Origin of the sequence: Roseibium sp. (genome assembly GCF_965276855.1) — a bacterium.
Classification (GTDB): domain Bacteria; phylum Pseudomonadota; class Alphaproteobacteria; order Rhizobiales; family Stappiaceae; genus Roseibium.
Genome location: NZ_OZ255700.1, coordinates 4,065,426 through 4,524,134, shown reverse-complemented (window position 1 = coordinate 4,524,134; position 458,709 = coordinate 4,065,426). Strand labels below are relative to the sequence as shown.

General features: G+C 56.3%; 420 protein-coding genes, 2 tRNA genes, 2 other RNA genes, 1 pseudogene and 1 riboswitch (2 of these 426 running past the window's edge). Of the genes and pseudogenes, 204 read left to right on the top strand and 221 right to left on the bottom strand.

Annotated elements, in window-relative coordinates; genetic code table 11:
• Positions 1-105, top strand: the 3' end of a protein-coding gene (locus ACQY4Z_RS20840; RefSeq protein WP_428524489.1) for a DUF2336 domain-containing protein. The gene continues 987 nt to the left of window position 1, outside the view; only the last 105 of its 1,092 coding nucleotides appear in the window; its start codon lies beyond the left edge, outside the window; it ends in the stop codon at positions 103-105.
• Positions 106-121: 16 nt separating this feature from the next.
• On the opposite strand, the gene ACQY4Z_RS20835 is transcribed toward ACQY4Z_RS20840, so the two are convergent.
• Genes ACQY4Z_RS20835 through ACQY4Z_RS20825 form a run of 3 tightly spaced genes read right to left on the bottom strand, consistent with a single transcriptional unit; the run spans position 122 to position 2,437 of the window.
• The gene (locus ACQY4Z_RS20835; RefSeq protein WP_428524487.1) at positions 122-511 is read right to left on the bottom strand and encodes a DUF1491 family protein; all 390 of its coding nucleotides are present in this window, start codon (positions 509-511) and stop codon (positions 122-124) included.
• Between the two features lie 47 nt (positions 512-558).
• Positions 559-1,308 carry a peptidoglycan-binding domain-containing protein gene (locus tag ACQY4Z_RS20830; RefSeq protein ID WP_428524485.1) on the bottom strand — a complete coding sequence of 250 codons (750 nt, stop codon included), beginning with the start codon at positions 1,306-1,308 and terminating at the stop codon, positions 559-561.
• A 7-nt stretch (positions 1,309-1,315) separates the two neighbouring features.
• On the bottom strand, positions 1,316-2,437 hold the full coding sequence (locus tag ACQY4Z_RS20825; protein ID WP_428524483.1) for a hypothetical protein: 1,122 nt from the start codon (positions 2,435-2,437) through the stop codon (positions 1,316-1,318).
• Between the two features lie 327 nt (positions 2,438-2,764).
• Here ACQY4Z_RS20825 and ACQY4Z_RS20820 point away from each other — a divergent pair, with 327 nt between their 5' ends.
• On the top strand, positions 2,765-3,208 hold the full coding sequence (locus ACQY4Z_RS20820; RefSeq protein ID WP_428524481.1) for a DUF5330 domain-containing protein: 444 nt from the start codon (positions 2,765-2,767) through the stop codon (positions 3,206-3,208).
• Between the two features lie 279 nt (positions 3,209-3,487).
• Positions 3,488-3,919, top strand: a complete 432-nt coding sequence (locus ACQY4Z_RS20815) for a SufE family protein (RefSeq protein ID WP_209178486.1) — start codon at positions 3,488-3,490, stop codon at positions 3,917-3,919.
• 22 nt (positions 3,920-3,941) lie between these two features.
• Here ACQY4Z_RS20815 and ACQY4Z_RS20810 read toward each other — a convergent pair whose 3' ends face one another.
• The 10 genes from ACQY4Z_RS20810 to ACQY4Z_RS20765 form a co-directional block, all read right to left on the bottom strand.
• Positions 3,942-4,763 (bottom strand): DUF6456 domain-containing protein, encoded by an 822-nt coding sequence (locus ACQY4Z_RS20810; RefSeq protein ID WP_428524479.1) that lies wholly within the window; start codon positions 4,761-4,763, stop codon positions 3,942-3,944.
• The gene (locus tag ACQY4Z_RS20805; protein ID WP_428524477.1) at positions 4,763-5,173 is read right to left on the bottom strand and encodes a helix-turn-helix domain-containing protein; all 411 of its coding nucleotides are present in this window, start codon (positions 5,171-5,173) and stop codon (positions 4,763-4,765) included. The genes ACQY4Z_RS20810 and ACQY4Z_RS20805 overlap by 1 nt, the downstream gene beginning before the upstream one ends.
• 267 nt (positions 5,174-5,440) lie before the next feature.
• Entirely contained in the window at positions 5,441-5,857 is a 417-nt protein-coding gene (locus ACQY4Z_RS20800; RefSeq protein WP_428524475.1) for a MucR family transcriptional regulator, read from the bottom strand.
• Positions 5,858-6,178: 321 nt separating this feature from the next.
• A complete protein-coding gene (mnhG, locus tag ACQY4Z_RS20795; RefSeq protein WP_008192167.1) occupies positions 6,179-6,523 on the bottom strand; it encodes a monovalent cation/H(+) antiporter subunit G in 345 nt (114 codons plus the stop codon).
• The gene (locus ACQY4Z_RS20790) at positions 6,520-6,876 is read right to left on the bottom strand and encodes a cation:proton antiporter (protein WP_008196590.1); all 357 of its coding nucleotides are present in this window, start codon (positions 6,874-6,876) and stop codon (positions 6,520-6,522) included. Before ACQY4Z_RS20790 ends, mnhG begins: the two co-directional genes overlap by 4 nt.
• Complete coding sequence (locus ACQY4Z_RS20785) at positions 6,873-7,349, bottom strand: Na+/H+ antiporter subunit E (protein ID WP_040450782.1); 477 nt, start codon at positions 7,347-7,349, stop codon at positions 6,873-6,875. Before ACQY4Z_RS20785 ends, ACQY4Z_RS20790 begins: the two co-directional genes overlap by 4 nt.
• Positions 7,349-8,959: a Na+/H+ antiporter subunit D gene (locus ACQY4Z_RS20780; RefSeq protein ID WP_428524472.1), complete on the bottom strand. Its 1,611-nt coding sequence runs from the start codon at positions 8,957-8,959 to the stop codon at positions 7,349-7,351. Before ACQY4Z_RS20780 ends, ACQY4Z_RS20785 begins: the two co-directional genes overlap by 1 nt.
• A gap of 6 nt (positions 8,960-8,965) precedes the next feature.
• Complete coding sequence (locus ACQY4Z_RS20775) at positions 8,966-9,343, bottom strand: Na+/H+ antiporter subunit C (protein WP_008192232.1); 378 nt, start codon at positions 9,341-9,343, stop codon at positions 8,966-8,968.
• A complete protein-coding gene (locus ACQY4Z_RS20770) occupies positions 9,343-9,762 on the bottom strand; it encodes a Na+/H+ antiporter subunit B (RefSeq protein WP_409692343.1) in 420 nt (139 codons plus the stop codon). Before ACQY4Z_RS20770 ends, ACQY4Z_RS20775 begins: the two co-directional genes overlap by 1 nt.
• Positions 9,762-12,146, bottom strand: coding sequence for a putative monovalent cation/H+ antiporter subunit A (locus tag ACQY4Z_RS20765; protein ID WP_428524469.1), 2,385 nt, complete (start codon positions 12,144-12,146; stop codon positions 9,762-9,764). Before ACQY4Z_RS20765 ends, ACQY4Z_RS20770 begins: the two co-directional genes overlap by 1 nt.
• Positions 12,147-12,633: 487 nt before the next feature.
• On the opposite strand from ACQY4Z_RS20765, the gene ACQY4Z_RS20760 reads away from it, so the two are divergent.
• The 10 genes from ACQY4Z_RS20760 (at position 12,634) to ACQY4Z_RS20715 (ending at position 24,390) form a co-directional block, all read left to right on the top strand.
• Entirely contained in the window at positions 12,634-13,608 is a 975-nt protein-coding gene (locus ACQY4Z_RS20760; RefSeq protein ID WP_428524467.1) for a sensor domain-containing diguanylate cyclase, read from the top strand.
• Between the two features lie 67 nt (positions 13,609-13,675).
• The gene (msrB, locus tag ACQY4Z_RS20755) at positions 13,676-14,086 is read left to right on the top strand and encodes a peptide-methionine (R)-S-oxide reductase MsrB (RefSeq protein WP_133946732.1); all 411 of its coding nucleotides are present in this window, start codon (positions 13,676-13,678) and stop codon (positions 14,084-14,086) included.
• Positions 14,087-14,249: 163 nt separating this feature from the next.
• Positions 14,250-14,984 (top strand): substrate-binding periplasmic protein, encoded by a 735-nt coding sequence (locus tag ACQY4Z_RS20750; RefSeq protein ID WP_428524465.1) that lies wholly within the window; start codon positions 14,250-14,252, stop codon positions 14,982-14,984.
• Positions 14,985-15,106: 122 nt separating this feature from the next.
• Entirely contained in the window at positions 15,107-15,970 is an 864-nt protein-coding gene (locus ACQY4Z_RS20745) for a hypothetical protein (RefSeq protein WP_428524463.1), read from the top strand.
• 122 nt (positions 15,971-16,092) lie between these two features.
• The gene (locus tag ACQY4Z_RS20740; RefSeq protein WP_428524461.1) at positions 16,093-17,325 is read left to right on the top strand and encodes an MFS transporter; all 1,233 of its coding nucleotides are present in this window, start codon (positions 16,093-16,095) and stop codon (positions 17,323-17,325) included.
• A gap of 238 nt (positions 17,326-17,563) precedes the next feature.
• Positions 17,564-18,529 carry an ABC transporter substrate binding protein gene (locus ACQY4Z_RS20735; protein WP_428524459.1) on the top strand — a complete coding sequence of 322 codons (966 nt, stop codon included), beginning with the start codon at positions 17,564-17,566 and terminating at the stop codon, positions 18,527-18,529.
• Positions 18,530-18,597: 68 nt separating this feature from the next.
• Positions 18,598-20,682, top strand: coding sequence for a S9 family peptidase (locus ACQY4Z_RS20730; RefSeq protein WP_428524457.1), 2,085 nt, complete (start codon positions 18,598-18,600; stop codon positions 20,680-20,682).
• A 116-nt stretch (positions 20,683-20,798) separates the two neighbouring features.
• Positions 20,799-22,391 (top strand): ABC transporter substrate-binding protein, encoded by a 1,593-nt coding sequence (locus ACQY4Z_RS20725; protein WP_428524455.1) that lies wholly within the window; start codon positions 20,799-20,801, stop codon positions 22,389-22,391.
• 330 nt (positions 22,392-22,721) lie between these two features.
• A complete protein-coding gene (locus tag ACQY4Z_RS20720) occupies positions 22,722-23,786 on the top strand; it encodes a hypothetical protein (RefSeq protein WP_428524453.1) in 1,065 nt (354 codons plus the stop codon).
• A 235-nt stretch (positions 23,787-24,021) separates the two neighbouring features.
• On the top strand, positions 24,022-24,390 hold the full coding sequence (locus tag ACQY4Z_RS20715; RefSeq protein WP_428524451.1) for a hypothetical protein: 369 nt from the start codon (positions 24,022-24,024) through the stop codon (positions 24,388-24,390).
• An 85-nt stretch (positions 24,391-24,475) separates the two neighbouring features.
• Here ACQY4Z_RS20715 and ACQY4Z_RS20710 read toward each other — a convergent pair whose 3' ends face one another.
• The gene (locus ACQY4Z_RS20710) at positions 24,476-25,396 is read right to left on the bottom strand and encodes a LysR family transcriptional regulator (protein WP_428524449.1); all 921 of its coding nucleotides are present in this window, start codon (positions 25,394-25,396) and stop codon (positions 24,476-24,478) included.
• A gap of 99 nt (positions 25,397-25,495) precedes the next feature.
• Here ACQY4Z_RS20710 and ACQY4Z_RS20705 point away from each other — a divergent pair, with 99 nt between their 5' ends.
• The 3 genes from ACQY4Z_RS20705 to ACQY4Z_RS20695 are packed head-to-tail and all read left to right on the top strand — an operon-like array spanning position 25,496 to position 26,444.
• The gene (locus ACQY4Z_RS20705) at positions 25,496-25,819 is read left to right on the top strand and encodes an antibiotic biosynthesis monooxygenase (RefSeq protein WP_428524447.1); all 324 of its coding nucleotides are present in this window, start codon (positions 25,496-25,498) and stop codon (positions 25,817-25,819) included.
• Positions 25,816-26,037: a DUF2798 domain-containing protein gene (locus ACQY4Z_RS20700; protein WP_409692370.1), complete on the top strand. Its 222-nt coding sequence runs from the start codon at positions 25,816-25,818 to the stop codon at positions 26,035-26,037. The genes ACQY4Z_RS20705 and ACQY4Z_RS20700 overlap by 4 nt, the downstream gene beginning before the upstream one ends.
• Before the next feature lie 23 nt (positions 26,038-26,060).
• Entirely contained in the window at positions 26,061-26,444 is a 384-nt protein-coding gene (locus ACQY4Z_RS20695; protein ID WP_428524445.1) for a RidA family protein, read from the top strand.
• Between the two features lie 113 nt (positions 26,445-26,557).
• Here the strand turns inward: ACQY4Z_RS20695 and ACQY4Z_RS20690 are convergent, their stop codons facing one another.
• The 5 genes from ACQY4Z_RS20690 to ACQY4Z_RS20670 form a co-directional block, all read right to left on the bottom strand.
• The gene (locus ACQY4Z_RS20690; protein ID WP_428524443.1) at positions 26,558-27,034 is read right to left on the bottom strand and encodes a GNAT family N-acetyltransferase; all 477 of its coding nucleotides are present in this window, start codon (positions 27,032-27,034) and stop codon (positions 26,558-26,560) included.
• 34 nt (positions 27,035-27,068) lie between these two features.
• Complete coding sequence (locus tag ACQY4Z_RS20685; RefSeq protein WP_428524441.1) at positions 27,069-28,001, bottom strand: c-type cytochrome; 933 nt, start codon at positions 27,999-28,001, stop codon at positions 27,069-27,071.
• A gap of 41 nt (positions 28,002-28,042) precedes the next feature.
• Positions 28,043-28,501 (bottom strand): c-type cytochrome, encoded by a 459-nt coding sequence (locus tag ACQY4Z_RS20680; RefSeq protein WP_133946717.1) that lies wholly within the window; start codon positions 28,499-28,501, stop codon positions 28,043-28,045.
• A 225-nt stretch (positions 28,502-28,726) separates the two neighbouring features.
• Positions 28,727-29,329: a superoxide dismutase gene (locus ACQY4Z_RS20675; RefSeq protein WP_008192782.1), complete on the bottom strand. Its 603-nt coding sequence runs from the start codon at positions 29,327-29,329 to the stop codon at positions 28,727-28,729.
• Positions 29,330-29,462: 133 nt separating this feature from the next.
• The gene (locus tag ACQY4Z_RS20670) at positions 29,463-30,326 is read right to left on the bottom strand and encodes a DUF6159 family protein (RefSeq protein ID WP_428524438.1); all 864 of its coding nucleotides are present in this window, start codon (positions 30,324-30,326) and stop codon (positions 29,463-29,465) included.
• Positions 30,327-30,533: 207 nt separating this feature from the next.
• On the opposite strand from ACQY4Z_RS20670, the gene ACQY4Z_RS20665 reads away from it, so the two are divergent.
• Positions 30,534-31,214 carry a thermonuclease family protein gene (locus tag ACQY4Z_RS20665; RefSeq protein ID WP_428524436.1) on the top strand — a complete coding sequence of 227 codons (681 nt, stop codon included), beginning with the start codon at positions 30,534-30,536 and terminating at the stop codon, positions 31,212-31,214.
• Positions 31,215-31,273: 59 nt separating this feature from the next.
• On the opposite strand, the gene ACQY4Z_RS20660 is transcribed toward ACQY4Z_RS20665, so the two are convergent.
• Both ACQY4Z_RS20660 and ACQY4Z_RS20655 read right to left on the bottom strand, forming a co-directional pair.
• The gene (locus tag ACQY4Z_RS20660; RefSeq protein ID WP_428524434.1) at positions 31,274-32,029 is read right to left on the bottom strand and encodes a substrate-binding periplasmic protein; all 756 of its coding nucleotides are present in this window, start codon (positions 32,027-32,029) and stop codon (positions 31,274-31,276) included.
• 105 nt (positions 32,030-32,134) lie between these two features.
• Complete coding sequence (locus tag ACQY4Z_RS20655) at positions 32,135-32,839, bottom strand: substrate-binding periplasmic protein (RefSeq protein ID WP_428524432.1); 705 nt, start codon at positions 32,837-32,839, stop codon at positions 32,135-32,137.
• 291 nt (positions 32,840-33,130) lie between these two features.
• Between ACQY4Z_RS20655 and ACQY4Z_RS20650 the strand changes: the two genes are divergently transcribed.
• Positions 33,131-34,306, top strand: a complete 1,176-nt coding sequence (locus tag ACQY4Z_RS20650; RefSeq protein ID WP_428524430.1) for a YbfB/YjiJ family MFS transporter — start codon at positions 33,131-33,133, stop codon at positions 34,304-34,306.
• Between the two features lie 145 nt (positions 34,307-34,451).
• Complete coding sequence (locus tag ACQY4Z_RS20645) at positions 34,452-34,787, top strand: hypothetical protein (protein WP_428524428.1); 336 nt, start codon at positions 34,452-34,454, stop codon at positions 34,785-34,787.
• 78 nt (positions 34,788-34,865) lie between these two features.
• Here the strand turns inward: ACQY4Z_RS20645 and ACQY4Z_RS20640 are convergent, their stop codons facing one another.
• Positions 34,866-35,723: a branched-chain amino acid aminotransferase gene (locus ACQY4Z_RS20640; protein ID WP_428524426.1), complete on the bottom strand. Its 858-nt coding sequence runs from the start codon at positions 35,721-35,723 to the stop codon at positions 34,866-34,868.
• Between the two features lie 330 nt (positions 35,724-36,053).
• Here ACQY4Z_RS20640 and ACQY4Z_RS20635 point away from each other — a divergent pair, with 330 nt between their 5' ends.
• The 5 genes from ACQY4Z_RS20635 to ACQY4Z_RS20615 all read left to right on the top strand — a co-directional run bounded on the left by ACQY4Z_RS20635 (position 36,054) and on the right by ACQY4Z_RS20615 (position 41,579).
• Positions 36,054-36,491 carry a VOC family protein gene (locus tag ACQY4Z_RS20635; RefSeq protein WP_428524424.1) on the top strand — a complete coding sequence of 146 codons (438 nt, stop codon included), beginning with the start codon at positions 36,054-36,056 and terminating at the stop codon, positions 36,489-36,491.
• Positions 36,492-36,606: 115 nt separating this feature from the next.
• Positions 36,607-37,269, top strand: a complete 663-nt coding sequence (locus ACQY4Z_RS20630) for a haloacid dehalogenase type II (RefSeq protein WP_055671345.1) — start codon at positions 36,607-36,609, stop codon at positions 37,267-37,269.
• A gap of 323 nt (positions 37,270-37,592) precedes the next feature.
• Positions 37,593-38,699, top strand: coding sequence for a TRAP transporter substrate-binding protein DctP (gene dctP / locus ACQY4Z_RS20625; RefSeq protein ID WP_409692399.1), 1,107 nt, complete (start codon positions 37,593-37,595; stop codon positions 38,697-38,699).
• Positions 38,700-38,897: 198 nt separating this feature from the next.
• Positions 38,898-40,220 (top strand): TRAP transporter small permease subunit, encoded by a 1,323-nt coding sequence (locus tag ACQY4Z_RS20620; protein ID WP_428524421.1) that lies wholly within the window; start codon positions 38,898-38,900, stop codon positions 40,218-40,220.
• 3 nt (positions 40,221-40,223) lie between these two features.
• Complete coding sequence (locus tag ACQY4Z_RS20615; protein WP_133946705.1) at positions 40,224-41,579, top strand: TRAP transporter large permease; 1,356 nt, start codon at positions 40,224-40,226, stop codon at positions 41,577-41,579.
• Positions 41,580-41,657: 78 nt separating this feature from the next.
• Here ACQY4Z_RS20615 and ACQY4Z_RS20610 read toward each other — a convergent pair whose 3' ends face one another.
• Positions 41,658-42,332: an outer membrane protein gene (locus tag ACQY4Z_RS20610; protein WP_428524419.1), complete on the bottom strand. Its 675-nt coding sequence runs from the start codon at positions 42,330-42,332 to the stop codon at positions 41,658-41,660.
• A 390-nt stretch (positions 42,333-42,722) separates the two neighbouring features.
• Between ACQY4Z_RS20610 and ACQY4Z_RS20605 the strand changes: the two genes are divergently transcribed.
• From ACQY4Z_RS20605 to ACQY4Z_RS20590, 4 genes are all read left to right on the top strand, one after another.
• Positions 42,723-43,304: a DUF2975 domain-containing protein gene (locus tag ACQY4Z_RS20605; RefSeq protein ID WP_428524417.1), complete on the top strand. Its 582-nt coding sequence runs from the start codon at positions 42,723-42,725 to the stop codon at positions 43,302-43,304.
• A 20-nt stretch (positions 43,305-43,324) separates the two neighbouring features.
• Positions 43,325-43,906, top strand: a complete 582-nt coding sequence (locus ACQY4Z_RS20600; protein WP_428524415.1) for a DUF2975 domain-containing protein — start codon at positions 43,325-43,327, stop codon at positions 43,904-43,906.
• A 24-nt stretch (positions 43,907-43,930) separates the two neighbouring features.
• Positions 43,931-44,146 (top strand): helix-turn-helix domain-containing protein, encoded by a 216-nt coding sequence (locus ACQY4Z_RS20595; protein WP_428524413.1) that lies wholly within the window; start codon positions 43,931-43,933, stop codon positions 44,144-44,146.
• A 122-nt stretch (positions 44,147-44,268) separates the two neighbouring features.
• Positions 44,269-44,589 carry a hypothetical protein gene (locus ACQY4Z_RS20590; RefSeq protein WP_133946701.1) on the top strand — a complete coding sequence of 107 codons (321 nt, stop codon included), beginning with the start codon at positions 44,269-44,271 and terminating at the stop codon, positions 44,587-44,589.
• Between the two features lie 48 nt (positions 44,590-44,637).
• On the opposite strand, the gene scpA is transcribed toward ACQY4Z_RS20590, so the two are convergent.
• Both scpA and ACQY4Z_RS20580 read right to left on the bottom strand, forming a co-directional pair.
• Positions 44,638-46,803, bottom strand: a complete 2,166-nt coding sequence (gene scpA, locus ACQY4Z_RS20585) for a methylmalonyl-CoA mutase (RefSeq protein ID WP_428524410.1) — start codon at positions 46,801-46,803, stop codon at positions 44,638-44,640.
• On the bottom strand, positions 46,800-48,635 hold the full coding sequence (locus tag ACQY4Z_RS20580; RefSeq protein ID WP_428524408.1) for a methylmalonyl-CoA mutase family protein: 1,836 nt from the start codon (positions 48,633-48,635) through the stop codon (positions 46,800-46,802). Before ACQY4Z_RS20580 ends, scpA begins: the two co-directional genes overlap by 4 nt.
• A 536-nt stretch (positions 48,636-49,171) precedes the next feature.
• Here ACQY4Z_RS20580 and ACQY4Z_RS20575 point away from each other — a divergent pair.
• Positions 49,172-49,873, top strand: coding sequence for a LuxR C-terminal-related transcriptional regulator (locus ACQY4Z_RS20575; protein WP_428524406.1), 702 nt, complete (start codon positions 49,172-49,174; stop codon positions 49,871-49,873).
• A gap of 134 nt (positions 49,874-50,007) precedes the next feature.
• On the opposite strand, the gene ACQY4Z_RS20570 is transcribed toward ACQY4Z_RS20575, so the two are convergent.
• Complete coding sequence (locus ACQY4Z_RS20570; RefSeq protein ID WP_428524404.1) at positions 50,008-50,982, bottom strand: NAD-dependent epimerase/dehydratase family protein; 975 nt, start codon at positions 50,980-50,982, stop codon at positions 50,008-50,010.
• Positions 50,983-51,250: 268 nt separating this feature from the next.
• On the opposite strand from ACQY4Z_RS20570, the gene ACQY4Z_RS20565 reads away from it, so the two are divergent.
• Positions 51,251-51,805, top strand: coding sequence for an RBBP9/YdeN family alpha/beta hydrolase (locus ACQY4Z_RS20565; protein WP_428524402.1), 555 nt, complete (start codon positions 51,251-51,253; stop codon positions 51,803-51,805).
• A 62-nt stretch (positions 51,806-51,867) separates the two neighbouring features.
• Here ACQY4Z_RS20565 and ACQY4Z_RS20560 read toward each other — a convergent pair whose 3' ends face one another.
• Positions 51,868-52,668 carry an HpcH/HpaI aldolase family protein gene (locus ACQY4Z_RS20560; protein WP_428524400.1) on the bottom strand — a complete coding sequence of 267 codons (801 nt, stop codon included), beginning with the start codon at positions 52,666-52,668 and terminating at the stop codon, positions 51,868-51,870.
• A gap of 124 nt (positions 52,669-52,792) precedes the next feature.
• Between ACQY4Z_RS20560 and ACQY4Z_RS20555 the strand changes: the two genes are divergently transcribed.
• Positions 52,793-53,119 carry a hypothetical protein gene (locus tag ACQY4Z_RS20555; RefSeq protein WP_428524398.1) on the top strand — a complete coding sequence of 109 codons (327 nt, stop codon included), beginning with the start codon at positions 52,793-52,795 and terminating at the stop codon, positions 53,117-53,119.
• A gap of 96 nt (positions 53,120-53,215) precedes the next feature.
• Here ACQY4Z_RS20555 and ACQY4Z_RS20550 read toward each other — a convergent pair whose 3' ends face one another.
• Positions 53,216-53,539 carry a DUF1476 domain-containing protein gene (locus tag ACQY4Z_RS20550; RefSeq protein WP_428524396.1) on the bottom strand — a complete coding sequence of 108 codons (324 nt, stop codon included), beginning with the start codon at positions 53,537-53,539 and terminating at the stop codon, positions 53,216-53,218.
• A 308-nt stretch (positions 53,540-53,847) separates the two neighbouring features.
• On the opposite strand from ACQY4Z_RS20550, the gene purC reads away from it, so the two are divergent.
• From purC to ACQY4Z_RS20525, 5 genes are all read left to right on the top strand, one after another.
• Positions 53,848-54,612 carry a phosphoribosylaminoimidazolesuccinocarboxamide synthase gene (gene purC, locus ACQY4Z_RS20545; protein WP_133946693.1) on the top strand — a complete coding sequence of 255 codons (765 nt, stop codon included), beginning with the start codon at positions 53,848-53,850 and terminating at the stop codon, positions 54,610-54,612.
• A gap of 133 nt (positions 54,613-54,745) precedes the next feature.
• The gene (gene purS, locus ACQY4Z_RS20540) at positions 54,746-54,988 is read left to right on the top strand and encodes a phosphoribosylformylglycinamidine synthase subunit PurS (protein ID WP_040452276.1); all 243 of its coding nucleotides are present in this window, start codon (positions 54,746-54,748) and stop codon (positions 54,986-54,988) included.
• Positions 54,989-55,002: 14 nt separating this feature from the next.
• Positions 55,003-55,110: a phosphoribosylformylglycinamidine synthase-associated small membrane protein gene (locus ACQY4Z_RS20535; RefSeq protein ID WP_428524394.1), complete on the top strand. Its 108-nt coding sequence runs from the start codon at positions 55,003-55,005 to the stop codon at positions 55,108-55,110.
• 18 nt (positions 55,111-55,128) lie between these two features.
• Positions 55,129-55,797: a phosphoribosylformylglycinamidine synthase subunit PurQ gene (purQ, locus tag ACQY4Z_RS20530; RefSeq protein ID WP_428524392.1), complete on the top strand. Its 669-nt coding sequence runs from the start codon at positions 55,129-55,131 to the stop codon at positions 55,795-55,797.
• Positions 55,798-55,837: 40 nt separating this feature from the next.
• The gene (locus ACQY4Z_RS20525) at positions 55,838-56,098 is read left to right on the top strand and encodes a DUF2164 domain-containing protein (protein WP_428524390.1); all 261 of its coding nucleotides are present in this window, start codon (positions 55,838-55,840) and stop codon (positions 56,096-56,098) included.
• Between the two features lie 45 nt (positions 56,099-56,143).
• On the opposite strand, the gene ACQY4Z_RS20520 is transcribed toward ACQY4Z_RS20525, so the two are convergent.
• The 3 genes from ACQY4Z_RS20520 to ACQY4Z_RS20510 all read right to left on the bottom strand — a co-directional run bounded on the left by ACQY4Z_RS20520 (position 56,144) and on the right by ACQY4Z_RS20510 (position 60,102).
• Positions 56,144-58,540 carry a methyl-accepting chemotaxis protein gene (locus ACQY4Z_RS20520; protein WP_428524388.1) on the bottom strand — a complete coding sequence of 799 codons (2,397 nt, stop codon included), beginning with the start codon at positions 58,538-58,540 and terminating at the stop codon, positions 56,144-56,146.
• A gap of 55 nt (positions 58,541-58,595) precedes the next feature.
• On the bottom strand, positions 58,596-59,171 hold the full coding sequence (locus ACQY4Z_RS20515) for a hypothetical protein (protein WP_428524386.1): 576 nt from the start codon (positions 59,169-59,171) through the stop codon (positions 58,596-58,598).
• A gap of 130 nt (positions 59,172-59,301) precedes the next feature.
• Entirely contained in the window at positions 59,302-60,102 is an 801-nt protein-coding gene (locus ACQY4Z_RS20510) for an AraC family transcriptional regulator (RefSeq protein ID WP_428524384.1), read from the bottom strand.
• 97 nt (positions 60,103-60,199) lie between these two features.
• On the opposite strand from ACQY4Z_RS20510, the gene ACQY4Z_RS20505 reads away from it, so the two are divergent.
• Positions 60,200-60,736, top strand: a complete 537-nt coding sequence (locus tag ACQY4Z_RS20505; RefSeq protein ID WP_428524382.1) for a peroxiredoxin-like family protein — start codon at positions 60,200-60,202, stop codon at positions 60,734-60,736.
• A 171-nt stretch (positions 60,737-60,907) separates the two neighbouring features.
• On the opposite strand, the gene ACQY4Z_RS20500 is transcribed toward ACQY4Z_RS20505, so the two are convergent.
• Entirely contained in the window at positions 60,908-61,135 is a 228-nt protein-coding gene (locus tag ACQY4Z_RS20500; protein ID WP_428524380.1) for a DUF1127 domain-containing protein, read from the bottom strand.
• A gap of 103 nt (positions 61,136-61,238) precedes the next feature.
• Between ACQY4Z_RS20500 and ACQY4Z_RS20495 the strand changes: the two genes are divergently transcribed.
• The 5 genes from ACQY4Z_RS20495 (at position 61,239) to ACQY4Z_RS20475 (ending at position 67,511) form a co-directional block, all read left to right on the top strand.
• The gene (locus tag ACQY4Z_RS20495) at positions 61,239-62,759 is read left to right on the top strand and encodes a PLP-dependent aminotransferase family protein (RefSeq protein WP_428524378.1); all 1,521 of its coding nucleotides are present in this window, start codon (positions 61,239-61,241) and stop codon (positions 62,757-62,759) included.
• 163 nt (positions 62,760-62,922) lie between these two features.
• Positions 62,923-65,121, top strand: a complete 2,199-nt coding sequence (gene purL / locus ACQY4Z_RS20490; protein ID WP_428524376.1) for a phosphoribosylformylglycinamidine synthase subunit PurL — start codon at positions 62,923-62,925, stop codon at positions 65,119-65,121.
• Positions 65,122-65,165: 44 nt separating this feature from the next.
• Entirely contained in the window at positions 65,166-65,399 is a 234-nt protein-coding gene (locus ACQY4Z_RS20485) for a BolA family protein (protein WP_133946685.1), read from the top strand.
• 115 nt (positions 65,400-65,514) lie between these two features.
• Positions 65,515-65,847 (top strand): Grx4 family monothiol glutaredoxin, encoded by a 333-nt coding sequence (gene grxD / locus ACQY4Z_RS20480; RefSeq protein WP_133946684.1) that lies wholly within the window; start codon positions 65,515-65,517, stop codon positions 65,845-65,847.
• Between the two features lie 230 nt (positions 65,848-66,077).
• Positions 66,078-67,511: a glyceraldehyde-3-phosphate dehydrogenase gene (locus ACQY4Z_RS20475; RefSeq protein WP_428524373.1), complete on the top strand. Its 1,434-nt coding sequence runs from the start codon at positions 66,078-66,080 to the stop codon at positions 67,509-67,511.
• Positions 67,512-68,326: 815 nt separating this feature from the next.
• Here ACQY4Z_RS20475 and ACQY4Z_RS20470 read toward each other — a convergent pair.
• Positions 68,327-69,223 carry a DMT family transporter gene (locus ACQY4Z_RS20470; protein ID WP_428524371.1) on the bottom strand — a complete coding sequence of 299 codons (897 nt, stop codon included), beginning with the start codon at positions 69,221-69,223 and terminating at the stop codon, positions 68,327-68,329.
• Between the two features lie 111 nt (positions 69,224-69,334).
• Between ACQY4Z_RS20470 and ACQY4Z_RS20465 the strand changes: the two genes are divergently transcribed.
• Both ACQY4Z_RS20465 and ACQY4Z_RS20460 read left to right on the top strand, forming a co-directional pair.
• On the top strand, positions 69,335-69,907 hold the full coding sequence (locus ACQY4Z_RS20465) for a TetR/AcrR family transcriptional regulator (protein WP_428524369.1): 573 nt from the start codon (positions 69,335-69,337) through the stop codon (positions 69,905-69,907).
• 282 nt (positions 69,908-70,189) lie between these two features.
• Positions 70,190-71,410, top strand: coding sequence for a 6-phosphofructokinase (locus ACQY4Z_RS20460; RefSeq protein ID WP_428524367.1), 1,221 nt, complete (start codon positions 70,190-70,192; stop codon positions 71,408-71,410).
• Between the two features lie 422 nt (positions 71,411-71,832).
• Here the strand turns inward: ACQY4Z_RS20460 and ACQY4Z_RS20455 are convergent, their stop codons facing one another.
• A complete protein-coding gene (locus ACQY4Z_RS20455; protein ID WP_428524365.1) occupies positions 71,833-72,291 on the bottom strand; it encodes an Lrp/AsnC family transcriptional regulator in 459 nt (152 codons plus the stop codon).
• A gap of 113 nt (positions 72,292-72,404) precedes the next feature.
• Here ACQY4Z_RS20455 and ACQY4Z_RS20450 point away from each other — a divergent pair.
• A pseudogene (locus ACQY4Z_RS20450) lies at positions 72,405-73,610 on the top strand (methionine gamma-lyase).
• A gap of 3 nt (positions 73,611-73,613) precedes the next feature.
• Here ACQY4Z_RS20450 and ACQY4Z_RS20445 read toward each other — a convergent pair.
• Positions 73,614-74,081, bottom strand: a complete 468-nt coding sequence (locus ACQY4Z_RS20445; RefSeq protein WP_306150079.1) for an Lrp/AsnC family transcriptional regulator — start codon at positions 74,079-74,081, stop codon at positions 73,614-73,616.
• Positions 74,082-74,208: 127 nt separating this feature from the next.
• On the opposite strand from ACQY4Z_RS20445, the gene ACQY4Z_RS20440 reads away from it, so the two are divergent.
• A complete protein-coding gene (locus ACQY4Z_RS20440) occupies positions 74,209-76,590 on the top strand; it encodes a 1-deoxy-D-xylulose-5-phosphate synthase N-terminal domain-containing protein (RefSeq protein ID WP_428524363.1) in 2,382 nt (793 codons plus the stop codon).
• 227 nt (positions 76,591-76,817) lie between these two features.
• The gene (locus ACQY4Z_RS20435; protein WP_428524361.1) at positions 76,818-77,099 is read left to right on the top strand and encodes an antitermination protein; all 282 of its coding nucleotides are present in this window, start codon (positions 76,818-76,820) and stop codon (positions 77,097-77,099) included.
• Here the strand turns inward: ACQY4Z_RS20435 and ACQY4Z_RS20430 are convergent.
• Both ACQY4Z_RS20430 and ttcA read right to left on the bottom strand, forming a co-directional pair.
• Positions 77,093-78,694: a DUF427 domain-containing protein gene (locus ACQY4Z_RS20430; RefSeq protein WP_428524359.1), complete on the bottom strand. Its 1,602-nt coding sequence runs from the start codon at positions 78,692-78,694 to the stop codon at positions 77,093-77,095. The genes ACQY4Z_RS20435 and ACQY4Z_RS20430 overlap by 7 nt on opposite strands.
• A 54-nt stretch (positions 78,695-78,748) precedes the next feature.
• Positions 78,749-79,690 (bottom strand): tRNA 2-thiocytidine(32) synthetase TtcA, encoded by a 942-nt coding sequence (gene ttcA, locus ACQY4Z_RS20425; RefSeq protein ID WP_428529620.1) that lies wholly within the window; start codon positions 79,688-79,690, stop codon positions 78,749-78,751.
• A gap of 211 nt (positions 79,691-79,901) precedes the next feature.
• Here ttcA and ACQY4Z_RS20420 point away from each other — a divergent pair, with 211 nt between their 5' ends.
• Positions 79,902-80,591, top strand: a complete 690-nt coding sequence (locus tag ACQY4Z_RS20420) for a ZinT family metal-binding protein (protein WP_428524357.1) — start codon at positions 79,902-79,904, stop codon at positions 80,589-80,591.
• A gap of 85 nt (positions 80,592-80,676) precedes the next feature.
• Here ACQY4Z_RS20420 and ACQY4Z_RS20415 read toward each other — a convergent pair whose 3' ends face one another.
• Both ACQY4Z_RS20415 and rpsD read right to left on the bottom strand, forming a co-directional pair.
• Positions 80,677-81,423: an ABC transporter substrate-binding protein gene (locus tag ACQY4Z_RS20415; protein WP_428524355.1), complete on the bottom strand. Its 747-nt coding sequence runs from the start codon at positions 81,421-81,423 to the stop codon at positions 80,677-80,679.
• 262 nt (positions 81,424-81,685) lie between these two features.
• Positions 81,686-82,303, bottom strand: coding sequence for a 30S ribosomal protein S4 (gene rpsD / locus ACQY4Z_RS20410; RefSeq protein ID WP_133946670.1), 618 nt, complete (start codon positions 82,301-82,303; stop codon positions 81,686-81,688).
• A gap of 477 nt (positions 82,304-82,780) precedes the next feature.
• Between rpsD and ACQY4Z_RS20405 the strand changes: the two genes are divergently transcribed.
• Entirely contained in the window at positions 82,781-84,577 is a 1,797-nt protein-coding gene (locus tag ACQY4Z_RS20405; protein WP_209174011.1) for an EAL domain-containing protein, read from the top strand.
• Between the two features lie 43 nt (positions 84,578-84,620).
• On the opposite strand, the gene murI is transcribed toward ACQY4Z_RS20405, so the two are convergent.
• Both murI and ACQY4Z_RS20395 read right to left on the bottom strand, forming a co-directional pair.
• Positions 84,621-85,427, bottom strand: a complete 807-nt coding sequence (gene murI, locus ACQY4Z_RS20400; RefSeq protein ID WP_428524353.1) for a glutamate racemase — start codon at positions 85,425-85,427, stop codon at positions 84,621-84,623.
• 4 nt (positions 85,428-85,431) lie between these two features.
• Complete coding sequence (locus tag ACQY4Z_RS20395) at positions 85,432-86,244, bottom strand: RNA methyltransferase (protein ID WP_409692489.1); 813 nt, start codon at positions 86,242-86,244, stop codon at positions 85,432-85,434.
• A 222-nt stretch (positions 86,245-86,466) separates the two neighbouring features.
• On the opposite strand from ACQY4Z_RS20395, the gene ACQY4Z_RS20390 reads away from it, so the two are divergent.
• From ACQY4Z_RS20390 to ACQY4Z_RS20375, 4 genes are all read left to right on the top strand, one after another.
• Positions 86,467-87,258, top strand: coding sequence for a substrate-binding periplasmic protein (locus ACQY4Z_RS20390; protein ID WP_428524350.1), 792 nt, complete (start codon positions 86,467-86,469; stop codon positions 87,256-87,258).
• A 242-nt stretch (positions 87,259-87,500) separates the two neighbouring features.
• Positions 87,501-89,717 carry an NADP-dependent isocitrate dehydrogenase gene (locus ACQY4Z_RS20385; RefSeq protein WP_428524348.1) on the top strand — a complete coding sequence of 739 codons (2,217 nt, stop codon included), beginning with the start codon at positions 87,501-87,503 and terminating at the stop codon, positions 89,715-89,717.
• A 134-nt stretch (positions 89,718-89,851) separates the two neighbouring features.
• The gene (locus ACQY4Z_RS20380; RefSeq protein ID WP_428524346.1) at positions 89,852-90,184 is read left to right on the top strand and encodes a PAS domain-containing protein; all 333 of its coding nucleotides are present in this window, start codon (positions 89,852-89,854) and stop codon (positions 90,182-90,184) included.
• Between the two features lie 8 nt (positions 90,185-90,192).
• On the top strand, positions 90,193-90,903 hold the full coding sequence (locus ACQY4Z_RS20375; protein WP_428524344.1) for an HAD family hydrolase: 711 nt from the start codon (positions 90,193-90,195) through the stop codon (positions 90,901-90,903).
• Between the two features lie 30 nt (positions 90,904-90,933).
• Here the strand turns inward: ACQY4Z_RS20375 and ACQY4Z_RS20370 are convergent, their stop codons facing one another.
• On the bottom strand, positions 90,934-92,961 hold the full coding sequence (locus ACQY4Z_RS20370) for a putative bifunctional diguanylate cyclase/phosphodiesterase (protein ID WP_428524342.1): 2,028 nt from the start codon (positions 92,959-92,961) through the stop codon (positions 90,934-90,936).
• Positions 92,962-93,514: 553 nt separating this feature from the next.
• Between ACQY4Z_RS20370 and ACQY4Z_RS20365 the strand changes: the two genes are divergently transcribed.
• The 4 genes from ACQY4Z_RS20365 (at position 93,515) to ACQY4Z_RS20350 (ending at position 98,350) form a co-directional block, all read left to right on the top strand.
• Positions 93,515-94,165 (top strand): TetR/AcrR family transcriptional regulator, encoded by a 651-nt coding sequence (locus tag ACQY4Z_RS20365; RefSeq protein WP_428524340.1) that lies wholly within the window; start codon positions 93,515-93,517, stop codon positions 94,163-94,165.
• Between the two features lie 84 nt (positions 94,166-94,249).
• Positions 94,250-95,269 carry a ketol-acid reductoisomerase gene (ilvC, locus tag ACQY4Z_RS20360; protein ID WP_428524338.1) on the top strand — a complete coding sequence of 340 codons (1,020 nt, stop codon included), beginning with the start codon at positions 94,250-94,252 and terminating at the stop codon, positions 95,267-95,269.
• A gap of 362 nt (positions 95,270-95,631) precedes the next feature.
• Complete coding sequence (locus ACQY4Z_RS20355; RefSeq protein ID WP_428524336.1) at positions 95,632-96,858, top strand: GGDEF domain-containing protein; 1,227 nt, start codon at positions 95,632-95,634, stop codon at positions 96,856-96,858.
• Positions 96,859-97,189: 331 nt separating this feature from the next.
• Positions 97,190-98,350 (top strand): GGDEF domain-containing protein, encoded by a 1,161-nt coding sequence (locus ACQY4Z_RS20350; RefSeq protein WP_428524334.1) that lies wholly within the window; start codon positions 97,190-97,192, stop codon positions 98,348-98,350.
• A gap of 33 nt (positions 98,351-98,383) precedes the next feature.
• Here ACQY4Z_RS20350 and ACQY4Z_RS20345 read toward each other — a convergent pair whose 3' ends face one another.
• The 3 genes from ACQY4Z_RS20345 to ACQY4Z_RS20335 are packed head-to-tail and all read right to left on the bottom strand — an operon-like array spanning position 98,384 to position 101,038.
• A complete protein-coding gene (locus tag ACQY4Z_RS20345) occupies positions 98,384-99,274 on the bottom strand; it encodes a D-alanyl-D-alanine carboxypeptidase family protein (RefSeq protein ID WP_428524332.1) in 891 nt (296 codons plus the stop codon).
• A 29-nt stretch (positions 99,275-99,303) separates the two neighbouring features.
• Positions 99,304-100,065 carry an ABC transporter permease gene (locus ACQY4Z_RS20340; protein ID WP_428524330.1) on the bottom strand — a complete coding sequence of 254 codons (762 nt, stop codon included), beginning with the start codon at positions 100,063-100,065 and terminating at the stop codon, positions 99,304-99,306.
• A gap of 46 nt (positions 100,066-100,111) precedes the next feature.
• The gene (locus ACQY4Z_RS20335; protein ID WP_428524328.1) at positions 100,112-101,038 is read right to left on the bottom strand and encodes an ABC transporter ATP-binding protein; all 927 of its coding nucleotides are present in this window, start codon (positions 101,036-101,038) and stop codon (positions 100,112-100,114) included.
• 245 nt (positions 101,039-101,283) lie between these two features.
• On the opposite strand from ACQY4Z_RS20335, the gene ACQY4Z_RS20330 reads away from it, so the two are divergent.
• The 4 genes from ACQY4Z_RS20330 (at position 101,284) to ACQY4Z_RS20315 (ending at position 105,576) form a co-directional block, all read left to right on the top strand.
• Positions 101,284-102,186: a pirin family protein gene (locus ACQY4Z_RS20330; protein WP_133946658.1), complete on the top strand. Its 903-nt coding sequence runs from the start codon at positions 101,284-101,286 to the stop codon at positions 102,184-102,186.
• Between the two features lie 69 nt (positions 102,187-102,255).
• On the top strand, positions 102,256-103,407 hold the full coding sequence (locus tag ACQY4Z_RS20325; protein ID WP_428524326.1) for a GNAT family N-acetyltransferase: 1,152 nt from the start codon (positions 102,256-102,258) through the stop codon (positions 103,405-103,407).
• Between the two features lie 308 nt (positions 103,408-103,715).
• Positions 103,716-104,153 carry a hypothetical protein gene (locus ACQY4Z_RS20320; RefSeq protein ID WP_306150097.1) on the top strand — a complete coding sequence of 146 codons (438 nt, stop codon included), beginning with the start codon at positions 103,716-103,718 and terminating at the stop codon, positions 104,151-104,153.
• A gap of 511 nt (positions 104,154-104,664) precedes the next feature.
• On the top strand, positions 104,665-105,576 hold the full coding sequence (locus tag ACQY4Z_RS20315; RefSeq protein ID WP_209178553.1) for a PhzF family phenazine biosynthesis protein: 912 nt from the start codon (positions 104,665-104,667) through the stop codon (positions 105,574-105,576).
• A 110-nt stretch (positions 105,577-105,686) separates the two neighbouring features.
• Here the strand turns inward: ACQY4Z_RS20315 and ACQY4Z_RS20310 are convergent, their stop codons facing one another.
• Positions 105,687-106,703 (bottom strand): DUF3616 domain-containing protein, encoded by a 1,017-nt coding sequence (locus ACQY4Z_RS20310; protein ID WP_428524323.1) that lies wholly within the window; start codon positions 106,701-106,703, stop codon positions 105,687-105,689.
• A gap of 486 nt (positions 106,704-107,189) precedes the next feature.
• Here ACQY4Z_RS20310 and ACQY4Z_RS20305 point away from each other — a divergent pair, with 486 nt between their 5' ends.
• Positions 107,190-108,746: a 2-isopropylmalate synthase gene (locus ACQY4Z_RS20305; protein WP_008193919.1), complete on the top strand. Its 1,557-nt coding sequence runs from the start codon at positions 107,190-107,192 to the stop codon at positions 108,744-108,746.
• 91 nt (positions 108,747-108,837) lie between these two features.
• Here the strand turns inward: ACQY4Z_RS20305 and ACQY4Z_RS20300 are convergent, their stop codons facing one another.
• Both ACQY4Z_RS20300 and miaA read right to left on the bottom strand, forming a co-directional pair.
• Positions 108,838-109,374, bottom strand: a complete 537-nt coding sequence (locus ACQY4Z_RS20300; protein WP_428524321.1) for a GNAT family N-acetyltransferase — start codon at positions 109,372-109,374, stop codon at positions 108,838-108,840.
• A 198-nt stretch (positions 109,375-109,572) separates the two neighbouring features.
• A complete protein-coding gene (gene miaA, locus ACQY4Z_RS20295) occupies positions 109,573-110,535 on the bottom strand; it encodes a tRNA (adenosine(37)-N6)-dimethylallyltransferase MiaA (protein WP_428524319.1) in 963 nt (320 codons plus the stop codon).
• Here miaA and serB point away from each other — a divergent pair.
• Entirely contained in the window at positions 110,534-111,424 is an 891-nt protein-coding gene (serB, locus tag ACQY4Z_RS20290) for a phosphoserine phosphatase SerB (protein WP_428524317.1), read from the top strand. The genes miaA and serB overlap by 2 nt on opposite strands.
• Before the next feature lie 69 nt (positions 111,425-111,493).
• On the opposite strand, the gene ACQY4Z_RS20285 is transcribed toward serB, so the two are convergent.
• The 6 genes from ACQY4Z_RS20285 to ACQY4Z_RS20260 all read right to left on the bottom strand — a co-directional run bounded on the left by ACQY4Z_RS20285 (position 111,494) and on the right by ACQY4Z_RS20260 (position 116,654).
• Positions 111,494-112,960, bottom strand: a complete 1,467-nt coding sequence (locus ACQY4Z_RS20285; protein ID WP_428529619.1) for a Do family serine endopeptidase — start codon at positions 112,958-112,960, stop codon at positions 111,494-111,496.
• Positions 112,961-113,118: 158 nt separating this feature from the next.
• Positions 113,119-113,304 carry a DUF2065 domain-containing protein gene (locus tag ACQY4Z_RS20280; RefSeq protein WP_428524315.1) on the bottom strand — a complete coding sequence of 62 codons (186 nt, stop codon included), beginning with the start codon at positions 113,302-113,304 and terminating at the stop codon, positions 113,119-113,121.
• Positions 113,301-114,230 (bottom strand): protease modulator HflC, encoded by a 930-nt coding sequence (gene hflC, locus ACQY4Z_RS20275; protein ID WP_209174028.1) that lies wholly within the window; start codon positions 114,228-114,230, stop codon positions 113,301-113,303. The genes ACQY4Z_RS20280 and hflC overlap by 4 nt, the downstream gene beginning before the upstream one ends.
• 2 nt (positions 114,231-114,232) lie before the next feature.
• Positions 114,233-115,432: an FtsH protease activity modulator HflK gene (gene hflK, locus ACQY4Z_RS20270; RefSeq protein ID WP_209174029.1), complete on the bottom strand. Its 1,200-nt coding sequence runs from the start codon at positions 115,430-115,432 to the stop codon at positions 114,233-114,235.
• A gap of 229 nt (positions 115,433-115,661) precedes the next feature.
• Entirely contained in the window at positions 115,662-116,117 is a 456-nt protein-coding gene (locus ACQY4Z_RS20265) for a GNAT family N-acetyltransferase (protein ID WP_428524312.1), read from the bottom strand.
• Positions 116,118-116,144: 27 nt separating this feature from the next.
• Positions 116,145-116,654, bottom strand: coding sequence for a dihydrofolate reductase (locus ACQY4Z_RS20260; RefSeq protein ID WP_428524310.1), 510 nt, complete (start codon positions 116,652-116,654; stop codon positions 116,145-116,147).
• Between the two features lie 229 nt (positions 116,655-116,883).
• On the opposite strand from ACQY4Z_RS20260, the gene ACQY4Z_RS20255 reads away from it, so the two are divergent.
• The 3 genes from ACQY4Z_RS20255 (at position 116,884) to ACQY4Z_RS20245 (ending at position 121,165) form a co-directional block, all read left to right on the top strand.
• Complete coding sequence (locus tag ACQY4Z_RS20255) at positions 116,884-118,269, top strand: multicopper oxidase family protein (protein ID WP_428524308.1); 1,386 nt, start codon at positions 116,884-116,886, stop codon at positions 118,267-118,269.
• Between the two features lie 210 nt (positions 118,270-118,479).
• Entirely contained in the window at positions 118,480-119,574 is a 1,095-nt protein-coding gene (locus ACQY4Z_RS20250; RefSeq protein WP_428524306.1) for a PAS domain S-box protein, read from the top strand.
• A gap of 19 nt (positions 119,575-119,593) precedes the next feature.
• Positions 119,594-121,165 (top strand): B12-binding domain-containing radical SAM protein, encoded by a 1,572-nt coding sequence (locus ACQY4Z_RS20245; protein ID WP_428524304.1) that lies wholly within the window; start codon positions 119,594-119,596, stop codon positions 121,163-121,165.
• A 24-nt stretch (positions 121,166-121,189) separates the two neighbouring features.
• On the opposite strand, the gene ACQY4Z_RS20240 is transcribed toward ACQY4Z_RS20245, so the two are convergent.
• On the bottom strand, positions 121,190-121,618 hold the full coding sequence (locus ACQY4Z_RS20240; RefSeq protein ID WP_428524302.1) for a GFA family protein: 429 nt from the start codon (positions 121,616-121,618) through the stop codon (positions 121,190-121,192).
• Between the two features lie 149 nt (positions 121,619-121,767).
• Entirely contained in the window at positions 121,768-122,562 is a 795-nt protein-coding gene (locus tag ACQY4Z_RS20235) for a thymidylate synthase (RefSeq protein ID WP_428524300.1), read from the bottom strand.
• 172 nt (positions 122,563-122,734) lie between these two features.
• On the opposite strand from ACQY4Z_RS20235, the gene ssrA reads away from it, so the two are divergent.
• The 4 genes from ssrA to ACQY4Z_RS20215 all read left to right on the top strand — a co-directional run bounded on the left by ssrA (position 122,735) and on the right by ACQY4Z_RS20215 (position 124,295).
• Positions 122,735-123,105: a transfer-messenger RNA gene (gene ssrA, locus ACQY4Z_RS20230) on the top strand.
• A 158-nt stretch (positions 123,106-123,263) separates the two neighbouring features.
• Positions 123,264-123,839 (top strand): SspB family protein, encoded by a 576-nt coding sequence (locus tag ACQY4Z_RS20225; protein ID WP_209174036.1) that lies wholly within the window; start codon positions 123,264-123,266, stop codon positions 123,837-123,839.
• A gap of 16 nt (positions 123,840-123,855) precedes the next feature.
• Positions 123,856-124,062, top strand: a complete 207-nt coding sequence (locus ACQY4Z_RS20220) for a DUF4169 family protein (RefSeq protein ID WP_428524298.1) — start codon at positions 123,856-123,858, stop codon at positions 124,060-124,062.
• A 5-nt stretch (positions 124,063-124,067) separates the two neighbouring features.
• Entirely contained in the window at positions 124,068-124,295 is a 228-nt protein-coding gene (locus ACQY4Z_RS20215) for a ribbon-helix-helix domain-containing protein (protein WP_428524296.1), read from the top strand.
• 21 nt (positions 124,296-124,316) lie between these two features.
• On the opposite strand, the gene ACQY4Z_RS20210 is transcribed toward ACQY4Z_RS20215, so the two are convergent.
• Both ACQY4Z_RS20210 and ACQY4Z_RS20205 read right to left on the bottom strand, forming a co-directional pair.
• On the bottom strand, positions 124,317-128,138 hold the full coding sequence (locus ACQY4Z_RS20210; protein ID WP_428524294.1) for an AsmA family protein: 3,822 nt from the start codon (positions 128,136-128,138) through the stop codon (positions 124,317-124,319).
• Positions 128,139-128,431: 293 nt separating this feature from the next.
• Positions 128,432-129,856 carry an FAD-binding oxidoreductase gene (locus ACQY4Z_RS20205; RefSeq protein ID WP_428529618.1) on the bottom strand — a complete coding sequence of 475 codons (1,425 nt, stop codon included), beginning with the start codon at positions 129,854-129,856 and terminating at the stop codon, positions 128,432-128,434.
• Positions 129,857-129,982: 126 nt separating this feature from the next.
• On the opposite strand from ACQY4Z_RS20205, the gene ACQY4Z_RS20200 reads away from it, so the two are divergent.
• The 3 genes from ACQY4Z_RS20200 (at position 129,983) to ACQY4Z_RS20190 (ending at position 133,690) form a co-directional block, all read left to right on the top strand.
• The gene (locus tag ACQY4Z_RS20200; protein WP_428524292.1) at positions 129,983-130,477 is read left to right on the top strand and encodes a thioesterase family protein; all 495 of its coding nucleotides are present in this window, start codon (positions 129,983-129,985) and stop codon (positions 130,475-130,477) included.
• 133 nt (positions 130,478-130,610) lie between these two features.
• Positions 130,611-132,260, top strand: coding sequence for a chloride channel protein (locus ACQY4Z_RS20195; protein WP_428524290.1), 1,650 nt, complete (start codon positions 130,611-130,613; stop codon positions 132,258-132,260).
• A gap of 212 nt (positions 132,261-132,472) precedes the next feature.
• Positions 132,473-133,690 (top strand): NADP-dependent isocitrate dehydrogenase, encoded by a 1,218-nt coding sequence (locus ACQY4Z_RS20190; protein ID WP_428524288.1) that lies wholly within the window; start codon positions 132,473-132,475, stop codon positions 133,688-133,690.
• A 72-nt stretch (positions 133,691-133,762) separates the two neighbouring features.
• On the opposite strand, the gene ACQY4Z_RS20185 is transcribed toward ACQY4Z_RS20190, so the two are convergent.
• Together ACQY4Z_RS20185 and ACQY4Z_RS20180 are read right to left on the bottom strand one after the other, a co-directional pair.
• Entirely contained in the window at positions 133,763-134,536 is a 774-nt protein-coding gene (locus tag ACQY4Z_RS20185) for an SDR family NAD(P)-dependent oxidoreductase (protein ID WP_428524286.1), read from the bottom strand.
• 106 nt (positions 134,537-134,642) lie between these two features.
• On the bottom strand, positions 134,643-135,335 hold the full coding sequence (locus ACQY4Z_RS20180) for an aspartate/glutamate racemase family protein (RefSeq protein WP_428524284.1): 693 nt from the start codon (positions 135,333-135,335) through the stop codon (positions 134,643-134,645).
• Here ACQY4Z_RS20180 and ACQY4Z_RS20175 point away from each other — a divergent pair.
• Positions 135,334-135,864, top strand: coding sequence for a hypothetical protein (locus ACQY4Z_RS20175; RefSeq protein ID WP_428524282.1), 531 nt, complete (start codon positions 135,334-135,336; stop codon positions 135,862-135,864). The two genes, ACQY4Z_RS20180 and ACQY4Z_RS20175, sit on opposite strands and share 2 nt — an antisense overlap.
• 47 nt (positions 135,865-135,911) lie before the next feature.
• Here ACQY4Z_RS20175 and ACQY4Z_RS20170 read toward each other — a convergent pair whose 3' ends face one another.
• Positions 135,912-137,213 carry a cyclic nucleotide-gated ion channel gene (locus ACQY4Z_RS20170; RefSeq protein ID WP_428524280.1) on the bottom strand — a complete coding sequence of 434 codons (1,302 nt, stop codon included), beginning with the start codon at positions 137,211-137,213 and terminating at the stop codon, positions 135,912-135,914.
• A gap of 195 nt (positions 137,214-137,408) precedes the next feature.
• Here ACQY4Z_RS20170 and ACQY4Z_RS20165 point away from each other — a divergent pair, with 195 nt between their 5' ends.
• Complete coding sequence (locus ACQY4Z_RS20165) at positions 137,409-138,179, top strand: substrate-binding periplasmic protein (RefSeq protein ID WP_428524278.1); 771 nt, start codon at positions 137,409-137,411, stop codon at positions 138,177-138,179.
• Positions 138,180-138,294: 115 nt separating this feature from the next.
• Here ACQY4Z_RS20165 and alaS read toward each other — a convergent pair whose 3' ends face one another.
• Positions 138,295-140,952 (bottom strand): alanine--tRNA ligase, encoded by a 2,658-nt coding sequence (gene alaS, locus ACQY4Z_RS20160; RefSeq protein ID WP_428524276.1) that lies wholly within the window; start codon positions 140,950-140,952, stop codon positions 138,295-138,297.
• A gap of 309 nt (positions 140,953-141,261) precedes the next feature.
• Positions 141,262-142,329: a recombinase RecA gene (recA, locus tag ACQY4Z_RS20155; protein ID WP_133946627.1), complete on the bottom strand. Its 1,068-nt coding sequence runs from the start codon at positions 142,327-142,329 to the stop codon at positions 141,262-141,264.
• A 326-nt stretch (positions 142,330-142,655) separates the two neighbouring features.
• On the opposite strand from recA, the gene ACQY4Z_RS20150 reads away from it, so the two are divergent.
• The 8 genes from ACQY4Z_RS20150 to ACQY4Z_RS20115 all read left to right on the top strand — a co-directional run bounded on the left by ACQY4Z_RS20150 (position 142,656) and on the right by ACQY4Z_RS20115 (position 151,296).
• The gene (locus ACQY4Z_RS20150) at positions 142,656-143,594 is read left to right on the top strand and encodes a PfkB family carbohydrate kinase (RefSeq protein WP_428524273.1); all 939 of its coding nucleotides are present in this window, start codon (positions 142,656-142,658) and stop codon (positions 143,592-143,594) included.
• Positions 143,595-143,694: 100 nt separating this feature from the next.
• Positions 143,695-144,633, top strand: a complete 939-nt coding sequence (locus ACQY4Z_RS20145; protein WP_428524271.1) for a pseudouridine-5'-phosphate glycosidase — start codon at positions 143,695-143,697, stop codon at positions 144,631-144,633.
• Positions 144,634-144,769: 136 nt separating this feature from the next.
• Positions 144,770-145,867 (top strand): hypothetical protein, encoded by a 1,098-nt coding sequence (locus tag ACQY4Z_RS20140; protein WP_428524269.1) that lies wholly within the window; start codon positions 144,770-144,772, stop codon positions 145,865-145,867.
• A gap of 212 nt (positions 145,868-146,079) precedes the next feature.
• Positions 146,080-147,285, top strand: coding sequence for a cell surface protein (locus ACQY4Z_RS20135; RefSeq protein WP_133946616.1), 1,206 nt, complete (start codon positions 146,080-146,082; stop codon positions 147,283-147,285).
• Between the two features lie 66 nt (positions 147,286-147,351).
• Positions 147,352-148,278 (top strand): DUF6384 family protein, encoded by a 927-nt coding sequence (locus tag ACQY4Z_RS20130; RefSeq protein WP_428524267.1) that lies wholly within the window; start codon positions 147,352-147,354, stop codon positions 148,276-148,278.
• A 37-nt stretch (positions 148,279-148,315) separates the two neighbouring features.
• Positions 148,316-149,797 (top strand): hypothetical protein, encoded by a 1,482-nt coding sequence (locus ACQY4Z_RS20125; protein WP_428524265.1) that lies wholly within the window; start codon positions 148,316-148,318, stop codon positions 149,795-149,797.
• Between the two features lie 121 nt (positions 149,798-149,918).
• A complete protein-coding gene (locus ACQY4Z_RS20120) occupies positions 149,919-150,413 on the top strand; it encodes a hypothetical protein (protein ID WP_428524263.1) in 495 nt (164 codons plus the stop codon).
• Between the two features lie 145 nt (positions 150,414-150,558).
• A complete protein-coding gene (locus tag ACQY4Z_RS20115) occupies positions 150,559-151,296 on the top strand; it encodes an SDR family NAD(P)-dependent oxidoreductase (protein WP_428524261.1) in 738 nt (245 codons plus the stop codon).
• A gap of 48 nt (positions 151,297-151,344) precedes the next feature.
• On the opposite strand, the gene ACQY4Z_RS20110 is transcribed toward ACQY4Z_RS20115, so the two are convergent.
• Entirely contained in the window at positions 151,345-151,773 is a 429-nt protein-coding gene (locus ACQY4Z_RS20110) for a VOC family protein (protein WP_428524259.1), read from the bottom strand.
• Between the two features lie 120 nt (positions 151,774-151,893).
• On the opposite strand from ACQY4Z_RS20110, the gene ACQY4Z_RS20105 reads away from it, so the two are divergent.
• From ACQY4Z_RS20105 to ACQY4Z_RS20085, 5 genes are all read left to right on the top strand, one after another.
• A complete protein-coding gene (locus tag ACQY4Z_RS20105) occupies positions 151,894-152,490 on the top strand; it encodes a TetR/AcrR family transcriptional regulator (RefSeq protein ID WP_428524257.1) in 597 nt (198 codons plus the stop codon).
• 105 nt (positions 152,491-152,595) lie between these two features.
• On the top strand, positions 152,596-153,381 hold the full coding sequence (locus ACQY4Z_RS20100; RefSeq protein WP_428524255.1) for a TSUP family transporter: 786 nt from the start codon (positions 152,596-152,598) through the stop codon (positions 153,379-153,381).
• 85 nt (positions 153,382-153,466) lie between these two features.
• Positions 153,467-154,078, top strand: a complete 612-nt coding sequence (locus ACQY4Z_RS20095; RefSeq protein ID WP_428524253.1) for a CDP-alcohol phosphatidyltransferase family protein — start codon at positions 153,467-153,469, stop codon at positions 154,076-154,078.
• Entirely contained in the window at positions 154,075-155,001 is a 927-nt protein-coding gene (locus ACQY4Z_RS20090; RefSeq protein ID WP_428524251.1) for a phosphatidate cytidylyltransferase, read from the top strand. The genes ACQY4Z_RS20095 and ACQY4Z_RS20090 overlap by 4 nt, the downstream gene beginning before the upstream one ends.
• A 6-nt stretch (positions 155,002-155,007) precedes the next feature.
• Positions 155,008-155,640, top strand: a complete 633-nt coding sequence (locus tag ACQY4Z_RS20085; RefSeq protein ID WP_428524249.1) for a lysophospholipid acyltransferase family protein — start codon at positions 155,008-155,010, stop codon at positions 155,638-155,640.
• A gap of 11 nt (positions 155,641-155,651) precedes the next feature.
• Here ACQY4Z_RS20085 and ACQY4Z_RS20080 read toward each other — a convergent pair whose 3' ends face one another.
• The 8 genes from ACQY4Z_RS20080 to flgB form a co-directional block, all read right to left on the bottom strand.
• Entirely contained in the window at positions 155,652-155,990 is a 339-nt protein-coding gene (locus ACQY4Z_RS20080) for a cupin domain-containing protein (protein ID WP_428524247.1), read from the bottom strand.
• Between the two features lie 54 nt (positions 155,991-156,044).
• Positions 156,045-158,594: a cell cycle histidine kinase CckA gene (gene cckA, locus ACQY4Z_RS20075; RefSeq protein ID WP_428524245.1), complete on the bottom strand. Its 2,550-nt coding sequence runs from the start codon at positions 158,592-158,594 to the stop codon at positions 156,045-156,047.
• 151 nt (positions 158,595-158,745) lie between these two features.
• Positions 158,746-159,825 (bottom strand): flagellar biosynthesis protein FlhB, encoded by a 1,080-nt coding sequence (flhB, locus tag ACQY4Z_RS20070; RefSeq protein ID WP_422022408.1) that lies wholly within the window; start codon positions 159,823-159,825, stop codon positions 158,746-158,748.
• A gap of 9 nt (positions 159,826-159,834) precedes the next feature.
• Positions 159,835-160,608 carry a flagellar biosynthetic protein FliR gene (fliR, locus tag ACQY4Z_RS20065; protein ID WP_428524243.1) on the bottom strand — a complete coding sequence of 258 codons (774 nt, stop codon included), beginning with the start codon at positions 160,606-160,608 and terminating at the stop codon, positions 159,835-159,837.
• 10 nt (positions 160,609-160,618) lie between these two features.
• Positions 160,619-160,891: a flagellar biosynthesis protein FliQ gene (gene fliQ, locus ACQY4Z_RS20060; RefSeq protein WP_428524241.1), complete on the bottom strand. Its 273-nt coding sequence runs from the start codon at positions 160,889-160,891 to the stop codon at positions 160,619-160,621.
• A gap of 48 nt (positions 160,892-160,939) precedes the next feature.
• Positions 160,940-161,254: a flagellar hook-basal body complex protein FliE gene (locus ACQY4Z_RS20055; RefSeq protein ID WP_428524239.1), complete on the bottom strand. Its 315-nt coding sequence runs from the start codon at positions 161,252-161,254 to the stop codon at positions 160,940-160,942.
• Positions 161,255-161,301: 47 nt separating this feature from the next.
• Entirely contained in the window at positions 161,302-161,712 is a 411-nt protein-coding gene (gene flgC, locus ACQY4Z_RS20050; protein WP_008193086.1) for a flagellar basal body rod protein FlgC, read from the bottom strand.
• Between the two features lie 32 nt (positions 161,713-161,744).
• Positions 161,745-162,149, bottom strand: a complete 405-nt coding sequence (flgB, locus tag ACQY4Z_RS20045; RefSeq protein WP_428524237.1) for a flagellar basal body rod protein FlgB — start codon at positions 162,147-162,149, stop codon at positions 161,745-161,747.
• Between the two features lie 419 nt (positions 162,150-162,568).
• On the opposite strand from flgB, the gene ACQY4Z_RS20040 reads away from it, so the two are divergent.
• The 3 genes from ACQY4Z_RS20040 (at position 162,569) to ACQY4Z_RS20030 (ending at position 166,223) form a co-directional block, all read left to right on the top strand.
• Positions 162,569-164,119, top strand: coding sequence for a hypothetical protein (locus tag ACQY4Z_RS20040; protein ID WP_428524235.1), 1,551 nt, complete (start codon positions 162,569-162,571; stop codon positions 164,117-164,119).
• Positions 164,116-164,883, top strand: a complete 768-nt coding sequence (gene fliP, locus ACQY4Z_RS20035; protein ID WP_428524233.1) for a flagellar type III secretion system pore protein FliP — start codon at positions 164,116-164,118, stop codon at positions 164,881-164,883. The genes ACQY4Z_RS20040 and fliP overlap by 4 nt, the downstream gene beginning before the upstream one ends.
• Before the next feature lie 242 nt (positions 164,884-165,125).
• Positions 165,126-166,223, top strand: coding sequence for a DUF2336 domain-containing protein (locus tag ACQY4Z_RS20030; protein WP_428524231.1), 1,098 nt, complete (start codon positions 165,126-165,128; stop codon positions 166,221-166,223).
• Positions 166,224-166,344: 121 nt separating this feature from the next.
• On the opposite strand, the gene ACQY4Z_RS20025 is transcribed toward ACQY4Z_RS20030, so the two are convergent.
• The 5 genes from ACQY4Z_RS20025 to ACQY4Z_RS20005 form a co-directional block, all read right to left on the bottom strand.
• The gene (locus tag ACQY4Z_RS20025; RefSeq protein WP_428524229.1) at positions 166,345-170,628 is read right to left on the bottom strand and encodes a hypothetical protein; all 4,284 of its coding nucleotides are present in this window, start codon (positions 170,626-170,628) and stop codon (positions 166,345-166,347) included.
• 127 nt (positions 170,629-170,755) lie between these two features.
• The gene (locus ACQY4Z_RS20020; RefSeq protein ID WP_428524227.1) at positions 170,756-171,472 is read right to left on the bottom strand and encodes a MotE family protein; all 717 of its coding nucleotides are present in this window, start codon (positions 171,470-171,472) and stop codon (positions 170,756-170,758) included.
• Positions 171,469-172,041: a DUF6468 domain-containing protein gene (locus ACQY4Z_RS20015; RefSeq protein WP_428524225.1), complete on the bottom strand. Its 573-nt coding sequence runs from the start codon at positions 172,039-172,041 to the stop codon at positions 171,469-171,471. The genes ACQY4Z_RS20020 and ACQY4Z_RS20015 overlap by 4 nt, the downstream gene beginning before the upstream one ends.
• A complete protein-coding gene (gene fliM, locus ACQY4Z_RS20010; RefSeq protein WP_428524223.1) occupies positions 172,038-173,276 on the bottom strand; it encodes a flagellar motor switch protein FliM in 1,239 nt (412 codons plus the stop codon). Before fliM ends, ACQY4Z_RS20015 begins: the two co-directional genes overlap by 4 nt.
• A gap of 8 nt (positions 173,277-173,284) precedes the next feature.
• A complete protein-coding gene (locus ACQY4Z_RS20005; RefSeq protein ID WP_428524221.1) occupies positions 173,285-173,794 on the bottom strand; it encodes a flagellar basal body-associated FliL family protein in 510 nt (169 codons plus the stop codon).
• 282 nt (positions 173,795-174,076) lie between these two features.
• Between ACQY4Z_RS20005 and flgF the strand changes: the two genes are divergently transcribed.
• The 4 genes from flgF to flgH are packed head-to-tail and all read left to right on the top strand — an operon-like array spanning position 174,077 to position 177,369.
• Positions 174,077-174,817, top strand: coding sequence for a flagellar basal-body rod protein FlgF (gene flgF, locus ACQY4Z_RS20000; RefSeq protein WP_428524219.1), 741 nt, complete (start codon positions 174,077-174,079; stop codon positions 174,815-174,817).
• A gap of 21 nt (positions 174,818-174,838) precedes the next feature.
• A complete protein-coding gene (flgG, locus tag ACQY4Z_RS19995) occupies positions 174,839-175,621 on the top strand; it encodes a flagellar basal-body rod protein FlgG (protein WP_428524217.1) in 783 nt (260 codons plus the stop codon).
• An 18-nt stretch (positions 175,622-175,639) separates the two neighbouring features.
• A complete protein-coding gene (gene flgA, locus ACQY4Z_RS19990) occupies positions 175,640-176,620 on the top strand; it encodes a flagellar basal body P-ring formation chaperone FlgA (protein WP_428524215.1) in 981 nt (326 codons plus the stop codon).
• Positions 176,620-177,369, top strand: coding sequence for a flagellar basal body L-ring protein FlgH (gene flgH, locus ACQY4Z_RS19985; protein WP_428524213.1), 750 nt, complete (start codon positions 176,620-176,622; stop codon positions 177,367-177,369). Before flgA ends, flgH begins: the two co-directional genes overlap by 1 nt.
• A 227-nt stretch (positions 177,370-177,596) precedes the next feature.
• On the opposite strand, the gene dksA is transcribed toward flgH, so the two are convergent.
• A complete protein-coding gene (gene dksA / locus ACQY4Z_RS19980) occupies positions 177,597-178,013 on the bottom strand; it encodes an RNA polymerase-binding protein DksA (RefSeq protein WP_428524211.1) in 417 nt (138 codons plus the stop codon).
• Between the two features lie 165 nt (positions 178,014-178,178).
• Entirely contained in the window at positions 178,179-178,601 is a 423-nt protein-coding gene (locus ACQY4Z_RS19975; protein WP_428524209.1) for a flagellar assembly protein FliX, read from the bottom strand.
• Positions 178,602-178,913: 312 nt separating this feature from the next.
• On the opposite strand from ACQY4Z_RS19975, the gene ACQY4Z_RS19970 reads away from it, so the two are divergent.
• From ACQY4Z_RS19970 to ACQY4Z_RS19920, 11 genes are all read left to right on the top strand, one after another.
• A complete protein-coding gene (locus tag ACQY4Z_RS19970; protein WP_428524207.1) occupies positions 178,914-180,059 on the top strand; it encodes a flagellar basal body P-ring protein FlgI in 1,146 nt (381 codons plus the stop codon).
• The gene (locus ACQY4Z_RS19965) at positions 180,059-180,370 is read left to right on the top strand and encodes a rod-binding protein (RefSeq protein WP_428524205.1); all 312 of its coding nucleotides are present in this window, start codon (positions 180,059-180,061) and stop codon (positions 180,368-180,370) included. Before ACQY4Z_RS19970 ends, ACQY4Z_RS19965 begins: the two co-directional genes overlap by 1 nt.
• Positions 180,367-180,861 carry a flagellar protein FlgN gene (locus ACQY4Z_RS19960; RefSeq protein ID WP_428524203.1) on the top strand — a complete coding sequence of 165 codons (495 nt, stop codon included), beginning with the start codon at positions 180,367-180,369 and terminating at the stop codon, positions 180,859-180,861. The genes ACQY4Z_RS19965 and ACQY4Z_RS19960 overlap by 4 nt, the downstream gene beginning before the upstream one ends.
• Before the next feature lie 211 nt (positions 180,862-181,072).
• Complete coding sequence (locus ACQY4Z_RS19955) at positions 181,073-181,510, top strand: flagellar protein FlaG (RefSeq protein ID WP_428524201.1); 438 nt, start codon at positions 181,073-181,075, stop codon at positions 181,508-181,510.
• 537 nt (positions 181,511-182,047) lie between these two features.
• Positions 182,048-183,181 (top strand): flagellin, encoded by a 1,134-nt coding sequence (locus tag ACQY4Z_RS19950; RefSeq protein ID WP_428524199.1) that lies wholly within the window; start codon positions 182,048-182,050, stop codon positions 183,179-183,181.
• 241 nt (positions 183,182-183,422) lie between these two features.
• Positions 183,423-184,946, top strand: coding sequence for a flagellin (locus ACQY4Z_RS19945; protein ID WP_428524197.1), 1,524 nt, complete (start codon positions 183,423-183,425; stop codon positions 184,944-184,946).
• A gap of 297 nt (positions 184,947-185,243) precedes the next feature.
• Entirely contained in the window at positions 185,244-186,767 is a 1,524-nt protein-coding gene (locus tag ACQY4Z_RS19940; RefSeq protein WP_428524195.1) for a flagellin, read from the top strand.
• Positions 186,768-187,139: 372 nt separating this feature from the next.
• The gene (locus ACQY4Z_RS19935) at positions 187,140-188,669 is read left to right on the top strand and encodes a flagellin (RefSeq protein WP_428524193.1); all 1,530 of its coding nucleotides are present in this window, start codon (positions 187,140-187,142) and stop codon (positions 188,667-188,669) included.
• A gap of 285 nt (positions 188,670-188,954) precedes the next feature.
• Complete coding sequence (locus ACQY4Z_RS19930) at positions 188,955-190,445, top strand: flagellin (protein WP_428524191.1); 1,491 nt, start codon at positions 188,955-188,957, stop codon at positions 190,443-190,445.
• A 90-nt stretch (positions 190,446-190,535) separates the two neighbouring features.
• A complete protein-coding gene (gene flbT, locus ACQY4Z_RS19925; RefSeq protein WP_428524189.1) occupies positions 190,536-191,033 on the top strand; it encodes a flagellar biosynthesis repressor FlbT in 498 nt (165 codons plus the stop codon).
• Positions 190,978-191,289, top strand: coding sequence for a flagellar biosynthesis regulator FlaF (locus ACQY4Z_RS19920; protein ID WP_428529616.1), 312 nt, complete (start codon positions 190,978-190,980; stop codon positions 191,287-191,289). Before flbT ends, ACQY4Z_RS19920 begins: the two co-directional genes overlap by 56 nt.
• Before the next feature lie 74 nt (positions 191,290-191,363).
• Here the strand turns inward: ACQY4Z_RS19920 and ACQY4Z_RS19915 are convergent, their stop codons facing one another.
• The 3 genes from ACQY4Z_RS19915 to ACQY4Z_RS19905 form a co-directional block, all read right to left on the bottom strand.
• The gene (locus ACQY4Z_RS19915) at positions 191,364-192,893 is read right to left on the bottom strand and encodes a flagellar protein (RefSeq protein ID WP_428524187.1); all 1,530 of its coding nucleotides are present in this window, start codon (positions 192,891-192,893) and stop codon (positions 191,364-191,366) included.
• A gap of 3 nt (positions 192,894-192,896) precedes the next feature.
• Positions 192,897-194,792 (bottom strand): flagellar hook-associated protein FlgK, encoded by a 1,896-nt coding sequence (locus ACQY4Z_RS19910; RefSeq protein WP_428524185.1) that lies wholly within the window; start codon positions 194,790-194,792, stop codon positions 192,897-192,899.
• A gap of 67 nt (positions 194,793-194,859) precedes the next feature.
• Positions 194,860-196,293 carry a flagellar hook protein FlgE gene (locus tag ACQY4Z_RS19905; RefSeq protein ID WP_428524183.1) on the bottom strand — a complete coding sequence of 478 codons (1,434 nt, stop codon included), beginning with the start codon at positions 196,291-196,293 and terminating at the stop codon, positions 194,860-194,862.
• A gap of 315 nt (positions 196,294-196,608) precedes the next feature.
• On the opposite strand from ACQY4Z_RS19905, the gene ACQY4Z_RS19900 reads away from it, so the two are divergent.
• From ACQY4Z_RS19900 to ACQY4Z_RS19865, 8 genes are all read left to right on the top strand, one after another.
• Positions 196,609-197,454, top strand: coding sequence for an AAA family ATPase (locus tag ACQY4Z_RS19900; RefSeq protein ID WP_040452303.1), 846 nt, complete (start codon positions 196,609-196,611; stop codon positions 197,452-197,454).
• 23 nt (positions 197,455-197,477) lie between these two features.
• On the top strand, positions 197,478-198,017 hold the full coding sequence (locus ACQY4Z_RS19895) for a hypothetical protein (protein ID WP_428524181.1): 540 nt from the start codon (positions 197,478-197,480) through the stop codon (positions 198,015-198,017).
• 39 nt (positions 198,018-198,056) lie between these two features.
• Positions 198,057-198,584: a SixA phosphatase family protein gene (locus ACQY4Z_RS19890; RefSeq protein ID WP_428524179.1), complete on the top strand. Its 528-nt coding sequence runs from the start codon at positions 198,057-198,059 to the stop codon at positions 198,582-198,584.
• 70 nt (positions 198,585-198,654) lie between these two features.
• Positions 198,655-200,154 (top strand): YcjX family protein, encoded by a 1,500-nt coding sequence (locus ACQY4Z_RS19885; protein WP_428524178.1) that lies wholly within the window; start codon positions 198,655-198,657, stop codon positions 200,152-200,154.
• Positions 200,151-201,209, top strand: a complete 1,059-nt coding sequence (locus ACQY4Z_RS19880) for a YcjF family protein (protein ID WP_428524176.1) — start codon at positions 200,151-200,153, stop codon at positions 201,207-201,209. Before ACQY4Z_RS19885 ends, ACQY4Z_RS19880 begins: the two co-directional genes overlap by 4 nt.
• 209 nt (positions 201,210-201,418) lie before the next feature.
• On the top strand, positions 201,419-202,477 hold the full coding sequence (ppk2, locus tag ACQY4Z_RS19875; RefSeq protein ID WP_428524174.1) for a polyphosphate kinase 2: 1,059 nt from the start codon (positions 201,419-201,421) through the stop codon (positions 202,475-202,477).
• 297 nt (positions 202,478-202,774) lie between these two features.
• Positions 202,775-203,950 (top strand): vWA domain-containing protein, encoded by a 1,176-nt coding sequence (locus ACQY4Z_RS19870; protein ID WP_428524172.1) that lies wholly within the window; start codon positions 202,775-202,777, stop codon positions 203,948-203,950.
• A gap of 22 nt (positions 203,951-203,972) precedes the next feature.
• Entirely contained in the window at positions 203,973-205,106 is a 1,134-nt protein-coding gene (locus ACQY4Z_RS19865) for a hypothetical protein (protein ID WP_428524170.1), read from the top strand.
• 63 nt (positions 205,107-205,169) lie between these two features.
• Here the strand turns inward: ACQY4Z_RS19865 and ACQY4Z_RS19860 are convergent, their stop codons facing one another.
• Positions 205,170-205,598 (bottom strand): universal stress protein, encoded by a 429-nt coding sequence (locus ACQY4Z_RS19860; protein ID WP_133946515.1) that lies wholly within the window; start codon positions 205,596-205,598, stop codon positions 205,170-205,172.
• A gap of 72 nt (positions 205,599-205,670) precedes the next feature.
• Entirely contained in the window at positions 205,671-206,459 is a 789-nt protein-coding gene (locus ACQY4Z_RS19855; RefSeq protein WP_209174086.1) for an AraC family transcriptional regulator, read from the bottom strand.
• 138 nt (positions 206,460-206,597) lie between these two features.
• Between ACQY4Z_RS19855 and ACQY4Z_RS19850 the strand changes: the two genes are divergently transcribed.
• Complete coding sequence (locus ACQY4Z_RS19850; protein ID WP_428524167.1) at positions 206,598-207,824, top strand: MFS transporter; 1,227 nt, start codon at positions 206,598-206,600, stop codon at positions 207,822-207,824.
• 66 nt (positions 207,825-207,890) lie between these two features.
• Here the strand turns inward: ACQY4Z_RS19850 and ACQY4Z_RS19845 are convergent, their stop codons facing one another.
• The 3 genes from ACQY4Z_RS19845 to ACQY4Z_RS19835 form a co-directional block, all read right to left on the bottom strand.
• Complete coding sequence (locus ACQY4Z_RS19845) at positions 207,891-208,211, bottom strand: 2Fe-2S iron-sulfur cluster-binding protein (protein ID WP_428524165.1); 321 nt, start codon at positions 208,209-208,211, stop codon at positions 207,891-207,893.
• 112 nt (positions 208,212-208,323) lie between these two features.
• On the bottom strand, positions 208,324-208,686 hold the full coding sequence (locus ACQY4Z_RS19840) for an Hpt domain-containing protein (RefSeq protein ID WP_428524163.1): 363 nt from the start codon (positions 208,684-208,686) through the stop codon (positions 208,324-208,326).
• A gap of 250 nt (positions 208,687-208,936) precedes the next feature.
• The gene (locus ACQY4Z_RS19835; protein WP_428524161.1) at positions 208,937-209,251 is read right to left on the bottom strand and encodes a hypothetical protein; all 315 of its coding nucleotides are present in this window, start codon (positions 209,249-209,251) and stop codon (positions 208,937-208,939) included.
• Positions 209,252-209,526: 275 nt separating this feature from the next.
• On the opposite strand from ACQY4Z_RS19835, the gene ACQY4Z_RS19830 reads away from it, so the two are divergent.
• Positions 209,527-215,226 (top strand): antitoxin, encoded by a 5,700-nt coding sequence (locus tag ACQY4Z_RS19830; RefSeq protein ID WP_428524159.1) that lies wholly within the window; start codon positions 209,527-209,529, stop codon positions 215,224-215,226.
• 92 nt (positions 215,227-215,318) lie between these two features.
• Here ACQY4Z_RS19830 and ACQY4Z_RS19825 read toward each other — a convergent pair whose 3' ends face one another.
• The gene (locus tag ACQY4Z_RS19825) at positions 215,319-215,810 is read right to left on the bottom strand and encodes a MarR family winged helix-turn-helix transcriptional regulator (protein ID WP_428524157.1); all 492 of its coding nucleotides are present in this window, start codon (positions 215,808-215,810) and stop codon (positions 215,319-215,321) included.
• Positions 215,811-215,979: 169 nt separating this feature from the next.
• On the opposite strand from ACQY4Z_RS19825, the gene ACQY4Z_RS19820 reads away from it, so the two are divergent.
• The 3 genes from ACQY4Z_RS19820 to ACQY4Z_RS19810 are packed head-to-tail and all read left to right on the top strand — an operon-like array spanning position 215,980 to position 218,831.
• A complete protein-coding gene (locus tag ACQY4Z_RS19820) occupies positions 215,980-217,008 on the top strand; it encodes a TRAP transporter substrate-binding protein (RefSeq protein ID WP_409692723.1) in 1,029 nt (342 codons plus the stop codon).
• A gap of 2 nt (positions 217,009-217,010) precedes the next feature.
• Positions 217,011-217,520, top strand: a complete 510-nt coding sequence (locus ACQY4Z_RS19815) for a TRAP transporter small permease (protein WP_428524155.1) — start codon at positions 217,011-217,013, stop codon at positions 217,518-217,520.
• 3 nt (positions 217,521-217,523) lie between these two features.
• Positions 217,524-218,831 carry a TRAP transporter large permease gene (locus ACQY4Z_RS19810; protein ID WP_428524153.1) on the top strand — a complete coding sequence of 436 codons (1,308 nt, stop codon included), beginning with the start codon at positions 217,524-217,526 and terminating at the stop codon, positions 218,829-218,831.
• A gap of 26 nt (positions 218,832-218,857) precedes the next feature.
• Here the strand turns inward: ACQY4Z_RS19810 and ACQY4Z_RS19805 are convergent, their stop codons facing one another.
• Genes ACQY4Z_RS19805 through ACQY4Z_RS19790 form a run of 4 tightly spaced genes read right to left on the bottom strand, consistent with a single transcriptional unit; the run spans position 218,858 to position 223,470 of the window.
• Positions 218,858-219,463: an ABC-type transport auxiliary lipoprotein family protein gene (locus ACQY4Z_RS19805; RefSeq protein ID WP_209174094.1), complete on the bottom strand. Its 606-nt coding sequence runs from the start codon at positions 219,461-219,463 to the stop codon at positions 218,858-218,860.
• A gap of 26 nt (positions 219,464-219,489) precedes the next feature.
• A complete protein-coding gene (locus tag ACQY4Z_RS19800; protein ID WP_428524150.1) occupies positions 219,490-221,493 on the bottom strand; it encodes an MlaD family protein in 2,004 nt (667 codons plus the stop codon).
• An 11-nt stretch (positions 221,494-221,504) separates the two neighbouring features.
• A complete protein-coding gene (locus ACQY4Z_RS19795) occupies positions 221,505-222,314 on the bottom strand; it encodes an ABC transporter ATP-binding protein (RefSeq protein ID WP_428524148.1) in 810 nt (269 codons plus the stop codon).
• A gap of 7 nt (positions 222,315-222,321) precedes the next feature.
• Positions 222,322-223,470, bottom strand: coding sequence for an ABC transporter permease (locus ACQY4Z_RS19790; RefSeq protein WP_428524146.1), 1,149 nt, complete (start codon positions 223,468-223,470; stop codon positions 222,322-222,324).
• Positions 223,471-223,561: 91 nt separating this feature from the next.
• Between ACQY4Z_RS19790 and dgcN the strand changes: the two genes are divergently transcribed.
• A complete protein-coding gene (dgcN, locus tag ACQY4Z_RS19785) occupies positions 223,562-224,575 on the top strand; it encodes an N-acetyltransferase DgcN (protein WP_428529615.1) in 1,014 nt (337 codons plus the stop codon).
• A complete protein-coding gene (gene dgcA, locus ACQY4Z_RS19780; protein ID WP_428524144.1) occupies positions 224,572-225,555 on the top strand; it encodes an N-acetyl-D-Glu racemase DgcA in 984 nt (327 codons plus the stop codon). Before dgcN ends, dgcA begins: the two co-directional genes overlap by 4 nt.
• A 10-nt stretch (positions 225,556-225,565) precedes the next feature.
• On the opposite strand, the gene ACQY4Z_RS19775 is transcribed toward dgcA, so the two are convergent.
• A complete protein-coding gene (locus tag ACQY4Z_RS19775) occupies positions 225,566-226,741 on the bottom strand; it encodes an MFS transporter (protein ID WP_428524142.1) in 1,176 nt (391 codons plus the stop codon).
• 119 nt (positions 226,742-226,860) lie between these two features.
• Here ACQY4Z_RS19775 and ACQY4Z_RS19770 point away from each other — a divergent pair, with 119 nt between their 5' ends.
• Positions 226,861-228,033 carry a protein phosphatase CheZ gene (locus tag ACQY4Z_RS19770; RefSeq protein ID WP_428524140.1) on the top strand — a complete coding sequence of 391 codons (1,173 nt, stop codon included), beginning with the start codon at positions 226,861-226,863 and terminating at the stop codon, positions 228,031-228,033.
• Between the two features lie 173 nt (positions 228,034-228,206).
• Here the strand turns inward: ACQY4Z_RS19770 and ACQY4Z_RS19765 are convergent, their stop codons facing one another.
• From ACQY4Z_RS19765 to ACQY4Z_RS19750, 4 genes are all read right to left on the bottom strand, one after another.
• A complete protein-coding gene (locus ACQY4Z_RS19765; protein WP_428524138.1) occupies positions 228,207-229,538 on the bottom strand; it encodes a protoglobin domain-containing protein in 1,332 nt (443 codons plus the stop codon).
• 301 nt (positions 229,539-229,839) lie between these two features.
• Complete coding sequence (locus tag ACQY4Z_RS19760) at positions 229,840-230,850, bottom strand: threonine ammonia-lyase (protein WP_428524136.1); 1,011 nt, start codon at positions 230,848-230,850, stop codon at positions 229,840-229,842.
• A gap of 128 nt (positions 230,851-230,978) precedes the next feature.
• Positions 230,979-232,016 carry a glycosyltransferase family 4 protein gene (locus tag ACQY4Z_RS19755; protein ID WP_428524134.1) on the bottom strand — a complete coding sequence of 346 codons (1,038 nt, stop codon included), beginning with the start codon at positions 232,014-232,016 and terminating at the stop codon, positions 230,979-230,981.
• Positions 232,013-232,816 carry a UDP-2,3-diacylglucosamine diphosphatase gene (locus ACQY4Z_RS19750; RefSeq protein WP_133946480.1) on the bottom strand — a complete coding sequence of 268 codons (804 nt, stop codon included), beginning with the start codon at positions 232,814-232,816 and terminating at the stop codon, positions 232,013-232,015. Before ACQY4Z_RS19750 ends, ACQY4Z_RS19755 begins: the two co-directional genes overlap by 4 nt.
• A 261-nt stretch (positions 232,817-233,077) precedes the next feature.
• Here ACQY4Z_RS19750 and ACQY4Z_RS19745 point away from each other — a divergent pair, with 261 nt between their 5' ends.
• Positions 233,078-233,857, top strand: a complete 780-nt coding sequence (locus tag ACQY4Z_RS19745) for an SDR family oxidoreductase (protein ID WP_428524132.1) — start codon at positions 233,078-233,080, stop codon at positions 233,855-233,857.
• Positions 233,858-233,917: 60 nt separating this feature from the next.
• On the opposite strand, the gene ACQY4Z_RS19740 is transcribed toward ACQY4Z_RS19745, so the two are convergent.
• From ACQY4Z_RS19740 to thiM, 4 genes are all read right to left on the bottom strand, one after another.
• Positions 233,918-235,231: an OmpP1/FadL family transporter gene (locus ACQY4Z_RS19740; protein ID WP_428524130.1), complete on the bottom strand. Its 1,314-nt coding sequence runs from the start codon at positions 235,229-235,231 to the stop codon at positions 233,918-233,920.
• 603 nt (positions 235,232-235,834) lie between these two features.
• Positions 235,835-236,944 (bottom strand): TRAP transporter substrate-binding protein, encoded by a 1,110-nt coding sequence (locus tag ACQY4Z_RS19735; protein ID WP_428524128.1) that lies wholly within the window; start codon positions 236,942-236,944, stop codon positions 235,835-235,837.
• Positions 236,941-237,753 carry a bifunctional hydroxymethylpyrimidine kinase/phosphomethylpyrimidine kinase gene (thiD, locus tag ACQY4Z_RS19730; RefSeq protein ID WP_428524126.1) on the bottom strand — a complete coding sequence of 271 codons (813 nt, stop codon included), beginning with the start codon at positions 237,751-237,753 and terminating at the stop codon, positions 236,941-236,943. Before thiD ends, ACQY4Z_RS19735 begins: the two co-directional genes overlap by 4 nt.
• A 33-nt stretch (positions 237,754-237,786) precedes the next feature.
• Complete coding sequence (thiM, locus tag ACQY4Z_RS19725) at positions 237,787-238,560, bottom strand: hydroxyethylthiazole kinase (protein WP_428524124.1); 774 nt, start codon at positions 238,558-238,560, stop codon at positions 237,787-237,789.
• Positions 238,561-238,628: 68 nt separating this feature from the next.
• Positions 238,629-238,739: riboswitch (TPP riboswitch) on the bottom strand.
• A gap of 137 nt (positions 238,740-238,876) precedes the next feature.
• Between thiM and ACQY4Z_RS19720 the strand changes: the two genes are divergently transcribed.
• Entirely contained in the window at positions 238,877-239,113 is a 237-nt protein-coding gene (locus tag ACQY4Z_RS19720; RefSeq protein ID WP_040450828.1) for an Lrp/AsnC ligand binding domain-containing protein, read from the top strand.
• A gap of 44 nt (positions 239,114-239,157) precedes the next feature.
• On the opposite strand, the gene ACQY4Z_RS19715 is transcribed toward ACQY4Z_RS19720, so the two are convergent.
• Positions 239,158-240,159 (bottom strand): DMT family transporter, encoded by a 1,002-nt coding sequence (locus ACQY4Z_RS19715; protein WP_428524122.1) that lies wholly within the window; start codon positions 240,157-240,159, stop codon positions 239,158-239,160.
• A 357-nt stretch (positions 240,160-240,516) separates the two neighbouring features.
• On the opposite strand from ACQY4Z_RS19715, the gene ACQY4Z_RS19710 reads away from it, so the two are divergent.
• On the top strand, positions 240,517-241,530 hold the full coding sequence (locus ACQY4Z_RS19710; RefSeq protein ID WP_209174110.1) for a putative transporter: 1,014 nt from the start codon (positions 240,517-240,519) through the stop codon (positions 241,528-241,530).
• Between the two features lie 52 nt (positions 241,531-241,582).
• Here ACQY4Z_RS19710 and ACQY4Z_RS19705 read toward each other — a convergent pair whose 3' ends face one another.
• Positions 241,583-242,656, bottom strand: a complete 1,074-nt coding sequence (locus tag ACQY4Z_RS19705; RefSeq protein ID WP_428524120.1) for a tartrate dehydrogenase — start codon at positions 242,654-242,656, stop codon at positions 241,583-241,585.
• Positions 242,657-244,954: a xanthine dehydrogenase family protein molybdopterin-binding subunit gene (locus ACQY4Z_RS19700; protein WP_428524118.1), complete on the bottom strand. Its 2,298-nt coding sequence runs from the start codon at positions 244,952-244,954 to the stop codon at positions 242,657-242,659. It lies immediately after the preceding gene.
• 266 nt (positions 244,955-245,220) lie between these two features.
• Between ACQY4Z_RS19700 and ACQY4Z_RS19695 the strand changes: the two genes are divergently transcribed.
• Positions 245,221-246,216: a DMT family transporter gene (locus ACQY4Z_RS19695; RefSeq protein ID WP_428524116.1), complete on the top strand. Its 996-nt coding sequence runs from the start codon at positions 245,221-245,223 to the stop codon at positions 246,214-246,216.
• Between the two features lie 53 nt (positions 246,217-246,269).
• On the opposite strand, the gene ACQY4Z_RS19690 is transcribed toward ACQY4Z_RS19695, so the two are convergent.
• Positions 246,270-247,931: a long-chain-fatty-acid--CoA ligase gene (locus ACQY4Z_RS19690; protein ID WP_428524114.1), complete on the bottom strand. Its 1,662-nt coding sequence runs from the start codon at positions 247,929-247,931 to the stop codon at positions 246,270-246,272.
• Between the two features lie 285 nt (positions 247,932-248,216).
• Positions 248,217-249,374: an AAA family ATPase gene (locus ACQY4Z_RS19685; RefSeq protein ID WP_306149061.1), complete on the bottom strand. Its 1,158-nt coding sequence runs from the start codon at positions 249,372-249,374 to the stop codon at positions 248,217-248,219.
• Positions 249,375-249,541: 167 nt separating this feature from the next.
• Between ACQY4Z_RS19685 and ACQY4Z_RS19680 the strand changes: the two genes are divergently transcribed.
• Positions 249,542-250,087 (top strand): hypothetical protein, encoded by a 546-nt coding sequence (locus tag ACQY4Z_RS19680; RefSeq protein WP_422022305.1) that lies wholly within the window; start codon positions 249,542-249,544, stop codon positions 250,085-250,087.
• Between the two features lie 12 nt (positions 250,088-250,099).
• On the opposite strand, the gene ade is transcribed toward ACQY4Z_RS19680, so the two are convergent.
• Positions 250,100-251,821 (bottom strand): adenine deaminase, encoded by a 1,722-nt coding sequence (gene ade, locus ACQY4Z_RS19675; protein WP_428524111.1) that lies wholly within the window; start codon positions 251,819-251,821, stop codon positions 250,100-250,102.
• A gap of 380 nt (positions 251,822-252,201) precedes the next feature.
• On the opposite strand from ade, the gene ACQY4Z_RS19670 reads away from it, so the two are divergent.
• The 8 genes from ACQY4Z_RS19670 (at position 252,202) to eda (ending at position 261,655) form a co-directional block, all read left to right on the top strand.
• Positions 252,202-253,521: an ROK family transcriptional regulator gene (locus ACQY4Z_RS19670; RefSeq protein WP_428524109.1), complete on the top strand. Its 1,320-nt coding sequence runs from the start codon at positions 252,202-252,204 to the stop codon at positions 253,519-253,521.
• A gap of 25 nt (positions 253,522-253,546) precedes the next feature.
• Positions 253,547-254,563, top strand: coding sequence for a sugar ABC transporter substrate-binding protein (locus ACQY4Z_RS19665; RefSeq protein WP_428524107.1), 1,017 nt, complete (start codon positions 253,547-253,549; stop codon positions 254,561-254,563).
• Positions 254,564-254,642: 79 nt separating this feature from the next.
• On the top strand, positions 254,643-255,725 hold the full coding sequence (locus ACQY4Z_RS19660) for an ABC transporter permease (protein ID WP_428524105.1): 1,083 nt from the start codon (positions 254,643-254,645) through the stop codon (positions 255,723-255,725).
• Positions 255,725-256,498 carry an ATP-binding cassette domain-containing protein gene (locus ACQY4Z_RS19655; RefSeq protein WP_428524103.1) on the top strand — a complete coding sequence of 258 codons (774 nt, stop codon included), beginning with the start codon at positions 255,725-255,727 and terminating at the stop codon, positions 256,496-256,498. The genes ACQY4Z_RS19660 and ACQY4Z_RS19655 overlap by 1 nt, the downstream gene beginning before the upstream one ends.
• A gap of 31 nt (positions 256,499-256,529) precedes the next feature.
• Positions 256,530-257,477 carry a carbohydrate kinase family protein gene (locus ACQY4Z_RS19650; RefSeq protein ID WP_428524101.1) on the top strand — a complete coding sequence of 316 codons (948 nt, stop codon included), beginning with the start codon at positions 256,530-256,532 and terminating at the stop codon, positions 257,475-257,477.
• A gap of 98 nt (positions 257,478-257,575) precedes the next feature.
• Complete coding sequence (gene zwf / locus ACQY4Z_RS19645; protein ID WP_428524099.1) at positions 257,576-259,051, top strand: glucose-6-phosphate dehydrogenase; 1,476 nt, start codon at positions 257,576-257,578, stop codon at positions 259,049-259,051.
• A gap of 135 nt (positions 259,052-259,186) precedes the next feature.
• A complete protein-coding gene (gene edd, locus ACQY4Z_RS19640) occupies positions 259,187-261,007 on the top strand; it encodes a phosphogluconate dehydratase (protein WP_428524097.1) in 1,821 nt (606 codons plus the stop codon).
• Positions 261,008-261,016: 9 nt separating this feature from the next.
• Positions 261,017-261,655: a bifunctional 4-hydroxy-2-oxoglutarate aldolase/2-dehydro-3-deoxy-phosphogluconate aldolase gene (gene eda / locus ACQY4Z_RS19635; RefSeq protein WP_428524095.1), complete on the top strand. Its 639-nt coding sequence runs from the start codon at positions 261,017-261,019 to the stop codon at positions 261,653-261,655.
• Between the two features lie 39 nt (positions 261,656-261,694).
• Here eda and ACQY4Z_RS19630 read toward each other — a convergent pair whose 3' ends face one another.
• Positions 261,695-262,261, bottom strand: coding sequence for a PilZ domain-containing protein (locus ACQY4Z_RS19630; protein WP_008190645.1), 567 nt, complete (start codon positions 262,259-262,261; stop codon positions 261,695-261,697).
• Between the two features lie 331 nt (positions 262,262-262,592).
• On the opposite strand from ACQY4Z_RS19630, the gene pgi reads away from it, so the two are divergent.
• The 4 genes from pgi to ACQY4Z_RS19610 all read left to right on the top strand — a co-directional run bounded on the left by pgi (position 262,593) and on the right by ACQY4Z_RS19610 (position 265,454).
• On the top strand, positions 262,593-264,230 hold the full coding sequence (pgi, locus tag ACQY4Z_RS19625) for a glucose-6-phosphate isomerase (RefSeq protein WP_428524093.1): 1,638 nt from the start codon (positions 262,593-262,595) through the stop codon (positions 264,228-264,230).
• Between the two features lie 255 nt (positions 264,231-264,485).
• Positions 264,486-264,755 (top strand): glycine zipper domain-containing protein, encoded by a 270-nt coding sequence (locus tag ACQY4Z_RS19620; RefSeq protein ID WP_428524091.1) that lies wholly within the window; start codon positions 264,486-264,488, stop codon positions 264,753-264,755.
• A 57-nt stretch (positions 264,756-264,812) separates the two neighbouring features.
• Positions 264,813-265,082: a bacteriocin gene (locus ACQY4Z_RS19615; RefSeq protein ID WP_133946415.1), complete on the top strand. Its 270-nt coding sequence runs from the start codon at positions 264,813-264,815 to the stop codon at positions 265,080-265,082.
• A 99-nt stretch (positions 265,083-265,181) separates the two neighbouring features.
• Positions 265,182-265,454 (top strand): bacteriocin, encoded by a 273-nt coding sequence (locus tag ACQY4Z_RS19610; RefSeq protein WP_209174148.1) that lies wholly within the window; start codon positions 265,182-265,184, stop codon positions 265,452-265,454.
• A 76-nt stretch (positions 265,455-265,530) separates the two neighbouring features.
• Here the strand turns inward: ACQY4Z_RS19610 and ald are convergent, their stop codons facing one another.
• Positions 265,531-266,670 carry an alanine dehydrogenase gene (gene ald, locus ACQY4Z_RS19605; RefSeq protein ID WP_428524088.1) on the bottom strand — a complete coding sequence of 380 codons (1,140 nt, stop codon included), beginning with the start codon at positions 266,668-266,670 and terminating at the stop codon, positions 265,531-265,533.
• 180 nt (positions 266,671-266,850) lie between these two features.
• Here ald and ACQY4Z_RS19600 point away from each other — a divergent pair, with 180 nt between their 5' ends.
• Both ACQY4Z_RS19600 and ACQY4Z_RS19595 read left to right on the top strand, forming a co-directional pair.
• Positions 266,851-267,336, top strand: a complete 486-nt coding sequence (locus ACQY4Z_RS19600; protein WP_040452332.1) for an Lrp/AsnC family transcriptional regulator — start codon at positions 266,851-266,853, stop codon at positions 267,334-267,336.
• An 85-nt stretch (positions 267,337-267,421) separates the two neighbouring features.
• Positions 267,422-268,309 (top strand): SMP-30/gluconolactonase/LRE family protein, encoded by an 888-nt coding sequence (locus ACQY4Z_RS19595; protein WP_428524085.1) that lies wholly within the window; start codon positions 267,422-267,424, stop codon positions 268,307-268,309.
• A 610-nt stretch (positions 268,310-268,919) separates the two neighbouring features.
• Here the strand turns inward: ACQY4Z_RS19595 and ACQY4Z_RS19590 are convergent.
• The 11 genes from ACQY4Z_RS19590 to ACQY4Z_RS19540 all read right to left on the bottom strand — a co-directional run bounded on the left by ACQY4Z_RS19590 (position 268,920) and on the right by ACQY4Z_RS19540 (position 274,978).
• The gene (locus ACQY4Z_RS19590; RefSeq protein ID WP_428524083.1) at positions 268,920-269,504 is read right to left on the bottom strand and encodes a hypothetical protein; all 585 of its coding nucleotides are present in this window, start codon (positions 269,502-269,504) and stop codon (positions 268,920-268,922) included.
• 78 nt (positions 269,505-269,582) lie between these two features.
• On the bottom strand, positions 269,583-270,419 hold the full coding sequence (locus tag ACQY4Z_RS19585; protein WP_428524081.1) for a rhodanese-related sulfurtransferase: 837 nt from the start codon (positions 270,417-270,419) through the stop codon (positions 269,583-269,585).
• Positions 270,420-270,557: 138 nt separating this feature from the next.
• Entirely contained in the window at positions 270,558-270,926 is a 369-nt protein-coding gene (locus ACQY4Z_RS19580) for a RebB family R body protein (RefSeq protein WP_428524079.1), read from the bottom strand.
• A 234-nt stretch (positions 270,927-271,160) separates the two neighbouring features.
• Positions 271,161-271,490 carry a RebB family R body protein gene (locus ACQY4Z_RS19575; RefSeq protein ID WP_133946398.1) on the bottom strand — a complete coding sequence of 110 codons (330 nt, stop codon included), beginning with the start codon at positions 271,488-271,490 and terminating at the stop codon, positions 271,161-271,163.
• Between the two features lie 203 nt (positions 271,491-271,693).
• Positions 271,694-272,464, bottom strand: a complete 771-nt coding sequence (locus ACQY4Z_RS19570) for a hypothetical protein (protein WP_428524077.1) — start codon at positions 272,462-272,464, stop codon at positions 271,694-271,696.
• Positions 272,421-273,080: a hypothetical protein gene (locus ACQY4Z_RS19565; RefSeq protein WP_428524075.1), complete on the bottom strand. Its 660-nt coding sequence runs from the start codon at positions 273,078-273,080 to the stop codon at positions 272,421-272,423. The genes ACQY4Z_RS19570 and ACQY4Z_RS19565 overlap by 44 nt, the downstream gene beginning before the upstream one ends.
• The gene (locus tag ACQY4Z_RS19560) at positions 273,077-273,364 is read right to left on the bottom strand and encodes a hypothetical protein (protein WP_428524073.1); all 288 of its coding nucleotides are present in this window, start codon (positions 273,362-273,364) and stop codon (positions 273,077-273,079) included. The genes ACQY4Z_RS19565 and ACQY4Z_RS19560 overlap by 4 nt, the downstream gene beginning before the upstream one ends.
• 31 nt (positions 273,365-273,395) lie before the next feature.
• Positions 273,396-274,028 (bottom strand): hypothetical protein, encoded by a 633-nt coding sequence (locus tag ACQY4Z_RS19555; protein WP_428524071.1) that lies wholly within the window; start codon positions 274,026-274,028, stop codon positions 273,396-273,398.
• Positions 274,029-274,064: 36 nt separating this feature from the next.
• Positions 274,065-274,295 carry a RebB family R body protein gene (locus ACQY4Z_RS19550; RefSeq protein WP_133946388.1) on the bottom strand — a complete coding sequence of 77 codons (231 nt, stop codon included), beginning with the start codon at positions 274,293-274,295 and terminating at the stop codon, positions 274,065-274,067.
• Between the two features lie 77 nt (positions 274,296-274,372).
• Positions 274,373-274,621, bottom strand: a complete 249-nt coding sequence (locus ACQY4Z_RS19545; RefSeq protein WP_428524069.1) for an RNA polymerase sigma factor — start codon at positions 274,619-274,621, stop codon at positions 274,373-274,375.
• A gap of 93 nt (positions 274,622-274,714) precedes the next feature.
• Positions 274,715-274,978: a sigma factor gene (locus ACQY4Z_RS19540; protein ID WP_428524067.1), complete on the bottom strand. Its 264-nt coding sequence runs from the start codon at positions 274,976-274,978 to the stop codon at positions 274,715-274,717.
• A 526-nt stretch (positions 274,979-275,504) separates the two neighbouring features.
• Between ACQY4Z_RS19540 and ACQY4Z_RS19535 the strand changes: the two genes are divergently transcribed.
• Positions 275,505-276,059, top strand: a complete 555-nt coding sequence (locus ACQY4Z_RS19535; RefSeq protein WP_428524065.1) for a hypothetical protein — start codon at positions 275,505-275,507, stop codon at positions 276,057-276,059.
• A 42-nt stretch (positions 276,060-276,101) separates the two neighbouring features.
• On the opposite strand, the gene ACQY4Z_RS19530 is transcribed toward ACQY4Z_RS19535, so the two are convergent.
• Positions 276,102-277,109: an LLM class flavin-dependent oxidoreductase gene (locus tag ACQY4Z_RS19530; protein WP_428524063.1), complete on the bottom strand. Its 1,008-nt coding sequence runs from the start codon at positions 277,107-277,109 to the stop codon at positions 276,102-276,104.
• 247 nt (positions 277,110-277,356) lie between these two features.
• On the opposite strand from ACQY4Z_RS19530, the gene ACQY4Z_RS19525 reads away from it, so the two are divergent.
• Complete coding sequence (locus ACQY4Z_RS19525; protein ID WP_428524061.1) at positions 277,357-277,881, top strand: flavodoxin domain-containing protein; 525 nt, start codon at positions 277,357-277,359, stop codon at positions 277,879-277,881.
• Positions 277,882-277,934: 53 nt separating this feature from the next.
• Here ACQY4Z_RS19525 and ACQY4Z_RS19520 read toward each other — a convergent pair.
• A tRNA-Lys gene (locus ACQY4Z_RS19520) sits at positions 277,935-278,010 on the bottom strand.
• Positions 278,011-278,618: 608 nt separating this feature from the next.
• Here ACQY4Z_RS19520 and ACQY4Z_RS19515 point away from each other — a divergent pair.
• Together ACQY4Z_RS19515 and ilvN are read left to right on the top strand one after the other, a co-directional pair.
• On the top strand, positions 278,619-280,394 hold the full coding sequence (locus tag ACQY4Z_RS19515) for an acetolactate synthase 3 large subunit (RefSeq protein WP_428524059.1): 1,776 nt from the start codon (positions 278,619-278,621) through the stop codon (positions 280,392-280,394).
• A gap of 27 nt (positions 280,395-280,421) precedes the next feature.
• Positions 280,422-280,994 carry an acetolactate synthase small subunit gene (gene ilvN / locus ACQY4Z_RS19510; RefSeq protein WP_008189543.1) on the top strand — a complete coding sequence of 191 codons (573 nt, stop codon included), beginning with the start codon at positions 280,422-280,424 and terminating at the stop codon, positions 280,992-280,994.
• Positions 280,995-281,109: 115 nt separating this feature from the next.
• On the opposite strand, the gene ACQY4Z_RS19505 is transcribed toward ilvN, so the two are convergent.
• Entirely contained in the window at positions 281,110-283,653 is a 2,544-nt protein-coding gene (locus ACQY4Z_RS19505; protein WP_428524057.1) for an EAL domain-containing protein, read from the bottom strand.
• A 371-nt stretch (positions 283,654-284,024) separates the two neighbouring features.
• Between ACQY4Z_RS19505 and serA the strand changes: the two genes are divergently transcribed.
• Positions 284,025-285,269, top strand: a complete 1,245-nt coding sequence (serA, locus tag ACQY4Z_RS19500) for a phosphoglycerate dehydrogenase (protein ID WP_428524055.1) — start codon at positions 284,025-284,027, stop codon at positions 285,267-285,269.
• A 56-nt stretch (positions 285,270-285,325) separates the two neighbouring features.
• On the opposite strand, the gene ACQY4Z_RS19495 is transcribed toward serA, so the two are convergent.
• Both ACQY4Z_RS19495 and ACQY4Z_RS19490 read right to left on the bottom strand, forming a co-directional pair.
• Positions 285,326-285,946, bottom strand: coding sequence for a DUF1826 domain-containing protein (locus ACQY4Z_RS19495; protein WP_428524053.1), 621 nt, complete (start codon positions 285,944-285,946; stop codon positions 285,326-285,328).
• Positions 285,943-287,157, bottom strand: a complete 1,215-nt coding sequence (locus ACQY4Z_RS19490) for a GTP-binding protein (RefSeq protein WP_428524051.1) — start codon at positions 287,155-287,157, stop codon at positions 285,943-285,945. Before ACQY4Z_RS19490 ends, ACQY4Z_RS19495 begins: the two co-directional genes overlap by 4 nt.
• 298 nt (positions 287,158-287,455) lie before the next feature.
• Here ACQY4Z_RS19490 and ACQY4Z_RS19485 point away from each other — a divergent pair, with 298 nt between their 5' ends.
• Positions 287,456-288,562, top strand: a complete 1,107-nt coding sequence (locus ACQY4Z_RS19485) for a hypothetical protein (RefSeq protein WP_428524049.1) — start codon at positions 287,456-287,458, stop codon at positions 288,560-288,562.
• A gap of 22 nt (positions 288,563-288,584) precedes the next feature.
• On the opposite strand, the gene ACQY4Z_RS19480 is transcribed toward ACQY4Z_RS19485, so the two are convergent.
• Positions 288,585-289,481, bottom strand: a complete 897-nt coding sequence (locus ACQY4Z_RS19480; protein ID WP_428524047.1) for a DMT family transporter — start codon at positions 289,479-289,481, stop codon at positions 288,585-288,587.
• Between the two features lie 237 nt (positions 289,482-289,718).
• Between ACQY4Z_RS19480 and ACQY4Z_RS19475 the strand changes: the two genes are divergently transcribed.
• Genes ACQY4Z_RS19475 through ACQY4Z_RS19465 form a run of 3 tightly spaced genes read left to right on the top strand, consistent with a single transcriptional unit; the run spans position 289,719 to position 291,726 of the window.
• Positions 289,719-290,468: a pyridoxine 5'-phosphate synthase gene (locus tag ACQY4Z_RS19475; RefSeq protein WP_428524045.1), complete on the top strand. Its 750-nt coding sequence runs from the start codon at positions 289,719-289,721 to the stop codon at positions 290,466-290,468.
• Positions 290,468-291,055 carry an HD domain-containing protein gene (locus ACQY4Z_RS19470; RefSeq protein WP_428524043.1) on the top strand — a complete coding sequence of 196 codons (588 nt, stop codon included), beginning with the start codon at positions 290,468-290,470 and terminating at the stop codon, positions 291,053-291,055. The genes ACQY4Z_RS19475 and ACQY4Z_RS19470 overlap by 1 nt, the downstream gene beginning before the upstream one ends.
• 47 nt (positions 291,056-291,102) lie before the next feature.
• The gene (locus ACQY4Z_RS19465) at positions 291,103-291,726 is read left to right on the top strand and encodes a LysE family translocator (RefSeq protein WP_428524041.1); all 624 of its coding nucleotides are present in this window, start codon (positions 291,103-291,105) and stop codon (positions 291,724-291,726) included.
• A gap of 59 nt (positions 291,727-291,785) precedes the next feature.
• On the opposite strand, the gene ACQY4Z_RS19460 is transcribed toward ACQY4Z_RS19465, so the two are convergent.
• Complete coding sequence (locus tag ACQY4Z_RS19460) at positions 291,786-292,685, bottom strand: LysR substrate-binding domain-containing protein (protein WP_428524039.1); 900 nt, start codon at positions 292,683-292,685, stop codon at positions 291,786-291,788.
• Positions 292,686-292,852: 167 nt separating this feature from the next.
• Here ACQY4Z_RS19460 and ACQY4Z_RS19455 point away from each other — a divergent pair, with 167 nt between their 5' ends.
• From ACQY4Z_RS19455 to ACQY4Z_RS19435, 5 genes are all read left to right on the top strand, one after another.
• The gene (locus tag ACQY4Z_RS19455; RefSeq protein ID WP_428524037.1) at positions 292,853-293,983 is read left to right on the top strand and encodes a TauD/TfdA family dioxygenase; all 1,131 of its coding nucleotides are present in this window, start codon (positions 292,853-292,855) and stop codon (positions 293,981-293,983) included.
• Positions 293,980-294,744: a class II aldolase/adducin family protein gene (locus ACQY4Z_RS19450; RefSeq protein ID WP_428524035.1), complete on the top strand. Its 765-nt coding sequence runs from the start codon at positions 293,980-293,982 to the stop codon at positions 294,742-294,744. Before ACQY4Z_RS19455 ends, ACQY4Z_RS19450 begins: the two co-directional genes overlap by 4 nt.
• 121 nt (positions 294,745-294,865) lie before the next feature.
• Entirely contained in the window at positions 294,866-295,459 is a 594-nt protein-coding gene (locus tag ACQY4Z_RS19445; RefSeq protein WP_428524033.1) for a DJ-1/PfpI family protein, read from the top strand.
• Positions 295,460-295,595: 136 nt separating this feature from the next.
• Positions 295,596-295,946 (top strand): ribbon-helix-helix domain-containing protein, encoded by a 351-nt coding sequence (locus tag ACQY4Z_RS19440; RefSeq protein ID WP_428524031.1) that lies wholly within the window; start codon positions 295,596-295,598, stop codon positions 295,944-295,946.
• Positions 295,947-296,322: 376 nt separating this feature from the next.
• Positions 296,323-296,682: a ribbon-helix-helix domain-containing protein gene (locus tag ACQY4Z_RS19435; RefSeq protein ID WP_428524029.1), complete on the top strand. Its 360-nt coding sequence runs from the start codon at positions 296,323-296,325 to the stop codon at positions 296,680-296,682.
• 4 nt (positions 296,683-296,686) lie between these two features.
• Here the strand turns inward: ACQY4Z_RS19435 and ACQY4Z_RS19430 are convergent, their stop codons facing one another.
• From ACQY4Z_RS19430 to gatC, 4 genes are all read right to left on the bottom strand, one after another.
• The gene (locus ACQY4Z_RS19430; RefSeq protein ID WP_428524027.1) at positions 296,687-297,805 is read right to left on the bottom strand and encodes an NAD(P)/FAD-dependent oxidoreductase; all 1,119 of its coding nucleotides are present in this window, start codon (positions 297,803-297,805) and stop codon (positions 296,687-296,689) included.
• Positions 297,806-298,198: 393 nt separating this feature from the next.
• Positions 298,199-299,683, bottom strand: coding sequence for an Asp-tRNA(Asn)/Glu-tRNA(Gln) amidotransferase subunit GatA (gene gatA / locus ACQY4Z_RS19425; RefSeq protein ID WP_428524025.1), 1,485 nt, complete (start codon positions 299,681-299,683; stop codon positions 298,199-298,201).
• Positions 299,684-299,696: 13 nt separating this feature from the next.
• Positions 299,697-300,173, bottom strand: a complete 477-nt coding sequence (locus tag ACQY4Z_RS19420; RefSeq protein ID WP_428524023.1) for a GNAT family N-acetyltransferase — start codon at positions 300,171-300,173, stop codon at positions 299,697-299,699.
• 15 nt (positions 300,174-300,188) lie between these two features.
• Entirely contained in the window at positions 300,189-300,476 is a 288-nt protein-coding gene (gene gatC, locus ACQY4Z_RS19415) for an Asp-tRNA(Asn)/Glu-tRNA(Gln) amidotransferase subunit GatC (RefSeq protein ID WP_428524021.1), read from the bottom strand.
• Between the two features lie 126 nt (positions 300,477-300,602).
• Between gatC and ACQY4Z_RS19410 the strand changes: the two genes are divergently transcribed.
• The 3 genes from ACQY4Z_RS19410 (at position 300,603) to ACQY4Z_RS19400 (ending at position 302,801) form a co-directional block, all read left to right on the top strand.
• A complete protein-coding gene (locus ACQY4Z_RS19410; RefSeq protein WP_428524019.1) occupies positions 300,603-301,202 on the top strand; it encodes a TetR/AcrR family transcriptional regulator in 600 nt (199 codons plus the stop codon).
• Positions 301,203-301,354: 152 nt separating this feature from the next.
• On the top strand, positions 301,355-301,846 hold the full coding sequence (locus tag ACQY4Z_RS19405) for a YHS domain-containing (seleno)protein (protein ID WP_428524017.1): 492 nt from the start codon (positions 301,355-301,357) through the stop codon (positions 301,844-301,846).
• Positions 301,847-302,003: 157 nt separating this feature from the next.
• Complete coding sequence (locus tag ACQY4Z_RS19400; protein ID WP_428524015.1) at positions 302,004-302,801, top strand: siderophore-interacting protein; 798 nt, start codon at positions 302,004-302,006, stop codon at positions 302,799-302,801.
• A gap of 151 nt (positions 302,802-302,952) precedes the next feature.
• Here the strand turns inward: ACQY4Z_RS19400 and ACQY4Z_RS19395 are convergent, their stop codons facing one another.
• Complete coding sequence (locus ACQY4Z_RS19395; protein ID WP_428524013.1) at positions 302,953-303,783, bottom strand: hypothetical protein; 831 nt, start codon at positions 303,781-303,783, stop codon at positions 302,953-302,955.
• Positions 303,784-304,112: 329 nt separating this feature from the next.
• On the opposite strand from ACQY4Z_RS19395, the gene ACQY4Z_RS19390 reads away from it, so the two are divergent.
• Positions 304,113-306,551, top strand: a complete 2,439-nt coding sequence (locus ACQY4Z_RS19390; RefSeq protein WP_428524011.1) for an ATP-dependent helicase — start codon at positions 304,113-304,115, stop codon at positions 306,549-306,551.
• Positions 306,552-306,694: 143 nt separating this feature from the next.
• The gene (locus ACQY4Z_RS19385; protein WP_428524009.1) at positions 306,695-309,280 is read left to right on the top strand and encodes an autotransporter outer membrane beta-barrel domain-containing protein; all 2,586 of its coding nucleotides are present in this window, start codon (positions 306,695-306,697) and stop codon (positions 309,278-309,280) included.
• A 51-nt stretch (positions 309,281-309,331) separates the two neighbouring features.
• Here ACQY4Z_RS19385 and ACQY4Z_RS19380 read toward each other — a convergent pair whose 3' ends face one another.
• The gene (locus ACQY4Z_RS19380) at positions 309,332-309,910 is read right to left on the bottom strand and encodes a tetratricopeptide repeat protein (protein WP_428524007.1); all 579 of its coding nucleotides are present in this window, start codon (positions 309,908-309,910) and stop codon (positions 309,332-309,334) included.
• 184 nt (positions 309,911-310,094) lie between these two features.
• Here ACQY4Z_RS19380 and ACQY4Z_RS19375 point away from each other — a divergent pair, with 184 nt between their 5' ends.
• Positions 310,095-310,985, top strand: coding sequence for a 50S ribosomal protein L11 methyltransferase (locus ACQY4Z_RS19375; protein ID WP_428524005.1), 891 nt, complete (start codon positions 310,095-310,097; stop codon positions 310,983-310,985).
• 265 nt (positions 310,986-311,250) lie between these two features.
• Here ACQY4Z_RS19375 and ACQY4Z_RS19370 read toward each other — a convergent pair whose 3' ends face one another.
• A complete protein-coding gene (locus tag ACQY4Z_RS19370) occupies positions 311,251-311,454 on the bottom strand; it encodes a hypothetical protein (RefSeq protein WP_409692921.1) in 204 nt (67 codons plus the stop codon).
• Positions 311,455-311,705: 251 nt separating this feature from the next.
• On the opposite strand from ACQY4Z_RS19370, the gene ACQY4Z_RS19365 reads away from it, so the two are divergent.
• Entirely contained in the window at positions 311,706-313,520 is a 1,815-nt protein-coding gene (locus ACQY4Z_RS19365) for an aminopeptidase P family protein (RefSeq protein WP_428524003.1), read from the top strand.
• Positions 313,521-313,601: 81 nt separating this feature from the next.
• Here the strand turns inward: ACQY4Z_RS19365 and ACQY4Z_RS19360 are convergent, their stop codons facing one another.
• From ACQY4Z_RS19360 to ACQY4Z_RS19250, 23 genes are all read right to left on the bottom strand, one after another.
• Positions 313,602-315,662 (bottom strand): methyl-accepting chemotaxis protein, encoded by a 2,061-nt coding sequence (locus ACQY4Z_RS19360; RefSeq protein ID WP_428524001.1) that lies wholly within the window; start codon positions 315,660-315,662, stop codon positions 313,602-313,604.
• A gap of 343 nt (positions 315,663-316,005) precedes the next feature.
• The gene (gene ligA, locus ACQY4Z_RS19355) at positions 316,006-318,177 is read right to left on the bottom strand and encodes an NAD-dependent DNA ligase LigA (RefSeq protein ID WP_428523999.1); all 2,172 of its coding nucleotides are present in this window, start codon (positions 318,175-318,177) and stop codon (positions 316,006-316,008) included.
• Between the two features lie 14 nt (positions 318,178-318,191).
• Positions 318,192-319,853, bottom strand: coding sequence for a DNA repair protein RecN (recN, locus tag ACQY4Z_RS19350; protein WP_428523997.1), 1,662 nt, complete (start codon positions 319,851-319,853; stop codon positions 318,192-318,194).
• Positions 319,854-320,194: 341 nt separating this feature from the next.
• Positions 320,195-321,001, bottom strand: a complete 807-nt coding sequence (locus ACQY4Z_RS19345; protein ID WP_428529614.1) for an outer membrane protein assembly factor BamD — start codon at positions 320,999-321,001, stop codon at positions 320,195-320,197.
• A 287-nt stretch (positions 321,002-321,288) separates the two neighbouring features.
• The gene (lpxC, locus tag ACQY4Z_RS19340; protein ID WP_428523995.1) at positions 321,289-322,233 is read right to left on the bottom strand and encodes a UDP-3-O-acyl-N-acetylglucosamine deacetylase; all 945 of its coding nucleotides are present in this window, start codon (positions 322,231-322,233) and stop codon (positions 321,289-321,291) included.
• Between the two features lie 258 nt (positions 322,234-322,491).
• Positions 322,492-324,237: a cell division protein FtsZ gene (gene ftsZ, locus ACQY4Z_RS19335; RefSeq protein WP_428523993.1), complete on the bottom strand. Its 1,746-nt coding sequence runs from the start codon at positions 324,235-324,237 to the stop codon at positions 322,492-322,494.
• Between the two features lie 112 nt (positions 324,238-324,349).
• Positions 324,350-325,672 carry a cell division protein FtsA gene (ftsA, locus tag ACQY4Z_RS19330; protein ID WP_286189929.1) on the bottom strand — a complete coding sequence of 441 codons (1,323 nt, stop codon included), beginning with the start codon at positions 325,670-325,672 and terminating at the stop codon, positions 324,350-324,352.
• Entirely contained in the window at positions 325,669-326,583 is a 915-nt protein-coding gene (locus ACQY4Z_RS19325) for a cell division protein FtsQ/DivIB (protein WP_428523990.1), read from the bottom strand. The genes ftsA and ACQY4Z_RS19325 overlap by 4 nt, the downstream gene beginning before the upstream one ends.
• Entirely contained in the window at positions 326,571-327,497 is a 927-nt protein-coding gene (locus ACQY4Z_RS19320) for a D-alanine--D-alanine ligase (RefSeq protein WP_209174246.1), read from the bottom strand. Before ACQY4Z_RS19320 ends, ACQY4Z_RS19325 begins: the two co-directional genes overlap by 13 nt.
• A gap of 105 nt (positions 327,498-327,602) precedes the next feature.
• The gene (murB, locus tag ACQY4Z_RS19315; protein WP_428523988.1) at positions 327,603-328,562 is read right to left on the bottom strand and encodes a UDP-N-acetylmuramate dehydrogenase; all 960 of its coding nucleotides are present in this window, start codon (positions 328,560-328,562) and stop codon (positions 327,603-327,605) included.
• Positions 328,559-329,974 (bottom strand): UDP-N-acetylmuramate--L-alanine ligase, encoded by a 1,416-nt coding sequence (gene murC, locus ACQY4Z_RS19310; protein WP_428523986.1) that lies wholly within the window; start codon positions 329,972-329,974, stop codon positions 328,559-328,561. The genes murB and murC overlap by 4 nt, the downstream gene beginning before the upstream one ends.
• Positions 329,971-331,077 (bottom strand): undecaprenyldiphospho-muramoylpentapeptide beta-N-acetylglucosaminyltransferase, encoded by a 1,107-nt coding sequence (gene murG, locus ACQY4Z_RS19305; RefSeq protein ID WP_428523984.1) that lies wholly within the window; start codon positions 331,075-331,077, stop codon positions 329,971-329,973. Before murG ends, murC begins: the two co-directional genes overlap by 4 nt.
• A gap of 16 nt (positions 331,078-331,093) precedes the next feature.
• On the bottom strand, positions 331,094-332,251 hold the full coding sequence (locus tag ACQY4Z_RS19300; RefSeq protein WP_428523982.1) for an FtsW/RodA/SpoVE family cell cycle protein: 1,158 nt from the start codon (positions 332,249-332,251) through the stop codon (positions 331,094-331,096).
• Positions 332,252-333,652, bottom strand: coding sequence for a UDP-N-acetylmuramoyl-L-alanine--D-glutamate ligase (gene murD, locus ACQY4Z_RS19295; protein WP_428523980.1), 1,401 nt, complete (start codon positions 333,650-333,652; stop codon positions 332,252-332,254).
• 4 nt (positions 333,653-333,656) lie between these two features.
• On the bottom strand, positions 333,657-334,739 hold the full coding sequence (gene mraY / locus ACQY4Z_RS19290; protein WP_055672194.1) for a phospho-N-acetylmuramoyl-pentapeptide-transferase: 1,083 nt from the start codon (positions 334,737-334,739) through the stop codon (positions 333,657-333,659).
• 10 nt (positions 334,740-334,749) lie between these two features.
• Positions 334,750-336,180 carry a UDP-N-acetylmuramoylalanyl-D-glutamyl-2,6-diaminopimelate--D-alanyl-D-alanine ligase gene (locus tag ACQY4Z_RS19285; protein WP_428523978.1) on the bottom strand — a complete coding sequence of 477 codons (1,431 nt, stop codon included), beginning with the start codon at positions 336,178-336,180 and terminating at the stop codon, positions 334,750-334,752.
• Positions 336,177-337,646 (bottom strand): UDP-N-acetylmuramoyl-L-alanyl-D-glutamate--2,6-diaminopimelate ligase, encoded by a 1,470-nt coding sequence (locus ACQY4Z_RS19280; RefSeq protein WP_428523976.1) that lies wholly within the window; start codon positions 337,644-337,646, stop codon positions 336,177-336,179. Before ACQY4Z_RS19280 ends, ACQY4Z_RS19285 begins: the two co-directional genes overlap by 4 nt.
• A gap of 105 nt (positions 337,647-337,751) precedes the next feature.
• Positions 337,752-339,464 carry a peptidoglycan D,D-transpeptidase FtsI family protein gene (locus tag ACQY4Z_RS19275; protein WP_428523974.1) on the bottom strand — a complete coding sequence of 571 codons (1,713 nt, stop codon included), beginning with the start codon at positions 339,462-339,464 and terminating at the stop codon, positions 337,752-337,754.
• A 13-nt stretch (positions 339,465-339,477) separates the two neighbouring features.
• The gene (gene ftsL / locus ACQY4Z_RS19270; protein WP_008191160.1) at positions 339,478-339,834 is read right to left on the bottom strand and encodes a cell division protein FtsL; all 357 of its coding nucleotides are present in this window, start codon (positions 339,832-339,834) and stop codon (positions 339,478-339,480) included.
• 1 nt (position 339,835) lies between these two features.
• On the bottom strand, positions 339,836-340,876 hold the full coding sequence (gene rsmH / locus ACQY4Z_RS19265; RefSeq protein WP_428523971.1) for a 16S rRNA (cytosine(1402)-N(4))-methyltransferase RsmH: 1,041 nt from the start codon (positions 340,874-340,876) through the stop codon (positions 339,836-339,838).
• The gene (locus tag ACQY4Z_RS19260) at positions 340,873-341,340 is read right to left on the bottom strand and encodes a division/cell wall cluster transcriptional repressor MraZ (RefSeq protein ID WP_428523969.1); all 468 of its coding nucleotides are present in this window, start codon (positions 341,338-341,340) and stop codon (positions 340,873-340,875) included. Before ACQY4Z_RS19260 ends, rsmH begins: the two co-directional genes overlap by 4 nt.
• A 472-nt stretch (positions 341,341-341,812) precedes the next feature.
• Positions 341,813-344,833 carry a hypothetical protein gene (locus ACQY4Z_RS19255; RefSeq protein WP_428523967.1) on the bottom strand — a complete coding sequence of 1,007 codons (3,021 nt, stop codon included), beginning with the start codon at positions 344,831-344,833 and terminating at the stop codon, positions 341,813-341,815.
• A gap of 214 nt (positions 344,834-345,047) precedes the next feature.
• Positions 345,048-346,049 (bottom strand): AraC family transcriptional regulator, encoded by a 1,002-nt coding sequence (locus ACQY4Z_RS19250; RefSeq protein ID WP_428523965.1) that lies wholly within the window; start codon positions 346,047-346,049, stop codon positions 345,048-345,050.
• Between the two features lie 159 nt (positions 346,050-346,208).
• On the opposite strand from ACQY4Z_RS19250, the gene ACQY4Z_RS19245 reads away from it, so the two are divergent.
• Positions 346,209-346,655 carry a cupin domain-containing protein gene (locus ACQY4Z_RS19245; protein ID WP_428523963.1) on the top strand — a complete coding sequence of 149 codons (447 nt, stop codon included), beginning with the start codon at positions 346,209-346,211 and terminating at the stop codon, positions 346,653-346,655.
• A 26-nt stretch (positions 346,656-346,681) separates the two neighbouring features.
• Positions 346,682-348,169, top strand: a complete 1,488-nt coding sequence (locus tag ACQY4Z_RS19240) for a flavin-containing monooxygenase (RefSeq protein ID WP_428523961.1) — start codon at positions 346,682-346,684, stop codon at positions 348,167-348,169.
• Positions 348,170-348,180: 11 nt separating this feature from the next.
• Here the strand turns inward: ACQY4Z_RS19240 and rnpB are convergent.
• The 3 genes from rnpB to ACQY4Z_RS19225 all read right to left on the bottom strand — a co-directional run bounded on the left by rnpB (position 348,181) and on the right by ACQY4Z_RS19225 (position 350,060).
• Positions 348,181-348,594: RNase P RNA component class A (gene rnpB, locus ACQY4Z_RS19235), an RNA gene on the bottom strand.
• A gap of 67 nt (positions 348,595-348,661) precedes the next feature.
• The gene (locus ACQY4Z_RS19230) at positions 348,662-349,390 is read right to left on the bottom strand and encodes an SDR family NAD(P)-dependent oxidoreductase (protein ID WP_428523959.1); all 729 of its coding nucleotides are present in this window, start codon (positions 349,388-349,390) and stop codon (positions 348,662-348,664) included.
• Positions 349,391-349,460: 70 nt separating this feature from the next.
• On the bottom strand, positions 349,461-350,060 hold the full coding sequence (locus ACQY4Z_RS19225; protein ID WP_428523957.1) for a Crp/Fnr family transcriptional regulator: 600 nt from the start codon (positions 350,058-350,060) through the stop codon (positions 349,461-349,463).
• A gap of 271 nt (positions 350,061-350,331) precedes the next feature.
• Here ACQY4Z_RS19225 and ACQY4Z_RS19220 point away from each other — a divergent pair, with 271 nt between their 5' ends.
• Positions 350,332-350,901 (top strand): carboxymuconolactone decarboxylase family protein, encoded by a 570-nt coding sequence (locus ACQY4Z_RS19220; RefSeq protein WP_409692986.1) that lies wholly within the window; start codon positions 350,332-350,334, stop codon positions 350,899-350,901.
• 52 nt (positions 350,902-350,953) lie between these two features.
• Positions 350,954-351,529 carry a TetR/AcrR family transcriptional regulator gene (locus ACQY4Z_RS19215; protein ID WP_428523955.1) on the top strand — a complete coding sequence of 192 codons (576 nt, stop codon included), beginning with the start codon at positions 350,954-350,956 and terminating at the stop codon, positions 351,527-351,529.
• 43 nt (positions 351,530-351,572) lie between these two features.
• On the opposite strand, the gene ACQY4Z_RS19210 is transcribed toward ACQY4Z_RS19215, so the two are convergent.
• Positions 351,573-352,205 carry a hypothetical protein gene (locus ACQY4Z_RS19210; protein ID WP_428523953.1) on the bottom strand — a complete coding sequence of 211 codons (633 nt, stop codon included), beginning with the start codon at positions 352,203-352,205 and terminating at the stop codon, positions 351,573-351,575.
• 243 nt (positions 352,206-352,448) lie between these two features.
• Here ACQY4Z_RS19210 and ACQY4Z_RS19205 point away from each other — a divergent pair, with 243 nt between their 5' ends.
• The 3 genes from ACQY4Z_RS19205 to ACQY4Z_RS19195 all read left to right on the top strand — a co-directional run bounded on the left by ACQY4Z_RS19205 (position 352,449) and on the right by ACQY4Z_RS19195 (position 355,486).
• The gene (locus ACQY4Z_RS19205) at positions 352,449-353,102 is read left to right on the top strand and encodes a CoA transferase subunit A (RefSeq protein ID WP_428523951.1); all 654 of its coding nucleotides are present in this window, start codon (positions 352,449-352,451) and stop codon (positions 353,100-353,102) included.
• Entirely contained in the window at positions 353,102-353,755 is a 654-nt protein-coding gene (locus tag ACQY4Z_RS19200) for a 3-oxoacid CoA-transferase subunit B (RefSeq protein ID WP_055672181.1), read from the top strand. Before ACQY4Z_RS19205 ends, ACQY4Z_RS19200 begins: the two co-directional genes overlap by 1 nt.
• 132 nt (positions 353,756-353,887) lie before the next feature.
• Complete coding sequence (locus tag ACQY4Z_RS19195) at positions 353,888-355,486, top strand: Na/Pi cotransporter family protein (protein WP_428523949.1); 1,599 nt, start codon at positions 353,888-353,890, stop codon at positions 355,484-355,486.
• Between the two features lie 19 nt (positions 355,487-355,505).
• Here the strand turns inward: ACQY4Z_RS19195 and ACQY4Z_RS19190 are convergent, their stop codons facing one another.
• Positions 355,506-356,975, bottom strand: coding sequence for a PLP-dependent aminotransferase family protein (locus ACQY4Z_RS19190; protein WP_428523947.1), 1,470 nt, complete (start codon positions 356,973-356,975; stop codon positions 355,506-355,508).
• A gap of 81 nt (positions 356,976-357,056) precedes the next feature.
• On the opposite strand from ACQY4Z_RS19190, the gene ACQY4Z_RS19185 reads away from it, so the two are divergent.
• Entirely contained in the window at positions 357,057-357,719 is a 663-nt protein-coding gene (locus ACQY4Z_RS19185) for a pyridoxamine 5'-phosphate oxidase family protein (RefSeq protein ID WP_428523945.1), read from the top strand.
• A gap of 80 nt (positions 357,720-357,799) precedes the next feature.
• Here ACQY4Z_RS19185 and ACQY4Z_RS19180 read toward each other — a convergent pair whose 3' ends face one another.
• From ACQY4Z_RS19180 to ACQY4Z_RS19170, 3 genes are all read right to left on the bottom strand, one after another.
• Positions 357,800-358,294 carry a lytic transglycosylase domain-containing protein gene (locus ACQY4Z_RS19180; protein WP_428529612.1) on the bottom strand — a complete coding sequence of 165 codons (495 nt, stop codon included), beginning with the start codon at positions 358,292-358,294 and terminating at the stop codon, positions 357,800-357,802.
• A 344-nt stretch (positions 358,295-358,638) separates the two neighbouring features.
• Positions 358,639-359,400: an N-acetylmuramoyl-L-alanine amidase gene (locus ACQY4Z_RS19175; RefSeq protein WP_428523943.1), complete on the bottom strand. Its 762-nt coding sequence runs from the start codon at positions 359,398-359,400 to the stop codon at positions 358,639-358,641.
• Positions 359,397-360,089 carry a TerB family tellurite resistance protein gene (locus ACQY4Z_RS19170; RefSeq protein ID WP_428523941.1) on the bottom strand — a complete coding sequence of 231 codons (693 nt, stop codon included), beginning with the start codon at positions 360,087-360,089 and terminating at the stop codon, positions 359,397-359,399. Before ACQY4Z_RS19170 ends, ACQY4Z_RS19175 begins: the two co-directional genes overlap by 4 nt.
• 325 nt (positions 360,090-360,414) lie before the next feature.
• On the opposite strand from ACQY4Z_RS19170, the gene ACQY4Z_RS19165 reads away from it, so the two are divergent.
• On the top strand, positions 360,415-362,559 hold the full coding sequence (locus tag ACQY4Z_RS19165; RefSeq protein ID WP_428523939.1) for a putative bifunctional diguanylate cyclase/phosphodiesterase: 2,145 nt from the start codon (positions 360,415-360,417) through the stop codon (positions 362,557-362,559).
• Positions 362,560-362,569: 10 nt separating this feature from the next.
• On the opposite strand, the gene arsH is transcribed toward ACQY4Z_RS19165, so the two are convergent.
• From arsH to ACQY4Z_RS19125, 8 genes are all read right to left on the bottom strand, one after another.
• Positions 362,570-363,277, bottom strand: coding sequence for an arsenical resistance protein ArsH (gene arsH / locus ACQY4Z_RS19160; RefSeq protein ID WP_428523937.1), 708 nt, complete (start codon positions 363,275-363,277; stop codon positions 362,570-362,572).
• Positions 363,270-363,683 carry an arsenate reductase (glutaredoxin) gene (gene arsC, locus ACQY4Z_RS19155; RefSeq protein ID WP_428523935.1) on the bottom strand — a complete coding sequence of 138 codons (414 nt, stop codon included), beginning with the start codon at positions 363,681-363,683 and terminating at the stop codon, positions 363,270-363,272. Before arsC ends, arsH begins: the two co-directional genes overlap by 8 nt.
• 1 nt (position 363,684) lies before the next feature.
• Positions 363,685-363,999 carry an ArsR/SmtB family transcription factor gene (locus tag ACQY4Z_RS19150; protein WP_428523933.1) on the bottom strand — a complete coding sequence of 105 codons (315 nt, stop codon included), beginning with the start codon at positions 363,997-363,999 and terminating at the stop codon, positions 363,685-363,687.
• Between the two features lie 89 nt (positions 364,000-364,088).
• Positions 364,089-364,625 (bottom strand): winged helix DNA-binding protein, encoded by a 537-nt coding sequence (locus ACQY4Z_RS19145; RefSeq protein ID WP_133946237.1) that lies wholly within the window; start codon positions 364,623-364,625, stop codon positions 364,089-364,091.
• A gap of 34 nt (positions 364,626-364,659) precedes the next feature.
• Positions 364,660-365,964, bottom strand: a complete 1,305-nt coding sequence (locus tag ACQY4Z_RS19140) for a TRAP transporter large permease (protein WP_428529611.1) — start codon at positions 365,962-365,964, stop codon at positions 364,660-364,662.
• Positions 365,964-366,521 carry a TRAP transporter small permease gene (locus ACQY4Z_RS19135; RefSeq protein WP_428523931.1) on the bottom strand — a complete coding sequence of 186 codons (558 nt, stop codon included), beginning with the start codon at positions 366,519-366,521 and terminating at the stop codon, positions 365,964-365,966. Before ACQY4Z_RS19135 ends, ACQY4Z_RS19140 begins: the two co-directional genes overlap by 1 nt.
• 67 nt (positions 366,522-366,588) lie before the next feature.
• Complete coding sequence (locus tag ACQY4Z_RS19130; protein WP_428523929.1) at positions 366,589-367,587, bottom strand: TRAP transporter substrate-binding protein; 999 nt, start codon at positions 367,585-367,587, stop codon at positions 366,589-366,591.
• Between the two features lie 413 nt (positions 367,588-368,000).
• On the bottom strand, positions 368,001-369,242 hold the full coding sequence (locus tag ACQY4Z_RS19125; protein ID WP_428523927.1) for a glycosyltransferase family 87 protein: 1,242 nt from the start codon (positions 369,240-369,242) through the stop codon (positions 368,001-368,003).
• Between the two features lie 193 nt (positions 369,243-369,435).
• Between ACQY4Z_RS19125 and ACQY4Z_RS19120 the strand changes: the two genes are divergently transcribed.
• Positions 369,436-373,020 carry a hydantoinase B/oxoprolinase family protein gene (locus ACQY4Z_RS19120; protein ID WP_428523925.1) on the top strand — a complete coding sequence of 1,195 codons (3,585 nt, stop codon included), beginning with the start codon at positions 369,436-369,438 and terminating at the stop codon, positions 373,018-373,020.
• Positions 373,021-373,237: 217 nt separating this feature from the next.
• Entirely contained in the window at positions 373,238-374,230 is a 993-nt protein-coding gene (locus ACQY4Z_RS19115) for a Tim44 domain-containing protein (protein WP_428523924.1), read from the top strand.
• A 156-nt stretch (positions 374,231-374,386) separates the two neighbouring features.
• Here the strand turns inward: ACQY4Z_RS19115 and ACQY4Z_RS19110 are convergent, their stop codons facing one another.
• Positions 374,387-375,016: a DUF1062 domain-containing protein gene (locus tag ACQY4Z_RS19110; RefSeq protein WP_428523922.1), complete on the bottom strand. Its 630-nt coding sequence runs from the start codon at positions 375,014-375,016 to the stop codon at positions 374,387-374,389.
• Positions 375,017-375,602: 586 nt separating this feature from the next.
• On the opposite strand from ACQY4Z_RS19110, the gene ACQY4Z_RS19105 reads away from it, so the two are divergent.
• A complete protein-coding gene (locus ACQY4Z_RS19105) occupies positions 375,603-377,357 on the top strand; it encodes a methyl-accepting chemotaxis protein (protein ID WP_428523921.1) in 1,755 nt (584 codons plus the stop codon).
• An 18-nt stretch (positions 377,358-377,375) separates the two neighbouring features.
• Here the strand turns inward: ACQY4Z_RS19105 and ACQY4Z_RS19100 are convergent, their stop codons facing one another.
• Positions 377,376-378,158 carry a HugZ family protein gene (locus tag ACQY4Z_RS19100; RefSeq protein WP_428523920.1) on the bottom strand — a complete coding sequence of 261 codons (783 nt, stop codon included), beginning with the start codon at positions 378,156-378,158 and terminating at the stop codon, positions 377,376-377,378.
• A gap of 146 nt (positions 378,159-378,304) precedes the next feature.
• On the opposite strand from ACQY4Z_RS19100, the gene ACQY4Z_RS19095 reads away from it, so the two are divergent.
• Positions 378,305-378,775: a BA14K family protein gene (locus tag ACQY4Z_RS19095; RefSeq protein WP_209174282.1), complete on the top strand. Its 471-nt coding sequence runs from the start codon at positions 378,305-378,307 to the stop codon at positions 378,773-378,775.
• 92 nt (positions 378,776-378,867) lie between these two features.
• On the opposite strand, the gene ACQY4Z_RS19090 is transcribed toward ACQY4Z_RS19095, so the two are convergent.
• Positions 378,868-379,653, bottom strand: coding sequence for an extensin family protein (locus tag ACQY4Z_RS19090; RefSeq protein ID WP_428523918.1), 786 nt, complete (start codon positions 379,651-379,653; stop codon positions 378,868-378,870).
• Positions 379,654-379,721: 68 nt separating this feature from the next.
• Here ACQY4Z_RS19090 and ACQY4Z_RS19085 point away from each other — a divergent pair, with 68 nt between their 5' ends.
• The gene (locus ACQY4Z_RS19085; protein ID WP_428523916.1) at positions 379,722-380,348 is read left to right on the top strand and encodes a LysE family translocator; all 627 of its coding nucleotides are present in this window, start codon (positions 379,722-379,724) and stop codon (positions 380,346-380,348) included.
• Positions 380,349-380,433: 85 nt separating this feature from the next.
• On the opposite strand, the gene ACQY4Z_RS19080 is transcribed toward ACQY4Z_RS19085, so the two are convergent.
• From ACQY4Z_RS19080 to ACQY4Z_RS18995, 18 genes are all read right to left on the bottom strand, one after another.
• The gene (locus ACQY4Z_RS19080) at positions 380,434-381,576 is read right to left on the bottom strand and encodes a DUF2336 domain-containing protein (RefSeq protein WP_428523914.1); all 1,143 of its coding nucleotides are present in this window, start codon (positions 381,574-381,576) and stop codon (positions 380,434-380,436) included.
• Between the two features lie 607 nt (positions 381,577-382,183).
• Positions 382,184-382,783, bottom strand: a complete 600-nt coding sequence (locus ACQY4Z_RS19075) for an FMN-dependent NADH-azoreductase (protein ID WP_428523912.1) — start codon at positions 382,781-382,783, stop codon at positions 382,184-382,186.
• A gap of 199 nt (positions 382,784-382,982) precedes the next feature.
• Positions 382,983-384,137: a M56 family metallopeptidase gene (locus ACQY4Z_RS19070; RefSeq protein ID WP_428523910.1), complete on the bottom strand. Its 1,155-nt coding sequence runs from the start codon at positions 384,135-384,137 to the stop codon at positions 382,983-382,985.
• The gene (locus ACQY4Z_RS19065; RefSeq protein WP_133946206.1) at positions 384,124-384,519 is read right to left on the bottom strand and encodes a BlaI/MecI/CopY family transcriptional regulator; all 396 of its coding nucleotides are present in this window, start codon (positions 384,517-384,519) and stop codon (positions 384,124-384,126) included. Before ACQY4Z_RS19065 ends, ACQY4Z_RS19070 begins: the two co-directional genes overlap by 14 nt.
• 100 nt (positions 384,520-384,619) lie before the next feature.
• Positions 384,620-384,901 (bottom strand): DUF2160 domain-containing protein, encoded by a 282-nt coding sequence (locus ACQY4Z_RS19060; RefSeq protein WP_428523908.1) that lies wholly within the window; start codon positions 384,899-384,901, stop codon positions 384,620-384,622.
• Positions 384,898-385,695, bottom strand: a complete 798-nt coding sequence (locus ACQY4Z_RS19055) for a carbohydrate ABC transporter permease (protein WP_133946202.1) — start codon at positions 385,693-385,695, stop codon at positions 384,898-384,900. The genes ACQY4Z_RS19060 and ACQY4Z_RS19055 overlap by 4 nt, the downstream gene beginning before the upstream one ends.
• An 11-nt stretch (positions 385,696-385,706) precedes the next feature.
• Complete coding sequence (locus ACQY4Z_RS19050; RefSeq protein ID WP_428529609.1) at positions 385,707-386,576, bottom strand: carbohydrate ABC transporter permease; 870 nt, start codon at positions 386,574-386,576, stop codon at positions 385,707-385,709.
• On the bottom strand, positions 386,573-387,661 hold the full coding sequence (locus ACQY4Z_RS19045; RefSeq protein ID WP_133946200.1) for an ABC transporter ATP-binding protein: 1,089 nt from the start codon (positions 387,659-387,661) through the stop codon (positions 386,573-386,575). The genes ACQY4Z_RS19050 and ACQY4Z_RS19045 overlap by 4 nt, the downstream gene beginning before the upstream one ends.
• 12 nt (positions 387,662-387,673) lie before the next feature.
• On the bottom strand, positions 387,674-388,738 hold the full coding sequence (locus ACQY4Z_RS19040) for an ABC transporter ATP-binding protein (RefSeq protein ID WP_428523905.1): 1,065 nt from the start codon (positions 388,736-388,738) through the stop codon (positions 387,674-387,676).
• Positions 388,739-388,864: 126 nt separating this feature from the next.
• Positions 388,865-390,601, bottom strand: coding sequence for an ABC transporter substrate-binding protein (locus tag ACQY4Z_RS19035; protein WP_306148960.1), 1,737 nt, complete (start codon positions 390,599-390,601; stop codon positions 388,865-388,867).
• Positions 390,602-390,993: 392 nt separating this feature from the next.
• Positions 390,994-392,409, bottom strand: a complete 1,416-nt coding sequence (locus ACQY4Z_RS19030; RefSeq protein WP_428523903.1) for an exonuclease domain-containing protein — start codon at positions 392,407-392,409, stop codon at positions 390,994-390,996.
• Positions 392,406-392,927, bottom strand: a complete 522-nt coding sequence (locus tag ACQY4Z_RS19025; protein WP_428523901.1) for a hypothetical protein — start codon at positions 392,925-392,927, stop codon at positions 392,406-392,408. The genes ACQY4Z_RS19030 and ACQY4Z_RS19025 overlap by 4 nt, the downstream gene beginning before the upstream one ends.
• 52 nt (positions 392,928-392,979) lie before the next feature.
• The gene (locus ACQY4Z_RS19020; protein ID WP_428523899.1) at positions 392,980-394,809 is read right to left on the bottom strand and encodes a DUF294 nucleotidyltransferase-like domain-containing protein; all 1,830 of its coding nucleotides are present in this window, start codon (positions 394,807-394,809) and stop codon (positions 392,980-392,982) included.
• 104 nt (positions 394,810-394,913) lie between these two features.
• Positions 394,914-396,698, bottom strand: a complete 1,785-nt coding sequence (locus ACQY4Z_RS19015) for a sodium:solute symporter family protein (RefSeq protein ID WP_133946189.1) — start codon at positions 396,696-396,698, stop codon at positions 394,914-394,916.
• Positions 396,699-396,712: 14 nt separating this feature from the next.
• Positions 396,713-396,973, bottom strand: a complete 261-nt coding sequence (locus ACQY4Z_RS19010) for a DUF4212 domain-containing protein (protein ID WP_040450876.1) — start codon at positions 396,971-396,973, stop codon at positions 396,713-396,715.
• A 518-nt stretch (positions 396,974-397,491) separates the two neighbouring features.
• Positions 397,492-399,105 (bottom strand): 5-guanidino-2-oxopentanoate decarboxylase, encoded by a 1,614-nt coding sequence (locus ACQY4Z_RS19005; RefSeq protein WP_428523896.1) that lies wholly within the window; start codon positions 399,103-399,105, stop codon positions 397,492-397,494.
• A complete protein-coding gene (locus ACQY4Z_RS19000; RefSeq protein ID WP_428523894.1) occupies positions 399,096-400,292 on the bottom strand; it encodes a pyridoxal phosphate-dependent aminotransferase in 1,197 nt (398 codons plus the stop codon). Before ACQY4Z_RS19000 ends, ACQY4Z_RS19005 begins: the two co-directional genes overlap by 10 nt.
• A 10-nt stretch (positions 400,293-400,302) precedes the next feature.
• On the bottom strand, positions 400,303-400,947 hold the full coding sequence (locus ACQY4Z_RS18995; protein ID WP_428523892.1) for a TetR family transcriptional regulator C-terminal domain-containing protein: 645 nt from the start codon (positions 400,945-400,947) through the stop codon (positions 400,303-400,305).
• Between the two features lie 340 nt (positions 400,948-401,287).
• On the opposite strand from ACQY4Z_RS18995, the gene ACQY4Z_RS18990 reads away from it, so the two are divergent.
• From ACQY4Z_RS18990 to ACQY4Z_RS18970, 5 genes are all read left to right on the top strand, one after another.
• Positions 401,288-402,061: an ABC transporter ATP-binding protein gene (locus ACQY4Z_RS18990; RefSeq protein WP_428523890.1), complete on the top strand. Its 774-nt coding sequence runs from the start codon at positions 401,288-401,290 to the stop codon at positions 402,059-402,061.
• Positions 402,062-402,234: 173 nt separating this feature from the next.
• The gene (locus tag ACQY4Z_RS18985; protein WP_409694539.1) at positions 402,235-403,005 is read left to right on the top strand and encodes a transporter substrate-binding domain-containing protein; all 771 of its coding nucleotides are present in this window, start codon (positions 402,235-402,237) and stop codon (positions 403,003-403,005) included.
• A gap of 77 nt (positions 403,006-403,082) precedes the next feature.
• The gene (locus ACQY4Z_RS18980; RefSeq protein WP_428523888.1) at positions 403,083-403,811 is read left to right on the top strand and encodes an ABC transporter permease; all 729 of its coding nucleotides are present in this window, start codon (positions 403,083-403,085) and stop codon (positions 403,809-403,811) included.
• A 1-nt stretch (position 403,812) separates the two neighbouring features.
• Entirely contained in the window at positions 403,813-404,628 is an 816-nt protein-coding gene (locus ACQY4Z_RS18975) for an ABC transporter permease (RefSeq protein WP_209174299.1), read from the top strand.
• Positions 404,629-404,661: 33 nt separating this feature from the next.
• A complete protein-coding gene (locus ACQY4Z_RS18970) occupies positions 404,662-405,831 on the top strand; it encodes a M20 aminoacylase family protein (RefSeq protein ID WP_428523886.1) in 1,170 nt (389 codons plus the stop codon).
• 130 nt (positions 405,832-405,961) lie between these two features.
• Here ACQY4Z_RS18970 and ACQY4Z_RS18965 read toward each other — a convergent pair whose 3' ends face one another.
• The 3 genes from ACQY4Z_RS18965 to ACQY4Z_RS18955 all read right to left on the bottom strand — a co-directional run bounded on the left by ACQY4Z_RS18965 (position 405,962) and on the right by ACQY4Z_RS18955 (position 408,204).
• Positions 405,962-406,966, bottom strand: coding sequence for a hypothetical protein (locus ACQY4Z_RS18965; protein WP_428523884.1), 1,005 nt, complete (start codon positions 406,964-406,966; stop codon positions 405,962-405,964).
• 62 nt (positions 406,967-407,028) lie between these two features.
• Positions 407,029-407,105, bottom strand: a tRNA-Ile gene (locus tag ACQY4Z_RS18960).
• Positions 407,106-407,373: 268 nt separating this feature from the next.
• Complete coding sequence (locus tag ACQY4Z_RS18955) at positions 407,374-408,204, bottom strand: aspartyl/asparaginyl beta-hydroxylase domain-containing protein (RefSeq protein ID WP_428523882.1); 831 nt, start codon at positions 408,202-408,204, stop codon at positions 407,374-407,376.
• 228 nt (positions 408,205-408,432) lie between these two features.
• On the opposite strand from ACQY4Z_RS18955, the gene ACQY4Z_RS18950 reads away from it, so the two are divergent.
• Together ACQY4Z_RS18950 and ACQY4Z_RS18945 are read left to right on the top strand one after the other, a co-directional pair.
• Positions 408,433-409,500: an AI-2E family transporter gene (locus ACQY4Z_RS18950; protein WP_428523880.1), complete on the top strand. Its 1,068-nt coding sequence runs from the start codon at positions 408,433-408,435 to the stop codon at positions 409,498-409,500.
• Between the two features lie 119 nt (positions 409,501-409,619).
• Positions 409,620-410,387 (top strand): SIMPL domain-containing protein, encoded by a 768-nt coding sequence (locus ACQY4Z_RS18945; RefSeq protein ID WP_428523878.1) that lies wholly within the window; start codon positions 409,620-409,622, stop codon positions 410,385-410,387.
• 54 nt (positions 410,388-410,441) lie between these two features.
• On the opposite strand, the gene ACQY4Z_RS18940 is transcribed toward ACQY4Z_RS18945, so the two are convergent.
• The 4 genes from ACQY4Z_RS18940 to ACQY4Z_RS18925 all read right to left on the bottom strand — a co-directional run bounded on the left by ACQY4Z_RS18940 (position 410,442) and on the right by ACQY4Z_RS18925 (position 414,318).
• On the bottom strand, positions 410,442-411,266 hold the full coding sequence (locus ACQY4Z_RS18940; protein ID WP_428523876.1) for a substrate-binding periplasmic protein: 825 nt from the start codon (positions 411,264-411,266) through the stop codon (positions 410,442-410,444).
• Between the two features lie 194 nt (positions 411,267-411,460).
• Positions 411,461-412,225: a substrate-binding periplasmic protein gene (locus ACQY4Z_RS18935; protein ID WP_428523874.1), complete on the bottom strand. Its 765-nt coding sequence runs from the start codon at positions 412,223-412,225 to the stop codon at positions 411,461-411,463.
• Between the two features lie 176 nt (positions 412,226-412,401).
• Complete coding sequence (locus ACQY4Z_RS18930) at positions 412,402-413,601, bottom strand: adenylate/guanylate cyclase domain-containing protein (RefSeq protein WP_428523872.1); 1,200 nt, start codon at positions 413,599-413,601, stop codon at positions 412,402-412,404.
• Positions 413,602-413,730: 129 nt separating this feature from the next.
• A complete protein-coding gene (locus ACQY4Z_RS18925) occupies positions 413,731-414,318 on the bottom strand; it encodes a GNAT family N-acetyltransferase (RefSeq protein WP_428523870.1) in 588 nt (195 codons plus the stop codon).
• 184 nt (positions 414,319-414,502) lie between these two features.
• Here ACQY4Z_RS18925 and speD point away from each other — a divergent pair, with 184 nt between their 5' ends.
• The 5 genes from speD to ACQY4Z_RS18900 all read left to right on the top strand — a co-directional run bounded on the left by speD (position 414,503) and on the right by ACQY4Z_RS18900 (position 418,781).
• The gene (gene speD / locus ACQY4Z_RS18920; protein ID WP_428523868.1) at positions 414,503-415,057 is read left to right on the top strand and encodes an adenosylmethionine decarboxylase; all 555 of its coding nucleotides are present in this window, start codon (positions 414,503-414,505) and stop codon (positions 415,055-415,057) included.
• The gene (speE, locus tag ACQY4Z_RS18915) at positions 415,054-415,926 is read left to right on the top strand and encodes a polyamine aminopropyltransferase (protein ID WP_428523866.1); all 873 of its coding nucleotides are present in this window, start codon (positions 415,054-415,056) and stop codon (positions 415,924-415,926) included. Before speD ends, speE begins: the two co-directional genes overlap by 4 nt.
• A gap of 523 nt (positions 415,927-416,449) precedes the next feature.
• Entirely contained in the window at positions 416,450-416,806 is a 357-nt protein-coding gene (locus ACQY4Z_RS18910; RefSeq protein ID WP_428523864.1) for a hypothetical protein, read from the top strand.
• A 2-nt stretch (positions 416,807-416,808) separates the two neighbouring features.
• Positions 416,809-417,483 carry a hypothetical protein gene (locus tag ACQY4Z_RS18905; protein WP_428523862.1) on the top strand — a complete coding sequence of 225 codons (675 nt, stop codon included), beginning with the start codon at positions 416,809-416,811 and terminating at the stop codon, positions 417,481-417,483.
• Between the two features lie 317 nt (positions 417,484-417,800).
• Positions 417,801-418,781 carry a DNA/RNA non-specific endonuclease gene (locus ACQY4Z_RS18900; RefSeq protein WP_428523860.1) on the top strand — a complete coding sequence of 327 codons (981 nt, stop codon included), beginning with the start codon at positions 417,801-417,803 and terminating at the stop codon, positions 418,779-418,781.
• Positions 418,782-418,786: 5 nt separating this feature from the next.
• Here the strand turns inward: ACQY4Z_RS18900 and ACQY4Z_RS18895 are convergent, their stop codons facing one another.
• Entirely contained in the window at positions 418,787-419,884 is a 1,098-nt protein-coding gene (locus ACQY4Z_RS18895) for an NAD(P)/FAD-dependent oxidoreductase (protein ID WP_428523858.1), read from the bottom strand.
• 179 nt (positions 419,885-420,063) lie between these two features.
• Between ACQY4Z_RS18895 and ACQY4Z_RS18890 the strand changes: the two genes are divergently transcribed.
• Positions 420,064-420,753 (top strand): dimethylsulfonioproprionate lyase family protein, encoded by a 690-nt coding sequence (locus tag ACQY4Z_RS18890; protein WP_133946148.1) that lies wholly within the window; start codon positions 420,064-420,066, stop codon positions 420,751-420,753.
• Between the two features lie 92 nt (positions 420,754-420,845).
• Here ACQY4Z_RS18890 and ACQY4Z_RS18885 read toward each other — a convergent pair whose 3' ends face one another.
• The 4 genes from ACQY4Z_RS18885 to ACQY4Z_RS18870 all read right to left on the bottom strand — a co-directional run bounded on the left by ACQY4Z_RS18885 (position 420,846) and on the right by ACQY4Z_RS18870 (position 423,743).
• On the bottom strand, positions 420,846-421,694 hold the full coding sequence (locus ACQY4Z_RS18885) for a transglutaminase-like domain-containing protein (RefSeq protein ID WP_428523856.1): 849 nt from the start codon (positions 421,692-421,694) through the stop codon (positions 420,846-420,848).
• 26 nt (positions 421,695-421,720) lie between these two features.
• Positions 421,721-422,818: a permease gene (locus ACQY4Z_RS18880; RefSeq protein ID WP_428523854.1), complete on the bottom strand. Its 1,098-nt coding sequence runs from the start codon at positions 422,816-422,818 to the stop codon at positions 421,721-421,723.
• Complete coding sequence (locus ACQY4Z_RS18875) at positions 422,811-423,161, bottom strand: ArsR/SmtB family transcription factor (protein ID WP_428523852.1); 351 nt, start codon at positions 423,159-423,161, stop codon at positions 422,811-422,813. Before ACQY4Z_RS18875 ends, ACQY4Z_RS18880 begins: the two co-directional genes overlap by 8 nt.
• Before the next feature lie 156 nt (positions 423,162-423,317).
• Positions 423,318-423,743, bottom strand: a complete 426-nt coding sequence (locus tag ACQY4Z_RS18870) for a ketosteroid isomerase-related protein (RefSeq protein WP_428523850.1) — start codon at positions 423,741-423,743, stop codon at positions 423,318-423,320.
• A 308-nt stretch (positions 423,744-424,051) separates the two neighbouring features.
• Between ACQY4Z_RS18870 and ACQY4Z_RS18865 the strand changes: the two genes are divergently transcribed.
• Entirely contained in the window at positions 424,052-424,801 is a 750-nt protein-coding gene (locus ACQY4Z_RS18865) for a substrate-binding periplasmic protein (RefSeq protein WP_428523848.1), read from the top strand.
• 177 nt (positions 424,802-424,978) lie between these two features.
• Positions 424,979-425,713, top strand: a complete 735-nt coding sequence (locus tag ACQY4Z_RS18860; RefSeq protein WP_428523846.1) for a substrate-binding periplasmic protein — start codon at positions 424,979-424,981, stop codon at positions 425,711-425,713.
• A gap of 25 nt (positions 425,714-425,738) precedes the next feature.
• Here ACQY4Z_RS18860 and ACQY4Z_RS18855 read toward each other — a convergent pair whose 3' ends face one another.
• The 4 genes from ACQY4Z_RS18855 to ACQY4Z_RS18840 form a co-directional block, all read right to left on the bottom strand.
• Entirely contained in the window at positions 425,739-427,112 is a 1,374-nt protein-coding gene (locus tag ACQY4Z_RS18855; protein ID WP_428523844.1) for a DUF930 domain-containing protein, read from the bottom strand.
• A gap of 109 nt (positions 427,113-427,221) precedes the next feature.
• Positions 427,222-429,225: an RNA polymerase sigma factor RpoD gene (rpoD, locus tag ACQY4Z_RS18850; RefSeq protein ID WP_428523842.1), complete on the bottom strand. Its 2,004-nt coding sequence runs from the start codon at positions 429,223-429,225 to the stop codon at positions 427,222-427,224.
• Between the two features lie 449 nt (positions 429,226-429,674).
• Positions 429,675-431,624, bottom strand: a complete 1,950-nt coding sequence (gene dnaG, locus ACQY4Z_RS18845; protein ID WP_428523840.1) for a DNA primase — start codon at positions 431,622-431,624, stop codon at positions 429,675-429,677.
• Positions 431,625-431,814: 190 nt separating this feature from the next.
• Positions 431,815-432,327, bottom strand: a complete 513-nt coding sequence (locus tag ACQY4Z_RS18840; protein ID WP_428529606.1) for a GatB/YqeY domain-containing protein — start codon at positions 432,325-432,327, stop codon at positions 431,815-431,817.
• Between the two features lie 245 nt (positions 432,328-432,572).
• On the opposite strand from ACQY4Z_RS18840, the gene carA reads away from it, so the two are divergent.
• On the top strand, positions 432,573-433,754 hold the full coding sequence (gene carA, locus ACQY4Z_RS18835; protein WP_428523838.1) for a glutamine-hydrolyzing carbamoyl-phosphate synthase small subunit: 1,182 nt from the start codon (positions 432,573-432,575) through the stop codon (positions 433,752-433,754).
• Between the two features lie 89 nt (positions 433,755-433,843).
• Here the strand turns inward: carA and ACQY4Z_RS18830 are convergent, their stop codons facing one another.
• The gene (locus tag ACQY4Z_RS18830; protein ID WP_428523836.1) at positions 433,844-434,281 is read right to left on the bottom strand and encodes a MerR family transcriptional regulator; all 438 of its coding nucleotides are present in this window, start codon (positions 434,279-434,281) and stop codon (positions 433,844-433,846) included.
• Between the two features lie 941 nt (positions 434,282-435,222).
• On the opposite strand from ACQY4Z_RS18830, the gene ACQY4Z_RS18825 reads away from it, so the two are divergent.
• The 4 genes from ACQY4Z_RS18825 (at position 435,223) to ACQY4Z_RS18810 (ending at position 440,204) form a co-directional block, all read left to right on the top strand.
• A complete protein-coding gene (locus tag ACQY4Z_RS18825; RefSeq protein WP_428523834.1) occupies positions 435,223-435,468 on the top strand; it encodes a helix-turn-helix domain-containing protein in 246 nt (81 codons plus the stop codon).
• A 169-nt stretch (positions 435,469-435,637) separates the two neighbouring features.
• Positions 435,638-439,000 (top strand): carbamoyl-phosphate synthase large subunit, encoded by a 3,363-nt coding sequence (gene carB, locus ACQY4Z_RS18820; RefSeq protein WP_428523832.1) that lies wholly within the window; start codon positions 435,638-435,640, stop codon positions 438,998-439,000.
• Positions 439,001-439,110: 110 nt separating this feature from the next.
• Entirely contained in the window at positions 439,111-439,584 is a 474-nt protein-coding gene (greA, locus tag ACQY4Z_RS18815; RefSeq protein ID WP_133946122.1) for a transcription elongation factor GreA, read from the top strand.
• Between the two features lie 134 nt (positions 439,585-439,718).
• The gene (locus tag ACQY4Z_RS18810) at positions 439,719-440,204 is read left to right on the top strand and encodes a hypothetical protein (RefSeq protein WP_428523829.1); all 486 of its coding nucleotides are present in this window, start codon (positions 439,719-439,721) and stop codon (positions 440,202-440,204) included.
• Positions 440,205-440,277: 73 nt separating this feature from the next.
• On the opposite strand, the gene ACQY4Z_RS18805 is transcribed toward ACQY4Z_RS18810, so the two are convergent.
• Entirely contained in the window at positions 440,278-440,748 is a 471-nt protein-coding gene (locus ACQY4Z_RS18805; protein ID WP_008190144.1) for an Lrp/AsnC family transcriptional regulator, read from the bottom strand.
• A gap of 198 nt (positions 440,749-440,946) precedes the next feature.
• On the opposite strand from ACQY4Z_RS18805, the gene ACQY4Z_RS18800 reads away from it, so the two are divergent.
• The 3 genes from ACQY4Z_RS18800 to ACQY4Z_RS18790 are packed head-to-tail and all read left to right on the top strand — an operon-like array spanning position 440,947 to position 443,896.
• Complete coding sequence (locus ACQY4Z_RS18800) at positions 440,947-441,948, top strand: mitochondrial fission ELM1 family protein (protein WP_428523827.1); 1,002 nt, start codon at positions 440,947-440,949, stop codon at positions 441,946-441,948.
• Between the two features lie 48 nt (positions 441,949-441,996).
• Positions 441,997-442,965 (top strand): thioredoxin-disulfide reductase, encoded by a 969-nt coding sequence (gene trxB, locus ACQY4Z_RS18795; RefSeq protein ID WP_209174328.1) that lies wholly within the window; start codon positions 441,997-441,999, stop codon positions 442,963-442,965.
• A gap of 34 nt (positions 442,966-442,999) precedes the next feature.
• The gene (locus tag ACQY4Z_RS18790; protein WP_133946114.1) at positions 443,000-443,896 is read left to right on the top strand and encodes a LysR family transcriptional regulator; all 897 of its coding nucleotides are present in this window, start codon (positions 443,000-443,002) and stop codon (positions 443,894-443,896) included.
• Between the two features lie 755 nt (positions 443,897-444,651).
• Here ACQY4Z_RS18790 and ACQY4Z_RS18785 read toward each other — a convergent pair.
• The 4 genes from ACQY4Z_RS18785 to ACQY4Z_RS18770 all read right to left on the bottom strand — a co-directional run bounded on the left by ACQY4Z_RS18785 (position 444,652) and on the right by ACQY4Z_RS18770 (position 451,072).
• The gene (locus ACQY4Z_RS18785; protein WP_428523824.1) at positions 444,652-447,339 is read right to left on the bottom strand and encodes an EAL domain-containing protein; all 2,688 of its coding nucleotides are present in this window, start codon (positions 447,337-447,339) and stop codon (positions 444,652-444,654) included.
• 157 nt (positions 447,340-447,496) lie between these two features.
• Positions 447,497-448,459: a protein-methionine-sulfoxide reductase catalytic subunit MsrP gene (msrP, locus tag ACQY4Z_RS18780; protein ID WP_428523822.1), complete on the bottom strand. Its 963-nt coding sequence runs from the start codon at positions 448,457-448,459 to the stop codon at positions 447,497-447,499.
• Between the two features lie 81 nt (positions 448,460-448,540).
• Positions 448,541-448,909, bottom strand: a complete 369-nt coding sequence (locus ACQY4Z_RS18775) for an STAS/SEC14 domain-containing protein (protein ID WP_428523820.1) — start codon at positions 448,907-448,909, stop codon at positions 448,541-448,543.
• A gap of 99 nt (positions 448,910-449,008) precedes the next feature.
• On the bottom strand, positions 449,009-451,072 hold the full coding sequence (locus tag ACQY4Z_RS18770; RefSeq protein WP_428523818.1) for an elongation factor G: 2,064 nt from the start codon (positions 451,070-451,072) through the stop codon (positions 449,009-449,011).
• A 364-nt stretch (positions 451,073-451,436) separates the two neighbouring features.
• Between ACQY4Z_RS18770 and ACQY4Z_RS18765 the strand changes: the two genes are divergently transcribed.
• On the top strand, positions 451,437-451,754 hold the full coding sequence (locus ACQY4Z_RS18765; RefSeq protein ID WP_428523816.1) for a hypothetical protein: 318 nt from the start codon (positions 451,437-451,439) through the stop codon (positions 451,752-451,754).
• Between the two features lie 3 nt (positions 451,755-451,757).
• Here the strand turns inward: ACQY4Z_RS18765 and ACQY4Z_RS18760 are convergent, their stop codons facing one another.
• The 4 genes from ACQY4Z_RS18760 to ACQY4Z_RS18745 all read right to left on the bottom strand — a co-directional run bounded on the left by ACQY4Z_RS18760 (position 451,758) and on the right by ACQY4Z_RS18745 (position 455,295).
• Complete coding sequence (locus tag ACQY4Z_RS18760; protein ID WP_428523814.1) at positions 451,758-452,360, bottom strand: hypothetical protein; 603 nt, start codon at positions 452,358-452,360, stop codon at positions 451,758-451,760.
• Positions 452,361-452,480: 120 nt separating this feature from the next.
• Positions 452,481-452,675, bottom strand: coding sequence for a hypothetical protein (locus tag ACQY4Z_RS18755; RefSeq protein WP_428523812.1), 195 nt, complete (start codon positions 452,673-452,675; stop codon positions 452,481-452,483).
• Between the two features lie 141 nt (positions 452,676-452,816).
• A complete protein-coding gene (locus tag ACQY4Z_RS18750) occupies positions 452,817-454,016 on the bottom strand; it encodes a pyridoxal phosphate-dependent aminotransferase (protein ID WP_428523810.1) in 1,200 nt (399 codons plus the stop codon).
• 151 nt (positions 454,017-454,167) lie between these two features.
• On the bottom strand, positions 454,168-455,295 hold the full coding sequence (locus ACQY4Z_RS18745; protein WP_428523808.1) for a hypothetical protein: 1,128 nt from the start codon (positions 455,293-455,295) through the stop codon (positions 454,168-454,170).
• Between the two features lie 305 nt (positions 455,296-455,600).
• On the opposite strand from ACQY4Z_RS18745, the gene ACQY4Z_RS18740 reads away from it, so the two are divergent.
• The 4 genes from ACQY4Z_RS18740 (at position 455,601) to ACQY4Z_RS18725 (ending at position 458,142) form a co-directional block, all read left to right on the top strand.
• Entirely contained in the window at positions 455,601-455,810 is a 210-nt protein-coding gene (locus ACQY4Z_RS18740) for a hypothetical protein (protein WP_428523806.1), read from the top strand.
• 454 nt (positions 455,811-456,264) lie between these two features.
• A complete protein-coding gene (locus tag ACQY4Z_RS18735) occupies positions 456,265-456,735 on the top strand; it encodes a DUF3775 domain-containing protein (protein WP_428523804.1) in 471 nt (156 codons plus the stop codon).
• 196 nt (positions 456,736-456,931) lie between these two features.
• Positions 456,932-457,057: a hypothetical protein gene (locus tag ACQY4Z_RS18730; protein ID WP_008188643.1), complete on the top strand. Its 126-nt coding sequence runs from the start codon at positions 456,932-456,934 to the stop codon at positions 457,055-457,057.
• Between the two features lie 83 nt (positions 457,058-457,140).
• Positions 457,141-458,142 (top strand): heparan-alpha-glucosaminide N-acetyltransferase, encoded by a 1,002-nt coding sequence (locus ACQY4Z_RS18725; protein ID WP_428523802.1) that lies wholly within the window; start codon positions 457,141-457,143, stop codon positions 458,140-458,142.
• A gap of 27 nt (positions 458,143-458,169) precedes the next feature.
• Here the strand turns inward: ACQY4Z_RS18725 and ACQY4Z_RS18720 are convergent, their stop codons facing one another.
• A protein-coding gene (locus tag ACQY4Z_RS18720; protein WP_428523800.1) for a choline/ethanolamine kinase family protein crosses the window boundary here: on the bottom strand, positions 458,170-458,709 show its 3' portion. The gene runs 378 nt beyond the window's last position; the window shows 540 of its 918 coding nt (coding positions 379-918); the start codon falls outside the window, past its right edge — the gene reads right to left on this strand; it ends in the stop codon at positions 458,170-458,172.

Here is a 458,709-nt window from a genome sequence, read left to right as displayed (position 1 = left end):
GTTGGACAATTCGAGGACGCAAGCCGGCCGTCCAGAGATGCCCGATCTCACCGTATCAGCAGCGGAACGACAAGCGCGCAGCGTGTGCGCCGAGGGATCGGCTAATTTGGGCTAAGCGGATCTAGAGCGGGAAGAAGTCATCGGCAGGGTTCCGCGATTGCTCAGGTTCCGCGGTAGGCAATTCCACGTTTCCCGCCTCGGCCTCGATATCAACGACCCAGAAGTCCGGATCCATCCGGGCTTCGCTTTCCAACCGTTTATCAACAGCCTCTCGCGCGGCCGCCTCTAACGTCTTTTCAAACAACCGGCCGCCGTCGCCTTGTCCGGCATCATCATCGAAAAACGATTGTGGTGCTGGCGAATACAAATCGAATGTGCCGTCGAGCCGGTCGACAACAATCAAGATCGCTCCGGCTTCCGCATTGCCCTTTCGGGTGACGGCTGCAAATCCATTTTCAGAAAAAATCCGGCGCACCAGCGCACTGACGAAAAGCTCAGACGTGACGCGCATCCAACCCTTCCTGACTGACCACATACGCTACTGAAAAGGCAAAATGCCTATCCATCAAAGCGTTGACCGCTGACCATTTCGAGACGTTCGAGCGTTTGGGGATTGGCCTCCCCCGTGATTGGCAATCCACGATCGAGTTCAAACCGCTTCAAGGCCGCCGCTGTATTGGTGCCCATCAGTCCATCTACCGTCAACGGACCGTAGCCAAGTTCCGACAACGCATGCTGTATCTTCTTCAAACGCGGATCAGAATCGACCCCGGTTGCCGCCTCTTCCTGGGTGTTCTGCCGCTGTGTGCCGGACGTTACCGGTTTAGCTCTGGGGACTGGTGGCGCGTTGAGTGCCGCCGGATCGGTCCCATGAAGCCAGATCAAGGCGAGAAGGCTCTCGCTTGCTTCACCGGTATCAACCCGCCCAGCTTTGCGTTCAAATGCGCGGATTGCACGTTCCGTGGCGGGACCATTGATCCCGTCCAATGGGCCTTCATAAAGACCAGCCTTTCGCAGGGAATTCTGCAGATCGAGGACGAGCGTCGAGATTTCCTGAACTGTGACACCGCCCTCCGCCTCTGCAAGAGGCTCAGGCGCGGTATCCGGCCAATCGCGCGTTGTGTAGTAAGGCGCTGGATGGCGGCCGGGTTGCAGCCCGAGGGCATTTGCCACGATCAAACAGGCGGTCAAGCCCATGACAACAGTCCCGCCGGCAGCGACAGGATTGTCCCGGGCGACATTGCCGGCCCGGCTCATCATGGTTTCCGGTGGCTCCGGCTTTTTGTTTTGTTTTTTTCGTTTTGCCATGCCCTGCCTATGCCGACTTCGCTCGTGCTGCCTGCGCAGGGATGTTCTCAATGGATACTTCTGGCATGGACTCCGGCAATTGCTCAACGTTATCCGCGATCTCTACCGGTGCACCGCCGCCGGTTTCTGATGTCACTGGATCAATCGCCACAAGGACTGGCTGCGTTTCAGTTTGGTCACGTGCACCTGCCCGAAACGCCTGTGCCGGGATCAGTCTGACCGTCATCGCTGTAAAGTTCGGGGCGCCATTTTCTTCCATGTGTTCGTGAAACGTGCGCACCCGAAGAACCAGTTCGGAGGCAAGACCATCATGCCGGGCTTCAGAAAGCCGGGTCAGGTAAACGGGCCGGTCAGTGACATGAAGCCGCGCAAAGATCCAATCGGGGCCGCTGGAAGCAAATGCAGGCCCGAAAAGCCGGCGTGCAGGACCGCCAAGGAGACGCATGTCTCCATTCGACTGCACTTCGCAAACGACGCCCGATACCGCCTGCCCCATCGTTTGGAAATCTTCGGTCGCGCTTTTGATCAGCACCCTGGTTCGGCTCCGGTCTGAAATCAAACGACAGGCGAGCAGTCCTGCGTAAAGGATCGCGCCAAGCGTCGCGACGGGATCAAGTGCTGCAGGCAAACTGAACCCAATAAAGCCTTGGATTGGCAAGAAAAACAGACCGGCATAAACTGCTGCGCAAAACCCGGTGGTGATCACCGCGGTACGTCTTTGACCGGCAAAAGCAGCTTCAACACCGGGAATGAGCAACCAGATGACAGCAAAGGACTGGGCTCCGCCGGTCATTGCGCAAATCACACCCGTGAAGGCCGCAAACAGAATCGAAGAGAGGGTTATAGCGCGTTCCAGATTACCGGACCGGGACAGGTACAACGCCAATGGCCATTGGCCCAACATCCAGGCCAGCATCAGTACCGCTGCAGAGTGCGGTGCGCCCGCCAGGGCAAGATGCAGCGGCAACACGAAAAGTGCCACCGCACCAGAAAAAAAGCAGCCAACCAGGAATGATCTGTGCAGTGGCCCGGCCAAAGGATCCGAGACAGCGTCAGGGTGAATCATCCCGTCAATGCGGCTCGCCCAAGTCGTCCAGGCGTTTTGCAGATATTTCAGATGGTTACTCACAATACACTACCGATACGCGCGCGAGAATCGGGCCTCGCCAACCTGTTGGTGTTATTTTCGCCCGCACCGCTTAAGGAACGTTAAAGGATAAATCTCTTTTCTCTCAAAAATGCACTTTTCTATTTGTTTTCAGTCCGTTGCTCGAAGTTCATTCAAATTTGAATCAATTTCTCAGAAAGTTCGACTTAAATGCATGTTTTATTTTATGAAAATTGCATCCGTCAGCTCAACCGGGTGTTCTGAAGTCAGTGCTACAACGACCCCATAACGAGTGCGCCACCAACAAAAACGGCGCACCTGACATGCAAAGAACTATGGGTAGCAGCAATGTTCTTTCTCTTGAGAACCGCCTTCTGGCTAACTTTGGTTTTGGTCCTTATCCCGATCGGGTCTGAGACCGAAAGCACTCCAGTAGAACCAATCAATCCGGTCTCGGCATTTATCGCCGCGCAGGCAACCATGTCTGATATTGGCGGATTTTGTGATCGCAATCCGCAAGCATGCGAAACCGGCGGAAATGCACTCACAGCGATCGGCAGCCGCGCTCGTGACGGCGCCCGGATTGTCTATGAGTATCTGGACACACAAATCGCTGACGCTGATCCGTCCGAAACTGTGATCACCGGGTCCACAAACGTCCAGCCGACTTCTGATCAAACCAGCACCGCTGGTACACAGACTGCCGATGGTGTGACCGAAACCACTCAGATCCAAGAATCTGATATTGGGCCAACGCCTAGGCCCAAACCCCGCTCAGGTCAAAAGATCTGAGTTAAAACCGTTCCCAGATCCTGAGACCTTCGGGACCAAATGAACGGTTGATTGCGCCCCGCGAAGGCAATGCAAATCCGTTGCATTGCATCAGACGGCTTCACTTCAGCGGTTTTTCCGCTACGCCGCAGACGAATAGCTGCCCATTTCGTCTGCGGCGTTTCTTTGTTTTCACGCGCTCAACAAACATCCAAACCTAATAAAACCCCGACGCCAGGATAGGCAGATTGGGTTCTGCGAGCTATATGGAGCTCAAAGCGACCACAAAAGACGGATGCCATGACAACGACACTCGATGACATTCTGGAAACATTCGAGTTTCTGGATGATTGGGAAGACCGCTACAAATACCTCATCGATCTGGGCAAGGAGCTTCCGCCTCTGACCGATGCCGAGCGCAGCGAAGAACATAAGGTCCGCGGGTGTGTTTCGCAGGTCTGGCTGATTACAGGGATCGAAAAGAACGCTGAAGGCGCTCCGGTGCTGACGTTCCGCGGTGACAGCGATGCCCTCATCGTACAAGGACTTGTAGCAATCGTAACAGCAGTCTTTTCCGGCAAGACCGCTGAGGACATTCTGAAGACCGACGTTGAAGGCGTTTTCAATCAACTCGACCTGCAGGAGCATCTCACTCCACAACGTTCAAATGGCCTCAGGTCCATGGTTGGCCGGATCCGGACCGACGCAGAGGCTGCCTTGGCCGCAGCCTAAATTCGTGTCGTCATCCGCGCTCTCACGGTGCGGATGACCAGCTCCGAACGCTAGTCGGCCGTGACGGGGCTTGGGTACGTTCTCCATAGCGGTCTGCCAATGCAGACAACGCAATTTGCAAGATGATTTTCGCGCACCTTGCAGGCCATCCGCGCTCTGCCTCGACTTTTTCAAGACCCTTCAGATGACAACACACGTCGACCAGGACACCCGCCAAAACCGGCTCCAGGCTCTCAAGAACAGTTTCCACACGCTGGCGTGCGGACAGCACATCGTCATTCAAATCCTTTGTCCCAAAACCGCCAGCGGTGATCCGCTCAGTGCGCCAGCCCTGTCCAATCGCCGGCATCATGGACGCGAAGGTGTAGTCGGCGCGCAGCCGCTCCCCGGCCTGCACCTCTTCCGGGTTCAAAAGCGGCTGGCCGTTTTTCTTCTTCCGTGCAGCCAAGCGGGCAAGCGGACTTTCCGAAATGTTGATCTTGGCAGATGCAGGCCGTTTTCCAACCCCCTTCGCGGCTACACTGCCGCAAGATACCTGGCGTATATCGCGATGTTGATCGGCCACATCATCAGTTCCACTTAAAGCCCGGCGGAGGGCTGCCCGACCCTCCGGACTGATCCGGCACGTGTTTTGTCCGGCCTTCACCAGAACGCCGGCTGAGAGAGCCGCAACTATCAGCCGGTCACTCCAACATATTGAACGCGTTTTGAGGTCCCGGAGCAGAACCCAACGGACAGGCCCATTAGAGAACTCCCGGACCAACTCCGCCCCTTTGGAAGACAAATTGCGCAACAAACGAATCCGCTCGCGGCGGTCGGCGCCATTGACTGACAAAAAAGTCATTACGCCCCCCAGATGGTGGTGCCGAAAAGCGGATCGCGGCGCAACGTGATGAGTGCCTCAATCTCACCGACCAACTCATCAAAAAATGGATCTTCCCGCATGATCTCGATTTTCTTGCACGCATGAGACGCTGTTGAACGGTCTCTGAGATATCGGCGGCCGACGACCGCAAGCGACAACCCGAATTCGACATGCGCAAGATACATGATCAACTGCCGGGCGTGGCAGACATGTTTAGGTCCTCGCGTATGTGCGAAAAACTCCAAAGGCTTGATGCAGAACGCGCGGGATACATACCCCTCTGCAAGATGCAAATGGGCCTCAAGCCTGTTCTCCTCTAGCAAGCAAAGTGGTTTTGCTCGCAAAGGTCTGTAGTGGTCGTGTATTGCCCCTCCCCTATCATTGAACATATTCGCACCTCCTGTCGTGAACATTAGGAAATATTCGCCTGCACTACCGAGATAGGCTTATATTCCTACAGTCTAGACTCACAATCCAGAGGAGTGGATAAGTTCTTACACAACCTTAATGCAAGACAGAAAGCTGCGACCGAGAGGCCGAGTGAACCCGCTGTCGGGCACGCTGGAACTCAAGACATATGGTCTCGGCGGCCGGTCAGACACAAAAAAGGCCGCTCAAAAGCGGCCTTTCTGTTGTCCGGTTTGTCGACGGACCAATTACTTTGCACGCTTGCGCTGTTGGCCAAGACCCATCTTTTTGGCCAGTTCGGACCGCGCAGCAGCGTAGTTCGGAGCAACCATCGGGTAGTCCGGTGCCAAGTCCCACTTATCCCGATACTCTTCCGGGGTCATGCTGTAGTGGGTGCGCAGGTGACGTTTCAGCGACTTGAATTTCTTACCGTCTTCGAGACAGATGATGTAATCCGGCATGACAGATTTCTTGACCGGCACGGCAGGCTTCAACGGCTCCGGCTCCGGTTCATTTGACGCTGCTGCTGTTTTCTGAAGCGCGCCATAAACCTCATTGATGAGGCCCGGAAGTTCTGCGGAAGCAACGGTATTGTTGCTAACATAAGCCGAAACAATGTCTGCAGTAAGGTCAATCAAATTGGTTTCAACCAGATTATCAGTCATCTCACACCTGTTCTCTACTGAAATTCAAAACTACGGCTATGATTACCTGCAAATCCAAACTCCGTAAGCAAACATAAGAATAAGGATACTTATTGGAGACGGAATCGATGAAGACTCTACTTTGCAAGTGTCGTTGACAGCCTTATATAGACGGCGGCATTCGCAGACAAGCCCTTCGATCAAATAAAAATCCAATGGATGCAATAAAACACTAGGTTTGGAAAATAATGATCATTACCCGGATCTTTAATCCACATCCAATCAAAAGTATTACCGCAAGGTCATGACTGCTGCGCTTCGGCAGTCACAACCGGTTTCAAATCAGTCTTTTTGCGGAAAAACCTCGGCCATGGCGTCTTCTTTCGTATCCGCGCAAGGACGGTATCCAGCTTCATAAGCAGCCTTAGCAAGCAGATGCGCCGAAATCGGGGCAGTCAAAAGAAAGAATATGACACCGGCCAAAGCGCGTGTTGCAACAGCCAAGTCTGCTGCATAGACCGCAAGAGCGATGAGCATGAGACCTGAGCCAAGCGTTCCAGCTTTTGAAGCCGCATGCGTGCGCATGTAAACGTCTTTCAACCGAACTATGCCAATGGATGCAACCAGAGCAAACAAGGCGCCGATGACGAGCATGGTCCCGGCGAGGATCGTAACAACCGCGCTCATTGGCCTGCCTCCCGCCGCCTAATACTATCTTTGACCTCATCCATGATCGTGGCATCCCCTGCCGCCCCCCGGTTCAAGATGAAGCGGGCGAAGGCAACGGTTGCCAGAAACCCGACCAGGCCAAGAGTGATTGCGATATCGATATAAAGGTAATAGCCGGTCAGAAGGCCGACCGCAGCAATGAACCCAATGCCAACCGCGACCAGCATATCAAGGGCAACCACGCGATCCGGCAAGCTTGGCCCCTTCACGATCCGGTAGACAATGATCAGGAATGAGATGCTAAGGATCCCGAGCGATGCCTTAACGGCCCAGGCGAGATACGCATCTGCAAAAGCGTCGAGAGAGCTCATCTGAACACCTCCAGGATCTTGCGTTCAAAGCCGTTCTTGATGTCGTCAATCGTGGCTTGCGGATCCGGTACATCGATACAATGAACATAAAGCGTCTTGCGGTCTGCAGAGACATCCACCGACAGAGTACCTGGCGTCAGGGTGATCAGATTCGCCAGCATGGTGATTTCAAAATCACGGTCCACCGTCAATGGATAGGCAATAAAACCGGGCTGCAGCTCGATCTTCGGACGCACAACGATGGTCGCCACCCGCCAGGCGGACAATACCAACTCGTAAACGAAGGTTGCCGCCAGATTAAATGCCTTGCCAACACGGCTGAAGTAGGCCGTGGTCCCGACCTGTTCGCGGATAAGGTAGAGAGCAGCTGTTCCGAGCACGAAGCCAAGGGCCAGATTGATCTCACTGAAACTCCCCGTCACAGCCGCCCAAGCCAGCGCCATAAGGATATTGATCAAGAATAGGCTTGTCATCACAGCCCCCCGAAGACAGAGCGCAGGTAGCCGCGCGGTTCGACCAGACCAACAGCTCCGCGTGTTGAGAGTTCAAGCATCCACTCCGGCTGCAAACCGAAATAGACAATCATTGCCGTTAAGATGCCAAGCGGAAGCCAAACGGCTGGCCCCGCCAGTCCCGCAGCCCCTCCGCCAACAGCTGCAGCCGCCGCCCCCGTCCCCACACTTTCGCCGTCAGGCGTCCCTTCCGGTCCGCCTCGCCAGAACGCGTAAATCCACACACGGCCCATCGCGATGGTCGTCAAGAAGCCGCTGAGCAGAATGGCGGCACCAAGCAAGGCCCTGCCATCGGCGAACGCAGCATCGACCAACAAGACCTTCGGCCAGAAGCCAGAGAAGGGCGGCAGTCCCGAAACAGCGAAGGCAAGCACCAGGAAAACGGCCGCAAAGGCAACGTTCCTTTGATAGAGCCCACCCAGCTGACGTAGATCGTAGGTGCCCGACATCATGTTCACGATCCCGCTAGCCATATACAAAGCTGTCATCACGATGATCGAATGAACCGCATAGAAGATCGCTCCCGACAGCGCGAGGGTGGTGCCGACTGCAATGCCCGCCAGCATGGAGCCAATCCCGGCAATCACAAGATAACCGAGGAGACGTCGGAGCTCACTTTGCGCCAAGGCGCCGAAAGCGCCGGTCATGAGCGTGAGGATCGCCACCAGGGCAAAGAGGTCTGCGAGTGCTTCACGGGATCCCGGCATGATCAGCACGAAAATCCGCAACAGCGCATAGACACCAACCTTGGTCAGAAGCCCGGCAAACACAGCAGACACCACAATATTTGGCGTGTGATAGGACGCAGGAAGCCAGAAGTTGACCGGGAAAGCCGCCGCTTTCATTGCAAACGCCAGGAAATAAAGCACCGCGATGGTGAGAAGCGTTCCGGACGCTGGGCTGTCGAGCTCAGACATCTTGATTGCAATGTCCGCCATATTCAGCGTGCCGAACACGCCGTAAATCATGCCGGTTCCGATCAGGAAAAAGTTCGTCCCGATGAGGTTCAAAACGCCGTATTTGACGGCGCCGTCCAGCTGGGGCTTTTCATTGCCGAGAACCAGCATGCCGTAGGAGGAGATCAGCAATACTTCGAACCAGACATAGAGGTTGAAGATGTCCCCGGTCAAAAACGCGCCGCACACTCCGGCCATGAGCAAGACAAGAAACGGATAAAACCCGTATCTGCGCCCCGTGGTCCCAACGGTCACAATCCCGTAAAGACCGGCGCAAAAGGCAACAATCGAAGCAATCAGCGACAGCGTGGCACCAAGCGCATCAACGGTGAAGGCAATCCCGAACGGCGGCAACCAGCCACCCATCACCATCGTGATAACACCTTGATCCAAAACACGGATCAAAAGCCCGAAGTTGACCAAGACGAGAAGCGCCAGAAAAAGCATCGCCAGTTTCGGTTGGGCGTCTGTGTTCTTGCGCATCATCAGGCAGACGGCACCGCCGATCAGCGAAACCAGAACCGGCGCAACGATCAACCAGTCCGCGGCCGCCACCGGCTCCAGGTTCATGGCTGCGGAATAGTCGACTTTTTCAGAAGAATAAGTGCTGGCCATGTCAGATCAGTACCCTTGCGGCGGAAGCGGATCGTTCTCAGGCTCGGCAACGCGCATTTCGTTGACGTCGTCCGTGCCGACTTCCTGATAAGCCCGGAAGGCCAGAACAAGAAGGAACGCAAAGAAGGAAAAGGAGATCACAATAGCCGTCAGCACCAGCGCCTGCGGCAACGGATTGGCGATCACCTCTGTTGGCACCATCAACCCTTCCGGAATGACAGGCGGCACCTCACGGGTCAAACGGCCATTGACGAAAATCGACATGTTGACCGCGTTTCCGAGAATCGCGATGCCTAGCAACATTCTCACCAGCTGCTTGGAAAGCATGAGGTAGACGGAGACAGCGAAAAACAGCCCGACAAGGATAGAAAGACCGGTTTCCATCAGTCACTCTCCCTTTCTTCCAGCGCCAACGCAATCGAACTGATCGCGCCCACCACCACCAGGTAGACGCCAATATCGAAGATCAGCGGTGTCGACAGCTTGATCTGGACATTGAACAGATTGATCGGCCACCACTGGCTGGTCATGAAGGGCTGATTGGTGAACAACGAGATTACGCCTGCTGCAGCTCCCATGAACAAGCCAAAGCCGGCGATGCTCATGGGATGCACCTTGATCGCGCGGCGCACAGCTGCAACCCCGCAGGCAATACCGAAAATCGCGAGTGCGGAGGCTGCAATCAGCCCACCGATGAAACCGCCGCCCGGTTCATTGTGTCCGCGCAGAAGGACGAAGATGGAATACAGCACCATCAGAGCGGACAGATACGGCGCAATGGTTCGGAAAATGACGGTACGCATTACACGGCCTCCTTCTTTGCGCCTGTATCGGACGGATCAATGACCTCGTCCTCAGGAAGTGTCTTTTTCGTGTGCACGCGGATCAGCGCAAGGACACAAAGCCCGGCCAGGGCAACGACCGCGATTTCACCGAGCGTATCAATACCGCGGAAATCAACGAGGATGACGTTCACGATGTTCCGGCCGTAGGCAATTGAATTGCTGTACTCGGTAAAGAAGTCCGACAGTCTGCGGTCGAAGGGCTGCTGTGTAATCGCCATCAAGGTCAAGCCAAGACCAAGGCCGACCGATACGGAAATAGCGCCGGTTACAAGTGTCGAGACACCATTGCGATGATCCCGCGGGGACAGGTTCAGGCGGGTCATCACAAGCGCCAGAATAACCACCGACAGCGTTTCAACCATCAACTGGGTAAAGGCCAGATCCGGTGCACCGAAGAGGAGGAAGATCAGGGCAACGGCAAACCCCTGGATGCCGAGAGAGACGATGGCCGTCAGCCGCGTCTTTGCAACCAGTACCGAAATCAGACCGAGCACCGCGATCAGGAAAATGCTCCACTCATAGAACGTATAAGTGGGCATTTTGGGCATGGCCGGCCATCCGCCGCCAACATACCCCGGCACCAATACCGCGGCACCGGCAGCCAGAAATGTCAGCGCCATATAGGTCTGCATCTTACCGCCCTGCACCACCCTGGTAATCGCCGAAGACAACGACACAATACCGGCGATTGCCTGGTCAAAGCCTTTGTCCGGCCCCCAACCGATGGCGGTCAAAGTACCGGCTATGAAAGCTCTCAGCTTGTCGAGCTGGGTAAACAGGAAAATCCCCATGCCGATCGTGATTAGAGACAAGATCAACGGGGCGTTGATCTTGGTCGGCCAAAGATGCAGATCAATCTCGGTGAAAGACCCAATCAAGGATGACAGAGTTGGGCCGATAAACAGAACGCCTGTTGTGTGCGGGATGACCGCAAGGATGAACCCCAACACAGACAACACCACCGGACCGGCAAACAACAACACCGGCCCCTCGTGAGCGTGTTTCGGAGTGTCGACCGCTGGGCCGAAGAACGGCTTGATCGCAACGGCCGCTGCGATCACCAGCATCAATGAGTTGCCGACAACGGCCACGACAGTGATTAGCAGGCCAAAGTCCGGCCATCCCCATGTACCGTAGTAAAGAACTTCCTTGGCGATAAAACCAATGAAGGGCGGAAGTCCTGACATCGACAGTCCTGCCAGACAGGCAGCCCCGAACGTGATCGGCATCGCGGAGCGCAAGCCACCAAGATATCGGATGTCCCGGGTGCCGGCTTCGTGATCGATGGTTCCGGCAACCATAAATAGTGCGCCCTTGAACAGCGAGTGCGCCAATAGATAAAGAACCGCGCCCTCAAGCGCTTTTTCATGGCTTGTGCCGGTCAACATGACGAGAAGACCGAGAGACGCCACCGTTGTGTAGGCCAGCATCAATTTCAGATCGGTCTGACGCACGGCCAGAATGGTACCCACCAACAAAGTGACACCGCCAAAGAGCGGCAACACCGTCGTCCAGAGCGCGGTGTCTCCGAGAAGCGGGTGCATGCGCATAAGGAGGTAAACACCTGCCTTGACCATCGTTGCGGAGTGAAGGAACGCGGAGACGGGCGTCGGCGCTTCCATCGCATTGGGAAGCCAGAAATGAAACGGAAACTGGGCTGATTTCGTAAACGCTCCGCCGAGAACAAGCAGGAAAATCGGCACATAAAGGCCTGTGTCCTTGATGATATCGGGCGAAGCCAGAAGCACCGACATCTCGATTTCACCGGTCGCAGAAATGATGACAATGAAACCGGCCAGCAAAATCAAGCCGCCACCGCCTGTCACCACCAAGGCTTGGATTGCTGCTCGTCTGGACGCCGCCCGAAGGTGGTCAAAGCCAATCAACAGGAAGGACGTGATCGACGTCAACTCCCAGAAAATAAACATGGAAATCAAGTTGTTGCCGAGCACGAGCCCAAGCATTGCGCCCATGAAAAGAAACAGGAACGAAAAGAAGCGGCCTTGCTGCGGATGGCCTTTCAGATAGCCACCGGCATACAGAATAATGAAGGTTCCGATCCCTGAGATCAGAAGCGCAAAAAGCGTAGACAATCCATCGACATAAATGGAGAAGTTCACACCATAGCTCGGCGCCCAAGCGACCGCTGCAACGAAGGACTGGCCGTCCGAAACAGGTGCGACAAAACCTGTGAAATGCAAAAAGATGAGCGCGGGAACCACCGCCAGCGGCCATGCCGCGTTGTGTTTGAACCACTTCGTCAAGAACGGCGCGGCCACTGCAGCCGCGAACGGCGCAAGCACAGCCAGAAGCGTGGTTTCGTCAGTAACTGCGGGCGTCATACTGATCTTTCGTTACGGTTGCCGATGGAGCATCGCGGATATGCTGAACGAATCGATGTCTTTGGGGGGCATAATAGCGGGATAGGAACTGTCAGGTGCGTAATTGGGACCCGTTTTTTGGACTTCAAGGCACAACGCGTGACCATTCAATACCTTACTCAACGCCAGGGTGCTGCCTCCCTTGACGCTGCGAGCTTCGTGCAAAAGTATTTAAAAATTGATTCCATTTGTCTTTTTGCGACATTCAGCCTTTGTACGCCCGCCGGCCAACCAAATCAGCAGTAAGCAGCCCACTGCAAAGCAACACCTAAGATGAAGCCGGTCTCATGACGTAAACAACGACTTCTATGCGACTGCGTTCTGGATCACGCTGTAGAGTCGCGAACAATCCCCTAAGATCGCAAGCCTCTTGATTTCACGTTCCTAATACCGTTCACTTTAAGAAACGTCGCGGTGGTTTCAGCGGCAAAATTAAGCGAGGCAACGCATGGCTTTGGACCAAAATGGGGGGACAGCGTCCGGAGCTGCAGCTTCGCAGCCGAGAAATTTGAATTTCGAAACACTTTTGTCTCTCAGCGGCGACGCAATCCTTCAGCTGAGCCTTACCGGAAACTTGGAGTATGCCTCACCGTCCGCTGCCCGATTGTTTGGCTGGGACTCCGATAAATTGCCGGAACATTTAAGTGACCTCGTCTACCTTGGCCCTCCCAATCCGGAGGCGGAGACGCTTCACAAGATTCTGTCTGGATCAGCAACACCAGACGTCAGCTTGCCCCATGCCGACCTGCAGCTTCGCTCGGCACACGGTTCGCTTGTTTGGGCCGAAGTGACAACGCACCTCATCGAACAAGGCGGAGAACCGGCCGCCTTTGCCGTCTTCTTTCGGAGCATTGCGCGGCAAAAGGAACTCGAAGGGCTGCTTGAAGCGGCCACACAGACAGATCCCCTGACCGGTCTCTTCAATCGCCGCGCTTTCGAAGACACATTGAACCGGGAGTGGGCGATCGCACTGCGCGAAAACACCCACACAACCCTTATCAAGGTTTCGGTCGACAAATTTGACGCGATGTCCGAACAGTGCGGACAGAGCGCTGCAGACGACTGCGTGTCGAAAGTGGCAGACGTTCTGAAAGACACAGCGCGCCGGCCCGCCGATGTTGCCGCCCGCATTTCAATGTCGGAGTTCGCATTGCTATTGCCTCGAACACACGAAATGGGCGCAGAAACCATCAGCGCCTACATACAAGTTGCGATTCAAGACTTGGGGATCCCCAACCCGGGGAACACAGCTCATAACGGTGTCGTTACCGCTTCGGTCGGTACTGCCTGCGCAGTTGCCGAACACAAAGGCGTCGCGGAAAGCTCCGAGTTTCTGTTAGCTGCTTCAGAATCTTGTGTTTTTCAGGCCCGTCAGGAAGGCGGAAACCGTGTCAAATTCTCAATGAGCGTCCTTGGCGGATGAGCTTCCGCCTCTTGCCGGTTCCGGTGATTTTCTTATCTCTTAGTCGGTACAAAGCTAGGAAAAGACAATGAGCGACGACACCGACACAAAAATTAAAAAATCAACGGCTGAATGGATGGCGCAGCTCACGCCCGAGCAGTTTTATGTCACCCGTCAATCGGGCACGGAACGCCCCTATACGGGCCCCTACTGGAACAGCTTCAACGCCGGCCGCTACGATTGCGTCTGCTGCGGTGCCGAGCTTTTTCATTCGGACACCAAGTTTGATGCGGGCTGTGGCTGGCCGAGCTTCTTCGAAGCAGCAAATCCAGGTGCGATACGCGAGATTGAGGACCGGTCCCACGGCATGATCCGTACGGAAATCAGATGCAACAAATGCGATGCACATCTTGGTCATGTCTTTCCAGACGGCCCGCCGCCGACAGGACTGCGCTATTGCCTAAACGGCCACGCGATGTCCTTTGAGCCAAAAGAGTAATGCCGCAGAGTTTCGTTGCGACAAATGGCGGCTTTCAGCGAGACATTATGAAAGCCCAAACCATTGAACTCATTCATGACATTTCTTTGCGGGACTTTAGGCCTCCTTTAACATAACACTGTTATTTCCCCTGATAACTCGCCGCACTTTCAGGGGAAACACCTTGCCTATTCTTCGGATACTGGGACATGTCCTGTTAGGGGCAAGCTTATACGCTGCCTTCACCGCAGGGGCCCGAAGCCAAGACAAGATCATCGCCTACACTGGGTTTCTCCCCCCCTTGTCGATCAATGCCGAGGAACGGGGCATCGCCGTTGAGATCATGGAACTGGTCGCGAAAGAGGCGGATATCGAACTCGATATCCGGTTTGCACCTTGGAAACGAGCGCAGGTACTCGTCGAAAACACGCCGGGATCTCTCATTTTTTCCCTGGCCTACACGCGAAAACGCAGCGCAAAACTGAAGTACATTGCCCCTCTGATTTATACGGAAAGCGCCTTCATCACCCTCGATGAGCAAATTGACAGCTTTGAACAGGCGCTGGCAGACAACAAGGTCATCGGAGTGCATCTGGGTAGCCAGAGGGCTCGTATTCTGCGGCGAAATGGCCTGACAAACCTGACCGAGATTGCCACTGCAGAACAGATGGCCCGGATGCTCCAGGCCGGGCGGGTTGATGCCTGGTACACCATTTCGATGCGCGCAAGTTACATCACCCGAAAGCAGGGCTTCGATCACACACGCCTTCAGGTCGGAGCTCCACTCTCACACGGCGTACAATGGCTGGCCGCCAACAAGTCTGTGTCCCCCGCCCTGAAAGCCCGCTTGTCAAAGGCTGTTTCCAAGGTTTGGCGGGATCCCAGATATTGGCAGATCGTCGACAGCTACCTGCAATAAACTACGCGTCACGCAGGATTGACCGCACGAATATCCGTGTTTGAGTACCGTCAGCGGAATGGAAACGCATGGCCAGCCCCTGCTGGTGGCCGCTTCTTTTTCTGGTTCACAAAGGATACGTGATGACGGTGACGGCTTGCTTGAAACTCCTGATGCTGCCAGCGGTGCTGATTGGTGCCCTGGCAATGGAGGATAGCGTTGCAGCACAGGACCGGTTGCCGGACGGTGACGTCGCAAAGCTTCGCCACAATGGAACGACCTATGCCGCCTGGTACGGCACCCCCACGGATCGCTATGGGCATGCGATTTTGGGCGATGGGATTGAGGGCGGATCGCTGCATCTCAAAGTCGGCGGAAACGATTACACTGTGACTCTGCCACACGACCAGGTGTTTGAAGATCGCACACCGCGAATTGTTGATCTGAACGGCGACGGTAAGCCGGAAATCGTCACTATCCGCGCCTTTCTGTCAGCTGGTGCGAGTGTGGCTGTTTTTGGACTTCGCGCCGATGAATTGGTTGAAGTCGCAAGTTCCCGGCCCATCGGTCGGACGAACCGCTGGCTCAACATTGCCGGGATCGCGGATTATCTCGGGACGGGACAAAAGCAGATCGCCTTTGTGGAAACGCCGCATATTGGCGGAACATTGCAAATCGCGCGCTGGCAAGGGAACAAACTGGAGCTGGCATACGCGCTCCGTGGATTTTCAAATCACAAGATTGGCGCGCGAGAGCAAAATCTGAGCGCAACGGTCAAAGCCGATGCTCAAGCCCTGCCCTTCATCATCCTGCCATCCAACAATCGCAGGGTCCTGCACATGGTTGGATACAAGGATGGAGAATTTCGGAGTTTAGGCCAGAACGCGCTCACAGCCCCAGTCGCGAGGCATATCCCGGGCGCACAAACAGAAGCAGATTGCGCAGTGTTTGAACTTGAAAACGGCGAACAGACACAAATGTGCGCGAGCGATATCAACGCTGGGTGACGTAAGCCAAAACAGGTCCGGCGATCCATTCACGCTGCTTGTCGATCGCTTCAAGGATATTCATTGGCCGCAAAGGAGCTGACCTGATAGTCATTCCGGCAAATCTTCCTTGAGAATTGCCGATGTCTGCCACCGCCACAAACGATCCTTTTGCGCCCGATGGGTCATACGCCTGGTTTCGCTTGGCTGTCTCGATTCTGCTGAGCACGCTTGGTGGCGCGGGAATGTGGGCGGTGGTGATTATCATGCCGGCTGTCCAAGTGGACTTTGGCATTGACCGGGCCGGATCTTCCCTACCCTACACGCTGACGATGATCGGCTTTGGTCTTGGCAACTACCTTCTCGGACGGGTTGTCGACAGGTACGGCATTGTCTTGCCGGTGATCGCTTCGGCCGTTAGTCTCGGCGCAGGTTTCGCGCTCGCTGCCATCGCACCGAACATCTGGGTGTTTTCTCTCGCACAAGGACTGCTGATCGGCCTTGGAACTTCGGCAACCTTCGGCCCGCTCGTGGCTGATGTCTCTCACTGGTTCGTCAAACGGCGCGGTTTGGCTGTTGCGTGTGCCGCCTGCGGCAACTATTTGGCCGGTGTGCTCTGGCCATCCTTGATCAAATGGAATCTCGGCACGGGAGACTGGCGCGATACTTACTTGCTCATCGCAGTCATTTGTCTCGTTACGATGATCCCGCTTGCTTTGGCACTGCGCCGACGACCACCAGAAACGGCGTTCAGTGCGGCTCCGGCTGCGTCAAGTTTGCACCAAGCCTCGACCGGACTGTCGCCGCAAACCCTGCAGATGCTGCTGTTTGTGGCCGCACTAGGGTGCTGTGTCGCTATGGCCATGCCGCAGGTCCACATCGTCGCCTACTGCGTTGACCTCGGATACGGTGTTGCGCCGGGTGCAGATATGATCGCAATCATGACAGCTGCAGGTGTCGCCAGCCGGCTGGTATCGGGTGTTCTGGCGGACAAGATCGGCGGCGTTCGCACCCTTTTGATCGGCGCAGTCCTGCAATGTGCAGCACTGTTCCTCTTCATTCCCTTCAACGGGCTCGCGTCCCTTTATCTCGTGTCATTGATCTTCGGACTGAGCCAGGGTGGGATCGTGCCGAGTTATGCTGTTATCGTCCGCGAATATCTTCCTGCCCGCGAGGCCGGACAACGTGTCGGCCTCGTCATCATGGGAACCATTCTCGGAATGGCGTTGGGAGGATGGCTGTCCGGCTGGATTTACGACCTTACGGGTTCATACCAGGCAGCGTTTTTGAATGGCATCGCCTGGAACTTCCTCAACATCACCATCATGATTTTCATTCTGATGAGGAGCCGGACACACCGGCCAGCAATCGTGTAATTTGGTTTGGTTTCTGGCTGGCCGGTCTCTTAGGATCAAACATCAAAAAATGTTGCCCGCATGAAACAGAAAACAAAAATACTGATATTTCTACGTAAGAAATAGCAACGCGAGACATAATATTCGAGCTTACTTGCAATAGATTTGTAGGATGTTGTGATCTAACTTAGGTATTCGGTCATGGCAGAGCCAAACAGCGTCCCGGTCTTGCTTAGGAGGGGATCAAGGCTCCAAAGCAATGGAAATACGCTTGCATCTTGCTCGAATACTGCTGGTAACTTTCCTGGTGTTTTTGGCCGAGGCTGCCTATGCGGCTGACACAAAAAACATACAGATTATTACGTGGCGTGGCATGACCCAGGCTGAGCAAGGTTTCTTTTCCAGGCTCGGACAGCTTGGTATTCAGGCGAAGTACGATCATTTTGATGCCAGAAGAAGCGAAACCAACCTTGCGGGTTTTCTGCGTTCCAAAAGAACAGAACTGGAAAAAAAGGATCTCATCTACACGTTCGGAACGACGACCACAAAAATGGTGCTGAATTTTGGGGTCGGCAATGTCCCAGTGGTGTTCAACATCGTGTCAGACCCGATTGGCGTTGGCCTCACACTTTCCATGCACATGCCCACCTATGGGGCCACCGGAGCGAAACAATCGCTGTCCGTGGAAGTGATCCTTCAGCTTCTGGAACAAGTCTATCCTTATGAGAGTATTGCTGTTCTATTTGATCCCAGAGAACCCAACTCCACCAATGAAGCCAGTCGAGTTACAAAAGTTGCAAGTGTTCTGCAAAAAGAAGTCATTCAGGTGCGCTTCGTTCCCGATGCACATGACGCAGAATTTCGGGCGGAGACAGTAAGATCGCAAATCAAGGCTGCTGACGTTGTATATGTCACGTCAACCTCTTCCTTTGTGTCAAACAATGCCCTTATGCGACAGCTTCTAACTGACGATGTTGTAAGCGTAAGTTCCTCTCCTGTTTTAGTGGATCACGGAGTTTCCTTGTCGTTCGGCGAAACCTACTGGCAACGCGGAGAAGCTGCGGCGAACCTAGCCGCTGAGATCCTTCTCGAAAAAAAAGTTTCGAATGAGATACCAATCAACGAAATCAAGGCCAACGAATCGATCCTTTTCATCAAGAAAGCCAGCCCAATAAGGTCCAAACTCGATCTCAGCGCGTTTCCAGATCGGGTGAAATACAGGTGATGCGCCGGGGGACAGGCAGCGGTTGATCGCCCTTGCCTTAAATGGGCAAACACCTTACCTCCGATTTCATGAAAAACGATACACTCCCTCCACGCGCTGATGCGCGCCCCGTCCAAATTGAAACCCATGGCATTACCCGGCAAGACGCCTACAGTTGGCTGCGGGCCGACAATTGGCAGGAGGTCATGAAAGACCCCAGTGTCCTCAATGCCGACATCCGGGCGTATCTTGAGGCGGAAAACGCCTATCACGAGGCGCAAATGGCGCCGACGAAAGCGTTACAGGAAACGTTGTTTTCCGAAATGCGGGGCCGCATCAAGGAAGATGACAGCGCGGTTCCCTCCCCTGATGGCCCTTATGCCTACAGCCTGAAATACAAGACGGGCGGTCAGCAGCCGATCTTCTACCGAACACCGCGCGATGGTGGTGAAGAGACTATCTTGCTGGATGGTGACAAGGAAGCCGAGGGCAAAGCCTATTTCAAGATCGGCGGCGCCAGCCATTCCACGGACCATAAACTGTTGGCCTGGGCCTACGACGACAAGGGGTCTGAATATTACTCCCTCCAGTTCCGCGATCTAGAGACAGGTGAAGACACCGGTTACGTCATCGAAGACACGAGCGGCGGCGGTGTTTTCTGCGCGGAGAGCAAATATGTCTTTTATATCCGCCTTGATGCCAATCACCGGCCGTCCAAACTCTTCCGCCATGAAATTGGTACGGACCCAGCAACAGATGTGCTCGTCTACGAAGAAAAAGACCCAGGCTTTTTCATGGGTGTCGGCAAAACCCAGTCCGGCGACACGATTGTCATCGACATTCATGATCACGAGACGTCCGAAATCTGGATGATCCCGGCGGATCAACCGACCAAGGCACCGGCCCTGATCGCCGCACGTGAAACCGGCATCGAGTATTCCGTCGATGACCATGGCGACACGCTTTACATCCTGACCAACGCCGACGGCGCGGAAGACTTCAAGATCGTGACGGCTCCGAAAGCCACACCAGGCCGTGAAAACTGGAGCGATCTGGTGCCGCACAAGGCCGGGTGCCTGATCCTGTCTCACTGTGTCTACAAGACGTTCATGACCCGTTTGGAGCGGGAAGATGGCTTGCCGCGAATCGTCATCCGTAACCTTTCAGACGGCAACGAACATTATGTCGCCTTTGACGAGGAAGCTTATTCGCTGGGATTGTCTGGCGGCTATGAATTCGACACCGAGACCATCCGCTTTTCCTATTCATCCATGACGACACCGTCACAAACGTTCGACTACAACGTCGCAACAGGCGAACGCACCTTACGCAAGGAACAGGAAGTGCCCTCCGGCCATAAGGCCGATGACTACGTCACCCAGCGCTTGATGGCACCGGCGGCCGACGGCGAAATGGTGCCGGTCTCAATTCTCTACCGGAAAGACACACCGCTGGACGGCTCGGCCCCACTCTTGCTCTATGGCTATGGGTCTTATGGCATTTCCATCCCGGCCAGCTTCAACACGAACAGTCTTTCGCTGGTCGATCGCGGGTTTTTCTATGCCATTGCCCATATCCGCGGCGGCAAGGAAAAAGGCTTCGGCTGGTACAAGGCCGGACGGCGGGAGAACAAGAAGAACACCTTCACAGATTTCATCGCGGCGGCAGATCATCTGGTCAAGGAAGGCTTCACAAGCCACCAGAACATCGTTGCGCAGGGCGGATCGGCCGGCGGTATGCTGATGGGTGCGATCTCGAACATGGCGCCGGAGAAATTCGGCGGCATCGTTGCTGAAGTCCCATTTGTCGATGTGCTGGCAACCATGCTGGATGACACGCTGCCTCTCACCCCGCCAGAATGGCCTGAGTGGGGCAACCCCATCACCGACAAGGGCGCCTATGAGTACATCGCTTCGTATTCGCCTTATGACAATGTCGAAACCAAGGACTACCCGCCGATCTTCGCCCTTGCAGGTCTGACCGACCCGCGTGTGACCTACTGGGAACCGGCCAAGTGGGTTGCCAAACTCCGCGCGACAAAGACCGGTGACAGTCTCGTAATGCTCAAAACCAATATGGACGCCGGACATGGCGGGGCATCGGGACGTTTTGACCGGCTGAAGGAAGTTGCCCTCGTGCAAGCCTTTGCGCTTCAGGTGACCGGCAAGGCGTAAACCCCTTCACAGTCTTGTGAAACTATTACCGGGTCCGGAAACGGATCCGGTTTTTCTTTGGCCGTGAAGTCGCTTAGTGTGATCGGAGTGACTTCATAATGACAAGCAGGGATATCATGACCCGTACATCGTCCAGATGGCTTCGGCGCACCGCCGGTTTCACACTGACCGCCGCCCTTCTCACGTCCGCCTCGGTGACCGAGGCTGCTGAACTGCGCTGGTCGTCACCGACCGATCCGCAGACGATGGACCCGCATGCAGTCAACTCTGCCCCGGTGCTCGGGTTCTTGAACAATGTCTATGAAGGACTTGTAAGGCGCGGTAAGTCCATGGACATCGAGGGGTCCCTTGCCGAGAGCTGGGAGCCAATCGGAACGGATGGATGGCGCTTTAACTTGCGCAAGGGCGTGAAGTTTCATGACGGAGCTGATTTTACCGCTGAAGATGTCTTGTTCTCTTACCAACGCGCTTCATCCGAGGCCTCAGACACCGCATCCTGGTTTGCTCCGGTAAAAAGCGTTGAAGTCGTCGATGACTTTACGGTCGATTTCCTGACCCACGCTCCCGACCCGATCTTTCCCGATTCCATCGCAAACTTTATGATCCTCGACAAGGACTGGGCCGAAGCAAATGATGCCGCCCTTCCCGCGAAGGATGCAGAAACTTACGCTACGCTGAACACAAACGGCACGGGGCCGTTCAAGGTCGTCAGCCGGCAACCCGGCGTCGAGACCGTGCTGGAACCGTTTGATGGTTGGTGGGATACCAAGGAGCACAATCTCACCAAGGCCACCTTCTTGCCAATCGCCAATCCGGCGACGGCCGTTTCTGGACTGCTCTCCGGTCAAGTCGATCTGATCAATCCGGTTCCGGTTCAAGACGTCAATCGGGTTGCCAATCAGCAAGGATTGAAACTGCATCAGGGCATTGAAGCCCGGGTCATCATGCTCGGCTTCGGGCATGCCCACGACACCTTGAAGTATTCAAAGGAAACGAACGGCAAAAACCCCTTTCAAGACGTTCGGGTTCGGAAAGCGGTGCAAATGGCGATCAATACCGAAGCCATGATCGACAAGATCATGCGCGGCAGCGCGGAATTGGCAACGCAACTCGTCAGCCCGCAAATGAAAGGATACAGCTCTGCAGCATCAGACCGGTTTGGCTATGACCCAGCCGCTGCCAAGGCCTTGCTGGCAGACGCTGGTTATCCGGATGGCTTCTCTTTCGGACTGATGTGCCCCAACGACCGCTACATCAATGATGAAGCGCTGTGCAAGGCAATGGCGGCGATGCTGACGCAGGCAGGCATGCGCGCCGAGTTGAATGCCATGCCGGTACGCAGCTACTGGCCAGAACTCCGCTCCGGCAATTTCGACATGTATCTCCTGGGTTGGTCACCGGGAACGTTCGACGCCGAACACCCAATCCGGTTCCTCGTCACTTCAAGAAATGATGAGAAGAAGCTCGGCAGCTGGAACTTTGGCGGCTACTCAAACCCCGAGGTGGATGCGCTCGTGCCGCAAATCCAGCGGGAGATTGATCCGGCCAAGCGGCAGCAAATGCTGGATGAGATTGCTCTCACCGTCCGCAACGATGTGGTCTACGTGCCGCTCCACATCCAGCCCCTGCTGTGGGGCTCCAAGGACACAGTCGATCTGACCCAGCGGGCCGATAATTTCCTGATGCTGCGCTGGATTACAGTCAACTAGATCAGCAGGCGCTTAATCGAAATCGATTGAGCGCCTAAAGCTGATCGTTTCGAAAGGAGCGGAGCATCCGAGACTTATGAAACATACCGGCGCCGCTCGCGCCGGTATTTTTCCTTCCAGTCAAATAACAACAATTCTTCTCCAATATTTCTTCAGAATATTTATTCGGATAACGAAAAATATATAAGATATCTTGAATAATAATATTAATATTACAAGCATTTAATGACGACAGTTTAATTTTAAATCTTCTCCGATCACGACCAAATCGTAACCGTCACCACCGGACAACAGTGTCCAAAACGATGGTCCTTGCGGAGGAGCAATATAATGACTTACCAGCCTACCCATCCCCTGCCGTTTTCAATCAACACCGCGCCAGTCATGCCGATAGATCTCTATATCCCGGCTGGGCCGCCGGGTGATCAGAACGGAACCACCAACACCGCTCCCTTCATGACCGATCTGGATGAATTCGGCTGGACGGTGCCGGACGCATTGGATGTTTCGACCAGTCCGGTCGAGTTCAACGATCTGCCGTTCTTGAACCTTGACCCCTACAATCTGGACGGTAAAGACAATCTGCCGACTGGCGACCTTGCAGAAGGGCCGCAGGGCGGTCTCAGTTCCCAGGTCGATGTCCAGGCAGGCTCCGGCGAGCAGCAGGTTAACTTCAGCCTCGAGATGGAAAACTACACGTACACCACAGAGTACGGACAAATTAACATCCTCACGCTGGCCGAAGAACGCACGACAGAAATCAAGACCATCAACTTCAACGGCCAAGAAGTCGCGGTGGAGTATCAGGCTGGCATTGCGCATGAATTTGAAGGCAGTTTCTACGACAATGCCTTCCGGGAGCTTTATGTCGAGATGGCTTTCGAAACCGGGATGGAGATACAGGCTGAAGCCTTCGACGCCAACGGCAACCCGATCATGACTGGGTTCGGATACGAGCAGGCGCTTGAAATCTATGGCGAGGCTTTCGATTACGGCATTGAAGAATTCGAAATGGCCTTCGAACTCGGCATTGAGCTCGAGCTGAACGATTTCGGCATGTATGAAATGACACTGTCGGTGATGTTTGAAGGCGAAATCGTCTATATGAACGGCGCCGAGCGGACTTACGAGTTTGAAGACGAGCTGTTCTTTATGTTCTCCGACCAGGACCAGATCGACTTCAACCAAATTCCGGACGGGCTCTACAACGAGATCCAGAAATTTGCTGCCGGCATGGGTGATGCTTGGGGCGGTATGGAAATCCTGAACGCTCAGCTGGAAGCGATTTTCCTTCAGCTGCAGGAAGACGGTCACTACCAGGCATGGGATGACGTGGATCAGGGACTGGACAATCCGTTCGACTTCAACGTTCCGCCGTCCGACTGGCTGACCTGATAGACTCGAACCACTCTGCAGAACTCATCCCTTTTGGAAGATCTGCCTTTCTCTTGAACGGACCGGTGGCAAAGCCATCGGTCCGTTGTCGTATTTCAGAAGGCCAACAATCTGGTCATATCGGATTTTGCGCCACAATAGCTTTTGACGTTTCGACCAGATGTTTGTACGACGGAATCCTGATTTGAAAGACATCTCTGAACAGAGATGCCGTCCGCGATTGCCAGAGGTCTTCATGCCGAATTTTGTGAGTAAAACTCGAAATGCCGGAAACCGCCTTGGACTCATTGCGGTTGGCACTCTCGCATTCGCCCTGAGTGCCTGCCAGATCCAGTCGCCTTCAGATATTCTTTTTGCACCAACCTACAATACCGACCGCGGCAGCATTCCGGTCGTATCCGGAACTCAGTATGACTGCCGCACGTTTCAGGGCAGCGGTTGGAAAGGGATTGCCGGCGGCCGCGCAGCGAACTGGGGAGAGCCTTTCCCGGTTGCCCGGACAGCCTGTTTTAAGACGCGGGACGAGTGCCAGGCATTCCTGACCCTGATGAGCGGTTACATCGACTATCAGCCCTACTATCGCTGCCAGCCCCACACAGCCTGATATGATCAGCTGATCTGTCGCTATTGTACTGGTGTTGCCGGAACATGTGCACAATCAATTCTCTGGCGCGGCATGATCTGACCGCTTAAGTCAAAGTCGATACTGCGGGCAGCTGTCCTTGAAACACAGGTCGTTCGGCCAGATAGGTCCGCATAAACTCCCGCAGACACTTTGCACGCGCGCTCAAGAGCCTACCGGTTGGCCAGACAGCGTAAATATCCCGTTGCTGACCCTGCCAGTCTGGTAGAAGAAGTTTTAGTCGGCCCTGCTCTAGCGGCTCAGCAGCTTCAGTCACACTCAATAGACACACGCCAAACCCGTCCTCTGCAAACTGACGGACGAGCGCGATATCATCAACAATCACATCTCCCTTAAGATGCAACTCGGAAGTGTCGCCAGTCAACCTGTGGCTCAACCGCCAGGCCGGGATCGTTCGGACGGCGATGATGGCATGCTGCTCAAGATCGTCTGGACTTTCCGGCATGTTGCGCCCCTCAAGATAGGATGGGGCTGCCATCACCGCTGTCGAAATGGATCCAATCTTTCTTTGATAAAGACGCTGATCCTGCTGCGGGCCAATTCTCAGGGCCAGATCAATTCGCTCATCCAACAGGTCGATGTTGAAATTGCTCAGTCTCAAGTCCAAACGAATGCCTGGATACTGCCGCATGAAGGCGGTCCACATTGGCTGCAGGGCCCCGACCGAAATATTGGTTGGCGCAGCCACAACTAGGGGTCCACTGAGTTCGTGCATCTCGGCGCTCAAGTTGCGCGCAGTGACCTCCGCCTGCTCCACGATCCCGGCAAAGGCCTGAAAATAGGCTTCGCCTTCAGAAGTCAGTCCGAATTTGCGGGCCGAGCGATGAACCAGTTGATACCCGAGCTTGTCTTCCAACCGCTGCAAACGGCGGGTCACAGTCGCAGCCGGCAGGCCCAGCGCTGTACCGGCACCCGTTAAGCTGCGGGCTTGGGCGACGTGTACAAAGAGCGCAATATCATCCAACATGATTACATTTTCGGAATTTAAATTGTCGATAATCGGTATTTATCATGAAAAATGAAATTCATATACCTCTCCTGTCCCCAAACAAAACAGGAGATGATCATGAGCCACTACTTCATCAGCGCCAGTATCGAAATGACCGAAGGCTCGAAGCTTGAGCAGGTTGAAACCGAGCTACAGAAGCTGGTTGCGCAAACGCGCGAAGAACCAGGCTGCATCTTGTTTGAAATTCGCCAGAACCTGAAAGAACCAACAAAATTCACCTTGTGGGAGTGCTGGACCAATCCGGATGCCTTGGCCGCACATTTCGAGGCACACCACACGAAAGCCTATCTGGCACAAAATCTCACAGAAGTAAGGCACATCGAAGCGCTCGGAGAAATAGGAGACAAAACCTTCGCCGATGCGATCAAGGCACACGCATGAGACATCGCCTGATCTCGACCGCGTTGATGTCCTTCTTCTTGTCGTTTCTGATGTCCTGCTGGGTCACCCTGATAAATCTCGGCTGGAGCGACGCTTTCCTTGGTCAATGGATGTCTGCATTCCGGCTGGCATGGCCGGCTGCCGCCGCAATTGCATTCTGCTTTGGCCCGTTTGTCCAAAACGCCACCACCTACATCACGCAGCGCTTCCCGGGTTAGGTGCTCCGATCATGAGAGAAATCATGCTTCCAATTCGCCAAAACGTCGATCAACTTGGCCCCGTGGCCGGGCCATACAGTCATGCCGTGATCCACGGCGATGCCGTCTATACATCCGGTCTGACAGCTTTTGGCTCTAACAGCCAAGCGGGAGGCGCTGCAGCGCAAACGCACACCATTGTGGACCAGCTCTCCATTCTTGCCGAGAGCTGCAAAACATCCCTGCAGCACCTCATCAAGGTCACGATCTTCGCTGTGGATCCCGCTGACATTCCGGAAATCCGAGAGGTGCTTTCAGACCGCTACGGTGAAAACGTGCCAGCCAGTTCTCTTGTGTTTGTAAAGGAGCTGTTTTCGCCGGATCTCCGGCTGGAAATCGAGGCAGTATTCGCAGTGCATCCCGTCTAAAGTCCCAATGCTGCCACGGCGGGGCTGATCCTGTAGTGTACAAGACGCTTAATCAAAATCGGTAATGCGGCCATCATACCGCATTGCCGGGGCCGCATAATTCAGTGGCGGCTTTACAAACTACACTGGAGAAAGACAGTCTCTTTAATGGGCGTATCATAATAGGCCGGGATCTCCACAAACCCTGCAGCCTTGTACAAACGGATGGCGCCTTCCATGGTGGGAAGTGTATCGAGCCGCATATACCGGTAGCCTGCGCTTCTGCCCCGCTCCAGAACGGCGGACACCAGGCTGGAGCCGACCCCGCTTCCCCGTCCCTCCGGCGCGACATACAAACGTTTCATCTCGCAAATGCCTTCATCAGCCATGGGCCGCAGGGCCACACAGCCGATTGACACATCAGAGCTCGTCTTCGCGAGTATCAGCGCACCTAGCGGCGGTACATACTTGCCAGGCAATGCAGCCAATTCTTCCTCAAAGCCTTGATACGACAAATCAATTCCAAGCCAATCCACATAGGCCCGAAACAACCGTTTGACGTCTTCAAGGTCGCGGGACGGATCAGAATCCGTAACGATAAAATCAGTCATGCTTGGGAAAAATCTTGTCCAGTTCAACTTGCGATCATTGGGCAGCGCCCGAAACAGCCGGGATTGCTTTTAAATAAACCCCGATCGCCTCGCGGTCAGAGGCCGGAAGGCGGGCCATGTTTTCCTGAACCGGCACCATCTCCCCACCCACAGAATCGTAATCCGGTGTAAATCCGCTTTCCAGGTAGTAGGCAATGTCGGATGCGCTCCAGCTGCCAAATCCTCCCGAGACAGGGGTGATGTTCGGCACCCGCCCCTCACCCGTTGCAGCCGGTGCTCCGCCCAGCCAGTCAGAAAGGATCAAACCGCCAGCAAAATCGCGCGGCGTATGGCATTCCCCGCAATGGCCCGGGCCTTCCACGAGATACTGCCCCCGCTCCCAAACTGCGGGATCCACATCTTCTCCACCGACAGGTGCCGCAACAACCGGAGCCGGGTCCAGGAACATTCGTTTCCAAAGCCCGACGCCCCGCCGGATGTTGAAAGGAAAGGCCAGCTCATTCGGCCCGGCATCGCCCTCGACAGCTGGCAGGGTCTTCATGAAGCTGAAGAGATCATTGATGTCCGCGAGATCCATCCGGGCGTAAGAGGCAAACGGGAAGGCCGGGTAGTAATTCCGGCCATCCGGAGATGTCCCATGTGTCATCGCATTGGCCAAATCAGCGACCGACCAATTCCCGATACCATTATTCGGGTCTTGCGAGACATTTGGTGCCACGAAAACGCCAAACGGAGTTTCAAGACGCAGCCCACCACCGAGTTTCAGCTTGTCATCGCCTTTCGCTTCAGGTGCGGCGTGGCAAGAACTGCATCCAGATGCCCAGAACACGAGCTCACCATTGACGGGATCGCCGGGTCCGAGATTGGCAACTGTGTTTTCGTCCAACCGGGTTGGGGCGGAGAGAAACCAGCCCGCGAGCGCCGCAGCGACGCCCAGCACGATCATGAACAGCAAGAGCTTTTTCATGACGGTTCTCCCCTCACCCCGAATTATGGATCCCGGAGATCCTAGTTCTTGACCCGGAACCCTTCATGGCACGACTTGCATGTGCCAAAGACAGGCCCCATCGCCGCTTTGAAAGCATCGAGATCGGCTGGTCCGGCGCGTCCGGCTGCTTCCATCGCAGTGCCGGTCGCAGCAGCGAACTTCGCGATCTCGGCGTCAAATCCGGCCCGGTTGTCCCAGATCGCCGGCGCGGCTTCTGTGTCGCCCGCGTTTGATCCATCCGGGAAATAGTCTCCAAAAGTAAGGGAGGCTGCACGCATGGCGGCAATGGCCGCTTTTCCGGCAGCAGGCGAATAGGCGATTTCGCCCTTCATCAAGCCGCCGCCAAGGCCAGCAGCTGCACCAACGGACGACATAATCGCCTGCCGGTCACCAATCGGATCATCGTCCGCCTGGGCCGCTCCAAGGCTGGCTGCAATCGCGATCGAAACAATGGAAATGCACTTCGAAATGGTCCGCATGGTCCTCTCCTCACTGACAGGTCTCAGCTTTGCTCAAGCGGATCTGCGTGTGGGAGCGTCCATCCCGGCAGCCGCATAAGTCTAGGGGAGCGGAAAGTTGCGGACGTTGCAAGCTTTGAAGTGTAACAACCGTTATCAAGAAATAGTGCGCAGTCGCCTGCCAAAGACAAAAAAGCCCCCGGTCTCGATTGAGGCCGGAGGCTGAAACGTCACAGAAGCGAAGGTTTACTTCGTTGCAGCTTCATACATCTCCAGGACGTAGTCCCAGTTGATCATGTTGTCGATGAAGGCTTCCAGGTACTTTGGACGCGCGTTGCGGTAGTCGATGTAGTAGGAATGCTCCCAGACGTCACAACCCAGGATCGGGCTTGCGCCGTGAACCAGCGGGTTTTCGCCGTTCGGGGTTTTCATGATTTCCAGTTTGCCGTCCTTGACTGCCAGCCATGCCCAGCCAGAACCGAACTGGCCGACGCCAGCTGCAATGAAGTCCGCACGAAACTTATCGTAGCCGCCAAGGTCGCTGTCGATCGCAGAAGCCAGAGCGCCCGGCAGAGAGGTGCCGCCACCGTCTTTCTTCATCCACTTCCAGAAATGGATGTGGTTGTAGTGCTGACCGGCGTTGTTGAAGAGCGGCGCGTTTTTGCCGAAGCTTTCTTTTACGACGTCTTCCAGAGACTTGCCTTCCAGGCCGCTGCCAGCGAGCAGCTCATTGCCTTTGGTGACATAGGCCTGATGGTGCTTGTCGTGGTGAAACTCGAGTGTTTCTGCAGACATATACGGGGCCAAAGCGTCATAAGCATACGGCAGATCAGGCAATTCAAAAGACATGGCAAACTCCTCATGTGTTCTATGAACAGCGGTGCTGACCAAAACGGCCGCGTACCGTGTTGAGCCGCAAAATAGGTTCGTCACCTGCGCTCGGCAAGGCGCGTTTTGAAAATAAAGAAAAATTTTCTTTGTTTTATCGCTTGTCCGGCTGAAATGCGTTCCGGATCAACCGGGAATCGAAGTTGAGCGGCATCTCCCCCTCGACGGCGTAGATATAAAGCGCAGCCCGCAAGATAGCGCTGAGCGTGGTCACCACGACAGACCCGATGAGGATCAGGGTCACGCCCACAGTGGCCAAACCACTGCCCAAAGCCTGGTTTTGCTCAAAGGAAAAGATCCCAAGCATCAAGATTGGCATCGCCACAATCAAAATCAGGAAATTCAAAGCCCCCAAGCCTATATGTCCAACCAGCGCCTCGCCCCAGGTTTTTCGAACGGCTTGAACTGATCGCTTGATTGCGGTCACCGGACCGACACCGTCCACCACCAAAATCGGCACGGCGAAATACGTGGCAACAGCCCAACCGGCCCCGAGCAAGTTGATGAAAAAGCGCATCAGCCCCTTCAACCGGCTTTCAAGAAGCTGCAGAACCCAACCGACAAATGCTGTCACCAAGGCCCAAAGCAGGATCTGCGGCAGTCGGCGCATGGACAGGCTGAGACCGTCCATGACCGTCGGATCTCCCCCGGCGAACCGGATCAGGGCACAGCCAAGAAGCGCCGCGTTGAAAAAGATCATGATGAAATAATTGATGAACAGGAAAACGAACATCAGCGCCCAGAACCGCGGATCCTGATCCGGCTGCTCGCTGTCGAAGATGCTCTGGAAGAAAGCTTGAAGTTCGGGCGTCGTGTAAATCGCCCAGCCTCCGGACCCAATCACAAGAGCAAGTGCCAAGGCGCTCATGATCGGAAACAAGAGCATCTCCTTGTCAAGGAGCAACACTTTCCAGCAAGCCGCCCCAAGCGCCAGGGCCCGTTCCAGTTTCTCAATCATGTGTGGTTCCGTCCGCCGTACAATTCGACGCGGTACGTAACCACATCTTCCGTTAAGGAAGCCCGAAGACAGACACTTCACACTTCAGATGCGCCCGCGTCCATCCACAGACATCGGTCGCACTGGCGGTCAGTTCTGTTGTTCTAGCGGTGCGATCAGGGCAAGAATCCGTCTGTTACACCATTTGATTCGTTGAGTTTTTCCAACATGGGCAGTGTTTATCCTGGCGCGGTGAGGCCAGCCCTGTGGCTGTTTGCTTTTACGATTATCGCTGCGTCGCAGCCCCAGCAGATCCAGGCGGCTGACGTTCGGGTTGTTGACGGAGACACGCTCGTTATGAACGGAGAGCGGGTCCGCCTTGAAGGAATTGATGCACCCGAACTCACCCAAACCTGCCTCACGTCTGCGGGCAAAAGCTATCGATGCGGCCTGACTGCCAAGGAACACCTGCAATCACTGATAAAACAAGGTGATGTCACGTGCAGGGGAAATGAAAACGACGCCTATGACCGGAAACTCGCCACCTGTTTTTCCGGCAAAAAGAACCTGAACAAAGCCATGGTCGCAGACGGTCAGGCATATGCGTTCTTGCGATACTCTGATGCCTATCGGACCGAACAGGAAATGGCTCGGCTGAATGGCGCAGGTCTTTGGGCGGGCATTGCTGAAGCCCCTTGGGACTTTAGGCAGCAAAAATGGCAAGTTGCAGGGTCAAAAGCACCGGCAGGCTGTCCAATCAAGGGGAACATTTCGGCGCGCGGACGGATCTACCACACACCCTGGTCACCGCACTACAGCCGGACACGGATCAACGAGGCTGCGGGAGAACGATGGTTCTGCTCCGAAGAAGAAGCAGTTGCGGCTGGCTGGCGTTCACCGCTGAGCTAATGCAACGCTTAATTCTACTCTGTTCCTGAGGTCATGCCCCAAAGGCCGGTTTCAAGTTTTCATTGCGTATTCGGTAGACCAGGGTCGGATTGGCCCTCGTCACTCGACGTTGTCAGATGACGATTGAACAGCTCCCGCGCGTCACGGCCGGCCGGTGAGTTCTCAAAACACACATAAAGGCTGTGATTGATCAGTAGCTTTTCGTGAAATTTCAGACTGTCCGCCACGAAAGCCACGCCAGCGTCTTCGGCCTTCAAATAGTCAAAGACGTTTTTGTCGATCACAATGGCATCAGCCCGCCGGGCGGCGACCTTCAGGATATTCTGTGTGTCGTTTTCGGCAAGTTCGCCGACGATCTCCCCATCGGCAATCAACTGATCGAGCTTTGCTTCATTCACATAGCCTCGAACCACGCCGATGACGAAGGATCGCAAGTCATCGTGCGTTTCCCAGTCGAATGAGCTGGTTGACGGTGTCAGGAAGCCAACTGGGCTGTCGCCAAAAGGTTTTGAAAACAGGCATCGGTCACCATCGGCTTCCGCGTCTATGTCAGCCGAATAATACTCTGGATAAACACCGATCCAGTTCGGGTCATCAGCGGCAAGCATGATTGCGCGGTTCCAGGGAAACAGTTGAACATCAACCTCTATCCCAGCCTTCGCAAACGTTGACCGCACCGTGTCGGTATTCGGCCCCTCGCCCGTCGCTTCCACGTAAGGCGGCCAGTGAAGCGTGGTCAGCCTCAGCGTGTCAGACGCAAAGGACAGCGAAGACGTTGCAATGATCAAGGCACTTAAGGCCAATGCGCAGCGCATCAAATTCTCTCGGTTATGTTCCGTATTACACCGCGGGTAATCGGAACTGTCTGGAAAGCGCAGCGTGCCGCGCTTTCCATGTTTTAGTGAGCTCTTTGGCGCTCGTCAGAGAGCGGAGTTGAACTTGTCCCGCGCCGCCTTTCCGGCATCGGAATTTTCGAAGCAGATGAAAAGACCGTGTTCAATGAGCAGATTGTCGTTGAACTTCAGATCACCGGCAACCTTCGCAACAGCCGGATCGTTCTGCGCAAGATGCTCAAAAACCAGCTTGTCGATCACGCCTGCAGCAGCACGGCCGCCCGCGACCTTCAGAATGTTCTGCGAATCGTCGTCAGCTTCCTCGACCGCGATGTCGCCAGCTGCCACCATGCCGTCGAACTTCTCTTCGTTGTTGTATCCCCGAACAACGCCGATCTTGTGCGCTTTCAAATCGTCATGGGACGACCAAGTGAAGTCTGAATCCTTGCGTTGAACGAACCCAACCGGGCTAACACCGAAAGACTTTGAAAACAGGCAACGGTCGCCGCCCTTTTCCGCATCGCTGTCTTCGGCATAATACTCAGGGTAAACGCCGATCCACTCAGGATCCTTTTGCGCCAGGTTGATTGCCCGGTTCCAAGGGAAAACAGCCACTTCAGCGGAAATTCCGGCCTTTTCAAACGCTGCCTTGACAGCGTCCGAGCTCGGACCGCTGGCATCAGCCATCACGTAAGGCGGCCATTCCAGCGTCGTGAGTTTTACGGTCTCGGCCTGAGCGGCCAAGGGGCTCATGAGAAAGGCTGCGGTCGCAGTAGCCAATAGAAGACGCATGTGTTCGTCCTGCCTTAAATTTAAAAGTGTTTCGTGCTCACGAGTGAGCGTGCCAACACTACGAACGAACAATGAATAAGAAATTTCCGAAGTGAAACCATGTCGCTTTTACGCACGTCCAGTGCCGCGAATATTTGTTTTAACTGTTAATAATACTTATCTGCACACCAGACAATTTGATTAGACACAATCATGCCCCCCTTCAGTTGAAGGCTTGCAGGGCCATAAACCGGCATCTACAAACAGTTTCGGATATTTCCGCCCGCCGTTCCAGACACAAGACATCCTTCCATGAAACAGTCCTTTTGGAGTTCGGTTTGCCTCGCGCTTGGTGGGTTGCTGGCGCTGGCCGCGGCCATGGGCATTGGACGGTTCGTCTACACCCCGATCCTCCCCTCCATGGCCGAGGGCATCCCGCTGACGCCGAGTGCGGCCGGACTGATCGCATCTGCGAATTTCCTCGGTTATCTGACTGGCGCTCTGATCGGCGCATCCCGTTTTTTGGGCGGAACACCCAGAACCTGGTTCCTTGCCGGGCTCGCGCTCAGTGCTCTGACGAGTGCAGCCATGGCCCTCACCAGTGATGTGTGGTTCTTCATGATGATTCGCTTCATCAGTGGCCTGGCCAGCGCCTTTGTTCTCGTTTTTTCGACCACTCTTATATTGGAACGGCTGACCACAGCCGGTCACAGCGCCCTGTCTGCAGTGCATTTTTCTGGAGTTGGCATTGGCATTGCCCTCTCCGCTGTCCTGATCGCGGCTCTCAATCACAACGCTACGGACTGGCAAACCTTGTGGCTCGCAAGCGGACTGGCGACCGCAATCCTTCTGGCCGGGGCAATCGTTCTCGTTCCGACAAGATCAAACGCTTCACCGACGGCCCCGGCAGATGACAATCGCACCCCAGAAGACGGTAGACGCACCTGGTCTCCAACGGTTATCCGTCTGGTCGCCGCTTATGGTCTGTTTGGATTCGGGTATGTCATCACCGCGACTTTTGTTTCGGTCATGGCACGCACGACCCCGTCCCTGACAGACATCGAGCCTTATGTCTGGCTGGTTGTCGGTCTGTCGGCAGCGCCATCAATCTATGTTTGGAACTTGATCGCCGCCAAACTCGGTGCCCGCCGGGCCTTCGCGTTGGCATGCCTTGTAGAAGCAGGCGGCGTAGCAATGACAGCGGTCAGCACCTCGCCAGCTATCTTTCTGATCGGAGCAGCACTACTGGGCGGAACCTTTATGGGCATCACGGCCCTTGGTCTCGCCGAAGGACGCCGTTTGACCGCAGAAGCCGGGACGGCCGCAGTTCGCCAGATGCTGGCGACACTGACAGCCAGTTTCGGCCTTGGTCAGGCGGCAGGACCATGGATCGCCGGGCAATTGCATGGCGTAACGGGCTCCTTCCAGGCACCATCCATTGCCGCAGCCATTGCTCTTGTGATCGCCGCCGCCCTTGCCGGGCTATGAGCTACTGCAAAGCGCCCCTCACCAAAAAATGATCGAATTTTATCTAAATTGAAAACGTGTGATTTAGAACACGTCAGAAGGAGAATTCCGCCGTTACATTCCGCGTCACAGTCAATGACGACTGCAAATGACTTGGGAGAAAGATGTGAAACTTGTAAATTCAATTATTAAAACTGCTGCACTTGCAGGATCTATTTCATTCGGCGCAACAGCAGCGTTTGCTGCACCACCAAGTGATGGCTCAACACTTGGCGAATGCTACAACAACTGGATATCTCATTGTAACCAGACCACACCAGGCTACCCGAACAGCTGTTACGATGAAGTTTTGAACCATTGCGACAGCGTGCACAGCGCAAGCCTTGGAACACTCTCAGGCTACAAGGTCAAATCCATGCAACGCTCCGCTCTCACGAAAGCCAAGCGTGCCAACACGACACTCGTTACCCCGAAGGTTCAGCCGGTTCGCGTTCAGAACTGACCGGGCGCTAAAGCTCAACAAAAAGCCCTGCAATGGACGCATTGCAGGGCTTTTGTCTGTTCAATTGAGCGGCCCCAATCAGGCGTGGGAGAACTCCCAATAAAGGTCCCGTGCCCGAGCGGCGATCGGGCCTGGCTGCAGATCACGTTCCTCGATCCGATTGACCGGCGTCACCTTGTTGTAGTTGCCAGTTGAGAAGATTTCATCGGCTTCCAAAAACTCGTCATAACCGAGTGTGCGCTCAAAGACGTCATAGCCGGCAGACCGCAGCAGATGAATCACGCGCTGGCGGGTGATCCCGTTCAGGAATGTGCCGTTCGGCGCCGGGGTATGAACTTTCCCATCCTTCGCCATGAAGATGTTCGCAGACGTCAGCTCTGCAACATTGCCCAGCATGTCGCGGACTACGGCATTGTCGAAGCCTCGCCCTTTGGCCTCCAGCATCGCACGCGCATTGTTCGGATAAAGGCACCCAGCCTTTGCATTGACCGGCATGCATTCCATGGTCGGACGGCGGAACGGAGAAAGTGTGATACTGGACGCTGCATCCTTCGGTGCCATGGGTGCGTCGAACAGACACAAACAGAACCGTGTGCTGTCCGGATCACCGCTGATGACACCTGGCCCGTCACCTTCGACCCAGTACATCGGTTTGACGTAGATCTGCTTGTCGCTGCCGAACTTGGCACAGCCTTCCCTGGTCAGCTCCACCATCTCCCCAACCTTCATGGTTGGCTTCATGCCGAGAGCGACTGCGGAATCGTTCACCCGTTGGCTATGGAGATCGATATCCGGCATCACGCCATCGAAAAAACGGGCGCCATCAAAGACGCTTGACCCGAGCCAGGAAGCGTGGGTTCGCGGGCCCATGATCGGCGGATTCCCTTCGTGCCAAGTCCCGTCAATCCAGGTCCAGGTGTCGCTCCAGCCGCTCATCGTTCTCCCTTTCGATCATTCTGGGTGTTTGTTATCCGTGACCGGACAGAACACCGCCACCGCCCGCGGGTCAATAGCTTACCCACAACATCTGGATCGCAAGTCATATTATTCCTCCAGCTGACTTTATGGGACCGGAATCGGTCTCATGATCACGCAAACCAGGATTTTTTTTTCCAGACGAGTTTATTGCGATTGAGCAGGATAGGCGTCCCACTTATCGCCAATGAACAATTTCTTTGAGGCGCGAAATTGCGATCAGTGCTTGCAAGAATTCCGTGCACTAGATAATTTGTTCATTCTTTGTTCTTTTAATTGGAGATTCTCGTAATGGATCAGCGCATTTCAATGATCACCCTCATTGTTCCCGATATCATGACAACACGGGCTTTTTTTGAGACCGGATTGGGGTGGCAGGTGAATGCCGCGCCCTCCCCGCATGTCGTGTTTTTCCAGATACCTGGCGGCGTGTTTGCACTCTATGATCGCAGCGCGCTTGAGGACGAGATCGGCACGACGGTTACGGATGCCACCTTCGGTGCGATGACATTGGCATGGAACGCCAAAGAGCGCGGCGATGTCGACGCGATGTTTGAAAAGGCGGTTGCTGCAGGTGCCCGCCCAATAAAAAACCCACAAGAGGCGTTCTGGGGAGGATATTCTTCCTACGTTGAAGTTCCCGGCGGGCATCTGCTGGAAATCGCATTCAACCCGTTCTGGACCGTCAACGACGACGGCTCCGTGCAGCTCCCTGAGGCCCAGCCGTGATGGGATGGCAACGGCGATGAACATTTGATTTTATTCGTACGGCTTTTGCTTGACCTTGTTCCAGGTTCAAGGTTCTCTGCCGCGTTCGTGTATTTCTTGTGCTGAAGGATCCGTTATGGCTCACGCCGCTTATGTCTTTGATGCTTATGGAACTTTGTTTGATGTGCATGCCGCTGTGCGCAAACATGCAGCCAAACTGGGTCCCGATGCGCAACGGCTGTCCTCTCTGTGGCGTGAGAAGCAGCTGGAATATTCCTGGGTGCGGGCCTTGATGGGCCAGTACAAGGATTTCTGGGAATTGACCCAGGAGGGTTTGGATACCGCGTTTGCGCTGGTCCCAACGGCTGATAAGTCAATGAAAGACGACCTCCTGAATGCGTACTGGGAACTGGATTGCTATCCGGAAGTCCCGCAGGTTTTGACCGACTTGAAAGCAACGGGTGCCAAGATCGCGATCCTGTCCAACGGGTCACCGGCCATGCTTGACGCAGCGGCCAAAGCTGCAGGACTCACCGAATTGTTTGACGAGATCTTTTCCGTCGATGAGCTGCGGACCTTCAAGACCAACCCGCAAACCTACGAAATGGTGACGACCCACTTCCGCATCTATCCGGAAGAAGTCTCCTTCCAATCTTCCAATCGATGGGATGTTGCCGGCGCAACCGCTTTTGGCTTCCGGACGGTCTGGATGAACCGCACCGGAATGCCGGATGAATACACCGACCTTGCCCCAAAGGCAGTTCTCGCAGATCTGACAGGCCTGGCAGCTTTGGGCTGACCGGGTCGTCATCGCTGACAGATAACTTTTCAAAAAGGATAGTTTCCATTACGCTTATATAAATTGATAGTCGAACTGATTATTTCCAAAAAAGAAAAAATATTTATCTTAGATCGCATAGTTGCCGAACTTTGAAACTGTCCTATCCTTTTATCTTGCTGGGAGATAAAAAACTGAGGGCAATCTAATAACCCGTTATTTTTGTTGAAAATTCGTAGCATTGCTTCGAAAAATAGAACAACGGGCACACTCCACGGCACGGTTGGGAGGCCTGCCGAAACGCTCTTCAGATGATCTCTCCCTAGCGAATTTGGGAGGAATTTATGACGAAGCTTACGACCCGCCGCGACGCACTTCGCGGTATCGCGGGCGCTGGCGTTGCCGGTGCCGCGACTCTTGCAGCCCCGCACATCGCGACCGCCCAAGGGCAAACGACCACCTGGAAAATCCAGACGTCTTGGCCAGGCGGCGCTGGCCTGCAGATCTTCAAGGACTGGTGCGCAACGATCGTCGAGAAAACTGGCGGCGAATTGGCGTTCCAGCCATTCGGCGCGAACGACGTGGTCGGTGACTTTCAGCTCTATGACGCGGTGAAAAACGGTGTTCTTGACGCCGTAAACCCGTTTACGATCTACGCGCAGGGCATCATTCCGGCGGCAACATTCTTGACATCGATCCCGCTTGGCCTGCGCAACCCGCATGAATTTGATGTTTTCTACTACGGCCTCGGCGGCATAGATATCGCCCGCGAGCTGTACGAGAAACAAGGCATGAAATTCGTCGGCCCGGTACACCACGGCCCGAACATCATCCACTCCAAGGTTCCGATCCGGTCTATCGATGACTTCCGCGGCCGCAAGATGCGCCTGCCGGGCGGCATGGTTGCCGAGGTCTTCACCGAGATTGGCGCAGAAACAACCGTTCTGCCGGGATCCGAGATTTTCCCCGCCCTTGAAAAAGGCACCATCGACGTTGCCGACTATGTGGGTCCGGCGGTCAACTATGCCCTCGGGTTCAGCCAGGTTACCGACTACATTGTCATGGGTCCTCCAGGCTTCATGTCGCTTTACCAGCCGGTCGACATCATGGACATCACCGTCGGCATGGACGCCTGGAACAAGCTCAGCCCGCAGATGCAGCAATTCGTCGAGATGGAGACACATGTTTACTCCGACGCACACCACGCTGCGATCCAGAAGGCCGACCAGGATGCCTGGGCGAAGTTCGAGGCAGACGGCACGGAAGTTACCCGCCTGACGCAGGACGACGTCGAGCTGATGACCGAGGTCGCTGTTCCGATCTGGTTCAACTATGCAAACCGCGACGCAGACAGCGCCCGTGTGTTCAAAATGCAGCTCGACTACATGATGTCCGGCTCGCTGGGCTATGTTGATCCGGCGTTGACGGAAGGCCTTGAGCTGAAGCTCTAAGCCACAAACCGGCTACGTAGGAAGTCACCAAGTCCGCGCAGGAAACTGCGCGGACCTCTCACCTCAACGTTAGGTTCGCCGAACAACAATGCACGCCACCCTGAGCTGTGCGGCTTTTCATAAAGCCGAGCGGTAACAGGTGTCAGGGCAGACGCCTCCTTGCATGGAAACTGCGACTGCCCGGGGGAAGGACAAGGCATGCCTCAATTGGATTTCACTCTGCCGCACTGGGCCTATTGGCTCGGCCTGATCCTGTTTCCGATCATCGCGGCAACTCTGGCCAAGCGGCCAAAACCCAAAGAACGGACATATTCAACCGTTTTGGGCTATTTCATCTTGGTAACCGGCGGCATATTGGGACTGCACAGGCTTTACCTCAAAAGCATGATCGGCCTGCTCTATATCCCGGTCTTCATTGTCATTCTTTTTGCCAATTCCCAGGGGCAGGATGCCCGGTCGGTCGCCTCCGACATGTCCAACCTCGTTCGCCAGGCAGAACGGACACTTGACCGTGAAGGCGGCAGGGTTACCTCTGCCGAAGCTGAACTGCCGGAAATGCGCCAAAAGCTCGCGGAAGCTGAAGTCGGGAGCTTCGCCGAACGGCGTGCCCAGCGCGATGTCCGCAGAGCCGAACAGAGGATCGAACAAGGCCGCGAACGCATGGCCGAGGCCGAAGCGGACCTGGAAACCGCACGGCCGGCGGCTGAAGAAGCGCAAGCCAATCTGGAATTCTGGCAAAACATCGCGAAATATGCCTTCTGGCTTATCCTGGCCGGGGTGGCGATCGACGCGATCCTTCTGCCCGGACTTGTGCGCAAGGCCAACGCCAACCTGCCGCCAGAACCGGAGCTCAGCGAAGCCGAGCTCAAGCTGAAAGCCCTTGAAGAGGCTGAGCGGAAAGACGACGCGAGTTACGTGTCGAGCGGCTGGACCGGATGGATCGACCGCCTCTCGCTCTTCTGCGGCGAGTTTGTGGCCTATTGGGCTGTGATCGCGGTGATTGTTTACTACTTCGAGGTTATGAGCCGCTATGTCTTCGGCAGCCCCACGAACTGGGCGCATGAAGCCATGTACCTGATGTTCGGCATGCAATACCTAATTGCGGGCTCCTATGCGATGCTGACGGAATCCCACGTCCGGGTCGACATCTTCTACGCGCCACTTTCCAACCGCCGCAAGGCGATCGTGGATCTGCTGACCTCGGTCTTCTTCTTCATCTTTGCCGGCACGCTTTTGGTGACGTCCTGGATTTTCGCGTTCGACGCGATTGCCGTTCCCTCAGGAAACTCGCTGATTTCGGATTGGGCCCGGGGCGAGATCGGCTTTGGAGAAGTCATCACAAGCTGGAACCTTGCGCAGTGGACTGACCCGAACATCCGCTGGGGCGAAATCAGCTTCAACGAGTGGGAAGTCCCCTTGTGGCCGATGAAAATGGTCATGATCATCGGTGGGCTGCTTCTGGTGCTTCAAGGCATATCGAAATTCGCGCAGGACCTCCGCGCGTTTGTGGGGAGGTCCTAAAGAATGGGTCTTGAAATTGGCATTGAGTGGCTGACACTCATCATGTTCGGATCACTGCTGGTGCTGTTGATGGCGGGCCTTCCGCTCGCCTTCGTGACCGGCGGCTTGGCCTGCGTGTTCCTGTTCATTTTAGGCGACGAACGCGCGCTCAACATCGTTCCATCGCGCATCTTCCCGCTGATGACGAACTACCAGCTCTCGGCGATCCCCTTGTTCATCTTCATGGCGTCGATGCTGGAGCGAGCGGGCATCATCAACGACATGTTCGATGTCATCTACAAGGTGCTCGGGGGTGTTAAGGGCGGACTGGCGGCCGCAACCATCATAGCGTCCACAGTTCTGGCGGCGATGGTGGGGGTGATCGGTGCGGCGGTGGTTACCATGGGCATCATCGCCCTGCCTGCCATGCTGAAACGTCATTATGACCCAAAGATCGCCATGGGATCGATCATGGCCGGGGGTACGCTCGGCATTCTCATCCCGCCGTCGATCCTTGCGATCATCTATGCCGTCGTGGCCGAACAATCCGTAGGAGAGCTGTTCATCGGCGCGGTCGTGCCGGGGCTGTTGCTCTCGGGGATGTACATCCTCTACGTGATCATTTCCTGCACGATCAGCCCTCAAAAAGGCCCGCCGATCCCGGAAGAAGAGCGCATTCCCTTCAAGGAAAAAATGCGGCTCATGTCCGGCATGTCAGCGCCGATTGCACTGATCGCAATCGTTCTCGGGGTCATCTTTACCGGTGTTGCAACGCCGGTGGAAGCGGCCGGGATTGGGACTTTCGGGGCCATCATCGTGGCGGCCATTCACCGGAACCTTGACTGGCAGACACTGCGCGAGGCCTCTCTGACGACACTCAAGGCCTCCGCCATGGTCATCTGGATTATGTTCGGTGCTACCATCTTTGTCGGGCTTTACGTCCTGGAAGGTGGCCAGCAGTTTGTGCAAGGCGCTCTGGAAGCTACCGGCCTCGGCCCCTGGGGCATCCTGATCCTGATGCAGGTGGTGCTGGTGATCCTTGGCATGTTCCTTGACTGGGTCGGGATCCTGTTGCTCTGTGTGCCGATCTTCGTGCCGATCGTCAAAGCGCTCGGCGCAGCGGCTTTCGGGCTCGACAACCCGGACGACCTCGTCCTTTGGTTCGGGGTGCTTTATCTCGTCAACATGCAGATGAGCTTCTTGTCGCCACCGTTTGGCTATGCGCTGTTCTATCTGCGCGGCGTTGCACCCCCGGATATCCCGATGACGGACATCTTCAAGTCCGCCTTGCCCTTCCTGGCGCTGCAAATCATCGGACTGGTGCTCTGTATGATGTTCCCGGGGATCATCACCTGGCTGCCAAATCTGGTCTATGGCTAGGAACAACTGAAACAAAAAGACCTACGGCTGCGCGTTTATCGATGCGCAGCCGTAGTTGTATTTCAAGGATTGAGGTCGTTAGAAGGCACGCGCAATACCGAGCATCAAACGATGGTTGCCGGCGGTACGTTTGGCCTGCGTTCCGGCAAAGGTGTCCTTGGTGTCGGCGATCCCGGTCAATGTGTAATCCGCGCGAAGCCGCCAGTTATCGTGCATGGCGACCTCAACACCGGCGCCAAGAACCGCACCAAGCCCGACCGAACTCTCGGTCCGGCCATTGGCCTTCAGGCTGTGATCGGTCGCAGCAACGCCAAGACTTATATACGGCATGAAATTGTTGATTGGCAGACCAACGCGAGTCTTTGCAGTCACCGACCACTTGGACCCGGTCTCGATCGTTCCAAGCACCGGATGCTGACCTTTTTTCGTGTCACCAATATAGGTCGCAGCCCCTTCCACGCCCAGGATCACCCGGGAAACTTCCCAGTTGTAGCCGCCAAAAACACCAAACGCGGCATCGAAACGGGAATAGTCTTTCTTCTGACCGCCCGCTTTCACATCCGTGACTGTTTGAGACCCGCCGGCCTCAAAACCAAGATACGGTCCCGCCCAAATGGATCCGGCAGGCGCCATTGGAACAAACTCTGTTCCCCCAGCGACGGGCATGTCGGCGGCCTTGGCTCCGCCGACCAGAACAGCCAGGGCTGCGCATAATACAAAGGGCTTTACCAGCCAATGCCTTGTATTCGGCAAGGAATTCCGGAGGCGTCGAAACGGTTTCGGCTGCGGCGAACAGCCATAAAAAACGCAACTATCGCGATTGGTAAAGGAACTTACCATGTGAGGTCTCACTTCGGTTATCTCGTCAAACCCGAAACACAACAATCAAAAATTATTGCGAAACGATAATTTTAAAAATCACAACGATGATTATTTTGTCAACTGCAATGTTTTGAGTTTGCGTTTTTTTTCAAAATGGACTAGAGGCTCTTTTCGTCAAAGGGCAGCACTCACCCGCGTACCAACATCTTCCCTTGCGGATGAACGCGCACTGAACGCACTGGCCCAAAGGCTCTGAGTTCGTAGAACTAATTGATTTATCAAAATGTATTGGCCTTTCAGCAAATAAGGCCGGAGGAAATCATGACAGAGATGGAATGGTCAGAACGCGAAAAACGACTGACCCGGATCAGGCGGGTGTCTGCGTTCATGAAATGGGTTGTGAGCGGAATTCTGCTCCTGATCTTGATTTTCGGCCTTATCGTGATTGTTGGGATTTCTCTGCCGAACGAACTGATGATCGCACCTGACGAAACCATCGATTTCGCCGACATTGAACGTCCGCTGGGCGAGATTCCTCAAATCCAGCGCTTCGGCTTGTCGATCGTATCCGGCATCGCATTTGTGCTTTTGATGCTGGCCGGCTGGAACATTCGCCAGGTTTTCAAGCGGTTCCAAAGCATGGAATTTTTCTCCCCAAAGACTCTCGCCAGTGTCATTTCCTTCGGCGTCTGGCTCATTGCGTTTGCAACTTTTGACCTGATCAGCGATCCAGTTGGCTCGGTGCTTTTGACGTATGATTTTCCACCCGGCGAACGGTCAATTGATGTGACCCTGGATGGGGGAGAACTCTTCTTCTTTGTTCTTGGGGCCTTGATGCTGCTTTTTGGCTGGATCTTGCGGGAAGCCGCGCTCATCGCGGATGAAAACCGCCAATTTATCTGATCTGAACCGGGGGACAGACAATGGCCGACACATCCGTCATTGAACAAGGCAAGCGCCTCAAGCGCATTCGTATTGTTGCAAGACTGGTCAAGTGGATCGCAACCCTATCCCTTTTTGCCACCTTCGTGGTTGGGGTCGGCCTGACTATTGTATTCCTGTTCCCGGAGGGACCTGCGTGGAGCGTTGACGAAACCATCTGGATTGGCGAAGGCGAAAGAGAATTGAGCTCAATCCCATTCGCACAGCGGTCCATTTTGGCCGTCCTTCTGGTGGTCAGCCTTGCCCTCGTCCTTGGAATCATATGGGCCTTACGCTGTGTCTGCAGGCACTTTGAAACTGGGGACTACTTTTCCCCTCAGGCTTTGGAAAATGTCTTTTCACTCGGCGCATGGATGATTTCGTTTGCGGTTTTTGATATTGCCAGCGACCCGGTTGGCATCATGGTCGCGACACTTGATTATCCTGAAGTGAAGAGAGTCATTGACGTTTCTCTCGATGGCGGCGAAGTTTTCACACTGATTCTAGGGGCGCTTATGTTGTTGTTTGGATGGATCTTTCGCGAGGCGGCCCTGCTCGCAGAAGAAAACCGGCAAATCGTCTAACATCGACGCATCAGGGTCTCGAACATGCCGATCATTATCGAACTGGATGTGATGCTCGCCCGCCGGAAGATGCGGTCGAAGGAGCTTGCCGAACGGATTGGCATCACCGAGCAGAATGTTTCCCTGCTTAAGTCCGGAAAGGTGAAGGGCGTCCGCTTCGAAACTTTGGAAAAGATCTGCGAAGTTCTGGACTGTCAGCCGGGCGACATTCTGATCTACGAAGCGCCAGAAGATCCATAACCCGTCAAAATTTCATCAAATACGTATGAAATTGTACAAATTACTGTAATTTCATCGCAAATTTTGACAAATAAAACGCTCCAGGATTATTGCGCATCATATCCTTTTGGAGCCCATTTCTTATGTATGCACCGTCAGTTACAGACAACACTGGAATACGGCTGGCACCGGCCTCCCGAACACGCTTGAGGCACGGAAAACTCCTCACAGTCGACAAGACCGATATTTGTGATTGCACACTCTACGACCTTCAAAACGGCGGGACAGGTGTTGTCATTCCAGACGCCGAAGCTGATCTGCCCGACACGCTTTATGTCGCTGATACCAAGCTTGCGACCGTGAACTTGGCGAAGGTGCGCTGGCGTGTGGGTTCCAACTTGGGGGTTTTGTATTTGGAAAAGCCCGTTCAGCTCAGCTTGAAGCAGTCAGCCAAAACAAAATAACCGGCTGCGTTTCCCGCAGCCGGTTCGAATTTTGATTGCCAATTACGTTTATTCGGCAGCCTGGGCCGGCGCGTAACCAAGCTGAACATTCAGCTTTTCAATCAACCCAACAGCTGCTTCCGCAATGACAGTCCCCGGCGGAAAGATGGCTGCGGCTCCGGATTTGTAGAGCTCATCGTAGTCTTGCGGCGGAACCACACCGCCCACGACGATCATGATGTCCTCCCGGCCCTCATCGGCCAACGCCTTCTTCAGTGCTGGGACCAGCGTCAAATGACCTGCGGCAAGGGACGACACGCCAACCACATGGACATCGTTCTCAACCGCCTGCCGGGCCGCCTCTTCCGGGGTTTGGAACAACGGGCCGATATCGACATCAAAACCGAGATCGGCAAAGGCCGAGGCAATCACCTTCTGGCCGCGGTCGTGACCATCCTGGCCCATCTTGGCAACCAGAATCCGCGGACGCCGACCATCGTTGTCCTCAAATGTTTCAACGAGGCTTTGTACCTTTTCCATGGTGCCGGACATTGCGCCAGCCTCCCGCTTGTACACTCCTGAAATCGATTTGATCTCCGCTTTATGACGGTCGAAGACCTTCTCCATCGCGAACGAGATTTCTCCGACGGTCGCCATCGCCCGCGCAGCCTTGACGGACAGATCCAGAAGATTGCCATCGCCGGTCTTTGCACATTCTGTCAAAACATCGAGCGCGGCCTGCGTCTCCGCCTCGTTGCGCTCTGCGCGCAGCCGTTTCAGCTTGTCAATTTGGGCCGCCCGTACGGTCGCATTGTCGACTTTAAGAACGTCGATGGCCTGTTCACTCTCCGGCTTGAACTTGTTGACGCCAACGACCGTTTGCGCACCGCTGTCGATCCGCGCCTGGGTCTTGGCCGCCGCTTCTTCGATCCGAAGCTTGGGAATACCCTTTTCAATGGCTTTTGCCATGCCGCCCAGTTCTTCGACTTCGCGGATATGCGCCATCGCCTTTTCGGCCAAATCGGCGGTCAATTTCTCGACATAGTATGATCCGCCCCAAGGATCGATGACCTTGGTGGTGCCGCTCTCCTGCTGCAGGAAAAGCTGGGTGTTCCGGGCGATCCGCGCCGAAAAGTCTGTCGGCAGCGCCAGCGCCTCGTCCAGCGCATTGGTGTGCAGCGACTGGGTGTGCCCCTGCGTCGCTGCCATTGCTTCCACACACGTACGGATGACATTGTTGAAGACATCCTGCGCCGTCAGCGACCAGCCGGACGTCTGAGAGTGGGTGCGCAGAGATAGGGATTTCGGGTTCTTCGGCTGGAAGTTTTCTTCCATCAAGGTCGCCCAGATCAGGCGCGCAGCGCGCAGCTTTGCAACTTCCATGAAGAAGTTCATGCCAATCGCCCAGAAGAACGACAGGCGCGGCGCAAACTGGTCAATGTCCATGCCAGCCGCGACACCGGCGCGGGCATACTCGATGCCGTCCGCGATCGTGTAAGCAAGCTCCAGATCCGCCGTCGCACCCGCTTCCTGCATGTGATAGCCGGAAATGGAAATCGAGTTGAACCGCGGCATGTTCTGTGAGGTGTAGGCGAAGATATCGGAGATGATCTTCATCGACGACTTCGGCGGATAGATATAGGTGTTGCGGACCATGAACTCCTTCAGAATGTCGTTCTGAATGGTGCCGGAGAGATCCTTTTGATCAACGCCCTGCTCTTCCGCAGCCACGATATAGAGCGCCAAAACCGGTAGGACGGCTCCGTTCATGGTCATGGACACACTCATCTTGTCCAGCGGAATGCCGGAAAAGAGCGTGCGCATGTCATAGATCGAATCGATCGCAACACCGGCCATGCCAACATCACCCGAGACACGCGGATGATCGCTGTCATAGCCCCGGTGCGTGGCAAGATCGAAAGCAACCGAGAGACCTTTCTGACCAGCGGCAAGGTTCCGCCGGTAAAACGCATTTGAATCTTCGGCCGTCGAGAACCCAGCATATTGGCGCACGGTCCAAGGCTGCTGGACATACATCGTGGGATACGGCCCCCGCATGAACGGCGGAAGACCCGGCCAGGTGCCGATATGTTTCAGGTCGGCAATGTCACCGGCACTGTATGCAGCAGCAACATCGATGCCCTCAGGGGTGGTCCAGGCCGCCTCTTCGCCCGAATGGGCCGCGCCAAGCGCGTCCTGAAACGGAACCTTGGAATAATCCGGAACCCGGCTCATGCTTGGCCCTCCAGTTCTTGTTCTGCTGAAGCGCTTGGGAGCCCCAAGAGGCCGTGCGCATCGCGAAGCAGTTCCAATATATCACAACCGGCAAAAACGAAGGTTCCGACACCGGCAGAACGATACGCGGCTTCCTTGTCGCCCGGCTTTCCTGCAAGGTAGATGTGTTTGGCCCCGCCATCGGAAAGGGCTTTCGCGGCAGCTTCGGCCTCATTTTCGTAAACAGTGTCTGACGACACGATACATGCCAGCGCTGCGCCGCTTTCCTTGAACGCGGCCGCCATTTCGTCAATCGATCCATAGACAGCCGCTTCACTTGCCTTCAAACCGCCGGCTGCGAATGCACTGGCCAGCCACGTGGCGCGAGCCGTGAACTGCGCGAGCGGGCCAAGGGTCGCCAGGAAGATGCCTGGTGCCTGTCCCGTTGCCTGTTCATGTGCATCCGCGGCAGCCCGGAGCGCCTCAAAAGGTTCGGCATAGCGCCAACTATCATCATTGTTCGCAGCTGCAAGCACATCAACGGGCTTTTCGCCAAGATTTGGGAACTCACTGACGCCGGTGATCGGGCGCTTGCGCCGGGCGATATCCTTTTCGATTTTGGCTTTGGTTTCGGCGATCTTTGTGTCAACCAATCCGCTCTGGCGCGCAGCGAGCAATCCGCCTGCCGACTCGATTTCTTGAAAGAATGCCCATGCGGCCGCGCAGAGTTGATCCGTCCGCGCCTCAATCGCTCCGGACCCCGCAGACGGATCCATGACCTTCGCCAGGCTGCTTTCTTCCAAAAGCATCGACTGGGTGTTGCGCGCGAGCCGGCGGGCGAACGCATCTGGCAAACCGATTGCTTCTGTGTGTGGCAATACACAAACACTGTCAGCTCCACCGACACCGGCTGCAAAAGACGCTACCGTGTTGCGGAGGAGGTTCACCCAAGGATCGCGCTGGGTCAGCATTCGCCGGGAGGTGACCATATGCAGATCGGCAGTATCTTGCTTCACGCCGGCGCCTGCCAAAACGGATGCCCAAAGCTTCCGGATCGCCCGGGCCTTGGAAATAGCACCGAACTGATCGGCATCGGCTACCAGTGTGATCGAAATCCGCTCCGCCCAGCCTTCCGGCTCCACTCCGGCTTTTTCCAGCGTACGCAAATGCGCAACAGAAGAGGCAAGCACGAGTGCCAACTCTTGCGCATCGCTGGCGCCGGAATTGTGCCAGACCTGCCCGTCCGCTGTCAGCAGGCGCACCGGGCTGCCACATGCAACACTCTCTTCCACAAGCGATTGCAGAATTGCGATGTCGGCTGCGCTGCCCTCTTTGGCCGAATTCGAGTCGTAAGCGGCAGTGAGGCGAACGAATGTTGGATCAATGTGCGAGGCTTTCAGGTAGCCAAGAAACTCTTGGATGAGCCCGAGGGTATGGCTGCCTCCGTCGATACGGGTTTCAATAAGGTCTGGAAGAACATCAGCATAAAGGCGCGCGAAATCGTCAGCGGTCCTGATTTGAACGCCACGCCCCGCTCCTGAGCCGTTTGCATCTACGACAAGATCAACACCACTTGCACCGCCGTCCAAATCTTCCAGTATCTGAGCGTTGGCTGCTGCTATTTCCGGCAAATCAATCCGTTGTGTTATGGTCCATGAGCCAGCTTGCCCTCGAAGAGCGCGGGCCGGGAGATCCGTGCGGTTTTGATAGAGTGGCTCAATCGGCAACCCGTCGTCGGTATAAGATGTCAACCGATCCCGAGCAGCTCCTTTCAGAGCCTTGTCAACCGCAGACCACCAAGCGTCTTCATTAGAAGTGTAGAAATGATCTGGCACAGAAAAACGAATTGGCATGGATACAGTCTCCCTTGCCGCAGGTTTTAGTCCGCAGGTTAAGTCTAAGCAACTCAGCACAAAGGGTAAGACTAGAAAGAGGAAAGCGCCTCGATCTGACAATCGGCAATCCCGACAGCTCCAAAATCAAACAGTGGCTCCGATTCCTTGATATAATTAATTAGGCGTTAAAAACAAATAATATTGTCATTTATTACAATATACATTTAGAGCAAAAACAACCCCTGATAAACAAATAGGCAATTTATACACCCAATACCGCTCGGGTAATGCAAACAAAATGGCACATAAAGCCAAATTGCAGGTTTTTCCATATTGGTACGATCATCAATTGTATTGTAGCGTGAACTTGTTGACGCATGGGAAGTTCTATCCACGGAAGAACAACAAACATCCCAAAAATAAAAGCGCAACATTTCGAGTTTGGCTGGGGGCTGGTCACCTGTGCCATACGCGAGTCAACCCATCAGGATCGCCAACAGCATAGCTGTGGCTTGTCCAAAAATACGGCTTTTCAGCCGTAAAGGATGTGCACAATGCTTGATCAAACCGAATTGAAAAACAAACTGAGAGCAATCTCTGAGGCCAACGCTGCTCACCACGTTCTGGATATTCTGGAATCCAACCTCCGGCGCATGGGCGCGACCCATATCCTACTCACAGGCCTGCCGATGCCCAACCGTCCGATTGACAATCTGGTGCAACGCTTCCGGTGGCCGGATCAGCGCAACGACGGAATCGAGAGCACCTCTCTGTCGGCAACTGACAGCGCCTTGATGCTCGGACTGGGTTCAAACCGGGCCCGCATCTGGACAATCACCGCCGGTGACATGGAGCATTCCGATCTCATGGCATCGGCTGGCGAAGGAAGCCAGATTGTCGTCGTGCCAGTGACCGAACTCTACCCGTTCCAGGCTTTTGTTTTTGCCAGTGGCCCGGCTCTGCAGGTCAGCAAATACGATCTGTCCAATCTTGAGGCACTGTCGGCAGCAGCTTTCTCGCGCCTCCGTGAACTTGGCGTGGTCTCGGGCCAACGCCCGGGCGCCCTGTCGACACGCGAGCGTAAGGTTCTGGAACTGACCGCCTACGGCAAAACCGCCGGCGAAATCGCGGATGTTCTGGATATCTCCCAACGAACCGTCCATGCGCATTTGCAAAATGCCAGCGTCAAGCTGAATGCCTCCAACAAGACCCACACAGTGGTTGAGGCTCTGCGTTACGGACAGATCAACGTGTAAGCAAAGCAATGATGTGCCTGCCCGAGCACATCGGCCTTATCAATTTTCAAAGCCCCGCAGGATATCCGCGGGGCTTTTTTTATGTCCTGTTTCGACGGATCCGTTGTCAGATGAACCGCAGATCACGCTTGTAGTTATGCAAAACCATCTTCAGTGAGGGATGACGCGCGCCAATCCTTCAACGCGCTATCGAGATCTGTCTCAAAGCCATACCCCGAAGCCTTAAGCTTGGCCGGGACAATGTTCGTCGATACAACCAGTTTCTGGATACGCGCCCGGTTGATCCCGTTTCTGATGCCAAGCGCGTTCAAGACCTCGAATGGCAGACTCGCGAGCTTCATCAGCGGCAAAGGAACCACACCGCGGGGTTTTGACACCCCACCGGCACGCTCGAAACTCTGGCAGATTTCCTCGATCGTATAGGGGTGCGGATAGCAGAAGTTGTAGAGCGACTGCCCTTCTTCCTGCTCCAGCATGTGGTCGAAAGACCGGATCAACTCATCGACATAGCCACACGCCTTGATGGTGTCCTTCCGGCCTGGATAAAGAAAGAACCCTTTTTTAAGGGCACCGGCAAGCCGCGTGAAATTGCCGTTTTCTCCAGCACCGAAAACAACCGCAGGCCGGGAAATCACCAATTTGCGGTCCGGCGCTTCCTGCTGCCAGCTCTGCTGGATCTGTTCGGCCAAGAGCTTGGACCATCCGTATGCTGATTTTGGTGCAGTCGGCGTCGTTTCTTCCTTGGGCGCTTCATCTGGGCCGTAAACGGCTATCGAACTTGTGAAAACGATCTTTTTGACACCAAGAGCCCGTGCGAACTCGCAGACATGCGTCGCTCCGGCCACATTCGTTTCGTAATACTCATGTGTTTCATGGCCAGGTGTTCGATGAACCGCGGCAAGATTATAAATAACATCCGGGGCCTGACACAGATCCAGACGCAGTGGCTGGCGAATATCCGCAATTATATAATCGACAGTCTCGACTGGCCGGCGCGCTGCCACCAGATCAACACTCACCAGCTCCTCAAATCTGCCGCTGTCTTTCAAGGAACGAAGCAGGTGGGATCCGATAAATCCAGCGCCGCCAATGACTACAGCACGCTCCATGCTTTTCCCTCATCCTGAATTCGACCTAGTCAGAAAGCCCCAAAGAACTGAATAAATTACTCACAAATACGAGACAGTATCGTCAAAACTGCACTTGGTAGAATTGTTACATGCCGCATTCTTGAGATTTACACGCAACAGTTAAAACAACCACGGAATACACCATTTAACTTGAACTGCGACCGGCAGGCTTTCGGCTGGACCTTATGAGAGAAATATGGTTTCACGCAGCGCTTAGAGCTTCACCCAACCCCGAAGGGGACTTGTCTTGAAGATTTCAGAAACCGACATCCTTCTCATTCCCGGCTACGGCAAAACCCTGCCGGGCCATTGGCTTTTGCGTTGGCAGGACAAGATGCCAACCGCACGCGTTGTGGCTCAAGCCGACCTACACCGCCCGAACAAAAAGGACTGGGTGGACACGCTGGTCAAAGAAGTCGAGGCCTGTCAGCGGCCAGTTGTCCTGGTTGCCCATTCGCTGGGCTGCATTCTTGTTGCGCACGCCGCGCACGCATTGAAAGACAAGGTTCAGGGGGCTTATCTGGTTGCTCCATCTGATTGGGACCGCGACGGCCTTATTGCAGAGTTTGACGGTGGTGACTTCAAACCTGTTCCGACTCATCCGCTCACCTTCCCCGGCCATCTTGTTGCGAGCCGGAACGATCCTTACTGCGATTATGAGCGGGCTCAGGATTTTGCGAACGCCTGGGGCACGACGTTCCAGGATGCCGGCGAGACTGGCCACATCAATCTGGAAAGCGGGCACGGACCCTGGCCCGAAGGCATGATGTCCTTTGCCCACTTCATGAAAAAGCTCGGCTAAACCGGTGGAACGCTTTGAGGAGCGCCCGCGCGCTTCTCATCCCTACCCGAGAACACGCGACCTCAATAGCTTGCAGCCGGTCCGGATCCTGTCACCGCATCAACCTCTTGAAGGTAGGCGCGCGCCGCCTCATCGAACATCATCATGTCTGTGCCGTGGGCCATAAGCCTGAAACCTTGGGCGATGGCCTCCTCAACTTTTGCCGCACCAATGCAGAAGATACCGGCGATCTTCCCGGCTGCTTTTGCTCGGGCTGCGATTTCGCCGCAAACCCGGGCCGTCTCCTCGCCGTTCGGATCCAGTTTTTCGCCATTTGACAGAGCCAGCGACAGATCGCTTGGTCCAACAAATACTCCGTCCAGACCCGGCACAGCCAAGATGTCATCCAGAGCATCAACCGATGTGCGCGTTTCCACCATGGCCAGTGCAAGTGTTTGATCGTTGGCAGCTTCCAAGTAGGCATCCGGCGTCTGCTGGTTGAGCATAACCACTCGGAACGGCGCCCAGCTGCGTTCTCCAACAGGCGGGTACTTGACGGCCTTCACAAAAGCTTCGGCATCTGCACGGGAATTGATCATTGGAGCGATCAGGCATTCTGCGCCCATATCAGCCAGGCGGCTGGCGGTTGCATTGTCTTCGACAGGGATTCGCGCAATCCGGTGAGCCCCACCGAGCACCAGGGCCGCAAAGCCTTCGCTGGCAGACTGGAAGTCATGCATCCCATGCTGAAGGTCCAGTGTGACCGCTTCATAGCCGCTGCGGGCAAAAAGCTCCGCAACGATAGGTGCCGCCAGCATCGACCAGCCTGTGATGACCGGCTGTCCGGCGCGTAATTTGTCGGCAAGGGAAAAATTCTGAGACATAGGCGGCTCCTTTTTGTATGCCTACCTAATCCAGTGGAATATTGATTACCAAGTCTTTTGAAGCGAATAATGCTAAAAAACTGACGACTTGGCCCCAAGTTTAAAGCTACCAAAAAGGAAAAACATGAAAGCTCTTACACTTGTTTCAGCCGCTTTGTGCTCTGCTGCAGCCACAATTTTACCGGCAAAGGCCGAAGATCTGGAATTTCTGCTGATTAATGAGTCGAATGCCGCAATTACCGGGTTTTTTGTTTCACCAGCCAGCTCAAACGACTGGCAAAACAATTTGATGTCGGGTGCCCCTCTCGGTGCCGGTTATGAAACCGACATATACATTCAAGACGGTCTGGCAACCTGCGTTTATGATATTCGCGCTGATTTCTCAGATGGCGAACAACTTGAGGATTATGGTCTCGACCTTTGCGAACTCGGTTCCTACACGTTTGAATAAGGAAGCCCGCTCGCGCGCGATATTATAGACAGAACAAAAACGCCCGCCGGATATGGCGGGCGTTTTAAAATGGTTGCATCAAAGAAAACTGGCTGATCAGCCTTCGTTTTGCAGCTGGTCCACGGCGGTTGCCATCAGTTCATCCATGGTACGGCGAACCTGGTGATCAGATTGATCGACATTGTTGGCATCAAAGTCCGCGCGGATTTTGCGGAAGACGTCCTCATCGCCCGGTTCTTCAAAGTCAGCCCGGACAACTTCCTTGGCGTATTCTTCGGCCTTGTCGCCTTCGTATCCGAGAAGTCCAGCTGCCCAGAGGCCCAGCAGCTTGTTGCGGCGGGCGGTTGCCTTGAACCGCAGCTCCTCGTCATGCGCGAATTTGTTTTCAAATCCCTGCTCGCGCTTGTCGAATGTGCTCATGCTTCTAAGTCTCCTGAACTGCGGTGCACATCCCCAATATGGGGATCATTTGGCTCTTTCAATATCCCCCACCGCTTCGCAAATCAACGTAGTAGCGACACGGATTGTCCAAAAGCATGACATTCCCCGGAAATTCGCACAAAACATAAGATTGTGCTTTCGCCCCGCTTCGGGTAAGTTCCGCGCCGCAATCGAGGATTTGCGGCCATACGGTCCCCACCTGGTCGAAGCCAAATTCCCAGTGAACGAGACGTATAGGCGCAGATATCCCTCGCAAGGTTTCTCTCAATAACGAGACGGATAAGCCCATGAACCGCCGCCGGCGCATTTATGAAGGTAAAGCGAAGATTCTCTATGAAGGTCCGGAGCCAGGAACCCTGGTTCAGCACTTCAAGGATGACGCGACTGCTTTCAACAACAAGAAACACGAGATCGTTGACGGCAAGGGCGTGCTCAACAACCGCATCTCCGAGTACATCTTCAACAACCTGAATGCCATCGGCATTCCGACGCACTTCATCCGCCGCATGAACATGCGCGAGCAGCTGATCCGCGAAGTCGAGATCATCCCGCTTGAAGTGGTTGTGCGCAATGTTGCCGCTGGATCAATTGCGAAGCGCCTGGGTCTTGAAGAAGGCACCCAGCTGCCGCGCTCCATCATCGAGTTCTACTACAAGAACGATGAACTCGATGATCCGATGGTGTCTGAAGAACACATCACGGCCTTTGGCTGGGCAACACCGCAGGAACTCGACGACATGATGGCCCTGGCCATCCGGGTCAACGACTTCCTGTCAGGCCTGTTTCTGGGTGTCGGCATCCGCCTCGTTGATTTCAAGATCGAATGTGGCCGCCTGTTTGAGGGCGATCTGATGCGCATCGTGGTCGCGGACGAGATTTCTCCGGATAGCTGCCGTCTTTGGGACATTGAGACCAACGAAAAGATGGACAAGGACCGCTTCCGCCGCGAAATGGGCGGCATGCTGGAAGCCTACCAGGAAGTCGCCAAACGTCTGGGTCTCGTGACACAGAACGAGCGCCCGGTCGGATCAGGGCCAACCCTGGTCCAATAAATCTTCAAAGACCCCTGCCCTGATCTCACTTGGCAGGGGTTTTTCTTTTGAATAGCCGTCTTTGCCTTTGCGAAGCGGTTCAGCTGGTGTATGGAGCGCGCAACACGCCTACCAGATGCTGATGGAGACAACAATCATGAAAGCTCGCGTGATCGTCACCTTGAAAAACGGTGTTCTCGATCCCCAGGGAAAAGCCATTGAAGGCGCGCTCGGCGGTCTTGGCTTCGGCGATGTCGGCTCTGTCCGCCAGGGCAAGGTGTTCGACGTGGAATTGACCGGCTCCGACAAAGATGCCGCCAAGGCCGAACTGGAGCAGATGTGCGAAAAGCTGCTCGCCAACACCGTGATTGAAAACTACGCGATCGAGATCGCATAAATCGGGGACGCGAAATGGATGAGGATGCAAAGAGAGCTGTTCTCTTTCTGGCCATAAAAGCTGCAATCTTCATCCTGCTGCCCGCATTTATTGCCCTAGTTGCTGTGTTTTACCTGCTCTGAACTTCCGGAACTTGCTCCATGAAAACCGCCGTCATCGTTTTCCCAGGCTCCAATCGCGATCGCGACATGTTCCATGCGCTGGAACTGATCACCGGCACGCGCCCTGTCGGCGTCTGGCATACGGAAAGCTCCCTGCCCGACGCTGATTTGGTCGTGGTGCCTGGAGGCTTTTCCTATGGCGATTACTTGCGCTCCGGCGCGATTGCCGCGCGGTCCCCGATCCTGAAGGACCTGGTCGCCAAAGCCGAGAGCGGCGTTTCGGTTCTTGGTGTATGCAACGGCTTTCAGATCCTGACAGAGGCAGGCCTTCTGCCGGGTGCCCTGATGCGCAATGCCGGACTGACTTTTGTCTGCAAGGAAGTCATGCTGGAAACCGTCAACAGCGCAACACGGTTCTCTTCGAAATTCGAAAAGGGCCAGGTCTGGCGGTGCCCGGTTGCCCACCATGACGGCAACTATTTCGCAGACGCTGAGACACTCAAGGCCGTCGAAGACAACGGGCAAGTGGTGTTCCGCTATGCCAACGGCACAAATCCGAACGGTTCGATCAACGACATTGCCGGCGTCACGAACACAAAAGGCAACGTGCTCGGCATGATGCCCCACCCGGAAAATCTGGTCGAGGCGCTTAACGGCGGCCTCGATGGCCGTCTTCTGTTCGAAAGCCTTTTGGAGAAGGCTGCCTGACGGGCCGATCTCTACACCTGATTGTTGGGGGCAACCAGACATGCCGGACCTGAAACTGGACAAGGACACCCGCACTCGCCTCAATCAGCAGATCAGGCAGTATCTAATCGACGAACTGGATACGGACATCGGCAACATGGAAGCCGATTTCCTGATTGACTTCCTGACATCATCCCTTGGTGCGAGCTTCTACAATCTCGGTCTGAAGGATGCTCAGGCGCTCCTCGCCCGGAGGATGGACGACATCAACGACGAGCTCTACGGCATGGAACAGCCGGATGATCCGATCCGAAGCCGTTGATATGGCTGTCTAGTTGGCACCAAGCCATCCGCTGACCGCAAAACATCAACTGGCCATGGCGAGAATGCCGCTTTCGACCCAAAGCTCAAGTCCAGCTCCCTTGTCTGAAACCCACGCTACCCGGGCTCGCATGTCCGTCATTCCGGTACGGCGGATCACAACGTCCATGTTTTCCCGAAGGCCTTCTGTAGGCTCGATTCCCAGGCCGTTAGTGGTTTCATCGCGCAAGCGAACTTGCATCTCCTTTCCGTCGGCGATCAGTTCGATGACTTCACCGTCGACTTTCTTTCGCAGGGCTGCTCGCCGGTCATCAACATCCTTTGTCATCGCCTGAAGGAAATCCTCCACCGCTTCAAACAAGTCACTGGAGATGGACTTCACTTCGCCACTTGCTTTGTTAACGGCTTCGGCCTCCCCTGCGGTGGAACTGATTACATCGGATGTCCGGTCAACGTTATGGCGCGCGCTTTGGGTTCCGGTCGCAGCTGTGGTGATGCTCTTTGTGATTTCCTCCGTTGCCTGACGCTGATCCCCCACAGACTGCGTGATGGATTCGGCCATGGACTGGACATTGGAAATGGATGAAACGATCAGCCGGATCGACTCCAGGGTCTCGTTCGTCAGGTTTTGGACACCCGAAATCTGCCCTTCGATCTCTTCTGTTGCCTTCGCCGTCTGCTCCGAGAGCTCTTTGACTTCAGCCGCGACAACGGCAAACCCGCGTCCGGCCTCTCCGGCCCGCGCTGCTTCAATTGTCGCGTTTAACGCCAGAAGGTTCGTTTGCGCTGCAATCTCCCGGATCATCCCGACCACCGCACCGATCTTGTCGGTTGCACTTGCAAGTCCTGTCACCTGACTGTCTGTTTTGGTGGCAACCGAAGTCGCTTCACCAATCACATCACTGGCACGGGTTGTCTGCTCCAGGATCTCTGTGATGGACGCGGTCAGTTCCTCGGCTGCAGATGCAACAGCCTGAACGCTGTGCGAAGACTGCTCTGTTGCAACACTGGCTTCGCTGGCGCTTTGCGCCGCTTCGCCAGCAATCTGGCTCATTTTGCTGGCGCTTGTGGTCATGGCATCGGTTTTGACCGTAACCCGCGCTACAACACCTTCAATGAGATCCCGAAACTCTTGGATGGATTTGGCGACGACACCCTGGCGCTTGCGTTCAAGTCCACGCTCTTGAACCTCGTCTTTTTCCAGTTCTCCGCGCCGCTGGACGCTTTCCCGGAAAAACTCGACCGCTCGAGTCATGTCATCAATTTCGTCCCGGCCACGATCCTTTGGCAAAACCACGTCGTTCACACCTGCTGCCAAGTCCTTCATGGCACCGGCGAGCCGGTTCACCCGCCGCGTCAGCCGCCGGGAGTAGATCAACCCGGCAACCCCAATCCCAAGGGCGATCACCGCTGCGATCAGAAGCAGGTTGTTGCGCAATGATACCAGCGGTGCCTGAACTTCGCTCGTTTCCTGCGTTAAGAGTACGGCATATGACTTTCCAAGGCTTTCGAATGGCGCAAGAGCGGCCGAGACGGTTTTGCCGTTCACATTGTCCAGTGTCATATACTTGGTAGGACCGGACATTCGGCTGGTGACCTCGGTCCGACTAAAAGTGTCGTCCAAAAGCTCGCTTTTTCCAGGGGTTCGCGCACTGTCGTTCTGGCCAAGTCCGGTTTCGTTGACCCAATAAACATTGCCTGTTTGGCCGAGACCGGCATAGGTCGACAGGGTATCGGAAAGTTTTTGGGTTGGCGTGTGAACGGCGAGAACTCCGATCGTTTTGCGACCGATTGCGACCGGCACAGCCATAACCGAAACAGGTTGGCCTGCAAATGCTGCATAAGGGGCTATATCCATCAAATGAACGGCCTCAACTTCGCCTGCCATGGCTTTTTCGAATGCCTGGGCCATGACCGACCCTGACCACTCAGACGCCCGGAGATTGGTGGCAAAATCCTGTTGTTTCTTAACGGAATAAACAACATCACCAGCTGGTGAGATCAGGAGAAGATCTCCAAAACCGTTCTCCTCGATATAGCGGCGCAGGATCGGGTGGTAACTCTTGTGCGCCCGGTCATAGGGCTTTCGGCCAGCCCTAACCAGCTCTTCCCGTTGATCAACCGGATGCGGGTTTTCCGCGATATAAACCTCCCGCAAACGGTCAGCCGATGTTTCGCCCCCCTTCTCCCAGCCAGCAACGAAATCTGCAATTGAAGCCCTGACCGTTTGCCCTTCCACCTTTGATCTGAGCGACCCGGCCGCGGCTGCGATTTGGTCTTCGAGTGCGGCCCTGTGGCTGCGGGCCAACGCTGTGAGCCTGTCTTCAGTTAATGTCGCAATCAAACGACTGCTGGACAGATAACTTGCAGTTCCAACCGCCGCAGCGCACACAAGCCCGAGGCCAACAATCATTACCGGCAAGGTCTTCGAAATTTTCATCATTGGCCTCAATGGCTACAGAAAAACCACTCTCGCTCCACACCCGGCTCAAGTCGGCCTAGAGCTTTTCGATGTTCACGCCGAATGTCATGGCACCGATTGGTTGGCCGCTTACCGGATCAGTCACGGTCACGCTGACCTGGCTTTGCAGCAGTTGGGTGGATTCGTCCTGTTCCAACTCACCGATGAGGACTTCGCCTGCACCTTGACCAAAGGTTTCCTTCCACTTCGCCTCATCACCTTGCCAGTAGTCAGAGGTCACATCACTCTGCCCAACATTCAAACCTTTCGCGTCCATCACAAAGATCTCGGTGAAAAGCCCGTCACTGCTGTCTTGAACATCCATGAGATATTCAGACAGTGCATTCCCAAGCACCTCGTCAATCATCGGTTGGTCGTTGGAATCGGCTTCCGCACGCCATGTCCGGTCGAGGTCGTCGATCTGGTTCTGCTGAAATGAACCGGTCCGATCGTTTTGAACCTTGATGGCCTCAATCACCTGATCAGATCGGGAGATTTCAGCGATCTTGCCACTGGCGAGGGAGTTGAGTTCAGCTTCAAATTGATTGGCGGCCGCTGGGCCGCCCGCGGGCCACAAGACAACTGCCGCAACGGGCAAATATTGTAACTTCATAAGTGCTACTCCAGTTTTGACATCCGGAGGTTGCGCTAAAATTGTTAAAAGAACTACAATCTATAATTGCATTAATTATGACAATGCAATTATTTCAGATGCCATTTCATACAAACGCAACGCTATAGGTTCAGGCAAGTTGCCGCGCGCGTCGGGGCGGAGACCCAAACCTTTTGGCAAAGGCCCGGGAAAAAGAAGCGGGGCTTGCAAAACCACACATATTGGCAACGGCCTTGACCTGCCGTCCGGCAGCGAGTTCATCCCGTGCAATGTCGAGCCGCCAATTCGACAAATACGTCATCGGCGTAATCCCGATCAGGCTCTTGAAGGTCACCGCAAATTGGGTCCGCGACATGCCGGCAATTTCTGCGAGCCGTTCCAGTGTCCAGTTTTCGCCCGGTGCCTCGTGAATGGCGACAAGCGCCTGCGCGACCCTCGGATCAGAAAGCCCGTTTAAAAGCCCTGAATCGATTTCATTTCCTTCCATGGCATGGCGCAGCAGTCGAATCACCACAACCTCACACAAGCGCTGGAAGACAGCCTGACCGCCACAGCGGGGCCGCATCACCTCTTCCACCAGCGGCAAAACCACAGACGACAAACTCGGATCGTCTGCAAGGTCGACGGAAAGACAAATAGGAAGCGCAGCAAATAGCCGTTTGCCGACCCCGGAGATTTCGATGTTCGTCGACACGACGATGCTTTCATCAGCCCTCGGGCGAACGAGATCTAGCGCATTCGAAACACTGTCTTCTGGCGGGCGCAACACAAGACGAAGATCTTGGCGCGGATCTTTGCAGATCATCAGCATGGCATGCTGTACATCGGGGCCGCCCACTCCGCCGTCGCTCACGTGAACCCGCAACCTGTCGATCAGGGACGACAACCGGTCCAGCCGGCCATTGAAGTTTGTGCGATAAGGCGCCTGCATATCCGTACTCTCGGCTTCTTTATTTGTACTTTTATATCGAGATCGTTCGATATTCTAGCCCAAGTCGATCCGATTTATCCAAGACAAAGGAAGCATCATGCTCATCCCCAGACAGACCGTTCCAGCACTGACCGTTGAGACACTCGGCGGCGGGTCTTTTGATCTTTCAGCGGTATCCGCTGACTTTGCAACACTGGTCGTCTTTTACCGCGGGCTGCATTGTCCGATTTGCGCCACCTATCTGAAGGAACTCGGCCGTCTTCTGCCAGATCTGAAGGAACGCGGCGTTGAGGTCATTGCCCTGTCATCCGATGATCAGGAGCGGACACAGCAAATGGCTGACAAGGTCGGATTCGACGACCTCACGTTCGGTTACGGATTGCCGCTGACGATGGCAAAGGACTGGGGGCTCTACATCTCCACGGGCCGCGGCAAGACGTCTATCGGAATCGAAGAGCCGGACCTGTTCTCAGAGCCAGGTGTCTTCTTGGTCAAGCCCGACGGCACACTCTACTTTGCATCCGTCCAAACCATGCCGTTTGTCCGGCCGCATTTTCAGGAGATGCTCGGCGCGCTGGATTTCGTCAAGAAAAACGACTACCCGGCACGTGGCGAGTACACCGGCGCAGTCTAACCCACGACACTATATGAATTGCAGGCGCCCGCGGAGGTCGGGCGCCTGCGAAATCCGGGGTCTATCGCTTCAGAAGCTGAAGGCTGCTGCTTAAGAAGGCCGGACATCGGGCCCCGGACATTTGATGACCAAGCACGGTGTTTCAAAAAATGCGCAAGGCGCATTACCAAGTCACCGGAAGTCCGGCCCCTGCCAAAACGGCTTTTCGATTTCAACCAGCACATCGGATCTCTTCAAGCCGATGTCCTTCAATTGATCATCCGTCAGGCTGGCCAATTCGCGCCGGCTTCTGGCAACGGCCATCCATTGCAAGACCAACCGCACCAGGCTCCAGCGCGGGAACGAGACTCTTGGCTGGTCTGTGCAGCTGGGTGCGAAGATTGTTTCTAATGCACTCATTTTCGATACTCAAAGAGATACAATCAACACAATCACAGTGTCTTTCACGGTGACAATCTTATGAATTGACTCCTTGACGGTGGCAATATACTAAATTGTCACCATGACAAATTGGCTTCCTCAGATCCCGGACGGGCAAGGTCCGATCTATCTGCGGCTCGCAGATCAGATCTCCGCAGATATCGCCTCCGGCGCGCTCGCAGCCGGAACCAAGCTGCCGCCGCAGCGTGATCTCGCCTATGATCTTGGCGTCACGGTCGGCACCATCGGCCGGGCCTATGCCACTATCCGTCAACGTGGTCTGGTGAATGGCGAAGTGGGGCGTGGAACATACGTTCTTGGCAGTGCAGAGCCGATCCAGCTTCAGGAATCTACAAAACCGAACCTTGACGCCCCCGCAGGCAACCCTGCCCCGTCCGCTCCAGCCGTTCACCAACGCACCGGAGACACTTCGTGGGTGCAAGGTGCGATGCAGCCGCCAAAAGACCGGGCGTTTGCGGGCACGCGCATCGCGGTTCCTCACGAATCTTCCATCCGGTTCGACAGCACATCGGCGCCGGAAATCGGACAGGCAAAGCTGATCGCGCAAATCACGTTGGACATCACGCGCGACCATCCACACGAAATTGCAAGCTACACACGTGCTGTCCCGCCGGATTGGCGCGCCGCCGGTAAGATCTGGTTGTCACGCGGCGGCTGGGAACCTGATGAAGGCAGCATTGTTCCGACAACCGGTGCTCAGGCGGCAATTATGTCGATTATTGCAGCGACCACAGCACCTGGTGACCGGATTGCCTTTGAAGATCTGACCTACAGCTCCATCGCGCGGGGGGCGGCCCTGTCTGGCCGGCGGCCGGTGTTGGTCGAGCGGGATGAAGAGGGTCCCCTGCCCGAGGATCTGGCTCGCGTCTGTGCCCAAACACACCCACGCATCCTGTTTTTGATGCCGACCATGCACAATCCGACAACGGGGTTCATGAGCGAAACGCGCCGGCACGAGCTTATCGAGGTTGCCCGCCAGCACAATCTCTGGATCATCGAGGACGAGGTCTACGGCTCTTTGCGGGACACATCGGTTCCTCCGATCGTCTCGTTGGCTCCGGAGCGAACCTTTCACGTTGGATCCCTGTCAAAATCCGTGACGGCCGGCGTGCGAGGCGGCTGGCTCTCCAGCCCTCAGTCCTACGCCCAGCGCATTTACACTGCCCACAAGATGCTGACCGGCGGCATTTCCTTTCTTCTCTCAGAGCTGTCTTCCAGACTGATCTTGTCTGGTGCAGCATCTGACTTTCGCGAGAAAGTCTGTGAAGAGATCGCGGCCCGCCACGCGCTGGTGCGGCAGCATCTCAGCCCGTTCGAATATCGCTCGTCAGCCGATTGTCCCTTCCTGTGGCTGAAGGTGCCCGAACCCTGGAACCCCGGCACATTCAAAGCAGCGGCGGCGGCGGAAAACGTTCTGGTGGATGACGAAGATGAGTTCAAACCGGGCCGCACCGGCAAGGTCTATCATTGCATCCGCATCGGCTTCAGCAATCCGCTGACCCGGGATCAGACCGTTGAGGGCCTTGTGGCTGTGCGCGACCTTTTGAACGACAATTGCGCCTGCTACGACAGCTTCGAGTGACGTTACCGCGCGCGCGGCCGAAAGCCTTCCGGACAACATGCAAATGAATCGGCTGAGGCCTCTCCCATTTTGAGGTTTTGTCTGCTAAACCGGCGCGAAACTGGCCCAGGCGCACAAAGGCATTTTGTAAAACGCTCTAAACGCCGCAGATTTCCGGACCGACATGATCCCGAACGACATCAAGATCACGCCCGAGCTCATCGCTTCCCACGGCCTCAAACCTGACGAATATGACCGCATTCTGGAACTGATTGGCCGCGAGCCGTCGTTCACGGAACTTGGCATCTTCTCGGCGATGTGGAACGAGCATTGCTCCTACAAGTCTTCCAAAAAATGGCTGAAAACCTTGCCGACGGAAGGCCCGCGCGTGCTTCAGGGTCCAGGTGAAAACGCCGGGGTTGTCGATATCGGCGACGGTCAGGCCGTTGTCTTCAAAATGGAAAGCCACAACCACCCGTCCTACATCGAGCCTTACCAGGGCGCAGCGACGGGTGTTGGTGGCATCCTGCGCGATGTCTTTACAATGGGGGCCCGTCCGGTCGCAGCCATGAATGCCCTGCGATTCGGTGAGCCGGATCATCCGCGCACCCGGCACCTCGTCTCCGGTGTTGTCTCCGGCGTGGGCGGTTATGGCAACTCCTTCGGCGTTCCAACCGTCGGCGGTGAAGTCGAGTTCCATGCCCGCTATAATGGCAACTGCCTGGTGAATGCCTTTGCCGCAGGCCTTGCCGACAGCGACAAGATCTTCCTGTCCGAAGCCAAGGGTGTCGGCCTGCCGGTCGTCTATCTTGGTGCGAAAACCGGCCGGGATGGTGTTGGCGGGGCAACCATGGCCTCGGCTGAGTTTGACGACACGATCGAGGAGAAGCGTCCGACCGTTCAGGTGGGCGATCCGTTCACGGAAAAATGCCTGCTGGAAGCCTGCCTTGAGCTGATGGAGACCGGCGCGGTCATCGCGATCCAGGACATGGGCGCGGCCGGCCTTACCTGTTCCGCCGTTGAAATGGGGGCCAAGGGCGACCTCGGCATCGAACTGAACCTCGACCAGGTGCCGGTGCGCGAAGAGCGCATGAGCGCCTACGAGATGATGCTCTCGGAAAGCCAAGAGCGCATGCTCATGGTTCTCAGCCCGGAAAAGGAAGCAGAAGCAGAAGCCATCTTCAAGAAATGGGGCCTCGACTTCGCCATCGTCGGCGTCACGACCGATACGCTGCGCTTTGTGGTCAAGCACCAAGGCGAGACCGTTGCGGACCTTCCGATTAAGAAACTCGGAGACGAAGCCCCGGAATACGACCGTCCATGGATCGAACCTCAAAAACGTCCTGTTCTGGCAGCGGAAGACATTGCCGAACCGGACGACTATGCCGAAGCGCTCACGACGCTAGTCGGTAATGCCAACGGCTCGTCCCGCCGCTGGGTCTATGAACAGTATGACACGCTGATCCAGGGCAACACCGCGGCAACACCGGGTGGCGATGCCGGTGTCATCCGCGTGGACGGCACCCGCAAGGGTCTCGCCTTCTCCGTCGATGTGACCCCGCGCTACTGCGAGGCGGATGCCTTTGAAGGCGGCAAGCAGGCGGTGGCCGAAGTCTGGCGCAACCTGACGGCGGTTGGCTCAGAGCCGCTTGCGGCCACCGACAACCTCAACTTTGGCAATCCGGAGCGCCCGGAGATCATGGGCCAGTTCGTCGGCTGCATCAAAGGCATCGGCGAAGCCTGCCGTGAACTCGACTTCCCGATCGTCTCGGGCAACGTCTCGCTCTACAACGAGACCCACGGCGAAGCGATCTTGCCGACCCCTGCAATTGGTGGTGTTGGCCTGCTGCCGGATGTGACCGTGCGGGCGGGTGCAGCCTTTGCCAACGAAGGCGACGTTATCCTCGTGATCGGCGGCCGCGGCACACATCTTGGCGCCTCGCAGTATCTCAGCGACATCCTCGGCCGTGAAGAAGGCGCACCGCCGCCGGTCGATCTGGCGGCTGAAAAACGGCGCGGCACGCTTGTGCGCCAGCTGATCGGCGCAGCGCGCCTCACCGGCGTTCATGACATTTCCTCCGGCGGCCTCGGCGTTGCTCTTGCCGAAATGTCCATGGCCAGCGGAATGGGTGCAAGCGTGGAGATCGACGGACCGGCACACGCGGCGCTCTTTGGCGAAGACCAGGGCCGCTATGTCGTCACCGTCAGCCCGGACCGGCTCGATGCGGTTCTGGAAGACATTGTCGACACCGGCATTGAGGTCGAGCGGATCGGAACTACCGGCGGAACGGATTTGACAGTTCAAGGTGTTCTCACCATATCCGTTGCAAAGCTGAAAAAAGCACACGAAAATTGGTTCCCTGACTACATGACAGCCGTTTGAGTCGGCCATGAGGGGGAAACAGGCAATGAAGGGGCGCGCTTAACATGCCAATGAACGCAAATGAGATTGAAACCCTGATCAAGGAGGCATTGCCCGACGCTCAGGTGGAGATCCGGGATTTGGCTGGCGATGGCGACCATTACGCGGCGAATGTTGTCTCCGAAGCATTCCGGGGCAAGAGCCGCGTCCAGCAGCACCAGATGGTCTATGAGGCGCTGAAGGGCAACATGGGCGGCGCCCTGCATGCCCTCGCCTTGCAAACCAAGGCACCTGATTAAACCGAATTTGCCCCGTGCATTTGACCACCTGATTGCCCATATACGTATTATCCCGCATTATCAGGCATCATAAGGTTAGCCGCCCGCTGCAGGCAGACAGACAAGGACAAGTGAAATGAGCATCCAAGAGTGGATCAAGAACGAAGTCGACACCAACGACGTAGTGCTGTTCATGAAGGGCACACCGAACTTCCCGCAGTGCGGGTTCTCAGGTCAGGTCGTTCAGATCCTCGACTATGTCGGCGCGCCGTACAAAGGCATCAACGTTCTGGAAGATGACGAGCTGCGCAACGGCATCAAGGAATTCACCAACTGGCCGACCATCCCGCAGCTTTATGTGAAGGGTGAGTTCGTCGGCGGCTGCGACATCATCCGCGAGATGTTCCAGAACCAGGAACTCCAGGGCCTGATGAGCGACAAAGGCATCCAGACAGCCCAAAGCGCCTGATCGGCAGCTTCAATCATACGGGTTTTGAAGGGGCGGTTTTCCGCCCCTTTTTCTTTGTGACCTGCCTTTTTCCGAGCGCTGGCACCCAGGCAGCATCGGCACCTCTGCATCTAATCGATTAAACAAAAAGTGGGTCTGGACATTGCGTTTGGTCTAGCGATAAACCGCACGCGCAGGCGGGAAAACCCGCCAATCATTGTGCGTTAATCACCCAAAGGGAGTTGGTCGGCATGGCGGCTATGGATAATCACTTCGATAACTGGAAGGAACAACAATCCGCCGCTGAGCAGATGATCCCGCTGGTTGGCCACCTTTACCGCGACTACGGCATCAACATCCGGATTTTCGGCCGCCGGCTCCTCAACAACTCCGCCATCGAGATCATCAAGGCGCACCGCTACGCCCTGCAGATCACCGGCCAGGAGCTGGACGTTGCCAAGAGCCTTGAGATCGTCAAGGCGATGCTGGAAATGGATCTCGCCGCCTCCCGCGTCGACCTCGGCAAGCTGTGCCACCGCTACATGACCGAAGGCGGCGATGCCAAGACCCTTGTGGAAGAGCAGCTCGCCAGCATCAACACCGGCAAGACCTCCATCCTGCAGGAACCGCAGGACGTTGTCCTTTACGGTTTCGGCCGCATTGGACGCCTGCTGGCCCGCATGATGATCGAACGCGTTGGCGCCGGCAACAAGATGCGCCTGCGTGCCATCGTCGTGCGCGGCGGCAAGGAAGGCGATCTCAAGAAACGCTCCAGCCTGCTGCGCCGCGATTCCGTTCATGGCGCCTTCAGCGGCTCGATCACAGTCGATGAAGACAAGAACGCCATCATCGCCAACGGCAACTACATTCAGGTGATCTACGCCAATTCTCCGGCGGAGGTCGACTATACCAAATACGGCATCAAGAATGCGCTGGTGGTCGACAACACCGGCATGTGGCGCGATGAAGAGGGCCTTGGCCAGCATCTGAAGTGCCCGGGCGCCGCAAAAGTGATCCTGACCGCACCAGGCAAGGGCAACATCAAGAACGTCGTTTACGGCGTCAACCAGGGCGACATCACCCCGGACGACGACATCCTGAGCGCGGCGTCCTGCACCACCAACGCGATCACGCCGGTCCTGAAGGTGATCAACGACGAGTTCGGCATCGAGAACGGCCACGTGGAAACCATCCACGCCTTCACCAACGACCAGAACCTGATCGACAACTACCACAAGGGCGACCGCCGCGGCCGTGCCGCCCCGCTCAACATGGTTCTGACCAGCACGGGCGCTGCCAGCGCGGTGGCTAAGTGTCTGCCGGAGATGAAGGGCAAACTGACCGGCAACGCGGTCCGTGTGCCGATCCCGAACGTCTCCATGGCGATCCTCAACCTCAATCTCAAACGCGAGACATCAGCTGAGGAAATGAACGACTACCTGCGCCAGGTCTCGATCCAGTCGCCGCTGCAGGACCAGATCGACTACACGGCCTCCACCGAACTGGTCTCGTCCGATCTCGTCGGCTCCATCCACGCCGGCGTCGTCGACAGCCAGGCCACCATCGTCGATGGCGATCGTCTGGTGCTTTACGTCTGGTACGACAATGAAGCCGGCTACAGCACCCAGGTCATCCGCCTGATGCAGGAAGTCGCCGGCATGAAATACCCCTCCGTCCCGGCGTGAGTTTTCCGGGACTTGGGCTGAGTATTTTTTGAGATGAGTGTGAAAGGGGCGGTTTTCTGCCCCTCAGACTGCCGACAAAGTCCGTTAATTCCTCCTGCGTCATGTTCGGACTTGTTCCGAACATCCATAACCTATTGAAAAGTATGGACCCTCGGCACAAGGCCGAGGGTGACTATTGAGAGGTATGAGGTTTGTCATCACGCTCAGGGGCAGTTTTCTGCCCCCTTTTTTGTTCGTTGCGCCCCTGACCTTGCAACAGCCCCTTTGGCATATGGAAGGTCATCCCGGCCAAGCGCAGCGCAGAGCCGGGATCCACTCGTTCCCAGAGCGCCAGCTATCCAAAGACCTTAGCCGCCGGAACAGTCAAAACCAACCGTTTCAGCAAGCAGCCCCGCGAGTGGGTCCCGGGTCTCGCAATGCTCGCCCGGGATGACGCCGGCGGGACGGTCGGCAACGCGCTTCTCCCCTCTCTCCGTCATCCTCGGGCTTGACCCGAGGATCCAATCCGTTTCCTCGCCCCACGCAAGACTGATCGAATGGACCGCTCACGGCATGGATCCTGCATCAAGTGCGGGATGACAGCGGAGGTTGTGGTGGGCAGTCGGAGAGTCGTTTGCGCGTTCTTTTTTGATCGCGTGGCGGAAGGCAAACTCGGCGCAACGCCGTTTCGTTTCAGATCGATCTATACGGCAGAAGTAGGCCCGGTAGGGGAACTGTAGATTTCGGCTCATAGCCGTCATTTGTGCAAAGCGCAGCAAAAGACCGAAGCGGGCTCTCACCACAGATCGCTACGGTTTACTCGGATGTCTGATGTTTCAGGGTCTATTGCGGTGCCAGTTTAAAACCGGCTCAAAGATTCCGGCAGCAGAAATCAAAATCACCCCTGACAATTCCCTTAATCCAAATGGTTCGCCTGCCCAGAGTGCAGCCGTAATTGCGGCAGCGCTGATTTCGGTCATGAAAAGGATCGCGATCAGACCGGGGCTAAGAACCGTCGCGCCCCACATTATCGCGAATGCGGGAGGAATTACCAAAAGGAGTGCCACGGGGACCATCCAAAGCAAAACGCTTCGCATCGTTTCCCAATCCGGCATTGGCCCAGTGCCCTCCAACGGGACGATGAGCAAAAGGAGCGAAGCGACACTTCCCCACGCAAAATAGGACAGCGTGAAGTCGATCCCGTTTCCGTCCTGGTCTGATTTCATGACCACCGCTGCGGCGGCCCAGATGAGCCCCCCGGCAATCCCCATCCAGTCGCCAGCGCTAAGACCACCGCTGATCTCTGTGTCGGCTCTCACGATGATCAAGAGCCCTAGCAACCCCAAGCCGATGGTTGCCCAACGGGGCATTGTAACGGGCTCCCTCAGCACGAGCCAAGCCAACAATGTGCTCCAGATCGGTGTCAGATAGAAAAACAGCGTTGCTCGGACCACCTCGGTGAAGATGAGGGCTCCGGCATAGCAAACGAGTGCTACACCCGCGAGTATTCCAGCAACTTGCAAAGGCCAGCCACCGTCCAAGATTTGACGACGGCGAAGGAAAATGATGGGCAAGAGCAGAAGCGCGGGCAGCACGTAGAAGACGACAACGGCCCAGGCTCCGACGAACCCTGCATCATCTAGCGCTCTCAATGGGATCCAGAAAATGCCCCATGCAACACCTGCCGCTGCGACTGACACCATCGCGAACGTTTCGATAGTTGATCGTTCCATCGACACTCAGATAACCTATCAAGTACTTGATAGGCAAATTCATAGGCGCTTGACCCTGCACCGATCAAGCCCCTATCAAGTACTTGATAGAGGTATTGGGCTGACGGATTGATGGGAAACGAAAAAGCCTCCGAAATACTGCTCGTAACCCGCAGAGTTATGATGGAGCGGGGTTATAATGGGTTTAGTTTCCGCGACGTTGCCGCCGGCGTGGGCATCAAGAGCGCGAGCATTCATTACCATTTCCCGACCAAGGCGGATTTGGCCGAGGCCGTTGCAAAGGATTACCGGGAGTGGTGCTTAAGGGCTTTGGCGGATTTGTCCGCACCCGATGCACCCGCGCTCCTCACCGCCTACGGCAACCTGTTTGTTGCCATGTTCAAAGACACTGGAAGTGTCTGTCTGGGCGGTGTTCTCGCAACGGATGCCGCGACGCTCCCGCCGTCGGTCAAAGCCGAAGTCGAACGGTTCTTTCTGGGGCATCATGAATGGCTAAGTACGGTCCTCCAAACAGGACAGAAAAATGGCGAGATCAGACCCGACCTTGATCCAATCGCATTCGCGAGGACGTTTGTGTCCAGCATGGAAGGAGCCATGATGGTCTCGCGCGCCACTGGAAACCCACACCATTTGACCGAGACGATTGATCAACTCCTCCATTTGGTGCGACCGTTGTCGCGGTAAAGCTTAAATGAAGCGATACCCGATGTTCGGGATCTGACTTTGAAAGACCATTGCGTCCGCTCTGCGGACTAATGTGCAGAGTACAGCGAACGTCTGCTGTCCGCCCAAATCGGTCCTTCTCTCCCTCCCTCAAAGAACGGCCTCTTTACGAACTCAACTAAGAACACTCGAACGAACTGTTTGCTGCGCAAAGCAGTCCCTCCCCACTCCCCCAACAAACCCCTTGTCCGGTCCCCACCAAAAATGCCAATTAGGGCCCTGAAAAACTAAAAGGACATCTCGATGTTTCACGGCAAGGTGCTGGTCGCGCAAGGGGGCGGGCCGACCGCGGTTATCAATCAATCCATGGTCGGGGCGGTGCTGGAAAGCCGCAAATTCCGCAGCGTGGAGCTGATCTACGGCGCGGTGCACGGCGTGCGCGGCATCCTGGACGAGAATTTTTACGATCTCACCCAGGAGACCACCCACAATCTGGAGATGGTCGCCAACACCCCGTCCTCCGCGCTCGGCTCGACCCGCGACAAGCCGGATCTGAAATACTGCCAGGAGATCTTCAAGGTGCTGCGCGCCCATGAGATCGGCTATTTCTTTTACACCGGCGGCAACGATTCCTCCGACACCGTGCGCATCGTCAACGATGAGGCGCGCAAGGCCGGCTACGATCTGCGCTGCATCCACATTCCCAAAACCATCGACAACGACCTGGTCGAGAACGACCACACGCCGGGCTTTCCATCCGCTGCGCGCTACGTGTCCCAGGCCTTCATGGGCATCAATCTCGACAACGCCGCCCTGCCCGGCATCTATATCGGGGTGGTCATGGGCCGCCATGCCGGTTTTTTGACCGCCGCCTCGGCTTTGGGCAAGAAATTCTCCGACGACGGGCCGCATCTCATCTATATGCCGGAGCGCACCTTCGACATCGATCAGTTCATCAGGGAAGTCCGCGAGGTCTACAACCGCCTTGGCCGCTGCGTTGTTGCGGTCAGCGAAGGCATTCATGATGCGTCCGGCGAGCCGATCATCTCCAAGCTTTCCCAGGAAATCGAACGGGACGCGCACGGCAATGTGCAACTGTCGGGCAGCGGCGCGCTCGCCGATCTTTTGACGCAGAAGGTCAAGGACGCGCTCAACGTCACGCGGGTCCGGGGCGACACGCTCGGCTATATCCAGCGCAGTTTTGTCGGCTGTGTCTCCGATGTCGACCAGCATGAAGCCCGCGAAGTCGGCGAAAAGGCGGTGCAATACGGCATGTTCGGCGACCGCGACGGCTCGGTGACCATCAAGCGCGCCGGCCATTACTCGGTCGATTATGAGCTGGTGCCGCTGGAAGCCGTGGCCGGGAAAACCCGCACCATGCCCGATGCGTTCATCTCCGCCGCCGGCAATGATGTCACCGATGAATTCCGCATGTACCTGCGCCCGCTTCTCGGCTCCGGCATGCCCGACGCCCACCGCCTGCGCCCCAACAAGGTGCCGAAAATCCTGGCGGCCGGGTCTTAAGAGCCGGCAAGTCCCTGCGCCGTGGCCACCTCTCTATGGTAGCTAGGCTCTCGCCTTTGGTACACGCCCCCTCTCCCACTGGGAGAGGGGGGCAAACCTCGGATATCCAAAAAACCTCTGCCCCTCATCCGGCGCAAGCACCGACCTCTCCCATGGGGAGATGTAACTTTCCACGCGAATAGGACGTTGCCTCATATTCCCTTCTCCCCCCTTGAGGGGGAGATGTCTCCGGCAGGAGACAGAGGGGGTATAAGCCAATCATATTTTTCGTTTTTTGTTGTTTGGCACAGGTTATCCCCCCCTCTGTCCGCATGTTCGGACATCTCCCCCTCAAGGGGGGAGAGGAGTGCAAGCGGCGACCTTGGATTATCTCCGTAATCCGCAGTGTTCGGGATTTCCCCCTTGTCCAAAGCCCCTTGGAATCAATCCACCCGCGGAAAGACGCCCGTTTTCTTCACAAAGCCATAGACGAAGCTGGAATCGATCGAGGCGATGCAACCTATGGGGTGGATGCGGTGGCGGATGAAGTCCTCATAGGCATCGAGCCCTGAGACGACGACCCGCAGCTGGTAGTCGGTGGCCCCCGTCATCACGACACATTCCAAAACCTCGTCCATCGCCATGACCCGGCTTTCAAAATGCTGGACGTCTTCGGCATTGTGCCGCTCCAGCCGGATGCGCACGAAGACGGTTACCGGCAGGCCGTAAGCCTTCGGGTCAACCTCGGCCGTATAGCCCTTGATCGCCCCGCTCGCCTCCAGGATCTTCACCCGGCGCAAACACGGCGACGGCGACAGGTTCACCTTGGCGGCCAGTTCCTGGTTGGTCATGCGGCCATTTTGTTGCAGTGCACGGATGATTTGCCGGTCTTTCGAGTCCATTTCGAGGCCTTGTTAGCAGATTATGCCAATAACTAATCCCTTGATGGCATAATTTGAAATCTATTGCCATCGCCCTCGGCCCATCATGTCTTCAATTCAACGAGGGGACTTTTATGACCGATCATCTCAAGGGCTTTGCCACCCGCGCCATCCACCACGCCTATGATCCGCTGCAGAACGAGGGTGCACTGACCCCGCCGCTGCACCTGACCTCGACCTTCGCGTTCGAAAGCGCGGAAGCGGGTGGCGAGATGTTTGCAGGCGAGCGCGCCGGTCATATCTATTCGCGCATTTCCAACCCGACGCTGGACCTTCTGGAGCGCCGGATTGCACTGCTGGAAGGCGCGGAAGCCGGGCTGGCGCTCTCATCCGGCATGGGCGCGATCACCGCGGCCCTGTGGACGCTGCTGTCGCCGGGCGATGAAATCATCGTCGACAAGACGCTCTATGGCTGCACCTTTGCCTACATGCATCATGGCCTGTCCAAATTCGGCATCACGGTCACCCATGTCGACCTGACCGAGCCAGACAACCTGATCCCGGCGATTAGCGGCAAGACGCGGGTCGTCTATTTCGAAACCCCGGCCAATCCGAACATGCGCCTCGTGGATATTGCGGCTGTCTCCAAGATCGCCCATTAGGCGGGTGCCACCGTGGTTGTCGACAACACCTATGCGACGCCCTACCTCACCCGCCCGATCGAGCTTGGCGCGGATCTTGTGCTGCATTCGGCCACCAAATATCTCGGCGGGCACGGCGATGTGGTCGCCGGTTTGATCGCTGGCCGGGCCGAACAGGTTCAGGAAATCCGGCTTGTCGGCATGAAAGACATGACCGGCGCCGTCATGGCCCCGTTCAATGCCATGCTGATCCTGCGCGGCCTGAAAACCTTGGCCCTGCGCATGGACCGCCACTGCGCCTCCGCCCAGCCGGTCGCCGAGTGGCTGGAAGCGCACCCTGCTGTCGGAGAGGTTTACTTCCCGGGGCTGGAAAGCTTCGCCCAACATGATCTTGCCAGGCAGCAGATGGCCAAACCGGGCGCCATGATCGCGTTTGAGCTGAAAGGCGGGCTGGAAGCCGGGCGGTCCATGATGAACCGCTTGCAGATGATCGGACGCGCCGTGTCCCTGGGCGATGCGGAAACCCTGATCCAGCATCCGGCGACCATGACGCACTCGACCTACACGCCCGAGGAGCGAGCCGAACATGGCATTACAGATGGTCTTATTCGTTTGTCCGTTGGCCTGGAGGACATTGAGGACATCCTGACGGATCTTGACCAGGCGCTGTCAGGTGTTCCTGCATCTATGGCCGCTTAAGGCTTAAGGTGTTCGCGCAACGCCGGATTTAACCCTTCTGAGCGGGATGGAGCTTTCGATATTGGCAACTCCGGGCACCTTTGTGAGCTTGCCGGTCAAAAACGCTTCAAAGGCGGCCAGTCCAGTGGTCGCCACCCGCAGGAGATAGTCCCGGTTGCCAGTCATCAGCCAGCAATCGACAACCTCCGGGAAAGCCTGAATGGCGGCTTCGAACTGATCGAGCGCCGCATCGACCTGCTTGTCCAGCTGCACGGAGACGAAGACGGACACTTCATAGCCGAGCTTCATCTCGTCGATCAGCGCGCAATATCCGGTGATGATGCCCTGATCTTCGAGCTGTCGCAGCCGGCGGGCAACGGGTGTTGCACTCAGCCCGATCCGCTCTGAAAGGTCCTGTATCGAAATACGGCCATCCCTGCGCAATTCGCGCAGGATCTGAATATCAAATGCATCAAGCGCGCCGGAAGTCACCAAATTTACCCAAATCCATAGTGATAACCGGCAACAGATAGCCTGATGTGGCGAGAGATCGCAAGAAACCAACTGAGGTATCGCGCTATATTTGCGCTACGGCATGCCTTTGCGGGAGTTTGGCAGAATGAAAACCACCCATCTGAAGACCATTGAACAGCGCCTCTTGTGGTTGTCGCACTGGATGATCCATCACGCAAACCACATCCGGCCAAAGGTCGATGGCATCAAGATCGGCGGACACCAGGCCTCATCAGCGTCGATGGTCTCGATCATGACGGCCCTCTACTTCTCCGCGCTCCGCCCGGAAGACCGGGTCGCCGTCAAACCGCACGCCTCGCCCGTGTTCCATGCGATCCAGTATCTGATGGGCAATCAGACCCGCGAGAACATGGAGAATTTCCGGGGCTACGGCGGCGTGCAGAGTTATCCATCCCGCACCAAGGATGTCGACGATGTCGACTTTTCAACCGGTTCCGTCGGCCTTGGCGTTGCCATCACCTCCTTTGCCTCTCTGGTTCAGGATTTTATCGCAGCCAAAGATTGGGCGGGCGACCAGCCACTCGGCCGCATGGTGGCGCTCGTGGGGGATGCCGAACTCGACGAGGGCAATGTCTACGAAGCGCTTCAGGAAGGCTGGAAGAACGATCTGCGCAACACCTGGTGGGTGATTGACTACAACCGGCAATCGCTCGATGGCATCGTCCGCGAAGGCCTGTTCGAGCGCGTTGAAAAGATCTTCGACGCCTTCGGCTGGGACGTCGTCCGTGTCAAGTACGGAGCTTTGCAGCGTGCGGCGTTTGAGGAACCGGGCGGCGACAAACTCAGAAGCTGGATCGATGCCTGTCCGAACCAGGAGTATGCCGCCCTTACCTTCATGGGCGGCGCGGTTTGGCGCAAACGCCTGATGGACGACCTCGGCGACCAAGGCGATGTCAGTGCCTTGATCGACCGCCGGAGTGATACCGAACTGGCAGCACTGATGGAGAACCTCGGCGGCAATTGCGTAGAGACGATGGCTGAAACCTTCGCGTCGATCGCCCACGACCGTCCGACCTGCTTCCTCGCCTACACGATCAAAGGGTGGGGCACGCCGATTGCCGGGCACAAGGACAATCACGGCGGCCTGATGAACAAGGCCCAGTTCGCCGATTGGCAGGCTCATATGGGTGTTCCGGAAGGCGCCGAGTGGGAGCCCTTCGCAGCCGTTGATCATCCAGAAGATCTGCAGGCTTTTCTGCAAGACGTCCCGTTCTTTGCCCGTGGCACGCGCCGGTTTGCCGACGCCAAGCTGAGTGTGCCGGATATCTCCCTCGACACGGCGAAGTCGACATCAACGCAGGCAGCGTTCGGCAAGATCCTCGATGATCTTTCCAAAGGTGACAGCGCGCTGGCAGAGCGGATCGTGACCACATCGCCGGATGTCACCGGGACCACAAGCCTGGGCGCCTGGGTCAACCGGCGCAAGCTCTTTGCCCGCGCCGCGCAGGCGGACGCGTTCATCGAGCACCGGATCCCGTCCACGGCCAAATGGGAGTTTACGCCAGACGGCCAGCACATTGAGCTTGGCATTGCCGAGATGAACCTGATGCTGCTCTTAGGCGCAGCTGGTCTGTCGCATTCCCTATTCGGCAAACGCCTCATTCCAATTGGGACCGTCTACGACCCCTTCGTCTGCCGCGGTCTCGATGCCTTGAACTACGCCTGTTATCAGGACGCCCGCTTCATTCTGGTCGGTACGCCCTCCGGCGTCACGCTGGCGCCGGAAGGCGGCGCGCACCAGTCGGTCGGCACGCCCCTCATCGGCATGAGCCAGGATGGTCTGGCAGCCTTTGAACCGGCCTTTGCGGATGAGCTTGCCGTTATCATGCAATGGGCCTTCGAATACGTTCAGCGCGATGGCGATGGCCAACCGGATGAGCGCACATGGCTGCGTGACGAGACCGGTGGATCTGTTTATCTACGTTTGACCACCAACCCGATCGAGCAACCGGGCAAGCGGGTCGATGAAGACTTCCGGCAAGGAGCCATTGACGGGGCCTACTGGCTGCGCAAGCCCGGTCCGAACTGCGATGTCGTCATTGCCTACCAGGGTGCGGTCGCGCCCGAAGCGATCCGTGCGGCCGGCATGATCGGTGAAGCGCGCCGGGACGTCGGGGTTCTCGCAATCACATCAGCCGACAGGCTGAATGCCGGTTGGACTGCAGCCCAGCGCGCCCGCTCCCGCGGCAACAAAGCGGCCACATCGCACATCGAAACCCTGATGTCCGGCCTGCCCCGGCACTGCAAGGTCATCACGGTAATCGACGGGCATCCGGCAACGCTGTCCTGGATTGGGGCGGTGGGCGGTCACCAGACGATCCCGCTGGGCGTGGAGCACTTCGGCCAGACCGGCACCATCGGCGATCTCTACCGGCACCACGGTCTGGACGCGGCAGCCATTGTCGAAAAAGTGCAAGGCCTGACAGAAGGAAGACCGGCACCCAATTACGGATTGGCTGCCGAATAGCTGCTTGCTTTCGGCCACCACAAACGCTCTTAATTTCCGTTTATCCCATGTTTAGCGTTTCAGATATCCCCTGAAACGCCGGCGTTATTCGGCAAAAATTGCCGAATCGCCTAACATGAACGCAAGGTGAATGCCGGATTCAGGGTGAGTAAAGGTGCGTTCCGCCATTCTCCGTCCATACCTCAGCGCCCCACGTGATCCGGGGCCAGGACATGGGAACGGGGACTATGAACAAGTTTGCTTACGCAACCGTCGCAGTGGCCGCAGTGATCGGCGCAGGATTGACTTTCGAGTTGGTGATGCCCACTCCGCAAGACAGTGAATTGCGCCGGGTCGAATGCCAGGCCCTCACCATGTTCACCCCTTCCCGCACCAAGAGCGCCGATGAACTTTGCGAAAACTACGGCGGCGTTGCCTTGAAGGATGCTGAGCCAAGCAAAGAAGGGCTGGTGATCCTGGTGCGCAACCAGCCAGTTGGCGGTTTCGCAGGCAACCCGAAGGTTCAATAACCGCTTTCAGACGTGGACTGCGCTCCCGAGACGGTATGCGCAAACGCTTCGACATCTTCCTGGACATTATGAAGGTCAAGCGCGCCCAGCCGGTCCATCGGCTTAGCAGTCGCATCGGCAACTTCCCGAGACATTACAACGGCATGGCCGCCGATCTTGCCATACTCCCCAAGCCTCGCGGCGATGTTGGCAGCGCTTCCGATGACCGTGAAATCGAGCCGCTCCCGCGACCCGACATTGCCGTAAGTGACCTCACCATACGCGATGCCGATCGCAGAGGTGAGCGGATGATGGTCGGTCCCCGCGACATCGGCCAGTTTCTCGACAATCTGTTCCGCGCTTTCAACCGCTTGAGCACAGGCCCTTTGATTGCCCTGACTGGCCTGAAAGATCGCCAGCACCGCATCCCCGATAAATTTCAGGACCTCGCCCTCATGAGCATTCACAATGTCGGTGGCGACTTCAAAAAACCGGTTGAGCTCCCGCACATAAGCTTCCCGGCCAAGCTCTGTTTCAAGCCGGGTGGAGTGCCGCAGGTCGCAAAACAGGATCGCTGCGTCAATTACATCGCCATCTCCGCGCCGAATCTCCCCGCCAAGAACGCGGGCTCCGGTCCTTTTGCCCAGATACGTCTCGAGCAGGGAGGTCGCATTGGATGTGAGCGCGAACACCTCGAACAGGCGGCTGATCAGGGCCGAGCATTCAAAAACCAGTCCGAGATTGGCGGTCGTAAAGCCGTTCGGATGATCGCTGGCAAGGGTCAAAACATTGACGCGGCCGTCCGAAAACGGCAACGGCATGGCGACATAATCCGTCACGCCTTGTTTGCGGAAATCCTCCATCACCGGAAAGCTGAACTCGTCCGGGTTGGTGTCGAGCTTTTGCCGGATGCCGCCCAGCCCATCAGCCACATGCCTGAGCGGGCTTTCCTGAAAGATCGGGCTTTCCATGAGCTCATAGGAAGGTTGCCGGCTATCGATCGTATCCCCCTCCCGGTTCCAGATAATATGCCGGCCGGCGATCATGGGATGGAGCGACCAGACGAGAACACTCATTCGCCAGACTGCAACGCCGTCAGCGACCAGCCGCTTGCCCAGCGCGGCCAACAATTCTTCAGGAGACTTGGCCGTCCAGGCCTCGCGCAAAAGCCAGTCTACGGTCGGGCCTGAAATATTGCCGCCAAGGATCGTGTCGATCGCCGATCCGTTCTGGGTCACCTGCAACCCGTCTGCCGGCATGAAAGCAAGGCATCCGTCCACGGCCTGTCCTTCCGGCAAGGCATTGGGATACCGCCAGGCCCCGTTTTCCAGAACGCGAGCGCCCACGTGGACATGACTGTAAGAAGCCGTACCCTTGAAAGGGCAGAACGTCCTGTGCTCTGAGGCCGGTTCCAGTTTGGCAACAATGTCTTCTTCTGGAAAATAGACCACCGGCGGCAAACGCGTTTCATACATCACCCGGGCACGAGTGGAGAGCGCTAAAACCTCACCACCAAGTGACGCAACGGTTTCCCCAGCAAGTGGCTCCACCACGATGGTGTAGTCGTTCGACGTTAATTGCGGGCGCGCTGTCATGCCGGAAAGATAGAAACGCACCGGAGCAATGTCCAGCAATCCAGCGATTCGGGTCCGCAGGCAGGTTTGTTTCGGTTACTCAGCTGCAAAGAGCTTGGCGGTCATGGCAAGACTCGCCCCGCACGGCTCTTCCGCTTCACCGCTGCTCTCTTCCCCGGCGCCTTCCTGTGGGCGCAAATTCACAAAGTCATAGAGCTTACGATCAAGCAGATGCGATGGCCGGGTGTGGCCGAGCGCGCGGGCCATAACACCCAGACGGCCCGGGGTTTCTCTTTCCCAGGCTTGGAGCATGCGTTTGACTTCCTCACGCTGCAGACCGTCTTGGGAGCCACACAAGTTGCACGGGATGATCGGGAACTCCATGCCGTCGGAAAACTTTTGGATGTCGCGCTCCGCCGCATAGGCAAGCGGGCGCAAAACCAGAAGATCGCCTTCATCGTTGATCAGCTTGGGCGGCATCGACGCGAGCCGCCCGCCATGAAACAGGTTCATGAAAAACGTTTCAAGAATATCGTCGCGGTGGTGACCGAGGACGATGGCCTCACAGCCCTGCTCCCGTGCCACGCGGTAGAGAATGCCCCGGCGCAAACGCGAGCACAGCGAACAATAGGTTCGATGCTCCGGGATCTTGTCGGTGACAATAGAATAGGTGTCCTCGCGCACGATGATGTGGTCGATGCCGTTGTCTTCAAAGAACTTCGGCAGGATCTCCGGCGGAAAACCCGGCTGGGCCTGGTCGAGATTGCAGGCGACCAGATCTACCGGCAGCAGCCCGCGCCACTTCAGCTCGATCAAAACCGCCAGGAGCGTGTAGCTGTCCTTGCCACCGGACAGACAGACCAGCCACTTTGGCCGGCTGGTCTCCGATGCCACCTCCGGCACCATCCCGAAATCGCTGATGGCTTCACGGGCCTGGCGCAGAAGCCGCTTGCGCAGTTTCTTGAACTCAACGCTCGACGGCGCTTTGCGCAAGAGCGCTGGAACGTCGATGTTCGTGCTGTCGGCAATGTCGTTCATGATCTGATGCCCTGGGACCCTGTCCGGAAACAATTGACGGCTGACATACCGGATTGCGGTCTCAAGGCCAAGAACTCTGGGCGGATTATTCCCCTCCATCATCGACCACCCCAGTCTTGGCCCAATTTCTCGGTTGCCAGACCTGTCATAAATGACTAGTGGTTTATATGTTATGTAATAACATTACATATCTTGTAAAAAGAGGTTTATCGTGAAGTTTCATTCGTCTGCAGGTCTTCTCCAAGCAACTGCTCTCAAGTTGGGTTTGGCTCTGACTCTTTTCGCTGCTGCGCCTGTCGCAGCTAGCGAAAAGGCGCAATCAAAAGACCACACTCACAGTCACTCTCACGGGTCCCATTCCAAGAAGTCAGAAATCTACAAAGGCTACTTTGAGGATGATCAGATTGAGAACCGGTCCCTCTCCGATTGGGCGGGAAATTGGCAATCGGTCTATCCGTATCTGACTGAAGGGACACTGGACCCGGTCATGGACCACAAGGCCGAACACGGCACAAAAACTGCCGGTGAGTACAAGGACTATTACCTGATCGGCTACAAGACCGACGTCGATTCCATAGTCATTGACGGAGATATCGTCCGCTTTGTCAAAGACAGCGGAACCGCTAGCGGCGCCTATACCTATGACGGTTACGAAATCCTGACCTACAAAAAGGGCAATCGTGGTGTTCGCTACATCTTCCAAAAAGTGTCAGGCGATGAAAGTGCGCCGGAGTACATCCAGTTCAGCGACCACAAAATTTCACCGGCAGCAGCAGATCACTACCACCTTTACTGGGGAGACGATCGGGCAGCCCTTTTGAAAGAAGTGACCAACTGGCCAACCTACTACCCAGCTGAGCTGACCGGTCAGCAGATTGTGGAAGAAATGGTGGCCCACTAAACCGTCTCTCCACGGCGCCCTTGAAAATACATCCCCGCCACCGTGGCGGGGACGTAACTGCATAAGACCCAGCGCAAAAAGAAGGTCAAAAGTCCGGAATCTCAATTCCGTATTTGGCATAAATTTCGCCGAGAACACCGGAAGCTTTCAACCCACGCAAATAGATATTCAGTTGCTCAACGGTGATCGGAGCGTAGGGAAAAACGACGAATTGCCGATTGTAGGTGTGGTCCGGCTGGTCAGCGAATATCTGCAGTTTGGCGTAAACTTCTGGCTCGGATACCGAAACCCAATTGAGAAACGTTTCGCTCGCAATGCCTTTGTCAACGCGGCCATATTCGACGAGCTTGAGCACACCACTTTCATTACTGACAAGGCTTACATTCGGCATCGATCCGAGTTTTTCAGCATCAAAGTCTGAAAATGCATAGTGAAACCCCATCACGGCACCGATCTGCGCGGTGGCTTCCGTCGTTTGGGTCATGCCTTTCAGCTGAAAAAACAGATCCTTGCCATTGGTGAGATTGACACTTGGCTTGCCACCACGCTGCGCCCATCCCCAAAGGACGTCATTGTAGGCGATAAGATGAAAATCATCTGTCTGATGATTGGCAAGCAATCGCTTGGCTGGAACGAGGCTCGGCGTGAAAGTGAAGTCGTCCTGATGATCGTTAAGGGCGGCCAAAACATCGTAGATCAGACCACGTTCTTCGCTCCCGCTGAAGACCAGTGGGGGTTGAATCGATGTCAAACCAACATTGACAATGGTTCGCGCTGACAATTGCCCTGACCACAAGACAATTGCGATGAAAAGAAAGAAGCGAAATACCATTCAATGCCTCGTCCGGTGAAACCGAATGAAAATTCGCGGCCTGCTGCCATTGGGGATTAGGCCGCTCAATTCAGGCATCAGATTTTCTTTTTCACGGAGAGCCGTCAAGGTCCGTAATCGAACGAATACGTTTTCGCAAAACACGGCCCTACCGATCGGTACAAATCGATCGAACCGCCATGCTTTGGAAAACAATTATCCGCCACAAAGAAAAAGGGCTGCCCGAAAGCAGCCCTTAGGTGTTTTGTATTCGGCGCTAGGTTTAGCGCGAATAGAACTCGACCACCAGGTTCGGTTCCATCTGCACCGGGTACGGTACATCTGAGAAAGCCGGAACGCGGGAGTAAGTTGCAGTCATTTTTGCATGGTCTGCATCGACATAGTCCGGCACGTCACGCTCAGCGGACTGGACAGCTTCCAGAACGATAGCGAGTTGCTTGGACCGTTCACGAACTTCAATCACGTCACCCGGACGCAGCTGGTAGCTCGGGATGTTGACGCGCTTGCCGTTGACCTTGACGTGACCGTGGTTGATGAACTGACGGGCAGCGAAAACGGTCGGTACGAACTTCGCACGGTAAACGACGGCGTCGAGACGGCGCTCCAGCAGACCGATCAGGTTCTCAGAGGTATCGCCTTTCAGACGGGACGCTTCTGCATAGACCTTGCGGAACTGTTTCTCGGAGATGTTGCCGTAGTAGCCTTTCAGCTTCTGCTTTGCGCGCAGCTGAACACCGAAGTCGGACAGTTTGCCTTTACGGCGCTGACCGTGCTGGCCTGGGCCGTACTCACGACGGTTGACCGGGCTCTTCGGACGGCCCCAGATGTTCTCGCCCATCCGGCGGTCGATTTTGTATTTAACGCTATGGCGCTTTGACATCGCGGTTTCCTTTAAACTTCGCGTTGTTTTTCTAACAAGGAAACGCGCCCTCCTTCTTCTGATCATGCGCAGCAGCGAGCGATCAGATCGACAGGGTTTCAACAGACGGCGCCGGCTGAAAACCCACGGGTGCGTAAACCGGCCAGATCAAATCCAGCCAGATCGCGCGGAGTTACCGGTTCGGCTATCAAAAGTCAATGCCACCTGCCCGTTCGCGGCGGATTTCTTTCAGTTTCTAGGATTTGCCGCCGGACACAACCGGCAAAAACGGGCTTCAATCGGCTTGCTCACCAATCAGTGATGCCCATACGTAATTTTCATGTCAAAATTAATGAATACATTTAGAAAATTTTAATTGCAGTTTTTCACTATGCCCGCCAATCACAACCATAAGAATAATTGCCAGTGAAATCTGCAACTCGGCCCCTCTCAGGGCCTCAACGATTTTTCGTATTGTGAAGACATTAGTAGGTAGACATGTTCTCGCCCTCACATTCCGAACCAGAGGATGATGGCCCTGAGCCGGTTCCCGGCCAGCCGCCCATCAAGCACATATTAGACAGCCTGGATTATGCCCTTCAGCCGATTGTTGATGTTGGTACCGGTGTTGTTTACGGCTACGAGGCGCAGATCCGCAATTGCAGCCGGGCTGGCGCCAGTTCTCCAGATGATCTTCTCAACCAGGCCCACGCACAAGGTTTTCTTCCGCACCTGGAAACCGCCCTCTTGCGCAAAGCCGCGACCAAATTCATGGCGCTACGGACCGCCAAGGGCACCAAACTCTTTTTTAAACTGGACGGCCGCGGCCTCGGTGAAAACGAAGACCCGCGCATGAACATGGACGCAATCCTGGTCGAATACGGATTGCAGAAAAGCCAGATATGCCTTGAGTTTTCCGGCCGCCATCAGGAAACCCTGAGTGATGTCTCCCACCATGCGCTGAGCGACCTGCGCCAATCAGGCTTCATGATTGCCCTGGATGATTTTGGCCGCGGATCATCAGAACTGCGTCTTCTTCACGATATGTCTCCGGAATATGTCCGGATCGACCGGTTTTTCCTGAGCGGTATCGACAGCGATCCACGCAAGAAGCTCTTCGTCACAACAGTCGCAAATCTTGCCCACGTTTTAGGCGCCCGCGTCATCGCAGAATGCATTGAAACGGAACGCGAGTTCCGCGCCTGCCGGGATGCCGGTTGTGACCTGGTTCAGGGATATTTTATTGCAAAGCCCTCGGCCGCCCCCGGATCAGCAAAGCTTTTCTACGACCACATCCGCGCCGACACGCCGAATGGAAAACGCAAGGAAGAGCAATGCCGGATCCGCAATGAGCTGTTGGAGTTGCCAACCGTTCAATTCGATTCGTCCATGAACGATCTTCTGGATCTTTTTGTTCACAATCAGGATGCAAGCATAATTCCCGTTCTGGATGCCAACCAGGAACCGCGCGGCATTATCCATGAACGCGATTTGAAAGCTTATCTTTACGCCGGAGGGCCGGATGACGAAGACGCCAAGGCGGCGCTCGACTTTCCATTGCGGTCATTCGTGCGGGCCTGCCCGATCGCCGATATCGATTCCAATGCAGACATGTTGCTGGTGACGTTTGCCTCCTCGATCAATTCCGATGGCATCATCATCACGCAGAATTTCCGTTATACCGGGTTCCTCTCGGCAACCTCCCTTTTAAAGATCATTCACGAGAAGCGTCTGCAGGAGGCGCAAGATCAAAATCCGCTCACCGGCCTTCCCGGAAATGGCGCGGTGAGCCGGTTCATATCGAAATCAGCCTGCACGACGGCATCGGACCGGCATATTTGTTATATCGATTTCGACAACTTCAAGCCGTTCAACGATACGTACGGATACCGTCAGGGCGACCGCGCAATCATTCTCTTCAGTGAACTTCTGCAAAAACATGTAACCGGCAACAATTCGTTCCATGGGCATATCGGCGGCGACGATTTCATGGCTGGGTTCCTGACCGGTGATCAGATGGAAATCGCAACGAGAATGCGGGCTCTGCGACGCGCGTTCCGGACAGACGTTGAAAGCTTCTATCAGCCAGAACACCGCGAGCAGGGCTTCATGCGCGCGCAGGACCGCTATGGGACAATGCGGGACTTCCCGCTTCTGCAATGCTCGATCTCGATCCTCACCCTGCCAAAGGGAGTCCCGGCAAGCACCGGATTGATCACAGAGGAAATCGGTCAGCTGAAGGGCGCAGCCAAATCTACGGATGATGGCATCGCACTCAAGACCCTGGCAGCCTGAGACCGCAACCGCGGCACCTGATTGAGTGCGGTCTGACGCCTGATCATGCGCCCGGCATAAGCACCAGACCAAATCCGGCGAGAAGCCGCTCGATTGCAGGTTTCCGGGTCCCTGAAGTCAAAATGGCAAGGTCGGCGCTTTCAGATGGAGCTGATGCCAGATCCGGTCCCAGAACGCGTACCAACTGACGCGCGATCGCCTCGGCCGGGTCCAGCCAGTCGACGGGCCAAGGTGCGATTTTCCGAAACCGGTTCGCCAAAAACGGATAATGGGTACAGGCCAGAACAACGATATCTGTCCGCTGGCCATTTTGCTCCAGAAAACAGTCCGAGATCTCCTGTCGCAGTGCCTCGTCAGACACCGGTTCACCGCGCAGATGCTGTTCGGCGAGTTCTGCTAGATTGTCAGAGCCCACGAGCCTGACATGACACTGCGCGGCAAAACTCTCAATCAACGAGCGGGTATAAGCCCGCCGAACCGTGCCAGGTGTCGCCAGCACCGAAATCAGACCCGAGGCCGTCCGCTCTGCTGCCGGCTTAATCGCCGGGACCGTTCCAACAAACGGCACATCTGGAAAAGCTATACGCAATGCCTCTCCACCAAGCGTGAAGGCGGTGTTGCACGCGATCACGACCGCCTTTGGATCATATTCCTCGATCAGCTTGGCAAATTGATCCTGTAATCTGACAAGAAGTTTTGCTTCCGGCCAGCGACCAATTGGAAAAGCTGCATCGTCCGCCACATAAAGAAGGCGCTCATAGGGAAGCAGGTAACGTGCCTCACGAAGAACCGTGAGCCCGCCTAACCCTGAATCATAAAAGAGCACTGGCCGGACATCACCCACGGGCACTTCCTCAGGCTTCTGTCTCGTCGACGTCGCGGGTTTTGCGCGGACGTGTTTCCCGACGCTCCAGCGCAGCTATCACGCCCCGCAAGGTGCGGACTTCCTGTTGGCTGAGTTCTGCCTTTTGGAAGATGTTTCGCAAGTTCCGCACCATATGTGGGCGGCGCTCCGGCGGACGAAAGAAACTCACTTCGTCAAGAGAGCTTTCCAGGTGTTCGAACATCCGCAAAATGTCGTCCTTGGACGCCGGCGGATGCTCCTCCTCTGACAACAAGAATGGCAATTCACCTTTGCTCGCTGTTTTCCGCCACTCATAGGCGCAGACGAGAACAGCCTGAGCAATGTTCAACGATGCGAAATCCGGGTCGACTGGCAAGGTGACGATTTCGTCGGCAAGCGCGACTTCCTCGTTGTTCAGCCCCCAGCGTTCGCGGCCGAACAAGTAGCCGACACCATGCTGGCGCTCACCAAGATCAACGGCCTTGACTGCTGCTTCATCCGGGCCGCGGACAGGTTTAGGCACCTCGCGCGAACGGGCTGTTGTTGCATAAACGAAATTCAGATCGGCAATCGCAGCTTCCGTGGTTTCGAAGACCTGAACCTTGTCGATCACATGGTCTGCCCGGCTGGCTGCAGCGCGCGCTTTTTCACTTGGCCAGCCATCGCGCGGATTGACGATCCGAAGGTCAACCAGGCCGAAATTGGCCATCGCCCGGGCGGCTGTTCCGATGTTTTCGCCCAGCTGTGGCTCACATAGGATCACAGCAGGCGGCCGCGCAGTAATTGCCCGCGCTTCATCTCTGATTTTTGCGTTTTTGCTCATGAAGCGGGATTTAGCCGAACGGCGGAAACTTTTAAAGCCCCCGCATTCCCAACCCGCACCGGAGTCAATCAGGGCCGCATCGAACGTTGTCTTGAGATTTCTGGAAAACAAACAAACAGGCAATAAAACAAAACCTCGTGTTTTTTGCTTTAGCTCAACACTCTCTTATTTTTCCTCTGAGAGAGTACGATCTGGTTCTATTAGCTATCAAAGAAGGATGCCATGCACCGTGCGGCAATCATTCCAGCTATAGTAATGGGGTTTGCGATTGGACTTGTGCCAATGCCGGCAGCTTCTCAAGAGTGCCCCCGCGGCGGCACACTGATTGCCGGTGCAGGTGATTACCGGCCTTACAACATCGTCGAAGATGGAGAAGTCCGGGGCATGGACTTCGAGGTCATTGAGACAATTCTCGGCAAGCTCGGCTGTGATCTTGTGAAAGTACCCCTGCCCTGGACCCGACACCTCAATGCCTTGCGGAACGGCACAGTGGACATCGCCACGCCGGTTACAAAGACGCCCGAACGTGAAGAATTTGCACATTTTTCAGCGCCCTATATTCAAGCCGACGAAGTGCTGTTCGTGCGGGCAGAAAACGTCGATACCTATGAAAGCCTCGGCGACTTCTTCCAAAATGATAAACGGTTGGGTGTGGTTAGGGACTATGCTTATGGCGGTTCGTTCCCAGCACTGTCGGAAGCCTATCCGCATCTGATTGAGATGACGGACAGCCTGGAACTGAACCTCAAACAGCTTGAGCTCGGCCGGGTCGATGCGATTTTGGGGGAAACCTATGTCGTAACCTCGGAGATCCAGTCGCTCGGTCTTTCAGAGGTGATAAAAGCAACGAACGCGATCGTCGCTTCCGAGCCGAACTATATCATGTTCAGCAAGAAAAGCGTACCAACGGACTTCGTCGCCGCGTTTTCCAAAGAACTGCAAATCATGCAGGAGAGCGGTGAGTTCGATCGTATCACTACCCGCTACAAGGACGGTAACGGCGCAATAAACTGATCAGATCGGGCGTGGAGTCGAACTGACCACCTGCGTCGGCGGCAGGTTTTACACCTCTTTCCGTAAACCACCTTAATTGCGTTTTTCGTCCTGTTTGCTCGAACACCCGCGGCTTTTGCGGCCTTCGCCTTTATGAGGGCTGGCAATTGATTGCGTACAATTGTATACGCTCTTCGAACTCCGTCCGGAGGCACCTCCCTGCCCCGGCAGATCCCGTTGGACCATCAGGAAACGTGAGCAACATGGCCGATATTATCTACACCAAGGTTGACGAAGCGCCGGAACTGGCATCAGCTTCCTTCCTTCCGATCATCCGCTCCTTCACCAAGGCCGCCGGCCTGACCATCGGCACCAAGGACATCTCCCTTGCCGGCCGGATCCTGGCAACGTTTCCGGACTTCCTGACTGATGATCAGAAACAGTCGGACGATCTGGCGCTCCTCGGCGATATGGTCAAGCAGCCGGACGCCAACGTCATCAAGCTGCCAAACATCTCCGCCTCGCAGCCGCAGCTGAACGCAGCTATCAAGGAACTGCAAGACCAGGGCTACAAGCTTCCGGATTACCCATCTGATCCGGCAAATGATGCAGAAAAGGACATCAAGGCCCGATACGACAGCATCAAGGGCTCTGCCGTAAACCCGGTGCTGCGCGAGGGCAACTCCGACCGCCGCGCCCCGAAAGCGGTCAAGGAATACGCCAAGAAGAACCCGCATCGCATGGGCGCCTGGGCGTCTTCTTCCAAGACGCATGTTGCGACAATGGGCGAGAACGACTTCCGCTCCAACGAGAAGTCCATCACTGTTTCCGCAGCTCAAGCTGGCACCGGCAAGATCGTCTTTGCTGCCAAGGATGGTTCCGAGACCGTTCTCAAAGGCGACTGGCCACTGGAAGACGGCGATGTCATCGACGGCACCTACATGAGCGTCAAGGCGCTAGGCGCATTCCTGGAAAAGGAAATCCAGGACGCCAAGGATCAGGGCATCCTGTTCTCACTGCACATGAAGGCTACCATGATGAAGGTCTCCGACCCGATCATCTTCGGTGTCTGCGTGAAGGCATTCCTGAAAGACGTTTTTGACAAGCATGCGTCCACTTTCGCCGAGCTTGGCGTCAACCCGGATCTCGGCATCGGCGACCTCGAAGCCAAGGTTGCCACGCTTCCCGCTGACAAGGCCGCTGAAATCCAGGCCGATATCAAGGCTGCGCTCAACAACGGCCCGGCGATGTACATGGTGAACTCCGACAAGGGCATCACCAACCTGCACGTTTCTTCGGACGTCATCATTGATGCTTCCATGCCGGCTCTGATCCGCGCAGGCGGCAAGGGCTGGGGCCCGGACGGCAACGAAGGCGACGCCAAGTGCGTGATCCCGGACAGCTCCTACGCGGGTGTCTACTCCGCAGTGATCGACTTCTGTAAGGAAAACGGTGCCCTCGACCCGGCCAAGATGGGCACGGTACCAAATGTCGGCCTGATGGCACAAAAGGCCGAGGAGTACGGCTCTCACCCGCAAACCTTCAAGGCACCAAGCGACGGTACCATCAAGGTGGTCAGTGCATCTGGCGAGACCTTGATCGAACATGCTGTTGAAGGTGGTGACATCTGGCGCGCATGCCGGACCAAAGACGCTCCGATCCGCGACTGGGTCAAGCTCGGCGTCAACCGCATGCGCCTGTCCGGTATGCCGGGCGTCTTCTGGCTGAACTCAGAACGCGCCCACGATGCGGAGCTGATCAAGAAGGTGGAAGCCTATCTGCCGGATCACGACACATCCGGTCTGGACTATCGAATCCTGGCCCCGACCGAGGCCGCGAAATACTCCACCGAGCGCATCGCCCGCGGTGAAGACACGATCTCCATCACCGGCAACGTACTGCGGGACTACCTGACCGATCTTTACCCGATCCTGGAAGTCGGCACGTCTGCAAAGATGCTCTCCATCGTTCCGCTCATGAACGGCGGCGGCCTGTTTGAGACAGGTGCTGGTGGTTCTGCCCCGAAACACGTTCAGCAGCTGCAGGAAGAAAACTACCTGCGCTGGGATTCTCTGGGTGAGTTCTGTGCGCTTGGCGCCTCACTGGAGCATCTTGCAAACGTCAAGGGCAACGCCAAGGCCCAGGTTCTTGCCGATGCGCTCGACAAGGCAATCGAAGGCCTGCTCGACAACGACAAGTCACCGGCCCGGAAGGTCGGCGGCCTCGACAACCGCGGCAGCCACTTCTACATCGCGCTCTATTGGGCACAGGCTCTGGCCGCTCAGGATCAGGATGCGGACCTGAAGGCCCAGTTCGCTCCAATCGCCGAAGCCTTGTCCTCGAACGAAGACAAGATCTTAGGGGAACTCAACGGCGTCCAGGGCTCCCCTGCCGACACCGGCGGCTACTACCATGCCCCGCAGGCGAAAGTCGACGCAGTGATGCGCCCAAGCGCGACGCTGAACGGCATCATCGGCTGAGGCGAATAAGCCAAAATTAAAGATACAAAAGGCGGTCCAAGTGGCTGCCTTTTTCTTTGCATTCAAAGGATCCCGTGTCACCGTCTGACAGCGCCTTTTCGACAGCGCCGAAAGAAAACCGGAGGGAGGATAAAATGAATTCTGCAGATCTGAAAATCATGAACTCGATGCCAGTGATCTTTTGGGCCAAGAACGAAGATGGGGTCTATATCTTCGGCAACGACACCATCAACGAATTCGGCGGCGGCGTTGTTGGCAAGACCGATCATGAACTCCCGTGGGCAGACACCGCGGATGAGCTCGTAGCCCATGACAAAAAGGTTCTTGCAGCGGGAAAACCTGGCTACATGCATGAATTCGTTCATAAGTCCTCCAAGGGTGAAGCGACCCTCAATGTATGCAAATGGCCGGGTGAACTTGACGGCGTTCGCTGCACCTTTGGCATTTCCTTCATCATAGAGGACTAGCCAGCTTCATGGCCTGTACAATCAAGGCGATCCTCTTTGATAAGGACGGTACTTTGCTGGACTTTGACGCGACCTGGGCGAAACCCCAGGAACGCGCAGCTGCGTTTGCAGCAAATGGCGACGATCGACTGGCAAGCCGTATGCTGGTCGCCGGTGGCATGGACCTGGAAACACGAAAGACTGCAGCCGGCAGCCTGTTTGCTGCCGGAAATGCCCTGGAGATTGCGCAGGCTTTCATCGATGAAGGTGCACCGCATGGACTTGAAAACCTGACATCGGAACTTGACCGGATTTTTCTGGACGGGATGCAAGAGGCCAGGCTGCTGCCGGGACTCGAAATCGCGCTCCGTCAACTGCACAACGCAGGATGTATTTTGGGTGTAGCGAGCAGTGACAGTGAGGCGTCAATTGCCGCCTTTCTTGAGGCCACAAATGTCGCAAGCCTGTTTTCGTTCATTGCCGGTTATGACAGCGGCCACGGGCACAAGCCCGCCCCCGGCATGGTCGAAGGATTTGCAAGCGCGACCGATACCCCTGCCCGCCAAATCGCTGTCGTCGGCGACAACACCCACGATCTGGAAATGGCGAAAAACGCCGGGGCTGGCTTGAAGATCGGTGTCCTGTCAGGGACAGGAACCTATGCCGACCTCAGCCCGCTCGCTGATCTCATCCTCGACAGTTGTGCCGACCTCGGCGATCAGGTGCTTACCCGCCAATGATCTGACGAGAACCGATGGGGTGTTTGATGTTTAGTGTAGTGCGGATGCCACTTCTGTTCGGATGGCACCAACGGATTGTGCCAGGATCATTGCCCGATATTCCGGGAACTCGACTGCCGGGCTCCAAAGATATCCCTGCCCCAAGGTGCCCCCCCAGGCTTTCAGGTAATCCTTTTGAAGCTGGGTCTCTATGCCTTCCGTAACGGTGTCGAGGTTAAGCTGATGCGCCATCAGGAAAATCAGTTCCACAATGGTCCGTCGATCCGCACACGTTGCAATATCCATGATGAAGGAGCGGTCGATCTTCAAAGTGTCGAAGGGCATGTTCGCCAGACTGCTGAGGCAGGAGTACCCCGTACCGAAATCGTCAATGGCGAATTTGACGCCCTTTTCCCGGATTGGACGAATGCGGTCCAAAACTGTGTCCGAATAATCCATGAGGCTTGATTCGGTGATTTCCAGCTCAACCTTGTCCGTCCCAACCCCACTTTCGCTTATCGTTCCAATCGTTGCTTCGATGAAGTTTTCGTCCTGAAACTGCGCCGGAGACACATTCACAGCGACCGAAGTTCGAAGGCCTTCTTCATGAAGACACCGGGTGTCTTCGAGTGCCTTCTTCAACACAAACCGGCCGATGGAAGCAATCAAACCCCGCTCTTCGGCGATCGGAATGAACTTGGCTGGCGATACATGGCCCAAGACCTCATCATTCCACCGGAGCAAAGCCTCCGACCCTACAATCTTGCCATTTTCGGGAATTACCTTCGGCTGGTAAAAGACGTCAAGACCATCCGTATCAACCGCATGCCGGAGACGATCAGCGATCAATTCGCGCTCATTGGCCTGAGTTCGAAGTGCTTCGCTGTAGGAAACAGCGCGTCCCCGGCTTGCCGACTTCGCCTGATACATCGCGAGATTAGCGTTCTTCATGACTTCCTCGGCAGTGGCAGCTTGCTCGGGATACGTCACAAACCCCGCGCTCGCACTTACCGAGACAGACACGCTGCCTACCTCAACTGGCCGGCTTAAAAGCTTCAGGACCGTTCCCGAAACCTCTGTCAGTTGCTCTGGATCTGTCAGCCCGGGCAAGATAGCAACGAATTCATCGCCCGAAAATCGGGCCAAGGCAGGCGCATTGTCTGTGAGTGGATGCGCCACCTTATCAAGCAATCGAGCAAGCCGCGCTGCAAGTTGCCGCATTACGTCATCACCGACACGGTGACCATGCATATCATTGATCAATTTGAAACGATCAAAACCGACATATAGAACGGCACCTTCAGCCCCCGGCTTGTGATCAATCATTGTTGCCGCGAGTTTGTCCAGCTGGGCGCGATTGGCAAGGCCGGTAATGATGTCTGTGTAAGCAAGCCGTTCAATTTCAACGATATTGGATCGCTGGGTCTGAAGCATATGCTGGAATGCGGCCTGCAGATCTCCGACCTCCCCTGGCGCATCGGTCTCAAGATCGCAATCTAGATAGCCTTCGGTGGCTTCCTTGGCGGCCTGCGTCACATCGCTGATCCCGGCAGTGGCCTTATACATCAACCAACCAAGGGCTGGAATGAACGCGAAGGCAACGACGCTCAATAGTGCGAGAACCTGCCATAGCGTTTTGTAGAAAATCTCGGCAATTTCGGCTTTTGAAACCCGAACGAGCACGCTGCCAACAGCCGTCCCGTTCCGAAAAACCGGAAGCACGTAGTCGATCGAACCGGCCGTTTCTTCCAAATGGTCTTCACCCGTCAATGCCGCATTGAGGGCATGTTCGTTAAACTGCACCTCGCTTGTTGGTGCAGCTGACATGAAATCGCTGGCAAATTCCTGACCAAACCGGCTGTAGGCCTTGGCTGCCGTCACATAGTCGTCTTTGGCGACCGCATTCAGCAGCCGCTCCATTTCACCATAGTTTTTGTTCTGGATTTCGCGGGCTGAAATATTCGCAACAAACTCAGCCTTTTGCCGTGCGTCTCGCTCAAGTCGTTCTGTTATGCCCGACACTTGGGAGTAATAGCTGATGCCTATGAAAAAGAAGGAAAACCCAAGGATTCCGAACACTGCATACAGTGTTGACCTGACAAACACTCGCCTCAGGACATTTTGGCCTGCCGCTATGACACTCACCGGCATCCGGACCCCCAATAAAACTCAACCATTCTGGCATCTATGCGTTCTAGGGTGATCTCATCGGGATTAATTCAACAAATAATGAATATCGGCAGAAGAATGCACGCTTTTGCGCATCGAATTCAAACACACTGAACGGAAGCTCGAGATAAACCTGAAAGCAGAGCTCAATACTGTCTATTTCACCAGTGATAACGCTACGGAATTTTTCTCAGATTTCTTCACAGAGGCATTTTGAAACCATGCTACAGGGCGTGCACTTACCAACTCGTGCAACCTGCGAACTCCAAATACTGCACCAGGTCCCACCCGCTTTTAAAGCTCCGCTACTGCAAAAGCGCAGACAGAACTGCCGACAAGTTTGGTGGAAATTTTTCCTTGACCCTGCCTGATACCTTTGCAATAACCACCGCCCGAACCGTACCGTACGGTTCTTGCAAAAATCACTGAGCCCCGCCCGTACCCAACAGTTGAATAAAGCCAAATGCCTGCCGCCAGTTTTGACATCGCCACTTCCCGCCCGGACGCTGCGCCAGAGTTCTCGCCGCGCCAGCAAGTGGTCTTGCAACATGCGCTGACGCTTTTGGTTGAAGGCGGTGAAAAAGCCCTGACAACGGCCGGCCTTGCGCGCACGGCAAGCTGCTCTAAGGAGAGCCTCTACAAATGGTTCGGCGACCGGGATGGCTTGCTCGCAGCCGTCGTCGCCTATCAGGCAAGCCAGGTGCAGTTCCCATCTGAAAGCGGTGCAACGGCCGATGCGGACACGTTCCGCGCCCATGTCGCAGCCTTCGTCGAAGCCTTGCTCGGCGTCTTGTTTTCGGAAAGTTCATTGGCCCTGAACCGGCTCTCCATCGGGCAATCGAACACCAATTCAAACCGTCTCGGCCAGCTTTTGCTTGTGCGCGGCAAGCACATGATTTCGGCCAGGGCGCGCAACATGCTCGAGACAGGCCGGCGCCATGGGCTCTTGAAATTCGACGATGCGGAAGACGCCTACCAGGTGCTTTACGGTCTGGCGATCCGCGATGTCCATATCCGTCTTCTTCTCGGCGAAACCGCAAGTGCGGCCGAGAAGGATCTGAAAAGCCAGGCAAAAACAGCCGTGGCCCGGTTTTATCAACTGTTCGGGGCCTAACCCCGGACGGAGGAAACACAGAACATCAAGCCCGGATACGACTTGGTCCGGTCTTGACCATTATCTCAAGGAAAGGGAATTCCCATGCGTGTCTATTACGATCGTGATGCTGATCTGAACCTGATCAAGTCCAAGAAAGTCGCTATCATCGGCTACGGCTCCCAGGGCCGGGCCCATGCCATGAACCTGAAGGACAGCGGCCAGAAGGAAATCGTTGTTGCTCTGCGCGCCGGTTCGACCACTGCTCTGAAAGCAGAAGCTGACGGTTTCAAGGTCATGACTGTTGCAGAAGCTGCTGCCTGGGCCGACCTGATGATGATGGCCACCCCGGATGAGCTGCAGGCTGACATCTACAAAGACCACATCGCCGGCAACATCCGTGATGGAGCTGCGATCGCTTTCGCTCACGGCCTGAACGTTCACTTCGGCCTGATCGAGCCGAAAGACACCATCGACGTTCTGATGGTTGCCCCGAAAGGCCCGGGCCACACGGTTCGCGGTGAATACATGAAGGGTGGCGGCGTACCGTGCCTGATCGCTGTTCATCAGGACGCGACTGGAAATGCGCATGACCTCGGCCTGTCCTACGCATGTGGCGTCGGCGGCGGCCGTTCCGGCATCATCGAAACCACCTTCAAGGAAGAGTGTGAAACCGACCTCTTCGGTGAACAGGCCGTTCTCTGCGGTGGTCTTGTAGAGCTGATCCGCGCGGGCTTCGAGACCCTCGTTGAAGGCGGTTACGCTCCGGAAATGGCCTACTTCGAGTGCTTGCACGAAGTGAAGCTGATCGTCGACCTTATCTACGAAGGCGGCATCGCCAACATGAACTACTCCATCTCCAACACCGCTGAGTGGGGCGAGTATGTCACTGGTCCGCGCATCGTGACGTCCGAAACCAAGGCGGAAATGAAGCGTGTCCTGGAAGACATCCAGAACGGCAAGTTCACCTCTGACTGGATGCAGGAATACCGCGCAGGTGCCGCGAAGTTCAAGGCAACCCGCCGTCTGAACGACGCCCACCAGATCGAGGAAGTCGGCGAAAAACTCCGCGGCATGATGCCCTGGATCAAGTCCAACGCGCTCGTCGACAAGACCAAAAACTAAGGCCTTGCCCGCATTGGACTTGCCCTGGACATAAAACCGTTGCACTTGCCGACGGCAAGTGCGGGGGATCAAGTCCAACGCCATTGTTGACAAGACCAAAAACCAAGGTCTCTGCAACGACGAACTCTAAAACCCCGCTGGAAACGGCGGGTTTTTTCATTCTCGAACTCACCAAGTCGCTTGCCCATTGCGACTTGGAGTGGCTCAGCACCGCGACACGTTTATGAGCAGTTTGCGTAACAAAAGACTTCCAGCGATTACACTTTGATGAAATTTTGGTGCGCAGAAACAATTGGCCAGAAACCCGTACTGCCCTAGAGTAAGAGCAAGCGCTAGAACAAAAATCCTGGAGACCGGTTTTTATGACGCCATTGCCACTGTTTTCGGCAAACATGCTTCTATTATCGGTCTTTGCCATTTCCTTTTTGGCAATCTCTTTTAGTGCCCGCCCGAACACGCATTGGCGAAGCTGGGCTGTTGCAAATGCATTGTCAGTGGGTGCCCTTGCCGCAGTCGCAAGCCTTTCTGAGCTGACATTGATTGCGGCTTATTTGCTGCCCAACATTCTTCTGCTCGCGGGGTTCGGCTTTCATCTTCATGCAGCGCGCAGCCTCAAGCAGGAATCAACCCAATACAGTGTTGTACTCGCACCTGCAGGCATCTACGTTCTCGTGGCTATTGTGGCTTACCTGCTGGAAGCTTATGCCCTCGCGTACATTGCTTCAAACGTACTTTTTGCAGCGCTTTGCGTCGCCATTGCTGTGACTTATGGATCTGCTTCGTTCCGTGGCCTCGTTTCCAGTTTCCCCCTGATCGTCGCGTTTGGACTGTTGGCCTTGGAGGCTGGCGTCCGGCTCCTGAATGGCCTTTTGGCCGAAGGCCCATTGGGTCCGGGAATGATTGAAGACGGGGCAGTCAACATTCATCTGATGATTTCGCTCATGTTCGTTGCCATATCCGGCGCATTCTTTATGGCGATTTCATTTGAGCAGCTAGCGCGCGACAATCATGAAGACGCCCGGCGGGATCCACTGACAGGAACATTTAACCGCCGGGAATTCCTAAGGCGGTTGGAGGCGCAACTCCAACCCGCAGAGGGAACAAGTTTTGGTTTGGTCCATTTTGACCTTGACCATTTCAAACAGGTCAACGACCGGTTTGGACATGTTGCGGGCGACGAAGCCTTGGTAAAGGTCTGCCAGGCGATCCGGCACCATTTGCGCCGGAGCGATTGTTTTGCACGCCTAGGCGGCGAGGAATTCGGCCTTCTTCTGCCCAATGTTGGCCGGGAAGATGCGCTCATGATCGCAGAGCGAATCCGCAAACTGGTTGAAAACCAGTCCTATGATTTTGCACCGGAAGGCTTTCAAATCACCATTTCTGGCGGCATGTATCACGGCATCGGCGAGGGCCTGACACCAACAGATCTATTCAAGATCGTGGACGCCGGTCTTTACACGTCAAAGAATACAGGCCGCAACCGGATCACGTTGGTCGGTCAAGAGACAGAAACGCCAAATTTTTCCAATGAATTGGTGCAAATCGATGGCCTCAGCCAGCCTGGAAATGAGCTCCAATCAGCCGTGTGAATTCAGTGTTTGCTGTGCCGTGCAGTGACAGACATTAACAGACCTTCTACGAAGCCAGATAATTTTGCGATAGCCGCTCTGTCTTGGCGGCACAAGGCTCCAATAGTGACAAAGCCGTGCTGACTAAAAAGGGCTGCAAAGTGGAAGTTCGTACGCAGACTGCGTCCAGCAGTTAAATGCTTTTTACTGACACTCGCCTTTGCACTAGAAGCCCCGAACAATCAATTCGCAATTCTTACACCTTAAAATACTTTTCGTTTGAAGTGTTTCTTTAACTGAATCACAGTTTATCTAGATTTGCCGGCACCGAAATAATCCTGAGTGCGACTTGATGATACTGAATATTCCGACGCTCTTTGCTGTCAACGTTCTTTGTAGCGTTATATTTTTTATCGCCACGCTCATCGCCGGATATGTTGAACCAAAACGGAGTTTCTGGCGCAGCTGGACATTCTGTTTCGGCTTTGGAACCGTTTCGCTCATTTTCTCGACAGTCGGATTTGCCTACAGCCAGTTTGCAGCTTTGCAGATCGGCAACTTTTTGCTCTTTCCAACATTTTATTTCTACGTCGAGGGAATGGCACGCCTGGCAAACAAAAGTGTTTCGCGGAGTTTCCTTTATATCGGGACCCTATTGGCCGCTGGCGCTGCATTTTATTCCTTCACAGAACAGCAAAGCCAATACACAGATACACTGAACCAGATCACCGTTGTCGTCAGCTGCACTTACTGCATACGCCTCCTGTTGACATCCCCATTACATGAACAAACATCCCGGTATGGATTTTTGTTCTCTGCCGTGCTTCACAGCAGTATTTCTGCATTTCACCTAATATACATATTATTTTCACCTTGGAACGAAATCGAAGATGGAATACACGCCGGCATACTAACAACACATCTTTTAGTTGGTATCATTTTTACTGTTTTAAACGGGACATTTCTCTTTGCGTTTGTTCACGAGCAGACAGCTCGTGAGAATCGCGAAGAAGCGTTGCGAGATCCGTTAACAAACGCCTTCAACCGACGGGCGTTTGATCAGTTCCTAAAGTTGCTGCTGGCCCGGAAGGATCCTGAACCATTTGCACTATTCCAGTTCGATCTGGACCACTTCAAATCAGTGAACGACAAATACGGTCACCCGGCAGGCGATCAGGTTCTTATCGAGTTTGTGCGCCTGTTAAAAAGCATGACACCAAAACCAAGGTTTGTGGCCCGTCTTGGCGGCGAGGAATTTGCTGTGATAGCAAGCAATACAACGAGAGAGCAGACGGAACATACAGCGGAACGTATTCGCCAGTCGCTTCAAGACATGTCTGTCGAACTGGGAACCGGGCAAAAAATAAATGTCACCACTTCAATTGGCGCATACTTCGGCCTTAGCAATCGCCCATATACCGAACTTCTGTCAGCCGTAGACCAAAGCCTATATGCAGCTAAAAAATCCGGCCGCAATCAGACCGTTATGACGGACTGCAGCCAAGCTGGATAATGCTTTTTTGTCTACAGACGCGTCTAAACCAGTTCAAAAATGAGTTTCGATCAGCCGTGTGACCTCGGCATCGCGGGCCTGTTCTGATTTGCCACCCATAACCACAACAATCAGTTGCTTGCCGCCGCGGCGCGCCGTTGCGACGAGATTGTAGCCAGACATGCGAATATACCCGGTTTTCAGACCATCGACGCCTTGGACTTTGCCGAGGAGATTGTTGGTCGCGCGGAATGACCGCCCGTTGTAGGTAAAAGACTGAGCACGGTAATAACTCGCATATTGAGGAAACCGGCGCTTCAAGGCCAGGCCCAGCTTTGCCATGTCCCGCGCTGTAGTCACCTGGGATGGATCTGGAAGGCCGGTGGCATTGACAAAACGGGTGCGCGACAGGCCCAGCGCGCGGGCATTTTGGGTCATCTCACGCGCAAAGGCCGCCTCACTGCCAGCAAGGTTTTCTGCAACCGCCACACCGACATCATTGGCCGATTTGACGGCCAGTGCCCGGGCTGCCTGCTCGACCGTGATCGTGCTGCCGGCCTTCAGGCCAATCTTGGCCGGTGGCTGGGACGCCGCGTTTGCAGACACATTCAATGGGCTCGACAACCGGTTTTCCCCGGAACTGACGCTCTCAAACAACATGTAAAGCGTCATCATCTTTGTAAGGGACGCCGGGAAGCGCGGGGCATCGGCGTTGACGGCATAGAGTTCCTGGCCCGTTGCGGCATTCAGCACAAGGGCCGAAAAGCCCCTCTCCTGCGCGGTCGCAGCGGCATAACTGACAACAGGCAAAGACGCGGATTGAACCGCTGCAGACTGACCGGAAGCTGCGCCAGATTGTGAAGGCGCTCCTGCCGTTTGACAGGCGGCCAAAGACGCCGCCAGCACCACCGCCAAAAGACTGCGCATAAAGCGCGAAAAACTCATGTTTGCCCTCAAACTCAACTCGGAGACCCCTAGGGTTTCAGCTTGTAACCCGTTTTAAAGATCCAATGAACAATCGCAAGGGAGACGCCCAAAAACAGGAGCGTCATAAACAGCGAGAGCCAAAGAGAGACGTCGGCCTGGCCGTAAAAACTCCACCGGAATCCTGAAATCAAATAGACGACCGGGTTGATCAACGTCACTTTCTGCCAGACTTCAGGCAGCATCGAAATCGAGTAAAAGCTTCCCCCCAGAAAGGCGAGCGGCGTCACGATCAACAGCGGGACGAATTGCAGCTTCTCGAAATTATCGGCCCAAATGCCGATGATGAAACCGAGCAGCGCAAACGTGATGGCCGTCAACAAAAAGAAGGCCGCCATCGAGAACGGATGTTGGATTTCAATGTCGACGAAAAAGTTGGCCGTGATCAGAATGATCAAACCAACAACAATCGATTTTGTCGCAGCGGCTCCAACATAGGCGATGGTAATTTCCAAAAATGAGATCGGTGCCGACAACACCTCGAAAATCGTGCCTGTAAACTGCGGGAAATAAATACCGAAGGAGGCGTTAGACAGGCTCTGCGTCATCAGGGAGAGCATGATTAGGCCCGGCACAATAAACGCACCGTAGGAGACACCATCCACCTCGCTGATCCGGGATCCGATTGCTGCACCAAAGACAACAAAATAGAGAACCGTGGAGATCACCGGTGAGATGATCGACTGCATGATCGTGCGTTTGGTGCGCGCCATTTCGGCAAGATAAATTGCTTTGACCGCTTCAAAATTCATTCGTTTTGTCCTTGCTTAGCGGCAGAAAAGTCAGATGCCATAGGGCTCAGTCTCCCTTTCTCACAAGATCAACGAAAATATCCTCCAGCGAGGACTGATCGGTCTGGAGATCATGGAAATGAACACCGGCTTTTGAAAGATCCGTCAGCAAGGCGGTGATGCCCGTCCGCTCACCTTGCGTGTCGTAGGTATAGGTCAAACTGCTGCCGTCCTCGGACAGTTTGAGATCGTACTTCTGCAGTTCCGGGGGAAGCTCTGTTACGGCGCAGCTGAGAGACAGGGTCAACTCCTTGCGGCCGAGCTTTTGCATGAGACGGTTCTTGTCTTCAACAAGGATGATTTCTCCCTTGTTGATGACCCCGACCCGGTCGGCCATTTCCTCAGCTTCTTCGATGTAGTGCGTGGTCAGAATGATCGTGACACCCTTGTCCTTCAGCTCACCAACGATGCGCCACATGTCGTGGCGCAGTTCCACATCCACCCCTGCTGTTGGCTCATCCAAGAACAGGATCTCCGGCTCATGAGCCAGAGCCTTGGCCACCAAAAGCCGGCGTTTCATGCCGCCGGAAAGAGCCATGATCGGGTTTTTGCGCTTATCCCAAAGCGTCAGATCCTTGAGTATTTTCTCAACCAGGTCCGGGTTTGGTTTCAAACCAAACAGACCCCGGCTCAAGGCCACGGTATCGCCAACCATTTCGAAGGGCGCGGTCGGCATTTCTTGGGGCACCAGACCAATCATCCGCCGCGCCGCGCGGTAGTCTTTCAGTGCATCGTGCCCGCCAACGGTGATGCTCCCAGACGTTGGCCGGACGAGGCCACAGATTGTGCTGATCAAGGTTGTCTTGCCGGCACCATTGGGACCAAGAAGCGCGAAAACCTCGCCTTTTTCGATCTTAAGAGACACCGATTTCAGCGCCTGAAACCCGCCATCATAGGTTTTCTCCAGATCTTGGACGGAAAGGATCGGCGCCATGAAAATCTAACCAGTTTTTTGAAATGTATCAGACCGGCAGACTGCGGGTCGTTTGGGCGGGCACACTCGCATGTGGTCCAAGCAACTGCAAGATACAAGGCTGGCTCCATCCTGACAGTCCCTGTCAGCAGATCGGAATTGATTGTTTCGAATGTCGAAACGCTGCGTCCAACCGCTCCCCTATAGGTTTCCGAGACAGATCCTCTATGTTCCAGACCAAGATCCAACAAAGTCTGGAATAAGCCATGTCCGTTCGCCCCGTCACCCATATCGGTTCAACCCAGTCCACACTTGAAGGCGCTGGCGTCAAGTTGGAACGGGTGTTCGGTTTTCAAGATCCGGAGATGTTGGATCCGTTTCTGATGATGGACGATTTCCGCAACAACCGCCCTGAAGACTATCTCGCCGGATTTCCCTGGCACCCGCATCGGGGCATTGAAACGATCACTTATGTGCTGAAGGGCACCGTGGAACATGGCGACAGTCTGGGAAACACAGGCACACTTGGCGCAGGCTCTGTGCAATGGATGACGGCGGGCCGCGGGATCATGCACCAGGAGATGCCCAAAGGGGATGAGACCGGCAAAATGCACGGATTTCAACTCTGGGCCAACCTGCCCTCATCCCTGAAAATGACGGAACCGCGCTACCAGGATATCGAAGGCAAGGACGTCCCCGTCGTCGTGGATGATGACGGCACATCCGCACGTGTGATCATTGGGGAGTTCTGGGGCAAGAAGGGTCCTGTCGACGGGATTGCAGCCGACCCGCAGTATCTGGATATTCATGTTCCTGCGGGACGTAAAAAACGTTTCAAGGTCGATACTTACAAACAGACCTTCGCATACATCTTCGAAGGTTCAGGCAAGTTTGAAGGTGCTTCGGATCCATTTGGCGTGCTGACTGAAAAGGAGTTCGGGGGCGAAGAGCTCAAGATCCGCGACCAGACCGGAGACCGCACTCTGGTCATATTCGGTACGGGCGACGAGATCGTGGTTCATGCGGGTGAGAACGGGATCCGTTTTCTGCTGGTCTCGGGCGCCCCCATCAAGGAACCTGTGGCGTGGCACGGTCCGATCGTCATGAACACGCGTGAAGAACTGATGCAGGCGATCACGGAACTCCAGAACGGGACGTTCATCAGGTAGGCCATCAACCGCCTTGCAACTTTCACATTCAATCACTACGGCTATCTGATCATAACTGATTGGACAGCTATGCCTTTGAAACTCCGTGCCGCGACTGCAGACGATGCACCGGCTCTCACTCAGATCATGCACGATGCCAAGGCCTCTTGGGGGTATCCCGAAGACCTGATGTGCCAGTGGTGTGGGCAGTGGCACATCACATCGCAGATGATCACCGAGCAGGAGATGATTGTTGCCGAAGACGCCGGTCATGCGATCGCTTTTTCCGGACTAAAGCAAAACACGCCTCAATCCGTCACGCTCGAGTATCTCTATGTTTCGCCAGGCGCTCAAAAGAAAAGCATAGGCACCCTGCTTCTCCAGCGCAGCGAAGATCGTGCCCGTCAAATTGGTTGTGACAAGGTCACTCTGCGCAGTGAGGTGAATGCAGGCGGCTTTTATGAGCGGAGACAGTACAGGACTGTCGGCCAGGAACCCAGCAAGATGGCGCCAGGCCGGTTCATGCCCCTGATGGAAAAGACACTTTTGGGCAATGTAGTGCCGATTTCAGAAATCACGCTCTCGGTTTCATCAAACCCTTGGGATTTTGAAACGGGAAATGCCGCTGAAATATCCGCACACTTTGCGGAGCAACAAAGGCGGATCCCGGAGCTGTGGAACGGCAGAACGCTCAAGCTTACCAGTCATTCATTTGACAATGGCGCCCTCACCGGTGTGTGCACGGAATGCTCTTATGCCGCGTTCCTGACTTGGCGGGATTGGGGCGCTCCGGATCTGACAACATTCAACCTCTTCGGATCGGCGGTCATACGCTCATCGGACGGCGCACTCCTCTACGGTGTCATGTCCGCTCATACAGCAACCGCCGGTCAGATCTACCCACCTGGTGGCAACCTTGATCCGTCTGACGTCGGTCCGACAGGGCTGATCGACATCCAGGGGGCGATCGCGCGGGAACTGGAGGAAGAGACTGGGCTTCGCCTGAATGATCTTGTGCCAGACGACTTGCTGATCGTTTTCGACGGTGCTCGTATCAGCGTTGCGCAAGTGTTCGACAGCGACCGGTCAGCCGAAGCGCTCCGTCATGACATCATCGCATATTCGATGGCCTCAGAGGAAAAGGAACTTGCTGACATCCGCATCATCCGATCGGGACGAGACCTTACCGATCCTAAGGTCGCCTCCTATGCGAGGGCGCTTGGAAACCACATCTTGCGCTAGATACTAACGCTGGAGCCATGGGAGATCCGGAAAAGGGCTTATCCGAGTGTATCAATTGAATGGCTTTCAGCATTCAGCAACTGAAGAGGCTTACCCTTTGCAAACACCAACGCAAGAGCTCAATTGAATAAATCGCCGCCACGCCCGTGAAAGATGATCGCCAGCCCCCGACCAATCATCGATGCCGGTTATATCAATGCCGCAGTTGGTCAAATTGAGATAGACCCCAACACTCTTGGTTCAAATGGCTGTTCATTGGTTCTCAAAATGAGAAGATCCAGCCAATCTGTGAAGAAGCGACGCCAACAATGAAAAATGGTAAAAACAGCGACAATACTATAGCGGTTGAGATCGCTGATCTCATTTTCGACAATATAGATTCTGTAAAGACCCATCTTAATCTGGACAGTTATGATACTACTGCAGTTGTCATGCGAATAACCGCTGCGTCTGATGGCGAAGGTGGTGTCTCTGAGGCCAAGTTGGCACAGCAATTAAACATTACCCGGCCGACCATGAACCGGATCATCCGCAGGTTGCTTGATACCCAGCACATCCTTGCAATTTCAGACACTTCGCCGAAGAAATACGTCTTCAATTTTGACTATGAACCAGCCCAATCAAAGACCGATTCAAAGCGCGCGAAGTTAAACTTTCAGCGTTCTGTAATAGATCGGTGTGTGGCAGCGCTCCTCGCGGTCTTCTGGTCATTTGAACGTTATCAATTTGAGAACGAAGACGAATAAGGCTTGAAGACCGAACAGCCGCTCAGTAGCATGATCATATTGCTGATGATATTTCAGTAGAGCAGAGATGGGGAGCAATTTTTTGTTTCGGGCATACTATCTTCTGCTTGGGCCACTTTGAGACTTTTTAAATCAGTATGAAGATGGGCGGGTTGATTTCTACCGCTTATTGGCAGACTGGCAAAGAAACCTTTCGAAGGACTGCTTCTCCAAGAGCAGTCCTTTTTTTTGCTTGAACGGCTCTGCCACAGGTACCGCCCCACCAAAATCGATCCTTCTGAAGATGTCATTGCAGACCAGCTGTCTTACGTCCTTGGAGAGCTCTGATCTCCGCAAAGCGCTTATTCCGCAATTAGCGCAGCTATCCGCCAATCACAGCCATCAGCACCCGGCCACGCAAGAGTTTGTTCACCAACAATCGCGGCAAAGGTCTGGCGGGACTTGCGAAGAAATGTAAAAGTCCGCTCACCTTCGAACTAGAAATGCGTTCGATCTCCAGGGAGAACACTGCATGAGCCGCCGCTACGCGATCTTGGACGTCTTTACAAACAAGGCATTGGCCGGAAATCCGCTGGCCGTGGTGCTGGACAGTGAGGACTTAAGCGATGAGCAAATGCAAAAGATTGCCGGCGAGTTCAACTTGTCCGAAACCGTGTTTGTCTTCCCTCCCGAGAATCCGGGGCACTCCGCTTCGATGCGAATTTTCACACCAAAATGCGAGTTGCCCTTCGCAGGCCACCCAACTGTCGGCACGGCGATTTTGATGGCCGTTGAGCGCTTTGGGGATGTTTCCGGCGAGCAGGACGCGGTGGTTGTCCTCAAACAAAAGATCGGTACAGTCCGCTGTGCCGTGATCTTGCGGGAAAATGCAACTGCATTCGCGGAGTTTGATGTGCCGGCGCTGCCGGAACCGGCTGGTCCGACGCAGAATATTGAACTCATAGCGGCCGCGCTCAATCTGGAGCCGTCAGACATCGGCTTTGAAAATCATGCTCCTTCCCGATTCAAGGTCGGTCCAGCCTTCAATTTCATCCCGGTCCGGGATTTGAATGCCCTGGCGCAGGCAAAGCCGGTCCCCGCAATGTGGAAGAAGGGCTTTGGCAATGACGAGCATAACGATGCCTACGTCTATTGCCGGGAAACCCGGTCTCATGACAGTGCGTTCCACGCCCGCTTGTTTGCGCCTGACATGGGCATCATGGAAGACCCGGCGACCGGATCAGCAGCAGCCGCTTTTGCGGGCGTGATACGGCATTATGATGGACTGACAGCTGGCACCCATCACATCCGGATCGAACAGGGCTTTGAAATGGGCCGTCCGTCGCTGATCGACCTGGAGATCGATATTGAAAACGGCGACATGCATGCCATCCGGGTTGGCGGACAGGCAACGCTGGTCGCCCGGGGCGAACTGTTTCTTTAGGCCGTTGCCAAAGGCCACCCGCCCGGCCATAGATCTCATCTAATCAATCAAATAAAGCCCCGGCGCGATCCGGGGCTTTTCGTTGTCGACCCTAAGCACCACATGCGGCCCTATCTGGCGAACCTGTATTCGCGTGGCCCACCATCCGTCGCGCCGTCGTACATGACAAGCAGGTCAAACGAGGCCGCGTCTTCCGCCAAAACCAACACGGTCTCTGCTTTGTGGTCCTTATCCGGCATTCTTAGATCTGCCAGTTTCGAGAGGGTTAGGCTTGGGAACAGGAGATGGTGAAGCGCATAGTCCCCCTTCGATTGGACAGGGCCGGACAATACGATCAGACCGTCAGAAACGGCGGCGAGATCCCGGACCCCGGTTCCACTTCCGAGGGCCAACTCAATCACGTCCAAATCCGGTTTTGAGTTGGAAAACAGCGCATCGACATTGACGCTGCGCAGAAATGCACGGCCATCGACGGAAGGACCGCGCAGGCCAATGTAAAGCCGGCCATCATGGTATGCGAGGCCTTCGATGTTGACACCGCCGCCGCCCTCACCCAGCGGCTTTTCGGCATACTGGCCAATAGGATCCGGTGCACCTTTCAAGATCGCTCTGAGCGCATCGGTCCGCTCGATGTCCGGGGCAACCTTCTTCTTGGAAAACTCGAACTCTGGAAACACGTTCTGTTCATCAACCGAAAACCGGAACAGAAAGAAAGAGGAGGGATTGAACTCTGATTTCTTGCGGCTCAGCCCATGCGATCCGACGATATAGAAATACCCGTCACCGTAAGCGGCGCCTTCTGCATCGATCTCGCCGGTTTTTGCGCCATTCAGCTCCTTTGGCAACAAACGCATGGATTTGCCCGGAATGATCCGGTTACCGTCTATGGTGAAAAACTGCGTTCGCTGCTTTTCATCCAGAGCGACCACACATACTGGTGGAGCGACTGGAGCGCAGGCAGCACCACTGATGCTCTTGCGCAGCTTCTTTTTGCCGTCGAACTCCGGTTTTACTGACCATTCTGCGACAAAGCCGACCTCATCTGCACTCGCAAGACCGTTCGGCACACAGAGCAAGGCGACCGCTCCGGCTACGGCACACATCAATGTTGCTGTCTTCCGGATCACCGCTCTGCTCCCAAAAGTGTTTCGGACATCCATTTTAGCAAAACATCCGCCAAAGCCAGCCCGTTCCAACGACTAAAATATGAACTCCAGAATTCTTTCTATCTTGATCAAACAGGGTAAGCTCCGCAAAAGCTGGTTGCATCAAAAACAATCCTGCCCTAAGAACTACGAAGATTAACGCACCAGTCACTCTTTGAGAGCAGACTTGGTGTCGTATTTTGGAACGACCAAAGGCCATAAGAAGACCCATGATCGCGCATCGCGACATTGCAGCATCTTCTATCGACGCGCAGATCCAGCAGCGCGGCGGCCTTCTCCTACTTGGCGATCTCCTCCTTCTTAGATGCCCCTGAGCGTCGGCTGTTCGCATGTTTTGAAGCGAACGGGCACTTAGGGGAGAAGTCTTAGAACCGCATCAGAAAATCCGGATCGCGCGCCCCACCCGATCACTCAAAACGGCCCGATCCAGCTAAGGGACGAAACATCATGACTGCCACCTCCGAGAAGGATCAGATCCGCATCTTCGACACCACCTTGCGCGATGGAGAACAATCGCCTGGTGCGTCCATGACATTGGAAGAAAAGCTGCAAATTGCAGAAATTCTCGATGAAATGGGTGTCGACATTATCGAAGCCGGTTTCCCGATCGCCTCCAACGGTGACTTTGAAGCCGTACGTGAAATCGCCAAACGGTCCCAGAACTCAACCATCGCCGGTCTGGCCCGCGCTATTCACGCCGACATCGACCGGTGTGGCGAAGCTGTCAAATATGCGGGAAAGGGCCGGATCCATACATTCGTTTCCACCTCCCCGATCCATTTGCAGTTCCAAATGAACAAGAACCAGGAAGAGGTTCTGGAAATCATCACCGACACCGTTACCCGCTCACGCAATCTGATCGACGATGTCGAATGGTCGGCCATGGATGCGACTCGCACACCGATCGACTATCTGTGCCGTTGTGTGGAAGCCGCGATCAAATGCGGCGCGACCACGATCAATCTGCCGGATACCGTCGGTTATGCGACGCCGGATGAATACAAGGCGATGTTCGAGCAGATCATCGAGCGCGTCCCGAACTCTGATCAGGCCATCTTCTCCGTACACTGTCACGACGATCTGGGCCTGGCGGTTGCCAACTCCCTGGCTGGGGTTGCCGGCGGCGCACGGCAGATCGAATGCACGATCAACGGCTTGGGCGAACGTGCGGGCAACGCGTCCCTGGAAGAAATTGTCATGGCGATCCGCACCCGCGGCGACATCCTGCCTTATGAGACTCAAATCGATCCGCAATTCCTGGTCCGCGCATCCAAAATGGTGGCTGGCGCATCCGGCTTTGCTGTTCAATACAATAAGGCCATCGTCGGCAAGAACGCGTTTGCTCACGAGAGCGGCATTCACCAGGACGGCATGCTGAAGAATGCCGAAACCTACGAAATCATGCGTCCGGAAGATGTCGGCGTCAAAGCCACGTCCTTGGTCATGGGCAAGCACTCCGGCCGTCATGCGTTCCGCGACAAGCTGCGTGAATTGGGCTTCGAGCTGGGTGACAATGCCCTGCAGGACGCCTTCCGCCGATTCAAGGATCTGGCCGACCGCAAGAAGCACGTCTACGACGAAGACATTGAGGCGCTGGTCGAGGATGAAATCAACATCCTGGGCGAAAGCACCAAGGTTATCGCATTGACGGTAATTGCCGGAACGGGCGGACCTCAGAAGGCGATTCTGACCATGGATGTCGACGGTCAGCATGTCACAAAAGAAGCGACCGGTGACGGCCCGGTCGATGCAACGTTCAACGCGATCAAGGCGATCTCGCCGCACGAGGCAACCTTGTCGCTCTACCAGGTGCACGCGGTGACCGAGGGCACGGACGCGCAGGCTGAAGTGTCCGTCCGGCTGGAAGCAGATGGCCGGATCGCGACGGGTAAGGGCGCGGATACGGACACGCTCGTCGCCTCTGCAAGGGCGTATGTCTCTGCCATGAACAAGCTGGCGCAGCGTCGGCAGGCGAGTAATCCAGGCGCTCTGCAGGCCGTCTAATCCGAAGGGACAGCAGGTCCATATCCCTGAGACCAAAAAAGCGGCGCCGGATGGTGCCGCTTTTTTTGTTACGCACTGGATTGTGTGGACCTCAAGCGCTCATGAGATAGGTCTGCATTGACGGGCTGAGCATTTGAAAAAGATCGGCCTGCATGCCGCCAATGGCCTTGCTCTCCCGATGCGTGAAACCGGCGTCCAGGATAACCTGCCGCATGGCCCTGTTATCAACTCGCACCACCGATACGAGATGGGAGAAATAGGTCTCCCGAAAGAACCAGTCCGTCAGCGCTTTGCACAAACGTCGGGGCACATTCGATATCTTTCCGTGCGTGGACGGCAGGCAATAACCAAGACTGATTTCAGATGTCTCAGACAAGGGCGTGAACCCTGCCCAGCCCAGAAATTCCCCATCTTGTGCCTCAACCTTCCAACGGGAGACACCGAAGTCATCTTGTGACCGGAGCGCGGACTGGACGAATTTTTCGGCAGCCATGGCTTTGCAGGCATCACTGCCTTCCAGACATCCGTTACCACCGCAATTTACCTGAAGTGATTTGATGAGGTCGGTGTCCGACAAGGACAGCGGAACAAGGCGAATGGTGTCGCATTCGAGAATTATCGTCTGCATATCATCCTCCCGGATACCGGCTTTGGAGTTATCCATGACGAGGATTCGCGGCCTCGTTTCTTTTCACAGGGCTCATGTAACCCTGAATTGTGCCCTTCGCATGACAGACCAAAGTATAATGCGAAATTATCGATGAAAATATTCGTATTTACAACAAGTTAACGTGAAACTCACAGTGCACTGCACAAACTTCTGGTTTCACTCAGCGCGCAGAAATTCATCGGCAATTCGGGTAGTGTCAATTTCTTTTGACGGGTCAAGCCGTTGCCAGTCCGGCATCTGATTGCGAAACCAGGTTTCCTGACGTTTGGCGTACTGACGCGTTGCAACAACAAGCCGGTACTCTGTTTCCCCAATATCGCGGCTGCCTGTTAATAAACCTGCGATTTCCTTTACGCCAATGGCCCGCATGGCCGGCAATTTATATGACAACTCCCGCGCGAGCAGGGTTTTGACTTCTTCGATTCCCTCCGGGGTCAGCATTAGGCCGGCCCGTTTTTCAATCCTGTCGTGAAGCCATGGACGTGGCGGTGCGAGTACCAGGCACAGGCAGTCGTCGATGTCCAAAAGCGGTGGTGACTGCTGTTCGGCCTGGAGCTCCGCCAGCGGCCGTCCGGTGGTCAAAAGCACTTCGAGCGCCCGCGCCAAGCGTTGCGGATCATTGAGCCCTTCAGCGCCGTTGCGGTCGCCCGCCTCGGCCAATGCTGCCTTAAGCGCTGGAACGCCACCGTCATCCGCCAGAGAGCGGGCTTTTGTGCGCACGTCTTCCGGGATTTCGGGGAGCTCGGCAAAGCCCTCGGTTAATGCCTTGAAGTACAGCCCCGTTCCGCCAACAAGGACCGGGATCTGCCCGGTAGACCAGATCAGCTCCAGTTCGTCTGACATCCGGCGCAACCACGCGCCTGTCGAAAAAGCTTCCGACGATGGCAGGACGCCATAGAGGCGATGCGGGACCTCTGCCTCCTCGTCTTCAGATGGGCGCGCACTGACAAGGCGCAGATCCTCGTAAAGCTGCATGGAATCGGCATTCACAACGACCCCATTGACCCGTTTTGCCAATTCAATCGCCAAGGCTGACTTGCCGCTGGCCGTTGGGCCCGCTATCAGAATGGCGCGCCGCTTGTGCGCACTGTCCGGCCCTGTTTCAAAGGATTTGTCCATGTCCCTCGTCGCTACCCTGGTGTCAAAGCCGACTGCCCCTGCCGTAGGCGTAGATTTGGCTCAAAGGGCGGCGGAGGCGCTGAAGTCTGACACGCCGCCAACCCCACTTAATCCCGGTGTAGCTGCGGATATCTTCTTTGATGGGGTCGACGCAAGGGCTGCCGACACAAAGCTACGGGAAATCATAGCAGCCGCTCCGGTTGACGTGTTTGTTCAGCCAGTGGAAAGCCGCAAGAAGAAGCTACTGATTGCGGATATGGACTCCACGATGATCCGCCAGGAATGCATCGATGAACTGGCGGCCGAGCTCGGCCTTAAAGAGAAAATATCCGAGATCACCGAGCGGGCCATGCGCGGTGAGATCGATTTCGAACCGGCCCTTCGTGAACGGGTGTCCCTCCTCAAGGGCTTGCCGCTTTCTGCCATCGACAGCGTTCTAAGCAATCGCATCACGCTCATGCCCGGTGGCCGTACGCTTGTGCAAACCATGAAAGCCAATGAGGCCTATTGTGCCTTGGTTTCAGGGGGCTTTACCCACTTCACAGGCACGATCGCCGCCATGATCGGCTTTGATGAAAACCAGGCCAACATCCTTCTGGAGGATGACGAAAAGCTATCCGGCCTTGTCGCAGAGCCAATTCTTGGACGCGATGCCAAGCGCGAGCGCCTAGAAGCGCTGGTCGCAGACAAGGGATTGTCGTTCGATGACACGATTGCGGTCGGGGACGGTGCAAATGATCTGGCGATGATTGAGCGCGCAGGCGCTGGTGTTGCCTATCGGGCAAAACCGGCTGTCGCTGCTGCCGCCGACTTCCGCATCGACCACGGCGACCTCACTGCCCTCCTCTATTTCCAAGGATATGCGGATCAGGACTTTGTGCTGAGCTAAGAGCTTTCACAAAAGAAAAAAGGGCGCCCATCGGCGCCCTTTCGATTTTTTCCATCGGAGTTGAAAAGCCTAGTTGTCCTCGATCCGAACCGGAACGAAACGAACATCGCCGGTCGGGTTGGACAGAAGCAGAAGCGCTGACCGGCGGCCGTCATCCTTCAGCTTCTGGATTTCCGCTTCGACGTCGGCGGGTGTCGACACAGCCTCTTGAGCGACTTCCTTGATGACATCGCCTGCCATCACACGCTTTTCTTCTGCAGAAGACCCAACTTCGACTTCGGTCACAACGACACCAGTCACGTCTTCTTCAATGGAAAACTGCTGGCGCAATGCGTCATCAAGCTCTGCCAAGGTCATGCCCAGCACCTTGCTGGTTTCGGCAGGTTGATCCGGCTCTTGCTCTGCAGGCGCGCTCGCCTCGGTGACTTGGTTTTCTTCAAGGCGCTCCAGGGTCACGCGGATCGTGACTTCCTCGCCTTTCCGCAGCACAACGACATCGACTTCCTTGCCAATCGCCGTTTCAGCTACCATCCGCGGCAGTTCCCGCATGGATTCAACGGTCTTGCCGTCAAACTTGATGATGACGTCTCCCGCCTCGATGTTGCCCTTTGCAGCCGGACCATCATCGGTCACGCCGGCAACAAGCGCCCCAATCGCATCGTCCATGCCAAGGCTCTCAGCGATTTCGTCCGTCACTTCCTGGATACGGACACCAAGCCAGCCACGGCGGGTTTCACCAAACTCTCGGAGCTGATCGATGACGCGGATGGCAGTCTTCGCCGGGATCGCAAAGCCAATGCCAATGGATCCGCCGGACGGCGAGATAATGGCCGTGTTGATGCCGATCACGTTGCCGTCCATATCAAACAGCGGACCACCGGAGTTGCCGCGGTTGATGGAGGCATCCGTCTGAATGAAGTTGTCGTAAGGGCCTGCATTGATGTCGCGGTTCCGGGCAGACACGATACCAACGGTGACCGTGCCACCAAGGCCGAACGGGTTGCCGATAGCCATCACCCAGTCGCCGACACGGATACCGTCAGAGTCGCCGAATCCGACCTCTTTCAGCGGGGTTTCCGGCTCCACCTTGAGAACAGCGATATCCGTTTTCTCATCGGTTCCAATCACTTCGGCACGCAGCTTGGTGCCGTCGTTGAAGTTCGCCGTAACTTCGTCGGCCCCTTCGATCACGTGGTTGTTTGTGATGATGATCCCGGCTTCACCGTCCAGAACAAAACCAGAGCCGAGGGACTGGACACGGCGTGGCTGGTCATCGTCGCGGTTCTGGCGGTTGAAGAATTCTTCAAAAAACTCCTGGAAAGGAGAGCCCTCGGGAACCTGCGGCATCGGTACAGACCGCTGTCCCTGGACTGTTTGAGCCGTGGATATGTTCACCACGGCATCTGCAAGGTTCTCGGCAAGATCTGCGACACTTTCAGGTCCATGGCCGTCATGCGCATGAGAGCCTTGGAAGGGGGTAACCGCAATCAAACCGCCGAGCATAATGCCCGCCGTTGCACAGACAACGCGCGGCATGCCTTGGCGTAATAGTTTCAGAGCCATAGGGCTTTATCCTCCATACCAGCCATCGTGACTGTCGTGAGAGTGCGAACGGGACTGGGCGATGCCCAGGACTTAGCAGACAATATAGAACGGGCGGGAGGTTTTGGCCCCTCCCGCCCTTAAACTTTTCGCTATCCGCGGATGATCCACACAAGAAATACGCCAACAACGGCCGCGCCTAGTCCAGCGGCGCGAAGCGTTTGGTCCGGTGTTTCCAGAGCACTGCGCATGACATTTTTCATGCCACCTGGCGCAATTGCGTACAGAACTCCTTCCAACACCAGGACCAAACCGATCGCCGTCAAAAGCTCATTCATTGCGCGGCGAGCGAGGGTGACCGGATATCTTCCACATCGTCAGATCCACCACCGCCGGCCGGAGCATTCACGCCGGTCGGGTCCTTGAAGAACCGGAAGAAGCTGGAATCCGGAGACAGGACCAGGCTTGTATCGCCCGACTGCAATCCGGCTTCATACGCCTGCATGGACCGGTAAAACGCGAAGAACTCAGGATCTGCACCGAAGGCTTCAGCAAAGATCCGGTTCCGCTCCGCATCGCCATCACCGCGAATGATTTCTGAATCACGGTTGGCTTCTGCAACAAGAACGGTTGCGTCACGGTCGGCACGAGACCGGATACGGCGGGATTGCTCTTCACCCTGCGCGCGGATCTCTGTTGCTTCCCGCTGACGCTCGGTCTGCATCCGGGCGAAAATCGCCTGCGAGTTCGCATCCGGAAGGTCCGCACGGCGGATCTTCACGTCGACAACTTCAATGCCAAGCTCAGACGCCGCCTGGGAGACTTCCTGACGGATCTGCTCCATGAGGCCAGACCGGTCGTCCCGGACGATGGCTTCGAAGGATGCTTTACCCAACTCGGACCGGAGCGAAGACTGAAGGAACGTTGACAGACGCTGGTTCGCCGTCGGGATGTTGTTCACGCGCTGATAGAACAGGACCGGGTTTGAAATCCGGTAGCGTGCGAAGGCATCCACGACGAGACGCTTCAGGTCAGCCGCAATCACTTCCTGCGGGCTCATGTTCAAATCGAGGATCCGCTTATCGAGGTAAACTACGTTCTGCACGAACGGGTATTTCAACTGCGGACCCGGCTCCTGGATCACCCGGTCGACACGTCCGAGCTGCAGAACAAGTGCCTGCTGCGTCGGATTGACGACGAAGATCGAGGTGTAGAGCAGAAAGCCGATAACAACGACAACAATACCAAGAATACCGCTACGCATGATCAGTTACCTCCCGTACGGGTGGACTGGCCGGCGCCGCGACCGTTGAGGTCGTTCAGCGGCAGGAATGGCAGGACGCCAGATCCAGCGGAGTTGCTGTCGATGATGATCTTGTTGTTATCACCCAAGACTCTCTCCAGGGTTTCCAGGTACAGACGTTCGCGCGTCACATCAGGCGCATTTCTGTACTCTTCATAAATTTTGGTGAAACGCTGTGATTGACCGGTCGCTTCGGCAATTGCCTGCTCTTTGTAGGCATTTGCGCGTTCCAGAATACGGGCCGCTTCACCGCGCGCTTCCGGAACCATCCGGTTGGCGTAGGCTTGCGCTTCGTTCTGGATCCGCTCCTGGTCCGCACGTGCGGCCTGAACATCGCGGAACGCGTCAATAACCTGCTGCGGCGGGTCAACCTTCTGCATCTGCACTTCGGTGATCTCGATACCGGCCTGGTAGGAGTCCAGAGTGCTTTGCATCAAGGTTGCAACGTCGTTCTGAATGGTCACGCGGTTCTGCGTCAGGATCGCGTCAATGTTGGATTCGCCAACGACCTCACGCATCGCGCTTTCCGCAACTGCCTTAACAGTGCCTTCCGGGTTCTGAATGTTGAACAGGAAGTTTGTGATGCCATCACGGGTGTTTTTGATACGCCACTGCACCTTGAAGCCGACATCAACGATGTTTTCGTCACCGGTCAGCATGAGGCTCTCTTCCGGAACATCGCGGGAGCGGACTGCGCCAGTATTCGTGAAGAGCTCTTCAACACCAACGGTGGTTTCGCGCTGCTGCTCGACCTGCGGCTTGTAAACCTCACCGATCGGATAAGGCCAATTGTAGTGGAAACCGGTGCCTGTCTGGTCTGTGACCTTACCAAGCACAAGCTCAACACCGACCTCACCGCGACCTTCGTCAACGATGTAGACACCGGTTGCGAGCCAACCAAGGACACCAAGGCCAATAACAATCAGAATGCCCAGGATGCCAAGACCACCGCCGCCACCTGGCAGGACGTTTTTCATGCGGTCCTGGGTGCGTTTCAGGAGTTCTTCAAGGTCGGGCGGATTGCCACCGCCGCCGCCACCGCCCCGATTGGGACCACCGCCCCACGGACCGTTGTTGTTTCCTCCACCGCCGCCCCATGGGCCGCCGTTGTTTCCACCACCCCAGGGGCCACCACCGCCACCTGACTGATTGCTCCAAGGCATCAAGACTTCCTTCTGTGAACTCCAGCCACGATACCCGCGGCTGGAATTGGGCTTTCGCCCGTTCTGACTCAACGTAGGTTATAGGGAGGTTACCTTGTGCTTTCAACGCAGCACCCGGCTTCCCACCATATGAACAACGTGATCTTCCCGGACCGCAGGTGGGCTATTTGCCGTCGATTTTCAAGCCCCATTAGGTATTGAACCGGACTTGAAAGGTCATCAGGCGATTCTAAAGCGCCGCGATCATGTCGATGTGGGGAATATCGTCTTCCAAATAGACTTCGGAAACCGTCCGAAACCCAAGGGATGCATAGAATTTTTCCAGATGAGCCTGCGCGGAAAGGTGCACTTCCCCAGTTGGCGCAATTTGCCGCGCCTTTTCCATGCCCGCCAGCATCAAGTCGCGGCCAAGACCAAGGCCGCGATGGGACTGCGCCACAACAACACGGCCAATCCGGATCGCACCATCGCGGCTCGATGACAATCGGATTGCGCCCGCGAGAGCACCGGTTTCCTCATCCCGCAGGAAATAATGCTCTGTGTCCGGGTCTTTGCCGTCAATTTCCGGGAAAAGGCAGTCCTGTTCCAGCATGAACACATCCTGCCGCAGCTTTAAGAGATCATGTACGTCCCGTGGGCTCAAAGCGTCAAATGCGTTCCAAGCGCCGTTAAGCTTATTCTTCAAAATTGTCTCCACAGATCGCATGAGTGCTCATTTTCGCCGATAGGTCACAAATGTGAACGGTGCACTGTCTTTTTCCGTTTGTTCTCCGGATACCCGGGCAGTTTCCGACCAGATAGCCCTATCAATCTCAGGGAACCGCGTATCTCCGATGGGTTCGGCAGCGACCTCTGTGATTTCCAGACGATCAGCCAGGTCCATCGCTTGCGCATAAATCTGACCACCGCCGATGATCGCTGTCTCATCCGCTGATGTGTCTGCGGCAATTTCACGCGCGCGGTCTATCGCACTCCGTAGAGAGGTCGCCGCTTCGGCGCCGCCCGGCTTATAGTCAGGATCCCGCGATATCACGATGTGCGGACGGCCGGGCAAAGGCTTTCCGCCAAATGACAGAAACGTTTTCCGGCCCATGATGACAGGCTTGCCCAAGGTCATGGCTTTGAAGCGCTTGAGATCGGATGACAACCGCCAGGGCATATCATTGTCGGCGCCAATGATCCCGTTTTTGGCCACAGCAGCAATTATGACAATTTCAGGCAAGACGCGCTCCCACTCGATTCTTTTGGTCAGCCGGCTCGTTACACGGGTCTTGGCCGAAAAACGAGTGCTTTCTAATCTGCAGCGCTTCTGCACGGCACGGGCTTGACCTTCCTGCAACTGGAAGCCCCACCCTATCCTCCTATAGTTCTTAGGACGACCGGTCTGGCTTATGAAGCTGGATCATGCCGGCTCCTATGCTCGACCAAACCTTTATAACCGTGACAACAGCATGAACAGAAGACAGTTCCTACAATCAGCATCTTCCGCCGCAGCCCTGTTGAGCATGCCGCGTTTAGCGATGGCGGCGACTGATGATGGCTTCCTTCAGCTGGAAGCCGTCAAAGGGCACGGCCGGCTTTACGGCGAAGATGGCGGCCTGTCCGATCTCTGGCTCTACAACGGGAAACTCCCCGGACCGGAAATCCGTGTAAAGCGCGGGGAGCGGGTCAAGGTTCGCTTCAAGAACAGCCTTGACGAACCGACATCAGTCCATTGGCATGGTATCCGGATCGACAATGCCATGGATGGTGTTTCCGGGCTCACGCAGGCAGCTGTGCAGCCCGGTGAGACCTTCGACTATGACTTTGTCGCCCCGGATGCTGGAACATACTGGTATCACGCCCATCACATGAGCTGGAACCAGGTGCCACGTGGGTTGGCCGGTCCTCTCATTATCGAAGAGGACGACAATCCCTTCGCGCCGGATGCCGACATCATCCTTTCGCTGTCCGATTGGCGATTGGACGATAATGGCCTGCTTGATACGGCGAGCTTCGGTGCCCGGCATGATTTCTCTCATGCTGGACGGCTTGGCAACTGGTTGACCATCAACGGCACATCGCTGCCCGACATCCCGGTTACAAAAGGCCGCTGGCACCGTATCCGCATGATCAATACTTCAGCCTCTCGTGTACTTGATCTGGCCCCGTCCCGTTTTGGCGCCAAGGTTATCGCACTGGACGGTCAAGGCTTCGAAACAGCCAGAGACATTGACGGCGTCATACAGCTCGCGCCCGCCCAGCGCATGGATCTTGTGATGAAGCCAGACAGTGCAGGCCCGATCCCGTTTGAGATGATGACAGGCCAGCCTTTCACCTTTGCCAATTTCGTTGTGTCCGGTGAGACAGCAGAGCCGGAGGAACTGAGAGTTCCAGCGCCCAACTCTCTCCCAGAACCCGATCTTGCAAACGCCCGGTCTTTCCCGCTCGATATGGCGGGCGGCGCCATGGGCCGGATGCATTCGGCCACAATGAACGGACAGGAAATGACCATGCGGGAGTTGGTACAGGCCGGAAACTTCTGGGCATTCAACGGCCAGGCGGGCATGGGCAACAAACCGCTTTTCTCAGCAAAACGCGGTGAGACAATCGTTTTGGAAGGCACCAACAACACCGCCTTCCCCCACGCGATCCATCTACACGGCCATCATTTCCGGGTTCTGGAGCGCAACGGCGAGAAGCTGGCTCACCCAGACTGGCGCGACACGTTTACAACCCAGCGCGGCGAAACCGTGAAGATTGCATTGGTCGCCGACAATCCCGGCAAATGGCTGGTTCACTGCCACATGCTTGGCCATGCGGCCTCCGGTATGATGGATTGGTTCGAGGTGGCATAAATCCTTTATCCGCAGTGGACCGCCGCACGAGACGGGTGGCGCGAGTGGGCTCGTTGCGGCTATGTTGGCTGCATATCAATACCTGCTCATCCAGATTGACTGCTTCTGTGACCACATCAATTTCAGTTTTCCCGGCAACCCGCCTTGGTTCAGCTCTAGCCCGGTGCTCTTTTGACTGACCCGGATCAAACGCAAATTTTTCCGGCGGCGATGACAGACGATATTGTCGCTTCATCCCGCGACGGTATCATCACCATTGATCCCCATGGGGTACTGACGTCGTTCAATCCCGGTGCTGAAGCAATCTTTGGGCTCACGGCAACCGACGTGGTCGGCCTAACAGTTGCTGAAGTCTTCCTGCCGCTGGAAGATCTCGACGCCTTCACAGACTGTGTGCTTGAGGCTGTCCGGCAGCCGGACAAGGAACACGTTGCAACGATCAGCCTGGAACGGCCGGAGGGTGTGCTCCACCTCAGTGTCCGGACGGTTTTGCTTCACCGGAAAGGCTCCGATGAACGCATTGGTGTCCTGGTGATGCTCGCAGATGAAAGTGAGCGGGTGGAGCTTTTGACCCGAACGGCCGACCGCGAACGCGAGCGCGCATCAACGGGACGTTTCATCGTCGCGATCCTTACAATTTTCAGCGTGTTCACCCTCCTCCTGGAGCCGATCCAGAAACTCGCACGAGCACATTTCTACGATCTTGGTCCGGTGATCGCACTCCTGACACTTGTCATCATCGCATTTTTCCTTGACCGCTGGTCCTCACCGGAAAGCCGGACCCTGAAGCTCAATCTGCGCCCGGAAAGGCGCTACGTGGTTGAGAGTATTGTCTGGTCGCTGGGTTTCTGTGTCCTGATGACGCTCGGCAAACTGATCTTCATTTCACTCGCCCGCGAGGATGGTGCCACGCCACCTGAGCTCTTCAGTTTCCTGGTTCTGGACGACGGAACCCGGGTCCGGGAGCCCGGGCTGTTTCTCATCGCTTTGGCAATCTATCTGGTTTCGGTGCTGTTTCAGCAATTTGCGATCCGCTGCGCCATCCAGGCACCGCTGCAGAGTTTTCTTACCGGCGTGATCGGCCCGGCGGGCTGGGTGGCCAATCTGGTATCGACACTTCTGTTTGCGGTTCTTCATGCCCACCTAAACCCGCTCGTGTCGCTCGCTGTAATAGCCCCGTCGCTTCTTTGGGGCTGGTTGTTCATGCGCTCCGGCAGTGTGGTCCCGTCAATCATTTCCCACGCCATCATCGGTGTTTACGCGATCTTCATCTTGGGGATATTCGCTGGTCTGGACCAAGTATGAGCCGCAACCGGAATTTTTCATGATCAAGAACGCAGCAAAGGCCGGAAAACGGCCAAAGGTTTTGATCGTGAATGCCTATGTCGATCCGTGGCGGTCTGCGGCCCCGATGCGCTTGTTTATTCCGCGCGCGATGGCACCCTATTATCTTGCAGGCCGGCTGGATAAATCCCGAGCGGATGTGCGCGTCTATGACGAAGTCTATCACGGAGCGCTACTCAATCCCCGTTTGTTTGACTGGCCGGATATGGTCATTCTGACCGGGTTGACGGCTGCCTTCGACCGGGCCCGGCAATTGTCTGCCTATTTCAGGAATGCCCGGTCGGATGTCACGGTCGCAATTGGCGGACCGATTGCCCGCGCACTGCCCGCCTTGTGTGCCGACGTCTTTGACTATGTCTGTCAGGGCGATGTCGAAACCTTCGATGATTTGATTGACGAGACACTCGGGGCAAATTTCCGGGCAGAAAACCCCGCTCCCCGCTTTGATCTTGCGGGCTGGTCCTACGGCCTCGGATTTGTCGAGACGACGAAGAACTGCAATTTTAAGTGCGCCTTTTGCTCCCTCACCGGCGAAGGACGCGCCTATCAGTCTTATTCCTCGGCCGAGATCACCAGCCAGCTCGAGGCTGGCGGCAAGACTTCCATGTTGATGGTGCTGGACAACAATTTTTACGGCAACAACCGCGCGGATTTCGTGCGCCGGACAGAGCTCCTCGGTGACCACTGGCGGCGCGGCAGATACCGCGGCTGGGGCGCGTTGGTCACAGGAGATTTCTTCAAGAACCCGGAGAATTTGGCCATCATCGCCGCCAATGGCTGTAAAGCCGTGTTTTCAGGCGTTGAATCGCTCGATCCGGCGGTCTTGAAAGCCTACAATAAAAAGCACAGTCTCTCGTCCGATCCGAGATCACTCGCGCGGCTCTGCGCCGAGTACGGGATCCTGTTCGACTACGGCATGATGCTGGACTTTTCGCATCAGACGATTGCAGAGATCGACGGCCAGATCGACGGATTGCTTGCCAGTCCGGAAACACCGCTGCCTGCCCTAATGTCCTTGACCATTCCGATCCTTGGCACGCCTCACTTTGATACTGCCGCCAATGAAGGGCGTTTGATGCCGAATATGCGTTTGGCCGATATGGATGGTCAAAAACTGGTGGAATGGCCGAAGGAACCGCTGGAAGAGGTTGTTCCGTATCTTGCAAACCTTCTGCAATTCAAAGGCCGGAAGCTCGCATTTTCCCGCCATGCCGTGCGCCATGCGTGGTCCCGGCGGCAGTCGTTCGACACGCTGCAAACCTTGATCAGCATGCTCGGCCCGATCGTTCGATATGCCGGCGGTGTCCGTATCGGAGATTACCGGCAAATGCGCCAGACGTGGCGCGAACCAAAACGTACCTTCAATGCGATAACCGATCCTCTGAGTGTCGCCTACCAGCCAGCGCACCGGATGGACGCAAAATTCGCTAAGGATTTCCAGCCGCTGTTCCTGACCGACGCGAAGGGGCAGCTCACCCAGCCAATTGCCGACGCGACCAGCTCGCCGCTGCCACCGACAGCTCATGAATTGCTGAAAAGCGATGTGGCTTAAAGTGCAAATAGGCAGACGAAAAGGTCAAACATTGTACTCGCTCAGATCCTGAGGCGCATGCAGCAGTGTGGTGTCGTATTTCGGCAGATCGTCCGTCATCTGGAGCCAGGGCAGCTTGCTTTTGTAGTTCACATGAAATTCAGGTTTGAAGTTCTCAGGGTGCTCCAACGTCGCTGCGTAGAGATGCATGCCCCCTTTGTAGTGTTCGGCCTCGAAGGCCATGGGCGTGCCGCACGTTTCGCAAAAGTGTCTGTAGACACCTTTTGAACTTTCTAGGGTTCTTGGTGTCGCGCCGGTCCACTTGAAATTCTTTAATGGCACGCCGAGCCAGGCAACCACCGGTGCTGCGCAATTGCGGCGGCAATCATCACAGTGGCAATAGCAGCTCCAGGTAACTTCGCCGACGAATTCCCAACTGGTCTTCTTGCAAAAGCAATGCCCGCGCGTCGTCATGTCCCCTCCCGCATTCTCAGAACTCAGCCCGGCCTGCCAAGGCTCATCAAGTCTATCGCAGAATGGAAGGCAATTAACGCCCAAGAAAAGACAGGCGCTTTCGCCAATCCGGCATCTGGAGCATCCGGGTTAGAGTCTCGCTGTCGATCTCATACGGCAATCGGCGCGGCGATGTGCGGATGCGGGTCGTAGCCGGTCAGCTCAAAATCTTCATATTTGAACGCAAAGAGATCTCTAACGGCGGGATTGATCTTCATTTCAGGCAGTGCACGCGGCGTCCTCGTGAGCTGTTCGCGTGCCTGATCGAAATGGTTGGAATAAAGGTGCGCATCACCAAGTGTATGCACAAAGTCACCGGGCTTGAGGCCCGTGACCTGTGCGATCATCATCGTCAGCAGGGCGTAGGATGCGATGTTGAACGGCACCCCGAGAAACACATCGGCTGAACGTTGGTACAGCTGGCAGGAGAGCTTGCCATCGGCGACATAGAACTGAAAAAGTGCGTGGCACGGTGGGAGGGCCATCTCGTCTACCAGTGCCGGGTTCCAGGCAGAGACGATGAGCCGACGGCTTTCCGGGCTTTTACGGATCATCTCCAGAACGTTCGAAATCTGATCGATTGACCGGCCATCAGGAGCCGGCCAGGAGCGCCATTGATAGCCATAGACCGGGCCCAGATCACCGTTTTCATCGGCCCAATCGTCCCAGATTTTGACGCCGTTTTCCTTCAGGTAGGCAATGTTCGTATCACCGGCGACGAACCAAAGCAGCTCGTGAATGATCGAGCGCAAATGCAGCTTCTTGGTCGTAACAAGCGGGAAGCCTTCAGACAGGTCAAACCGCATTTGGTGGCCAAATACAGAGCGCGTTCCGGTTCCCGTCCGGTCGCCCCGGTCGACGCCGTCGTCGAGGATCTTTGAAAGGAGATCGTGATATTGCTGCACGGCGGGCGCCCTTCGTCATACTGCCGGAAACGTATCGCTAATTTCGCAGATTCTGCCGAAAACGCACCCCCTGCCCCGGACTTTCCCCAGATCCGGCAACAAGGAATCCAGCTCAGGACCCGAGCCAATCTGTGGATGATTTCAGCCAACCAAGCGCCGGCGACGTGGCAAAGCCCTTTCAATTCAATCCGAAAGTGACTATATCGAGGGGGCTGGTTCGCCAGCTATGGCAATAAATGGTCAGTGTAATAAACCTATCGGACCCGGGGGCGGTACCCGGCGCCTCCACCCAAGCCCATAAGGCTTAAACCTTTGAACCCATATGGGTTTCGGCGGGGGCGAAACAGGATCGACGAGGGCGTAAAGACTGTGCTTTTGCTCGGCATTGTACCACCGTTATCGGGCTATCTCAGTAGTTGCAAATGACAACACTGCTATGGACAACGCTGTAGCTGCGTAATGCGGTTCCGGTAGTCCACTAAGTCCTGTTGGTTAGCCCCTTCAGGCGGGGTTCGAAGGCACCTGGCAACAGAAGCCTTCACTTCACACTCTTCCCCCCCCAGCAAAGCGAAACATTGGCACTGCCTATCGCCGCCCGCTCCATAAAGCGCTATCCTTGGAAAAGGGCCTTTCCTTTTTGAACCTTGCCCGTCAATGTGCTTTTCTGAAATGAAATTCAAAGTGAGATTCGACTGAACACGATGTCTGAAGACCTGTTGCGATACGATATCCTGATCCAGGATGCCCTGCGTGGTGCTGTGAAGAAAATCCTTGCGGAGGTTGGACGCACCGGTCTGCCCGGTGACCACCACTTCTACATCGCGTTTGAAACGACCGCACCGGGTGTGAAAATCTCCCAGCGTCTAAAAGAGCGCTACCCGCAGGAAATGACCATCGTCCTGCAGCACCAGTTCTGGGATCTGGCGATCGGCGAGCATGCCTTCGAGGTTGGCCTATCCTTTGGCGGCGTGCCGGAAAAGCTGCTGGTGCCCTTCTCCGCAATCAAGGGCTTCTTTGATCCTTCCGTTCAATTCGCGCTAGAATTCGATCCTGGCAAGACAGCCGAGGAGCTCCCGGAAGACTTGCTGGAAGCGGTCGAAGAGCTTGCGAAGGCGGAACAGGAAACCACCGAGAAGCTGATGACAGCGGACAACAAGCAGGATGATGTTCCTGCGGTAGAGGCTGAGAAAAAAGCCAAAAAACCGGATCAAGACACGGAAGACAGTGACGGCGGCGGTGAGGTTGTCTCGCTGGATGCATTCCGGAAAAAAACCTGACCTTCAGGAAAAGGCCATGAGCGCCGAGATTGTCAATCTGCGCCAGGCGCGCAAGCAGAAGCAGCGGCAAACCAAGGAAAAAACCGCCGAAAGCAACCGCCAGAAGTTTGGCCGGACCAAAGCCGAACGCAAGGCGGACCGCCGGCGCCGGGACATGCTTGAAAAGCAGGTCGATGGCCATAAGCTTGACGGTCCGGCCCCAACGCCGCCCGGCGACGACTAAACCTTATGGCCCTCCAAAAAAGATCTGTTTCCCTGCACGGCCACCGCACCAGTGTGGCTCTGGAAGCGGAGTTCTGGGCGGTCATCGACGCAGCCGTAAGAGCCGAACATCGCTCCCTTGCCAGCTTGATCGCAGAAATAGACGACACGCGAGATCCGGGTGATCCCCTGTCTTCTGCCATACGCGTGTGGGTGCTCAAACGGGCGCAATCCCGCGCTGATCGACAAGCTTAAGTCATCACAGCAAAATTGGGGTCACTGACCTGCTGGGATACCGAACTGTCCGCTTAAAAGATCCTCGATTGTGATCGGGCCATCAAGAGGCGGGAGGTCCGAGGCGGGTTTGGTTTCAGGCGCCGCGGATGCGCCGGTAAGGTCCAGATTGTCGTTCGACGCATCAAGCACGGCCCGGATCCGGTCGGTCAGCGGGATCGGGTCCTCCGCTGGAGCAGTGGCAGGGCTGGAGGCAGTTTCAACGGGTTGAGTGTCAGGCACAGCCGGGGTCTGCTCGCTGTTCTGCGTTTGCTCCTGCTCCTGGCTCTCCTGCTTAAGCCGTTCTTGTTCCAAACGAAGACGTTCTTCTTCTGCCGCCTGTGCAGCTGCTTCTGCGGCAGCGGCAGCCTCAATCGCTTCCCGCTCGCGCCGGACTTTTGCTTCAGACTGGCGCTTGAGTTCACGTGTCAGCCGGTCCCGCTCCAGAATTTCTGCCTGGAGGCGTTCCACCCGCTCCACTTCCTGCTCAAACGCGCGCAGCGTCAGATAAGCCGTGAATGGTGTGATATCGACACTGCGCGCAGGTGCCTCGACCGGCCCTTCGAACAGCAACCCGATCTGTGGCTCGGCGCCGGTGACGGCATTCTCACCCGGATCGACCTTGAGCGAGAAATCCGCATCGAGGCCATAGGTGTTGAGATCGAGCTGCGCCGATCCAAAGACTTCAGCCTTTTCCGCATCAACCACAACGTTGCGGGCAGAAAGACGGCCGCCAACCAGCGTCAGTGTTCCTTCCACCTTTTCAAAGGGCAAGCTGCCAGCAGACATATGGCTGAGGAAAACCTCTTCGATCTTGTCGTCCTGCAAGTCGAGACCGGCATCGACCGCCCGGGTCACCTGAAGAAAGGCCTGCGGGTTCAACCGCTGAACCGTGCCGTCTTGAAGCGTAAAGGATCCCCCACCATTCAACCCTGCAACGATTGCCGCGATCGAACGGCCAATGCCTTCAAATTCGAGATAAAGATCGCCTGTCCCGGAGACAACCGCCCGGCCATCCGGGCGCCAGGACAGCTGGCGAAGATCCGCGCCGGTCAGCTTCACCCGGCCAGATGCGGCCCCTTCTGCCTCCGAGCGGCGGAGCGACAGATTGCCGTCAAACTTGCCGCCTGCATAGGTGCCGTTCAAACCATCAAGACGCAGAAGCAGCGGCGTTAAGCGGAATTCGGCCCGTGCAGATTGAAGGGCCATATCTTCATCGAGATAAAGATCGTCGGCCCGCAGATCCAGCGTCACATCCAGATCATCCAGAAGCGGCGCACCAAAGAAGGCCGTTGGCCAAACGCTCGATCCATCACCAAGCTCGTACCATTGGTCCGGACCGAGCACCAGTTCGCTCAAGGCACGCAAATCCATCTGGCTGACGTTGAGCTCTCCATTGAAACGGCGGTTCCGCTCGCCTGGAACCGGCGTCAGATCGCCTTCCAGCCGGCCATCGAACCGGGTGTCCTGGAACGTGCCACTGAACGACGGTACTGCCAGACTGGTGCCAACCCCTTCAACGGTCGCCGTTATAGTCGCAGGCAAGTCACCAGCCATGACCGGCAGGATACGGCCGGAAAGCAACGCAAGCGGTGTCAGATCAGGCGTTTCCAGCGTCCCGGTCAAGGCATAGGCGGCTTCCTCACCTGCCTTAAGGGTCAGTATTCCGGTGGTCTCAATCTTGGTATCGCCCAGCCCAACGGTACCGCGGGCGTCTAGACCGTTGGAGGGAATGCCCGAGACTTCCGCCAAAATCCGCGCTTCGCCGATCGCCTCAACCGGAAGAACATCAAGGCCGAGTTGCTGCAAAACCGCGCTGCCATCCGCCCCGGTCATGGACAACAACACCCCCACCTCGGCGTCGTGCCAAGCATCAATCCGACCCTCCAGATTGGACCGGACAGCAACCTCCGTCCCTCCGGCAGTGCCGTTCAATTCAATGGAAAGATCAGTGCCGTTAGCGCGTTCCGCAGCTTGCAGGGACGCATCGAACTGGGCCGGAACGAGGCTATCTGCCGCTTTTTCCAGCCGGTCAATGAGCGCCGAGTCCGGAATCACTCCCTTGACCAGAGTCATCAGCCCAGACAGATCCCTGGCATCAAGCGTCCCGGAAACGGCCCCGCTTGGAGCTGTCAGAAGATTGCGGACATCGCCCGTTACGTCAATCCGGGCACCGGCGAGATCAGCAGCGAACAGACGATCGATGCGCATGTTGCCATCCGCATACTCGGCCTCAAACGCCAACCCTTCCCCGGCGACGCCCCTTCCCCGCACCTCGCGTGCCTGCAGGCGCAGCGACACATTGGTGGACCGGCTCTCACCGGATGATGCTTGCGCTGTCGCCCCCCGGAACGGCCGCATCAGGGCCGTCAAAGTCTCCATCTGATCGAGATCCAATGTATCTGCATCAAGAGACAGGGAAAACTCGGCATTGCCACCGCCCCGCGGTTGCCTATACGCAAGCCCGCCGCGCGCTTCCGAGCCGGCAACTGTGAGACGCAAGTTATCAAGTGCAGCACCTGCCGGCATCAGGTTCAAACGTCCTTCAACTGCAACTGGTTCCAGAACCGCGGCGCCACTTTCCTGGCTCTGCCACCAGCTGAAAAAAGTCGCAGGCTGATCGGAACGAACGGAGACAGCACCCCGGTAGGTCAACGCCGGTTCAAGACCGAGGTCCCCTTGTGTTGCGACCATGGTGCGGCCTGGCAAGCGGCCAGCAAGCCGGGCAATCCGCCAGCCCCCCAGCATCGTTTCAAGATCAAGACGCACATTTTGAATGATGCCGCCCCCGGCAACAACAGCCGGGACATCCAGCGACAAGGCGCCATCGATTGTCGGCAGTGGCACGGCCCTCAAGGCACTGACAAGCCGCTGTCCGGCGGCATTGATGTCGACTGGTGCTTGTGGACCGCCACCCAAGAGGCGATCCAAATCCACTTGCTTCGACTGCGCACGAACTTCAAAACGCCGGTCACCGGAATAAACCAGATCCGCCTCGCCCGTCATGGCGAGCCGTTTGTCTTCCGGTCCGAACCGGAATTCGAATTCGGGCACAGCCACTTCCGCGATATCAGCGGAGAACTGGCCATCAACCGACCAAGTGTTTGTATCGCCTTCGTCCAGCGCCACGGAGGTTATGTCGAACGCTCCGTCAAATCGGGGAGCGGCATCCGTCTCGCTCAAGGCGCCATCAAAACTGAAGGTCACCGGTCGATCCGTGGGGGTCACATCGCCTTTGAGACGCAGGCTTTCATTGTCGCGGATGCGGCCTGAAGCAAGGCTGACCGTATAGGCGCTCCCGTTCAACGTGAGACTGCCGTCGGCCCGGAAGGGGCCGGCCAATGTACGCGCGCTGACGGAGAGGTTGCCATTATCAAGACTGTGCGTCTCGCCCGTGCGGGCGTCGATCACTGAGATCGCCCCATCGCGGATCGTGACCTTCTCAAGCGCCACGTCTTCGGGAGGCAGGTCTGCAAGGGCGCCGTCCGCCGTCACCGCGGTCAGCCAATCCAGCCGGCCCGCCTCATCCAGAGACAGGGTCAGGTGCGGCCGCTCAAGGGCCATGTCGACGACCCGGAACTCACCTTTCAGAAGCGGCGGCAATTCAACACGCATGTCAAACCGGGAGACAACCAGCAGCGGGTCTTCCGCTTCACCGACACGGACATCGGAGAACCGGATATAGGGCGCAGGCAACAGGCGGAGATCCGCCTCCCCAAGAACGGTTACGCGGTGTCCAAGCACTCGGCTTGCGTAGGTTTCAAAGGTCGACCGGTAGATGGTCCAATCAATGAAAAACGGCCCCACCAGTGCCGTAATCAGCACCAGGACCACTGCAATCCCGAAAGTAATGTAGACCGAGTTCAGGCTGTATCTCCTTAAGGTTCAGCCAATCGCGCCAACTGATGTCCGGTTTTGTGCCTGCTTGTCAGGCCAATCCGGATCTGAAAACAGCCAGCCTCTTCCCCTGTTATTTCTCCGATTCCCTACACTATCATGACTGCCGCACAACGTGATCTGCCAGAATCGCGTAAATTCGCGAATTACCTTTGTCCGGCGAGCCGCAGGCAGCCATTCTTGAAGCAGTTTGGGAGCCTCTGCGATTATGCACCAGAGCTTTATGGCAAGATCTTGCCCGGGTTCATGATGTTATCCGGATCAAGAGCCTGTTTGATCGCCTTCATGAGACCCAAAGCGTTGCCATGTTCGCGCTCCATGTATTTGCGCTTGCCTTGACCGACCCCGTGTTCACCGGTGCAGGTGCCACCCATGTCGATGGCCCGCAAGGACAGCCGCTCAACAAACGCCTTCGCACTGCGCACTGCCTCTGCATCCTCCATATCAACGAGCACCTGAACGTGGAAATTGCCGTCCCCGACATGACCGACGATCGGGGCGAGCAAGCCTTCTGCCTGAATGTCGTCCGCAGTTGCCTGAACGCAGTCCGCCAGCCGGGAAATCGGAACGCAGACATCGGTGACCATGATATCTGCATCCGGCTTGAGCGACTTCCCAGCCCAATAGGCATCGTGCCGTGCCGTCCAAAGGCGAGTGCGTTCTTCCGCCGCTGTTGCCCATTTGAACGGCCCGCCGCCGAGCTCTTCTGCAATGGCGGAGAACATTTCCGACTGTTCTTTCACGCCCGCTTCGGACCCATGAAACTCCAGGAAAAGCGTTGGGGTTTCGGCCAGATCCAGCTTTGAATAATTGTTGCAGGCCCGCACCTGCAAACTGTCCAAAAGCTCGATCCGGGCAACCGGCAACCCCATCTGGATCGTGCTGATAACAGCGTTACAGGCCGCCTGGACATCCGGGAACGGGCAAACGCCGCCGGAAATCGCTTCCGGCTGGCCGTGAAGGCGCAAGGTGATTTCCGTGATGATGCCGAGCGTGCCTTCCGAGCCGACCATCAACCGGGTCAGATCGTATCCTGCGGAGGACTTTTTCGCTCTTCCGCCGGTGTGGACGATCGACCCATCCGGCATCACAACGGTCAGGGCGACTACGGCGTCCTTCATGGTCCCGTATCGCACGGCGTTGGTGCCGGACGCCCGGGTCGCCACCATGCCGCCAATGCTGGCGTCCGCGCCCGGATCAATCGGGAAAAACAAACCTGTGTCCCGAAGGTAGCTGTTCAGCTGCTTGCGGGTCACACCGGCTTCAACGACGCAATCCAGATCTTCCGGGTGCACGTCCAAAATCCGGTTCATTTGGCTGACATCGATGGAGATGCCCCCGTGCGGAGCATTCACGTGCCCCTCTAGCGAAGTCCCCGTCCCAAAGGGAATGACCGGTACTTTGGCTGCGGCGCAAAGTTTGACGATGTCGGCAACCTCTTCTGTTGTCTGCGCAAACACAACGGCATCCGGCGGCTGAGTCTCGATCCAGGTAGTGGTGTGCCCATGTTGCTCGCGAAGCGCTGCGGAGGTTGCACAGCGTTCGCCAAAGCGGTCCTTCAGTGCCGAGACGAGTCCCTCGACCCCGGCACTCTCGGTTGAACTTTCAAGTGTTTGGGCCGCTCCCGCCAATTCCGGCATTGTCATTTTCTCCGTGGACATGTCTTTTGTTCGTGCTTTTTCATCGCCTATGTTAGCTGCACCTTACAGCAAAAAACCACTGGTCAACGGTCTGAAAATGCCGCAGGCCGATCATATTTGGAGGAGTTTTTCATGCCGATAGCCTGGAGGCCGGAGCCGGTGCGGTGCGATGTGATGACCGTTAAGGACGAATGGATCGACTATAACGGTCATCTGAACATGGCCTACTACAACGTCCTCCTGGATAAGGCCTGCGATCAGGTGTTCGAACAGCTTGGCCTTGGCCCGGAGTATGTGAAGGAGCGCAATGCCTCGTTTTTCACCGCAGAAGCCCATGTTTGCTACGTTCGGGAACTCAGCGCCGGAATGCCCGTGATCGTCTCTCTGCAGCTGATCGATTTCGATGAAAAACGGGCTCATTTTTACGAGGAAATGCATCACGCTGACGAAGGCTGGCTCTCCGCGACATCCGAACAGCTCTGTCTGCATGTGGATATGGAGGCCAGAAAGGTCGCGCCATGGCCGGAAGACATCACGGCAAACCTGCAAGCGCTTGCAGACGCGCACAGCTCGTTGCCCCGTCCGGAGCGAGCCGGACGGCATATTGAGATCAAAAAGAAGAGCTAGACCTTAAATTTCAGCACAAATTGCAGTGATTTAGGGCGTTTATCGGTCAACTTGACCTGTATTTTGCGCACGACTCGGGCGACACTAATAGACGTTAAAGAGTAATGTGCCGTTTCGCCAGCGGACCGACAGAATGCGCAAGATACTAGACGCCGCGAGCCACCTGCCCGACATCTTGATCAGCTGGATCACGCCCAACGTGCGCCAGTACCGATCCAGCCGCCTGCATGTCGTCTGGTTGCTTGCACTTGTCGTCGGCGTTCTCGTTGCGATTGCCGCCATCATCTTTCGGACCCTGATCGGACTGATCCAATTGCCCTGGCTGGGAACGGCCACCGAACTCACAATGGAGGCCGCGGCGGCTCAGCCCTGGTGGGTCATCTTGGCGGCCCCCACCATTGGCGGCCTCATCGTCGGCTGGATCCTGCAGAAATATCACCCGTATCAGCGAGCCGGCGGTGTGGCCGATGTCATTGAAGCGCGTGCATATGGCGGCCGGGGGTTACCGCTGAAAGCCGGGCTGTGGTCTGGTCTGGTAACTGCGATCTCGCTCGGCGCCGGCGCGAGTGCCGGACGTGAAGGACCCGTTGTCCACCTCGGTGCCACGATCGGCGCTGCCATTTGTTCGAAGTTCTCGCTGCCCGACTCTGCCCGGCGCGTCCTTTTGGGCTGCGCTGTTGCCAGTGCGGTCTCAGCCTCGTTCAACGCGCCGATCGCAGGCGTCCTCTTTGCTCACGAAGTGATCCTCGGACATTACGCCGTTTCCGCTTTTGTGCCGATTGTTCTGGCATCGGTGATGGGCACATTGATCGTCCGCTGGTGGTTTGGCGATGTCGCCGCTTTCGTGATCCCGCAATATGAGATCACGTCTTATCTTGAGATCCCGGCCTTCGCGCTTTTAGGCCTGACATGTGCGGCTGTGGCCATCATTTTCCAGTTCGCGCTGATCGGGACGGACTGGACTGCCCGCAACATCACCATGCCGCTCTGGCTTCGCCCGGTTCTGGGCGGACTTGCCGTCGGCACGATGGGGATCTTTGTTCCCGGCATCTTGGGCGTCGGGTATGAAGCCACCGACCTTGCGCTGAAGCATGAGTTGCCGCTTCAGACCATGCTGATCCTGCTGGTGGCGAAGACCGCGGCAACGGCCATCACTCTCGCCTCGCGGTTTGGCGGGGGAATTTTCTCGCCGGCGCTTTATCTCGGTGCCATGACCGGCGGCGCCTTCGGCTTGATTGCGGCATCCGTGTTCCCGGAAATGGCGTCCAGTCACGGGCTTTATGCGATCCTTGGCATGGGCGCGGTGGCGGCGGCGGTTCTTGGCGCACCCGTCTCCACGACGATGATCGTCTTCGAGCTGACCGGCGGCTATGCGCTTTCAATCGCGCTGCTTCTGTCTGTCTCCATCGCAACTGGGCTGACGCAGGCGGTCCATGGCAAGTCCTATTTCCATTGGCAGCTCGGCATGCGCGGGTGTTTCGTCAACGAGGGCGCACACCGTCTCCTCAGCGAGACTGTGAAGGTGCGCGATTTCATGGATCCGCCCCCGGACAACGAAGACCCGGACGCCCTCAAGTTCGATCCCGGCTCCGACGGCCCTTATCTGCATGACACAGACAGTCTGGAAAGCGCGCTGAAGAGTTTCGACGCCTGCGGAAAGTCATCGCTGCCCGTGGTGCGCAAGGGCAATGCCACGCGGATCATCGGCACAGCCCGCCACGTCCGCGGTCTGCGCTACTTCAACGCCGCCTTGATCAAGGCGACGAAGGAAGAACATGTTTGATCGGAGATCAGCATCCGAAACAACCGGACCCGCCCGTCACTACGGGTATACAATTGACCGCTACGTTTCATAGGGAAACTGATAGTCAGACAAAACTTGCGTGCCAGCGCCACATTGTATACATACGCACACAATAATTACTGCGTGTGAGAGAGCCGCGAAAAGGCTGTTTCGGACCGTCCCTTCCAGACCTGACAAGAGGCCGACATTCCATGACCAAGATCAAGGTAGACAATCCGGTTGTTGAGCTCGATGGCGATGAGATGACCCGGATCATCTGGGCTTTCATCAAGGACAAGCTGATCCACCCCTATCTGGATATTGATCTGCACTACTATGATCTGTCGATTCAAAAGCGCGACGAGACCGACGATCAGATCACCGTCGATGCGGCCAACGCCATCAAAGAACACGGGGTCGGCATCAAATGCGCGACCATCACCCCGGATGAAGCCCGTGTTGAGGAATTCGGCCTGAAGCGCATGTACCGGTCGCCGAACGGCACGATCCGGAACATTTTGGGCGGCGTGATCTTCCGCGAGCCGATCATCATGCAGAACGTGCCCCGCCTCGTGCCGGGCTGGACCCAGCCGATCATCGTCGGCCGACATGCGTTTGGCGATCAATACCGCGCCACGGATTTCACCTTCCCCGGCAAGGGCAAACTGACCATCAAGTTTGTCGGCGACGACGGCACCGAGATCGAACGCGAAGTCTTTGACGCGCCCTCCTCCGGTGTCGCGATGGCCATGTACAATCTCGATGACTCCATCCGCGACTTCGCCCGCGCTTCTCTGAACTATGCGCTGGGTCGGAAGGTGCCGTGTTACCTCTCCACAAAGAACACCATCCTGAAATCCTATGACGGCCGCTTCAAGGATCTGTTCCAGGAAATCTACGAGGCTGAGTTCAAGGACAAGTTCGCCGAGGCCGGGATCTGGTACGAGCATCGCCTGATCGACGACATGGTCGCCAGCGCCCTGAAATGGTCCGGCGGTTATGTCTGGGCCTGCAAAAACTATGATGGGGATGTTCAGTCCGACACGGTAGCCCAGGGCTTCGGCTCACTCGGCCTGATGACGTCGGTTCTGATGACACCGGACGGCAAGACGGTGGAGGCGGAAGCTGCCCACGGTACGGTCACCCGCCACTACCGCCAGCACGAAAAGGGCGAGAGCACATCGACCAACTCGATTGCCTCGATCTTTGCGTGGACCCGAGGGCTTGCGCACAGAGCAAAGCTGGACGGCAATGACAAGCTGGCCCGCTTTGCCAAGACGCTGGAGACCGTCTGCATCAAGACCGTTGAAAGCGGCTACATGACCAAGGACCTGGCGTTGCTGGTAGGCCCGGATCAGGGCTGGCTTACGACCACCGGCTTCCTCGACAAGATCGACGAGAACCTGCAAAAGGCGATGGCAGATCTATAAAGGCCGGCTCCGGCGGCGGGACACACCCGAAGCCGGGGCTTCCTTGCTTTCACAGTGAAAAGCCTGCTTCGTCTATTTCGCCTGCATTTTTGAGACCATCTTCAAGACGGCCCGGCGCGGCAGCAGCGGGACCACCCAATTGAGCGAGAAGTCGAGCGCCTTCTCGTTGATCGCAACAAGCTTGCCGGCCATCATGGCGTCATAACCGATCTTTGCAACGCTTTCCGGTGTCGCGCCCGAGCGCGTTAATTGCGTGCCTTCAAGATCAGCAACCTTGGCAAACTCGGTTTCGACATATCCGGGTGCCAGGACGGTCACCTGCACACCCTTCGGCTTCAACTCTTCATTGAGCGCCTGCGAATAGGAATTTACGAAGGCCTTGGTGGCGAAATAGACGGCCTGCGATGGCCCGGGCATGAAGCCGGCCGTGGACCCGACATTCAGAATATAGCCCTTTCCGCGCTGGGCCATTTCGTGTCCGAACAACCGGGTCAGCGTCATCAAGGACATTATGTTCAAATCGACCATCGCCTGCTCGCTGGCAAGCTCCCGCTCGATGTGATTGCCCCGGCCGCCAAAACCGGCATTGTTGATCAAAATGCCAACTTCAATCCCTGCCTTGGTAACTTCCTCGTACAGCGCTTGCGCAGCTTCGCCCGTCCCCACATCCCGCGCAAAGACATGCACCTTGATGCCATGTTTTGCCTCCAGCTCTGTTTTCAACTGTTCGAGAGCGTCTTCACGGCGGGCAACGAGAACCAGATCACCGCCTCTAATGGCATGATAACGGGCAAATGCGGCACCGATGCCTGAAGAGGCTCCGGTGATCAGAGCGGTGGCGGTCATGGTCTTTCCTTTCAAGCTTCACGGAAAAGTATACTGATGAGTTTACTTTTCCGCAAATGCTCATTGCCGGCCGCAATTTCAAGTGTCTCTGATCAGATTTTCGTTTTCAGCCGAGTGCAAAACTGACGGCGGCCTCGGCATGCAGCGCTGTTGTGTTGAAGGCCGGAACGGAAAAGTCAGCTTCTGAAACCAGCAGCCCGATTTCCGTGCATCCGAAAATAACGCCATCAGCCCCAGCAGCGACGGCGCGGTCAACCACGTCAAGATAACGCGCCTTGGAGCGCTCCAACACGTCTCCCTGACAAAGCTCTTCGTAGATGATCCGGTGCACCTCCGCCCGGTCATCAGCCTTCGGGATCCGAACCTCAATCCCGTGTTGATCGCGCAGATGACCTTTGTAGAAGTCCTGCTCCATCGTATAGGCGGTTGCGAGCAGCAAGGGCGCAGTGCTGCCTGCTGACTTGATTGCCGGTGCCGTTGCATCGGCAATGTGAATGAGCGGAATGTCGACTGCGTTTTGAACCTCTCCGGCCATTTTGTGCATGGTGTTGGTACAGATCACCAAGCACTCGGCACCGCCGCGCTCCAGGTTCTGCGCTGCGTCGATCATGAGGCGTGTTGCCCGTGCCCAGTCCCCATCGGACTGTGCCTTGGCAACATCAGCAAAATCGAAAGACCAAAGCAGGCACTTCGCCGAATGCAGGCCGCCCAGCCGGTCCCGCGTCATCCGGTTCAAAAGCTGGTAATATGTGACTGTGCTTTCCCAGCTCATACCGCCGAGCAGACCAATGGTTTTCATGACTGACTTTCATCTTCAAGCGTCCGCGCCAGGTGGACATCTTCTTCCCAAACGGAAGCTGGTTGAATCAAATTCTGAACAAAGCCGGTTTTTATATGCATTCCAGAGGCTTGTCAGCGCGCTCTTATGTGCGGCCTGTCTCTTGACCCTGCCCCCGGCTGCACACGCACAACCGGTCCAGGAACCGGCACGGGGCACTGCGGAACGTTCGGCCATCCTCAACGCGATCCGCCCGCTCGCAGAAGCTCATTTCGGTGCACCGGTCGAATTTGTGGTGAGCTGGCTTCGTGCCGGTGGCGGCTGGGCCTTTGCCGGCGTTGCGCCGCAACGCCCCGGAGGCGTGCCGATTGACCTGCGCAATACCGTCTACGCCAGTGAGGCGGACTACATGGACGGCCTTCAAACCTATGTTCTGCTTCGCTATCAATATGATCGCTGGAATGTAATTGATTTTGCCGTCGGCCCGACGGATGTCTTCTGGCACGGCCATCCGCTCTACCGGCAGGTCCCACCCGGATTAACGCCCTGATTGTCATTTGCCGCGGACTTTAGGCAGCTGTTCAGCAGAAAGCGGGTTTAGTCAGCCTTCACGGGCCGGCCGTCTTCGAACAACTCCGGCTGCAGATCGTTATCTTCATCGGAAGGCACGATGCCCGCCTGTTCCAGTTCTTCTTCTGCGATTTCGCCAAGAACCTTCTTGCCCGCCTCCACCCGCTCCCGGGCTTCGTCCATGATTTTCTTCGCAAGAGCGGCATCCTGATCCATCAGCTGCTGCAAGGCGCCGGCTTCCAGTACAAGCAATTGGCAATCCCGGTAGGCAACGACTGTCGTGCTGCGAATTGCCTGATTGAGAAGCGCAAGCTCGCCAAAGAAATTGCCCTCCCCCAAAAACACCGTCCCGTGTTCCATGCGGATTTCGACTTCACCGCTCGTGATGAAAAACATCCGGTCAGCGATGTCCCCCGCTTCGGCAATGGTGGCCCCTTTGCGCACGTTGAAGGCTTGAAGAAGTTTTGAAACCGACGCCACTTCCGTCGCGCTCAGGTCCTCAAACAGCGGCACGCGGGCAACCATGGACCAGGTAACCACGAAATCCCGGCTGTGGATCTCGCGCGCGAAAGCGGAGGCAATGATACCGACCGGCAACGCGATCAATCCATACCCCATGAGCATCACGACTGCCCCGACCATCTTGCCGAGGTTGCTGATCGGCACAACGTCGCCATACCCAACCGTGGTCACCGTGGTGATGGCCCAGTAAATGCCATGCAGGATGCTGCGGAATTTCTCCGGCTGATGATTGTGTTCAATCAAATACATCAGCGTGGCAGCCATCAGGATCACGCCGAAGATGATCATGCTGGACCCGATGAGTGCCTTGCGTTCTGCGGCGACAGCGGAAATGAGCGAGCGGAGCGCCGGGGAATATCGAGCGAGCTTCAAGAACCGCAACAGACGAAGGATGACAACCATGGTCACGGCCTGGTTTGGCAAAACCAGAACCAGAACAAGGGGCAAAGCGCCTATGAGATCGACAATCGCATCCGGATGAAGCGCATAGCGCAACCGGGCTCCGACAGGACCGTAGCGGCGCATCGGCGGGTGAAGATCCGCCACATAGAGTCTCAGGATGTATTCGACCAGAAAAATGACGCCGGAGCCGAGCTGCAAAAACCTTAGATGCGGGCCGAATGTGTCCCGGATTTCCGGCACGGTCTCCAAGACGGCAAACACGACATTTGCCACAATCAGGAAGATCAGAAAATTGCGCAAGCTTTGCGCGGCAAGACGGCGTTTACCGGTATCTTCAAGCACTTCGTAGAGTGCGCGTTTAAAATCATGGCCGGGCACAGTCTGTCCTGCTTGCAGTGGACTCATTTTCAAACACATAGCCGAAGTTTCAAATTGCACAAAATTCATCTGCCACGCATCTGAGGACAGTTCAGTCGTATCGAAGGAAGCATCGGAAAAATAGACTATTTTCGAATGGGCACGGGATGCTCATAATGTTGGACTTAGTGTCACCAATCAAACATGTATCTCAATCAGCTCATTTTCAGGACATGTGGAAACATGCTCGCCAAAAATATCCATATCTGTTGCACACTGCTCATCTGCCTGTCGGCGTTCTTGTCAAAGCACAGTCTCGCTGGCGAGTGCTCAGATGTGAGGCTTTCCGGACCGCCAGTGTGGCCCCCATATGTCAATGGCGAGGAAAAGGGAACCGAAAGAACCGGCCTGGCAATTGATCTGGTAAATGACATTTTCAGCGAACTGGGTGTGACTCACCAGATTGACGACGCCAAACCATGGGCGCGCGTCACTTCTGAACTCGAACAGGGTAAAATCGACATCGTGTTTGCCTTGCTGAGTTCCCCGCAACGCCGTGAAAACTATGTTTTCACCGAGTCTTGGCTGGACGACTACTATGCCGTTGTGACGTATCGGGGCCGTGAGTTCCCTTTTGAAGGCATGGAAGACCTGAAAAGCCGGCGTGGTGTGGTTTATCACGGGATCAATCTGCCTCCACCGCTGAACCAGGCTCAGTCAGAAGCCTATGATCTCATCGAAATCCCAGAAATACCGTCTCTATACAAAATGCTTCGGCTTGGTCGCGCCGACTACATCCTGACGTCACCATTGACCTTCAAACGGCTCATGCCGGACGGGTATGTCTGGAGCGACTTTACCGTCCTGGAGCCTTCGATCGTCCGTATACCGATTTATATGGCCATATCGAAGAAATCGCCTTGCCTCACGATCCTGGACAACCTGAACGCCAAAATCTCACAGCATGGTCAAAGACTGAAGACGGAGCGCTACTCAGAGATCTTTTCCAACTAGGCACACCAAGGGCTCAGGTTGGCTCCATAGCGGTGTTTTCAAACCTGCAGGAAAAAGAAAAGGCGAGAGGATCCTCCTCTCGCCTGTTGATTTCGTCTTTTTTGACGGTTTCAGATTAAAGACCGGCCAAATGCGCCTCGATCGCAGAAACGGCACTGTCGGCTTTCGCCCCATCTGGGCCGCCAGCCTGAGCCATGTCCGGACGGCCACCGCCGCCACGACCGCCGAGCGCCTCAGAGCCGATCCGCACCAGATCCACGGCACTCACCTTTTCGGTCAAATCCTTCGTGACCGCCGTGACAATGGCCGCTTTCCCATCTTCCGCAACGTTGATGAGCACAACCACACCGGACCCGAGCTGGGTCTTGGCGTCGTCCGCCATGCCTTTCAGGTCCTTCGGGTTGATGCCTTCGACAGTGCGCGCCATCAGTTTGAAACTACCGGCGTCCTTGACCGGCGTACCGCCGTCCGCGCCGCCGCCCATTGCGAGCTTCTTGCGCGCATCGGCGAGTTCTTTTTCCAGCTTGCGCCGTTCCTCGACAAGTTGAGCAACGCGGGAGGGTACATCCCCAGCACCCACCTTCAAGATCCCAGCAACTTCCCGCAGGCGTTTATCCTGTCCATCGAGATAAGCCCGCGCTTCGGCGCCGGTCAACGCTTCGATCCGGCGGACACCGGCAGCAACGGCACCTTCTGAAACAAGCGTCACGAGGCCGATGTCACCGGTCCGCTTGACGTGCGTTCCGCCGCAAAGCTCCAGTGAATAAGGCTTGCCCTTCTTGTCGCCATGGAGCGCTGTTCCCATAGAGACGACGCGGACTTCCTCGCCGTATTTCTCACCGAAGAGCGCCATCGCGCCAGCCTCGATCGCATCATCAACAGCCATCAAACGGGTTTCGACAGACGCATTCTGCAGGACGATTTCGTTGGCAAAGGTCTCGACCGTTGCCAGCTCGTCATCACTCACCGGCTTCGGATGCGAGAAGTCGAAGCGCAGTCGATCCGGTGTTACCAAAGACCCCTTTTGCGCAACGTGCGTTCCAAGCACTTCCCGCAAGGCTTCATGCACGAGGTGAGTTGCCGTGTGGTTGGAGCGGACAGACGACCGGCGGTCGTGATCGACTTTGAGTTCGAGGGCAAGGCCCGGTGTTGCGGTGCCTTCTTTAACCGTCACCACATGCACAAAGAGGCCGTCCGCTTTCTTTTGCGTATCAGTGACGATGATTTTGACACCGGGCGCGGTCATCACACCCGTATCGCCGACCTGACCACCGCTTTCACCGTAGAACGGTGTCTGGTTGAGAACAACGAAGCCGCTCTCACCAGCTTTCAATTCGTTGGTCTCCGCATCATCTGCCGCCAAGCCCGCAATGACACCTTCCGCAACTTCTGTCTCATAGCCGAGGAAGTCGGTGGCCCCATACTTTTCTTTCATGGCAAACCAAACGGCTTCGGTTGCCGCACCGCCTGAACCGGACCAGGCCGCACGCGCTTCCGCTTTCTGGCGCTCCATGGCTGCATCAAAACCGTCCGTATCGACGGTGATGTCCCGGACCCGCAACGCGTCCTGCGTCAGATCAAGTGGGAAACCGTAGGTGTCATAAAGCTTGAAGGCCGTTTCACCGTCGAGCTGACCACCGGCGGTCAAATCTTCAGTTGCTGTGTCCAGCAATCCAAGGCCGCGCTCCAGCGTTTTGCGGAACCGGGTTTCTTCCAGCTTCAGCGTTTCTGTAATCAACGCTTCGGCCCGCGTCAGCTCTGGATAGGCCCTGCCCATTTCACGGATCAGCGACGGAACCAGCTTGTGCATCAGCGGCTCGCGCGCGCCCAACAGATGCGCGTGGCGCATGCCACGGCGCATGATCCGGCGCAGAACATAGCCGCGGCCTTCGTTCGACGGCAGCACGCCGTCGGCGATCAAAAAGCTGGTGGAGCGCAGGTGATCCGAGATCACCCGGTGGCTCGAAAGTGCATCACCGGACGCCTCAACACCTGTTTCGTGCTCCGAGGCGGAGATCAACGCGCGGAACAGGTCGATGTCATAGTTGTTGTGGACGCCCTGCAGAACGGTCGCAAGACGCTCAATGCCCATGCCCGTATCGATGGACGGGCGCGGCAAATCGAGGCGCTCATCCGGTGTCTGCTCGTACTGCATGAAGACGAGGTTCCAGATCTCGACGAACCGGTCCCCATCTTCTTCCGGCGTTCCTGGAGGGCCGCCCCAGATGTGGTCGCCGTGATCGTAGAAGATTTCCGAACACGGGCCGCATGGACCGGTGTCCCCCATGGTCCAGAAATTGTCGGAGGTCGGAATGCGGATGATCTTATCATCGGAAAGACCGGCGATCTTTTTCCAGAACACGGCCGCATCATCGTCTTCTGCGTAAACGGTCACCAGCAGGCGGTCCTTCGGAAGACCGTATTCCTTGGTGATCAGGTTCCAAGCGAGCTCAATCGCACGTTCCTTGAAATAGTCACCGAAGGAAAAGTTGCCGAGCATTTCGAAGAATGTGTGATGGCGCGCCGTATAACCGACATTGTCGAGATCGTTGTGCTTGCCGCCTGCACGCACGACCTTCTGGGCAGTAACGGCCCGGCTGTAATCCCGCGTCTCCAGACCGGTAAAGACGTTCTTGAACTGGTTCATGCCCGCATTTGCGAACATCAGCGTCGGATCATTGCGGGGAACCAGCGGGCCGGAGTCGACCACCTCGTGGTCGTTGGCCTTGAAGTAATCCAGAAAGGCGGAGCGGATTTCGTTTACGCCGGTCATTCACGTCTCGCTTAGATCCGGACCCGCGTCCGGGTCCTAAAGAAACATCGACAAAGGTGCGTTGCAGAGAAACTCCCAGCGCACCGGAACAGCCTTTTAACTTTCGGCACACGGTGTGTCCAGCGGTCTCAGCCTGAGTTTCTGCGGTCCGGATCGAACTTTTGGGTGCAGTCTGAAGACGCAATCACGCAGGTACGCCTGCTCGACAAAAAGCCCTCCCTGATTAACTCAGGGAGGGCTTTATATCTTCTTAGAACACCGGGCTATCGCTTCAACAAGCGAAGGGTTCCGGTATCAGCATGCACGAACCTAATCGTCGTCTTCTTCACCGCCTGCCGGATCGATGATGGCCTCGGCAATGAGACCAGCGTTCTGGCGGATGGCCAATTCGATCTCGTCAGCGATCTCTTTATTGTCGCGCAAGAACTGCTTCGAGTTTTCCCGACCCTGACCGAGCCGTTGGCTGTTATAGGAGAACCAGGCGCCGGACTTTTCGACAATGCCGCCCTTGACGCCAAGGTCGATCAACTCGCCCATCTTGGAAACGCCTTCGCCATAGATGATGTCAAACTCGACCTGACGGAATGGCGGGGCAAGCTTGTTTTTGACCACTTTAACGCGGGTCTGGTTGCCGACAACCTCGTCCCGATCCTTAATCGCGCCGATGCGGCGAATGTCCAGACGGACCGATGCGTAGAACTTCAAGGCGTTGCCGCCCGTGGTGGTTTCCGGAGAACCGAACATGACACCAATCTTCATGCGGATCTGGTTGATGAAGATCACCATGCAGTTCGACTTGGAGATCGACGCCGTCAGTTTCCGCAAGGCCTGGCTCATGAGACGCGCCTGCATCCCCGGCAGGCTGTCCCCCATCTCACCTTCAAGCTCGGCTTTGGGTGTCAGCGCAGCGACCGAATCGATGACCAGCACATCAATCGCACCAGACCGGACAAGCGTATCGGCGATTTCCAGAGCCTGTTCCCCGGCATCTGGCTGGGAAATGAGCAGGTTGTCGATATCAACACCCAGCTTGCGGGCATAAATCGGGTCAAGCGCGTGCTCGGCATCGACGAAGGCACAAATGCCGCCGGTCTTCTGTGCCTCGGCCACCGTGTGCAGAGCCAGTGTTGTCTTACCAGAGGATTCCGGTCCGTAGATCTCGACAATCCGGCCTTTCGGCAGGCCGCCAATACCAAGGGCGATGTCCAGACCAAGCGAGCCTGTGGAGACGGATTGTACCTCCACGGCCTGCCCCTGGCCCATTCGCATGATGGAGCCTTTGCCAAAGGCCCGTTCGATCTGGCTGAGCGCTGCGTCGAGCGCTTTTGTCTTGTCCATCTGGCTGCTTTCTACGAGACGAAGTGTACTTTGCGACATGGCTGAACGCTCCTTATTCCATGATGGACGCGCTGTTTCAATCCGCTCCTTTGTACCTATTTTGTTCTCATTTTTCAAGACGCCAAAACCGATTGGTATATAATTGGATTTTGCCGTTTGTTTCCAATATGTTCTCACATCGACACTTAAAGAATAACGCTAGGTAAGTTAAATTTGGAACATTCTGAGACCGGGTATCTTGAGAGAATCACAGAGCGGCCGGCTGGTTGCGAACAAAGACGCGATCTGCTAGCCCGCCGGTCTTCAAATTTTCTACAGGGACGTCCAAGCTGAAATGGCACTCCCACTCCTCTATCGATGTAATGATGACAAACGTGTCCCCTTCCTCTCCCCTACCGGTCTTGTGTGTCGGCGCGATCCACTATGATACGCTTGCCCATGGCAGCGAGATTTATCGTCCGGAAACGTCAACTCCGGCGAAGCTGACAGCAAAGCCCGGCGGAGTTGCAACCAACATTGCACGGACACTTGTTCGGCTGGACATTCCGACCGGGCTCGCCGGGGCAATTGGAGCCGATGGCGCGGGTGCGAGCCTATCGGAACAACTGACCGCCGATGGGATCGAGCTTTTCACTCTGGAACGTGCCGGATTTTCGACGGGTCAATACATTGCCTTTCACAATCCGGACGGGTCGCTCGCGGCTGCAAGCGTGGATGATCGGGTGCTGAGCGAAGCCCCTGCCGATGCCTTTGACCCGATCTTCCAGGCACTCTCGGCGTCCTTGAAAACCGGGCTGTGGTTTATCGACGCAAACCTGCCGGATGAGCTTCTGAAGGGTGTTGCCGATCAAGCACCTGAAGGCAGGTTGATCGCAAACGCCGTTTCCAATGCCAAAGCCTCCCGGCTGCTGCCGTTTCTTTCGAAACTCCATTGCCTGATGCTCAATCGCGGCGAAGCGCTCGCCATGACCGGCAAAACCCCAGAGACATCGAGCGAAGACTTGCTCCGCAACCTTCAACGCCTCGGCGCTAAGCGCGTGGTCCTGACCAATGGTAAATCCGATGTGCTTGTCCTCAACGAAGAGGCAATCACCGCTCATGAGACGCTTGCAACTCAAATCGTTGACGTAACCGGCGCCGGAGATGCTTTGACCGCTGGCACGATTGCCGGCCTCAGCCGGGGGTATCCTTTGAGCGATGCCGTGCCGCTCGGGCTTCGGGCCGCCGCCATCACGCTGAAAAGCACCGGAGCCCTGGCAGAGGGATTATCGTGGGACGCCTTGGTAACCTCGCAGGAAATTTGACCAGATGGACAAATGCCACACTTGGCGGCTTCGATTCCAATGTCTATAAGGCGCAAAATTCTCACGGCTCCGGCCGACCTGCCACACATCTAAAAGGCTTTTGCTTGTGACACAAACCGCCCAACCCGCCGCTTTGAAAAGCCTGATCGTCTACAGCGACGAAGTCCGTGATGCGCTCGCCGCCAACAAGCCGCTCGTTGCGCTGGAATCGACCATCATCACTCACGGCATGCCGTTTCCGCGGAACGTGGAAACAGCCCGGCAGGTCGAAGCTGATATTCGGGAAAACGGTTCTGTTCCTGCAACGATTGCCATCATGGACGGAAAGATCCATGTCGGCCTGTCCGATGCGGATCTCGACCGGCTTGCCCAAGCCGAAGATGTCATGAAGTGCTCACGGGCGGATCTCACTTTTGCACTTGCCACAGGCCGCTACGGCGCAACAACGGTGGCCGCGACGATGATGGCGGCGCACGCAGCTGGCATCAAAGTCTTCGCAACAGGCGGCATCGGCGGTGTGCACAAGGGCGCAGAGCAAAGCTTCGATATCTCGGCGGACCTCGATGAACTCGCACGCACGCCTGTCTGTGTCGTATGTGCTGGCGCCAAGGCGCTTTTGGACATTCCGAAAACCCTTGAGGTTCTGGAAACAAAAGGCGTTCCGGTCGTTGCCTACGGGACTGACGAATTGCCGGCCTTCTGGTCCCGCGAAAGCGGCCTCAGCGCTCCCTACCGTCTTGATACGCCAAACGAGATCGGTGCGCTTTTGAAGGTGCGGGAGAACTTTTTAGATCATGGCGGTGTTCTGATCACCAACCCGGTCCCGGAGACGGATGAAATTCCCCGCAATGAAATGTCAGGTTTCATCGACGCGGCCATCAAGACAGCAGCTGAGCAGAATGTGACCGGCAAGGACGTGACACCGTTCGTCCTCGGTAACATCCTTGAGCTCACCAATGGCCGCAGCCTCGACACCAACATTGCGTTGGTGCGCAACAATGCGCGTCTCGCTGCAAGAATTGCCGCTGAACTGGATTAACGATTGAGGAGCTGCCAGTCCGCGCTGAAACCGGCACAATGGCCCAAAAAGCGTGTCTGCAAACAGCACCTCTTGATGCCCTGACTTGATTGAGTTTCACTGATCTCATCTGCCATTTTTCACGAAAGGCAATGGCATGACAGATGAGAAGACCGGCCCAGACACCGCGACCGAGCATATGGTCGATTATGACCGGAACTCCTACATGCAGAGCAATCTGGTCAAAAGTAGAGCAGACTGGATAGAAAGAGCTGTTCGGGACATCGGTCCGCAGAAAACGGAGTTCCGGCATCTCGATCTCGGCTGCGGCCCGGGTCATACGGCAATAGAGGCAGTCAAACCTTCTATCGCGGCCTACCGTCCCCTTTCTCCAAACGGCCGCATCGCCATCTGCCACGGCGATCAACCACACAATGACTGGAACGGCTTGCTTGGTCTCGTATTCTCAGGGGCCGGATATTTACAAGACAAAAATATCCGGACAGAGGCCTCGATCGGATCCTTTTATGACGTCATGGCAGCCCCGGACTCGGTCTCGTTGGCGACCTGTTTTGTGGCCAGCCATTGGCTGTCGCACCCCCTGCTGATCTCTTCGCCCGGCACGGTCTGGTATGCCGACCTTGAGGGCGAGGCCCGGGCGGCCTACGAAGATCTCGCAAGAACCGACTGGACCACATTCTTGAGAAGCCGGGCAATCGAACTTGCGCCCGGCGGCTATTTGATCGTCTCAACCCTTGGAAGCACGCCGGACCTTGAAGAGATCAATGGCATCCGCGGATCAGCCCGCCACCTTTACCGGGCCATTCACAAGGTCGCCGCGACGATGGTCACCGATGGGCTCTTATCCAAAGAGACTCTTGACCGGTTCATATTTCCGCTCTGGTTTCCCTCTGTCAGCGACGCAGTTGGTCCGCTCATTCAAAACGAGGATCTGGAAGCTGCGTTCGAAGTGATTGAGGCCTCCGTCACCGACGCTGCAATCAACCCGCAAGACGCTTATCAAGACTGGCTGGCGGACCCTGAAAGATACGCTGAGCTCTACACCGGGTATGTCAGAGGCTTTGGAGAATCATCACTCCGCCTACACCTGTTTGAAAAATCGGCAAAAACCGTTGATGAGGCGGATGCCTTGACTGCAACGTTTTTCAAGCGCTTCGAAGAACTTTACCGAGCCGAGCCCGGCCGGTATGCATCCGAAACACTCACGATGACCCTCGTATTGCGGCGCCGATGATCTTATGTCCAAGGTCCGCTCAAAAGCCAAGCAGGGCTGACCCGTAATGCAAAAAGACTGTCATCTCATGGCTGTAAGGCTAAGTGACCTAACGGGATGGGTTTTCATTGACAACATGCCCGTTGGCAGTCCTATGTGAAGCGCTGTAGTCATTCAGACCGCGCAAAACTGGTGCGGTTAAACATAAGCAAACAGGTATCGAGGTGTTTTAAATGGTTGAAGAAAACTCCCAAGGAACAGCTGTTCAAACCCCAGCTCCGGCCGGTGGATTTTCGCCCCTTCAATACCTCGACCGCGCTTTGACAACGCTGCGCGACATCGGCATCACGCCGGAAACAGAAGCGGACGCGCCGATCAACGCCCTTTTGGAACAGATTTCGGATCTGTCTCCGGACAAGGTGCTGATCATTTCCCGCACGCTAGGCCAGGCTTCGAACTTCAATGAAGTGGTCCGCAATCAGGTCCAGCAGATGGACATTGGTGAGCGGTATGAAGAAATCACCGACGCGTTCAATTCGATCCGGGACGACGCCAAGACTTTGGTGGACCAGCTCGCAGACGGCAAGATCTCCTTCACCGAGAATCTCTCAAACAAGTGGCGGGATATGCGCCGCGGCACTATTTCCGACCGCTTCACCGACATCCGCACCACCTACAAGGATGTTGCCAAGGCGACCAAGGACCAGATTGAACGGGAACAGACAATCCTCGAAGCCTATCGGGACTTCCGGGGTGCCCTGAAACAAGCTGAAGTCACGGCGCTCGAGCTGCTGAACATGGCCACCGCCAAGCTGGATGCAGCGAAGTCAGCACTTGAAGGAGCCTCGGCAGAAGTTGAGGCCTACGCTGGCGATGATGCTGCCCAAAAGGCCCGCCTTGAACTGGCTCGCGACGAACGGCTGCGCGAGATGCAGGACGAGGAAAAGCGGTACCAGATCGCAAAGGATCTCTCAGACAACCTGACCGTTGGCTACAACACGTCCGAAGTGATCATGGCGCGGCTCGTCCAGACCACCAACGCCAAGGAGCGAGTATACGCCCAGTCGGTCAGCTTCTTCTCGACGAACGAGTCTGTTCTGACCGCACTCAATGCCTCCTTCACAGGTCTGCAAGGCCTGCATGAATCCACCGAAACGCTCAACGCCATGAAGGACGGCATCAACAAGAGCCTGGAGACGCTGGCAGAGATCGGTGACGCCGTCCAGAAAGAGGCACTCAAGGCCGGTTATGGTCCGACTGTTGCGGCCGCATCAGTAAAGAAACTTGTTGATTCCGTTGTAAACTTTCAGGTCCAGTCCCGTGAAATCATTTCAGAAATGCGGGATATGTCGACCAAGAACTCCGAAGAGATCCGCAACGCAGTCGAGGACGGCAAGCGCCGCCTTGCCAAGTTGACGGCCGAAGGCCAAGGGCTCTAACTTCGGACTAAGACCTACTGGGAGCCGGGTCTGCCCGGCTCCGGCAATTTGGGAAGACCCAAGTCTATGGCTGCACAGCCCGACACGCCGCTCGATGATCTGATGATGGCGATGGACGTGGTGGACACGCTCCGCCACGAAGAAGGCCAGGTCGCGCGCGAACTTAAAGCCGACGAACGCGATACCGCCATGGTGGAGCGGCTGCGCAAGGTCTATGCCGCGCAAGGGATCGATGTCCCGGACCATATTCTGAAAGCCGGTGTTGAAGACCTCAAGCGGGACCGGTTTGTCTACAGTCCGCCGGCCGCCGGCTTTCAGCGCACGCTGGCCATGGTCTACATCACGCGCTCGATCTGGTCCAAATGGCTGGCCGGACTGGCCGCTGTTCTCATCGTCGCGACCACGGCGTGGTACATGCTCGTAACGCTGCCGGCACAGCGGTCCGAAGCTGCCCTTGCTGAGCGGCTTGAAAACATGCCGCAAACCTATTCCGAACTGTTTCAACGCATCGATGACCTGACCGGAAACACTGCAATCGAGGCCGATGCCCAGCGCCTTGTGGACGATGGAACCATCGCGCTTGCAGACGGCAAGACCGATGCGGCCTTCAAGGCGGAGGCTGACCTCAGGGATTTGGCCAGCCGTCTTGCCGAAGTCTTTGACGTCCAGATCATTTCAAGGGAAGGCGTACCAACCGGCATTACCCGAATCCCTGACGCCAATCAGAACGCGGAAAATCACTATATCGTGGTTGAAGCGGTCGATCCGGACGGCAACATCTTGGAGCGCGACATCGTCTCGGAAGAAAACGGCCAGACGGTTCGGGTCAACAAGTGGGCACAGCGGGTATCCGATACCATCTACAATGCAGTCCGGCGCGACAAGGTCGATGATGGCATCGTCCAAAAAGGAACCTTGGGCCAAAAGCAGCGCGGTGAGCTGGACATCACCTGGCGCAGCGGCGTGCAAAACGGAGCGATCACCGAATGGTAAGACTGCTTTGCCGATTTCCTGACATGCGGAACAGACAATGCTGACAGGCCGGCAGACCCTTGGAACCATTGAACAGGCGCTCAGCGATCTCCGCCGCGAAGAGGCAGAGCTCAGCCAGCGGATCGAACGCGCGACCCGCGGGCTGACCGACCTGCAGGAGCGACAAACCGAAGCCTATCGGGACCTTGCCCGCTTTCATCTGGACAATGATGCGGCCGGCGCACTCAACACCCGCCTGGACAGCGCCGCGCGGGAAGCCCGTCGGCTTCTGGAAAAACGCACGGCAGACTACAAGGTCTTGAGTGACCAACTGCGGCAGTGCGAGAGCGAACGCAGCACGCTTCATGCTCGCCGCCAGCAGTTGGATGCGGATCGGGATACCGCCGAAAACCAGATGGACGACCTTCTGGAGGCGGTCGACACGCGCCTGGAAGGCGATGACGCATTTCAACGCCAGAAGGCTGCAGTCGAGCGCGCTGAAGAAACGGCAGCTGCGGCAGCTGAAAAAGCACAAACGTCAGAGGCTGACCGGCTCGAAAAAGGGAAAGCCTACGAAGCTGATCCGCTGTTTCTTTACCTCTGGGACCGGGGGTTTGCGACACCCTCTTATGACAAGCGCGGTTTGACCCGATCTCTGGACCGCTGGGTCGCCGGGTTGATCGGGTATAATGACGCCAGAGCCAACTACGCGATGCTCACCGGGATCCCTGAGCGCATGGCCAAACATGCCGCACGCTGCGCCGAGATCGCAGACCAGGAACAGGCGAAACTAGCCGAGCTCAGCCGCAACGCCATGACCGATGCCGCAGGCACGGATCTGGTCGGAAGTATTGAAACGCTGAGCGGCGAGATCGACGACATCGATGGCGAGCTGGATCAATTGGACCGGCGGATCGAGACCCTCGCCGGTGCCCTGGCAGAGTTCGCAAGCGGCGAAGACAACGATTTCCAGAAGGCCGAAGAACACCTCGCGTCTTCGCTGCAGATGGATGCGCTCAATGATCTGTGGCGGGCGGCCATCGAAACGCCGTCTCCGGAAGACGAGAAAATTGTCCAACGCATCGAGGACTTCAAGGACCGCATTGAGCAGGTCGCCCGGGAGGTCCGCCAGGACCGGGAACTGCAGCGTGATATCGGCCGCCGCCGCGCCGAGCTTGCAGATGTCGTCAAACGGTTCCGCTCCAATGGATATGGCAGCTGGGAAACAACGTTTTCCGATGATCGCTTGACGACGGTGCTGCTCGGCGAACTCGTGAAGGGCGCGATTTCCGGCGCGGAGTATTGGGATAGGGCACAACGGTCCCACAAGCGCCGCCGTCCCAAGGGCCGCCGGGTGGCATTTCCAAAGGGCAAAGGCCTTCCCCGCTCCATGGGCGGCTTCGGCGGCATTCCGGGTCCCGGCGGGTTTGGCGGGCCGGGCGCCGGTATGCCGGGCGGGAATGACGGGTTTGGTGGCGGCGGCTTCAAGACCGGCGGCGGATTTGGCGGTGGTGGCTTCAAAACCGGCGACACATTCTAGGGTCATATTTGTGACACTGGTGCAGAAACCGGCCCTTACGATACGGCAGCTTCCTTGCACTGGCGAAAGACCTGTTTTAGACCGAACCGATAGAGACATTCATACAAGCTCAGGCGATCTCATGCGGCATCTCATTCTTGCAGGCCTTTGTGCACTCACACTTGCAGCGTGCCAGTCCAGCAACACCCAACAAGCGTCCCTTGGAAACCAGCCGCAGCTGACCGTGCCGCAGGGCGCGCAAAGCGTTAAGGTCGCCGCCGACCCGATGACCGTTCGCTCCGCTTTGGTCTCAAGCGCCCAGGAACGCGGCACCATCGTGATCCAGGATGAGCCGAATATGGTCGTCATGGAACGCCAACTCACCGGCGAAAACCCGGCACTGGACAGCCAGTTTGGTCCCTCGGACAATGGCAACCGGGTTATCCGCATCCGGCTCCGCTTCACAGGCACCCCATGTGAGACGCTCATTGTTCAGGATCTTGCCGTGATCAACAACGTCCGCACGGCGCTGGAACAGAGCTTCGTTCTGCCGGGCAATCCGAACACCATGCAAAGCCTGCAAGGCCTGAAGAGCCGTGCCGAACAGAGCAGCTCCTGCCCGCCGGTCGCATCTTAAACCACATCAGTTTGACGCCGTGTTTTCCCACGCCCGTTCGCGCACCTTCGAAATATAAAAAGTATTTTCTTGTTTAATCGTGCTTCATACCTACCTGTCGCTAGGAATTGATGGTTGCAGTGACAGGCCAAGGAGCGGATGAAACATGGGCACGCTAGATGGCAAGACAGTGGTTATCACCGGTGCGGGCCGATCGACCGGCCGGGCACTCGCGGCAGCCTTGGCGGACCGTGGCGCAGACGTTCATCTTTCCGCACGAGACAAGACACAGGCCGAAGACACGTGCCGCTTTATCAAAGATGTCACCGGCTCGTCTGCCACTGCCTACAACTGCGATATCGCCGATCCGCACAGCATCCGTCAGTTTGTCTCGGATCTGAGGGCCAGGACGCCCAAGATCGACATCCTGATCAATAGTGCGGCCATGTGGCTGTCCGGATCCTTTGAATCGACGGACGACGATCATTTGATCGCCGCCGCAAATTCTACGGTGACTGGAACGATCTTGCTGACAAAACACTGCCTTCCGCTTCTGGAAATGTCAGATGAGCCTGACATCCTGACCATTGTGTCAAAGTCGGGTTTGGCATTGGAGGGTCAATCGGAACCCAATGCTGCCTACCATGCCACCAAGAGCGCTCAGACCGCCTTCATGAACCGGCTTCGCCAAACACACTCCCATATCCGGGTCATGTCCGTCTTTCCGCCCGATTTTGAAAGCGATCTGGAATACAGGAGTTCCGCCTGGTTCGAACGCCCCTCTCCAGGCACAGGCAGAACAATGTCCGCCCGGCATGTCGTGGAAGCGATCCTGTTCGCCCTGGAACAAGACCGCATCTGTTCAGTGGAATCGCTCGTCCTCGGCAATTCCGCGTCAGGTTAGATCAACCGAACACACGATGCCGTTCGCGCCGGCTACCAAACTTAGGGTTCAGGCCGGCACGGCCTCGGGCGCGAATTGTTTCAGAAACTCCGGGCTCGGAGGGATCGGTTTGATCACATCGATCATGACACCGTTCGGGTCTTCGGTGATGAAATGCCGCTGACCAAAAGGTTCGTTCTTCAGCGCCTGCAGGATCGGCAGTCCGGCGTCCTTGGCGCCTTCATAGATCTGATCGACATCTTCCACCTCAAAGTTCAACAGCATCGCCCCCGTGCCCTGCCCCCGGCGGACTTCCGGGATGGTTTCATGGTTCTGATCGAGAATGGCGAGGTTTACGGCCTCGTCTTCAATCGATTGCAGATGTACATACCAATCCGCCTCAAACACGGCCTTGAAGCGAAAGTGATCTTGATAAAACCGGGCAGTCTTGGTCACGTCCTTGGTCATAAGGACAGGGTAATACTGGGTGCATTTCATCACGCGTCTCCTGCAATCCAACACAGAGCATCAACTCAACTGAGCTGATGGGGCTTTTCAGCCACAACAAATAAACATACAGTATGTATGTAATTTTTAATTAACATACAGGCTGTATGTATGCAAGATGAAAAACCGCGCCGGTCCCAGGCCGAGCGCCGTGCTGAAACCCGGAAAGCACTTCTGGACGCTGCCCGTGCACTCATTGTTGAAAAGGGATATGCGGAGACCGGGACACCGGAGATCGTCAAACGCGCCAACGTCACCCGAGGGGCGCTCTATCATCATTTTGAGGACAAGCCGGACCTGATGCGCGCTCTGGTGCAGCAGGAAGCTGAGGCGGTCGCAGCTGAAATTGCCTCTGACACCAACACCAGTCAGTCTCCGCTGGAGGCCTTCATGGCCGGGGCCAGCGCCTACTTTTCCGCCCTGTCCGTGCCTGGACGGGCAAAGATCCTGCTTCTTGAAGGTCCAACGGTGCTCGGCCTGGAAGAAATGGCCGAGATCGACCGGACAACCGGCGGCGCAACGCTTCTTGAAGGATTGCAACACAGTGCGGCGCATGGGTATTTGCAGGACGTTCCCCTGAAGCCGCTCGCCGAGCTCCTGTCCGCCGCCTTCGACCGGGCGGCACTCGAAATCGCCAATGGCGCAGACCGTTCAGCTTACGAAACAGCGACAAAGACACTTCTCGCCGGTGTCCTGGCAACCAAGTGAGCTGGTAATCAAAACAAAACGGGACTAAGAGGACCCCACCTTCCGAGTGCGTCCGACCAGCCAGTTTCTGTCCGTCCGCGCCAGTTTCCAAAGATCGGGTCCAATTTGGCCGAAGTTGCTTTTGATATTCCGCTGCTGTTGTTCGTGGCTGCTTTCATTGCCGGGTTTATCGATTCCATTGCAGGCGGCGGCGGATTGATCGCCATTCCTGCCCTCCTCATGGCCGGGCTCCCACCGCTGGAAACGCTCGGAACAGCCAAACTGCAGGCGCTGTTTGGCTCCGGTTCCGCCACCCTTGCCTACTCCCGCCGAGGGCTTGTTGATTACAAAGTCATTCTGCCGATGGCCGGATTGTCGGCCGCGGGAGCGGTCTGTGGAGCGCTGGTTGCCACAATCCTGCCAACAGACGTGCTCCAGACAGCCTTGCCCCTCGTCTTGATCCTGATTGCTGTCTATTTCGCGCTGAAACCCAATGTCGGCGCCGTTGAACAGGTGCCGCGGATGACCAGCTTTGCCTTCGGCGCCACCCTTGTGCCGTTAATCGGTTTTTACGACGGCATCTTCGGCCCGGGCACTGGATCCTTTTTCATGCTCGCCTTTGTCGCCCTGATGGGCGCAGGTCTCTTGAAAGCCACGGCCCATACGAAGGTGCTGAACTTTGCGTCGAACCTTGCCGGATTTCTCGTGTTCATGGTGAGCGGAGCCGTGTTCTGGAAGATCGGCCTGCTGATGGGGCTGGGGCAGTTTCTCGGCGCGCAGGCCGGGTCCAAGCTTGCGATGAAGAACGGCGCGAAGATCATCCGCCCACTCCTGGTGTGTTCGTGCATCGCCATGGCCGTCAAACTGCTTCTTGATCCTGCAAATCCGGTCCGCATCATGCTGGCGTTGTGAGTTGTCGATCAATGATCTGAACAGGTTACCGCGGGCCCAACTACCGTTATAGTGTCTCCATCCTTTTCCGAAGCGCTGGATATTCATGCCCACCATTTATCAGCTCAAATCCCGCTTTCAGGATCTCCTCCGTCCACTCTGTAAAAGGCTTGCCGCTGCTGGTGTGACGGCGAACCAGGTGACACTGTTGGCTCTGGTGCTTTCGATTGCGGAGGGTTTGGCGCTTTGGATATTTCCGGGCACCTTTTGGCCGCTCATTCTGTTGCCCGTAATTCTGTTTGTCCGGATGGGTTTGAACGCCATTGACGGCATGCTCGCCCGCGAACACGACCAGAAATCGGATCTCGGCGCGATCCTGAATGAACTCGGCGATGTGCTGTCCGATGCCGCTCTTTACCTGCCCTTCGCAGTACTGCCGTTTTTTCCGAGCGAACTGGTTGTCGGATTGGTGGTCCTGGCGATCATCGGCGAGATGACCGGTGTCATCGCCGTCCAGATCGGGGCAAGCCGGCGGTATGACGGACCGTTCGGCAAGAGCGATCGGGCCGCCCTTTTCGGCCTGTGCGGCGTTCTGGTGGCCTTTGGGCTGACCGCGGAACTCTTTTTTGCGATCCTGATGGGTCTCGGCGTTCTTCTATCCGCCGTCACCATCTGGAACCGCGCCAAGAACGCCCTGGGCGAACTGGAGACGCAATGACCCTGCAAGCCATCCACTGGGCCTTGATCGGCATCTGGGGGCTGCTGATCGCAGCTAGCCTCATCGTTTACATCCTCTCCAAACGCTCGGAGAAAAATCTTTCAGAACTGGTTCAGCGCACCCAAAGCTGGTGGGTAATGGTGGCGATCTTCACAGTCGCCTTTCTCGTCTCCAACACGATTTCGATCATCGTTTTCGCCCTGATCAGTTTCCTGGCGCTGAAAGAGTATTTCTCGATGATCCCGACCCGGCGCGCAGACCGGCGGGTGCTGTTCTGGGCGTATCTGTCGATCCCGGTTCAGTATTTCTGGGTCTATGACAGTTACTACGGGATGTTTGCCGTGTTCATCCCGGTCTACATGTTCCTGTTCTTGCCCTTTGCCAGCTTGCTCTCCCAGCAGACCGAAGGGTTTCTGAAGTCCGTGGGCACGCTCAACTGGGGCCTGATGCTCTGCGTGTTTTCAATCTCCCACGCGGCCTTCCTCTTGATCCTGCCGCCGACCGAAGGCAACTCGGCGGGCGGTGCATGCCTGCTTTTGTTCCTGGTGTTCCTGACCCAGTTCAATGACGTTGCCCAGTACACCTGGGGCAAGATGTTCGGACGGCGAAAAATCATTCCGGGCGTCAGCCCGAACAAGACCTGGGAAGGGTTTCTAGGTGGTGTCGGCACGACCTTTGTGCTCGCCATTATAACCGCGCCTTTGGTGACGCCCTTCAGCCTTGCACATGCAGCAGCCGCCGGGCTCTTGATCCCCGTGGCCGGGTTTATCGGCGATGTCACCGTCTCAGCGCTCAAGCGCGATCTCGGTGTTAAGGATACCGGAAGCCTCATTCCCGGCCATGGCGGTATTCTCGACCGGATCGACAGCCTGACCTTCACCGCCCCGCTGTTTTTCCACTTTACCCGCTATTTTTATTATTAGGCCGGGATGATGCTGCAAAAGGTCTTTTATATCTTCGTCAAGATCGCAGTGCTGTTTCTGCTCGGGCTGAATGTCAGGCGCAAAGACCTGCTGCCCTCTGAAGGGCCGGCAATCATCGTCGCCAATCACAACAGTCATCTCGACACGATGGTGCTGATGGCCTTGATGCCGCTGTCAAAGCTGAAGGACATCAAGCCGGTTGCCGCCGCCGACTATTTCTTTTCCTCGCCCTGGAAGGCTTGGTTCTCAGAACATGTGCTCGGGATCATCCCGGTCGAACGGAAAGGCACGGATCGGACCTCTGATCCGCTGGAAGGCTGTTACCAGGCGCTGGACAAAGGCCAGGTGTTGATCCTGTTTCCGGAGGGCTCCCGAGGCCAACCGGAAGAAATGACCGGCCTGAAAAAGGGCATTTCCTATCTCGCCGAACGCGCGCCCAGCGCCCCTGTCGTTCCGGTGTTCACCCACGGCCTTGGCAAGGCGCTGCCAAAGGGTTCGTTTTTGCTTGTGCCGTTTTTCTGCGATATTTTTGTCGGCAAACCAATCACTTGGGCGGGTGACCGGACTCAGTTCATGAACACCCTGCAAGACCGGTTTAACGACCTTTCGTCGGAAAAAACCTTTGCGCCTTGGGAGTAGTTCCCTGGGGTTCACTTCCCCCGCAAGGGATACCGGAACGGCTCTTCAAAGACATCAATCACCTTGGTGCCAGCCTTGATGACCGCGCCATGCTCGACATTTGCCGGAATATCATAGATTGCGCCGGGGCCCATGGTCCGGGTCTCTCCGCCGATGGTGAACTCGATCTCGCCGGACAGCACTGTTCCCCACTGCGCCAGATGAGAATGCGGTGGCAGGACCATGTCCTTCTTGAAATCAAAGAAAACCACCAATCCCCGGTCCGACTGGACCGCGTAGGAAGAGACAACGTCCTCAGGAAACGGCACATCCAAAGCGGGGAAAGACTTGATGAAATCAGGCAGGTCCACGGGCTACTCCTTTATCTGCACAGGGCATACCTAGCGCAGATCTCTGGGCCATGACTAGCCGTCCAGCACATCCTTGACGGTTGTGGCGAGCTGTTTGAGCGTAAACGGCTTCGGCAGGAAGAAGAACTTTTCGTTGGCCGGCAGATTTTCCTCAAACGCATCTTCCGCATAACCGGACACAAAAATGATCTTCAGATCCGGACGTGTCTTGCGCAGCTCGACCAGCAGTGACGGGCCGTCCATTTCCGGCATGACCACATCGGAAACGACGAGATCGACATCGCCGCCCGTCTCTTCCATCACCTCAAGGGCTTCCATGCCGGTGCCGGCCTCGTGAACCGTGTAGCCACGGGAGGCCAAGGCGCGCGCAGCAAACGCCCTTACCGCCTCTTCGTCCTCTACGAGAAGGATCGAGGCGGAGCCGGTTAGATCCGCGACCTTTTCCTTCTCGGGTTCCTTCGCCTCTTGCTTCGGCTCATCGACAACGGCCGGGATGTAGCGCGGCAAGAACAGGCGGAAGGTTGTGCCTGCATCAATTTCCGAGGTGCAGAAGATGAACCCGCCGGTCTGCTTGACGATCCCGTAGACGGTCGAGAGGCCGAGCCCTGTGCCTTTGCCGACTTCTTTGGTGGAGAAGAACGGATCGAAGATCTTCTCCATCACATCGGGCGGAATGCCGTGACCTGTATCTTCCACCTCGACCAGCATGTATTCACCCGGCGGCATGCCGCGGGTGTTTTCAAATTGGGTCGATTCAGATTCAGAGACATTGCGCGTGGATATCGTCAGGCGGCCGCCATCCGGCATCGCATCCCCAGCATTCACGGCCAAGTTGACGATCACCTGCTCCAGCTGGTTGAGGTCGGCCATGACCGGCCACAGATCCCGCCCGTGGATGACCTTCAGATCCACCTTCTCGCCAAGCAACCGGTCAAGCAGGATCGACAGATCAGCGAGAACGTCATTCAGTTCAAGCTGCTGCGGACGCAAGGTCTGGCGGCGCGAGAATGCCAGCAGCTGCCGCACAAGCCCGGCGGCGCGGTTGGCGTTCTGCTTGATGTTCATGATGTCCTGGAAGGACGGATCGGTTGGGCGATGGCTTGCCAGAAGCAGGTCCGAAAAGCCGATGATCGCAGTCAGAACGTTATTGAAATCGTGCGCGACACCACCGGCCAGCTGGCCGATCGCCTGCATCTTCTGGCTTTGCGCAAACTGAGCCTCAAGGGCGCGTTGCTGCGTCGTTTCCAGCGCATAGACAATGGCGGCCTCGCCATCGCCCTCACCTTCCTGAACAGCGGAGACGTAAAATGTTGCCGAGCGCGGGTCATTGCCTTCGACAAGCGGAATATCGATCGGCGCGATTTCGCTGATCCCGTTCGCCGCGGCGCTCAAGGCCTTGCGGAGATCTTCCTGACCATTGTCCGCGACATAGGCTTCAAGTTTCGGCGCTTCATCGTCCGTATCGACCGCACCGAACAATTTCAGGAACGGCGCGTTTGTGCGCAGCACCCGGCCTTCCTTGTCAAGGGAGGCGATTGCAATCGGCGTATTGTTGAAGAAGCGGGCGAAACGCACTTCTGCAGCACGCAGCGCTTCAGAGGCTTCCTCGCCTCGCGACCGGTTCAAAACCAGGGTGCGGCTGTCGCCTTGGGTGCCGTTTTCGCCAAAGGGAACCCGGTGCAACAAACGAACCGGAAGCCCGAGGCCATTGCGGGTGACGAAATCCAGATCAAAGGTTTCGCTCTTGACCTCACCAGCCTGTCCCTTCACGGAGCGGATCAGTTCGGTGCCATCACCGCGGACAATATCGGAGAGCCCGAGATCCCCAGCGTCAAACTGCGCCAGGTCATAACCGAGCCAATCGGCGAGGGTCGCGTTGAGGTATACGATCCGTCCCTGAGCGTCTGACGACAGGAACCCCGCCGGGGCATGATCGAGGAAATTGATAACGCGCTGAAGTTCCTGGAAGGAATTCTCCTGCTCAGCGCGATCCCGGGTGATGTCCGACAACTGCCAGACCGCCATGACCTTGCCGGACGCGTTGCCAGACACTTGGAGCGGTCGTACAGAGACACGATACCAGCGCGCTTTTCCCTCCGCCCGGCCAAGCGGGAACGGCATACGGATCTCTTCCTGCGCCTTGCGGCCATCGCGCATCGCCTGAGACAGACGGAAAATGGCATCGGTCGCGTCGGGATCAGAGGAAAACACGCGTTCAACGACGCGAATATCGGCAGCGGTTTCCGCGCCTGTAAGCTCAGCGTAAGCCTTGTTGGCGTAGACCAGACGGCCATCGATGTCGGTAATGAGCGCACCGTCTTCCAGCGTATCGACAAATGCAGAGGCAAGCGGATTGGCTTCACCAGGCCTTGCGGAAAGGCGCAGAAACCCAATCGCACCGGCAAACAGGCAGAAAACGCCGACAACAGCGAGAATTCCGAGCAAAGCCAGAATGAACGGCTGTGCAACGGCCCGGTCCATGACCGCAAAGGCAGCCGCAGCCCCGGCAAGCACAAGCGCGAGCCCGATCAACAACCCTATGTTTCCGGATCGCTCCGGCCGATTGATCATCGGCCCGCCTGGCGCTCCGTCAAGGTCACTCATACAATCCGTCTCCTCGGCCCGATTCGCTTAGTTTAGGCCGGATTTCAGCATTCTGTTGTTGGCCGGTAATTTCAACAGAGCAAGCGCTCAGTCCTGTTGAAATTCACCCGTTAATCCGCATTCCCTGCGATATCGTTACTTTTTACCGTAATCAATTGGCCCGCCAGGCGGCCCGTTTGCGCATTCTGAAGACGAAACCGATGACCTCTGCAACGGCTTTGAAGTGTTCTTCCGGCACTTCCTGTTCGATCTCAACGCTGGCATAAAGCGCGCGGGCGAGCGGTGGATTCTCGATGACCGGAACCTCGTGTTCCTTGGCCACGTCCCGGATCCGCAAGGCCAGTGCATCCGTTCCCTTGGCTACACAGAGCGGCGCGCCCATCCCCTCTTCATACTGAAGGGCGACGGCATAGTGCGTCGGGTTGGTGACAACGACCGTTGCTGCCGGCACCGCAGACATCATGCGTTTGCGGGAGCGCTCCATGCGCAATTGCCGGATCTTGCCTTTGACGTGGGGGTCACCTTCTGTCTGCTTGAATTCTTCCTTGACCTCTTTGAGGCTCATCTTCTGTTTGTTGAACCACTTGTTCTTTTGGTAGACGAAATCCGCAGCGGCAACGACTGTCATCACGGCAAGGATTGCGGCCAGAACCTGAAGGATCAGAATGCGGGCTTCTTCAAGGATGATCATCTCATCCGCGAAGATCATGATTTCAGCTTCGTCCCGGTGCGGCCACAACACGGCCACCATGACCGCGCCAACAACCAGGATCTTCACCATCCCCTTGGCGAAGTTGACCAGGCTTTCGGAGGAAAACAGTCGCTTGAAGCCAGAAAGCGGAGAGACCTTGGAGAGTTTGGGCTTGATGGTCTCAGCAGTCAGCAATGGCTGATGCTGGATCAAATTGCCGAACACCGCCATGATCACCAGCGCTAGCAGCGGCAGTCCGACAATTAGCGCTACCGATTGTCCGGTGTCCCGCCAAAGGGCCTTGAGCGCATAGCCATCAACCGGAATTTGGTGAGCGTGCTCAATATAGCCCTTCAAAAGACTACCCAGCGATGCCGCAGCCCCGGGCGCCATAATGGCAATCATCAGGGTTGCACCGGCAAGCGTGAACCAGGTGCTGACCTCTTGCGATTTCGGAACGTCCCCTTTGTCATGCGCGTCTTTGAGACGTTTCTGCGTGGGGTCCTCAGTCTTTTCTGAGTCGTCGGTTTCGTCAGCCATAACGCACCGTTACCCCGCTATAAACTTGCCCAGAGCCTGCTGCACATGATCCAGATAGAACATCATCAGCGAGCTCATGAGCACCATGAGAAGGAAGAACCCGATCGCAATGTTCACGGGCATGGCAATGAAGAAGATCTGCATTTGCGGCATCAGCTTGTTCAGCAAGCCAAGGCCGAAATAAAACACCAGACCAACGACTAGAAACGGCGCACTCATACGCACCGCTATCGAGAACACCATCGCCACCGTCTCGGCGAAATTTTCAGAAAAGTCTCCAACCGGCGGCATACTGCCAGGTGGGAATAAAGTGAAACTGTCGTGAAGGGCAGCGATCACCAGAAAATGCGTGTCTGTGGTGAAGATCAGTGTGATGCCGACCAGCGCCAGAAAGTTACCGTAAAGCGCGCCTTGCTGGCCCTCGTTGGAGATGTCCGTACCAAGCGCGAAGGCAAGCCCTGACTGGTTCGCCATGATCACGCCAGCGATTTGCACGGCAGACGTCACCAACTTTGCGCAAAGCCCGATGGCCACCCCGATGATGATTTCGCTGATCAAGAGGACACCGAGCTGTGCCGGGTTCGATACCAGGTCCGCGGGGTAGAGCTGGGAGCCGACCGGGTAGAGCACCAAGGTCAGTGCAAGGGCGATGGTTAGACGAAACCGGGTCGGGATCGAGCTTTCTCCAAGAGCTGGAAGCAGCATGATCATCGTGCCAAGACGCGCAAACATCAGCATGAATGCGGCAGCAACGTCTGGCAGAAAATCAAGCTCGATCGTCATCCCTCAGGCCTCAAACCGGACCGGTGGTGAGGATCATCTCTGCGATTTGAGCCATAAACCCTTCCAGGACCTGACTCATGAACGGCAGGGAAAGCAGCAGCGTTACGAAGATCGCGAGGATCTTCGGCACGAACACCAGCGTCATTTCCTGGATCTGCGTCAATGCTTGAAACAGCGCAATGATCACACCGACAAGAAGACCGATCACCATGGTTGGCCCGGCAATCAGGATCATCGCCCACACGGCAGACCGGGCCAGGTCAAGCACTTCAGGACCGGTCATCACACCACCTCCGCACTGCTGCGTTTTCAAACAACGCGAAAAAACCGATCAGATCGGCATCCGCATGATTTCTTCATAGGCCGAGATCACCCGGTCGCGGACCGCTACCATGGTCTCCAGAGTAACCTCAGCTTCGGCAACGGCTGTCACAACATCGACCACATCAGCCTTGCCCTCAATCAAGCCCACTGCCTTGGTGTCTGCCACTCGGCCCTGATCCACGACATTTTCGACCGCGCTCTGCACCATCTGCCCAAAATCAACCTGCTCGCGTACAGGTGCCGGGTCTTCGATCGCTTTCGCCTGCTGCTGAAGCTGTGCAGCCAGTTGGTAGGCATTGTTGGCAATGGACATCGTCGACATGGGTTACTTCCTTAATCCGGCTGCTTCAGGCGAAGGCGCGAATGGCCTCACGCCCGCAATATATCGATCGTCCGCTGCAGCATTTTGCGGGTGGTTTCGATGACATTGAGGTTGGCTTCATAGGAGCGCTGCGCTTCGCGCATATCGGCGGATTCAACCAGAGTGCTGACGTTCGGCTGTAAGACGTAACCGTTTTCATCCGCCGCCGGATGCCCGGGCATATGGGTCGACTTGAAAGCAGACTTGTCTTCAACAATCCGTCCGAGCTCCACCTTGTCAGCGCCAAGTTGCTTGTCGAATTCGGACTGAAAGGTCGGAATTTTCCGCCGGTACGGCTCTTCGTCCGGCGTCCGGGCGGTCGAGTTTGCGTTGGCGATGTTTTCAGCAATCACCCGCATCCGTCCGTTCTGCGCCTTCAGGCCGGAAGCGGAGATGAACAGGGACTTCATCAGATCCATAGGATGTCACTCCTCATTGCATTGCCGTTCTGTTACGCGGTCTTCGAAAGTGCAGTGCGGATCAACCCAAGCCCCTTGGTGTAAAGGGTGGTCGCTGCCTGGAAGTCCATCTGGTTCTGCGTGATTTTCATCATCTGCTCTTCCAGGTTGACCGCATTGCCGCTGGGTGTGATCTCAAAGCTGTCGCGGCGCTCGGCCTTGCCACCGATACCCGATCCGATCATTCCGGATATGTGGGCAACGGAGGTGCGTTCCGTTGTCAGGCCGAAAGCCTCACGCCCTATGTGATCATTAAACGAGTAAGCTTTGACATCGCGCGCTTCGAATTCAGGCGTATCCGAGTTCGCAATGTTCTCAGCCAAGACCCCCTGGCGCGTTTGGTGCCATTGCATCTTGGACTTCAGTGCCTGGAACAGAGGCAGGTCCGTAAAAGCCATCCGATTCACTTTCTGTTAACCAACAGGCAAACATTGCCGCCGAAATGGTTAACGAGTGGTTAACTATTCTTAACAGAACGGCCTGCGGCGTTAATCTTTAACCTGAGCACCGCATGATTTCCGTGCATTTCGCGAATTACCGCCCCCAGTGACAGGCAAATTCTGCCTAGCTCTGTTAACTTTGAGACTAAGAGAGATTCGATACAGGGCATCAAGCGGCAGAAATTGCCATCAGCAGCCGGAACAGGTGCGGCACTGAACGAAAACAGCAGGCTTTTGCAGTCGATTTGAATACGCACGCAACGGTGCGGAGACATTCGGAATTACTGGGGATAAACGCCAAAAGCCGTCATCAGGAACACATTCAACAGTAAACGCTGTCTCCCGGTTTGGGCGCCAGGAGACGGCAAGAGGTAAAGATGTACAACTGGATTCAAGACACATTTCAGGTCGGGGAAAGCGTGGCGCAAGGGCTGGCGCTGGTCATCTCTCTGGCGGTGGTTCTGGCCCTGTTTGGATTGTTCATATTCATCATCAAACGGCTGATGGGGGGGCGGATCACACAGTCGCGCGGCCGCCAACCCCGTATCGGGCTTATGGACAGCGCTGCGATCGACAACCGCCGGAGGCTGTTGCTGGTGCGCCGGGACAATATTGAGCACCTGATCTTGGTTGGCGGCCCGACGGATGTCGTGGTTGAGCAAAACATCACCCGCAACGCTCCCCTTACCACTGGACAAACCCGAGGCGGTACCTACCCCTCAACGCCGCAATCCGGCGGTGTCAAAGCACCGCTCGCACCTGGCCCCGATATCCCACTGACGCCAGAAGACAGTGTAGCTGGACAGCACCCTCATCAGGCGCCTGAGCTCAAGGCATCGGTACAACCGGCAGCGCCAGTGACACTCGCCACCCCGGCAGAAAGCGCTCCCAAACCACAAGCTGGGTCTGCCGCCCCACCGCGCCAGATGGCACAGCCCTCCCCAGCCACAGCACCCGCAAAACCCCAGACCTTAGCTGGAAGCACGCGCCCCTCTATGGGCTCAATCAGCCAAAACCAAAACATTCAACCGGTGAGCATTCGATCTTCAGGTTCCACAACATCAACGGATCCGGCAAAAACGCAGACAGCGGCGGCAACCGTTGCACCGCCGCCCCCAGCGCCGAGCGACAAGGCCCCACCCCTTTCCGCTTCAACTGCCCCTTCGACAGAAACTGCAACGGACAGTACTGCCCCTGTTTTGTCTGCGACCAAGGATGAGGCCCCAAAACCGGCTTCCCGGCTCAGCAACTCTTTGAGTTCATTGGCACGGCCATTCTCTCCAAAGGACCGGCCGTCCTATGGGGCCGCAAAAATATCGCCACCGGCTTCAGGACCGGCCGCCCGGGCCAAAACGGCATTGGTTGCACCGGTGGAAACAGACACATCGCAGAATAGGGTTGAACCCGTTCTGGCACCCAAAACCAGCGCTGAAACGCCAACTCAAGAGACCGTCAAAACCGAAAGCCGACCAGCAGAAAAACCAGAAGATTCCGCTTCCACAGAACCTGCAGGCCTCTCTCCAGACACGCCAAAGAAGCCGGATGATACCACTCCTTCAGCAGAGAAAGCTGATCTGACCAACATCATGGCCGAAAGCATTGAGAAGGAGCTGTTCGACGAACCGGCCACTGACAAAACAAACGCTGAAAACCAACCAGCGGCCGCCACGGCATCAGAGCCAACTGAGGAAAAGTCCGCCGACAGTGTTGTCGAGACCGGTAAACCGAACGAGAAACAAGACGCACACCACGTGAGCGCACCGGACAAGGTGGCAGAAAACGCCTCCCAGACCGGTCACGATATGAAAGAGATCGGCAAAAACACTTCGGCCCAAGCCTCGCAAGACCAAGGCATTGGAGACCGCAATCCGATTGAAGCAGAGATGGCGAAAATTCTGGATGAATTGGGTGGACAGCCAAAACAATGACGGGCCGCATTTGCCGCATCCACTGGCTTAAGTTTCTAACAGCAAGCCTTGCGTTTGCAGTTGGCACCATTGCACTCGCAGTGCCTGCATATGCTCAGGAAATCACCGTTGGGTTCGGTGATGATGCAAGTCTGACCGAACGCGCCGTTCAACTCGTGATCCTCTTAACGGTGTTGTCTCTGGCGCCATCCATACTGGTGATGGTCACAAGTTTTACCCGGATTGTAGTCGTTCTGTCTCTTCTGCGGTCCGCGATCGGACTGCAGACCGCACCGCCAAATATGGTGATGGTGAGCCTTGCCCTGTTTCTGTCTGCCTTCATCATGATGCCGACCCTTCAGGCGGCCTACGATGCTGGGGTCCAGCCCTTGATTGATGGCGACATTGAAATCAACCAGGCCTATGAGCGCGCATCTGAGCCCTTCCGAACCTTCATGCTGTCGCAGGTGCGGGAAAAGGACCTGATGCTGTTTCAGGAACTGTCCGGTCGGGACGCGCCCGAAACACCTGAAGAGCTTGAGATGGCGGTTCTCATCCCGGCCTTCATGATTTCAGAACTCAGGCGGGCGTTCGAGATTGGTTTCCTGCTTTACCTGCCGTTCCTGATCATCGATCTGGTGATCGCATCCGTCCTCATGTCGATGGGCATGATGATGCTGCCGCCAGTTGTTATCTCGCTGCCGTTCAAACTGATTTTCTTTGTTCTGGTAGACGGCTGGAATCTCGTCGCAGGATCGCTGGTCAAAAGCTTCGGGGGCGGATAGCGACCTATAGGCGAGAACCCGATTCTCACTAACAAGAAGCCTGGACTTCTCGTTTTTCCGGCGCCCCTCATCACCGGCATTCTTTGCTCAGAAGGGTCGCTCAGTCCAAATGGCGCAAAATGACAAATCGCGGATCAACATCGGCGCTTTTCTCATACCGACGGGTAGAGAAAAATTAACACAGTATTTGAAATAATACCTATCATTGTAGGCCCCCACTCCAAAAGAAGTTTGGTTTTTCGGTGCTCATAGAACAACTTGAACAACTCGCACGCATCAAAGAACCTGAAGCGCGCTCCAAATTGATCCGCACCCTTGTGGGGGAATATGCGCGGTCGGAGGACCACGACCCTACAGAGAATGAGCGGGAGCTCTTTTCCAGGATCGTTCTTTCCGTTTTTGACCAGCTTGATCGCAGCGCGCGATATGAACTCGTTGTTCGCCTGGCAAAGACCAACCGGATTATTCCGGACCTGGCCGACCGGCTCGCACAAGAGGATTTTGCCCTTTCCGAACCAGTGATCGAATGCTCCCCGGTGATAAGCGAAGATGCTTTGATGGCAATCGCCACAAACGGCGGCAATGACAAGCGCGCGGTTATGGCTCACCGCGACGATCTCAGCGAAGAAATCACTGACAAACTCATTGCGCGCAGCGATCGCTCGGTCGTCTATGCCCTTCTGGAAAACCTCGACGCGCCGTTCTCGGTCCGCGGCGTTCTGGCACTTTTGATCTTTGCAAACACAGAAGTCGAAGTGCTCGGCGGTCTTGCTCGCCGTGCGCTCCGGGACAATGAGTTTCTGGAAACGCAGGTGCAGATCCTGGAGACCAATTGCCCAATCTTCCCTGCACCCTTGAAGCGGGCCATTGAGGAAGAAACGCTGGAGAAGCTGGCCGCGCAAATCAACAACATCAAACGCGGCAAAGGGGACATTGAGATCGACGGGATCATTTATTCCCGCCACGAAGCGAGCGTTCAGATCGCCAATGGTGAGTTGTCCTTTGATGCGATCTTGAGGACCCTGTTCGAGGAACAACGCCTGGATGCAGCGATCTGGTTGATCAGCCGCAAGATCAATCTCGCGGACGATGTGGTGTCAGACACGCTGAAGTCAGATGCTGATGGCGCGATCATGCGATTGATGCTGCAGACCGGCATTCACGAAAAAACCTACCGTGATTTCCTGAAAGCGCGCTGTGAGTGGCTGGACCGGAGCACCCGGAGCATTCCTGAACTCGTCATGCGGTACAAAAAAGAGCTCAAGAAGCCTCGGAATGCAGCTGCGGCCGCAGCGGCGGCTGCCGCAACGCCCCTCGGCGCGACCGCAACGGCACATTGAAACGCCGAAGACCCATAGGGTAGTCTTTGATCCCGGTTTCAATTATTTGGCGGATTACGTTTGACGAGTCCTAGAACCGGACGACGCAATCAAAAGCGATTATCTCGTTGAGGGTCAGACCTTAACCCGCCGGTTCAGCTTCGACCGGTGGACCTTCCGCGCGGTTGGAACTGCGGTCCGGAGACATGTACTGACGGCGGTATTCTTCCAGGAACGTCTCCAGAGAATCGACGTCCGCCAACTGGCTGGCTACTTCGAGGAACTCGACACCTTGCGCCTCGATCGGCCTGGTAACGACTTCAAACGCCAATGCCTCCGGACTGTCAGCCATCTTCGCCATATACTTGTTCTGCAAGCGCTCCAGGCTCAGCTGATCACCGGCAAGGGAATAGGCAATCCCGGCACGCAAAATATCCCGGCGCTCAAGGTCGTCGAGCGGGATTTGATCAGACCAACGGGAGCCGTGCATGGCTTCAAGTTGATCACCCGCATCGCGCCAGCTTTCTGCGGCCCAGAACGTATCGGCCCGAAGACGGTCCACATCTGTGCCGCGCATATTCCGGACGAGCTCCAGAGCCAAATCCGGACGCCCGCTCTCGGTGAGTGCCCGCGCTTCGACGATATTGCGCTGACGTGTCAGCGTCGACGGAAGGCTTGCCTGGCGCGTCCGGTTCAGGACCCGAAGCGCTTCTTCGGGCTTCCGGTCCATGAGATAGATCGCGCCCAGATCGGCTGCGATCTGGGCCCGGGCTGCCCCTTTCAACCGGTTGTCGACCTGGTGGCGCAGCAATTCGGTCGCCTGGTCGAGGAGGTCGACTTCAACAAGGCGTTTGGCCAAAAGGCGCACCATCTCGTCACCCTGGCGCCCAATCGGCGTCAACTCTCTGAAATCGTAGTAGAGCGCCAATGCCTTGATCGGTGACATTTCGTCCGCTTTTCCGTCCAGAAAAAGCGAATTGAACAAGGCGTTCATCTCTTCCTGAAGCAGGCGCGTTGTGTCGGCATCCGGTTCCGCCTGCACAGCTGATTTCATCGCCTCAAACGCTTCGCGGTATTGCCCTTGCTCGGCATAAAGCTGGGCCAGGAACCGAAGTGTTCTGAGCTCGATCTCGTCACCACGCCAGGACGTTGAGAGCGCAGCTAGCTGATCGATCGCTTCATCAATGGTCAACTCGCCATCGCGGTAGCGGATGCGCAGGGCACGATATTCGGCTTCCGCTGCCCGCGGCCGGTCATCCGAACGTGCAACCAGATCGAACACGGTCAAAGCTTCCTGGGAGCGGCCGGACGCATCGGCAACACGGCCACGCAAGATATCGTAACGTGCGGCTTGGGCACGCGTCACTTCAGCTGGTTCGATTTCAGCCAGAATACCGTTGGCGATGCCGAAATCATTGGCCTCAACCATCGCCTGAGCGGCCGCCAGCTTGAACTCGGTTTGAATCGAGGTCGGATAGTTGCCGACAACGGCGCGGCCACGCGGCATGGCGATCCGGGCTTGGGTCCAATTGCCGAGCTGCACATCCACGATTGTTTGCCAAACCGCTGCATCCGGGCTGTTCTTCAAGTCGGGCCGGTGCAGGTGCTCATAAGCTTCGTCGGGACGGTCCGCCAACGCCAGAGCGGCGCCCTTCACCAGATTGAACGAGCTGTCCTCGGCAAGAGCCAAGTTTTCTTCCAGAGCCAGGTTCAGCCACCCCATCGCTTCCTGAGGGAATTGATGCGCCAGATAAAACCGGGCCAACGCCATCAACGGCTTGGCGCGTTTACCTTCAGGTGTTTGCGCAAGATCAGATTGCAATTCGTTCAGTCGTGACCGGAACGCGCCAGGACCTGTTGTGCTCAAAGACACAAACTCAACGGATCCATCGTCGTCCGGTTCGATAATACGGCTGAGCGTTCCGGTACCACCACGCAAGTGGCGGTTGGAAAGAGCGAGGCCACCGTCTTTTTCGATGATGACATCATCGCCGAGGATCTTGATCTTAACTCCATCGGAGCGTGTCGCCAAAGCGATGCCCTGAGCCGAACTCAAAGCTTCCAGATCGACGAAGTTTTGCGGCTTCAACAATCCACGCGGCGGTCCGAACCCGGTCACCAGGGAGATCGTGTCGCCGACAAACGGATCCGTGATGCTGCGGATATGTTGAGGATCCTGGTAAAGAACCCGCAAAATGGAGCCACCATCACCGCGAACCGTCCGTTCCATTTTCAACGGAATGGACGGTTCCAAAATCAAATCGCCAATCACAAGGGACCACGCGTTGCCGTCAGCTCCGACCGTTGCCAAAACCGGATCATTCATATCCAGACGCAGGATCTGATAGTCGCCATGCTGTTCGACATCGATGGTCTCCGCAGTTTCGGCAAGAGCTGACACCATACCGCGTGTGTCGATGGTGGCATCTGTATCAAACACCAGCCATATGCTGTCGTTCCGGCGGAATACTGCACTCGATACCGGTTCAGAGAATGGGAACACCACACGGACCGTGTTTCCGATCCGGCGCGCTTCTGCGGACACGAAATTCCTGGCTGCGGCACCAGAGTTTTCCGGAGGGCGTTCCGGAGAAACGCGCGGTGCCCCGAGATCCCGGCCGCCGGTGGCACGCCATGTTTCCGGCGCTTGTACCTCTGTCTGCGGCAACTGAATCCCAGCCGGGATGTCACTGCCTCCAAGGGTGTTGTTTTGCCGTATCTGAACCGCGCTGTTGGGCGCGGCCGAGCCGTTGCGACCGTCAGATGTCTGTGCCGGCTGCAGGGTGGGAATAGAATTGCCAGCTTGCGGCACTTCCGGAAGTGGATCCCCGGGTTGCTGCGTTGACAGATCCAGCATCGGCGCAGGCCGCGAGATTTGCTCCTCAAGCGGTGGAACGTCGCCCAGCGGCATCGCGCGCTGGCTTGCCTGCGCCAGTTGAATTGGTCGCGGCACGTTCACGTCAGACGTCCCGGTCGCATAGGAAGTCCCGAACCGATCAACCTGCCCCGAAATCGAGGCGGTGATCTCGTTTCCATCCGCTGTTTCCGAACCTTCCGGATCATCAGCGTCTGCAAGCACCACAGGTTTTGCAGGCTCGCCCTCAACCATCAAATCGGCATCAGCCGACGCCCCCTCTGCAGAAACGACTTGAACCGGGCCTTGCCCGGTCCTGCTGTTGGCACTGTTTTCTGCGTTGGAAACCTCCGAGGTTTCAGGCGGCTTTTCTCGCGGTACCTCCCCAGCGATGTTTGCCGGTGAAGGCCCTTGAGCGATGGTAATCTCGTCAGCTGCTGGCGCTTGGGCAGAATCATCGGTTGGCGCAGCCTGACGGCCATTGTCCGGCGTGCTGTCTCCGGCACCTGCCCCCCCAAGGGGTACAGCCGTGAAACCCGCTGATTCATCTGCCCGGGATTCCTTGAGCCGTCCGCCCCCCGAAGAAGACGCCGCTGACGGCGGCAGGCCCCGAGGATTTCTCACCTCACGCGTGTCCCGTAGACCCGGAGCCGTGATCATTTGGGAGCGGTTTTCATTGTCCGCGACAGACAGTTCCTGATTGATCAACGCATTCGCCGGATCATTAGGCTCCATGTTCTCCGGCGTGACATCAATTACATAAGTCTGCTCTTCGCGGAACGCCCGAATGTCGACCGAAGGCTCAACGCGCATCAGAAATTTCAGCTTTCCCTTGTCCAGGAAAGACGTTGCATCGATCACACCCGGTGGCAGGTGCGTGCGCAGATGCGAGATATCCAGCTGAGCGGGATGGTTGAACGTCAGTTTGATAATGTCGTTTTCACGGACGAACGCGGTATCGAACTTGATGGACCAATCAAACACCAGCCGTGTGAAAGTCGGATGTTCTCCCACATGCAGTGTAACCTGCGGCCCCTCCTGCGCCTTCAGGCGCGCCTGCTCAAGAGCGCGCACCTTCCGCATTGCTTCCTCGGCGCGTTTCGCCAACTCCCGGACAACATCGTCCGGCAGCCCTGGCGGCAAACCGCTCCAGGTCATCGGCAAAATATCTATGAAGAGCTTTTCACCGGCTTCAAGCGTGTTGATTTGGTACTGGGTCTTCAGAGCAAAGCGTATTGCCGCCCCATCCGGGTCACGCCGGGCAATGGTGACATATTCGCCAAGATCCAGGGGAACGTCATCGACATTTACATCGATCGGGTCCTGAAACGAGATGCGAAGCACACCACCGGTAATAACGGCGTCATACGTGGGCAACAGTGTCCGGTCCTTGAAGGTCAGAACAATCCGGCCAAAACCCTGCTCTTGAGACACTTCCAGTTCAACCGGTTCCAACGTATCGGCACGCGCGATCGAGGCAAGTGTAATGAGCGTGACAAGCACCGCAGCCAAGAAGACGGCAACCTGCAGACACACAAATGCTCTCAGTTCGCCCAAGCTTGCGAACTTCATGTGTGCCAGCGATGTGCGGATCCGCCTTGGCAAGTTGTTTTGACCTCGTTTGTCGCCAACCCTGAAGTTTAGATATGTCTTGTTAACGCGCCCTTACGTCGCTTGAAGAGATCAAACTGTTTTTTGCTCAATTCGACGGAATCTTTGGCAAGATTCCACCTGTAGGTGCTTGGGCCTGAACAGGCTGCGCTTCTGGCTCTGGCGGCGTGGAGGACTGGCTGGCGATCGCCACTGTCAACCGCTCCGCCGCCTCCGGTGACATCCGGGCCAGGATATCCGCCATTTTCCGCGGTTTCATCTGGCGCACAACCTTCAACAAGATCGGCAGGCTGAGCCGGTTGAATATGCGCGCCGCATCCTTCGGCTTCATGTTTTCGTACATGGTCACAAGACCGGCGATTTCATTTTCTTCCTGCTGCTTCTTTTCCTCTACGGCTGCGCCGATGCGGGCCTCAAGCTGCTTGAGCTCTTCAACACGTTGCTCGATACGCTCCTCCGTGGCTTGAAGAAGCCGTTCACGGAGATCCAATTGCCCTTCCTGCTTCTGCAGGTTTTCCCTGCGTTTTCCAAGGCTTTCCAAAACGGCGCGCTCAGCTGCGGATCCACCAATTTCCAAACTGTCTGGAAGTACTGGTTGCGCCGGTGGCGGCACGGCTCCTGGAGCCTCGGCTGCCCCGTCTGCGGGCGCAGCTTCTGCATCCGCCGCCGGCTCGGTGTTTTCCTGAGCGATCGCGCCATTGATTGGCAGGCTGCCGGTTTCAGGACCCACAGCAAGTCCCAAAAGCTTCAACCCGAACAGCGCGCTCGCAGCAACGCCCAACAATGGCAACAATCTCAAGTTCATCCGGCAGCGCCTTTACGCATGTTACGGAACTGCTCCAACCGCGCTGTGGCTTCTTCCGCAGCACTGCGAATATCTGAAGCCCTGCTTGGGCGTTTGCGCTCTGGTTCAACAATCGGCGCCCGAGGCGCGCTTGCCTGTTCCATGGCCGCAAACCCCGCCGTTTGCGGGACTGGAGCATTGTGCGGCTGCACTGGATACGGCTCCGCTGCCGGAACCGATTCTCCTTGCGGAGCCGATGACTTTGCCGCTCCCGCAATCTGAGATATCCGCGTAAACACTTTATCACCTTCGCGGATCTGGTCAGCCAAGGCGTTCGACATGGTTTCCGATTCCTTAAGACGCTTGCCAAGCGACTTGTCCGCCTCCGCTGCGGTGGTCTTCAGCCCCAAGATGGCCCGCTCTGCGATCTCGGTCGCTGTCATCAGTTCCGAAATGGTCGCGCGCAGGGTCTGTTCATCTGCCCTCAAGCGCTGCAAACGGCGGTTCAGAATCCAGCAGTAAGCAATCGTGATAACCAGCAGAACTGCAACAAGAGCCTCAATAATCAATCCGATTGGCAGGGATGTCATGGTTGCTCCATTTCGCTCTGCATGGCCCGCTCGAAAGCGGCCAATGTCATCTTCGGCTTGCGCAAATTCTTTGCTACTCGGATGGCAATCGAATCTTCCGTTTTGCCAAGCGTTCCCTCTGTGAGAGGAACATTGCCGCATTTCACAAGTACCGGATCCGACGGTGAGACATCGAAAACCAGTGTTTGCCCTACATCCAGACTGAGCACCCGGCCGAGTGGCAGATAGGTCTCATAAAGAACAGCGTCGACTTCAATCTCTGCGGCATGGATTTCTGTCGCCAAGTGGCCTTCCCAGATTGGATCCCGGCCAAACTTCTCACCCATGAACATCTGGAGCAGCAGATCGCGGATCGGCTCCAGAGTTGCATAAGGCATCATGATTTCGACGGTGCCGCCACGGTCCTCCATATCGATACGCAGTTCGACGAGGATCGCGGCGTTCGCCGGGCGGGAAATCGCGGCAAATCGCGGGTTGGTTTCCAGACGTTCAAGATTGAAATGGACCGGCGACAATGGCGCGAATGCCTGTTCGGCATCCTGCAGGATCAACTGTACCATTTGCTGTACGAGGTTCGTTTCAATCGTCGTATAGGGGCGCCCTTCCACCCGCGCTGCCGTTGTGCCACGGCCGCCGCCGAGCAGGACATCGATGATCGAATAAATGAGGCTTGATTCAACGGTGATCAAGCCAAAACCATCCCACTCCTCTGCCTTGAAGACGCCAAGGATTGCTGGCAGCGGGATCGAGTTCAGATAGTCACCAAAACGCACTGAGCTAATAGAGTCGAGCGACACCTCGACGTTGTCTGACGTAAAGTTGCGCAAGGATGTTGTGGTCAACCGCACCAGACGGTCAAACACGATTTCGAGCATCGGCAAGCGCTCGTAAGACACCATCGCCGAGTTGATCAGCGCGCGGATACCGCTCTGATCGCCAGCGATCGTATCCTCGATGTTGAACCCGAGGAGGTTGTCGATCTCTTCCTGGTTGAGAACACGGTCGGCGCCGCGTGTGGCGTTTTCCAGATCCGGCTCGCTGTCGTCGATCATGGCCGCCCATTGCGCAGCCATATCGTCCGAGCTGCCAGCACCCTGCTCTTCCAGAGCAGCGCCCCAAGCCGCGGCCAGGTCCTCGTCGTCATCGCCGCCTGCGCCTTGCTCCGCTAGAGCAGCACCCCACGCATCAGCCATGTCCTCTTCGGACAGATCGTCATCGTCGTCGGCGTTTGCCATTCATACCATCACTGTACAAGGATTTCCTTGAACAGCACCCCTTCCACTTTCGCCGGATAGACCGACAAGTTGATCCGCCTGAGCAATTCTTCCTTCAAGCGGAACAGGCCTGCAGATCCTTCCAGGTCTGCGGGACGAAGCTCGCGCAAATAGATCTGAAACGCATCGAGAATGCGTGGCAGATACGGTTGGATCTGTTCGATCATTGCGCGGTTTTCGACCTCCAGGGCAATGCGGACCTTCAAGTAGGTCGTGCGGCCCTCGGTCGCCAAATTCACTGTCATCTCCGGCAGGTCATAAAAGACCACTGGTCTCTGCACTTCCTGCGGCGGCACATCTTCTCCCGGCGCGGGCGCGGGCGTGCTGTCTCCCATAAACAGGAAGTAATAAGCCCCCCCTCCAGCAGCGAGCAGAACCACAAGCCCAATTGCCCCGAAGAGAATGAGTTTCTTCTTACCACCACCACCGGCGGCTTCTTCCTCGCCGTCGTCTTCGGCTGCAGCGTTCTCGTCGGCCATGCTGCCCTCCGCTCATGCGTGAGCGCTCGCGCGCGTCTTAAAAATTACTAAAGTGTTAAAGGTTAACGAATGGTTACCAATCCACTTCAGCGAGTCACCGGGCAAAAATTGCCAAGTGGTTAACTTCTGCCGGAATCTCTTGCCGGACGCACCACCCGCTCTCGGGTTTTGCCCAGTTTTCCCAAGGATTTAAAAATTGGCACGGCTCCTGCATTAACCTTAACGGGCGCCGACGTCTGGGGAGGCTGAAGCGTTCATCGGGGAGCAAAGGAACCGTCCATTATGGAGAACGTACATCTCATAGGCCTGTCCCGGCAGTCCGCTCTGCGGAATCAGCTTGATGTGGTCGCCAACAACATGGCGAACATCAACACGACAGGTTTCAAGTCGCAGCGGTTGCTCTTTGAAGAGTATATGATGCCGGTTGCCGAGGCGACAGAGTTTCAGACACCGGACGAAACGCTGTCTTATGTGCTGGATTATCAATCCATCACCGACTTTGACACCGGCGCATTTAAGATGACCGGGAATGATCTCGATCTGGCGATCGAAGGTGAGGGCTTTTTCGTCGTTCAGATGGCTGACGGCACCGAAGCCTACACACGTGACGGCGCATTCGTGATTGATCAGAACGGTCAGCTTGTCACCTCGGATGGACGTCCGGTGTTGACGACAGGTGGACCGATCACCTTCTCGAGCGAAGACGGATCTGTAGAAATCGCCAAAGACGGCACGATCTCAACAGAACTTGGTATTCGCGGCGTCATCCGTGTGGCTGCTTTTGAAGATCCGCAGGAACTCGAGAAACAGGGCGACAACCTGTACCGGGGCGAAAACCCCGGCATCCCGCAACGTTTCAACGTCGTACAGGGCGCTCTTGAGCGCTCGAATGTCGAAGGCGTTTATCAGGTGACGCAGCTGATTGAGGTCACCCGAGCCTATGAATCCATCACCAAAATGCTCAAGGACGTGAATGATCTTCGCCAACAGGCGATCCAGGTCCTTGGAAAACTTGAAGCCTAAGCGCCCTGAGGAGAACGCAATATGAGAGCTCTCTACACCGCCGCGACCGGTATGAAGGCGCAGGAATACAACGTCGAAGTCATTTCGAACAACGTCGCCAACATGCGGACCACGGGCTACAAGAAACAGCGGGCCGACTTTCAGGATCTGTTGTACCAAAACCTGCGGCGCATGGGCACGGAAACATCAGCGGACGGCACCATCGTTCCGACCGGCATCCAAATCGGCACCGGTGTAAAACTGGCTGCCACGGGCCGGGTAATGTCCCAGGGGTCCCTGGAAAACACCGGCAAGGAACTGGACATTGCAGTCCGCGGCGAAGGTTTCTTTCAGATCCAGCTTCCAGGCGGCACTACCGGATACTCACGGGACGGTTCATTCGAGCGGGATCAAAATGGACAGCTGGTGACCATTGATGGCTATCCGCTTGATCCCAACATAACCATTCCGGAAAACACCCGCGACTTGACAGTTGCAGCTGACGGCCGGGTCCAGGGCATTGACGCCGGCGGCGCCACAGTGGAACTGGGACAGATTCAGCTTGCCCGTTTCGTCAACAAGGCCGGTCTTGAAGCGATCGGTGACAATCTGTTTCTTGAGACCGATGCCAGTGGCGCACCGCAAACCGGCAATCCAAACGACGACGGCTTTGGCAGCACACAACAGTACTTCCTGGAAATGGCCAACGTGGATGCGGTGACCGAAATCGCCGATCTGATCTCGGCCCAGCGCGCCTACGAGATGAATTCGAAAGTCATCCAGGCGGCCGACCAGATGTACTCGACCACCACTCAGATCCGCTAATGAGAAAGGCTTAAGTCGATGAAGACCTTAATAATAGCCGCTCTTGGTCTGACATTGGCTGCGCTGACAGGTTTCAGCGCGGCGGCCAATGAGCGCCCGGTTCTGCGATCTCAAGTCATGACCTTGTCGGACATCGTCACGGTTGGGGACTTCTACTCCAACGCCGGAGATGTGGCACAAGTGCCGCTGTTCCGATCCCCTGACATGGGAACCTCGGGCAATGTTCCGGCAGGCACGGTTGCACAACGCGCGCGGGATGCAGGCCTGATCGCAGCGGGTACAGATGGTTTGCGCACTGTCGTTGTTCATCGCGGCGCGACCCGTCTTAACCGCCATCAACTGGAAAATCTCATCCGCAATGATCTGGCCAGGCTCGAGGCTGGCATTGATCCAAACGGGCTCGACATCACCCTTTTACAGGCTCCCAATCAGATACTGGCGGACCCGAAAGTAACGGACCCAGTCCGGATCGACAGGATCAACTGGAGTCGGAACAATGGTCATTTCACGGCCTTCGCCACAGTCGCTGTGGAACACGGCACACGTCCTTTGACCGTGACCGGCACTGCAATTGAGATGATTGACGTTCTTGTGCTCGGCCAGCCGTTGAAGCGCGGCGACATCGTTCAGGAGGCAGATCTCACAACGATCCGCCTTCCGCGCATGAAGGTCAACACCGCAGCTCTCCAGGACAGCAAGAGCATCATCGGAAAGGCTGCCCGTGTGAACCTGCGTCCGAGCCAACCTTTGTCGAGTAAGGACTTTGAACACCCGGTTCTGGTCGAACGCGGCGACAAGGTCACAGTCACCTACAATCTCGGCGCAATGAAACTCACCTCGCGCGCCAAAGCCCTTACAAACGGCGCCAAAGGCGACGTCATTGATGTCATGAATCTCCAATCCCGGCGCGTCGTGCCTGCGACCGTTACCTCCCGCGGCCAAGTAGCTGTTCATGCCGCTCATGCAATTGTTGCAAGCCTGAACCAAGAGGCCAATTAATGTCTATCTCTCGCAACATATCCCTGTTGGGCAGCATCGCCCTTGCAGCACTTGCTGCAGGATGCGGCTCAGCCGACAGGCTGGCAAATGTCGGCCAGCAGCCCGCCCTGAACGCCATTCAGGATCCGACAACAACCCCAGGATACCGGCCGGTTCAAATGCCGATGCCGGAGCCGGTTCAAGCGCATTACAATCCGAATTCCTTGTGGCAATCGGGCAGCAGAGCATTCTTTAAGGATCAGCGCGCAAGCCAGGTTGGCGACATTTTGACCGTTGTGGTTTCCATCGATGAAAAAGCCGAGATCGAAAACGATACAGCCAGAAGCCGGACAGAAACCAACGGCGCGGGCGTTGGCGGTGCACTTGGCAACGCCATCGATACAGTTTTCCTGCCCGCCGGAAGCTCAGCCAGTGACCTCGGGAACGTAAACAGCAGCTCCACCTTTGCCGGTGCGGGTGAAGTCGATCGCGAGGAAGAACTGCGGACAACTGTTGCCGCCGTCGTGACCCAGGTTCTGCCAAACGGCAACATGGTCATTGAGGGGCGCCAGGAAATCCGGGTGAACTTCGAAGTTCGGGAACTGATTGTAGCCGGTATTGTGCGCCCGGAAGACATCACGTCCAACAATACGATTGCCAGCCAACAGATTGCGGAAGCCCGCATAGGCTATGGCGGGCGCGGCCAAATCACCGATGTTCAGCAGCCGCGGTACGGCAACCAGGTCCTGGATATCCTCCTGCCGTTTTAAACCGGCACTCACAACCAGCTCCCCCGGCTGCAGCAGGCAAGTCAGACGTGAAAGGCCTGCAGCAGCTGAACCGGGCACGGCATCTCGCTCCCCGAGTGCCGTGCCCGATTTCTTTTGATCCCGGCGATCGTCATCCTTCACTCAGACATAAAAAAACCTCCCCGTTTCCGGGAAGGTCTTAAAGTCAATTTGGTTTGCGTATGCAGCAAACCGGCCGTTACTGGAAATCAGTCGTCGCGATACACCTTTTCCCGGCGTTCATGCGCTTCCTGAGCCTCAATCGACAACGTCGCTATTGGCCGTGCCTCGAGCCGGCGCAGTGCAATCGGCTCTCCCGTCTCTTCACAGTATCCATAACTGCCATCCGCAATCCGCTCCAGGGCGGCATCGATTTTCGAGATCAACTTGCGTTGGCGGTCACGGGCGCGCAACTCGATAGAACGATCTGTCTCCGAAGATGCACGATCTGCCAAGTCCGGGTGGTTCTGGCTTTCCTCCTGAAGGGTCGCGAGTGTTTCAGCGCTTTCTTTCAGGATCTCATCTTTCCAGGCAAGCAGCTTGTTTTTGAAGTATTCCCGCTGCCTATCATTCATGAACGGCTCGTCTCCCGAGGGTCGGTATTCAGACTCAATATCAACCGTCATCTACAACTCCGGCTTACCGTTATGACGGGCGCAATATATAGGCGCTTCGCGCCGGGGACAACGGTTCATTTGGTAAAATTAGCGTCATAAATTCTGCAATTAATTCAATTTGTTGCGTAAAATTTAGCCAATATCGCGGCTCAGTTTCGACGCCCCCACACCCGGTCAATCCGGGAATCGGCCGAGCTTTGCGAGCTCTACTTTGACCCTGAGTTCGATCTCTTCCAGCACGCTGTCGACCTCCGGGTCGCCACTGGATTGGCGCTTTGAAACTGTCAGCGAAAGCTGTTCCAACCGATCCTCCGAAACATGGCCTGCCAAAAGATCTGCACGGATGGATTCCAGACTGTCCAACAGAGTATGGCCATGGCGCGCAGCTTTCTTGCGGCGCTCGGAGAGTTCATCCACCTCCTGCAGAGCCAGAAGTGCATCTATGCCCTGAATACCTGCCCCACCGGCTGTGGCCTGGGTCTTCGGCTGCTCAGTGGCACCACCAAGGTCCGGCGCAAAATCGCTGCCTGAACTGCTGCTCTTTTTGGCGCCGCGCCCCTGAACCCCGGTTAACGGTTTGCTCCCGGTTATACGCATTGCTCTATCCTACTGTTCTGAACGGCTGACCAACACCAAGTTGCTCCATGGCCTGACAGAATCTGCCCTAAAGGGTAAATGAGTCCGGGCAGGCAAGGCAATATTTGCCGGGCATCTAATGTTAATCATTAACTCTATTCGCCACATTTGCGTGGATATGCTCGCCATTTCCCGGCAAACGGCGCAGAATCCAGCCACTTTAGCGAAGCAATCCGGTCAGACCATCAACTTGGCACGGCTCTCGCATAATGCATCTCGAACCATAGTACCCCTTGGCCGCCAAAATGGCCCATAGATGGATCTGCGTTAAGAATGCGTCGTCTGATCACATTTTTCGAAAACCGCACAGCCCGCATCACACTTGTTGCAGCGGCTCTTATCGGGTTGCAGCTTGCGATCGCAGTTCAGGCTGTTGCGTCTTCGCGGATCAAGGACATTGCGGATTTTGAAGGCATCCGTGAGAACCAGCTGATTGGGTACGGCCTGGTTGTCGGCTTGAACGGCACCGGCGACAGCCTCAACAACACACCCTTTACGCAGCAAAGCTTGCAAGCGATGCTGGAACGGCTCGGTGTGAACACACGAAACATCCCGCTCAACACCAACACGGTCGCAGCCGTAATGGTCACGGCAAACCTGCCGCCGTTTTCCACCCAGGGCACTCGGATAGATGTCAACGTCAGTGCGCTCGGGGATTCTTCATCCCTTCAGGGAGGTACTTTGCTGGTCACTCCCCTCGTTGGGGCCGATGGTGAAGTCTATGCAATCGCTCAAGGATCTGTCGCTATCGCCGGTTTCACCGCACAAGGTGACGCTGCATCAATAACTCAAGGCGTGCCCACAGCTGGCCGGATCGCAAATGGCGGCCTCGTCGAACGGGAACTGGATTTCAAGCTGGCCTCTTTGACCAATGTTCGTCTGGCTCTGCGCAACCCGGATCTCACCACGGCACGCCGGGTGGCTTTGTCAATCAACGAACTGATCGGTATGCCGACGGCAGAACCTGTCGACCCGGCAACGGTCCAGTTGGAACTGCCGCGCCAATACGATGGCAATATTGTTGACCTTCTAACCGATATCGAGCAATTGATCATTGAACCAGATCTCGCTGCAAAAGTTGTCATAAATGAAGCCTCCGGCATCATCGTCATGGGGCAGGACGTCAAGGTTTCGATGGTAGCTGTTGCTCAAGGCAACCTGACCGTAACGATCGCTGAGACCCCGGAAGTCGTGCAACCCCTGCCCTTCGCCAACGGCCAGACCGCAGTGGCGCCGCGCACCGAATTGAACGTGAATACCGATCCCGATGCCAAACTGGCAATTGTTCCCGGTACCGTAACCTTGAAACAACTTGTCGATGGATTGAACGCTCTCGGAATCGGTCCGCGGGACATGATCTCAATCCTTCAGGCAATCAAGGCTGCCGGTGCCCTGCAAGCAGAAATCGAGGTGCTCTGATGGACTTGCCACTTGCTCCCTCAATGCCCCGCTCCAACCCTCTGGATGTCCTTCAAGGTGTGAACCCGAGCGACAAGTCCGCCGCGCGCGCCGCAGCAGAAGAATTTGAAGCCGTGTTTTTAAACAATATGCTCCAAAGCATGTTTTCCGGTCTTGAGAACGGCGGTGCCTGGGGTGGCGGAACCGGATCAGACGCCTGGCAAAGCATGCTGGTCGATGAGTATGCCCGTACAATTTCGGCTGCCGGCGGCGTCGGAATCGCAGATAGTGTTGAACGTGAACTGCTTGCTTTGCAGGAAGGTGCCCAATGACCGCACAACCAGATACCAGCAGCCTTCCCTTTTCTCTAGACCGGCCGACGAGCAGACAAGAAGCTGAAAACTTTTGCTACGCATTGTCCGGCACGATGGAGGCGCTTCTGTCCGTGATCGAAATGGAAACTGATCTGGTCCGGGCAGGAAAGCTGAAGGAAGCCGGTGAACTGCAAGCCGACAAGGCCCGTTTGATCCATGAATATACCCGCGGAATGATGTCGGCAAAGGATCATGCTGTTGCTCTGGGCAACCTTGCGCCGGCTGCGACCCAATCCTTGCGCCGCCAGCACGGCGAGTTCCAGCCTGTACTGCGCATCAACTTGGCCGTTCTGGCAACTGCGCGCGAAGTGACCAACAACATCGTCTCTTCCGTCGCAAAGGCTGTTGGGGCAAAAAATGCTACTGCACCGACCACTTACGGCCGGACGGGCGCATCCCCGGATGGTCCGAAATCTGCTCAGGGTATCGCAGTGAACCAATCACTGTGACAATCCAGCTGAGCCTTGATGTTTTCCTCAAGGTCCAGTTTTAGGTGCAGATTCGAACTGAGAGACGCGGGCTTGAAAACGAATCAAAAATGGTCACAAGAAGATAAATCCAACCCCTTAAAATTCTAACTATTCCGTTAACAGAAGATTCATTCCCTTACGTTATTTTTGTCACTATCGGGTCATAGTATGACGTTACCCGGAGGGCAAAATGGATACCGCATTAGTCCGGCCTCCATCGCCGACATATACGGCGATCACGCCGGTGACACGCGCCCCGGAAAAAGATCAACCGGCAAGTTCTACGGATTTGCCGGCGGAGGACACTGTCCGTCCTTCTGCAGATTCATCTGGATCTCAACGGGCTGCGACAAACGAACAGAATAGGGCCAGTGAAGGCCGCGCTGATCAGTCTGCACTGGAGCGTTACACGCCACCCGTGACACGCCAGAACGTGTTCGACGAAGATAGCGAAAGCGTCATCTACGTCGCGACCAACACGGAAACAGGCGATGTCATTCGCCAGATTCCGAGCGAAACTCTGCTGAGGCTGCGTGCCTACAGCGAAACGGTTGCCGCTTACCGGACCCAGGTCGAAGAACAGCAGCGCTCAAGCTCTGAAGACGAAGCCGTTCAACGCACTGTGTAAACCACGGTTGAACGGCTCGTTCTGGACCCATGCTTCATGGGGCACGGATATCTATTTCCAGTTTCCAAAACATCACAATCTGAACTGCTTTGTCATTTGATGAGCTCCCGCATCGTGTCGAGCCTATCGCCCGGGTAGAAGCTTGTCATTCCCACTGAGACCGCAGTTCCCGTTGCCGACAGTCCAACCGGCTTTGCAAGTATCCATCCGAGCGTGATCGACCGCTCCCCAGGTCTCCCCTCAATCAGCCGTCGCCAAAATCAAAACCAACATCGGTCAGCTACGGGTTGGAACAGTCTAAGAAAATCGTTCGAAAGAGAACGTTAGGCCGCTCGGCTAAAGCACTCACTCCCAAAAACACAGCAGTCTTCCTTGCAGAAACGGCTCGTTTCAGCCAAATTAAGACTGTAGGACTTTGTTAACCTTAATTTCTGCTAACCGTATTTTTTACATTGTCATTAATACTTATAGTCTTTCTTGGTCGGTGATCCCCAGGACGGGAATCTTGTTTTGCGTTTTTCCAAGGAAGGAAAAGAAATGTCCGACATCACCCTCACCAATGCCGTACGGGCCAACCTCAACACTCTGACTTCGACCGCTAAAATGATGTCAGATGTTCAGAACAAGCTGGCGACCGGCAAGAAGGTGAACTCCGCGCTCGACAACCCGAATTCATTCTTCACGGCAAAAGGCCTGGAGAACCGCGCGAGTGACCTCAGCACCCTGCTCGACGACATGGGCCAGGGTGTGCAGACACTGAAAGCAGCAGACAAAGGTATTTCCGCGATCTCCGATCTGGTCGATGCAGCCAAGGCAAAAGCCAACCAGGCGCTGCAAACGTCAGACAAGGCTCAGCGGGCCCAGTACGCGAAGGAATACAACGACCTTCTCGGCCAGATGGAAGATCTGGCAAAAGACTCAAGTTACAAGGGCAAGAACCTGCTCGCTGGATCCGGCAACGATTTGTCAGTGACATTCAACGAAGACGGATCTTCCAAACTGGATATCTCCGCCGTCGACTACACCGATGTTGCAAGTGACACCGGCCTGGGTCTTAAGGACCTCAGTGTTACATCCTCTTCCTCGAACGCAACCCTGGAAATCGCCGCTGATGCGGCAACCAACGGTACTTTGCTTACGGCCCATTCGGGCTTTAGCGCCGGGGATACCCTTACCGTCACCGATAAGGACGGCAATCAAGTCGGCACTGTCGCCATTGACGCCACCACTACTGTAAACGGCTTGGCAACATCGCTGAACGCCATGACCGGCATCACTGCCTCCTATACCGTAGCAACTGGTGACTTATCGTTTGGCGGAGAAGGCGTAACGCTTTCCAAAGGGTCAAGCGAGCTCGCTTTTGGCGGATCCATCAGTGACTTTGATACCGACGCGAAAATCGAAGCATCACTGACTGCCCTCAAATCGGCACAGGATACTCTACGAGCCCAAGCCTCCACGTTCGGTACCAACCTATCGATCGTCGAAAACCGACAGGACTTCACCAATTCCCTGATCAACACGCTTCAGGAAGGCGCTGGTGAATTGACGCTTGCTGACACGAACGTGGAAGGCGCGAACCTCCTGGCACTGCAAACGCAGCAACAGCTGGCGTCCACTTCCCTGTCCATGGCATCGCAGGCATCACAGAACGTGCTGCGACTGTTCTAAGGCAGCCTGCACTCACGCTCACGGGGTTTTAAGAGAAATGCCCTGAGTTGATGCAGACCATTGAAAAGAATAAAGTTTCAGGCGACGGGGTGTAACCCCGCCGCCCACACGCATTTACTTTACGTTATCCATAACGCCCGTTAACCATGTTTGTTTAGATTCCGTTTCCAGATTCAGCCGTTTGATGTGCACCGGTCCCAGGAAGGGGCTGTGTATCTCGTGTTCCTAGAAAGGAAACAAAATGGCTGACATTACTTTGTCCAGCGCGGTTCGTGCGAACCTCAACACCCTACAGCAGACCGCATCTTTCATGTCCGATGTCCAGAACAAACTGGCCACCGGTAAAAAGGTGAATTCTGCGCTCGACAATCCGGGCAACTTCTTCACAGCATCTGCTCTTAATGCTCGCGCTAGCGACCTTGGTGGTTTGCTTGATGACATGGGCCAATCGGTCAACACCATCAAGGCGGCCAACGACGGTATCACCAGCATCACCAAGCTGGTTGAATCCGCAAAAGCAAAAGCCAACCAGGCGCTTCAGACGGGCAGCCAGTACGAGCGGAAGCAATTTGCTGCTCAGTACAACGAACTGCTGACGCAGATTGAAGATACTGCAAAGGATGCGGGTTATAAGGGTAAAAACCTGCTGGCCGGTACAGGCAACGATCTTCGGACCATCTTCAACGAAGACTCCACGTCCAAACTGGATGTTTCCGCTGTTGACTACACCGACACAACCCTGTCTACCGGTCTGAACCTGTCCGACTTGGCAGAAGGCCAAGGCGGCGCGACTGCGTTCAACCTGAGCGGTGGTAAGACAACCATCACCCTCACAGGTGCCGATGGCTCCTTGAATTCCAGCTCCACGTTGAGTGAATCCACAGCGATTTCGACAACGACAACGCTGCAGTTCATCAACAACGTTGAAGCAACGGCCCCGGCCGTAATTGCCGGTTCACAAGTCACAGCAGGTGCTACAGTCCAGGATCTCGTAAATCAGCTGAACTCCACAGAAGGTGTTCGGGCTGAATTCGACGAGACCAACGGACAGTTGACCATCTACAGCAACGAAGACTTGATTATCAACGATACAGCCGCAGCTTCAACTTCAGTTGCCATCACGATCGGGTCTTCTGCCGAGGTAGATGCATCTGCGTTGACGTCAGGTTCAACACTGACGGATAGCGGCTCCTTCTCTCTTGGCGATACCATCACACTGACCGATGGTAACGGCTATGAGTTAGGTTCGTTTGAAGTTGAAGCATCGTCTACAGTTGATGATCTGAACACGTTCATCAACGACTTCAATGGCGTGAGCTCAAGCTTCTCTGGTGGCCGGATCAGTGTTACATCTGAAACCGACCTGACAATCAACTCCAAGCGTTCGGGTTCCAACAACACGGACTTTGCGAGTGAAGCCTTTTCGGCAACAACCAACGGCTCATTCAGCATTAATGCGCTTTCTGACTCCGGCTTTGCGACGGACACCGCAATCAACCGGACACTGAGCAAGCTCAACAATGCGCTCGGCAACCTGAGAACCCAGGCATCCGAGTTTGGTACCAACTTGTCCATCGTTGAAAACCGTCAGGACTTCACCCGGAGCCTGATCAACACGTTGGAAGAAGGTGCCGGTAAGTTGACGTTGGCGGACACCAACGAGGAAGGCGCGCGGCTCTTGGCACTGCAGACACGTCAGCAGTTGGCCTCGACCTCACTGTCCTTCGCATCTCAGGCAGACCAGAACGTTCTGCGTCTCTTCTAAGACAGAAAGTCTTAAGCACGATCTGGAAAGGCGGGCCCCGGCCCGCCTTTTTCTTTTTTGACTCATGATTTTTGAGAATACTCGCCCGATAGAACTGCCGTCTTATCCTGACAGACGCGCCTCCCCACCTCTTCCGCATAGCCCCTGAGCCCGCCGGACCGTCTGGAAGATTGCTTCCTGCAGGTCGTTAAACCTCTGTTAACCATAGAGTGCGAGACATTATTTATTGTTATTTTTAACAATGTAATTTCTGACGCTTCAGGAAGAGGCGTCACGACCCCAGGAAAGGGATCTTGAATGTCTGACATTACCCTGTCGGCTGCCGTAAGGCAGAATCTGCTTACTCTCCAATCCACTGCTGATTTCATGTCCGGCGTCCAGAACAAGCTGGCGACCGGCAAAAAGGTGAACTCGGCCCTGGATAATCCGAATTCCTTTTTCACAGCTTCCGGCCTCAATGCCAGGGCAAACGACCTCGGCACTTTGCTCGACGACATGGGCCAGTCCGTGCAGACAATCAAAGCTGCGGATAAGGGGATTACGACCATCACAGAGTTGGTGAAATCTGCAAAAGCAAAAGCAAACCAGGCTCTACAAACACAAAGTCAATACGAGCGAAAACAGTTTGCTGCGCAATACAATGATCTATTGAAACAGATCGAAGCTGTTGCCAAGGACAGCTCATATAAGGGCAAAAACCTTCTGGCCGGCGCAGGCAACGACTTGACCACCATCTTCAACGAAGACGGAACATCAAAGTTGACCATGGAGGCTGTCGACTTTACGCAGACAGAACTTTCCACCGGCTTGAACCTAACTGATCTCGTTGAAGGACAAGGCGGCGCGACGGCATTTAACATCACCGGAGGCAAGGTGGAACTGACCCTCACCGGTGCAGATGGCGCTTTGAACTCAAGCTCACGACTTCATGAATCCAGCGGCATCACAACAACCACTTCGCTGAGTTTCGTCAAATTTAACGAATCCGGAACTCCGGCGCTCATGGGCACGAACGTATCCGCGTCCGCAACCGTTCAGGATTTCATCAACGAGTTGAATAAAGCGGAAGGTGTACGCGCTGAGTTTGATGAGAAAACCGGCAAACTGACCATTCTAAGCAACGACAAGTTCCGGATTTCTGACGCAGGCGTTGGTGCCGCGACTGCCATTACGCTTGGAAATGCAGCCGATGTAACGGCCGCTGCCTATAACACACTTACTGCAAAGCTTGTCGATAGCGCCTCCTTTGCAGTCGGGGACACACTCACATTGACTGACGGCAACAACTATGAACTCGGATCTCTGGAAGTTGGCGCAGACACAACAGTTGGAGACCTGGTCAACTTCGTCAATGACTTCCAAGGAGTAGATGCCTCGTTTAACAAAGCCACGGGCCGGTTCAGTATTTTGGCAGAGACGGATTTGACATTGGCGAGCGAACGCAATGGCGCGAACAACACCGACTTCAATGCTGAGAATTTCAATGCAAACAATGACGGTGTCGTCTTGTCGGCATTGGAGGATTCCAGCTTTGCTACAGACAGCGACATCAACCGCGTCGTTGACCGCTTGAACAACGCGCTTTCCACTCTGCGGTTCCAAGCGTCAGAGTTCGGGACGAATCTTTCAACGATCCAGCATCGGCAGGATTACACCACCGCCATGATAAATACGCTTCAGGAAGGGGCTGGAGAGCTAACGCTTGCAGACACAAATATGGAAGGCGCAAACCTTCTGGCTCTGCAAACTCGTCAGCAGTTGGCGTCAACGTCCCTCTCCTTTGCTTCTCAGGCTGATCAGACGGTTCTATCCTTGTTCTAAGTCCAAACAGCTGTCGTCAGACAGTCCTAAATCACTTGGATTTCCAGAAAACGGGCCCATCGGCCCGTTTTTTTTGCCTGTTTCAAATTCCCTATTCCCTCCCCCTCAAACAGCCGTAAAAGCCAGCAATTCAGCCAAAAAACATGTTAACGACAACACTTCCGGGCATTATAAACATTGTTATTTATTACAATATATTTGGAAGTTATTCTCTAAATTAATTGATATTTTTTACAATGACTGGAAACGGCTTTACTTTCCACCACCTGCATATTTCAAGTTTTTTACCATTGATTAAGGTTAACAAGGAATTCTGATACCAACCTGCTCAGGAAGAGCAGCTGAACATATGACCCAGGAAAGGGATTATTGATGTCAGGCATTACGCTTTCGGCTGCCGTCCGGCAGAACCTGCTTACCCTCCAAAACACCTCTATCTTGACCGCTGATGTCCAGAACAAACTGGCCACGGGCTTGAAAGTGAACTCTGCGCTCGACAATCCGGGCAACTTCTTCACGGCATCTTCGCTGAATTCACGCGCCAGCGACTTGAGCTCATTGCTGGATGACATGGGCCAATCGGTCAACACCATCAAGGCAGCCAACGACGGTATCACCAGCATCACCAAGCTGGTTGAATCCGCAAAGGCAAAAGCCAACCAGGCCCTGCAAACCCAAAGTCAGTATGAGCGGAAGCAATTTGCAGCGCAGTACAACGAACTGCTGACGCAGATTGAAGACACAGCCAAAGACTCCAGCTATAAGGGCAAAAACCTTCTTGCAGGCTTGGGCAACGATCTGCGGACAATCTTCAACGAAGACGCAACATCCCGCCTGGACATTTCTGCCGTAGACTTCACAGAAACCTCTCTGTCCAACGGCCTCAACCTGTCGGACCTTGCGGAAGGTGAAGGGGGGGCAACCGCGTTCAACCTGAGTGGCGGCCAGACCACTATCACCCTCACTGGTGCCGATGGCTCTTTGAATTCCAGCTCCACGTTGAGTGAGTCCACAGCGATTTCGACAACGACGACGCTGCAGTTTATCAACAACATTGAAGCAACGGCGCCGGCCGTAATTGCCGGTTCTCAAGTCACAGCAGGTGCTACAGTCCAAGATCTTGTTAATGAATTGAACTCCACGGAAGGTGTTCGGGCTGAGTTCGACGAGACCAACGGACAGTTGACCATCTACAGCAACGAAGACTTGATTATTAACGATACAGCCGCAGCTTCAACTTCGGTTGCCATCACGATCGGGTCTTCTGCCGAGGTCGACGCTTCCGCGCTAACTTCAGGTGCGACACTGATCGGCAGTGGTTCCTTTAAGGCCGGCGACACTATTGCGCTGACTGACGGCAACAACTACGAACTCGGCTCCCTTGAAATCGAGGCCTCAACAACCGTCAACGACTTGGTCAACTTCATTAATGATTTCAATGGAGTGTCGTCTAGCTACAACAACACAACAGGCCGTTTGAGCATTACGTCAGAAACTGATCTGACGGTACAAAGCAGCCGTGCAGGCGCCAACAATACCGACTTTGCCAGTGAAGCGTTTGCGGCGACGACAAATGGACAGAAGTCCCTGTCCGCCCTTTCAGACTCCGGGTTTGCCACGGACAATGACATCAACCGGGTTCTCACCAGGATCAACAATGCGTTGAACAACCTGAGAACACAGGCATCCGAGTTTGGTACCAACCTCTCGATTGTTGAAAACCGGCAAGATTTCACCAGATCGATCGTGAACACACTCCAAGAAGGTGCGGGCAAACTAACCTTGGCAGACACGAACGAGGAAGGTGCAAACCTGCTTGCTCTGCAGACTCGGCAGCAGTTGGCCTCGACCTCCCTGTCCTTCGCCTCTCAGGCGGATCAGACCGTACTGTCCTTGTTCTAAAAAGCAGAATCAGTCTCGCGTCAAAAGCGACAGAAAAATCAGAAACGGCGGGTTCGACACCCGCCGTTTTTGTTACCTGATTACAATTACTTTGAAGACAGTCAAAATTTTTGCTCGTAAATTCAAAGCGTTAAAAGAAAGCTTTTGGTAACTTTTATTTAAATAACGTTAATCCGTGCATCACCGATTAACTTTCCGTTTAGATTTACAGACACAGTCCACTCCTGCGCATTGAATGCGGTGGCGGCCTGTACGAGTACTGAACAGGAAATGCGGTGAAGCCAGATGCCTGATATTGTTCTTTCCAGCGCGGTTCGCGATAACCTCCTGTCACTGAAAAAGACAGCAGCATTCCAGGAAACAACTCAGAACCGCCTTGCAACCGGCCTTAAGGTGAATTCGGCGCTTGATAATCCGAATTCCTATTTCACGGCGCAATCCCTAAACGACAGAGCAAATGATTTGTCCAATCTCTTGGACAATATGGGGCAAGCCGTTCAGACACTCCGGGCGGCTGACGACGGTATCACCTCGATTACCAAGCTTGTTGAGTCCGCAAAGGCGATCGCAAACCAGGCGCTGCAGACTTCGAGTGAATACGAGCGACGGCAGTTTGCGATCCAGTACAACGCCATCCTTGAGCAGATCGAAGACATGGCCAAGGATTCCGGCTATAAAGGCAAGAACTTGCTTGCCGGTGCCGGGAACGAGCTGGAAGTCATCTTCAACGAGGACAGCACCTCCAACCTGACAGTCAACCCGGTCGACTTTACCGATACAACGCTCGACGCAGGTCTTAATCTGGACGATCTGGCCACCGGTGCAAGCGGCACATCCTCATTCAACTTGTTCGGTGGCAGCGGTCAACTCACTCTCACGGGCCTTCAAGCATCTTCCAACCTTACTGATCTGGCTGCTTTTGCCGATAACAACCACGTCATGATCTCAGATGGGTCTACCACGACCACCTTGACTGTGGGTGTCGACATAGTGACCGTGCAAGATTACGTCGATGCACTCGACAACTTGTCAGGTGTCCATGCTTCATTTAACGAAACGACTGACTCCATCACGCTGGTTACCGGCCTAAACAGTAACGTCACAATAACAAAAGACAACAATGGTGGCGGCAGCGCATCTGATGGTGGCATCACCGCCGGTACGACAACAATAACGGCCGGCGCCCTCTCCTCCACAGCGACGCTAGTTACCTCAGGTGGTTTTAAGGCCGGTGACACGATCACAATAACGGATGGTAACAGTTTTGAACCAGCTTCACTCGAAATTGACGCCGAAACGACCGTCGATGACCTGGTAAAACTAATAAACAACGTGAAAGGTCTTGATGCGACTTTTTCGGGAGGCAGTATCAGCCTAATCGGTGAAGTGTCGTTCAACATTTCCAGTGACAACACTGATTTTAACCGAATGCGCTTGGCATCGGCCTCAGGGACAGTTGCCTTGAGCGCAACTGCGTCAGAGTTTAAGACTGACACTGACATTGAGCGCACACTTCAGGCGATCAATGCGTCACTGGATGAACTTCGAACCTCGGCTCGAAGTCTGGGGACCGCGCTATCCACAGTTGAGATCCGAACGGATTTTACCCAAAATATCATCAATACGCTTGAAGTCGGCGCTGGAGACCTCACAATCGCGGATATGAACGAGGAAGGAGCCAATATGCTGGCCCTTCAAACCCGCCAACAGTTGTCTTCGACAGCTCTGTCCCTGGCAAACCAGGCAGAACAGAGCGTGTTGAGTCTGTTCGGCTAATTAAATGAGCCGGAAACGGCAGGTTTCGGAGGACAGCGTTAACCTATTTGTTAACGTTTGGCTCCGATACTCAACGCTGGAGGTCAAGAAATGGCTCTCAAAGTCGAGTTAAAGCCGGGTGAACGGATCATCATTGGTGAGAGCGTAATAACCAATGACAATCAAAGGACCCGCTTGTTCATCGAGGGCGAGGCGCCGATTCTCAGAGAGAAGGACATTCTCACACCTGAAACCGCGGATACGCCAGCCAAGCGCGTCTATCTCGCTGTTCAGTTGATGTATTTATCCACCGACCTTGAGAGGGTTAAGGAGAGTTACTTTACCCTGGTCAATGATATTGTGAAGGCCGCGCCGAGCACGATTCCCTATGTCACAAGGGTAAGTAACTCGATCATATCCGGATCCTTCTACAAGGCACTGAAAGAAGCTCGTAAGCTCATTGAGTATGAAGGGACGCTGATCAGTCATGTACAAACAGGCAGCTCAGGCCTATCAGAAAACCAGCCAGGCGGCGCCGGTATCGCCGCGGGAACTGGAAGCGACTCTGCTGATGAAAGCCGCAGCCCGGCTCCAGCTGATCAAGGATGAATGGGACGACCTTTCCCTCGCAGAGGTCGACGATGCGCTGATCTACAACCGCAAACTCTGGACGGTTCTTGTGACTTCTGCGACGAGCGACGAAAGTTCCTTACCGCAAGAGATCAAGAACAACATCGGATCCTTGGGCGTTTTCGTCTTCAAACAGACGATGAACGTGATTACGACTCAAGATCCGGAAAAGCTTGGTTCGCTGATCAACATCAACCGGACGATTGCCGAAGGTCTTCGGGCAAAGCCTGAATAACTTCATCGATACTGGGAACCAAAAAAGCCGGCGCAATTGCGCCGGCTTTTTTGGTTCGAGTTGAATTAATGGTATTACCTTAGGAAATCAGCCAGGCTCAGATTGAACACGATCGAAGATGCATTATAGGAGACTTCAATGTTGGTTCTGAGCTGCAGGATTTCCGCCGCAAGACGGTCCTGATCGATGCCTTCGATCTCCCCGATCGTCGCCTCATAGGTATTCACCACTTGTATATGGCGCTGATCCGTAAGGCTGGACGTTCGGTGAGCGATGGCAATGTCCGTCGAGATGTCCACGATGCCTGACTGATCAATTCCGGGCGGCTGCAGGATGGCCCGGAGATCAGTTGAAAGCGCATTGTAATATTCTTCATCCAACTGAGCGCCGCCTGAGAAGTCCGCAGCAGCAAATGTAGCAAGTGTTTGCACAAGCTCTTGGAGCGGTTTCTCGTTGGCCCGCACGCCATACTCAACCGTCAAATTGGTATCGATGATCGCGTTCTTGTCGGTCCGGGGATCTGTTGTGGTCGTGTTCCGTCCTGTGTACCAAGAAACGGTGTCGGTTGCGCCAGACGTCAGCGCCGTAGCAGTCGTGAAAGTCGGACCTGCAACCCTCTGCGGAACTTCGCCGTTGTATGTGCTGAAGAATTCATTCGATGCCCAAGTATCAGACGCAGCTTTCAATGTCGTCTTTGCGGAATCTTCCAATTCCTTAGCGATCGCGTCGCGGAGATTTTGCGCGGTTACGGCCAAATCAGCCCCTATAGCAAAGGTCCCTTCCGCTTCATTGGAGGCCGCTGCGGTCAAAGTTATTTTCGTCGTCTTGGTGTGATCCGGAGGCAGCGTCAACGTGATTTCGATCTGTTCGCCGAGGGTGGGTTGTCCGGTAAACTGGACATCGAACGTATCGGGATCCCCTCCTCCGGGTCCAGTCAGTGTCACGTTTGTCAGCGTCGACGTTACCGAAGAAATGTCAAAACCGAAGTCATGCGTTCCATCTTCTGCTATCGTGAATGTGGAATCCACAGGCCCAGGAGTTGTCGTCAAGGCCGACACGGTCATCCGGCCATTATTGAGGGCGCCGAGATTAGCCTGCGAGAACTCACTCATGTAGGTCTTCAGGCCTGAAAGCCCGTTTGCACCATCCATGATCACATCGATAGCCTGGACCGGATCTGAGATGGCATCCGTACCGCCGAACGGATAATAGCCGGCAACCTCTGTGTTCAGGATATTCAGAGCCTCGTTTAGCAAAAGCTCTGCTCTTGATTGGGTCTGGGTCTGACCATCGCTCTGGATCACGAAGTCATTGGTATCCATCGCCGATTTGGCATCACGCCGAATATCTTCCAACCGATCCAGTGACACGGTCATGGCTTCGAGATGAAGATTGGAGATGGTGATCGTCTCTTGATAGGACTCGATCAGGCTGACTTTTTGCGTCAACTGGATATCGAGAAGGCGCCGGTCGCCGATCTCACCATAAGTGCTGCCGACCTTTCCGCTCGCCAACTGTGTTGTCTTCTCAGTGAGCTTGTCATTGAGGTTCAGCAACTGGCTGGTGAGGTAACTCCGCGACGTTGAGATGGATGATACAGGCATACTCTACCTCACTACGTTCAGGAGTTCTTGCATCAGATCATTGATCGTCTGCATGACGCGGGCATTAGCTGAATAGGCGTTTTCAAGCTGCACCAGGAAAGCCATTTCCGCATCGAGATTGACCGAGTAGCTCTCCTCGTACCGGATCGCCAGGTTGAGCGTCAGAGCCTCCTTGGAATCCGAATAAGTCTTTGCGTCCGCAGCCTGATTACCCTGATAGGCAACCGTCTGGTTGATGTAATCCAGAACAGTTCCCTGAAACGGGCTGGTACTGCTGCCCAGCCCGGCCGCCGGGTCGAAATAGGCGGTATCGTTGGTCAACGCGTTCAGAAGATATTGAGCGCGGGCCGGATCGTTTTCGGAGTTTGCTGTTGGGGTCGTCTGGTAATTGACGAGCAAAGAACTGTCTGCAAGCAAAGCCGAGTTTACACTGATGCCATTCGCAAACCCAACCCGTTGCCCGCCATTTTCCGGTGCATCAGTGAAGATTTCTGTGCCGTTCCGCTGATCTACAAAGATCGACAGCCCCAATCCCTGATCCGTGTTTGCCGTCGGGGTAATGTTCGCTGACAAGCTCTGGACCGTTGTGGCATTTGGTAAAGTCGTGCTGTCACCGAGAACCCGAAGGTTGTTACTGCCATCATTTGAAACCTGTAGGTCAGGCGCCGCGGTTCCGAGCGCCGCAATGATGTTCGTGACGTACGTAGCCGGTGTGCCGCTGGAGATGTCTATACCCACGACCGTGTCATTTGGGTTGGTCGTTGCGGTATTGGCCAGCGGCAACAGTGTTGGGTCACTGACAGCCATGAGCGTGATGGTCTGGGACTGCCCAGCCGAGTTCGTATACTCCAGACTGATCGTATTGCCGGACTGAAGACCGGATACCGGAAGGTCAAAGCCGGTATCCGGACCAACGGTCGCAGCCGTGCTGGCCTGGGTTACGTTGGAAAACGCGAGGGACAGCTCAGCTGCGATCGTATCCAGCTGTTTTTGCGCCTCTATAAGAACATCATCGCGCAACTCCATGGTTGCGACCATAAGGCCGGTGCCAATGGTGCGATCGCGACCGGTTGAACCGGCAGGTACAATATCGAACTGGGCACCGCCTGCCGTCGTCGCGACAATAGCGTTGCCTTGTTGATCGGCTCCCAATCTGTTTGTCTGTTGAAAAGCAAGTGTGGCTGCCTCGCCGTCAGAGAACAACGGCTGACCGCTTTTAGTTTGGATAAACAGCGTATTCGTGGTCGTTTTGCTTACATTGAGATCCAGATAGCCGGAAAGCTGTTCAACGAGGCGGTCGCGTTCGTCTTCCATTTCCGAGCTCGAAACGCCAGCCTGTGTGGCATCGCGAATGGCCGCATCGATTGATTCAATGCTGGACAAAAGACTGTTCACGGTCTCTGTCTGACGAGCAAGCGCTTCGTCCGCTTCCTGGCGCAAGTCTGCGATCTGCTGGTAGGAAGAATTCAACTCCCGTGCCATCGCATCAGCTGCAGCCACCACTTCCTGCTGTGCCGCGTAATTGCCGGGCTGATTGACCATCGACGACAAAGCCGCAGTCAACTCCCCTGCCAGGGCTGATAGGCCAGTCTGATCACCAATCGTGCCGAAGATATCGTCGAGCCGGTCGGTAAATGCAGCAATCTGTTTGCCGTAGTTCGTATCAGCGAGCGAGTTGAAATAGTCTGACTGAATCTCTTCGTTGATGATCCGGCTGATCTCATTGGAGACAAGGCCGGCAACGTTCCCCTCGCCGTCGAAGTAGGCGTTTGCTGTGACGGTTTTCTTGGAATAGCCGGCCGTATCAGCGTTTGCGATGTTCGATGCGGTGACATCGATCTGCCGCTGATTGAATGCGATGCCGAAAACCGCTGTGTTCAGGGCGCTTGTAAGTCCCATTGCGGCTACTCCTTGGAAATACTCAGAAAGGGAAGTGCCGGCGGACTATGCCGCCGGCTTTTTTGGGTTACCGGACCATGTTCAAGGCGCTGTCCAGCATCTCGTCTGCAGACGTGACGATCCTGGAGTTTGCCGAATAGGCCTGCTGCGTGATGATCAGTTTGGAGAATTCATCTGCGATATCAGCATTCGAAAGCTCAAGAGCATTTGAAATGACTGCCCCGCCTCCTGAAAGGTCGGCATCACCCGAGTCGGATGTTGCGGCAAATCCGGCACCATCCACACGCCGAAGGTTTTGTTCTGCCCGGAAGGTTGCAAGAGGTATCTCGTAGAGCGCCCGGGTCTGATTGTTGGAGTAGCTCGCGATCACCCGGCCAGATTCATCGATGGCGATGTTCGTGAGTTCGCCGGCGGCATAACCGTTCTGGTTCAGGTTGACCGATGTCGCAATCCCGTCCGGATCAGCAAACTGCGTCAAAGACCCGTTTGCAAAGGAGATGGTTATGCTGTCCGCGGCATTGGCGGCAGTACCAGCCGTGACACCGCCAACCGTGATGGTATCAAGCGTGAAGTTTGAGGTACCATCGGTCGTAACACCGAGACCTGCCGTTGCGCCTGTAGTGGCAATAGTAGTCACCTGCCCGGTACCATCAAAGGTGACGTCGCCAACTTTATAGTAGGACGTCCCAGTCTCTCCGCCTGTATCGATATACATGCTCCAGACTTCAGCCCCGGCAGTGTTATCAACCTTGGCCCATCGGACGTTGAGCGGCACTTCAGAACCATTTGAATTGTAAGCTGTAACAGCCCCGCCGGAAATTGAAGACGCCAGAAAATCCGCTTCGAGAGTGCCGGTATCCCCGATTTCGGTCGCACCCAAGTTTGGCCCCGGCGCACCGTTAGTACCGTTGTTCAGGAGTTCAGAGTTTGCGGTATTTGCGTCATAGTTTGTCGTTGCAGGGACCCGCGGCAAACTCGCCTGATAATTGACTGTTGTGGTCGCACTCGCCGCCAGAGGCTGGCTGTTGATCTGAATGACAGACGGATTGTCACCAACAGGGTTACCGGTTGTCGGATCAAGCGGGAAACCCTTCAGGTAATAACCGGACTGATTGACGAAGTAGCCCTCCTTGTTGACTTCAAAGTCCCCGGCGCGAGTGTAGAATGTATCGTCAGCAAAGGTTGTTGAACCGTCGACGAAATCAGCAGCCTGCGTGACGACAAAATACCCACTGCCATTGATCGCCATATAGGTATCGACCTGACTGGAAGAGATGTCGCCAGCAACAGTGTTGGTTGCCCGCGATGTAGAGTAGGTCGTGCCGGATACCTGGTCGGCCTGCGTGGAACCGCCACCGGATACCAGATCGGAGAAGGTCGTATCGAGACGCTTGAAGCCAACCGTCTGTGAGTTCGCAACGTTGCCCGAGATATTTTCAAGCGCGGTCGCCTGCGCTGACAAACCAGAAACGGCGGAGTTGATCGCCCCGTAAATACCCATGTTTCGTCCTCTTGGTCACTGTGGGCCTGCTCCTGAACAAGGACAGCCCGATTTCGAAGAGGATTAGCAAGCACTGTGCCAAACTTCCAAAAAATCATGTTAAATGAACAATTTCAAACACATACGCAAAGCGACCTCGATCATTCATGGGCAAATACCAGCGGCACACCCTGCTCGGAGCGGCAAAAACTTCCCGCCGGACAGGCAAGACTCTCCACTTACCGGTGATCAACCGGCACACTCTGCAAAAAGCTGACTTGCATCCGAAGCGCCCGCCTGCCACCTTTCGGCCACGTGAATAACAGGGACACCCACATGCGCTTCGAAGGCACTGATAGTTACATCGCTACTGAGGATTTGAGAGTTGCGGTCAATGCCGCTGTCGCACTCGAGCGGCCCCTTCTGGTCAAGGGCGAACCGGGAACTGGAAAGACTGTCCTGGCTGAACAAGTCGCTCAAGCGCTCAACGCCCCTTTGATCGAATGGCATGTCAAATCGACGACAAAAGCGCAGCAGGGACTTTACGAGTACGATGCGGTGTCACGCCTGCGCGACAGCCAGCTCGGCGACGAACGCGTTAAAGACATCAACAACTATATCCGCAAAGGCAAACTCTGGGATGCGTTCGTGGCCCCGGAAAAACCTGTTCTGCTGATCGATGAAATCGACAAGGCGGATATCGAGTTTCCGAACGACCTTCTGCTCGAACTCGATCGCATGGAGTTCCACGTTTACGAGACAGGTGAAACGGTTCGCGCCAAACAGCGCCCCGTCGTGATCATTACGTCGAACAACGAAAAGGACCTGCCGGACGCGTTCTTGCGCCGCTGTTTCTTCCACTTCATCAAATTTCCGGATGCCGAGACGATGACAGAAATCGTCGAAGTTCACTTTCCGGGTATCAAGCAGCGCTTGCTCAACGAAGCACTGCGCATGTTCTTTGAAGTCCGGGATGTTCCGGGCCTGAAGAAGAAGCCGTCAACCTCGGAGCTTATCGATTGGATCAAGCTGCTTCTAAATGAAGACATTGACCCTGAGACCTTGCGCCAACAGGATAGTGGGAAATTGATTCCGCCCCTGCACGGTGCTTTGCTGAAGAATGAACAGGATGTCCACCTTTTTGAACGTCTGGCATTCATGGCACGCCGGGAACGGGGATAATCTGATCACGGGACGCATCTGACATGCTCCATCTGGCCAAACTTGCCCTCCTCTGCTTGATCGGCGCTTGGACACTCTCCGGCATTGATGCCGCCGAGGCCCAGGTGAGCCCGGAAGCTGAGGCTGGCTGGCAGAGCGATGTAGAGGGCCTGCGGCATTTCACCGGCCTGCGCTGCCCGGATGTTATTGGAGCTTTTTACCGTATCAAGGTGATGGAAGGTGATGGCTCCAGCCTGGCTGGCTGCATCTATACCGGCCGCGACGGCATTACCGCGGTATTGCGGATGCACTTGCAAGGCTCAGGACGCCGCGAAGCAGTCAGTTTTTCACGCAGCTATAAATCAGCCGGGTTTGAATCCATCTTGTTAAGCGGCCCGGCCGAGACAGGCATTTCCTTCAAGACCGGAACGCGGGATAACGCGACCCAATGCGAAACCTTCTGGCATTTTGCCGGTGCGAAAGCCGACTTCACCCTATGGATGGCCTACACTCTACCAACCCAGGAAATTGACATTGGCCCGGCAATCGCGTCTTTCACAGAAGCATTGGCCCGCCAGAATTGACCCGGCTCGGCTCCAAAGGACAAAAGCGAGGGCATCTGCATGCGTCTCTACCTTTTTAGGCACGCAAAATCCGACTGGGGAGACGCCGATCTTGCAGATTTTGACCGTCCATTGAACGGACGCGGGAAATCCGCTGCCCGCGTGATGGGGCGGTATCTGCGCGAACAAAACCTCCTTCCAAACCGCATCCTGTGCTCGACTTCTCTGCGAACCCGCGAGACGCTCTCTCGCACCCTGCCCTTTCAACCCCAGGAAGCGCAGATCCATCTCTTGTCGGACATCTACGACGAAAGCGATCTCAGCTATACCAACGTGATCCGGCGCCATGGCGGACGGGCCCAACAGCTCATGGTGATTGGACACAACCCGGCCACCGAGCAGACAGCAATCGAACTCGCCGGAACAGGTGACGCAGATGCCATGGCAGATCTGCGGATCAAGTTCCCCACTGGAGCGCTCGCAGTCATCGACTTCGACATCGCAAGCTGGGACGAAGTGCAATTCGGAACCGGCCATCTGGAGCGGTTCATCAAGCCTCGAGATCTCGCCGCGCAGTTAGACGACTAGCCTTCAAAGCGCTTCTCATATTTGCAAGTCCATGGACTGACGCCTACATGACGGCCATGGAGGCCATTGCTTGACAACCCTTACAAATTTCGCCGAAGAAGCCCGGCTGACCCTTGCCAATCTGACAGACGCCGCCACAGACCTGGCCGTGCCGAGCCTGCGTCTTGGCGTCACCGGCCTTGCTCGCGCGGGCAAGACCGTATTCCTGACATCACTCGTGCACAATCTGGTGCATGGCGGCCGCCTGCCTGTCTTCAGCGCCGCAGCGGGTCAGAGGATGACCGGTGCACGCCTGCAGCCTCAGCCCGACGATGCGGTTCCGAGGTTCGACTACGAGAGCCATGTTCGGGCCCTGGTCAAGGACCGGATCTGGCCGCAATCCACACGGCAGGTGTCCGAACTCAGACTGACCATCGACTATGAGAGTGCCTCATATGTCTACCGGAAACTTGGACCGGGCCGCTTGCATCTGGACCTCATCGACTATCCCGGCGAATGGCTTTTGGATCTGCCCTTGCTGGACAAGGACTACGCAACCTTTTCCGCAGAGGCGGTTGCGCGGGCACGGAAAGAGCACCGATCATCGATTGCCGGACCCTACCTTGAGACATTGGATGAAACCGCTGCACAAGAGGATGCTCCGGAAGATGAACAAACTGCGCAAAAACTCTCAGCGGCTTTTAAAAGCTATTTGAGCGCCTGCCGCGCTGATGCACATGCCTTGTCGATGCTGCCACCCGGTCGGTTTCTGATGCCCGGCGACCTTGACGGGTCTCCAGCGCTCACCTTCGCCCCACTCGACATTGCCCCGGATGCGCCCCCGGCGCGGACGGGCACGATGCGCGCGATGATGGAGCGGCGTTATGAGGCCTACAAGACCCATGTGATCCGCCCGTTCTTCCGCAACCATTTTGCACGGCTGGACCGGCAGATCGTCCTCGTCGATGTCCTGCAGGCTCTAAACGCGGGCCCACATGCAATGCTGGATCTGGAAATTGCTCTGAGCGAAGTGCTGTCGGCATTCCGGCCGGGCCGCCGGAGCTGGCTGTCGTCCATTCTCAGCCGAAGGATTGACCGGATCCTCTTTGCAGCGACCAAGGCCGACCATGTTCACCGCACCGATCACGACCGTTTGGAAGCGATCACCCACCGCCTGGTGGGCAGAGCCGCTGACCGCGCCCGGTTTAAGGGCGCTGAAGTTAATGTCCTTGCGCTCGCAGCCGTGCGCGCGACCCGGGAAGCCAGTGTCCGCCACAAGGGCCAGAAGCTGCCGGCGATCCTCGGCACACCGCTGCCAGGCGAGAAGATCAACGGTGAAACCTACGACGGGAATACCGAAATCGCGATGTTTCCCGGAGACTTACCGGAAAACCCCAACATGCTCTTTGAGGATATTGAATCACTTTCTCAAGACACCGGCCAAACTCCACGTCAGACTGATCCTTCACTGCAGTTCATGCGGTTCCGGCCGCCGAAGCTGGACACGACCGCAGAAGGCCTGACACTGTCGCTACCCCATATCCGCCTCGACCGGGCCTTGGAATTCCTTCTCGGAGACCGTCTGGCATGACCGATACGAACAACCGCCCGCCCCGCAAACCGGCCGCCTTCCGTCTCGATGACAGCAAGGTTCAGCTCTCCGATGACCATGCTGAAAACCCATCTGCCGGCCACGCATTGGTCACCGAAGAGGTGCTTGACGAGGAAGCCCCACGCCTCCCTCGCTCGGCCAGCACACCCAAGTCTGGCTCCAGCTTCGGCAAATGGCTTCTGGTTGGTCTCGGGGGTCTTGTTTCCCTCAGCATTGGCCTGGCCGTAGACAGTCTGATCCGGGATCTCTTTTCCAGAACCGACTGGCTTGGATGGCTTGGCGTCGCCCTTGCTGCCATCGCCGTTGCCGGACTGATTGGTCTGACTGCGCGCGAACTTGCCGGTGTTCTCCGTCTCAAGCGCATCGATGATCTCCGGGAGCGTTTACAGACCGCTGCTGAAACCGATGATGCTGACAAAGCTCAGAACGGTCTGAAAGACCTCCTCGCAATTTACCAGGACCGGCCGGAGACTGCGCTTGGACGCAAGACATTGAGCGGTCATATGCGCGAGATCATCGACGGCAGGGATCTGGTGATGCTGGCTGAGCGCGATCTTTTGCAGGCTCTGGACCAGGAAGCCCGCAAGATCGTCATGAACAGCGCCAAGCGGGTCTCCATCGTTACGGCTGTCAGCCCCCGGGCGTTGGTTGACCTTCTGATGGTGTTGTTTGAAAACGTCCGCATCATCCGCCGCCTGTCGGCCCTTTACGGCGGGCGTCCGGGCACGCTCGGTTTTATCCGGCTGGCCAAGCACGTCTTGGCCCATCTAGCAGTTACCGGCGGCATGGCCGCAGGTGATAGCCTTGCCTCACAAGTGCTTGGTCACGGCGTGGCAGCACGCTTGTCGGCACGGCTTGGCGAGGGTGTCATCAACGGAATTTTGACAGCAAGGATTGGCATTGCCGCGATTGCCGTGTGCCGGCCGGCGCCGTTCATTGCAACAAAGGGTCCCAGCGTGTCCGACTTCATGGGCGAACTTTTGTCCTCCGCTGAAGCTGAGACCGGGTCTCAGAATAGCAAAACAACAAGCTAACCGTACCAGCAAACCCTCTTTTCAAGTACTTGAAGGTCAAACACGGAAAATAGGCACCAACACGCCAGCAACCTCTAGTCGAAATCTACAAGACCAACTTAACCAAACATAAGTATCTTGACTGGAATACCGCTACGGAATTGACCCTTATCAATGCAAAAATTACTTTGCTGGCGTAGCCATTTTGCGACCCGAAGAGAGGACGCAAAATGGCCGCAGAGACACTTACAACCGAAAGCAAAACCCAGGCACCCGCCAACAACGGGACCTTGACCGAACCGGCCAAAAAGCCAGCTCCGAAACGCACCCGGAAAACTCCAGCGCAAGCGACCCCTGCTCCCGAAACAGATGAACAAAAGGAAGCTAACGAGCGCCTACATCAGCTCGCACAAATGCGGCGCGATCCGGCAGCGATCAATCATGTTTTCGAAACCGGTGAATACCCTTACGCCAACAAGATGAAGCGGGCGCCCTATGAAAAACGGAAAGCGGCCCTTCAGGCAGAGCTGTTGAAAGCACAACAATGGGTCCAGGACACCGATCAGCGCATTGTTCTCATTTTCGAAGGCCGGGATGCGGCCGGCAAAGGCGGCACAATTAAGCGCTTTAACGAGCATCTGAACCCGCGCGCGGCCCGCGTGGTTGCACTTCAAAAGCCGACAGAGCGCGAAAGCAAACAGTGGTACTTCCAGCGCTACATTGAGAACCTGCCCTCAGGCGGGGAAATGGTGTTCTTCGACCGGTCCTGGTACAACCGCGCCGGTGTCGAACGGGTCATGGGCTTCTGCTCGCCGAACCAATACCTGGAATTCATGCGTCAGTGCCCTGAAGTTGAACGGATGCTGGTCCGCGATGGCGTTCTGATGTTCAAATACTGGTTCTCAGTCACATCCGACGAGCAGCGCCGCCGTTTCAAGCAGCGGGAAGTCGATCCGCTGAAACAGTGGAAGCTCTCCCCGATCGACAAGGCGTCTCTCGACAAATGGGACGACTATACCGAGGCGAAGGAAGCAATGTTCTTCTACACCGACACCGCCGATGCGCCCTGGACCATCGTCAAGTCGGACGACAAGAAACGCGCTCGCCTCAACTGCATGGAGCATTTCCTGTCCTCCCTGCCCTATCCGGGCAAAAACACCCGCGTGGTCGGCCAGCCTGATCCGCTGATTGTTGGCACCGGCCATCACGTCATTGGCCGGGATCACCACATTCTTGGCAAGACGCTCCATCCGGACATCAAGGGTGGCCGGTCCACAAACGGCAGCTGACCAACTATTTGAGGCGTTAGATCAAGGACGAACACATACCTTCGATCGAAGTATCGCCTACATGCCGCACCGGCCTTGAGCCGGTGCCTTGCATTCAAACCGAACTCATTTCTAAAAGCTGAGTGCCCATCAGGTCCCGGATCTTCGCTTCGCTGCGTCCGGGAGGGCTTGATCGCAAGCGTTGCCGAAGGTCAGCAACGAATCTGATCGCATTGTCTGTCCGACCGCCTCCAGTTGACGAGCCGATTACCTGAAGAACGGCTCGACACCCAACGCCACCACCGTTAATCTCGCCGCATGTTCATTACCTTTTTCACCGAACTGAAATCCGCCGGAATCCCGGTCTCCTTACGTGAGTATCTGACGCTGATGGAGGCGCTGGACAAGGATCTGGCCGAGCGCAGCGTCGAGGACTTTTACTATCTGGCGCGGCTGTCTCTGGTGAAGGACGAGAGCAATCTCGACAAGTTCGACCGGGTGTTCGGGACCGTTTTCAAGGGGCTGGAGCTGATGAGCGACGTGCCCGTCACTGAAATCCCTGAGGACTGGCTTCGCAAACTCGCCGAAAAACACTTGAGCGAAGACGAAAAGGCGCAGATCGAAGCCATGGGCGGATTTGAGAAGCTCATGGAGACCTTGGCCGAGCGCCTCAAGGAACAGGAAAAACGACACCAGGGCGGCAACAAGTGGATTGGCACGGCGGGTACGTCGCCATTTGGCGCCTACGGGTACAACCCGGAAGGCATCCGGATTGGGCAGAAGGAAAGCCGGCACCGGCGTGCCGTGAAGGTCTGGGACAAACGCGAGTTCAAGGATCTCGATGACACCCAGCTCCTCGGCACCCGCAACATCCAGGTTGCCTTGAAACGGCTGCGTAATTTTGCCCGCACGGGCGCAGCAGAAGAGCTGGATCTCGATCACACGATTAAGGCGACCGCACACAAGGGTCTTCTTGACATCAAGATGCGGCCCGAGCGGCATAACGCCGTCAAGGTGCTGCTGTTCTTCGACATTGGCGGATCGATGGACGACCACATCCGGGTCTGCGAAGAACTCTTTTCGGCCGCTAGGTCCGAATTCAAGGTGATGGAGCATTTTTATTTCCACAACTGTCTTTATGAGACAGTCTGGAAGGAAAACAGGCGGCGCCACACCGAGCGGCTGCCGACGATGGACGTCCTGCACAAATACCCTTCCGACTACAAGATCATCTTTGTCGGCGATGCCTCCATGAGCCCCTATGAGATCGCCTATCCGGGCGGATCGGTGGAGCACTGGAACGAAGAAGCAGGGTCCGCCTGGATGCAGCGCGTCACCGGGCTCTACAACAGCGCCATCTGGCTCAATCCTGTCCGACAGGAACACTGGCGCTACACGCCTTCGATCCAGATGATGCAGGAATTGATGGAAAACCGCATGTTCCCGATGACCGTGGAAGGACTGACGGACGCCATGAAGGAACTGGCCCGCTAACCAGCCGACTGGGGCGCAGTATATGTCTGGACAGAAACAGCCCGCCTCTGCCTCGCCGGTCGCCCATGCGACAACGACCGGCATGACCGGTGGCGGATTTTACAATCAGAATTCCACACCGCAGTGGGACGCAACGGCTGCTGTCCTTGACCATCTGGAAGCCGCTGCCGATGCACTGCCAATCGACGCCAGCGGGCCGATTTGTTTGGCCGATTTCGGCTGTTCGGAGGGGCGAAACTCCATCGCAGCGTTGAGCAGGCCCGTATCCCGCCTGGTGCAGCGGACAGATCGGCCGATCCAGACGATCCATTCAGACCTCCCGACCAATGACTTTTCAAGCCTTTTGCGCTCTTTACGGCCGGAGGGGCACTCCGTTTTTGGACAGCCGAATGTCTATTCGTCCGTTGTTGGCGGCTCCATGTATGACCAGCTGCTGCCGGATGGAAGCCTTCATTTGGCGACGACGTTCAACGCGATCGGCTTCCTCTCCAGAAAGCCCATCGCAACATTGCCCGGCTACATTTTTCCAAATGGCCCAAGCGCTGTGCGTAACAATGGCTATGTAACGGAAGAAGATCAGGCGGTTTTTTCAGAGCTCGCGCGGCAAGATATTGCGACCTTCCTGAAAGCCCGAGCCAAGGAGCTGGTGCCGGGCGGCAAGCTGCTGCTGCAGGTGTTCGGCGCAAATGAGACCGCCAGCACCTGCGACGGGATCTATGATCTTCTAAACGATGCGGTTCTCTGTTTCGTCGAAGACGGCTCGATTTCCCAGGACGTTTACGAAGCGTACTATCAGCCGGTCTATATGCGGACTTTGGAGGAACTGACAGGGCCTGTCATCGATCCGGCCCTAGGCGCTGCCGGGCTTTTCCAGCTCGACCAAGCGACATCCTACGAGATCCCGGTTTCCTTCAATGAACGCTTTTCCGCGGACAGAGATCTGGAAGCTTACGCGCGGGATTACGTCAATTTCTTCCGCGCCTTTACTGAAGCGGTTCTCAGAAATGCACTTCCGGCGAACGATCAGCGGGACACTCTTGTTGAGCAGATCTACGAAAAAGCCATTCAGTTACTGAAAGCTGCACCGGACCTCTATCCGTTCCGCTATATCGCCGTCGCAGCGCTCATGACACGAACAGACAGTCAGGTGATTTGAAAAAAACGGCGGCAGGCTTTCGCCCACCACCGTCTTCCTCCTCCAGAGAAGCAGGGCTAGCCCTCAGCTGTCGCGCAGTACCATGACCGAGCACGGCGCATGACGGACGATATGGGCGGCATTTGAGCCGATAAAATAGGTGGAAAGCCCCGGTTTGTGGGATGTCATCAACACAAGGTCACACTCTGCCTTTTCGGCTTCCTCGATCACTTCATGGTAGACCGACCCAACCCGGACCATGACATCGACCGCCCCTTCCGGCACGTCCAGGGCATCGCCGATCTTTTGCAGGATGCCAGCGGTTTCCCTCAGCTCGTTTTCCTGAAAGCCCTCCGGCAACTGGCTTGCCACGAAGCTCTGCACTTCCGGACAAACTCCGAGCAGATGGATCTTGGCACTGTAGTCACGGGCCATCTGAGCTGCTTTCGCCAGTGCGTCATCAGCAAACTTCGGTTCAGCCGGATCGATGGGAACAAGGATTTTCTTGAACATGGCGTTACTCCCTTAAAATTCTTGAAGGGAATCTAGGCCTCCGCCAAGGCCCTTCGCCATGAGACAGATCAATCAGCCGTCCGGACTGCCGAAATACCGCCCGGGTGTTACTCCGAATGCCTTCCGAAAGGTCGCGACAAACGCGCTCGGTCCTTCGTAGCCGAGTTTGTGCGAGACATCCGACACGCTGCGCCCTGCAGCCAAAAGTTCCAGCGCGCGAAACAGCTTCACCTGCCGGCACCAGGTCCGGTAGTTCATCCCGGTTTCCGCTTTGATCCGGCGTTCAAAGGACCGGACAGACATCGCGCTTTGTGCCGCAGCCTCAGCGAGCGCCGGAACGTGCGCGGGGCAGCGCACCAAGCCATCGCACAAGTCTCTCAATCTCGGGTCTTGCGGCATCGGCAACTGAAGCGGCGCTGCCGGCAGCATTTTCAGCTGATCAAGAATGACATCAGCGATCCGGCCTGCCGGTCCATCAATGGTTTCCGCGCGCGGGTAGGACATGAACTCCAGGATCAAGGCCCGCAATAAGGTTGTCACCTGGATGACCTGAGCAGTCTTCGGCAAATCCTGGGCGTAGTCATAACTCACATAGACGAACCGGATTTCAGTATCGGTCAGATAACGGGTTTCGTGCGCAATCCTGGGCGGGAGCCAAACTGCCCGCTCCGGCGGGGCGAAAAAGGTCCCGACTTCAGTATCGATCGCAATCGAGCCTTTAACGACATGAAAGAGCTGGGCTGAGTCGTGCGAGTGCCAGCCATTATGTCCGGGCCCGGCTCTCTGACTGTTGGCATATCCGATGATCTTCGCCTTCACCTCATGATCGGGAAACGCGGATAGCTCCGGATGGATCGGCATGACCTGCCCTTTTTGATGTTACATGGGATTGGCGAAACAGAAACATATCATGACAAAACAGCGCTAACACGCAAGAGCGCAATCGAAGTACAAGCGAACCGCAGCGCTGCCAGCACCCACTTTTTTGGCAAGAAACAAATGACGTACTTCACACAAAGCACAAACCCAAATGAATTGACCGGGTGGCGCTCGCCTGCCGTCCTCTTGATGATCATGGCCGGAGCCATGCAGCTGTCCTTTGCTGCCTGGTGGAACCTGATGAACAATTTCGCTGTTCAGGAGCTGGACTTCACAGGCCGGGAAATTGGCATCCAGCAGTCCATCCGTGAAATACCAGGTTTCCTGAGCTTCCTAGCCGTTTACCTGCTGCTTGTGATGCGCGAGCAAACGCTGGCTTATCTCTCGCTTTTGCTCCTCGGCGTCGGTGTTGCAATTACCGGGTACTTCCCCACCGCGCTTGGCTTCTACATAACGACCCTGATCATGTCGATCGGCTTCCATTATTACGAAACCATGGCGCAATCGCTGTCCCTACAATGGCTGCCCAAGGCAACAGCGGCTGCCAGTATGGGCAAGATCCTGGCTGTGGGCTCATTCGCCCAGCTGATTGCTTACGGCCTGATTTTCATTGCCTGGAAGACGTTCAACCTGTCGTTCACGGTGGTTTTTGCCATCGCCGGTGGTCTGACCATTGTCGTGCTGGCCTTCCTCATCATGGCCTACCCTCATTTCAAGGAAGGTGTTCCGCAGCACAAAAAGCTGATCCTGAAGAAGCGCTACTGGCTCTATTACGCGTTGACGTTCATGGCCGGTGCCCGCCGGCAGATCTTCACCGTCTTTGCCGGCTTCCTGATGGTCGAACGCTTTGGCTACGATGTTCATGAGGTTGCCGGGCTTTTCTTGATCAACGGCGTCTTCAACATGCTGCTTGCGCCGAAGATCGGCAAACTGATCGTCCGCTTCGGTGAACGCAAAGCCTTGATCCTGGAGTATGTCGGTTTGATTGGGGTCTTCGTGACCTATGCTTTCGTCACCAATGCGACGGTTGCCGCTGCGCTCTACGTGATCGACCATGCTTTCTTTGCAATCGCGATTGCTATCAAGACCTACTTCCAGAAGATCGCCGATCCGGCTGATATCGCACCGACAGCAGGTGTTGCCTTCACAATCAACCATATCGCTGCAGTCTTCATCCCGGTGGTGTTCGGCCTGGTCTGGCTGGTGTCCCCTGCAGCCGTGTTCCTGGCAGGCGCGGCAATGGCCGCCGTCAGCCTGTTCCTCTCGACCATGATCCCGTCCAACCCGGATGACGGGAATGAGGTTGATTGGTGGTTCCGGAAACCAGCTGCCCAACCGGCAGAATAATAACTGGACACAAAAAACCCCGCCGGAGCGCTCCGGCGGGGTTTTCAATTGGGACTGCGAAGCGTCTTACGCTTGACGTTCCGGGACGTGGACGACCAGTCCGTCCATGTCGCCCGTCACCTTGATCTGGCAAGACAGACGCGACGACGGCTTCACGTCATAGGCAAAGTCAAGCATGTCCTCTTCCATCGGTTCCGGCGAACCGGTTTTGCCCGACCATGCATCATCGACATAAACATGGCAGGTCGCACACGCGCAGGCACCGCCACACTCGGCTTCAATGCCCTGAACCATGTTCTTGATGGCGTTTTCCATAACCGTGGACCCTTCGGCGGCATCAACTTCCGTCCGGGCTCCATCGGCAGTTACAAAGGTGATTTTTGGCATAGTCGCGTCCAAGGATAAAAGTGTCTCTCGATGACCCGACATAAAGGTTCCGGACAAAAGGTCAAGGACCATGCCATTTATGGACGCAATAGAAGTTACGGCGTGAGCAAAATCAGCCTTCCAACAGGTCGCTGATATATCCATTGGCTTCAGTCACCGCCGCGACGAGACCTGTCGTCGGTGCATTGGGTGCAGCTTTCAAGTCCCCTTCCAGACACTCACAGGCCGTGGCGACCCGCGCAGCACCAATCGCCCGCGCTGAGCCTTTAAGCGTGTGAACGAGATCGGCGCGGACAGAAGGATCCGTCTCATTCTCCAAACGCTCCAGCGTCATTCGGGATTGCGACTTGAACAGGTGAAGAACTTGAACCTCGAGATCACGGTTGCCCAGTGTGTTTGTCGCCAGCTGCACCAGGTCGATTGGTGCTTCGGGACTGGCGCGTCCTGACACGCGTGCCATCGATGAAGGGGCCATAAGGGTGCTCCGAAATACTCAACACATGCCTGGCGGCACCCTGCCGCAAGCTCTATAGGCAAATGAGTGTGCAGCGAAGACCCAAACGCCCGGTTAAATCAGGCGTTTCACGATCGCAAATTCGAGCATGTCCCCAAAAAATTGATTTCTTGGTTAACAAGCATTAAGGGCCTGCGCCGAACCAGATGAAAAATCCCTTGCTTTTTCGCAGGTTTCCTGAATCGCTAAAATTTTAATAAAATGATTCGCATTAACTTTTTTCGTTTTTTTGACTTGCGGTCAATAATTCGAAGGCGTCTGCGGTGAGCTTGCAAACCAGCCAGTCAGGCTTGATTGGGTTGGAAAACCAAGGCTCTGCCCAACCTGCATCGATGCAGGAACGGATCGTGCGGGCGGGAACCTGGCGGCCTTGATCATCAAAGAGAGGCAACTTTCCTCCCGGCTGAACGAGCCCTGATTTCAACCAGCGCTTTTGTGCAGGCGACAAACTGCCTGCATTAAGTGCAGATTTTTTTGCCGGTCCCGTTTCGCTTTCCGTAACGTGCTTTTGCTTCGTTTGAGGCATGAGATCCCCCTCCTAAGTGATTCAGGCGATTGCTGTTTCTTGTTCGTTAGGAGAGATTGTGCCATTACAGTAACTGATGCGGCAAGATGGGGAGAATGCTGTCAACCTTCATGGTTGCAGCGGGTCAGCGGCGGCCCTTCCCAGAGTTTATGATCCGAACCGAAAACAGTGTTAGTCTCGGTTCAAGATCGGCGCATCCGGTTGACCCTCATGACAGCGCAAAGCTGCCTGAGATCACCGGTGTGTAAAGAGTACGGATGTGAGGCGACCCAAAAATGGCAAATCCGACGAAGGCGAAAGATCCGGCGGAAGCAGCTCTGTCTGCGGTTGAAGAAGCGCTTAAGCTTGATTTCGGCGGCCCTGAAGCTTCAGCGGCAGATCAACCGGCGGAACAGGAAACGCCGAGCGATGAGCGCCCGTCACGGCGCGCCGCCAAGACTGCGGACAATAGCGAAGCGGACAAAGACAACCAGCGCCCGGCCCGCCGCCGTGGCCGCGGTGGACGACCGCCTGCTGCCAATGACGACCGCCGGAACATCGGCAATCTAATTTACGCCCTGCAACGCCGGCCATCGACAGCGCCTTTCTGGGGTGCATTTGCCTTGAGCGCCGTTTGGGCCGCGCTCGGCACCAGCCTCTTCATGTCTTCGTTCGCCGACCGGGTTGCTGGCGTCACAGACGCAGAAACACTGATGCAGTCTCCGGACATGATCCTGGCTGCCATTGGGATTGTGGTCCCGATCATCTTCTTCTTTGTCATGGCCATGATGATCTGGCGCGCACAGGAAATGCGCATCGTTGCCCGCGGCATGACCGAAGTCGCCCTTCGCCTCGCCGAACCGGAAGACATGGCCAAGGAATCCATCTTGAGCGTTGGCCAGGCCATCCGCCGCGAAGTCGCCGCTATGGGCGACGGCATTGAACGCGCCATCGCCAGGGCCAGCGAGTTGGAGGTACTGGTTCACAACGAAGTGTCTTCGCTGGAACGCTCCTACAACGACAATGAGCTGAAAATCCGGTCTCTGATCGAAGAACTGGTCACACAGCGCGAAGCGATTGTCATGAACGCCGAGCGGGTTCGGGAGACGATCGCCGGCGCGCACGAGAATTTTGCCTCTCAGCTCTCTGACACATCTGGCGAACTCGGGTCGAATGTCGACCAAGCGACCCAGCGGATGATCGACGCGGTGAATGCCCGGGTTGAAGAACTCACCAGCACCGTGGATTCGCGGATCGAGTCCCTTGGCGCGACGCTCAACGCCTCCGGCAACGAGATGGTTGAATCCCTCACCGTTCGCGCGGAAGATTATGTAGCCCGCCTGTCCACCACTGGCACCGAGCTTGTCGAGAACCTCTCGCAAACCGGCACCACGATGTATGAGACCCTCTCCTACCGTGGCAATGAGGTGAACGAACGCTTCGCTGAGACCGCCAACACCTTCGTCGAAACCCTGACCAAGCGTGGCCTGGAGATCAACGAAACGCTGACCACATCGAGCACCACAGTGGTCGATACTCTCAGCAGCAAGGCGGATGAATTCCGCACCGCGCTTGAAACCACAGGTACTCAGGTCGGCGATACCATCACGGCGCGCGGCGAAGAGATCAACGCGAACTTGTCTCTGACCTCCGGCCGCCTGATCGACACCATCACGGCACGGACCGAAGAGCTGGTGACAACGGTCGACACCCGCGTCACTCATCTGGATGAGGCGCTTGCGGAAACCGGCAACAGGGTTGTCGAGAGCATTTCCGAAAAAGGCCAGACCGTCACCGACACCATTTCTATCCGGGGTGCGGAGATCGTCGAAACCCTCTCCAGCCGCTCCACCGAGGTTGCAGAAATCCTGCGCGGCACTGGCGAAAGCATCGTTGTCGACCTGTCCCTGCGCGGCGGCGAAATCGCAGCCAAACTGGACGAAACAGCTGGTTCTCTCACACAGACCATTTCGGTCCGCGGCGGCGAATTGGCCGACAAGCTCGACAACATCTCCGAGCGGATCTACACGGCTATTTCGATCAACGGGACCGAGCTGGACGAGCGTCTTGCTGCCCGCAGCAACGAAATGGCCAGCATCCTTGAACAGCAGACCATCGGCTTCCGCGAGACCCTGGAAAGCGTTTCCGGCCAGTTCGCTGCAGGTCTTGGCGAACAGACCGGCTCACTCACTCAGAAACTCGCCGAAACCGGCACTCAACTCGCCGAGCTCATCGGCAGCCGCGGTGACCGCGTTGCCGGCGACATCAACGAAATCAGTGGCAAGATCGCGGAGACCATCGAAGTCCGCGGCCAGGCCCTCAACGATGGCCTTGCCAACCGTTTGGGTGAGCTGGAAACCATCGTTACCGATCGCGGCGGTCAGTTGATCGATGCGTTCGACACCAAAACTCTGTTGTTGTCGGAAGCTCTCGACAGCCGTTTGTCGACCTTGGACGTTACATTCGGCAATCGCATCGAAACGATGGACAGCAAGCTGGGCGAGCGGATCGAGACCATGGATGCGTCCCTGGATCAGCGGTTCTCGGCTATCGATTCCACGCTCACCGACCGCATCAGCACGATGGACGCGTCCCTTGGGGACCGCATCGCGGCCATGGACACGTCTCTTGAGCATCGCTTCACGACCATGGATGCAACGCTCGGCGATCGCATCTCGACCATGGATGCGTCTCTCGAGCAGCGTGTGACCACCATGGACACCACGCTCGGCGAACGGATCTCCACGATGGACTCCTCGCTTGGCAGCCACATAAACACGCTGGATCTGACCCTGGACCAACGCACGGCTGCCTTTGAAGCTGCGCTGGAATCCCGGACACAGATCCTCGGCGATGCCATCGAGCAACGCACGACTGTCATCAGCGATACGCTGGAAGACAAGACACGCAACATCACCGATGTTCTTGCAGACCGCTCTGATGCGATCACGCTGCAGCTTGGTCAGCGTGTTGAAGCTGCAGGCAACACACTTGCAAATCGTGTCGATGAGATTGGCACCAAGCTGACGTCACATGTCGATACAGCCGCAGGCGCGATGGCCGAGAAGGCAGAGCTCCTGACCGCAACCATGACCAGCGGCACCGACCGGATTGACGAGACCCTCGATGCCCGTGCACGTCAGATTTCCGATACCCTGATTTCACGCACCAAAGAGATCGCTCAGGCCTTCGTTGAAGGTCAGGACGAAATGACCTCTGCCCTGGACAACCGCCTGGCAGAAGCCGGTTCGGTCCTGGGCAAACAGAGCGAGCAACTGACGGAATCCCTGTCTGAGCGCATTGCCGAGATCAATGTTTCCCTCGGTGCAAAGGTGTTCGAAGTCGCAGAAACGCTCGACACGCGCGCCAGCCAGCTGGAAACCGTCCTGAATGAGCGCCTGGAAAGCATTTCCGGCACCCTGACAGGCGAAAGCGAGCGCGCTCGCGATATCCTGACCGCTGTCATTTCCGAGGCAGGCGCAACCCTGTCAACAGAAAGCACCCGTCTCCGCGATATGGTTCAGGAAGCTGTCGCCAGCGCGGTTCAGTCGCTTGCCGATGAGCGCACCCGCACGGTTGAGATCGTGGACGGTGCCCTGAACGATGCGACCGCGAAGCTCTCCGGCGAAGGCGACCGGATGCGCCAGATCGTTCTTGGATCCGTTGGCGAAGCCCGCGGCATCCTGGTTGGCGAGAGCCAGAAAGCTGCCGAGCAGATCACTCAAACCGTTGCACAGGCGAGCGGTTCGTTGACCAGCGAAAGCCAGCGTGCAGCCGTCCAGATCAGCCAGACCATGGAACAGGCAACCGGGGCTATGTCCGGCGAAAGCGCCAAGATCCGCGAACTGGTTCTGGTAGCGGTCGGCGACGCTGCCCGCGCCATGGCCGCAGAGAGCGAAAAAGCCCGTACGCTTTACGCTGGGACACTGGCCGAATTCACCGGCTCCCTTACCGGCGAAAGCGACAAGGTCCGCAGCGAGCTGTCGGGCTTGATCGCAGAAATCTCCGGCAACCTGTCCGCCGAAAGCGAACAGGCACGCATGACACTTGCGCGCACGCTTGAAGAGATCCGCGGTCAGATGTCTGGCGAAGCCAACATGATCCGCACCCGGGTCAATAGCGCGGTTTCCGAAGCCGCCGACCTGTTGGTCAATCGCGGCAATGAAGTCGCGACCGAGATGCTCGACAAGGCCTCCGCGCTCAACGAAGCCTTCGGTGCGCGCTCTGGTGAACTGGCGAAAATTGTCGGCACGGATGGCAACGAACTCATTTCCGCGATTGAAATGCGCGCCAATGACCTCACCGGCCGCCTGTCGGAAGTTCACGGAGCCATTCTTGAAGCCATCACGGTCAAGGGCAAGGATGTCACCGACACCTTTGCGCATACTGGGCTGGACGCCACCCGCTCGCTGGTTGAGGCCGGCGACCGGATTGTTGCTTCCATCAATGAGCGCAGTGATCAGGCAACTCGCCTCCTCACCGATACCAAACATCGGCTCGAGAACGACGTCACTGACATCCTCAACAAAATTGAGACGTCCAACGCTAACCTGCAGGCGATCGTGTCTACTGCCGGGGAGAACCTCTCTGAAGTGGAAGGCAACCTGGCACGCCGTGCTGGCGAATTCCGCTCAGCCGTCGACCGGGCAGTGTCCGAGACCAACTCGACAACAAGCCTCATCGACGAACAAGTCAGCAATCTGCGCGATGTAACGGCAACCACACTTGCGGACATCCAGAACCTGACCAACCGCTTTGGTGACCAATCAGAAGAGCTCACAAAAGCAGCCCGGTATCTGGAAGACACAAACCGCTCCGTGGAATCCCGTGTCACCGACCGCAAGAGTGCGATCGAAGAGGTCGCCGACACACTTCTGGCGAAGACAGAAGCTGTAGACACGCTCATGCGTTCGTTCACCCAGACCCTGTCGGAAACGCTGGAAACAGCCGACGACAAGGCGCGCGATGCTGCCGGCATGCTCTCCGCAGCGGCCGAAGCTGCTTCCAAGAAAGTCTCCGAGCAGTTCGAAAGCATGCGCCTGACAGCTGGAATGGAAGGCCAGAAGGCCCGCGACGCCATCCGTGCCGCTCAGGACGACATCATCGCGGAAATGAGCAGAACGGTCAGCGATGCATCAGACCGATTCAACGACGCGGCAACGCGTATGCGCGATGTGGCCCGCGACGTTCACCGGGAACTGGAGGCGACCCGCAACGAGCTGAAGCAAGGCGTGCTCAACCTGCCGGACGAAGCAGAAGAGTCTTCTGCAGCGCTCCGTAAGGTGGTCAATGAGCAAATCCGCGCCCTGACCGAGCTGTCGGACATTGTTGCAAAACAATCGAACGCGCTCGACATCTCCAAGCCTCAGGCTCAGGTAGCAACAGCGTCGGCAGCCCCTGCGCCGGCCCCAGCGCCCGCCCCTGCTCCACAGATCCCGCAAGCTCCGGTCTTTGCACAGCAGCCTGCGCAGCCGCGCCCAGCGGCTCCGCAGCAGCCGGAAGCCCGCGGTCCGGTCAACACCCGCCGCCAGCAGCCTGCACAGCCGGACACGTCTGGTTCGACCGGGAAAGGCTGGGTTTCCGATCTGCTGCGCCGGGCCTCGCGAGATGACGACGCGTCGTCCGACACTGAGCAGGGCCGTTCACCGCTGCAAACGGTGGAAAGCTTGAACTCACTGTCTGTCGATATCGCCCGTGCGATCGACCACGAGACCTTCATCGACCTTTGGGAACGCTACCGCAGCGGTGAGCGGCATGTCTTCACGCGCCGCCTCTATACACTGCAGGGTCAGCAGACCTTTGATGAGATCCGTCAGAAATACGCACGTGATACGGAGTTCCGGACCGCTGTCGAACGGTACGTGTCCGATTTCGAGCAGCTCCTGTCTCAGGTCTCCCGCAATGACCGCGACAACATGCTCGGCCAGACCTACCTGACCTCAGACACGGGCAAGGTCTACACCATGCTCGCGCATGCCAGCGGCAGGCTCGATTAAGAGACAGCTTCTGTTTGAAACACAAAAGGCGGCTCCCGGGCCGCCTTTTTTCTTTATTGAAGACAAAATTTTGGCGTCAGTTCATTTTGCAATTATGCGCCCGTCTCCCCGGCTTCCACGTCGAGGTTTGCCCGGATCCTGGTCATGATATCCAGCATCGACTCGATTTCTTGCGGAGCCAATCCGCCAAGCATCTTTTGCTCGACCGCCAACAGCTTTGGCGCCAGATCTTCGAAGGCGGATCGCCCACTCTCCGATAGAGACAGGAGATAACTCCGGCCATCGGCCTCGTTCGATTGACGGGTCAGGAAACCGCGGTCTTCCATGCGCTTGACAGCCCGGCTGACCACGACCTTATCCATACTCGACCGATGGACAATCTCACTCGCCTGCAGCCCCTCGGCACTGGAACCGAGAATGGCCATAACCCGCCATTCGGCCGGCGCCATGCCGTAGTCGCGCTGGTAAACGTCAGACAGCGCCCGGGTGACATCGGAATAAAACACCCTGACCAAATACGGGAAAAATGTTTCCAGCTGGAAGCCGCTCGGTGTGAAATCCGTCTCGTTTCCGTGTTCAGTCATGCCGTTCCTTGCCCGATTTGGCTCGATTGTAACCGGTTTGCTCCGCTGAGGCGTACCGATTTGCAAGATTTTACGATTGACTTAGTTTCAATTGCAACTAATTTCGACGAACCCGTTGTTACAGCGGCAAAGCATTTTGATCGGCAAAGACCGTATGGGAGGAACCGCCGTGAAACACTTGAAGCATCTTTCGATCCTGGCCGGCCTGACCGCCGGAACACTGACCGGCTTCACCGCCGCAGCGTCCGCGGATGAACTTGTCCTGTCATCCTGGCTGCCGCCGAAGCACCCGGTCGTGACAGGCGTTATCGAGCCGTGGGCTCAGCAGGTCGCCGACGCGACAGAAGGCCGGGTGACGGTCCGGGTTCTGCCAAAACCGCTCGGCCCGCCACCGGCTCACTACGACCTCGCCGCTGACGGGGTTGCTGATATCACCTATGGCCTGCACTCATTCACCAAGGACGACCGTTTCCTTCGCTCACGCATTGGCCAATTCTCCTTCATTGCCGACACGGCCACAGACGGCTCCAAAGCCTACTGGAATGTGTATGGCGGTACTTTGGACGCCCAGGCAGAACATGAAGGCACCAAGCTGCTTGGCCTTTGGGTCCATGGCCCGGGCATGTTCCACAATAATCAGCGCAAGATCGAATCCGCCGACGACTTCTCCGGTCTCAAAGTCCGGACACCGGGCGGTTATATCGCTGGTTTGTCCCAGGACCTTGGCATCACCACGCAGTTCATGGGACCGGGCGAAGTCTATGAAAAGCTCTCCCGCGGCGTGATCGACGGCGTTACCTTCCCGATGGAAGCGCTTCAGGCGTTCAATCTCACCGACCACATCAAGTATTCCATGAAGATCCCGGGCGGCATCTACAACACGTCCTGGTTCCTGGTCATGAACGAAGACGTCTGGGACGGCATCTCTGCCGAAGATCAGGCTGCAATTGAAAAAGTCTCAGGGGAAGCGCTTGCAGAACTTGCCGGTGGTGTCTGGGACGGCGCTGATACGCGCGGTGCAGCTTACATCGCGGATAAGGACATCGAAGTTTATGATGCCCCTGCCCCGGTTCTCGCCAAGATCAAGGAACTGGCCGGCAAGCATGAAGGTGCGTGGGTTGAAGCCGTTTCCGGCACTGGTTTTGACGGCGCAGCGGCGCTCAGCGAGTTCCGCGCCCAAACCAACGTCAGCAACTGATCGTGACTGACGGCTCTCATAAATCGACGGCAGGCCGGACCTCAAAGGTCCGGCCTGTTATCAATGCGATCCTTGGCGGGGCGTGCCTTGTGGTACTGTTCGCATTGATCGGCCTGACATGTGTTGACGTGGTTGCCCGGTATCTCTTCAACAGCCCGGTCACTGGCGCTTATGAATTGACCGAGCTGCTGCTGGCCACACTCATCTTTCTAGCTCTGCCATTGACGACACTTGCCGGCGAACATATCGAAGTTGAGCTTCTGGACGGCGTCAAAAGCCGGTTTTTGAAGCGCCTTGGAACGCTGATCGCCGGAATTTGCACGATCGGTATCTTCATACTGATTGCGCTTGAGCTGACCGAGCACGCTGAAAAGCTTCAGCGCCGTGAACAGGTGACGGATTCCATTGAAATCCCGCTTTATGTCATCGGCTGGCTTGGAGCTGCCTCCTTCAGCGTTTCGGCCATCGCCGCCGCTGTCTTCTTCTACTCCCGTTTTCGCAAAGAGGCCTAACTCGTGCTTGAGGCTCTGATTGGTTTTGGTGCCCTGTTCGGCCTTGTTCTGCTGCGTGTGCCGATCGCCGTTGCCATGATTATCGTCGGCACAGCCGGCTTCGCAATGCTGCGCAATTGGAACGCGGCCTTCAATCTTCTGGGCAATGCCGCCTTCGACACCGGCCTGTCCTTCACATTGTCGGTCATACCGTTGTTCATCTTGATGGGCAATCTGCTGACCATTTCCGGTGTCAGCCAGTCCCTGTTCACGACGGCACACCGGGCACTTCACAGGATGCGTGGCGGCCTGGCGATGGCAACAATTGTGGCCTGCGGCGGGTTTTCAGCGGTTTGCGGGTCGTCGCTTGCAACAGCGGCCACCATGTCCAAGGTCGCCATGCCATCAATGCGCAAGGCTGGGTACGCCGACAGCCTGGCAACGGGCTCCATCGCCGCCGGCGGCACCCTCGGCATCCTGATCCCACCCAGTGTTATTCTGATCATCTACGGCCTTTTGACGGAAGCCGATATCGGCAAGCTCTTTGTTGCCGGCATCATTCCAGGGCTCCTGGGCGTCGTGTTCTACATGGCGGCCGTTTATGTAACGGTGCTTTTGAAGCCCAATCTCGCGCCGTCCAGTCACGATGACATCCCTGTTGAACGCAAGGATGTTTGGGGGGTTCTCGCCGTTCTTGGCCTGTTTGCGATCATCATGATCGGGATCTATGGCGGGTTCTTCACGCCAACCGAGGCTGCAGGGATCGGTGCTGCCACAGCGTTTCTGATAGCACTATTCTCTGGCGGTTTGACGTTTGAAAAGCTGTTCCAAGCGGGACTGAATTGCGCGCGGACCACCGCAATGATTTTTGCGATCATCATAGGCGCGGAAGTCTTCTCCAACTTCATCAGCTATGCCGGGGTTCCCGACGCCCTTCTGGAATTCGTCCAATCGCTCGATGTGAATGCCTATGTGGTCATTCTCGTTCTGGTGTTGATCTATGTGATCCTTGGCGCGGTTCTGGAAAGCTTGTCGATGATCCTGTTGACCGTGCCGGTGTTCTTTCCGCTCGTCACGTCTTTGGACTTCGGCACTGGCGCGTTGAGCGATCCGGAAATGGTGCTCATCTGGTTCGGCATCATCGTGGTGGTTGTTACTGAAATCAGTCTGATTTCACCGCCCATCGGCCTTAATGTATTTGTGCTGCGCTCGGTTCTGACCGATGTACCGCTACGCACGATGTTCGCCGGCATCCTGCCCTTCTGGGCCGCCGACATCCTCCGCTTGGGACTGCTTATAGCCGTCCCGGCACTCTCGTTGGCACTGATCTAGGAAAACGCCCTTGGGCTCTCGGGCGCTCAGACGTTTCTGAGCGTCCAGGCCGCAATATCAGCGAACACCTGCTCTGCCGACTGGTTCATGGCTTCAACTGCCTGTTCAACGCCGGAGCTGCCGGACGGAGTTTCCCGCCGGAACACATTGTTGGCAACTGTCCGGCCATTGCGGTCATTGACCACCCGCGCAGCAATCTCAACAACACCGCGGTTGGCGCCTTCAATATTCAGTTCAAACGCCCGGATATCCGTCTGAAGCTGATAGTCGATCAACAGGCCATCACCCGGGAGTCCGACGCCCCGCAGCCGTCCCGTGTTTTGGAGGGTCTGCAGCAGCTTGTTCTGCACCACATTCGGGAGCGTGTCGGCCCAGGCAACATTTGGGAAATATGAATAGACCGGACCGCTGTCGACCACGGCGATATAAGTCGTATCGAGTGCCTTAAGCGCGCGAGGCGGGGCTACAAGCACCTGGACGCGGCTAGATCGTCCCGCCAAGCCGCCGACATCGGCAGCCTGCAGGCTGTAAAAGGCGGCGGGACCGGAACTGGCGCAACCGGACACCACGGCGCCAGCGCCAAGCGCGCTTATAAACGCCCGCCGGCTCAGTCGGCTGTTTGCCTGTGTCATCCCCGTCAGTCCCCTATTCCCTGTACTCACCGGCGGCGCCCGCCTTGATAGGTCGGCACTTCTTCACCGCCGAAAATCACGCGGTTCGGCCGTTGTTCAAAGCTCTGTGCAGCCCGCTGGATCGAGACCAGCGTGCGGTTGAATTGCGCCAATGCCGATGTCAGATCCGCCGACCCTTGGGTGGCAAATTTCGACAAACCACCCGCAATGGCATCGGCACGGCTCTCAAACGCAACCGCGACCTTCCGAATCGCTTGCGCTGCAAGCGTTGCTTCCTTGATCAAGCCCTCACCGTCACCGTCGACCATTTCGGAAACCTTTTCGACAAGGCTCTCAACCCGAACCGATGTTGAGTTGAGTGTCGCGGTCATCTGCTGCGCATCGGTAATGATCTGATCGACATCCGGAGTGCGTTTGCTCAAGTCCGCCGTCATTTGCTGAACGTTGTCCGCTGCCTGACGCGCGCTTTGCAGGATTGCCGGAATGCCATCTTCTCCGGCCAGACCACTGGCCGCAGTTTCGACCGAGCCGACAATATTGGCGATCTTTTCCGGATCAACAGCACGCAGCAGTTCATCGGCAGACTGCAGCGTGGATGCGAACCGTTCTGCAGCGACCTGAACATCTTCAACAAGCGCTGCAATCCGGTCATCCTGACCGCGAACTGTTGCTGAAACCGCCTCGAAATTCTGGATCGTAGATTTTGTCGAAGCGATGATTTCGTTGATCTGGCTTTGCTGATTGTTGAAGTTGTCGACAATGCTCGCAACACTGTCGACGGTCTCGCCAATGGTGGCCGGATCGACGCTCGCAATGATCTCATCGACTCGAACGAGAGAGATGTTCAGTCCTTCGGTGAGTGTGGCAACGGACGCGACAATCTCGTCGACGCGTAGCGGATCAATTACCGCGGCAATCTCAACGCCACGGGTGACGATCGCATCCACCTTGCCAACGATATCGCGCGTTCCAGTGATCACGTCATTGATGGTGCCTTCGCGTGCGCGCAGCATCTCTACAATGTTGTTCACGCCCTGCATCGTGCTGGACGTGGCCACGACCAGTTCATCAATGTCACCCGAGCGCTTTTCCAGCACTTCGCCGAGCACTGCCGCGCCCTTCATGACCTTTTCGATGTCTTCCGGCTTCACCGCCTGAACAATGCTTTGAACGTTGCCGAGCCCATCATTGAGGCGTTCTGTGAACTCGGTCAGTTCCTTGGCCGCATTTTGAGCATCAGCCATAAGGGTATCGATATCTGCGCTCGCCTTGCCGAGGCTTCCCGAGAAGGTCTGCAGGTCATCTACGATGGCCGTAACTTTGTCGGAGGGAACAGCCGCCAGAAGCCGCTCACCCTCATCAACCAAACCCTCAAGCCGCCCGGAGAGGCTGGAAAACGCCTCCGAGGCCTTTCCGATGCTGGCCATAAAATCCTTCACGCCGTCGGAATTGGCAGCAAGAGCATCCGAGAACGTCTCAACGTTCTGGATCGTTTTGGAAATCGCCGGACCATTATCCTGAAGCAGCTGATCGACGGTTTTCATGGTCGAATCGGCGCGTTTCAGAACGTCGCGCGCGCCATCCACGATGTCGTCAAAAAACGACCGCTCGGCATTGATCAGCGGTATGTTATTCGGGTTCTGGCTGCCATCCGGATTCAACAGTAGCGGAGAGGAACTTGTTCCACCGATCAGATCCACATAGGCAACACCGGTCAAGCCGGTGAAATTCAATGTTGCCTTGGTATCTTCGCGGAGCGGCGTGGATGGCCGGATTCGAACCGTTGCCAAGACTTTGGTTGGGTCACCCGGCGCAAAATCCAACGAGGCCACGTCACCAACCTTGATGCCGTTGAACAACACCTGCCCTCCAACAGGCAAGCCGGTCACCGCACCCGGAAACAGGATTTTGACTTCGACATTCTGACGCGACTCAGCTGTCACAGCGAGCCAATAGATGAACCCGAACGCGCTGATCAGGATCGCGATCATAAATGCGCCGATCAATATGTAATTCGCGCGGGTTTCCATTCACTCAAACCTCATGTGCGGCGCAGAGCCCGCTCCCCTCGGAAGTAAGACTTAATCCAAGGGTCGTCATTTTTCATCATGTCTTCCATTGGCCCGATCGCAAGAACACGCTTTTGCCCAAGAACTGCGATGCGATCACAGATGGAATGCAAACTGTCGAGGTCGTGAGTAACCATATAAACGGTCAGATCCAGCGTGGAACTCAAATTGCCAATCAACGAATCGAACGCGGCAGCCCCAATAGGATCCAGGCCGGACGTTGGTTCATCCAGAAACACCAAATCCGGGTCGAGTGCAAGGGCACGGGCAAGGCTTGCCCGTTTCACCATGCCGCCGGAAAGCTCTGAAGGCAGTTTGTCTGCCGCATCCTGCGGCAACCCAACCAATTCCAGCTTCAAGGTGGCCAGTTCATCCATTAAGCGCTGCGACAATTTCAGATGCTCCCGCATCGGCACCTGAATGTTCTGCTTCACGGTGAGCGACGAAAACAACGCGCCTTGCTGGAAGAGCACCCCCCAGCGGCGTTCAATCATCTTGCGGGTCTTGTCCGATGCGCTGGAAAGATCATGACCAAAAACCGAAATCTGTCCGGCCCGCCGGGGTGTCAGCCCCAGGATTGTGCGCATCAATACCGACTTTCCGGTACCGGAACCGCCGACAAAACCGAGCACTTCTCCGCGGTGCACATCAAGGTCCAGATCCTGCAAGATAATCTTGGATCCGAAGCCGACTGTGATGTTGCGAACCGACAAGATATTTTCCGGCTGCTCTGCTTGCAGGGCCGCAGCATGATCGGTTTGTTCGATGTCTGACACTGCCATCTCGCCGTTATACCCCAATGGCTGCAAAGAACATTGCGAACAATCCATCAACGACAATCACAAGGAAAATCGCTTTTACGACAGACATGGTGGTATGCCGGCCGAGCGACTCAGACGACCCTTCCACTTTCAGACCTTCAACGCAGGCAATGAGGCCAACGATCAGCGCCATGAAGGGCGCCTTTATGATCCCGACAACGAAGGTGTTGACCGTAATCGCTGCCTGAAGCTGTGTAAGGAACGCTGCCGGCGGAATATCCAGGTACGCCCAAGTAATCAGACCCGCACCAAAAAGCGCCGAGATATCGGCCACGAAGGTCAAAATCGGCAAGGCAATCATCAACGCCAAAATACGCGGCAGCACCAGAACTTCTGTGACACTCAAGCCGATGACGTGCAGGGCATCGACTTCCTCTTGCATGCGCATTGCCCCCAACTCGGCGGTAAACGCCGATCCGGACCGTCCGGCAACCATAATTGCGGTCAGGATGACGCCGATCTCCCGAAGCACCAGGATGCCCGCCAGATCGACGACGAAAATGTCGGCGCCGAACTGCCTCAGGTAAAATCCGCCCTGCTGAGAAATGATCGCGCCGATCAAAAAGCTCATCAGCGCCACAATCGGGACCGCGCCGATGCAGCTGCGGTCGAACTGCACGGCGATTGCGATGCTGCGAAGGCGTTTGGGCTGTAAAAGAACGGTCGACAGCACGATGCCGAGCGATCCAAGGATATGCAGCATCGCGAGGGTGTCTTTATACACCTCAACCATCTGCCGCCCGGTCGCTTCAAGAAAACCGACAATCGTGAAACCGGACCGGTCTGGCTGCCAGCGCGGCGGGTGATGCTTCTCGATCTCGTGAAACAGGCTTTCGCGGATAGGCGTCACCCCGGTCAACTGCACTTTCCGGCCGCTGAATTCCAGCTGTCCACGGGTCCGGTGGATCAGCCAGGCGCCACTGGTGTCCAGATGATCAACCTCTGAAACATCGATACACGTCAATTTGTCCTTGGCGACATTCAGCCTGGAGATTTGCTGGTCAGCATCCGCAAGCGTGCTGACAGTCCAGTCTCCGGATAGAATAAGGGACTGATGTCCCTCGGAATCGGTATCCAGGTGCAATTCCGGCGCTTTGTTTTTTTCCAAGAATGCCATTCCGGAGAGTTGCCCCTTGCCGCTCGTCAACTTCCCCCCGTATACCTGATTGTAAAGATTAACGTCCAGCAGTCAGATGAAAGCATTGCCCATGGAAATTGCCCGCCCTTACCTTTTGTTTCTCGGTGACGTCCCCGATGCCCTGGCCGCCAAGACCGCGACAGGCATTGTTGATTGGCGGAAAGACTGGTGTGTCGGACAGGTCCGGCTCGATGGCTGTGCTGCAGATACCGGTCTGACGGACATGTCGATCGCCGAGGGAACTGCTGCAGGTGCCAAAACGATGGTCATCGGCGCAGTCAATGCCGGCGGACGTTTGCCGGATCATTGGGTTGATTCGGTGGTCGAAGCCTTGAATGCAGGCCTTGATGTTGCCTCTGGTCTCCATGTCAAACTCGGCGACATTCCGGCAATCAAGGAAGCAGCCGCCAAAAACGGCCGCCAACTCCACGACGTGCGCCACAACTCCATGACCTTTGCCACCGGAAAGGGCATCAAACGCCCGGGCAAACGGATTTTGACCGTCGGAACAGACTGCTCTGTTGGCAAGAAATACACTGCCCTTGCGATGGACAAGGCGATGAATGAGCGCGGCTACACCAGTTCGTTCTGCGCGACCGGCCAGACAGGTGTCTTCATTTCAGGCCGGGGTCTGTCTCTCGATGCCGTTGTGGCTGATTTCATCGCCGGCGCTGCCGAGTGGCTCTCCCCGGCAACAGAGGAAAATCACTGGCAGGTGGTGGAAGGCCAAGGCTCTTTGTTCCACCCGTCATTTGCCGGCGTGACACTCGGCCTGCTTCATGGCTCGCAGCCCGACGGATTTATCGTCTGCCATGAGCCCACGCGAACCAAAATGCGCGGCGTTGAAACACCGCTGCCAACCGTCGATCAGGTCATCGACATGACCATTCAGTGCGGCAAACTCACAAATCCCGGCATTCGCTGTGTCGGTATCGCGGTCAACACCCAGGCTCTGGATGACGATGAGGCGCTCGCGCTTCTGGCAAAACTGGGCGAGCGCCATGGCCTTCCGGCAACCGATCCGATCCGCTATGGCATGGAAGCCGTGGTCGACAAGGTGTCCGCGGAGTTCGGCACCCCATGAGCCGCAGCGTCAGCATTGACCTTGAAAGCTTTGAGATCGCGGGCGGTTTTACAATCTCCCGCGGCAGCCGCACCCATGCCAATGTGCTCGTCACCACTTTGGCGGACGGCGATCACATCGGCCGCGGCGAATGTGTGCCCTATGCGCGCTACGGCGAAACCATGGAAAGCGTTCAGGAGCAGATCCAGGAGATTTCACCGCTGTTGAAAGACGGTTTGAGCCGCCATGCGCTGCAAGAGGCAATGCCGGCCGGTGCTGCACGCAACGCGGTAGATTGCGCCCTTTGGGACCTTGAAGCCAAGCAAACCGGTAACTCGGCGGCAGAGATTGCCGGGATCCCGCCGCTTTCACCGGTCACGACCGCTTACACGATCAGTGTCGGCACACCGGAAATTATGGCGGAAAAGACGGCAAAGGCCGCACATCGCCCCTTGCTGAAGGTAAAACTTGGCGGGGCTGGCGACGATGAGCGCATCGAAGCTGTTCGCAAGGCCGCACCGGACAGCACCTTGATCGTTGATGCAAATGAAGCCTGGGACGACAGCTGTTTTGGAACGAACATGGCAGCGTGTGAAGCCGCCGGCGTGGCTTTGATTGAACAGCCTTTGCCTTCCAAGGATGACAGCCGTCTCAAGGAATTCAGCTCAAAGATTACGATCTGTGCGGATGAAAGCCTGCACACGCGGGATGGTCTTGAGGATCTCCGCAGCCGGTACGATGCCATCAACATCAAGCTCGACAAAGCCGGCGGTTTGACGGAGGCCCTGGCGCTTCTGGATCAGGCCAAAGCGCTTGAATTTGAGATCATGGTCGGTTGCATGCTCGGCACGTCTTTGGCCATGGCTCCCGCGGTCCTCTTGGCACAGCGGGCAGACTATGTGGATCTCGACGGGCCTCTTCTTTTGACGCAGGACCGCGAACCGGGACTGGTCTTCGAAGGCAGCACGCTGTTCCCGCCAAGACCGGAATTGTGGGGCTAACGCTTTAGTTTTAACGCACTGGGCTTGAAACCATGCGCTGACGCACCATCGGCGTCAGCGCCAGCATCACAAGCGTTCCGGCCGCAGAAACGGCCGCCATCAGATAAAACGGCAGATCCGGATCCATCTCGTACAACGCGCCGCAGACACTCAAACCAATGGCCATCTGCAGGCCGATTGATGTGGCAAGCAGACCCTGGCCGGTCCCGGCCCACTTGCTTGGAACGACTTTCGCCAGAATTGCAATGGCGCCCAGATGGGCAGCGCCAAAGGTGAGCGCGTGCAGAAGCTGGATCGCGACCATCGATACCAGCGTATCCGCGAACGGGAACAAGCCCCAGCGGGCGACCGCGGCGATCCCGGCAACGATCAGGAAAACAGGCGGGTCGAAACGAAGCGCGATCTTTCCGGCAACAGTGAAAAGCGCAATCTCAGCGATCACGCCGACAGCCCACAAGATGCCGATTGTTTCGTCTGCTATCCCGGCGGCTTGCCAGTAGAGCGTCCCAAAACCGTAAAATGCCGCATGGGTTGCCTGGAACAGGCCAAGCAGGATGAGCACCGGCCAAAACCAAACCGTTTTGAAGGGCGCTTCTCCGGCCTCTTCGTCCAAACCTTCGCTTGCCCCGGCTCCGCTTTGGCGCGGAAGTGACAGAACAACGCCGCCTGTCAGAAGCGACGCCAAGCCAATCAGAAACAGCATCACCCAGACGGTGTCTCCGGTCGCCAGGAATCCGCCAGCAAGATTGGCAGCAACAAACCCAGCAGATCCCCAAAGGCGCATCCGTGCATAGTCCGCGCCCGTGTTGCGCGCAGCATCCAAGGCATAGGCATCACTGAGCGGAAGCACCGGCGCCTTGAAGACCATGTAGCCGATCACCCCGGCGCCCAGAACGTAAAGACCATTTCCAAGGGCGAAAAGCGCGATGAAGACGGTTCCAAGGAGAGAATAAACAAAGATGGACCATCGGCGCTGACCGGTCCGGTCTGCAAGGTTTGTCAAAAGCGGGCTTGCGGCAATTCGGGCAACCGTCCCGGCCCCCAGCACAAATCCAATCTCGGCCGCGGAAAACCCCTCGAACTCCAAAATGACCGGAAAGAAAGGGAGAAATAGCCCATAGCCGAAAAAATGAACCCCGAACAAGGCGGAGACACGCGCACTGAGGGCCGACGTCAAATTCAACATACAAACCGAACCGGATTTTGAGGCCCAAAAGAATATTAACGATTTTCAGTTTACCCTGATTTTGGAATTGTCCGGATTGGATACCGAACGGCCCTTGCAGAGTTGAGAATCGCGCCCTTATGAAAGCGGAAACACAACAGGTAGAACCGGAGCTGATAGGCGAAGCCGAATATCAGACGCTTGAACAGACCTTGATGGAATCCGATCGGGGACGTCGGTTTCTAAAAGAGTTTTTGAACCGGAACAAGACCCCGGAAACGACCGAGATCCTCGGCGCGATCCAACGTCTTGAGAAAGTCGTCACCCGTCAGCGCAAAGTGCCGGATCTCGACAAGATCCGCTTGGATATTGCCGACATGCACGAGGCAATTGAGCGCACCAAGGCGGAGATAGCCAACATCAAGGACGACGGCGACGAAAGCAATCGCTTTGTCGACGCCTCTCATGAGCTTGATGCGATCGTGACGCAGACCGAAGGTGCCACCCAGTCGATTCTGGAAGCTGCCGAGCAGATCCAGGAAAAAGCCTGGGTTCTCCGCGAAAACGGCGCAGACGATGCGACTTGCGATGATATTGATGCGAAGGCCACAGAAATCTTCATGGCCTGTTCCTTCCAGGATCTAACCGGCCAGCGCACCAACAAGGTGGTCCAGGTACTGCGTTATCTGGAAAGCCGGATCAACCTGATGATCAACATCTGGGGCATCGAAGATCTGGAAGCAGATGACACCGCTGGTCCTGTCGACAGCCGCCCGGATGCCCACCTGCTGAACGGCCCGCAGCGTGACGGCGCGGGCGTCTCTCAAAACAGTGTCGATGAGCTGATGTCTGTCAGCGGCGACGTGTTTGACGCCGCGTTGGACGAAGTCGCAGCGCCTGGCAACACATCTGCGAGCGAAGCTTCAGCACCAATGGGTGAAGCGGACATCGATGCCCTGATGGCCGGCGACAGCGAACCGATGGATGCGGCCGCGATTGATGACATGTTCGCCTCCGCGCCTTCGGCCGAGGAAACGGAAGCTGAAGACACGGCGGACGTGACTGATCCGGTCGCCGATGAATTTGCTGCAGCCCACGCCGATGAAGTCTTGGACGAAGCCGCGATCGACAAACTGTTCGATGCGGAAGTCAGCGAGCCGGAAGCTGCCAACGACAGTGAACCGGCTGCGGAAACAGCAGAGGCAGAAGCTGATGCCGACTGGGCTTTGGTCGAGCAGGAAGCAGATGCCGACGACAGCGCTGACCCGCTGACGGAGCTGACCGAGGCCGAACGACAGGCTCTGTTCAACTGATCGATCTTCACACTGTCAAGAGATAAGGGCGCCCATTCCAGGCGCCCTTTTTCTTTGTCTCAACAAAGCAAATGCCGCGCTCGTTTCCTTGCGCGACATTTGTCGGAGAGTTTTAAAGGCATCGTCGGCAGACCCGGAGATCTGCCAACGATGCCTCCCCTCTTTGTTCAAAGTTATCCGGCTTTGATCTTGTCAAAGAACTGGTTCGCTTCTTCGCTCAGACGCGCAGCCCTGTTCTTCAAGGTCAATGAAGTTTCATGGATCGTCTCAACCGTGCCATCAACTGAATCGATGGACCCGCGCACAGCGGCGATCTCATCTGTAAAGCTCTGTGTGCCGACCGCCGCGATCTGAACCGCAGAGGAAATCTCCGCCGTTGCAGAAGACTGCTGCTCCACAGCAGCCGCAATGCTGTTGGCGATCTCTGACAATTCGCTGATGATTGTGGTGATCCCGTCAATATCCTGGACAGACTGCCGGGTTGCCTGCTGGATCGCAGCAATCTGTTCGGTGATCTCTTCAGTCGCCTTCGTGGTCTGACTTGCAAGCTCCTTGACCTCGGCCGCAACGACGGCAAAGCCCTTACCCATTTCACCTGCCCTGGCCGCTTCAATAGTTGCGTTCAGCGCAAGGAGGTTGGTCTGTTCAGCAATGTCAGAAATCAAGCCGATGACAGACCCCACCTGATCTGCAAAACCGGCCAGCTTGGTGACCGATTCATTGGTGTTCTGGGCGCCTTGAACAGCTTGCTGAGCCTTCTCACGTGAATGCCCGGCCTGACGCCCGATTTCAACAATCGAGGCACTCATTTCTTCCGTTGCCGTCGCGCTGGACTGCACACCGCTCGCGGTCTCCGCGGAGGAAGTGTCCATGGTCTGCATGCGCGTTGCGATCGAGCCGGTCTCCCGGCTGAGATCGCGGGAAGAGTTCTCCAACTCGTCAGACGTGGTGCTCAACTCGCCGACGACGCCGCTGAGTGAAGTCTCGAACGTGGCAATCGCGGACTTCAGCCCGTCTTCCCGGGCAACAGCGTCCGCCACCATTTTGTCGTGATAGGTGGAAATGGCGATGTCCATATCCAGCATCACCAGTTTGGTAATCACTGCCATGACCTTTGAGCGCTTGGCCGCGGTCATTATCCGCTTGGTCAGCAGCACTTCGGAGATCTGGGTTAAGGCAAAGGAATACCCGCCGATGTACCAACTTGGATCCAGACCGATGCGCACATGCGCCAAACCGATCCGGATGGCGCGCTCGAGGTACGCCTCGGTCGGTCCTTCATTGAACATGCGATCCCAATGAGAGAGCTGCGCCGAGATCAGGCGGGCCTCCTGGTCTCCGATCATTGTCGACAGATGCGGGACTGTTTTTACATGGTCGTAAAATCCGTCCATGATCCTCGGCAAATGAGAGGAAAGTGTCGGCCAGATCGATCGCGCAAGTGTGCGATCTTCTTCGGTGAAACGGAAAAACGCCAGCCTGCCCTTTAGCGTTTGGTTCTGCATATTGGCTCCATAAACCCTGCAAGCCAGTGCTGGTCCCCCTCAGGCCAACGCTGTCCTGCCAATCAACGTAACGCGCCCCTTCTTGAGGCGGGTTTCGACGGAACACCAGGTATTCAATGCCAAGGAAGACAAGACGGCAGCATCAGCAGAGAGCACACCCCTACGTAATGTAACCTCCTGGTTTTGCTTCGCAATTCAGAAGACACCACGGTTGTTTCCGCACCATCCGTTCTTTCGCGAATCCCACGAGAAAGAACAAGACAGATGTTATCCGCCTAATGGGTCAGCCACTAACAGCGCGTTAACGCGAAACAGCCTTAAACAACATCTTAGGGTCGATATTTCCGCCCGTCAGTACGACACCGACGGTCCGCTCCCTCAGGTCAAGTTTCCCGGATAGCAGAGCGGCTAACGCAGCGGCGCCGCCGGGTTCGACAACCAGCTTGAGCTCGGAAAACGCAAACGCCACAGCGTCCAGAACTTGCTCGTCCGTGACCGTATATCCTTCCCCAGCAAATTGACGCAGGATCGAAAATCCGATCTCTCCGGGACTTTCAGAAAGAAGCGCATCACAGATCGAACCCGATTTGGCGGGATTGGACAGCAATGCCCCTGCCTCCAAAGACCGTTTGTAATCATCGAAGAATTGCGGTTCGACCGTATGGAACACCGTTTCCGCGGAAGTGTTTGCAAGCGCAAGCGCAATCCCGCTGGAAAGGCCTCCACCACCTGTGCAAGCCAGGACATCATCCAACCGCACACCAAGGTCTTTTGCTTGCGCTGCCATCTCCAGGCCAACCGTCCCCTGCCCGGCAACAACGGCAGGATCATTGTACGGATGTACGAACGTCGCGCCGGTTTCGGCGCAGATCTCGGCAGCGATCTTGTCGCGGTCTTCGGTGGCCCGATCGTAAGTAATGACCGTCGCACCGTATCCTCGTGTGCGTTCCAGCTTCACCTGAGGTGCATCGGCAGGCATGACGATCGTCGCCGGCATGCCAAAGATCTTGGCACTGGATGCGATACCTTGCGCGTGATTACCCGACGAACAAGCGACGACACCCTTGGCCCGGACATCTAGGTCCAATTGCCGCAAGCAATTGTAAGCGCCACGAAACTTGAAAGAGCCGCTGCGTTGCAGGCATTCCGGCTTGATCAACACACGCCCGCCGACACGCTCGTCCAGAGCGGGATTGGTCAAGAGCGGGGTTTTGACAGCAACGCCCTCCAGGGCATCAGCTGCGTCCAATACATCGTCGAAAGTGACGGCTACGCTGCTGGAGGAAGGTCGTTCTGCTGTCGCGCCGGTCATGGTGGCCACCTCATTCAGGATCTGATGTGGACAGGAGTACCGGCTACCCCATGGCCTGACAACGGCAACATTGTGAGGGTTACAAAATCCCGCAGCACCAATATTTTAAAGCTTCTGAGACTTTCAGATCACTCTGCCGCGTTGGCCTGTGCCACGCCGCCAGCAGCGGCGATACAATTGTCCAGAAACTGCCGGCTGCTGGCTGCCCAAGTGTAATTGAGTGCAATATTCCGGCAGTGGTCGCGCGGAATATCGAGAGCGGCCTCGCATGCCTCCGCAAGGTTTTCGGACAAAACACCGGCGCCGGTATCACCGATCACATCCAGCGGCCCCATGACCGGATAGGCTGCAACCGGTACCCCGCACGCCAGCGCCTCCAGTATGACGTTGCCGAACGTGTCTGTGAGAGACGGGAAGACGAAAACATCCGCGCTGGCGTAGTGACGCGCCAGATCTTCGCCGGTTTTCGCACCGACGAAGAGTGTGTCGTTGTATTCTCTCTGCAGCGTATCCAGCTGAGGCCCATCGCCAACAACAACCTTAGATCCGGACAGTTTCAGATCCAAAAACGCCTTGATGTTCTTCTCAATCGCAACGCGGCCAACATACATGAAGACCGGCCCAGGCAAATCCTGCGGCAGGACAGAGCCCTCGTAGGGTTTGAAGAGATTTTCGTCGACACCGCGCGACCAGCGCATCAAGTTCCGGAAGCCGCGGTCTCTCAGGTCGTTCTCCAGCGAAGTCGTTGCCACCATGCATCCGTTGCCGGCGTTGTGGAAGCGGCGCATCCAAGCATAAGACCAGGAAAGCGGCACCGGCATCCGGGCAGAAACATATTCTGGAAACCGTGTGTGATAACTGGTGGTGAACGGCTGTCCGCGCTTTTTGGCAATTGCAGCTGCAAGCAGGCCAAGCGGACCTTCGGTCGCTATGTGCAGATGTTCGCAGTCGAAGTCATCCATCATCCGCCGCACGGTGCCCTTGTGCGTCAAAGACAAACGGATTTCTGGATATGTCGGGCACGGAAGTGTCTTGAAAGCCTGCGGGGTCAAAAACTCCATGCGAACGCCCATGGCGCGGAGTTCGTCAGCTGTGCGTTCAAGCGAGCGCACGACGCCATTGATCTGCGGATGCCAGGCATCCGTGACAACAAGAATGGAACTCATGCGGCGACCGGAGCTTCCTGTGGCTTCGCCGTTTGGGCTCCGGTTTGGGCCTGTTCTACCCATCTGATCACCTCAAAGGTTCCATCATGGTGTTCGGCAACCGCTGTGCAGCTTTCAACCCAATCGCCAGTGTTGATGTAGTGAATGCCGTTGACGTCACGGCTTGCTGCATGGTGGATGTGACCGCAGATAACGCCGTCGACGCCCTGACGACGCGCTTCGTCGGAAAGAGCCTCCTCGAAGCGCCCGATGAAACTGACTGCATTTTTGACTTTCAGCTTCGCCCAAGCTGACAAAGACCAGTAGGTCAGGCCAAGTCGGCGGCGCACGGCGTTCAGCACCGTGTTGACACCAAGCGCTGTGACGTAAGCCTTGTCCCCAAAGAACGCGAGCCACTTGGCATGGCGGATCACCACATCGAACTGATCCCCATGGATCACCAGATAGCGTCGGTTGTCGGCGGTTTCATGGATGATGCTGTCGGTGACTTCCACACCGCCGAAGTGGGTGCCTAGGAAGCTGCGTAGAAACTCGTCGTGGTTTCCAGGAATATAGACAACACGAGAGCCCTTGCGGCCTTTGCGCAGGATCTTCTGAACCACATCGTTGTGGAGCTGCGGCCAATACCAGGACCGCTTCAACCGCCAGCCATCTGCAATGTCGCCGACGAGATAAATCGTCTCGGCGTCATTGTCCTTCAGGAAGTCAAGCAGAAGCTCTGCCTGGCACCCGCGAGTGCCCAGATGTACATCTGAAATAAACAAGGCCCTGTAATGCCGCGATGTCTCCGAAGTGGACATTGCACGTCTCCTAGATCCATTGGACCGCTATAGACGCGATTCAAGTTTCACTATTATGACAGACGGGGTTTGAGGTGGCCTGACGTTGCGTTTTCCTAAAGTCATTGGAGGATCTTTCCCTTAGCCGCGCCAACATATGCGTTTCAGCGCGCTCACTCAGGGCCTCACAATCACGCAGGGCCATCGCTTAAGGGATAGCCGCAGCGGGTTTCCTTTCATATGGTCTCGCAAACCTCACCTTCAAAATTTGGGAGATCGATCATGGATTTGAGATTGCGCGGCAAGTCGGCAATCGTGTGCGCATCAAGCCGCGGGCTTGGCAGAGGTTGCGCAGAAGCGCTTGCAGAGGCCGGATGTGACCTGGTGATTAACGGGCGCAATAAAGATGCACTGGAAGCAACCCGCGCGTATCTGACGGACACCTTTCAGGTCAAGGTCAGTGTCATCGCTGCCGACGTTTCAACACCGGAAGGACAAACCGCTCTCCTGACGGCCTGCCCGGAGCCCGACATACTGGTCAACAACAATGGCGGCCCACCTCGCAAGGACTATACAGAACTCAATCGCTCTGCCTTGCTGGAAGGTGCCATCCAGAACTTCGTGACCCCGATTGAATTGATCCAGGCGGTCACCCCTGGAATGAAGGCCCGTGGCTTTGGCAGGATCGTCAACATCACGTCCTTGTCCGTGAAGATGCCGATTGAAGGCCTGGACCTTTCCAGCGGCGCCCGTGCCGGCCTGACAGCATTCCTGGCAGGTGTTTGCCGCCAGCTCGCGCCGCATGGTGTCACGGTAAACAATCTGCTACCGGGCAAAATGGATACGGACCGGCTGAGGGGTGGGTTTGAACGCTCCGCACAGCAATCCGGTCAGACTGTGGACGCCATTCGCGCAAGCCAGGCTGCAGAAATCCCGGCACGCCGTTTTGGAACAGCCGCGGAGTTCGGCCAGACCTGTGCCTTTTTGTGCTCCACACACGCCGGCTACATCACCGGGCAGAACATTCTCATGGACGGCGGTCTTTACCCGGCAGCATTCTAACAAAAAAGCCGGCCCGCGATCGCGGGCCGGCAGAATTTTCAAAACCAGTCTAGCAGCTGATCAGAACTTGATGCGAACTGAAGCTGTCAGGATGTCGACGGAAGAGTCGACGGAACCGGTCAGCGATCCCTTCGAAGCGCTGTAGTCCTGGTGACCCGGGACAAGGTTCAGATCGGTGTCTGTGCCAAAGATATGCGTGTAGCCGAGATCAAACGAGAAGTGCTCGTTGAAAACGTAGGACGCTCCGGCGCTTACCCAGATACGATCGTTGTCCGGAAGGCGCGCAGACCGGATTTGATCATCGATCGGTGACCACTCGTATGCCGCACCAGCGCGGAAGGTCAACTTGTCGTTGAAATCATACTCACCACCGAGCGCGAGGAAGTAGCCGTCATTGTAGTTGAACGGCAGCGTGGTCACGGTGGCGCCGGTCGCATCGGCCGTAATCTGCGGCTCTTTCAGGCGGCTCCAGTTGGTCCACTCAAATGTACCAAGCACACGGATGTTGTCGGTGATGCTCTGCTTGGCAGAGAGCGTGACCATGTCCGGCGTTGCAAGGACGGTTTTCACGTCCGTCACGGCCGTCGTGAACGGGTTGGCAGGGTTCGGTGCCGCAATTGTGCCATCGATGTCGGTGAATATCGCCGAGCGGTAACCGATGCCGATTTCCGTGGTCGCGGTTGGTTTGATCGTGACACCAGCCGTCAAGCCAACGCCGACACCGTCACCATCAAGCTGCTGACCCGGAAACAGGGTAGCGCCTGGAATAGTCGGAGACGCTGAGGCATTCGTCAGGCGAACATCCGCATATTGGATCTGCGGACCGATCGCGACGGAGAACATCTCATTGATCTTGTAGCCGACAACCGGGTTCAGGTTGATCGAGAAGATCTTTGAAGAGCGGTTGTAGCCTGCACCGGTCCAGTTGCTGTCGTCCGGCTTTGTGGAAAGACCGAACGGACCGTTAATCCCAACGCCAAGGTAGATTTTGTCGTTGAAGTTGTAAGACGTGTAGGACGCCGGGATCCAGGCATCGTGGCCGATATCACCGGTGTCAAAAGACGTCGTGATCAGACCGGTCGGCGTGGTCAGTGAATTCGGAACGGTGTTCGAACCGGTAATGTCGGACTTTGGAATGATGAAGGCGTTGTGAGCCTCAAATACGATCTTACCGTCCATCGATGTGATCGTCGCCGGGTTCCAGAACATGGACGAAATCGACGAACTGGATGTACCGTTACCGGCGAAGGAAGTCCCTTGGTAGTAGGCGCTCTGCTCGCGCAGGGCGAAACCGCCCGCAGAGGCTACACTTGCGACGATCGAGGCTGCAATGGCCGTCGACGTCAGAAGTACGATTTTCTTGGTTGCCCGCATTTTTACGTTTCTCCCAATCCTCCTCCCCCCCGGGAGGAATTTGACACTGACTGCAGGGTCTAAAAGAAACGGTCGCCTTTCAACCACGAAATGCGATCTCTAATTGCAGCGCACACGGTTGCTGCGTTGCAATATACGGGTTTTCACGAAGGCCCGGCTCACGCATCGAGTGCTCGTAGCCGGATAAACATATCGTCAGACACCGCTTTTGGAGGATGACCGCGACCAACCATACAAATGCACACTTTTTAGGCACATTACCAACGCGTCACACTTAACTTTCTTTCTTTGCTGCGCGTTGCTTTCTTGTCACACATAACCCTAGGGAATACCGGCGTTTTGCGCGAGCCTGGAATTTTTTTTGGTGACTGAATCGCTTCATTGGCAAACCAAAAAATCCCAAATCAACATTATACACCGCCCACGATATGGCCAATCGAGTGAGATGAAATAGTCATTCTGATGTCAGAAATGCGGATGTATTTATGATTCAAATACCCGCATTTCAGACACGATACACATGCAGTTTCGAACTTTACGAGCCAAAACTGCAGACAACACAGGTCATGCCGCGCCCACGACGATACTCGCCATAGTTGCAAATCAGACAAGTCCATCACGCGCGCTCAGAAACCGCCGCATGGCAACATCGCTCCAAGGCGAAAGACGCTTCAAAGCGGTCTGGTGGCTTTGATAAATGCGGTTACTCATCGGATCCTGACGGGACGTGTCCAGCAGCACTTCTCCAGTCGTTACGCGCAAGGCGTCAAGAATGTCTTCTGGATAGGAAAGGACCTCAACGCCATCTTCTTGCTGGAGCAACTGCAGGCTTCCGGCATTTTCCCAATCGCTCTCAGCAAGCGCACGTCCATTCTCAGCGCGGCACGCCTCCAATAGAATTGCCTGGAATTCCGTGGGCAAAGCATCAAAAGCTGCCTGATTGAACAGGGCCTCGCCCGTCCCGTTCGGTTCGTGGAAACCAGGTGAATAATAATAATTCGCGGCCTTCTGGAACCCCATGGCCCGATCCGACCAGGGACCGAGAAATTCGGTCGCATCCAGAACACCGGTTTGGAGTGCCTGAAACAGCTCGCCAGGCGGCAAACCAACCGGAGCGGCCCCAAGCCTGCGCATCACCTCTCCTCCCAGCCCCGGCATCCGGATCTTCAGGCCGCGCAGATCATCGAGGTTTTGGAGCGGTTTCTTGTACCAGCCGCCCATCTGAACACCAGTGTTACCCGCCATAACCGGTTTGATTCCGAAAGGAGCGTAAAGCTCGTCCCAAAGCGCCTGCCCGCCGCCTTGCTCGATCCAGCTGATATGTTCATGCGGGAGCAGACCGAAGGGGACTGCGGTGAAATAGACGGAGGCCGGGATCTTGCCTTGCCAGAAGAACGAGGCTGTATGCGCCATGTCCGCAGTGCCATTTGAGACGGCATCAAAGACGCCCAGCGCCGGCACCAGTTCGCCGGCCGCAAACAAACGGATCTTGAATGCACCACCTGAGAGCAACGCAACCTGATCGGCGATCCGCTGCGCCGTGACACCCGGACCTGGCAGGTTTTTCGGCCAGGATGTCACCAGCTTCCATTCGGTGACCGCACCTTGTGCCATCACCGCTGGCGCTGAGAAAACAGATGCGCTTCCAACGGCACTGCCCACAAGCATGTCCCGGCGGCTGAGGTTTTTTCTGTTTTTCAATGCATCACTCATTGTGCGCCCTCCCAAAAAGCGTGGAAGTGATGGACCGGTCCGTGACCTTGTCCAATCTTGAGTTCGTCCGCATGGCGGATCGCTTCGTGGATATAGGCTTTTGCACTGGACACAGCGTCGCCCAGCGCGTTGCCCTTAGCCAGTCCGGCAGCAATTGCAGAAGACAAAGTGCATCCGGTGCCGTGGGTGTTATCTGTCGCGATGCGGTCCTCGCGCAGCCAGAGGCTTTCACCGTCTTCAGTTATCAAAAGGTCAGCGCTTTCCGCACTGTCGCCGTGTCCGCCCTTCAACAAAACAGCCTTTGCCCCGAGGTCGATCAGCTGTTTGGCCTGGCTCTGCATGTCGTTTTCGTTGCGGGCGACTTCGCCCTCCAGCATGCGGGCTGCTTCATGAAGGTTCGGCGTGATGATGTCGGCCAAGGGCACCAACTTGGAAATCAGGGTTGCGACCGCACTTTCCGCCAAAAGCGGATCTCCGGATGCGGCCACCATCACGGGATCCAGAACGACTGGTCCGGTCTGGTGGCGTTTCAAACCGTCTGCGACTTCCTCAATGATCGGCACCTGCGAGAGCATGCCAATCTTGGTAGCTGTTACCGCAAGGTCGGAATAGACGGCATCGATCTGCGCGCGTACGAACTCAACCGGCACATCATGGATTGCCGTAACACCGAGGGTGTTTTGTGCCGTGAGCGCCGTCAAGACGCTGGCCCCGTAGACACCGTTTGCCGAAAAGGATTTCAAGTCCGCCTGAATGCCAGCCCCACCGCCGGAATCCGAGCCTGCTATTGTTACCGCGATTGCGGTCATGGTGCCCTCCGCACAATACTATAGGAATAGATGTCAGCCGGTTTGAAGACGGCTTTCGATATCGCGGGCCGTTAGGCTGTAGAGCGTGTCGAGAAGCTCTGGAACCAGACTGCCAGGTCCCCCGCTCCGGGAAGCGGCGATTTCACCCGCAATGTTGAAGACGGACAGGCCAGATGCCGCGGCAAGCGCTGTATCTGGCTCAACGCTCGCAAACGCTGCGAGGACCGCGCCCCCCGCACAACCGGTGGCCGTCACTCGGGCCAAAAGAGGATGACCATTGCGCAGCCGGTAGTCTTCGCCCCGGCTCTCGATCTGATCCTCTTCACCGGTCACGGCAAAGACCGTTCCCTCCGAAATCAAGGCGTCAACGTCGGCCCGCGCATCAAAGAGAGCGGTCATCTCGGCTTCATTCGCCCGGACAAGAGACGGCAGCGTTTGCAAAAGCTCTTTAGCGTAGGCGCAGCGCTGCGGTGACCGATCCGCGAACACCGGATCAATGGTGATTGGCCGCCCGGCTTCTTTGGCCGCATCAATCGCAACCGGGATCGCCAAACGGCGGCTGTTGTCCAGTGTTCCCAGGTTGATCAGGAGTGCATCGGCAGATGCTGCAAAGCTCTGAACTTCCTCTGGTGCGATCGTCATCGACGGTACAGCGCCGAGCGCCAACAGAACATTGGCCGTAAAGCCTTGGGCAACCGTGTTGGTGATGGCATGAACGCGGGGTCTTTTTGTCCGCACCCGCTCCAGCAAGGAAAAGACGGTATCCGCAGACAGCGCCTGCGTGCTCGCGGCAATCGACAAACTCATGCATGGCCCCTTTTCAAGTTCAAAGAGCCGGCGTTCCGCGCCATCGTTTTTCGGACAATACGAAAAAGATCAGTCATGATCTCAAATCCCTCCGCCGGTACAAGCCGGATCAGGTTCTAGGAGTTGGCCATTCGCCTCTCAGCCCGATCCACAATTGCCGGGCACCCCCATGAGACAAAATCTTTCTACTAAGCCAGGCGCGGGTTTTCAAGTCCCACTTAGCTATTGTCGTGGTTCAAGCGCCGACTGCCGATTGACTGTTTGCAATAGATAGGCGATGTCGGGGCACAGTTCGTTTTTGCCCGCAGGAGCCCCCATGACCCCGTTTTTCGTGATGATCAAATGTCAGCTCGGCAAGACCTATCAGGTTGCCAATGCAATCGCGGATGCCGAGATCGCTTCGGAAGTCTACTCCACCAGCGGCGATTACGATCTTCTCGTGAAGTTCTATATCGAAGACGGTACTGACATTGGTCACTTCGTCAATGAGAAGGTGCACCCGATCGACGGCATCCAGGACACCAAGTCGATCATAACGTTCAAGGCGTTCTGACCATCCGGCATGTAGCCGCGCGAACTTGTCCGCGCGGCATTTCTTCAAGACTTGGACGGTGTCGATGCCCGGCGGTCCTTGGTCCGGTCAAGGCCAAGCCGGTGCTCCCGGTAAATCACGAAGATCCCGGCGGCCATAACGATCACCGCACCCACAATCACCTCAAGAACCGGCACCTCGGCAAAGACGATCCAGCCCACCAGGATCGCCCAGAGCATGTTCACATAATCAAAGGGCGCGATGGTCGACGCATCCGCATACCGGTAGCTTTGGGTCAAAAGGATCTGCCCCACACCGCCGAACAGGCCAATCATCACCAGTAGACCCGCTGTTTCCAGATCCGGGATGATCCAGGCCTGCTCCGGCCAGATCCAGCCGGCTGGAATGGTCAGAAGCGAGATCACGGTCGCCGACAAGGAAAACCAGGTGACAATGGTCGAGGTGCGCTCAGTGACACACAGCTTCCGGACCGTGATCATGGCAAGGGCGGCAAAGGCAGCGCCCATAAATCCAGCGATGGCCCCAAAGGTGGCGGAGTTGTCGAAATCCCCTTCTCCCAGGTGCGGTGACAAAACGACGAGGATGCCGACAAAACCAACTGCGACCGCGCTCCACCGATAGATCCGGACAGTTTCGCCCAGCATGAAGAAGGCTAAAACAACAACGATTAGCGGTGTGGCGAAGTTGATGGCCGTGGCATCAGGCAGCGGCAGCAGATCATAAGCGGTGAACATGCAAACCATGGCCGTCAGGCCGATGCAGGCGCGCACAAGATGCCCTTTTGGGTTCTGCGTCTGAAACGCAAGGCCAAGCTCCCCGCGTACCCCGACCATCATCAAAACCGGAAAGACGCCGAAAAAATTCCGCGCAAACACGAGCTCCCCGATCGGCACGCGTTCGGCCGCCATTTTCAGCGCTGTCACCATGGCGAAAAACACGATCGTTGAGGCCAGCTTCAGCCCAATGCCGATCAGAGGAGCCTGACGTGTCATTCCCGGTGGCGCTGGCGCGCGGGACTGCTGGGTTGCGGTGTTTTTTGACGCCATAAATCGGATCCAGATACTGGCTTACACCCGGCGCTTTCCGCGCCACGCACCAGTTTTGAAAGAATAACAGAACAGCGATGGCAATAGCGCCGCAAACAGATCCCAATCGGTCTGCCAAGCACTCAGGGTAAGAATTGCGCAAATCGCTTTAGAAGTGAGAGACCAGTATCTACCCCGGCCTCAATTTTTGCAATCTCGCGCATAGCCTTGGCAGATTAAACAGGGTCTGCCGATAAAATCGGCGTGTATGACCAACGTTTCCTCTTCAAAAGCAACTGAAAACCCGGCACATACCTGCTCCTGCCGTTACGGGCTCCTATACTTATAAAAAATCCCCGATTCGAAAGGCGCCGCCCCATGTTCCGATCGTTTTTCTTGAACCGTAAATGGTTCTTCTGGGCCTGGATCATCTCGGTGGTCATCCTTGGCGCCACCCAGTACCAGGTGAATCTGAACGTCGAGATCAACGAATGGTTCGGCAGCTTTTACGATCTCATTCAGCGCGCCTTGAGTGAGCCGGGCTCCGTCACGTTCGGCGAATACATGCGCGAACTGATGACGTTTTTGTACATTGCCGCGATTTTCGTGATTGTTGCGGTGATCCTGGACTTCATCACCAAGCACTTCGTGTTCCGTTGGCGCACAGCCATGAACGACTATTACATGGCCCATTGGCATGTGGTGCGTCATATCGAAGGGGCCTCCCAGCGCGTTCAGGAAGACACCATGCGCTTTGCGCGGATCATGGAGAGCCTTGGCGTCTCTTTCCTGCGCTCTGTCATGACACTGATCGCCTTTTTGCCAATCCTCTGGGAGCTGTCAGCCAACGTCACCGAACTGCCCTGGATCGGTCCCGTGGCTCACTCACTCGTCTACGTCGCGATCATTTCGGCAGCATCCGGTACGGTGTTGCTGGCCGTGGTCGGCTTGAAGCTGCCGGGGTTGGAATTCAACAATCAGAAGGTCGAAGCAGCCTACCGGAAAGAACTTGTCTACGGCGAGGACAATGAGGAGCGCGCCGATCCGCCCTCGGTGGATGAGCTCTTCGGTCATGTCCGCAAGAACTATTTCCGGCTCTTCTTTCACTACCTTTATTTCGACATCGCCAAATGGTCGTACCTGCAGGCAACAGTCCTTGTGCCTTACATTGCGCTCGGACCGACAATCGTGACCGGCGCCATCACCTTGGGCGTGATGCAGCAGATCGTGCGCGCGTTCTCACAGGTCGAAAACTCGTTCCAGTATCTGGTCAATGCCTGGACCACAATCGTCGAGCTGATCTCCGTCTACAAACGCCTCAGAGCCTTCGAAAGCCATATTTGGGAATACGAGCGCAACGGCGGCGTTCCACAAGAAATGCCAGCGGAGTAACAGAGGTCGTAGGGCAACCGGCAGACGGGAGTATCAGGGCTTGTCTGCCTGTTTACTCATTTGATCCATGGATCGCCCGAATAACAGCATCGGTGACTTCCCGGGTGTTGGCTGTCCCCCCCACATCGGGAGTGACGATACCTGCGTCGCAGACGCGTTCAACCGCTGTCATCAGACGCTGACTGGATGCCGCTTCACCCAGATGGTCCAGCATCTGCGATGCTGTCCAGAAAGTTGCGACCGGGTTTGCAATGCCCTTGCCCGTGATATCGAAGGCCGATCCATGAATGGGTTCGAACATCGACGGGAAGCGGCGCTCCGGATCAATGTTTGCTGTGGGGGCAACGCCCAGACTTCCAGCCAAGGCACCTGCCAGGTCGGATAAAATGTCCGCGTGGAGATTGGTTGCAACGATGGTGTCGAGGCTTTTCGGGGTCTTGACCATGCGCACGGTCATCGCGTCCACCAGCATCTTGTCCCACGTCACATCCGGAAACTCCTTCGCGACTTCGGCAGCGATCTCATCCCACATGACCATGCCGTGCCGTTGCGCGTTGGATTTGGTCACCACCGTCAGCAGTTTACGCGGTCGGGATTGCGCAAGCCGAAAGGCATAACGCATAATCCGCGTGACACCGACACGGGTGAAGATGGCGACTTCTGTGCCCACCTCTTCCGGCAGCCCGCGGTGCGCCCGTCCGCCATTTCCCGAATACTCGCCTTCCGAGTTCTCGCGCACGATCACCCAGTCCAGATCTCCGACACCCACGTCGCGCAGTGGCGACGTTACGCCCGGAATAATCTTCGTCGGCCGGACATTGGCGTATTGGTCGAACCCCTGACAGATCGGCAAGCGGAGCCCCCAAAGGGTAATGTGGTCTGGGACATCCGGTGCGCCGACAGCCCCGAAATAGATCGCGTCGAAAGGTTTAAGCTGTTCGAGGCCATCAGACGGCATCATCTCGCCGTACTTCTTGTACCGCTCTGATCCCCAATCGAAGAACGTCAGTTTAAAATCTACGTCACCGGCCCGCTGACCAAGCGCGGCCAACACTTCAGCACCCGCTTCGATCACTTCAGGCCCGATGCCGTCTGCCGGGATGGCTGCAATCTGGTAAGTGCGCATTTATTTCGCCGCCTGGATCGCATCCCAAATCCGGTGCGGGGTTGCCGGCATGTCCAATAGCTCCGAGACACCAGCGCCGTCCTTCAAAGCGTTCTGGATCGCGTTCATGACAGCAGCGCAGCCGCCGATCGTACCCGCTTCGCCGGCGCCCTTGATCCCCATTGCATTGGTCGTCGACGGCACATTTCGGGTCTGGAAGTCGAAATTCGGGACATCCGCAGCCCGCAAAAGCCGGTAATCCAGCAAAGACGCAGTCAAGAGCTGGCCGTCCTCGTCGAAAACCGTGTGCTCGCACAAGGCCTGACTGATGGCAGACGCCGCCCCGCCATGAACCTGACCAGCCAACAGCAGCGGGTTCACGGTGACGCCGAAATCATCGACGATGACGTAGTTCTGGATATCGACATCGCCGGTGTCCGGATCTACTTCCAGTTCGCAGATGTGGGTGCCGTTCGGATAAGTCGCCTCGGTTTGTTTGACCTCTTCGCGCGCCTGCACGGGCTCACCGGCCCCGGCAGCGATTTCGGCAAGGGTCACCTGCTGGTCAGTACCGACAACGCGGACCATGCCGCTGTCGAGTTCAAGATCGTCAATGCCCGCTTCCAGCTTGTCGGCAGCGAGTTCCTTGACCTTCTTGACCAAGGCAACGCTGGCTTCCTTGACCGATGGTAGCCCGAGCGGAATGGAGCGAGACCCACCGGTCCCGCCGCCTTTACGCACCCGGTCGGTGTCGCCCTGAATGACCTCGACATCCTCGATGTTGACGCCGAACTGTTCCGCAACGACCTGGCTGTAAGCTGTCGCATGGCCCTGACCGTTGGTCTGGGTACCGATCAGAAGCGTCAGATTGCCGTTCGCCCCGATCTCGACGGTCGCCTCTTCCCCACCTGGGAAGGCACAGGCCTCAATGTAGGAGCAAATGCCGAAACCGCGGAACCTTCCCGCGCCCTGACTTGCCTCCTGACGCGCCTTGAAACCTCCCCAATCAGCGGTCTCCAAAGCTTTCTCCAGATGACCCTGATAATCTCCAGTGTCATACATCCGGCCGGTCTGGGTGGTGTAAGGAAGCTGTTCCTTCGTGATGAAGTTGAGCTTCCGGAATTCGACCGGGCCAAGACCGGTCTCCTCACCCGCCTTGTCGATCAGCCGTTCAATCAAGTAGGCAGCTTCCGGACGCCCAGCGCCGCGGAACGCGTCGGTCGGCACTGTGTGACTGTAGACACCTTCCACCTTCGCAAACACGGCCGGAATGTCGTAAAGGCCGGATGTCATGGTGGTGCCGACCCAGGGAATAAACGGGCCGAACTGGTGCAGATAGGCGCCCATTGCCGCCTTCACATGCACCTTCATACCCAAAATCTTGTTGTCTGGATCCAGAGCCAGCTCGGCATGGGAGAGATTGTCCCGGCCATGAGCATCGGTGACAAAATGATCCATCCGCTCACCAGCCCAGCGCACCGGCACGCCCAGCGCTTGAGCCGCCAGCATCGCCAGCGGATATTCGCGGTAACAGAAGATTTTGGTCCCAAAACCACCTCCGACTTCCGGCGTTACAACCTGAACCTTGTCCGCTTCAAGGCCAAGGATTTGGCAAAGGACATCCCGCATCCCGTGCCCGCCCTGAGTTCCAAGGGTCAGCTTGAAACGGTCGCTGGCACTCTCAAACTCGGCCACGCAGCCGCGCAGTTCCATATAGTTGGCAACAATCCGGTTGTTGACGAGATCGATTGAAACCGTTTTCGCCGCGTTGGCAAAAGCCGCATCGGTTTTCTCTGCATCGCCGTGCCCGAAGGTAAAGGCAACGTTTGTACCGAACTCCGGCCAGACTTTGACAGCATCCGGCGCAAGCGCGTCTTCCATTTCAACCACGACATCCAGAGGATCGTAGTCGACCTCCAACATCTCGGCGGCATCACGTGCGCCCTGCAACGTGTCCGCCACAACAAAGGCAATTGCGTCGCCGACATAACGAACCGTGTCGGAACACAGGAGCGGCTGCGTCGGTAGATTGAAATTACTGCCGTCGATCTGCTTCAAGATGGCCCGTGTCGGCATGGACTTGCCCGCCACGTCCGCACCGGTCAGCACCATACGGACGCCATCCATCGCCCGCACTTCATCTGCATTTGCGATGGTGATCTTGGCATGAGCCATCGCCGAGCGGAGCACAAAAGAATGCAGGCACCCTTCCGGCTGGTAATCGCCGGTATAGATCCCCTCTCCCGTAATGAGCGGCAGATCTTCTTTGCGGCGCAACGGCGCGCCAACACCGAATTTCGGAGTAGCCATTTGGTTCATGGAAGAGGCCTTCAGTTGACTTAAGTCTTTGCCGGTTGTCTGCAGCGCCTGGGATGCGCCAGCGGCGGGTTGACCACAATATAGTCCGGCGCAATTAAACTGGCCAGTGCACTTTTTTGCAAGTCGTGGCTGCGAAGCCCTTCCCTTCTTACCGAATTCCAGTAGGTTTGTTCGCACACTCTCTTTTTGACCGTCGCTCTGCCCGCCTAGCCGGAACCCAAACTCTTCTCGGTCAAATGCCTCTGATAAAACGCGACACGCCCTAAATGGATTCCACACCCAACAAAACGACGGCAGACCCGGCGGAACCCAAACCGTCATCACCGAACCATTTCATCGGGCGGTTGGCGGAGCGCATCGGTCAGCTGCCGCCAAACACAATCGGTGCGCTGTGGATTCTGCTCGCCGCTTTCCTGTTTTCCATCATGGTGACGCTGATCAAGTTTCTCGGTCAGGATCTCTCCGTGTTTCAGATCCTCGTTGTCCGACAGGCGCTGATGCTGCTGATCGTGGCGCCCAAGATCCTGCCGGGACTGCCCGGCTCGCTTGCCACAAAACGCCCGGGGCTGCAGCTGACCCGGATTGTCTTTGCGACCTCCGCAATGCTGCTTGGTTTCACCGCGATCATTGAGATGCCACTTGCAGATGCGACGGCGATCAGCTTTTCCAAGACGTTTTTCATCACCATCTTCGCCATCTGGTTCTTGGGTGAGCAAGTCGGCAAACATCGCTGGGGAGCGACCATCGTTGGCTTTTTGGGAGTACTTTTGATGCTCCGGCCAAGTGGCGAAGGACTTGTGGATCCCTTTGCCCTGATGGCGCTTGGCAGTGCGGCCTGTGCCGGGATGGTGATGATCGTCATCCGCATCCTGACCCGGACCGACCCGCCCAATACGATCCTCACCTATCAGGCGATGGGCGTTGGCCTCATCATGATCATACCTGCATGGATGACCTGGCAAGCTCCGACCCTGGAACAATGGGCCTTGCTGGCGGCTGTTGGGTTCTTTTCCTGGGCCGGGCAAATGGCCAACATCAAGGCGTTCCAGGCTGGTGAAGCTACAGCCATCGCCTCGCTCGACTACACCCGCCTGCTGTACGCAACCTTGTTCGGGGCCTTGATCTTCAGCCAGTGGCCCGGAGTTGAAACACTCATCGGGGCCAGCGTGGTTATCGCGGCCTCGATCTACACCGTTCGCCGCGAAGCCATTCGGGGCCGCCAACTGGCCCGCGCTTCGGACGGTCGCGGGTACTCCAACTAAAAACGCGCCCGAATGGGGCGCGTTTAGGGTCGGATTTCTAGAAGCCAAAGGACTTAAGCGGCGGCAGCGGCGCGTTTGGCAGCCTCTTCTTCCACGAGTTCCTTTTTCGACAGTTTGCCAACCATAGTCTTTGGCAACTCGTCGCGGAACTCGATTTCCCGCGGCATTTCAATGGCCGACAGGTGATCCTTCAGGAAGGCCTTCAGGTCACCGGCGGTCAGAGAATGACCGTCTTTGAGCTTGATGAACGCTTTCGGCGACTGGCCACGGTATTCGTCAGGGATCGCGATCACGATGGTCTCGTCGACCGCCTCGTTTTGATAAATCGCTTCCTCAATGACACGCGGATACACATTGTAGCCGGAACACAAGATCAGGTCCTTGATCCGGTCGACCAGATAAATGAAGCCGTCTTCGTCCTGGTAGCCGACGTCACCGGTGTGCAGGTAGCCATCTTCTGTTATGGTTTCTGCTGTGGCGTCGTCCCGCTTCCAGTACCCCTTCATCACCTGCTGGCCGTGGATCAGGAGTTCGCCCTTCTCGCCTTGAGCGACCTCGGTCTTGCGATCCTCAATATCTACGAACCGCACCTTGGTGCCAGGAACCGGACGTCCGATCGATCCTGCGCGGCGGTTCTCGTCCAGCGGATTGACCGCAGCAACCGGAGACGACTCGGTGAGGCCATAGCCTTCGACCAGAATACAGCCAGTCAGTTTTTCGAAGTTTTCTTTCACTTCAACAGGCAGCGGTGCACCGCCGGAGATGCACAAGTTGATGCTGGAAAGATCGTATTTCTTGGTCTCGTGTGAGTTGTTGATCGCCGTGTAGATGGTTGGCACCCCGGGGAACAGGGTGACTTTCTTCCGAACGATCGACTCCAAGAGCATCTTCAACTCAAACCGTGGCTGCAGCACCATCTCCGCCCCGAGAATGACGGAGAGATTCTGCCCCACCGTCATGGCGAACACATGAAAGAACGGCAGCACACAGAGCATCTTTTCCTCGCCCGGCTGGGCTTTCTCGAAGATGTCTCGCATCTGTTCGATATTGGCGCAGAGGTTCTTATGCGTCAGCATTGCCCCTTTCGGCACACCGGTTGTCCCACCGGTGTATTGCAGAACGGCGATTGTTTCTTCCGGATCGATCTCAACCGGTTTCGGCTTGCTGCCCTTGGTCTGCAGATCTTCAAAACGGACATGCGCCTCGTCCTGCGGGATCGCGGCAAGTTCCTTGCGCTTGAACAAGCTGAAGAGTGTCTTTTTGATGGTCGGCAGACAGAACGTCATCGGACAGACGATGATCTTGTCCAGAACACGTTCTTTCCGGACGTTCTCGACTTTGTCGTAGATCACTTTCAGATCCATGGTGACCATAATGCGCACATCGGCGTCTCGGGCCTGGAAAGCAATTTCGCGCTCAACATATAGTGGATTGAAGTTCGCGACCGTGCCGCCGATCTTCAGGATCGCGAAGTAGAAGATCGTGTAAAAAGGGGTATTGGGCAGGCACAACCCGACATGCACGCCAGGCCCTACGCCCATGGCTTGCAATCCGGCCGCGGTGCGGTCAACCAGGTCGCCCATCTCACGATAGGACCAGACCTTGCCCATGAAGTCGGCCGCCGGCCGATCCCCAAAGCGTTCCGCTGAATTGTCGAGGTATTCGTGAATTGGACGGACCTTAAATGCCGCGTTCCACTCCTCCGCACTCGTCATGACGTTCTCCAACGTGTTTTCTCCGGCTCCTTTTACATGTGAGCCGGTTGACCGATTCAGCCCCCCTACAGCTGAATCCTCCTCCCTGATCGGCAATGCATATCGCGATGCCGACGCCGGTGTTCCCTACTGACATGACCCAAGCTTCCGTTCACGTCAACCAGCGACGTAACGACACCCCCGCAACTTTTTTGCACTTCTAGGTGTAAATTGCCCCAAAATTGACCAGACCTGCCCTCAATAGTTGCTTTCATAGGTCATGTCGGCTCCGAACGAGGACGCTCTCTAGCGGCTTGGCCAGCGCCAGCGGGGCGGTTCCGCATCGGCGACTTGCGTCTCTCCGAGTTCCTTGTGGAGATGATGATGAAGGCACCCACGCTCTCCGGCAAGAGCATTCACCAAAGGTTCCGCATGCGAGACAACCAGCACCTGGGTCTTTTCGGCAGCTTTCGAAATCAAGCGGGCCAACGGTTCCAGGAGCGAGGGATGCAGGCTGGTTTCCGGCTCGTTCAAAACGATCAATGGCGCCGGGCGCGGAGACAAGAGCGCAGCCGTCAAAAGCAGATACCGCAATGTACCGTCAGAAAGCTCAGCGGCCCGTAACGGCCTCAGCAGCCCCTTCTGTCGCATGAGCAGTTCAAAGTACCCCTCATTGACGGTGATCTCGATCTCCGCTCCGGGAAACGCATCGTCAATCGCCTCCGCCAACGCGACTTCATCGCCAATCTCCAAAATAGTCTGAAGGGCGGCTGCCAGGTCTGCGCCATCAGCGGAAAGCGCGGGTGTGCGCGTCCCGATCTTCGGAAACCTGGCCGGTGCCTCCCGGTCGGTGCGAAGGTGATCATAGAACCGCCACGCACGCATCCGTTCCCGGAGCACCAGGAGCTCCAGACCGTCTTTCGGGTCGGCGGCATGGGTCATCATGCTGTCAAACCGGGCCAGATTTTGGACCACCGGCAGGCGTTGCCCTTGTTGGTTCAAGACCCGAACCGACGGGCCGTTGCGCCCGGCAATTTCGTTAGACCGTGACAACGCCTCTCCCGCCCAAAGCGCTTCACATTTGATTTCAGGGTCCATTGAAAAATAAGAACGGCCGGCATCAGCGGGCAGTCCAAGGTCGATCGCGTAACCGTAATCTTCGTCCGCAAATCCAAGTTTAAGGGCAACAGTTCCCTTTCGAACCGTGCCTTGCACCGGCACCTCTCCCCGCTTCATGGCGCGTGACACGGTTTCCGGACCAGCCCAAAGCGTTGAATTCAAGCCACCTTCGGAGGCGAGCGATGCAATAGCCCGTCCTTGCGCGACTTCGGCCAGGAGCCGGATCGAGCGGTACAGGCTGGATTTGCCGCTGCCGTTGGCACCGGTGATCAAGGTGATCCGGTCGAGCGGTAATATGAGGTCACGCAAGGAGCGGTAACCGGAGACGGCAAAAGTTAGAAGCATGTCTGGATCCTAGAAACTGGCCAGAATTCGTTTTGGACTTTGCAAAAACCCGAACTAAGCTGGAAGATCAGCGGGCGTTAAATCGGGATCGATTTCACGCCGAACGCTGATCGCTCTTAAAGGAGCACCGAGGCAGCCTGTTGCCTGAATGCAGAAATTGAAAGGCCATGTTTAATCCCAAAGAGGCGGCGGACGATAGCCGCGCTTTGAACATTGTCATATTATTTTTCGTTGCCGTTGCGGTGATCTTCTCGATCGGTCTCCACTTCGACAGCGCCCTCAAATACTGGCTACTCAGCAAATTCGGTGAAACTGCGACCGGGACCGTTGTGCAGATCACCAAACCCTCGACCGATCCGAATGAGATGCGTGACCTCGCCCGGCAAAGCCCTCGCAACTATTTGAAAAACCGCCAGACTTGGGTGACCGGTGACAGCCTGCTGATTGAGTTTCAACCAGAAAGCGGAACGCTTGAATATGTCTCTTTCAAGCGACCGCCCGGGAGCACTGTCGGCCAGGCAGGCAAAGCAATCGACATCGTCTACCTGCCGCTCAATCCCCGGATCGCGCACCCGCACGCTCATCTTGCCGACTTTGCTTTTGACGCCAAGATCATGATGGGCTCGCTCATTGCCGCGATGATCACCTTTTGGCTGCTGGTTGAAGCATTTGTTTCGTGGATCAGGTTCCGGAAAACCATGCGCCATTACTGACGACCAGAAGCGCTACGCCCCCCGATCAACCAGTTCGAACTTGTTGACGTCAAACACACCGAAATCGGTGATCTTGAGATGCGGAATAACCGGCAACGGCAAAAACGCGACTTGAAGAAACGGTTCCGCCAGTGTGCAGCCAAGAGCTTTCGCGGCATGTCGAAGGTCCTCCAGGTCATGACGCACCGTCTCGAACGGCTCCAGGCTCATGAGCCCGGCAAGTGGCAGGGCCAACTCGGCCTTCACGCCGTCTTGGCCGGCGACCGCAAATCCGCCCTTCATGGCAATCACCCGGTTGACTGCATGGGCCATCGCCGCTTCGTCTGCGCCGACAACACAGATATTGTGACTATCATGGCCAACCGAAGACGCGATGGCTCCTTGTTTCATGCCGAAGCCGTGGACGAATCCGAGGCCGATGTTGCCGGTGCCCTTGTGCCGTTCAACGACTGCGACCTTCAGAACGTCCTGCTCAAAATCCACCAGGGTCTTGCCGCCATTTACCGGCAACGTGCGTTTCAGATGCTCCGTGATGATTTTGCCGGGGATGACACCAATCACATCGGCTTCGCTGTTGCGGGCTGGAATGTTGAACGATGCCGCACTGACCTCATTGGCCTTGACGCTATCAAGTCCGACAGGCGCGACAATGCTACGGGTCGCAAAGGCGGCATCATCGGCGACGACACCGCCACAGATCGCGGCTTCAACACGGCAGTCTTCGAAATCGCTCAAAAGTGCGATGTCGGCGCGTTTTCCGGGAGCCAATACGCCCCTGTCCTTCAGGCCAAAGGCGTTTGCTGCTGACCAGCTTGCGGCGCGATAAGCGTCGAGCGGGCGGATCCCCTTGGCAATCAAGCGCCGGATCATGCTGTCCAGATGCCCCTCTTCCGCGATGTCCAGCGGATTGCGATCATCGGTGCACAGCGCCACAAAAGCCGAGGTATCGGAGGTCAGGATTGGCGCCAACGCATCGAGATCCTTGCACACCGACCCCTCACGCATCAGCACAGCCATCCCCTTGGAGAGCTTTTCCCGCGCTTCTTCAGCTGACGTCGCCTCGTGATCGGTGCGGATTCCGGCCGCCAGATAACCATTGAGCGGTTTGCCGCCGAGCAACGGGGCATGACCGTCAATATGTCCATCCTGGAAAGCTGCGAGCTTAGCGAGCACCTTCGGATCGCGCGCCAGAACACCGGGGAAATTCATGAACTCCGCAAGACCAATAACGCTCGGGTGGTCTTTGAACGGCAGAAGATCTTCTATTTCCAGACAAGCCCCGGCTGTCTCGAATGCGGTTGCCGGAACGCAAGACGACAGGTTCACCTTTAAGTCCATGACTGTCTGCAGCGAGCTGTCCAAAAAGTACCGAATGCCCTCTGCACCCAGCACGTTGGCAATCTCATGCGGGTCGCAAATCGCTGTCGTGACCCCATGTGGCAGGACACAGCGATCAAATTCGAACGGTGTCACCAACGAAGATTCGACATGGAGATGCGTATCGATGAAACCCGGCACAGCCGTCAGGCCGTTTCCGTCGATGGTGTTTTCCGCCTCATAGGTATCATGCGTTCCAACAATTCGGTCGCCGACGATGGCAATATCCGTCGTCACAGTCGACCCGTCGACGACGCTGAACATCTGGACGTTCTTGATGACCAGATCCGCCGCAACCTCCCCCGCACCCGCGGCTATAGCCTTGTTCAAAAAGCTCTCATCGTGGCGGTGCGACATGGTTCGGATCTCCTGTTCTTTTTCTAGAAGCGGACCTTAACGTTCAGCAGCCCGGATCAGAAAGCCCCAAGCGGCATTTTCCACGTGGCAGATTTCTGCGTGCACTTCATCACCCCTGTCAAAGGGCAATCGAGCTCCAACCTCTGTCCAAATCGAGCGTATTATTTCGAATTTGATCTTCAACGTCACTTTCGATTAATTAAATCACATTTAATAATTATCGAAAGCTCAATCACCTACCGCAGGACAGCAACGAAACGCTGCGGCGCAGCACGGAAATCGAATTGACAGTTTCCCGAATGGCGAGAATAATTTTTCCAAAATAAATAATTATGGTCTTGCAGTGAAAGCGGACCCGGAATGAACGAGGGAGGAGGCCAATGGATGAAATCCGGAAAAGCGGCCGCGGCTCGAATTCTGTCCAGCTGAGACGCTATAACGAGCGGATCGTCTTACAGATATTGCGGCGCGCGGGAGAAGCGTCGAAGGCCGAACTCGCCCGGGCTGTGCAACTGACGAATGCGGCTATTGGCGCGATCATTCAGACCCTCATCGAAGAGGGTCTCATCGTGGAAGCTGGAAAACGCCATGATGGCAGCCGCGGTCAGCCCGCGACAATTCTGAAACTCGCGCCGCGGGGCGCATTTTCCTTTGGCGTTCGTCTGGACCGGACGAGCCTGGAAACGGTGCTGATGGATTTTTCCGGTCAGATCATCAATCGCCGAACGCATGAGATGATCCTGCCGGAGCCCGCAAAAGCCCTTACGATCCTGACTGATGACCTGGAACAGTTGCGGGAAGACCTAAGCGAGGGAGAACAGGATCGCATCACCGGCATCGGGCTTGCTCAACCCTTTAATCTCGGCGCCTGGCTCCATGAACTCGGCTTGCCTGAAGCGCACTTCAAGGACTGGGAGGATTACGACCTTGCGAGTGCCCTTGAAGAGGAAACCGGTCTTCCGGTCTTCAGTGAAAACGACGGCACGGCAGCCGCTGTTGCAGAGCTTTTTTATGGTGTTGGGCGTCAGAACGACAACTTTCTCTACCTGTTCCTGGGACCCGCAATTGGCGGCGGCTTGGTGATGAACGGTGATGTCGTTCGCGGCGTTTCCGGCAATGCTGGTGACGTGGCGATGATCCCGGTTCCGCCGAGCAAATTGCCGACCGCCAACGCTCCGCGTCAGGAATGGGACTTGCTCCTGGCAAGGGCCAGCCTGGTTGCTCTCGCCCGGCATATGTCACCGGAGAACTTTTCCAATTTGAGCCGCACTGATTTGCGCCAGGCTATAGAGGCAGCAGACGACAAGGCACGCGAATGGACAGAAGACTGTGTCAGCGCACTCGCCGTTGCGCTCCGCTCAGCCTTTGCGATCCTCGACATGCCTCTGGTCGTTTTGGACAGTGACCTCGGGAATGAATTCAACACAAGCTTTGCAGAAGCGATGGCGTCAGCTGTTGCAGATGCAGCGCCGGAGAGCCGGACCTCGCCTCAGATGGCAACCGGCAGCTTCGGACAGGATGCCGGTGCCGTCGGCGCGGCCAGCCTGCCACAGTTTTTCAACTTCTCGCCCCGGACAGCGATCCTTACTGGAGGCAGGTCGCTTGGACCTGCCGGATCTGGCCGGAGCGAAGACCGTGCCGGTTTTCCGGCGCGGGCAGCACGGTTGGGGTCACATCTGGCCACACCCAACCGTGTTTAGAAACAGGCCAGGGAGGAAACATACAATGATCCGCAAACTACTCGCGACCGGTTCCGTTCTTGCCGCAATGGCAGCGACACCGGCCATGGCGGCTGACCTGTCCGCCTGCCTGATCACCAAAACGGACACCAACCCGTTTTTCGTGAAGATGAAAGAAGGCGCGACGGCAAAAGCCGAAGAACTCGGCATTGAACTGAAGTCTTTCGCTGGCAAGGTCGATGGCGACCACGAGACCCAGGTTGCAGCGATTGAAACCTGCATCGCAGATGGCGCCAAGGGCATTCTGCTAACGGCATCCGACACCTCTTCCATCGTACCTGCTGTCCAGCAAGCGCGCGACAATGGGCTTCTGGTCATTGCACTCGACACACCGCTGAACCCGATCGACGCAGCCGATGCCACGTTTGCAACCGACAACTTCCTGGCCGGTGAACTGATCGGCAAATGGGCGGCCGGTTCGCTTGGCGATGAGGCGGCAAATGCCAAGATCGCAATGCTTGATCTTGCCATCAGCCAACCAACTGTCGGCGTGTTGCGCGACCAAGGCTTCCTGCAGGGCTTCGGCATCGATCTTGGCGATCCGAACAAGTGGGGCGATGAGACCGATCCGCGGATCGTTGGCAACGATGTCACGCAGGGCAACGAAGAAGGCGGCCGCCGAGCGATGGAAAACCTGCTCGCCAAAGATCCGATGATCAACGTCGTCTACACGATCAATGAACCGGCTGCAGCCGGCGCCTATGAAGCTCTCAAGTCAATTGGCCGGGAAAACGATGTTCTGATCGTCTCCGTCGACGGTGGCTGCCCAGGTGTTCAAAACGTCAAGGACGGCGTCATTGGCGCAACCTCGCAGCAATATCCGCTGTTGATGGCCTCGCTCGGCATCGAAGCCATCAAGGAGTGGGCGGACAACGGCAACAAGCCGGAGCCGACACCAGGCAAGGAATTCTTTGATACCGGTGTTGCACTTGTGACTGACCAGCCGGTGGATGGCGTTGAGTCCATCGACACAACCGAAGGCACAAATCTTTGCTGGGGTTAAACCGGTAAAGAAGGAACCGAAGCAAAAGGGGCAAGGCTGCCTTGCCCCTTTTTCTTAAGGCGCATAGAGGGAAACGGGCATGACCTCAGAGACGAAGACGGAACGCGGCCCTGCAGAATTTGAATCTGCAGCATCAAAAGGCCCGCAATCCGTTGCCGAGTTCGACGATCACCATCAGACCATCGGGCAAAAAATCCAGCACACCCTGCACCAGACGCCGTCTCTCGTGCCGCTGATTGTGTTGCTCTTGTCGATACTGATCTTCGGATTGTTGCTGGGTTCGAAGTTCTTCTCGCCTTTCGCCATGACGCTGATCCTCCAACAGGTTCAGATCGTCGGCATCGTGGCCGCGGCTCAGAGCATCGTGATCCTCACAGCTGGCATCGACTTATCGGTCGGTGCCATCATGGTTCTGTCGTCAGTGGTCATGGGTCAATTCACGTTCCGCTATGGGCTTCCTGTCGAAGTTGCCATTGCAGCCGGGCTGATTTGCGGAACGATCTGCGGCTACATCAACGGCTTCCTGGTGGCTGTCGTCAAACTGCCACCCTTCATCGTGACGCTCGGAATGTGGCAAATCGTTCTTGCGACCAACTTCCTCTATTCGGCGAACGAGACCATTCGCTCACAGGACATTTCTGAACACGCTCCCTTGCTCCAGTTCTTTGGCAACAAGGTTTCTGTTGGTGGTGCGATCTTCACCTATGGCGTGATTTTCATGGTGCTGCTGGTTTTGGTACTGGCCTACGTCTTACGTCAAACCGCGTGGGGCCGGCATGTTTATGCGATCGGAGATGATCCGGAAGCAGCGCAATTGTCAGGGGTTCAGGTCAAGCGCGTCCAGATTTCCGTGTACATGCTCTCCGGTCTGATCTGCGCCTTCGCCGGCTGGGCGATGATCGGCCGGATTGGATCCGTATCACCGACAACCGGTCAGCTTGCAAATATTGAATCCATTACGGCCGTGGTGATTGGCGGCATCTCGCTGTTCGGCGGACGCGGATCGATCCTTGGAACCCTGTTCGGAGCCTTGATTGTTGGCGTCTTCACGCTTGGGCTGCGCCTGCTCGGGGCGGATGCCCAGTGGACCTATCTCCTGATCGGCCTTCTCATCATCGCGGCGGTTGCTGTCGACCAGTGGATCAGAAAGGTATCTGTCTGATGGAACCCGTTCTTCAAGCAAGCAATCTGGTCAAACGCTACGGCCGTGTCGTTGCCATGGACCATGCCGATTTCGAACTCTATCCGGGCGAAATCCTGGCTGTGATTGGCGACAACGGCGCTGGAAAATCGACCTTGATAAAGGCGCTCAGCGGTGCAGTTTTGCCGGATGAGGGAGAAATCCGGCTCGATGGCAAGCCGGTGCATTTCCAGTCGCCCATCGACGCGCGATCTGCCGGCATCGAAACCGTCTACCAGACCCTCGCCATGTCCCCGGCCTTGTCCATCACCGACAACATGTTCATGGGACGCGAGCTGCGCAAACCTGGCTTTCGCGGCACATGGCTCCGCCAGCTCGACCACAAAAAAATGGAGCAGATTGCCCGGGACAAATTGAACGAGCTTGGCCTTTTGACCATTCAAAACATCAACCAGGCCGTCGAAACCCTGTCCGGTGGCCAGCGCCAGGGGGTTGCCGTTGCCCGGGCAGCTGCGTTCGGCTCGAAAGTGGTCATCATGGACGAACCGACGGCGGCCCTTGGCGTGAAGGAAAGCCGGCGGGTTCTGGAGTTGATCAAGGACGTCAAAGCGCGCGGTCTGCCGATCGTTCTGATCAGCCACAACATGCCGCACGTTTTCGAAGTCGCCGATCGCATTCACATTCACCGGCTGGGCCGGCGCGCCTGTGTGATCAAACCGGACGACTTTTCGATGTCGGATGCCGTCGCGATTATGACAGGCGCCATGGATCCGCCGGAAGACATGGCGGCTTGAACGCTCGAATACAAAAAGAACTGGAACAACAATGTATTTGATTTGCGGTGAAGCCCTGTTCGATTTGTTCGGGGCAGACACCTCTGGAACAAGCGTCGGCTTTGACGGCCGGATCGGCGGATCGCCCTTCAACGTCGCCATGGGTCTTGCCCGGCTCGGCGAAGACGCCGCGTTTTTCGGCGGCATATCGAACGACGTTCTTGGCGAGAAGCTGGTTGGGAAACTGAGAGACGAAGGGGTTGCCGACCGCTTTGTTGTACGCAGCGACAATCTGACGACCCTGAGCCTGGTTCAACAGGACCCTAACGGACAACCCGCCTATACATTCTATGGCGCCAATGCGGCTGACAGGATGATAACCGAAGGAGATCTCCCAGTTTTCGAGGTTCCGCCGTCGTTCATTCACATTGGGTCTTTTACGGCGCTCACAGAGCCTGTGGCTTCGGCACTAAAAACCTTGATCGCAAGAGAGCATGCTCGGTGCCTCATCTCCTTTGACCCCAATATCCGGCCAACTGTCGTCGCCGATATGGACAAGTGGCGGACCAACACAACCGCGATTGTTCCGTACACTGACGTCATCAAAGTCAGCGATGAAGACCTCGCTTTGATCGCCCCGGGAGAACCTGTCGAGGCGATTGCTCGTGATTGGCTCGCAGAAGGCGCCAAGCTGGTGATTGTCACGCGCGGGAAAGACGGGGCCTCCGCCTACACAGATCAATCCGAAGCAAGTGTGCCCGGCGTTGCAGTCGACGTGGTCGACACAGTTGGCGCCGGAGACACCTTCCAGGCTGCCCTATTGTCCGGCCTGAAAATAATGGGTGCAAACAACCGCGAGGGCCTCACGGCGCTCGACCCTGCGCAACTCACACGATTGCTCACATTTTGCACTCAAGCCGCAGCAATCACCTGTTCGCGGCGCGGGGCCGATCTCCCGACCAAGGCTGATCTTGAAAAAGAGGGCTGCTCTTTGGTTTGAGGGGCTGACAAGAGAATTAAATCGATTTAAAAGACATCCGAATGTCACGATGCTTAGACTAGAACGGCGAAATTCGCCGGCTTGGAAGGGATGAGAACATGGCGGTCCGCGTCATTGAAGTAGCCGAATTCGACCTGGTTGTGTTCGGTGCCTCTGGAGACCTTGCACATCGCAAGCTGTTGCCGGCCCTTTACCACCGGGATGCGGACGGACAAATGCCCGACAACGCGCGGATCATTGCCAGCGCGCGCCGTGACTATTCGGACGATGATTATCGCGATTACGCCCGGAAGGCCTTGAAGGAGCACGTCTCCGATCTCGACGACGCGCATCTGGAGAAATTCCTGAAACGGATCCGGTATGTGAAGATCGACATCGGGACAGGCGAAGGCTTCGAAGACCTCAAGACCATTCTGGAAGAACGTGAAGATGTCATTCGCGCGTTTTACCTTGCTGTCGGCCCGGACCTCTTTGGCACCATATGCGAAAATCTCGGCAAGATCGGCGTTGTGAACTCCCATTCCCGCGTGGTTATGGAAAAGCCGATCGGCAAAGACGGCGCATCGGCCAAGGCATTGAACGCAACCGTCGGCGCAGTGTTCAACGAAGACCAGATCTTCCGGATCGACCACTACCTCGGCAAGGAGACCGTGCAGAACCTGATGGCTCTGCGGTTTGCCAACGCCCTGTTCGAGCCCCTTTGGAACGCCGCTCACATTGATCATGTCCAGATCACGGTCGCCGAGTCGCTGGGGACCGGTGGCCGGGCCGGCTATTACGACACGGCGGGCGCACTCCGCGACATGGTCCAGAACCACATTCTGCAGCTTTTGTGCCTGGTGGCCATGGAACCGCCAGAGTCGATGAACGCCGACAGTGTGCGCGATGAAAAACTGAAGGTTCTGAAAGCCCTCGCCCCGATTGGCGAGCACAATGCAGACAAACTGACCGTCCGCGGCCAATACCGCGCCGGAGCTTCGGCTGGCGGTGCGGTTCCTGGATATCTGCAAGAACTCGGCAATGACGAAAGCCGGACGGAAACCTTCGTGGCCCTGAAAGCGGAAATTGCCAACTGGCGTTGGGCCGGTGTGCCGTTCTACTTGCGCACCGGCAAGCGCCTCGCCCAACGGGTTTCCGAGATCGTCGTTCAGTTCCGACCTATTCCACACTCGATCTTCGACGAGGAAGCCGGTGCGATCACTGCAAACCGCCTCATCATACGCCTTCAGCCAGACGAAGGCGTACAGATGAAGGTGATGATTAAGGACCCGGGCCCAGGCGGCATGCGCCTGCGCCAGGTGCCACTCGACATGAGTTTTGCCGATGCCTTCAAGGTCCGGAACCCGGATGCCTATGAACGGCTAATTATGGATGTGATCCGCGGCAACCAGACCCTTTTCATGCGCCGCGATGAGGTGGATGCGGCCTGGGCTTGGATTGATCCGATCCAGGCAGCCTGGGCAGCTTCCAAGGAAACGCCAAAGGGGTACACGGCCGGAACATGGGGTCCATCGGCCTCCATCGCCCTGGTTGAACGTGACGGCCGCACCTGGGCGGAAGACGAACTGGTTTAAACGCTGGAAAGTGCGTCTTTCGACGCATATTTCTGCGATTTAAATCGATTAAATGACACAAACAGTCATTACGCTCTATCTAAAGAGTTGAGAGAGACCGGCTTCAATACTGCCGGAGGATGAGGGAGACAAGCCATGGCCATCAGGGATCGTGTCGGCGAGGTCACCGAACGGATCGTCAAACGCAGCCACGACAGTCGAAGTGTCTATCTTGAACGCATCAGCAAGGCTGCAGACCAAGGCCCGCAGCGTTCGCGATTGTCCTGCGGCAACCTCGCCCACGGATTTGCCGCATGCGGCCTGTCCGACAAAGCCGCCTTGTCCGGTGATGTGGTACCGAACCTCGGCATAATCACCGCATACAACGACATGTTGTCCGCCCATCAACCTTATGAGACCTATCCGGACCTGATCCGGCAGGCAGCGCGGGAGGTCGGAGCGGTGGCGCAGGTCGCAGGCGGCGTACCGGCCATGTGCGATGGGGTCACCCAAGGCCAGGACGGCATGGAGCTGTCCCTGTTCTCGCGAGATGTGATTGCCATGGCGGCAGCTGTCGGCCTGTCGCACCAGATGTTTGATGCGGCCGTGTTCCTCGGCATCTGCGACAAGATCGTGCCTGGCCTCACGATAGCAGCTCTGTCTTTCGGCCATCTGCCGGCTGTCTTCATTCCGGCAGGCCCAATGACCACGGGGATCTCAAACGACGAGAAAGCGAAGGTTCGCCAGCTCTATGCGGAAGGCAAAGTTGGCCGTGACGCGCTTCTGGAGTCAGAGTCCAAGGCCTACCACTCTCCCGGCACCTGTACGTTTTACGGCACTGCAAATTCCAACCAGATGCTAATGGAAATCATGGGCCTGCACATGCCTGGGGCATCTTTCGTCAATCCGGGCACGCCACTCCGCGAAGCTTTGACCAAGGAAGCGGCCAAGCGTGCGCTGGCAATCTCCGCCCTTGGCAACGAGTTCACCCCTGCCGGTGAAATCATCAACGAAAAAGCCATCGTCAACGGGGTTGTCGGCCTCCACGCCACCGGCGGCTCAACGAACCACACCATGCATTTGGTGGCGATGGCCGCAGCGGCCGGGATCCGGCTGACCTGGGACGACATCTCCGACCTATCGGATGTGGTTCCACTGCTGGCACGTGTTTATCCGAACGGGAAAGCCGACGTGAACCACTTCCAGGCTGCCGGTGGTCTTGCGTTCCTGATCCGCGAGCTTTTGGGTGACGGATATCTCCATCAGGATGTGAAAACCGTCTACGGCAGTGATCTCACCGGTTATACGGTCGAAGCCAAACTCGACGCGGACGGCAATGTCATCCGGAACCCCGCCCCGCAAGTCTCCGGCGATGAGACGGTTCTGGCACCAGCCAACAAAGCATTCCAGCCGACGGGCGGTCTGAAAATGCTGACCGGAAACATCGGCAAAGCGGTGATCAAGATCTCCGCAGTTGCCAAGGAACGCCATATCATTGAGGCCCCGGCCCGCGTCTATCACTCGCAGGAAGACTTCCTGAAAGCGTTTTCCAACAAGGAACTCAATGGAGACGTGGCAGCTGTTGTCCGGTTCCAGGGCCCAAAAGCCTGCGGCATGCCGGAGCTTCACAAGCTGACCCCATCCCTTGGCATCCTTCAAGATCGTGGTCATAAAGTTGCGCTCATTACGGATGGCCGCATGTCCGGCGCATCGGGCAAGGTTCCAGCGGCCATTCACGTGACACCGGAAGCTGCAAATGGCGGCCCGATCGCAAAGATCCAGGACGGTGACCTCATCCGCATCAATGCGATTACCGGTGAACTGACGGTTCTCGTTGATGAAGCCGAGTTCAACGCGCGGCCGGTTGCACAAGAAGATCTAAGCCATCATCAATTCGGTGTTGGCCGCGATCTGTTTGCTGCCTTCAGGGCCAATGTCGGAACGGCAGATGCCGGCGCGCATGTTTTTGACGTTTAAGGAAAGATAATGGGACAAGATATTTCAAAAATCGAAGCGGTCATGACAGCGGCACCGGTGATCCCGGTTCTGGTGGTCGAAGACCCGAAAAAAGCTGTCCCTATGGCGGAGGCTCTGGTTCGCGGCGGACTGCCGGCCATCGAAATCACACTCCGCACACCGCATGCCCTGGAAGCAATTGCTGCTGTCAACGAGCACGTGGAAGGCGCGATCGTAGGGGCTGGAACTGTCCTGACGCCTCAGCAGTATGACGCCGTTGTTTCCGCTGGCGCGCGGTTTGTTGTTTCACCCGGAGCGACGGACACGCTTTTGGACGCCGCTCATGAACACAGTGTGCCGCTGTTGCCGGGCGCAGCCACAGCCTCGGAAGTCATGAAGCTTCTGGAACGCGGTTACGAACGGCTGAAATTCTTTCCGGCGGAACAAGCAGGTGGGGCGCCGTACCTGAAGTCTCTGTCATCACCCTTGGCTGCCGCCAAATTCTGCCCCACTGGCGGCGTCAGCCTCGAAAAAGCATCCGACTACTTGAAACTACCAAACGTCTTGTGCGTCGGTGGTTCGTGGATTGCGGATGCGAAGGCGATTGCGTCGGAAGATTGGTCTGGAATTGAGGAGCGCGCGCGTGCGGCCTCCCAACTCGGCAAATAGCAGATCGACCGGTGAACCCCGCTGCTCGGCAGATGTTTTTTAGGCTGAGGCGGCCTCTGATTCCGGCGCCTCATCCTCGCTTCCGTCGACTTTGCGGTCCCAAAGAAGGCGCAGCCCACCGGACGTATCATTCCGCCAGGCAAATTCGGCAACAACAGGCTTGCCAAATTTTTTCATGGTCAACAGCACCTCTTCCGGCAAAGCCGGCAGGCTTTTCGCCATAACGCGGCAACCGTTGTTACCCGCGTCTACGATCGTGCCAGAAATCTCGGTGATCCCCTCAAAGTCGGAAATCTTCACCGGAATGCTGACGTTGTTCCGTTTCTCCCGGCGTTTATCGGAGAAACTTTCAGTCGATTTCACAAACAAGACGGCCGCATCAGAGTCCTTGCGGGACGTGATCTGACATTTGACGAGCTTGTCGGAGTCTTTCGGGCGAATACCGATATTCTTGCTCAGCTCCTGAATATCGGGAGAAGTCAGGCGGCATCCCCATTCCCCGACATTAGAAACAACACCACTGATCACTGACAGATTGTCAAAATCTACAACGAGAACCTCTTCTTCGGCCTCGGGTTTATCCTGCAAGTGCGCAAGTGCATTCATTACCGCCTCCAACAACCCTTTTTACTTAGGGTTATTATCATTTCAAATCGCTTAACATCTTCAATTTTACGCACCTGTTTGCAGGCATCTCGGCAGATTTCAGTGCGGTTCCAATGCATCGGCTTGTCCGGCGCAGGTAAACAAGATCCATTCAGATACATCGAATGCCGATCACATCCAGTCACACAGCTTTTTTTGACAACATGTATCGCGCCAATGGTCCTTTCCCAAACGAACGCATCTTTTAGGATCAAGGCAGCTGTGCTATCTGAAGCAGCGACATTCAAATTGCCCAGAAATACGGGGCCTAAATCGATTTAAGGAGAGCCGCGTGACGCTCGAAACGACCTTCACCATGCTCGCTCAGCAAGCCGAGACCCTGTCCGCGACCTCTCTTCGAAACATGTTTCAAGAAGACCCAGATCGGTTTGCGAAGTTTTCCGCACGCTGTGAAGATCTTCTGCTCGATTATTCAAAAATCAAACTGGATGCCAAGACCCTGGAGCTGTTGCTGCAAGTCGCGCGCGAGGCGGAAGTCGACGTAAAACGCACTGCAATGTTTTCGGGTGAAAGGATCAACGCCACCGAACACCGCGCCGTCCTGCACACGGCCCTGCGCAACCAGTCCACCGATCCGGTTCTGGTCGACGGCGCAGATGTGATGCCAGACATTCGCGCGGTCCTTGATGCGATGGCCGATTTCTCGGAGGCTGTGAGATCCGGGGACCTAACATCTTCAGCCGGAACCGCTTTCACCGATGTCGTCAACATCGGCATTGGCGGGTCGGATCTTGGCCCTGCAATGACCACTTTGGCGCTCGCACCTTATCATGATGGGCCGGAGCTCCATTACGTTTCCAATGTCGACGGTGCGCACATTGCCGACACGTTGGAGAAGCTGGACCCAGCCTCAACCCTGATCATCGTGGCGTCCAAGACATTCACCACGGTTGAAACGATGACCAACGCGCAGACAGCGCGCAAATGGATCGCAGATGCTCTGGGTGAAGAAGCTGTTGGTGCGCATTTCGCTGCCGTCTCAACAGCCCTCGACAAGGTCGAAGCCTTCGGGATCGACGAAACACGCGTTTTCGGTTTCTGGGACTGGGTCGGCGGCCGATATTCGATCTGGTCGGCCATTGGTCTTCCGTTGATGATCGCAATCGGGCCGGACGCCTTCAACGAGTTTCTGGAAGGCGCATATGCGATGGATGTGCATTTCCAGGATGCACCGATGGAAGAGAACCTTCCCATTTTGATGGCCCTGATCGGGATTTGGCACCGCAACGTTTTGGGCTATGGCGCACGTGCCGTTCTCCCATACGATCAGCGTCTTGCCCGGCTTCCTGCTTACTTGCAGCAACTTGACATGGAATCCAACGGCAAGCGGGTCAAATTGGACGGCACATTGGTCGACACTGACACCGGCCCGCTCGTTTGGGGAGAACCCGGCACCAACGGTCAGCACGCATTTTATCAGCTGCTTCATCAGGGCACGACCGTAATCCCATGCGAGTTCCTGATCGCGGCTCGAGGTCATGAAGACGACCTGACGCATCAGCACGAGCTCTTGATCTCCAATTGTTTGGCACAATCGGAAGCGTTGATGCTTGGCCGAACACTTGAAGAGGCCGCAGCGCAACTCTCATCGGCAGGCCTCGATGACGATGAAGTCGCACGCCTGGCGCCACATAAGGTTTTTCCGGGCGACCGGCCGTCACTGACGCTCGTCTATAACGAACTGACGCCTTTCGCACTCGGCCGATTGATTGCCCTTTACGAGCACCGTGTCTTTGTTGAAGGCGTGATCTGGGGCATCAACTCCTTCGACCAATGGGGTGTGGAACTGGGCAAGGAGTTGGCAACGGCTCTGTTGCCAATGGTCAAAGGCGAAGCTGAACCTGTGACAAAAGACTCCTCGACAAAAGGATTGCTTGCCGCACTGCAATCAACAAGCGCAAACGCCTGACGAATTGGTGAATTGGGCGCAGGCAGGACCACAAGGCCATACTTTCGCCTCACCGCACAGGTCTTTGTGCATCAATAGAGGCCTGCGTGCTTTGCGAATTCCATAGGGCATGACAACAACCACGACTTATGTGGCGATTGCCGGTTTGGCAAAACCAACTTACGCTGTGTTCATTGATTTACGCTCCGTGATTCGCCATTGTGGAGCGAAAAGAGAGGTGCCGGCAGGCGTCCTTATAATGAGGAGATCTCAGTTATGAAAAAGCTTGTTTTGCTCGCAGGCATCGCCCTTGCCTTGGCCGGATGCCAATCTGACAGTTCGCGCGATCGCGCACTTGTCGGCGGCGGTCTTGGCGCGGCAACCGGCGCTGCAATTGGCGCAGCAGCCACGGGCGATGTCGGCGGCGCACTTGTTGGCGCGGCGATCGGCGGTGCCGGCGGCGCGATTGTTGGCAGCGCAACAACACCGAAAAATTGCGTAGCGTATGACCGTTACGGCAATCCATACCGGGTGGCCTGCCCGTAACCCTTGAGCATGTCCGGCCACGAACATGCAGTGCACTGAAAAAATGAGAAATAGACGATGAAAAAGCTCTTCTTGGTCGCAGCTACCGCTGCCCTCCTTGCCGGTTGCCAGTCCAGCAGCCAGACAGATCGCGCCCTCGTCGGCGGCGGTTTAGGTGCAGCGACTGGCGCTGTGATCGGCGCGGCGACAGGCGGCGGCGCGGGTGCAGCGCTCGCAGGTGCTGCAATCGGTGGCGCTGGCGGTGCCGTTGTCGGTGCGGCGACAGCACCGAAAAACTGCGTTGCCTACGACCAGTACGGCAACCCCTACCGGGTCGTTTGCCCTTAAGACGGCTGCACTGGGCGTTGGATAACCGACCTTATTAAGAATTGGTTAACCGTCGCCCTTTCACCCTAGGCGAACCTGTTTACCGAAGGAGCGCCCGGGATGAAGCCCGCCATTGCCCTGTTATCGCTGACCCTTTTGCTTGCTGGATGCGCCAACACGGAAAGCCAGCGGGACAGAATGCTGATCGGTGCAGGTCTCGGAGCGGCAACGGGGGCGACGATTGGTGCTGCTGCGGGGTCAACCGGCGGCGCAGCATTTGCTGGCGCAGCCTTGGGTGCAATTGGTGGCGGTTTGATCGGTGTGGTGACGTCTCCACGCAACTGCGTGGCGCGCGACCCGGAAGGCACGCCCTACACCGTCCCCTGCCCCTGAATACGGCACTACTGATGAACACAAAAAGGCCAGCGCAATTGGGCTGGCCTTTTCTGCTTTATTGCTTCGAACCAGCTTAAGCCGCTTGGCTTGCAGCCACCGAATTCAGAGCGCTTTCCGGGTCGACATAGTCATATCCCAGTGCGGTCGCCACAGCTTCGCAGGTGACTTTGCCCTGGTGAACGTTCAAACCCGGAAGGAAGTTTGCATCATCCAGCAACGCTTTCTTCGCGCCCTTGTCGGCGAGCGCCAGAGCGAACGGCAGCGTGGCATTGTTCAGCGCATAAGTCGAAGTCCGTGGGACTGCGCCTGGCATGTTGGCAACGCAGTAGTGCACAACCTCATCAACGATGTAAGTCGGCTCTGAATGCGTGGTCGCCTTGGATGTTTCAAAGCAGCCACCCTGGTCGATTGCAACGTCGACAACGACAGAGCCTGGCTTCATCTTGCTGATCATGTCGGCAGTTACCAGCTTCGGCGCAGCAGCACCTGCAACCAGAACGGCGCCAACGACGATATCAGCGGCAAGAACCTGCTTTTCCAGGGCTGCTTTGGTTGAGTAGACGGTTTTGAGCGCGGAACCGAAGGTCTGCGACAGGTTGGACAGAACCTGCGTATTCCGATCCAAAACAGTTACATCCGCACCGAGGCCCAACGCCATGGTGATGGCATGCGAACCGACAACGCCGCCGCCAATTACAACGACCTTGGCAGGCTCAACACCCGGAACACCACCAACGAGGACACCGGAACCGCCGTTGATCTTCTCAAGGCATTTCGCACCAGCGGTTACGGATAGGCGACCGGCAACTTGAGACATCGGAACCAGAAGCGGCAGGCCGCCTTTGGAATCCACGACAGTTTCGTAGGCAATACAGGTTGCCCCGGACTTCACCAGATCAGCCGTCTGAGCCGCATCGGGCGCGAGATGCAAATAGGTGAACAGGATATGGTGCGGGCGCAGCATGGCGCGCTCAACAGCCTGCGGCTCCTTTACCTTGATGATCATTTCGGCAGCGTCGAAGATTTCCTGAGCGGTTGCGAGGATTTTGGCGCCGCTGGCTTCATAGTCGGCATCGCTGGCGCCGATCCCGGCCCCAGCATTCGTTTCAACAAACACCTCATGGCCATGAGCTGTCATCTCATGAACGCTGTCCGGCGTCAGACCGACCCGGAATTCGTTGTTTTTGATTTCCTTTGGCACGCCAATCCGCATGATCCGTCTCCTCTGGTGCGGCTTGTTTATTGTGTTTGATAGTATCACTGAGAAAGACGCAGGTGCTTGCGTTCAAGGCCTCTCGAAATGCGACTTATGCAATTTTATTGCGTGATTTTTCCAATTTATCAAATTATGTGGTACCAGCGAAAGAACCAATCGAATTATGTGCGGTGCAACATGATCCTCGACAGACTTGACCGAAAGATACTCAACGTTCTGCAGCGTGACGGGCGGATCGCCAATGCGGACCTTGCCGAAAAAATCGGCTTGTCACCCTCTGCCTGCCTGCGTCGCATGCGGGCGCTGGAAGAAGCCGGTGTCATCGACAGCTATGTTGCTCTGCTCGACCAGCGAAAACTTGGCCGGCGGATGGACGTGTTCGTTGAAATCTCACTGACCGGCCAATCAAAGGAAACGCTGGAGAGTTTCGAAAGGGCCGTTGCCCGCTCAGAAGAAATCATGGAGTGTTTCCTGATGGCGGGTGATGCCGACTACATCCTGCGCCTGACAGCAGCGGACCCGATAGATTTTGAACGCATCCACCGGGACCACCTGTCGCAGCTCCCCGGCGTGTTGCGGATGAAATCGTCCTTTGCCATCCGCCCTATCGTCAAACGCACCGCCCTCCCCTTGTCCGAAACAGCGGACGCAGCAGACCGATAGGCCGCTTATGTGAAGCTATCGACGTTCCGGTTCTTGCCCGCTATAGTCGCGACCCTTCTTAGAGGCTTTACAGGAACCCCGTCTGGTGTCCCACACGATTACCCGTTTTCTCGACACAACCTACCAACTTGCCGAATGCCCAACCTGGGACGAGCGCACCAACTGCTTGCTTTGGACCGATATTCAGGGGCGCAGCATTCAATCGATGGATTGGGACACACGCGCCATCACCACATGGCAATTCGACAACGAAGTCGGGTCCTTCGGCCTGTGCGATGATGGTCGGATGATTGTTAGTGTCTGGGACAAAGTGGTTCTGTTCGATCCTCAAACCGGCACTCAAGAGGTTTTGGCCGAGATCGAATCCGACAAACCTCAAACGCGGTTGAACGACGGGAAGGTTGGCCCGGACGGTGCTTTCTGGGTGGGCACAATGGACACAAGCTCCCCGCGGGAACCGATCGCCGGTCTTTACCGCGTCGACAGCAGTGGTGAGGTCGCGGAAATCCGGGACGAACTGCAGTGCTCGAACGGCCTCGCCTGGACGCCGGACGGCGACTACATGTACCACTCCGACACGTCACCGGGATGGATCGAGTGCTATGCCTTTGATGCGGCAACTGGCTCTTTGGGCGCGAAAATGTTGTTCGCGCAGCAAACCAACGCCACAGGTCGGCCGGATGGCGCAACGGTCGATGCCAACGGCAATTACTGGAGTGGCGGGGTTTCTTCCGGCATGGTCAATTGTTTTGCGCCGAACGGCGAATTGCTGGAGGCGATCAAGATGCCTGTGCAACGGCCGACCATGCCTTGCTTTTGCGGGCCAGACCTTGATCATCTGATCGTTACCAGCATCAAGCAGCCGTCCGATCCGACCTCCGTCGAACCGGATACATTGTCCGGTGGATTGTTCCTGATCGAAGGCCACGGTCAGACTGGCTTGAAGACCTATCGCTTCAAAACCGCTCAATAGAACCGGAATTCAAGACCCGAGCTTGGCCCCCTGAGGCAGCATCAAAAGTTGCTGTAGATCCGGGCATTTTGGGTACAGTCGCGAGCGCTCACGCGTTTCAAAACCGTCCGTGCCGGCTGTATGAGCGTGTTCTGGACAACGGTCTGATAGACTGCGGGCCTGAGCACCTTGCAGAGGACCTGCCGTCCGTTGATGGTTTGGTATTCCCAACGTGTGTGAGCCCGATGGGTCATGATTGTGCGTTTGATGTTTTTATAGACCGCGGGCTGGTGAACTTTTTCGTAGCAGGCCTTTGTCATGCTACTGCCAAATACTGGCCCCGCCCCCAGAACGGCCGCTGCCAAGACCATCACTTTGACGCTGTTTGGATACCGCATACTGTTTCCCTGTCTTGAAGTGACTGAAAAGACCGCTTCACCGTAGGGAAAAACTCTTTTGATAGAAAGCAATTCTCCGAATTCTACTTAAGGCTTCCCTGCGACACCCTCGATGCGTGGCAAATTGCAATGATCCATGCTTAACCCCCTCTTTCCGGAATGGCGGAGAAAGAGTTAAGGCGTTTTGGACATACCAACTTCTGCCGCCGGCCGCCGGCTTAGCCCTTTTTCAACTAGCGGCAGCCTTTTGCCCGGATCGGTTGCCATACCGTGCGAGCCGGTTGCACCAACACATTCCGGCTCACAGTCCGATAGACGGCTGGCTTTTGTACACGGTGTGAGGTTGCCGGTTGTATCAGCACCTTTTCCTTCACGTGGCTGTAAACGGCAGGATGTCGTACCGCGACTTTTGAAGCCGGCTTCACCAGTACGCGCTTCGATGCCGTCTGATACACAGCTGGATAGTGCACCTTGCACAAGATCCGGCGGCCTTTGATCGTGCGGTACTCCCAGCCACTAGACGCCGGCTTCACTTGCACCTTGTGATGCTGTGTCTGATAGACGGCAGGACTGGTGCGATATGTGACGCGCTCCGGCTGAACAAGCACACGGCGGGTTTGATACGCATACTGTGCAGGTTGCTGAACCACATAACTGCTGGCGGCTTGAACCAGAACACGTTCATTGACCGTCTTGTACACGGCGGGCACCACGGCCTGTTCATAGCAAGACGATGCATACCCGCCAGCTATTGCGGCATTTAGCGCGAGTGGGCAAAACACGAGCGCGGTAACCGCGCTCCAGAAGGTGCGACGCATAACATTCCCCCAGTCTGGCGCAAGGTAGCGCCTGCCCCACGACAGTAGGGAAGCTTCACCTAAGGGAAAAGCGAAAAGTTAACAGCTGTTAACTTTTGTTTGGCCGGTCTTTGAAAGGTCCTGTTGCGTCGGCCCTTTCTCATAATCGGTGTCTTCGTTGATGATATGCCGGGCTTCTTCCGGCACCCACTCACCCCACCGTGGCTCAAGCTTGTGATCGACCGAAACCCGGTCGTCGAACACAAAGCATTCGCCCTTCCAGAGACTCTTGTCTTCCGGCACTTTTTCCAGATAGTTCAAAATGCCGCCTTCCAGATGGTAGACGTCCTCAAAACCGTTCTTGAGCATCCAGGCGGTAGCTTTCTCGCAGCGGATCCCACCGGTGCAGAACATGGCCACCTTTGGCTTGGTTTTCAGATTTTCCTGATCGTGCACCCACTCCGGAAATTCGCGGAAAGACTGAGTTTCCGGATTGACCGCACCTTCGAACGTTCCGAATGCATACTCGTAATCGTTCCGCGTATCGATAACGACCACACCCGGCTCTGAAATCAGCGCATTCCAGTCTTCAGGCTTTACGTACTCGCCCACGACTTCGTTCGGGTCTATGTTGTCGACCGCAAGCCGGACGATTTCCTGCTTCAAACGCACTTTCATGCGTTTGAAAACATGGCGGTGTGTCCAGGACTCTTTGTGCGTGAGCTCAGCGAGACGCGGATCGGACCGCAAGTATTCAAGGACAGCGCGTACACCGGCTTCAGGACCGCAAATGGTGCCGTTGATGCCTTCAGACGCGAGCAGAATGCTGCCGCGCACATCTTGAGAGACGCAGAACCTTTTGAGCGGATCCCGCATCTCCTCGAAATCATCGAGCGGCGTAAAATAATAGAGGGCTGCGACAAGAAAGTCGTTCATGGGGCTTTGTCTTTTTGTTTGAAAGGCGCCATCGGGCCAGGCCCGTTTGGCGCCCTCTATACAGCGACAGCCCCCTGCCTGAAAAGTCCGCAGTTTCTCGGACCCTTCAGAAACACCCGTCAAGGCCACCGTTGGCGGTCATTGAACGGCAGTTTTTACGGCCTTCAAAAGGTCCAGGAGATCCTGATCCGGGTTTTCAGCGGCCGCGGCAGCAGCGCTGCTGCTTTCGGTGACCTTGTGCAGCTGCGCGATGCCGGCTTTCAATGCGCTTTGGGCCAGCTGGGTCTGCTGTTGCTGCGTCGCCACCGCATTTTCATACAAGATGCTAAGCGAGTTTACGTTGGAAACATACAGGCTGGCCACTGCAACAGCGGGAGACAGTCCAAGAACGAGATCATTGAGACTTGCCGCCTCGCCGATCTTGGCCAGGGTCTCCATGTCAGCTTCAAGGGTATTTAAAGGCACATCAGCCGATTGCTCCGGCTGCGCTTGAAATTTGCTTGGCATGATATCTTCCTTCACTTGCCGGATCATCCGGTTTGGAGGGGCTTCACCTGCCCTCAACGCCTTATCCCGTTGGATCCACACTTTTGGATGCGCCCATGAAACATCAGGGTTACCAGGATGAGGTCGCAGGAAGTATCAACCTATAGTTGTTAATTCTTTATTGCTCCACGCATGCGTAATGGCTCCGTTCCAGAAACTGGAACAGAGCCAATGGCTTATAAAGCGGATTTTGGCTTACCGGCCGCCGCTGAACGCCTGAAGGACCGTCATGAGACCGGTGAGGTTGTCGGCAACGCCGGTCTGGCCAACCTTCTCGGTTGCACCTGCACCAGCCATGGTATCCATGCTGTAGATCTGCATCACACCCTGGTTCACTGCAGCTTGCGCCAGAATGTTTTGCTGCTGTTGTGCAGCCACCGCATTTTCGAACAAAATGCCGGTTGAGTGGGCCATCGACTGGTACAAAGTGCTGATGGCCATGGCCGGGGATTCACCAACCACCTTGACGTTGGATTGGGTCACGGCATCCGTGACCATCGGGTTCACTGTTACGGGATCTGCCATATTTGCTACTCCTTGAGCTGAGCCGGTTCACGTTCGGCTATCGGCACTTGGTTAGACGCCCGCAAATCTTGTGTGTGAAAGTAAACCTGACTTATCTGATTGATAAAAATGGAAAAACAGCAATTCGGACCCAAAAAATCCCGACCAACAAAAAGCCCGCCGACGATGGCGGGCGGACTCATACAATCCTCATGCAATCGAGATTATGATTTTGGTCTGTTTTGTTGCGGGGCCGCATTCGCTTGAGACCGGAGCCCCGCGATTTGGCGCTCAACCTCTCTGGCAACCATTGAGTTGATATTCCCCATCAATGTGTTGAGCTGATAAGCAACCTTTGGATCAGCCAGTGCTGCTGCGCCTGGCCCGAATTGCGGCACTCCCTGGAACGCCTCCCCCTTTTTTTGCTGACTGGCTTTCAAAAGCTCAGTGAGGGAGGCCTTGTCGTTCAGAAGTTTTTCAAGGGCAGCCTGTTGCGCGGACATGGTATTGGAAAGTTGCTCTGCCTTGTCCCGCGCATCGGTCAGGACGCGTTCTACCGCTTGCATCCCTTCATCCAGCGCAGCATCCCCGGCTTCCTTTTTCTTCAAAATTTCGGCTGCTATCCCGACAACTGTCGGCAATGACCTGTAGAGGGATTGGTAGTCGGACTGCAAAGTCGAGGTCTTCAGGAAACTCTCAAGAATTTCCTTGAGGAGGTCTGAGCCTCCGCTGCTTCTTCGGCCAGAGCCAGTACCAGTGCCTGTAGCTGATCCGGGAGCGGCGTTTTGTTGACCTGTGCTACCTGCCTCACCAGAAGCTGCGCTTGATGCAGTTTGTTCAGCGTCAGCTGCTTGACCACTGGTTCCGTCGGAATACTCAGTCTTCTGGGGTGGTGTATCGGCTGCCGCAGTCGCCGGCGCGCCTTTTGCGCCTTGGGTGGAGGCCTTCGGATCACCCGCGCCTGCGGGGGCGGCTGGACTTGGTTTGCGGACCATTTTCCGGCTCCTTTATCTCATCGCTCGGCTCTGACGGTTGTTGTTCCCATTCGGGTAATGGGGGCTCACGGTCCTGCAGTCTGGAAATCATCTGCTCGCGGATAGAAGCAATCTGCCGTGCCCTCAATGGACCCGGCTTCGATCCCGTCCAATCGGCGCTATCGGCTTCCGCCTTCTTCCCGTACCTGCATGCAAGGATATCCCGGTTCCAGTCGCGAATTTGACCTCGGCAATGCTCTTGAGGGCGCTGTGGACGGTCCGGCCGTGAACTGGACACATCCGCTGTAAGACTGTGATCGGCGTCGCCCGGGAACCCTGGATCCACACAACCGCACTGGCGATGTTTTTGCGGCCATGCATTTGCTGTCTCGATTACCTGAATGCTGGCAACTGCCTCAGGTGCAATCGGATCGTTGATACCTTCCAGCGCCCGCAGAGCTGCTTCCACGGATGCCCGGGCCTCAACCAGATAGCTGGATCGTTGGGCAAACTCGATATGGACTTCCGGTTCCGTAAAGCTGCCGCGAACCTGTTCCGCAACTTCGGCCCAGTTCACAAGGCACTCAAGAAGAAGGTCATCAATCTCGCGATAAGCGGTTATGAGATGTGCGGTCATTTCTTTCTCCCGGTCATGCGGTCCAACAGGCGGTTGACCGTCTCCTTTTCTTCCGCGCTCAGGTCTTCAAACGCCTCTGAAATCGTTTTTTCCTTCCGAACCTTTGGAAGCTTCCCTCGATCGCTATCGTCTCCCGGAGCGCTTTTGTCACTGCCTGTTTCATCCCGGCCGCGGTTTTCTTCGTCACCCGCAAGAGATTGGGGCGTGTTCAAAAGCCAGAGAGTAGTTTCCTTCGCGGCGGCCGGAATTGACGCCCCCGGGCGCACTTGATGATACGCAAACATTGGCTGCCTCCTATTGGTTCAGCCCGCAAGATTATGACCCTGTTTTGAAATCAGAGATCACCGTTTTGGACGAGGTTCCTGCTGCCGTACTTACGCTTCCATAAACACCCACTGCCTGCGTCACCATTTGCTGGATGTCGGTCAGAAGCGGGATTTCCTCGCCTGCAAGCGGTGGATTCTCGGCCGCTTTCTTGATCGCAACCGCCTGTGCCGCCACCGCGATCTGCATGATCGCATTCATGTAGTTTGCAGCATCTTGAACCGCGAGGCCGGTTGTCTGGCCAACCATCAGCTCCGGCGGTGTCGACACCATGGTCGGTGCATACTCGGCATTTTCATAGTTGGAAAACTCGGCAGCTTGAACGGCTTGCTGATTGAGCGCACTGGTGGTCGGCGCAGTTTGAGCAGGTTGCGGAGTGTTCTGCCCCCCTGTGTCACCGCCGTTTCCGGGACCGGTTCCGCCTGGTGCGCCGTTATCAGGCTTATCGCCGTTGCCATTTTTAGAAGCTGTCATGGCCTGTGTGTCCTTCTGCGCCGCAGGTTTTAGGTGACCGTTTGCATCGCGTGACAATCCCGGAACGGCGGCATCGGCCTCCACCGCCGGATCCGCCGATTTCGAAGCCGGCTTGCCTTTTCCCATCAATGACTTGAGCGCGCCAAACATCACTGATTACTCCCTGATTGACGCCTCTTACGCCCGTTAGCCGGATTCGCCGATATCCATGATCAGCTGGCACGCCTTGGAAACCACCGCGGTGGTGATCTGGTTCATCGCCTGCTGACTGTGGACCGCATTCTGGATAGACAAACCGGAAGCGTGGCTTGCCACCTGATAAAGGCTGGCGATCGCCTGGGCCGGGGCCTCGGCGACAACTTTGACGTTGGTTTGTGTCACCGCATCCGTGATTTGTGCATTGACAATGTCAGCCATCTCTTCATCCAGTTCCGTGTTGATCGCGATCCAGTCGGCCTGTGTATCCGGTACGAGCCGTCAGAAGGTTGGACGCTTCATTGCACCGCCTGTGATACGCCATGCCCCACTTTGCCCGCCGCGCGCTCCTCACCCACGGCCTCCCGCAGATGCTGGCGAAGATGTTGTACGCGCTTGCGGGCAAGCGGCTCGGAAATCGCCATGGTCACGGCAATCTCCTTGTAGGTACATTCTTCGCAAAATCTCAGACGGAATATGCGCTTGAACTCTGGTGTTAGGGCATCGACAGCTGACAGGACAGCCCGCAAGGCATCCTGATGCCGCAATGTGTTCTCTTGATCCGGCTGCCTGTCTGCCAGGTCAGATTTGTGATCGTGGTAGATATCAGCCCCAAAATCGCGGACCTGCCTTTCGGAGGTCTACTTGCGCAAACGGCTGATGTATTCGTTTTTCATCGCAAACAACAGAAAGGCCCGCGGTTCACGAATAGCCGTATGGTGCCGCTCAACGTGACTGACCGCTTTGATCAAGGTTGCCGACAACAGATCTTCAGCCGCCTCCCGGTCGCCACGCGTCAATCGTAAGGCCCTGCGGCGTAGCACTTGCCCATCGTCAATCCAGCTCATCCAAAGGCTCTGCGCTGGCCCGTTCCACCTCAGTGCCTGTCCATTCTGGCCTGTCATGCGGCGTCTCCGTTTCGCGCTTTGAACCCGTTTTGTTCACACAACCAAAAGACGCTAGGAATTTTTTCTTGTGACCGACTTTTTCAATTTTTTTTGGAGAAGGCTTGTTCCAGATCACAAAATCGCCCACAAGACCATGTTTTCATTGTAATAAGATATACGAGTTTCATCGTGCAATTTACCACACGAACGCAACAACACAACCAGAAATACAACCGAGAGTGGATCTTAACGACTCGAGCGACGACACCGGGCCCTGTAGGCACTGCAGCCTGACCGCAGACACGCAGGTTACCAATGAAAGAAACATGCAATGTATTCAGTCAGGTATAATCAAAAGAAACCTTCATTTTTGCAATTGTTTCATATCGCTGCCAAGTGCGATTGCCTTTATCTTTTGGATTTTTATTGCCAATTGCTCTTTTCACACAATCGGACAAGTCATCTTTCAGCTGAACAACAAGCCTTCCTGGCAAAAACGGCCCATGACGACATTATCGCCGCAGCCGCTGAGCAGAAGAGGCTGTTGCCGCCCAAAGATCAACTGTTGTTTTGCGGCAGTGAACCTTATTTCATCAAGCAAATGCCAATCGAGACTGTCGAAAGCGGCCTGGCCGGAGAAGAGGAGAAATTCCTTTTCAACCTCTGGCACGAAAACAAAGGCGTCATTGAAAACGATGACCGTCTGACGAGGCTTTCATCGAAATTCATTCTCACCTTGCCGGAAGCCGATGCCGGCAAAGTTCCCGAATTGACCTTTGCCGGGCGCGACAGCACTTTCCGCCGCATGTTTCCGACCGCGATTACAAACAACCGCCCCGTCGTTGATGTGTTGCCGGAAAAATATGTAGCCGCCGCAACGGATGCCTATCATATGGCAATTGCGGGAGAGCCGTCCTTCGACATTCAAAGAACAGGACCGCTCCTCGGACCAAAGGTCCCGAACATCACCCAGCAGCGCCTTGTGCTGAAATTCAAGTCCTCATCCGGATTTGAAAGGGTTTTCAGCCTGATCCGGGTCCTTCAGGTACATGAGGCTTCTGATCGCGAGGGAAGCACAACCTTGAACCTAGAAAATTAACTGCGCCGGGGCGCAAAACCATCTGCCTCATACATCCCGCACCTAAGCGGCCTGCGGTTTCACCTGCAAATCCCGCAAGACGGCACCTGCGATTTCAAAGGACCGGAGACGCGCCTTGTGATCATGGATCATGCCGGTGACCATCAACTCATCTGGCTTATACCGATTTAGCAGATGCTGAATCTGAACTTGGACCGTCTCCGGTGACCCCGTGGCAGAACAAGACAGCGCATGTTTCACCTGCGCAAGAACCGGCGCCGGAATTTCTGAAGACAAATCCTCGACCGGATACGGGAGTTTGCCTGGCCGCCCGGTCCTTAGGCGTGCAAATGCAAGATATTGCGAGGACCGCAGATACTGCGCCTCTTCATCGCTTGCCGCCGCACAAACACCAGCAGCCATCACCGCATAAGGCTGATCCAGATATCGGGACGGCTGGAACTGGGCCCGGTAGATCGAAAGCGCGTCTTCGAGCATGTCTGGCGCGAAGTGAGAGGCGAACGCATAGGGCAAACCATAGTGCGCTGCCAGCTGAGCCCCGTAAAGGCTTGAGCCGAGGATCCAGACCGGAACATGTGTGCCCGCGCCTGGAATGGCTCGGACACGTCCGCCTTCCGCCTCATCTGCGAAATAGGCGAGCAGCTCCTGAACGTCCTGGGGGAAGGTGTCGTCCGGCGCCATATGCCGCCGCAAAGCGCGCGCCGTTGCCATATCGGTTCCTGGCGCCCTTCCCAAGCCCAGATCTATCCGGCCCGGATAAAGGCTTGCCAGCGTGCCGAACTGTTCTGCAACGACCAGCGGCGCATGATTGGGCAGCATAATCCCACCGGCACCAACCCGGATGGTGCTGGTCGCCCCCGCCACATGCCCGATCACAACAGCGGTTGCCGCACTGGCGATTCCAGGCATGTTGTGGTGCTCCGCCAGCCAGAACCTGTGATACCCGTTGGCCTCCGCCAGCTGGGCGAGCTCAACCGAATTTCGGAGCGCATCAGCTGCCGTTTTGCCCTCCGGGATGGGCGACAGATCGAGCAGGGAAAACTTATGCATGAGTGACTCCTTTGTCTGGCAGCTATTCACTCAAACACACCCATACAAGCCTCACGACCGCATTTTTAGCTGACACCGGCTGATTTCTGCCCCCGCAACAATCCTGACCCAGCATGCAGGAGCTGTCGCATTCAAGTAAGGCGATTTGCCGCAACCGGGCATCAAAAAAGCACGTGAAAATGCGGACGAACGGCAGAACCCCGCTGTGCTAGCGTCACATCATCGAGTGAAAGCGATGGGGGCAACTATGAACTTTCTGATTGTCTATGCAAGCACCGAGGGGCAAACAAACAAGATCGCCAAATTCATGGCCGGATTACTGACCAATGCTGGTCACCAGGTTCGGTTTCACAACGTCAGCGATGTGGCTGACGGGCTGACGATCACAGATTATGACCACGTGATTGTCGCAGGATCAGTACATTCCGGTAAGCACCAGCCAGACCTTCAGCTGTTCGTTTTTGCAAACCGGGACAGGTTGAAAAAATTGCCAAGCCTTCTCGTTTCCGTCAGCCTTGCAGCGGCTTTTCCAGACACCCAGAGCGAAGCCCAAGGATATGTCGACGCGTTTTTGGAAGCCACGGAGTGGCAGCCGACGCATACGCTCCTGACCGCCGGCGCAATCAAACCGGGGATATACGACTGGTTTCAAAAATCGGCCTTGCTGGAAGGGGATCTGGCGGCTCACCTTGACGAAGATCTTCAAGACACCCGCGAATTCACAGACTGGGACGCATTGAAGCAAAAAACGGCTGAACTCACCGCCACTTGACGCGACAACAGGTTGAACCAGCGCAGTCTGTTTCAGTCATTATAGAAGAAATTTGGTGGGTGAGTGGGGGCTCGAACCCCAGACCCGCTGATTAAGAGTCAGCTGCTCTACCAACTGAGCTACACACCCAAAGCGGTGACGATGCCCAAGGGCCTCCACCGATAGGGCGGATATATAGTCGCCACCATCCGGCTGCAATGGCTCTGTGACACTTTTTTGTCACGCCGCTCAGCCGTTTCCACAGCTTCGGTTCAGCCACGCGATACCCCAACTGCGCGCTGGCCTGACCACTGGATGTTGGAAATTTTCAAAAACATTGCCGATCTTACGCGCAACAAATGAATTTTTGGCTTGACCCCTCCCCCCGGTCTCACTAGGGTGCGGCGCATCAAATCGGACCGGAAGAGCCGGTTTGTGCGTTGGTTGAATGCAGCCGAACGCGCGGAAACGCCGCACCTTCTTCCAAACGGTCTTGTTATCAAAGACCTGCAGCATCAAAGGACTGGAACGACATGATGATGTCGCTCATTCTAGTAGTGGTGGAAAAGCGCGCCCTGGCGGGATGATCCCGACCGGTATATTGGCGCGCGACCAAGGCTCCCTCAGGGGCCTTTTTTTGTATCCGCCGCCTGAAACGCTTCTTCTTCCGGACTTTGATGCCGCAGCAACAGGGCCAAAACCAAACTTGAGAGCCAATAGCCTGACCCATCAGGCGAACATGCAAGGACGTGAGACGAATGACACGGGAAATGACCGGCGCTGAAATGGTTATCCAGGCGCTGAAGGACCAGGGAGTTGACACAATCTTCGGCTACCCAGGTGGTGCTGTGCTTCCCATCTATGACGAGATCATTCAGCAGGACGGCCTTGAGCACATTCTGGTGCGCCATGAACAAGGGGCTGGCCATGCTGCAGAAGGCTATGCGCGTTCCACCGGCAAACCCGGCGTTGCCCTCGTCACGTCCGGCCCCGGCGCAACCAATATGGTCACTGCATTGACGGACGCCATGCTGGACAGCATTCCGCTGGTCTGTATCTCCGGCCAGGTTCCGACCCACTTGATTGGCAATGACGCCTTCCAGGAGTGCGATACGGTCGGCATCACCCGCCCCTGCACCAAGCACAACTGGCTGGTCCGCAACGTCGACGATCTGCCGCGCATTCTGCATGAGGCCTTCTATGTCGCGACCTCCGGCCGTCCGGGCCCGGTTGTGGTCGACATTCCGAAGGACGTTCAGTTCGCTACCGGCACCTATCAGGGACCAACGCCGAACCCGGCTGCAGCGCACAAGAGCTACCGGCCGCAGGTCAAGGGCGATGCAGCCTCGATCCGCATGGCCGCCGAAATGATGGCAGCGGCCAAACGGCCGATCCTTTACACCGGCGGCGGTGTCATCAATTCCGGACCGCAGGCAACGCAGCTGTTGCGCGAGCTGGTGTCCCTGACCGGCTTCCCGATCACATCGACACTGATGGGGCTTGGCGCCTACCCGGCCTCCGGTGACAACTGGCTGGGCATGCTCGGCATGCATGGGACGTACGAAGCCAACATGGCGATGCATGATTGCGATCTGATGATCAACATCGGTGCGCGCTTTGACGACCGGATCACCGGCCGGACCGACGCGTTCTCGCCGGGCTCCAAGAAAATCCATATCGACATCGATCCATCCTCCATCAACAAGACAATCAACGTCGACCTGCCGATCATTGGCGACGTCGGCCATGTTCTGGAGGATCTGGTCCGGATCTGGCGGTCTTCATCCATGAAGGCAGATGCGGCAGCAATGAAGGACTGGTGGTCGCAGATCGATACCTGGCGCGCCCGCAACTCGCTTGCCTACAAGCCGAACAACGATGTCATCATGCCGCAATACGCCATTCAGCGGCTTTATGAACTGACCAAGCACCGCAAGACCTTCGTCTCAACGGAAGTCGGTCAACACCAGATGTGGGCGGCGCAGTTCTATGGCTTTGAAGAGCCGAACCGGTGGCTGACGTCGGGCGGCCTCGGAACCATGGGCTATGGCCTGCCCGCTGCGATCGGCGCGCAAGTCGCACACCGCGACGCCTTGTGTGTCGATATCGCAGGGGATGCATCGATCCTGATGAATATCCAGGAAATGTCGACGGCCGTACAATACCGGTTGCCAGTTAAGGTGTTCATTTTGAACAACCAGTACATGGGCATGGTCCGCCAGTGGCAGCAGCTCCTGCACGGCAATCGCCTGTCTCATTCTTATACGGAAAGCCTGCCGGATTTCGTCAAGCTGGCCGAGGCCTATGGCGGGGTTGGTTTCCGGGTGGAAAAACCGGGTGATCTGGACGGTGCCATCGAGGAGATGATCGCAGTCGACAGACCGGTTCTGTTTGACTGCCGGGTTGCGGCACTCGCCAACTGCTTCCCGATGATCCCGTCGGGCAAGGCTCACAACGAAATGCTGCTTCCGGACGAGGCCAATGACGAGGCCGTTGCCAACGCGATTTCCGCTGAAGGCAAATCCCTCGTTTAAGGCCAGGTCACAAGGATTTTTGAGAAGATGAACGCACAAAACGTCAATGCACCTTCCGCCTATTTCCTGGCCGAAGTCAGCAATGAAATCGAAACCCATACCCTATCGCTGATCGTTGACAACGAGCCGGGCGTGCTTGCCCGCGTGATCGGTCTGTTTTCCGGACGCGGTTACAACATCGACAGCCTGACCGTGTCGGAAACAGAGCACGAGAAGCATTTGTCCCGGATCACGATCGTGACGACCGGTACACCGATGATCATCGAGCAGATCCGCCATCAGCTTGACCGCCTAGTGCCTGTGCACCGTGTTACAGACCTGACCGTACGGGCCCGCCGGCTCAACCAGGACAAACCGCTGGAGCGCGAACTCGCACTGATCAAGGTTGTCGGCGACGGAGACAAGCGCTTGGAAGCTCTGCGTTTGGCAGATGCATTCAAGGCAACCGTCATTGATGCAACGACCGAGCATTTCGTCTTTGAAATTACCGGCCGGACATCCAAGATAGAGCAGTTCATCTCGATCATGAAACCGCTCGGACTGGTCGAGGTCTCCCGCACCGGTGTCGCTGCGGTTCAGCGGGGATCAGAGGGCCTCTAAAAAGAGTTCTGCGGAAACTAACAGTGGCCCCGGTGATTGCACCGGGGTTTTTTCTTTTGGAGGGTTTCGATCCAAAGCAATTCAGCGAATTGAAAAACGACAAGCCCCCGGGACATTATCTTGCGCCCGGAAGGGCAGCTGGAATATCCGGATCTTCTTTCAGCGATGCGATCAACGCAAACAGGTCGGAAAACGGCATCGGTTTGGCGAAATAGTACCCCTGAAAACGATCGCAACCGAGCTTTGAGAGAAGGTCTGCCTGTTCCTTGGTCTCAACCCCCTCCGCCGTAACCCCCAGCTCAAGCGCCTGAGCGATTTCAATGATTGAGCGCAGCAAACGCAGTCCACCGCTGCCAGCGGTCACAAGGGGTGCCAAACGGCGGTCGATCTTTAGCCGATCCGGATTGATCCTTTGGAGCGCAACCACAGATGCCCGGCCACTGCCAAAATCATCGACCTCGATGGAAATCCCTATACTGCGAAGTTCATCGAGCCGCTGCAGGAATGCATCATCCTGTTCTTCAAGAAAAATCGTTTCGAGCAGCTCAAAGCTGATCTGCCCCGGATAACTCTGAGTTTGTTGATGAAGCGCGTCAATATCCGTCAGGTTGACCCGATCTTCGCTGACGTTGAAAGACAGTGTGATCGACCGCATTGAGGTGACCGGCAAATCACGGCACTCCACGATCGCTTTTTCGAAAATCTGGCGGTCAATATCTCCAGCAACGCGCAAATCTGTGGCAAACGGGAGAAACTCACTCGGCGCAAGTATTCCTTTTTGAGGATGACGCCACCTAGCGAGAACCTCCACACCAACAAGGCGCCCGGTTTTTGCGTCTACCTGCGGCTGGTAGTATGGAAGAAATTCTTCTTGTTCGACGGCGCGCAGAATATCATCGGAAAGCGACTTCGCCTCGCGCACCTTCTCCAGATCGGATCGGTCATATGTCTCCATACGCCCGCGGCCCCGGTATTTTGCCTTGTAGAGCGCCACATCTGAGTTGGTGAGAAGGTCTTCGACTTCGGAAAGGGGCGTTTGAGCAATGCCGATCGAGGCGCCCACACGGCACTCCTTCCCATGTGTCTCCATGGTCCGGGACAAATCCTTCAAAAGAGTGCCAGCTAGCTCCACCGGGCGTTGCGGGTCCTCTGAGATGGGCACCAAAACGACGAACTCATCCCCGCCAATACGGGCAACCGCTTCTGACGGTTCCAATTCAGATCGGATACGCTTGGCGGCCTCAACCAGCACATCGTCGCCGGCTCTGTGGCCCATTGTATCGTTGATCTGTTTGAACCGGTCCAGATCGATGTGCAGCGCTGCAATCTCTCCGCCGGCCGATTGACGCCGCCCTGTGAATTCCTCCAGCGTTTTCGCCAGGTATCTGCGATTGCCCAACCCGGTCAGATCATCGTGGAGCGCCATGTGAGTGATTTCGGCATTGGCCTTTTTCAGTTCTTCGGAATTCCTTTCAAGGGCCCGGCGGTGACGCACCAGCTCGGTTGTATCGATCCGTAGAATGACCAAGTCGCCGTTTTCAGCCCGTGACCGCAACAAGCGATGATGCACATCCCCTGGCAACTCCAAGTCCTGGACAGGCTTGTTCACATCCTGAGTCTGATGCGCATCAGACATCCATTCCTCTTCCCGGCCAATCGCATTGGCGATTTTCCCGGCCCTGACAGCGATACGAGCAACTTCCGTGCGATGCATCCCCACTTTCAGATCCGCTGGATTGTTCGACATCGACGCCCGGTATGCATCGTTGCACACCACCAGGCAGTCGTCCGCGTCGTAGATCACAAACGGTGCCGGATAAGCATTCAGCGCGGCAATCAATCTGGCCTGGGCCTCTTCAGCGCCCCTTTTTTCGCGAACAAGTTCCGTCGAATTCAAACGGATAATCACGTAGTCACCGTTGGGCGCGCGCGAGCGCATGAGACGATGATGGACATCACCATCCAGTTCCACATCCTGTGCCGGCATCTGAAGCATGTCTGGGGACAGGATTTCATTGATCCATTCATCTTCACGGCCAACCGCGACCGGATATCGTCCGTGCTTGATTGCAAGCTTCAGAACCTCTTGGAGGTGCATGCCCTCTATCAGCTCACTTGGGGTGTCGGTCACCGAAGCTGCATAACCGTCGTTCCGGTAAACAAGCTTTAGATCAGAATCGTAGATGACGATTGGATCCGGATAAGCGTTGAGCGCGCCAAGGATACGCTCATGAGCATGCTGGAGCGCCGCCATCTCCTGATGCAGAGACGCATACTCAGCAGTTTCCAAGCGGCCCCCATTATCTTTGGCGACATCAACCACTTCGGAGATGTCACGGTAGGTAACACAGCTGTAAAGCTTACCTGCGGCTTTGTCCTGAAACGCAAAACCAGACGCGCTTACCACAAACCTCGAGCCGTCCTCCTTGGCCAGCTCTGCTGTTTCTTGCACTTTTGCAGATTGGTCTTGGAGAAGCTGCTCATGAAAGCCCGCAAGCGGAACGGCATTTTCAGAAGACAGGTCGTCGTAGGACCCGAACAATGCTGTGAACGCTTGATTGGTGTAAACGACTTGCAAGGCTTCGCTATCTGGCGAGGATTGGCAGACAGCAACCGCATCCGTTGTCAGATCAAGAAACGCTTTATTGAGTATTTCCAATCCCGCACTCGCCTTCGAAAGCACACTTTGTGTTTACAAGACACCCGTTAGGCAAGAATGAATAGAAGTAAACAAATTTCCAGATATTTTCAAAAAAACATACCATACCATAAGTAATTATAACAATATTGATCAAGGCAAAGCCTGAACGATCGAAAATCAAAAAATTACAAGATGCTCTTCTACGTAAGTTCTCCAAATCAAGTTCAAGACACAATTGGCTGCAGCCGTTGCCTTGGAAAGGCTCCAAGAGGCCCATTTGTGCCAACGCGACCTAGACGCGACACGGATCTGCGCGTATACGACACCGGCGTTTGTGCGGCGCATCCGCCGCAGCTGATACACCTGTCAAGAACAAAGGCTCTAGGCCCATGATCCACGGTCTGTCCCGGCCGAAGAACCAGATCCGCTGGCTGCTGCTGGAAGGCATCTCGCCGACCGCGCACGCGATTCTGGAGAAAAACGGTTACACGAATGTGGAAGTCCTGTCCGGCGCGCTGGAAAAGGACGCCCTGATCGAGAAGATGCAGGACGTGCAGATGCTCGGCATCCGCTCCCGGACACAAGTAACGGAAGAGGTTCTGGAAGCGGCAAAGTCGCTGGTCGCCGTCGGCTGTTTTTCTGTTGGCACCAACCAGGTCGACCTCGGCGGCACCCTGACCCGCGGCATTCCGGTCTTCAACGCACCGTTTTCCAACACGCGGTCCGTGGCTGAACTGACCATTGCCGAAATCGTCATGTTGATGCGCGGCGTCTTTCCCAAATCGAGCGGCGCTCACGAAGGCCGCTGGATGAAGACGGCTGCCGGTTCTCACGAAGTACGCGGCAAGACCCTCGGCATCATCGGCTACGGCAACATCGGCACGCAGCTGTCCAATCTCGCAGAAGCGATGGGCCTGCGGGTGATCTATTACGATACCATCGACAAGCTGCAGCACGGCAACGTCATGCCAGCCGAGAGCATGGATGCACTCCTTGCAGAATCCGACGTCGTCTCCCTGCACGTGCCCGACACGCCGGGCACCCGGGACATGTTCGGCGCAGATCAGATCGCCAAGATGAAAAAGGGCGCGTTCCTGATCAACAATGCCCGCGGCAAGGTCGTCGACATTGATGCGCTCGCAGCAGCCCTGATATCCGGACATTTGGCCGGTGCTGCGGTCGATGTCTTCCCGGTTGAGCCGAAGTCCAACAAGGACGAGTTCATCTCGCCGCTGCGCGGTCTCGACAACGTGATCTTGACCCCGCATGTCGGCGGCTCAACGGAAGAGGCTCAGGCCCGCATCGGTGAGGAAGTCTCCAAGCGTCTGGTGGAATACTCAGACGTTGGCTCTACGATCGGCGCAGTGTCCTTCCCGCAGGTTCAGCTGCCAAAGGGCACGGATGCGACCCGCTTCATTCAGGTGCACCACAATGCGCCCGGCGCGATGCGCACTTTGAACGATCTCTTCACCCGGCACGACCTCAACATCCATGCCCAGTACATGCAGTCGCATCTGGACATTGGTTACGTGGTGCTCGATGTCGACAGCCCGGTTCAGGATCCGGTCAAGATCCTGGAAGAAATCCGGGCCTTGCCAAACACCATCCGCGCCCGCCTGCTCAACCGGGTTTGAGCCGAAAGAGCATCTCACACAGATGATAAAGCCCCGCAACTTGCGGGGCTTTGCATTCAAGCAACGGGATCGATGACCAGCAGCAATCGCGGTCCGTCTTCCGGTGTGACCTCCGGCGAGCGGTGCAGGATGCCGGTGGTCTCGTCCGTGTCCCAGAGCGCGCCACGAAACAAAGCAGCAGCGCCGCGTTTCACCCGCCGGATGCGCTTGGGATCCGCTTCAGAGCCCAGCGGCACATACTCTGTCCCCGCTCCGCGATAGGTGCACAGCAAACGCGCTGGCACCCGGTCGATGTGAAACTTTGGACACATCACCTCATCGGCCACATCCAACCGCAGCCGGACGTGATCAACGTCAAGGATCTTGGCCATCATGACGGAAAGGGCGCCAATATCACTCGCCAGAACATCCCGTTCTGGACATGCGTCGAGACCTGATGTTTCGCACGCCGTGATAACGGCGGCTTCGGCCAGATGAACCGGAACAACGGTTCGAAGATCCGGCAACAGGTCCATACCAAGACCATCCATCCACGACTGGAAACCCGGCTCCGGAGAGCGCTGCCAGATCGCAGCCGCAACACCTGGCGAAGCAATTTCGGTCAAGATGTCCGCTTCCCGCCCCATGAAGACGTCGGCTGCAACTGGAGCTGCTAAAGTCTCAAGTGCAAGGCTCATTCGGCGGCCTCCCGGCGTTGGAAGGGCGGGAACGGATCGGCAAGGGATGCGAAAGCCGACAAATCGTCCCCGGCCTCCGGCGGGATCAGGCAAGCGTCCATCCGCTCCCGCAGCTCGGGCCAATCAATACCTGCGCCTATGATGACGATTTCCTGGCGGCGGTCACCAAATGGCTCTGACCAGTGAGCGCGCGCATAAGCCTGAACGCGCTCGTCCTGCGGCCATTGCGCTGACGGAACAGAGGCCCACCAGGTTCCAAGCGGGCTGATGCTGGACAGCGCGCCTGCGAGCGAAAACTCCAGCACATAATCCGGGCGGCTTGCGATCCAGAAATGTCCCTTGGCGCGGATAACACCCGGCAAAGATCCATTCAAAAGCGCGTGGATTTTGGCAGGATCAAATGGCCGGCGGGCGCGGTAGACATAGGAAGCAACGCCATACTCCTCCGTTTCCGGGACATGGTCGGCAAACCCATAAAGCTCCTTGGCCCACATCGGGTGCTCATGGGCCTTTTCGAAATCGAACAGCCCCGTGTTCAGGATTTCGGAAGGCTCCACAACGGAATAGTCTGTCTCAATGATGCGGGCGTCCGCGTTGAGGCTGCGGATGATCTTCCGGGCCGCATCCACCTGCCCCGCATTCGCTGCACTCACCTTGTTGAGCACCACGACATCGGCGAACTCGATTTGATCGGTGAGGAGATGCACGAGGGTCCGCTCGTCCTCTTCGCCGAGCGTCTCGCCCCGGTCACTCAGGAAATCATGGCTGGAGAAGTCTTTCAGTAGGTTCACGGCATCGACAACGGTGACCATCGTGTCGATCCGCGCAACGTCGGAGAGGCTTTCGCCCTCCTCATCCCGGAAATCAAAGGTTGCCGCCACTGGCAACGGCTCCGAAATTCCCGTCGATTCAATCAACAGATAGTCGAACCTGCGCTCTTCAGCGATCCGGCGCACTTCCTTCAAGAGGTCGTCACGAAGGGTGCAGCAGATGCAGCCATTCGACATTTCGACCAGTGTCTCATCGGTATGACTGAGTTCCGCACCGCCGTACCGCACCAAATCCGCGTCGATGTTCACTTCGGACATGTCGTTCACGATGACGGCGACCTTCAGACCGTCGCGGTTGTTGAGAACGCGGTTCAGCAAGGTTGTTTTGCCGGCGCCCAGAAAGCCGGACAGGATCGTTACGGGCAAACGGATGGCAGACATGGGCTCTCCATTATGTATCGCCAATATGTAATGTTATTACGTTACAAACGACATACACGTCTGTTGCTGGGGTTGGCAACCTCTTGCATGAGATTCAGGTTGGATATCGAACGCAGCTCAAAACCATCTGGGTTTACGTTGCTTCTTCCGCACACGCCAGAGAACTGCAGAAACAGCTGGACAAGCCCGGTTCCAGAGCGGGATTTCTAAACTATGTTTAATTTGTAGATGGTCGCGCCCATGCACACCTTTCCAGTGAGACGGAAGCAGATCCGTTAAACAGGACACGGAGAGCGTCATGGCCCTTGCAATGGATTGGCCGCAGGCACAAGTGCACGAAAGTTCAGCTAACACTGCAACGATACTGCCCTTTGAGACGGACGACCTAGCTCCGCAAAATCCCCCTCAGTCTCTGACGCGGTATCAGTACTTCTTCGTTCCTTCGCATCAGAATGATGAGGAAGATGTGGAATGCGTGACCAAGCCGGGAGCATTTCTGCGGCTCGGATCCTATTCGGACATCGAGGAAGAAAGCGCACAGTCGGATAACGGAGTGGCGGCGTATTACCCATCCCGTCACATTGCCAGCGAAACCGGAGATCGCGTCTACAAGCACGCAGCCGGTCCGAGGGCCGCACAAAGCTGCGGCATCACGATGGCCTGCGATGGCCGGGTCTTGATCAAGTCCGAAGAGAAGTTTTTTGTCGAAACAACCGATCTGGTGGACATCCATTGCGGCAAGGAGATTGTGATCACCGCGGATACAGGCCCAATCACCGCTGAAACCGGCGATCAATTTTCCGTCGCCGCAAACAAGAAGGTGAGTATTCGCTCTGGAGCGATACACGGCGAAGCATATGTCGCATCCGAAGAAAACACATCCGGCGACACAGGCATCGAGATCATAGCGAACGAGGGCAACTCAAACGCATTCCTGGAAGCCAAAGACATTGTCACACACGCGCACGGAGCCAAAACAACACATGTTGATGGAACGCAAACCAATGTCGTCCGGTCTGACACGTTGAACGACACATGGGGTAACGCGAAATCGATCTTTCGCGGCAGTAACATGTCCCTCTATTTCGCCGGAGGTCTCAGCTACCGTGCAAGCGCATCCCTTAATGTATCGACATCTATCGATCTGAACTTTCTGATGACCGATGTGAAATTTACTATAGGTAAGTTCGAAATGGTGAAATGGCACATCGATATGAAGGAGGTGGTTTTCAAGACCGCTTCGATCAAAACGCATTTGGCCTATTTGATGCTGGAAAGACAACGCCTTTCTGTAGAAAGCAACGAACTGAGGCTTGATACTGATGACCTCAGCGTCAAAGCAAAAAAGATCGAGACCGAGTTGGCCAATCTAAAAACTTCTATATCTACCCAAGTTCAGCTCTGACAGCGAAGCTCCCGGAAAAAACTCAGCCGGTAGGTGCCGCACGGCCGCGCCACAGAATGAACAGTCCGGAGAACACGATCACGGCACAGCCAACCAGGGTCTGAGCATCCAGATGCTCGCCGAAAAATACCACACCGAGGCCAACGCCGAACAAGAGCCGGGAATAGCGGAACGGCGTAACGATCGAAACGTCTCCGGTGCGCATGGCCAGCATCAAACTGCTGTAGGCAAAGACACCTGAGAAAACCGCAAGAGCCACATAAACGCCGCTCGGCATATCCGGCCAAACAAGCCCCTCGCCAGCCCAGATTGCATAGCACGCACCGGCAAAGATCAGCGTGATGAATCCGTAAAAGCCGAGAAGCGCTGTGCTCAGCGATTTGGGCGCTGCGCGGCTTGCAAGGTCACGGCCGGCAAACCCCAACATGCCAATGAACGCCAGCATCGACAGCGGCGTGAAACTGTCGGCGCCCGGCCGTAACACGATCAGGACACCAATCAGGCCGACAACAATCGCGGCCCAGCGGCGCCAGCCAACCCGCTCGCCAAAGAAGATCATGGCCCCAAGTACGACAAAGATCGGCGTGGCCTGCAAGATCACCGTCGTGGACGACAGGGGGGTCAGAGCCAGCGCCAGGACATAAAACAAGCGCCCGGTCAGCTCAAAGACGAAACGCACCCCCATAACCGGCGTAAAGACATCACGTGGAACCAGCGCCTCGCCGCGCTTCAGGGCCAACCCGCCAAAGACCACAGCGCCCCCGAACCCGAACAGTATCAGGATTTCACCGACCGGCAGAACCACTGAGGCGGCTTTCAGGAACATGTCCTCAACGGCAAACAATGCCATTGCGAGGATCATGTACAGACTGCCGCGCAAGTTGGCCGACATGGGTGCGGAAAGACTGTTTGCCGACACGATCTGAAACCTTTGAATCTATGAAGCAAAAAATATTGGTAAGGCCTTTCATTCTATCGGCTTTTTCAAGGACAAGCCAGACTTGCTGATCCGCGAGCCTGCGGCATAATTTCCAGCTCAAACATTGTCCCTAGTGACAATATCTTGTTTGACTTCAATGACTTTTGGAACAATCTTTCGCAAAAGTCATAACGAGTTGACTCAATCTGCCAACCACCTCAACCAGGTTATCGTCTCATGAGTGCCGTCTCGCGCCTGTCCGTCAATGTCAACGCTGTTGCCATGCTGCGTAACCGCCGTGATCTGCCTTGGCCCAGTGTCACCGGTTTGGCGGCCATTGCGATGGAGGCTGGAGCAAAAGGCATCACCGTGCACCCGCGCCCGGACGAGCGCCATATCCGCAAGACCGATGTCTTCGATCTCGCCGAACTGATCGAAGAGCGGCTTCCGAACAAGGAGTTGTGCCTGGAAGGGTATCCATCACCTGATTTCATGAAGCTTGTGGAGGAAGCCCGGCCGGAACAAGTGCTGTTCGTACCGGACGACCCTGACCAGACCACCTCGGACCATGGTTGGGACTTTTCAAAGGACATCGGTCTCCTGGAAACTGCTATTGCTGCATCCAAGGAATGGGCAGTAACAGTGTCCCTCTTCTGCAATCCAGATCCGGCAGATCCGGATCATGCTGCCCGCATCGGCGCAGAACGGATTGAGATCTATACCGGTCCCTATGGCGCCTGTTATGACAGTCCGGACCTCGCCGCCAAGGAACTGGACAAGATTGCAGCAACCGCTGAAGCAGCCCAGGCTGCCGGTCTTGGTGTCAACGCGGGACACGATCTGACAGTCGAGAATATCCCGGCTCTATTGCAGCGGGCACCGTTCATCCGCGAGATGTCGATCGGTCACGGGTTTACCGCAGACGCCCTCGTCTACGGCTTTGCGGAGAGCGTCAGACGATTCCGCACGGCCATGGGCGAGCTTTGATGTCTTCGGATGATTTGGGGCGGCAAGTTGCATTCCTGCTGGAAACCGACAAGCTGAAAGATGTCATCCGGCTCAACCTGGTGTCGGATGGCAGCCGGCGCGAAACGACCGCTGAGCATTGCTGGCACGTCATTCTGCAGACCTTGACCCTTGCAGAACACGCGGAACCAGGGACCAACATTCATCATGTCCTGAAGCTATTGGCGGTTCATGATCTGGTTGAGATTGACGCTGGCGATCACTGGGTCACGGAAGACAATAACCAGGCCATCGCCATTCAGGAACAGGCCGCCGCAGAAAAGATCTTCGCCTTGCTGCCAAACCAGCAGTCGGACGACTTCAAAGCGCTGTGGCACGAGTTTGAAGCAGGCGAGACCAAAGAAGCCCGTTTTGCCAATGCGATGGATGTGCTGCATCCGATGCTGCTTGTCTTCGCATCAGAGCAGGACACACCGGTTCATGAGCCGATGTCGGTTGACGACATCCGGAAGAAAAAGGAAGCCAAACTCGCTCGCTTTCCTGCCCTTTGGGCTTATGCCCAGTCCCTTCTCGACCGCGCCGTTCAGGCAGGTCACCTGACACCTTGAACCCGTTCGCGTTTGGGCCCTGTCCCGATTAAAGAAAGAGATTTCAGATGCCATTTGAACTGTGGCTTATGTTCGTTGCCGTTTCTCTTTTGCCGGCAATCAGCCCCGGCCCGGCCGTTATGCTGGCGATCTCCAACACCCTGCGTTTTGGCCGCAACGCCACGCTCGCTTCAGCGACCGGGAACATGATGGGCCTGATCGTGATCGGCTACGCGGTCGCCTTCGGTTTTGGCGCGCTGATGGCAGCCTCTGCCGTTGCCTTCACAGTTCTGAAAATCATAGGCGCGATCTATCTGGTTTACATCGGCATCAAGATCCTGCGAGACGGGTCCAGCTTTCAGGTTCAGGACGGCGCTCTCACGCCGCGCAAAAGCCCGATGAAGCTCTTTCTTGAGGCGTTTTTTGTCTCCGTCACTAACCCCAAAGCAATATTGGTGATCACCGCGCTGTTCCCTCAGTTCATGTCCAAGGGCGGCATCAATTTCCTCGAAATCACCATTTTGTCGGTCACCTATGCGGTTCTGTGTTTTGCCAATCACGCGGCCATTGCCTTCGCCGGAGGTCACATGCGCCAGTTCCTGACATCTGCCAAGCGGGTGCGTTGGGTCCGGCGGATCACCGGCGGCTTGTTTGTTGGGTTCGGAGCAGCACTAGCAACGGCCAGCAGATAGGGCCGTTGGCAGCGGCATCCCTCACCTGTCGTCAACTGCATAGAGGCACTGCGCTGGCTTCAAGGCGTTTCTGTGTGTGCGGTCTGTTTCAGCCAATTGACCACCACGCCCGCCGTTTCTGCATTCTTGGATCTACTGGAAAGAACGGCGTGATAGGCATCCGGCGGCCGGTAGGCTGGAAGGCTTGTCGGCACCAAAAGGCCCTTGGCCACCTGATCCCCGGTGATCGACCGCCAGCCGAGCATGATACCGTGACCGGAGAGCGCGGCCTGTGTCGCCTGGACATAGTTTGAAAACCTCAATCCCTTCGCAGATCCATTGGCCTTCTGACCCGTCCGCGAGAAATATTGCGGCCAGGAAATCCAGCGCTTGTCGGCCACCTCGACATGGATCAGAAAGGCGGACGCCAGGCTGCCTGCCTCTTCGCTGATCCGTGCTGCAAGTCCCGGCGCGCAAACGGGTTCCACATGTTCTTCAAAGAGGAGATGCACGGCTCCGTCACGCCAGTTGCCATCACCATAACGCATGGCAATGTCCGTGCCTGCGCCGAGAGACGGCACTTCATGCGCGATCGTCTGAACATTTACGACAATATCCGGATGATCGAGGTAAAAAGCTTCCAGCCTCGGCATCAGCCAATAGGTGGCAAACCCCATGGTGCAGGCAATCGTGACCGTATTGGCTGCGGTTTCCAGTGCGTCAATATCGCTCAGCGCTTCCATCAACCGTTCCCGGTTGTCCGTAACGGCCTTGAGAAGGATCTCGCCAGCCGCCGTCAATCTGGCCGGGCGGGTGCTGCGGTCAAACAATGACGTGCCGATGTGATGCTCAAGATGGCGCAGCGCCTGACTGACGGCAGGCAGCGAGACATTGAGCTCCTGCGCAGCATGTTTGACGCCGCCCATTCGATCAACGGTTTCAAACACACGGAGAAGACGGGGTGGAGGCAATCGATCCATTCGGCTTCAAGTTAATCCGTAAGTTAACTCAAGTTCGTTTTTTATGATCTTTTCAAATCAGTTCTGCAAGCGCAATTTCAATCCAAGAATCTGGATTGAAAAGGAAGTTTCGACCCAGCGACATGCAACCTCCAACGCAACGTGCGATTAAGTTACAGGAAAATCACATGCTCGGGACGGGTGAAGAAGGCGTGCTCTTGCGCGAAAAGGGACTGGACGTACCGTTACCGGACGGACGCCTCGCTTATTTCAACTACTATTGGCTGAAGGACAATGAACCGGCGTCTTTCGATCCCGAAACGCGGGAACGGGTCAACGATATCTTCGCGCTTGCCGAAGAGCCGAAAGCGCAATCTGCGGCCATTGCAGGTGAACACCTTGAGATCCAGTGGCAGGGCACAGAGCACCGCTCGGCGATCCCGATGGCGCAGCTTGTGCAATATGCCAAGGCCCAACAGCGCCCGGATCCGGCCAATCTGCCAAGAAAATCCTGGTTTGCCGATCACTATGCAAATATGGCCCGGTTTGATTACGGCTCAGTCGCATCTGACGCGGATGCGCGAAAGAATTGGGCTGGCGCGATGCTGACCGATGGCGTTTCGCTGATCACCGGCATGCCGAATACCGATGAGGGGCTGACTGATCTCGCCGGCCTGCTCGGATATGTGCGGCCCAGCTACTTCGGCCATACGTTCGAGGTGAAAACCCACATCAAACCGACAAATCTTGCCTTCACGTCCAAGGCCCTGCCGCTGCACACGGATCTGCCGTCCGAAGAATTCGCACCAGGCATCCAGTATCTGCACTGCCGGGCGAATTCGGTTGAGGGGGGTGACAGCATTTTTGTCGACGGTCTGGCGGTTGCCGAGGATTTCCGGACCGCCTGTCCGGAAGATTTCAAGCTGCTGGTGGAAACCGATATTCCCTATTACTGCGAGCACGACACATTCGACATGCGCGCCCGCCAGCATGTGATTGAGCTCGACGACTACGGAAACATCTCAGGTGTCACGATCAGCCAGCACCACGAAGACATATTCGACCTGCCGCAAGAGGCGCTAGATGCCTACTATCCGGCCTTTTGCCGGTTTGGACGGATGATGCGCGACGAAAAATACGTGATGCGGTTCCGTTTGAATGCCGGTGAATGTATCGTCTTTGACAATCACCGGATCGTTCACGGGCGTGTTGCTTACTCGGCGACCAGCGGTGAGCGTCATTTGCGGGGGTGCTACACCGACCGGGGAGAGCTGCGGTCTATCTACAGGATCCTATCCGGAGAAGGACGGTTTAAATGAGCGTCGTGACACCGCTGACCCCAAGCGCTGACCAGCACTCGGAACAAAGACTGCGGGAAGACCTGGCGGCGGCCTTCCGGCTGGCGGTAGAATTTGGCTGGCACGAAGGGGTCGGCAACCACTTCAGCGCCGCAGTCTCCGAAGACGGGACGAAGTTCCTGATGAACCGCAAATGGCGGCACTTTTCCGAAGTGACAGCCAGCAATCTCCAGCTTCTGAATGCCAATGACGACAGCATCATGGACACGCCGGACGCACCGGACCCGAGCGCCTGGTGCATACACGGGACTGTGCACCGGCTCAACCCGGCGGTGAAGGTGCTGTTTCATGTCCATCCACCCAACGCGACAGCGCTGGCAACGCTTCAAGATCCGACTTTGAAGCCGATCGATCTCAACACGGCCCGCTTTTTCGGCAAGGTTGCTGTCGATCTCGGTTTTGGCGGCATGGCGGATGAGGCTGAAGAAGGACGGCGGATTGCCGAGACGCTCGGCACCAAACCGATCCTTATCATGGGCAATCATGGTGTTTCTGTCGCTGCCGAAACGGTCGCGGAGGCCTTTGATCATCTCTATTACTTCGAGCGGGCAGCCGGAACCTTGCTGACAGCATATGCCACTGGCCAGCCGCTCGCGGTGATGTCGGACAATCTGGCCGCCAAGACGGCAGCCGAGTGGGAGCCCTACAAGGGCATGGGACATGCCCATTTTGACTATTTGAAGCGCCAGCTCGATAAAAATCGACCGGACTACCGCGATTAAAATCAAGCCTTTAGCAGGTCGGATCCGTGAAATCCGGCCTGTAGTAGTCGCCTAGTACCCGCTGCATCGCTTTGCAGGCTAGCCTTTGTCCATCCGCAATTCTTCAACGGGAGGACGAAGCATGAGCGCACAGAAGATCCTGATGATCACCGGTGATTTCACCGAAGACTATGAAACCATGGTGCCGTTCCAGGCGCTTTTGGCGATGGGCTATGCGGTGGACGCCGTCTGCCCGGGCAAGAAAGCTGGTGAGAGTGTCGCCACCTGCATCCATGATTTTGAGGGCGACCAAACCTACACGGAAAAACGCGGCCACAATTTCACGCTGAACGCGACTTTCGCCGATATCAATCCGGCCGACTACGACGCTCTTGTGATCCCGGGCGGCCGGGCACCGGAATATCTGCGGCTGGACGGTGCAGTCCTTGAGGCCGTGTCTCATTTCATGAGCGAAGCCAAGCCGGTCGCCGCGATTTGTCATGGTGCCCAGATCCTTACAGCGGCGAAGGTCATCGAGGGCCGCACAGTATCGGCCTACCCGGCCTGCCGCCCGGAAGTTGAGCTTGCTGGCGCGACTTATGCAGACATTGCCGTTGATGCGGCGGTCACTGACGGCAATCTCGTCACCGCGCCCGCGTGGCCGGCACATCCGGCGTGGCTTGCCCAATTCCACAAGGTGTTGAGCAGCGCACAGCAAGGCTCACTCGCAGCCTAATGATGTAAACAACCGGTCCGGGCACCAACGAGCACCGCCCGGGCCGGTATCATGGTCGAGCGGACCAAACAGTGGCGAAGGGCTCTTGAATTGACCTTCTGAGCGGGTACTTTGAAGTGATGGAGGAAACACCACGATGTGCAAACTGTTTATCGATGCCGATGTAAATCTTTGGCAGAGCACCACAAAGTCGCTGCGCATCGACGGCATGGTCACATCCGTGCGGTTGGAAACTTTCTTCTGGAATGTGCTTGATGAAATCGCAGCCCGCGACGGTATGAACGTTGTGCAGTTGATCACCAGGCTGCATCACGAAAGCATTGATGCCGGTCATGATCTTGGCAATTTCACCTCTTTCCTCAGGGTTTGCTGCGGCCGCTACCTGGCGCTGCAGCTCGCCGGAGACGTGCCCACAGACACACGCGTTCCGATTGCAGGCCTTGACGCCGATGGCATTCTGGAGGCAGAGGAACGCCGGGTTCATTAAGGTCCAAGCGCAGTTTCGATTCAGGCAGTTGTCGTAATGCGTGACCGCTTGAAGGCTTGGACCACAGGATTTTAGGTCTGCGGCCATGGAACCGAAGACCCAAACCTACCAAAGCGAGCCACTTGCGTGTGTAGTATTCTGTTACTACCCGCAGCCCCTAATCCCCTGATAGGACAATGCATTCATTGTTGACGTTAGGTCTCCCACCGATTCTTTCCGGTGATGACGCCTGGCGGCAATTCAAGAACCTTGCCGATCCTGTCTTCGTTTCTTTACCCACCAAACAAGAAGTTGGCAGGTTTCCGGTTCCCTGCCCGGGGCAATTATTTCGAACCCGGGCAGGGTTTTCTTGGTCTGCAGTTGTCTGGGGGGACACATGTGCAAGTTGTTTGTCGAGGCGGCAACTGAGCTTTGGCAATGCCGTGCCCGGTCGCTCCGGATCGATGGAATGGTGACATCAGTTCGCCTTGAAAACTTCTTTTGGAAAGTTCTGGAGGAGCTGGCCGAGCGCGATGGCATGAACGTTGTGCAACTGATCACCCGGCTTCACAACGAGAGCATTGCAGCGGGCCACGATCTAGGCAATTTCACCTCTTTCCTGAGGGTCTGCTGCGGCCGGTATCTCGCCTTGCAGCTCTCCGGCGATGTCCCGACAGACAAGTCTCAGCCAATTGGCAGTCTGAACGTGGATGAAATTCTGAAATCCGAGGCCCGTCAGGTGCCGGATTGGAACTGACAGGTTAACGACCAGCCTCATCAGCCCCGACAAGTCCTGCCACATGATCAGCGATCGCAAGTGCGGATGTGAGACCCGGCGATTCAATCCCGTAGAGCGCAACAAGACCGGCTTGACCGTGCGCGGCAGGTCCATCAATCCTGAAATCCGCAGCCGGCTCACCCGGCCCTACGATTTTGGGGCGGATGCCGGAATAGTCCGGCACGAGTGCACCGTCGGCCAAATCCGGCCAGTAACTTCGGATCGCGGCATAGAATTTATCCCCACGGGCCGGGTCAACCGGGTAGTGGAAGTCGTCAACCCACTCCACATCCGGGCCGAAGCGCGCCTGGTGCTGAAGATCCAGCGTCAGATGAACGCCAAGGCCGCCGGGTTCCGGCACCGGGTAAATCAGCTTCGAAAACGGCGCCCTGCCCTGCAGCTTGAAATAACTGCCCTTGGCGAGATAGGCCTTGGGCGGCTTCGTCCCCTCTATCCCGGCAGCCAGCGCCGGGGCCATATGACCGGCAGACAGGATCAGCTCCTTGCAGGTGATCGCATAGGCTTCGCCGTCTTCGGTCGACACGTGAACTGCGAAACCGCCTGCCTGCAATAGCTCGATGCGATCAACCTTGGTGTTGAGAACCACCTGGCCACCATGGGCTTCCAGACCGCCCTGCAGCGCCAGCATGAACCCGTGGCTGTCCAGAATACCTGTCGACGGGGACCAAAGGGCTCCGGCGGCATCCAGTGCCGGTTCCTTTTGGCGGAGTGCATCCTTGGAGACAAACTCGAGATCGATCACACCATTTGCGGCCGCCTTGGCCTTGATGGTGTCCAGTTCCTCAAGTTGCCGATCATTGGTGGCGACGATCAGCTTGCCGATTTGCTCGTGGCCAACCCCGTTTTCCCGGCAAAACGCGTAAAGCTGCTTCTTGCCTTGTACGCAGAGCCGTGCCTTCAGGCTGCCTTGCGGATAGTAGATCCCGGCATGAATGACCTCCGAATTGCGGGCACTGGTTTCCGAGCCGATGAGATCATGCTGCTCCAACACCATCACCTCGCGCCCGGACAGGGCCAAGGCGCGCGCGCAGGCAAGCCCCACGGCCCCGGCACCAATCACGATGGTTTCGATGTCATGCATGGATTGTTTCATTCCTCAGCGACTGTCATCAACTCATTTCTTTGACGAGCGCTGACCGCGAAAGGTAAGAGCCCACCACCCCCTCCGCAGTCATCCCGCACTTGATGCGGGATCCATTCCGTGAGCGTTCCATTCGATCAGTCCCGCGTGGGGCGAGCAAACGGAATGGATCCTCGGATCAAGCCCGAGGATGACGGAGCGAGAGGAGAAACCGTGCCAAACCTTACCAGGCTGTCATTCCGAAAAAGTCAACAGGCTTGATCCGGGATCGCTTCCGTTCGCCCGGGATGACACAGTATTCGTTTAGCTGCCGTCCCGGGCGGGACCCGGGACCTGCATTTATTCGACGTGGCCCCGGATCAAGTCCGGGGCAGCACGTTTTGTTGGGGCTGGTTACCCCCACCACTTCTCCGGCTCGAAAGAGCCAGCGGCGTCTTCGATGACCTGACCGGCCTGGAAGAGCGTCGACTCATCGAAGGGTTTGCCGATCAGCTGCAGGCCCAGCGGCAGGCCTTCAGACGAGAGGCCCGCCGGAACGGAGATGCCCGGAAGACCGGCCATGTTCACGGTCACGGTGAAAATGTCGTTGAGGTACATTTTCACCGGGTCTGAGTGGAGGTCCTGATCCGCCACACCAAAGGCAGCTGAAGGGGTTGCCGGGGTCAGGATGGCGTCAACGCCGTTTTGCCACGCCAGATCAAAGTCGCGCTTGATCAGCGTGCGGACCTTCTGGGCTTTCAGGTAGTAGGCATCGTAGTAACCGGCGGACAACACATAGGTGCCGATCAGGATGCGGCGCTTGACTTCGTCGCCAAAGCCTTCGGCGCGGGTGTTTTCGTACATTTCGACGATGTCCTTGCCCGGAACGCGCAGGCCGTAGCGAACGCCGTCATAACGGGCGAGGTTCGAAGAGGCTTCCGCAGGCGCAACGATGTAATAGGCCGGAAGGGCGTATTTTGTGTGCGGCATGGCAATGTCGACGATTTCCGCGCCCGCATCCTTCAGCCACGCAATGCCCTTCTGCCAGAGCTCATCGATTTCACCCGGCATGCCGTCCAGCCGGTACTCGGCCGGAATGCCGATTTTCAGGCCCTTGACCGATTTGCCAATCGCCGCTTCGTAGTCCGGAACCTCGATGTCGACGGACGTGGTGTCTTTCGGGTCGACGGAGGCCATGGATTTCAGAAGGATCGCACTGTCGCGCACCGTGTGGGCGATCGGACCAGCCTGGTCGAGTGAGGAAGCGAAGGCAACAACGCCCCAGCGCGAACAGCGGCCGTAGGTCGGCTTGATGCCAACGGTACCTGTAAAGGCTGCCGGCTGGCGGATGGAGCCGCCGGTGTCCGTGGCCGTTGCGCCCATGCACATGCGCGCAGCAACGGCGGCAGCCGAGCCCCCGGATGAGCCGCCCGGAACGAGATCCTGGTTGGAGCCGTTCTTACGCCATGGGTTGATGACGTCGCCGTAGTAGGAGGTCTCGTTCGACGAGCCCATGGCGAATTCGTCCATGTTCAGCTTGCCGAGCATGACCGCCCCATCGGCCCACAGATTGGCCGTCACGGTGGACTCATAGGCCGGCTTGAACCCGTCCAGAATGTGGGAACACGCCTGCGTGTGAACGCCTTCGGTCCCGAACAGGTCCTTGATACCGAGCGGAATACCTTCCAGCGCACCGCCCTCGCCCTTGGCGAGCTTGTCGTCAGAGGCTTTGGCCATCGCGCGGGCTTTGTCTGCGGTAACAGCAACATAGGCGTTCAGCGCGCCGTTGGCCTGTTCGATGTTGCCGAGAAACGCCTCGGTGAGTTCGGTGGACGTGTAGTCCTTGTTCTTCAAGCCTTCGCGGGCTTCGGCAATGCTAAGTTTCGTAAGGTCTGTCATGGGTCCAGGTCTTTCAGGCTGCCGTCAGGCGCCGGGAATAGAAAAGGGATTCAGGATGTTCGGGATAGTCCAGGATCGGGCCGCACACTTTGAAGCCGCTGGTCTCGTAAAGGCGCTTGGCCGCGTCATAATTGACACCGGTTTCCAATACGGCCTCGGAGAAGCCTTCCTCGATGGCGAGCGCCAGGATCCGGTCCAGCAGTTTGCGTCCAAGGCCGAGGCCCTGAAAAGCGGCACGTGTGTACATGCGTTTGACTTCGGCAATGCCGCCACCGTGGCGGTAGAGCGATCCGCAGGCCGCCACTTTGCCATCGACGCGGGCGACAAAGACAGTGGTCCGCGCATCGGCCATCTGTTCGACGGTCAGATGGTGGCAAGCGTCTTCCGATGTCAGGCTCAACAACAACGCATTCAATTCACCGACCATCGCACGCATCTCATCACTGAGCGGCGTTTCAACGGCGATTGAAATGGCTGGCGCGGACGACATCCCGGTTACTCCTGCTTATTCGACGACTTTCGGCACCATGAAGAAGTTGTCTTCAGAGGCCGGCGCGTTCTTGGTGATGTCGGCAGCCTTGTTGCCGTCGGTTACACCGTCTGCGCGCTTTTTCATGGTTGTTTCGACCACGGAGGTCATCGGCTCAACGCCGTCAATGTTCACTTCGTCGAGCTGTTCGACAAAACCGAGGATGGCATTCAGTTCGCCGGTCATGCGGGTGGCTTCGTTTTCGCTCACCTTGATGCGGGCAAGACGCGCAACGCGCTTTACCGTTGCAGTATCTACGGACATGTTTTTTCCTTTGACCGTTGGAAATCTGATTTGGAGTTTGATTACCGCCCCAAGCGATCATTTTCCAATGAATGTCCTTGCTGAACGCATCAAGACATGAAATACGGTCCTAATGGGGACCGAATTATGACTGATGGGTCAACACGCCGGGGGCGGAAAGACGACCCCAGCCTGACAGGCCGGCTGCAATCCGCGATGGTGAGAGCTCTGGCCCATCACGGGTACGAGCCGGTTCGTTTGGACAATCTTGCGAATGCCGCGGGCACCAGCAAACAGGCAATCTATCGCCGATGGTCCGGTAAACAGGATTTTGCGCTTGCCGCGCTTCAAACTGCTCTGTTTCAGATCCCTGCTCCCGGACCGGAACGCACAAACACAGCACAGGACCTCTACCGCCTGATCTTCGGGTACCGGACAGCCTTGAACAGCGATCTTGGCAAGGCGCTGCTGCACGTGCGGACCGTTCCGATTTTCGGTACGCTGTTTACAGAATTTGAGGACGAGATCCGGTTTCACATCCGCCAGTGTTTGATCGCGACACCGTTTGAGCAGGACCTTCAGGCGAAAACCGCGCTAATCCTGGGACTCATTTGGCAAGACCTGTTTGATCTGCATTTCGGGCGCGGCGGGCTGGATGACACTAGATTGGAAAGCGCGATCTATTTGCTTTTGGGGCTGACTGCACCCCGATCCTCTGCGGAACAGTCGCCGCTCCCCGGATTGTGAGCTACGTCTGCGTGCCAAGGCGTTCACGGATTCTGGCGGTGTGCTTTCGTCTCTGTGAACAAGGGTGATTGGTGTTTGGCAGCGGTCATGGCCATTCTCCAGACACCGGGCGCGAACATGTGCCTCAACTCAAAAACCTTCCGGAGTTCTCGATGCCGCTTTACACCTCGAAATCCGTGCTTCTTGGCCTCACAGCTCTTTTTTCCGTCACCGGCTTTGCCGTGTCCGCTGACGAAATCACCACCTTTACCAAGAACGGCGCCGCTATCGGCGGCACCGATCCGGTTGCCTACTTCACCCAAGGCAAGCCGGTCGCCGGGTCTGACGACTACACGTTCCAATATGACGATGTGACCTGGAAGTTTTCGTCTGCTGAAAACCGGGACAAGTTCGCCGCCGACCCGGTGAAATACGCACCGCAATACGGCGGTTTCTGCGCCTTCGGCCTGAGCAAGGGCTTCAAGGTTCCGGTCATCCCGGAGGCCTGGAAGATTGTTGATGGCAAGCTCTACCTCAACAACAGCATCGCCGTGCAAGAGCGGTTTGAGGGCAACACCGCAGAATATATCAATCACGCTGACCTGAACTGGGACATCGTGAAAGACACGAAGCCGGAAGACCTGAAAGAACCGATCATCCGGTAACTTCAACTGCCATTCTCAGGATCGAGCCCGCCAAATCGGCGGGCTTTTTCTTGATACACCTGACACGCTGTTTCCTGTCACGAAACAATGACGGCTTTCAAAACCCGTCGGGCAGTGTTAAATGCTGAGTATTGAAGTCAGCATTTAAAGGTTCCCCATGGCCGCCCTGCCGAAACGCAAACCCCGTTTTCTGACCGTCAAGTCGGCCGTGCATTTAAGCCCGCACATGATCCGTGTGACCTTTGCCGGACCCGAACTAGAAGGATTTCCGCTTCATCAGGAAGGGGCGAATTGCAAGCTGGTGCTGCCGCGGGAAGATGAAAGCCGGGACGACTTCGAAGCCTACTTCGCCCCCGGCGGACCAGATGAGAAAGTCCACCCAGTCAGGACGTATACCGTGCGGGCCTATCGGCCGGACAGTCTGGAGCTCGACATCGATTTTGTTGCCCATGGGGACAACGGACCGGCAACCCGCTGGGCGCAATCCGCCAAACCCGGATCCTTCCTCGGCTTTTTCGGGCCAAGCCAGAAGAAGATCAAGGAATTCTACGCTGACTGGTATCTGGTGGCCGCGGACCTCTCTGCCATGCCGGTTGCCGAAGCTATTCTGGAGCAGATGCCACAGAATGCAAAAGGTGTCGCGCTCTTCGAAGTTCCATCCAAAGACGATATCCGGGAGATTGCGGTCCCAAGCAACATCGAAGTCCATTGGCTGATTCATGAGGATCCGCATGTGGCATCCACGTCTCAGCTCGACTTCATAACGTCGATGGCGTGGCCGGACGGCGTCGTGCAAACCTGCATTGCCGGGGAAAGTTCGGTCATCCGGGCGATCCGCGATCATCTGAACAATACCCGGCAGGTGCCGCGAAAAGACACCTACATCTCGGGCTATTGGAAAATCGGTCTTGTCGAAGACGAGCATCAGAAAATGAAACGGGCGGAAGCCGCCTGATAAGGCAACCAAACCGCGATAGACCTGATCTCTGCCGCCCCAGCGAAAGCTGGGGCCCAGTAAACCCCAGACCTCAAGAATTGAGTTCTGCACTTGCCCAACTAACTGCGTCCTTGGCTACTGCATCCCGGCCTGCGCCGGGACGGCGGGATTAGGGGGCAACTTCAAACGACCGCATCAAGTTGGTCATTTGTTTCAATAATGCTGGCCACTCTTGTGGGTGGATTTGAAACGAAGAGTCATTCTCTGAAAAGCCCGCAGGGTTCGAATACGATATTTCAAAACGAAGTTTCCGCCCTTCTATAGAGGCTGCTCTTACGATGTAACGCTCTGTTTCATCTGGAAAAATGCTTATCGAGGCCAGCACGTGAGCCCCTTCGTGAGTCCAACCTTTTGAGTAAATTTTTAAGTATTTATCAGCTCTATCTACCTGATTTGCGTATCGCCAAAACAAACCATCGTATGCGATTTCTTTGATTTGAAATGAAGGAGTAGAAATTTTTGGCGGCAGCTCATTTGAAACACGCACTCCCAGATAATTTAATCTTCTAATGTATTTGTATTTTTCTTTTTCACTGTTCAAAATAGTTGTTTTTTTTGGATTTAATGTTATATTCTTGTATTCGACTGCTTTTTCATCTTTGCCTTGGCAATAATTCCACCAGCCTCGTTCCAGCGCATTACCTTGCAAATCCTCATAGCTAAAACGGGTCGGACAATCTGCACCGTCGCTCAACCGCTGAGAAATCGACGGCCGCCACTCCACCGGTATGTGATACTCGCGTTCGTCTAGTTTTATGCGAACAACATCCGTTGGCTCGCAGCTGTTGAGTGGCGAGTGATCGGAAATCTTCAGCCAGAAATAACCAACGACCGCCACGCAAATAATCAGAAAAGCCGCAAGGTGTTTCATGAAAGTGGAGAGCATTTTTGCCCCAAGGCTCACAAGTTTTGAAATTCCATCTTGCTGCGGGAAATTCATATATAAGTTGCAATTTCGACCACTATGACGACCCGTGAGTTAAAGACCCATGAAACCCCGGGCGCGACGTGAAAGGAGTATCCATTGAAGTCTGGTTGCCGTCCCAGTGAAGGCTGGGGCCCAGTAAACCCCAGACCTCAAGATTTGAGGTCTGCACTTGCCCATCTAACTGCGTCCTTGGGCTACTGGGTCCCGGCCTGCGCCGGGACGGCGTGAAAGGTTCACAGTTCACGAGAACTATCCCCACCAAATCCGCCTCCCGCGTCTCGCCAGCGCCGCATTTGTTGCTATATTGTTCTCCAAAGCGCTTTTAACCGGACCGATAAACCATGACCGACCCGGACGGGTATGACGATCCCTTTGACGATCCTTTTCAACCCGTCGGGACGCGGGCGGAAGCTCCCCCTGTTGCACCACCACCTGGCGGCGGCATTGCAGCGCGGGCCATGGCGGCCCGCCGGGCGCCCGACTATCTGACTGGTCTCAATCCCGAACAGCGCCTTGCCGTGGAAACGACCGAGGGGCCCGTCTTGGTTCTGGCGGGTGCCGGCACCGGCAAGACACGGGTTTTGACCACCCGGATCGCGCATATTCTGGCGTCCGGCCTGGCACGTCCACATGAAATTCTGGCCGTGACCTTCACCAACAAGGCCGCCCGCGAAATGAAGGAGCGCATTGCGGGGTTTGTCGGTGGCAATGTGGAGGGCATGGCCTGGCTCGGCACATTCCACTCCATCTGCGTCAAAATCCTTCGAAAACATGCCGAACTGGTGGGTTTGAAATCCGGCTTTTCCATTCTCGACACGGACGATCAGATCCGTCTGATCAAACAGATCATTCAGGCCGAAGGGCTCGACGATAAGCGCTGGACCGCCCGCGCCTTTGCCAACATGCTCGACGGCTGGAAGAACCGGGCCCTGACACCGGACCAGGTGCCGGAAGGCGAAGCACGCGCCTTCGCGAACGGCAAGGGCCGCAAGCTCTATCAGGAATACCAGGAGCGCCTGTCGATCCTGAACGCCGCCGATTTTGGCGATCTCTTGCTCCACGTCATCACGCTGTTCAAGACCCGCCCGGATGTGCTTGCCGATTATCAGCGCCGCTTCCGCTACATGCTGGTGGACGAGTATCAGGACACCAATATTGCCCAGTATTTGTGGCTGCGCCTCCTGGCCCAGGGCAATCCGAATGTCTGCTGTGTTGGCGATGACGATCAGTCAATCTATGGCTGGCGCGGGGCGGAGGTCGACAACATCCTGCGCTTCGAGCACGACTTCAAGGGCGCGGAGGTGATCCGTCTGGAGCGCAATTACCGCTCGACCAGTCACATTCTCGCCGCGGCCTCTCATCTCATCTCCTTCAACGAAGGCCGCCTCGGCAAGACGCTTTTCACTGACTTTCACGAGCCGGATCATGACCTTGTGTCCGTTGCCTCCGTCTGGGATTCAGAAGAAGAAGCCCGCACCATCGGCGACGAAATCGAGGCGCTGCAAACCAAGGGCCATGCGCTCAACGAGATGGCCGTTCTGGTCCGCGCCTCCTTCCAGATGCGCGAGTTCGAAGATCGTTTTGTCACGCTCGGGCTGAACTACCGTGTCATTGGCGGTCCGCGCTTTTATGAGCGCATGGAAATCCGCGATGCCATGGCGTATTTCCGCTGTGTCATGCAGCCGGCGGACGATCTGGCGTTTGAACGGATCGTCAACACGCCGAAACGCGGCCTTGGGGATGCCACCTTGAAGCTGGTGCATGAACTGGCACGGGCCGAACGCATCCCATTGATGCAAGCGGCCAGCCAGCTGATCGATTCCGAAGAGCTGAAACCCAAGCCCCGCAATTCGCTGAAAACCGTGCTCGACAATTTCGAGCGCTGGCGGCGCCAGCTCGACAGCATGAAGCACACGGATCTCGCCGAGATCATTCTGGATGAAAGCGGCTACACGGAAATGTGGCGGCAGGACCGTTCAGCCGAAGCCCCGGGCCGTCTGGACAACCTGAAAGAACTCATCCGCTCCATGGAAGAGTTTGAATCCATGGCCGGGTTCCTGGAACACATCTCCCTCGTCATGGACCGTGACAGCGCAGATGCACAGGACGCCGTCTCGATCATGACGCTGCACTCCGCAAAGGGCCTGGAGTTTGACACGGTTTTCCTGCCCGGCTGGGAGGAAGGGCTGTTCCCGCATCAGCGGGCGCTGGATGAGAGCGGCCGCGCGGGATTGGAAGAGGAACGCCGCCTCGCCTATGTCGGCATCACCCGCGCCAAGAAACGGGCGAAGCTCTACTTTGCCTCCAACCGGCGCATTCACGGCCAATGGCAGTCGAGCATTCCATCAAGGTTCCTTGATGAACTGCCGACTGAACACGTTGAAATCGGGGAAGCCTCGTCAAACTACGGCGGGTATGGCGGTGGCGGCTATGGTCCGTCGCGCTTCGACCGTCAGGATGCCTTCGAAACTGGAAGCTATTCGACGCCCGGTTGGCAACGCGCTCAACGCGCGCGCCAATCCTCGAACGGGTTTTCGGACGGCGGCGGACGTGGCTACCAATCCGCCCGGCAAAAACGCCAGGGTCCGCTCACCATTGAAGGGGAACTGGTTGCCAAGTCCGTCAGCGATACACCCTCGGAATATTCTGTCGGCGAACGGGTGTTCCACATCAAGTTCGGCTATGGCGCGATCAAGTCGATCGAAGGCAACAAGCTGACCATCGATTTTGAAAAGGCCGGTCAGAAAAAAGTCATCGACAGCTTCGTCGAGCGGCACTGATTTTAAGATATTGATATTTATATCAATATCTGGCTGAAGAAAGCGAAATTTACCTAAGGTTAAGCATAAAACCGCTAGTGTGACCGGACAGTTAGACTGATCCGCAATTTGTTTCTGCGTCGCGGATACGGCAGGAGCACAACATGCGTTTCGGGAACAACAACTCGCCGTTCAATCGCAAGAGTCTCAATGCAGCCACGCTGGTGTTTACCGCAACTGCGGCCACCTTTCTGGTCCCTGCTTCAGCGACCGCAAATTGCGACCAATTTGGCAGTTCCGCTGTGCGGGGCTCGGGAAGCATCACGCTGGACGCGAGCAGTTTCTCACCGTCGAGCGTGATCTGTTTGGAGAGCCGGACCGACGTTTTGGTGTCTTCCGGTACAATCCCAGCCGATGGATCTTACGACGCCTACACAGGTTTCTTTTTCGACCTCAAACGCGCTGGCAGCTACAACGCGTTTATTTTTCTTGGCACGTCAATTGCCGGAAGCGCGTCACCAAACACCCCATTTTTGCGTTTCCGGCCGAGGCCGACGACCGATGATCTTGGTGCGACAAACATCAATCTCATCGATGTCTCTATCGGCGCAAACCGGTCGATCGACCTGACAGAGCAGAGCGGCGACACGCAGTTTCAGAACGTTTATGTCGCCAGCCGCGCCGCCAACAACGCGATCACCTACGAGTCCTTTTCCGTTCTCAATCCAAGTCTGTTTTCCGTTGGCCGCTACAATATTTCAGGGCAGGACTTTGATTCCCCAACAAAGCTCACGCTGAAAGACAGCTCGATTTCAAATGCCCAATTAACAGGTGTCGTAGACGGGTCTGAGCTGATTTTGGACAACACCACAATCGATACAAAGGTCTTCCGTTTGGACGGAACACTTTCCGGCAATGGTACGGTTAGCGGGGCGTCAGGTGCCAGTGATGCGTTTTTCATCACAGCAACGGGTTCCACCCTTAGCCCCGGCAACTCCATCGGGACGCTTTCGATCAATGGCGATCTGTCTTTGCAAGGCGCGACAAGTCTTGTCTCTGAACTGGACCCGACAGCCAGTCAAAACGCCGACCTGCTGGACGTTTCCGGCGATATGACCGGTGCGGACAACCTGACCGCGACACTGGAAAAGGACAGCGGGTATTCAGGGTCGGGCGCCACCGAAATCAGTGATTTCATCAACTCCACCTTTGTCATTGCGCGCGCCGGATCGATTGACAGTGACAGTGTTACCCTGGTCGAAGGCAATTCGTTGAATGCACACCTGAGTGCAAGTCTCGCAGGACCGCCGACACAGACTTCACAGGTTGAGGTCAAGTTCTCTGACAACTCGGCAACACCAACCTTCCTGCCAACCAAGGTGAAGACCATCCAGTCGACCGGCGGTGGCAAGCAAGTGATCCCGCCGCCGGTGACCACGACCACGACAACACCAACGGCGACAGTTACAACCACCACCACGACGACACCAACAGTCACAACAACGACGACAACCACCACGACGACCAACACGACCACGCCCACAACGACGACGACCACATCAACAGTCCCGACGCAAACCACCACACCGCCCGTTACGACACCATGGGTTGCCTTGGTGACGGCCGTATCCGCGACGCACAATGAAACACCGGTCAATGAAGTGTCCGGCGGTAGCGGTGGCGGCAACCAATTCCTCGCCGGCGGCAACACGGTGAGTGACGGCTATTTATCCCTGACCAACGGCGACCTGATCACCTTCAACGAAGTTCACGCTGAGCCCTATTCCTCCAACCTGACCGTCGGCCTGGAACATCTCGATCACATTGCTACTTCGGTGATGAACCGGATTTCCGGCAGTCACGACGTTCTCGACAAGGCCAATCAGGTTCGCGATGCGCAAGGACGGGCCATCTGGCTGGATGCGTCCGGACTGAAAGGAAACGTGGACGGTAAAGACGGTCTTGGAAGTTTCAATTATTCAATTGCAAGCGTGATTGGCGGTGCTGATCTGCTCGCAAGTGATCAGGGAAGCGTTGGGGCGTTTGCAGGCTACGGCTATCAACAAATGGACGAGCATGACACGGTCGATCAGTCCTTCTCGGCGCAGTCCGGCTTTGCCGGATTGTATGGAACACTCTACCGCGACAGCTGGCGGCTGGCGGCCTCCGGAGGTTATTCTTACAGCGCCAACAAAGGCGAGCGGAACAACCCAAATGTCGGTTTGTTCACCGGTGGGCGCGCGGAATCCGATTTTGATTCCCATGCCGCCTTTGTCGCAACAAAAGCAGGCTATGAACTGCCGCTAACACCCCAGTTCAAAGTGACACCGTTTGCTGCAGCTTCCTACGCGCACATTTGGCAAGGCGAAGCTCGGGAAACCGGAGGCGGTGACTTCAACTACACCGTCCATGCTGCGACTGCGGACGCCGTTTTGACCGGTCTTGGATTCGACTGGGCAGCGGACGTTTGGACAACGGACAGCGGGACAGCGAAGCTGGTCGGATTTGCCCGCTACGATCATGACTGGAGTGCGTCGGCAGATTCAGCCCACGATATCACTGTCACGTCCGACTTGTTCGGGACCTTCAATCAAACGGGCCAAAACCGCGGCGCCCATTCCGTAACAGCCGGATTGGGCTTTGTCGGCTCCGTCGGCAGCGCGGGTGCATGGCGATTGGGTGTTGCAGGTGCACTCAATGAACACGGTGAAGAAATCGGCGCGGGTGCACACTTTTCCTGGCGGTTTTAGAAGAAGGCACTTTGCGGGCCTCTGGCCGCAACCGGGTTCCGGCGCTCACCTTTAGAGATCAATTCCTTTTTCCTCTTGCTCCCTGATCAGCAGGAAGCGTTCGGGTATGAAGGGATGCAGGGCGACCGCCTCCCGCAAGGCCTGCTGGCCGAGCCGGACCCTGCCCTGCTCCATCAGGATCCTGCCCTTGCCGGAAAGCGCCCCGAAATGCCGGGGTTCAAGCTCCAGCACCCGTTCGATATCTTCAAGTGAGCGGTCGGGTTTGCCCTGGAGGTAATGGATGAATGCCCGCTGGTTCCACGCCTCGGCATAATCGGGCGCCGTTTCCAAGGCACTGTTTAACTCCATAAGTGCCCCTTCATATTCGGCAACGCGCCGTTTGCTCATTGCTGAGCGAACCTTTGCCTCCAGATCTGCGGACGGGGCAGCCGCAATCCAGCTTTCCCAGATTTCCGCTTCGACAATCCGGGCCTCCATCTCGCTCTTCGAGGAAAGCAATGCATCGAACAGCCGCTGGTCAGGCAGATCACCCGCCTGTACCGGCCTCGCTGTGCCAAAAAAGACAAGACAAAGCAGCAATGCGGCTGTCGGCAAGATGCGCCGGGACTGAAGAATTGCGCTTGCCTGCATGGTGGATCTCCCTTGGTACCGTCGGGCGCTTTAGTAAAAACCTATGGCAGGCGGACTGTTTCGCCAGATCCAGCGAGTTTTATCGTGAAAACAAAAAAGAGACTGGCAGGGGTTTTTCGCTCCGGCTATACCGCTGAGCCAAGCCACCAAGCCAACAGACACCTCAACCGAAGGCGTGCCTTTCATGAAAACCATCCGGGTCAAGATCACGGCGGAAGAACTCGAAGCCAAACGGATCTCCGAAATCCTGGAGCGGGCCTTTGAAGACGAGGGCAATCCAGTCACGATCTACGAAGATTCAAAAGACGGGAAAATCTGGTCTGCCGAGATCCTGCTTTTTGGCATGGAACCGGACGAAGCAGCCGCACTGGTACGCGACCGGGTCGGCGCCGATGCATTCGCCGCACCGCTGGAAGCCGAAGAACTGCCGGATATCAACTGGGTGGAGAAAAGCCTGGAAGGTCTGAAGCCGGTCCGCGCCGGGCGCTTTCTCGTCCACGGCAGTCACGACCGCGACAAGGTGCCGGGAGGCGCGATTGGCCTTGAAATCGAGGCTGCGCTTGCCTTTGGAACCGGCCACCACGGAACCACCGCCGGATGCCTGGAGGAAATCGACCGGCTGTTGTCCATGCGCGAGTACAACAGCATTCTGGATCTCGGAACGGGCACGGGTGTTTTGGCAATTGCCGCAGCTTTGAAAGCCCGCCAGCAGGTGTTGGCGACCGACATTGATCCGATTGCAACGCAGACTGCTCTGGAAAACGCGCGGCTCAACGGTGCCCGTCATCTCGTGACCGGTTTCACCGCCAATGGCGTGGAAGACCGGCGCTTCAACCTCTATGGCCCGTTCGATCTGGTTATCGCCAATATTCTGGCCCGGCCCTTGATGAAGATGTCGAAATCCATCTGCGCGCGGATGACACCAACGGCAACGCTGGTCCTGTCCGGTCTGCGGATCGAGGATGGACCGCGGATCCTGTTTGCTTATGGATGTCAGGGATTTGTCCTGGACCGCCGCCGGGAAAAGGACGGATGGCTCACGCTCACGCTGGTCCGCGGCCGTAAACACGCATAAAGCCCGAAATTTCCCAAGTAGAACGCGAGGATCCGACAGTCATCTGATCGGCGTCGGCCGCTCACAAACTTCCCCACTGGGCTTTCCCGGACGCAGCAAGGCGGAGATCCGGGATCGGGCCGGCTGACAAGTTGTATTTGAAGCAAGGCACCGGCTCAAGGCCGGCGCGGCACAACGGCAGTCCACGTATGGTTTTCAAAACGAAAAGACCCCGCCGGTTGAGCCGGCGGGGTCTTCTATCGTGCACAGTTGCCTTTTCAGCGACTTAGAATGCGCTGGTCGCAGAACCTTCGCGTTCCAGCTGCTCACGATCATAACCGTGGGCAGAAAGGGTCGCGTCGTCCAGTGACAGGAGGTAGCCGTTGACATAGCGGCGGGCCTGTACGGAGCGGGCTTCGATCATCCGGTCAAAAGCACGGCGCATGAAGCTGCCGGAAGCGCGGGTGGATGTGGTCGTTGCGATGGTCATAGTCTTTAATCCCATTCGAAGTTGAAGAGCTTCCCTAGGGAGAAACGTCTTTATCTGTTTGTTGGTAGTGAATATGAGCGTGCGGTGGTGGTTTAGGTAGGGGGCGATCTGCATGCCAGCCCTGCGCATTTCGCATATGCGAAATAATTTGTGCATTGCACATTTTCGAAATGAAAATTCCCGTACTCAATCTTTTCAAGAAATAATTATCCGACTTGATTGCGTCATGGACCCCTTTTAGTTTTGCCGCCATGTTTCAGAATTTTGACGATCTCAGCGATCCTTCCTGCGGGGCGCCGCATGCAGCGCTTCTCAGAGCCGAACTCAAGCGTCTGGGCCTTGATGGTTTCTTGATTCCCCGTGCCGATGCGCACCAGGGGGAATATGTCCCGCCGCATGACTGCCGTTTGCAGTGGTTGACGGGCTTCACCGGATCCGCCGGTATGGCGGCAGTTTTGGGCGAAGAAGCTGCCGTTTTCGTCGATGGCCGCTACACCATCCAGGTGCGCGAACAGGTCGACATGGACGTATTTCCAGCCCAGCATCTGATCACGGAACCCGTGACGGAGTGGCTCGCCGCACGCCTCAAGCCGGGCCAAAAACTTGGCATCGACGCCATGCTGCATACCGTGCGGGAAGTCCGCCGGTTGCGGGAGATCTGTAAAGAGGCTGGGGCTGAACTGATCACCTTGGAAGCCAACCCGGTTGATGCGGTTTGGGTGGATCGCCCGGAGCCGCCGGTCGGTCAGGTTATGCTTTATCCGACAGAACTTGCAGGCCGTGGGTCGGAAGACAAGATCGCCGAGATCCAGAAAGCCATTCAGGACAAGAAGGCCGATGCCTGTGTCCTGACACAGCCGGATTCCATTGCCTGGCTGTTCAACATCCGCGGTTCGGATGTCACGCACACACCGCTGCCCCTGTCATTTGCAACCGTTCCGGCAGAGGGCAAACCCTCGCTTTACATCGATGGCCGGAAGCTCTCCAACTCCGTGCGCGATGCCCTCGCCGATTTGACCGAGATTTCCGAGCCGGCCGATTTTCAAGGCGGCTTGAAAACACTCGGCACGGACGGGAAGAAGGTCATCATCGACCCGTCTCTTGCCGGCATCGGTATTGCAGAAGCCATTACGGATGCAGGTGGCACGCTTGTTGAGGCCTCTGATCCTGTTCTCCTACCGAAAGCGGTCAAAAACGAGATCGAGCTGAACGGCGCCCGGAAAGCGCATGTCCGCGATGCGGCTGCCTACATCGCCTTCCTCTGCTGGTTCGATGAAGAAGTCGCCAAGGGTGAGCTGGATGAGATCGGGGCCGCCGAAAAACTGGAAGAGTTCCGCGCGGCAACGGGTGAACTGAAGGACATCTCTTTCGACACGATTTCCGGGGCCGGACCGAACGGGGCGATCTGCCACTACCGGGTCAGCCGCACCAGCAATCTGAAGATCCCGCAAGACAAGCCATTCCTGATTGATTCCGGCGCTCAATATATTGACGGCACCACCGACATTACCCGGACGCTCGCCGTTGGCACAGTGAGCGAGGAGATGAAAAAGCACTATACGCTGGTGCTGAAGGGCCACATCGCCATCTCGACCGCGAAGTTTCCGGAAGGCACCACCGGTGCCCAGCTGGATACCCTTGCGCGCATTGATCTTTGGAAAGCCGGCCTCGATTTCGATCACGGCACCGGCCATGGCGTCGGCACGTACCTCGGTGTCCACGAAGGTCCGCAGCGCATCGCCAAGACCGGCCATGTGCCGCTGAAGCCGGGCATGATCCTGTCCAACGAGCCAGGCTACTATCCCGCCGGTGAATACGGCATTCGCCTGGAGAACCTCGAAATCGTCACCGCACCGAAGGATATTCCGGGCGGCGAGCGGCCGATGCTCGGGTTTGAGACGATCACACTGGTCCCGTTTGACCGGCGGTTGATTGTTACCGGAATGCTGACGAGCGACGAGCGTTCGTGGCTCAACCGGTACCATCAGCGGGTCCGGTCCGAAATCGGGCCAATGCTGGCCGCCAAAGACCGGATCTGGCTGGAACAGGCGACCGAAGAGGTCTGAGCAAAATCCTTCCATCACAAACAAAAACCGCCCGGACACTGTCCGGGCGGTTTTTCCTTAAACTACAAAAAGGCGAGCGGGTTATGCGGCCTCGTCTTCCTTGCGCACCTGCTCCAGGAAGTGGCTGACTGCTCCCGAAAGGCTGCTGGCTACCTTGCCGAGTTGATCGGCAGATTGGCTCATTGCCTGGGATTGTTCGCGGGTCTGATCGATCGACCCGGAGACCCCAGCAACGTTGGAGGCTGCAGCCGTCGCACCATCTGAAGCCAGTGTAATGCTCTGCGTGATCTCGCTTGTTGCAAGGTTCTGTTCTTCCACGGACGCCGCAATCGTGCTGGTCACCGACTGCACTTGCTCAATCTGCTCGACAATCGACCGGATGGCCGCGACAGATTTCTGGGTCGAGCCCTGAATGCCGGTGATCTGGCTGGCAATCTCGTCTGTCGCCTTGGCCGTTTGTGTGGACAACTCTTTCACTTCGGCAGCAACCACAGCGAAACCTTTGCCGGCCTCCCCGGCCCGCGCGGCCTCAATCGTCGCATTCAGCGCCAAGAGGTTGGTCTGCTCTGCAATTGCCCGAATGATTTCGACCACCTCACCAATCTTGTCCGCTGTTTCAGCAAGGACGGAGACATCCCGGTCAGCAGCCAACGCAGCATCAGATGCAGTTCCAGAGATATCCATGGCCGCATTTGCCTGACGCGTAATCTCACTGATGGAGGCGGACAGTTCGGCTGCGGCGGACGCTACAGTTTGGACGTTGGTGGTCGCTTCTTCGGTCGCCGCGTTGGCAGCACTCGCGCTTTCTGAAGCATGACCTGCAATCTGAACCATATGGCCAGCAGATTGACTGACTTCATGTGTTTCGTTCTTCAGCTGCTGCTGAACCGCGGAAACTTCATCTTCAAACTGTTTGATCGCAGCTTCCAGATGGGCGTTCCGTTTGCGTCGCTGAATACGGCCCTTTTCCGCTTCCTCTTCCAACTCACGCTGATGGATCAGGTTTTTCCGGAAGATCTCCGAGGACCGGGCAATATCGCCAATCTCGTCCGGGCGTCCGGTGTAAGGAACGTAGATTTCAATCTCGCCATCTGCAAGGCTGGTGATTGTGTCGCGCTGGCGGCGCAGGATCTTGGAAATTGACAGCACTTCGTAGGCGGCAAGACCGCCACTGCCGAGCACCACAATCACTGCAAATAGGGAAACATAGAGCAGTTGAGCCGAAAGCGCTGCCGTGTCCGCATCGGCTGCGGCTTCTGCCCGGTGTATCAGCTCGTCGGAAACCGCCTTGATCAGGTTCAGACGTTCCGTGGCCGTTGCAAACCACTCACTTCCCGTCACACCACCATCTTCCAGTGAGACCGGCAGGTCCTGCAGGATCGGGCGCCACTTTACAACGGTATCAACAGCGGGGCCTTTAACCGTGTTTTCGAACAAGGCTTTTTGGTCCGGCAAGGCAATCGCCTGAAACTCACCCAAAAACGCCTGCTCGGCGCCATATTTGGAAAGAAACCGCTTGTAGACGCCGAAATTGACTTCGCCGGTCCTCGCAAATTCGTTCAGCATGCCTGCGCCGAGGGCGCGTTCCAGACCACCAGCTTCCTTAGCCTCAACCAGGGCAATATATGGGAACAACTCTGATGTGATTTCGGGTGACGGGCTCGCCTCGATCGCGATCCCGATCAGGTGAATTAGCGCATGGATTTCTTTGGTGTAAGACGCCACAACCTCGGGCGCTGGCATCGATTTGGCGTCAATGCGCGATCTAAAGCCTTCAATCTCGTGCACGGCCTTCCCGACCTTGCGCAACTCTTCAAGCGTGTAAGCATCACTGAGCTCAATGGCGGCAAGATGGTCATCGAAAGCCTTGATGATCGCATCCGTCAGAGGGCGCTGTTTCTGCAAGTTTGCGACATTGGCAGCCGCATAGTCGGAGCGGATCATGCCGACACTCATGCCGCGCTCTTTCTGAAGCTCGTGAACAACATTACCGGCATCCTCGGCAATGCGGGTCAGTGGCCGCATGTATTCGTGGTGCGACAACTGAACATTCGTTTCATAAACAGAAAAGCCGGCAAACCCAACCACGGCCAGCATCGGCACAAGAGCCAACACCATGATCTGTATTTTTATACGCTGCATTCGTCCCCCCGGACAGGTCGGATAACTCTGTCAGGAAGTGTTGACAATCGGGCTTACTCATACCTTAACGTAACGTCGGAAGTTGACATTTTCCGACACTCGGAAACGGATAAATCAATAGAAACAATTTGAGGTGGTGAAATTAAATTTACCTCAATTGTCAATTATGCGGATCATGATCGCCTACATTTATTTTTAGTATTTGTTTACCTCAGGCAGTCAGCTCGCGCTTCGCCTGTGACCGATTCGGCAGAAGAAAACCACACATTGCAGCAAGTGCCGGAGCACAATCATTTGTGAAACAATCTGGGTCGCGCAGCAAAGAAGCTGCGCACTTGCTCAATCAAGTCGCGTTGACCAACTCGAACCAGTCGTCCTCGGAAATCACGTCGATCTCGAGCTCAGATGCCTTCTTGAGCTTGGATCCGGCCCCCGGACCGGCAACGACCAAATCGGTTTTCTTGGACACCGACCCCGACACCTTCGCCCCGAACCGCTCGGCCATGGCCTTGGCCTCGTCACGGGTCATGCGCTCAAGGGAGCCGGTAAAGACCACCGTCTTGCCGGCAACCGGCGAGCCGGAAGCATCGATCTTCTCCGCATCCTTCGGCGTCACCTCTTCCAGCAGTGCATCCAGTTGCTCGCGATTGTGGCTTTCAGCAAAGAATTCCACCAACGCATCGGCAACAATATGCCCTATGCCATCAATGTCATTGAGCTCGGCCCAAGCCTCACTTCCATGATCGCTGGCCTCCGCCATCGCTTTGTAAAAGGCCGCCCAGGACCCGTAGGCCCGTGCCAACAGTTTCGCATTGCCCTCGCCGACATGCCGGATGCCGAGCGCGAAAATGAACCGGTGAAGATCAATCTCCCGACGTGCGTCAATCGCCTCGAACAGGTTCTTTGCGGAAACGGCGCCCCAGCCCTCGCGGTTGCGCAACTTGGTCAAGGATTGTTTGTCGCGTTCAGCAAGTGTGAAGATGTCAGCCGCGGTCTTCACCAGGTCATCCTGATAGAACGCATCGACCTGCTTGTCACCGAACCCTTCAATGTCGAAGGCGTTGCGGGAGACGAAGTGCTTAAGTTTTTCCGTTGCCTGCGCCGGGCAGATCAGCCCGCCTGTGCATCGGCGCACCGCATCCTTGCGGCCGGTCTTTTCATTCTCCTCGCGCACCGCGTGGCTGTTGCAGCGCGGGCAGCGGGTCGGAAATTCATACGGTTCTGCATTGTCGGCACGCTTGTCGAGGTCCACATCGACGATTTGTGGAATAACGTCGCCGGCCCGCTGGATCTTGACTGTATCGCCCTTACGCAGGTCCTTGCCGCCGCGGATCGGTTCTCCATCCTGGCCGATGCCCTTAATGTAGTCTTCGTTGTGCAGCGTCGCATTGGAAACGACAACACCGCCAACCGTGATCGGCTCCAGCTTGGCAACCGGCGTTAGCGCACCTGTTCGGCCCACCTGAATTTCAATGTCATTGAGCACAGTCCAGGCCTGCTCGGCCGGAAACTTGTGCGCAATCGCCCATCGCGGCGAGCGGGAGACAAAACCGAGCCGTTCCTGCAGATCCAGCCGGTCAACCTTATAGACAACCCCGTCAATGTCATAGTCAAGCTGCGCCCGGTTTTCCTCAATGCCATGATAGACAGCGAGCAGCTCTTCAACGGTTACGCAGCGCTTCATCAGCGGGTTGATCTGAAATCCCCACTCCGCCAGTTGCGCCACCATGCCGTCTTGCGTGTCCTTTGGCAGCGCGCTCATTTCCCCCCAGGCATAGGCAAAGAACCGTAACGGCCGGGACGCAGTTATTTCAGACTTTAGCTGGCGCAAGGATCCGGCAGCCGCATTCCTCGGATTGGCAAACACCTTGCCGCCATTGGCCACCATGCGCGCGTTCAGCGCCTCAAAGTCCTTGTGGGCCATGTAGACCTCACCGCGCACCTCCACCACATCCGGTACATCTCCCGAAAGCGTCTGCGGAATGTCCTTGATGGTCTTGGCGTTGGCCGTGACGTTTTCACCGGTCGTGCCATCGCCGCGTGTTGCGGCATAGACAAGATTGCCGCCCTCATAGCGCAAGGAGAGGGACAGGCCGTCGATCTTCGGCTCGGCAGTGACAGCCAACGCTCCCATCAGCGGATCGAACTTCAGGAACCGGCGCACCCGGCCAACAAAATCACGGACATCGTCATCGCTGAACGCATTGTCCAGCGACAGCATCGGCACCCGGTGCGTGATCTTTCCGAACCCGGAGGCTGGCGCCGCGCCGACCTGTGCCGACGGTCCGTCCGCAAGAACCAGGTCCGGGAACTGGGCTTCGATTTCCGAGTTCCGCCGGCGCAGCGCATCATAGTCCGCATCCGATATCGTCGGCGCATCTTCCTGGTGATAGCGCCGGTCGTGCTCGGCGATCTCCGATGCCAACCGCTCAAGTTCGGCCTTGGCTGTTTCTGGTGTCAGGTCCAGAACCGCGTTATCAGCTGCCGCGGTGCTGGAGGTTTCTTGGTCGCTCATGAGCAATATCCGGCTTAAACGGTCAACAGTTTGCGCGCTGCTGCGCGGGCTTCTTCGGTGATCACACTGCCCGCCAGCATCCGAGCGATTTCCTCGCTGCGATGGTCGTCATCAATCCGTTTCACCCGAGTTGCCACCCGATCCGGCTTCATAGCTTCCTTGGCGATCAGGAAGTGTCCCTCAGCCCTTGCAGCGACCTGAGGCGCATGGGTTACGGTCAGGACCTGTACATTGCTCGCAAGACGAGCCAGGCGCAGACCGATCGCTTCGGCGACCGCACCGCCGACACCTGTGTCGATTTCATCAAAAACCAGTGTCGGTGCCGATCCCTTGTCGGCGAGACACACTTTCAGAGCCAGCAAAAACCGGGAAAGTTCGCCGCCGGAGGCCACTTTCATCATCGGGCCCGGTTTGGTGCCCGGGTTGGTCTGAACGTGGAACTCCAGCTGATCGATGCCGGACCGGCCTCGCTGCTCCGGATCGCTGGCGGTCTCAACGATGAATTTCGCACGTTCCAACTTCAGGTCCGGTAATTCCGTCTCAACAGCCTTTTCAAGGCGCGCAGCGGCTTTGCGGCGCTTGTCAGAAAGTTTCGCAGCCTTTTGATCGTAGTCAGCACGCGCCTTTTGAGCCGCATCGACCAAAGCAGCCAGCTTGTCTTCACCGGCATCCAGATCCGAAAGATCAGCAGCCATGCGCTCGGCCAGGGCCGCAAGGTCGTCAACGGGCAGAGAGTACTTCCGCGACGCTGCCCGAAGCGCAAACAATCGCTCCTCGACAGCCTCAAGTTCGCGGGGATCGTACTCAGTCTCCCGAAGCGCTCCTTCCAACCCGGAGCGGCACTCTTCGAGCTGGTCCAATGCGCCTGCCAGATATTGAACCGGTTGCCCAAGCAGGTTCGGCACCTGATCGGCCTTCCGCTCCAACCGCCGCAAGAGACTGGCAAGTTCCGGGATCGGGGAAGCTGACCCGTTCAGGGTTTCGTATGCTTCGCTCAGGTCCCCTGCAATCTTCTCGACCGCCATCATGTCCGTCCGCCGGGCCGCCAGCTGGTCTTCTTCACCAGCTTCCGGCTTCAGTTGGCTGAGTTCTTCAACGGAGGATCTCAGATAGTCCGCCTCGTTGCGGGCTGCTTCGATGCGCGCTTCATGATCCGACACTGCCTTTCTGGCTGTGCGATACGCTTGATAAGCTTTCGTCACAGCGTCCACGTCTGAGGTCAATCCGCCAAACACGTCGATCAAGGCCCGGTGGCTCTCCGGATCGACCAAGGCCCGGTCATCATGCTGACCATGGATCTCCACCAGCAGAGCACCTGCCTGCCGCAAAAGTCCTGCACTGACCGGCTGATCATTGATGAAAGCGCGCGTGCGCCCGTCTGCGGCCTGAACCCGGCGGAAAATGACATCCCCGTCATCGTCGATGCTGTTGTCTTTCAGAAAAGCGCGAACTGGATGCGCCATCTCGACATCGAACACGGCAGTCACCTGTCCTTGCCCTTCGCCGTGACGGACAAGATCGGCATCGCCCCTTGCGCCGAGCGCCAGAGACAGGGAGTCCAGCAAAATGGATTTTCCGGCGCCGGTCTCACCTGTCAGCACAGACATTCCGGCGGCGAAATCAAGATCCAGACGGTCAATCAGAACAATGTCACGGATAGACAGCGTGACCAGCATGAACAGGACGCTCCTTAGATATCGGCTCGGACAGGCACACCCTGTAAGGTAGGTGCCATTTCGAGTCGGTCTAGTTTAGGGTCAGGCCCCATTAAATTGGACGAAATGGTAGGAATGAATTTGTTCGGATACAAGGCGCAAAGCTGCCGGAAACCGTCCGGTTTCCAAAGGTTTGCAACGACGTTGCCGGGCCTATTCATCTTATCCCTAAGGCACGCAAAAACGGCGTCGAACTGCTGCGTCAAACCGCTCAACCGGGCAGCCAGCCCGCTTTTCGCGCTTTTCCTTGCAGCTCATTGCCGTTTCTTGCGCCAGTTCATCAAATTTAATGGGTCCTGACCCTAGAGCTTGATACCTCTGAATGCGCGGCTAATCCAGCTGCCACTGTCTTCAGACGGCTCATATCCGCCGCTGTTCAAGAGAGTATAGGCGTCCTTGTACCACTGCGTGTCCGGGAAGTTGTGCCCCAGAACCGCAGCAGCGGTCTGGGCTTCGCTGATCACCCCAAGCGCATAGTAGGCTTCGGTCAAACGAAAAAGCGCTTCTTCCACGTGGCGGGTGGTCTGATAGTTGTTCACAACGGTCTTGAATCGGTTCACCGCTGCAACGTAGTTCCGGCGTTCCAAATAATACCGGCCGACCTGCATTTCCTTGCCACCAAGTTGGTCCTGAACGATCAGCAGCTTACGTTGCGCATCCGGCACATATTCCGATTCAGGAAAACGCTGTAGCAGCTCGCCGTACGCCGAAGCTGCACGTTCGGTCGTGGCCTGATCCCGTGTGATATCCGGCATCTGACGGTAGTAGCTCTGGCCAACAAGGTAGAGCATGTAGGCCGAATCCGGATCGCCCGGATAAAGGGTCACGAACCGGTTGGCCGCGGTCACAGTTTCCGTATACTTGCCTCGCGTGTAGTTGAGATAGGCAAGATTCACCAGGGATTTCTTGGAGTATTCCGAATACGGGTAGAGCTTGTCGAGTTCCTCGAATTTGGCTGTGGAATCTCTCAGTTTGCCCTGCGCCCGGAGCGCCAGTCCTTCGTTGAACAGAACCTCTGCAGGCGTGTCGTTCAGCGCAAGCTCATCGAACTCATCCTTGCTGCTGCATGCAGACAACGCAAGAGGTGCAGCCAAAACCGCGAGAGCCAAATAACGCTTTAGATGTGGAGCCGTCCACGCCGAAAAGCCGAGTTGTCTTCCGTTCACACCCTATCTCCCGAGCTGCACATATCAGCCCAAACACAGCCCTGCGCCGAGTGGCGCAGAAATTCCCGATTTCATTAACACGAGTGTTTAGCGGAAACGAACCGCCCCCGTCACGCTTTCAAACGCGATCTGCCGGATTTTTTGAGCTTTTTTGTGGCAAGCCGCCACAAACGCCGAATCCGCCTGCAATAAAAATGGGAGGCGTTCGGGCCTCCCTTGAAAGAAATGTATCAGGAAACGTCCGGACCAAAAGCTGCTGCAGCAGCCAAACCGCCTTTGTCGACCTGGCCAACCTGCCGGAAGGCCGGAGATTCGACGATCTCGAATGCAGACGGATCTTCGAACAGCTTGACCAGAATGGAGTGGTTCATCTTGTGACCACCCTTGAAAGAGCGGTAGAGCCCCAGGATCGGCAGACCGGCAAGCGCCAGATCACCAACCGCGTCAAGTGCCTTGTGGCGAGCGAACTCATCCGGCCAACGCGTGCCTTCCGGGTTCAGAACCTTGTCGTCGGAGATGGCGACGGAGTTTTCCAGCGAAGAGCCGAGCGCGAAGCCCATCTTCCAGAGCTGCTCAACATCCTTCACGTAACCGAAGGTCCGTGCACGGCAAAGCTCGTTGCGGAACACGTCCGGTGTCATGTCGGACACGAATTTCTGATTGCCGATCGCCGGAGTGTCAAAGTCAATCGTGATGTCAAACTTCGTGCCGTCATAAGGATGCAGCTCGCACCAGGCGCTTCCGGTGTCGACACGAACGGCCTTCTTGACTTTCAGATACCGGCGGCCCCGGTCCAGCTTCTTGATACCGACCTGCTCGATCGCTTCGACGAACGCGTGGCTGGAACCATCCATGATCGGCATTTCAGGGCCGTCGATTTCAACGATCACGTTGTCGATGCCCATTCCGAACAGCGCAGCCATCAGGTGCTCAACGGTCGAGATGCCATCCTTGGACGGATCATCGAGAACAGTGCACAATGCGGTTGCGGACACTTTGTCCCAGAGCGCCGGAATTTCCTTGGAAGAGTCGCTGTCAGTGCGTGAGAACACAACCCCCACACAAGCTTCAGCAGGCACCAATGTGATTGACGCAGGTTTACCCGAATGAACACCGATACCTGTCAGCGTCACCTGATCGGCGAGCGTTGTCTGTCGGTCTACATATGCGGTCATATTCCCCTACCCTTCCGGTTTGGCGCCGGTAATGGTCAGTCATTTGCACGTGCAAAGTTACGGACTTTTAACGATCGCCAGCTGCGGGCAACATAGTCGGTAATTACGGTAGGGCGAAATAAAGCTTTATTACGGTTTGTAACGATTCACAGGTTGGCAAACCATTGAATTATCACATCATTTGACTCAGTGTAACAAAAGCGGCCCGAAGTCGTGACTTCGGGCCGTTGCGATCAGGGAAGAAGATCGCGGGTCGAATCAGTTGGCCTGCCGGCGCAGGAACGCCGGGATCTCCAACTGATCGTCTTCTGACTGGCTCATCGGCGTTGGCGCCGAACGGCCAGTGCTATCAAGTTGTCCGGTTGCCCCTTCGCTGTGAGACCGCGGCTGCGGTGCACGCGGTGCCGGACGAAGTTGCGCTGCCGGACGAACAGTCTCAACAGAGGCCTCTTCGTGGTGCTCTTCTTCGTCTTCCTTGCGGCCGAGACCGCTGGCAAGACGCCGCAGAAGACCCATTGGGCGCCGTTCGTCTTCAACATCATGCTCCAGATCCGGAGCCGGATCGGCCGGAGCTTGCGCCTCTGGTGCTGCCGGAGCGCTGGCCGGGGCAGAGCTGGCGAGAATTTCACGCTGAGCAATCGGCGGGAAATCTTCAACGCGTGGCATCCGCGGGGCCGTGGCATGCTCTTCAGCTGCCGGCGGGATGTATGGCTGCGCCATCGGCGCTACATCGGCAACCGGTGCCGGCGTGTCGTTTTCCAGATCCATCATCGAGGATGTTTCTGCGACCGGAGCCCGCGAAGGCTGCACCTTCTTGATTTCAACATCCGGGTCGCTGGCAACGGAAACTGCGGCAGGTTCCGGGATCGCCAGTTCTTTTTCCAGGCTGGCCATCGCCTTTGCTGCAGCGTCCTGAACCTTCGGCATTTCTGCAGCCGGTGCAGGCTTTGTCTGGATTTCCGGTGCACGTGGCGCGATGGTCTCGGATTTCAGAGCTGGAGCTGTGATTCCGGGAAACGTGCCAGCCATTTGGCCCTCCTCCCGGTCAATTCCAGTTGCAACAACCGACACGCGAATGATGCCATCCAGCGTCTCGTCAAAGGTCGCACCAAGAATAATGTTGGCATCCGCGTCGACTTCTTCCCGGATCCGGGTTGCCGCTTCATCCACTTCAAAGAGCGTCAAATCATTGCCGCCGGTGATGGAAATCAGCAGACCTTTTGCACCCTTCATGGAGGATTCGTCGAGCAGCGGATTGGCAATAGCGGCTTCAGCAGCTTGCTGAGCGCGCTTCTCGCCAGAGGCTTCTCCTGTGCCCATCATCGCCTTGCCCATGCCGCGCATGACAGAGCGGACGTCGGCAAAGTCGAGGTTGATAAGACCTTCCTTGACCATCAGGTCGGTGATGCAGGCAACACCAGAGTAAAGAACCTGGTCGGCCATGGCGAAGGCATCGGCAAAGGTTGTCTGCGCGTTGGCGATCCGGAACAGATTCTGGTTCGGGATCACAATCAGCGTATCAACGCTTTGCTGCAGCTCTTCGATGCCGCTGTCCGCGATACGCATCCGGCGCGCACCTTCGAACTGGAACGGCTTGGTAACAACACCAACGGTCAGGATGCCCTGCTCGCGCGCTGCACGGGCAATCACAGGAGCTGCACCGGTGCCGGTGCCACCACCCATGCCGGCGGTGATGAACACCATGTGCGATCCAGACAGATGATCGTTGATCTCATCGATCACTTCTTCGGCCGCTGCCCCGCCAACTTCTGGCTGGGATCCGGCTCCGAGACCTTCCGTAACGGCCACGCCCATTTGGACGAGACGATCGGACTGGTTCATTGCCAGTGCCTGGGCATCCGTGTTGGCCACGACAAAGTCGCACCCCTGGAGGCCTGCTGTGATCATGTTATTGACGGCGTTTCCGCCCGCGCCGCCGACACCGAAGACCGTGATACGCGGCTTCAGTTCCTGAATGTCGGGCATCTTCAGGTTTATGGTCATGTTATCCTCGCGACCCGCTGGCGCCCCCGATACGGGAGAACCCTCTTCTTCCCTAATTTCCTCTGCCACTCCTGGCAGCTCCAACTCTAGGCTCTTGTCGTCTGTCATTTGCTCAAAAGCTTTCCCTGATCCATTGGCCCACACGAGCCAAATAGCCAGATTGCCCGCCCCACCCGGATCTGCGGTTCTTGTGTTCGAACTGCTCGATCTGCGCGACTTGCGGATAAATCAGGAGGCCAACGGCCGCGGCAAATGCCGGACCCTTTGCAGCCTCGGGAAGACCGGCGACGCCTAGAGGCCGGCCAAGACGGACGTTGCGGCCAAGGATATGACGCGCAACCTCACCAAGACCTGTGAGCTGACTGGCACCCCCCGTCAAAACGATCTGCTTGCCGACCCGCCCGGCAAAGCCGGACGCCGTCAGACGATCTCTCACAAGTTCAAGGATTTCTTCCACGCGCGGACGGATGACACGGGTCAACGCCGAGCGTGGGATCTGGTTTGGCAAATCGCTGTCGCTCTCCAGTGGTGGAACGGTCAGCATATCCCGTTCATCCGAGCTGGAAGCCAGCGGTGAGCCGTAAAGTGTTTTCAGCCGTTCAGCGTCCTGCAGACGCGTAGCGAATGCCCGAGCGATATCCATGGTGACGTGGTTACCACCAACAGCGATAGCATCGAGGTGGACCATATGACCGTCGACGAAGACGGACAGCGTAGTGGTGCCGCCGCCCATATCAATGCAGGCAACACCGAGTTCAGCTTCGTCATCCACGATTGTCGACAGACCGCTGGCAAACGGGGTTGCCACCATGGTCTCGACGTGCAGATGACCGCGGTTGATGCAAAGTTCCAGGTTCCGGACCGGCGGCACTTCTGCCGTAACAACCTGCATATCGACGCCGAGCTTGTGGCCCATCATGCCACGCGGATCCCGGATGCCACGACTGCCATCCAGCGTATAGGAAATCGGCAGCGCATGGGTCACTGCCCGGCCATCGGTCACGGAGTGACTGGAACCAGCAGACAGAACCCGTTGGATATCCGCTTCGCAGACGCTTTCGCCGGACAGCGGAACACTGGCGCTGTAAATCTCGCTCTGCAAGCGGCCGCAGCTGATATTCGTGATCAGCGATTCAACGGTCACTCCAGCCATACGCTCAGCACTGTCGACCGCAAGGCGAATGGCGTGCTCAGCCGCATCCATGTCTACGACGACACCGGACTTGATGCCCCGGGACCGCTGATAACCGTAGCCGAGAACCTCAACCTTGTGGGATCGGCTGGACAGGATCGCGTTATCATCTTGAGGGATCAGTTTGGCAATTAGGCAGCAGATCTTGGTTGATCCGACATCGAGGACCGACATAACGACCGAACGCCGGCTCGGCAGCGGGCGCATCTTTGGCAAATACAAGGGCTGATCAGACCGGCTCATGTGTCCCGCCCTCCATTGCCCGAGCGTCCACGACCACCGGTCATGATTTTACGCTGTTCCGCAGCTTCTTCGCTCAAGCGAACCGTGATCCGGTCCTCCAGGCGCATGTCGATGGCCATGATATCGCGGGCAAGCAACCCGTCTTCCTTGTCCATTCTCACCAATTCAGCCAAAGCGGCTTCCATATTCTCTTCCGGCAAGCGGACAAAAATCCCATTTTCTAACTTCAGATCCCAGCGGCGGTCACTGATCAGGAACGCCGCACGCACCCGCGGACGAAGATCCGGCACCGTGGAAAGCGCTGCGCTGATCTCACCAGCCCGGCGCTGAGCGCCGTGATTGACCACCAGCAGGAGATTGGCATACCGGCCATCAACCTCATCGGTGATGACCTCCCCGGCCTCGTTCACGATTGAAACCAGATCACCCCGCTGCCAAAGCGCGTAAGGCACCTTCTCCTCGATCCGGATCTGCAATGTGCTCGGATAGAACTTCATCACCGAAGCGTTTTTGACCCAGGCCATGTCGTTCAGCCGTTCGCGAGCACCATCGGCATCGAACAGGATCAGGGACGATCCGTCATGAATTTCGAGCGCTTCCAGGATCTGGAATTCGTTGATTTCCCGCTGTCCGGACAGCTTGACGGCCTCAATCCCGAAACCGACCGCCGACAGCAGTGCATCGCTCACAATGCGCCCGTGTCCGCCTATGACTATTGCGTAGGAAATCGTTAAGGTTAAGAAACCGATAGCAGCTGCAGATCCCGTCCAGCGCGGCAAATCGGCCAATCGGCCCGCTGCGCGCCAAACAGGTTGCCGGTGCAAACGCGCAACGCCGCGCCCGCGCGGAGCCAGCTCGGCTTCCAGCGGCGCATATGCGTCCCGTTTGTGTTTGCGACCTAACGACAGCAACTCGCGTCCTCAACCATCCAACTCACCAGGTCCTTGAAGCTCATCCCCTTGTAGGCGGCCATTTCGGGCACCAGAGAGGTCGGCGTCATGCCTGGCTGCGTGTTCACTTCAAGGCAAATCAGGTCCCCGCTTCCGTCCTCGCGCTCGTCGAATCGGAAATCTGCCCGGGAAACCCCTCGGCACCCCAAGGCCTGATGCGCCTTAACCGCTAGTGTCTCCGCTGTTTGGTAAACAAGTGGTGAAATTTTTGCAGGAAGAATGTGTTTTGAACCGCCTTCTGCATATTTTGCATCGAAATCGTAGAACTCCTGCCCCTGGGTCACGATGTCGATCACGCCAAGTGCCTGATCGTCCTTGACTGCGCAGGTCAGTTCGCGGCCTCGGATGAACTTCTCGCACATCAAAACATCCGGGTAAGGCCAGTCTTCCCGGTGCAGCTCCTGGGGCGGAAACTCTTGATCTTCCTTGACAATCAGGACACCGAAGCTGGAACCTTCGTTGATGGGTTTGAGCACGTAGGGCGGGTCCATCGGATGATCCCGGCCGATTTCATGGCGGTTCACAACCTTATGCTCCGTGACCGGAATCCCGGCCGCCGCCATAACTGCTTTTGCCTTCACCTTGTTCATTGCAAGGCTCGAAGCCATCACTCCGGAATGCGTATAGGGAATGTTAAGAAACTCTAATATTCCCTGAACGCAGCCATCCTCACCAAAGGGTCCGTGCAAGGCGTTAAAGGCCACATCCGGCTTCAACTCAGCCAAAACGGCCGACACGTTCCGGTCCACATCCACCCGTGAAACACGATATCCGGCTTCTTCCAGTGCGAGTGCGCATTCCTTGCCACTTGAAAGGCTGACTGGCCTTTCATTGACCCAACCACCCATCAGGACAGCAACATGTTTCTTGGTCATGGATGGGTTCTCCCTTGATAAGACCGTTTCCCGGACTTGAATCCGGGAAAGCGGCACAAATAAAACGCAACTAATGGAAACTGTGGACAGAGACCGGCGGCCCGATCACGCCTGCCCCAAGAATGGCTCAATCGCGCCTTTCGGCCCGAATTCTCCAAGACGCTTGATTTCCCACTCAAGCCGTATACCGCTGGCCTCAAGCGCCTTTGCGCGCACGGTTTCACCGAGCAACTCCAAATCGTGGCCCGTAGCATCACCGGTGTTGATCATGAAATTGCAGTGCATCTCGGACATTTGCGCACCGCCGACCATCAATCCGCGGCACCCGGCAGCATCAACCACTTTCCAGGCCGAATTGCCGTCCGGATTCTTGAACGTTGAACCGCCGGTTTTTTCACGGATCGGCTGAGCGTTTTCCCTGTGCTCGACAACCGCGGCCATTTCCTCGCGGATCGCCGCCTCATCCTGGGGGACGCCTTCAAACACGGCCGATGTAAAAATCAGATCCGAACTGGCGCCGGAATGCCGGTAGCTGTATCCCATTTCGGAATTGGTGAGAACTTGCCTGTTGCCATCCCGGTCGATCGCCGTGAGTTCAACCATCCGGTCCCGTGTTTCCGTGCCATGGGCACCGGCGTTCATCCGGAGCGCCCCACCGAGCCCGCCTGGAATACCGGTGTAAAACGCAAAACCTCCGAGACCCGCCTTGGCCGCAGCTTCCGCAAGCCGCTTGTCCGGAACGGCGGCACCAGCGCGGAGACGATTGTTGCCAAGCTTCTCGATCTGGCCAAAGCCCTTTGCGCTGAGGCGGACAACAACCCCTCTCAACCCGCCATCGCGGATCAGGAGATTGGAGCCGAGGCCCACCGGCAGAACGGGAATGTCTTTGGGAAGTTTCTTGAGAAATACTGCGAGATCGTCTTCATCCGCAGGCTGAAACATCAACTGTGCCGGTCCACCCGTGCGGAACCAGGTCACGGCAGAAAGCGGCTGATTTGGCGTCAGTTTACCGCGGATACCTTCAGCAAGATCTGGAATTTCTTCCAGAAGGTTGGGAAAGCTCATGCCCCCTCCTTCTGCAGAGCGTTCAGCTGATCCGGCAGCGCGTAGGCCCACTGGGTGATGTTGCCCGCACCGAGACAGATGACGAAGTCTCCAGGTTCCGCCAATTCCTTCACCACAGAGGCCAACTCTTCCGGGCCGTTAATAGCCTGCACCTGCCGGTGACCACGTGTTTTCAAGCCGGAAACTAGATCCGTGTGGCGCGCGCCCTCGATCGGCTGCTCTCCTGCCTCGTAAACCGGCGTGATGACGACCGCGTCTGCATCGTTGAAGCAGTTTGAGAAATCATCGAACAAACTGTGCAGGCGGGTGTATCTGTGCGGCTGCATAACCGCGATCACCTTGCCATCGGTGGATTCCCGGGCTGCATGCAGCACCGCCTTGATCTCGACCGGGTGGTGGCCGTAATCGTCGAAAACCTGAACACCGTAGGCTTCGCCGGTGAACGTAAAGCGCCGCTTCACACCGCCGAAGGACGAAATGCCTTTTTCAATATCCTCCGGCGACACGCCAAGCTGGGAGGCCACAGCGATTGCCGCGGTCGCATTGGAAACGTTGTGAAGGCCCGGCATAGGCAGAACCAAATTGCTGAGTTCGGTCTCTTCCCCGCTGCGGCGATCGCGGATGGTCACCGAGAAAATCGATTTGCCACCATCCATCGAAACATCGGTGAACCGCACATCCGCTTGAGGGTTGGTGCCATAAGTCACGATCCGGCGATCCTCGATGTTGCCGATCATGGTCTGAACCTCCGGGTGGTCGAGGCACATGACGGCAAAACCATAAAACGGCACGTTGTCGATAAACTGACGGAAAGCCTTTTGAACGCCCGAAAAATCTCCGTAGTGATCGAGATGTTCAGGGTCGATGTTCGTCACAATTGCCACGTCGGCCGGGAGCTTGACAAATGTCCCATCACTCTCATCGGCTTCGACCACCATCCAGTCCCCGTCGCCCATCCGGGCGTTGGTGCCATATGCATTGATGATGCCGCCATTGATCACGGTCGGATCGAGATGCCCGGCATCCAGAAGGGCAGCAACCATAGATGTGGTGGTGGTTTTGCCATGTGTTCCGCCGACTGCGATCGCCTGCTTGAACCGCATCAGCTCGGCAAGCATTTCTGCACGGCGCACGACCGGGATCAGCTTCTCGCGGGCGGCGACCAGTTCCGGATTGTCCTTCTTGATCGCAGAGGAGACGACAAGGACTTCGGCTTCGCCAAGATTTTCAGCCGCGTGGCCCACAGTAACAGGAATGCCGTTCGCACGAAGACGCTGAACATTGGCGTTTTCAGCCATGTCAGATCCTTGAACCTGATATCCAAGCGTTTTCAGCACTTCCGCGATGCCGCTCATGCCAATGCCGCCGATCCCAACGAAGTGAACCGGCCCAATATCCTGCGGCATCTTCATGGCCGTACTCCCTTGTTTTGCGCGACGCTTTCAACAAGGTCGGCGAGCCGTTTGACGGCATCTGGTTTTGCGACGCGCTTAGCGTTCGCAGCGGCCTCGGCGAGCATGCCGGGATTTTCCATAAATCTTATGATCTCTTTGGCGAGCCGGTCAGAATTGAAATCAACCTGCCGTATCGGCCAGGCACCGCCTGCTTTTTCCAAGACCTTGGCGTTTGCCGCCTGGTCCTGATCGATTGCACCGGGAAGCGGCACCAGGATGGACGGCCGCCCGAGAACACTCAGTTCACTGACTGATGACGCGCCCGACCGGCAGACCACCAAATGCGATTGTGCGATGCGCTGCGGCAGGTCTTGAAAGAACGAGGCACACTCGGCTTTCACCCCAAGTTCATTGAGTGCTTTTTGGACCCGGTCCATGTCTTCTGGACGGCATTGCTGGACAAGGCGTAATCGAGCCCGAACATCTTCCGGCAATTTCTCAAGTGCTGGCGGTACGAGATCGGAGAAAAAGCGCGCCCCTTGGGAACCGCCAAAAACCAACAGATTTAATTCGCCCCCCTCACGCGGTGGCGTGTAGCTAAGCTCAGACGCATCAATCACCGCATCGCGCACCGGATTGCCCGTCTCGACCAGTTTGCCCGACAAATCCGCCGGCAAACCTTCAATCGGCACACTGGTCGCGATCGCCGACACACCTTTGGCCAAGAGTTTGTTTGCCCGCCCCATCACGGCATTGGCTTCATGCAGGATCGACGGCGTGTTTGTGAGACGTGCCGCGTACATGGGCGGAAAGGTTGGATACCCGCCAAAACCGGCCACGACATCCGGCTGCAAGGCCTTGATCACCTTACGTGCTTGGAGCGTTCCGAACAGCAGCTGAAAGGCGGTTTTCGTCAGAGCAATCGGATTGCGGCCGCGGATAGTGGCGGAGGCAATGATGTGAACCTTGCGGGCTGGAAACTCAGTGCCGTATTTGTCGGCCCGCTCATCCGTTGCCAGCTCGACGGTCCAGCCACGTCGGCTCAGCTCACTTGCAAGTGCTTGTGCTGGAAACAGGTGACCGCCGGTTCCGCCGGCTGTGAGTAAAACGGTTTTGCTCATAAATCCGGGCCAACAATTACATCAAGGAAGACGGAGACAGCCGGCTGACCGTGACCGTGTCATTCGACATGGGCCGCGGCCGCTTGCGGGTCAGCGCGAGAATGGCCCCGGCGGACATGGCGGACGCCAAAAGAGAGGACCCCCCATAGGAAATGAACGGCAGCGTCATGCCCTTCGACGGAACCAGGTGCAGGTTCACCGACAGGTTGATGGTTGCCTGAAGCCCAAACAGGACAACAAGACCGGCGGTCGCCAACCGGCCGAAAGCATCCTGGTCCCGGCTGGCATGCTGCAATCCGCGGATCACGATGAAGGCAAAAACTATCACCAGCAGAAGGCAGGCGATCACACCAAACTCCTCCCCCACCACGGCGAAGATGAAGTCAGCATGGCTGTCCGGCAGGATCCGTTTCACCGTACCCTCGCCCGGCCCCCGGCCGAACCATCCACCCGACATGAAGGCCTCGAGCGCTGTATCAACCTGAAAGGTATCGCCCGTGCTTGGATCCAGGAACCGGTCGACCCGGCTGGTTACGTGCGGCAGGAAGGCATAAGCGGCGAACAGACCGGCAATCCCGATGATCCCGAGCGCAACGATAATCACCCACGAGATCCCGTTCAAAAAGAACAGCGCAGCCCAGACCATGCCGATCAGCATGGTCTGACCAAAGTCCGGCTGGGCCACAAGTAGGGTCGCGCAGACAGCAAAGAGAATGAAGGCGAATAGAACGCCCGGCACTTCCCGGCGGCGGCCGCTTTCAGACAACAAAAACGCGATCAGCACGACAAAGGCCGGTTTGAGATATTCCGACGCCTGAACGGATACACCGGCAATATAGATCCAGCGGCGGGCCCCCTTGGTTTCAAACCCCATGAACAGGGTCGCAATGAGCAAGACCACGGAGATCGTGAACAACACGAGCGCGGCTCTGCGAACCATCCGCGGCGTCATGAGCGATGCCGCTAGCATGATCCCAACCGCCGGGATCGTGAACATGGCCTGCCGTTTCACGAAATAGAAGGTATCAACGCCAATGCGTTCGGCGACCGGCGGGCTCGCGGCAAAGGCAAACACCACGCCGGAAACGAGCAGAATACTGAAGGCCGCCAGCAGATAGTGATCCACTGTCCAAAACCATTCGGCAAAACGGCTGCGATCGGCGCGTGAGACCATTTATGCGACCTCCTGAGTGTTTCCACCACCAGGCAAGGCACGCACCGCATCTACAAAAGCAGCGCCCCGCAGTTCGAAATTGGCATATTGATCGAAAGATGCACAGGCCGGAGACAGAAGAATTGCAATTTCTTCCGCACCATCTTCCGCAGCCTCGGCCGCCGCATCCTGGACGGCCTGCGTGAGTGTACCACTCACTGCGTACGGAACATGTCCATCCAGCGTTTTGGCAAACTCCTCCGCGGCCTCACCGATCAAAAAGGCCTTCGCGATATTCGGAAAGTACTCGTCCAGGGAAGAGATCCCACCGGCCTTGGCACGCCCGCCGGCGATCCAATAGATCCGGTCGAAACTCGCCAGCGCCCGGGCCGCAGCATCTGCGTTGGTCGCCTTGCTGTCATTGATGAAGAGCGTCCGGCCAGTCCGGGCAACAATCTCCATGCGGTGATGGAGGCCAGGAAAGCTTTTCATCGCGGCTGCGATCTTATCGGCCGGTATTTCCAGCGCACGCAGGCACGCAAAGGCAGCGGCGGCGTTCTGACCATTATGGTCGCCGCGCAAGCTGTCGATCCCCGCGAGCAAGGCGACTTCGGTCTGCGCTCCGTCATGAGCCTCAATCAGGCGGCCATGGTGTGCGTAGATACCGTCCGTCAGCTCGCGTTCTCCTGCGATCCGGCAGACCGGTTTGCGGGCCAGCTCCAACCGGTCAGCGATCATGGAGGACAGGCGGTCATCAACACCGACGATCGCGACTTTCGCACCAGCCACAAGCCGTTCCTTGATTGCGGCATAGTTTTCCAGCGTACCGTGCCGGTCCAGATGATCCGGCGACAGGTTCATGTGAAGTCCCACCGTCGGGTCCAGCGTTGGGGCAAGGTCGATCTGGTAGGACGAACATTCAACCACATAATGGCGGCCAGGACGGGGCGGTTCCAGCTCCAAGACCGGTGTGCCTATGTTCCCGCCCATCTGCACATCCAACCCCAGTTCGCGTAGCAGATGCGCGATCAGAGCGGTGGTGGTCGATTTTCCGTTTGTTCCGGTGATCGCAATGAACGGGGCTTCGGGACAGAGCTTGCGATGCTCGCGGCAGAAAAGTTCGACATCGCCGATCACCTCAACCCCGGCAGTTCGTGCCAGATCGACGGACCAATGGGGAACCGGGTGTGTCAGCGGAACGCCCGGCGCCAGCACAAGGGCGGACACGCCCGACCAGTCGATGGTCTTCAGGTCTTGGGTTTTGAGGCCGGCAGCCGCCGCCTCGGCAACTCGCGTTTCATTGTCGTCAAAGCACACCACATTGGCCCCACCCGCCTGCAACGCCTTGGCAGTGGCAAGTCCAGAACCGCCGAGCCCGAAAAGCGCAACGGTTTGTCCTTCAAATGTGGTGACTTCGATCATCCCCTTACCTCAGCTTCAGTGTGGCAAGGCCGATCAGGGCCAGGACGACCGAGATGATCCAGAACCGGATGACCACCTGGCTTTCGGTCCAGCCCTGAATTTCGAAATGGTGATGGATCGGAGCCATTCGAAACACACGCTTTCCGGTGAGTTTGAAGGACATCACCTGAACGATCACCGAGACCGCTTCCAGAACGAACAGGCCACCGATGATTGCCAGAACAATCTCGTGCTTGGTCGCAACAGCGATCGCGCCGATCATTCCGCCGAGCGCCAGAGATCCGGTGTCACCCATGAAGATGGCCGCGGGCGGTGCGTTGAACCACAGGAAACCAAGACCAGCGCCGATCACCGCACCGCAAATGACGGCGAGTTCACCGGTACCGGCCACATGGTGGATCTGCAGGTAGTTCGCGAACACCGCGTTGCCGGAGAGGTAAGCTATCAATCCAAAAGAAGCGCAGGCGATCATAACCGGTACGATGGCCAAACCGTCGAGGCCATCAGTCAGGTTCACAGCATTCCCAGCGCCAACCATGACGAAGGCCGCAAACGGAATGAAAATAAGGCCAAGATTGAGCGTGAAGTCTTTGAAGAACGGGAACGTCAGCGCTCCGGAGAACGCCGTCGTATCGAGCACTGTAACGGTAAAGGCCGCGATTGCGGCAATCAGGAACTCAAGACCCAAACGCGCCTTGCCGCCGAACCCCTTGTGCGAGGACTTCGTGACCTTTAGGTAGTCGTCGTAAAATCCGATCATCCCGAAGCCAACTGTCACGCCAATCACGACCCAGACATAAGGATTGCTCAAGTCGGCCCATAGGAGCGCAGCCACCAAAGCACCGGACAAGATCATCAGTCCGCCCATTGTGGGCGTTCCTTTTTTGGACAGGTGGCTTTCCGGGCCATCGGCGCGGATCGGCTGACCATGTCCCTGCCGGATCCGAAGGCTCGCGATTATCTTCGGCCCGAACAGAAAGACAAAGAACAGGGCCGTCATGATCGCCCCGCCTGTCCGGAACGTGATGTACCGGAAAACGTTCAGAGCAGAGACTTGGTCGGCGAACTGGCCGAGAAAATAAAACATCAGCTATCCTTCACGCCGCTTCGATGTCGTCTGCAGGCGGATATTCTTTTTTCAAGGCTTCGACAAGCGGGCCCATGCGGGTTCCCAAAGAACCTTTGATCATCACGACATCGCCAGGCTGCACATCATTGACCAACAGCTCGGTCAGGTCTTTGGCCTCTTCGCGGTGATGGGCCTTTAGATCGTCCGGCAATTTATCCCAGAGCGCAGCCATGTGCGGGCCGGCGCAGAAGACCCTGTCAATCGCAGCTTCGCGGATCGGACCTTCCAGTTCTGCATGAAGCTGGTCGGCATCGGTACCGAGTTCGCGCATATCGCCAATAACCGCAATCCGCCGCCCGGAGCCGCCAGGTGCGGCTTGCGCCAAAACCGAAAATGCCGCGCGCATCGACGCCGGGTTGGCGTTGTAGCTCTCGTCAATCAGCTGCACTTCGCCGCCGCCTAAGGACAAACGGCATTGCTCGCCGCGGCCTTTGGGTGCAGTCATACCGCCGAGCGCGGCAGCGCCTTCCTGCAGGTCCGCGCCCAGATCGGCCACCGCGGTTAACACCGCCAGGCTGTTTTGCACATGGTGCGCACCCGGGGCACCAATTCCGTAAGACACGTCCTGCCCGAGGATCGAGGCTTCCACACTTGTGCCGTCGTCCGTTGCCACAGCCATTTTCAGGTGACTGTCTTCTGAACCGCTTTGTCCAAATGTCTGAACGTTGGGCACGGAAGCGGTTGCCGCCAAAAACCGGAGAAGATCATATTGCTTGTTATCCCGATTGAGGATCGCAACGCCATCCGGCTCCAGACCATTGAAGATTTCCGCCTTGGCCTGGGCAATCTTCTCAACAGATTCGAAGAACTCGATATGAACCGCTTCGACGGTGGTGATGATCGCGACATGCGGCCGAACCATCTGTACCAGCGGCGTGATTTCGCCCGCGTGGTTCATACCGATTTCAAAGACGCCAAAATCCGTATCGGCGGGCATGCGCGCCAGCGTCAGCGGGACGCCCCAGTGATTGTTGAACGAGGCAACCGATGCATGAACCTTGCCGGAGGGCGCAAGCGCCAAACGGAGGGCTTCCTTCGTCCCGGTTTTGCCAACCGATCCGGTCACCGCGACAATGCGGGCATTGGTGCGGGCCCGCGCGGCAACACCAAGTGCGCGCATGGCTTCGAGCGGATCATCAACAACGACATAACGCCCGTCATCAGGCAAATCACCGAGGCTGTCTTCGGCAACAAGCGCCAACGATGCGCCAGCCTCAAGCGCGGCCGCAACATAATCATGGCCATCGAGCCGATCACCTTTGATGGCGATGAACGCATCACCCGGCTCCAAAGTTCGGCTGTCGATGGAAATACCGGTTATGTGCGCGCCCACCTCCCCTTTGGCGGTACCGCCACAGGCGTCGATAAAGGCCTCAGATGTCCAAAGCGGGTCGCTCATTTTACTCCCAGTTGATTTATAGCGTGGCGCACAGAGTCGTGATCAGAGAAAGGAATCACTGTGTCGCCAACAATCTGGCCGGTTTCGTGACCTTTTCCGGCAACGCACAAGATATCGCCTGATTTCAGGCGCCGGATGCCTTCGGCAATTGCTTCGGCGCGATCGCCAATCTCTAGACCACCCGACGCACCTGCAAGAACGGCCTTGCGAATGATCGCCGGGTCTTCCGATCTCGGGTTGTCATCGGTCACTATGACCAAATCTGCGTGACGCGCAGCCGCTTCGCCCATCAGGGGACGCTTGCCGGGATCCCGGTCACCACCGGCACCCACCACAACAGATAGGCTCCCTTCGGCAAACGGCTTTAGTGCCGCCAACGCTTTGTCGAGAGCATCCGGTTTGTGGGCGTAATCAACGAAAACCATACCGCCAGCCGGAGTTGTCCCGGCGAGCTCCAAGCGGCCGGGAGCACCTTTCAGGTTCTCAAGAGCGCGAAGTGCAGCGCCGGTATCTATTCCGGCAGTAATCGCAAGACCTGCAGCAATCAAAGCGTTCGAAACCTGAAACCGGCCAATGAGCGGAAGGGTCACCTTGTACTCGCCGCGCGAGGTCTCGACCGTCAAAAGCTGCCCGGCACCGCTCGGCCTCAAGCCGGTCAACTTGAGATCCTTGCCCGTCTCGTCAACCGTGAAAACCGGCAATCCACGCTCTTCGGCAATGGCCAAAACGCGATCTGTGTACTTTTCACCCGGATCTACAACAACATGACCGCCGGCCGGGAGCAGCTCACTGAAGAGACGCAGCTTGGCTTGCAGGTAATCCTCGATGGTCGGGTGGTAATCCATGTGATCACGGCCAAGGTTGGTGAAGGCTGCCGCTGTCAGCCGGACACCATCAAGGCGATACTGATCAAGGCCGTGGGACGAGGCTTCCAAAGCGGCATAGCGAATACCTTCATTCGCAAGGTCTGCCAGATCCTTTTGAAGCTGCACCGGGTCCGGCGTTGTCAGCCCACCGTAACTTTCGCCATCCGGCTTAATGATGCCCAAGGTGCCAAGACTGGCCGCCGGATGGCCTGCAGCTTGAAAGATCTGACGCACAAAATGGGCAACCGATGTCTTTCCCGCCGTACCGGTGACAGCAACAATCGTATCCGGTTGACGGCCATAGAAACGCGCCGCCATTTTTGAAAATGTCAGACGCGGTTCGTCTGCACTGAGAACCGCGACGGTTGGCGGAACGAGCGCACGAACAGCCTCCGCAGCATCGGTAGCGCACAGGACAGCGACTGCGCCAGCTTCAACCGCTTTGGGAACGAACTGCACGCCATCAACCGTGGAGCCCTTGAAGGCGGCAAAGAGAAAACCTGGTTGGACCTTGCGGCTGTCCGCCGTCAGTCCTTCAATGGAAAGGCCATTTGCCGTGTCCGGCAAATCCATGCCGTCGGCTAAATGCTCAAGGTGCATAACATCCGATCATCCGGTTCGTGCATCGTCATTCTCGTGAAGCTTAAAACCGGACCGGATTTCGGCTGCGACCCCGCCGGACCAGTTTACTTCTTTTAAGTCTCCTTAATAGGAAATCTCGATCGGTTCATCCCCTTTGCCGAAGCGCGGCATCACACCGAGCATCGGTGCTGCCCGGCGAATGATCGCCCCGGTCGTGGGAGCCGTGTTCAAACCGGCGGTCGCACCAATGCCTTCCCGCTCCGATTTCGGTTCATCAAGAACAACCAGAACCACGTATCTCGGATCGTCCATCGGGAAGGCCGAAAGGAAGGAGTTGCGCCGCTTGTTCGACACATAAACACCGTTTTCGATCTTCTCCGCTGTCCCGGTCTTGCCGCCGACGGTGTAGCCTGGAACATCGGCCCGGCGCCCGGAACCTGACAAAACATTGAGGCGGAAGAGATACCGCATCATGCGGCTGACTTCCGGTGAAATCACTTGTTTCTTCAGCGTCTTAACTTCTTCCGGCGTTCGAGGCACAAAGGTCGGCGGCAACAAGGAGCCACCGTTGACCATAGCAGCGGCGGCCACCGCTGTTTGCATCGGCGTTACCGACAAGCCGTGACCGAAGGAGATGGTCATCGCGGCCAATTCATTCCATTTCGGCGGCAACAGGGGAGCCGCGTTTTCAGGCAATTCCGTCTGCAATCGCTTCGTCAGATGCAACCGCTCCATGAATTCCTTCTGGCGTGCGACCCCGGTCGCCAGCATCATTTTTGCAGTGCCGATGTTGGATGAATAAATGAAGATTTCCGGTACGGACAGGATGCGGTTTTTCCCGTGGAAATCGGTGATCGTCCGGCCCGCTGCGCGCAGAGGACGCGTCGCATCAAAGCTGTCATTGATCGTAACAGCCCCCGAATCCAAAGCCATGGCAGTCGTGAACGCCTTGAACACGGACCCCATTTCAAAGACACCGCCGGTCGCCCGGTTCAGCCGGTCCTTTTCCAGAGCTTCGGATCTGTCGTTCGGATCGTAGTCCGGCAGGGACGACATTGCGACAACTTCGCCGGTCTTTGCATCCAGCACGATCCCGGCTGCCGCGATGGCCCGATAGCGCTCCATTGCCTTGACCAATTCATCGCGTACGACGTGCTGGACCCTGAGATCTACGGACAGGCGCACCGGCTCCATGGTGCGGCCAGAGGCAAACCCGATCGACTGAAGGTCGCGCAACCATTGATCGTCGACGTATTTTTCGATCCCGCTGAGACCCTGATTGTCGACATTCACTGCGCCGACGATGTGGCCCGCGGTCGGGCCGCCTGGGTAAAAGCGCTGGTTTTCAGACAGGAAACCGATACCGGGCAAACCAAGGTCATGCACCTGCTCTGCCTTGTCCGGTGTCATTTCACGCTTCAACCAGACAAATCCGGCGCCGCTCTCAAGACGGCGACGGACAAGCGCCTCATCCAGATCGGGCAAGATACGGGTGAGCCCTTCGACTGCTTCGTCAACGTCGAGAATACGGCGTGGCTCGGCATAAAGGGACGCGGTCTTGATGTCGGTGGCAAGGATCTCACCATTTCGGTCGATGAGATCTGGACGGGAGGCGGCCACAGAATCCTGGGCGGAAATCCAGGCCCGGGACGGCGCCTCATCCATCTGGGCAAGATAGATCAACCGGCCACCGATGGCCGCGTAAACACAGGCAAAAGCGAGCATGGCGAGATAAACGCGCGATTTGACCGCACTCGACGAAACCGAGCTACGCGCCGCCCTCGGCTGGGTTCGCCGAACCTGGAGAAAGCTCGCTGGTTCTGTTGCCAATGTCATTGCCCCTAAGCCCCTACCTGATCATCGCCGAAGAACCGGCATATCCGCCCATCTGGTCAGCCCCGCCAATCGGCTCCAGAGTCACCGGCCGTGCCGGAAGTTCATCCGGCATGACGATCTGCCGGACTTCCAACGCTTCGAGTTGAAGATACTCGTTGTAGCGTTCGACAAGGTTCTGCAGCCGCTCCGGCTTGTTCAGAACACTCCACTCGGCGCGCAAGTGACGGATTGCATTCCGCTCTTCGTCGATTTGCCGCTGCAGCTCCGCAACCTTCGCAGCGGACTTCGTTGCCGCCATCTTCAGGTCGTAGACGGTTGCCGCACCGATCACGACGGCCACGATGAAAAGGATGTTGAGCACCCGAACCATGTCAGCCCCCTAGTCCATGAAACGCGGCAAGGCGCGGCACACCGGCCGCATGAATGTCGAGCTCGCGCGCCGGAGCCTCTGTCCGCCGCCCTGCCCTCAGCTTCGCAGAGCGCGCCCGCGGGTTTGCATCCGTTTCCATGTCGTGCGCCTCGACAGCCTTGCGCGTCAGATTTTCAAAAGTTGCCGGCGGAACCTCTTCCTCCGGCATGTGGCGCGACCCGCCGCCCCGCGTTTTTGTCCGATCCTGGAAGAACCGTTTGACGATGCGGTCCTCAAGCGAGTGAAAACTCACCAAAACCAGGCGGCCACCTGGCTTCAGGATGCGTTCAGCAGCGCCCAGCGCCTGAGCGGCCTGATGCAATTCGCCGTTCACATAAATCCGCAGGGCTTGAAATGTCCGTGTCGCCGGATGGATCTGCGCTTTCTTCGGAGAGCGCCCGAGGACTTTCTCGATCAGATTTGCAAGCTCAAGTGTGCGGCTGAACGGCTTTTCCTTGCGCGCATTGTCGATCGCATGCGCGACGGATGGCGCCCGTTTTTCTTCGCCCAAAAGCCCGATGATGCGGATTAGGTCCCGCACGGGCAACTCGTTGACCACGTCGGCAGCAGACGGCCCGGCTTGCTCCATGCGCATATCCAAAGGGCCGTCGCGCAGGAAGGAAAACCCGCGCTCGGCCTGATCCAGCTGCATGGAAGAAACGCCCAGATCGAGGACAACCCCATCAACGCCGTCAAACCCGCTCTCGCGCGCATGAATTTCCAGGTCCGCGAACTGACCAGGCACCAGGATCAGCCGGCCACCGGACTGGGCGACGAGTTCCTGACCGCCGGCAATTGCATCGGGATCACGGTCGATCCCGACCACCGTTGCGCCGCGTTCCAAAAGCTTGCGCGAGTAACCACCAGCCCCAAACGTGCCGTCAACCATCACCTCGCCCGGCTGAGGGTCGAGCCATTCCAGAACCTCGTTAAGAAGAACCGGCACATGACGCTCTGGTCCGCCAGCAGCAAGATCATCCGTCTTGTCGCCGAGCGCCATCATACCGGCTCTCCTTGCGAGGGTGCCGGGAGTTGCCCCGACAGCATTGCGAGTGCGCGCTTTTGGGCCTCTGCGCGATACTCGCGGAACCGCTCTGGTTCCCAGATCTGAAACTTGTAATCCATACCGACAAACGTGACGGTGTCGGAGAGGCTGGCATGGTCGCGGATCATGTCGGAGAGGGTCATACGGCCATCTCCATCGATCTTGATGATTTCGCTGGCACCGAACAGCGCTGCGGCGAGCATGTCATGATCGGGTGTGAGCTTGGCAAACTGCTGGGCGCGGTTCTGAATTTCAGCCACGAGCTGATTGCCTCCGGCGTCGACCGCCGCGCAATGCGCAGATGAAATACAGTAAAGCCCTTCAAACCCATCTCTCGCCAATACCGCGCGGAAGGGTGCCGGGATCGACACGCGACCCTTGGCATCCAGCCGGTTGGTAAAATGCGAAACAAAGCCGGCCATACATCCCCGCTACGGACCCCCGTCCGTGCAATCCCCGAAACAACCCAAAAAAGAAGGAAACGGCCCACCCTGTCAGAACATGCAGATTGCAACGGCAGCTCTTGCCAGCTCGTTAAGTCATGTCCTGAGCCCGTCGAACATGGGCCCGCGCTCCCCATTCTGGGTTAATATGGGATACCATGGGAAATCATGGGCGGTCAATGGAATCTCATGGATTCCTGCAGGATTTGATCGCACACGACCCCGTCGAGCGAAGGTAACGCCAACATGCTTAATGAAGCCTTGACAGAATAGTAGAATCGGAGTCGCAGAAATACGGAGGGTCCGCGCTCCAGCCGTCGGTGCGTGATGTCACCATCCCCAGTTTTCAAAGACTTGTGGATACAAAAAACGCCGCGGAAAATCCGCGGCGTAAGTTTGAGCATGCGCTCTTTGCGGCGCTCAAAGCGCTGAGGGTCAGGACCCAGCTATCTCACAGAAGAAAGTCTGTGTTGCCGAGAGCCCGCAGCTGATCGGCCACGCCGCCCGCATCTGCGACGACCGCGTTCCACTCTGCCGCTGTCAGATTGGCAAGTGACAGATCCTCAGCCTGGATATCTTCCAGCACATAGGTGTGCCCACCATTGTTCTGAACGGTGATTGTCAGATCGGTTCCGACCTCCTGGAGCGAGATGTCATTGACTGACAAGCTGCTGAAATCCAAAAGATCTTCAGAGGCATCAAAGTTGAGCACGGAGACTTCCCGCCCCCAATCCCACGTGATCGCCACCGTATCGGCACCCGACCCAAGGTTGATCGTATCCGAAGCGGACGGAGTAACCGTTGTTGCGGGCGGCGCTGGAACCTCCGAAGTGTCTGATGTATCGGGCGCGTCCGGTGTATCCGGGGTTTCGGTCCCTGGCACGGCACTCACACCTTCACGGACCTGGAACCCGTCAGTCCCTTGGCCGGCCGGCGCTTCCGGCGTCAGCAACGCTTCCCGCGACACCAACGACACATCGTTCTGATCGATCCCGAAAGGGGCTTCCAGATTGTCTTCCATCACCTGATCGAAATGGAACTCCAGATTGCCTGGAATGAGATCTGCTTTTTGAACGCCAGTGAAGGTGAAACTTTGACCACTCGGCAGAACACTGATGACCATTCCAGTCGGCGTATCCTCAACGCTCAAGCGTTCACGCGTGCCGAAATAGAGGAAACTGATCTTCTGTGTTGCCGGATCAAACCCGTTGATCACCTCGGTCTGCCCATATTCATGAGAGCGGATGTAGACCGTGTCGCCATCTCGCGGGCCGATGCCCTTTTCCCAGGACAGAACACCGCCGAGGTCCTGACGCAGGTGCTCGTTGCCGACCACGCCAAAGTTCTCAATGGTGAGATCCGCCAGCTGGACCCCTTGCAGGATCTGCATGTCCGGCCCCCACGGATTGTCGACGATCGGCTCACCGTTCGGGGTCATGTTCAAGATCAGGCCATGAACCGAAGCATTGCCGAAGTCGAGCTGATCCGCGGCCGGGTTAAAGCCAACGATATCATCCTTGCCAAACTCCGCGGCCCATTTGACGCCGCCAAGATCACTCGCTCCGGTCGGAACCGGTGTGTTGGATCCGTCCGCATCATAAATCACATCGAACCCTCCGGTGTCCGGCGTTTCGATGGATTGGCCCAAAAGACTTGCAACCTCATTGAGCGCAGATTCTTCGGCAACCATGAAATTGTTCATCGTCATGTCCGATAGAGACACGCCCGTCAGCACCGTTGTGTTGGCGACCTCGCCGGTAGCCGTGTAGACGGTAACCGTTAGACCGTTTGCCGTATCCTGAATCTCAAGGCGTTCCGCGATGACACCGGCTTCAAGATGAAGCATGTCCCCACCCGCCGGATCAAAATCCGGGATCACACGGGATGGGCTGTTCGGCATGATCATGATCATTTGCGCCCCATCCGGCATATCCGGCATGTCAGGCATATCCGGATTATCGGGCATGTCCGGCGTGCCAGGCCCTGAACCTGATCCCACCTGCGACAGGATTTCCCGGCCGGTTTCCGTGCTCTGGATCGTGAAATTCGAGGCAGACAGATCGCTCAAGGTAACCCCTTGCAGCGTCACGGTCTGATTGTTCGATGCCATCGTGAAAATCACGTTGCCATTGACTTCCGTGACATCGATCGCTTCCGGCCCAAACCAGTCGATGAAGATGGTGTCACTTTGTGGGTTGAAGTTGGACACGACACGATCCGTGCCCCACGCCCAGGTGATCACAACCGAAGCATTTGCCGCCGTGACCCCAGCGGTCCCGTTCCAACTACCCGAATCGGTGGGCGGGGCCGGTGTGGGATCAACAGGGTCCGGGTCAACGGGATCAGGATCAACAGGATCTGGATCCACCGGCACTTCGGGATCGGGCGTTCCGCTATCCTGACCGATCAAACCGAAAATCTTGCTGGCTGTCCCAGAATCCAGGACGGTGAAATTGGAGGGGCTGAGATCAGACAGCTGCACCCCTTGAAGGGTTGTGGTCTGATTGTTGGATGCTACGGCAAACACAACACCGTTTGCCGTCTGGGTAAGCGAGAGATCGGCCGCACCGATCCAGTCAACAAAAATGCTGTCGGTTGCAGGATCAAAGTTCGAAACAACCGTGTCCTGTCCCCACGACCAGGTGATCACGACGTCCGCAGAGCCCTCGTCGACGTCAGCCGATCCGTTGTCTCCGTTTCCTGGCGTCCCCGGGGTGCCTGGTGTTCCGGGCGAGCCGCCGTCTGGCGTTCCAAGTCCTTCGTCCCCGGTTAGGCGGCTCTCATAGAAAGCGATTGCCTCGGCAACGGTCGGGGCATCAAAACCGCCGAACTGCTCCATATATTGCAAAATGGAGGTGCCATATTCATCCGTACTGACCGCCCCGCTTTGCAGAAGGGAGGCTGTCCCCCAGGCGCCCCGCAAGTGGGCTGCGGCCATGATCCCGGTCAATGTCAGCTCAACTGTTACCGTCTGACCATTCTGCGTGTAGGTCGCAGTCTGGCCGATATAGTCGCTTAGCGATTGACCGCTGTTTGCGAGCTGGTTTTCGATGACCTGAAGATTGTAGCCAAAGGCTTCCTGGATCGCGACATCCTGGGCGGCCTTGGTTGTGAAGTCCGAAAAGGAGTTCACGCCGTTCTTCCCCGTCCAGGTCCCATCCCACGTGTTGGTGGCCGCACCGTTTCCATAAAACACCGTGTCGTCGTAGTAGCCGAGATCGATGAGCAGCGCTTCACCGAACTGGAAGCCAACAAACCCAAGCGAGTTCTGAGACTGGTAGGCCATCGCCTCCCATTCGGCATCTGTCAGCTGAGACCAGCTCGAATACTGCGGAAACCGGTCTTGCACCGGGCCGCCAGCCCATTGATCAAGCTGCCAATCCTGAATGACACCAGAGTCGTAACGCTCTCGATCCCATCCCGATTCAAATGCCAGCAATGCGGACAAGAAGTCTTGATATGTTCCGGCCATTTGTTCCCTGCCTTGTGAGTACATAACGATCTCAAACTAGGCAGCGAATTGGCATGAATCATGGGCGCAAAATTAAATAGTAGAGGTATTATTGTGGCGAATATTTCATTATTTGGCAATTTTGAGGCAATGATTACTTGGTAAAACTGATCACAACACTTGAGAACAGATTTCATTCCCGAGAAGTTCAAAATTTATTTGGCTATCGGCTGCATCAGCAGAACACGCGGCTGCGAGCGGTTGCCTTTGGGGACTCTCCGAAGCGCTTCTTATAGGCAACAGAAAACCGCCCAAGATGACGATGCCCTGATAATTCAGCGACGTCGCTGACAGGGAGGTCGCCATTTCGGGCAAGCAACAAATGACGGGCCAGGTTCAGGCGGCACTGCTGCAAATATTGAACAGGTGTGAGGCCCATTTCGCGTTTGAAGACCAGCTGCAAGTTGCGCGGAGTGGTTCCGGCATGATTGCTAAGCTCTATCAGACTGAAATCTTCCCTCATCCGGTCATGGATCATATCAACGGCCCGCTTCAGGATGGCAGGTCCGGACTTTTGCGTTTCATGAGAGAGTAAGACGGAAGCCGTGTTCTCTTGTACCTCAAGCAGAGAAACGATCAGTTCTTCTTCGAGATACAGTTGGGACGTGCGGTTGTCTGATCCAAACAGCTCTCCATTCTCAGCAGCATGAACCAGCCCCCACAGTTTGCGCATCCATTGGTGTGCTTCCGGTCGTTTCAGAAGAAATTCCGGCGCAAACCGCAGCTGGGCGCCCAAATCCATACCCGCGATACTAGAGGCAACGTCGTCCACAAACTGCCGATCAATCTGAACCAGCAATTGCTCGCAACCCGAATGCCAGCGCATCACCGTATGGCGGTCAGGATTGAGGATGGAGGCTGTCTGCGTGTTAGACGCCACGGCCTGGCAGCCGTTGGTGATTTCGGCAGCACCGGTAAGCGGGATCTGGATCAGAAAAAATCGGGTCAGCTCGCCCGGCTCAATCGTCACGTCACCGCCATAGCGTAGGTAATTGAGCGAGACATGCTCTCCGGTAACCCGGTGCTGGCAGGCGTCGAACCTGTCATCGGAGGATTGCCGCTCCAGCTTATGACTACAGAAGTGGCGCGCAACGATGTCCCGGGCCGCATCAACATCTAAGGTCTGAAAGCGGCGGAAGTCACTCAGCGGTGGGGGCCTTTGCGGTTGAACCATCATATCCGAATGATGCCTCCGGCTTTACCGCAGGATCAAGCGTTCTCGCTGCTGCAATGCGGCAATTCGCAGCTCTCATCAAACTAATTTCGTAATCTGGATAAAAAGTCCGGGCCTTTCAGCGTTAGCCTGATCCTGTCTTGAAAGAGAGGGGACATAAAAATGCAGAACGGAGCCGGGATTACCGCATCCAAAGACGGGCTCGACGGCGTCAGCTGGAACGTCGTTGGCCACACATACACACCCAAGGTCCACAGCACCAACGCCTTCATCTGGCATGCCGTGGTGCCGGCGGAAACGTTCGTACCGCCGCATATTCACCCGACCCAGGACGAATGGATCGTCATGCTGGAGGGGGAACTGGAGGTCGAAATGGGTGGCAACGTCCATAAGGCAGGTCCAGGCGACACGGTGCGCATGCCCATGGGCGAAGCCCACGGCATTTTCAATCGGTCCGGCAAGACCGCGACCTGCGTCTTCGGCGTCGCGCCAGCCCGGAAGCTCTTCGATTTGTTCGGCGCCTTGAACGGTGTCACGGATCCGGAAGAACTCGTGCGCCTTTCCGCTTTGCACGAAGTTGATTTCCTACCCCCGCCCGATCAGGCCTGATCGCCGCGCATTCTGGAGGGGAAGACATGACAAAACGGAAAACAGTCGCCGTCATTGGTGGCGGCGTGAGCGGTCTTGCGGCTGCCAAAGCCTTCGACGAACGCGGTCACCGTGTTCTCGGATTTGAACGAAGTCACGATTTCGGCGGGGTCTGGGAGCTGTCCCGGTCCTATCCGGATGTGCAGACCCAATCACCAAAAGATCTTTACCGGTTCACCGATCTGCCAATGCCGGACGACTATCCGGAATGGCCGAAGGGTCCTCAAGTCCATGCCTATGTTCATGCTTATGCGAAGAAACACAATCTGGCGCGTTTGTTCCGGCTGAACACGACAGTTCTATCCATGGACCGGCGGGCCGGCGGTCAGCAGGGCTGGACCTTAAAGCTGGAAGCAGCGGGCAAAACCTGGACCCAGGATTTTGACTTTGTCGCTGTGTGCACAGGTCAGTTTTCGGACAAGAACATCATCTCCCACCCGGGACAGGAGGCCTTTGTCCAGACTGGCGGACAGGTCATGCACAGTTCGGACTACACGGACAGCAGCTTAGCGGCCGGCAAAAACGTGGTCGTGCTAGGCGGTTCAAAATCAGCCACGGACATTGCGGTCAATGCCGCCAAGAACGGCGCAAAATCGGTGACACTGGTCTACCGCGAACCGGTTTGGCGTGTGCCGTATTTCATTGGTGGCATCAACTTCAAGCGGCTGTTGTACATGCGGGCGCAGGAGCTGCAATTCAACGGCTGGAACCCGTCGATCACCGGCAAGATCCTGTCCGCGCTGTTCAAGCCGCTCATTTGGGCCAATTTCCGCGGATTGGAAATGATGCTCAAAACCCAGTTGAAGCTGAAAAAGTGGGACATGGTACCGGATGTGCCGATCGAGAAGGACGCCTCTTGTTCCCTGCCGATCGTGACGCCGGGCCTCTTCGAAGGCTTCGAAGCCGGGACGATCAAGCCGGTACGGGGAACCATCGACCATTATGAGGACGGCCATGCGGTGTTGACCACCGGGGACCGGGTGCCCTGTGATGTTTCGGTTCTTGCTGTTGGCTGGAAACTGGGCGTGCCTTATCTCGCCAAAGGGTATCAGGACAAGCTGATCGAGCCGGATGGCCAATACCGTGTCTACCGCTTGTCAGTGAACCCGGATCTGCCCGACATGGGCTTTGTCGGTTTCAACTCCAGTTTCTGCACAATCCTGTCGGCGGAAATGATTGCAAACTGGCTGGTGCGCTTCGCAGACGGTCAGCTCGCAAATCAGCCAACTGACAGGCAAATGCGGGACAACATCGACATGATGCTCGGTTGGCGGCGCAAGGAGCGGCCCGCTGCACAGGTCTATGGCGGCCTGTGTTCGGCCCCGTTCCACTTCCGGCACTTCGATGAGCTGCTGGCGGATATGGGCGCCACAAAGACCAAACGATCCAATCCGCTTGCCGAACAGTTCTCCTATCCGAATGCGGATGCTTATGGCGGATATCTCGCCAGCACGCCGCAATATATGGCTGGATAGAGTAAAGGAATAATGCCAGTCGGCCTATAAGCCGGGTTCTGTATGGCCCACGCCAATCCGTAGATCTGCGCGGACGTGACAGCCATTCATCTGGGACGCCTGTTGCCAGACGCCTCACGCAACCAACCCGGACAACTGGCCTGGAAACCGGCCTGGGCCTTGGATTGCTCCAGGGTCCGCGTTGTCCCTATTCGGTCTTGCTCCCGGTGGGGTTTACCGTGCCGCCGCTGTTACCAGAGGCGCGGTGGGCTCTTACCCCACCCTTTCACCCTTACTCCGGCAAAGCCGGAGCGGTTTGCTTTCTGTGGCACTTTCCCTAAGGTCGCCCTCGCCGGGCGTTACCCGGCACCGTGTCTCCATGGAGCCCGGACTTTCCTCCCCCGCGGCCTTTCGGCACTTGCGGCAGCGGCTGTCCGGCCGACTGGCGCTCCGGGACTTAAGTTGCTTTTAAAACAAGGTCAAGCGAGCCGCCATGCAATCCCCGCTTCTCCATCAAGCTGCTTTCAGCATCTTGTAGGCAACGGACGGCAAGAAGCGGTGCAAGGTGTAAAGGACCGGAACCCGGCCCAGCCGGATTTCATCTTGTCCAGCCGACAGCCCTCGGACGATGGTTTGGGCAGCATCGAGAGCTGACAACGCGGACTGTTCCCGTCCGGCAGCCATGCGCGTTCTCAGGAGATCCGGCACGATGTCCGTAACGCCAATGCCGGTCTTTTCAAGTTGATACCGTAGGCTGCGGGCAAACGCCGACAACCCGGCTTTCGTTGCACAATAGACCGGTGTCGATTGCTTCGGCACCCGGCCCAGCGCCGATGTAACGAAGGCAACGCGTGCAGATGCCGCTTGTTTCAAGAGCGGCAGCAGATCTGATGTCAATTCGATCGGCGCTTGCAAGTTGATCGACATCTCAGCTTCGACAAGCTCAGGCGACGCACTGCCAATCGCAAAATCGACCGCTTGTTGAATACCGGCATTGTTGATCAGGAGGTCGATCGGCCGATCCAGGTCATAAATTCCTTCAACAAACCGGCGCCGGTCGCCCGGGTCCGTCAGATCAAGGCAAAAGGAGTGCACTTTGCCATTGTCTTCTGCGGCCCGAAGTGCACTTTCCGTCCGCCCGCAAATGATCACGCGATGTCCGGCATGCCCATAAAGACGGGTCAGCTGCGCCCCAAGACCGATGCCGCCGCCGGTAATCACGATTGTCTTTTCAGTACTCATGTCTTTTGTCTCCTGATAAAACTTTGACAGGAGCGATACCGATTTTAAGCTGGGCACTGCATTAACCCGGTTAAGAAGCGCGCTGCTTGCCGCGGCGGGCCCGAATGCGCGAAAGCGCGACCGGCGTAATCCCGAGATATGAGGCGATATGATATTGCGGCAATCTGGGAGCAAGATCTGAAAAGTCGTCCAGAAATGCCTCATATCGCGCACCCGCATCCTGAAGAAGAAAAGACGCTTCCCGCTGCTCCTTCTTGAGCGCCAGCATGGCAACGGACCGGCTCAACAACCGTTCCCAGTGGATGTCGGCCTCAATCTGCTGGCGCACAAACTCCATCGGCAAGGCAATTGTGACTGTGTCTTCCAACGCCTGTGTGAAAAACGGGCTCGGCACACCGGAAAGGAATGTCGACAGGCTGGTTACCACGCTGCCCGCAGCGACGAAGTTCTTGTTAAACTCCTTGCCGTCATCCGTGAGGTAGAAAAAACGCACCAAGCCCGATTGGATGAAATAAAGGACGTCGGGCCGATCGCCGGCGGAAAACAGAACATCATCAGCCTGAAAACGCCGGACCACCGAAGCGTCCAAAGCTACGTCGGCACTTTGAGCCGGCAAACCACCGCTTTGCCGGAGCCACCCATTGAACATGGTCACTGGCGACTGGGTCATGTCTATCCCGTTTTCTCCCATCACGCGCCAACCAGATGGTGCTTCGAAGGGACTGATAAAACACCAAACAGGGCGGATTTATGCGCCGCGATTTAGCTGCATGTCTAGTCGCGCATTGCCCATCACGCCCCCTCACCTCACCAACACGTTTTCTTGACCCACTCAAAAATCGGCTGACTACAGCCATTCCTGACGGAAAGTATATTTTTGACTACTGAGTACAGAATACCTATCTGTGGTCTGGCAATCGCGCCACTCGATGGAGAATTCAATGACTGACTTTCAATTGCACACCAAGGAAACAGCCCCGGAAGGCGGCGCTGAACTTCTGGAAAGATCTGAAAAGGCATTTGGCCGGATCCCGGGCCTGCACGCAGTGATGTCTGAGTCGCCGCAACACCTTGAGGCTTATCAAAAGCTTCATGAGCTGTTCCAGCAGACAAGCCTCTCAACGGTCGAACAAAACGTCGTTTGGTTGACCATCAACGTCGAGCACGAGTGCCACTACTGTGTTCCGGCTCACACTGGAATTGCACACATGCAAAAGGTGCCGCAGGACGTAATTGATGCGCTGCGCGACAACACACCGCTGGCGGACCCGCGTCTGGAAGCCCTTCGTGACTTCACGCTGAAGGTTGTGCGTCAACGCGGGCATGTCAGTGACGCCGATGTCCAAACGTTTCTTGACGCCGGCTTTACCAAACGCAATGTGCTCGACATCATTCTTGGGCTGGCCCAGAAGGTCATGTCGAACTATGTCAATCACCTTGCAGAAACGCCGGTCGACAAGGTGTTCGAAAAATTTGCATGGACACCGCCGGCTCGCGAAGCTGCAGAATAACCCCGTCCCCGGCCGGCATCTTGCCGGCCGGGCCGCAAATCGATGATCGGATATGGCAGGAAGACCGAAGAGTTTTGATGAAGAGGCCGCAATGGACGCGTTTGTCGACGTGTTCTGGACCAAGGGCTACGGCGGGACATCCGTAGATGACCTGCAATCAGCTGCCGGCATCAAGCGCGGCAGTTTCTATGCCTCCTTCGGGAGCAAGGACGACGTCTTCCAAACCGTAATGGACCGATACTGGAATGGTGTCACTGAACCCGGCCTGTCCAATCTGGAACCGGCTGAAACCGCGATTGATGGAGTCGCAGATTTCTTGCGCCATGTCGGCCGTTTCATGTCGGAAAACCCGTTCCGAGGGTGTTTACTGCTGTCATCCGCAGGCACAAGCACGTCCAAAGTTGAAGCGTCCGAAGCCGTTTCGGAGCGTATGGCACATTTGGAAGCCCGGCTCACAGAACGTCTGCAAACCGATCCAGACCTCCCTTTGGATCGTGCACGCGAACTGGCGGCTTATGTCCTGACGATACTTCTCGGCCTCAACGCGATGGCGCGCACGGGACACGATGGCAACTCGATCCGAGCTGCCGCAGAATTCGCAGCAAGCTCCCTGCACAAAACACTCTGATTCACCGACGAATTGGCGGCGTCCTGACGGAGCATTTGAGACGTTAGTCAGGCCACGTCTTTGGAAGTTTATCTTCGAAGCGTGGATCGGTCATTAACTCTATGTACTCATCAATGCGGTGATCTTCGCCGAAATCAATCCCCTTGGGATTCATCCAGATTGTCTTCCCAACATGTTTAAACCGCAAAAAGCCAGGCGGGACATGACACACCGTGTCATCTGAACGACATAAGTTCAGCACACGATCGGTCCCATCGAGCTTGGAGACACCACGGCATGTTTTTGGCGATGCAAATGCAATCGTCGGCAACCCTAATGACCAGCCAACAATCTGTGCAGAAGCAGCACCGAGACTATGTCCAATTACAAGTTTCAATTTCTGAGGTTTTGCAAATGCGTAAACATACTGAGCATGCTCGAGAAAGCCTGCGTGCCACTTTACGCCACTGTCGCCGCTAACCACCGAAAACCCATGGGTCTCGGAACCATCGCGATCGAAAACATCAAAGTTGAAGTCAAACCAGTCACTGAATTCATTGGTCCCCGGAATGACCAGAATTCCACCTTTCAAAACGTAAGCCTGAACGCCGTTAATGTCGATTTGCTCATCAACATCAAGAGCCCCGGGATCGTTATAGACCTCTTTCAATAAGTGCGCCGCGCTCAATAATTTCATAGCATCACCCAAAAAATGAACTGTGTGCAGATCAACTATCGGTGTTTCCGAAAAAACCCATCATACACTTAAAAATATACATTAATATATTTTGCAATCAATCTCTACGATGCCTCATGTTATTGAGAGAGGCGCATGGAGCACACTAAGTCCGTAATAATACCGCATCGCACCATCTTCATTTTCCTGTCATTCTCAGGGCATTAACCTTGGGAAGATGGATTACAATGCGGGGACGCATTTATGAAACATGCGGTCAAGGCGGCGGAAGCTGCCGAAATGATACCGGACGGCTCTTCCTTGCTGATCGGCGGCTTTATGGGTGTCGGAACGCCGCATCGGCTGATAGATGCACTGGTCGAACGCGGTGCCAAAGACATGATCGTGATCGCCAACGACACGGCCATGCCGGGCAAAGGGATCGGCAAACTGATCACCTCCGGCTGTGTGTCCAAGGTAATCGCTTCGCATATCGGCCTCAATCCTGAAACACAGCAGAAGATGATTTCCGGTGAGATCGAGGTGGATCTCGTCCCTCAGGGCACGCTGGTGGAACGGATTCGTGCGGCCGGTGTTGGACTTGGCGGCATTCTGACCCCCACCGGCATCGGAACGCCTGTCGAAAACGGCAAGCAAACCGTTACGGTCAACGGCAAGGACTATCTCCTGGAAGAACCGCTTGGCGGGGATTATGCGCTGATTGCCGCGCATCAGGCCGATTATGTCGGCAACCTCGAATATTCGCTGACCGCGCATAACTTCAACCCGATCATGGCCATGGCCGGTGCGACCGTGATTGCCGAACCTCAAACGATTGTCCCGGTCGGCGTCATCTCGCCGGATTCCGTCAAGACCCCGGGAATTCTGGTGGATCACTTGTTGGAGAGGGCTCACTGATGGATGCCAAGGAAATCATCGCCCGCCGGGTTGCCCAGGAAATCCAGCCGGACACGCTGGTCAATCTCGGGATCGGTCTGCCCTCAATGGTCGCCAATTACCTGCCGAAAGAAGTGCACGTCTTCTTCCAGGCGGAAAATGGCGTGATCGGACTTGGAGCACGGCCACCGGAGGGCATGGAGGATCCCGACCTCACCGATGCGGGCGGCGGATTTGTGACAGCGGTTCCGGGCGCGGCGTCGATCGACAGCGCCATGAGTTTCGGCCTGATCCGCGGTGGCCATCTCGACACGACTGTACTCGGCGGCCTTCAGGTCGATGAACGGGGTTTTCTGGCAAACTGGATGATCCCGGGAAAGATGGTGCCGGGCATGGGCGGCGCGATGGATCTGGTCGCCGGTGCAAAGAACGTGATCGTTGCCATGGTTCATACCGCGAAGGGCAAACCGAAGATCCTTCACGAATGCCAGTTACCGCTGACAGCCCAGCGCCGGGTCAGCCTGATCGTCACTGAAATGGCCGTGATTGAACCAACAGAAGAGGGACTTCTCCTGAAAGAAGTCGGGCCAGGTGCCAGCGTCGATGATGTTATTTCGGCAACAGAAGCCAGCCTGATCATTCGGGGCGACGTGCCGCAAATGAAGCTCGCCTGAACAACCAACAGCCGCCCAAGACGGCAACATGACTAGACATCAGCGGCGTTGCCGTCCAGGTCAGGGTTATAGGTATATCTTCAGATGCGAGGCGGCTCGGAACACCCCTAAATTCGGGGCATGATCCAATCCGTGATAACCGTCCTTGGCGGGCTCGGCCTGTTTCTTCTGGGCATGCACCTCATGACCCGGGGATTGCGGCAGCTCGCGGGAAACCGGCTCCGCCAGTACATTCAAAACTCAACCAGCACGCCCGCAACCGGCGCCCTCTCCGGCGCACTGGCAACAGCCTTGTTGCAGTCTTCAAGTGCGACCACCGTCGCGACCGTTGGTTTCGTCAGTGCAGGGCTTATGACGTTTCCGCAGGCCCTTGGCGTCATCTTCGGGGCAAACATTGGCACCACGATTACGGGCTGGATGGTCGCCCTCCTCGGCTTCAAGCTCAAGATCGGCCTGCTCGCGCAGCCTTTGATCTTTTTCGGTGTTCTTTTGCAGCTTTTCGGCCGTGACCGCTGGCAACCCTTCGGGTTGGCCATTGCCGGGTTTGGCCTTCTGTTCGTCGGCATCGATACATTGACCCAGGGCTTTTCCATTCTGGAAGGCCGTATCACTCCGGATGATTTTCCCGGCGACACCTTTTTTGGACGCGTTCAACTGGTCCTGATCGGGGTGGTGATTACGCTCATCACCCAATCCTCAAGCGCAGGTGTTGCAACAGCACTGGCAGCCCTGACGGTTGGAGCAATTTCCTTCCCGCAGGCTGCCGCCCTTGTCATTGGGATGGACGTAGGAACTACAGCGACCGCAGCGCTCGCAACCGTCGGCGGATCGGTCGCATCCCGCCGCACAGGATTTGCGCACGTCGTTTATAATCTGATGACCGGTTTGATCGCGTTTTGCCTCCTGGTGCCGCTTGGCTGGCTGTACGCGGCCGCCGGGCCGCACATAGACCCCCAGATAGCGCTGGTCGGTTTCCATACAGTGTTTAACCTCATCGGTGTCTTGGCCGTCCTTGGCGTGACAAAGCACTTCGCGCGGTTGATCATCTGGCTGATCCCGTCCAAGGGAGAAGACCCGGCCGAGCGGTTGGATGATCGCCTCTTGAAAGATCCGGAAGCCGCTTTGGATGCCGCGCGCGCAGCCGTTCAGGATCAGGCAAAACTGCTTTTCGGAGCAGTCTCAGATGCGCTTGGGGCGGAGCCAAGGGAAATCCGGCCGGTTTCTATTGATGCATTTGAACAGACGAACACATCCCTCCGGTCCTATTTGGATCGCATCAAGACCGGGCAAGAAGATCCTGCCGCCAATGCAGACCACATTCACCTTTTGCACGCACTCGACCATATGGACCGGCTGACCGACCGGCTCCGCCAGAGCGACCGGATCGAGACGATCCGAACAACAGAGCTCCTCTCCCGTTTCGGACACCAGCTTTCCGGCCTCGCGGGACGTTTCAATGACGCTAAGGGGGACCCTGCCGTTTCCGCCGAATTTGATGCGCTTCGGCAGGCATTTCGAGAAGAACGCCGGCTCACCCGGGAAAACACCTTGAACCAGGCCGCCAACGATCAGGTTGGGTTGGAAGAAGCCATCGCCCGTGTCGACAGTATCCGCTGGCTACATCGTTCCACCTATCATTTATGGCGGATCTCGGTGCATCTCGTGGACGGAAGAAACGGCGAGGCTCCCAAGACCGACGCGCGTCTTGAGATGGAGTTGGATAAAACCTGACCACATATCCGATCCGGCTTCAGCCTCGGCGCGCGCTCAATTGATCGGACAACGCCCGAACGCCGCCACGAATTTGATCCTCTGTTGCCCCGGCAAATCCGATAATCAATCCAGGCTCAGGTGCTGCATCCAGATAACAGACGGACAACGGTGAGACGGAAAAACCGCGGGCTTGCATGCCGCGCGCGACCTTCCGATCATCCAAGTCTTCGTTAAAGCGGACAGTCACCTGCACATTGCCGAGCGGCAGCTCGACAGATACGGCATTGCCCAGTTCTTCTTTGAGCGCCGCGACGAGGTCGTTGCCCCGTTGCTGGTAGACGGACCGGATCCGTTTCAGGTGCGCCCGGTAATGCCCGCTGTCGATGAAGTCGGCGAGCGCGATCTGGGCATGCACATTGGCCAGCTGCCCCATGTTCCGAAAAACTCCCGCCAAAGGACCACTTAGGTCCTCCGGCGCAACGGCATAAGACACCCGAAGCCCCGGCAGCAGGCTCTTTGAGAAGGTGCCGAGATAGATCACCTCCCCACCCCCTGCGAGCCCTTGAAGCGCAGCCACCGGGCGGCCTTCAAAAAGAAACTCGCTGTCGTAATCGTCTTCCAGAATTGTCGCGCCCATTCGGGACGCGTTCTCGATCAAGGCGAGCCGCCGGGCGAGCGGCAACCGGGCCCCGAACGGATACTGATGAGAGGGGGTGACATAGATCAGACGTGGGTGCGGGCTTTCATTCTCGAGGCCATCCGGCAGAACCCCATACTCATCCACCGGCAAACCCCGGATGTTCAATCCAGCGCCATGAAAGGCTGTTCGCGCGCCCATATAGCCTGGATCCTCAATCCAGGCCGTATCGCCAGGATCTGAGAGAGCCTGGGAAATGCCCGCAAGCGCCGCCTGCATTGAGGGAACGATCAGGATCTGGTCCGCTGTGGCACGGACGCCGCGCTCACTTGCAAGATAATCCGCAAGGATCGCTTTCAAAGCCGGATAACCCGATGGATGCTGATAGAGCAGATCGGGCGTCCGAACCGTTCGCACAGCTCTGCGCAGACAGCGTGCCCAGTTTTCATAGGGAAAGATATCCAATGCAGGCGCACCCGGCTGAAGCGCTTCATGGCGCTGACCCCAGCTGTCGCCACGCAGGTTCTTCGCGAGCTGGTTCCCCCGTTTGGAAAGCCCGCGCGGAGGCACAGTGATTGAGCTTTGTATTTGGGTGCCATCAGGTGCGGTGCCGCCAACAATCACTGGCGCAACGCCTGCACTTACCTCCACAATCCCCTCGGCCTTTAAAAGCTCATAGGCCGTGTTGACCGTGTTCCGCGAAATCCGTTGTTGCTGCGCAAAACTGCGTGACGATGGTAAACGCATGCCCGCTTTCAAGCGCCCCTGCCCGACCGCCTCGCGCAACGCTCTGTAAATTTGCTGGCTGAGTGGAACAGACGATGACCGGTCCAGATCACAGACACCTTCGAGCAGTTCTGGTACTTTCATTTTTTCAAAACCGGACCTTTCTATGGAGCCAGATTATCGATCATAACCGGCATACACAAGAACGCGATCCGAGAAGAACCAATGAAACACGAAAAACCCGATCTGCCCCCATACGCCAAAATCCGGCAAATGAACCGGGGCGGGTACGACAAGGATCTGGCATACGAAATTCTGGATGCCGGTCTGGTCGCGCATTGCGGCTTCATCCATGAAGGACGCCCGATGGTTATCCCGATGGTCTACGCACGCATCGGCGACAAGCTCTACATTCATGGGGCCAGCACCACTCGGATTATCAAGGACAACAAGGCCGGTGTCCCTGCAAGCCTCGAGGTAACCCTGTTGGACGGCCTGGTGTTTGGCCGGTCCGCTTTCCATCACTCCATGAACTTTCGGTGTGTGATCGTTCATGGGACCGCGCGTCTTGTAGAAGATCTAGAAGAAAAGAATATCGCCCTTGCGGCGATTACCGATCACATGGCCCCGGGCCGGTGGGCGGAATGCCGCGAGATGTTGCCGAAGGAACTTAAAGCCACGGGTGTGTTGGTTCTCGATGTGGAGCACATGAGTACCAAGGTACGCACAGGCCCTCCGGTCGACGATCCGATTGATATCGGCACGGACATTTGGGCCGGAATAGTCCCGGTCGCCACCGGTTTCGGCCGACCCTATGCAGCAACGGATGTACCGGACGGGATTGAGCCACCGGCTTCCATTCTGGCAGCACGTCAGAAATTTGCCTGACCAAGAAGCTGAAAAAAGAAAAACCCCGCTGCGCCGGCAACGGGGTTTTCAATGCCCACGAGTGACCGCCCTGTCACTAGTTAGCTGGACGCCAGGATCCGCTGTACTTTTTTGCAATAGCGGCGGCTGATCGGGTTCATGCGCTTGGCATAGTGACCAGCGTTGTAACGCAGAATGGTTCCGCACAAATCGCCATTGGCCCGTTCGTGTGCGCCTGCGAGGTACTTCATCCCCCACTCGAGATTGGTCTCCGGGTGGTAAAGCGCTTTAGTGGATCCGCGATACCCCATACCGCGCGCTGTCGCCGGCTTGATCTGCATCAGGCCAACTTCGCCAGCAGCCCCGCGGGCCCGTGAATTGAAGTTGCTCTCGACCTCAACAACCGCTTTCGCGATCTTAATCGGCACGCCATGCTTCTTGGCTGCCTTGCGGATGAGGCTCGCATATTTGTCTTTGCGGGGATTTCCCGTCTTGGTGGCTTTTGCGCCTGAGGAAAGCGATGCAAGATTGCGGTTGCCGCCGTATTCATTGAGCACAGTCCGCGGATCAGCAGCGATGGCTTGCGCCGGGATCATGAGAGTTTGGGCGAAAACACACAGCGCCCCAGTAGCTATTTTAATCGACCGTAACATTCGTCCAGCCCGTTTGGTTTTTGATGTAAGGTTTTCGGAGCGGAGAAATGGCCGAGCTATGGGACGAAATTTTGCACTGCAAAATCACGAATTATTACAATATATTTCAGAATTTTACTGATTTTTGCATCGCAACATCAGAAGAGTCTGCAATTTGTGTCAGAGCTGTGACACATCGCAGACCAAACCGGGGCACAGTTGTGCAAATTGTGCCCGCCACTTTCATCAAGGATTAACGGACGGAAATGGGCCTCATCCGAACTACACAAAACTTGGTTTAGCCAGACCTATTTCAAAGATGGCAGCTTGGATAGAAGGTTGTGAAGCGTTTCGATGGTTGAAGCGTCCACTACGCCGTCAACTTTCTCGGGGCGGAAGTGGCGCTGAAAGGCCGTCACCACCTCACGCGTACGGCGATCAAAGCGGCCATTGATGTCGACTTCGTATCCATAAAGCGCCAGCATGGACTGCAACGCTTCTACGGGCTGGCCTTCTTCACCCTCCTGCATGAAGAGCCCGGAACCAATAGGTTCTGGCTCCACGTAATGACCAACGCCGGCAGCAGCCAGCTTGTCCCAAGGGAACAATTCACCTGGATCTTCTTTGCGGCTTGGAGCGATGTCGGAATGCGCCAGAACCATCCACGGATGGATTTGATGCCGGGAACACACATCAGCGCAAAGCGCAATGACCGCCTCTATTTGAGGCTCGGCGAAGGACCGATAACCGAATTCATGTCCAGGATTGACCATTTCAATGCCGATCGACCTTGAATTGATGTCCCGCTCGCCCTTCCAAAAACTCTTCCCGGCATGCCAGGCACGCCGGGCTTCCGGGACGCATTGCAAAATGGAGCCATCTTCCTGCACGACATAATGTGCGGAAACCTCAGAACGCGGATCACACAGTCTTTGTAGAGCCTCTTCCCCGGTCTGCATCCCAGTGTAGTGCAGGATCAGCATATCAATCGGCGCATCCGCCGCACGGTCTCCATGGTTCGGAGAAGGATGAACACGTGCCTTGACGCCGGTATCAGTCGCAACGCTCATATGCCCCTTTCCGCGCAAATCTGCGCCCATGCCTCATTCAATGCGGCCAGGCGGTCATTGGCGATCCGGACAAATTCTTCCGGGACTCCACGGGCGATAAGCCGGTCAGGATGGGTTTCTTGAACTTCCCGCCGGTAGTGAGCTTTTAATTCAGCATCACTGGCCTGCACACCTATCCCCAACACTTCATACGGATCACCGTCTTTGCGGACATGGCGGGCAAGAACTTTGGAAAACTCTCGCTCATCCAGCCCAAAAACCTTAGCCACTTCCGAAAGGTAGCTTATTTCGCTCTGGTGCACGACGCCGTCAGCTTTGGCAATGTGAAAAAGGCCATCCAGAATATCGAGCAGGGTTTTGCGATCATAGGGAAAAAGGTCGGCGAGCTTCTTCGCGTAAACATCGAAACCGGCAACATCTTCTTGGGCAAGATTGAACAGCCGTGCGACGTTTTTTTCCTCGTTCGACGGAACATCGAAGAGTTCTCGAAAAGCAATAACTTCATCGGCCGTTACAACACCGTCAGCCTTGGCCATCTTTGCCGAAAGCGCGATCATCGCGACTGTAAAACCGACTGTATTTGCTCCCTCTGGCCGTGCCAAAACGAGCTGCACAAGCCTGTCGACAATCTGCGCACCGCCAGATCCAATTGCACCGACAATACTCCCGATGCTGCTCCAGACGCTCACACGTAAACTCCCTTAAGGGTTCGATTGCCGATCATTCAGCTCCAACCCGGAGCAGCAGGAATCGCCGGGGTCGGGTATAAAAAGTCTTCTAACTGCACATGATGGTTTTGGCTAGCTGGACCCAGAAGCCTATCCATTCTGCGGATTCCAGTCTCATCGCTTCCTGCTTTGTTTGGCGCGGCCTTTGGAACGATTGGAAAACAACACTGATTCATGATGGTTAAAGACTTTTGCCCTACTTTGGTGCAACCGTGTATCCGAAATGGTGCCGAGCTGGATGGCCACGTCACTTGTCAGAAGTAACATTGTTATATTTTTGATATCCATGTCGCTGGTAATGCTTCTGGCTGCAGGCGTCTACGCGAGCAATCGGCTATTGACCCATTGGCTGCTGGTCAAGGGCCTGGAACAGACCTATGCTGCGTGGGCAGATACGGTCTACGACACCTTACAACCGCGTGAAGTCCGGGACACAGCAGTCCTGCCGCAGACCCTCGATGGACTGCGTATGACTTTGACAAGTGATGGGCGATCAAACGCGTATCACGAACAAGTCGATACGTTACAGAATTCGTTGAAATCCGGTCATGCGCCCGCCGGTGTCCTTCACTTTTCCATATTGCCATCCGCCATGGAAACCCGCGAAGGGCCGCAGTCTGCTGCCTGGGAATCCCCTGAGTGGGAAGAGAAAAGCCTCTTCCTGGCGCCGCAAACACTGACGGATGCAAAGGTTGCGGCGTTAAGTTCACCTCGAATTCTGGCCATTCCCGACATGAATACAGTCGGGCAATTCGGGAACAAAGCGGTCATCGTGTATCCGGCCAAGGATGCGAATTCGCGTAGTCTGATTGCCCTGGTCAGCACAGCGACCATCATGAAAAGCCTTGCCCCCCTGCTCTTTTCAGTGAGTGCGGCAATCGGAGGCTTGTGTCTCATATCCTTTTTGTTCGCCGGCATTCTGCTTTGGATGCGTTTTCGCGAACAGCTGCAGACCAGCAAGAATATTCAATATCTTGCTCACCATGACACCTTGACTGGACTGCCCAACCGGGCGGTGTTCAATGCCCGTTTGAGCGAGGCACTCCGTTTTGCCCAGGCGAAGGCGTCCAACATCGGTGTGATGATCATCGATGTGGACAAGTTCAAGGAAATCAATGACACGCATGGGCATGGAATCGGTGATGTCTTCCTCCAAATCATAGCGGACCGACTTAAGGGCGTTTTCAGCGGGCATCTGGTTGCGCGTCTGTCAGGTGATGAATTTGCGGTGATGCTGACTTCTGTGTCGGACACAGGACGCATGACGAGGCTGGCGGCAGACATGATCAGCGCGACAGATCCGCCCTGCAACATCGACGGCCGCGAAATCAAGATCTCTCTGTCCATCGGACTGGCACGCGCCACCGATGGATCTTGGCGGTCTTCCCGCCTGCTTCATTGCGCGGATCTTGCGCTTTACCGGGCCAAGCACGAAGGCCGGTCAACCTTTTGCTGGTATACTCCAGACCTCGATGCAGAGGCTCAAAAAAGAAAAGAGATCGAGCAAGGACTGATCAAGGCTCTGAAATTCGATCAGCTCAAACTGAAATACCAGCCGCAATACGCCCTGAACGACGGTTCCTTGAAGGGATATGAAGCGCTCATTCGCTGGGAGCACCCGATAAAAGGCATGATGCGCCCGGATTCCTTCATCCCGATTGCCGAGGACACTGGGCTGATTGAAGACATCGGAAACTGGGTGCTGGAACAGGCCTGCAAGGAAGCTGCGCTCTGGACCAATTCCAACAGGCGGGTCGCCATCAATATGTCTCCGGCCCAGTTTGCGGCCGGCGAAACCCAAAAGCGGGTGGCGCGCGCCCTCCAAACCTCGGGCCTGGATCCGAAACGCCTCGAAATAGAGATCACGGAAAGCCTGCTGATTTCCAATACGGACGCCGTTGTTCATACGCTCCGGCAAATCCGGGACATGGGCGTGTCAATTGCGATGGATGACTTTGGAACCGGGTATTCATCGCTCAGTTATCTAAGCCTTTTCCCCTTCGACAAGATCAAGATCGACAAAGCCTTCATCCAGGATCTTGGCAAGGATGCGAGCACGGACGCTATCGTTACGTCTATTGTCGGCCTTGGCCGCTCCCTGGATGTCACGATCACGGCAGAAGGGGTTGAAACCCAGGAACAGGCGATCCTGCTTCGTGCGGCAGGGTGCGACCTTGTCCAAGGATACCTTTATGGAAGACCTGACGATGTTCAGGTCCATGAGTCTAACCAGGCCGAAATGACAGCCAAAATCCGGCCGAACACAAAGCCATGGACAACACGCCCTGCGCGGCCTCGCTCAAATGGCCCGGCTGGCGTAACCGCACCGGCAAAAGTGGTTGCCGCGCCGCAGCAACCAGACCAAGTCAGCAGTGGCAAGTCCCCCAAGGAAGTGGCGGATGATCCGCCGGTAGCTTTAGCAGGCTCCTGAGACCAGCTAGTCAGGCTGCGCCTTGCTTCTGCCGTTGAGTTTTCCGTTCCGAATAGCGATCCACCAGGTAATCCGAGCGGCCCCGCACGAGCAGCGTGAATTTCATCAGTTCTTCCATGACATCAACAACCCGGTCGTAGAGTGGTGAAGGCAACATGCGGCCGTCATCATCAAACTGGGTGTAGGCCTGTGGGACCGAAGACTGGTTCGGAATTGTGACCATCCGCATCCACCGGCCCAGGATCCGCATCTGGTTGACGGCATTAAACGACTGAGACCCGCCTGAAACCTGCATCAACGCCAAAGTTTTGCCCTGCGTTGGCCGGACGGCACCGGTGCTCAAGGGGATCCAGTCGATTTGAGTTTTAAAGATGCCCGTCATCGCGCCGTGGCGTTCGGGCGAACACCAAACGTGGGCCTCCGACCAAATGCTCAGATCCCGCAGTTCAGCCACTTTTGGATGGCTTGCATCGGCATCATCTGGCAAGGGCAATCCTGAAGGGTTGAAGATCCGTGTTTCCGCACCGAAAGCCGTCAAAAGGCGTGCAGCTTCTTCAACCAACAATCGACTATAGGACCGCTCCCGCAAAGATCCATAGAGAAGCAGTATGCGCGGCGGATGATTGAATGCTGCCGCCTGATCCATCTCTCCAGCGGTTACGGACTTGATGTCCGCAAAGCTCACATTCGGGAGATCTTCAGGTTTACCGTCAAACATTTGTGCTCCCGGCGTTGACCACTTGCCCATCTTCCTTTGTGAATGCGCCGATATCGACCGGAAGCAAATCAACGACCCTTTCAGAGGGCCTGCAGAGCCGGACACCCTTGTCGCTCACGACGACAGGCCGGTTGATCAAGATCGGGTGCTCCATCATGAAGTCGATTAACTGGTCATCAGTCCATTTCTCATCGCCGAGCCCCAGTTCATCAAAAGGTGTCCCTTTCTGGCGGAGCAAATCGCGGACTGAAATCTCCATTCTTGCGATCAAATCAACCAACTCATCCCGGGACGGCGGCGTTTTCAAATACTCGATCACGACCGGGTCAACGCCGGCCTTGCGGATCATCTCCAGCGTGTTCCGGGATGTCCCACATTTCGGATTGTGGTAGATGGTGATGGTCATATCAATGTTGGTCCTGTTTGGGTGCGCTGATGGGAAAGCAACAGACGGCGGGGTTGTTGCCACAGCAGTCTTCAATGAGAAATCCAAGCAAGGATCGCATTCTCGGGTAGTCGACGGAGTAACGAATGTGCCGCCCTTCCCGGCGCGTGTTCAAAAGGCCAGCCCGTTCCAGTGTTGCCAAATGGAACGACATCCTGGTCGGAGCGACGTCGAGCCGCTCAGCGATTGTGCCGGACGGAAGACCTTGCGCTCCTTCCGCCATCAACAACCGAAATGCTGCCAGCCGGTCTTCCTGGGCAAGCGCGTCCAGCGCCATGATTGCGTCACCTGATTTCATAATTCGTTATTACAAGAATTATTGTAGTATTAAAACAGAAATTTTCCGTCCTGTTCGCAGAACCGTTTTTACATGGCAGCTGCTGCGCGGGCGGCTTGGTCGTAGTTTCCGGAAACGAGGCGAAGGGTTGCGGCAAGGCGGGAGAGTTCGCTTTCATCCAGCCCAAGTGCTTTCATGGGCTCGACCAGGAGCGCTTCCCGCAAGCGGCGGTACTCCATGCATGCGGTCTCGCCTTCAGGCGTGATCTCAGCAGTTTTTTCCTTGCCGCGGCGTCCGGATGTGATCAGTCCGGCTTTCTCAAGTTTTTTGAGCGCGTAGGTCACCGTATGCGTGTCTTCGATATTCAGGACCAGGCAGATATCGGACAGTGTCTTGGCCCGCCCGCGGTGATTGACGGAGTGGAGAACAAGGACATCAAGCGGACCAAGACCCTCCGAGCCACTGGCAGCCATGCACCGGACCATCCAGCGATGATAGGCGTTGACCATCATGGTCACGGCAAACTCGATTTCGGACAGGGCCGGCATGGCGCCGGAGGCAAGATGAGCGGCCGAAACCACTGGACCAATTTGGGCATCGGTGTTGGGTTTCGGCCGCTCAGTCATTTTTCGTTCCCTCACGTTATTCTGAAATGCCCTTTTAGTTGCTCAACATCGTCTGAGGCAACCACAGGGCCAATCCCGGAAATGCGACAATCAGAACCAGGGCCAGGATCATCAACAAGAAGAACGGCAGGGCCATACGCGCAACGGAGAAGATATTCCGCCCCGTCATGCCTTGAAGAACGAACAGGTTGAAGCCAACCGGTGGCGTGATCTGGCTCATCTCAACGACGAGAACCAAATAGATCCCGAACCAGATCAGATCGAGCCCCGCCTGCTCCACCATGGGCAGGATCACGGATGTGGTCAAAACCACAACGGAAATCCCGTCCAGGAAACAGCCGAGGACAACGAAAAAGATCGTCAGCGCAAAGAGGAGTACATACGGTGACATGTCCATACCGCCGATCCAGGATGCCAGCTCCCGCGGGATGCCGGTGTACCCCATCGCAACGGTCAGGAAAGCCGCTCCCGCCAGAATAAAGGCAATCATGCAGGATGTGCGGGTTGCGCCCAACAAACCTTCGCCAAAGCTCTTGCGGTTCAAGGTGCCGGACACCCAGGACAACAAAAGTGCCAGGACAACACCAATTGCAGCCGCTTCCGTCGGAGAGGCAAGGCCCGCATAAATCGAACCGATCACACCAACGATCAGGCCGACGACCGGGAAGAGGCGGCGCGTTGCTTTGATTTGCGTCCAAAGCGGAAGTTTTTCTTCCTTGGCCGGCATCTTGTCCCGGTTCAGCAGCGCCCAGAGTGCGACATATCCCATGAACAATAGGCACAACATGGCGCCTGGCAGCACGCCCGCCATGAAAAGGCGAGCGATCGACTGCTCAGTGGCCGCACCATAAACGATCAGAATGATCGATGGCGGAATGAGCAATCCAAGCGTCCCAGAGCCTGCAAGGGTACCGATCGCGATACGTTCTTCATAGCCGCGTGCTTTCAACTCAGGCAGTGACATACGCCCCACTGTGGCCGTGGTGGCAGCAGATGATCCGGAGACTGCCGCAAAGATCCCGCAACCCAGGATATTCACGTGCAAAAGCCGGCCAGGCAGGTTCCGCATCCAAGGAGACAGCCCGGCAAACATGTCCTCCGACAAACGCGACCTGAACAGAATTTCTCCCATCCAGATAAACATCGGCAAGGCGGTGAGATCCCAATGGTGCGAAGCGCCCCAAACCGTCGTTGCCATCACTGGCCCGGCAGGCACAGACACCAGTGCCATCATTGTTGCAAGTGCAACGGCAAACAGCGCAACGGCCACCCAAATGCCCGTCGCCAAGGCTGCCAGCATGCCCAGTCCAAGCAGGAAGGAAAGCAAAGAGAGATCCATCATTCGCTCCCTTCAATCGGGTCGTCGCGAACGACGGTTTCAAAACTTGGCGCTTGTCCGCGCAAGGACGTTACAAGATCATCCAGCAGCGCAATCGCAAGGACAAAGAGCCCAAGTGTCATGACGGCCTGCGGGTACATGAGCGGGATCGGAATGATACCGAAAGACACTTCGTTGTAGCGGTAGCTGTCCAGCACCAGAGCCAAAGCGTGCCAAGAAAAAAACGCGGCGAGAGCGAACGCAACAGCCAAGGCCCAGATATTCAGGAGACGGGCAACGGTAGGGCCAACGCCCTGCAGAAGAATGGACACCCGGATATGGTCGCCGTTACGCAGTGTTCCGGCCAGCGCCAGGAAGGATGCTCCGACAAGAAAGAAGCCGGCGATTTCAGCGAGCGACGGAACCAAAAGTCCCAACGGCTCCATTCCGACCAGGCCACGCGCGCCGTCCAGCAACCGTCCCATGACCTGAAGAGTTACAAGTAGAGCGATTGTCACAAGGCAGCAGGCAGCCAACACAGTTGCCGTCTTGTACAATCCATTGAGCGCATTTCGCATCCGCTCTCCCCCAGATTTTTGCAGCAAGAAAAAACGCCGGGCAATTTTGGCCCGGCGCTTCTCTGTCTTAGTTGGCCTTGTAGGCTTCCAGGATGGCAGCGCCATCTTCACCGGCCTGCTCTTGCCACTCTGCGGCCATCGTTTCACCGATTGCGGCCAGATCGGCGATCAGCTCGCTGCTCGGCTGAACGACAGTGATGCCGTTTTCCTGAAGAACTGCCGTTTTGGTCTTGGTTTCAACCTTGGAGGATTCCCAACCGCGGGTTTCAGCTGTCGCGGCAGCTTCCAGAACCGCGGTCTTTTCGGCGTCGCTCAAGGCGTCGAACGCAGACTTGTTGACAATCACCATGTTCTTCGGCAGCCAGGCCTGTGTGTCATGATAATGGGTCAGGAAGTCCCAGGCCTTGGAGTTGGCACCGGTGGACGGGGATGTGATCATGGCTTCAACACGACCGGTCGAAAAGGCAGTCGGAATGTCCGGCACTTCAACCTGGGTCGGAACGGCATCAGCCAAAAGTGCAAGACGCTCGGTTGCGGCGTTGTAGGCACGGAATTTCAGACCGGACAGGTCAGAGCCCTTTGTCACTTCCTTTTTTGCGTAAACGCCCTGCGGAGGCCACGGCACTGTGTAAAGGAGCTGCAAGCCTTGCTCGGCAAGCTTTTCTTCAAGCGCCGGTTTGGACGCCTGATAGAGATTCCAAGCTTGGTCGTAGGACGGGGCCAGGAACGGTACAGAGTCCACACCAAAAACCGCATCTTCATTGGCAAGGCGGGAAACGAGAACCTCACCGATCGGAGCCAGGCCTTTGCGGACGGCATTTTTGATTTCCGGATGCTTGAAAAGCGATCCTGCTGAATGGAGCTGGATTGTCAGCGAGCCACCGGTCTTGTCGGCAACTTCATCGGCAAATGCAGCGATGTTCTGAGTGTGGAAATTACCATCGCCATAAGGGGTCGGCATGTCCCATTTGGTTTCAGCAACAGCGGCGGTGAGACCAGCAACACCAAAGGCGGCGGCAGCGGCAAACGTCATCCCGGCCTTTGCCAGGGATCGTGACTTCAACATGATGTTCTCCTCTTAGAAGCAAAGGGGTTTCTTGAACCTGAGCACGGCAGCATGACGGCGCTTTCTGCGAACGCCCATCCATTGCTCCCACCTAAACGCTAATCCGGAAAAGATAAAACATCAACATTTTATCGATAAATTCTGTATTTAAGTCGACAACTGCGCGCACAACTGCGGTTTTCCGCTGAAGAATATGTGTTTTGTGGTTTGCTCAAATTGCTTCAATACAATCAAAACGGATATTTATTCTTCAAATACCACTTTGCAGAGCAACTGCTTAAGCTCATCAAACAATCGGCAGCCCAAAGCACGGGTCTCGCAAAAACTGCTGCAGGCCCTGCCGCGCCGTCAGATAGCACGAGAGTTCTCAAAGAAGGTCAGGCGGTCGTGAGCAATAGGCCAATGACGATGTTTCAAGCAGGGCAACTGGCCCGGCTCAATGCATTCTGATGACCTGCAATCGCGCGGCGCAGGACAAGCACAAACAAAACAATAGATGGTACGCCGACCGCAGTGACGTCCATCTCGACACCCCATATGCTGGAGAAAAGCAGGCTGAAAACAGACAGGGCGATGCCCGGTTTTTCAAACTCCAGATACCCGGTTTCGTTGCCTTGTTGGATGAGGAGCATAACCGGTATGGCAAGCAGCGCCAAATCGTAGTCCAGCAGGTAAGGCGTGGCTAGGCATGTTCCAAGAACCAGCAAGCTGCCTTTGAGCGGGGTTGGGAGATCTTGGCGCCAAGCCCAGACAACAGCACCAATTGACACTGCGGCAAACCCGATCTGCGCGATCAACCCTGCAGTATTTCCGACGCCAAACTGGCGCAGCCATCCTATCATCGACGCATACTTGTTAGCCGGTGTCTGGCCGACCTCTACCCAGTTACTTGCAAACGCAATCGTCTCAAAGAACGCGCGCCACACTTCTGTTCCCAAAACAACCCAGCTTGTTGCCGCAAAGGCCAAGGTCGTAACAGCTGCGGATGCAAATGCCCGGTACTCCCGTCCCGCCAGCAGTGCTATCGGAATCAAAATCCCCAATTGCGGCTTGTAGCTCAGCAGTCCAATCAGAACACCGGCAAGAATCGGCCGGTGACGATCCAGAGCCGCCAGGGCACCAGCCATGAGCGCTGTATTGAGCACGGAGTTTTGTCCGTGAATGACCCCAGAGATCACTGTCGGAAAGACAATCAGGATCCAGAAAAATGACCGATCGCGCAGCAAGAACCGGCAGGCAATGATCAAAGCGGTCACTTGGATCGCCTCGAACAAAAGCGCCGACGGCCGGTAGGGCAACACGGAAAAAGGCGAAATCACCATCAACCAGGTCGGAGGATAGAGGAACGGCAGCCCCCCTTGATCAAAGGTCTCAAGCTGAAAAGCGTTTACGAGGGAAAAATCGTATGCATCGGCAGCAGCACCATCCAGAACAAAGGCACTGGCCGTCCAAAAGCTGATGAAGTCACCGAACATTGGACGGTATTCCGGAAAGATCACTTTTGAGACTTCAAACCCGAACCTGAAAATCATCAGCGCGCCGATGATCGTCAAGACAAACATCAGCACGCTGTCCGCCACCGGATCGCTCATACGCAATCCATAGCGGAACGTTCCCGGCTCACGTTGCGGGTTTGAACCAACGGTACTCTTCATGTGCTTCTCGTCCCGCGCTTTAGATCCCTGAAAAAACGCATACAAAACAAGCTTTAAATTCCGAGTAAAAGAAAATTGGATTTTTTCATCGACATTTTATCGATAAAATGTCAGCATAAATCCATTGATAGCAGAGTATGCACCTGCCCGCTTGGCGGTTCGCCAGCGGAAAAACAAAAAGATGAGGGATAAAATGACAGCCAAGTGGGACTTTTGGATCGATCGCGGCGGCACATTCACCGACATCGTTGGCCGCGCGCCGGACGGAACCCTTCATCCGCACAAGGTGCTGTCAGAAAACCCGGAAGCGTATCGTGACGCCGCCATTCAAGGCATTCGCGAACTTCTCGGCGTTGAAAAGGGTCAACCGATCCCGTCCGACAAGGTTTCGACCGTGAAAATGGGCACCACCGTTGCCACCAATGCGCTGCTGGAGCGCAAGGGCGAGCGCACGGCCCTCTTCATCACACGCGGTTTCCGGGACGCGCTGGAAATCGGCTATCAGGCCCGCCCTCACATTTTTGCCAAGGAAATCATCAAGCCGGAACTGCTTTATGAGCGCGTCTATGAGATTTCTGAACGCGTTCAAGCTGACGGCACTCTCGAACAGGCTCTTGATGAAGCACAGGCCCGCACCGAAATGCAGGCCGCTTGGGACGCCGGGATCCGTTCCATAGCAATCGTCCTGATGCATGCTTACGCATACCCTGCCCATGAACAGTCACTTAAGAAAATCGCTGAAGACATTGGCTTCCCGCAGATTTCAGTGTCCCATGAAGTCTCACCGCTGATGAAACTGGTTGGGCGCGGCGACACAACCATCGTCGACGCCTACCTCTCGCCGATCCTGCGCCGCTATGTGAATCAGGTCCAGGAAGAGCTGGGCGAAGGCCCCCGCCTGATGTTCATGCAGTCCTCGGGCGGTCTGACCGCTGCGGACCTGTTTCAGGGCAAGGACGCCATTCTATCCGGCCCGGCTGGCGGTGTTGTTGGCGCTGTCGAAACGTCGGCAATGGCCGGTTTTGACAAGATCATCGGCTTCGACATGGGCGGCACCTCAACAGACGTCTGCCACTATGACGGCGACTACGAGCGCGCCTTTGAAACGGAAGTTGCCGGTGTGCGCATGCGCGCGCCGATGATGATGATCCACACGGTCGCAGCTGGCGGCGGCTCGATCCTCCACTATGCGGACGGCCGCTTCCAGGTCGGTCCGGACAGTGCGGGTGCCAACCCGGGCCCGGCCTGTTACCGCCGTGGGGGCCCCCTGACTGTCACCGATGCCAACCTGATGACAGGCAAGCTGGCCCCGGAATTCTTCCCGAAAATCTTCGGCCCGAACCAGGACCAGCCGCTGGATGGCGACGTGGTGCGCGAGAAGTTTGCCGCTTTGGCAAGCCAGATCGGCGATGGCCGCACGCCGGAAGAGGTTGCGGACGGTTTCCTGAAGATCGCTGTCGAAAACATGGCGAATGCTATCAAGAAAATCTCCGTTCAGCGCGGCTATGATGTCACCGAATATGCCCTGACGTGCTTCGGCGGCGCGGGTGGCCAGACAGGCTGCAAGGTGGCCGACAGCCTTGGCATGAAGACGGTCATTCTGCACCCGTTCTCCGGCATCCTCTCGGCCTACGGCATGGGCCTCGCCGACATTCGCGCAGACCGTCAAAAGGCTGTTGTGAAAACAATGACGGAAGAGCTGCTTCCTGAGCTGGATGCGCTGCGCAAGGAGCTGAGCGCCCAGACAGAAGCTGAGCTCGACAAACAGGGCGTAACTGAAGACGCCCGGCGAACCGTTGCGACCGCACATCTGCGCTATGACGGCACCGACACGCCCCTGCCTGTCCTTCTCGGCACGGTTGATGAAATGCGCGCGGCCTTTGAGGATGCGCACAAGAAGCAATTCGGCTTTGCCTATGACAACAAGCCGGTCGTGGTCGAAGCCCTTGAGGTGGAAACCGCTGGCGGCGGCGCAGGTCTTGTCGAACCGGACCTTACCCTGGCGTCCGATGTCCCGGCCGCGGCCAAAGGCACACGGATCTACTCCGAAGGCCAGTGGCATGATGCAGGCATCTTCAAGCGTGAGAACCTCAAGCCCGGCATGAAGGTGATGGGCCCTGCGGTGATCATCGAGCCGCATGCGACCATTGCCGTCGAAGACGGCTGGCAGGCGGAGATCAACGCCAAGGATCATGTCATCCTGCACCGGGTGGTCCCGCTGAAGCGGGCCGACGCCATCGGCACCCACGCCGACCCGGTCATGCTGGAGGTTTTCAACAACCTCTTCATGTCCATCGCCGAACAGATGGGTGTGACCCTGCAGAACACGGCCTACTCTGTGAACATCAAGGAACGCCTGGACTTCTCCTGTGCCGTCTTTGATGCCAGCGGCGCCCTTGTCGCCAACGCGCCGCACATGCCGGTGCACCTTGGCTCCATGGACCGGTCCGTGGAAACGGTGATCAAGCTGAACAAAGGCAAGATCAAGCCGGGCGACGTCTTTGCCTTGAACGCCCCCTATAACGGCGGCACGCACCTGCCGGACATCACGGTCGTCTCTCCCGTCTTCGACAATGCTGGCAAGGAGATCCTGTTCTGGGCGGCGTCCCGCGGCCACCACGCCGATGTCGGTGGCTCCGCACCGGGCTCAATGACCCCGCTTGCAACCAAGGTAGATGAAGAAGGAGTTCTCTTCGACAACTTCAAGCTCGTCGATCAGGGCCGCTTTTGCGAGGCAGAACTCGTCAACCTGCTGACGGATCATGCCTATCCGGCCAGAAACCCGCATCAGAACGTTGCCGACCTCTCTGCACAGGTCGCAGCGAATGAAAAGGGGATTCAGGAACTGCGGAAGATGGTGTCCCACTTCGGTCTGGACGTCGTTCAGGCTTATATGGGCCATGTTCAGGACAACGCCGAGGAAAGCGTCCGGCGGGTCATCGAAGCGCTGAAGGACTCCGAATACGAGTACCCGACCGACCAAGGCTCGGTTATCAAAGTCAAGATCACCGTCGACAAGGACAAGCGGGAAGCAACGGTCGATTTCACCGGCACATCCGCCGTGAAACCGAACAACTTCAACGCGCCGGAACCGGTCACCCGCGCCGCGATCCTCTATTGCTTCCGCGTGATGGTCGACGGCGACATCCCGATGAATGCCGGCTGCCTGAAGCCGATCAACATCATCATCCCGGATGACTGCATGCTGCGTCCGTCTTATCCGGCGGCCGTTGTTGCGGGCAACGTGGAGACGTCCCAGCACGTCACCAACGCAGTCTTTGCAGCGCTTGGCGCGATGGCAAACAGTCAGGGGTCGATGAACAACCTGACCTTTGGCAACGACACCTACCAGTACTATGAAACCATCTGCTCCGGCTCCCCGGCAGGCCCCGGCTTCAAGGGCACGGACGGCGTTCATGTGCACATGACCAACTCACGCCTGACCGATCCGGAAGTCCTGGAGTTCCGTTTCCCCGTCCTTTTGGAGGATTTCCATATCCGCAAAGGCTCCGGCGGCACCGGCAAATGGTCTGCGGGTGACGGCACCAAACGGACGCTGCGTTTCCTGGAAAAGATGGATTGTGCGATCCTCGGCTCTCACCGCACCATCGAGCCGAAAGGCATGGAAGGCGGCGAGAACGGTGAAGTCGGGCGCACCGAAGTTCGTCGTCTCGACGGGAGCGTCCAACAGCTTAAAGGCTGTGATCAGACGATCCTTGAGCCGGGCGAGGCCGTCACGGTGATCACACCGACGGCCGGTGGCTGGGGCAAAGCGTAACAGTCTGCCATTGCTACGCATTCGAGGGCGGGGATCATCTCCGCCCTTTTTGTTACCGAGCTTGGCCACCGGTTCCAATAGCTGGCACTTGCAGTTTCGCTGAGCACAAATATTCCCTGTTTAAGGCGCAAAAGTTTCGGCGTTGCCGCTGGCAATTGGTCACCGATTTCCTACATCTGCAGCACATGGCCAAAGTGGCCCTCAAGAGGAGACAAAAATGCCTGCTGCCGCCCGCCGTCTGCGCAAGACGACAGCCTTCATGATCGTTGCGATCGCCACGATGTTTGCCGCCACTGACTATGCCGAGGCTCGAAAGGGCGGATTTGGCGGCTTTGGCAGCAGAGGCAGCAAAACTTATTCCGCGCCCCCCACAACCAAAACCGCACCGGATACGGCCGCTCCCGTTCAGCGTTCCATGACACCCCAGCCTGCACAGACCCAGCGGACCACTCCTGGCACTGGCGGGCAAGCTGCAAATGCGCAACGTCCCGGCCTCTTCGGCGGGTTCGGCGGCGCGCTTCTCGGCGGCTTGATGCTTGGAGGCCTCGTCGGAATGCTGTTCGGCGGTGGCCTCGGCGGTTTTGCCGGATTCCTCGGCTTGATCCTTCAAGTCGGCCTTATTGTGTTGCTGATCAGCCTCGCCATGCGCTTCTTCCGCTCACGGCAACAACCGGCAACTGCTGGACCAAACCCGTTTGAAAGGGCGTCGGACCAGAACGCACCAAAAGCTGCTTCGTTCAGCTTCGGCGGCGGTGGCGCCAGTGGCTCAGCCTCACAGGCTTTTGCCCAACCGGTAACGCAGCCTTACGAGGCAACGGCAGCGGACCTCGACCGGTTTGAGGAGATGCTCAGCGAAGTTCAGTCCGCCTACAGCCGCGAAGACTACGCCGCGCTGCGACAGCTGGCGACCCCGGAAGCCATGTCTTATCTGGCCGAAGAGCTGGGTGAACTTGCCTCGGCCGGCAAAAAGAACGTGGTTTCGGATGTCAAACTGCTTCAGGGCGATGTTGCCGAAGCCTGGCATGAAGACGGCAAGGACTATGTAACAGTCGCCTTGCGCTACAGCGCAGTCGATTACATCGCCAAACGGGATAGCGATGATGTGATTTCCGGAGATCCTGACGCGCCTTCCGAAAGCACGGAAGTGTGGACCTTCGTCCGCGGCTCCGGCGGCGAATGGCTGCTGTCTGCCATCCAGGGAACTGGTTAAGGCACAAACAGCAAGCTCTCCGTTTAAGAGGCAAGACACTGCCAGCCGTTTCCCGGTTGGCGTATGGCGCGGGTAAACCGCAAGCGTCGAAGGCCGCCCCCACGGGCGGCCTTGTTCTTTTATATACCCCTGCAGACACCTGTCAGAACCCGAGACTTAGCCTGATGCCTTGCTGCATCCTGCGAACAAGGCATCAATCAAAGGATGGTCCTCGGTGTTGATCATTAACTCCAGATACGGCGGCAAGGCTTTGCGAAACGTGTTCCGAGATCCTCCAGGAACCGTCAGGTCACCACTTTTGACAAGGCATTTGATATCGCGCCTCGGCAGGCCCAACCCGGCAGACAAAATCCGGTCAAGACGAACCGGAACCCTGCCCGGATTTCGAATGCACAGAACTGCTGCTCTCCCGTCGGCCTGAGCTCTACTCTGGACCACCCGCATCTGCAGGTCGAATTCAGGCGGTTCGTGCGGGCTACCTGCGCGACCTGCAGGGTCGGCCGCCAATACTTCTGCCAGCGCCCGGTCGTTTGCCTGCAATGCTGACAAGAGGTCCGAAGGTACGGCGCTGACGGGTTTCCGTTTCATCACCTCGCGGTTCCAGCGATGGCCGCAGGACTGGCACGCATAAATAAGCCAGGCATCCAGACGACTTCCATTGGCATTGAGCCGGAACTTATTTGTCGAGGCAAACTGACGAAGTTGACCGCACCGCCCACAGGGACGTGCGACGGTCAACCGCGCCTTAGAAACAAGGGTCCATTCAACCCTGATAAGAGACGACATGTTTGGGATCTTCCACTTCCGGAAGTTCGCAAACGGGGGGCAGGCATCGCGCGGCAGGCCGCGCCCGGTCATTTGGCTGGTAAAGTTGGAAAGATGGCGTATCGAAACATCAGATACGGTTTGGCCAAGCCACACCGGTCCCGATCCGCCAGTTTGACGAACGTGTCAAAACGATCGTGTGCGGACGCACACGGCAAAAGGATCGAAGACCGGTTAACGTATTGGCAAAACAAATCGTCCCTAAGATGAACGTTGAAGACGTCCTAAGTCATGAGAACGTGGCACGCAAGCGCGAGTTACCTTGCGCTTTACCGCAGCACTCGATCGCGATTGCGGAGCGTTGGGTTTGGCGTTGCCACCGGAAGCGCAGGTGTTTGCATAGAAACCCCAACGGCAGCAACTCGTCCACCTTATTTTCACAGGATTGAATTTTTGTAGTTTCGCCACCGTGAATTCTATCATAAATTGTAAAACTTTTTCTTTGAACGATAAAATTTACCCTTTCTTCAACTGATCAGCATCAATCTACGGAAACTTACGTAGCGTTTTAAGGAACTTCTTTTCAATTGGCGCAGGAGATTCTGCGATGGCACTTTCACGTCAGGTATCCGCAACGGTTGCAACGAAAATACTTGGACTGGTCGCTTTTCTTTGTTTTGGGCTCGTTGTGGTGGCAGCTGTATCTGTTTATCAAATGGCCATGATCGGCAAGGAACTTACAAATATTGCCGAAAAAGACATTCCGCTGACCACAGCGATCAGCCACGTCACCAACCATCAGCTGGAACAAGCTGCCCTCGTCGAACGTCTCATGCGGCTTTCCGGCCTGGAAGCTGGCGAAGAGAAACACGCAATTGGCGATGTCAAAGCTGCAATTTTGAAACTTGAGGTCCAGGTCGCTGACGAAATCCTGAAGGCTGAGGATCTGGCAAAATATGCCCTGGACAATGCCGCTTCGGAGATTGAAAGGGCAGAGTTTGAAAGTGCCCTCAATCAACTCAAACGGATCGAAGCCGAATACGCCCAATACAAGTCACACGTTGACGAAGTCCTGCATTACATAGATGCAGAAGACTTGGCCGCGGCAGCTGCGATTGTCCTCACCCTGGAGGAAGAACAGGAGCGTCTTGACCGGGAGCTGATCGCCCTTCTTCAGGAAATCGAGCAATTTACCCTGGCAGCGGCCAAGGCTGCAGAAACCCATGAAAAACAGGCCTTTCAGCAGATCATCTGGACAGCCATCATCTCTCTTGGTCTCTGTGTGACCGGCTCGGTCCTTTATGCGCGTTTCGGTATTGCCGTGCCGTTAAAGGAGGTCTCCAACGGCCTGAAAAGCCTGGCCAATGGCGACACCGACGTTTCAGTCAAGGTCAGGTCGCGCGACGAGATTGGCGCGGTTGCCGAGGCTTTTGAAGTCTTCCGGCAAAACACCATTGAAATGCAACGGCTACAGGCTCAAGCACGCGAAGAAGAAGAGCGCGCTGTTGAGGAACGGAGGGAAACACGCTTGCGTTTGGCGGACGAACTGGAGCGGGTGATGATGACCAGCTGCTCGGAAGTTCAATCGGCCTTACAAAAACTATCGGTGCACGCGGATGATCTTGCTCAAATGAGTTCCGATACGATCAATCGCTCGCATACGGTCGCCGCAGCCGCTGAACAATCCACGGCCAGCGTCCAGTCTGTCGCATCAGCCGCCGAAGAACTTGCCGCTTCAATTCAGGAGATTGCCCGGCAGGTGACCTTAGCGAACACATCAACGGACCAGACCTCCAAACAAGCTGAAACCTCGGAAGAAACCGTCTCGTCCCTGTCGGCTGCAGCAAGTGAGATCAATGATGTGCTTAAGCTCATCACGGACATTGCCGGTCAAACCAACCTGCTGGCCTTGAATGCAACGATCGAAGCAGCTCGAGCCGGCGAAGCCGGAAAAGGGTTCGCGGTCGTTGCGTCGGAAGTCAAAGCCCTTGCCACCCAAACCGGCCAAGCAACCGAGCAGATCGGCACGCAGCTGACCGGTGTCCAGTCCGGGGCAGCTTCTTGCTCGGTTTCCATCCAAGATGTGGTCCGGTCCATGACAGATGTCCGCGACAAGATTGCAGGCATTGCCTCAGCCATTGAAGAACAGGACGCGGTGACATCTGAGATTGCCAAGAACGCCTCGGAAGTGGCGCATGGCAGCACGGAGATTTCGGAAAACATTACCCAGGTGAACCGCTCGGCCGAGGCCTCGGGTGAAAAACTGAAAGATGTCGTGGGCGGTGTTGAGCTCGTCGCAACTCAGATCAACACGGTCCAAACAAGCCTTGAGGACTTTCTTGGGCATCTCAGGGCGGCTTGAGACCGCCCAGCTCCCTGCTCAATCCTGATTGCGCGCCTGAAGTGCCAACGCAACCAAGGCTTCCCGAAGCTGCGCGGGATCTGCGAGCCGCTCCTGAAACCACAAACGCACAATCCGGTCACCCGCCACGATGTCGAGCCCCTCGGGGTCGAGGCATGCCAGCCGCCAATTGGCGTCTTCGGCGTTCAGGAGAACTTCGGCATAGAGTTTAATGGCGTCGCGGTGGTCCTCGTTCATGTGATCGACCGCGCCACTTTCCATCGCCGACCAGGCCTGCACGTCGGCAACATCGGTCAGAAGATCATCCTTGCCGAGTTCAAACGCCTTGCCAAAGCCCCCGTTGAGGCTTGCCCGCTGTAGATCCAGGGCAAAGAACGAGAAATCTCCGAAGTCGACATAAAGCTCGGCCTTGGGGTGACGGGAGAGATAGCGTCGGCGCAAACGAGCATGTTCATCAGTTTCCCGCTCTACACGGCGCGCTTTGCAGAACAGCGAAATCCTCGAGTGGGCCAGCGGGTCGCCCTTCCCCGGTTCACCAACCAGCAAGGAACAGGCGGGGTTAGCGAGGATCGCACTTGTGTGACCGGACAAAGTGCTGGTGAGGATCACGGGCGTTCCATCAAGATCTGTTGCAACGGCAACCCGGCTCGCCAGGGGATATCCGGTCTCAAGTTCCAAGGCTGCCAAAGCGCCAAAGCGGGCGGTCCGGATCAATTCTTTGGCCAGTTTTCTAGCCTCGTCATCCGTGTCCCGGATCACCGATTTTTCGTTATTTGATTGATTTTCCTGACTATCTGCCATGCGGCCTCCTGCTTGGGACACACAACCTGAGAAATCTGAACACAAGATGAACGGCTATCTCAGGACCGGTTCAGCGCGCTTTTGGCAATGTTGCATCATCAGATCACGGCAGCGCAAATGGCGCGCCCCAAACGGAGAGTAAATCGATGCAAACCTTCGCTAAACGCATCCTGGCCGTTGCCCTCACCGGCGCCCTAATGTTGCCGGCGGTATCTGCCGCAGAAGCAGGCCCGCGCGATGGCTGGCGCCACGGTGGCGGCTGGCATGAGGGGCACCGCCCGCACCGCGGACACAACCGGCATTACCACAAGCACAAACATATCCATAAGCACAAGAACAACAATAACGTTGGCGCGGCCATCGCTGCCGGTGTCATTGGACTTGCTGCCGGTGCCATCATTTTGGGGGCAACCAACAAGCCGTCCTATGCAGGTCCGCCGCGTGGCCCGGCATATCCCTACCCGCGTGCCCCTTATCCGGGTCACGTCAGCGGGCCGGTCGGATTTCAGCCCTGGAGCCCAGCTTGGTACGACTATTGTTCGTCGAAATACAGGTCATTCAATCCGTCGACCGGAACGTTCACCACCTACAGCGGTGTTCAGAAATTCTGCCAGTAAACCAAACAATGAACAGTCAGTTCTATCAATCATGCTGCGGCACCTCTCCGGCAAGGGGGTGCTGCAGCGGTTCTTTTGCCAACTACGGCTAATCACTGGCAAATGAGGTACGTACAGTCCTTGCCGTGACAGCCGGTATCCAGATGAAAATGAGCCTCATGATTGGGATCGGCATCCGGACCCAGCACGGTTGTAAAGCGCTTGCAAGCTGCGGCGTGGATCGCTCTTAGGAACTTGCCCGGGGCTGTCTCCGGTTTTGGCCAGTCTTTCATGACCGAAATGATTTCCCCATTCGCCAACCGGAAACCGGATACGTCGACCGCCTTGCCAAGTGCGTGCTCGGAAAGCTTCCCATCCGGGAGATTGTTGCGGCGCCGGCACTGATATCCTGGTCCTGTCAGGAGCCCGGTGACGTCCATGCCCAGCTCATTGCGGGCAGCCGGGAGAACATCTTGCCGGATCCAATCCGCCACCACCTGTGCAAATTCGCATGTGATCATGACAGGTCCTGGAAAGGAGATTTCATCTCCGCTTTTCAGACCGACTTTCGTCACGGCGACAACATTTTCAAATCCGCAACCATTGTCGGTCTCGATCGCCGGGCGTTGAACAAATGTTACCCTCGGCAGTTCGCAGAGTTGCTCAGTCACCTTCCGGACCGATGGGGCTACAGGCTTACCAAGTTCGGCGTCTGGCTTTTTCCTCGGCAGGTCGACACCTTCAACAAACCGGTCTTGAGTGCCCGGCGTGAGCGGTTTTGAAGATGGAGCTGGAGGAGAAGCTTCCTGACCAAAGGCTGGTGCACCGACAGCAAGCAGGCAAAAACAAAACAAAAAGATCAAAGCCTGCATTTCGTCAGATCCGGCTGCGACGATCACACCGATATCATTGTCGATTTCGGTCCAGAGGTCTATGGTCGCAAACCAGATAGAAGATTGGTACCAGAATGACTCTTGAACTTTATCTCGCTTATGTCGCTGCAACCCTCATCGTTTTGGCCATCCCCGGCCCGACGATCATGCTCGTCGTCAGCTACGCGTTGACGCAAGGTCGGAAATCCGCGGCGGCTAGCGTGATGGGTGTGGGCCTTGGAGACGCCACGGCTGCCGCGGCTTCACTTCTGGGTCTGGGCGCGTTGCTGGCCGCCTCTGCAACGGCGTTCACAGTGCTCAAATGGGTCGGTGCCGCTTATCTTGTCTGGCTGGGTCTGAAGATGTGGCGCAGCCGCCCGTCGGCTCTCGGGCCCCATACCGTTGCCGACATCCCGGCCGGCAAGATCTTCTGGCACGCTTACGTGGTGACGGCGTTGAACCCGAAGGGAATTGTCTTCTTCATGGCCTTTCTGCCGCACTTCATCGCACCGCAGGCCCCCGTCGTCCCGCAGCTGTTTCTGCTCGGCACCACCTTCGTCGTGCTTGGGATCGTGAATGCCGCTGTTTATGCCTTTGCCGCAGCAGCCGTCGGCCAGAAACTGCGCAGCCCGTCTTTGCTGAGGCTGATCAACCGAGTCGGTGGCGGATTTTTGATCTCAGCGGCGGCGATGACGGCCACGTTGCAACGGTCGACCAGTTAGAGCGTTTCTGCTCTCGTCTGAGTTAGACTATGGCACTTGGATCTAGGGTATTCGGGACGATCCGGTATCGTCCTGATAGGTTATTTCACCTGTGCGCCGCAAAAGGCACTTTCTTTGGTGGCTTCGCTGGAGTTGGCTTTGCTGCCGGTTCAGGCTTCGGTGCTGCGGGCTCAGTGGACTGACGCAGAACTTCCAGCGACCTCTTCGCACCATCAACACTCATGAGACCGAAGCGCTGGATGGCATCGTTCAGTTCCATACCACCGATGTTGAGCCGCTGCGCCCGCATCATCAGAAGGTCCTTGTAAGCTTCAGCCCTGACATTGAGTGCCTTGCAGAGGATGACAAGCGGCTTGTCGTTCGCGCTGAACAACAACTGAGATACGGCTGCAGGCGGCAAATCGCTCAATCCGGCCAGCAGGAGGGCAAGTTCCGTCGCTTCGCCTGCCTTTGCAAACTTACGGACAGCTTCGTCAACCATTTGGCGACCGCTTTTGATGTCCTTGACGAGAGCATTCACCTGAAGTTTCGCCCGCTCAATGGTTTCAAGCTGGCTCTTCTTCCGCTCCTTCGATGCCTGCGTCAGCATTTGGGCCAGATGGTTGTCTTTGCCCAGCGCCAGCACCTGTTTTTGCAATTCTTCAGAAAGAAGCGGCAGGAGAACCTTTCCCACTTCCAGAGGCAAATCCGGCCGCCCGATCAATGCCGCCTGAACGGCTTCGTCGCGGCCTGCTTTGTCGACAAGCGTCATGAAAGACGTATCGTTGATCTCGGCACCTTCGTTGCCCGCGACCTTCGACAAAACGCCGGCATCCCCCCGGTCAACAAGGACGGTCGTGACGGCCTCCTCGATCGGTACCCGCACTGCAATCGCTTCGAGGTGATCCATCGACGCTGAAGATGCAATCTCAATCAGGTCTTCAGAGTTTATTACAGGTGAGTTTTCAAGAACCGGCGCTGCGACGGCCAGGGTGTCCTTCGCCAATTCCAGCATCAGTTGATGCGGTGCAAAATCGTCTTTTGAAACCCGTTGCGCGAGGTCTGCCCGAGAGTCTTCCTCCAAATCGCCCAACAGTTTGAGAGCAATATCCCCAAACAGATATGCCGTATTCTCGCCGCGAGCATCACCTGCAGCCAGAAACATCTCGGTCAGCGTTGCAATAAGGCTTTTGCGGCCTGCTGTGCTTGAATCCTTTGCAAGATCAGCAAGCTTTGCCAATTCGGTCATTCTCTCTCCGCAGCGCGCTACGCGTTGTTCCGCATAGAGTACCGCGACCGGCTTAATAGACCACTACTTCGGATGCCGAGTTTTTAGGTGCCCCATTCACGAAATTGCTTCGCTTGCAACCTGCGGGACCTGAGAGCGCTGCGATGCAGCATCTTTTTTCCTTCGCTTCTCGTTAAGACTGCATTAATGTGGGCGGCTGTGACCGATGTGACGGGAGGAATACAGATGACTCTTGTACGTAACCTGAACATGATCGCATTCTTTGCAGCCTTCGCGTTTTTGGCTGCAATTGTTCTGGGACTGATCTGATATCTCGAGGTTGGTCCGGCAGGGAGATAGAATTGTAGCGCCTGCTAAAGCGCTTCAAAAATAGGCTGGACCGGAATTTTTATCTGCAACGAGGAAAGAAAAAACAACCAAAGCAACACCGATCGCCTGCACATAAGAGCAACACGAAATGTAAAGTGCAGGGGCGCGAGTGACTGCGTTGCAGACAACGTGAAAAGAGATTCACGGGGGCGTACAACATAGAAAACCGGCGTGGGCTTAAGAAGCCGCGCCGGTTTTTTCATTGTCTCTCGGGTTTGGGAGCGGGACGCTGCGCGTCTTAGGCTGCCAGTTGCTCCGCAAGCGAAATCGCATCCGCGCGTTTGTCCGGATTGACCATCAACTGATCCGCTGCGATCACGGTCACATCAGTGATGCCCAGGAAACCGAGGAAGTGCTTCAGGTAGGTTGTCGCGAAGTCTATTTCAGACCCGGCCTGTGTACCACCGGACGCCACTGCTATGATCGCTTTTTTGTCTTTCAAAAGACCGACAGGACCGTTCTCGGTGTACTGGAACGTCTCCCGAGCGCGCGCGACCTGGTCAATCCAAGCTTTCAAAGCTGCAGGCACCGAAAAATTGTAAATCGGTGTACCAATGACAACCACGTCCGCCGCCTTCAGCTCTGAAACAAGCGTATCGGACACGGCGAGTTTCAATCGCTGCTCCGGCGTGCGCTCAGCCGGATCCGTAAATGTCGCTCCCACCCAGGTTTCGTCGATAAAGGGAAGCCCCTGAGACACATCCCGGGTCAGGATCTTCGCATCCCGGTTCGCCGTGGCAAGCGACTTGACCAGCGTTTCGGTCAGCTCTCGCGTTACGGAGCCGGTTTTGCGTGCGGATGCGTCAATATGCAGAATCGTCTTAACATCAAAGCTCATCGGTCTCTCCAGAGTCATGTCGCCAGCGGACATCGCCAGTTTGTTCATGAATAAGAGGTAATAAACTCATCAAAGATCGACTATATATGAAATTGTGAACGGTATATTCGAGGACACGTAACAATCGACCCGGTCGTGGTCATACAAAATCCCCGGCACCAGGCCGGGGATACTGATCTTTCACAAAAGAACCGGCGGATTACCGATACGGCGCTTTTCCGAAGGAATTGATCGTCTCAAGGCGCTCCAGATTAATGATCGCCGACAGCATCAAGCGATCCTGGCTCCAGTCCGCAGGCTTTTGGATGGCAAGCCCGGTGAGGAACACCACGGCTGCCATCGGAACAATCACCATGGCAATCAGCCCTGTATGCGGCTTGGCGCGATCTTGTTCCATCAACGCTTCGACGCGGCTGCGAAGCTTTTGGGACGGCGAGCGCCTTAGCAAGCGGTCCTGCACCTCGATCAGCGCGACGGCAGCGACGCTGGAGCGGTTTTGGTTCAAAAAGGCTTCGCGCTTTTGGATCCCGGCTTTCGCTGCGCGCAACAGACACATGCAATAGGATTTGAGATCCACTTGTGCGTTCTCCGCGACTTTCTGATCGCAAGCGAGTTCACGCAGCCGCTCGACCTCGGACTTCCAGATATAGAAGAACGGGTTCCAGAAAAACAATGGGCGCAGGAGTTCCAGGCCGATCTCCCACGTCACATCCCCTTGCCGCAGATGCTCAAACTCATGTTTCAAGACGAGCTTGAGATCTTCGCTCTGGGTCAGAAGCTCGCTTGGCAGCACCACGTAATTCCGGGTCAGTCCGCGGGCCGAATACGGAACAACGGCTGTGTCGGAGAGCAAAAGCCGAAGTTTGCCGTGGTCCCGCCAGACATGACAAGAGGCCAAAGCCCGGTTCAGCTGAATGAAGCCCTTGGCGAGTTTCAGCCCGAAAAACGTGACGCCTGCAAGGAACACCGCCACGATCCCTGCGCCGAGCACAGAGGTCAGGGACAGGATTTCCGCAGAAAGCTGTGCTCGCAGGCCCAAAAGAGACTGGAAATCCTGCGCCGGAATGGCAATACCGCCCCGCAAATACTGCGAGACGACCATATCGGACAGGTTCACGGACATGGCGCCCGGAACAACACCGGCATCCAGAAGGTGACGATAAAGGGCAACGGCGCCCGGAGAGAGTGCGGTGATGACAAACAAGCCATTCAACAGACCGAGCTGAACGGAATAGGCCAGTTTGATGCCCAATCGCTCCAGGACCAATTTCGCGACCAGCCAAACCACCGCCGTGATGGCGAAGGTTATGTTGAGGTCGATGTAGATATCGAAAATCTGGTTAGGTAGCGTCATCTGTCCTCCTCCTGTCCAGTAACGCTCTTATTTCCTCCAGATCGTTCTCCGAAAGATCGTAGTCGTCGACGAGACGCGCCACCAATGAGGCGGGCGTCCCGTCGAATAACTTGTCTGACAAGTTTCGCAAGGAACGGGACTGGTAGGAATCTTTGGAGAGCCGCGGGGAATAGATCAGTGTCTTCCCATCTTTTCGGCTGTCCACGAAGCCCTTTTCATCCAGGATCCGCATGATCGTTGCACAGGACGTATAGGCAAGTTTTCTCTCCGGCGGCAAACATGCGAGGATATCCCGCACGGAACCTTCGCCGATCTTCCAGAGTTCAGTCATGAACTCCAGTTCGACTTCGGTGAGCAACTCGTTGCTTTTACGCTTTCTCATTCTCGTCCTGCAATCATGCGGTTCGGATGGAACTTAACATCCCTATTTTTGCACCATCTCTTGTGAAACTTCTACGTCTAATCTTTGCGTCCAGCCGGCACTAAACCTTCCAGAAGCAGAAGACACCCCAGCCAATACTGATTGCCAACGGCCACCACAGCGGCATGCCGACCAGACCCAGCCAGGCCAGGAAGATATAGGCCGTTCCAAGCAGCGTGATGAAGAGGCGATCACCGCGGGTCGTGGTCAGGCGCAGAATGCCGACGCGTTCTGCCCCGCCAGGGAATTTCAGCTCGAGCACCGTCAGGAACCCGATTGCGCTGAAGATGCCGACAAACAACAGGGCCGTCGGCCAGGTCCAGGCCATCCATCCCAGCATCATACCCTCCCCAGGGCAAAGCCCTTGGCAATGTAGTTACGAACAAAGTAGATCACGATCGCACCCGGGATGATCGTCAGCGTCCCGGCGGCCGCCAAAAGCCCGAGTTCATATCCGGCTGACGACGCCGTCCGTGTCATGACGGCGGCAATCGGCTTTGCCTCAACCGCTGTCAGTGTCTTGGACAGAAGCATTTCCACCCAGGAGAACATGAAGCAGAAGAAAGCTGCGACACCCACACCGGACTTGATGGCCGGCAGGAAGATCGTCATGAAGAACCGCGGGAAGGAGTATCCGTCCACATATGCGGTCTCGTCCAGTTCCTTCGGTACACCGCTCATGAACCCTTCCAGGATCCAGACCGCCAGCGGCACATTGAACAGGCAGTGCGCAAGTGCAACAGCCAAGTGCGTGTCGAACAAACCAACGGCGGAATAGAGCTGGAAGAAAGGTAGTGCGAAGACGGCGGCCGGCGCCATCCGGTTGGTGAGCAACCAGAAGAACAGATGCTTGTCGCCCACGAAAGAGTAGCGGGAGAAGGCATACGCTGCCGGAAGAGCCACAGACACCGAGATCACCGTGTTGAGTGTCACATAGATGATCGAGTTGATGTAGCCCCAGTACCATGTCGGATCGGTGAAGATCGCGATGTAGTTCTCGAACGTCCAGGTCTGCGGGAACAAGGAGAACCCGGAAAGGATCTCGTTGGTGGTTTTGAAACTCATCGCGACGAGCCAATAAATCGGCAACATCAAGAAGAGGATGTACAGGATGGGAACCAGATTTCTCATTCTCATGATGGTTCTCCTCAAGCTTTGTTGTCGTCTTTCGTCATCAGCGTGTAGAACAACCAGGAGGTCAGCAGCGTGATGGCGAAGTAGATGAGGGACATGGCGGCAGCCGGACCAAGGTCGAACTGACCAAGGGCGATTTTCACCAGATCGATGGACAAAAGCGTGGTCGAGTTGCCAGGACCACCACCGGTCAAGACGAACGGTTCGGTGTAGATGTTGAAGCTGTCCATGAAGCGGAGCAGGATCGCGATCGTCAGAACCGTTTTCATCTTCGGCAGCTGAATGAAGCGGAACACGGCCCAGTTGGACGCACCATCGATCTCAGCAGCCTGATAGTAGGCGTTCGGAATGGACACCAGACCGGCATAGCTCAGGAGCACGACCAAAGACGTCCAGTGCCAGACATCCATAACGATGATCGTCACCCAGGCGGCAACCGGATCCTGGGTCATGTCGTAGGAAATGCCCAGAGTGTGGTTCAGGAAGTACCCGAGAAGGCCGATATCCGGCAGGGTGAAGATGTTCCACATCGCACCGACCACGTTCCACGGGATCAGCATCGGCAGAGCCATCAGAACCAGGCAGACCGGAACCCAAGGCCCCTTCTTCGGCATCGAAAGCGCGATCGCAATGCCAAGAGGGATCTCGATGATCAGGATCATGAAGGTGAAGAAAAACTGGCGGCCAAGCGCATTATGAAAGCGTTCGGACTGCAGAACTTCCTGGAACCAGCGAAGGCCTTCCCAGAAGAACAGGTTGTCGCCAAAGGTCTCCTGAACGGAGTAGTTCACCACGGTCATCATCGGGATGAGCGCGTTGAACGCCACCAGAACGAGAACTGGGAGAACAAAGAACCAGGCGCGTTGATTTTGCGTTTTCATCAGGCAGCCTCCTCTGGGGAACTGGCCAACCAGCCGTCCTTGTAAAGACGGGTCTGGGATTGTTTGAACTGAAGCTTCACGGCCTCACCGGCGCTTGGCGCCTCCCCTTCCAGGATTGCGTGAATGCGGCTGTCATGAGCGATGGCTTCCACCACCTTGTGACGGCCAACGTCCGCAACCTTGCGGACCACGGCTTCAACACCCTGTCCATTGGAAGCAATGGAGACAAATTCCGGACGAATGCCGACTTCAGCGCCGCCATCTGCGACGTCCTTGGCCGGACCCTCAAGGCTCACTTGTTCACCGCCGAAGAAGGCAGCGCCGCCTTTCACATCACACGGCAGGACGTTCATGCCTGGAGAACCGATGAAGTGTCCAACGAAGGTGTGCGCAGGCCGCTCGAACAACTCGACCGGGGTGCCCATCTGAACGATTTCACCGTCCTGCATTACCACGACCTTGTCCGCGAACGTCAGAGCTTCGGTCTGATCGTGCGTCACGTAGATCATGGTCGCCTTCACCCTCTGGTGGAGTTCCTTCAGCTTTGAGCGGAGCTTCCACTTCAGGTGCGGATCGATCACGGTCAGCGGCTCATCGAACATCACGACGTTGACGTCCTGGCGAACGAGACCGCGGCCCATCGAGATTTTCTGTTTGTTGTCCGGTGACAGGTTCGCCGCACGGGTGTTCAGCATGTCCGTGACTTCAAGCATCTCGGCAATCGCGGTGACCCGCTGCTTGACGATGTCCTCGTCGCGGCCCCGGTTGCGCAACGGGAAGGCCAGATTGTCGTAAACGGTCATCGTGTCGTAGATGACCGGGAACTGGAACACCTGAGCGATGTTGCGCTTCGCCGGCGGCAGAGATGTCACGTCCTGATCGCCGAAAAGGATCTTACCTTCCGAGGGAACGAGCAGGCCGGAGATGATGTTGAGAAGCGTGGACTTGCCGCAGCCGGACGGCCCAAGAAGCGCATAGGCTCCGCCGTCTTCCCACGTCAGGTCGATCTTCTTCAGCGCATAGTCAGCATCACTCTTTGGATTGGGGTGATAGCTGTGACGCAGATTTGAAAGCGTGATTTGTGCCATGAAGTCCTCTCCTTACGCCACCAGCTCGCCACTCGGGGCAAAGAAGAAACAGTGGTTCGGATCCAGATAGAACGTGTGGACCTCACCGACGAAGTACGGATGCACGCCTGGAGACAAAGACACCCAGGACTGGCCGTCCATATCGAAGTGCGCGCTGCTTTCAGAACCACTGAGCTCAGTAACCTGGACGTGGCCCTCAAGGCGCACCGTGTTGTGTTCGGTCTCGACCGGCATGACGTGGTGCGGCCGGATGGCCAGTGTGTAAATGCCGTCGGAAAGACCGGCAGCAGCACCCGACAGTGTCCAGCGGGTCTGGTCGTTCAAGATGACCTCATTCCCTTGCTTGGAGACCTCGGCCGTGTTGATCGGTGGGTTTGAGAACACCTTGGCGGCATCCAGATCTTTCGGTTGCCGGTAGATCTCTGCCGTTGGGCCGAATTGCACTACGTTACCGTCGGTCATGAGGGCCGTGCGTCCGCCCAGAAGAAGTGCTTCTTCAGGTTCCGAAGTTGCATAGACAACGACGGCGCCGCGTCCGGCAAACAGCTCGGGAAGCTGGTCGCGCAGTTCTTCGCGAAGTTTGTAATCGAGGTTGGCAAGCGGTTCATCGAGGAACACCGCATCGCTTTCTTTGACGATCGCGCGTGCAAGAGCACACCGCTGCTGCTGCCCACCGGACAACTCATGCGGATTGCGTTGCAGGTAAGGATCCAGCTTCATCAACTTTGCAGCTTCTGCAACGCGATCCGCGATCTCCGACTTGGCGACACCGGCAATCTTGAGCGGTGAGGCGATGTTGTCGAACACGGTCATGTGCGGGTAGTTGACGAAAAACTGGTGAACCAGGCTGATGTTGCGCTTTTGCGCACTCAGGCCGGACACGTCCTTGCCATTGATAAGGATTTCACCGGTCGCGAGGCTATCGAGGCCCGCCATCAGCTTGATGAGCGAGGTCTTGCCGGATCCGGTTTCTCCGAGCAGAACATTGAAATGCCCTGGTTCGAGAGACAAGGTGGTTTCCTTCACATGGGTGATGGAGCCCACGCGCTTACTGACGTTTTTAAGTTGTAAAGACATTTTTGCTGCCCGCGTCCGTCCAGGCCCAAGCGCGAATTCTATGCCGCAGCCGCCTGTCACATTCGGATCGGTGAAGGACCGGGGACACGCCCCGGTCCGATGTTTTGGTCAAGTCAGATCAGGTGATCACTGCTGCCAGCGAGCAACCAGTTCATCGTAGTTGACGGTTTCGCCCTGCGGCTTCTCGTTTGCGAGCTTGGCCTTCGGAGCACCCGGCTGAGACAGCCAGTATTCTGCGTCACGCTCTTCATTCAGACGCGGTCCGCAACCACCGTAGACGTTGGCACGCTCATCAGCCTGCTGCATACGGGACATGACGATGTCCATTTCCTGCGCGAGGCGGTCCATAGCCTCTTGCGGGGTGAAGGCACCGGAGTTCACGTCACCGATCTGCTGCCACCAGATCTGCGCCAGCTTCGGATAATCCGGAACGTTGACGCCGGTCGGGGACCAGGCAACACGATCCGGGGAGCGGTAGAACTCAACCAAGCCGCCGAGTTTCGGCGCACGCTCGGTGAAGGACTCGTGGTTGACGGTGCTGTCGCGGATGAACGTCAGACCCACGTGGCTCTTCTTGGTGTCGACTGTTTTGGAAACAACGAACTGAGCGTAGAGCCATGCAGCTTTGGCGCGGTCAACCGGAGTGGACTTCAGGATAGTCCAGGAACCCACGTCCTGGTAACCGACCTTCTGGCCTTTTTCCCAGTAGGGACCATGTGGGCTCGGAGCCATACGCCACAGCGGGGTACCCTCGTCGTCCACAGTGTTGTTGCCTTCAGACTTCGGCTTCACCATGTCCGCAGTGAACGCGGTGTACCAGAAGATCTGCTGAGCAACGTTGCCCTGGCTCAGAGCCGGCAGAGACTGGTAGAAGTCGAAGCTTGCAGCGCCTGGAGGCGCATAGTTGCGCAGCCACTCATCCCACTTGCGGATCGCGTAAACAGCCGCCGGGCCGTTTGCAGCACCACCGCGGGACACGGATGCACCGACCGGGTTACATGTGCCGGCTTCCATGCGGATGCCCCACTCGTCAACCGGAACGCCGTTCGGCTCGCCCTTGTCGCCTGCACCAGCCATGGAGAGCCATGCATCGGTCATGCGCCAGCCGAGATCGGGAGCGCGCTTACCATAGTCCATGTGACCGTAAATCGCGACGCCGTCGATTTCTTTGACATCATTTGAGAAGAACTCAGCGATGTCTTCGTAAGCGGACCAGTTGACCGGAACGCCGAGATCGTAGCCGTACTTGTCCTTGAAGGCCTTTTTCAGGTCTTCACGGTCAAACCAGTCTTTACGGAACCAGTAGAGGTTCGCGAACTGCTGGTCGGGAAGCTGGTACAGATCGCCATCCGGACCGGTGGTGAACTGGATACCCATGAAGTCGTCGAGATCGAGACCAGGGTTGGTCACGTCTTTTGCGTCGCCTGCCATCCAGTCGGTCAGGTTGTAGGCGAGCTGCAGACGGGAGTGCGTGCCGATCAGATCGGAGTCGTTGACATAAGCGTCGTAGAGGTTCCGGCCGGTCTGCATCTGTGTCTGAACAGCCTGGACCACTTCACCTTCGCCGAGAATCTGGTGGTTCACCTTGATACCGGTGATTTCCTCAAAGGCTTTGGTCAGAACTTCGGACTCGTAAGAGTGAGTCGGAATGCCTTCGGACAGAACGTTGATTTCCATGCCGTTGAACGGTTCTGCGGCCTGAATGAACCACTGCATTTCTGCAAGCTGCTCATCCTTGGTCAGAACGGATGGCTGGAATTCCTGGTCGATCCACTTTTGTGCTGCCGCCTCATCGGCAAAAGCAGACCCTGCTCCTGCAATCACGGCGCTGGCCGCAACTGCGCAGAGAAGATACTTGCGCATCTTTATTTCCTCCCATGAGAGTATCTATGCCGACATTTATCCGGCTGTGATAAATTGGACTCAGGGAAGCCGCATTGTCAAACTAAAAATTTAGTAGATAGTTTAAGTGGGATTATTGGGATATAAGATATTGAAAAATATTACATTTATCAATTTCGGCTCGTTAGACTTTTCCGACATTTAAGACGAAACGAAACCCGAAACAGCGCAATTGTGACACATATCTGACAAAAAACCAGCGAAATTTGCTTTCGAATTGTCCAAGTTGAAAACAAATTTGAAATTTAATCGACGCTATTCGCACTGCAAACGAAACTAAAAATGACGCGGCGCAGCATAATCTGCCAGTCATCTGACAGATCTTCGATTGCCTCTTCAGCGCATTTTCTGGATCAGTTCATGTCCTTCAGGAGGCGCCCGTGCTTCCGGGTTTCCTGGATGACATCGCCAAAGGTCTCAAAACCCTTCGACGTGAGGATGGGCAGCAACTTGCAAAGGGCTTCTGCGGTGGCTTCCGCATCGCCAAGCGCGGTGTGGCGGACTTCAGGCCGGATTTCTATGCAAAGCCTGTCACACAATGCGTCGAGCGTGTGTACCTCGTTCGAGCCGAACACCACCGCTGACAAAAGCACCGTGTCCAGAATCGGATGGGGCCACTCAAGACCGGCAACTTTTCCGTATTTGTGCAGGAACGCCAGATCGAACGGCGCATTATGAGCAACGATGACCGACTCGCGCGCGAATTCATGGAAGTCCGCCACCGCCTCCAGAGGTTTGGGCGCATCGGCGACCATGGTGTCCGAGATCCCGTGCACCTTACTGGAAGCAGGAGGAATAGGCCGGCCGGGGTTGACCAATTGATCAATTCGTTCGCCGGGAATCATGCGTCCGTTGACGACCCGAACGGCTCCGATCTGCACGATATCGTCCTTGTTCGGCATCAAACCGGTTGTCTCGGTATCGAAGACCGTGAAGGAGAGCTCGCTGAGGGAACAGTTTTCAATGGCCTTTTCAGTATCGCGCTCGGTTAGATCAAAGTCATAGATCAACGGGCGCGCAGCTTCAGGCGCTATGCGCGCGTTCGTGCTGTCGATCAAGATCATGAACCCGGAGGCTTCGCTTAGCTTCTTCAAGCGCAGCCGGAACGAGAGATTGCCTTTTGTTCCATGCACCTCAACATCCACTTCCCGCCGGGCCTCGGTCAGCTGTTCAAACCCCGGCCGCAGTTCGCTTTCGGTGAAATAGTCGTAGATGGACGAGCTGAGGCGCGGAACATGCACCTGTTTCAAAACATCAGCCGCCTGTCCGTCATAGAGCATGATCTGATGGGTCGGACTGACCAGAACAATTGCAACCGGGATTTCCGTCAGCAGCAAAGCAAGATGTGCCCGCTCCGCTGCGAGCCGCGCGGTTTCTTCGGCGACAATCCCCTCAGCATCCTCTGACGCTTTCGACAATTCGCCGGTTACGGCTGCAACAGCCGGCCCCAGATCCCCGAGATAGCGTGCTTCCTTTTGATCGACAGAGACCTCGACACCAGCATGCGCCCTTGTCCGCATGGCCGCGGCAATGCGTTCGACCGGCTTGGCGACATTGGTGTCGAACAAAAACCAGCATCCGGTGAAGATCGCCAGAGAAAGAAAAAACAGAAGGATTCCGGAGAAGGTGAAAGCACCGGCCACACCAGTCTCTGCAGCGCGCCCCAATCCCATGTAAAGTGCAAGACCAATCGCCACCCAGACAGCCGCGGTCATTCCCAGGAAAATGAGAAACACCCGCAATCGCAAACTGAGTGACGTCAGCATCATCCCACTCCACAGATTGTTGAAACCATGGGATCGCTCTCCGGCACCCGGACCCACTGGATCCCGTCAATCGTGCCACTGTCTTCAAATGTAACGGCATCAATGAGAGCCGCCCGGCGCGTTTCGGTACAATCGGTCAGCACCGGCAACTTGTTCACCGTTGACCAGCGGCCAAAGTAATAGGCGTCGGCGAGTTTCATCCCCGGCTGGGCGTCATGGGTTTTGATCGACAAGGTGTCGATCGCAACAAACCGCTCGACATAAGGCAGGGCGTAAGTCCAGGGCCGGTAGAAGGACCGGTTTTCAACGGTCTGCGCAACGACGAGACCCTCTGGCAGCGTTTCCCGGGTTCGTTCGTACCAGCCGTATTCGCTAGAGATGGTGGTCGCGAGCATCGCAACACCCGCCATGACGGGGGCAAGCCACTTCGGCATCCGGCCGCCCAGCGCCCGGTTGATCAGCATCACAAGCCCTGCGGCAGCAATACCGGCAACAATCGTTGCAATCAGTTCAACAAACATTCACTCCCCCATCCGGATAACGATGAGACGCCAAGCCCCTCGTCCGGTGTTTTTAATTCAGCATGCCACGGCCCTGCCCCGCCGACGACTGCATAGTTTTGACCACAACAAAGGCATCACGCAAATGGCTGCGCTCGAAGTCTGACAAGATCGAGGGTTGCATAAAGTTGTTCGGCGGCAAGCCCTGCTTGATCAAATCCACCTGATGCAAGAGCCGCGTTTCGGCGATCAGGTCATAAGCGTCGATCAGATCGCCGCCGCCGGATTGGCTCAACTGCCCCTTCTCCTTGGCCTCGACAAGCCGGGCTCGTGTGTTGACGGCCTTGATCTCACCCCGCAGAGCATAGATCCGCCCGAGATCCACCACCGGCACAACGCCATTGTGCTTCATATCCAGGGTGTTCTTGTTTTCACCGGACCGGATCGTTGCAAGGCCGCGCAGGAGATTAAGAGGCGGCGTATGCTTTAGCGAATTGCTGATCATATGCGCCACGAAAATTGAATTGCGGGCAGCGACTTCCAGGGTTTCCTCCTGAAGGTTTGCGAACAGCGGCACATGCCCGCCGATCGGCCGCAGGTCGAACATCACCGAACTCAGCATTTGCGCCATCGGGTCCGGCTTGTCGATCCAGCCTTCAAAGTAGCTTTTCCAGACCTTGACTGGCTGACACCAACGCGGATTGGTCGCCATCATGTCACCCGGACAATAGACATATCCGCAGGTGTTCAGACCATCGCAGACGAACTTCGCAAGTTCCGCAAAATAACCGGTCTGATCTTCTTCCGTAATGCTGTCATCCAGGAACAGGCAATTGTCCTGATCGCTCACACCGGTTTGTTCCTGCCGCCCCTGTGATCCGCACGCAAGCCACAGATATGGAACCGGAGCAGGACCAAGTTTCTCTTCGGCAAGAGCAAGCAGCCGCCGGGTTGTTGTGTCTGCAATGTCGGTGATCAACCGGGTCACCACTTCATGACGGTTGCCGCTGCCGACCAGCTGGACCAGGAGGTTGGGGATCCTGGCTGTCACCTTTGCAATTTCTTCGGCCGTCGCCGCATTTGTGATTTCGCCGACCAGTTCGGCCGAACTGACAGCTTGAAACCGGGTCAGGTCCGTTTGCGTTACGATCCCGGCCAGTTTCCCACCTTCAACAATCGGAACATGACCGATCCGGCGTTCCATCATCAGGTGCAAGACATCGGAACCAATCGACGACGGAGCCAGCGTCACCGGATCCGCCGTCATCACGGCTTCCACGGGTGTCTCTATTGGCCGCCCCTCTGCAAGGATCTTCGCGGAAAGGTCCCGAATGGTGACGATCCCGATCAAGGCGTCATCGGAATTCACCACACAAAGCGAGGAGACATGGTTCTCCCGCATTCTTTTTGCGGCCAATTGCACGGTGTCATCCGCCGCGCATGTGATTGGCTTGCCCGCCATAAAGGTCGAAACCTGCGTGGTTGCCAGGTCTCTTTCCCGCGCTTGCGGTTTCCGGCTCCTGTCGAAGAAGCGGGCGAAAGGTTGGTGATCCCGAATGAGATCTTTGAACAGCCCGGAAGGAACGACCAACAAGGTCGCGGCGGTGTCTGCGGTCGCGGTTGTCACCGCAAGTCCATTTTTCAACAGTCCGCGCTCACCGAAAGAGTTTCTCGATCCGAGGTAACTGAGAACAGCGCCCTGCTCGTCCCGCACTTCGATCGCGCCATCGTAGATTATAAAAAGGCCCGGAATGCTGCTGCCGAATTCATAGACCAAAGTGCCCGGCTCCAGATCCCGGACATCGATTTGCCCCACGATGGCACTTTGCACATCGGCGGGCAGGGCATCATAAGGATGCACCGATCTTAGGAACTGCAGGATCTGATCGGATGTCAGCGACATGGCACAGCCTTTTGAACCGGTAATAAAAAGTCCTGCCCAGTAGGAACCGGGCAGGACAAGATCGTAACTGAACGGGCCGCCGCAAGCAGCGGCCCGGACAAGTGTTAGTGATCCTGAGCTGCAGCGGCTCCGCGCGGGATCCGAACGCTCTGAACGAGCTCTTCGATTTCCGTCGGGATCGGATCCGAGGCCTTGGAGACAAAGTAGGCGACGGTGAAGTTCACCATGGCACCAATTGCACCGAAAGACGTGGACTTGATCGGGCCGAGCAGCGGATCAGCATCTGTGAAGGAGTTGGTGCCCGGAATGAACAGCCAGCCCTTGTGCAGGAAGATGTAGATCAGCGTGACGGAGATACCTGCGATCATCCCGGCAACCGCGCCGCGGCTGTTCACCTTGGTGAAGATGCCCATCATCAGGGCGGGGAAGATCGAGGCCGCCGCTAGCCCGAAGGCCAAGGCCACCGTCTGCGCCGCGAATCCGGGTGGATTCAAGCCCAAATATGTTGCCACAACAATCGCGACCGCCATGGCTATTCGTGCCGACAACAGTTCGCCCTTCTCCGAGATATTTGGATTGTAAGCCCCCTTGATCAAGTCATGCGAGACCGCTGACGAGATCGCGAGCAACAATCCGGCCGCCGTCGAGAGCGCTGCTGCCAGACCACCCGCGGCCACCAGACCAATCACCCAACTTGGAAGGTTGGCGATCTCCGGATTTGCAAGAACAAGGATGTCGCGGTTGAACTTGGTCAGCTCGTTGCCTTCCCAGCCCTTTTCCGCAGCAACTGCTTGCAGATCAGCATTCTTGTCGTTGTAGTACTGGATCTTGCCGTCGCCGTTCTTGTCTTCCCAGTCCAGAAGACCGGTTTTCTGCCACGTCGACATCCAGTCGTACTTCGAGTCGTTTTCGATCTGCTCCACAGCAACAGCGCCGCCATTGATACCGCCATTCGGCCACATCATTTCGGTGATGTTGAGACGCGCCATCGCACCCACAGCCGGAGCTGTCAGATAAAGAAGCGCAATGAAGACAAGCGTCCAACCGGCAGACCAGCGCGCATCGGAAACCTTCGGAACCGTGAAGAAGCGCATGATCACGTGCGGCAGGCCCGCGGTACCGATCATCAGGGACAATGTGAAGAGAACCATGTTCAGCGTATTGGCATGGTGAGCCGTGTAGGACGCAAAGCCAAGTTCTGTGACCACCTGGTCCAGCTTGGCAAGCAGCGGCACACCGCTGGCAACATCATTGCCGAAAAGACCCAAACCCGGGATCGGGTTACCGGTCAGCTGCAGCGAAATGAAGATCGCCGGGATGGTGTAAGCCGTGATCAGAACGCAGTACTGAGCGACCTGCGTGTAGGTCACGCCCTTCATGCCCCCGAAAACCGCGTAAGCGAAAACGACACACGCACCGATCAGAAGACCGGTTGTGTTGTCAACTTCCAGGAAGCGGCCAAAGGCAACCCCAACGCCGGTCATCTGACCAATAACGTAGGTTGTCGAGGCAACGATCAGGCAGACAACGGCAACGATACGAGCTGTCTGGCTGTAGAACCGGTCCCCGATGAATTCGGACACAGTGAACTTGCCGAACTTGCGAAGGTATGGCGCAAGCAGCAACGCCAGCAGCACGTAGCCGCCGGTCCAGCCCATCAGGAACGAAGAGTTGTCGTAGCCGGTAAAGGCGATGAGGCCTGCCATGGAAATGAACGAGGCAGCTGACATCCAGTCTGCTGCGGTCGCCATTCCGTTGGTGACCGGGTGAACACCGCGGCCAGCGGCGTAAAATTCAGATGTAGACCCTGCGCGGGCCCAGATCGCGATGCCGATGTAGAGGGCGAAAGAGCCACCCACAAACAGCAGATTTATCGTAAACTGATCCATATCTCAGTCCGCCCTTATTCTTCGTCCACACCATGCTCGCGATCGAGCTGGTTCATGCGCCAGGCGTAAAAGAAGATCAGCCCGAGGAACACGAGGATGGAACCTTGCTGGGCAAACCAGAAGCCCAGATCGGTGCCGCCGACGGGAATGCCGCTCAGCAGCGGGCGCAGCAAAATGCCAAACCCGAAAGAGACCAGCGCCCAGATGACGAGGCTGATCTTGATGATGCGCATATTGGCGGACCAATATTCGTTATTGGATGAGTTTTCGGACATACAGTCTCCTCCACTTGATCCTGTTAAGGTTCAAACGCCCCGGCGAACGCGGCGCCTCAATCGCGTGTTGTTGAACTGGAACCTTGAGCCTGGATGCTGGATGCTGGCGGTGGAGCGGCTGGGCACGAACACAGCGATTTCCGGAGATGTCCGGGAAAGCTGTACCATGACTATTTACAACCGATTTTCTCCATTTGGCACGCACTCAGCACTTGGCCGAGGAACCCCCTTCCCTAGACCTCAATCTGTGACCCCGTTCAAAACGGGGGTCATACTGCTTATTGACCTATCGTGACGATCGTCACCGAACTTCACTGGAATGCGAGTTTAGTTTTCTATCGATACGCAAAATATACTCAAGACTACTTACGTAGGCCCATACTTCAGTAGGGGCTTCGTAAGTCTATTAGACTAACGAATTACACTTTAGAAATAAGAACTTGACGCATGCGGAACGCTTCAGCAGAACAGCTTTGAGCAGTTAAGTGTGACCTGTCTCAGTTGAGCAAAAGGGGCACCTATGCGGTGGCGCCCCGGGTCTCGATTTCATGAATTTCAATCAATGCCGGACCGGATAACTTTGCCATATTGACCAGTGCATCATTAAGCTCCGAAACGTCGGTTAAACGCACGGACGGCAAGCCGTAACCTTCTGCGATTTTCATAAAATCCGGGGCAGATGGCGTCACGCCCTCAGGCACAATCCCGCTGTCCTCCATGAAGGTGCGGATCTCACCGTATCCATCATTGTTCCAAACAAGGAAAATGACATTTGCATCGCAGTCTTTTGCCGATCCGATCTCGGCTAAAGAAAACTGAATACCACCGTCGCCGACAATACAAACGACTGGAACTTCAGGAGCCCCAAGGCTCGCCCCCACCGCGGCAGGTGGACCATAGCCAAGGGCGCCAAAGCCGGTGGCGGCATTGAACCAGCCCTTCGGTTGTCCAGCTTCGAAGTAAAGATTGCCGGAATAGATGGCTTGTGTGGAATCACCGACGATGATGCAGCCCGGCAGCGTATCGCGAATGGTCTCAAGAACCGCGATCTCTGCCTTCATCTTGGGAGTGAGGGCGGCAAAGGTCTCTTTACGGCAGGATTTTGCCCGCGCCGCGCCATCACCACGTCCGGTGTGATCGTGAAGAGCGGCCAGCAGATCTGCCACCAGCTGATCAACGGTGGAGAGGAGTGAAAGCGCAGCTGATGGTCCTCGGGCTAGCTGATCGGGATCAATGTCGACCCGTACCAGGTTTTCAAGTTCCGGGAAGCCGTTATCGGCATACATGTCGTAATCGGTCTGACCCATCTGCGTGCCAAGCGCGATCACCAGATCGGCGTCCGACACAAGCGCGCGGACGGCCTTCAAGCTCGGGCTTGCCGGAACCGACAGCGGATGGCCCGCAAACATGCCTCTTGCGTTCACCGTCGTGACCAATGGCGCATCCAAGGTCTCGGCAAGTTGTTGAATCTCTTGCGCTGCCGAGATCGATCCACCACCACACAGGATCACGGGCCGCTTCGCCGCCCGGCACTTGGCCGCGAGGTCAGTGACTTCTGTTGCAGCTCCTCGTGGGCCGCTGGCTATGACTGGCTTCCAGGTATCCATTGCGATCTTTTGCGGCATCACATCGGTCGGGATCTCGATGTGAACCGGACCTGGCCGGCGGGACTTCAGAACAGAGAAGGCCCGTTCCATAACAGATGGAAGATCGTTTGGATCAAGCAGCGTATGCGACATGACGGCCAGTGTTGCCATCATGGCCCGCTGATCGGGCAATTCATGCAACATGCCGCGGCCATGGCCGAGACTGTCCCGCGCGTTCACACCGGAGATCACCAGCATGGGGATCGAATCCTGATAGGCCTGCGCCATCGCGGTGATGGTGTTCGTCAGTCCCGGCCCGGTGATCACCAAGGCAACGCCGGGCTTGCCGGTCACACGCGCGTACCCATCGGCCATAAAGCCAGCGCCTTGCTCATGCCGAGGGGTGATGTGACGGATGGGAGAAGAGGCCAATCCGCGATAGAGCTCAACTGTATGAACGCCTGGAATGCCAAAGACAGTGTCAACGCCGTTGATCTCGAGAAGGTCAATCAGGGCTTCGCCAACAGTTTTCTCAACTACGCCCATTTCTTCGATCCCGTATTCGCCGCCAGCTCGTCTGCGAAGGCCGCGATCCTCGTGGCAGCTTCCCGCAAGGTGTCATCTGCGACCGTCAATGAGAGGCGAATGAACCCGGCCGCCTGTTCGCCAAACGAGACGCCTGGCATGACGGCAACGTGTTTTTCTTCCAGAAGGCGCGTTGCAAACGTTTCACCATCCAGCCCGGTGCCGCTGACATCAACCAGCAGAAACATGCCCGCTTCCGGCATCATAGGCCGCAAGGCACCATGACCGCCAAGATGTTCCATCAAAATCTCGGCACGCCGCTTGTAGCTCTCTCGCATGCGTTCAGCGGTATCAAACTCGCCGGAAACGGCCATCGCCGTCATATCCGCAATGAACGGTTGCCCGCCAAAGAGCATGGTTTCGGAAACAGCAAGCAACCGGTCACAGAATTCCTCCGGGCCAACCGCCCATCCAGACCGGAAGCCGGGCGCTGCGTGGGACTTGGAAATCGACGAAACAGCAATCGTTCGTTCCTGCAGAGCCTCAATGTCGAAGGGGGAAGCAAAGGTGCGCTCAAAGATCAGCTTCTCATAGACCTCATCACAGACAATCCAAAGGTCGCGACGCTGACACACCTCACCAATTGCCGCGATTTCATCTGCGGTCAGTGCCGCACCGGTCGGATTGTGGGGCGTATTGAGAAGCAGGACCCGGGCATTGGGTGTTACGGCTGCTTCAAGGTCTTCCGGCTTGAGGTGAAATCCGTTTTCCGGACGCAAGGGGACCGGCACCATAGCCGCGCCCGTCGCAGCAATGACGCCTTCATAGGTTGCGTAGTAAGGATCCGGCACAAGCACCGTATCCCCGCCCTCGACAAGACCCAGCATCACCGCAAAAAGCGCTGTCTGTGTTCCTGGAAAGCAAAGGATGTTGCGCTCCGTAACGCTTGGCCGGCGCTGCCGGTATTTTTCTACCAAAGCGGCGACGATCTTCGGTTCGCCGCGCCCGTTGGAATACCGGATCCGGCCAGCCCGCATCGACCGTTCAGCTTCATCCAGGAGGGCTTTGTCCGGCATGATGTCCGGCTCGCCAATCGTCAGCTCGATCACCGGTGTGCCCGCATCCATCATCTCGCGAGCTTTCAGATGAACTGTCCATTTCCCGGATCCCAAATGGGTCAACCGGTCGGTGATCGACGCATAACGCATAGTCGGTCTCTCAGGTTTGTTGAGTGTCGGCAGCAAGAGAAATGCCGCCCAAAAGGACTTCCACAGACCGGACAGCAATGCCCGGCAAAGGTGTTTCGGAGAAGAGATCGCCCACCAGCGTTCCTTCCAGCCACAAGCCGTCGATCACGCCGTTGATGGCAATGGCAAGCTCCTGACAACGCTTGGTGTCCGACGCTTGCCCAGCTTCCGTGAGAACATCAGCCACAAGCGCCTCGAGCACAGACCGGAACGCCAGATAGCTTTCCCGGTGGATCTCTGCAAAATCCGGGTCGACCCGGACATGACTAATGAAGGCTGCCCAGAGTGACAGAGCCCGGCCATCGGCGACCGGCGGTGTCAGGTTCGCGACAATGAAGTCGTGCAACCGGGCCCGGGCGCTCGATTGCCCCTTGTCGGCAGCATCGGCGACCTTCGACGTCATGCCGGTCATGACTTCGCGATAGGCGGCCTGCAACATCTGATCTTTGCTGGAGAAATAGTGGCGGATGAGACCGGGCGTCACGCCAGCCCGCGTTGCCACTTCGCGCACGGTTGCCCCTTGCAGTCCAAGCTCGGAAATGCAGTCCAGTGTTGCGGTGATCAGATCTTGGCGGCGCTCGGCTTCCGGCGCTCTATGGAACGACCGACGGGTCATCTCACCACCCGTTCAGCAATGGTCAAAACCGGTTCTTCATCTTGCAGGAGACAAGCGGCTGTAAACATCGCACTCATTGCACCTCACGCCTCCCGTTTCTTGTGCCGCCGCCCAATATTGGGAGCGCAAGCGCATCATTTTTGCGCTCAGATTCCGGCTTACTATACGACTGAATAATAAGCACACAAGCCCAAATTATACACTTGAATAATTTCTGAGCCGATGCAAAGCTTCTCGGAATGACCGGGCAGTCAGCTGGCGCTCTCCCGGCAACAACGACAAGCCAGCAGGGACAAAAACACCAACAGCTCTGGCAGTTTAGCTGGGCAATGGCGGAAGAATGGAAGATGTGGCGCCAGCCATAGAGGTGCGAGACCTCTTTAAGCGTTTTGGACCTCTCGAGGTGCTGAAGGGGGTCTCGATGACGGCCAACAAAGGAGACGTCATTGCCATCATCGGCGGGTCAGGCTCCGGCAAATCCACCTTTCTTCGATGCATCAACATGCTCGAACTTCCAAGCGCCGGATCCGTGACAATACATGGCGAAACCATTGCCCTGAAAGACGACGGTCATCATGGCTTGCGCCCGGCGGACCGGAAACAAATCGAGCGCATCCGCAGCCAGTTGGCCATGGTCTTCCAGAGCTTCAATCTGTGGCAACACATGACGGTGCTGCAAAACGTCATTGAAGTGCCGGTCCACGTGCTCGGCATGAAACGGGATGAGGCGGTCGAAATCGCCGAAACGTTGCTGCGCAGGGTCGGGCTGCACGAGAAACAGGACGTCTATCCGGCCTTTTTATCCGGCGGCCAGCAGCAACGCGCCGCAATTGCCCGCGCCCTGGCTGTCCAGCCGCTGGCGCTTCTCTTTGACGAACCCACGTCCGCGCTCGATCCGGAACTGGTTGGGGAAGTGCTCAGTGTGATCGGAGACTTGGCGAAAGAAAACAGAACCATGGTCCTCGTGACACACGAGATGAAGTTCGCGCGCGACGTCGCAAGCCACGTGATCTTTTTGCACAACGGCATCATCGAGGAACAGGGACCGCCGGACCAGGTCTTCGGCAACCCGAAATCGGAGAGACTGAAACAGTTCATCAGTTCGGTCCACTAGGCCGGATACTCACGGCCATGCCGTGAGCCGGCACCCAAAGTGCCGAAGCCCTGCCGGGAGGAAAAGGCAGTCTTCGGCAAGTTCAAAGACCGGTCGTCCCGCATCTCGTGGCGGGCTGACCATCCCGAACAATCGGGCAAACACAGTGAAAACAGGGGAACAGCATGAAACACATGATCAAAGCAGCTTTTGTGGCAACCGCAGTGAGCGTTGCAGCAATCTCCGGCGCCCAGGCGCAAGACGTTAAAGTCGGCGTTGCTGCCGAGCCATACCCGCCCTTCACCTCGCCGGATGCCAGCGGCAATTGGGTCGGTTGGGAAGTCGAATTCATGGAAGCGATCTGCGCGGAAGCAAAGCTCAATTGTGTCATCACCCCGGTTGCCTGGGACGGCATCATCCCGGCGCTCACCTCCGGTAAGATCGACATGATCGTCGGCTCCATGTCGATCACCGAAGAGCGCCTGAAAACAATCGACTTCTCTGACAAGTATTACAACACGCCGACCAGCATCATCGGTGCAAAGGGTGACGATTTCGAAGCAACACCGGAAGGTCTGTCCGGCAAGATCCTCGGCGTTCAGGTCTCCACGATCCACGCGGCCTACGCCGACAAGTACTTCGCTCCGACCGCTGACGACATCAAGCAGTACCAGACACAGGACGAAGCCAATCAGGATCTGGCAGCCGGCCGGGTCGATGCGGTTCAGGCAGACGCCATCGCTCTTGACGCGTTCTTGAAGTCTGACGCAGGCGCGTGCTGCGAATACAAGGGCAATGTCGCTGATGATCCGGCCATTCTTGGCGCCGGTGTGGGCGTTGGCCTGCGCAAGGGCGAAGATGAGCTGAAAGAAAAGATCAACGCTGCAATTGCCGCGATCCGCGCCAACGGCACATACGAAGAGTTCTCCAAGGAGTACTTCGACTTCGACATCTACGGCGGTTAATGGCCAGCCTTCCGCTCTTCCGCCGGCGCGCACTTGCGCCGGCGGCCCTCTCCTTTTGATAAGGTTGCCTGCCGCCTATGGCCGTTGATGCCGGATTTCTCAATCTGAACCTTCTTGCTCTTTCTCCGCCCGGCTGGGGCGGCGTGCTTCTGGAAGGCTTTGCCGCGTCTTTGCAACTCGCTGTCGGCGGGTTCACGCTCGGTCTCATGATCGGGATTGCAGGGGCCTTTGGCAAACTCTATGGCGGCCCGATCCTCCGGGATCTTCTCGAAGTCTACACCACAGTGATCCGGGCAGTGCCGGAACTGGTTCTCATCCTGCTGCTCTACTACGCCGGCACAGATGCGGTGAACGCATTGCTGGGCCTTGTTGGCCTGCCACGTGTCGACATCAGCGGTCTCGCCGCCGGAATTTTCGTGATCGGTGTTGTTCAAGGCGCCTACCAGACGGAAGTCTTGCGTGGTGCCATCAAGGCCGTACCCCAGGGGCAAATCGAAGCCGCGCGCGCCTATGGCATGTCACCGTTGAAAACGTTGCGCCGCATCACCCTGCCCGCCATGCTGCCCTACGCCATTCCGGGGCTTTCCAATCTTTGGCTAATCGCCACCAAGGACACCGCCTTGCTGGCGGTCGTCGGCTTCAGCGAACTTACGCTGGTCACCCGCCAGGCTGCGGGCAGCACCAAGGCCTATATGCTGTTTTTCTGCGCAGCCGGTCTGATGTACCTGACACTGACGCTGGTCTCAAACCGCGTGATCGCCATCATCGAAAAACGTGCCCGCCGCGGCATAGCGGGGCCGGTGTGAGATGAGCGATACCAAAGTCACCATGCCCGCTTATGTGCCGCCGCCCCCACGCCGTTTGTTGGAGCCGCACCGGATCTTCCTGATCGCCGTATTTGGAGTGATCGTCTTTTGCGCCATTTACTTCATGCGCTGGGACTGGCTGCCAAAATATCAGACACGGCTGCTCTACGGCATTGGCGAAACACTCTTCCTCTTGTTCTCAACCGCTGCCGTCGGCTTTTTGCTGGCTCTTCCGATCGGCCTTGTTCAGGTCACCGGCCCCTGGCCGCTTGCAGCGCTTGCCCGCGGGTTCTGCACATTGATCCGCGGCACGCCACTGCTCCTGCAACTCTGGCTGCTTTACTACGGTCTCGGATCCGTCTTTGCCCAATACCCGGAAATCCGCCAGTCCATGTTCTGGCCGTATTTGCGCGACGCCTGGCCCTATGGCTTCACGGCTTTGATGCTATCGTTCGCAGCCTATGAAGGCGAAGTCATGCGCGGGGCCTTTGCCGGCGTGCCGCGCGGCGAGCTGGAAGCTGCCCGCGCCTTCGGCATGAGCCGCTTTACGATGTTCCGCCGGATCTGGCTGCCACGTGCCTTCTATCGCGCCTTGCCGACCTTGAGCGGCGAAACCGTGCTGCAGCTGAAATCAACACCACTGGTCGCAACGATCACGGTCGTTGATGCCTATGCGGTGATCACACGGGTGCGCCAGGACACCTTCCTCGTCTACGAGCCTTTGCTGCTGCTGGCGCTCATCTATATGTGCCTGACCGGGATTCTGGTATTGCTGTTCCGCTATCTTGAAAGCCGCATCCCAAGCCGGGGCGCCTAAGCATCCGGCCAATATTTGAAAGCACTTTTGAAAATGACCAAACAGACCACCAATTTCGATGCGGATCTGGTCGCAACACGGCGTCATCTGCATTCAATCCCCGAAATTGGCCTGTCGGAATTCAAGACCTCGGACTACGTCGTCGGCGAACTCACCGCGATGGGCTATGAGGTGACACGCGGCCTTGGCAAGACCGGTGTCGTCGCAACCCTTCGAAATGGCACCTCCGGCCACAGCATCGGCATCCGGGCCGACTTTGACGCCCTGCCGATCAAGGAAGAGACCGGCGCGGACTATGCCAGCACCCACCCGGGTGTGATGCACGCCTGCGGCCACGATGGCCACACTGCAATGCTGCTTGGCGCGGCCAAACGGCTGGCAGAGCGCAAACAGTTCGACGGCACGGTGCATCTCATTTTCCAGCCGGCCGAGGAGAATTTTGGCGGTGCCAAACTGATGATTGAGGATGGCCTGTTTGAGCGGTTTCCTTGCGACGCCGTGTTTGGCCTTCATAATGATCCCGATCTGCCGTTTGGGGAGTTCCATTTCATCGACGGCCCAATGATGGCGGCTGCCGATGAATGCAAGATCACAGTGATCGGCAAAGGCGGTCATGGCGCGGAACCGCAATCAACTCCGGACCCGATCGTTTGCGGCGCGTCGATCATTATGGCCCTGCAAAGCATTGTGGCGCGAAACATCCATCCCATGCGGCAGGCCGTGATCACGGTCGGTGCCTTCAACAGCGGCATTGCAAGCAACGTGATCCCGGAGCGGGCCGAGATGAGCCTGACCGTCCGCGCTTTTGATCCCGATGTTCGCGATCAGCTGGAGACCCGCATTCGACAGGTCGCGGAAGGCCAGGCGGCAAGCTACGGCCTCAAAGTGGCCGTTGACTATGAGCGCGGTTATCCTCCTATGGTGAACCCAAGGAAAGAGACAGATTATGTGCGGTCGATTGCCCGGCGCTTTGCCGGCGGCGACAAGGTGAAAACCATGCCGGACCCGATCATGGGCAGCGAAGATTTCGCCTACTTCCTTGAAGAAAAGCCCGGATGTTTCTTTCTGCTAGGGACGGCCAAAACGGACAACGACCCGCCGCTCCATCACCCGAAGTACGACTTCAACGACGACGCTCTCCCCCTCGGCGCAGCGTTCTGGGTGGACCTGGCTGAGGATTTTCTTTCGGGGTCGAAGGGCTAACTGTGTCGGCCGCAATCCAGACTAGTTGCGCCCTAAGAAACTGATCTAAGCGTTCAGAAACGCGGAGCGCAGATCCCATAATATGGTTTTGTAACGTACCTGCGCAAAACAACATGAGAACTTTGTAATCTCAAAAGTGCTCGCGATAGCCTAGCTGATCCAACTTCTTGCGGGCTGCTTTATTCCAATTATCATTTCGTGAATATAGAGCAATAACTTCAAGAGTAGGCGGCCAATCGAATTCCAAAAACTCATTTAGATTTAATTCCGTCCTTCCGACGCGAAATCTTTTGATTTCGCGCTGTTCATCCAGTCCGGAGAGTCGGTTGAGCTTCTTACAGTTCAGGCACTCGATATCGAGCAAACTTGGACCAGACAAGGAGACTGAATGAAGTTGCAGTTGGTCCTCGACATGCAGCAGGCGAAGAGACGGAAATCGGTCTAAAGGTCCCAATGACTCGAGGCCGCGAACTCTACGCACTCTGAGTTCCTCTAAACCGTTGTGGCTGAACTCATCAATAGATTGGCGCGCTCCCAACACCAATTCGAACGACTTTAGTTTGGGAACATCACAAACAAACGCAAGATCCTTGCGTTTTGGCATGCCACTTAAACCTAAAGCCTCGAGTTTGGGTAACTTATTAAGCGTATCAATGTTTCTGATATGTCCCTGAACGAAAAGCTTTCTCAGTTCTCTGCAGCCCTGCAACGGAGACAGATCAAAATTGCGTTTTCTGCTCTCGGAAACTGCAAAATGAGTAAAACGCTCAATCTCTAAGTCCTTCAGGAACGAAGGTCTGTCAAACTCAAAAACACCAAAAACTAAGCGCTCCAGACTTGGTAGTCTTGCGAGTTCATCCTCATTGAAAATCCGGGTCAGAGAATCGACCGACAACGACTTCACATCCGGCAGAAGAGAAAGAACGGAGGCATCGAAGCCTTCTTGGTAGTGTCCAAAAAAGCGCGCCGTAACGAGTGTTCCAAAGGTCTTGCAAAGACCATTCAGAGAATCAAACAGGTCAGGCGAGTGTGCTGGCTTTGAGAATTGCACCGTGACCGAACGGCCATTGTCCAGTATTTGCTTCACATCTTCATAACAGAGGTAATCAGGGTCAGATATGCGTTCAATAATCATCAGAAATCTGCGATATGGTCGTAGTGCTGGTTACTTCAACAAGAAAATAAAAAGAAGAAAAATGGTGGGCCCGGAGGGACTCGAACCCCCAACCAATCCGTTATGAGCGGACGGCTCTAACCAGTTGAGCTACAGGCCCACGAGGGCGGCCAAAAGTGATTTGGTACACGCCCTGATTTGCTACCTACACGAAAGCCCCCGCCCCCTCAAGCGGTTTCCAGCCTCCTCAACAGCGCAGTGTTTGCCTGACCCAAAGCGCTGGTTTCTTCGACCTGCACCCACGCACTCAATGGGCGAAAAACTTCCTGCTGAGTCCGCAGCGCCGCCAAGCAACTGGCGCTTCTCAAACAGGAAAGGCCGCGCCGGTTCAAAACCTGCACGGCCCTTAATGCTTGGATCCGAAGGCCTTACTCGCCGGCAGCAGGGGCGGCGCCGTCCTGTTTCTTGTTCAGCATGTCCCAGTTCTTGTAGAAAACCCGGTTGATGCCGGACAGAAGCACGTTGAAGATCTTCACGCAGACGTTTTGAAGGCCGGTGAACGCGCTCGGGCGCAGAACATCGACGAACACACAGGCGCGCAAACCGTCTTCGCCGTTGACCGAGCGGTGCTGGATCGTGTCGTCAAAGATGAACAGCGGATCGTCGTGCCAGAAATGCTTCTCGCCGTTCACCTCGATGAACACCTCATCGCTCTGGCGGGTGGTCATGTTGTAAAGGAGCCGGATCGTCAGGCGGAGCGGGCCGAAATGGAGGGACGTCTTTTCCTGACCGTTGAACAGGGACACGCCGATCGTCTTGATGTATTTGAAATCGCGATTGAACTCCGGGATCGACTGATCGCCCTGTTCGTCATACCAGCGGTAGAAAACCATGCCCCGGCGCTTGTCGCCCATACGGGCCTTCAGGTCGGTAAGAATTTCGTCCTGCCGGTCCTTGAAAACCTGAAGCATCTCTTCGATTTCAGCGCGCTCCTCATCTGGAAACTCGCTCAGCTGCATGCGGTAGTGATGGCGTTTGGAGATCAGATCGAACAGCAAGTTGATCGGGGACAGCACCCAGGTCAGGAGGCCGTTGCCGGAGAAATACTTTGCGATCAGCCCACTGTCGGACCGCTTGTGGCGGGCAAAGTCGATCAAGCCGCACACAATGAAGATGCCCGCAATCCACGGCACGAGCCAAAACAAAATGGCCAGTGGAATGATCACACGCAACAAGCGGCGAACAGCTTTGGAATTCATCGACGACCTCTTGATATTGCGCCTCCGGAAAGGGGAAGCAAAAAGCGCCGCACAATGTCACGTCCTGACTGCGCGCGCAAGGACGGGAAACTGCTCATTCCCGCGGTTTGGTCCTCTCCCGAAGAGGTCCATATTCCCCGATACGAACCGGACTTTCAATGGCCCTCGGAGCGGGGTACGGTCGGGCGAAAGAATCTGCAATGCCAATCAGTTTGGCGGGACCTTCGCATGCGCTCACCCCTGTTGACCCTGACCCTCACCGTCTTCCTGATTTCCATGGTTGGCTGGCTTCTAGTGGTCGGGCGGTCCCTCCTTCTGCCGTTCATCATCGCCATCATCGTCTGGTACATGATCAACGCGCTGTCGAACGTTTACCGGCGGATCGGCTACGGGAATTTTCATCTGCCCGGGCTTGTGGCGTTTCCCCTCGCCCTTCTGACAATTTTCAGCGTCAGCACATTTGTTCTGGACATTGTCGCCGTCAACCTCACACAGCTCGCACAGGATGCGCCGACCTATCAACGGCGGCTGGAAGAGCTGTTCATGCAGGCAGCGGATCTGTTCCATCTCAACGACCCGGTGGAACTGCGGGACCTTTTCCCGGATTCCGTGGTGCCAAGGATGGTGACAGCGGGAGCAAGTGTGGTAACCGCGATTGCGGGATCTGCCAGCCTTGTCTTCATCTATGTGCTGTTCCTGCTGCTTGAGCAGTCCACCTTCGACCGGAAATTCGAGAAGCTGTTTGCGACACCGGAGCGGGCGAAAGCCGCCTTTGCGATCCGCGCGGAAATCAATTCCTCCCTGATGCATTACTTCACAATCAAGACCGCGGTGTCTGTGGCAACCGGCGTCCTCACAAGCCTGGTTCTCATTGCAATTGGCCTGCCCTACGCGGCCCTCTTCGGGTTCATCGCCTTTGTCCTGAACTACATCCCGACGATCGGGTCCTTGATCGGCGTGATTTTCCCGAGCCTTCTGGCGATCGTTTATTACGACACCCTTGGTCCCTTCTTGATTATCGCAACGGGCCTTGGACTTATCCAGTTTTCCATTGGCAATCTGATCGAACCCCGGCTGATGGGGGCAAACCTGAACCTCTCCGGCCTGGTGATCATGTTGTCTCTGGCGCTTTGGGGTGCGATCTGGGGCGTGGTCGGGATGGTGTTGTGTGTGCCGTTGACGGTGATGATCGTGATCGTGTGTTCCAAAATCGAGGCAGCAAGGCCTGTAGCGGTTCTGCTTTCCGAAAACGGCGAGATCGGCGATCTGCCCGCCGCCACTCAGCCGGGCAGCTGATCCCTATTCGAAGGGCACGGACTAGATGAATGCCAGCTGAACCACCCGGCCTTACCCCTGCCCTATTGGCGGTTCACCTCTGCAACAGTTTTTGAATATCGTTCAAAGGAATAAGACCCATGCAGCAGTTCATTTCCTCCAGCATTGGCAAGCTGCCAAAAGTTTCAAGAAACGCGTTCATCGCCGCCGCATTCACGGTGGCATCATTCGCCGCCGCTCCTGGCTATGCCGATGAGACCGCGGCCCTCACCGGGACAATCACAATGGACGGCCGCGGGACAGTTTCCGTTGCGCCGGACATGGCGGTGATCACCGCACGGGTGGTCACGATCTCCAAGACGGCCGCCGACGCCCTGTCCGGAAACACAGCGGACCTTGCCAACGTGATCGAGAAGATCAAAGCCGCCGGAATTGAGGCCAAGGACATTCAGACAAGCGGTTTTGCGATTTACCCGCGATATGAGCGGGTGACGGACAACTCAAATCGCCAGCCAGACATCACCGGTTATGAGGTGCGTAACGGGGTGGAAATCAATGTCCGCGACCTGACCAAACTTGGCGGCCTCCTGACGGGTGTCGTTGACAGCGGCGCGAACTCGGTCGATGGCATCCGCTTCCAGGTGAGCGATCCGGACGAGAAACTCGACGAAGCCCGCAAACGTGCGGTCCAGGAAGCAAAACACAAAGCTGGCATTTTTGCAGAAGCAGCCGGTGTTGAGCTTGGCGGCATCGTCTCGATTTCAGAAACCGGCATCCAGATGCCGCGTCCCGTCATGATGCGCGCAGAAAGCATGATGATGGCCAAAGCCGACGCCGTTCCGATCGAGGCAGGGGAAGAAACCATTTCCGCCTCCGTCACCATTCAGTGGCAGATAGCACCGAAATGATCCTGTCCTGAAAACTGAGAATGGTTCAGCAGGGTGTTCCGGGTACAATCGGCGTCAGCTCGGGCCGGACGCCTTTTTTGAAGCGGCTGCTGAATCACTTGCGGCAAAACCTGCGTCAGCATCGTGAATGAGAGGGATGCCGAGCCTTGCGCTCCAATCCTGCGCTGTCTTCTGCAGCACGCCGTTCGACGCCATGAGCTCATAGGCTTGGCGCCATTTGGAGATCAATTCAGGGTCCGTACCATTTGAGATCATCAGGTAAGAAGGTGACCTGCGGATCGTATAAACGGGTGTAACAGCACTGGCGGAAATGCCAATTCCGTCCAGGACCACGGATGCTTGAAGTTTGGACGTGATCCAAAGATCAACCCGCTTCGCCAACAGCATCCGGGCTCCGGTCTGGTGATCGGCCGTTTCGACGGTTGTCAATCCGGCTTCAGCCATCAGATTGAGCTGCCAGGAATCCCGCACTCCGGCAACGACCAGGTTCTGCCGCTTGGCATCGGCTAGATCCTGGACGTCAAGATCACGGCCCGGCGCCGCCATCAGGACATGGGTCCACATGATAGCAGGACCGATAAACGAGAAGCCCATATCGATGCGTTCCTGAGTCATCCCGCCCGTGAACAGCATGATATTCGGATTGGCCTTGGCTAACCGGTACCCCCGCGCCCAAGGAAGCACCTCAATCGGAGTATTCACACCCAGATGTTCTTTCAGTGCCTCAACTATGGAAACACCGAGCCCGACCGGTTCGCCATTGGCACCGAGCGACGCCGCAGGAGGCCAGGGGGACGTGATAAGCCGGAGTTCCTGCGCCTGCCCTGGAGAGATACCCCCCCATAGGATCAACAGAACGGCAAATAGGATGCTACGCACTCAACCACTCCTTAGGGCGCGCCAAACGGCAGAAAAAGCCGATCAGTACCAAGCCCAATCCTCATCGTCGCATCGATTTCTGAATCAAATGCCAACGCGGCGCGGCAAAAAGCCAGGTACGACATCGCATCGCTGCGCAAATGTCTGCCTAGACCGGCGGCGGAGTTGTTAGGCCCGCCGGGCGCAAACAAACGCTACTTGTATTTCGCCGTGATCATATCGAACTCACCAGAGTCTTTCATTGCCTGCATCTGATCACTGAAAGCTGTCACGAAGTCCTCCGAAACGCTTTTCTTACTGAACATTATGTAAGACGCATCAGAAGAGATTACGACATTCGAAGCGGCGACTTTATCTCCAAGTCCCAATCGCTTGATATCCTCTGACACCACAAAAACTTCCCCAAGGGTCGCATCGATGCGGCCAGCTGCGAGCTTCTTCAGGTTGGATTCCTGGCTATCGGTCTCATCGATCTGACCGGCATGTTTGTCCTTGAGGTCATTGAAATCGCCGCCATACGCATACTCGCGGATCGTCCCGAGTTTGCCGCCCTTCTCGAAGAAATCGGCCAGGGAGCTGTACTCCCCCTCTTTGCCGGCGGGAACGAACAACACTTCCTGAGCATCAACGTAAGGACTGCTGAAATGTGCGAAGGCCTCCCGTTCTGCCGTTTTTGAGACCGGCGAGGCGATATCGACATTGCCGTCCTCAAGACCTTTCAGGTGACGGGCCCACGGAAGGGCTTGGGTTTCCAGTGCGCATCCAAGCTTGTCCAGCACAACGGCGATGACCTCGAAGTCCATCCCGCTGACATCGTTGCCCTCAACCTTCTGATACGGCCGGTAATCACTGGCGCCGGCGATCAAGGTCCCGCCACGCGGGCACTCAACCGCGACCGCATGCGCCCCCAAGCCGAACACAACAACACCGGCTCCGACAATCGACTTCCAACTGATCATCTTCTAAGTCCTCCAACACGTCATGGAGGCGGAAATTCCGTATTGGAACGGCCTCAACATGGAAGTGGTGAGGATAGAGACAAACAATGATCACAGTATTAAATGAATAGAACACCAATAAATGTAAATGTTACATTGAAATATATAGCAATAAGGGGAGGCTATATTAACGCTCTCTAATTGTCACTTGTATTAAGAGCGCCAAAAACACCAATTTTCTCGTTCACTCCTTTCAATTCTGCGGAACCCAGTTTTTCCATCTCCACATTGAGGCGGCCAGCCACATCTTCCGAGAACAAGACCTGCCGATCCCATTGACGGCACAGTCCTTCCAGACGGGACGCCAGATTTACGGCGGAACCAAGCACCGTAAAATCTATCCGGCTTGATGATCCGATATTGCCGTAAAGCACTTCCCCGAAATGAAGACCGATGCCGAATGTGAGATCAAGTGGCGGCTCTGTCTCATGAGCGCTCCGTAGTGCGGTTTGGGCCGCGTCCAGAGCGTTAGCACACACGGCACGATCATCGGTTTGACCATCCTGAGTGGGGAAGATCGCAAGCACACCGTCTCCGATGAACTTCAGGATTTCGCCGCCCTTGCCTTCCACCGCCTCGGCGATGATTTCAAAGTACCGGTTGGCGCGCCCCAACGCCTCCTCCGCGGACAAACGCATGTTCAAACCGGTCCAATCTCGGATGTCGCTGACCATAATGGCGGCATGAATGCGCTCGATATCGCCCCGCCTAATCCGGCCATCGAGCACCATCTGACCGGTGCGCCGCCCGAGATACGCTTCCGCAATGGCAGCCGAGGTATCGCGGAACCGGTAGACCTCGACAATCGGGGCCAAAGCGGCCCCTATCCTTGTAAAGGCCACGACATCGGCGTCCGACAGCCCCCCGCTGCAATCGGTAGTCACGACGAAAATCGCGCCCCCATCGTCAGAAAAGCGCAGCGGCAGTGCAAGGTAATCCGTCGCACCGCGGGCTTTCAGCTCATGCAAGACGCTATGATCCTGATCTCCGAGTTCATTGCTCAAACGCCGCCGATACGGTGTTCGTGTCTTTGAAACAATCTGCATGGGGCTGCCGATATAGGCGGGCCGCTGCTCAAGGCCGTGCGCGGATTCGACCCGCCGTGACCCGCCGGGTTCACGTTCCCAAGCCGAACCGACAGCGGTCGTGAGTGGATGCAGAGTGCGCATCACCAGCCGCAGCCGCCAGACCGGCGCCCCCGCTTCCAGGAGCTGGCCACCCAGGCTTTGAAGCAAGCTGTGCAGGTCCTTTTCGAAACGCCCCTGCTCCAGCAGCCAGTCCCGGATCTCGCGCGGGTCCCATGTCAAATTACCAGCTTCGTCCGCCGTATCGCCCACAAAAGGACCTCCCCAATCTTTGAGCCTTCTCGGCTTACAGGTAAGACTGCAACATAGCCAGGATCTCCCGCGGTCAATCACTGACATATGCCGATGGCTGCTCTTGGCAATTGCTGAAGCGGCGAAACGTCAGAACCGCCGATGCCAAACCTGCATGGGTTTGTCCGTTTCTTCACTTTCACCGACGTCTTGCCATGGGAAGGCCACCATCACGCCCTCCAGCTTTGCATAACCGCGCTTTGTCCAGAACGGATCCAGCGGCCGGTAGTCTGCCGGTTTCATCGGATGATCATCCGGGCGCACGACTGCACAAAAAACAGCCTCATCAAAACCCAGTTCCTTTGCGTGGTCTTCTCGTTCGTCAAAGAAGAGATGACCAATTCCTCGCCCGCGATACGCTGGGGCCAGGACAGATTCCGCCATGTAAAACAACTTGTCCGGATCAAAGCCCTTTGCGCGCAAAGGGGCCTGGAAAGCCTCGTATTCTCCGCCAAGCGGCTCCCCTGTTGCCGCCCCGACCAAGCGGTCGCCATCATAGGCGCCAACAATCACTGCGCCTTCGGTCTCCGCATACCGGCCCAAATACTTTTTTTCGTAGTCCAGCGAGCCCTCATAAAGATACGGCCAGGCCCGAAAAACCGATATGCGCAACTGTGCCAGCGCGCCCAAGGTTTTTTTCAATTCTTCACCAGTTAATCGCCGGATCTCAATTGCCATAGCTAACGCCCTCAAATCGCGGAATGTTTTTTCGCGTAACGGAAATATCGTGGTGCATCACATAGCAGATCGTCACAAACTGCAGTATTTTTTTGCAATCACCCCATTGAGATAAAAAGACTTTATCTGTATGAAGCCCGCTCCGGAGAAAACCCGGGTACATCTGCTGGTTTGGGAGAGCGATATGGAAAGCAACGCCCTCTTCGAACTGGGGATGGACTTGGAGGCTCGCGTAGCAGAAGACGCAATCAGCGTTGCCGAGCCAAGAAGCACCACCCAGAAGGAAGAAAACGTTTCGACTGCGGCCTCTGTGTATTCAGACGACCGCCTGGATCACTTCATCGAAAAAGAAGGGGTCCACTGCGCTGGTGCGCATTTGATTATCGACCTTTACGATGCTGAACGCATTGATGATCTCGCCTACATGGAAGAGACCATGCGGACATGCGTCGAAGAGGCCGGGGCAACCCTTTTGCACATTCACCTGCACCCTTTCGAGCCGACGGGTGTGTCGGGCGTTGCGGTGCTGGCGGAAAGCCACATCTCTGTCCACACATGGCCGGAAGCCGGCTATGCCGCCTTTGATGTCTTCATGTGCGGAGACGCGCAGCCGGAAAAATGCGTTGAAGTGCTGCGCAAGGCCTTCAAGCCCGGCAAGACCGCTGTCTCCGAGCTGCTGCGCGGCCGCGAGGTGGCGAACCAGCTGTCCAAACCGCATGCGCTGGATGCCGCCGAATGAGCAACGGTCTGGTCTTCAACGAGACGCTCCATCCGGGCGTGCAGGTCAGCTACACCTGCGACGAGATCCTCTATCAGGAAAAGACAGAGCACCAGGATCTGGTGCTCTTTTCCAATCCTGTGTTTGGAAAGATCCTGATGCTCGATGGGGTGACGCAGGTCACCACACGGGACGAATTCATCTACCATGAGATGATGTCCCACGTCCCGATCCTCGCCCACGGCGCAGCGAAATCCGTCCTGATCGTCGGCGGTGGTGATTGCGGCTTGGCCGAAGAGGTTTTGAAACACGCAAGCGTGGAAAACCTCGTGCAGGTCGAGATCGACAAGTCGGTCGTTGACTTCTCCGAAGAGCATTTCGCCGACTTTAACACGGGCGTACTGGAAAACCCGCGGTTTGAGCTGGTGATTGAAGACGGCCTGAAATTTGCCGCTGAAACAGACCGGCGCTTTGATGTCGTGATCGTCGACAGCACCGACCCGCACGGACCAGGCGCAGTGCTCTTCTCAGAAGAGTTTTACCGCGACATTCACCGCATCCTGACGCCGGGCGGGGTCCTGGTGACGCAAAATGGGGTGCCGTTTCTGCAAAGGGACGAGCTCGTCACCAGTGTCGAGCGGTTCTCCCGCATTTTCACCGATGCCGCAGCCTATATCGCAGCGATCCCGACCTATTTCGGTGGTCACATGACCCTTGGCTGGGCCTCCGACAATCCGGAGCTGCGAAAGCAGGCCGTGCCGGTCCTTGAGGAGCGTTTCAAGTCGGCAGGTTTCAACACCCAGTATTACACGCCGGACGTCCACGCAGCCTCATTTGCGCTTCCGAAATTCATCCTCGACGCTGTCGAGGAAGGTCGGGCAAAAGCTTGAGATTTGTGTGAGATTTGATTTTTGGAAGGCGGGGCTAGACCCCGCCTTTTTTACGTACCGTCTCCGTCTCTACCTGACAGGAAACAGCACATTCGCCGTGCCCTTAAAAGGAAGAGGCACAGGTAAGCAAGAAGCACATCCAACCCAATGCGCAGGATCTGATGATCCATGCGTTGAACAACCAACAGACTTCGTTCAGGCTGCTGCTTGCCGACTGAGCAACTGGCAAAACCAGCAAGGGAAGACGGCAATGGAAAGATATCTGCCGCATCTCGAGAACTTGCATTTGCCCAAGGACGGGCTGAAACACGTACTGGCCAGACTAATTGGCATTTTGTCGATCTGTTGTATTGAGTGCTTCCATTTGCTCCAGCTGAGATGAACACTCATAACAAAAATGGCAAACCAAGCGCGGCTCATGGCGAACTCCGAGCATTGCGGAATAGCACCTACGTTTATTCTACTAAATCCAAAAAGGATATGTTAGCGTCTTTCCGCAACTCTTGTTTGTGGGAGATGGTCCATGGATCTTTCGGAATACGGTGTTTTGTTACGCTTTCTGATCATGCCTTGGCTTTTCCTGCTGTTTCTGATTGTGATTTTTCGAGTTGGCCGAAGCGGTGTCCGTTTCCGGGACCTGGTCAGCAGCACGCAAGACGGCCCCGCGCATCCGGACCGCATAGCCACACTTACCGCCACCGTATTCGTCGCTATCAGTTACATTGTCATCGTTATGAATGAACAGGCGATCGTGCTCGGCTCAGGAGATAACTCGCGATATCTCATGCCGGATATCCCGGCAGAAATGCTTCTAATCCTCGGAGGCACTCAAGGCACCTATGTTGGAAAGAAGATTTTTGATCGATTTAGGGAGGGATAGAAATGATGGATACGGCATCAGACAATCGTCAATCGGCAAATCCCACAGCCGCTGTCATTTATGTAATGCTCTTTGTTGCATGTGTCGTCGTTGTTTCCGCAGCAGCCCTTTTTTTTAAGGTAACGCCACAAAACATCGCCGTAATAGGCTTCATCGCCTTTTCTTTGATTGTGGTCTTTTTTGCTGCGGCCGTGTTGTGGAAACTCGCGGATGGATCAATCCCACTCGGCGGCTTGATCGCTGAGCCACCAGAGCCCGGCTCAGGTGAAAAGATCGGCAAGGCCAGCCTCTCCCGATTCCAGTTCCTGGTGTTCACGTTTGTGGTTGCCGGGCTGTTTCTGATGCTTTGCATTGAAACCGGAGCTTTTGTCGAAGTCCCAACGAACGTCCTCGCCCTCATTGGCCTAAGCGGCGGTGGTTTCATTGCATCCAAAGCCGTTGGCTTGCCAGGACAAGGCAAGCAAATCTCCGAAGAAGAGAAAGCCGCCGCAAGAAAGAAGAAAATCAGGCAGTTGGAAAAGGACTTGGAGGACCTGAAAAACGAAGATGCGCCAGCTCCGAAACAACCGCGACAACTTGCTACTCCTGACCAGGAATCACTTGTCCAACCAGATACCCAGGACGGGAACACTAAACCGGCGGCGCAAAATGTTCCTTCAAACAAGGAAAATACCTAAGCAACCGGCCAACCGGCAAAGCCTTAGGCCGTGTGGACGAATTGGAGACGTATTTCGTGAAGCAAGTGCCAAGATATGGCGGCGACGGTCCAGTAGAGCGTATCGATATACGGTCAAGGGATCGGCGGTGCCAAATCGCTGGCACTTGGCTCACCCTTTGGGCCGGGCTTGCATCGCTCAATTCCAGCGTAAATCCGTCTTGATGATGCGCAAGCATCACCTTCGCCGGATTTCCTTGATCTTGAACGATGCAAATCCCGGCGAAATGCATCTCCAATTCGTCCACACGGCCTAACCGGTTGACTGGGAGACAGAAAATGAAAAATCTGGAGCTACCACTTTGCATGAAAACGCCGGGCAGCGGCGCTCTTGGAGCGCTGTGTGTCGGAATTCTCGCATGCACATCTGCACCGGTATCAGCGAATGAACCCGCGCACTGCGCCTGGATGACTGAGGCAATCGGGATTCCACAGTCCAACATGGATGAGCGACCCGGCGATTTTCATGAAGTCCCCATCTGTCATGACCGGTTTCTGCTGCGCCACAACAATCTCACCAAAACACCCGACTGGGTCATTGAACGGCTTACTGCAGATCTTGTGACCGGGACCAACACCCGACCAAAAGTAAAGTTTCAACCCGAACCAAATATTTCTGATGACAATGTGCGGGCAGACGATGAAGCTTACTTGCGTTCCCAGTATGCAAGAGGACATCAGGCGGCATCAGCGGATTTTAAGTCTGACGAACAGTTGATGAAAAACACGTTCATCTTTTCCAATGCCGTTCCTCAGGAAGGCTCGGGTTTCAACTCTTCAATTTGGTCGCAATTTGAGAACCGGGTGCAAAAACTCGCTCAGGTTCGTGGAGAAATCTACGTTATCACAGGCCCGGTCTATCAGGACCCAAAGGGCAAAGACATTGTCTTCTCAGAAGCTCAAAACCCTTGCGGACGGGAGATCCGGCTCCCCGACCTAGAACGGGATATGGTTTGCGGCGGTCTAAACAAGTCTACACCCAATTTGAAATGCGATGGTCACGGAGTGGCAATCCCGGCCGGCCTTTACAAAATCATCTACGACCCAGCAATGAACCGCATCAATGCTTACGTGATGCCGAATGTTGATCACCCGAACAAGAAGGAAAGAGGGGGGTTATCGACCGAAAACTATCTCAACACTTGGCGGATCTCGGTTCGAAACCTTGAAGACCGTGTTGGATACACTTTCTTCCCAGATTTCGATCGGCACCGCAGCCATGCTCTATTGGAATCCTGTCCAGCCAGCATGATCCGGTAATCTCTTCAATTCCTGGCTTCCAGCCAGATACGGGCCGTGTCCATGTCTCCCGATTGAAACCCGTCAGCGAGTTTTTGCCCGATAACGGCCCCGAACTTGTAGCCGTGTCCGGAACAGGCAGAGACGACGGTCACCTTGCCCTCTGTTGTGCAGAAGAAGTGCTCGTCCGAGGTAAAGGTGTAAGCGCAGGTCACGACATCGTCGACCTTGTATTCCTTGATCCGGCCAAACGGCGGCGAGAAGTAGTTGCGCAAGGTTTCCCCCTCGCCGTCTTTGGCATCCCGGTCCTGATCGGGTTCTGCCGTGTATTTGTGAATACCCGCACCGAATTTGAGCCCCGTTCCCGGAACCGGCGGCAGAACGTAGCCGTCGATGGTTCCACCTGGATCGAGGATCGCGGGACCGGCAGCCCACGCCGCCTTCAGATCCTCCGGCGGCGTGAGGTACACAACTGCCGTCCTATAGGTGGTGAGGCTTGCTCTGAACTTTGGAAACAAGCCAAGCGTCCAGGCACCGGCCGTGACAATCACATGATCTGCACGATTGACAGATCCATCGGCGAGCGTCACTGATCCAGCGTCCGGATCGACCGATGTAACCCGCGTGTTCTCGCGGATGTCTGCTCCTTTTTCCCGGAGCCAATCCCGCAGATCACTGGCAATTTTCTGGCACAGCAGAACACCACCCTCGTCGCTATAAGCGCCCCAGCGGATCGTATCTGCATCAATGAACGGAAAGCGCGCGGCAGTCTCCGTGGCACTCATGTCATCAAAGGGGTAACCGCCGTCGATCAGACCCGTGCGGTACTCATCGCCGCCGTCCCCTTCGACCTGGGAAAGCAGCAGAAAGCCGGTCTCTACCAAGTGCTTTTGGCCAATGTCCGCCCACATTTCGTCCCAGGCTGTGTACGCGTCACCGATCCGGCGCTGATACCCGCCATGCCCACCATAGGCCCGGCGGATGATCCTGTGCTGATCGCCAGAAGCCGACAAGGGATTGGGGATTGGGCCCTGTTCAATCAGCGTGACGGACACGCCGCGTTTGGTGAGGGCCCAGGCGGTAGACAGACCGGATATTCCGGCCCCGACAATAATGACAGACATGAAGAATTCCCAAGGTATGAGCTGCGCAAGTTAGCTGCTCATACGCCAAGCGCAATATGTGATTTTCCGGAATTCATGCATGCCGCATATGTGTTTGTGATTGCCGCGGCAAGAAAAGCCTCTACTTTGCCACGCGGACACACTGCAGCGCCTCCATTTTGGCGAGAGGAGATCGCACCTTGCTGGAAATTGAAAAGAGCGAACCAGAGACCTTGGCACACCGCCGGCTGTCGGATTATCCCGACTGGGGTTACCTCCTCCGGGAATATTATGAGGTCTATCGCTTTTTATCCTCCGGCGGCAGTGACCGCATCCGGGCGCATCAGCGTGCTGTCCGCGAGGCGATATCCCGCGTCATAAAATCCAATGCCGAACTTCGTTTCGATGCCCCGGCCCACAAACCGGTGACCGCCCATCTGAAACGGGCTTTGGACGAAGGACGCTTGGAACGCACAGCCACTTTGATCCGTTCCATTGAATCCGTGCAGGATCAGCTGACGTGGCAATACGGCTATGAGAAGGTTCCGCGCGGGCTCGACAAGAAATACGCTTATGCCGAGCTTTGCGGTCCCAACGGCCCAATCCTGACGACTGAGGTGATCCTGGGGTTGGTTCTCTTTGCCCCGAATTGCACCTATCCGGCGCATTCACATGACGGGATTTCGGAAAGTTACATTTGTCTTTCCGGCGCCGTCTCTGAAAACCATCAGGGCGTTTATGCGCCTGGATCCATGATCTTCAACCCGCCGGAACATGCTCACCGGATAACCGTTTCCAAAACGGAACCGGCCCTGTTGGCCTACGCATGGACTGGCCCGCAGGACAAGCTGGCAGGTCAGAAAATGGTTTTCAGCCGGAAGCGCAGTTAAGAAGCAAGGACAGCGTCGCCTATCAAGAATGGCGTAACGCCGCCCACTTTGCCGTCCCGGACATGATCCGGGACCTTGGTCGGGTTTACCGGTTAAGCTGCAACAGCTTCATCGACAATTGAACACCGAATGTCGAGATTTGCGCCTGCCAGCTTGCCATCCGAGGAAACCCAGGCTGGTTCACCTAGAAGCTTGGTCTCATGGACGCCGAGCGTTGGGAAACTGAGGCCCATGGAATGCGCGGTCGCCACCCGGTGACCCGGCTTGGGATTGAGCCCGCAGCAGATCTCGCGCGTTCCAAGTTTCAAATGGTGGGCGATGTCCCACTCCAGAACCACGCCCTCGTGCCGTGTCACCACCCAGCAGTGACCATCAACGCAGGTCCCGTTCTTTTCTTCCGGAAAGAAGTATCCATAGACATATCCGGCCTCGAGCCCTGCGGCGCGGAGGCACGCAATCAGATAGGTGTTGATGTCGACACAGGACCCTTCTGTCAGACCGCAGGAGATATAAGGGACTTCATCGAGGCCATCATTGAAGCGCACCTCCGGATGACCGTAGTGAAACTTCTCGGCAACTGCATTGACGATCGCCTCAATGGCCGCGTGACCGTCTTTTGAGCTGTCAACGAGCCCGCGCACATCGTCAACAAGCTCGTTGGCCGCGCGCGTGAACCGGTTCAACCGGGGTTTGAACATCGTTTCCGGATAGCCTGAGCCACCATCTGTGTAGGCGTAGGAGAGCGTTACGGACCTTCCCTCCTCCGGCAAGATAACAGCGGCCATCTGGCCCGTTGAGACTTCGCCGCACAGCTCGACAGTGCCGCCGTCCACCTTGAAAGAAACAGGTGTCTGATGCGGGGTTGGAATTCCGGTCGGAACCAACAGTTTCCGGCCGTGTTCCTGGTCAGGTTGAACAGTTACATTCACAAAGATGGACATGATGCCCCCTCAAGTCCGAAATCTGATTAGACGATCATCTGGAACAAAAGCCCGGACAGAACCGCGCCAGTGAAACCAAGTCCAAGGTAGGTTGCGAACACCGGCGGCTTGACCAGCGACCACACGGCAGCCATTGCCGGAATGGAGCTGACAGCACCTGCGATCATGAAGGCCATCGCAGCGCCTGCGCCCATGCCCTGGTCCATCAGACCTGCAAGCAGCGGCGGAGCCACATAGCTGTTGAGGTAGGCCGGCATTCCGACCAAAGCGGATATGACAATGGTACCCACGCCTTCGCCGCCAACAACACGCGCAATCATGTCCGCAGGCACATAGGTGACCAGCAAGGCCTCAAGCACATAAGCCAGGGCCAGCCACTTCACGAGGAACAGGGCATTCGCCTTGAGCTCAGCCCCGAACGTACTTGTGCGCGCACTCTCTTTCCAGAATTGCCAGACTGGCCGGCCTGTCTTTGGCGATGTGCCACAGCCACAGCCAGAGACGGACGATCCGACACGCACAGGATTTGAAAACAGTCCTGAGCGGATGGCAAATGCCACCAACGCGCCGCCGAACAAACCAAGCGCCACCGCGAAGACCGCCTTGCCGATGGCAAACTCCCAGCCAAGTGCACCCGCTGTGATCAACAGCGTCGGCGGATCGATCAGCGGTGACGACAGCCAGAATGCCATGATTGCAGACAGCGGAGCACCAACCGCCAGCAGACCGGCAATGAACGGGATCACCTCGCACGAACAGAAAGGTGCCAGCCCGCCAAACAAAGCCGCCAAAACGATCGCCTGCGTTTCCCGCCCTTCAAAGGCCTTGCCCACATAAGATTCTGCTCCGGCTGCTTTCAGCCACGCAATCAAAAGGACCGCGAACGCGATGTAGGGCAATGTGCCGAGGAACGCCTGGATGGCAAAGCTCACGAACGGCACGAACTGAACCTGATCGAGGAGCAGGACCAGAACTGGAACGGTCACAACGATTGCCCAGGGCGACAGGATATAGTCCCGTCCTGGAAACCGCTTAAAGGACCACGTTTGTTTCGCCGCGCCTTGGCCATCAGTGCCGGAGGCGCAGCAGCTCGTGTTCTGCGCCACGTCTACGGTCTCAGTCATTTGCCGCTTTCCTTTCAACGCCAAGAACGAAGGATTTGCCCTCTTCCGCGCAGCATTCTTTCAAGATGTATCCAGCGAGCAGCTCCAGCCGTTCGAAGGCGGCACGGTTGATCACCGACCGGCCGTCTTTTTCCTGAACCACCAGATCTGCAGATGCGAGAAACTTCAGATGATGCGCCAATGTGGAGGCGGCCATACCGGTGCGCGTTTGAATGTCACCGACACTCAACCCGTCCCGGCCCGCACGGACCAAGGTCAACAAAACCTGCAGCCGGGCCTCAGAGCCCAGCGCTGCAAACCCTTGTGCTGCTTCTTCCAAAACCACGACACACCTCTTCTGCATCGGCGAAATCAATATAACTATATTTCTAGTTATATAGTTTCAAAGGATGTGTCAAGGGCAACGCTGGCGAGCGGAAAACACCTTACCAACGAACGAAGGCACCGGCACTTCCCTGCAAACAGACCGCAAGTCCGAAGATATCGGCGATTGATTTGATTAGGCTTCTTTTGCCTCACCGCCGACTTGGGCAATCCAATCCTGGAGATTGTAGTAGGTGGTGATGCGAGAGATCTGGCCGTCGCGAATTTCAAAAAAACTTCCAGCAGGAAGCGCATAGGTCTGGCCGTCGGCCTCCGGCAGTCCCTCATCGGTCGCGATATACGTGCCGTGAACGATGAATTCGGCAGCCGCTCGCGTGCCCTCCTCGTTCACAAACAGAACGATATCCGTCAGCCGCTCTTTGTAACAGCGGGTCATGTGAACGTTGAACGACCAAAAGGCGTCCTTGCCAAGCCGTCGCTCACCCTGATTGACATCATGGATCAGATCCTCGGCGACCAAGCTTTCCATCTTCTTGGTGTCACCGGCATTGAATGCAGCGAAATACGTGTCGATCAGAAAACGCGATTGCTTGTTTGGCATTGGAACTCAACAAGTTGGTGTTGTTTGGTTGAAAGGAGTGTGCCGTCCAACGCTGTTGGCGACAAGACCGCATCGTGCCTCTGGTGTACGGAACCTCACCAAGATCATGACAATCGAACTGAATGCGCGATATACTCGTCAACAAGACGAGTTTTGGATCTGAAGGCTCATCGTCCGGCCAATGAGCGGCGCCCTTGAGGTTGCAAACCGCAGCAATACAAGTAATTTATTTCTATTTACTTTTTAGCATTTGATCACAAATAGTAATTACCCTAGGAAAGAAGATGAGACGCTAAAAGAAAAACACCATGAAGATTAGATCTTTGAAAAATTTTGTTTTTTTCATCGTTTTGGCGTTACTCACACTGCCGGCGAAGGCGGACCACATCACAATCGTGACTGAGCATCTCCCTCCTTACAATTATTTGGAAGATGGAGAAGCACAGGGCATGTCGACAGAGGTGGTGCAGGCGGCTTTGGAAGCTGCTGGACATACCTATGAAATCCGCTTCATGCCCTGGGCACGCGCCTATCAAATCGCACTGACGAAACCCAACACACTGGTCTATTCCATCGCGCGAACCAACGAACGGGAAGCGCTGTTTGCCTGGGTCGGCGAAATTGCACCTTTTGGCGCGGCTCTTTATCAACGTGCGGATCAACCGGCAGTCAAGCTTCAGCAACTGAGAGATGCAAGGCTGCTTCAAGTTGGCGTCTACCGGGGCGACGCCAAGGAAGCCATTCTGCGCAAAAACGGGTTTCAAAACCTGCAGACAACCGAAGACGACCTGCTCAATCTCCGCAAACTTTTGCTTGGGCGCATCGACCTCATTGCGATTGACGACAGCGTCATCGGCCCGCTCCTTAAGGAAGAGGGCATTGCGCCAGACAAGGTTCGTCGGGTTCTGGGGATCGAGGAGATCAGCGGTAACCTTTACATGGCGTTCCATAAAGAAACCGATCCGGGACTTGTAAGTTCCGTTCAGCGTGGTCTTGAGGTCATCAAGGAAAACGGAGAATACGAGCAAATCCTCAACCGGTATTTGTTGATCAATTGAACATTCTCGACTGTGTTGGGCATCTCTCACCACGCACAGGCACTTGACGCAGCATGCCTTAACTCAAACGCCAGTTTTTAGTTTATAAAACACTTGCATTCTTTATAGTTGGATTACTGCATCAAACTGGGTTTTACCGCTCGTTTTCTGTGACTATAAAAACAATCGGAGCGAATATTGAAACTGGCATTCATAGCTGCGCTGTGCATCTCATTCGCGTTATCCGCCAAAGCTGAAACGCTCGAAATCGTCACAGAGCATCTGCCGCCGTTCAATTATCTGGATGATGGCGTTCCGAAGGGGATAGGGACAGAAGTGGTCCAGGCTGTCTTGAAAGAAACGGGCCGCGCTGCTCCGATCCAGTTCTTGCCTTGGGCGCGCAGTTATCAAATGGCTTTGAAGACGCCAGGGACATTGATCTACTCCATCCTGCGGACACCGGACCGCGAGGACAAATTTGCATGGGTCGGGCAAATTGCACCTTACGGGGTTTCGCTTTATCAGCTCGTCCATGACGACGCTCCGCAGATCACCTCGCTTGAAGACGCCAGGCCACTCAGGGTCGGTGTCTATCTCGGCGATGCGAAGGCGGAGTTTCTTCAGACAAACGGTTTCAATAACCTGTCCTCCGTTGAAGACGACCGGCTAAACCTCCGCAAACTGCTCCTGAAACGGATCGACTTGATGATCATTGATGACGCTGTCATCAAGGAACTCATCGAACTTGAGGATGTGGATCCAAGAAAGATCCGCCGTGCGCTGCCAATTCAAGAGCTGAGCGGATACGCCTATATGGCTTTCCAGAAGGACACAGATCCAAAGCTTGTCGAAGACTTCCGCCGCGGGTTGAAAAAAGTAAAGGAAATGGGCGTTTTTGATGCCATCCTTGAAGAGTATTATCTGATCAACTGACACCTCGAAATCGTTTCGCCCAAAATCAGAAGATCGGAAATCCGCGGCTGCGCCATTGTGATCGCGGCACGGGTGACCCGACCCGCAGGCTGAAGTTCTCAACACGCGTAATCGCGCGATCCACCTGGCAGCGGAAATCGACATTGTGCCACGTGCCGAACGTTCGGAACGCCGCACCGCTTGGCCTCAACACCGTTAACCCCGGAGGCGTTTGAAACGTCGGCAGGAGATCCGGCAAGATTGGCGGATTTTGCGCCTGTAGTTGCGCTCGCAGCTCCGTTGCACATAAAAGGTTCAAGCGCTCACTGTCCGACATGCCGCGCATGGCAGTCCGCACACGTCCATCAGAAAGCAAATCGCCTGACAACAGTGTGCGAGCCGGTTGCAGCGCTTCACCACGCGGAGCAGAAGATGTCACCCCCGCCGGCACAGGCGGTTTCGTCCGCGGTATCGCGGCAACAACCGTTTGTGCTTCCGCACCCTCCGGCTCACCTTCAACCGGTTCGTCCAGAGTCGGCTCGGGCGTTGACTCAGGAGGCGTCGGCAACTCCTCCGGGTCTTCGGTTGCACCGGCCTCTAAGGGCTCAGCAGTCTCGTCTTCGTCCAAGGTTTCGGGTTGTTCGGGGCCAGGCTCGGCCTGCTCGGAGGCCGTGTCTTCCGGTTCCCCAACAGGTTCAGAAGTCTCCCCTTCCTCTACAGTCAAAGGCGTTTCGATCTCGGGCGCATCCAATTCCCGTTCATCGAGTGCAGCCTCATCGACTTCCGCATCTTCGACTGGAGTTTCTGGCTCTGGCTCTGGCTCTGGCTCTGGCTCTGGCTCTGGCTCTGGCTCTGGCTCTGGCTCTGGCTCTGGCTCTGGCTCTGGCTCTGGCTCTGGCTCTGAAACCTCTGCCGTTTCAATCGGCGTGTCTTCTAAATTCGGCTCTTCCAGGTTGGTTTCTGCCTGTTGCGGTTCCCCGAACTCGCTGCCTTCTGGCGCGGTATCTTCATCGCCAAACTCGATGACGGGCTGTAAAACAGGGATCTCTGGGAGTGCTGGGTTTTCCTCAGGTCCCTCAGGCTGCACGTCTTCTTCTGGCTCCTGCTCGGCCTCTTCTTCTTGAGGCTCTTCTTCTTGGGGCTCTTCAGGTGCCGGTTCGTCTTCCTCGACCGGTTCTTCTTCCGAAGCATCCTCTTCCAAGGGGGCGGGCTCCGGCGAAACCGGCTCCGGAAGTGTCACCAGCTCGACCTCAACCGACTCCACTCCCTCAGGTGGTCGGTGTCCTTGAAATCCCCCAACCAAAAGCAGCGCCGCCAAACCGTGCAGGATCAGGGACACGACGACACCGGTTGCAAACCCGATGCGGGGGGCAACTTCGGGCGTTTCGGGACGCTTTTCCGGAATGTCGAGAATGGTCAAACGGTTCGCCTTGCCCTGCCCGGCAAACGGGCGCGCTTAGTCTTTCGCTTCTTATCAAAAAACCCGGCAGAAATGTGCCGGGTTTCTATCAAGTTATCGCGAAGGCCGATCAGCTGTCGAGGAACGACCGCAGCTTGCGAGACCGGCTCGGGTGCTTCAGCTTGCGGAGCGCCTTGGCCTCGATCTGACGGATACGTTCACGGGTCACCGAGAACTGCTGCCCGACCTCTTCCAGCGTGTGGTCGGTGTTCATGCCGATGCCGAACCGCATCCGAAGGACGCGTTCTTCACGGGGCGTGAGGGACGCCAGAACGCGGGTCGTGGTTTCACGCAGGTTCGACTGGATCGCTGCATCAATCGGTAGAACTGCGTTCTTGTCCTCAATGAAGTCACCGAGATGCGAATCTTCCTCGTCACCAATCGGTGTTTCGAGCGAGATCGGCTCCTTGGCAATCTTCAGAACCTTCCGGACTTTTTCCAGCGGCATCTGCAGCTTTTCAGCCAGCTCTTCCGGGGTCGGCTCACGGCCGATCTCGTGGAGCATCTGGCGCGATGTCCGAACGATCTTGTTGATCGTCTCGATCATATGCACCGGGATACGGATCGTCCGGGCCTGGTCGGCAATCGAACGCGTGATTGCCTGCCGGATCCACCAAGTCGCATAGGTCGAGAACTTGTAACCGCGGCGGTATTCGAACTTGTCGACCGCCTTCATCAGGCCGATGTTGCCTTCCTGGATGAGATCCAGGAACTGCAGACCGCGGTTGGTGTATTTCTTCGCAATGGAAATCACGAGACGCAGGTTCGCTTCGACCATTTCCTTCTTGGCGATCCGTGCTTCGCGCTCACCCTTTTGCACCATCGCAACAATGCGGCGGAATTCGGTGATCTCAAGACCCGTCTCGGTTGCCAGCGTCTGGATTTCGTGACGCAGCTCGCGGACGTTTTCCTTCTCCTTGGCGATGAAGTTCTTCCAGCCGCGGGTCGACAAGTTCGCAACTTTGCGCAGCCAGTTCGGATCAAGTTCCGCGCCCTGGTATTGCTTCAGGAAGTCCTGACGGTCGACATTGTAGCTGTCCGCCAAACGCAGAAGACGGCCTTCGTAGCCCATCAAGCGCTTGTTGATGTCATAGAGCTGAGCGACCAGAGCATCGATACGGTTCTGGTTGAGCGACAGGCTCTTCACGTCGACAACGATGTCTTCTTTCAGCTTTTTGTAGCGGCGCTCCTGACTTGGAGACAGGGTCTTGTTGGCCAGCTTGTTCTCGACAAGTTGGTCCTGCAGACGGCGCAGCTTTTTGTAGTCATCGGCGATGCGGTCAAAGGTTTCGAGAACCTGCGGCTTCAGCTCCGCTTCCATCGCAGAGAGCGAAACGTTGGACTCGAACTCGTCGTCGTCGTCCTCACCATCGCCTTCGCCGTCTTCGTTTTCAGTATTCTCGGACGGGCCGCCAGCCTGGTTCTCAGAACCACCCTCGCTGTCTTCCGCGTCCGGATCGTCATCGTTGTCGCCGGTCGGTCCAGCCTTTGCGTCCGGTCCAGCGTAAGTCGCTTCCAAATCGATGATGTCGCGCAGGAGAACCTGTGCTTCGTTGAGTTCGTCACGCCAGATGATAATCGCCTGGAACGTCAGCGGGCTTTCGCAAAGACCGGCGATCATCGCTTCGCGGCCAGCTTCGATCCGCTTGGCAATCGCGATCTCGCCTTCGCGCGACAAAAGCTCAACGGAGCCCATTTCGCGCAGGTACATGCGCACCGGGTCATCGGTCCGGTCCGCAGGTTCTTTGCCTGTTGTGGTTTTGGCAACTGCAGAAGACTTGGCAGCGACCAGTTCGCCGCCATCAACTTCGTCCGGTCCGTCTTCCGCTTCTTCGGCCTCGATCACATTGATGCCCATGTCGGAGAACATGGACATAATGTCTTCGATCTTTTCGGAAGAGTTCTGATCGGATGGAAGAACCTCATTCAGTTCGTCATATGTTACATAGCCGCGTTTTTTCGCGGCCTTGATCATTTTCTTGACAGCTGCATCCGACAAATCCAGCAACGGACCATCGGATCCTTCTGCGCTTTGTTCCTGATTGTCGTCAGCTTGTGTCGCTTTGGCTACCATATCGTGCTCCAATTCGCGGCCTTGGATTGGCCGCGCCGCGCCCTGTTTGGCTCAAACCCACATCTCCGGCGCGCCAGCAGTATTGCGGCGGCAGCCAGACGAATCGTTTCGGTTAGCAGGTTGTAAGCCGTGTCCCTTAAGTCCCAATTAACTGCTCGCAAATCGACAATGTCATAAATTGCATCGACAATGCGCGCAGATCCCGGTTTCGTGAGCGCAAGTACGATCACGTTTTATCTTTTAGCGGCTTGCAGCGGTTTTCTGACTATTGGCCGTCAGCAGTTTGTTAGCTGAGGCTCGCGAAGGCTGCAAAACCTCTATTTAGCTCGACGCGCACGATTCGCAAGTGTGATTCGGCAGTGGTCAATAAGTTTTCGGTATTTTCCTCTGCATTTGGTGCGCTTTTCCGGACCAAAACCCGGAGCCGATGGCAAACGATAGAAAAACCGTTATCCCGCCGCAACTTGGCTTGCGCCCCCAGCATCTCCGTTAGACCGGATTTTCTTGGCCCTTTCCGCCAGTTCCCCTTCCTCACGAGCGCACTCTTCCCGGCGTCGGGTGAGGTCCTGTGTCAAAGCCTGTATCCGCTGCCACGCAAGCTCGTCGATCTGATCATCCGCAGCATTGAGTTCGGACTGCAACTCTTCTTCCAGGGCGTTCAATTCCAAGACGTCAAGGAAGTGCAAGAACGCCGCCTCGACAAAATCTTCGGGCGGGTTGGCTTTCAGCAGGGGGAAACGGTGATTGAGTGCATAAAACTCGGCCTGTTTTTGTTCTTGAAGGCCAATGGTTTCAAGCACCATCTCGTGCATCACGTCGCGCAGTGGATCATCAAAAGATGCGATCAAATCGGAAATTGCAGCGGTTTCGAGATCATCGACGATGCGGCAAAGGGCATCTCGCACACCAATGTGCAATTCATTGACCAGAGGCAGGCGGGAGACCCGCTCGAAATTGCGGTCGAGTAAATCCGGGAACCGCATACAAAGGCCCAAAACAAGCCGCTCGGTTCCAAAGTCATCGCTGACCGCAACCCGTTCGCGGGCAAGACCGATGACATTGGCGGATGTATCGGCGCCCGACTTCTTACCGCCCTTACGGTCCTTACGGGAGAGTTCGAAAAAGAGATTGGAAAGCTTGAACTTCAGATCGAGCTGGTAACGCCGCTTGACACGATCGTCTCGAATGGTTCCGATCAGATCATCGAACCGCTTCTCCAAAGCTGCCTTGCGCTCCGGCGTATCCAGCCGCGCAACAGCAATCTCCCGATCCCAAACAACGTCAAACAGCGTCCGTGACTTTTCAGCCTCGGCCCAGAAGCCTTCAACTCCGCGCTGTTTGACCAGGTCATCCGGATCCATCCCATCCGGCAGGAAATTGAATTGGAACGAGTATCCGCTCTTCAGAACCGGAAAAATCCGGTCAATTGCGCGGTGCGCTGCCGAAACCCCGGCCGCATCCCCATCGAAACAGACCATCGGCTCCGGCGCAAAACGCCACAAACGCAGGATCTGATCCTCGGTGAAAGCAGTGCCAAGCGAGGCAACAACATGTCGAATGCCCGCCTGATAAAGGGCGATCGCATCCATGTAGCCTTCAACAACAAGTGCTTGGCCGGATTTGAACGCAGGTTCCCGTGCTCTGTGGGCGTTGAACAGCATTGTCCCTTTATGAAAGAGCGGTGTCTCCGGCGAGTTCAGATATTTGGGCTGCCCATCCGGCAACATGGTTCTGCCACCAAATGCCACCACCCGGCCACGGTCATCCTGGATCGGGATCATAAGCCGGCCACGAAACCGGTCATAGGATGGGCGCGCATCATCGGGCTTGATCAACAAACCCGCCTCGATCATCGCTGGCTCTTCAACGCCGCGGCCCTTCAGGTGCGACTTCAAGGCGTCCCGGCTGTCGGGTGCAAAGCCGAACCGGAACTCGCGCAGCGTTTCCGGCGTTAACCCTCGTTTTTGCACATAGGCCCGTGCGCCCTCGCCACGCGATCCCTTGAATTGAGCCTCAAAAAACTGAGCGGCCATTTCACAGATATCAGCAAGACTTGCCCGCTTTTGTTCCCGGCGAGCAGCTTGCGGGTCAGGGGCCGGCAAGGCCACCCCCGCCTGGTCGGCCAAACGCTCAACGGCCTCCGGGAAACTCAGACCCTCGGTCTCAATGACAAACTTGAAATGATCGCCGGAAGCACCGCACCCGAAGCACTTGTAGCGGTTGCGCCGATCATCAACGTGGAAACTGGGTGTCGTTTCTTGATGGAATGGGCAGCATGCCCAATAGTCGCCCTTCCCCGGCTGGGTCTTCCGGCGGTCCCACGTGACCCGCCGTGCCACGATTTCCGAAAGTGGCAATCGGGTTCGAATTTCATCAAGAAGGCGCGGCTCAAATCGCATGAAGGGAACGGTATCCGTGTGAATAAATCGCAGCAAGCAAGGCGATCTCAAACCGCCTGGCTACCTTACACCTCAAAATAGGGTTTATTGGCTGGCTTCGCTACCGGATTGACAGGGCCAAAGTGTTCTGGGGATGACTTGTGCGAAACTCCACCAGCATTTCTCTGCAGCCAGTCCGCGGGCCTCCCGCTCAGTTTGCGCTTTTGCCGTCTGCTTCACCGGCCTGTTCACTGCCGGCGTTATCGTTATTGCCGTTCCGCAGCATGTCCCGCATGACACAGGAGGCCTGCACAAAGTCCATCTGGCCAGGATAGCGGGATTTCAGCTCACTCATACATCTGCCGATATCACGCAAACCATGGGCGTCAATTTCCCGCACGGTTTCCTCGCAAGCCGACCGCACTTCGTCTTCACTCAGTTGTTCGGGCAAGAACTCCCGGATGATCGCTTGTTCGCTGCGCTCTTGTTCGGCGAGCTCCAACTTGCCGCTGTTTTCGAAATCAACAGCCGATTCATCGCGCTGACGGACCATTTTATGAAGGATCTCAATCACTTCATCGCCGTTGATCCCATCCTTACCGTTCTCCCGGGCCGCACTCTCGCGGTCTTTGACAGCGGTCTGAACAAGCCGCAAGGTCGCACAACGGCGTTTGTCGCCCGCATCTTGTGCAGCCTTCAAGGCCGAGTTGATTCTGTCTCGCATCACGTCGCGCATGGTTTGCCCCACCCCTGCCGTATAAACGGGTCAGTGTGCTTTACACCCACCAGTTCATTTAAGCCAAGCAATTGAATTTCAAAGATCTTTTTTCATAGGATCAATGTTGACGATCCTGCCCGCTTCCCATAGAGTCCCGCGCTTAATGCAGACGGCCAGATGCAAGGAATTCCTTCGCTCCGATCGCCTTTCCTGCAGTGCATGATGTCACCATCAAACTCTGGATACAAGACATGACGACTGCAGACGCATGGTCTGACACCCCGGCGACCGCCCTGCTTGTGCTCTCCGACGGCAGCGTGATCGAAGGATACGGCCTCGGCGCAACCGGCCAAGCCGTTGGAGAAATTTGTTTTAACACCGCGATGACCGGTTATCAGGAGATCCTCACGGACCCGTCCTATTCCGGCCAGATCATCACGTTCACGTTTCCTCACATCGGCAATGTCGGCACCAACGGCGAAGACATTGAAACCGTAAATATGGCCGCAGACAGCGGCATCCGCGGCACAGTCCTTGCCGCATCGATCACAGATCCAGCCAATTACCGGGCTGCGCAGCACCTTGATGCCTGGCTCAAAAGCCGCAACATCATCGGCATCAGCGGTGTCGACACCCGCGCGCTCACAGCGTTGATCCGCGAAAAAGGCGTCCCGAACGGCGTCATTGCCCATGATCCGGACGGCGACTTTGATCTGGATAACTTGAAATTGGCTGCCGCCAACTGGCCCGGCCTTGTCGGCATGGACCTCGCCAAAGACGTATCCACCACCCAAACACACCAGTGGTCACAAAAGACATGGGCTTGGGACGAAGGGTATCTGGATGCGGACGGTGGCAAGTTTAAAGTGGTTGCTCTCGATTTCGGTATCAAGCGCAACATTCTCCGTCTCCTGACCGACGCCGGCTGTCACGTGACTGTTCTGCCAGCCAACGCGACCTCAGAAGATATCCTGGCTCACAAGCCTGACGGTGTCTTCCTCTCCAACGGCCCTGGCGACCCGGCCGCAACAGGCGAATATGCCGTTGGTACGATCAAATCCGTGATCGACGCCGGGCTGCCGGTGTTCGGGATTTGCCTGGGCCACCAGATGCTCGCACTGGCACTTGGCGGCAAGACCATCAAGATGCACCAGGGTCACCATGGCGCGAACCATCCGGTGCTGGATCAGACATCCGGTAAAGTGGAAATCACGTCCATGAACCATGGCTTTGCGGTTGATGCGGAAAGTCTGCCGGACAACGTTCAGCAGACCCATGTGTCGCTGTTCGACGGCTCCAACTGCGGTTTGGCGATGAAAGACAAGCCGGTCTTTTCTGTTCAGTACCACCCGGAAGCCTCTCCCGGCCCGCGGGACAGCCGCTACCTGTTCAAGCGCTTTACCGACCTTATGGAAACCGCGAAGGCCGCTTAAGCCCGATCGGGGTTGACATATTGTCTCAAAAACAAAAACGGCAGCCGAAATGGCTGCCGCTATTCGTCAGAGATGCATCTGATTTGCATTTAGTCACGCAACTGAGCAAACGCTCCCAAGATCTGGTCGACTTCTGCGATCTGCTCGTCCAGCATCTGCTTCTGTTCCAGCAGAATCTCTTGTTGGGAAAGGCAAATGTTTTGAAGTTCGGCAAACTGCTCCTGACGCGGCGTGCCGCCTTCAACCAAGGCGATCACGCGGCGAATTTCAACAAGGGTTAGGCCGATTTTCTTGGCTTGCAGGATAACCCGCATGCGGGAAACATCACGCGCCCCGTAAAACCGGCGAGCCCCCTTGCGAACCGGATGCAACAACCCTTTTTCTTCGTAAAAGCGGAGTGTACGGAGCGTAACGCCGAATTTTTCCGACATTTCGGAAATCGCCAGCGGACGGTCATCTTGCGGAACTTCGGTATCCGGACCCGCAATATCCGGAACAACCACCATATTCGTAGCTATTTTGTTCATAGTTTCTTGCCCGATCTTTTTATTTTCCTCAGCCATTTGAAGTCTTTGAAACGCACCACCTCGCCGGACCCCACCGACCGGGAACTGGATATCAAAACGCTTCTATTTGGTTCCGGTTCCGTTCAACCAACTTGGCAACGGAAGCATAGCCCCCATACGACTGAGATTAAGCAAGTTAAGCTCTATACCTTTTTCATAGAAAAAATCCAGACGGAATCACAAAAATTCTTGATTTCTCGCAGAGTACTGGATCTAAAAACACCGTAAACATACGGCATACGGCTGTGTATACATGATTATTTTAAATATATTTTCTACTCATGATTTGTAAATCAAAGATATATGAATTATCGATAATCAAATATTCCAGAAACATTTCAAAGAACGCTTTAAACTTTACACTCACGCGACGACAAGTTCGCAAGTCTAATAATAAGGTAAGCTGCCTATTTCCATGATAATTATTACACTGCATTTTGATATTATCGATAATTAGCGGCGATAAACCGGCATTTCTAAGCTGCAGAGTTCGGAGCACGCTTGTTTTATTCAACAGATCGCAACACGCCAGCCCTGATCTGCACAAGATCAAGTCTACCATCGACGCTTTTTGCGAGATTCTCCGAATTCGAAATTTTTTACTGAAGAAGAGCGAAATTCAGTCACTCTCGATACGAGACTAGAGCGCTAGATCTCGTTGATTCGCCACTTACGAAAGCGAATATGCCACTTGAGCGGCGCGACCCTCACCGTCCGGCGTATGCCCATTTTCGTACCGATGCAGTGAGGATAGTCGCACTATGTGCACTTCCTCATTGACATTTACTGGTGCAAGATATTTGTGTCAGGAAACAAATACTGACTGCCGATCAAGGCGTTGGTTTCAACACACGCTTTATTTGAAGATGCCAGACTCAAAATCAAAGAACCCGACCCCCATCATGACACCGGATCAATTCCGGAGCTGGCGGCGGACACTCGGATTGAAGCAAAAAGACGCTGCCGAGCAGCTCGGCCTGAAAAAGCGAATGATCCAATACTACGAGAAGGGAAACCGGGACGGACGGCCCGTTGAAATCCCGAAATCAATCCGATTGGCCTGTTACGCCCTATCGCAAGGGATCGCCGACTTTGACGGTGTTACAACGACAGATGCACCGTCCCCCAAGGACAAACCCGACGCCTGATCGAATTTCCTCGATATAAACATCATGTTTAGCGCAATCCGGGGTTCCCACGCGGCACGGTTTTCCCTATAAGACGCGCTCAGCCAACATCGTCATTCACTTAACGACCGAGCAGACCGGAAGCAACCACGCGCTTTCCCGGACCGCTCGCTTCGAGCTGCGAGCCGAGATGCCTAAACGCACAGATATTTCCTCCATCCTGATCATTGGTGCCGGCCCGATTGTTATCGGCCAGGCGTGCGAGTTTGACTACTCGGGAACACAGGCGTGCAAGGCCCTGCGCGAAGAAGGCTATCGAATTATCCTGGTCAACTCGAACCCGGCGACGATCATGACGGATCCGGACCTGGCCGATGCGACATACATTGAACCGATCACGCCGGAGCTGGTCGCCAAGATCATTGAAAAGGAACGCCCGGACGCGCTTTTGCCGACGATGGGTGGCCAAACCGCGCTGAACTGTGCGCTGGACCTGGAACAAATGGGCGTTCTGGAAAAATACGGCGTTGAGATGATTGGCGCGCGTGCCGACGTGATTGACAAGGCGGAAGACCGCGAAAAGTTCCGCGCGGCCATGGACGTGATCGGTCTTGAGAATCCCCGGGCGGCCATTGCCTCCTCCCCGGCCATTCGCGGTGAAGATGGTAAGATCACCGGCTACGATCGGAACACCGGTTATTTGGAGGCCATGCGCGCTCTGGATGAAATTGGCCTGCCAGCCATTATTCGCCCCGCTTTCACGCTCGGCGGCACAGGCGGCGGTGTTGCCTATAACCGGGAAGAATATGAGACGATCGTGCGGTCGGGCATCGACGCGTCTCCGGTCGGCCAGGTCCTGATCGATGAGAGCCTGCTCGGCTGGAAAGAGTATGAAATGGAGGTCGTTCGCGACAAAGCGGACAACTGCATCATCATCTGTTCCATCGAAAACGTTGACCCGATGGGCGTCCACACCGGCGACTCCATCACCGTCGCACCAGCCCTGACGCTGACCGACAAAGAATATCAGATCATGCGGGACGCTTCGATCGCGGTCCTGCGCGAAATCGGCGTCGAAACCGGCGGCTCGAACGTCCAGTTCGCCGTCAATCCGGAGAACGGACGCCTGGTGGTCATTGAGATGAACCCGCGCGTTTCTCGCTCATCCGCCCTCGCCTCCAAGGCAACCGGCTTTCCGATCGCGAAGATCGCAGCAAAACTTGCGGTCGGCTACACACTGGACGAGCTGGAAAACGATATCACGGGCGGAGCAACACCAGCCTCTTTCGAGCCGAGCATCGACTATGTGGTCACCAAGATCCCACGGTTTGCCTTCGAAAAATTCCCGGGCTCCGAGCCTTACCTGACAACGGCGATGAAATCGGTTGGCGAAGTCATGGCTATTGGCCGTACCTTCAACGAGAGCCTTCAAAAAGCGCTACGCGGTCTGGAAACCGGCTTGAACGGTCTTGATGAAATCGACATTCCGGGCCTTGACCAGGGCGACGACAAGAACGCGTTGCGGGCTGCCGTTTCAACAGCAACTCCAACCCGTTTGCTGTCGGTTGCGCAAGCCATGCGCTTCGGCATGACGGTAGAGGAAGTCAATCAGGCCAGTGGTATCAACACCTGGTTCCTGGAACAGATGGCCGACATTCTGGCCATGGAAGCCAAGATCCGGAATATCGGCCTGCCCAAGGATGCTGCCAATCTGCGCAAACTCAAAGGCATGGGCTTCTCCGATGCGCGGCTTGCAAGCCTTGCCGGCGTGGACACGGACGATATTGTCAAGCTACGGGCTGAGCTGAACGTCCACCCCGTTTTCAAGCGCATCGACACCTGCGCGGCCGAGTTCGCGTCTCCAACCGCGTACATGTACTCCACCTACGAAGCTCCCTTCATGGGCGCTCCGGCCTGTGAAGCCAATCCGTCTGGCGCCAAGAAAGTTGTGATTCTCGGCGGCGGTCCGAACCGGATCGGCCAGGGCATCGAGTTCGACTATTGCTGTTGTCATGCAGCCTTTGCGCTGGAAGACGCCGGCTATGAGACCATCATGGTCAACTGCAACCCGGAGACTGTGTCCACGGACTACGACACCTCCGATCGTCTCTACTTCGAACCGCTGACACCGGAAGACGTTCTGGAAATCATCCGCAAGGAACAGGAAAACGGCACCCTGCACGGCGTTATCGTTCAGTTCGGCGGCCAGACGCCTTTGAAACTGGCCCAGTCGCTGGTCAAGGCCAACGTGCCGATCCTTGGCACGTCGCCTGACATGATCGATTTGGCGGAAGACCGTGACCGCTTCCAAAAACTGCTGATCAAGCTTGGCCTGAAGCAGCCGGAAAACGGCATCGCCTATTCCGTTGAGCAGGGCCGCTTGATTGCCAGCCAGCTCGGTCTGCCGCTGGTGGTCCGCCCGTCTTATGTTCTGGGCGGCCGCGCCATGCAGATCATTCGGGATGAGGAAAGCCTCAACTCCTATCTGCTTGGCACTCTGCCGGAACTGGTTCCTGCCGAGGTGCGGGCGAAATACCCGAACGACAAGACCGGTCAGATCAACACGGTATTGGGCACAAACCCGCTGCTGTTCGACCGGTATCTGGAAGGCGCCATCGAGGTTGATGTTGACGCCCTGTGCGATGGCAAGGACGTCTTCGTCTGCGGTATCATGGAACACATCGAAGAAGCTGGCATTCACTCCGGTGACAGTGCCTGTTCCCTGCCCCCGTTCTCGCTGTCTGAAGAGCTGATCGAGGAACTGAAGCGCCAGACAACAGAAATGGCACTCGCCCTCGAAGTTGGCGGCCTGATGAACGTCCAATACGCAATCAAGGACGGCGAAATCTACGTTCTTGAAGTGAACCCGCGGGCATCGCGGACTGTACCGTTTGTTGCAAAAACCGTCGGCGAGCCGATTGCAAAGATCGCCAGCCGTGTCATGGCCGGGGAAAGCCTGGCGTCCTTCGGCCTGGCTGAGAAGAAATTCGACCACATCGCCGTCAAGGAAGCCGTGTTCCCGTTTGCAAGGTTCCCGGGCGTCGACACTATCCTTGGGCCGGAGATGCGCTCCACCGGTGAGGTCATGGGACTCGATAACCACTTTGGAACAGCCTTCGCAAAGTCCCAGATCGGGGCCGGTACGGGCGTTCCGTCGGAAGGCACGGTGTTTGTCTCCATGCGCGATCAGGACAAGGCGTCCGTCGTTGACGCCGTCCGCAGCCTTGAAGACGCCGGGTTCAAAATTATCGCGACAGCGGGGACCCAGACGTTCCTGAAAGAGCAAGGCATCAAGGCTGAGAAGATCAACAAGGTGATGGAAGGCCGTCCGCATATTGTCGATGCGGTCAAGAATGGCGAAGTGCAGCTTGTCTTCAACACGACCGAAGGTGTTCAGGCAATTGCCGACAGCCGCTCCATGCGCCGGGCGGCCCTTTTGAACAAGGTTCCGTATTACACCACGCTTGCAGGATCGATTGCTGCTGCGAAGGGCATCTGTGCGCATAAAGCGGGGAGTCTTGAAGTTAGGCCTTTGCAATCCTACTTCGCCTAAGGCTAATATGAGTTGAAACCGGCCGGGAAAGTGCCCTTTCCCGGCTGGGTTTGTTTTTGTGAAGCGTGGTCTTCTTCGAGAGGACCCAATAAGCTGAAGGTCTTAGACCCATGGAAAAAGTTCCGATGACCTCCGCCGGTTACACCATGCTCCAAAACGAGCTGAAGGAACGGACCGGTGTCGAGCGCCCGCGCATTGTTGATGCCATTTCAGAAGCCCGCGCGCATGGCGACCTGTCGGAAAATGCTGAATACCACGCAGCCAAGGAAGCTCAGAGCCTGAACGAGGGCCGGATCGCGGAATTGGAAGACAAACTATCCCGCGCCGAAATCATCGACGTGAGCAAGCTGTCTGGCGATGTTGTCAAATTCGGCGCGACCGTGAGCTTGGTTGACGAAGACACGGAAGAAGAAAAGAAATACATGATCGTCGGCGACGTTGAGTCCGATGTGAAACAAAGCAAGGTTTCTATTTCTTCTCCGATCGCTCGTGCGCTCATCGGAAAGTCGGTAGGCGACAGCGTGGAGGTCGCCGCGCCGGGCGGTGCCCGCTCCTACGAGATCGTGGAAGTGCAGTTCATCTGACGCTGCCAGCCTGTCCAATCCGATAGAAGCCCAATACAGAATTTTGCCAAGTTTTCGATTTTCACCGCCGAGCACCTTTTATTCTGATCGTGAAAGGATTTAAGGTCTAAGGCGGTGGGATTCGGAGATCCAAAATGGTTTTTCACGTAATTGGTTTCTGGCTGCTGATGCTTTCCATCCCCTTGTGGGGATATCGTTTCTTTCTGACATCCAAGCTTGCCTACCGGGAGAAGAAAATCTTCCGGCGGCTGCTGGATCACGCTGACGAGCGGGCTTACTTTTTCGCGTTGAAGCTATTCGGTTTTTTGGTAGCCTTGAGCGCAGCTGTTTTGGCGATGGTTGCCGGTCTCGGCTACATCAAGCATGGCTCCACACAAATCGGCAGTTACCGCGAAGTCATTCGCAGCCGTCTCTATTCAGGCGTTGACCCCGTGGACCAGGCGCTCGACACCTTCCACTATGATCAGTGGCTGCCAATCGCGATCCTGACGACTTGTGCATTGCTCAGCATCAGCTTTACGCTCGTAGCAACGGCGCTTCGCGACATCTCGCTCCTGAATCGGCTACGGAAACGCCTGAAGAATGTCCCTCAGGCAATGAAAACGGCCCCGAAAGCCTGAAATGCAAAGGCCAAAGCTGCCTGTTTTAATCAGGCGGGCCATCACACATTCGAAATGACTTGAGGAATTAAGGTCAGCCGTCGATCGGAACGACCGGCTCATCCTTGGTCCGGCGGATGGTGAGTGCTGTGCGGACACTGTCCACGTTTGGCGCAGCCGTGAGTTCACGGATCACGAAATTCTGGAATGTCTGCAAATCCGGCGAGACGCATTTCAGAAGGAAATCCACCTCCCCTGAAAGCATATAGCTCTCGCGAACCAGCGGCCATTTTTCCACTGTCTGCTCAAAGGCAATCAGGTCTGCTTCGGTTTGGCTGTGAAGGCCTACCATGGCAAACGCGGTGACATCGTACCCGAGCTGCTTTTCATCCAGGAGCGTCCGGTAGCCCTGTATCAGGCCAGCTTCCTCAAGCGCACGCACACGCCTCAAACATGGCGGCGCGGAAATTCCGACCCGGCGAGCCAACTCAACATTGGTCATCCGGCCATCATCTTGCAATTCCTTCAGGATTTGCCAGTCAATGGCATCAAGGCGCGCTTTCACACCGCTCTCCTATGAATTCTGGGACGGTGCCGTCACACGGCCCGAAACTGGGGCTGCCGTGAGGTTCCGCAAAAACTTGAGTTTCATGCACAAACGTGTTTCTACGGTGCCGAGTTATGACTTTTTGCGCGTTTGTGCAAGACTATAACAAATTTGCGCACAATCTTGAAAGATTCCGACAGGGAAATCCCGCAGTTTATGTTGAATGCAACGGCATCGCCCCGTTCCCTTTGGATTTTGACGGATGGTAAAGCGGGCGACGTCGCGCAATGCGTCGGCGTCGCAGATACCCTCAACCTTCCCTACGAAATGCGGACCGTTTCTCCTAAACCGCCCTATTCCTGGTGGATGCCGTTCGGCCCGTTTCCGCCCACTGAGCGGGAAGACCGGCCAGGGAGCCCGCTCGCGCCGCCGTTCCCTGATATTGCAGTGGCCTCCGGCCGCCGGGCTGCGGCTTACCTGCGCCGCCTCAAGAAAGCGTCTAATGGCAAAACCTTCACGGTGTTCCTGAAAGACCCAAGGTCCGGTGCAAAGACTGCTGATCTTATTTGGGTTCCAGAGCACGATCCGCTCCGCGGCGATAATGTCCTGGTCACACCGACCTCTCCCCACAAGTTTTCTGCAGCGCGTCTTGCTGAACTGAAGGGAGAACCGGTGCCGCAGATCGACAATCTCCCTCAGCCGAGAGTGGCTGTACTTGTGGGCGGCAACAGCCTGCACCACACCTTCACAGACAATGATCAAACCCGATTTCTGGACGGACTGCGTGAGACAGCGGGACAGAACAGGGCGCGTTTTCTGATCACAGCGTCGCGGCGGACACCCGAGTTGCTGGTCAACGGGATCAAGACCCTTGCCCGCGATGGCGATCACTTCTTCTGGGACGGAACCGGCAACAATCCGTACGGTCATTTCCTAGCAAAGTCCGACGCCATCATTGCAACCGCAGATTCGACCAACATGATTGGCGAGGCCACAGCCACGGGCAAGCCGGTCCACGTCTTTCATCCAAGCGGTGGTCACGCAAAGATCACCCGGTTTTTGGGGACTTTAGAAGGTATGGGATGTGTTCACCCCTTCCCAGGGCCACTTAAAACCACTACCTACGACCCGATTGACGCAACACCTGTGATCGCAGAACGTATTCTGGCAGACTACAGGGCGCTTCACCAAACCGGTCAAATATCGCAAGGTGACTGACATCTGGCAGTCACGGTTGAGACAAGAAACACGGATTATACTACGCCCATGAGTACTAAGCACAGCAAGCTGTTGATCGTCGGCTCCGGCCCGGCCGGTTATACCGCCGCCATCTATGCGGCCCGCGCCATGATCCAACCGACCTTGGTTGCCGGAATTCAGCCGGGCGGTCAGCTGACCATCACCACCGATGTCGAAAACTATCCCGGCTTTGCAGACCCGGTCATGGGCCCATGGCTTATGGAGCAAATGCAAAAGCAGGCTGAAAATGTCGGCACGGAGATCATCTACGACACGATCATCAAGGCAGACTTGTCGGTGCGCCCGTTCCGCCTGGAAGCAGATAGCGGCACCGTCTTTACGGCAGACACGTTGGTCATCGCGACCGGCGCGCAAGCCCGCTGGCTGGGCCTCTCCTCTGAACAGGATTACATGGGTGCCGGTGTTTCGGCCTGTGCCACATGTGACGGCTTCTTCTATCGGAACCGCGAAGTCGTCGTGGTTGGCGGCGGCAACACGGCCGTCGAAGAAGCGCTCTACCTGGCGAACCTTGCCTCCAAGGTGACGCTGGTTCACCGCCGCGACAGCTTGCGCGCAGAAAAGATCCTCCAGGACCGGCTATTCTCACACGAGAAAATCGAGGTGATCTGGGACCATCAGGTTGACGAGATCCTCGGGGGCGGCGAGCCGAAAGCGGTCACGGGTGTGCGCCTGAAAAGCACCAAGACCGGCGAGCTTCAGGAAATCTCCACCGATGGTGTGTTCATTGCGATCGGCCACGCGCCATCTGTTGAACTGTTCAAGGATCAATTGACCTTGAAACCGAACGGCTATCTGGAGACCGCACCGGATTCCACCAAGACATCGATCCCCGGCGTTTTCGCAGCCGGTGATGTTACCGACGATATTTACCGCCAGGCGGTCACCGCAGCCGGAATGGGCTGTATGGCTGCGCTGGAAGCGGAAAAGTATCTCGCCGAACAGGATGCTGTCGGCTCACAACAGGCTGCTGAGTAACGCAGTTTCCCGGCTGGACGGATTGGGGAATGCCATGGATTGGGACAAATTGCGTATCTTCCATGCTGCCGCGCAAGCCGGCAGCTTCACCCATGCGGGCGATACGCTTCATATGAGCCAATCCGCGGTGAGCCGTCAGGTCAGTGCGCTTGAGCACGATCTGGGGGTTCCCCTCTTCCACCGGCATGCCCGCGGCCTGCTGCTCACGGAACAGGGCGAACTTCTCTATCGCACTGCCGGTGATGTCCTGATGAAGCTGGAGGCCGTGCAATCCAGGCTCAAGGACAGCAAGGACAAGCCGTCTGGTGTTTTGAAAGTCACGACCACGGTTGGCTTGGGGTCAACCTGGCTGGCATCCAGGATCAGAAGCTTCACGGATCTTTATCCGGATGTCGAATTGCAGCTGATTTTCGACGACGACGAGCTCGATCTCAGCATGCGCGAGGCCGATGTGGCGATCCGGCTGCGCCAACCGACACAGCCGGATCTCATTCAACGCAAACTCTTCACCGTGCACTTTCACGTGTTTGCGTCACCTGAATACATCCAGCGCTTTGGCGCGCCTTCTTCGATCGAAGACATTGATGATCATCGCATCATCACCTTCGGCGAGCAGGCCCCTGCCTATCTGCGCTCGATGAACTGGCTTGTGACGGCCGGCCGCGTGGATGGCAAACCGCGGCAATCGGTGCTCCAGGTCAACAACATCATCGCGATCAAGCGCGCTGTTCAGACAGGCGCCGGTATTGCGATGTTGCCAGACTACATCATCGACAATGGCCGAAACTTGGTTCCCGTGCTTGAAGATCAAGAAGACAAGGTGCCGTCCTTCGATACCTATTTTGTGTATCCGTCGGAGTTGAAGAACACAGCCCGGGTCACGGCTTTCCGGGAGTTCCTTTTAAAGAACGCCCAAAACTGGGTGTACTAAAAGAAAGCCCTCGAGCGACCAGCACTGGTCACACTCAGAACCAGACGGAACGGCGACCCTGCATCTGTCTTTCGGAAAGTATGGTTTGTTCGGGCAGCTCTCTCCAGCGTGCTGTTGTGATGAGCATTACGGCTACGAACCAAGTTTTATTGAGAGCAGCCGGGTCTGAATTCGTAACAAGATATCCACCCGGCAGACGCTCTTGCGCGGGCGTCTGGTATGACCCTCAGCCTGTAACTCACTCAGAAAACTGATAAATCTAAGGACGGTCAAAGCCCTGCGCGATTTGCATAGCAGATCTGCGTCGCTGCCTCTTGTTTAAGCAGCTTGTGCACTGCATATAAGCATCACTGTTGGTCACACAGGCATCACGTCCTCCTCCCAGTGATGCCTCGACCAGCTGTTCCCCTCTGGAAGGTGATTCCACTGGTTACAGTGAATCAATTCAAACTGCCGGGTCTTTGAAGACCCGGCTTTTTTTTTGCCTACACGAACGGACTCAAGCGTTAGAGCGGGTCGCGTTTAATCGGGTTCATTTGATGAGCTTACTGAGTTCATTCGGCAAGGCGCGTCGTGAAGCGCGGCCTTGTTGGCCGGGCAAACGTCGCAACGCGGCCGATGGGCTCAGTAAGTTCACCCTTCGGGCCGGACAATTTTTGCCTCTGGCTTTGTTGTGGTCCGCTTATGGTACCCCGCACCACCGCGCGGACCACGTCTCGCCAGAAACAAAAATCGTCTCGGTCAAATGAAACCGATTAAACGCGACCCGCTCTAAGCGCAGCCTTGGCAACTTTGGGAATCTCAAAGTACGCCTGTTGCACATCCTCAAGCGGGATTGGCTGACCGATGAAGTAGCCTTGACCGTAGTGGCATCCGCAAGCTCTCACCACGCCCAACTGCTGAGCCGTTTCGACGCCTTCGGCCGTCGACTTCATATCCAGATTGTCAGCCAGCGCCGCGATCGTTCTCAAAATCGCTGCACTGCCCTCGTCTTTTTCAACTTCCGAAACGAACCTGCGGTCAATCTTGAGCTTGTTGAATGGCAGTTCCTGCAGATAGCCAAATGACGAGAAGCCGATGCCGAAATCATCCAAGGCCAGGTTCAGACCAGCATCTCGCAATTTTCTGAGATCCTCATGAGCGGCTGAGCCTGCGGACATCAAAACACTCTCGGTCAACTCCAGTTCCAGGCGATGCGGAGAAATTCCAGCTGCTTTTAGACCGCCAAGAACTCGTTCGACAAATCGTCCATCGCCAAGCTGCAAAACAGAGACATTCACACAGGCGCGGTAATCGTCCGGCCAGGTTGCCAGGGAGCGCAACACTTCAGACAGAACAAAATCGCCAACCTTCGCGATCAGGCCAATCTCTTCGGCCAGAGGGATGAAATTTGACGGGGGGACATAACTTGCCTCGCCCTGATGCCAACGAACCAAAGCCTCGAAGTGATCAACCCGATGTGTTTCCAGGTTCAGGATCGGCTGGCAAAAAACATTAAGCCCCTGATTTTCCACCACGCGGATCAGAGCGTTCTTTGTGCGCTTCCGCTCTGCATCTTCCTGCGCAATATCGGCGTCAAAGACCCGGTATGCGGATCTTTTCTCCTGCTTGGCCTTATAGAGCGCCAGATCAGCACGTGAGAGCGTCTCTTCAGAACCGGCACCATCCGCAGTGATGATCGCCACACCAACGCTCAGTCCACTCTGAACCATGAGCCCGTCGAGATTAACGGGCATGTCGAACGCGGCGCACAAACCGGAAGCAATCTCGCGGATGTCTTCCTCCGTGCGCGGCTTGAGCACAAGCGCAAACTCATCGCCGCCCAAACGGGCCGCAAGATCGCCACCTTCGATGACAGCTTTCAGGGTGTTGGCAACGTGCTGCAGCAAACGATCGCCGACGACATGGCCATGACTGTCGTTCACTGCCTTGAAGTCGTTTAGGTCAATGAGCAGTAGCGATGGCGACACCTCATCGGCATTCCCGGCATTTTCAACGACGTGATCCAAAGTCTCCCTGAAGGACAATCGATTGGCCAGCTCGGTCAGGTTATCCGTTTCAGCTGCTTTTTTGACGCGCTCATCCGCAACGACTTTCTCGGTGACATCTTCATACGTCTCTACCCATCCGCCGTCCGGCATTGGAGCTGCGGAAAAAGACAGAATCCGGCCGTTGGACAGGTGGATTAACGAGCGTATGTGTGAGGTAGGCTGGGCACTCTCAGGAATGGCTTTTGTGGCCTCTCCTGGAAATCCGGTCACAAAAGCGCCTTGCCGATACTCGTTGTATGCGTGGTAGGACGTTCCAGGCACAAGCATTTCCGGCGGGAGCCCCGTAAACTCCCCGGCTCGGTCATTGCAAAAACGCAGTCTGCCATCCTTATCAAACGCACTGACGCCCTGTACGACCGATGCCAAGGTGACTTCCAGCTCTTCTGAGCGGAGACGGGCTTCCTTTTCTCTCTCAAAGAGACTGTCCGCCATTTCCTTGCGGTCCGTGATGTCCCAATTCACCCCGACGGCTTCAGTAACGTTGCCGGCATCGTCTTCAAGAAAATTACAATGGGCGGCCAACCAGCGGACGCTGCCATCCCGGCGCACGATCCGAAAATCGGTGGCGAACCCGGATTTCTTCTCATAAGCCTCCAAAAATTGCCGGCGGGCTGCATCGATGTCATCGGGGTGAACGGTCCGCTCCCAATCGTTGAATTCGCTTTTAAATGACCCGGGATCGACATCAAACAACCGGAACATTGCATCGTCCCACGTAAGACGATTGGCAGCCATATCGAAACGCCATACAGCAATTCCAGCAGATGACCGGGCGAGGTCAGTCAGAAAGAGCGTGGATTTGAGCGCCTTGTGCTCAACGGAGAATTTCTTGGCCTCGCTGATCATCAGGCCAAGAATGACCACACCGACCACGTTTCCAATCAGCAGCATGTACCATGCGTTTTCGAGGATCTGGAGCCCCGCCTCAACGCCTTTATCGATGAAGAAACACGGAAGGACAAAAAGCGTGCCGACAACCGCAATGGACAAAAGCCGCAAGGGACCAGGGCCGAGATCACGATGACGACAGCAGGCCCCGACAATCGCACCGAAAGCCGCGTAAAAAAACGGGCTGAGGCTACCGCCAATCACAAATGGGCCACCGACCCAATAACGCGCAGCCCCTGCAATGCTTGCCGTAATGATCCCCCCCAAAGGCCCAAGGAAATATCCACTCAGAATCGCAGGCGCAGCCCGCGTGTCGAACGTGGCACCATCGCCAAAATGGACGGGCATCATCACGACCAGAGCGGACAGGAGGCCAAACAACGCGCCAAGGAATGCCGCACTTACCGACCGGCGCGCGTGCAAGGTATCCCGGCGTGCAAAGAAGTAGAACGCCAACGCGCCCAACGAAAGAGCGCCAATATTTGCGATCCAATCGACGACCATCTAGGCCTTTCTGAGTGCACAAAAGCACACTTAGAGAAAAAGCAACGATGCTCAGCCTATTTCAAAAATGCTAACAACTTCAATATACAGTAATACATACTCGCATCGAGACTATTGTTAATAGTCTCGATGCGAAAACAACAGATACAACGCCATTTTACATAAATAGAAGCTCGCCGGTCATGTCTTTATAAAGACCCGCGACTTGTTCCTCGTATCCATTGTACAGCAGTGTGTTCCGGCGTTGATCGGTTCCCAACAGTTTCTCGGTTGCCTGGGGCCAGCGCCGATGTGGGACCGACGGGTTCACATTCGCCCAAAACCCGTATTCCTTCGGCTGGATTTCTTCCCAGAAGCTCACTGGACGCTTGTCAGTGAATGAGATCCGCACCACGGATTTGATACATTTAAATCCGTATTTCCAAGGCGTTACCAACCTGATCGGCGCACCAAACTGCTTGGCAAGCGGTTTTCCGTAGATCCCGGTCGCCATGAACGCCAGTTCATTGGTCGCCTCTGCAAGGGTCAAGCCTTCAACATAAGGCCACGGATACCAGGATTGTTTCTGACCGCTGGCAACTTCCGGATTGAGGAATGTTTCAAACCGAAGGTATTTGGCACCGGTTTGCGGCCCCGCCAGTTTGACCAGCTCGGCGAGCGGGAAGCCGGACCAAGGCACCGCCATGGACCAAGCCTCAACACACCGATGGCGATAAAGGCGTTCCTCCAAAGGCATCTTGGCGAGAAGTGCGTCGATATCAATCGTCTGAGGATTGTCGATGAGGCCGTCCAGCATCACAGTCCATGGACGGATCTCAAGGTTCTGAGCCGCCGGCCAGATTTGCTTGTGAGAGCCAAACTCATAGAAATTGTTGTACTTCGACGCCACGTCTTCGTCAGTCAGTGGCCGGTCCAAGGTAAATGCAGAATTGCGTGGAACAGGATAGAGCCCCGCGCTCGGGTCTGCCTCGGCAAAGGCCGGTCTCATCCCAAGTCCGCTTCCGAGCAATACACCTCCCCCTGCGAGCCCCGCAAGGATCTGGCGTCTGTTCAAAAAGACATGCTCTGGGGTCGCTTCGCGCTCGGGCAATTCCCAGCTGCGTTTGGTCAAGATATTCATCGTCAAACTCCCAATCTGGACGTAGAAAGACCGGATTGTGTGTTCAAACGCAAATAACGCCCGAGTGACCGATGCCAAGTGTCAGGCTTGTTTCAGCCAATTTTCAGCGGCTTCCCGGTCTTTTGAAACAAAGCTTTTGATCTCAAGCCCCGGGATCAGCATCCCTTCGATCTCAGCAACCTTGCGAATCCAGCCTGCATCGCACACAACCGCGCACTTTCGGAATTTCCCCAGAAGCTTCAGAAGGTCTGGCATCATCTTGAATTCGACAGCCAACGCGCCTGCGGTCGGCCATTCGAAATCATCAATGGCATAGAGCATCGTGCCGTTGGTCAGATCCTCTGCGGCTTCAATGAGATCCTCCAACCCGGCCTGCATCAAGTCAGCATTGAGAGGACCGCGCAGATGAACAAAGACGCGGTCCCCTTCCTGTTTTTCAATCGCAAGCATCGACAATCTCCTTTCTGCGTCCACCATCCCGTTTAGAGCGTAGGGGAATGGACACACAATCAAATGAGACAGATCAACACTTTGCACTCGCGCGGCTCACTACGCCGCTTGTTTTCCCGAACGCTGGAGCGCCTGGTCCGCTGCTTTGCCGGACAGCTCCGCCATATGATCGAACTCTGCCGTATAGCTGGCAACTCCTGCCGTCGCGGACCGGAGTTCAACAATCAAATCACCGATTTCAGCTTCTGGCATCAGCGCCTGAACCTCATCCCAACCGCTCCAGCCGGGACGGGCGTCAAATCCAAGCAGCTGCCCGCGCCTGGCGGAAACAATGGCATTGATCTTGGCGGTCGCATCACTTGGACACGCAACGACCACCTTGTGGATAGGTTCCAGCAGAACGGGCTTGCAGTCGGACAGGCCTTCCCGGATCGCCAGGATACCTGCCATCTTGAACGCCTGATCGGAACTGTCGACCGAGTGATACGACCCGTCGACGAGGCAGACCGATAGATCGACCACGGGAAACCCGAGCGGCCCCTGGCCCAGTGCTTCCAGAACACCTTCCTTCACCGACACGATGTATTGCTTGGGCACCACGCCCCCGGTAATACGATCGGTGAACTGGATGCCTTCTCCTCTCGGCAGTGGCAAAATCTCAAGAACCACGTCACCAAACTGCCCGTGCCCCCCGGACTGCTTCTTGTGACGCCCGCGCGCTGTTGTGCTGCCACGGATCGTTTCGGAATAAGGCACATGCGGCGCATGCACGGCGACATCCAGCCCGTATTTTCCAGACAAGCGCTCCTGAGCGACGCGCAAATGCATTTCACCCTGCCCGCATAACAAGGTTTCAGCCGTTATTTGGTTCTGTGCGACTGTCAGGGAGCCGTCTTCTTCGGCAAGCTTGGAAAGGGCAGCTGACAAGCGAACCTCATCTTTGCGCTGCCCGGCTTCAATCGCCGTCGCCAAGACCGGCCGCCGGGTGTCCGCAGTGTCCAGAGCTGGGAGTTTGCTGCCCTGAAGGCTCAGAACATCACCGGTTTGAACATCATCCAAACGCCCCAGGCCGACGAGGTCGCCCTCAGACGCCCTTGAGATCTTGTTCAATTGCTGTCCAAACAGGGAGAACAGCCCCGAGACCTTCGCTTCCGTGGTTCCATTCACATAGAGGCTGTCATTGTCCGCCAGAGCGCCACTCAACACGCGCGCCACAGAAACTTTGCCGCCATGTTGTGTGTGAAGCGTCTTGATCACCTGGATCGCACTTTCGGGCGCGGCATCAAGAAGGCGCGCCTTGAGGCGGTCAACCGAGGGCACTTCATGGCGAAGGGCTTTCAAGAGTCGCGAGACGCCGTTGCCATGTTCGCCGGAACCGAAGAAGACCGGGCAAATCAAACCGTCCTGCATCTCCTCAACGAGATCTGCGAACACTTTCTCACGGTCCGGCGCAATGTCCTCAAGCAGCGCTTCCATCAGATCATCATCGTGATCGGCAAGATGCTCCAGCATCGTAAACCGGGCTTCATGTTCGCGCGCACGGTCCTCATCCGACATGTCGATCTCGGTGCTTGGTTCCTTTTCGTGATAAACATGCGCCCGTTCCAGTGCGAGATCGATGAAGCCGGTGGCCTGACCGTCCTCCCAGATGGGTATCTGGCGCAAGACAAGTGGGACGCTGGACGCCGGTTGCAGCAGGTTCAACACATCGCGGACCCGCCGTGTGCTCTTGTCGATCTTGTTCAAAAACAAAACCCGCGGAATGGCGCGGGCTTCAAGGGCTTTCAGAATGAGCTGCAAGGCTGGGACCTTGCGCTCATCGTCTTCAGCGACAATCACAGCCAGATCCGCACCGGACAAGGCGCTGTCCATTTCCCCCAAAAACTCGACCGAACCCGGACAATCGATGAAATTGAAACGGTCACCAAGGTATTCCACATCCGCGAAATTGAGTTCCACGCTCATCCCATGAGCCCTGGCTTCTGCCGAACCATCACCAATGGTATTTCCGTCTGACACCTTGCCCTGCCGGTCCACCTTGTTCGTGCGCGCCAGGATCGCCTCCAGCAAGCTGGTTTTACCGCTGCCAAAGGGTCCGACCAAAGCCACGCAGCGCGGTTCCCTGCCGCTGGAGTTTGCCTGTCCATTGTTGGTGTTTGCCATACTGAGCCTCCCGTTTGCCCGAGGATATCCTCGTTAAAACGCGGCACGGCCGGCGGTTCAGGACGCGGGCCCGCCGCGTCTCGCCCGGATGGGATCGAAGGCCAACAACCCGGAAAGCACCGGGCTTGATGTTCGTCATGGCCCTTCAATCAAGGGCGGGAAACTATCGTCGCGCCCGAAACGGGGTAAACGCAAGGAAATCTTACCCTGCACCGCAGCAAACAGGCGGCGCATTCGGCGCTACCAACTGGCACTTTCCGCTTGTCCGGCCACCGAAATGCTTCAATTCGCAGTTTAATTTGGTGTTACGCGCAGCTCCACCCATACTGATCCGCGGGTACGAGATGGAATGAGAGGTTTAAACATGTTGCTCATCACCAGAACTGTCTTATGGGCGTTTGGTGTCGCCATTGTTTCAGCGGGCCTGGTGTTTTCTGGCGGCAGTGTCGCGCAGGCGCAATCGGTTCAGCCGCGCGGCGTTATCCAACCCGGCACGACCCTCGGGCCGTCCGCGCAACAACAGCTCAATCAGAACCTCAATCGTCAGCAGAACAATTTCTCAACCCAGCAACGGATCGACAGCAACAATCGGCTGAACCGGACACAGCAGATCAACCGCAACAACACCCGGACAGACACCCTCTCCCCCTGTCCCGGCGCGAATACAGCCTGCCAGAACTAGGGTTCATGCCTGAACATCCTGGGATGTACCCGGCGCTGCCGCAGAACTTGCAACAAACGTTCCAGCGTCCCCGTTTCTATCTGACAGGCGCGCCTGGAGGAAATTCCGGCCGATTATCAAAGCTGCAATTGTCACCACCACCGGCACAAAACGGCTACCCGGGGTCAGCAGGGCCCAAACGGCACCGGACGCGCAAATCGCAAGCAAGACAGCGGAAAAAATCAGTTGTGCACGGTCTGTGACGTTGTCCAACGCGGAGAACCGGGACCGCGAAAACAGCATCTGGGCGAGGCCGACAGCAAAAACGGTTACCAGAACGCCCCCATAAGCATATTCGGCAAGGACGTCTCCCAGACCGTCAAACCCGAGGCGAAATAGCCCCACGATCAACGGCGTTGCCAATAAAATATGAATATTGACGCCCATCAGGATCGGATGCATCCGGACCCTCATTCCGATCAGGGCACTCAAAACAACGAGGCACAGCCCAGAGCCTACCCAGCCGGCGAATTCCAGATCCCCCGATTGGCGCCACAAAAGAATGAAAACGATTGACGGCACGCCTTCCATCAGGTCGGTCAGCCATCGTTTTTGTTGGGTTCGCATGAGTGTGCCTCCCTCGTGAGGACACCAGCTTACCGGCGCAAGCGCTGATCGTAAATACGCAGGATTACAATCAAGATTAGCTGCGAAGACTTCCCGCAAACGCTGTGCTGAACTGGCCGGTTAGTGGCCCGGGCGGATCCGCTTCAAGAATTCCCAGACCGGCAGAGCCGTCACACCTCCAACCACGCCAGACACGTAGCCCGGGATGGTCCAACCCAGCAAAGACGACCAGAGCAGGCTGACAACAAAACTCACCGCGAGCATGGCAGCCACAGTAATCAGCAATCGTTGCCAAAGCGGAAGAAGAACAGCCAAGCCAGCCTCCAAAACAAAATGAAAATCGACCACACCCTATGCGCGCCCTTCGAGAAAGAAAAGCCTGATCGGCAGAAGTCAGTGTGAGCCAAACAAAAAGGGCGGCCGGAGCCGCCCTGAGATACTAATTGTCAGCTCAATTTATTTCAGATTGCCGCAGAAGCGCTGAATGCGGGTACAGGCTTCTTCCAGGGCTTCCGTTGAGGTTGCATAGGAAATCCGGAAATTCGGACCAAGGCCAAAGGCCGAGCCGTGCACAACCGCAACGCCTTCGGTTTCCAAGAGCTCGGTGACGAAGTCTTCGTCATTCTCAATCACCTTGCCGGACGGGGCTGTCTTGCCGATGGTGCCCGCACAGGACGGGAAGACATAAAACGCGCCTTCCGGAACCGGGCAGGTGATGCCGTTTGCCTGGTTCAGCATGGAAACAACCAGATCGCGCCGACCTTTAAAGATTTCGTTGTTGGTCGGAATGAAGTCCTGAGTGCCGGAAATTGCTTCAACCGCAGCCCACTGAGCGATCGAGCTCGGGTTCGATGTGGATTGAGACTGAACCTTGGCCATCGCCTTGATCAACTCCACCGGACCACCGGCATAGCCGATGCGCCAGCCGGTCATGGAATAGGCCTTCGACACACCGTTGACAGTCAGCGTCCGCTCATAAAGCGACGGCTCGACCTGGGCCGGCGTCGTGAACTTGAAGTCGTCGTAGACCAGATGTTCATACATGTCGTCGGTCATCACCCAAACATGCGGATGTTTGACCAGAACGTCGCACAGCGCCTTCAGTTCGGCTTCCGTGTAAGCAGCCCCGGACGGGTTGGACGGCGAGTTGAAGATCAGCCACTTGGTACGCGATGTGATGGCAGCATCCAGCGCTTCCGGCGTGATCTTGAAGGTGGACTTGTCGGCCTCAACGATGACCGGTTCGCCGCCAGCCAGAAGAACCATGTCCGGATAGCTGACCCAGTACGGCGTTGGGATGATGACCTCATCGCCCGGATTGATGGTCGCGACCAATGCATTGTAGAGCACCTGCTTGCCGCCGGTACCGACCGTAATCTGGTTGGTTTCGTAAGTAAGCCCGTTTTCCCGCTTGAACTTCTCGGCGATCGCAGCCTTCAGCTCCGGAATACCATCGACAGCCGTGTACTTCGTCTTGCCGTCGTTAATGGCCTTGATGGCAGCCGCCTTGATGTTTTCCGGGGTGTCGAAATCCGGCTCGCCAGCACCGAGACCGATCACATCGCGGCCTGCGGCTTTCAGCTCGCGTGCCTTGTTGGTGACGGCGATGGTCGCAGATGGTTGAACTCGCGCCAATGCGTCAGCAAGAAAGCCCATAATGTCCTCCAGGGGGAAACGGGAAAGTTAGCGCGCGGACCCTAGATCCGCTGGGCCATCATGACAAGGGCATGAAGGCTAGGTTTGGCAAAAATAAAGGCGATCGCCCGTGATTGCGCCTGCCATTGTTGCGATCGCTGGCCGGGAAAGATCAGCTGCGGGTTTCCAAAACGAGTTTCGGTTCCTTGCTGTCCTTGTCGATGAGCATTGCGCGGAAGCGTTTCTTCTTCGTCTGGCCGTTCAGGATATTGACCGGGATCGACATCGGGACCTCGGTCTCCGACTGTGCCGCACCGAGCAAGGACGCGTAATTGTTCGGGTGAAGCAGGATGTCCGTGACCGGCTTACTGTCCATGATTTCGTTGGTCAGGTGGTAGGTCTTCATCGCCGCCTTGTTGGCAGCAATGATCATCTTCGACTTGGTGTTGATCACCAGCATTGGTGCGCTGCAGATTTCGAAGACTTTGAGAAAATCGACATCACCGCCGATCCGGCCTGCGGAAAACAGAACGCCGCCAACCGTTCCCCCGATCCGGAAATGCATGGCTTCATAGGTCAGCTCGATGGCATCGTTGGAGGCCAGCAGGAACTTGCCGCGGCCAGATGCACTCGCCCGGCGTGTCAATGCGCCCAGCGCCAGGGAAACGATGGTCCGGCCGACGCGTTTTTGAATATGCGCGATGTTGCGACCGATGATCAGCCGGGCGTCTTCGATCTGAAAGGTTTTGACAAAGCCGTCGCTTGCAAAGCGCACATAGCCGAAGTTGTCGACCAGCAGCACCACCCGGTTTGACGAGGCAACAAAGTGCTGCAGGATCGGCGCAAGCCCAAGAACGATACGGCCCGGGTTTTCGTCCTCTCCAATCGATGGGAAACAGATGACAACGATCCGTCCGTCAATCAGCTCATAGCGGTGTGCAACGATCGGGATACCCGGGATCCGGTGATCAGGCCCGCCGCCGACATCAAACGGCCCGGCAACCCCATCGCGGATGGCGCCCTGTATCAGGCGCAAGATCGTTTTCCTGTCTTCCGGTGACAAGTTGCGCAAGGCGAGGTTCGACGGCGCTTCCTGCAGGTCCTTCACCTCACTATGGAAGCTCTGACTGCCGATCTCATGCCAAAGGATTGTTTTCTGAGAAATATCAGCAACGAAAAACTGGAGCCCAGCCAAGGCAAGCGCAGGTGTTTCCTCTGAAACTTTTGTTTCGAGGTCTTGTTCTGCTGGCTTGTCATCCTTGCTTTGTGCCAACGCGTTCCGCGCTGCTTTGACCACCATAGCCGTCTGCACTCTCTACCGATTACCTACCCTGTGCGCAGTATCGAAAAAAAGTGCAAACAAACCATAAAATGGAACGCATAAAGTCTAACATTATTTATATACCTCAGTAATTTATGCAGCAATTGCTTCGAAAGAACAGCGCTTTTATTGCTCATTTGTTTTGGAGCTATCCAACCGAAAGAAACCGGTGTTTTGCAACGCCCCACAAATGTCACGAAATGGCACCAGCAAAGCCCAAGAGCAGACGGTCTCCCGGCGCAATTTGATTGGAATGTGCACCCGTTGAAACTGCGGAGGCCAGAATGTTGGAACGCACCCAGAAATCTGAACGCCATAACGAAGACCGCCATGTCACCGTACTGGCGATATTGTTCGGATCGGCAACAGTGCTTTTGACGTTGCTGGCCGTTGTTCCGGAACCAGCTGCCGCCTTGCCGTTTTTGGCGCTGATCTTAATGGCGCAACTGACACGGATGCTCGGCTCCCGCCTTTTCCGCGACTTTACGGAATAAGCCACCTAACGATTTGCAGCCCCCAATTCCAAAGAAAAAGACACGCTGCCATGACAGACACACACGCAAAATCAGCTGATTTTCAAATCCAAAATCACGAACCTCAGACGGTAAACCGGAAAAGGTCCAGGGACCTGCAGGACGCCCGCCCCCTGTTGCAGGCTATTTGCCTCGGCATATTTTTGGCTGCAATCCTTACCGCAGCCGCCGCTATTGCGGGGTCTGAAGCAAAAGACACGACAACACCGGGCACCACTATCCCTGCATTGACACAGCCGCTGCACTCCGAAACCGGCAAATGAGCTTTTGGGTCTCGGCGAGACACACCACAATGCGTTGATCCCGATCAAGGCCATGAACAGGACCTCCGGATACAGTCATCTCGTCTGGAGGTTCCAAGCGCAATGCCACAAGGACCTCCTGTCGGAATACTTGAGAAACAGGAAATTAGGCCATGGCCATTGCCAACGGGCAAAAGTGGATTGATAAAGAAGGCAGTTCTTCGGAGGCTGCCATGGACATCGATCTTTCTCTTTCTGCTGATACCGTACGGATGCTGGCGCAGAAGGCCCGCGCTGTTGCAGAAACGTCTTCCGATACCTTTGAAGATGGCCACGAAGGGGACGTCGAGTTTGATGCCGACACCCTTGAGGAAGCTCACGGCCACGACGGTCTGGCGGAAGAAGAAAGCGACAATCTCTCAAACGAGGAATTGCGTGAGCTGCTGGAAGATCTGAACGTCGACGAAGCTGCGGAACTGGTCGCCATCACTTGGATCGGCCGGGGGGATTTCGAGGCAGAAGACTTCGCGCAAGCCGTTCAAGAAGCCAAGGACCGGGCCGTTGGCTCAACCGCTTCTTATCTCCTCGGTATGCCAATGCTCGCAGATCACCTAGAAGCCGGTCTGGATTCCCTTTCCCTGTAAGCATTCCCCGCCGAAAAACCTTTTGGCGCGCCAGCAGCTTGGCTTGAGTCAATCCGTTTTCCAGATCGTTTTCGCGCAGTCCACAGCTTGACGTTTTCCTTGGGAAAACATCTTTAGATCTCGTTTACCATCTTTTCGCCGCGGAAATTATGCAGCAACCTCGGGCACAGTTGTGGTGATCGAAGGGGTGGTGTGAATGCTGCGTGATCCGGTCAATCAGGAAATCTTTGCGACACAAAGACCGTCACCCTGGCCGTTCGTTGGGGCTATCTTCGGGGCAGCCGCACTGGTCACGACATTGATCATGGCATTCAACAGCTAGGGCTGTCCTGGTCGAACACACCGACCGGCTTGCATCTCCAGACTTTCAGCTTATTGGTCATGGGCGAACGTTGATCGGAAGCCATGACACAACCCTCTATAAACAGTCCATCCAGCGGTGTGCCCTCGACGCACGAAGGCCGCCTTGCCGTTCTTGATTTGGCCCGCGGCGTGGCAATCGTTGCCATGGCGATCTACCATTTTTCGTGGGATCTCTCGTGGTTTGCCTTCGTTGACTGGGATGTCGGAGGGGCTCCTGGTTGGCGCGCGTTTGCCGTCTCGATCGCCGCCAGCTTCCTGATCCTGGTCGGGGTCAGCCTGGATCTCGCGCATCACAAAGAGATCCGCTGGCGCTCCTTCTGGAAACGCTTTGCGCTTATCACTGTTTCCGCAGCCTGTGTGTCGATCGGCACCTATTTTGCCTTTGGAGACAGCTTTGTCCGTTTCGGCATTCTGCATTGCATCGCTGTTTCCAGTCTGATCGCTCTGCCCTTCACGCGACTTCCGCTGCTCTACGCCCTGGTTGCAAGCGCGATCATCCTTGCCCTGCCGCACTGGGCATCCTCGAGTGTGTTTGATGGTGATATGTGGCTCTGGACCGGCCTTGGCACTCCGGCTATGCCCAGCGTCGATTATGTCCCGCTCGCGCCGTGGACCGGGGCAACTCTATTAGGTGTGGCACTGTCAAAGGCCATTCGCCAGTCCGCCCTCATGACACCTCTCAAGCAGATGGAATTCGGCGGTCTAGCAGGCCGGGCGCTTAAATGGATGGGCCGCCATTCCCTGCCGATCTACCTTCTGCATCAACCGCTTCTTTATGGTCTGGTTTGGAGTGTGACATTGCTGGGACCAAACATGGACCGGACCAGCCGCAGCTTTCAGACCAATTGCGCGCAAAGCTGCACGACAAGCATCGGGAACGAAGCACTCTGTGTTGCCGCATGCCGCTGCACGCTTGATGGCTTGAAATCGGAAAACATCTGGGAACCGCTGCTCAGCAGTCCACAGGACCCGGATTTGCAAACACGCATGAACCAGCTCTACAGCGCCTGCCTCGCAGCCCCTGGAACCGATACGATCGATTAGACGGTACTGTGGCGTTTCATACGTCTGCTATACCGGCTTCTGTTTCAGGGCACGGGCCGCGCGTTCAAGAGCAAAAGGTGCAAATGTTGCCGGATCGCGCCTGTCCAGAAGCTGAACAACTGCCCACAGAGCTGAAATGGCATCACACCGCGCTTTCATGACCTCCAAAGCGGCCCGGTCAATGGGCCGATGTTGCCAAAATTCGTAGGCAGTCAAAAACCGCCGCTCAGCGTCCACGTCAAATCCGATTTCCTGAATGGCGTAAGCGAGATCCCAGCAAGGGTCCGCCATGCCGGAAAACTCCCAATCGATCAGCCAGAGACGGTTGTCAGCCAGCAGGCAGTTGCCTTCAGACAAGTCCCCATGGCTCGGCACCATCACCGATTGGCTTTGCGACCCCACATCCGCCATCAGCCGGTCAAGCTCCGGGAGCATTGCTGGAAATTCACCCGGCAGCTGACGCGCCAGGTCCGGACAGCTGTCAAGCGTCTCTGGGATCCGACTCCGAAGCGCCGCGTAGGTCGTATGCGGATTGATCTCCCCCTCAAACTTCAGCTTTGAATTATG

Excerpts from the sequence above, each read along its gene's own strand:
- ACQY4Z_RS20705 (WP_428524447.1), top strand. The coding sequence starts at position 25,496 with ATGAGCCACTACTTCATCAGCGCCAGTATCGAAATGACCGAAGGCTCG.
- ACQY4Z_RS19830 (WP_428524159.1), top strand. The coding sequence starts at position 209,527 with ATGGCAAATCCGACGAAGGCGAAAGATCCGGCGGAAGCAGCTCTGTCT.
- ACQY4Z_RS19660 (WP_428524105.1), top strand. The coding sequence starts at position 254,643 with ATGACCTCAGAGACGAAGACGGAACGCGGCCCTGCAGAATTTGAATCT.
- ACQY4Z_RS20215 (WP_428524296.1), top strand. The coding sequence starts at position 124,068 with ATGGCCCTCCAAAAAAGATCTGTTTCCCTGCACGGCCACCGCACCAGT.
- ACQY4Z_RS20055 (WP_428524239.1), bottom strand. The coding sequence starts at position 161,254 with ATGTCGACGATGTCCATTGCCAACAATGCCTACCAACTGGCTGCACAG.
- ACQY4Z_RS18740 (WP_428523806.1), top strand. The coding sequence starts at position 455,601 with ATGTTGGAACGCACCCAGAAATCTGAACGCCATAACGAAGACCGCCAT.
- murG (WP_428523984.1), bottom strand. The coding sequence starts at position 331,077 with ATGAGCAAAACCGTTTTACTCACAGCCGGCGGAACCGGCGGTCACCTG.
- ACQY4Z_RS19825 (WP_428524157.1), bottom strand. The coding sequence starts at position 215,810 with ATGACTGAACACGGAAACGAGACGGATTTCACACCGAGCGGCTTCCAG.
- ACQY4Z_RS18730 (WP_008188643.1), top strand. The coding sequence starts at position 456,932 with ATGCTGCGTGATCCGGTCAATCAGGAAATCTTTGCGACACAAAGACCG.
- ACQY4Z_RS20335 (WP_428524328.1), bottom strand. The coding sequence starts at position 101,038 with ATGGCGCCGATCCTTTCCGTCCAAGATCTGGAGAAAACCTATGATGGC.
- ACQY4Z_RS19075 (WP_428523912.1), bottom strand. The coding sequence starts at position 382,783 with ATGAGCTTTGATGTTAAGACGATTCTGCATATTGACGCATCCGCACGC.
- greA (WP_133946122.1), top strand. The coding sequence starts at position 439,111 with ATGGAAAAAGTTCCGATGACCTCCGCCGGTTACACCATGCTCCAAAAC.
- ACQY4Z_RS19715 (WP_428524122.1), bottom strand. The coding sequence starts at position 240,159 with ATGGCGTCAAAAAACACCGCAACCCAGCAGTCCCGCGCGCCAGCGCCA.
- ACQY4Z_RS20125 (WP_428524265.1), top strand. The coding sequence starts at position 148,316 with ATGCTGACAGGCCGGCAGACCCTTGGAACCATTGAACAGGCGCTCAGC.
- hflC (WP_209174028.1), bottom strand. The coding sequence starts at position 114,230 with ATGCGTAGCGGTATTCTTGGTATTGTTGTCGTTGTTATCGGCTTTCTG.
- ACQY4Z_RS19890 (WP_428524179.1), top strand. The coding sequence starts at position 198,057 with ATGCGTCTCTACCTTTTTAGGCACGCAAAATCCGACTGGGGAGACGCC.
- ACQY4Z_RS19630 (WP_008190645.1), bottom strand. The coding sequence starts at position 262,261 with ATGAATGCACTTGCGCACTTGCAGGATAAACCCGAGGCCGAAGAAGAG.
- murB (WP_428523988.1), bottom strand. The coding sequence starts at position 328,562 with ATGAGCTTTCCCAACCTTCTGGAAGAAATTCCAGATCTTGCTGAAGGT.
- ACQY4Z_RS20505 (WP_428524382.1), top strand. The coding sequence starts at position 60,200 with ATGCTCATCCCCAGACAGACCGTTCCAGCACTGACCGTTGAGACACTC.
- ACQY4Z_RS20200 (WP_428524292.1), top strand. The coding sequence starts at position 129,983 with ATGCCGATAGCCTGGAGGCCGGAGCCGGTGCGGTGCGATGTGATGACC.
- ACQY4Z_RS18770 (WP_428523818.1), bottom strand. The coding sequence starts at position 451,072 with ATGGCAAACACCAACAATGGACAGGCAAACTCCAGCGGCAGGGAACCG.
- speE (WP_428523866.1), top strand. The coding sequence starts at position 415,054 with ATGAGCAACGGTCTGGTCTTCAACGAGACGCTCCATCCGGGCGTGCAG.
- ACQY4Z_RS19020 (WP_428523899.1), bottom strand. The coding sequence starts at position 394,809 with ATGTCGCTGACATCCGATCAGATCCTGCAGTTCCTAAGATCGGTGCAT.
- ACQY4Z_RS19145 (WP_133946237.1), bottom strand. The coding sequence starts at position 364,625 with ATGACTGAGCGGCCGAAACCCAACACCGATGCCCAAATTGGTCCAGTG.
- ACQY4Z_RS19010 (WP_040450876.1), bottom strand. The coding sequence starts at position 396,973 with ATGTCCGAAAACTCATCCAATAACGAATATTGGTCCGCCAATATGCGC.
- ACQY4Z_RS20615 (WP_133946705.1), top strand. The coding sequence starts at position 40,224 with ATGGGTCTTGAAATTGGCATTGAGTGGCTGACACTCATCATGTTCGGA.
- ACQY4Z_RS19680 (WP_422022305.1), top strand. The coding sequence starts at position 249,542 with ATGTTTAATCCCAAAGAGGCGGCGGACGATAGCCGCGCTTTGAACATT.
- ftsZ (WP_428523993.1), bottom strand. The coding sequence starts at position 324,237 with ATGACCATAAACCTGAAGATGCCCGACATTCAGGAACTGAAGCCGCGT.
- ACQY4Z_RS20325 (WP_428524326.1), top strand. The coding sequence starts at position 102,256 with ATGCCTTTGAAACTCCGTGCCGCGACTGCAGACGATGCACCGGCTCTC.
- ACQY4Z_RS19895 (WP_428524181.1), top strand. The coding sequence starts at position 197,478 with ATGCTCCATCTGGCCAAACTTGCCCTCCTCTGCTTGATCGGCGCTTGG.
- ACQY4Z_RS18925 (WP_428523870.1), bottom strand. The coding sequence starts at position 414,318 with ATGGCAATTGAGATCCGGCGATTAACTGGTGAAGAATTGAAAAAAACC.
- ACQY4Z_RS20655 (WP_428524432.1), bottom strand. The coding sequence starts at position 32,839 with ATGCGTCTTCTATTGGCTACTGCGACCGCAGCCTTTCTCATGAGCCCC.
- ACQY4Z_RS19805 (WP_209174094.1), bottom strand. The coding sequence starts at position 219,463 with ATGACACAGGCAAACAGCCGACTGAGCCGGCGGGCGTTTATAAGCGCG.
- ACQY4Z_RS20725 (WP_428524455.1), top strand. The coding sequence starts at position 20,799 with ATGACCCGTACATCGTCCAGATGGCTTCGGCGCACCGCCGGTTTCACA.
- ACQY4Z_RS19845 (WP_428524165.1), bottom strand. The coding sequence starts at position 208,211 with ATGCCAAAAATCACCTTTGTAACTGCCGATGGAGCCCGGACGGAAGTT.
- ACQY4Z_RS19185 (WP_428523945.1), top strand. The coding sequence starts at position 357,057 with ATGAAACACGAAAAACCCGATCTGCCCCCATACGCCAAAATCCGGCAA.
- fliR (WP_428524243.1), bottom strand. The coding sequence starts at position 160,608 with ATGACGATCGAGCTTGATTTTCTGCCAGACGTTGCTGCCGCATTCATG.
- ACQY4Z_RS20395 (WP_409692489.1), bottom strand. The coding sequence starts at position 86,244 with ATGAGCAAAAACGCAAAAATCAGAGATGAAGCGCGGGCAATTACTGCG.
- ACQY4Z_RS20090 (WP_428524251.1), top strand. The coding sequence starts at position 154,075 with ATGACCCTGCAAGCCATCCACTGGGCCTTGATCGGCATCTGGGGGCTG.
- ACQY4Z_RS19740 (WP_428524130.1), bottom strand. The coding sequence starts at position 235,231 with ATGCGGGCAACCAAGAAAATCGTACTTCTGACGTCGACGGCCATTGCA.
- dksA (WP_428524211.1), bottom strand. The coding sequence starts at position 178,013 with ATGACGGTTGATATTGAGTCTGAATACCGACCCTCGGGAGACGAGCCG.
- ACQY4Z_RS20785 (WP_040450782.1), bottom strand. The coding sequence starts at position 7,349 with ATGACAAGCCTATTCTTGATCAATATCCTTATGGCGCTGGCTTGGGCG.
- ACQY4Z_RS20740 (WP_428524461.1), top strand. The coding sequence starts at position 16,093 with ATGTCTGCCACCGCCACAAACGATCCTTTTGCGCCCGATGGGTCATAC.
- ACQY4Z_RS20485 (WP_133946685.1), top strand. The coding sequence starts at position 65,166 with ATGCCAATGAACGCAAATGAGATTGAAACCCTGATCAAGGAGGCATTG.
- ACQY4Z_RS19175 (WP_428523943.1), bottom strand. The coding sequence starts at position 359,400 with ATGAGCGTTGCGACTGATACCGGCGTCAAGGCACGTGTTCATCCTTCT.
- ACQY4Z_RS19365 (WP_428524003.1), top strand. The coding sequence starts at position 311,706 with ATGTTTCAGAATTTTGACGATCTCAGCGATCCTTCCTGCGGGGCGCCG.
- ACQY4Z_RS20475 (WP_428524373.1), top strand. The coding sequence starts at position 66,078 with ATGGCGGCTATGGATAATCACTTCGATAACTGGAAGGAACAACAATCC.
- ACQY4Z_RS20135 (WP_133946616.1), top strand. The coding sequence starts at position 146,080 with ATGGTTGAAGAAAACTCCCAAGGAACAGCTGTTCAAACCCCAGCTCCG.
- ACQY4Z_RS19380 (WP_428524007.1), bottom strand. The coding sequence starts at position 309,910 with ATGCAGGCAAGCGCAATTCTTCAGTCCCGGCGCATCTTGCCGACAGCC.
- ACQY4Z_RS19550 (WP_133946388.1), bottom strand. The coding sequence starts at position 274,295 with ATGGCTGACATTGTCAATGCACAAATCACGGATGCGGTGACACAAACC.
- ACQY4Z_RS18945 (WP_428523878.1), top strand. The coding sequence starts at position 409,620 with ATGCAGCAGTTCATTTCCTCCAGCATTGGCAAGCTGCCAAAAGTTTCA.
- ACQY4Z_RS20165 (WP_428524278.1), top strand. The coding sequence starts at position 137,409 with ATGCTCGCCAAAAATATCCATATCTGTTGCACACTGCTCATCTGCCTG.
- ACQY4Z_RS18775 (WP_428523820.1), bottom strand. The coding sequence starts at position 448,909 with ATGCTTGCGATTGAAAAACAGGAAGGGGACCGCGTCTTTGTTCATCTG.
- carA (WP_428523838.1), top strand. The coding sequence starts at position 432,573 with ATGACGACTGCAGACGCATGGTCTGACACCCCGGCGACCGCCCTGCTT.
- ACQY4Z_RS19600 (WP_040452332.1), top strand. The coding sequence starts at position 266,851 with ATGATCCTCGACAGACTTGACCGAAAGATACTCAACGTTCTGCAGCGT.
- scpA (WP_428524410.1), bottom strand. The coding sequence starts at position 46,803 with ATGAGCCGGGTTCCGGATTATTCCAAGGTTCCGTTTCAGGACGCGCTT.
- ACQY4Z_RS19470 (WP_428524043.1), top strand. The coding sequence starts at position 290,468 with ATGTCTTCGGATGATTTGGGGCGGCAAGTTGCATTCCTGCTGGAAACC.
- rsmH (WP_428523971.1), bottom strand. The coding sequence starts at position 340,876 with ATGATGGCGCTCGGCGACAAGACGGATGATCTTGCTGCTGGCGGACCA.
- grxD (WP_133946684.1), top strand. The coding sequence starts at position 65,515 with ATGAGCATCCAAGAGTGGATCAAGAACGAAGTCGACACCAACGACGTA.
- dnaG (WP_428523840.1), bottom strand. The coding sequence starts at position 431,624 with ATGCGATTTGAGCCGCGCCTTCTTGATGAAATTCGAACCCGATTGCCA.
- ACQY4Z_RS19910 (WP_428524185.1), bottom strand. The coding sequence starts at position 194,792 with ATGGGACTTACAAGCGCCCTGAACACAGCGGTTTTCGGCATCGCATTC.
- ACQY4Z_RS20790 (WP_008196590.1), bottom strand. The coding sequence starts at position 6,876 with ATGAGCTCTCTCGACGCTTTTGCAGATGCGTATCTCGCCTGGGCCGTT.
- ACQY4Z_RS18950 (WP_428523880.1), top strand. The coding sequence starts at position 408,433 with ATGCGCTCACCCCTGTTGACCCTGACCCTCACCGTCTTCCTGATTTCC.
- ACQY4Z_RS20170 (WP_428524280.1), bottom strand. The coding sequence starts at position 137,213 with ATGAGTCCACTGCAAGCAGGACAGACTGTGCCCGGCCATGATTTTAAA.
- ACQY4Z_RS19620 (WP_428524091.1), top strand. The coding sequence starts at position 264,486 with ATGAAAAAGCTTGTTTTGCTCGCAGGCATCGCCCTTGCCTTGGCCGGA.
- ACQY4Z_RS19435 (WP_428524029.1), top strand. The coding sequence starts at position 296,323 with ATGTGCAAGTTGTTTGTCGAGGCGGCAACTGAGCTTTGGCAATGCCGT.
- ACQY4Z_RS18800 (WP_428523827.1), top strand. The coding sequence starts at position 440,947 with ATGTTGAATGCAACGGCATCGCCCCGTTCCCTTTGGATTTTGACGGAT.
- ACQY4Z_RS19165 (WP_428523939.1), top strand. The coding sequence starts at position 360,415 with ATGTCGCTGGTAATGCTTCTGGCTGCAGGCGTCTACGCGAGCAATCGG.
- ACQY4Z_RS19085 (WP_428523916.1), top strand. The coding sequence starts at position 379,722 with ATGACTCTTGAACTTTATCTCGCTTATGTCGCTGCAACCCTCATCGTT.
- ACQY4Z_RS19495 (WP_428524053.1), bottom strand. The coding sequence starts at position 285,946 with ATGAGCCTTGCACTTGAGACTTTAGCAGCTCCAGTTGCAGCCGACGTC.
- serB (WP_428524317.1), top strand. The coding sequence starts at position 110,534 with ATGTCCCTCGTCGCTACCCTGGTGTCAAAGCCGACTGCCCCTGCCGTA.
- ACQY4Z_RS20175 (WP_428524282.1), top strand. The coding sequence starts at position 135,334 with ATGACTGACTTTCATCTTCAAGCGTCCGCGCCAGGTGGACATCTTCTT.
- ACQY4Z_RS18935 (WP_428523874.1), bottom strand. The coding sequence starts at position 412,225 with ATGATCAGTTGGAAGTCGATTGTCGGAGCCGGTGTTGTTGTGTTCGGC.
- ACQY4Z_RS20665 (WP_428524436.1), top strand. The coding sequence starts at position 30,534 with ATGGGCAGTGTTTATCCTGGCGCGGTGAGGCCAGCCCTGTGGCTGTTT.
- ACQY4Z_RS18735 (WP_428523804.1), top strand. The coding sequence starts at position 456,265 with ATGGCCATTGCCAACGGGCAAAAGTGGATTGATAAAGAAGGCAGTTCT.
- ACQY4Z_RS19585 (WP_428524081.1), bottom strand. The coding sequence starts at position 270,419 with ATGAACGACTTTCTTGTCGCAGCCCTCTATTATTTTACGCCGCTCGAT.
- ACQY4Z_RS20820 (WP_428524481.1), top strand. The coding sequence starts at position 2,765 with ATGTTCTTTCTCTTGAGAACCGCCTTCTGGCTAACTTTGGTTTTGGTC.
- ACQY4Z_RS19610 (WP_209174148.1), top strand. The coding sequence starts at position 265,182 with ATGAAGCCCGCCATTGCCCTGTTATCGCTGACCCTTTTGCTTGCTGGA.
- ACQY4Z_RS20455 (WP_428524365.1), bottom strand. The coding sequence starts at position 72,291 with ATGGACTCGAAAGACCGGCAAATCATCCGTGCACTGCAACAAAATGGC.
- ACQY4Z_RS20015 (WP_428524225.1), bottom strand. The coding sequence starts at position 172,041 with ATGACATCCCTGCCAATCGGATTGATTATTGAGGCTCTTGTTGCAGTT.
- ACQY4Z_RS20345 (WP_428524332.1), bottom strand. The coding sequence starts at position 99,274 with ATGAGTTTTTCGCGCTTTATGCGCAGTCTTTTGGCGGTGGTGCTGGCG.
- ACQY4Z_RS19005 (WP_428523896.1), bottom strand. The coding sequence starts at position 399,105 with ATGGGCGTAGTTGAGAAAACTGTTGGCGAAGCCCTGATTGACCTTCTC.
- ppk2 (WP_428524174.1), top strand. The coding sequence starts at position 201,419 with ATGGCCGCAGAGACACTTACAACCGAAAGCAAAACCCAGGCACCCGCC.
- ACQY4Z_RS19110 (WP_428523922.1), bottom strand. The coding sequence starts at position 375,016 with ATGTCGTCTCTTATCAGGGTTGAATGGACCCTTGTTTCTAAGGCGCGG.
- ACQY4Z_RS19490 (WP_428524051.1), bottom strand. The coding sequence starts at position 287,157 with ATGTCTGCCATCCGTTTGCCCGTAACGATCCTGTCCGGCTTTCTGGGC.
- ACQY4Z_RS20375 (WP_428524344.1), top strand. The coding sequence starts at position 90,193 with ATGGCCTGTACAATCAAGGCGATCCTCTTTGATAAGGACGGTACTTTG.
- ACQY4Z_RS20225 (WP_209174036.1), top strand. The coding sequence starts at position 123,264 with ATGTCTGAAGACCTGTTGCGATACGATATCCTGATCCAGGATGCCCTG.
- ACQY4Z_RS19930 (WP_428524191.1), top strand. The coding sequence starts at position 188,955 with ATGCCTGATATTGTTCTTTCCAGCGCGGTTCGCGATAACCTCCTGTCA.
- ACQY4Z_RS19135 (WP_428523931.1), bottom strand. The coding sequence starts at position 366,521 with ATGCGAAATGCGCTCAATGGATTGTACAAGACGGCAACTGTGTTGGCT.
- ACQY4Z_RS20020 (WP_428524227.1), bottom strand. The coding sequence starts at position 171,472 with ATGAACTTGAGATTGTTGCCATTGTTGGGCGTTGCTGCGAGCGCGCTG.
- ftsL (WP_008191160.1), bottom strand. The coding sequence starts at position 339,834 with ATGGTTCGGGTGCTCAACATCCTTTTCATCGTGGCCGTCGTGATCGGT.
- ACQY4Z_RS20435 (WP_428524361.1), top strand. The coding sequence starts at position 76,818 with ATGAACAAGTTTGCTTACGCAACCGTCGCAGTGGCCGCAGTGATCGGC.
- ACQY4Z_RS19200 (WP_055672181.1), top strand. The coding sequence starts at position 353,102 with ATGGATGCCAAGGAAATCATCGCCCGCCGGGTTGCCCAGGAAATCCAG.
- ACQY4Z_RS20775 (WP_008192232.1), bottom strand. The coding sequence starts at position 9,343 with ATGGAAACCGGTCTTTCTATCCTTGTCGGGCTGTTTTTCGCTGTCTCC.
- ACQY4Z_RS20595 (WP_428524413.1), top strand. The coding sequence starts at position 43,931 with ATGCCGATCATTATCGAACTGGATGTGATGCTCGCCCGCCGGAAGATG.
- ACQY4Z_RS19450 (WP_428524035.1), top strand. The coding sequence starts at position 293,980 with ATGAGCGTCGTGACACCGCTGACCCCAAGCGCTGACCAGCACTCGGAA.
- ACQY4Z_RS19130 (WP_428523929.1), bottom strand. The coding sequence starts at position 367,587 with ATGTTGAAGTCACGATCCCTGGCAAAGGCCGGGATGACGTTTGCCGCT.
- ACQY4Z_RS19580 (WP_428524079.1), bottom strand. The coding sequence starts at position 270,926 with ATGCCAAGCAAATTTCAAGCGCAGCCGGAGCAATCGGCTGATGTGCCT.
- ACQY4Z_RS19400 (WP_428524015.1), top strand. The coding sequence starts at position 302,004 with ATGGCCGCCCTGCCGAAACGCAAACCCCGTTTTCTGACCGTCAAGTCG.
- ACQY4Z_RS20355 (WP_428524336.1), top strand. The coding sequence starts at position 95,632 with ATGACGCCATTGCCACTGTTTTCGGCAAACATGCTTCTATTATCGGTC.
- gatC (WP_428524021.1), bottom strand. The coding sequence starts at position 300,476 with ATGTCCGTAGATACTGCAACGGTAAAGCGCGTTGCGCGTCTTGCCCGC.
- ACQY4Z_RS20780 (WP_428524472.1), bottom strand. The coding sequence starts at position 8,959 with ATGGCCAGCACTTATTCTTCTGAAAAAGTCGACTATTCCGCAGCCATG.
- dgcA (WP_428524144.1), top strand. The coding sequence starts at position 224,572 with ATGAGCCGCAGCGTCAGCATTGACCTTGAAAGCTTTGAGATCGCGGGC.
- ACQY4Z_RS20085 (WP_428524249.1), top strand. The coding sequence starts at position 155,008 with ATGATGCTGCAAAAGGTCTTTTATATCTTCGTCAAGATCGCAGTGCTG.
- ligA (WP_428523999.1), bottom strand. The coding sequence starts at position 318,177 with ATGAGCGACCAAGAAACCTCCAGCACCGCGGCAGCTGATAACGCGGTT.
- ACQY4Z_RS19180 (WP_428529612.1), bottom strand. The coding sequence starts at position 358,294 with ATGATCCCGGCGCAAGCCATCGCTGCTGATCCGCGGACTGTGCTCAAT.
- ACQY4Z_RS19665 (WP_428524107.1), top strand. The coding sequence starts at position 253,547 with ATGATCCGCAAACTACTCGCGACCGGTTCCGTTCTTGCCGCAATGGCA.
- ACQY4Z_RS19140 (WP_428529611.1), bottom strand. The coding sequence starts at position 365,964 with ATGGATCTCTCTTTGCTTTCCTTCCTGCTTGGACTGGGCATGCTGGCA.
- ACQY4Z_RS19865 (WP_428524170.1), top strand. The coding sequence starts at position 203,973 with ATGTCTGGACAGAAACAGCCCGCCTCTGCCTCGCCGGTCGCCCATGCG.
- ACQY4Z_RS19405 (WP_428524017.1), top strand. The coding sequence starts at position 301,355 with ATGCCGCTTTACACCTCGAAATCCGTGCTTCTTGGCCTCACAGCTCTT.
- alaS (WP_428524276.1), bottom strand. The coding sequence starts at position 140,952 with ATGACCGGCGTAAACGAAATCCGCTCCGCCTTTCTGGATTACTTCAAG.
- ACQY4Z_RS20685 (WP_428524441.1), bottom strand. The coding sequence starts at position 28,001 with ATGAAAAAGCTCTTGCTGTTCATGATCGTGCTGGGCGTCGCTGCGGCG.
- ACQY4Z_RS20340 (WP_428524330.1), bottom strand. The coding sequence starts at position 100,065 with ATGAATTTTGAAGCGGTCAAAGCAATTTATCTTGCCGAAATGGCGCGC.
- ACQY4Z_RS19250 (WP_428523965.1), bottom strand. The coding sequence starts at position 346,049 with ATGATGGTTCAACCGCAAAGGCCCCCACCGCTGAGTGACTTCCGCCGC.
- ACQY4Z_RS18955 (WP_428523882.1), bottom strand. The coding sequence starts at position 408,204 with ATGAATTCCAAAGCTGTTCGCCGCTTGTTGCGTGTGATCATTCCACTG.
- ACQY4Z_RS20390 (WP_428524350.1), top strand. The coding sequence starts at position 86,467 with ATGCACCGTGCGGCAATCATTCCAGCTATAGTAATGGGGTTTGCGATT.
- ACQY4Z_RS19190 (WP_428523947.1), bottom strand. The coding sequence starts at position 356,975 with ATGAAAGTACCAGAACTGCTCGAAGGTGTCTGTGATCTGGACCGGTCA.
- ACQY4Z_RS20285 (WP_428529619.1), bottom strand. The coding sequence starts at position 112,960 with ATGCCGCGCGTTGTCTGTGCAACGGCGGGCATTATGCTCGGCGGTTTG.
- ACQY4Z_RS20040 (WP_428524235.1), top strand. The coding sequence starts at position 162,569 with ATGTACAACTGGATTCAAGACACATTTCAGGTCGGGGAAAGCGTGGCG.
- ACQY4Z_RS20495 (WP_428524378.1), top strand. The coding sequence starts at position 61,239 with ATGACAAATTGGCTTCCTCAGATCCCGGACGGGCAAGGTCCGATCTAT.
- ACQY4Z_RS19035 (WP_306148960.1), bottom strand. The coding sequence starts at position 390,601 with ATGCGCAAGTATCTTCTCTGCGCAGTTGCGGCCAGCGCCGTGATTGCA.
- ACQY4Z_RS18900 (WP_428523860.1), top strand. The coding sequence starts at position 417,801 with ATGAAAAATCTGGAGCTACCACTTTGCATGAAAACGCCGGGCAGCGGC.
- ACQY4Z_RS19870 (WP_428524172.1), top strand. The coding sequence starts at position 202,775 with ATGTTCATTACCTTTTTCACCGAACTGAAATCCGCCGGAATCCCGGTC.
- ACQY4Z_RS19385 (WP_428524009.1), top strand. The coding sequence starts at position 306,695 with ATGCGTTTCGGGAACAACAACTCGCCGTTCAATCGCAAGAGTCTCAAT.
- ACQY4Z_RS19205 (WP_428523951.1), top strand. The coding sequence starts at position 352,449 with ATGAAACATGCGGTCAAGGCGGCGGAAGCTGCCGAAATGATACCGGAC.
- ACQY4Z_RS19210 (WP_428523953.1), bottom strand. The coding sequence starts at position 352,205 with ATGAAATTATTGAGCGCGGCGCACTTATTGAAAGAGGTCTATAACGAT.
- murD (WP_428523980.1), bottom strand. The coding sequence starts at position 333,652 with ATGATCGAAGTCACCACATTTGAAGGACAAACCGTTGCGCTTTTCGGG.
- cckA (WP_428524245.1), bottom strand. The coding sequence starts at position 158,594 with ATGAGTGACCTTGACGGAGCGCCAGGCGGGCCGATGATCAATCGGCCG.
- ACQY4Z_RS19615 (WP_133946415.1), top strand. The coding sequence starts at position 264,813 with ATGAAAAAGCTCTTCTTGGTCGCAGCTACCGCTGCCCTCCTTGCCGGT.
- ACQY4Z_RS19850 (WP_428524167.1), top strand. The coding sequence starts at position 206,598 with ATGACGTACTTCACACAAAGCACAAACCCAAATGAATTGACCGGGTGG.
- ACQY4Z_RS19055 (WP_133946202.1), bottom strand. The coding sequence starts at position 385,695 with ATGAGAATGAGAAATCTGGTTCCCATCCTGTACATCCTCTTCTTGATG.
- arsH (WP_428523937.1), bottom strand. The coding sequence starts at position 363,277 with ATGTTTGACGGTAAACCTGAAGATCTCCCGAATGTGAGCTTTGCGGAC.
- carB (WP_428523832.1), top strand. The coding sequence starts at position 435,638 with ATGCCTAAACGCACAGATATTTCCTCCATCCTGATCATTGGTGCCGGC.
- ACQY4Z_RS18725 (WP_428523802.1), top strand. The coding sequence starts at position 457,141 with ATGACACAACCCTCTATAAACAGTCCATCCAGCGGTGTGCCCTCGACG.
- ACQY4Z_RS20150 (WP_428524273.1), top strand. The coding sequence starts at position 142,656 with ATGACAAACGTGTCCCCTTCCTCTCCCCTACCGGTCTTGTGTGTCGGC.
- ACQY4Z_RS19755 (WP_428524134.1), bottom strand. The coding sequence starts at position 232,016 with ATGAGTTCCATTCTTGTTGTCACGGATGCCTGGCATCCGCAGATCAAT.
- ACQY4Z_RS20570 (WP_428524404.1), bottom strand. The coding sequence starts at position 50,982 with ATGGAGCGTGCTGTAGTCATTGGCGGCGCTGGATTTATCGGATCCCAC.
- ACQY4Z_RS19390 (WP_428524011.1), top strand. The coding sequence starts at position 304,113 with ATGACCGACCCGGACGGGTATGACGATCCCTTTGACGATCCTTTTCAA.
- ACQY4Z_RS19525 (WP_428524061.1), top strand. The coding sequence starts at position 277,357 with ATGAACTTTCTGATTGTCTATGCAAGCACCGAGGGGCAAACAAACAAG.
- ACQY4Z_RS19040 (WP_428523905.1), bottom strand. The coding sequence starts at position 388,738 with ATGTCTTTACAACTTAAAAACGTCAGTAAGCGCGTGGGCTCCATCACC.
- ACQY4Z_RS20250 (WP_428524306.1), top strand. The coding sequence starts at position 118,480 with ATGACAGACGATATTGTCGCTTCATCCCGCGACGGTATCATCACCATT.
- fliQ (WP_428524241.1), bottom strand. The coding sequence starts at position 160,891 with ATGACCGGTCCTGAAGTGCTTGACCTGGCCCGGTCTGCCGTGTGGGCG.
- ACQY4Z_RS18880 (WP_428523854.1), bottom strand. The coding sequence starts at position 422,818 with ATGACTGAGACCGTAGACGTGGCGCAGAACACGAGCTGCTGCGCCTCC.
- ACQY4Z_RS18810 (WP_428523829.1), top strand. The coding sequence starts at position 439,719 with ATGGTTTTTCACGTAATTGGTTTCTGGCTGCTGATGCTTTCCATCCCC.
- ACQY4Z_RS20315 (WP_209178553.1), top strand. The coding sequence starts at position 104,665 with ATGAGCCGCCGCTACGCGATCTTGGACGTCTTTACAAACAAGGCATTG.
- ACQY4Z_RS19570 (WP_428524077.1), bottom strand. The coding sequence starts at position 272,464 with ATGGTCCGCAAACCAAGTCCAGCCGCCCCCGCAGGCGCGGGTGATCCG.
- ACQY4Z_RS18905 (WP_428523862.1), top strand. The coding sequence starts at position 416,809 with ATGATGGATACGGCATCAGACAATCGTCAATCGGCAAATCCCACAGCC.
- ACQY4Z_RS19970 (WP_428524207.1), top strand. The coding sequence starts at position 178,914 with ATGCGTCGTCTGATCACATTTTTCGAAAACCGCACAGCCCGCATCACA.
- ACQY4Z_RS20025 (WP_428524229.1), bottom strand. The coding sequence starts at position 170,628 with ATGAAGTTCGCAAGCTTGGGCGAACTGAGAGCATTTGTGTGTCTGCAG.
- ACQY4Z_RS19650 (WP_428524101.1), top strand. The coding sequence starts at position 256,530 with ATGTATTTGATTTGCGGTGAAGCCCTGTTCGATTTGTTCGGGGCAGAC.
- ACQY4Z_RS18970 (WP_428523886.1), top strand. The coding sequence starts at position 404,662 with ATGACCAAACAGACCACCAATTTCGATGCGGATCTGGTCGCAACACGG.
- ACQY4Z_RS19285 (WP_428523978.1), bottom strand. The coding sequence starts at position 336,180 with ATGAGCGACCCGCTTTGGACATCTGAGGCCTTTATCGACGCCTGTGGC.
- ACQY4Z_RS19575 (WP_133946398.1), bottom strand. The coding sequence starts at position 271,490 with ATGGCAGATCCCGTAACAGTGAACCCGATGGTCACGGATGCCGTGACC.
- ACQY4Z_RS20320 (WP_306150097.1), top strand. The coding sequence starts at position 103,716 with ATGAAAAATGGTAAAAACAGCGACAATACTATAGCGGTTGAGATCGCT.
- purQ (WP_428524392.1), top strand. The coding sequence starts at position 55,129 with ATGAAAACCGCCGTCATCGTTTTCCCAGGCTCCAATCGCGATCGCGAC.
- ACQY4Z_RS20405 (WP_209174011.1), top strand. The coding sequence starts at position 82,781 with ATGTTCTCGCCCTCACATTCCGAACCAGAGGATGATGGCCCTGAGCCG.
- ACQY4Z_RS19915 (WP_428524187.1), bottom strand. The coding sequence starts at position 192,893 with ATGCCTGTATCATCCATCTCAACGTCGCGGAGTTACCTCACCAGCCAG.
- ACQY4Z_RS19695 (WP_428524116.1), top strand. The coding sequence starts at position 245,221 with ATGGATTCCACACCCAACAAAACGACGGCAGACCCGGCGGAACCCAAA.
- ACQY4Z_RS20525 (WP_428524390.1), top strand. The coding sequence starts at position 55,838 with ATGCCGGACCTGAAACTGGACAAGGACACCCGCACTCGCCTCAATCAG.
- ACQY4Z_RS19880 (WP_428524176.1), top strand. The coding sequence starts at position 200,151 with ATGACCGATACGAACAACCGCCCGCCCCGCAAACCGGCCGCCTTCCGT.
- rpsD (WP_133946670.1), bottom strand. The coding sequence starts at position 82,303 with ATGTCAAAGCGCCATAGCGTTAAATACAAAATCGACCGCCGGATGGGC.
- ACQY4Z_RS19095 (WP_209174282.1), top strand. The coding sequence starts at position 378,305 with ATGCAAACCTTCGCTAAACGCATCCTGGCCGTTGCCCTCACCGGCGCC.
- ACQY4Z_RS19705 (WP_428524120.1), bottom strand. The coding sequence starts at position 242,656 with ATGCGCACTTACCAGATTGCAGCCATCCCGGCAGACGGCATCGGGCCT.
- ACQY4Z_RS19000 (WP_428523894.1), bottom strand. The coding sequence starts at position 400,292 with ATGCGTTATGCGTCGATCACCGACCGGTTGACCCATTTGGGATCCGGG.
- ACQY4Z_RS19300 (WP_428523982.1), bottom strand. The coding sequence starts at position 332,251 with ATGGTCTCACGCGCCGATCGCAGCCGTTTTGCCGAATGGTTTTGGACA.
- ACQY4Z_RS20245 (WP_428524304.1), top strand. The coding sequence starts at position 119,594 with ATGATCAAGAACGCAGCAAAGGCCGGAAAACGGCCAAAGGTTTTGATC.
- ftsA (WP_286189929.1), bottom strand. The coding sequence starts at position 325,672 with ATGAGCCGGTCTGATCAGCCCTTGTATTTGCCAAAGATGCGCCCGCTG.
- ACQY4Z_RS20190 (WP_428524288.1), top strand. The coding sequence starts at position 132,473 with ATGACCAAGATCAAGGTAGACAATCCGGTTGTTGAGCTCGATGGCGAT.
- ACQY4Z_RS18965 (WP_428523884.1), bottom strand. The coding sequence starts at position 406,966 with ATGATTATTGAACGCATATCTGACCCTGATTACCTCTGTTATGAAGAT.
- ACQY4Z_RS19775 (WP_428524142.1), bottom strand. The coding sequence starts at position 226,741 with ATGTTGAATTTGACGTCGGCCCTCAGTGCGCGTGTCTCCGCCTTGTTC.
- ACQY4Z_RS20605 (WP_428524417.1), top strand. The coding sequence starts at position 42,723 with ATGACAGAGATGGAATGGTCAGAACGCGAAAAACGACTGACCCGGATC.
- ACQY4Z_RS19065 (WP_133946206.1), bottom strand. The coding sequence starts at position 384,519 with ATGAGAAAGCGTAAAAGCAACGAGTTGCTCACCGAAGTCGAACTGGAG.
- ACQY4Z_RS18790 (WP_133946114.1), top strand. The coding sequence starts at position 443,000 with ATGGATTGGGACAAATTGCGTATCTTCCATGCTGCCGCGCAAGCCGGC.
- mnhG (WP_008192167.1), bottom strand. The coding sequence starts at position 6,523 with ATGAGCGCGGTTGTTACGATCCTCGCCGGGACCATGCTCGTCATCGGC.
- thiD (WP_428524126.1), bottom strand. The coding sequence starts at position 237,753 with ATGACCGCAATCGCGGTAACAATAGCAGGCTCGGATTCCGGCGGTGGG.
- ACQY4Z_RS20810 (WP_428524479.1), bottom strand. The coding sequence starts at position 4,763 with ATGACTTTTTTGTCAGTCAATGGCGCCGACCGCCGCGAGCGGATTCGT.
- mraY (WP_055672194.1), bottom strand. The coding sequence starts at position 334,739 with ATGTTTTATTTTCTCGGCCAGTTCGCCGACCAAGTCTCTGCTCTGAAC.
- ACQY4Z_RS20730 (WP_428524457.1), top strand. The coding sequence starts at position 18,598 with ATGAAAAACGATACACTCCCTCCACGCGCTGATGCGCGCCCCGTCCAA.
- ACQY4Z_RS20110 (WP_428524259.1), bottom strand. The coding sequence starts at position 151,773 with ATGAAATGCACCCAGTATTACCCTGTCCTTATGACCAAGGACGTGACC.
- ilvN (WP_008189543.1), top strand. The coding sequence starts at position 280,422 with ATGAACGCACAAAACGTCAATGCACCTTCCGCCTATTTCCTGGCCGAA.
- ACQY4Z_RS20535 (WP_428524394.1), top strand. The coding sequence starts at position 55,003 with ATGGATGAGGATGCAAAGAGAGCTGTTCTCTTTCTGGCCATAAAAGCT.
- ACQY4Z_RS20620 (WP_428524421.1), top strand. The coding sequence starts at position 38,898 with ATGCCTCAATTGGATTTCACTCTGCCGCACTGGGCCTATTGGCTCGGC.
- ACQY4Z_RS20650 (WP_428524430.1), top strand. The coding sequence starts at position 33,131 with ATGAAACAGTCCTTTTGGAGTTCGGTTTGCCTCGCGCTTGGTGGGTTG.
- ACQY4Z_RS20300 (WP_428524321.1), bottom strand. The coding sequence starts at position 109,374 with ATGCAGACGATAATTCTCGAATGCGACACCATTCGCCTTGTTCCGCTG.
- flgA (WP_428524215.1), top strand. The coding sequence starts at position 175,640 with ATGAAGACCTTAATAATAGCCGCTCTTGGTCTGACATTGGCTGCGCTG.
- ACQY4Z_RS20575 (WP_428524406.1), top strand. The coding sequence starts at position 49,172 with ATGCTTGATCAAACCGAATTGAAAAACAAACTGAGAGCAATCTCTGAG.
- hflK (WP_209174029.1), bottom strand. The coding sequence starts at position 115,432 with ATGCCTTGGAGCAATCAGTCAGGTGGCGGTGGTGGCCCCTGGGGTGGT.
- ACQY4Z_RS19950 (WP_428524199.1), top strand. The coding sequence starts at position 182,048 with ATGTCCGACATCACCCTCACCAATGCCGTACGGGCCAACCTCAACACT.
- ACQY4Z_RS20770 (WP_409692343.1), bottom strand. The coding sequence starts at position 9,762 with ATGCGTACCGTCATTTTCCGAACCATTGCGCCGTATCTGTCCGCTCTG.
- ACQY4Z_RS20220 (WP_428524298.1), top strand. The coding sequence starts at position 123,856 with ATGAGCGCCGAGATTGTCAATCTGCGCCAGGCGCGCAAGCAGAAGCAG.
- ACQY4Z_RS18865 (WP_428523848.1), top strand. The coding sequence starts at position 424,052 with ATGAAGATTAGATCTTTGAAAAATTTTGTTTTTTTCATCGTTTTGGCG.
- ACQY4Z_RS19045 (WP_133946200.1), bottom strand. The coding sequence starts at position 387,661 with ATGGCACAAATCACGCTTTCAAATCTGCGTCACAGCTATCACCCCAAT.
- ACQY4Z_RS20720 (WP_428524453.1), top strand. The coding sequence starts at position 22,722 with ATGACTTACCAGCCTACCCATCCCCTGCCGTTTTCAATCAACACCGCG.
- ACQY4Z_RS20470 (WP_428524371.1), bottom strand. The coding sequence starts at position 69,223 with ATGGAACGATCAACTATCGAAACGTTCGCGATGGTGTCAGTCGCAGCG.
- ACQY4Z_RS19015 (WP_133946189.1), bottom strand. The coding sequence starts at position 396,698 with ATGGATCAGTTTACGATAAATCTGCTGTTTGTGGGTGGCTCTTTCGCC.
- ACQY4Z_RS19230 (WP_428523959.1), bottom strand. The coding sequence starts at position 349,390 with ATGAGTACTGAAAAGACAATCGTGATTACCGGCGGCGGCATCGGTCTT.
- dgcN (WP_428529615.1), top strand. The coding sequence starts at position 223,562 with ATGGAAATTGCCCGCCCTTACCTTTTGTTTCTCGGTGACGTCCCCGAT.
- ACQY4Z_RS19975 (WP_428524209.1), bottom strand. The coding sequence starts at position 178,601 with ATGCGTATAACCGGGAGCAAACCGTTAACCGGGGTTCAGGGGCGCGGC.
- ACQY4Z_RS19555 (WP_428524071.1), bottom strand. The coding sequence starts at position 274,028 with ATGTTTGGCGCGCTCAAGTCATTGATGGGAAAAGGCAAGCCGGCTTCG.
- ACQY4Z_RS20680 (WP_133946717.1), bottom strand. The coding sequence starts at position 28,501 with ATGCGGACCATTTCGAAGTGCATTTCCATTGTTTCGATCGCGATTGCA.
- ACQY4Z_RS19245 (WP_428523963.1), top strand. The coding sequence starts at position 346,209 with ATGCAGAACGGAGCCGGGATTACCGCATCCAAAGACGGGCTCGACGGC.
- ACQY4Z_RS20760 (WP_428524467.1), top strand. The coding sequence starts at position 12,634 with ATGGCTTTGGACCAAAATGGGGGGACAGCGTCCGGAGCTGCAGCTTCG.
- ACQY4Z_RS20510 (WP_428524384.1), bottom strand. The coding sequence starts at position 60,102 with ATGCAGGCGCCTTATCGCACAAACTTCAATGGCCGGCTGGACCGGTTG.
- ACQY4Z_RS19420 (WP_428524023.1), bottom strand. The coding sequence starts at position 300,173 with ATGTCGTCCGCGCCAGCCATTTCAATCGCCGTTGAAACGCCGCTCAGT.
- ACQY4Z_RS18885 (WP_428523856.1), bottom strand. The coding sequence starts at position 421,694 with ATGTCCATCTTTGTGAATGTAACTGTTCAACCTGACCAGGAACACGGC.
- ACQY4Z_RS19685 (WP_306149061.1), bottom strand. The coding sequence starts at position 249,374 with ATGCTTCTAACTTTTGCCGTCTCCGGTTACCGCTCCTTGCGTGACCTC.
- ACQY4Z_RS19395 (WP_428524013.1), bottom strand. The coding sequence starts at position 303,783 with ATGAATTTCCCGCAGCAAGATGGAATTTCAAAACTTGTGAGCCTTGGG.
- ACQY4Z_RS20800 (WP_428524475.1), bottom strand. The coding sequence starts at position 5,857 with ATGACTGATAATCTGGTTGAAACCAATTTGATTGACCTTACTGCAGAC.
- ACQY4Z_RS20675 (WP_008192782.1), bottom strand. The coding sequence starts at position 29,329 with ATGTCTTTTGAATTGCCTGATCTGCCGTATGCTTATGACGCTTTGGCC.
- ACQY4Z_RS20465 (WP_428524369.1), top strand. The coding sequence starts at position 69,335 with ATGGGAAACGAAAAAGCCTCCGAAATACTGCTCGTAACCCGCAGAGTT.
- ACQY4Z_RS18785 (WP_428523824.1), bottom strand. The coding sequence starts at position 447,339 with ATGGTCGTCGATTGGATCGCAAATATTGGCGCTCTTTCGTTGGGCGCG.
- ACQY4Z_RS18985 (WP_409694539.1), top strand. The coding sequence starts at position 402,235 with ATGATCAAAGCAGCTTTTGTGGCAACCGCAGTGAGCGTTGCAGCAATC.
- ACQY4Z_RS19225 (WP_428523957.1), bottom strand. The coding sequence starts at position 350,060 with ATGACCCAGTCGCCAGTGACCATGTTCAATGGGTGGCTCCGGCAAAGC.
- ACQY4Z_RS20305 (WP_008193919.1), top strand. The coding sequence starts at position 107,190 with ATGACTGCCACCTCCGAGAAGGATCAGATCCGCATCTTCGACACCACC.
- ACQY4Z_RS19080 (WP_428523914.1), bottom strand. The coding sequence starts at position 381,576 with ATGACCGAATTGGCAAAGCTTGCTGATCTTGCAAAGGATTCAAGCACA.
- purC (WP_133946693.1), top strand. The coding sequence starts at position 53,848 with ATGAACCGCCGCCGGCGCATTTATGAAGGTAAAGCGAAGATTCTCTAT.
- msrB (WP_133946732.1), top strand. The coding sequence starts at position 13,676 with ATGAGCGACGACACCGACACAAAAATTAAAAAATCAACGGCTGAATGG.
- ACQY4Z_RS19280 (WP_428523976.1), bottom strand. The coding sequence starts at position 337,646 with ATGCACCTTGAGCATTTAGCCGACGGCATGGATTTGCCGGACACGGCA.
- fliM (WP_428524223.1), bottom strand. The coding sequence starts at position 173,276 with ATGGCAAACGCCGACGACGATGACGATCTGTCCGAAGAGGACATGGCT.
- ACQY4Z_RS18840 (WP_428529606.1), bottom strand. The coding sequence starts at position 432,327 with ATGCGAGACAGAATCAACTCGGCCTTGAAGGCTGCACAAGATGCGGGC.
- ACQY4Z_RS20105 (WP_428524257.1), top strand. The coding sequence starts at position 151,894 with ATGCAAGATGAAAAACCGCGCCGGTCCCAGGCCGAGCGCCGTGCTGAA.
- ACQY4Z_RS20195 (WP_428524290.1), top strand. The coding sequence starts at position 130,611 with ATGCGCAAGATACTAGACGCCGCGAGCCACCTGCCCGACATCTTGATC.
- ACQY4Z_RS19445 (WP_428524033.1), top strand. The coding sequence starts at position 294,866 with ATGAGCGCACAGAAGATCCTGATGATCACCGGTGATTTCACCGAAGAC.
- ACQY4Z_RS19025 (WP_428523901.1), bottom strand. The coding sequence starts at position 392,927 with ATGTTTGTTGAACTGATTGCAACGATTGTTGCCGGTATTGCTGCCGCA.
- ACQY4Z_RS19670 (WP_428524109.1), top strand. The coding sequence starts at position 252,202 with ATGGATGAAATCCGGAAAAGCGGCCGCGGCTCGAATTCTGTCCAGCTG.
- ACQY4Z_RS18975 (WP_209174299.1), top strand. The coding sequence starts at position 403,813 with ATGAGCGATACCAAAGTCACCATGCCCGCTTATGTGCCGCCGCCCCCA.
- ACQY4Z_RS20515 (WP_428524386.1), bottom strand. The coding sequence starts at position 59,171 with ATGAAGTTACAATATTTGCCCGTTGCGGCAGTTGTCTTGTGGCCCGCG.
- ACQY4Z_RS20695 (WP_428524445.1), top strand. The coding sequence starts at position 26,061 with ATGCTTCCAATTCGCCAAAACGTCGATCAACTTGGCCCCGTGGCCGGG.
- ACQY4Z_RS20140 (WP_428524269.1), top strand. The coding sequence starts at position 144,770 with ATGACAGATGAGAAGACCGGCCCAGACACCGCGACCGAGCATATGGTC.
- ACQY4Z_RS19485 (WP_428524049.1), top strand. The coding sequence starts at position 287,456 with ATGGCCCTTGCAATGGATTGGCCGCAGGCACAAGTGCACGAAAGTTCA.
- ACQY4Z_RS19115 (WP_428523924.1), top strand. The coding sequence starts at position 373,238 with ATGCCTGCTGCCGCCCGCCGTCTGCGCAAGACGACAGCCTTCATGATC.
- ACQY4Z_RS19125 (WP_428523927.1), bottom strand. The coding sequence starts at position 369,242 with ATGAAGAGTACCGTTGGTTCAAACCCGCAACGTGAGCCGGGAACGTTC.
- ACQY4Z_RS19760 (WP_428524136.1), bottom strand. The coding sequence starts at position 230,850 with ATGACCGGCGCGACAGCAGAACGACCTTCCTCCAGCAGCGTAGCCGTC.
- ACQY4Z_RS19430 (WP_428524027.1), bottom strand. The coding sequence starts at position 297,805 with ATGCATGACATCGAAACCATCGTGATTGGTGCCGGGGCCGTGGGGCTT.
- ACQY4Z_RS19440 (WP_428524031.1), top strand. The coding sequence starts at position 295,596 with ATGTGCAAACTGTTTATCGATGCCGATGTAAATCTTTGGCAGAGCACC.
- ACQY4Z_RS19965 (WP_428524205.1), top strand. The coding sequence starts at position 180,059 with ATGGACTTGCCACTTGCTCCCTCAATGCCCCGCTCCAACCCTCTGGAT.
- gatA (WP_428524025.1), bottom strand. The coding sequence starts at position 299,683 with ATGACAGACCTTACGAAACTTAGCATTGCCGAAGCCCGCGAAGGCTTG.
- ACQY4Z_RS19460 (WP_428524039.1), bottom strand. The coding sequence starts at position 292,685 with ATGGATCGATTGCCTCCACCCCGTCTTCTCCGTGTGTTTGAAACCGTT.
- ACQY4Z_RS20240 (WP_428524302.1), bottom strand. The coding sequence starts at position 121,618 with ATGACGACGCGCGGGCATTGCTTTTGCAAGAAGACCAGTTGGGAATTC.
- ACQY4Z_RS19275 (WP_428523974.1), bottom strand. The coding sequence starts at position 339,464 with ATGACATTGGCAACAGAACCAGCGAGCTTTCTCCAGGTTCGGCGAACC.
- ACQY4Z_RS19260 (WP_428523969.1), bottom strand. The coding sequence starts at position 341,340 with ATGGCCGGCTTTGTTTCGCATTTTACCAACCGGCTGGATGCCAAGGGT.
- ACQY4Z_RS20520 (WP_428524388.1), bottom strand. The coding sequence starts at position 58,540 with ATGATGAAAATTTCGAAGACCTTGCCGGTAATGATTGTTGGCCTCGGG.
- ACQY4Z_RS18765 (WP_428523816.1), top strand. The coding sequence starts at position 451,437 with ATGTTGCTCATCACCAGAACTGTCTTATGGGCGTTTGGTGTCGCCATT.
- ACQY4Z_RS20560 (WP_428524400.1), bottom strand. The coding sequence starts at position 52,668 with ATGTCTCAGAATTTTTCCCTTGCCGACAAATTACGCGCCGGACAGCCG.
- ACQY4Z_RS20835 (WP_428524487.1), bottom strand. The coding sequence starts at position 511 with ATGCGCGTCACGTCTGAGCTTTTCGTCAGTGCGCTGGTGCGCCGGATT.
- ACQY4Z_RS19800 (WP_428524150.1), bottom strand. The coding sequence starts at position 221,493 with ATGGAAACCCGCGCGAATTACATATTGATCGGCGCATTTATGATCGCG.
- ACQY4Z_RS20460 (WP_428524367.1), top strand. The coding sequence starts at position 70,190 with ATGTTTCACGGCAAGGTGCTGGTCGCGCAAGGGGGCGGGCCGACCGCG.
- ACQY4Z_RS20440 (WP_428524363.1), top strand. The coding sequence starts at position 74,209 with ATGAAAACCACCCATCTGAAGACCATTGAACAGCGCCTCTTGTGGTTG.
- ACQY4Z_RS19795 (WP_428524148.1), bottom strand. The coding sequence starts at position 222,314 with ATGGCAGTGTCAGACATCGAACAAACCGATCATGCTGCGGCCCTGCAA.
- ACQY4Z_RS19770 (WP_428524140.1), top strand. The coding sequence starts at position 226,861 with ATGAAAGCGGAAACACAACAGGTAGAACCGGAGCTGATAGGCGAAGCC.
- flgB (WP_428524237.1), bottom strand. The coding sequence starts at position 162,149 with ATGGCTTTTACGGACCTGCCTCTGTTCCAGGCACTGAAGTCCAAGATG.
- ACQY4Z_RS19790 (WP_428524146.1), bottom strand. The coding sequence starts at position 223,470 with ATGGCATTCTTGGAAAAAAACAAAGCGCCGGAATTGCACCTGGATACC.
- ACQY4Z_RS19240 (WP_428523961.1), top strand. The coding sequence starts at position 346,682 with ATGACAAAACGGAAAACAGTCGCCGTCATTGGTGGCGGCGTGAGCGGT.
- dctP (WP_409692399.1), top strand. The coding sequence starts at position 37,593 with ATGACGAAGCTTACGACCCGCCGCGACGCACTTCGCGGTATCGCGGGC.
- ACQY4Z_RS19710 (WP_209174110.1), top strand. The coding sequence starts at position 240,517 with ATGTTCCGATCGTTTTTCTTGAACCGTAAATGGTTCTTCTGGGCCTGG.
- ACQY4Z_RS20550 (WP_428524396.1), bottom strand. The coding sequence starts at position 53,539 with ATGAGCACATTCGACAAGCGCGAGCAGGGATTTGAAAACAAATTCGCG.
- ACQY4Z_RS19960 (WP_428524203.1), top strand. The coding sequence starts at position 180,367 with ATGACCGCACAACCAGATACCAGCAGCCTTCCCTTTTCTCTAGACCGG.
- ACQY4Z_RS20120 (WP_428524263.1), top strand. The coding sequence starts at position 149,919 with ATGCGGCATCTCATTCTTGCAGGCCTTTGTGCACTCACACTTGCAGCG.
- ACQY4Z_RS20185 (WP_428524286.1), bottom strand. The coding sequence starts at position 134,536 with ATGACCGCCACCGCTCTGATCACCGGAGCCTCTTCAGGCATCGGTGCC.
- recN (WP_428523997.1), bottom strand. The coding sequence starts at position 319,853 with ATGCTGGTCACGCTGTCTATCCGTGACATTGTTCTGATTGACCGTCTG.
- ACQY4Z_RS19690 (WP_428524114.1), bottom strand. The coding sequence starts at position 247,931 with ATGACGAGTGCGGAGGAGTGGAACGCGGCATTTAAGGTCCGTCCAATT.
- flhB (WP_422022408.1), bottom strand. The coding sequence starts at position 159,825 with ATGGCTGACGAAACCGACGACTCAGAAAAGACTGAGGACCCCACGCAG.
- msrP (WP_428523822.1), bottom strand. The coding sequence starts at position 448,459 with ATGAATATCTTGACCAAACGCAGCTGGGAATTGCCCGAGCGCGAAGCG.
- ACQY4Z_RS19030 (WP_428523903.1), bottom strand. The coding sequence starts at position 392,409 with ATGATGCTGACGTCACTCAGTTTGCGATTGCGGGTGTTTCTCATTTTC.
- ACQY4Z_RS19835 (WP_428524161.1), bottom strand. The coding sequence starts at position 209,251 with ATGCCTCAAACGAAGCAAAAGCACGTTACGGAAAGCGAAACGGGACCG.
- ACQY4Z_RS20590 (WP_133946701.1), top strand. The coding sequence starts at position 44,269 with ATGTATGCACCGTCAGTTACAGACAACACTGGAATACGGCTGGCACCG.
- trxB (WP_209174328.1), top strand. The coding sequence starts at position 441,997 with ATGAGTACTAAGCACAGCAAGCTGTTGATCGTCGGCTCCGGCCCGGCC.
- ACQY4Z_RS19750 (WP_133946480.1), bottom strand. The coding sequence starts at position 232,816 with ATGTCCACTTCGGAGACATCGCGGCATTACAGGGCCTTGTTTATTTCA.
- ACQY4Z_RS19120 (WP_428523925.1), top strand. The coding sequence starts at position 369,436 with ATGACAGCCAAGTGGGACTTTTGGATCGATCGCGGCGGCACATTCACC.
- ACQY4Z_RS19220 (WP_409692986.1), top strand. The coding sequence starts at position 350,332 with ATGACTGACTTTCAATTGCACACCAAGGAAACAGCCCCGGAAGGCGGC.
- ACQY4Z_RS19745 (WP_428524132.1), top strand. The coding sequence starts at position 233,078 with ATGGATTTGAGATTGCGCGGCAAGTCGGCAATCGTGTGCGCATCAAGC.
- ACQY4Z_RS20690 (WP_428524443.1), bottom strand. The coding sequence starts at position 27,034 with ATGACTGATTTTATCGTTACGGATTCTGATCCGTCCCGCGACCTTGAA.
- ACQY4Z_RS19590 (WP_428524083.1), bottom strand. The coding sequence starts at position 269,504 with ATGCGTCGCACCTTCTGGAGCGCGGTTACCGCGCTCGTGTTTTGCCCA.
- ACQY4Z_RS20815 (WP_209178486.1), top strand. The coding sequence starts at position 3,488 with ATGACAACGACACTCGATGACATTCTGGAAACATTCGAGTTTCTGGAT.
- ilvC (WP_428524338.1), top strand. The coding sequence starts at position 94,250 with ATGCGTGTCTATTACGATCGTGATGCTGATCTGAACCTGATCAAGTCC.
- flgF (WP_428524219.1), top strand. The coding sequence starts at position 174,077 with ATGGAGAACGTACATCTCATAGGCCTGTCCCGGCAGTCCGCTCTGCGG.
- ade (WP_428524111.1), bottom strand. The coding sequence starts at position 251,821 with ATGTCGCACCGCCACGATGAGAGCTTTTTGAACAAGGCTATAGCCGCG.
- flgG (WP_428524217.1), top strand. The coding sequence starts at position 174,839 with ATGAGAGCTCTCTACACCGCCGCGACCGGTATGAAGGCGCAGGAATAC.
- ACQY4Z_RS19860 (WP_133946515.1), bottom strand. The coding sequence starts at position 205,598 with ATGTTCAAGAAAATCCTTGTTCCCATCGATCCGGCTGAACCGAAGTTT.
- ACQY4Z_RS20205 (WP_428529618.1), bottom strand. The coding sequence starts at position 129,856 with ATGACAATGCCGGAATTGGCGGGAGCGGCCCAAACACTTGAAAGTTCA.
- ACQY4Z_RS20095 (WP_428524253.1), top strand. The coding sequence starts at position 153,467 with ATGCCCACCATTTATCAGCTCAAATCCCGCTTTCAGGATCTCCTCCGT.
- ACQY4Z_RS19060 (WP_428523908.1), bottom strand. The coding sequence starts at position 384,901 with ATGATGCTGGGATGGATGGCCTGGACCTGGCCGACGGCCCTGTTGTTT.
- ACQY4Z_RS18990 (WP_428523890.1), top strand. The coding sequence starts at position 401,288 with ATGGAAGATGTGGCGCCAGCCATAGAGGTGCGAGACCTCTTTAAGCGT.
- flgH (WP_428524213.1), top strand. The coding sequence starts at position 176,620 with ATGTCTATCTCTCGCAACATATCCCTGTTGGGCAGCATCGCCCTTGCA.
- ACQY4Z_RS18760 (WP_428523814.1), bottom strand. The coding sequence starts at position 452,360 with ATGCGAACCCAACAAAAACGATGGCTGACCGACCTGATGGAAGGCGTG.
- ACQY4Z_RS19410 (WP_428524019.1), top strand. The coding sequence starts at position 300,603 with ATGACTGATGGGTCAACACGCCGGGGGCGGAAAGACGACCCCAGCCTG.
- ACQY4Z_RS19105 (WP_428523921.1), top strand. The coding sequence starts at position 375,603 with ATGGCACTTTCACGTCAGGTATCCGCAACGGTTGCAACGAAAATACTT.
- ACQY4Z_RS20715 (WP_428524451.1), top strand. The coding sequence starts at position 24,022 with ATGCCGAATTTTGTGAGTAAAACTCGAAATGCCGGAAACCGCCTTGGA.
- ACQY4Z_RS18870 (WP_428523850.1), bottom strand. The coding sequence starts at position 423,743 with ATGCCAAACAAGCAATCGCGTTTTCTGATCGACACGTATTTCGCTGCA.
- fliP (WP_428524233.1), top strand. The coding sequence starts at position 164,116 with ATGACGGGCCGCATTTGCCGCATCCACTGGCTTAAGTTTCTAACAGCA.
- ACQY4Z_RS18745 (WP_428523808.1), bottom strand. The coding sequence starts at position 455,295 with ATGGTGGTCAAAGCAGCGCGGAACGCGTTGGCACAAAGCAAGGATGAC.
- ACQY4Z_RS20640 (WP_428524426.1), bottom strand. The coding sequence starts at position 35,723 with ATGAGCGGCTGGAGCGACACCTGGACCTGGATTGACGGGACTTGGCAC.
- ACQY4Z_RS20500 (WP_428524380.1), bottom strand. The coding sequence starts at position 61,135 with ATGAGTGCATTAGAAACAATCTTCGCACCCAGCTGCACAGACCAGCCA.
- ACQY4Z_RS19955 (WP_428524201.1), top strand. The coding sequence starts at position 181,073 with ATGGATACCGCATTAGTCCGGCCTCCATCGCCGACATATACGGCGATC.
- ACQY4Z_RS19370 (WP_409692921.1), bottom strand. The coding sequence starts at position 311,454 with ATGACCATCGCAACGACCACATCCACCCGCGCTTCCGGCAGCTTCATG.
- rpoD (WP_428523842.1), bottom strand. The coding sequence starts at position 429,225 with ATGGTAGCCAAAGCGACACAAGCTGACGACAATCAGGAACAAAGCGCA.
- ACQY4Z_RS19700 (WP_428524118.1), bottom strand. The coding sequence starts at position 244,954 with ATGAACCAAATGGCTACTCCGAAATTCGGTGTTGGCGCGCCGTTGCGC.
- ACQY4Z_RS19940 (WP_428524195.1), top strand. The coding sequence starts at position 185,244 with ATGTCTGACATTACCCTGTCGGCTGCCGTAAGGCAGAATCTGCTTACT.
- ACQY4Z_RS18995 (WP_428523892.1), bottom strand. The coding sequence starts at position 400,947 with ATGACCCGTCGGTCGTTCCATAGAGCGCCGGAAGCCGAGCGCCGCCAA.
- arsC (WP_428523935.1), bottom strand. The coding sequence starts at position 363,683 with ATGACCATCACCATCTACCACAATCCGAAATGTGGGACATCCCGGAAC.
- ACQY4Z_RS20130 (WP_428524267.1), top strand. The coding sequence starts at position 147,352 with ATGGCTGCACAGCCCGACACGCCGCTCGATGATCTGATGATGGCGATG.
- ACQY4Z_RS18830 (WP_428523836.1), bottom strand. The coding sequence starts at position 434,281 with ATGAACAAAATAGCTACGAATATGGTGGTTGTTCCGGATATTGCGGGT.
- ACQY4Z_RS19935 (WP_428524193.1), top strand. The coding sequence starts at position 187,140 with ATGTCAGGCATTACGCTTTCGGCTGCCGTCCGGCAGAACCTGCTTACC.
- ACQY4Z_RS19375 (WP_428524005.1), top strand. The coding sequence starts at position 310,095 with ATGAAAACCATCCGGGTCAAGATCACGGCGGAAGAACTCGAAGCCAAA.
- recA (WP_133946627.1), bottom strand. The coding sequence starts at position 142,329 with ATGTCGCAAAGTACACTTCGTCTCGTAGAAAGCAGCCAGATGGACAAG.
- ACQY4Z_RS19360 (WP_428524001.1), bottom strand. The coding sequence starts at position 315,662 with ATGCAGCGTATAAAAATACAGATCATGGTGTTGGCTCTTGTGCCGATG.
- ACQY4Z_RS20700 (WP_409692370.1), top strand. The coding sequence starts at position 25,816 with ATGAGACATCGCCTGATCTCGACCGCGTTGATGTCCTTCTTCTTGTCG.
- purL (WP_428524376.1), top strand. The coding sequence starts at position 62,923 with ATGATCCCGAACGACATCAAGATCACGCCCGAGCTCATCGCTTCCCAC.
- ACQY4Z_RS19150 (WP_428523933.1), bottom strand. The coding sequence starts at position 363,999 with ATGGCGCTGGACGCGCTTGCCCAGGAAGACCGGCTGGCAGCATTTCGG.
- ACQY4Z_RS20415 (WP_428524355.1), bottom strand. The coding sequence starts at position 81,423 with ATGGTATTTCGCTTCTTTCTTTTCATCGCAATTGTCTTGTGGTCAGGG.
- ACQY4Z_RS20830 (WP_428524485.1), bottom strand. The coding sequence starts at position 1,308 with ATGGCAAAACGAAAAAAACAAAACAAAAAGCCGGAGCCACCGGAAACC.
- ACQY4Z_RS18910 (WP_428523864.1), top strand. The coding sequence starts at position 416,450 with ATGGATCTTTCGGAATACGGTGTTTTGTTACGCTTTCTGATCATGCCT.
- ACQY4Z_RS20670 (WP_428524438.1), bottom strand. The coding sequence starts at position 30,326 with ATGATTGAGAAACTGGAACGGGCCCTGGCGCTTGGGGCGGCTTGCTGG.
- ACQY4Z_RS18895 (WP_428523858.1), bottom strand. The coding sequence starts at position 419,884 with ATGTCTGTCATTATTGTCGGGGCCGGAATATCCGGTCTGTCTACCGCC.
- ACQY4Z_RS20555 (WP_428524398.1), top strand. The coding sequence starts at position 52,793 with ATGAAAGCTCTTACACTTGTTTCAGCCGCTTTGTGCTCTGCTGCAGCC.
- ACQY4Z_RS18825 (WP_428523834.1), top strand. The coding sequence starts at position 435,223 with ATGACACCGGATCAATTCCGGAGCTGGCGGCGGACACTCGGATTGAAG.
- ACQY4Z_RS19455 (WP_428524037.1), top strand. The coding sequence starts at position 292,853 with ATGCTCGGGACGGGTGAAGAAGGCGTGCTCTTGCGCGAAAAGGGACTG.
- edd (WP_428524097.1), top strand. The coding sequence starts at position 259,187 with ATGGCCATCAGGGATCGTGTCGGCGAGGTCACCGAACGGATCGTCAAA.
- ACQY4Z_RS18980 (WP_428523888.1), top strand. The coding sequence starts at position 403,083 with ATGGCCGTTGATGCCGGATTTCTCAATCTGAACCTTCTTGCTCTTTCT.
- ACQY4Z_RS20180 (WP_428524284.1), bottom strand. The coding sequence starts at position 135,335 with ATGAAAACCATTGGTCTGCTCGGCGGTATGAGCTGGGAAAGCACAGTC.
- ACQY4Z_RS20330 (WP_133946658.1), top strand. The coding sequence starts at position 101,284 with ATGTCCGTTCGCCCCGTCACCCATATCGGTTCAACCCAGTCCACACTT.
- ACQY4Z_RS20600 (WP_428524415.1), top strand. The coding sequence starts at position 43,325 with ATGGCCGACACATCCGTCATTGAACAAGGCAAGCGCCTCAAGCGCATT.
- ACQY4Z_RS20630 (WP_055671345.1), top strand. The coding sequence starts at position 36,607 with ATGGCTCACGCCGCTTATGTCTTTGATGCTTATGGAACTTTGTTTGAT.
- ACQY4Z_RS20280 (WP_428524315.1), bottom strand. The coding sequence starts at position 113,304 with ATGAATGAGCTTTTGACGGCGATCGGTTTGGTCCTGGTGTTGGAAGGA.
- ACQY4Z_RS19565 (WP_428524075.1), bottom strand. The coding sequence starts at position 273,080 with ATGACCGCACATCTCATAACCGCTTATCGCGAGATTGATGACCTTCTT.
- ACQY4Z_RS20765 (WP_428524469.1), bottom strand. The coding sequence starts at position 12,146 with ATGACGCCCGCAGTTACTGACGAAACCACGCTTCTGGCTGTGCTTGCG.
- lpxC (WP_428523995.1), bottom strand. The coding sequence starts at position 322,233 with ATGACCGCATATGTAGACCGACAGACAACGCTCGCCGATCAGGTGACG.
- ACQY4Z_RS20350 (WP_428524334.1), top strand. The coding sequence starts at position 97,190 with ATGATACTGAATATTCCGACGCTCTTTGCTGTCAACGTTCTTTGTAGC.
- ACQY4Z_RS19515 (WP_428524059.1), top strand. The coding sequence starts at position 278,619 with ATGACACGGGAAATGACCGGCGCTGAAATGGTTATCCAGGCGCTGAAG.
- ald (WP_428524088.1), bottom strand. The coding sequence starts at position 266,670 with ATGCGGATTGGCGTGCCAAAGGAAATCAAAAACAACGAATTCCGGGTC.
- ACQY4Z_RS20005 (WP_428524221.1), bottom strand. The coding sequence starts at position 173,794 with ATGGCCGACGAGAACGCTGCAGCCGAAGACGACGGCGAGGAAGAAGCC.
- ACQY4Z_RS20635 (WP_428524424.1), top strand. The coding sequence starts at position 36,054 with ATGGATCAGCGCATTTCAATGATCACCCTCATTGTTCCCGATATCATG.
- ACQY4Z_RS20255 (WP_428524308.1), top strand. The coding sequence starts at position 116,884 with ATGAACAGAAGACAGTTCCTACAATCAGCATCTTCCGCCGCAGCCCTG.
- serA (WP_428524055.1), top strand. The coding sequence starts at position 284,025 with ATGATCCACGGTCTGTCCCGGCCGAAGAACCAGATCCGCTGGCTGCTG.
- ACQY4Z_RS20385 (WP_428524348.1), top strand. The coding sequence starts at position 87,501 with ATGGCCGATATTATCTACACCAAGGTTGACGAAGCGCCGGAACTGGCA.
- ACQY4Z_RS20735 (WP_428524459.1), top strand. The coding sequence starts at position 17,564 with ATGGAAATACGCTTGCATCTTGCTCGAATACTGCTGGTAACTTTCCTG.
- ACQY4Z_RS20710 (WP_428524449.1), bottom strand. The coding sequence starts at position 25,396 with ATGTTGGATGATATTGCGCTCTTTGTACACGTCGCCCAAGCCCGCAGC.
- ttcA (WP_428529620.1), bottom strand. The coding sequence starts at position 79,690 with ATGAACGACATTGCCGACAGCACGAACATCGACGTTCCAGCGCTCTTG.
- ACQY4Z_RS19255 (WP_428523967.1), bottom strand. The coding sequence starts at position 344,833 with ATGGCCGGAACATATCAAGACTTCTTGTCCGCATTGCTGGCATTTGAA.
- flgC (WP_008193086.1), bottom strand. The coding sequence starts at position 161,712 with ATGGATCTGATGAAGTCCCTGTTCATCTCCGCTTCCGGCCTGAAGGCG.
- ACQY4Z_RS19720 (WP_040450828.1), top strand. The coding sequence starts at position 238,877 with ATGACCCCGTTTTTCGTGATGATCAAATGTCAGCTCGGCAAGACCTAT.
- speD (WP_428523868.1), top strand. The coding sequence starts at position 414,503 with ATGGAAAGCAACGCCCTCTTCGAACTGGGGATGGACTTGGAGGCTCGC.
- ACQY4Z_RS20365 (WP_428524340.1), top strand. The coding sequence starts at position 93,515 with ATGCCTGCCGCCAGTTTTGACATCGCCACTTCCCGCCCGGACGCTGCG.
- ACQY4Z_RS19530 (WP_428524063.1), bottom strand. The coding sequence starts at position 277,109 with ATGCATAAGTTTTCCCTGCTCGATCTGTCGCCCATCCCGGAGGGCAAA.
- ACQY4Z_RS19945 (WP_428524197.1), top strand. The coding sequence starts at position 183,423 with ATGGCTGACATTACTTTGTCCAGCGCGGTTCGTGCGAACCTCAACACC.
- ACQY4Z_RS19765 (WP_428524138.1), bottom strand. The coding sequence starts at position 229,538 with ATGCAGAACCAAACGCTAAAGGGCAGGCTGGCGTTTTTCCGTTTCACC.
- miaA (WP_428524319.1), bottom strand. The coding sequence starts at position 110,535 with ATGGACAAATCCTTTGAAACAGGGCCGGACAGTGCGCACAAGCGGCGC.
- ACQY4Z_RS19655 (WP_428524103.1), top strand. The coding sequence starts at position 255,725 with ATGGAACCCGTTCTTCAAGCAAGCAATCTGGTCAAACGCTACGGCCGT.
- ACQY4Z_RS19840 (WP_428524163.1), bottom strand. The coding sequence starts at position 208,686 with ATGGCCCCTTCATCGATGGCACGCGTGTCAGGACGCGCCAGTCCCGAA.
- ACQY4Z_RS19855 (WP_209174086.1), bottom strand. The coding sequence starts at position 206,459 with ATGCCGATCCATCCGGAGCTATCCGCGTTTCCCGATCATGAGGTGAAG.
- ACQY4Z_RS18875 (WP_428523852.1), bottom strand. The coding sequence starts at position 423,161 with ATGCAGAAGAGGTGTGTCGTGGTTTTGGAAGAAGCAGCACAAGGGTTT.
- zwf (WP_428524099.1), top strand. The coding sequence starts at position 257,576 with ATGGCGGTCCGCGTCATTGAAGTAGCCGAATTCGACCTGGTTGTGTTC.
- ACQY4Z_RS19735 (WP_428524128.1), bottom strand. The coding sequence starts at position 236,944 with ATGAGTGATGCATTGAAAAACAGAAAAAACCTCAGCCGCCGGGACATG.
- ACQY4Z_RS19540 (WP_428524067.1), bottom strand. The coding sequence starts at position 274,978 with ATGACAGGCCAGAATGGACAGGCACTGAGGTGGAACGGGCCAGCGCAG.
- ACQY4Z_RS19560 (WP_428524073.1), bottom strand. The coding sequence starts at position 273,364 with ATGTTTGCGTATCATCAAGTGCGCCCGGGGGCGTCAATTCCGGCCGCC.
- flbT (WP_428524189.1), top strand. The coding sequence starts at position 190,536 with ATGGCTCTCAAAGTCGAGTTAAAGCCGGGTGAACGGATCATCATTGGT.
- eda (WP_428524095.1), top strand. The coding sequence starts at position 261,017 with ATGGGACAAGATATTTCAAAAATCGAAGCGGTCATGACAGCGGCACCG.
- ACQY4Z_RS19905 (WP_428524183.1), bottom strand. The coding sequence starts at position 196,293 with ATGGGTATTTACGGGGCGATCAACTCCGCCGTTTCTGGTTTGTCAGCG.
- ACQY4Z_RS19215 (WP_428523955.1), top strand. The coding sequence starts at position 350,954 with ATGGCAGGAAGACCGAAGAGTTTTGATGAAGAGGCCGCAATGGACGCG.
- ACQY4Z_RS18750 (WP_428523810.1), bottom strand. The coding sequence starts at position 454,016 with ATGGGCTTTCTTGCTGACGCATTGGCGCGAGTTCAACCATCTGCGACC.
- ACQY4Z_RS20805 (WP_428524477.1), bottom strand. The coding sequence starts at position 5,173 with ATGTTCAATGATAGGGGAGGGGCAATACACGACCACTACAGACCTTTG.
- ACQY4Z_RS20115 (WP_428524261.1), top strand. The coding sequence starts at position 150,559 with ATGGGCACGCTAGATGGCAAGACAGTGGTTATCACCGGTGCGGGCCGA.
- ACQY4Z_RS20380 (WP_428524346.1), top strand. The coding sequence starts at position 89,852 with ATGAATTCTGCAGATCTGAAAATCATGAACTCGATGCCAGTGATCTTT.
- ACQY4Z_RS19070 (WP_428523910.1), bottom strand. The coding sequence starts at position 384,137 with ATGACGCTACCTAACCAGATTTTCGATATCTACATCGACCTCAACATA.
- ACQY4Z_RS20745 (WP_428524463.1), top strand. The coding sequence starts at position 15,107 with ATGACGGTGACGGCTTGCTTGAAACTCCTGATGCTGCCAGCGGTGCTG.
- ACQY4Z_RS20580 (WP_428524408.1), bottom strand. The coding sequence starts at position 48,635 with ATGCCAATTCGTTTTTCTGTGCCAGATCATTTCTACACTTCTAATGAA.
- ACQY4Z_RS19320 (WP_209174246.1), bottom strand. The coding sequence starts at position 327,497 with ATGACCAAGAAACATGTTGCTGTCCTGATGGGTGGTTGGGTCAATGAA.
- murC (WP_428523986.1), bottom strand. The coding sequence starts at position 329,974 with ATGAAGATGCCGCAGGATATTGGGCCGGTTCACTTCGTTGGGATCGGC.
- ACQY4Z_RS19100 (WP_428523920.1), bottom strand. The coding sequence starts at position 378,158 with ATGGCAGATAGTCAGGAAAATCAATCAAATAACGAAAAATCGGTGATC.
- thiM (WP_428524124.1), bottom strand. The coding sequence starts at position 238,560 with ATGAGTTTGTCGATTGCCGCGAGCACGCAGGCGCTGTCTGCGGATACC.
- ACQY4Z_RS20660 (WP_428524434.1), bottom strand. The coding sequence starts at position 32,029 with ATGCGCTGCGCATTGGCCTTAAGTGCCTTGATCATTGCAACGTCTTCG.
- ACQY4Z_RS19465 (WP_428524041.1), top strand. The coding sequence starts at position 291,103 with ATGCCATTTGAACTGTGGCTTATGTTCGTTGCCGTTTCTCTTTTGCCG.
- ACQY4Z_RS19900 (WP_040452303.1), top strand. The coding sequence starts at position 196,609 with ATGCGCTTCGAAGGCACTGATAGTTACATCGCTACTGAGGATTTGAGA.
- ACQY4Z_RS19475 (WP_428524045.1), top strand. The coding sequence starts at position 289,719 with ATGAGTGCCGTCTCGCGCCTGTCCGTCAATGTCAACGCTGTTGCCATG.